This is a genomic window from Rhizobium sp. WYCCWR 11152 (assembly GCF_013087615.1).
Taxonomy (GTDB): Bacteria; Pseudomonadota; Alphaproteobacteria; order Rhizobiales; family Rhizobiaceae; genus Rhizobium; species Rhizobium indicum.
The window spans coordinates 1-452,506 of record NZ_JABFCP010000006.1 but is presented as its reverse complement, the minus strand read 5'-3'; the positions used below and the strand labels follow the sequence as shown (position 1 = coordinate 452,506).

437 protein-coding genes, 2 tRNA genes, 2 other RNA genes, 4 pseudogenes and 1 riboswitch (1 of these 446 cut by a window edge) are annotated in these 452,506 nt (G+C 61.3%); of the genes and pseudogenes, 250 read left to right on the top strand and 195 right to left on the bottom strand.

Annotated features, from left to right (window positions below; genetic code table 11):
• Positions 1-819, top strand: the 3' end of a protein-coding gene (locus G9X67_RS08165) for a PhoX family phosphatase (protein WP_171598468.1). 1,155 nt of this gene lie to the left of the window's left edge; 819 of the gene's 1,974 nt are visible here — the last part of the coding sequence; the start codon falls outside the window, past its left edge; its stop codon occupies positions 817-819.
• A gap of 230 nt (positions 820-1,049) precedes the next feature.
• Here G9X67_RS08165 and G9X67_RS08160 read toward each other — a convergent pair whose 3' ends face one another.
• From G9X67_RS08160 to G9X67_RS08140, 5 genes are all read right to left on the bottom strand, one after another.
• Positions 1,050-1,367 (bottom strand): metalloregulator ArsR/SmtB family transcription factor, encoded by a 318-nt coding sequence (locus tag G9X67_RS08160; RefSeq protein ID WP_003561417.1) that lies wholly within the window; start codon positions 1,365-1,367, stop codon positions 1,050-1,052.
• A gap of 115 nt (positions 1,368-1,482) precedes the next feature.
• Positions 1,483-2,232 (bottom strand): pyridoxamine 5'-phosphate oxidase family protein, encoded by a 750-nt coding sequence (locus G9X67_RS08155; protein WP_138330349.1) that lies wholly within the window; start codon positions 2,230-2,232, stop codon positions 1,483-1,485.
• A gap of 31 nt (positions 2,233-2,263) precedes the next feature.
• The gene (gene choV, locus G9X67_RS08150) at positions 2,264-3,316 is read right to left on the bottom strand and encodes a choline ABC transporter ATP-binding protein (RefSeq protein WP_171598467.1); all 1,053 of its coding nucleotides are present in this window, start codon (positions 3,314-3,316) and stop codon (positions 2,264-2,266) included.
• The gene (choW, locus tag G9X67_RS08145; RefSeq protein ID WP_138330351.1) at positions 3,313-4,158 is read right to left on the bottom strand and encodes a choline ABC transporter permease subunit; all 846 of its coding nucleotides are present in this window, start codon (positions 4,156-4,158) and stop codon (positions 3,313-3,315) included. The genes choV and choW overlap by 4 nt, the downstream gene beginning before the upstream one ends.
• Positions 4,159-4,230: 72 nt before the next feature.
• Positions 4,231-5,187 carry a choline ABC transporter substrate-binding protein gene (locus G9X67_RS08140; RefSeq protein ID WP_171598466.1) on the bottom strand — a complete coding sequence of 319 codons (957 nt, stop codon included), beginning with the start codon at positions 5,185-5,187 and terminating at the stop codon, positions 4,231-4,233.
• A 236-nt stretch (positions 5,188-5,423) separates the two neighbouring features.
• On the opposite strand from G9X67_RS08140, the gene G9X67_RS08135 reads away from it, so the two are divergent.
• The 3 genes from G9X67_RS08135 to G9X67_RS08125 all read left to right on the top strand — a co-directional run bounded on the left by G9X67_RS08135 (position 5,424) and on the right by G9X67_RS08125 (position 8,457).
• Positions 5,424-6,026 carry a thymidine kinase gene (locus tag G9X67_RS08135; protein WP_062944413.1) on the top strand — a complete coding sequence of 201 codons (603 nt, stop codon included), beginning with the start codon at positions 5,424-5,426 and terminating at the stop codon, positions 6,024-6,026.
• A gap of 75 nt (positions 6,027-6,101) precedes the next feature.
• Positions 6,102-7,175, top strand: coding sequence for a hypothetical protein (locus tag G9X67_RS08130; protein WP_138386900.1), 1,074 nt, complete (start codon positions 6,102-6,104; stop codon positions 7,173-7,175).
• A 151-nt stretch (positions 7,176-7,326) separates the two neighbouring features.
• Entirely contained in the window at positions 7,327-8,457 is a 1,131-nt protein-coding gene (locus G9X67_RS08125; protein ID WP_138330354.1) for a DUF2333 family protein, read from the top strand.
• An 11-nt stretch (positions 8,458-8,468) separates the two neighbouring features.
• Here the strand turns inward: G9X67_RS08125 and G9X67_RS08120 are convergent, their stop codons facing one another.
• Complete coding sequence (locus G9X67_RS08120; RefSeq protein ID WP_171598465.1) at positions 8,469-8,930, bottom strand: PAS domain-containing protein; 462 nt, start codon at positions 8,928-8,930, stop codon at positions 8,469-8,471.
• 46 nt (positions 8,931-8,976) lie between these two features.
• The gene (locus G9X67_RS08115) at positions 8,977-9,702 is read right to left on the bottom strand and encodes a helix-turn-helix transcriptional regulator (protein ID WP_138330685.1); all 726 of its coding nucleotides are present in this window, start codon (positions 9,700-9,702) and stop codon (positions 8,977-8,979) included.
• Between the two features lie 479 nt (positions 9,703-10,181).
• Between G9X67_RS08115 and G9X67_RS08110 the strand changes: the two genes are divergently transcribed.
• A complete protein-coding gene (locus G9X67_RS08110) occupies positions 10,182-11,864 on the top strand; it encodes a hypothetical protein (RefSeq protein ID WP_171598464.1) in 1,683 nt (560 codons plus the stop codon).
• A gap of 83 nt (positions 11,865-11,947) precedes the next feature.
• On the opposite strand, the gene G9X67_RS08105 is transcribed toward G9X67_RS08110, so the two are convergent.
• A complete protein-coding gene (locus G9X67_RS08105; RefSeq protein WP_138386903.1) occupies positions 11,948-12,478 on the bottom strand; it encodes a TIGR00645 family protein in 531 nt (176 codons plus the stop codon).
• Between the two features lie 258 nt (positions 12,479-12,736).
• Between G9X67_RS08105 and G9X67_RS08100 the strand changes: the two genes are divergently transcribed.
• On the top strand, positions 12,737-14,416 hold the full coding sequence (locus G9X67_RS08100; RefSeq protein ID WP_171598463.1) for a formate--tetrahydrofolate ligase: 1,680 nt from the start codon (positions 12,737-12,739) through the stop codon (positions 14,414-14,416).
• On the opposite strand, the gene G9X67_RS08095 is transcribed toward G9X67_RS08100, so the two are convergent.
• Together G9X67_RS08095 and G9X67_RS08090 are read right to left on the bottom strand one after the other, a co-directional pair.
• On the bottom strand, positions 14,395-14,622 hold the full coding sequence (locus tag G9X67_RS08095) for a hypothetical protein (RefSeq protein ID WP_138386905.1): 228 nt from the start codon (positions 14,620-14,622) through the stop codon (positions 14,395-14,397). The two genes, G9X67_RS08100 and G9X67_RS08095, sit on opposite strands and share 22 nt — an antisense overlap.
• Positions 14,623-14,709: 87 nt before the next feature.
• Positions 14,710-15,852, bottom strand: a complete 1,143-nt coding sequence (locus tag G9X67_RS08090; protein ID WP_246705379.1) for an extensin family protein — start codon at positions 15,850-15,852, stop codon at positions 14,710-14,712.
• Positions 15,853-15,931: 79 nt separating this feature from the next.
• Here G9X67_RS08090 and G9X67_RS08085 point away from each other — a divergent pair, with 79 nt between their 5' ends.
• From G9X67_RS08085 to queF, 6 genes are all read left to right on the top strand, one after another.
• A complete protein-coding gene (locus G9X67_RS08085) occupies positions 15,932-18,187 on the top strand; it encodes a TonB-dependent hemoglobin/transferrin/lactoferrin family receptor (protein WP_171598461.1) in 2,256 nt (751 codons plus the stop codon).
• A gap of 264 nt (positions 18,188-18,451) precedes the next feature.
• Positions 18,452-20,641 carry an anthranilate synthase gene (locus tag G9X67_RS08080; RefSeq protein ID WP_138330362.1) on the top strand — a complete coding sequence of 730 codons (2,190 nt, stop codon included), beginning with the start codon at positions 18,452-18,454 and terminating at the stop codon, positions 20,639-20,641.
• Between the two features lie 127 nt (positions 20,642-20,768).
• Positions 20,769-21,008: a hypothetical protein gene (locus tag G9X67_RS08075; RefSeq protein WP_003541831.1), complete on the top strand. Its 240-nt coding sequence runs from the start codon at positions 20,769-20,771 to the stop codon at positions 21,006-21,008.
• Positions 21,009-21,023: 15 nt separating this feature from the next.
• Positions 21,024-21,695, top strand: coding sequence for a DUF2161 family putative PD-(D/E)XK-type phosphodiesterase (locus G9X67_RS08070; protein ID WP_025395495.1), 672 nt, complete (start codon positions 21,024-21,026; stop codon positions 21,693-21,695).
• Positions 21,696-21,849: 154 nt separating this feature from the next.
• A complete protein-coding gene (gene emfA, locus G9X67_RS08065) occupies positions 21,850-22,764 on the top strand; it encodes a CDF family cation efflux transporter EmfA (protein ID WP_138330363.1) in 915 nt (304 codons plus the stop codon).
• Positions 22,764-23,228 (top strand): preQ(1) synthase, encoded by a 465-nt coding sequence (gene queF / locus G9X67_RS08060; RefSeq protein WP_012758487.1) that lies wholly within the window; start codon positions 22,764-22,766, stop codon positions 23,226-23,228. The genes emfA and queF overlap by 1 nt, the downstream gene beginning before the upstream one ends.
• Positions 23,229-23,352: 124 nt before the next feature.
• On the opposite strand, the gene G9X67_RS08055 is transcribed toward queF, so the two are convergent.
• Complete coding sequence (locus G9X67_RS08055; protein WP_138330364.1) at positions 23,353-24,114, bottom strand: DUF2076 domain-containing protein; 762 nt, start codon at positions 24,112-24,114, stop codon at positions 23,353-23,355.
• A gap of 232 nt (positions 24,115-24,346) precedes the next feature.
• Here G9X67_RS08055 and G9X67_RS08050 point away from each other — a divergent pair, with 232 nt between their 5' ends.
• The 3 genes from G9X67_RS08050 to leuA all read left to right on the top strand — a co-directional run bounded on the left by G9X67_RS08050 (position 24,347) and on the right by leuA (position 28,439).
• The gene (locus tag G9X67_RS08050; RefSeq protein ID WP_003561390.1) at positions 24,347-24,931 is read left to right on the top strand and encodes an ATP-dependent Clp protease proteolytic subunit; all 585 of its coding nucleotides are present in this window, start codon (positions 24,347-24,349) and stop codon (positions 24,929-24,931) included.
• Positions 24,932-25,125: 194 nt separating this feature from the next.
• On the top strand, positions 25,126-26,325 hold the full coding sequence (locus tag G9X67_RS08045) for a benzoate/H(+) symporter BenE family transporter (protein ID WP_138330365.1): 1,200 nt from the start codon (positions 25,126-25,128) through the stop codon (positions 26,323-26,325).
• 362 nt (positions 26,326-26,687) lie between these two features.
• Positions 26,688-28,439 carry a 2-isopropylmalate synthase gene (gene leuA / locus G9X67_RS08040; RefSeq protein WP_027664091.1) on the top strand — a complete coding sequence of 584 codons (1,752 nt, stop codon included), beginning with the start codon at positions 26,688-26,690 and terminating at the stop codon, positions 28,437-28,439.
• 41 nt (positions 28,440-28,480) lie between these two features.
• On the opposite strand, the gene G9X67_RS08035 is transcribed toward leuA, so the two are convergent.
• A complete protein-coding gene (locus tag G9X67_RS08035; RefSeq protein ID WP_171598460.1) occupies positions 28,481-28,990 on the bottom strand; it encodes a helix-turn-helix domain-containing protein in 510 nt (169 codons plus the stop codon).
• A gap of 5 nt (positions 28,991-28,995) precedes the next feature.
• Between G9X67_RS08035 and G9X67_RS08030 the strand changes: the two genes are divergently transcribed.
• A complete protein-coding gene (locus G9X67_RS08030) occupies positions 28,996-29,976 on the top strand; it encodes an NADPH:quinone oxidoreductase family protein (protein WP_171598459.1) in 981 nt (326 codons plus the stop codon).
• A 53-nt stretch (positions 29,977-30,029) separates the two neighbouring features.
• On the opposite strand, the gene G9X67_RS08025 is transcribed toward G9X67_RS08030, so the two are convergent.
• The 4 genes from G9X67_RS08025 to G9X67_RS08010 all read right to left on the bottom strand — a co-directional run bounded on the left by G9X67_RS08025 (position 30,030) and on the right by G9X67_RS08010 (position 33,203).
• Entirely contained in the window at positions 30,030-30,875 is an 846-nt protein-coding gene (locus G9X67_RS08025; protein ID WP_064651968.1) for an anti-sigma factor, read from the bottom strand.
• Between the two features lie 2 nt (positions 30,876-30,877).
• Entirely contained in the window at positions 30,878-31,387 is a 510-nt protein-coding gene (locus G9X67_RS08020) for an RNA polymerase sigma factor (protein ID WP_171598458.1), read from the bottom strand.
• Positions 31,388-31,574: 187 nt separating this feature from the next.
• Positions 31,575-32,135, bottom strand: a complete 561-nt coding sequence (locus G9X67_RS08015; RefSeq protein ID WP_138386910.1) for a hypothetical protein — start codon at positions 32,133-32,135, stop codon at positions 31,575-31,577.
• A gap of 159 nt (positions 32,136-32,294) precedes the next feature.
• On the bottom strand, positions 32,295-33,203 hold the full coding sequence (locus tag G9X67_RS08010; RefSeq protein ID WP_064651966.1) for a metallophosphoesterase: 909 nt from the start codon (positions 33,201-33,203) through the stop codon (positions 32,295-32,297).
• 70 nt (positions 33,204-33,273) lie between these two features.
• On the opposite strand from G9X67_RS08010, the gene G9X67_RS08005 reads away from it, so the two are divergent.
• Complete coding sequence (locus G9X67_RS08005; protein WP_138330370.1) at positions 33,274-33,753, top strand: NUDIX domain-containing protein; 480 nt, start codon at positions 33,274-33,276, stop codon at positions 33,751-33,753.
• A gap of 23 nt (positions 33,754-33,776) precedes the next feature.
• Here G9X67_RS08005 and G9X67_RS08000 read toward each other — a convergent pair whose 3' ends face one another.
• Positions 33,777-34,787 (bottom strand): glutathione S-transferase family protein, encoded by a 1,011-nt coding sequence (locus G9X67_RS08000; protein ID WP_171598457.1) that lies wholly within the window; start codon positions 34,785-34,787, stop codon positions 33,777-33,779.
• A 264-nt stretch (positions 34,788-35,051) separates the two neighbouring features.
• On the opposite strand from G9X67_RS08000, the gene G9X67_RS07995 reads away from it, so the two are divergent.
• Positions 35,052-35,615, top strand: coding sequence for an N-acetyltransferase (locus tag G9X67_RS07995; RefSeq protein WP_171598456.1), 564 nt, complete (start codon positions 35,052-35,054; stop codon positions 35,613-35,615).
• Between the two features lie 128 nt (positions 35,616-35,743).
• Here the strand turns inward: G9X67_RS07995 and G9X67_RS07990 are convergent, their stop codons facing one another.
• The 5 genes from G9X67_RS07990 to G9X67_RS07970 form a co-directional block, all read right to left on the bottom strand.
• Entirely contained in the window at positions 35,744-36,160 is a 417-nt protein-coding gene (locus G9X67_RS07990) for a GNAT family N-acetyltransferase (RefSeq protein WP_171598455.1), read from the bottom strand.
• A gap of 274 nt (positions 36,161-36,434) precedes the next feature.
• Complete coding sequence (locus G9X67_RS07985; RefSeq protein WP_064651963.1) at positions 36,435-38,504, bottom strand: hypothetical protein; 2,070 nt, start codon at positions 38,502-38,504, stop codon at positions 36,435-36,437.
• 1 nt (position 38,505) lies between these two features.
• Positions 38,506-41,319: a DUF4159 domain-containing protein gene (locus tag G9X67_RS07980; RefSeq protein ID WP_171598454.1), complete on the bottom strand. Its 2,814-nt coding sequence runs from the start codon at positions 41,317-41,319 to the stop codon at positions 38,506-38,508.
• A complete protein-coding gene (locus G9X67_RS07975; protein WP_171598453.1) occupies positions 41,316-42,236 on the bottom strand; it encodes a DUF58 domain-containing protein in 921 nt (306 codons plus the stop codon). The genes G9X67_RS07980 and G9X67_RS07975 overlap by 4 nt, the downstream gene beginning before the upstream one ends.
• A gap of 13 nt (positions 42,237-42,249) precedes the next feature.
• Positions 42,250-43,260 (bottom strand): MoxR family ATPase, encoded by a 1,011-nt coding sequence (locus G9X67_RS07970; protein ID WP_138330376.1) that lies wholly within the window; start codon positions 43,258-43,260, stop codon positions 42,250-42,252.
• A 158-nt stretch (positions 43,261-43,418) separates the two neighbouring features.
• On the opposite strand from G9X67_RS07970, the gene G9X67_RS07965 reads away from it, so the two are divergent.
• The 3 genes from G9X67_RS07965 to G9X67_RS07955 are packed head-to-tail and all read left to right on the top strand — an operon-like array spanning position 43,419 to position 45,951.
• Positions 43,419-44,042 (top strand): DUF1285 domain-containing protein, encoded by a 624-nt coding sequence (locus tag G9X67_RS07965; RefSeq protein WP_171598452.1) that lies wholly within the window; start codon positions 43,419-43,421, stop codon positions 44,040-44,042.
• Positions 44,039-44,689 carry a CoA pyrophosphatase gene (locus G9X67_RS07960; RefSeq protein WP_138330378.1) on the top strand — a complete coding sequence of 217 codons (651 nt, stop codon included), beginning with the start codon at positions 44,039-44,041 and terminating at the stop codon, positions 44,687-44,689. The genes G9X67_RS07965 and G9X67_RS07960 overlap by 4 nt, the downstream gene beginning before the upstream one ends.
• Positions 44,686-45,951: a CCA tRNA nucleotidyltransferase gene (locus G9X67_RS07955; RefSeq protein ID WP_171598451.1), complete on the top strand. Its 1,266-nt coding sequence runs from the start codon at positions 44,686-44,688 to the stop codon at positions 45,949-45,951. The genes G9X67_RS07960 and G9X67_RS07955 overlap by 4 nt, the downstream gene beginning before the upstream one ends.
• Here the strand turns inward: G9X67_RS07955 and G9X67_RS07950 are convergent, their stop codons facing one another.
• From G9X67_RS07950 to hemF, 3 genes are all read right to left on the bottom strand, one after another.
• Positions 45,952-46,137: a DUF1059 domain-containing protein gene (locus G9X67_RS07950; protein ID WP_003561358.1), complete on the bottom strand. Its 186-nt coding sequence runs from the start codon at positions 46,135-46,137 to the stop codon at positions 45,952-45,954. It abuts the gene before it with no gap.
• A gap of 114 nt (positions 46,138-46,251) precedes the next feature.
• The gene (locus G9X67_RS07945; protein ID WP_171598450.1) at positions 46,252-46,521 is read right to left on the bottom strand and encodes a hypothetical protein; all 270 of its coding nucleotides are present in this window, start codon (positions 46,519-46,521) and stop codon (positions 46,252-46,254) included.
• A gap of 103 nt (positions 46,522-46,624) precedes the next feature.
• Positions 46,625-47,536, bottom strand: a complete 912-nt coding sequence (gene hemF / locus G9X67_RS07940) for an oxygen-dependent coproporphyrinogen oxidase (RefSeq protein ID WP_029873276.1) — start codon at positions 47,534-47,536, stop codon at positions 46,625-46,627.
• A 178-nt stretch (positions 47,537-47,714) separates the two neighbouring features.
• Between hemF and G9X67_RS07935 the strand changes: the two genes are divergently transcribed.
• Positions 47,715-47,975, top strand: coding sequence for a hypothetical protein (locus tag G9X67_RS07935; RefSeq protein WP_003541775.1), 261 nt, complete (start codon positions 47,715-47,717; stop codon positions 47,973-47,975).
• A 3-nt stretch (positions 47,976-47,978) separates the two neighbouring features.
• On the opposite strand, the gene G9X67_RS07930 is transcribed toward G9X67_RS07935, so the two are convergent.
• On the bottom strand, positions 47,979-49,625 hold the full coding sequence (locus G9X67_RS07930) for a Na/Pi cotransporter family protein (RefSeq protein ID WP_164022802.1): 1,647 nt from the start codon (positions 49,623-49,625) through the stop codon (positions 47,979-47,981).
• A gap of 216 nt (positions 49,626-49,841) precedes the next feature.
• On the bottom strand, positions 49,842-50,303 hold the full coding sequence (locus tag G9X67_RS07925) for a tRNA (cytidine(34)-2'-O)-methyltransferase (RefSeq protein ID WP_171598449.1): 462 nt from the start codon (positions 50,301-50,303) through the stop codon (positions 49,842-49,844).
• A gap of 386 nt (positions 50,304-50,689) precedes the next feature.
• Here G9X67_RS07925 and G9X67_RS07920 point away from each other — a divergent pair, with 386 nt between their 5' ends.
• Positions 50,690-52,546 (top strand): ABC transporter ATP-binding protein, encoded by a 1,857-nt coding sequence (locus tag G9X67_RS07920; RefSeq protein WP_171598448.1) that lies wholly within the window; start codon positions 50,690-50,692, stop codon positions 52,544-52,546.
• A gap of 111 nt (positions 52,547-52,657) precedes the next feature.
• Here G9X67_RS07920 and G9X67_RS07915 read toward each other — a convergent pair whose 3' ends face one another.
• Positions 52,658-52,888 carry a ribbon-helix-helix protein, CopG family gene (locus G9X67_RS07915; protein WP_062944444.1) on the bottom strand — a complete coding sequence of 77 codons (231 nt, stop codon included), beginning with the start codon at positions 52,886-52,888 and terminating at the stop codon, positions 52,658-52,660.
• A gap of 162 nt (positions 52,889-53,050) precedes the next feature.
• Between G9X67_RS07915 and G9X67_RS07910 the strand changes: the two genes are divergently transcribed.
• The gene (locus G9X67_RS07910) at positions 53,051-54,964 is read left to right on the top strand and encodes an ABC transporter ATP-binding protein (RefSeq protein ID WP_171598447.1); all 1,914 of its coding nucleotides are present in this window, start codon (positions 53,051-53,053) and stop codon (positions 54,962-54,964) included.
• Here G9X67_RS07910 and G9X67_RS07905 read toward each other — a convergent pair.
• On the bottom strand, positions 54,920-55,852 hold the full coding sequence (locus tag G9X67_RS07905; protein WP_171598446.1) for an endonuclease/exonuclease/phosphatase family protein: 933 nt from the start codon (positions 55,850-55,852) through the stop codon (positions 54,920-54,922). The two genes, G9X67_RS07910 and G9X67_RS07905, sit on opposite strands and share 45 nt — an antisense overlap.
• Positions 55,853-56,135: 283 nt before the next feature.
• On the opposite strand from G9X67_RS07905, the gene petA reads away from it, so the two are divergent.
• The 4 genes from petA to G9X67_RS07885 all read left to right on the top strand — a co-directional run bounded on the left by petA (position 56,136) and on the right by G9X67_RS07885 (position 59,565).
• Positions 56,136-56,714 (top strand): ubiquinol-cytochrome c reductase iron-sulfur subunit, encoded by a 579-nt coding sequence (petA, locus tag G9X67_RS07900; RefSeq protein WP_138330388.1) that lies wholly within the window; start codon positions 56,136-56,138, stop codon positions 56,712-56,714.
• 14 nt (positions 56,715-56,728) lie between these two features.
• Positions 56,729-57,997 carry a cytochrome b N-terminal domain-containing protein gene (locus G9X67_RS07895; protein WP_138330389.1) on the top strand — a complete coding sequence of 423 codons (1,269 nt, stop codon included), beginning with the start codon at positions 56,729-56,731 and terminating at the stop codon, positions 57,995-57,997.
• 25 nt (positions 57,998-58,022) lie between these two features.
• Positions 58,023-58,907, top strand: a complete 885-nt coding sequence (locus G9X67_RS07890) for a cytochrome c1 (RefSeq protein ID WP_171598445.1) — start codon at positions 58,023-58,025, stop codon at positions 58,905-58,907.
• A gap of 115 nt (positions 58,908-59,022) precedes the next feature.
• A complete protein-coding gene (locus G9X67_RS07885; protein ID WP_130787440.1) occupies positions 59,023-59,565 on the top strand; it encodes an adenine phosphoribosyltransferase in 543 nt (180 codons plus the stop codon).
• 24 nt (positions 59,566-59,589) lie between these two features.
• Here G9X67_RS07885 and G9X67_RS07880 read toward each other — a convergent pair whose 3' ends face one another.
• Both G9X67_RS07880 and G9X67_RS07875 read right to left on the bottom strand, forming a co-directional pair.
• Complete coding sequence (locus G9X67_RS07880; protein WP_138330391.1) at positions 59,590-60,057, bottom strand: MaoC family dehydratase; 468 nt, start codon at positions 60,055-60,057, stop codon at positions 59,590-59,592.
• Positions 60,054-60,545 carry a MaoC family dehydratase gene (locus G9X67_RS07875; protein ID WP_138330392.1) on the bottom strand — a complete coding sequence of 164 codons (492 nt, stop codon included), beginning with the start codon at positions 60,543-60,545 and terminating at the stop codon, positions 60,054-60,056. The genes G9X67_RS07880 and G9X67_RS07875 overlap by 4 nt, the downstream gene beginning before the upstream one ends.
• Positions 60,546-60,626: 81 nt before the next feature.
• Between G9X67_RS07875 and G9X67_RS07870 the strand changes: the two genes are divergently transcribed.
• Positions 60,627-61,724: a hypothetical protein gene (locus G9X67_RS07870; RefSeq protein WP_138330393.1), complete on the top strand. Its 1,098-nt coding sequence runs from the start codon at positions 60,627-60,629 to the stop codon at positions 61,722-61,724.
• A 72-nt stretch (positions 61,725-61,796) separates the two neighbouring features.
• Here G9X67_RS07870 and ychF read toward each other — a convergent pair whose 3' ends face one another.
• Positions 61,797-62,900 carry a redox-regulated ATPase YchF gene (ychF, locus tag G9X67_RS07865; protein ID WP_012758451.1) on the bottom strand — a complete coding sequence of 368 codons (1,104 nt, stop codon included), beginning with the start codon at positions 62,898-62,900 and terminating at the stop codon, positions 61,797-61,799.
• Between the two features lie 341 nt (positions 62,901-63,241).
• Here ychF and clpS point away from each other — a divergent pair, with 341 nt between their 5' ends.
• On the top strand, positions 63,242-63,553 hold the full coding sequence (gene clpS, locus G9X67_RS07860) for an ATP-dependent Clp protease adapter ClpS (protein WP_003541733.1): 312 nt from the start codon (positions 63,242-63,244) through the stop codon (positions 63,551-63,553).
• 31 nt (positions 63,554-63,584) lie between these two features.
• On the opposite strand, the gene G9X67_RS07855 is transcribed toward clpS, so the two are convergent.
• The 5 genes from G9X67_RS07855 to G9X67_RS07835 all read right to left on the bottom strand — a co-directional run bounded on the left by G9X67_RS07855 (position 63,585) and on the right by G9X67_RS07835 (position 68,847).
• Entirely contained in the window at positions 63,585-64,046 is a 462-nt protein-coding gene (locus G9X67_RS07855; RefSeq protein ID WP_138386924.1) for a GNAT family N-acetyltransferase, read from the bottom strand.
• Complete coding sequence (gene pth, locus G9X67_RS07850) at positions 64,043-64,774, bottom strand: aminoacyl-tRNA hydrolase (protein WP_171598444.1); 732 nt, start codon at positions 64,772-64,774, stop codon at positions 64,043-64,045. Before pth ends, G9X67_RS07855 begins: the two co-directional genes overlap by 4 nt.
• 189 nt (positions 64,775-64,963) lie before the next feature.
• Positions 64,964-65,677, bottom strand: a complete 714-nt coding sequence (locus G9X67_RS07845; protein ID WP_171598443.1) for a transporter substrate-binding domain-containing protein — start codon at positions 65,675-65,677, stop codon at positions 64,964-64,966.
• Positions 65,678-65,702: 25 nt separating this feature from the next.
• The gene (locus G9X67_RS07840) at positions 65,703-68,054 is read right to left on the bottom strand and encodes an EAL domain-containing protein (RefSeq protein WP_171598442.1); all 2,352 of its coding nucleotides are present in this window, start codon (positions 68,052-68,054) and stop codon (positions 65,703-65,705) included.
• A gap of 184 nt (positions 68,055-68,238) precedes the next feature.
• Complete coding sequence (locus tag G9X67_RS07835) at positions 68,239-68,847, bottom strand: 50S ribosomal protein L25/general stress protein Ctc (protein ID WP_003561325.1); 609 nt, start codon at positions 68,845-68,847, stop codon at positions 68,239-68,241.
• Positions 68,848-69,143: 296 nt separating this feature from the next.
• On the opposite strand from G9X67_RS07835, the gene G9X67_RS07830 reads away from it, so the two are divergent.
• Complete coding sequence (locus G9X67_RS07830; RefSeq protein WP_138386927.1) at positions 69,144-71,228, top strand: bifunctional diguanylate cyclase/phosphodiesterase; 2,085 nt, start codon at positions 69,144-69,146, stop codon at positions 71,226-71,228.
• 102 nt (positions 71,229-71,330) lie between these two features.
• Complete coding sequence (locus tag G9X67_RS07825) at positions 71,331-72,884, top strand: hypothetical protein (protein WP_138386928.1); 1,554 nt, start codon at positions 71,331-71,333, stop codon at positions 72,882-72,884.
• Between the two features lie 220 nt (positions 72,885-73,104).
• On the opposite strand, the gene G9X67_RS07820 is transcribed toward G9X67_RS07825, so the two are convergent.
• From G9X67_RS07820 to lgt, 6 genes are all read right to left on the bottom strand, one after another.
• Positions 73,105-74,037: a ribose-phosphate pyrophosphokinase gene (locus G9X67_RS07820; RefSeq protein ID WP_163882283.1), complete on the bottom strand. Its 933-nt coding sequence runs from the start codon at positions 74,035-74,037 to the stop codon at positions 73,105-73,107.
• Positions 74,038-74,142: 105 nt separating this feature from the next.
• The gene (locus G9X67_RS07815) at positions 74,143-74,964 is read right to left on the bottom strand and encodes a hypothetical protein (protein WP_138386930.1); all 822 of its coding nucleotides are present in this window, start codon (positions 74,962-74,964) and stop codon (positions 74,143-74,145) included.
• A gap of 91 nt (positions 74,965-75,055) precedes the next feature.
• Positions 75,056-76,207, bottom strand: a complete 1,152-nt coding sequence (locus G9X67_RS07810) for a Xaa-Pro peptidase family protein (RefSeq protein ID WP_017961468.1) — start codon at positions 76,205-76,207, stop codon at positions 75,056-75,058.
• Positions 76,208-76,212: 5 nt separating this feature from the next.
• Complete coding sequence (pgeF, locus tag G9X67_RS07805) at positions 76,213-77,007, bottom strand: peptidoglycan editing factor PgeF (RefSeq protein ID WP_138386932.1); 795 nt, start codon at positions 77,005-77,007, stop codon at positions 76,213-76,215.
• A 111-nt stretch (positions 77,008-77,118) separates the two neighbouring features.
• On the bottom strand, positions 77,119-78,219 hold the full coding sequence (locus G9X67_RS07800; RefSeq protein ID WP_138330402.1) for a class I SAM-dependent methyltransferase: 1,101 nt from the start codon (positions 78,217-78,219) through the stop codon (positions 77,119-77,121).
• A gap of 19 nt (positions 78,220-78,238) precedes the next feature.
• Positions 78,239-79,087, bottom strand: coding sequence for a prolipoprotein diacylglyceryl transferase (gene lgt, locus G9X67_RS07795; protein WP_138386934.1), 849 nt, complete (start codon positions 79,085-79,087; stop codon positions 78,239-78,241).
• Between the two features lie 201 nt (positions 79,088-79,288).
• Between lgt and G9X67_RS07790 the strand changes: the two genes are divergently transcribed.
• The 4 genes from G9X67_RS07790 to G9X67_RS07775 all read left to right on the top strand — a co-directional run bounded on the left by G9X67_RS07790 (position 79,289) and on the right by G9X67_RS07775 (position 81,620).
• On the top strand, positions 79,289-79,549 hold the full coding sequence (locus tag G9X67_RS07790) for an accessory factor UbiK family protein (RefSeq protein WP_003541711.1): 261 nt from the start codon (positions 79,289-79,291) through the stop codon (positions 79,547-79,549).
• A gap of 389 nt (positions 79,550-79,938) precedes the next feature.
• Positions 79,939-80,439 (top strand): YbjN domain-containing protein, encoded by a 501-nt coding sequence (locus tag G9X67_RS07785; protein WP_003541709.1) that lies wholly within the window; start codon positions 79,939-79,941, stop codon positions 80,437-80,439.
• Between the two features lies 1 nt (position 80,440).
• Positions 80,441-81,268 (top strand): pyrroline-5-carboxylate reductase, encoded by an 828-nt coding sequence (gene proC / locus G9X67_RS07780; RefSeq protein WP_171598441.1) that lies wholly within the window; start codon positions 80,441-80,443, stop codon positions 81,266-81,268.
• A 10-nt stretch (positions 81,269-81,278) separates the two neighbouring features.
• A complete protein-coding gene (locus tag G9X67_RS07775; RefSeq protein WP_171598440.1) occupies positions 81,279-81,620 on the top strand; it encodes a tRNA-binding protein in 342 nt (113 codons plus the stop codon).
• A gap of 114 nt (positions 81,621-81,734) precedes the next feature.
• Here the strand turns inward: G9X67_RS07775 and G9X67_RS07770 are convergent, their stop codons facing one another.
• Positions 81,735-82,430 carry an MBL fold metallo-hydrolase gene (locus G9X67_RS07770; RefSeq protein WP_171598439.1) on the bottom strand — a complete coding sequence of 232 codons (696 nt, stop codon included), beginning with the start codon at positions 82,428-82,430 and terminating at the stop codon, positions 81,735-81,737.
• A gap of 287 nt (positions 82,431-82,717) precedes the next feature.
• Between G9X67_RS07770 and G9X67_RS07765 the strand changes: the two genes are divergently transcribed.
• Together G9X67_RS07765 and G9X67_RS07760 are read left to right on the top strand one after the other, a co-directional pair.
• On the top strand, positions 82,718-83,335 hold the full coding sequence (locus tag G9X67_RS07765; RefSeq protein ID WP_168310655.1) for a DUF1236 domain-containing protein: 618 nt from the start codon (positions 82,718-82,720) through the stop codon (positions 83,333-83,335).
• Positions 83,336-83,518: 183 nt separating this feature from the next.
• Positions 83,519-83,788, top strand: a complete 270-nt coding sequence (locus G9X67_RS07760; protein ID WP_003541697.1) for a hypothetical protein — start codon at positions 83,519-83,521, stop codon at positions 83,786-83,788.
• 148 nt (positions 83,789-83,936) lie between these two features.
• On the opposite strand, the pseudogene G9X67_RS07755 reads toward G9X67_RS07760, so the two are convergent.
• A pseudogene (locus G9X67_RS07755) lies at positions 83,937-84,379 on the bottom strand (aminotransferase class IV); the annotation flags it as partial.
• A 308-nt stretch (positions 84,380-84,687) separates the two neighbouring features.
• Here G9X67_RS07755 and G9X67_RS07750 point away from each other — a divergent pair.
• Genes G9X67_RS07750 through G9X67_RS07740 form a run of 3 tightly spaced genes read left to right on the top strand, consistent with a single transcriptional unit; the run spans position 84,688 to position 87,282 of the window.
• Positions 84,688-85,179, top strand: coding sequence for a MarR family transcriptional regulator (locus tag G9X67_RS07750; protein ID WP_017989072.1), 492 nt, complete (start codon positions 84,688-84,690; stop codon positions 85,177-85,179).
• Positions 85,180-85,881, top strand: a complete 702-nt coding sequence (locus G9X67_RS07745; RefSeq protein ID WP_011652933.1) for a response regulator transcription factor — start codon at positions 85,180-85,182, stop codon at positions 85,879-85,881.
• Positions 85,882-85,905: 24 nt separating this feature from the next.
• Positions 85,906-87,282, top strand: a complete 1,377-nt coding sequence (locus tag G9X67_RS07740) for an ATP-binding protein (RefSeq protein ID WP_025395442.1) — start codon at positions 85,906-85,908, stop codon at positions 87,280-87,282.
• Here G9X67_RS07740 and G9X67_RS07735 read toward each other — a convergent pair.
• Positions 87,279-87,740, bottom strand: a complete 462-nt coding sequence (locus tag G9X67_RS07735; protein ID WP_171598438.1) for a helix-turn-helix domain-containing protein — start codon at positions 87,738-87,740, stop codon at positions 87,279-87,281. The two genes, G9X67_RS07740 and G9X67_RS07735, sit on opposite strands and share 4 nt — an antisense overlap.
• A 34-nt stretch (positions 87,741-87,774) precedes the next feature.
• Between G9X67_RS07735 and G9X67_RS07730 the strand changes: the two genes are divergently transcribed.
• Positions 87,775-88,641: an oxidoreductase gene (locus tag G9X67_RS07730; RefSeq protein WP_171598437.1), complete on the top strand. Its 867-nt coding sequence runs from the start codon at positions 87,775-87,777 to the stop codon at positions 88,639-88,641.
• A gap of 60 nt (positions 88,642-88,701) precedes the next feature.
• On the opposite strand, the gene G9X67_RS07725 is transcribed toward G9X67_RS07730, so the two are convergent.
• From G9X67_RS07725 to G9X67_RS07715, 3 genes are all read right to left on the bottom strand, one after another.
• The gene (locus G9X67_RS07725) at positions 88,702-89,157 is read right to left on the bottom strand and encodes a BA14K family protein (RefSeq protein ID WP_171598436.1); all 456 of its coding nucleotides are present in this window, start codon (positions 89,155-89,157) and stop codon (positions 88,702-88,704) included.
• 140 nt (positions 89,158-89,297) lie between these two features.
• Positions 89,298-89,513: a cold-shock protein gene (locus tag G9X67_RS07720; RefSeq protein ID WP_003561293.1), complete on the bottom strand. Its 216-nt coding sequence runs from the start codon at positions 89,511-89,513 to the stop codon at positions 89,298-89,300.
• Positions 89,514-89,999: 486 nt separating this feature from the next.
• Entirely contained in the window at positions 90,000-90,890 is an 891-nt protein-coding gene (locus tag G9X67_RS07715) for a DMT family transporter (protein ID WP_171598435.1), read from the bottom strand.
• Between the two features lie 99 nt (positions 90,891-90,989).
• On the opposite strand from G9X67_RS07715, the gene G9X67_RS07710 reads away from it, so the two are divergent.
• Complete coding sequence (locus G9X67_RS07710) at positions 90,990-91,457, top strand: DUF3052 domain-containing protein (RefSeq protein WP_171598434.1); 468 nt, start codon at positions 90,990-90,992, stop codon at positions 91,455-91,457.
• 4 nt (positions 91,458-91,461) lie between these two features.
• Here G9X67_RS07710 and G9X67_RS07705 read toward each other — a convergent pair whose 3' ends face one another.
• The 3 genes from G9X67_RS07705 to G9X67_RS07695 are packed head-to-tail and all read right to left on the bottom strand — an operon-like array spanning position 91,462 to position 95,814.
• Positions 91,462-92,604: a PQQ-dependent sugar dehydrogenase gene (locus G9X67_RS07705; RefSeq protein WP_171598433.1), complete on the bottom strand. Its 1,143-nt coding sequence runs from the start codon at positions 92,602-92,604 to the stop codon at positions 91,462-91,464.
• Positions 92,605-92,663: 59 nt separating this feature from the next.
• Positions 92,664-93,437 carry a class GN sortase gene (locus G9X67_RS07700; protein ID WP_168257729.1) on the bottom strand — a complete coding sequence of 258 codons (774 nt, stop codon included), beginning with the start codon at positions 93,435-93,437 and terminating at the stop codon, positions 92,664-92,666.
• Positions 93,427-95,814 carry a marine proteobacterial sortase target protein gene (locus G9X67_RS07695; protein ID WP_138330412.1) on the bottom strand — a complete coding sequence of 796 codons (2,388 nt, stop codon included), beginning with the start codon at positions 95,812-95,814 and terminating at the stop codon, positions 93,427-93,429. Before G9X67_RS07695 ends, G9X67_RS07700 begins: the two co-directional genes overlap by 11 nt.
• 384 nt (positions 95,815-96,198) lie before the next feature.
• Here G9X67_RS07695 and G9X67_RS07690 point away from each other — a divergent pair, with 384 nt between their 5' ends.
• The 5 genes from G9X67_RS07690 (at position 96,199) to G9X67_RS07670 (ending at position 100,155) form a co-directional block, all read left to right on the top strand.
• The gene (locus tag G9X67_RS07690) at positions 96,199-97,401 is read left to right on the top strand and encodes a pyridoxal phosphate-dependent aminotransferase (RefSeq protein WP_138330413.1); all 1,203 of its coding nucleotides are present in this window, start codon (positions 96,199-96,201) and stop codon (positions 97,399-97,401) included.
• Positions 97,402-97,502: 101 nt separating this feature from the next.
• Positions 97,503-97,763, top strand: a complete 261-nt coding sequence (locus tag G9X67_RS07685) for a type II toxin-antitoxin system prevent-host-death family antitoxin (protein WP_011652922.1) — start codon at positions 97,503-97,505, stop codon at positions 97,761-97,763.
• Between the two features lie 2 nt (positions 97,764-97,765).
• Positions 97,766-98,152, top strand: coding sequence for a type II toxin-antitoxin system VapC family toxin (locus G9X67_RS07680; RefSeq protein WP_138387481.1), 387 nt, complete (start codon positions 97,766-97,768; stop codon positions 98,150-98,152).
• Between the two features lie 100 nt (positions 98,153-98,252).
• Entirely contained in the window at positions 98,253-99,239 is a 987-nt protein-coding gene (locus G9X67_RS07675; RefSeq protein ID WP_138330414.1) for a glycosyltransferase family 8 protein, read from the top strand.
• 46 nt (positions 99,240-99,285) lie between these two features.
• Positions 99,286-100,155: a 3-deoxy-manno-octulosonate cytidylyltransferase gene (locus tag G9X67_RS07670; protein ID WP_138330415.1), complete on the top strand. Its 870-nt coding sequence runs from the start codon at positions 99,286-99,288 to the stop codon at positions 100,153-100,155.
• Positions 100,156-100,251: 96 nt separating this feature from the next.
• Here the strand turns inward: G9X67_RS07670 and G9X67_RS07665 are convergent, their stop codons facing one another.
• On the bottom strand, positions 100,252-101,349 hold the full coding sequence (locus tag G9X67_RS07665) for a calcium:proton antiporter (RefSeq protein WP_138330416.1): 1,098 nt from the start codon (positions 101,347-101,349) through the stop codon (positions 100,252-100,254).
• Positions 101,350-101,580: 231 nt separating this feature from the next.
• On the opposite strand from G9X67_RS07665, the gene G9X67_RS07660 reads away from it, so the two are divergent.
• Positions 101,581-101,868, top strand: a complete 288-nt coding sequence (locus G9X67_RS07660) for a DUF2188 domain-containing protein (protein ID WP_012758413.1) — start codon at positions 101,581-101,583, stop codon at positions 101,866-101,868.
• Here the strand turns inward: G9X67_RS07660 and G9X67_RS07655 are convergent.
• Together G9X67_RS07655 and G9X67_RS07650 are read right to left on the bottom strand one after the other, a co-directional pair.
• A complete protein-coding gene (locus G9X67_RS07655) occupies positions 101,865-102,380 on the bottom strand; it encodes a GrpB family protein (RefSeq protein ID WP_138330417.1) in 516 nt (171 codons plus the stop codon). The two genes, G9X67_RS07660 and G9X67_RS07655, sit on opposite strands and share 4 nt — an antisense overlap.
• Positions 102,358-103,284, bottom strand: a complete 927-nt coding sequence (locus G9X67_RS07650; protein WP_138330418.1) for a LysR family transcriptional regulator — start codon at positions 103,282-103,284, stop codon at positions 102,358-102,360. Before G9X67_RS07650 ends, G9X67_RS07655 begins: the two co-directional genes overlap by 23 nt.
• 94 nt (positions 103,285-103,378) lie before the next feature.
• On the opposite strand from G9X67_RS07650, the gene G9X67_RS07645 reads away from it, so the two are divergent.
• Positions 103,379-104,401: an NAD(P)H-binding protein gene (locus G9X67_RS07645; RefSeq protein WP_138330419.1), complete on the top strand. Its 1,023-nt coding sequence runs from the start codon at positions 103,379-103,381 to the stop codon at positions 104,399-104,401.
• A 350-nt stretch (positions 104,402-104,751) separates the two neighbouring features.
• On the opposite strand, the gene G9X67_RS07640 is transcribed toward G9X67_RS07645, so the two are convergent.
• The 6 genes from G9X67_RS07640 to trxB form a co-directional block, all read right to left on the bottom strand.
• Positions 104,752-105,552 (bottom strand): aminoglycoside phosphotransferase family protein, encoded by an 801-nt coding sequence (locus tag G9X67_RS07640; RefSeq protein WP_138330420.1) that lies wholly within the window; start codon positions 105,550-105,552, stop codon positions 104,752-104,754.
• A gap of 74 nt (positions 105,553-105,626) precedes the next feature.
• Positions 105,627-106,751, bottom strand: a complete 1,125-nt coding sequence (locus G9X67_RS07635) for an alkene reductase (RefSeq protein WP_138330421.1) — start codon at positions 106,749-106,751, stop codon at positions 105,627-105,629.
• Between the two features lie 25 nt (positions 106,752-106,776).
• Positions 106,777-107,943, bottom strand: a complete 1,167-nt coding sequence (locus G9X67_RS07630; protein WP_138330422.1) for an MFS transporter — start codon at positions 107,941-107,943, stop codon at positions 106,777-106,779.
• Position 107,944: 1 nt separating this feature from the next.
• Complete coding sequence (locus G9X67_RS07625; RefSeq protein ID WP_138330423.1) at positions 107,945-108,238, bottom strand: metalloregulator ArsR/SmtB family transcription factor; 294 nt, start codon at positions 108,236-108,238, stop codon at positions 107,945-107,947.
• 554 nt (positions 108,239-108,792) lie between these two features.
• Positions 108,793-109,689, bottom strand: a complete 897-nt coding sequence (locus tag G9X67_RS07620) for a LysR family transcriptional regulator VtlR (RefSeq protein ID WP_018446649.1) — start codon at positions 109,687-109,689, stop codon at positions 108,793-108,795.
• Between the two features lie 22 nt (positions 109,690-109,711).
• Positions 109,712-110,686, bottom strand: a complete 975-nt coding sequence (trxB, locus tag G9X67_RS07615; protein WP_171598432.1) for a thioredoxin-disulfide reductase — start codon at positions 110,684-110,686, stop codon at positions 109,712-109,714.
• A gap of 230 nt (positions 110,687-110,916) precedes the next feature.
• On the opposite strand from trxB, the gene G9X67_RS07610 reads away from it, so the two are divergent.
• The gene (locus tag G9X67_RS07610) at positions 110,917-111,384 is read left to right on the top strand and encodes an Lrp/AsnC family transcriptional regulator (RefSeq protein WP_003541645.1); all 468 of its coding nucleotides are present in this window, start codon (positions 110,917-110,919) and stop codon (positions 111,382-111,384) included.
• A 31-nt stretch (positions 111,385-111,415) separates the two neighbouring features.
• Here G9X67_RS07610 and G9X67_RS07605 read toward each other — a convergent pair whose 3' ends face one another.
• Both G9X67_RS07605 and G9X67_RS07600 read right to left on the bottom strand, forming a co-directional pair.
• On the bottom strand, positions 111,416-112,762 hold the full coding sequence (locus G9X67_RS07605) for a sigma-54 dependent transcriptional regulator (RefSeq protein WP_138330425.1): 1,347 nt from the start codon (positions 112,760-112,762) through the stop codon (positions 111,416-111,418).
• A 4-nt stretch (positions 112,763-112,766) separates the two neighbouring features.
• On the bottom strand, positions 112,767-114,635 hold the full coding sequence (locus G9X67_RS07600) for an ATP-binding protein (protein WP_171598431.1): 1,869 nt from the start codon (positions 114,633-114,635) through the stop codon (positions 112,767-112,769).
• Between the two features lie 225 nt (positions 114,636-114,860).
• On the opposite strand from G9X67_RS07600, the gene G9X67_RS07595 reads away from it, so the two are divergent.
• Complete coding sequence (locus G9X67_RS07595) at positions 114,861-116,195, top strand: dicarboxylate/amino acid:cation symporter (RefSeq protein ID WP_138330427.1); 1,335 nt, start codon at positions 114,861-114,863, stop codon at positions 116,193-116,195.
• 73 nt (positions 116,196-116,268) lie between these two features.
• Here the strand turns inward: G9X67_RS07595 and G9X67_RS07590 are convergent, their stop codons facing one another.
• Together G9X67_RS07590 and greA are read right to left on the bottom strand one after the other, a co-directional pair.
• The gene (locus G9X67_RS07590) at positions 116,269-117,327 is read right to left on the bottom strand and encodes a glycosyltransferase family 4 protein (RefSeq protein WP_138330428.1); all 1,059 of its coding nucleotides are present in this window, start codon (positions 117,325-117,327) and stop codon (positions 116,269-116,271) included.
• A gap of 27 nt (positions 117,328-117,354) precedes the next feature.
• Positions 117,355-117,831, bottom strand: coding sequence for a transcription elongation factor GreA (greA, locus tag G9X67_RS07585; protein WP_012758398.1), 477 nt, complete (start codon positions 117,829-117,831; stop codon positions 117,355-117,357).
• Between the two features lie 253 nt (positions 117,832-118,084).
• Between greA and G9X67_RS07580 the strand changes: the two genes are divergently transcribed.
• Positions 118,085-119,317 (top strand): putative DNA modification/repair radical SAM protein, encoded by a 1,233-nt coding sequence (locus G9X67_RS07580; protein WP_138330688.1) that lies wholly within the window; start codon positions 118,085-118,087, stop codon positions 119,315-119,317.
• Positions 119,317-120,771 carry a UdgX family uracil-DNA binding protein gene (locus tag G9X67_RS07575; RefSeq protein WP_138330429.1) on the top strand — a complete coding sequence of 485 codons (1,455 nt, stop codon included), beginning with the start codon at positions 119,317-119,319 and terminating at the stop codon, positions 120,769-120,771. The genes G9X67_RS07580 and G9X67_RS07575 overlap by 1 nt, the downstream gene beginning before the upstream one ends.
• A gap of 77 nt (positions 120,772-120,848) precedes the next feature.
• Here G9X67_RS07575 and carB read toward each other — a convergent pair whose 3' ends face one another.
• Both carB and G9X67_RS07565 read right to left on the bottom strand, forming a co-directional pair.
• Positions 120,849-124,337, bottom strand: a complete 3,489-nt coding sequence (gene carB / locus G9X67_RS07570) for a carbamoyl-phosphate synthase large subunit (protein ID WP_138330430.1) — start codon at positions 124,335-124,337, stop codon at positions 120,849-120,851.
• 270 nt (positions 124,338-124,607) lie between these two features.
• A complete protein-coding gene (locus G9X67_RS07565) occupies positions 124,608-125,384 on the bottom strand; it encodes a LytTR family DNA-binding domain-containing protein (RefSeq protein ID WP_138330431.1) in 777 nt (258 codons plus the stop codon).
• A 47-nt stretch (positions 125,385-125,431) separates the two neighbouring features.
• On the opposite strand from G9X67_RS07565, the gene G9X67_RS07560 reads away from it, so the two are divergent.
• Both G9X67_RS07560 and G9X67_RS07555 read left to right on the top strand, forming a co-directional pair.
• Positions 125,432-125,962 (top strand): DUF2306 domain-containing protein, encoded by a 531-nt coding sequence (locus tag G9X67_RS07560; RefSeq protein ID WP_138330432.1) that lies wholly within the window; start codon positions 125,432-125,434, stop codon positions 125,960-125,962.
• Positions 125,963-126,038: 76 nt separating this feature from the next.
• Entirely contained in the window at positions 126,039-126,959 is a 921-nt protein-coding gene (locus tag G9X67_RS07555; RefSeq protein WP_138330433.1) for a neutral zinc metallopeptidase, read from the top strand.
• A 56-nt stretch (positions 126,960-127,015) separates the two neighbouring features.
• On the opposite strand, the gene G9X67_RS07550 is transcribed toward G9X67_RS07555, so the two are convergent.
• Positions 127,016-128,011 (bottom strand): aldo/keto reductase, encoded by a 996-nt coding sequence (locus G9X67_RS07550; RefSeq protein WP_138330434.1) that lies wholly within the window; start codon positions 128,009-128,011, stop codon positions 127,016-127,018.
• Positions 128,012-128,141: 130 nt separating this feature from the next.
• On the opposite strand from G9X67_RS07550, the gene G9X67_RS07545 reads away from it, so the two are divergent.
• From G9X67_RS07545 to G9X67_RS07535, 3 genes are all read left to right on the top strand, one after another.
• Entirely contained in the window at positions 128,142-128,444 is a 303-nt protein-coding gene (locus tag G9X67_RS07545) for a hypothetical protein (RefSeq protein ID WP_138330435.1), read from the top strand.
• Positions 128,437-129,681, top strand: coding sequence for a TCR/Tet family MFS transporter (locus tag G9X67_RS07540; protein ID WP_138330436.1), 1,245 nt, complete (start codon positions 128,437-128,439; stop codon positions 129,679-129,681). The genes G9X67_RS07545 and G9X67_RS07540 overlap by 8 nt, the downstream gene beginning before the upstream one ends.
• A 142-nt stretch (positions 129,682-129,823) precedes the next feature.
• On the top strand, positions 129,824-131,227 hold the full coding sequence (locus tag G9X67_RS07535) for an MATE family efflux transporter (RefSeq protein ID WP_138386960.1): 1,404 nt from the start codon (positions 129,824-129,826) through the stop codon (positions 131,225-131,227).
• A gap of 10 nt (positions 131,228-131,237) precedes the next feature.
• On the opposite strand, the pseudogene G9X67_RS07530 reads toward G9X67_RS07535, so the two are convergent.
• Positions 131,238-131,559 (bottom strand): annotated as a pseudogene (locus tag G9X67_RS07530) (antibiotic biosynthesis monooxygenase).
• A 128-nt stretch (positions 131,560-131,687) separates the two neighbouring features.
• Positions 131,688-132,893: a glutamine-hydrolyzing carbamoyl-phosphate synthase small subunit gene (carA, locus tag G9X67_RS07525; RefSeq protein WP_032986636.1), complete on the bottom strand. Its 1,206-nt coding sequence runs from the start codon at positions 132,891-132,893 to the stop codon at positions 131,688-131,690.
• Positions 132,894-133,162: 269 nt separating this feature from the next.
• Between carA and G9X67_RS07520 the strand changes: the two genes are divergently transcribed.
• Entirely contained in the window at positions 133,163-133,618 is a 456-nt protein-coding gene (locus tag G9X67_RS07520; protein ID WP_138330438.1) for a GatB/YqeY domain-containing protein, read from the top strand.
• Between the two features lie 3 nt (positions 133,619-133,621).
• Here G9X67_RS07520 and G9X67_RS07515 read toward each other — a convergent pair whose 3' ends face one another.
• Complete coding sequence (locus G9X67_RS07515; protein WP_138330439.1) at positions 133,622-134,512, bottom strand: hypothetical protein; 891 nt, start codon at positions 134,510-134,512, stop codon at positions 133,622-133,624.
• Between the two features lie 671 nt (positions 134,513-135,183).
• Between G9X67_RS07515 and dnaG the strand changes: the two genes are divergently transcribed.
• The 17 genes from dnaG to G9X67_RS07430 all read left to right on the top strand — a co-directional run bounded on the left by dnaG (position 135,184) and on the right by G9X67_RS07430 (position 152,351).
• A complete protein-coding gene (gene dnaG / locus G9X67_RS07510) occupies positions 135,184-137,193 on the top strand; it encodes a DNA primase (RefSeq protein ID WP_138330440.1) in 2,010 nt (669 codons plus the stop codon).
• Positions 137,193-139,061: a DNA helicase RecQ gene (recQ, locus tag G9X67_RS07505; protein ID WP_138330441.1), complete on the top strand. Its 1,869-nt coding sequence runs from the start codon at positions 137,193-137,195 to the stop codon at positions 139,059-139,061. The genes dnaG and recQ overlap by 1 nt, the downstream gene beginning before the upstream one ends.
• 69 nt (positions 139,062-139,130) lie before the next feature.
• On the top strand, positions 139,131-139,859 hold the full coding sequence (locus tag G9X67_RS07500; RefSeq protein WP_138330442.1) for a class I SAM-dependent methyltransferase: 729 nt from the start codon (positions 139,131-139,133) through the stop codon (positions 139,857-139,859).
• A 65-nt stretch (positions 139,860-139,924) separates the two neighbouring features.
• A complete protein-coding gene (locus G9X67_RS07495; RefSeq protein WP_138330443.1) occupies positions 139,925-141,112 on the top strand; it encodes a glycine C-acetyltransferase in 1,188 nt (395 codons plus the stop codon).
• 112 nt (positions 141,113-141,224) lie between these two features.
• Complete coding sequence (gene tdh / locus G9X67_RS07490) at positions 141,225-142,262, top strand: L-threonine 3-dehydrogenase (protein ID WP_138330444.1); 1,038 nt, start codon at positions 141,225-141,227, stop codon at positions 142,260-142,262.
• Positions 142,263-142,271: 9 nt separating this feature from the next.
• A complete protein-coding gene (locus G9X67_RS07485; RefSeq protein WP_138330445.1) occupies positions 142,272-142,619 on the top strand; it encodes a GFA family protein in 348 nt (115 codons plus the stop codon).
• Between the two features lie 467 nt (positions 142,620-143,086).
• On the top strand, positions 143,087-145,144 hold the full coding sequence (rpoD, locus tag G9X67_RS07480; protein ID WP_018074040.1) for an RNA polymerase sigma factor RpoD: 2,058 nt from the start codon (positions 143,087-143,089) through the stop codon (positions 145,142-145,144).
• 319 nt (positions 145,145-145,463) lie between these two features.
• Positions 145,464-145,757 (top strand): GYD domain-containing protein, encoded by a 294-nt coding sequence (locus G9X67_RS07475; RefSeq protein WP_003541605.1) that lies wholly within the window; start codon positions 145,464-145,466, stop codon positions 145,755-145,757.
• Positions 145,758-145,932: 175 nt separating this feature from the next.
• The gene (locus G9X67_RS07470) at positions 145,933-146,670 is read left to right on the top strand and encodes a DUF930 domain-containing protein (RefSeq protein ID WP_138330446.1); all 738 of its coding nucleotides are present in this window, start codon (positions 145,933-145,935) and stop codon (positions 146,668-146,670) included.
• 35 nt (positions 146,671-146,705) lie between these two features.
• A complete protein-coding gene (locus G9X67_RS07465) occupies positions 146,706-147,854 on the top strand; it encodes a DUF930 domain-containing protein (protein ID WP_138330447.1) in 1,149 nt (382 codons plus the stop codon).
• Positions 147,855-147,938: 84 nt separating this feature from the next.
• Positions 147,939-148,100: a hypothetical protein gene (locus G9X67_RS07460; protein WP_171598430.1), complete on the top strand. Its 162-nt coding sequence runs from the start codon at positions 147,939-147,941 to the stop codon at positions 148,098-148,100.
• A 105-nt stretch (positions 148,101-148,205) separates the two neighbouring features.
• Positions 148,206-149,003: an APH(3') family aminoglycoside O-phosphotransferase gene (locus G9X67_RS07455; protein WP_138330448.1), complete on the top strand. Its 798-nt coding sequence runs from the start codon at positions 148,206-148,208 to the stop codon at positions 149,001-149,003.
• A 78-nt stretch (positions 149,004-149,081) separates the two neighbouring features.
• Positions 149,082-149,888, top strand: coding sequence for an AraC family transcriptional regulator (locus G9X67_RS07450; protein ID WP_138330449.1), 807 nt, complete (start codon positions 149,082-149,084; stop codon positions 149,886-149,888).
• 79 nt (positions 149,889-149,967) lie between these two features.
• Entirely contained in the window at positions 149,968-150,864 is an 897-nt protein-coding gene (locus G9X67_RS07445) for a DMT family transporter (RefSeq protein WP_138330450.1), read from the top strand.
• Between the two features lie 3 nt (positions 150,865-150,867).
• A complete protein-coding gene (locus G9X67_RS07440; protein WP_138330451.1) occupies positions 150,868-151,560 on the top strand; it encodes a phenylalanine--tRNA ligase beta subunit-related protein in 693 nt (230 codons plus the stop codon).
• Positions 151,561-151,643: 83 nt separating this feature from the next.
• Complete coding sequence (locus G9X67_RS07435; protein ID WP_138330452.1) at positions 151,644-152,042, top strand: DUF427 domain-containing protein; 399 nt, start codon at positions 151,644-151,646, stop codon at positions 152,040-152,042.
• Between the two features lie 75 nt (positions 152,043-152,117).
• On the top strand, positions 152,118-152,351 hold the full coding sequence (locus tag G9X67_RS07430; RefSeq protein ID WP_129419781.1) for a hypothetical protein: 234 nt from the start codon (positions 152,118-152,120) through the stop codon (positions 152,349-152,351).
• Positions 152,352-152,515: 164 nt separating this feature from the next.
• Here the strand turns inward: G9X67_RS07430 and G9X67_RS07425 are convergent, their stop codons facing one another.
• Complete coding sequence (locus tag G9X67_RS07425) at positions 152,516-152,761, bottom strand: hypothetical protein (protein ID WP_129419782.1); 246 nt, start codon at positions 152,759-152,761, stop codon at positions 152,516-152,518.
• 133 nt (positions 152,762-152,894) lie between these two features.
• Here G9X67_RS07425 and G9X67_RS07420 point away from each other — a divergent pair, with 133 nt between their 5' ends.
• The 3 genes and pseudogenes from G9X67_RS07420 to G9X67_RS07410 all read left to right on the top strand — a co-directional run bounded on the left by G9X67_RS07420 (position 152,895) and on the right by G9X67_RS07410 (position 155,648).
• Positions 152,895-153,614, top strand: coding sequence for a Crp/Fnr family transcriptional regulator (locus G9X67_RS07420; protein WP_138330689.1), 720 nt, complete (start codon positions 152,895-152,897; stop codon positions 153,612-153,614).
• A gap of 137 nt (positions 153,615-153,751) precedes the next feature.
• Positions 153,752-154,973: pseudogene (locus G9X67_RS07415) on the top strand (MFS transporter).
• Between the two features lie 3 nt (positions 154,974-154,976).
• Positions 154,977-155,648, top strand: a complete 672-nt coding sequence (locus G9X67_RS07410; protein ID WP_171598429.1) for a DUF922 domain-containing protein — start codon at positions 154,977-154,979, stop codon at positions 155,646-155,648.
• A gap of 122 nt (positions 155,649-155,770) precedes the next feature.
• Here G9X67_RS07410 and G9X67_RS07405 read toward each other — a convergent pair whose 3' ends face one another.
• Positions 155,771-156,457, bottom strand: coding sequence for an HAD family hydrolase (locus tag G9X67_RS07405; RefSeq protein WP_138330455.1), 687 nt, complete (start codon positions 156,455-156,457; stop codon positions 155,771-155,773).
• A gap of 213 nt (positions 156,458-156,670) precedes the next feature.
• Between G9X67_RS07405 and G9X67_RS07400 the strand changes: the two genes are divergently transcribed.
• The 4 genes from G9X67_RS07400 (at position 156,671) to G9X67_RS07385 (ending at position 158,511) form a co-directional block, all read left to right on the top strand.
• Positions 156,671-157,024: a DUF1428 family protein gene (locus G9X67_RS07400; RefSeq protein WP_138330456.1), complete on the top strand. Its 354-nt coding sequence runs from the start codon at positions 156,671-156,673 to the stop codon at positions 157,022-157,024.
• 113 nt (positions 157,025-157,137) lie between these two features.
• Positions 157,138-157,560, top strand: a complete 423-nt coding sequence (locus G9X67_RS07395; protein ID WP_138330457.1) for a secondary thiamine-phosphate synthase enzyme YjbQ — start codon at positions 157,138-157,140, stop codon at positions 157,558-157,560.
• Between the two features lie 124 nt (positions 157,561-157,684).
• Positions 157,685-157,990, top strand: a complete 306-nt coding sequence (locus G9X67_RS07390; RefSeq protein WP_105006826.1) for a hypothetical protein — start codon at positions 157,685-157,687, stop codon at positions 157,988-157,990.
• Positions 157,991-158,166: 176 nt separating this feature from the next.
• Complete coding sequence (locus tag G9X67_RS07385) at positions 158,167-158,511, top strand: hypothetical protein (RefSeq protein WP_138330690.1); 345 nt, start codon at positions 158,167-158,169, stop codon at positions 158,509-158,511.
• A gap of 146 nt (positions 158,512-158,657) precedes the next feature.
• Here G9X67_RS07385 and G9X67_RS07380 read toward each other — a convergent pair whose 3' ends face one another.
• Entirely contained in the window at positions 158,658-159,398 is a 741-nt protein-coding gene (locus tag G9X67_RS07380; protein WP_138330458.1) for an SIMPL domain-containing protein, read from the bottom strand.
• A 194-nt stretch (positions 159,399-159,592) separates the two neighbouring features.
• Here G9X67_RS07380 and G9X67_RS07375 point away from each other — a divergent pair, with 194 nt between their 5' ends.
• Positions 159,593-160,039, top strand: a complete 447-nt coding sequence (locus tag G9X67_RS07375; protein WP_138330459.1) for a GNAT family N-acetyltransferase — start codon at positions 159,593-159,595, stop codon at positions 160,037-160,039.
• A gap of 100 nt (positions 160,040-160,139) precedes the next feature.
• Here G9X67_RS07375 and G9X67_RS07370 read toward each other — a convergent pair whose 3' ends face one another.
• Complete coding sequence (locus G9X67_RS07370; protein ID WP_171598428.1) at positions 160,140-160,286, bottom strand: hypothetical protein; 147 nt, start codon at positions 160,284-160,286, stop codon at positions 160,140-160,142.
• 254 nt (positions 160,287-160,540) lie between these two features.
• On the opposite strand from G9X67_RS07370, the gene G9X67_RS07365 reads away from it, so the two are divergent.
• Positions 160,541-160,738 (top strand): hypothetical protein, encoded by a 198-nt coding sequence (locus G9X67_RS07365; protein WP_138330460.1) that lies wholly within the window; start codon positions 160,541-160,543, stop codon positions 160,736-160,738.
• Positions 160,739-160,841: 103 nt separating this feature from the next.
• Here the strand turns inward: G9X67_RS07365 and G9X67_RS34905 are convergent, their stop codons facing one another.
• The gene (locus G9X67_RS34905) at positions 160,842-161,036 is read right to left on the bottom strand and encodes a hypothetical protein (RefSeq protein ID WP_028740691.1); all 195 of its coding nucleotides are present in this window, start codon (positions 161,034-161,036) and stop codon (positions 160,842-160,844) included.
• Between the two features lie 320 nt (positions 161,037-161,356).
• On the opposite strand from G9X67_RS34905, the gene G9X67_RS07360 reads away from it, so the two are divergent.
• Positions 161,357-161,668, top strand: a complete 312-nt coding sequence (locus tag G9X67_RS07360) for a hypothetical protein (RefSeq protein ID WP_138330461.1) — start codon at positions 161,357-161,359, stop codon at positions 161,666-161,668.
• A gap of 1,232 nt (positions 161,669-162,900) precedes the next feature.
• On the opposite strand, the gene G9X67_RS07355 is transcribed toward G9X67_RS07360, so the two are convergent.
• The 5 genes from G9X67_RS07355 to G9X67_RS07335 all read right to left on the bottom strand — a co-directional run bounded on the left by G9X67_RS07355 (position 162,901) and on the right by G9X67_RS07335 (position 166,960).
• A complete protein-coding gene (locus tag G9X67_RS07355) occupies positions 162,901-164,196 on the bottom strand; it encodes a PQQ-binding-like beta-propeller repeat protein (protein ID WP_171598427.1) in 1,296 nt (431 codons plus the stop codon).
• Positions 164,196-164,636 carry a toll/interleukin-1 receptor domain-containing protein gene (locus G9X67_RS07350; RefSeq protein WP_171598426.1) on the bottom strand — a complete coding sequence of 147 codons (441 nt, stop codon included), beginning with the start codon at positions 164,634-164,636 and terminating at the stop codon, positions 164,196-164,198. Before G9X67_RS07350 ends, G9X67_RS07355 begins: the two co-directional genes overlap by 1 nt.
• Before the next feature lie 256 nt (positions 164,637-164,892).
• Positions 164,893-165,522, bottom strand: a complete 630-nt coding sequence (locus G9X67_RS07345; protein WP_171598425.1) for a hypothetical protein — start codon at positions 165,520-165,522, stop codon at positions 164,893-164,895.
• A gap of 54 nt (positions 165,523-165,576) precedes the next feature.
• Positions 165,577-166,458, bottom strand: coding sequence for a macro domain-containing protein (locus G9X67_RS07340; protein WP_171598424.1), 882 nt, complete (start codon positions 166,456-166,458; stop codon positions 165,577-165,579).
• A 1-nt stretch (position 166,459) separates the two neighbouring features.
• A complete protein-coding gene (locus G9X67_RS07335) occupies positions 166,460-166,960 on the bottom strand; it encodes a TIR domain-containing protein (protein WP_171598423.1) in 501 nt (166 codons plus the stop codon).
• A gap of 1,030 nt (positions 166,961-167,990) precedes the next feature.
• Here G9X67_RS07335 and G9X67_RS07330 point away from each other — a divergent pair.
• Positions 167,991-169,658, top strand: a complete 1,668-nt coding sequence (locus G9X67_RS07330; protein ID WP_171598422.1) for a hypothetical protein — start codon at positions 167,991-167,993, stop codon at positions 169,656-169,658.
• A 336-nt stretch (positions 169,659-169,994) separates the two neighbouring features.
• Positions 169,995-170,552, top strand: a complete 558-nt coding sequence (locus tag G9X67_RS07325) for a recombinase family protein (protein WP_171598421.1) — start codon at positions 169,995-169,997, stop codon at positions 170,550-170,552.
• 904 nt (positions 170,553-171,456) lie between these two features.
• On the opposite strand, the gene G9X67_RS07320 is transcribed toward G9X67_RS07325, so the two are convergent.
• The 4 genes from G9X67_RS07320 to G9X67_RS07305 form a co-directional block, all read right to left on the bottom strand.
• On the bottom strand, positions 171,457-172,044 hold the full coding sequence (locus tag G9X67_RS07320) for a thermonuclease family protein (protein WP_171598420.1): 588 nt from the start codon (positions 172,042-172,044) through the stop codon (positions 171,457-171,459).
• 90 nt (positions 172,045-172,134) lie between these two features.
• Positions 172,135-172,749, bottom strand: coding sequence for a hypothetical protein (locus G9X67_RS07315; RefSeq protein WP_171598419.1), 615 nt, complete (start codon positions 172,747-172,749; stop codon positions 172,135-172,137).
• Positions 172,750-173,039: 290 nt separating this feature from the next.
• Entirely contained in the window at positions 173,040-174,707 is a 1,668-nt protein-coding gene (locus G9X67_RS07310) for a site-specific integrase (protein WP_171598418.1), read from the bottom strand.
• A 24-nt stretch (positions 174,708-174,731) separates the two neighbouring features.
• Positions 174,732-174,807: transfer RNA gene (locus G9X67_RS07305), tRNA-Ile, on the bottom strand.
• Between the two features lie 200 nt (positions 174,808-175,007).
• Between G9X67_RS07305 and G9X67_RS07300 the strand changes: the two genes are divergently transcribed.
• Positions 175,008-175,376: a response regulator gene (locus tag G9X67_RS07300; RefSeq protein ID WP_064651861.1), complete on the top strand. Its 369-nt coding sequence runs from the start codon at positions 175,008-175,010 to the stop codon at positions 175,374-175,376.
• Between the two features lie 119 nt (positions 175,377-175,495).
• Here the strand turns inward: G9X67_RS07300 and G9X67_RS07295 are convergent, their stop codons facing one another.
• The 3 genes from G9X67_RS07295 to G9X67_RS07285 all read right to left on the bottom strand — a co-directional run bounded on the left by G9X67_RS07295 (position 175,496) and on the right by G9X67_RS07285 (position 177,285).
• A complete protein-coding gene (locus G9X67_RS07295) occupies positions 175,496-175,699 on the bottom strand; it encodes a hypothetical protein (protein ID WP_138330462.1) in 204 nt (67 codons plus the stop codon).
• Positions 175,696-176,361 (bottom strand): acyl-homoserine-lactone synthase, encoded by a 666-nt coding sequence (locus G9X67_RS07290; RefSeq protein ID WP_003541559.1) that lies wholly within the window; start codon positions 176,359-176,361, stop codon positions 175,696-175,698. The genes G9X67_RS07295 and G9X67_RS07290 overlap by 4 nt, the downstream gene beginning before the upstream one ends.
• A 198-nt stretch (positions 176,362-176,559) precedes the next feature.
• A complete protein-coding gene (locus G9X67_RS07285; RefSeq protein ID WP_138330463.1) occupies positions 176,560-177,285 on the bottom strand; it encodes a LuxR family transcriptional regulator in 726 nt (241 codons plus the stop codon).
• A gap of 123 nt (positions 177,286-177,408) precedes the next feature.
• Between G9X67_RS07285 and G9X67_RS07280 the strand changes: the two genes are divergently transcribed.
• Positions 177,409-177,603, top strand: a complete 195-nt coding sequence (locus G9X67_RS07280) for a hypothetical protein (RefSeq protein WP_003541553.1) — start codon at positions 177,409-177,411, stop codon at positions 177,601-177,603.
• A gap of 375 nt (positions 177,604-177,978) precedes the next feature.
• Positions 177,979-179,904, top strand: coding sequence for a DUF5054 domain-containing protein (locus G9X67_RS07275; RefSeq protein ID WP_138330464.1), 1,926 nt, complete (start codon positions 177,979-177,981; stop codon positions 179,902-179,904).
• Positions 179,905-179,946: 42 nt separating this feature from the next.
• On the opposite strand, the gene G9X67_RS07270 is transcribed toward G9X67_RS07275, so the two are convergent.
• Positions 179,947-180,186, bottom strand: a complete 240-nt coding sequence (locus G9X67_RS07270; RefSeq protein ID WP_138330465.1) for a DUF2934 domain-containing protein — start codon at positions 180,184-180,186, stop codon at positions 179,947-179,949.
• Positions 180,187-180,211: 25 nt separating this feature from the next.
• Positions 180,212-180,418 carry a hypothetical protein gene (locus tag G9X67_RS07265; protein WP_129419795.1) on the bottom strand — a complete coding sequence of 69 codons (207 nt, stop codon included), beginning with the start codon at positions 180,416-180,418 and terminating at the stop codon, positions 180,212-180,214.
• A gap of 360 nt (positions 180,419-180,778) precedes the next feature.
• Here G9X67_RS07265 and G9X67_RS07260 point away from each other — a divergent pair, with 360 nt between their 5' ends.
• Together G9X67_RS07260 and G9X67_RS07255 are read left to right on the top strand one after the other, a co-directional pair.
• The gene (locus G9X67_RS07260; RefSeq protein WP_129419796.1) at positions 180,779-181,162 is read left to right on the top strand and encodes a hypothetical protein; all 384 of its coding nucleotides are present in this window, start codon (positions 180,779-180,781) and stop codon (positions 181,160-181,162) included.
• A gap of 218 nt (positions 181,163-181,380) precedes the next feature.
• On the top strand, positions 181,381-181,794 hold the full coding sequence (locus G9X67_RS07255; protein WP_138330466.1) for a DUF4174 domain-containing protein: 414 nt from the start codon (positions 181,381-181,383) through the stop codon (positions 181,792-181,794).
• Between the two features lie 63 nt (positions 181,795-181,857).
• On the opposite strand, the gene G9X67_RS07250 is transcribed toward G9X67_RS07255, so the two are convergent.
• Positions 181,858-182,568: a GntR family transcriptional regulator gene (locus tag G9X67_RS07250; protein WP_138330467.1), complete on the bottom strand. Its 711-nt coding sequence runs from the start codon at positions 182,566-182,568 to the stop codon at positions 181,858-181,860.
• Between the two features lie 266 nt (positions 182,569-182,834).
• On the opposite strand from G9X67_RS07250, the gene G9X67_RS07245 reads away from it, so the two are divergent.
• The 8 genes from G9X67_RS07245 to G9X67_RS07210 all read left to right on the top strand — a co-directional run bounded on the left by G9X67_RS07245 (position 182,835) and on the right by G9X67_RS07210 (position 190,027).
• Positions 182,835-183,923, top strand: coding sequence for an ABC transporter ATP-binding protein (locus tag G9X67_RS07245; RefSeq protein WP_171598417.1), 1,089 nt, complete (start codon positions 182,835-182,837; stop codon positions 183,921-183,923).
• A 54-nt stretch (positions 183,924-183,977) separates the two neighbouring features.
• Positions 183,978-185,276 (top strand): PotD/PotF family extracellular solute-binding protein, encoded by a 1,299-nt coding sequence (locus G9X67_RS07240; protein ID WP_138330469.1) that lies wholly within the window; start codon positions 183,978-183,980, stop codon positions 185,274-185,276.
• Between the two features lie 310 nt (positions 185,277-185,586).
• Positions 185,587-186,501 (top strand): ABC transporter permease, encoded by a 915-nt coding sequence (locus tag G9X67_RS07235; protein WP_027664196.1) that lies wholly within the window; start codon positions 185,587-185,589, stop codon positions 186,499-186,501.
• 1 nt (position 186,502) lies between these two features.
• A complete protein-coding gene (locus tag G9X67_RS07230) occupies positions 186,503-187,324 on the top strand; it encodes an ABC transporter permease (RefSeq protein ID WP_138330470.1) in 822 nt (273 codons plus the stop codon).
• A gap of 1 nt (position 187,325) precedes the next feature.
• Complete coding sequence (locus tag G9X67_RS07225; protein WP_138330471.1) at positions 187,326-188,069, top strand: aspartate/glutamate racemase family protein; 744 nt, start codon at positions 187,326-187,328, stop codon at positions 188,067-188,069.
• 4 nt (positions 188,070-188,073) lie between these two features.
• Complete coding sequence (locus G9X67_RS07220; RefSeq protein WP_138330472.1) at positions 188,074-188,685, top strand: flavin reductase family protein; 612 nt, start codon at positions 188,074-188,076, stop codon at positions 188,683-188,685.
• An 88-nt stretch (positions 188,686-188,773) separates the two neighbouring features.
• Positions 188,774-189,271 (top strand): heme-degrading domain-containing protein, encoded by a 498-nt coding sequence (locus tag G9X67_RS07215; RefSeq protein ID WP_138330473.1) that lies wholly within the window; start codon positions 188,774-188,776, stop codon positions 189,269-189,271.
• 132 nt (positions 189,272-189,403) lie between these two features.
• Positions 189,404-190,027 carry a DUF2799 domain-containing protein gene (locus G9X67_RS07210; protein WP_138330474.1) on the top strand — a complete coding sequence of 208 codons (624 nt, stop codon included), beginning with the start codon at positions 189,404-189,406 and terminating at the stop codon, positions 190,025-190,027.
• A gap of 9 nt (positions 190,028-190,036) precedes the next feature.
• On the opposite strand, the gene G9X67_RS07205 is transcribed toward G9X67_RS07210, so the two are convergent.
• On the bottom strand, positions 190,037-191,296 hold the full coding sequence (locus G9X67_RS07205) for an AGE family epimerase/isomerase (protein ID WP_138330475.1): 1,260 nt from the start codon (positions 191,294-191,296) through the stop codon (positions 190,037-190,039).
• 170 nt (positions 191,297-191,466) lie between these two features.
• On the opposite strand from G9X67_RS07205, the gene metH reads away from it, so the two are divergent.
• Positions 191,467-195,240, top strand: a complete 3,774-nt coding sequence (gene metH, locus G9X67_RS07200) for a methionine synthase (protein ID WP_171598416.1) — start codon at positions 191,467-191,469, stop codon at positions 195,238-195,240.
• Between the two features lie 133 nt (positions 195,241-195,373).
• On the opposite strand, the gene G9X67_RS07195 is transcribed toward metH, so the two are convergent.
• Together G9X67_RS07195 and G9X67_RS07190 are read right to left on the bottom strand one after the other, a co-directional pair.
• On the bottom strand, positions 195,374-196,138 hold the full coding sequence (locus tag G9X67_RS07195; protein ID WP_011652849.1) for a GntR family transcriptional regulator: 765 nt from the start codon (positions 196,136-196,138) through the stop codon (positions 195,374-195,376).
• Positions 196,135-197,019, bottom strand: coding sequence for an N-acetylglucosamine kinase (locus tag G9X67_RS07190; RefSeq protein ID WP_138387045.1), 885 nt, complete (start codon positions 197,017-197,019; stop codon positions 196,135-196,137). The genes G9X67_RS07195 and G9X67_RS07190 overlap by 4 nt, the downstream gene beginning before the upstream one ends.
• 526 nt (positions 197,020-197,545) lie before the next feature.
• Between G9X67_RS07190 and G9X67_RS07185 the strand changes: the two genes are divergently transcribed.
• The 5 genes from G9X67_RS07185 (at position 197,546) to G9X67_RS07165 (ending at position 202,886) form a co-directional block, all read left to right on the top strand.
• The gene (locus tag G9X67_RS07185; protein ID WP_128438203.1) at positions 197,546-198,805 is read left to right on the top strand and encodes an ABC transporter substrate-binding protein; all 1,260 of its coding nucleotides are present in this window, start codon (positions 197,546-197,548) and stop codon (positions 198,803-198,805) included.
• 217 nt (positions 198,806-199,022) lie between these two features.
• Positions 199,023-199,970 (top strand): sugar ABC transporter permease, encoded by a 948-nt coding sequence (locus G9X67_RS07180; RefSeq protein ID WP_171598415.1) that lies wholly within the window; start codon positions 199,023-199,025, stop codon positions 199,968-199,970.
• A gap of 9 nt (positions 199,971-199,979) precedes the next feature.
• Positions 199,980-200,819: a carbohydrate ABC transporter permease gene (locus tag G9X67_RS07175; protein WP_138330479.1), complete on the top strand. Its 840-nt coding sequence runs from the start codon at positions 199,980-199,982 to the stop codon at positions 200,817-200,819.
• The gene (locus tag G9X67_RS07170) at positions 200,816-201,874 is read left to right on the top strand and encodes a Gfo/Idh/MocA family oxidoreductase (protein ID WP_171598414.1); all 1,059 of its coding nucleotides are present in this window, start codon (positions 200,816-200,818) and stop codon (positions 201,872-201,874) included. The genes G9X67_RS07175 and G9X67_RS07170 overlap by 4 nt, the downstream gene beginning before the upstream one ends.
• A 10-nt stretch (positions 201,875-201,884) precedes the next feature.
• Positions 201,885-202,886: an ABC transporter ATP-binding protein gene (locus tag G9X67_RS07165; RefSeq protein ID WP_138387048.1), complete on the top strand. Its 1,002-nt coding sequence runs from the start codon at positions 201,885-201,887 to the stop codon at positions 202,884-202,886.
• Positions 202,887-202,961: 75 nt separating this feature from the next.
• Here G9X67_RS07165 and G9X67_RS07160 read toward each other — a convergent pair whose 3' ends face one another.
• The 6 genes from G9X67_RS07160 to G9X67_RS07135 form a co-directional block, all read right to left on the bottom strand.
• Positions 202,962-203,267 carry an NIPSNAP family protein gene (locus G9X67_RS07160; protein WP_012758329.1) on the bottom strand — a complete coding sequence of 102 codons (306 nt, stop codon included), beginning with the start codon at positions 203,265-203,267 and terminating at the stop codon, positions 202,962-202,964.
• A gap of 196 nt (positions 203,268-203,463) precedes the next feature.
• The gene (locus tag G9X67_RS07155; RefSeq protein ID WP_164026608.1) at positions 203,464-204,525 is read right to left on the bottom strand and encodes an ABC transporter ATP-binding protein; all 1,062 of its coding nucleotides are present in this window, start codon (positions 204,523-204,525) and stop codon (positions 203,464-203,466) included.
• 12 nt (positions 204,526-204,537) lie between these two features.
• Positions 204,538-205,326 carry an ABC transporter permease gene (locus G9X67_RS07150; protein WP_026158775.1) on the bottom strand — a complete coding sequence of 263 codons (789 nt, stop codon included), beginning with the start codon at positions 205,324-205,326 and terminating at the stop codon, positions 204,538-204,540.
• Positions 205,323-206,216, bottom strand: a complete 894-nt coding sequence (locus G9X67_RS07145; protein WP_138330484.1) for an ABC transporter permease subunit — start codon at positions 206,214-206,216, stop codon at positions 205,323-205,325. The genes G9X67_RS07150 and G9X67_RS07145 overlap by 4 nt, the downstream gene beginning before the upstream one ends.
• A gap of 70 nt (positions 206,217-206,286) precedes the next feature.
• Entirely contained in the window at positions 206,287-207,390 is a 1,104-nt protein-coding gene (locus G9X67_RS07140) for an extracellular solute-binding protein (protein ID WP_171598413.1), read from the bottom strand.
• A gap of 191 nt (positions 207,391-207,581) precedes the next feature.
• A complete protein-coding gene (locus G9X67_RS07135) occupies positions 207,582-208,454 on the bottom strand; it encodes a MurR/RpiR family transcriptional regulator (RefSeq protein WP_138387049.1) in 873 nt (290 codons plus the stop codon).
• 178 nt (positions 208,455-208,632) lie between these two features.
• Between G9X67_RS07135 and G9X67_RS07130 the strand changes: the two genes are divergently transcribed.
• The 6 genes from G9X67_RS07130 to G9X67_RS07105 all read left to right on the top strand — a co-directional run bounded on the left by G9X67_RS07130 (position 208,633) and on the right by G9X67_RS07105 (position 216,275).
• Positions 208,633-209,403, top strand: coding sequence for an N-formylglutamate amidohydrolase (locus G9X67_RS07130; protein WP_171598584.1), 771 nt, complete (start codon positions 208,633-208,635; stop codon positions 209,401-209,403).
• A 120-nt stretch (positions 209,404-209,523) separates the two neighbouring features.
• On the top strand, positions 209,524-211,080 hold the full coding sequence (locus G9X67_RS07125) for an amino acid permease (protein WP_171598412.1): 1,557 nt from the start codon (positions 209,524-209,526) through the stop codon (positions 211,078-211,080).
• A 146-nt stretch (positions 211,081-211,226) separates the two neighbouring features.
• Complete coding sequence (locus G9X67_RS07120; protein WP_138387051.1) at positions 211,227-212,591, top strand: glutamine synthetase family protein; 1,365 nt, start codon at positions 211,227-211,229, stop codon at positions 212,589-212,591.
• A gap of 206 nt (positions 212,592-212,797) precedes the next feature.
• The gene (locus G9X67_RS07115; RefSeq protein ID WP_138330488.1) at positions 212,798-214,183 is read left to right on the top strand and encodes an aldehyde dehydrogenase family protein; all 1,386 of its coding nucleotides are present in this window, start codon (positions 212,798-212,800) and stop codon (positions 214,181-214,183) included.
• Entirely contained in the window at positions 214,180-215,331 is a 1,152-nt protein-coding gene (locus G9X67_RS07110; protein WP_138387053.1) for an iron-containing alcohol dehydrogenase, read from the top strand. The genes G9X67_RS07115 and G9X67_RS07110 overlap by 4 nt, the downstream gene beginning before the upstream one ends.
• A 230-nt stretch (positions 215,332-215,561) precedes the next feature.
• Complete coding sequence (locus tag G9X67_RS07105) at positions 215,562-216,275, top strand: ParA family protein (RefSeq protein WP_138387054.1); 714 nt, start codon at positions 215,562-215,564, stop codon at positions 216,273-216,275.
• 75 nt (positions 216,276-216,350) lie between these two features.
• Here G9X67_RS07105 and G9X67_RS07100 read toward each other — a convergent pair whose 3' ends face one another.
• Entirely contained in the window at positions 216,351-217,751 is a 1,401-nt protein-coding gene (locus tag G9X67_RS07100; protein WP_171598411.1) for a L,D-transpeptidase, read from the bottom strand.
• A 360-nt stretch (positions 217,752-218,111) separates the two neighbouring features.
• Here G9X67_RS07100 and G9X67_RS07095 point away from each other — a divergent pair, with 360 nt between their 5' ends.
• The 3 genes from G9X67_RS07095 (at position 218,112) to G9X67_RS07085 (ending at position 219,779) form a co-directional block, all read left to right on the top strand.
• The gene (locus tag G9X67_RS07095; protein WP_171598410.1) at positions 218,112-218,951 is read left to right on the top strand and encodes an aldose 1-epimerase family protein; all 840 of its coding nucleotides are present in this window, start codon (positions 218,112-218,114) and stop codon (positions 218,949-218,951) included.
• Positions 218,952-219,022: 71 nt separating this feature from the next.
• The gene (locus G9X67_RS07090; RefSeq protein ID WP_171598409.1) at positions 219,023-219,361 is read left to right on the top strand and encodes a TIGR01244 family sulfur transferase; all 339 of its coding nucleotides are present in this window, start codon (positions 219,023-219,025) and stop codon (positions 219,359-219,361) included.
• Between the two features lie 73 nt (positions 219,362-219,434).
• A complete protein-coding gene (locus G9X67_RS07085) occupies positions 219,435-219,779 on the top strand; it encodes a RidA family protein (protein ID WP_138330493.1) in 345 nt (114 codons plus the stop codon).
• 45 nt (positions 219,780-219,824) lie between these two features.
• On the opposite strand, the gene G9X67_RS07080 is transcribed toward G9X67_RS07085, so the two are convergent.
• The 4 genes from G9X67_RS07080 to G9X67_RS07065 are packed head-to-tail and all read right to left on the bottom strand — an operon-like array spanning position 219,825 to position 224,672.
• Positions 219,825-221,483 carry a thiamine pyrophosphate-binding protein gene (locus G9X67_RS07080; protein ID WP_171598408.1) on the bottom strand — a complete coding sequence of 553 codons (1,659 nt, stop codon included), beginning with the start codon at positions 221,481-221,483 and terminating at the stop codon, positions 219,825-219,827.
• Positions 221,484-221,496: 13 nt separating this feature from the next.
• Positions 221,497-222,699: a CaiB/BaiF CoA-transferase family protein gene (locus G9X67_RS07075; protein WP_138330495.1), complete on the bottom strand. Its 1,203-nt coding sequence runs from the start codon at positions 222,697-222,699 to the stop codon at positions 221,497-221,499.
• A 38-nt stretch (positions 222,700-222,737) separates the two neighbouring features.
• A complete protein-coding gene (locus G9X67_RS07070; protein ID WP_171598407.1) occupies positions 222,738-223,694 on the bottom strand; it encodes a DMT family transporter in 957 nt (318 codons plus the stop codon).
• Positions 223,695-223,742: 48 nt separating this feature from the next.
• Positions 223,743-224,672: an alpha/beta hydrolase gene (locus G9X67_RS07065; RefSeq protein ID WP_171598406.1), complete on the bottom strand. Its 930-nt coding sequence runs from the start codon at positions 224,670-224,672 to the stop codon at positions 223,743-223,745.
• 158 nt (positions 224,673-224,830) lie between these two features.
• On the opposite strand from G9X67_RS07065, the gene G9X67_RS07060 reads away from it, so the two are divergent.
• From G9X67_RS07060 to metF, 4 genes are all read left to right on the top strand, one after another.
• Complete coding sequence (locus G9X67_RS07060) at positions 224,831-225,571, top strand: ribonuclease (RefSeq protein ID WP_138387060.1); 741 nt, start codon at positions 224,831-224,833, stop codon at positions 225,569-225,571.
• Between the two features lie 97 nt (positions 225,572-225,668).
• Positions 225,669-227,318 carry an energy-dependent translational throttle protein EttA gene (gene ettA / locus G9X67_RS07055; protein WP_011652822.1) on the top strand — a complete coding sequence of 550 codons (1,650 nt, stop codon included), beginning with the start codon at positions 225,669-225,671 and terminating at the stop codon, positions 227,316-227,318.
• Between the two features lie 162 nt (positions 227,319-227,480).
• Positions 227,481-228,506, top strand: coding sequence for a metalloregulator ArsR/SmtB family transcription factor (locus G9X67_RS07050; protein ID WP_138387061.1), 1,026 nt, complete (start codon positions 227,481-227,483; stop codon positions 228,504-228,506).
• A 1-nt stretch (position 228,507) separates the two neighbouring features.
• Positions 228,508-229,410: a methylenetetrahydrofolate reductase [NAD(P)H] gene (gene metF, locus G9X67_RS07045; protein ID WP_171598405.1), complete on the top strand. Its 903-nt coding sequence runs from the start codon at positions 228,508-228,510 to the stop codon at positions 229,408-229,410.
• 480 nt (positions 229,411-229,890) lie between these two features.
• Here metF and G9X67_RS07040 read toward each other — a convergent pair whose 3' ends face one another.
• From G9X67_RS07040 to G9X67_RS07020, 5 genes are all read right to left on the bottom strand, one after another.
• Positions 229,891-230,796, bottom strand: a complete 906-nt coding sequence (locus G9X67_RS07040) for a DMT family transporter (protein ID WP_138387063.1) — start codon at positions 230,794-230,796, stop codon at positions 229,891-229,893.
• 224 nt (positions 230,797-231,020) lie between these two features.
• Positions 231,021-232,238, bottom strand: coding sequence for a lytic murein transglycosylase (locus tag G9X67_RS07035; RefSeq protein ID WP_138387064.1), 1,218 nt, complete (start codon positions 232,236-232,238; stop codon positions 231,021-231,023).
• Between the two features lie 81 nt (positions 232,239-232,319).
• Positions 232,320-233,117, bottom strand: a complete 798-nt coding sequence (locus tag G9X67_RS07030) for a GH25 family lysozyme (RefSeq protein WP_129419869.1) — start codon at positions 233,115-233,117, stop codon at positions 232,320-232,322.
• A gap of 125 nt (positions 233,118-233,242) precedes the next feature.
• Positions 233,243-233,917, bottom strand: a complete 675-nt coding sequence (locus G9X67_RS07025; protein WP_138330502.1) for a class I SAM-dependent methyltransferase — start codon at positions 233,915-233,917, stop codon at positions 233,243-233,245.
• Entirely contained in the window at positions 233,914-235,158 is a 1,245-nt protein-coding gene (locus G9X67_RS07020) for a DUF3419 family protein (RefSeq protein WP_138330503.1), read from the bottom strand. Before G9X67_RS07020 ends, G9X67_RS07025 begins: the two co-directional genes overlap by 4 nt.
• Positions 235,159-235,372: 214 nt before the next feature.
• Between G9X67_RS07020 and G9X67_RS07015 the strand changes: the two genes are divergently transcribed.
• Positions 235,373-236,791, top strand: coding sequence for a serine hydrolase (locus G9X67_RS07015; protein WP_171598404.1), 1,419 nt, complete (start codon positions 235,373-235,375; stop codon positions 236,789-236,791).
• A 37-nt stretch (positions 236,792-236,828) separates the two neighbouring features.
• On the opposite strand, the gene G9X67_RS07010 is transcribed toward G9X67_RS07015, so the two are convergent.
• The 3 genes from G9X67_RS07010 to G9X67_RS07000 all read right to left on the bottom strand — a co-directional run bounded on the left by G9X67_RS07010 (position 236,829) and on the right by G9X67_RS07000 (position 239,792).
• A complete protein-coding gene (locus G9X67_RS07010; RefSeq protein ID WP_171598403.1) occupies positions 236,829-237,773 on the bottom strand; it encodes a lytic transglycosylase domain-containing protein in 945 nt (314 codons plus the stop codon).
• A 114-nt stretch (positions 237,774-237,887) separates the two neighbouring features.
• Positions 237,888-238,523 (bottom strand): LysE family translocator, encoded by a 636-nt coding sequence (locus tag G9X67_RS07005; RefSeq protein WP_003541440.1) that lies wholly within the window; start codon positions 238,521-238,523, stop codon positions 237,888-237,890.
• 57 nt (positions 238,524-238,580) lie between these two features.
• Positions 238,581-239,792: a pyrophosphate--fructose-6-phosphate 1-phosphotransferase gene (locus G9X67_RS07000; RefSeq protein WP_171598402.1), complete on the bottom strand. Its 1,212-nt coding sequence runs from the start codon at positions 239,790-239,792 to the stop codon at positions 238,581-238,583.
• A 411-nt stretch (positions 239,793-240,203) separates the two neighbouring features.
• Here G9X67_RS07000 and G9X67_RS06995 point away from each other — a divergent pair, with 411 nt between their 5' ends.
• From G9X67_RS06995 to murB, 18 genes are all read left to right on the top strand, one after another.
• Positions 240,204-240,911 (top strand): DnaJ family molecular chaperone, encoded by a 708-nt coding sequence (locus G9X67_RS06995; protein WP_025395328.1) that lies wholly within the window; start codon positions 240,204-240,206, stop codon positions 240,909-240,911.
• Positions 240,908-241,669, top strand: a complete 762-nt coding sequence (locus G9X67_RS06990; RefSeq protein WP_138330507.1) for an N-acetylmuramoyl-L-alanine amidase — start codon at positions 240,908-240,910, stop codon at positions 241,667-241,669. Before G9X67_RS06995 ends, G9X67_RS06990 begins: the two co-directional genes overlap by 4 nt.
• 261 nt (positions 241,670-241,930) lie before the next feature.
• Positions 241,931-242,551, top strand: coding sequence for a lytic transglycosylase domain-containing protein (locus tag G9X67_RS06985; RefSeq protein WP_138330508.1), 621 nt, complete (start codon positions 241,931-241,933; stop codon positions 242,549-242,551).
• An 81-nt stretch (positions 242,552-242,632) separates the two neighbouring features.
• On the top strand, positions 242,633-243,823 hold the full coding sequence (locus G9X67_RS06980; RefSeq protein WP_171598401.1) for an FAD-dependent oxidoreductase: 1,191 nt from the start codon (positions 242,633-242,635) through the stop codon (positions 243,821-243,823).
• An 87-nt stretch (positions 243,824-243,910) separates the two neighbouring features.
• Positions 243,911-245,086 (top strand): FAD-dependent oxidoreductase, encoded by a 1,176-nt coding sequence (locus G9X67_RS06975; RefSeq protein WP_138330510.1) that lies wholly within the window; start codon positions 243,911-243,913, stop codon positions 245,084-245,086.
• Between the two features lie 157 nt (positions 245,087-245,243).
• Positions 245,244-245,641, top strand: an RNA gene (gene rnpB / locus G9X67_RS06970) — RNase P RNA component class A.
• A gap of 413 nt (positions 245,642-246,054) precedes the next feature.
• On the top strand, positions 246,055-246,492 hold the full coding sequence (gene mraZ / locus G9X67_RS06965; RefSeq protein ID WP_026188472.1) for a division/cell wall cluster transcriptional repressor MraZ: 438 nt from the start codon (positions 246,055-246,057) through the stop codon (positions 246,490-246,492).
• Positions 246,493-246,509: 17 nt separating this feature from the next.
• Complete coding sequence (gene rsmH, locus G9X67_RS06960) at positions 246,510-247,535, top strand: 16S rRNA (cytosine(1402)-N(4))-methyltransferase RsmH (protein WP_138330511.1); 1,026 nt, start codon at positions 246,510-246,512, stop codon at positions 247,533-247,535.
• Between the two features lies 1 nt (position 247,536).
• Positions 247,537-248,013, top strand: coding sequence for a hypothetical protein (locus G9X67_RS06955; protein ID WP_138330512.1), 477 nt, complete (start codon positions 247,537-247,539; stop codon positions 248,011-248,013).
• Complete coding sequence (locus G9X67_RS06950) at positions 248,013-249,773, top strand: penicillin-binding protein 2 (RefSeq protein ID WP_138330513.1); 1,761 nt, start codon at positions 248,013-248,015, stop codon at positions 249,771-249,773. The genes G9X67_RS06955 and G9X67_RS06950 overlap by 1 nt, the downstream gene beginning before the upstream one ends.
• 6 nt (positions 249,774-249,779) lie before the next feature.
• On the top strand, positions 249,780-251,300 hold the full coding sequence (locus G9X67_RS06945; protein WP_171598400.1) for a UDP-N-acetylmuramoyl-L-alanyl-D-glutamate--2,6-diaminopimelate ligase: 1,521 nt from the start codon (positions 249,780-249,782) through the stop codon (positions 251,298-251,300).
• On the top strand, positions 251,297-252,730 hold the full coding sequence (locus tag G9X67_RS06940; protein WP_138330515.1) for a UDP-N-acetylmuramoylalanyl-D-glutamyl-2,6-diaminopimelate--D-alanyl-D-alanine ligase: 1,434 nt from the start codon (positions 251,297-251,299) through the stop codon (positions 252,728-252,730). Before G9X67_RS06945 ends, G9X67_RS06940 begins: the two co-directional genes overlap by 4 nt.
• Before the next feature lie 22 nt (positions 252,731-252,752).
• Positions 252,753-253,853, top strand: a complete 1,101-nt coding sequence (mraY, locus tag G9X67_RS06935; RefSeq protein ID WP_003541415.1) for a phospho-N-acetylmuramoyl-pentapeptide-transferase — start codon at positions 252,753-252,755, stop codon at positions 253,851-253,853.
• A 7-nt stretch (positions 253,854-253,860) separates the two neighbouring features.
• Complete coding sequence (gene murD / locus G9X67_RS06930; protein WP_138330516.1) at positions 253,861-255,273, top strand: UDP-N-acetylmuramoyl-L-alanine--D-glutamate ligase; 1,413 nt, start codon at positions 253,861-253,863, stop codon at positions 255,271-255,273.
• Between the two features lies 1 nt (position 255,274).
• Positions 255,275-256,429 (top strand): putative lipid II flippase FtsW, encoded by a 1,155-nt coding sequence (gene ftsW, locus G9X67_RS06925; RefSeq protein ID WP_017988955.1) that lies wholly within the window; start codon positions 255,275-255,277, stop codon positions 256,427-256,429.
• A gap of 6 nt (positions 256,430-256,435) precedes the next feature.
• Complete coding sequence (murG, locus tag G9X67_RS06920; protein WP_171598399.1) at positions 256,436-257,560, top strand: undecaprenyldiphospho-muramoylpentapeptide beta-N-acetylglucosaminyltransferase; 1,125 nt, start codon at positions 256,436-256,438, stop codon at positions 257,558-257,560.
• Entirely contained in the window at positions 257,557-258,972 is a 1,416-nt protein-coding gene (gene murC, locus G9X67_RS06915) for a UDP-N-acetylmuramate--L-alanine ligase (protein WP_027683743.1), read from the top strand. The genes murG and murC overlap by 4 nt, the downstream gene beginning before the upstream one ends.
• Positions 258,969-259,943, top strand: a complete 975-nt coding sequence (gene murB, locus G9X67_RS06910; RefSeq protein ID WP_138330518.1) for a UDP-N-acetylmuramate dehydrogenase — start codon at positions 258,969-258,971, stop codon at positions 259,941-259,943. Before murC ends, murB begins: the two co-directional genes overlap by 4 nt.
• Positions 259,944-259,947: 4 nt before the next feature.
• On the opposite strand, the gene G9X67_RS06905 is transcribed toward murB, so the two are convergent.
• Both G9X67_RS06905 and G9X67_RS06900 read right to left on the bottom strand, forming a co-directional pair.
• Positions 259,948-260,877, bottom strand: coding sequence for an SDR family oxidoreductase (locus G9X67_RS06905; protein WP_138330519.1), 930 nt, complete (start codon positions 260,875-260,877; stop codon positions 259,948-259,950).
• A 114-nt stretch (positions 260,878-260,991) separates the two neighbouring features.
• Positions 260,992-262,305, bottom strand: a complete 1,314-nt coding sequence (locus G9X67_RS06900; RefSeq protein ID WP_138330520.1) for an MFS transporter — start codon at positions 262,303-262,305, stop codon at positions 260,992-260,994.
• Between the two features lie 269 nt (positions 262,306-262,574).
• On the opposite strand from G9X67_RS06900, the gene aqpZ reads away from it, so the two are divergent.
• The 10 genes from aqpZ to ligA all read left to right on the top strand — a co-directional run bounded on the left by aqpZ (position 262,575) and on the right by ligA (position 275,595).
• Positions 262,575-263,261: an aquaporin Z gene (gene aqpZ, locus G9X67_RS06895; RefSeq protein WP_138330521.1), complete on the top strand. Its 687-nt coding sequence runs from the start codon at positions 262,575-262,577 to the stop codon at positions 263,259-263,261.
• A gap of 273 nt (positions 263,262-263,534) precedes the next feature.
• The gene (locus G9X67_RS06890) at positions 263,535-264,461 is read left to right on the top strand and encodes a D-alanine--D-alanine ligase (RefSeq protein ID WP_017961294.1); all 927 of its coding nucleotides are present in this window, start codon (positions 263,535-263,537) and stop codon (positions 264,459-264,461) included.
• On the top strand, positions 264,449-265,381 hold the full coding sequence (locus G9X67_RS06885; RefSeq protein WP_138330522.1) for a cell division protein FtsQ/DivIB: 933 nt from the start codon (positions 264,449-264,451) through the stop codon (positions 265,379-265,381). Before G9X67_RS06890 ends, G9X67_RS06885 begins: the two co-directional genes overlap by 13 nt.
• Positions 265,378-266,709, top strand: coding sequence for a cell division protein FtsA (gene ftsA, locus G9X67_RS06880; RefSeq protein ID WP_012758279.1), 1,332 nt, complete (start codon positions 265,378-265,380; stop codon positions 266,707-266,709). Before G9X67_RS06885 ends, ftsA begins: the two co-directional genes overlap by 4 nt.
• Positions 266,710-266,764: 55 nt before the next feature.
• On the top strand, positions 266,765-268,477 hold the full coding sequence (ftsZ, locus tag G9X67_RS06875; protein WP_138330523.1) for a cell division protein FtsZ: 1,713 nt from the start codon (positions 266,765-266,767) through the stop codon (positions 268,475-268,477).
• Between the two features lie 262 nt (positions 268,478-268,739).
• Positions 268,740-269,696, top strand: coding sequence for a UDP-3-O-acyl-N-acetylglucosamine deacetylase (gene lpxC / locus G9X67_RS06870; protein WP_012758277.1), 957 nt, complete (start codon positions 268,740-268,742; stop codon positions 269,694-269,696).
• Between the two features lie 256 nt (positions 269,697-269,952).
• Positions 269,953-270,822: an outer membrane protein assembly factor BamD gene (locus tag G9X67_RS06865; protein ID WP_029873425.1), complete on the top strand. Its 870-nt coding sequence runs from the start codon at positions 269,953-269,955 to the stop codon at positions 270,820-270,822.
• Between the two features lie 5 nt (positions 270,823-270,827).
• Positions 270,828-272,501, top strand: a complete 1,674-nt coding sequence (gene recN / locus G9X67_RS06860) for a DNA repair protein RecN (protein WP_138330524.1) — start codon at positions 270,828-270,830, stop codon at positions 272,499-272,501.
• Positions 272,502-272,600: 99 nt separating this feature from the next.
• On the top strand, positions 272,601-273,128 hold the full coding sequence (locus tag G9X67_RS06855) for a DUF6886 family protein (protein ID WP_138330525.1): 528 nt from the start codon (positions 272,601-272,603) through the stop codon (positions 273,126-273,128).
• Between the two features lie 310 nt (positions 273,129-273,438).
• Positions 273,439-275,595 carry an NAD-dependent DNA ligase LigA gene (gene ligA / locus G9X67_RS06850; RefSeq protein ID WP_171598398.1) on the top strand — a complete coding sequence of 719 codons (2,157 nt, stop codon included), beginning with the start codon at positions 273,439-273,441 and terminating at the stop codon, positions 275,593-275,595.
• Between the two features lie 31 nt (positions 275,596-275,626).
• On the opposite strand, the gene G9X67_RS06845 is transcribed toward ligA, so the two are convergent.
• A complete protein-coding gene (locus G9X67_RS06845) occupies positions 275,627-276,163 on the bottom strand; it encodes a GNAT family N-acetyltransferase (protein WP_138330527.1) in 537 nt (178 codons plus the stop codon).
• 283 nt (positions 276,164-276,446) lie between these two features.
• On the opposite strand from G9X67_RS06845, the gene G9X67_RS06840 reads away from it, so the two are divergent.
• Positions 276,447-277,037 carry a 3'-5' exonuclease gene (locus tag G9X67_RS06840; protein WP_033180944.1) on the top strand — a complete coding sequence of 197 codons (591 nt, stop codon included), beginning with the start codon at positions 276,447-276,449 and terminating at the stop codon, positions 277,035-277,037.
• Positions 277,038-277,114: 77 nt separating this feature from the next.
• Positions 277,115-277,609: a CreA family protein gene (locus G9X67_RS06835; RefSeq protein WP_062945328.1), complete on the top strand. Its 495-nt coding sequence runs from the start codon at positions 277,115-277,117 to the stop codon at positions 277,607-277,609.
• A gap of 271 nt (positions 277,610-277,880) precedes the next feature.
• Here G9X67_RS06835 and G9X67_RS06830 read toward each other — a convergent pair whose 3' ends face one another.
• Complete coding sequence (locus G9X67_RS06830) at positions 277,881-278,351, bottom strand: chemotaxis protein CheW (RefSeq protein WP_003541378.1); 471 nt, start codon at positions 278,349-278,351, stop codon at positions 277,881-277,883.
• A 319-nt stretch (positions 278,352-278,670) separates the two neighbouring features.
• Between G9X67_RS06830 and G9X67_RS06825 the strand changes: the two genes are divergently transcribed.
• Together G9X67_RS06825 and G9X67_RS06820 are read left to right on the top strand one after the other, a co-directional pair.
• Positions 278,671-279,273, top strand: a complete 603-nt coding sequence (locus G9X67_RS06825; RefSeq protein WP_138330528.1) for an SCO family protein — start codon at positions 278,671-278,673, stop codon at positions 279,271-279,273.
• A gap of 68 nt (positions 279,274-279,341) precedes the next feature.
• Positions 279,342-280,220, top strand: a complete 879-nt coding sequence (locus G9X67_RS06820) for a 50S ribosomal protein L11 methyltransferase (protein ID WP_138330529.1) — start codon at positions 279,342-279,344, stop codon at positions 280,218-280,220.
• A gap of 415 nt (positions 280,221-280,635) precedes the next feature.
• Here G9X67_RS06820 and G9X67_RS06815 read toward each other — a convergent pair whose 3' ends face one another.
• Entirely contained in the window at positions 280,636-280,809 is a 174-nt protein-coding gene (locus G9X67_RS06815) for a hypothetical protein (protein WP_012758267.1), read from the bottom strand.
• Positions 280,810-281,088: 279 nt separating this feature from the next.
• On the opposite strand from G9X67_RS06815, the gene G9X67_RS06810 reads away from it, so the two are divergent.
• Positions 281,089-282,924, top strand: a complete 1,836-nt coding sequence (locus tag G9X67_RS06810; protein WP_138330530.1) for an aminopeptidase P family protein — start codon at positions 281,089-281,091, stop codon at positions 282,922-282,924.
• Between the two features lie 68 nt (positions 282,925-282,992).
• On the opposite strand, the gene G9X67_RS06805 is transcribed toward G9X67_RS06810, so the two are convergent.
• Together G9X67_RS06805 and G9X67_RS06800 are read right to left on the bottom strand one after the other, a co-directional pair.
• On the bottom strand, positions 282,993-283,301 hold the full coding sequence (locus tag G9X67_RS06805) for an AzlD family protein (RefSeq protein ID WP_017961278.1): 309 nt from the start codon (positions 283,299-283,301) through the stop codon (positions 282,993-282,995).
• A 3-nt stretch (positions 283,302-283,304) separates the two neighbouring features.
• Positions 283,305-284,036: an AzlC family ABC transporter permease gene (locus G9X67_RS06800; RefSeq protein ID WP_138330531.1), complete on the bottom strand. Its 732-nt coding sequence runs from the start codon at positions 284,034-284,036 to the stop codon at positions 283,305-283,307.
• Between the two features lie 132 nt (positions 284,037-284,168).
• Here G9X67_RS06800 and G9X67_RS06795 point away from each other — a divergent pair, with 132 nt between their 5' ends.
• Positions 284,169-284,432 (top strand): DUF2164 domain-containing protein, encoded by a 264-nt coding sequence (locus tag G9X67_RS06795; RefSeq protein ID WP_138330532.1) that lies wholly within the window; start codon positions 284,169-284,171, stop codon positions 284,430-284,432.
• 138 nt (positions 284,433-284,570) lie between these two features.
• Here the strand turns inward: G9X67_RS06795 and G9X67_RS06790 are convergent, their stop codons facing one another.
• From G9X67_RS06790 to G9X67_RS06780, 3 genes are all read right to left on the bottom strand, one after another.
• On the bottom strand, positions 284,571-285,236 hold the full coding sequence (locus G9X67_RS06790) for a dihydrofolate reductase family protein (protein WP_138330533.1): 666 nt from the start codon (positions 285,234-285,236) through the stop codon (positions 284,571-284,573).
• 95 nt (positions 285,237-285,331) lie between these two features.
• Positions 285,332-285,958 (bottom strand): bifunctional nicotinamidase/pyrazinamidase, encoded by a 627-nt coding sequence (pncA, locus tag G9X67_RS06785; protein ID WP_138330534.1) that lies wholly within the window; start codon positions 285,956-285,958, stop codon positions 285,332-285,334.
• A gap of 334 nt (positions 285,959-286,292) precedes the next feature.
• The gene (locus G9X67_RS06780) at positions 286,293-286,790 is read right to left on the bottom strand and encodes an EF-hand domain-containing protein (RefSeq protein WP_138330535.1); all 498 of its coding nucleotides are present in this window, start codon (positions 286,788-286,790) and stop codon (positions 286,293-286,295) included.
• Between the two features lie 399 nt (positions 286,791-287,189).
• Between G9X67_RS06780 and G9X67_RS06775 the strand changes: the two genes are divergently transcribed.
• Entirely contained in the window at positions 287,190-287,537 is a 348-nt protein-coding gene (locus G9X67_RS06775) for a hypothetical protein (RefSeq protein WP_138330536.1), read from the top strand.
• A 25-nt stretch (positions 287,538-287,562) separates the two neighbouring features.
• Here the strand turns inward: G9X67_RS06775 and G9X67_RS06770 are convergent, their stop codons facing one another.
• A complete protein-coding gene (locus G9X67_RS06770; RefSeq protein WP_138330537.1) occupies positions 287,563-290,043 on the bottom strand; it encodes a UvrD-helicase domain-containing protein in 2,481 nt (826 codons plus the stop codon).
• A 248-nt stretch (positions 290,044-290,291) separates the two neighbouring features.
• Between G9X67_RS06770 and G9X67_RS06765 the strand changes: the two genes are divergently transcribed.
• The 9 genes from G9X67_RS06765 to G9X67_RS06725 all read left to right on the top strand — a co-directional run bounded on the left by G9X67_RS06765 (position 290,292) and on the right by G9X67_RS06725 (position 304,039).
• Entirely contained in the window at positions 290,292-290,768 is a 477-nt protein-coding gene (locus G9X67_RS06765; RefSeq protein WP_138330538.1) for a VOC family protein, read from the top strand.
• A 413-nt stretch (positions 290,769-291,181) separates the two neighbouring features.
• Positions 291,182-293,125: a PrkA family serine protein kinase gene (locus tag G9X67_RS06760; RefSeq protein ID WP_138330539.1), complete on the top strand. Its 1,944-nt coding sequence runs from the start codon at positions 291,182-291,184 to the stop codon at positions 293,123-293,125.
• Between the two features lie 12 nt (positions 293,126-293,137).
• Positions 293,138-294,412, top strand: coding sequence for a YeaH/YhbH family protein (locus G9X67_RS06755; RefSeq protein ID WP_003541349.1), 1,275 nt, complete (start codon positions 293,138-293,140; stop codon positions 294,410-294,412).
• Positions 294,409-295,959 carry a SpoVR family protein gene (locus G9X67_RS06750; RefSeq protein WP_171598397.1) on the top strand — a complete coding sequence of 517 codons (1,551 nt, stop codon included), beginning with the start codon at positions 294,409-294,411 and terminating at the stop codon, positions 295,957-295,959. Before G9X67_RS06755 ends, G9X67_RS06750 begins: the two co-directional genes overlap by 4 nt.
• Positions 295,960-296,114: 155 nt before the next feature.
• Positions 296,115-297,035, top strand: coding sequence for an adenylate/guanylate cyclase domain-containing protein (locus tag G9X67_RS06745; RefSeq protein WP_171598396.1), 921 nt, complete (start codon positions 296,115-296,117; stop codon positions 297,033-297,035).
• 268 nt (positions 297,036-297,303) lie between these two features.
• A complete protein-coding gene (locus G9X67_RS06740; protein WP_138330542.1) occupies positions 297,304-298,515 on the top strand; it encodes an efflux RND transporter periplasmic adaptor subunit in 1,212 nt (403 codons plus the stop codon).
• Complete coding sequence (locus G9X67_RS06735) at positions 298,512-301,667, top strand: efflux RND transporter permease subunit (protein ID WP_171598395.1); 3,156 nt, start codon at positions 298,512-298,514, stop codon at positions 301,665-301,667. The genes G9X67_RS06740 and G9X67_RS06735 overlap by 4 nt, the downstream gene beginning before the upstream one ends.
• A gap of 273 nt (positions 301,668-301,940) precedes the next feature.
• On the top strand, positions 301,941-302,939 hold the full coding sequence (locus G9X67_RS06730; RefSeq protein ID WP_027664293.1) for a flagellin: 999 nt from the start codon (positions 301,941-301,943) through the stop codon (positions 302,937-302,939).
• 434 nt (positions 302,940-303,373) lie between these two features.
• Positions 303,374-304,039 (top strand): OmpA family lipoprotein, encoded by a 666-nt coding sequence (locus tag G9X67_RS06725; RefSeq protein ID WP_003541337.1) that lies wholly within the window; start codon positions 303,374-303,376, stop codon positions 304,037-304,039.
• Positions 304,040-304,090: 51 nt separating this feature from the next.
• On the opposite strand, the gene G9X67_RS06720 is transcribed toward G9X67_RS06725, so the two are convergent.
• Positions 304,091-304,498, bottom strand: a complete 408-nt coding sequence (locus G9X67_RS06720) for a DUF2000 family protein (protein WP_138330544.1) — start codon at positions 304,496-304,498, stop codon at positions 304,091-304,093.
• A gap of 45 nt (positions 304,499-304,543) precedes the next feature.
• On the opposite strand from G9X67_RS06720, the gene G9X67_RS06715 reads away from it, so the two are divergent.
• Positions 304,544-305,440 (top strand): AraC family transcriptional regulator, encoded by an 897-nt coding sequence (locus tag G9X67_RS06715; RefSeq protein ID WP_138330545.1) that lies wholly within the window; start codon positions 304,544-304,546, stop codon positions 305,438-305,440.
• A gap of 76 nt (positions 305,441-305,516) precedes the next feature.
• Here G9X67_RS06715 and G9X67_RS06710 read toward each other — a convergent pair whose 3' ends face one another.
• Both G9X67_RS06710 and G9X67_RS06705 read right to left on the bottom strand, forming a co-directional pair.
• Complete coding sequence (locus G9X67_RS06710; RefSeq protein WP_171598394.1) at positions 305,517-306,611, bottom strand: AbrB family transcriptional regulator; 1,095 nt, start codon at positions 306,609-306,611, stop codon at positions 305,517-305,519.
• Between the two features lie 256 nt (positions 306,612-306,867).
• On the bottom strand, positions 306,868-307,770 hold the full coding sequence (locus G9X67_RS06705; protein ID WP_138330547.1) for a LysR family transcriptional regulator: 903 nt from the start codon (positions 307,768-307,770) through the stop codon (positions 306,868-306,870).
• Positions 307,771-307,863: 93 nt separating this feature from the next.
• Here G9X67_RS06705 and G9X67_RS06700 point away from each other — a divergent pair, with 93 nt between their 5' ends.
• The 3 genes from G9X67_RS06700 to G9X67_RS06690 all read left to right on the top strand — a co-directional run bounded on the left by G9X67_RS06700 (position 307,864) and on the right by G9X67_RS06690 (position 314,497).
• Positions 307,864-308,898, top strand: coding sequence for an aldo/keto reductase (locus G9X67_RS06700; protein WP_138330548.1), 1,035 nt, complete (start codon positions 307,864-307,866; stop codon positions 308,896-308,898).
• Between the two features lie 267 nt (positions 308,899-309,165).
• On the top strand, positions 309,166-310,578 hold the full coding sequence (locus tag G9X67_RS06695; RefSeq protein WP_138330549.1) for an FAD-linked oxidase C-terminal domain-containing protein: 1,413 nt from the start codon (positions 309,166-309,168) through the stop codon (positions 310,576-310,578).
• A gap of 202 nt (positions 310,579-310,780) precedes the next feature.
• Entirely contained in the window at positions 310,781-314,497 is a 3,717-nt protein-coding gene (locus G9X67_RS06690) for an AsmA-like C-terminal region-containing protein (RefSeq protein WP_138330550.1), read from the top strand.
• A 92-nt stretch (positions 314,498-314,589) separates the two neighbouring features.
• Here G9X67_RS06690 and G9X67_RS06685 read toward each other — a convergent pair whose 3' ends face one another.
• From G9X67_RS06685 to ssrA, 4 genes are all read right to left on the bottom strand, one after another.
• Complete coding sequence (locus G9X67_RS06685; protein ID WP_138330551.1) at positions 314,590-314,814, bottom strand: ribbon-helix-helix domain-containing protein; 225 nt, start codon at positions 314,812-314,814, stop codon at positions 314,590-314,592.
• A 154-nt stretch (positions 314,815-314,968) separates the two neighbouring features.
• Positions 314,969-315,163: a DUF4169 family protein gene (locus G9X67_RS06680; RefSeq protein ID WP_003541320.1), complete on the bottom strand. Its 195-nt coding sequence runs from the start codon at positions 315,161-315,163 to the stop codon at positions 314,969-314,971.
• A 49-nt stretch (positions 315,164-315,212) separates the two neighbouring features.
• Positions 315,213-315,728, bottom strand: a complete 516-nt coding sequence (locus G9X67_RS06675; protein ID WP_003541317.1) for an SspB family protein — start codon at positions 315,726-315,728, stop codon at positions 315,213-315,215.
• A gap of 127 nt (positions 315,729-315,855) precedes the next feature.
• Positions 315,856-316,218: a transfer-messenger RNA gene (gene ssrA / locus G9X67_RS06670) on the bottom strand.
• 111 nt (positions 316,219-316,329) lie between these two features.
• On the opposite strand from ssrA, the gene G9X67_RS06665 reads away from it, so the two are divergent.
• The 5 genes from G9X67_RS06665 (at position 316,330) to G9X67_RS06645 (ending at position 321,786) form a co-directional block, all read left to right on the top strand.
• On the top strand, positions 316,330-317,124 hold the full coding sequence (locus G9X67_RS06665) for a thymidylate synthase (RefSeq protein ID WP_129419960.1): 795 nt from the start codon (positions 316,330-316,332) through the stop codon (positions 317,122-317,124).
• A gap of 13 nt (positions 317,125-317,137) precedes the next feature.
• Positions 317,138-317,656 carry a dihydrofolate reductase gene (locus tag G9X67_RS06660; RefSeq protein WP_171598393.1) on the top strand — a complete coding sequence of 173 codons (519 nt, stop codon included), beginning with the start codon at positions 317,138-317,140 and terminating at the stop codon, positions 317,654-317,656.
• Between the two features lie 148 nt (positions 317,657-317,804).
• On the top strand, positions 317,805-318,887 hold the full coding sequence (gene hflK, locus G9X67_RS06655; RefSeq protein WP_138330553.1) for an FtsH protease activity modulator HflK: 1,083 nt from the start codon (positions 317,805-317,807) through the stop codon (positions 318,885-318,887).
• A gap of 3 nt (positions 318,888-318,890) precedes the next feature.
• A complete protein-coding gene (locus G9X67_RS06650) occupies positions 318,891-319,856 on the top strand; it encodes a protease modulator HflC (protein ID WP_138330554.1) in 966 nt (321 codons plus the stop codon).
• Positions 319,857-320,058: 202 nt separating this feature from the next.
• Entirely contained in the window at positions 320,059-321,786 is a 1,728-nt protein-coding gene (locus G9X67_RS06645; protein ID WP_138330555.1) for a DegQ family serine endoprotease, read from the top strand.
• Positions 321,787-322,034: 248 nt separating this feature from the next.
• On the opposite strand, the gene G9X67_RS06640 is transcribed toward G9X67_RS06645, so the two are convergent.
• Positions 322,035-322,190, bottom strand: coding sequence for a hypothetical protein (locus G9X67_RS06640; RefSeq protein WP_171598392.1), 156 nt, complete (start codon positions 322,188-322,190; stop codon positions 322,035-322,037).
• A gap of 26 nt (positions 322,191-322,216) precedes the next feature.
• Positions 322,217-323,107 carry a phosphoserine phosphatase SerB gene (gene serB / locus G9X67_RS06635; protein ID WP_138330556.1) on the bottom strand — a complete coding sequence of 297 codons (891 nt, stop codon included), beginning with the start codon at positions 323,105-323,107 and terminating at the stop codon, positions 322,217-322,219.
• Here serB and miaA point away from each other — a divergent pair.
• Positions 323,106-324,002: a tRNA (adenosine(37)-N6)-dimethylallyltransferase MiaA gene (gene miaA, locus G9X67_RS06630; RefSeq protein ID WP_138330557.1), complete on the top strand. Its 897-nt coding sequence runs from the start codon at positions 323,106-323,108 to the stop codon at positions 324,000-324,002. The two genes, serB and miaA, sit on opposite strands and share 2 nt — an antisense overlap.
• Here miaA and G9X67_RS06625 read toward each other — a convergent pair.
• Positions 323,999-325,507, bottom strand: coding sequence for a PLP-dependent aminotransferase family protein (locus G9X67_RS06625; RefSeq protein WP_138330558.1), 1,509 nt, complete (start codon positions 325,505-325,507; stop codon positions 323,999-324,001). The genes miaA and G9X67_RS06625 overlap by 4 nt on opposite strands.
• Positions 325,508-325,650: 143 nt before the next feature.
• Here G9X67_RS06625 and G9X67_RS06620 point away from each other — a divergent pair, with 143 nt between their 5' ends.
• Positions 325,651-326,265: a LysE family translocator gene (locus tag G9X67_RS06620; protein WP_138330559.1), complete on the top strand. Its 615-nt coding sequence runs from the start codon at positions 325,651-325,653 to the stop codon at positions 326,263-326,265.
• 21 nt (positions 326,266-326,286) lie between these two features.
• Positions 326,287-327,213 carry a dihydrodipicolinate synthase family protein gene (locus G9X67_RS06615; RefSeq protein ID WP_138330560.1) on the top strand — a complete coding sequence of 309 codons (927 nt, stop codon included), beginning with the start codon at positions 326,287-326,289 and terminating at the stop codon, positions 327,211-327,213.
• Here the strand turns inward: G9X67_RS06615 and G9X67_RS06610 are convergent.
• Positions 327,198-329,237, bottom strand: coding sequence for an ATP-binding protein (locus tag G9X67_RS06610; RefSeq protein WP_138330561.1), 2,040 nt, complete (start codon positions 329,235-329,237; stop codon positions 327,198-327,200). The genes G9X67_RS06615 and G9X67_RS06610 overlap by 16 nt on opposite strands.
• Before the next feature lie 323 nt (positions 329,238-329,560).
• Here G9X67_RS06610 and G9X67_RS06605 point away from each other — a divergent pair, with 323 nt between their 5' ends.
• Both G9X67_RS06605 and ilvN read left to right on the top strand, forming a co-directional pair.
• Positions 329,561-331,351: an acetolactate synthase 3 large subunit gene (locus tag G9X67_RS06605; protein ID WP_138330562.1), complete on the top strand. Its 1,791-nt coding sequence runs from the start codon at positions 329,561-329,563 to the stop codon at positions 331,349-331,351.
• A gap of 83 nt (positions 331,352-331,434) precedes the next feature.
• Positions 331,435-332,007, top strand: coding sequence for an acetolactate synthase small subunit (gene ilvN / locus G9X67_RS06600; RefSeq protein ID WP_003541288.1), 573 nt, complete (start codon positions 331,435-331,437; stop codon positions 332,005-332,007).
• 102 nt (positions 332,008-332,109) lie between these two features.
• Here the strand turns inward: ilvN and G9X67_RS06595 are convergent, their stop codons facing one another.
• Positions 332,110-332,958 carry an aldo/keto reductase gene (locus G9X67_RS06595; RefSeq protein ID WP_138387175.1) on the bottom strand — a complete coding sequence of 283 codons (849 nt, stop codon included), beginning with the start codon at positions 332,956-332,958 and terminating at the stop codon, positions 332,110-332,112.
• Positions 332,959-333,109: 151 nt separating this feature from the next.
• Between G9X67_RS06595 and G9X67_RS06590 the strand changes: the two genes are divergently transcribed.
• The gene (locus tag G9X67_RS06590) at positions 333,110-333,703 is read left to right on the top strand and encodes a LysE family translocator (protein ID WP_138330563.1); all 594 of its coding nucleotides are present in this window, start codon (positions 333,110-333,112) and stop codon (positions 333,701-333,703) included.
• Here the strand turns inward: G9X67_RS06590 and G9X67_RS06585 are convergent.
• Positions 333,695-334,171, bottom strand: coding sequence for a DUF2269 domain-containing protein (locus tag G9X67_RS06585; RefSeq protein WP_138330564.1), 477 nt, complete (start codon positions 334,169-334,171; stop codon positions 333,695-333,697). The two genes, G9X67_RS06590 and G9X67_RS06585, sit on opposite strands and share 9 nt — an antisense overlap.
• Positions 334,171-335,445, bottom strand: a complete 1,275-nt coding sequence (locus G9X67_RS06580; RefSeq protein WP_171598391.1) for an SDR family oxidoreductase — start codon at positions 335,443-335,445, stop codon at positions 334,171-334,173. Before G9X67_RS06580 ends, G9X67_RS06585 begins: the two co-directional genes overlap by 1 nt.
• 96 nt (positions 335,446-335,541) lie before the next feature.
• Here G9X67_RS06580 and nthA point away from each other — a divergent pair, with 96 nt between their 5' ends.
• From nthA to G9X67_RS06565, 3 genes are read left to right on the top strand one after another with little or no spacing between them, the layout of a single operon-like run.
• On the top strand, positions 335,542-336,177 hold the full coding sequence (gene nthA / locus G9X67_RS06575; protein ID WP_138330565.1) for a nitrile hydratase subunit alpha: 636 nt from the start codon (positions 335,542-335,544) through the stop codon (positions 336,175-336,177).
• Entirely contained in the window at positions 336,174-336,833 is a 660-nt protein-coding gene (gene nthB / locus G9X67_RS06570) for a nitrile hydratase subunit beta (RefSeq protein WP_138330566.1), read from the top strand. Before nthA ends, nthB begins: the two co-directional genes overlap by 4 nt.
• Positions 336,820-337,188 (top strand): nitrile hydratase accessory protein, encoded by a 369-nt coding sequence (locus G9X67_RS06565; RefSeq protein ID WP_138330567.1) that lies wholly within the window; start codon positions 336,820-336,822, stop codon positions 337,186-337,188. Before nthB ends, G9X67_RS06565 begins: the two co-directional genes overlap by 14 nt.
• A 107-nt stretch (positions 337,189-337,295) precedes the next feature.
• Here G9X67_RS06565 and G9X67_RS06560 read toward each other — a convergent pair whose 3' ends face one another.
• From G9X67_RS06560 to G9X67_RS06540, 5 genes are all read right to left on the bottom strand, one after another.
• Entirely contained in the window at positions 337,296-338,078 is a 783-nt protein-coding gene (locus tag G9X67_RS06560) for an anti-sigma factor (protein WP_138330568.1), read from the bottom strand.
• On the bottom strand, positions 338,075-338,590 hold the full coding sequence (locus G9X67_RS06555; protein WP_171598390.1) for a sigma-70 family RNA polymerase sigma factor: 516 nt from the start codon (positions 338,588-338,590) through the stop codon (positions 338,075-338,077). Before G9X67_RS06555 ends, G9X67_RS06560 begins: the two co-directional genes overlap by 4 nt.
• A gap of 34 nt (positions 338,591-338,624) precedes the next feature.
• Positions 338,625-339,005, bottom strand: coding sequence for a hypothetical protein (locus G9X67_RS06550; RefSeq protein ID WP_138330570.1), 381 nt, complete (start codon positions 339,003-339,005; stop codon positions 338,625-338,627).
• Positions 339,006-339,160: 155 nt separating this feature from the next.
• Positions 339,161-339,577, bottom strand: coding sequence for a VOC family protein (locus tag G9X67_RS06545; RefSeq protein WP_138330571.1), 417 nt, complete (start codon positions 339,575-339,577; stop codon positions 339,161-339,163).
• A 57-nt stretch (positions 339,578-339,634) separates the two neighbouring features.
• A complete protein-coding gene (locus G9X67_RS06540; protein WP_138330572.1) occupies positions 339,635-339,970 on the bottom strand; it encodes a cupin domain-containing protein in 336 nt (111 codons plus the stop codon).
• A 145-nt stretch (positions 339,971-340,115) separates the two neighbouring features.
• On the opposite strand from G9X67_RS06540, the gene G9X67_RS06535 reads away from it, so the two are divergent.
• Positions 340,116-340,667 carry a MarR family transcriptional regulator gene (locus tag G9X67_RS06535; RefSeq protein ID WP_138330573.1) on the top strand — a complete coding sequence of 184 codons (552 nt, stop codon included), beginning with the start codon at positions 340,116-340,118 and terminating at the stop codon, positions 340,665-340,667.
• A gap of 132 nt (positions 340,668-340,799) precedes the next feature.
• Entirely contained in the window at positions 340,800-341,288 is a 489-nt protein-coding gene (locus tag G9X67_RS06530) for an Rrf2 family transcriptional regulator (RefSeq protein WP_012758212.1), read from the top strand.
• A gap of 16 nt (positions 341,289-341,304) precedes the next feature.
• Here G9X67_RS06530 and G9X67_RS06525 read toward each other — a convergent pair whose 3' ends face one another.
• The 4 genes from G9X67_RS06525 to G9X67_RS06510 form a co-directional block, all read right to left on the bottom strand.
• Positions 341,305-342,786: a mechanosensitive ion channel family protein gene (locus G9X67_RS06525; protein ID WP_171598389.1), complete on the bottom strand. Its 1,482-nt coding sequence runs from the start codon at positions 342,784-342,786 to the stop codon at positions 341,305-341,307.
• Positions 342,787-342,974: 188 nt separating this feature from the next.
• Positions 342,975-343,391: a cupin domain-containing protein gene (locus tag G9X67_RS06520; protein ID WP_138330575.1), complete on the bottom strand. Its 417-nt coding sequence runs from the start codon at positions 343,389-343,391 to the stop codon at positions 342,975-342,977.
• A 68-nt stretch (positions 343,392-343,459) separates the two neighbouring features.
• Positions 343,460-344,215: an SDR family oxidoreductase gene (locus G9X67_RS06515; protein WP_138330576.1), complete on the bottom strand. Its 756-nt coding sequence runs from the start codon at positions 344,213-344,215 to the stop codon at positions 343,460-343,462.
• A gap of 68 nt (positions 344,216-344,283) precedes the next feature.
• Positions 344,284-344,763, bottom strand: coding sequence for a carboxymuconolactone decarboxylase family protein (locus G9X67_RS06510; protein WP_138330577.1), 480 nt, complete (start codon positions 344,761-344,763; stop codon positions 344,284-344,286).
• Between the two features lie 131 nt (positions 344,764-344,894).
• Between G9X67_RS06510 and G9X67_RS06505 the strand changes: the two genes are divergently transcribed.
• Together G9X67_RS06505 and G9X67_RS06500 are read left to right on the top strand one after the other, a co-directional pair.
• Positions 344,895-345,818, top strand: coding sequence for a LysR family transcriptional regulator (locus G9X67_RS06505; protein ID WP_138330578.1), 924 nt, complete (start codon positions 344,895-344,897; stop codon positions 345,816-345,818).
• A 73-nt stretch (positions 345,819-345,891) separates the two neighbouring features.
• Positions 345,892-347,019 (top strand): ATP-dependent RecD-like DNA helicase, encoded by a 1,128-nt coding sequence (locus tag G9X67_RS06500; RefSeq protein ID WP_003560862.1) that lies wholly within the window; start codon positions 345,892-345,894, stop codon positions 347,017-347,019.
• A gap of 85 nt (positions 347,020-347,104) precedes the next feature.
• Here the strand turns inward: G9X67_RS06500 and G9X67_RS06495 are convergent, their stop codons facing one another.
• Positions 347,105-347,797, bottom strand: a complete 693-nt coding sequence (locus G9X67_RS06495) for a MerR family transcriptional regulator (RefSeq protein ID WP_138330579.1) — start codon at positions 347,795-347,797, stop codon at positions 347,105-347,107.
• Positions 347,798-348,250: 453 nt separating this feature from the next.
• On the opposite strand from G9X67_RS06495, the gene G9X67_RS06490 reads away from it, so the two are divergent.
• Entirely contained in the window at positions 348,251-349,003 is a 753-nt protein-coding gene (locus tag G9X67_RS06490; RefSeq protein ID WP_138330580.1) for a pyridoxine 5'-phosphate synthase, read from the top strand.
• Positions 349,004-349,173: 170 nt separating this feature from the next.
• Positions 349,174-351,009, top strand: coding sequence for a WG repeat-containing protein (locus G9X67_RS06485; protein ID WP_210258801.1), 1,836 nt, complete (start codon positions 349,174-349,176; stop codon positions 351,007-351,009).
• A 249-nt stretch (positions 351,010-351,258) separates the two neighbouring features.
• On the opposite strand, the gene G9X67_RS06480 is transcribed toward G9X67_RS06485, so the two are convergent.
• Positions 351,259-352,167, bottom strand: a complete 909-nt coding sequence (locus tag G9X67_RS06480; RefSeq protein WP_138330581.1) for an SDR family oxidoreductase — start codon at positions 352,165-352,167, stop codon at positions 351,259-351,261.
• A gap of 123 nt (positions 352,168-352,290) precedes the next feature.
• Here G9X67_RS06480 and G9X67_RS06475 point away from each other — a divergent pair, with 123 nt between their 5' ends.
• Positions 352,291-352,707, top strand: coding sequence for a helix-turn-helix domain-containing protein (locus G9X67_RS06475; RefSeq protein WP_027683816.1), 417 nt, complete (start codon positions 352,291-352,293; stop codon positions 352,705-352,707).
• An 11-nt stretch (positions 352,708-352,718) separates the two neighbouring features.
• On the opposite strand, the gene G9X67_RS06470 is transcribed toward G9X67_RS06475, so the two are convergent.
• The 4 genes from G9X67_RS06470 to G9X67_RS06455 all read right to left on the bottom strand — a co-directional run bounded on the left by G9X67_RS06470 (position 352,719) and on the right by G9X67_RS06455 (position 356,586).
• The gene (locus tag G9X67_RS06470; protein ID WP_138330582.1) at positions 352,719-353,927 is read right to left on the bottom strand and encodes an MFS transporter; all 1,209 of its coding nucleotides are present in this window, start codon (positions 353,925-353,927) and stop codon (positions 352,719-352,721) included.
• A 110-nt stretch (positions 353,928-354,037) separates the two neighbouring features.
• Entirely contained in the window at positions 354,038-354,661 is a 624-nt protein-coding gene (locus tag G9X67_RS06465; RefSeq protein WP_027683818.1) for a TetR/AcrR family transcriptional regulator, read from the bottom strand.
• Positions 354,662-354,721: 60 nt separating this feature from the next.
• On the bottom strand, positions 354,722-355,639 hold the full coding sequence (locus G9X67_RS06460) for a helix-turn-helix domain-containing GNAT family N-acetyltransferase (protein WP_171598388.1): 918 nt from the start codon (positions 355,637-355,639) through the stop codon (positions 354,722-354,724).
• Positions 355,640-355,866: 227 nt separating this feature from the next.
• Complete coding sequence (locus G9X67_RS06455; protein WP_138330584.1) at positions 355,867-356,586, bottom strand: aspartate/glutamate racemase family protein; 720 nt, start codon at positions 356,584-356,586, stop codon at positions 355,867-355,869.
• Positions 356,587-356,743: 157 nt separating this feature from the next.
• Here G9X67_RS06455 and G9X67_RS06450 point away from each other — a divergent pair, with 157 nt between their 5' ends.
• From G9X67_RS06450 to G9X67_RS06440, 3 genes are all read left to right on the top strand, one after another.
• Positions 356,744-357,208, top strand: coding sequence for an Lrp/AsnC family transcriptional regulator (locus G9X67_RS06450; protein ID WP_138330585.1), 465 nt, complete (start codon positions 356,744-356,746; stop codon positions 357,206-357,208).
• Between the two features lie 108 nt (positions 357,209-357,316).
• Positions 357,317-358,582, top strand: a complete 1,266-nt coding sequence (locus G9X67_RS06445; RefSeq protein WP_138330586.1) for an NAD(P)/FAD-dependent oxidoreductase — start codon at positions 357,317-357,319, stop codon at positions 358,580-358,582.
• A gap of 210 nt (positions 358,583-358,792) precedes the next feature.
• Complete coding sequence (locus tag G9X67_RS06440) at positions 358,793-360,751, top strand: TetM/TetW/TetO/TetS family tetracycline resistance ribosomal protection protein (RefSeq protein ID WP_138330587.1); 1,959 nt, start codon at positions 358,793-358,795, stop codon at positions 360,749-360,751.
• 79 nt (positions 360,752-360,830) lie between these two features.
• Here G9X67_RS06440 and G9X67_RS06435 read toward each other — a convergent pair whose 3' ends face one another.
• The gene (locus tag G9X67_RS06435) at positions 360,831-361,877 is read right to left on the bottom strand and encodes an NAD(P)-dependent alcohol dehydrogenase (RefSeq protein ID WP_138330588.1); all 1,047 of its coding nucleotides are present in this window, start codon (positions 361,875-361,877) and stop codon (positions 360,831-360,833) included.
• A gap of 204 nt (positions 361,878-362,081) precedes the next feature.
• Between G9X67_RS06435 and G9X67_RS06430 the strand changes: the two genes are divergently transcribed.
• The 3 genes from G9X67_RS06430 (at position 362,082) to G9X67_RS06420 (ending at position 365,870) form a co-directional block, all read left to right on the top strand.
• Positions 362,082-362,990, top strand: coding sequence for an AraC family transcriptional regulator (locus G9X67_RS06430; RefSeq protein WP_138330589.1), 909 nt, complete (start codon positions 362,082-362,084; stop codon positions 362,988-362,990).
• Positions 362,991-363,129: 139 nt separating this feature from the next.
• A complete protein-coding gene (locus G9X67_RS06425; RefSeq protein ID WP_171598387.1) occupies positions 363,130-364,188 on the top strand; it encodes a glycosyltransferase family 2 protein in 1,059 nt (352 codons plus the stop codon).
• Positions 364,188-365,870, top strand: coding sequence for a hypothetical protein (locus tag G9X67_RS06420; RefSeq protein WP_171598386.1), 1,683 nt, complete (start codon positions 364,188-364,190; stop codon positions 365,868-365,870). Before G9X67_RS06425 ends, G9X67_RS06420 begins: the two co-directional genes overlap by 1 nt.
• An 86-nt stretch (positions 365,871-365,956) precedes the next feature.
• On the opposite strand, the pseudogene G9X67_RS06415 reads toward G9X67_RS06420, so the two are convergent.
• Together G9X67_RS06415 and G9X67_RS06410 are read right to left on the bottom strand one after the other, a co-directional pair.
• Positions 365,957-366,318: pseudogene (locus tag G9X67_RS06415) on the bottom strand (DUF4087 domain-containing protein); the annotation flags it as partial.
• Positions 366,319-366,340: 22 nt separating this feature from the next.
• Entirely contained in the window at positions 366,341-366,820 is a 480-nt protein-coding gene (locus tag G9X67_RS06410; RefSeq protein ID WP_171598385.1) for a hypothetical protein, read from the bottom strand.
• A 141-nt stretch (positions 366,821-366,961) separates the two neighbouring features.
• On the opposite strand from G9X67_RS06410, the gene G9X67_RS06405 reads away from it, so the two are divergent.
• Both G9X67_RS06405 and ilvC read left to right on the top strand, forming a co-directional pair.
• Positions 366,962-367,627, top strand: a complete 666-nt coding sequence (locus tag G9X67_RS06405) for a TetR/AcrR family transcriptional regulator C-terminal domain-containing protein (protein ID WP_171598384.1) — start codon at positions 366,962-366,964, stop codon at positions 367,625-367,627.
• Positions 367,628-367,676: 49 nt separating this feature from the next.
• Positions 367,677-368,696: a ketol-acid reductoisomerase gene (gene ilvC / locus G9X67_RS06400; RefSeq protein WP_003560822.1), complete on the top strand. Its 1,020-nt coding sequence runs from the start codon at positions 367,677-367,679 to the stop codon at positions 368,694-368,696.
• Positions 368,697-368,745: 49 nt separating this feature from the next.
• On the opposite strand, the gene G9X67_RS06395 is transcribed toward ilvC, so the two are convergent.
• The 6 genes from G9X67_RS06395 to G9X67_RS06370 all read right to left on the bottom strand — a co-directional run bounded on the left by G9X67_RS06395 (position 368,746) and on the right by G9X67_RS06370 (position 372,036).
• On the bottom strand, positions 368,746-369,333 hold the full coding sequence (locus G9X67_RS06395; RefSeq protein WP_138330594.1) for a class I SAM-dependent methyltransferase: 588 nt from the start codon (positions 369,331-369,333) through the stop codon (positions 368,746-368,748).
• Entirely contained in the window at positions 369,323-369,658 is a 336-nt protein-coding gene (locus G9X67_RS06390; RefSeq protein ID WP_138330595.1) for a type II toxin-antitoxin system RelE/ParE family toxin, read from the bottom strand. Before G9X67_RS06390 ends, G9X67_RS06395 begins: the two co-directional genes overlap by 11 nt.
• On the bottom strand, positions 369,642-369,893 hold the full coding sequence (locus tag G9X67_RS06385) for a transcriptional regulator (RefSeq protein WP_138330694.1): 252 nt from the start codon (positions 369,891-369,893) through the stop codon (positions 369,642-369,644). The genes G9X67_RS06390 and G9X67_RS06385 overlap by 17 nt, the downstream gene beginning before the upstream one ends.
• A 118-nt stretch (positions 369,894-370,011) precedes the next feature.
• Entirely contained in the window at positions 370,012-370,389 is a 378-nt protein-coding gene (locus G9X67_RS06380) for a type II toxin-antitoxin system VapC family toxin (protein ID WP_138330596.1), read from the bottom strand.
• Positions 370,389-370,598 carry an AbrB/MazE/SpoVT family DNA-binding domain-containing protein gene (locus G9X67_RS06375; protein WP_003541204.1) on the bottom strand — a complete coding sequence of 70 codons (210 nt, stop codon included), beginning with the start codon at positions 370,596-370,598 and terminating at the stop codon, positions 370,389-370,391. Before G9X67_RS06375 ends, G9X67_RS06380 begins: the two co-directional genes overlap by 1 nt.
• Before the next feature lie 337 nt (positions 370,599-370,935).
• Positions 370,936-372,036 carry a branched-chain amino acid aminotransferase gene (locus G9X67_RS06370; protein ID WP_138330597.1) on the bottom strand — a complete coding sequence of 367 codons (1,101 nt, stop codon included), beginning with the start codon at positions 372,034-372,036 and terminating at the stop codon, positions 370,936-370,938.
• 206 nt (positions 372,037-372,242) lie between these two features.
• Here G9X67_RS06370 and G9X67_RS06365 point away from each other — a divergent pair, with 206 nt between their 5' ends.
• Positions 372,243-373,463, top strand: a complete 1,221-nt coding sequence (locus G9X67_RS06365) for a PLP-dependent aminotransferase family protein (protein ID WP_138330598.1) — start codon at positions 372,243-372,245, stop codon at positions 373,461-373,463.
• A 40-nt stretch (positions 373,464-373,503) separates the two neighbouring features.
• Here the strand turns inward: G9X67_RS06365 and G9X67_RS06360 are convergent, their stop codons facing one another.
• The 3 genes from G9X67_RS06360 to G9X67_RS06350 form a co-directional block, all read right to left on the bottom strand.
• Positions 373,504-374,547 carry a DUF2278 family protein gene (locus G9X67_RS06360; protein WP_138330599.1) on the bottom strand — a complete coding sequence of 348 codons (1,044 nt, stop codon included), beginning with the start codon at positions 374,545-374,547 and terminating at the stop codon, positions 373,504-373,506.
• 203 nt (positions 374,548-374,750) lie between these two features.
• Positions 374,751-375,809 (bottom strand): aldo/keto reductase, encoded by a 1,059-nt coding sequence (locus G9X67_RS06355; protein WP_138330600.1) that lies wholly within the window; start codon positions 375,807-375,809, stop codon positions 374,751-374,753.
• Between the two features lie 223 nt (positions 375,810-376,032).
• Positions 376,033-376,503 (bottom strand): MarR family transcriptional regulator, encoded by a 471-nt coding sequence (locus G9X67_RS06350; RefSeq protein ID WP_138330601.1) that lies wholly within the window; start codon positions 376,501-376,503, stop codon positions 376,033-376,035.
• 230 nt (positions 376,504-376,733) lie between these two features.
• Between G9X67_RS06350 and G9X67_RS06345 the strand changes: the two genes are divergently transcribed.
• The 4 genes from G9X67_RS06345 (at position 376,734) to G9X67_RS06330 (ending at position 381,438) form a co-directional block, all read left to right on the top strand.
• Positions 376,734-377,501: an alpha/beta hydrolase gene (locus G9X67_RS06345; RefSeq protein WP_138330602.1), complete on the top strand. Its 768-nt coding sequence runs from the start codon at positions 376,734-376,736 to the stop codon at positions 377,499-377,501.
• Positions 377,502-377,751: 250 nt separating this feature from the next.
• A complete protein-coding gene (locus G9X67_RS06340; protein WP_138330603.1) occupies positions 377,752-378,729 on the top strand; it encodes an ABC transporter substrate-binding protein in 978 nt (325 codons plus the stop codon).
• Positions 378,730-378,736: 7 nt separating this feature from the next.
• Positions 378,737-380,431 carry an iron ABC transporter permease gene (locus G9X67_RS06335; RefSeq protein ID WP_138330604.1) on the top strand — a complete coding sequence of 565 codons (1,695 nt, stop codon included), beginning with the start codon at positions 378,737-378,739 and terminating at the stop codon, positions 380,429-380,431.
• On the top strand, positions 380,419-381,438 hold the full coding sequence (locus G9X67_RS06330; protein ID WP_171598383.1) for an ABC transporter ATP-binding protein: 1,020 nt from the start codon (positions 380,419-380,421) through the stop codon (positions 381,436-381,438). Before G9X67_RS06335 ends, G9X67_RS06330 begins: the two co-directional genes overlap by 13 nt.
• Before the next feature lie 543 nt (positions 381,439-381,981).
• Here G9X67_RS06330 and G9X67_RS06325 read toward each other — a convergent pair.
• Positions 381,982-382,344, bottom strand: a complete 363-nt coding sequence (locus G9X67_RS06325) for a DUF4189 domain-containing protein (protein WP_171598382.1) — start codon at positions 382,342-382,344, stop codon at positions 381,982-381,984.
• A 198-nt stretch (positions 382,345-382,542) separates the two neighbouring features.
• Between G9X67_RS06325 and G9X67_RS06320 the strand changes: the two genes are divergently transcribed.
• From G9X67_RS06320 to G9X67_RS06300, 5 genes are all read left to right on the top strand, one after another.
• On the top strand, positions 382,543-383,652 hold the full coding sequence (locus G9X67_RS06320) for an endonuclease/exonuclease/phosphatase family protein (protein ID WP_138330607.1): 1,110 nt from the start codon (positions 382,543-382,545) through the stop codon (positions 383,650-383,652).
• Positions 383,649-384,422, top strand: a complete 774-nt coding sequence (locus G9X67_RS06315) for an NUDIX hydrolase (RefSeq protein ID WP_138330608.1) — start codon at positions 383,649-383,651, stop codon at positions 384,420-384,422. The genes G9X67_RS06320 and G9X67_RS06315 overlap by 4 nt, the downstream gene beginning before the upstream one ends.
• Positions 384,423-384,587: 165 nt before the next feature.
• Positions 384,588-385,499, top strand: coding sequence for a PhzF family phenazine biosynthesis protein (locus G9X67_RS06310; RefSeq protein WP_138330609.1), 912 nt, complete (start codon positions 384,588-384,590; stop codon positions 385,497-385,499).
• Between the two features lie 215 nt (positions 385,500-385,714).
• Positions 385,715-385,790 (top strand) — tRNA-Lys (locus G9X67_RS06305).
• A gap of 154 nt (positions 385,791-385,944) precedes the next feature.
• Positions 385,945-386,241 (top strand): hypothetical protein, encoded by a 297-nt coding sequence (locus G9X67_RS06300; RefSeq protein WP_138330610.1) that lies wholly within the window; start codon positions 385,945-385,947, stop codon positions 386,239-386,241.
• Between the two features lie 38 nt (positions 386,242-386,279).
• Here the strand turns inward: G9X67_RS06300 and G9X67_RS06295 are convergent, their stop codons facing one another.
• Positions 386,280-386,513 (bottom strand): hypothetical protein, encoded by a 234-nt coding sequence (locus G9X67_RS06295; protein WP_246697145.1) that lies wholly within the window; start codon positions 386,511-386,513, stop codon positions 386,280-386,282.
• Between the two features lie 332 nt (positions 386,514-386,845).
• On the opposite strand from G9X67_RS06295, the gene G9X67_RS06290 reads away from it, so the two are divergent.
• Complete coding sequence (locus G9X67_RS06290) at positions 386,846-387,148, top strand: hypothetical protein (RefSeq protein WP_138330611.1); 303 nt, start codon at positions 386,846-386,848, stop codon at positions 387,146-387,148.
• A gap of 220 nt (positions 387,149-387,368) precedes the next feature.
• Here the strand turns inward: G9X67_RS06290 and G9X67_RS06285 are convergent, their stop codons facing one another.
• Positions 387,369-387,677, bottom strand: a complete 309-nt coding sequence (locus G9X67_RS06285; protein ID WP_003541169.1) for a hypothetical protein — start codon at positions 387,675-387,677, stop codon at positions 387,369-387,371.
• A gap of 378 nt (positions 387,678-388,055) precedes the next feature.
• On the opposite strand from G9X67_RS06285, the gene G9X67_RS06280 reads away from it, so the two are divergent.
• Together G9X67_RS06280 and chrA are read left to right on the top strand one after the other, a co-directional pair.
• Positions 388,056-388,871 carry a sulfurtransferase/chromate resistance protein gene (locus G9X67_RS06280; RefSeq protein WP_138330612.1) on the top strand — a complete coding sequence of 272 codons (816 nt, stop codon included), beginning with the start codon at positions 388,056-388,058 and terminating at the stop codon, positions 388,869-388,871.
• 1 nt (position 388,872) lies between these two features.
• Positions 388,873-390,294: a chromate efflux transporter gene (gene chrA, locus G9X67_RS06275; protein WP_138330613.1), complete on the top strand. Its 1,422-nt coding sequence runs from the start codon at positions 388,873-388,875 to the stop codon at positions 390,292-390,294.
• Between the two features lie 14 nt (positions 390,295-390,308).
• Here the strand turns inward: chrA and G9X67_RS06270 are convergent, their stop codons facing one another.
• Together G9X67_RS06270 and G9X67_RS06265 are read right to left on the bottom strand one after the other, a co-directional pair.
• The gene (locus G9X67_RS06270; RefSeq protein WP_027683853.1) at positions 390,309-391,640 is read right to left on the bottom strand and encodes a hemolysin family protein; all 1,332 of its coding nucleotides are present in this window, start codon (positions 391,638-391,640) and stop codon (positions 390,309-390,311) included.
• Positions 391,641-391,882: 242 nt separating this feature from the next.
• Positions 391,883-392,266, bottom strand: a complete 384-nt coding sequence (locus G9X67_RS06265) for a VOC family protein (protein WP_138330614.1) — start codon at positions 392,264-392,266, stop codon at positions 391,883-391,885.
• Positions 392,267-392,701: 435 nt separating this feature from the next.
• Here G9X67_RS06265 and G9X67_RS06260 point away from each other — a divergent pair, with 435 nt between their 5' ends.
• Positions 392,702-393,028, top strand: coding sequence for an RcnB family protein (locus tag G9X67_RS06260; protein ID WP_138330615.1), 327 nt, complete (start codon positions 392,702-392,704; stop codon positions 393,026-393,028).
• A gap of 113 nt (positions 393,029-393,141) precedes the next feature.
• On the opposite strand, the gene G9X67_RS34900 is transcribed toward G9X67_RS06260, so the two are convergent.
• The 3 genes from G9X67_RS34900 to G9X67_RS06250 form a co-directional block, all read right to left on the bottom strand.
• Positions 393,142-393,321: a hypothetical protein gene (locus G9X67_RS34900; RefSeq protein WP_138330616.1), complete on the bottom strand. Its 180-nt coding sequence runs from the start codon at positions 393,319-393,321 to the stop codon at positions 393,142-393,144.
• A complete protein-coding gene (zigA, locus tag G9X67_RS06255; RefSeq protein ID WP_138330617.1) occupies positions 393,318-394,523 on the bottom strand; it encodes a zinc metallochaperone GTPase ZigA in 1,206 nt (401 codons plus the stop codon). The genes G9X67_RS34900 and zigA overlap by 4 nt, the downstream gene beginning before the upstream one ends.
• Before the next feature lie 146 nt (positions 394,524-394,669).
• Complete coding sequence (locus G9X67_RS06250) at positions 394,670-395,713, bottom strand: zinc ABC transporter substrate-binding protein (RefSeq protein WP_138330618.1); 1,044 nt, start codon at positions 395,711-395,713, stop codon at positions 394,670-394,672.
• Positions 395,714-395,815: 102 nt separating this feature from the next.
• Between G9X67_RS06250 and G9X67_RS06245 the strand changes: the two genes are divergently transcribed.
• The 5 genes from G9X67_RS06245 to G9X67_RS06225 all read left to right on the top strand — a co-directional run bounded on the left by G9X67_RS06245 (position 395,816) and on the right by G9X67_RS06225 (position 398,936).
• Complete coding sequence (locus tag G9X67_RS06245; protein WP_138330619.1) at positions 395,816-396,751, top strand: metal ABC transporter ATP-binding protein; 936 nt, start codon at positions 395,816-395,818, stop codon at positions 396,749-396,751.
• Positions 396,744-397,559: a zinc ABC transporter permease subunit ZnuB gene (znuB, locus tag G9X67_RS06240; RefSeq protein ID WP_018482892.1), complete on the top strand. Its 816-nt coding sequence runs from the start codon at positions 396,744-396,746 to the stop codon at positions 397,557-397,559. Before G9X67_RS06245 ends, znuB begins: the two co-directional genes overlap by 8 nt.
• Positions 397,556-397,954, top strand: coding sequence for a Fur family transcriptional regulator (locus G9X67_RS06235; RefSeq protein WP_011652680.1), 399 nt, complete (start codon positions 397,556-397,558; stop codon positions 397,952-397,954). Before znuB ends, G9X67_RS06235 begins: the two co-directional genes overlap by 4 nt.
• Positions 397,955-398,121: 167 nt before the next feature.
• The gene (locus G9X67_RS06230; RefSeq protein WP_171598381.1) at positions 398,122-398,538 is read left to right on the top strand and encodes an ester cyclase; all 417 of its coding nucleotides are present in this window, start codon (positions 398,122-398,124) and stop codon (positions 398,536-398,538) included.
• Between the two features lie 5 nt (positions 398,539-398,543).
• Positions 398,544-398,936, top strand: coding sequence for a DUF5071 domain-containing protein (locus G9X67_RS06225; protein ID WP_171598380.1), 393 nt, complete (start codon positions 398,544-398,546; stop codon positions 398,934-398,936).
• Positions 398,937-399,031: 95 nt separating this feature from the next.
• On the opposite strand, the gene G9X67_RS06220 is transcribed toward G9X67_RS06225, so the two are convergent.
• Positions 399,032-399,403, bottom strand: coding sequence for a hypothetical protein (locus G9X67_RS06220; RefSeq protein ID WP_171598379.1), 372 nt, complete (start codon positions 399,401-399,403; stop codon positions 399,032-399,034).
• 332 nt (positions 399,404-399,735) lie between these two features.
• Here G9X67_RS06220 and G9X67_RS06215 point away from each other — a divergent pair, with 332 nt between their 5' ends.
• Together G9X67_RS06215 and G9X67_RS06210 are read left to right on the top strand one after the other, a co-directional pair.
• A complete protein-coding gene (locus G9X67_RS06215) occupies positions 399,736-400,137 on the top strand; it encodes a hypothetical protein (RefSeq protein WP_032992435.1) in 402 nt (133 codons plus the stop codon).
• Positions 400,138-400,226: 89 nt separating this feature from the next.
• Positions 400,227-400,934: an isoprenylcysteine carboxylmethyltransferase family protein gene (locus tag G9X67_RS06210; protein ID WP_173862960.1), complete on the top strand. Its 708-nt coding sequence runs from the start codon at positions 400,227-400,229 to the stop codon at positions 400,932-400,934.
• Between the two features lie 40 nt (positions 400,935-400,974).
• Here the strand turns inward: G9X67_RS06210 and G9X67_RS06205 are convergent, their stop codons facing one another.
• Positions 400,975-401,505: a gamma carbonic anhydrase family protein gene (locus tag G9X67_RS06205; protein WP_138330621.1), complete on the bottom strand. Its 531-nt coding sequence runs from the start codon at positions 401,503-401,505 to the stop codon at positions 400,975-400,977.
• 10 nt (positions 401,506-401,515) lie between these two features.
• Entirely contained in the window at positions 401,516-402,211 is a 696-nt protein-coding gene (locus tag G9X67_RS06200; RefSeq protein ID WP_138330622.1) for a fumarylacetoacetate hydrolase family protein, read from the bottom strand.
• A gap of 283 nt (positions 402,212-402,494) precedes the next feature.
• On the opposite strand from G9X67_RS06200, the gene G9X67_RS06195 reads away from it, so the two are divergent.
• Positions 402,495-403,244, top strand: coding sequence for a nucleotidyltransferase domain-containing protein (locus G9X67_RS06195; RefSeq protein ID WP_138330623.1), 750 nt, complete (start codon positions 402,495-402,497; stop codon positions 403,242-403,244).
• Positions 403,245-403,275: 31 nt separating this feature from the next.
• On the opposite strand, the gene G9X67_RS06190 is transcribed toward G9X67_RS06195, so the two are convergent.
• Together G9X67_RS06190 and G9X67_RS06185 are read right to left on the bottom strand one after the other, a co-directional pair.
• Positions 403,276-405,246, bottom strand: coding sequence for an adenylate/guanylate cyclase domain-containing protein (locus G9X67_RS06190; protein WP_138330624.1), 1,971 nt, complete (start codon positions 405,244-405,246; stop codon positions 403,276-403,278).
• On the bottom strand, positions 405,246-408,962 hold the full coding sequence (locus G9X67_RS06185) for a FecR domain-containing protein (protein WP_138330625.1): 3,717 nt from the start codon (positions 408,960-408,962) through the stop codon (positions 405,246-405,248). The genes G9X67_RS06190 and G9X67_RS06185 overlap by 1 nt, the downstream gene beginning before the upstream one ends.
• 128 nt (positions 408,963-409,090) lie before the next feature.
• Here G9X67_RS06185 and G9X67_RS06180 point away from each other — a divergent pair, with 128 nt between their 5' ends.
• On the top strand, positions 409,091-409,630 hold the full coding sequence (locus tag G9X67_RS06180) for a Pycsar system effector family protein (RefSeq protein ID WP_171598378.1): 540 nt from the start codon (positions 409,091-409,093) through the stop codon (positions 409,628-409,630).
• An 83-nt stretch (positions 409,631-409,713) separates the two neighbouring features.
• On the opposite strand, the gene G9X67_RS06175 is transcribed toward G9X67_RS06180, so the two are convergent.
• Together G9X67_RS06175 and G9X67_RS06170 are read right to left on the bottom strand one after the other, a co-directional pair.
• Positions 409,714-410,202: a RidA family protein gene (locus G9X67_RS06175; protein WP_138330627.1), complete on the bottom strand. Its 489-nt coding sequence runs from the start codon at positions 410,200-410,202 to the stop codon at positions 409,714-409,716.
• Entirely contained in the window at positions 410,196-410,921 is a 726-nt protein-coding gene (locus tag G9X67_RS06170) for an SDR family oxidoreductase (RefSeq protein WP_138330628.1), read from the bottom strand. The genes G9X67_RS06175 and G9X67_RS06170 overlap by 7 nt, the downstream gene beginning before the upstream one ends.
• 194 nt (positions 410,922-411,115) lie before the next feature.
• On the opposite strand from G9X67_RS06170, the gene G9X67_RS06165 reads away from it, so the two are divergent.
• Together G9X67_RS06165 and G9X67_RS06160 are read left to right on the top strand one after the other, a co-directional pair.
• Entirely contained in the window at positions 411,116-412,018 is a 903-nt protein-coding gene (locus G9X67_RS06165; RefSeq protein ID WP_138330629.1) for a LysR family transcriptional regulator, read from the top strand.
• Positions 412,019-412,131: 113 nt separating this feature from the next.
• The gene (locus tag G9X67_RS06160) at positions 412,132-412,908 is read left to right on the top strand and encodes a DUF1194 domain-containing protein (RefSeq protein ID WP_138330630.1); all 777 of its coding nucleotides are present in this window, start codon (positions 412,132-412,134) and stop codon (positions 412,906-412,908) included.
• Between the two features lie 121 nt (positions 412,909-413,029).
• Here the strand turns inward: G9X67_RS06160 and ampC are convergent, their stop codons facing one another.
• Positions 413,030-414,187, bottom strand: a complete 1,158-nt coding sequence (gene ampC, locus G9X67_RS06155; protein WP_171598377.1) for a class C beta-lactamase — start codon at positions 414,185-414,187, stop codon at positions 413,030-413,032.
• Between the two features lie 123 nt (positions 414,188-414,310).
• Between ampC and G9X67_RS06150 the strand changes: the two genes are divergently transcribed.
• On the top strand, positions 414,311-415,195 hold the full coding sequence (locus G9X67_RS06150; RefSeq protein WP_138330632.1) for a LysR family transcriptional regulator: 885 nt from the start codon (positions 414,311-414,313) through the stop codon (positions 415,193-415,195).
• A gap of 124 nt (positions 415,196-415,319) precedes the next feature.
• Here the strand turns inward: G9X67_RS06150 and G9X67_RS06145 are convergent, their stop codons facing one another.
• Positions 415,320-415,688 (bottom strand): antibiotic biosynthesis monooxygenase family protein, encoded by a 369-nt coding sequence (locus G9X67_RS06145; protein ID WP_171376910.1) that lies wholly within the window; start codon positions 415,686-415,688, stop codon positions 415,320-415,322.
• 98 nt (positions 415,689-415,786) lie between these two features.
• On the opposite strand from G9X67_RS06145, the gene G9X67_RS06140 reads away from it, so the two are divergent.
• Together G9X67_RS06140 and G9X67_RS06135 are read left to right on the top strand one after the other, a co-directional pair.
• Positions 415,787-416,263 carry a MarR family transcriptional regulator gene (locus G9X67_RS06140; protein WP_138330634.1) on the top strand — a complete coding sequence of 159 codons (477 nt, stop codon included), beginning with the start codon at positions 415,787-415,789 and terminating at the stop codon, positions 416,261-416,263.
• Positions 416,244-416,777, top strand: coding sequence for a cytochrome b/b6 domain-containing protein (locus G9X67_RS06135; protein WP_138330635.1), 534 nt, complete (start codon positions 416,244-416,246; stop codon positions 416,775-416,777). Before G9X67_RS06140 ends, G9X67_RS06135 begins: the two co-directional genes overlap by 20 nt.
• 265 nt (positions 416,778-417,042) lie before the next feature.
• Here the strand turns inward: G9X67_RS06135 and G9X67_RS06130 are convergent, their stop codons facing one another.
• Together G9X67_RS06130 and G9X67_RS06125 are read right to left on the bottom strand one after the other, a co-directional pair.
• Complete coding sequence (locus tag G9X67_RS06130; protein ID WP_138330636.1) at positions 417,043-417,732, bottom strand: VOC family protein; 690 nt, start codon at positions 417,730-417,732, stop codon at positions 417,043-417,045.
• Positions 417,733-417,984: 252 nt separating this feature from the next.
• Complete coding sequence (locus G9X67_RS06125; protein WP_062943356.1) at positions 417,985-418,419, bottom strand: 6,7-dimethyl-8-ribityllumazine synthase; 435 nt, start codon at positions 418,417-418,419, stop codon at positions 417,985-417,987.
• A gap of 78 nt (positions 418,420-418,497) precedes the next feature.
• A riboswitch (FMN riboswitch) is annotated at positions 418,498-418,640 on the bottom strand.
• Positions 418,641-418,886: 246 nt separating this feature from the next.
• Between G9X67_RS06125 and G9X67_RS06120 the strand changes: the two genes are divergently transcribed.
• Together G9X67_RS06120 and G9X67_RS34895 are read left to right on the top strand one after the other, a co-directional pair.
• Positions 418,887-419,333 carry an SRPBCC domain-containing protein gene (locus G9X67_RS06120; protein WP_138330637.1) on the top strand — a complete coding sequence of 149 codons (447 nt, stop codon included), beginning with the start codon at positions 418,887-418,889 and terminating at the stop codon, positions 419,331-419,333.
• A 185-nt stretch (positions 419,334-419,518) separates the two neighbouring features.
• Positions 419,519-419,827: a hypothetical protein gene (locus tag G9X67_RS34895; protein ID WP_138330638.1), complete on the top strand. Its 309-nt coding sequence runs from the start codon at positions 419,519-419,521 to the stop codon at positions 419,825-419,827.
• 109 nt (positions 419,828-419,936) lie between these two features.
• Here the strand turns inward: G9X67_RS34895 and G9X67_RS06115 are convergent, their stop codons facing one another.
• Complete coding sequence (locus G9X67_RS06115) at positions 419,937-420,161, bottom strand: hypothetical protein (RefSeq protein ID WP_003541104.1); 225 nt, start codon at positions 420,159-420,161, stop codon at positions 419,937-419,939.
• Between the two features lie 214 nt (positions 420,162-420,375).
• Here G9X67_RS06115 and G9X67_RS06110 point away from each other — a divergent pair, with 214 nt between their 5' ends.
• The 3 genes from G9X67_RS06110 to G9X67_RS06100 all read left to right on the top strand — a co-directional run bounded on the left by G9X67_RS06110 (position 420,376) and on the right by G9X67_RS06100 (position 423,488).
• Positions 420,376-421,482: an adenylate/guanylate cyclase domain-containing protein gene (locus tag G9X67_RS06110; protein ID WP_138330639.1), complete on the top strand. Its 1,107-nt coding sequence runs from the start codon at positions 420,376-420,378 to the stop codon at positions 421,480-421,482.
• An 84-nt stretch (positions 421,483-421,566) separates the two neighbouring features.
• Complete coding sequence (locus G9X67_RS06105; RefSeq protein ID WP_171598376.1) at positions 421,567-422,217, top strand: helix-turn-helix domain-containing protein; 651 nt, start codon at positions 421,567-421,569, stop codon at positions 422,215-422,217.
• Positions 422,214-423,488 (top strand): MFS transporter, encoded by a 1,275-nt coding sequence (locus tag G9X67_RS06100; protein ID WP_138330641.1) that lies wholly within the window; start codon positions 422,214-422,216, stop codon positions 423,486-423,488. The genes G9X67_RS06105 and G9X67_RS06100 overlap by 4 nt, the downstream gene beginning before the upstream one ends.
• On the opposite strand, the gene G9X67_RS06095 is transcribed toward G9X67_RS06100, so the two are convergent.
• Both G9X67_RS06095 and G9X67_RS06090 read right to left on the bottom strand, forming a co-directional pair.
• Positions 423,451-424,356, bottom strand: coding sequence for a LysR family transcriptional regulator (locus G9X67_RS06095; protein ID WP_138330642.1), 906 nt, complete (start codon positions 424,354-424,356; stop codon positions 423,451-423,453). The two genes, G9X67_RS06100 and G9X67_RS06095, sit on opposite strands and share 38 nt — an antisense overlap.
• A 195-nt stretch (positions 424,357-424,551) precedes the next feature.
• Positions 424,552-425,475 carry a phytanoyl-CoA dioxygenase family protein gene (locus G9X67_RS06090; protein ID WP_138330643.1) on the bottom strand — a complete coding sequence of 308 codons (924 nt, stop codon included), beginning with the start codon at positions 425,473-425,475 and terminating at the stop codon, positions 424,552-424,554.
• Between the two features lie 97 nt (positions 425,476-425,572).
• On the opposite strand from G9X67_RS06090, the gene G9X67_RS06085 reads away from it, so the two are divergent.
• The 3 genes from G9X67_RS06085 to G9X67_RS06075 all read left to right on the top strand — a co-directional run bounded on the left by G9X67_RS06085 (position 425,573) and on the right by G9X67_RS06075 (position 428,313).
• Complete coding sequence (locus tag G9X67_RS06085; RefSeq protein WP_138330644.1) at positions 425,573-426,397, top strand: AraC family transcriptional regulator; 825 nt, start codon at positions 425,573-425,575, stop codon at positions 426,395-426,397.
• A 363-nt stretch (positions 426,398-426,760) separates the two neighbouring features.
• Positions 426,761-427,867, top strand: a complete 1,107-nt coding sequence (locus G9X67_RS06080; protein ID WP_138330645.1) for an AI-2E family transporter — start codon at positions 426,761-426,763, stop codon at positions 427,865-427,867.
• Positions 427,864-428,313: a potassium channel family protein gene (locus tag G9X67_RS06075; protein WP_138330646.1), complete on the top strand. Its 450-nt coding sequence runs from the start codon at positions 427,864-427,866 to the stop codon at positions 428,311-428,313. Before G9X67_RS06080 ends, G9X67_RS06075 begins: the two co-directional genes overlap by 4 nt.
• A 127-nt stretch (positions 428,314-428,440) precedes the next feature.
• On the opposite strand, the gene G9X67_RS06070 is transcribed toward G9X67_RS06075, so the two are convergent.
• Positions 428,441-429,463: an LLM class flavin-dependent oxidoreductase gene (locus G9X67_RS06070; RefSeq protein WP_138330647.1), complete on the bottom strand. Its 1,023-nt coding sequence runs from the start codon at positions 429,461-429,463 to the stop codon at positions 428,441-428,443.
• Between the two features lie 223 nt (positions 429,464-429,686).
• Here G9X67_RS06070 and G9X67_RS06065 point away from each other — a divergent pair, with 223 nt between their 5' ends.
• The gene (locus tag G9X67_RS06065; RefSeq protein ID WP_138330648.1) at positions 429,687-430,469 is read left to right on the top strand and encodes a class I SAM-dependent methyltransferase; all 783 of its coding nucleotides are present in this window, start codon (positions 429,687-429,689) and stop codon (positions 430,467-430,469) included.
• A gap of 323 nt (positions 430,470-430,792) precedes the next feature.
• Here the strand turns inward: G9X67_RS06065 and G9X67_RS06060 are convergent, their stop codons facing one another.
• Together G9X67_RS06060 and G9X67_RS06055 are read right to left on the bottom strand one after the other, a co-directional pair.
• Positions 430,793-431,506, bottom strand: coding sequence for a DNA helicase (locus G9X67_RS06060; RefSeq protein WP_138330649.1), 714 nt, complete (start codon positions 431,504-431,506; stop codon positions 430,793-430,795).
• Between the two features lie 307 nt (positions 431,507-431,813).
• Entirely contained in the window at positions 431,814-432,965 is a 1,152-nt protein-coding gene (locus tag G9X67_RS06055; protein ID WP_138330650.1) for an ROK family transcriptional regulator, read from the bottom strand.
• 207 nt (positions 432,966-433,172) lie between these two features.
• Here G9X67_RS06055 and G9X67_RS06050 point away from each other — a divergent pair, with 207 nt between their 5' ends.
• From G9X67_RS06050 to G9X67_RS06025, 6 genes are all read left to right on the top strand, one after another.
• Entirely contained in the window at positions 433,173-434,480 is a 1,308-nt protein-coding gene (locus tag G9X67_RS06050; protein ID WP_138330696.1) for an extracellular solute-binding protein, read from the top strand.
• A gap of 106 nt (positions 434,481-434,586) precedes the next feature.
• On the top strand, positions 434,587-435,477 hold the full coding sequence (locus tag G9X67_RS06045) for a sugar ABC transporter permease (RefSeq protein WP_138330651.1): 891 nt from the start codon (positions 434,587-434,589) through the stop codon (positions 435,475-435,477).
• Between the two features lie 3 nt (positions 435,478-435,480).
• Entirely contained in the window at positions 435,481-436,398 is a 918-nt protein-coding gene (locus G9X67_RS06040; protein WP_138330652.1) for an ABC transporter permease subunit, read from the top strand.
• Positions 436,399-436,400: 2 nt separating this feature from the next.
• On the top strand, positions 436,401-437,507 hold the full coding sequence (gene ugpC / locus G9X67_RS06035) for a sn-glycerol-3-phosphate ABC transporter ATP-binding protein UgpC (RefSeq protein WP_171598375.1): 1,107 nt from the start codon (positions 436,401-436,403) through the stop codon (positions 437,505-437,507).
• Between the two features lie 114 nt (positions 437,508-437,621).
• Positions 437,622-438,452 carry a glycerophosphodiester phosphodiesterase family protein gene (locus tag G9X67_RS06030; protein WP_138330654.1) on the top strand — a complete coding sequence of 277 codons (831 nt, stop codon included), beginning with the start codon at positions 437,622-437,624 and terminating at the stop codon, positions 438,450-438,452.
• Positions 438,449-439,279 (top strand): inositol monophosphatase, encoded by an 831-nt coding sequence (locus G9X67_RS06025; RefSeq protein WP_138330655.1) that lies wholly within the window; start codon positions 438,449-438,451, stop codon positions 439,277-439,279. Before G9X67_RS06030 ends, G9X67_RS06025 begins: the two co-directional genes overlap by 4 nt.
• A gap of 111 nt (positions 439,280-439,390) precedes the next feature.
• Here G9X67_RS06025 and G9X67_RS34890 read toward each other — a convergent pair whose 3' ends face one another.
• Together G9X67_RS34890 and G9X67_RS34885 are read right to left on the bottom strand one after the other, a co-directional pair.
• Entirely contained in the window at positions 439,391-439,792 is a 402-nt protein-coding gene (locus tag G9X67_RS34890) for an RNA ligase family protein (protein ID WP_246799853.1), read from the bottom strand.
• Positions 439,777-440,103: a hypothetical protein gene (locus G9X67_RS34885; RefSeq protein ID WP_246705375.1), complete on the bottom strand. Its 327-nt coding sequence runs from the start codon at positions 440,101-440,103 to the stop codon at positions 439,777-439,779. The genes G9X67_RS34890 and G9X67_RS34885 overlap by 16 nt, the downstream gene beginning before the upstream one ends.
• Positions 440,104-440,294: 191 nt before the next feature.
• Between G9X67_RS34885 and G9X67_RS06015 the strand changes: the two genes are divergently transcribed.
• On the top strand, positions 440,295-440,942 hold the full coding sequence (locus tag G9X67_RS06015; RefSeq protein WP_138330697.1) for a metallophosphoesterase family protein: 648 nt from the start codon (positions 440,295-440,297) through the stop codon (positions 440,940-440,942).
• 287 nt (positions 440,943-441,229) lie between these two features.
• Here the strand turns inward: G9X67_RS06015 and G9X67_RS06010 are convergent, their stop codons facing one another.
• On the bottom strand, positions 441,230-441,592 hold the full coding sequence (locus tag G9X67_RS06010) for a hypothetical protein (protein ID WP_138330656.1): 363 nt from the start codon (positions 441,590-441,592) through the stop codon (positions 441,230-441,232).
• Positions 441,593-441,597: 5 nt separating this feature from the next.
• A complete protein-coding gene (locus G9X67_RS06005; protein ID WP_171598374.1) occupies positions 441,598-442,395 on the bottom strand; it encodes a thioredoxin family protein in 798 nt (265 codons plus the stop codon).
• A 119-nt stretch (positions 442,396-442,514) separates the two neighbouring features.
• Here G9X67_RS06005 and G9X67_RS06000 point away from each other — a divergent pair, with 119 nt between their 5' ends.
• The 5 genes from G9X67_RS06000 (at position 442,515) to G9X67_RS05980 (ending at position 449,117) form a co-directional block, all read left to right on the top strand.
• Positions 442,515-443,735: a helix-turn-helix domain-containing protein gene (locus G9X67_RS06000; RefSeq protein ID WP_138330658.1), complete on the top strand. Its 1,221-nt coding sequence runs from the start codon at positions 442,515-442,517 to the stop codon at positions 443,733-443,735.
• 54 nt (positions 443,736-443,789) lie between these two features.
• The gene (locus tag G9X67_RS05995; RefSeq protein WP_138330659.1) at positions 443,790-444,449 is read left to right on the top strand and encodes a PQQ-binding-like beta-propeller repeat protein; all 660 of its coding nucleotides are present in this window, start codon (positions 443,790-443,792) and stop codon (positions 444,447-444,449) included.
• Positions 444,450-445,163: 714 nt separating this feature from the next.
• On the top strand, positions 445,164-447,482 hold the full coding sequence (locus G9X67_RS05990) for an autotransporter outer membrane beta-barrel domain-containing protein (RefSeq protein WP_246799843.1): 2,319 nt from the start codon (positions 445,164-445,166) through the stop codon (positions 447,480-447,482).
• Between the two features lie 178 nt (positions 447,483-447,660).
• Positions 447,661-448,575 carry an esterase gene (locus G9X67_RS05985; protein WP_171598373.1) on the top strand — a complete coding sequence of 305 codons (915 nt, stop codon included), beginning with the start codon at positions 447,661-447,663 and terminating at the stop codon, positions 448,573-448,575.
• Positions 448,576-448,727: 152 nt separating this feature from the next.
• Positions 448,728-449,117 carry a hypothetical protein gene (locus G9X67_RS05980; RefSeq protein WP_210258800.1) on the top strand — a complete coding sequence of 130 codons (390 nt, stop codon included), beginning with the start codon at positions 448,728-448,730 and terminating at the stop codon, positions 449,115-449,117.
• 424 nt (positions 449,118-449,541) lie between these two features.
• Here G9X67_RS05980 and G9X67_RS05975 read toward each other — a convergent pair whose 3' ends face one another.
• A complete protein-coding gene (locus G9X67_RS05975; protein ID WP_171598371.1) occupies positions 449,542-450,093 on the bottom strand; it encodes a GNAT family N-acetyltransferase in 552 nt (183 codons plus the stop codon).
• An 86-nt stretch (positions 450,094-450,179) separates the two neighbouring features.
• Between G9X67_RS05975 and G9X67_RS05970 the strand changes: the two genes are divergently transcribed.
• Together G9X67_RS05970 and G9X67_RS05965 are read left to right on the top strand one after the other, a co-directional pair.
• Entirely contained in the window at positions 450,180-451,925 is a 1,746-nt protein-coding gene (locus tag G9X67_RS05970; protein ID WP_138330661.1) for an ATP-binding protein, read from the top strand.
• Positions 451,926-451,935: 10 nt separating this feature from the next.
• Positions 451,936-452,337, top strand: coding sequence for a response regulator (locus tag G9X67_RS05965; protein WP_138330662.1), 402 nt, complete (start codon positions 451,936-451,938; stop codon positions 452,335-452,337).
• The last annotated feature ends 169 nt before the right edge of the window (positions 452,338-452,506 follow it).

Sequence of the window (452,506 nt, the reverse complement as noted above, 5' to 3'; positions counted from 1 at the left end):
GTCGCCAAGTTCGAAAGCGACGGCACGATGCGCTGGATCCCGCTCATTGCCGGCGAGGGGCCGCTGACGGCGGAAGCCGGATTCAAGAGCCAGGCCGACGTCGTACTGGCGACGCGCGCTGCGGCCGATCTCGTCGGCGCCTCGCCGATGGACGCGCCGGAAGGCTTCATCCCGCATCTCGGCACCGGCAAGCTTTACGTCGCCATGACGGAGAACGAGGACCGGCTGCCGAAGGGTGAGGGCGACGACGAGAAGGAGATGGTCAACATCGCCAATCCGCGCGGCCCCAACCCGCATGGCCACCTGCTGGAACTCGCAGCACCTGGCGGCCCCGAAAAGCCGGATTATGCAGCCGACAGCTTCAAATGGGATGTCTTCATTCTCTGTGGCGATCCTGCCAAGGCCGAGGATCAGGCGATGTTCCATCCGGCCACGACCTCCGCTGGCTGGTTCACCGACCCCGACAATCTCGCGGTCGATCCGGTCGGGCGCCTCTGGGTCACCACCGACGGCCCGCCGCCAGAAGGCATTGCCGATTCCGTCTATGTGATGGATACCGAAGGCCCGGGCCGTGCGTTGCCGAAACTGTTCTATATTGCGCCCGTCGGTTCGGAAGCCTGTTCGCCGACCTTCACCCCGGACGGCAGCAGCGTCTTCCTCTCGGTCCAGCATCCGGGCGAATTGCGGATGGCCGACAACGAGGATGCGACTTCGATGGAGGATGCAGGCACCAACTGGCCGGACTTCAAACCCGGCATGCCTGCCCGTCCGTCGCTGGTGGTGCTGAGCCGCATCAACAACGACGTGGTCGGCAGTTAAAACAATTCCGGCAAAAGTGCGCGGCAGTTTTACGTCTGGAATTGCGCTAAAAAGATCGATTGCGGGACGGGCGCTCCGGCGCGACCGGGTTGCCATTCCAAAAGCACGACCGGCAAATCGCAAATTTGCCGGTCGTGCCATAAGGTTCACGTGCTGAAATATCGTTGCCAAGCCTCTGGGAACATTCCCTTGCAGCATGGCATCGGCCGACATTCATGTCAGCGCTATCATTAAGCGGCGGATCTATTCCGGTTCTGCACGAGGTAGATGTCTTCGAGCGTTGCCAGGATCTTCATGACCGGCTCGGAGGTGCTCGAATAATAAATGGTTTGTGCGTCCCGGCGGGTCTTGACCAGCTTTTGGGCGCGCAGTTTCGACAGGTGCTGAGAGAGAGCCGACTGGCTAAGCCCGACCTGCGTCGCAAGCACGCCGACGGCCACTTCTCCCTTCACGAGGCTACACAGGATCAGCAATCTCTTCGGGTTTGCCATGGCCGACAATAAAGCTGCCGCCACGTTCGTGTGATCGGCCAAATCAGAGGTTTCCATATGTTATCTTCCTAATGCGAAACGTACATCAAGCGTGTTGGCGCAGGCCGCCAGCCGGGATTTTGACTGACATCAAAAACTAGCAACTGGGCTCGAAGATTGTATATACCTAAATTTAAGGTATCGAGTATGCTATTTTAGATATGTTTGAACAAATGTGATCGACATCCACAGCGAGGGTTTCGAACTCGTATCGCAACAGAAAATCGCCGGAAATCATGTCGAAACCTGAGGGATCGATACCACAAATGCGCCAAGAACCCGATTCCGGCGCCTTTAGCCTGATAGCGAGGCTTTCCTCCACATCGGGGTGACGTTCTACTAAATCTCGCACTGCTTCTGTTGCCCCGGCGGCAATCTCCTCGTTCGCGGCCGACTGGATTATGAGATCGTTCCCATCGAGTTGGTAGGCGCGGCCGAAGCCGCCATTGAGGCTGGCCTGTTCCGGTCTGAGTCGGAAGAACAGGAAATCAGGAAAGTCGATATAAAGCTTCGCCTTGGTGTGGCGAGCGAGAAAACGCGTGTGGATGCGCTCGTAGAATGCATTGCCGCGCTCGATGGGTTCTGCCACGCACTGGGTCGTCAGACGAGGATAGGCAAGGGGATCGCCCTTGCCGGGCTCGCCGGTCAGGAGCGAGGCGCGCGGGTCTCTGGCGAGCCCCCTGGTATGGGCCGACAGCTGCGAAACCAGGATGACCGGCGTGCCGTCGATATCGGTGGCGATCAGCACGCGGCTGGCGGAGGGAAAGCCGGTCTCGGGATCGAGAACGGCAATCGCCGCGTGCCGTGCGGAGCGCAGCAGCACGCGGGCGAGCTTGCGGGCATCGTCGTCTGTTTCGCGTAAGGGGGAAGGCTGATCTTTCATATCCGCTTTGTGGCAAAGCGGATGGAAAACATCAAGCTTCCTCCTTCCGGCGATGGCGGGTGAGGCCGGCAACGATATCCTGAGCCGAGATGGTGCCGACGATCGCGCCGTTCTCGACGATGCCGATACTGCCCGGTTGGCGGGCAAGGGCATCGAGGATATCGATGAGCGGAGTCGCAGCGCGGGCAGTGGCGCTGACGCTCATGCCGGCGGCAGTCTGGCCGAGGCCTGGCTGCATGACGTCGGCCGCCGTCAGCATGTTGATCGGATTGAGGTTCTGCACGAAATCGGCGACATACTGGTCGGCGGGGTTCTTGACGATATCGTGCGGCGTCCCGCACTGGATGATGCGGCCGCTCTCCATGATGGCGATGCGATTGCCGATGCGGAAGGCCTCGTCGAGATCGTGGCTGACGAAGAGAATGGTCTTCTTCAGCCGCCGCTGGAATTCCAGGAGTTCATCCTGCAGGCGGGTGCGGATCAAGGGGTCGAGCGCCGAGAAAGGCTCGTCCATGAGCAGGATCGGGGCGCCGGTGGCAAAGGCGCGGGCGAGCCCGACACGCTGCTGCATGCCGCCGGAAAGCTCGTTGACCTTGCGATCGGCCCATTTCGTCAGGTTGACGAGTTCGAGCTGCTCGCCGACTCGGAGCTTGCGTTCGGCTTCCGGCATGCCGGCGAGCTCGAGACCGAAGCCGACATTGTCGGCGACGGTGCGCCAGGGCAGGAGGGCGAATTGCTGGAACACCATGGAGACGGTGTGGGTGCGCAGCTCGCGTAGCGCCTTGGCATTGCATCTGTAGGGGTTGACGGGGCCGGTGGCCGCCGAGACCGCGACATCGCCACGCACCACGGGAGCGAGCCCGTTGACGGCGCGCAGCAGCGTCGACTTGCCGGAGCCGGAAAGACCCATCAGCACCAGGATCTCGCCTTCCTCGATCGTCAGCGAGGCGTTGGCCACACCGAGCACCAGACCGGTGGCGGCGCCGATCTCGTCGCGCGATTTGCCCTGGTCGACCATGGCAAGCGCGGTTTCCGGCCGATCGCCGAAGACGATGCTGACATTGTTAAAGCTTACCGCGGTCATGCAGCGCCTCCTTCACCCGCGGTGCGGAACATCCGGTCGAGAATGATTGCCAGGATAACGATGCAGAAGCCCGCCTCGAAGCCCTTGGCGATATTGACGGTGTTCAGCGCACGGACGACGGGCACGCCAAGCCCGGGAGCGCCGACAAGAGCGGCGATGACGACCATCGACAGCGACAGCATGATGGTCTGGGTAAGACCCGCCATGATCTGCGGCGTGGCAAAGGGAAGCTCGATCTTGCGCAGCACCTGTAACGGCGTCGCGCCGAAAGCGACGGCGGCTTCGACGAGGGACGGCGGCGTCGAGATGATGCCGAGGCGCGTCAGCCGGATCGGGGCGGGGATTGCGAAGATGACGGTCGCGATCAGGCCCGGCACCATGCCGAGGCCGAACAGGATGAGCGCCGGGATCAGATAGACGAATGTCGGTATGGTCTGCATAAGATCGAGCACCGGGCGCATGGCAGCATAGACCCAAGGGCGGCGGGCGGCGGCAATGCCGAGCGGAATACCGATCACCATACAGACGAAGGTGGCGGCGAGCACGAGGGCGAGCGTCTCCGTCGTTTCCTTCCAATAGTCCTGGTTGACGATCAGCAGCAGCCCGAGACAGGTGAAGACGGCGACCGCGATCGACCGGCGCAGCCAAAAGGCGATGGCAGTGATGGCCGCGATGACGATCAGCGGATGAGGCTTCTGCAGCACGAAGAGCAGGCCGTCTATGGCGCTCGACAGCAGGAAGGCGATCTGGTTGAAGAACCATTCGCCATTCGAGGTCAGCCAATCCACGAAGGATTTGGCCCAGGGGCCAACGGGAATTTTAAATTCGGTGATCCAATTCAAGGGCGCGCCTATCCAGAAAAACAACAATCGGACAAAAATGAAACGGGGCGGCGAGCCGCCCCGTTCGTATCATCAGAGGCCGAGGCCGGTCTTGGCGGCCGCGAGAGCATCGCCCTTGCCGTCGCGGGTCTTGACGCCCGCGAGCCAGGGCTCAAGTGCTGCGGGGTTGGCCTTCAGCCATTCGGAAGCTGCAGCTTCCGGTTCCTTGCCGTCGTTGAGGATCTTGCCCATGATCTGGTTCTCCATGTCGAGGGAGAACGTCAGGTTCTTCAACATCATGCCGACATTCTGGCATTCGTCGAGATAACCGGCACGGACATTGGTGAAGACCTTGGCGCCGCCGAAGTCAGGGCCGAAGACGTTGTCGCCGCCTGTGAGGTAGGTCAGCTTGAAGTTGGTGTTCATCGGATGGGGTTCCCAGCCGAGGAAGACGACGGGCTTGCCCGCTTTGTCGGCACGGGCGACCTGGGCGAGCATGCCCTGTTCGGAGGACTCGACGACTTCCAGGTCCTTGAGGCCGAACTCGTTCTTCTCGATCATGTCCATGACGAGGCGGTTGCCATCATTGCCAGGCTCGATGCCGTAGATCTTGCCGTCGAGATCGTCCTTGTGGGCGGCAATGTCCTTGAAGTCCTTGATGCCGAGCTCAGCGCCTTTGGCATTGGTGGCGAGCGTGTACTTGGCGCCGACGAGGTTGGGGCCGAAGGATTCGACCGACTTATCGTCGATATAGGGACGGACGTCCTTTTCCTGCGTCGGCATCCAGTTGCCGAGGAAGATGTCGATGTCCTTGTTCTTCAGCGACGTGTAGGTGACCGGGACCGAGAGAACCTTGACGTCGGTCTCATAGCCGATGCTCTTGAGGATCACGGATGCGGTGGCGGTGGTGGCGGTGATATCCGTCCAGCCGACGTCCGCGAAGCGGACGGTGGCGCAGCTGTCAGGGTCTGCGGCGAAGGCGGCGGTCGCAACGGAGAGGGCGGCGACGGCAGTTGCGGTAACGAGTTTGAACGTGCTTGTTGTTTTCATTTTAGACTCCCAGTCTTTAAGTTCCCAAGCCAACCATCAATAACCGAGTTTGACAAGCGACCTCAGTGCGTTTGCGCCGTATCGACCCATGCGATTGCGACGTCCGCGGATTTTTTGGCAATGCCTTGTTTTCGGGGCTTTCAGCGGTTTTCGAGCCGGATTCCTGTGATTATCGCTCACTCAGGGCTTTTCTTTGCCATTCCGAGCTTTCAATAAGCCGATCAAGGAGAAATCGGATGGCAAAACTCTATTTCAACTACTCGACGATGAACGCCGGCAAGTCGACGATGCTGCTGCAGGCCTCCTATAATTACCAGGAGCGCGGCATGCGCACGGTGCAGCTGATCGCAGCCTTCGACGAGCGCACTGGTCGGGGCGTCATCGGCTCGCGGATCGGGCTGGAGGCGAGCGCCATTCCTTTCGAGTCGCATGAGGACCTGTTCCGGTTGATCAAGGGACTGAGTGGCGAGGGCGCGCCGATTTCCTGCATCTTCGTCGACGAGGCGCATTTCATGACGCCTGTCCATGTCTGGCAGCTTGCCCGCGTCGTCGACAGGCTCAACATCCCTGTGATGGTCTACGGGCTGAGAACCGATTTCCAGGGCAAGCTGTTTCCGGCCTCGCAGGAACTGCTGGCGATCGCCGATGAGATGCGCGAGGTGCGCACGATCTGCCATTGCGGGCGCAAGGCGACGATGGTCGTGCGGCTCGACGCGGAAGGAAAAGTCTTGCACGAAGGCGCGCAGATCGATGTCGGCGGCAACGAGAAATATGTCTCGCTCTGCCGCAGGCATTGGGACGACGCCATGAACGGTGCCTGGATCGCCGAGCCGGTCTGAAGCCGGCGACTCCGCCTGTTTTCTTTGGCGCCGCAAGCGGCTAGTTTGGGCCAGGAGATTCCCTGGAGAGGCTTGGTGCGCAAACCCCCGTCATTCGACAGCCAGTATGAAGCTGCTGGCAGCCTTGCCGAAAGGATTGCAGGCGAGGGAGTCTATTGTGTGGCTGCGATCGGCGCCTTCAGCGGCGACGAAACACAGTCGGCCGACGAGGTCTTCCTTGAACAGAATGCCCGCTTCCAGGCCCATATCGCCGATGCTGCGGCGCTCGACGCTCAACTGGCCGAGCTGGTCTTTTGCCTTGATCGGCTGACGGCCGAGGTTTCAGCCGATCTCGACAGTTTCCGGGGGCTGACGCTGCGCGAGAAGATGGCCGGCTGGGTGTCGCGCCAACGGATGTGGCGCATGTATACCGAACGCGTGCGCGAGGCGCCCGTCATCGAGCGGCTGCTTGACCTTTTGACGAAATCGGACGCGCTCGCGGGGCTGATCGCCGGCCAGCGCGCCGCGCTCACCGAACGGCACAAGGCCGCCGAACTCAGCCTTGTCGATATCGTCGAGCAGCGGCGACGGCTGGTCGTTTCCATCGACATCGCCCGCCTCAAGATGAAGGAGCTCAATGCCAAGGCGCTGACGACGCAAGGCCGTATCGGTGTCTATGGCAACAGGGCGCATTGGGAGCAGATGGAGGCGGAGCGGCGGGCGCTGAAGGCGGAGGCCGAGCGGATTTCCGCCGGCGAGCGCGAGATGCGCGACGACAGCCAGCGGCGCGAGCGCTTCATCGGCCTGTTCCAGGCCTTTGTCGATTCGCTGAACGGCCGGATCGCCGCCTGCAACGTGCTGCTGCGCAAGCTGCTGATCGACGTGGAAGAGCGGCTGATCATCTATCAGGCGCAGGTCGATACCGACCGGCCGGGCATGAAGGTGAGGATCAAGCCGGAGCTCTTTCCCGATATCGCGGCACCGATCAGGTTGTTCGAGAAGGGCATGCTGGTCGCCCAGGATCTGGAGCGGCGCAAGAGCCGCGCCGATCTCGAATTCGCCAGAAGGTTTCCGACCTATGCCGAACCGCCGCCGGAAACATCGGGAGCGCCTCTGATCGACACGGCGCGCAGGTCTTTTCGTTTCAGCCTGCCTTTCCTGCGCTCCTGACCAGCAAGGGCGCGGGCAGTATCGCTCTTGCGCAATGCTTTCATTCCGAAAAATCGAAGGGCTCGTGTTGTGCTCTGCCCATCGAGCGCATATGTGGGATGCAGCGGGGCGGCAATGTCCCGATGTTCGCCTCGCCTGACAGGAGACGACGATGCTTGACCGGATAGCCGGTTTTTTCAGGCTGATCGGCCAGACGATCGGCCGCTGGGCCCGCCTTTTTTCCGCCTGGGCCTTCTGGCCCTTTCTTGCCGCGCACGGCTGGTATCAGCGCCGGAGCTGGATGATCCGGCTGCCGGTCATCGCTTTCGTGGCGCTGCTGGTCGTACTCTACGGTTATTTCTTCTTGCAGACGCAGGTCTGGACGAATTTCAACCCCGCCTTCGTCGATCAGTACCGGCTTTCCGAACGCAAGGTTGCCGCCGGGCAGGAAGTGCCGGCCGCCGAGAGCGCCAATGCGACGGCGCCGAAGACCTGCCAACGCTCGGCGATCGTCGACGTCGCGGCCGATCTGACCGATTTCAATGTCAACCAGAACGCATGGATCTCCTCCATGCTGCTTTACAAGATGGGCTTCTTCGGCATCGACTGGGATCACACCCCCTTCCTCGACAACAAGGCCTCTTTCCAGCGCGGCATCAACCAGGCGGTCCGGCGGACTTCGGCGGAGCTTGTCGATACGCTCGGGCGTGTGCGCGGCACCTCGGGCATCAACAACGACCTGCAGAGCGCGCGCGGCAATCTGCAGTTCGACGAAAACAGCTGGTATTTCGGCCTCAACCCCTTCGGGCCGAAGACGCCGACGCCCTCCTATTACCGCTCGGCGATCGGCAGCCTGCGCAAATTCAACACCGATCTCGCCCTCTGCAACGTCGTTTTCGACGGCCGCGCCGACAATCTGATGCAGTTCATCGACCGTATTGCCAACGATCTCGGCGGCACCTCCGACATGCTCGCCGAGCGCTCGGAAAACCACAATCGCGGCTGGTTCGATACACGCGCCGACGACCGGTTCTGGTTCGCTTACGGCCAGCTCTACGGCTATTACGCGATCATGGCCGCCGCCCAGGCGGATTTCTCGCAGGTGCTGGCGGAACGCAATCTCGGAGCGATCTGGGGCGGGACCATGCGGCAGTTTCAGGCGGCGCTGCGCATCCAGCCGGCGATCATTTCGAACGGGCGCGAAGACGGCTGGATCATGCCGAGCCATCTCGCCACCATGGGCTTCTATATTCTGAGGGTGCGCTCGAACCTCGTCGAGGTCCGCTCGGTGCTCGACCGCTAAAACGTCTGGAGTCAGCGGGGTTTCGTGTTGTCCTCGAAGCCGACGACGCGCAGTTTCTCGACGAATTCATAGGTGATGCCGACGATGCCGCGGCCGCTTCCATCGTTTCGGAAGCGGCCGACGCTACGCACCAGCTTGTAGCCGCCAAGCCGGTTGTCGACGCGATAAACGAAATGGAAGCCGACGCCGTGAAGGCTCGCCTCTTCGAAGGTTTGGGCGATCAGGCTGCGGTCCTCCTCGTGGATGCGCGACATCAGCTCTGTCAGGTTGACAGGGCCGTCGCTGTAGGAGAGTCCGAAGATCGCGTGGACATCCTCGCTTGCAAAGAAATGTCCGGTCTCGATGTCGATGCGCCAGAAGCCGAAAAGACGATAGGCAGCAAGCATCTGGACGACTTCCGCATCGGTGATGCCGATGTGGGCGCGGGATTGTTCTGTCTTGTCAATAACGGGCTGTTCGAAGTGAAGAGGCACGATTCCCCCAGATCACGGGACGACGTGCCGACTCTCTTCTGATTCCTCAGTTGATCAGCTTCAATCGAATTGCCTTAGCTACCAACTGGGTCCGGTTGACGCAATCGAGTTTTTTGATCGCGTTCGTCATATAGGCGTTCACCGTATGATCCGAGAGCGTGAGGATCTGACCGATTTCGATCGAGGTCTTGCCCTGGGCAGTCCAGCGCACAACCTCTAGTTCTCGAGTTGATAGCGCGTTATGCGCGCATTCCTCGTTGCGTTTGACTGCATTGTATGCATCGAGTGCATGGAGAATGATCATTGCCAGCTCGTTGATTTCGCTCTGGCCGAGTGCGGCGCGCTCGCCGCAGAACCAAAAGACCAGACGCTGGCCGTCGGCTGCAATGGTCGGCATGGCAACGCCTGCTGGTATGGCATGGCGCAGCATCAGGGCACGAAGTTCGGCGGGGAAAGCCTGACCATTGGAGGCGTCGTTGAGGTGCCAGGCCGGCGGCACGGCAGACGCTCTTAACCTTACGCCGAAAGGGCAGCCGCGCATCATGTGGGCGCGGTCGAAATCCCTGACATAGGCGGCCGGAAGCGAGCTCTCGATCAGCAGGGGTTTCAAGAGAAGATCTTCCGGGGAGGGGGCGTGCATCAGCGTCGCATGCGACAATCCGAAGGCTGTAGAGACCCTGCCAAGCGCCTGTGCAAACAGGTTGCGCGTTCGTGCGGTCGAAAGTTCTGCCGAAAGCAATGACTGTCTTTCAGAGGTAGTCATGTAAGACATTTGTACGCCCCCGGCAGCCCCAATGTTACCGCTATCAAATACAGAAAATCGGCGGGATGCTAGCCCCAATTGACCTAACGCAAGCTGATTCATTCGAATTGTGAAAAATTAGCCACGGCAATTCGCGCTTCGGTTGAGTTTCGACTTGCGAAAATAGCGTAGCGGTACCTTAGAGTTCTTTCATGGCGGCACAGCAATGGTCTTGCGCAACCGGGCAAGGAGAGAATCACTTGGGAGAGTTTCGGGGAGAGCTCGGGTCTCTCCGGCACGGGCGCAAAGGCGGTAGACCGGCCTACCTGCAGCACTTTGCGCGGGAGCAAGTGAATTGCGTGAAGGCCGCCGCAGCGGGTCGCCATGTCAGCCTGATTGGGGTGAGAGAACAGAGATAAGAAGGGATGGTAGCAGGCGGCGAAATCCGACTTGCTGCCAGTCAAGCCAATTGCTAAGCGTATGCTCAGTACAACTGAGGCAATTTAATCGTGCGCTTTGCAATTTTCTTTTTGGTGAAGTGTCTATTTTCCAGATTGTTACTTGTTTTTCTCCTTTTGACCTTGCCGATCGGCGCGGCAACCTCGCAGGCCGCCGGGGAGAAGAAGGCAGTGCATCCCCCGATGAATTTCATCCTCGTGCGTAGTCTCCTCTGCCAGGAAAACTGTCCGGAATGGATATCGGCGGAGGGGCGCATAACGTCCGATACGCCCGCGCGGCTGAGAAAAATACTCAAGAAGATCGGCGGCCGTAAATTGCCTGTCGTTTTCCGTTCGGAAGGCGGCGACGTCGATGCCGCCTATGCGATGGGCCGGATGATCCGCAAGGCCGGGCTGGAAACGGCGGTCGGCGGCACGCGGCTCAAAGATTGCCCGGTTGGGGATACGCGCTGCCAAGCCGCTATTGCCAAGGACGGTAGCGCGGTCGGTTACACCTATTCGTCCGGTGCATACTGCTTTTCTGCTTGTCCGCTGGCGTTGGCGGGCGGTGTGTCGCGTGTCTCGTCGCAATGGGCCTTTATCGGCGTCCACCAGATCACGACCGTCTACAACAAGGTGCGTGTTTCCTATCGCATCGAATACAAGATCGTGAACGGCAAGAAGAAGGAGATCTCCCGCAAGGAGGTTGGACGCAAGGTGGCGGGGCAGGGCAGTTCCACCAAACTTGGAAAGAAGGCTACCGCTGCTTTGACGGCCTATTTGAAGGAAATGGGCGTCAGCGAAGATGTGATCGGTCTGATGATGAGCGCCACGCCTGACAACATCAATATCGTACCGGCTACAGAGGCACTTCGAACAGGTCTCATCACGGACATGTTGTCCTACAATGAGTGGCCCGGTATGCCGCTCTGCGCCCCGGATGCAGTGGCAGAGACTGTCTGTCATAGCCATCCGGTAGCCGAAGCCCCTGTGGTGGCTAAGGCGCCTGTCCCTCAAGCCCCCGTGCAGGATGCGGCCGCAGAGACAAGCGAGAAACTGCCAAAAACCCAGCCGATGGACTTCCTCCTGATGTCCAATGGCAACTGCCGGGAAGAGTGCACGCAGTGGATTTCTGCGGACGGAGACATCACGCCGGATACGCCGGCTCGGCTGAAGGCGATGTTGACGACGCTCGGCGAAAGAAAGCTGCCGATCGTCCTTCAATCTAATGGCGGGGACATGGATGCGGCTTTCGCGATGGGGCGTATGATCCGTGCTGCAGGTCTGGAGACCTCGATTGGCAGAACGCTGTTGCCCAATTGTCCAAAGTTGGATCCGCGTTGCAAAGCCAGCATCGCCAAAAACGGATGGACCGAGGGCGAAGTCTTTGCCGGGCGGGCGTACTGCCTTTCGACCTGTACTCTTGTCCTGATGAGCGGAACGTCGCGGCTTGTCGGATATTCTGCGATCGGCGTCGTTAGGCCCACAACGACTGAATATACGACATTTTTCGCTTATTTCGACGAGATGGGCGTCAATGCCGAGACATACGGGACGATGATGCCCGCCACATCAACCGAGCGAGGAAGGATCATACTTCCTACTGAGGCGCTCAAGCTTGGCATCATTAATGGTATCATCCCTTATGATGAAGAGCCCGGCTTGCATGTCTGTGGGCCGGAGGCGAAGGAAAGCCTTCGATGCCCGCGAAAAGCTGAGGCAGAGATCGCTCCTGTCGCTGCTTCGGTCAATTGATCTCAGGGCGCGAAAGAGCAGAGCTCGGCGTTTTGCGTGGGGCTTCTGTTTGTTCAAGCGCCGAAGGCGCCTCGTGCCGCCTGTCAGTCCTTATCCTTCAGATCATTTTTCGACGTGACGCTCATCAGCTTCTCCAGGAAGCCGAGCATGACGGCGGAGGCGACGAAGGCGAGGTGCATGAAGGTCAGCCACATGATCTTGCCGTCCGCATATTGGTCGGCGTTGAGGAAGACCTGCAGCAGATGGATCGAGGAGATGGCGACGATCGAGGAGGCGACCTTGATCTTGAGGCTGCCTGAATCGAGTTTGCCGAGGAAGGAGACTTCGCTGTCGGTCTCGTCGACCTCGTCGAAGCGGCTGACGAAATTCTCGTAGCCGGAGATCATCACCATGACGATCAGGCTTGCGACGAGGGCCGCATCGATCAGGCTGAGCATGGCAAGGATCATCCCAGCTTCGTCCAGTACGAAGACGCTGGCGGCAATCTTCAGAAGCTTGTAGCCGAAGGAAACGGCATAAACAGCGAGCGCCAGCACCAGGCCGATATAGAAGGCCACGAGGATCCAGCGGCTCGACAGGATGATCCGCTCGACGAAGATTTCCAATGCTTTCATGTCTTCACCCTAAGAAGCCGCAATCGTTGACCGCCACATAAACGCCTAGCGCATCGACCCGAAAATCGAAACCGATTTTCGGGTCGATGCGTAGATTCAAAGTGTTACAGCGTCCTTTGCGCGTCTGAAAAGACGCGCGGCGCTGTAAGCGTGGCGGCCGCAAGGCGCAGCGCTATTCACACCCCGCCGATATTTCGCTATCTCGATGAAGAGAAAACAACGACTCCGCTCCCGCGGGGGCCGGACGGGGGAACATCCATGCCATCAATCAAATCCGATATCGAAATCGCGCGCGCCGCGGCCAAAAAGCCGATCTTCGAAATCGGGGCGAAACTCGGTATTCCGGTCGAGCAACTCGTTCCCTATGGTCACGACAAGGCGAAGGTCAGCGCCGAGTTCATCGCCGCGCAAGCGGGCAAGAAGGACGGCAAGCTGATCCTCGTCACCGCGATCAATCCGACACCGGCGGGCGAGGGCAAGACGACCACCACCGTCGGGCTCGGCGACGGGCTGAACCGGATCGGCAAGAAAGCCATAGTCTGCATCCGCGAGGCCTCGCTCGGTCCGTGCTTCGGCGTCAAGGGCGGGGCGGCCGGCGGCGGTTATGCGCAGGTCGTGCCGATGGAAGACATCAACCTGCATTTCACCGGCGATTTCCATGCGATCACATCGGCGCACAATCTGCTGGCGGCGATGGTCGACAACCACATCTATTGGGGCAACGAAGAGAATATCGACATCCGCCGCATCACCTGGCGGCGGGTCATGGACATGAACGACCGGGCACTCAGAAGCATGGTTTCATCGCTCGGAGGCGTCGCCAACGGTTTCCCGCGCCAGGGCGGGTTCGACATCACCGTCGCCTCCGAGGTCATGGCGATCCTCTGCCTTGCCACCGATCTCAAGGATCTGGAGCGGCGGCTGGGCGACATCATCATCGGCTATCGTTTCGACAGGACACCGGTCCATGCGCGCGACCTGAAGGCCGACGGCGCCATGGCGGTGCTGTTGAAAGATGCGATGCAGCCGAACCTGGTGCAGACGCTGGAGAACAATCCGGCCTTCGTGCATGGCGGGCCCTTCGCCAATATCGCCCATGGCTGCAATTCGGTGACTGCGACGAAGACGGCGCTGAAGCTCGGCGACTATGCGGTGACGGAAGCAGGGTTCGGCGCCGATCTCGGAGCGGAAAAATTCTTCGACATCAAGTGCCGCAAGGCGGGGCTGAAGCCGGATGCGGCAGTCATCGTCGCGACCGTCCGGGCGCTGAAGATGAATGGCGGGGTGAAGAAGGACGATCTCGGCACGGAGGATGTCACGGCGCTGAAGAAGGGCTGCGCCAATCTTGGCCGACACGTCGCCAATGTGCGCCGTTTCGGGGTGCCCGTCGTCGTGGCGATCAACCATTTCGTCTCGGATACCGACGCCGAGATCGCGGCGGTCAAGGAATTCGTCTCGAGGCTTGGCGCCGAGGCGATCCTCTGCCGCCACTGGGCGCTGGGTTCGGCCGGCATCGAGGAACTGGCGCACAAGGTGGTGGAACTGGCCGAATCCGGGCAGGCGAAATTCCAGCCGCTATACGGCGACGATCTTTCGCTGTTCGAGAAGATCGAGATCGTCGCCTCGAAGATCTATCACGCCGGCGAGGTGACGGCCGATAAGGCGGTGCGCGACCAGTTGCAGACATGGGAGGAGCAGGGTTACGGCAAGCTGCCGATCTGCATGGCGAAGACGCAATATTCCTTCTCCACCGATCCGAACCTGCGCGGCGCGCCGGAAGGCCACATCGTCACCGTGCGAGAGGTGCGGCTTTCGGCGGGAGCGGGCTTCGTCGTCGCCATCACCGGCGAGATCATGACGATGCCGGGCTTGCCGAAATCACCCTCGGCGGAACGGATTTTCCTGAACGACCAGGGTTATATCGAGGGGTTGTTCTGAGCCGGTGACGGCTTACCAAAGCGCTCGACCAGATGTTGCTGCCGACGCTTTTCAAAGTCCGGATCGATGAACAGCCAGATGAAAAGGCTTTGCAGCGTGCCGATGAACAACATTCCTATGGCAAAGAGCCAATGTAACTCACCGGTAAAAATGAATCCGATAGCGGCAACCAGGAGAACCAGGATCACGTTCCCAATGATCTTCATATGCTGCTGGCCTCTTCTACAAATTGCAGCTTCGATTTGGGTATTTCGCGGCTCGATTCAAGCGGGAATCGCAAGCTACTGAAATGACTAGTGACAGTAGCGATAGCCGCCCTTCCTCTCGATCACGTCGAGATGGAAATGCGTCTCATGGGCGGCGTCGCTTTCGGGGTCGAGGACGGTGGTGAAGTAGAGGCAGCCGGCGGCGCTGACGGTGCGCTGGAAGGCGCCGGTCAGCGTCGGATCCTCGCGGCGGGAGCGGACGGCGACATCCTCGCCCTTTTCGAAGTGGAAGCTCGCAATATCGATGGCGTTGCCGCGGGCATGCTCGGAGATCTTGCCGGTTCCGGCGCCGTTGCGCAGACGGCACATATAGGACGTTGCCTGGTTGACGGTGGTGATGCGGCCCTGCTCCGGCAGGGCGGCGGAAGCCGCCGGGATGACGCTGTCCTTCATCCAGCGGGCAAGGGCGAGTGCCGCCGGGCAGCGCATCGTCGCCTCCGGCTTCAGCCTGATGCCGGGCAGGGCTTCGGAGACGATGATCGGCTTGTCGATGCCGCAGCCGTTGCCGTCGTCGATGCGCTGCGTGTCCTTGAAGACGACACCCAGGGACTGGAGTGCGGCCGTGCATTCGGCATGTTCCGCATCGCTTTCGGGTTCGATCGTCAGGTGTTGCTCTTCCAGTGTCTGCTCGCCGGGCGGCTTACCTTCTTCCGTCGGCGGCTGCGAGCTATCGGGGCTACCTGGCGGCCGCGGCGGACCTTGCATCGGCTCTGCCGACCCGGGCTTTGAGGGTGCGGCCTGCGGCGTTGGCGGCGGGCTCGATGCCGGTGCCTGCGGATCGTTTACATCGGGCTTCGGCTGCGGGGCCGGGACCTCTTCAGGCTTGGGCGGTTCTGCCTTTTCCGAAGAAGGGGAGGCGGAGCTGGTCGCCTGTCCGGCATCTGGCCGAGGTTCGGGCATTGGGCCTCGCGGGGGCAGGCGGGCGCCGGCAAGAAAGGCGGTAGCAGCGAAAAGGATCGCCAATATCGAAAGTTTTCTCAACGCGTCCGATTCCTCGTATCCGTGGCCAAAGACAACGCATGAGGGCGGTTTTCGTTGCAATTGTGCAACGTGATTGAAGATCGCTAAAACTTGATAGATATATTCAACATAAAACGAGGACTTATGTTGACAATGCTCCTCATGTTTTTTATGCGGCGAAAAGAAGGCGGAATTCTTCTTCGTCTTCATCCATAAAAGCCCAGCCAGCCCCTCGAGCGTGCGAACGCCACGACCAGCCAGCCCGGTAGTCATCATTAGAGGGTAGGTTATGATCGTCCGGCATTGGCGCTCGGTTCTATTGGTTTGCACGGCAGCCACAGTTGTTCTTCCCGTTTCGCAGTCTTTCGCGCAAAGCGCTCCGGCAACGGCGCCGCAAGCCACGGCGGAGGACAGCACCGTCCTGCAGAAGATCGTCGTCAAGGGCAAACGCGTGGCGCCGGGCAGCGTCGCCGATACGCCGCTTGCCACCGAAATCACCGCCAAGCAGCTCGAAGAAAAGCAGGTCACCAATTTCGACGATATCGGCCGCAGCGTCGATGCAGGCGTGAATTATTCACGCGGCGACGCGGGCTTCAACCTGCGCGGCCTTTCCGGCGCTCGCATCCTGACCACCATCGACGGCATTCCGATCCCGTATATTTCGAATAGTTCGCGCCAGGGTGCCTTTGCGCCGGCCAACGCCAACGGCGGCGGCGACACCTTCGATTTCGATTCACTGTCCTCGCTCGATATCGTGCGCGGTGCGGATTCGAGCAAGGGCGGTTCCGGCATACTCGGCGGCGCCATCGTTCTCAATACGCTGGAGCCGGAGGATCTTATTCCCGAAGGCCGGGATTGGGGTGCGATCGTCAAGTCGACCTATGACAGCGAAGACCGCAGCATTTCCGGCTCGGCCGCCGCTGCCAAAAAGATCGGCAACACGTCGATCCTCTTTAAGGGCGGCTACCGCAAGGGCCATGAACGCGACAATATGGGCGACAATGATAGCTACGGTCGTTTCCGCACCGAGGCGAATCCGGCTGATTTCGATCAGAACAACCTGCTCTTCAAACTGCGCCAGGAGCTGGAAGGCGGCCATCGCATCGGTTTGACTGCCGAGCGTTTCCGTCGTGATCTACAGACCGATCTGCGTGAACAGCAGGGTACCGGCCGTACTTATATGATCGACAATTATGATGGTCGCGAACTGCGTGATCGCGATCGTGTATCGCTCGATTATGATTATGAAGCGCAGTCTTCCGATGCGTTCTTCAGCAGTGCGCGTGCCACGCTCTATTGGCAGGATTTGAAGAAGGAAGCCGGTAGCAGGGGCCGTACGGCCGCGAATGTGGTCTATGGCCGTAACAACGAGATTGAAAACGAAACCTGGGGCTTCAGTGGCACGGCAACGAAGGATTTCGAATATTCTGGTCTCAGCCACTCCGTTCGGGTGGGCCTCGACGTCGGCGTTTCGAGCTGGAGCCAGTATAGCTGGGCCCTTTGCCCGACATCGACGACCTGCCCGTCGCTGAACAATCAGGCGGAAGTGCCCAATGTCGACAGCCAGAATCTTGGGCTTGTTGTCGAAGACAAGATCGAAATCGGCAATACCGGCTTCGCGCTGACACCCGGCTTCCGCTTCGACTGGTTCAACTACAATCCCTCGACCGGCGGGAGTTTCGCAAGCAATACCGGGCTTACGCGTTTCGGGGACCTGAACGACCGAACGGAAGCCGGCCTGTCGCCGAAGATTCTTGCGACATACGAGCTGACGCCTGACGTGCAGCTCTACATGCAGCTGGCAGTCGGGTTCCGGGCACCCACAGTGGACGAGCTCTACAGCCGCTTCTACAACCCCACGGGCCGCTACGCTCAGCTCGGCAATCCCGATCTGGAACCGGAAATCGGCCGCGGCGTCGAAATCGGCGCCAATTTCGACACAGGCGATTTCACCGGCAGGGTCGCAGCTTTCCACACTCGCTACCAGAACTTCATCGAAACGGTGCGGACCTTCGACGCCACGGCCAACTTTACGGAATTCAACTACACGAACGTGTCTGCTGCCACGATCTCCGGTATTGAAGCCAGCGCCGCCAAGACATTTAATAACGGCATAAATCTGCATGCGTCACTTGCCTATGCATATGGCAGAAATGAAGAAACCACTCAGCGCCTACGCTCGGTGGCACCGTTCAAGGCGATCGTCGGCGGCGGCTGGAGCAACGAGAATTTCGGCTTCGATCTTTCTTCGACGCTGTCGGCGGGCATGCTCACCGACCATCTCAAGACGCCCATCACCAACACCGCCGACACGACCTTCGATGCGCCCGGCTACGCAATCGTCGACCTGACCGGCTGGTGGACGCCGGAACAGGTGCCGGGTCTGCGCGTGCAGGCAGGCGTCTACAACATCTTCGACCAGGAATATTTCAATGCGCTTGGCGTGCGCGAGGTCAACCTCAGCTCGGCGACGGCGTCACAACCGCGCGATTGGTATTCCGAGCCGGGCCGCACATTCAAGGTGTCGCTCACGAAGACCTTCTGATGCCAGTTGAGCCTTCAAGGCTGGGGAGGGGCGGCTTTCGGGCTGCCCTTTTTCAATCCCGCATTCGCCTCTTGCGCAATCGCTGATCTCAGGCTAACAATTTTTCATGATCAAGTCCTTGAACATTGCTGTTTGGTGGTGGGTTCGCTAAGGCGGCCTCGACCAATCGTGTCCAAAGACGACGAGTGAGCCGCCCGAAACTTCGAGGCGGCTTTTTTTGTTTATGGCCGCCTGTCGTCCGGGCCCCGATAACGGAGTGGAACAATGGTAACGATCCTGCGGGATGATGGTGCGGAAATCTACGAGACCAAGGGCGGCATTACTGTCACGCGGCAGCGGCGGGCGATCCCCTACGGCGATGCGGTCTCTTCCTATGTCGACAAGCTCGACGAGCGCCGCGGCGCGGTGTTTTCGTCGAACTACGAATATCCGGGCCGCTATACACGCTGGGATACCGCCGTCGTCGATCCGCCGCTCGGCATCTCCTCATTCGGGCGCGACGTCTGGATCGAGGCCTATAATGAACGCGGCGAGGTTATCCTCGGCTTCGTGACCGAGCGGCTGAAGACCGTGTCCGACATCGTGCTCGGGACTTCCTCGGCTCGCCGTCTCGACCTCACCGTCAAGACGCCGGACCGGGTGTTCACCGAGGAAGAACGCTCGAAGATGCCGACGGTCTTCACGGTGCTGCGCGCCGTCACCGACCTGTTTTATTCGCAGGCAGATGCAAGCCTCGGGTTCTATGGCGCCTTCGGATACGACATCGCCTTCCAGTTCGATGCGATCGATCTGAAGCTGACGCGACCCTCCGACCAGCGCGACATGGTGCTCTACCTGCCGGACGAGATCCTCGTCGTCGACAACTACGCCGCCAAGGCCTGGGTCGACCGTTACGACTTCGAAAAAGACGGCGTGACGACCGAGGGCAAGGCCCAAGATATCGCAGCGGAGCCCTTCAAACACACGGATGCCATTCCGCCGAAGAGCGATCACCGGCCGGGCGAATATGCCGAGCTCGTCACCAAGGCAAAGGAAAGTTTCCGCAAGGGCGACCTTTTCGAAGTCGTGCCCGGGCAGAAATTCATGGAGCGCTGCGACAGCAAGCCGTCCGACATTTCCAAGCGGCTGAAGGCGATCAATCCGTCGCCCTATTCCTTCTTCATCAATCTCGGCCATCAGGAATATCTGGTCGGCGCCTCGCCCGAAATGTTCGTGCGCGTTTCCGGCCGTCGCATTGAGACCTGCCCGATTTCGGGCACGATCAAGCGCGGCGACGACCCGATCGCCGACAGCGAGCAGATCCTGAAGCTCCTGAATTCCAAGAAGGACGAGTCCGAGCTCACCATGTGCTCGGATGTCGACCGCAACGACAAAAGCCGTGTCTGCGAGCCGGGTTCGGTCAAGGTGATCGGCCGCCGGCAGATCGAGATGTATTCGCGCCTCATCCACACGGTCGACCATATCGAGGGGCGGCTGCGCGACGACATGGACGCTTTCGACGGTTTCCTCAGCCACGCCTGGGCCGTCACCGTCACCGGCGCCCCGAAGCTCTGGGCGATGCGCTTCATCGAGAGCCATGAAAAAAGCCCACGCGCCTGGTATGGTGGGGCGATCGGCATGGTCGGCTTCAACGGCGACATGAACACCGGCCTGACGCTGCGCACCGTGCGCATCAAGGACGGTATCGCCGAGGTGCGCGCCGGCGCGACGCTGCTCAACGATTCCATTCCTGACGAAGAAGAAGCCGAAACAGAACTGAAGGCCTCTGCCATGCTTTCCGCCATCCGAGACGCCAAGACGGGCAATTCCGGCAGGGTCCAGCGCGATGTCGCAAGCGTCGGCAAGGGCGTCAGCATCCTGCTCGTCGATCACGAAGACAGCTTCGTCCACACGCTCGCCAATTACTTCCGCCAGACGGGGGCGACGGTTTCGACCGTGCGCACGCCGGTGCCGGAGGAAGTTTTCGACCGGCTGAACCCGGACCTCGTCGTGCTGTCGCCCGGACCCGGAACACCGAAGGATTTCGACTGCAAGGCGACGATCAAGAAGGCACGGGCGCGCAACCTGCCGATCTTCGGCGTCTGCCTCGGTCTGCAGGCGCTCGCCGAAGCCTATGGCGGGGAACTGCGCCACCTGGCGCTGCCGATGCACGGCAAGCCCTCGCGCATCCGCGTGCTGGAACCGGGCATCGTCTTCTCCGGCCTTGCCAAGGAGGTGACGGTCGGCCGCTACCACTCGATCTTCGCCGATCCCTCGACGCTGCCGCGTGAGTTCATCATCACGGCGGAAAGCGACGACGGCACGATCATGGGTATCGAACACGCCAAGGAACCGATCGCCGCGGTGCAGTTCCATCCGGAGTCGATCATGACGCTCGGTGGCGATGCCGGGATGCGGATGATCGAAAATGTCGTGGCGCATCTGGCGCGCAAGGTGAAGACGAAGGCTGCCTGAGGATTGCGACGGTTATTCGGCCTGCCCTTTCCCCGACTGCGGGGAGGGGCAGGCCGTTTTCGAAAGGCCGGTTGACTTCTTCAGAGAAATCAGAACATTTCAGGAACGATCAATCGGGATATTCGACGTGGCCAATGCTGAAAAGTTCATCGTTCTTCCCTATCGCAAGAACCGCGGCAATCTCGTCCCCGGTGAAATGCGCCAGGCATCGAACTCCGTCAGCGCGGAGAAAATCGCCTCGGCGATGTCGGAGCGTTTCGTCGGCGTGGCGGCTTATGCCGTGATTGTCGATGAGGAAACCGGGGATATGTCGTCGCCGCGATTGCTTGCACGATATGGCGAGATTGCCGATCTCAACGCCGCCTGAGACGCGGTTTTCAATATGGAGACATCGCTCTACCTGCCGGTCAAAGCTTTCCTGGAGGCTGCGGGTTATGTCGTGAAGGGCGAGGTCGGCGGGTGCGATCTCGTGGGCCTCAGCGATGCCGAGCCGCCGGTCGTGGTGGTCTGCGAACTCAAGCTCTCCTTCAACCTCGAACTGCTTCTCCAGGCGGTCGACCGCGCGGCGATGAGCGATGAGGTCTGGATCGCGGCCCGCGTCTCCGCCAAGGGTCGGGGGCGAGAGACCGACAAACGCTATCGCGATCTCTGCCGCAGGCTCGGCATCGGCATGCTCGGCGTCTCCGATGCCGGCGAGGTCAGCATCATCGTCAGTTCCGTCTCGCCGATGCCGCGCACCAATCCCAAGCGGCGCACGCGCCTTGTCAAGGAGCATCAGCGCCGCCACGGCGATCCCGCCGTCGGCGGCAGCACGCGGGCGCCAATTATGACCGCCTATCGTCAACAGGTGCTGCTCTGCGCCGCCGCAATCGAGCGTGGGGTCGGGCGACCGCGGGATATGAAGGCTCAGGTGCCCAATGCCGGCCGAATCCTGCTCGACAACGTCTACGGATGGTTCGAACGCAAGGAGAAGGGCGTCTACGCCCTGACGCCTGCAGGGCAGGCGGCGCTCTTACGCTGGCCGCAGACTATTCTCTCCGAGCCTGCTCCTTGAGCCATGCGGAAGGGGAACCTCATTGCCCTTTGACAAATCCGCCGTCTTCCCCCATATCACCCTGAACTGAACCGCCTGCGCGACATTCGCGTGGGCGGTTTTGCGTTTCAACGGCTTGAAAGCTGCAATTCATTCGCAACCGCAGGGGAACGATATGAGTGACAACGGCGATCTTACGGTTCGCAAGCTGGCGATGTGGGGCATTCCGCTGTCGCTCGGCGTCATGGGGCTGAAGATGGTGGCCTGGTGGGTCACAGGGTCGGTGGCGCTGCTGTCGGACGGGCTCGAATCGTCGGTCAACGTCGTTGCCGCTTTCATCGCCTTCTTCGTCATCCGCTATGCGCAGAAGCCGGCCGATCACGACCATCCCTTCGGTCATCACAAGGCGGAATATCTGTCTGCCGTCACCGAGGGCGTGCTGATCGTCGTCGCCGCCCTGCTGATCGTCAACGAGGCGGTTGGTTATCTCGCCGAGCCGCGCATGCTGGACGCACCCGTGCTCGGCCTTGCGATCAACTTCGCGGCCGGTGTCATCAATGCGATCTGGGCGCGGTTGCTGATCCGGACTGGACGCAGACATCGCTCGGCAGCGCTGACGGCGGATGGACAGCATATCATGTCCGACGTCGTGACCTCCGTCGGCGTGCTCGTTGGCCTGCTGCTGGCGCTGGCAACGGGATATGCGATCTTCGACCCGGTGCTTGCCATTCTCGTTGCCGTCAACATCCTCTATCAGGGTTGGAAGGTGATCTCGCAATCGATCGGCGGGCTGATGGACCAGGCAGTCGAGCCGCAGGAGGAGGAGGCGATCAAGCAGGCGATCGCCAGCCACGCGGCGGGCTCGATCGGCGTGCATGACCTGAAAACGAGGCGGGCGGGCACCGTCACCTTCATCGATTTCCACATGGTGGTGCCCGGCGCGATGTCGGTGCGGCAGGCGCATGATATATGCGACCGCCTTGAGGATGCCATCAGGGCGGTGCACGAGGGCGCCACCATTGCAATTCATGTGGAACCGGAGGGCGAAAAGGCTCACGGCATCCGCGTCAAAGTCGTCAAGGAGGCATAATGCCGAATACCGATGTTTCCAGCCTGTCGATGCTGGGCCAGCAAACCGAAACAGCGCAGTCGCCGGAGGAGGCGGTGCTTGAAAAAGTGCCGTCCAACCATGCCGGCACCGATTACGTCGTGCGCTTTACCGCGCCGGAATTCACCTCGCTCTGCCCGATGACCGGGCAGCCGGATTTTGCCCATATCGTCATCGACTACATTCCGGGCGAATGGCTGGTGGAATCGAAGTCGCTGAAGCTCTTCCTGCATTCCTTCCGCAATCACGGCGCTTTCCACGAGGATTGCTCGGTCTATATCGCCAAACGCATCGTCGAGCTACTCGATCCCCGGTGGCTCAGGATCGGCGCCTACTGGTATCCGCGCGGCGGCATTCCGATCGATGTTTTCTGGCAGACGGGCAAGCCGCCGGAAGGCGTGTGGCTGCCGGAGCAGGGCGTTGCCACCTATCGCGGCCGTGGGTGAGCCGCGGTGGGGCGCAGCCCGAGCAATCGATCCAGTGAATCGATTGCAGCGGCGAACGCCCTGAGCCCAAGCGAAGGGCCGGGCAACGGTGCAGCAAACGCTGTCCGTCGCCGGCCCCTAGAACTCACACATCCGTAACGTCGTCGCCGGACGAGTCGTCGCCATCGTCGTAATCGGCCTGCTGCACGTTGGCGTTATCGTTGTCATCGGCAGCGTTGTCGGAGGCCTGGCGGGTGTCGTCATTGCCGTAATAGTTGTTGATGACGGTTTCTTCGGTCGGCGCGCTGGCATTGCCGAAGGGGTTGGCGCCGAAGGGCGAGCCCCAGCCGAGCGAGGACATGTGGTTGCCGAAGATGCCGCTCAGCGAATTGGCAAGCAGCATGCCGCCGGCAACGCCCGCCGCTGTGCCGAGCGCGCCGCGCAGGAAGCTACCGCCGGCGGACGGCGCATAAGCCTGCTGGCTCCAGGGGCCGGTCGGCTGCTGCGGCATCTGACGGACATCGCCGCCGCGGGTATCGTCATATTGCGACTGAGAGGCCTGGCGCGGCGCGCTGCCCCAGGGACCGGGAACGGGTGCCGACTGCTGCGTCTGGCTGGTACCGAAGATTGAGCTCAGGAAGCCGCCGCCCTGTTCGGCCTGGCGGTGTTCGCTCTCGCCGGCTTCCAGCTGGTGGACACGCTCTTCGAGTTCCTTGATGTGGTTGGCGGCCGCCTCCAGCCCCTTTTCCTGAACGATGACGGCCTGGGCCAGATAGTAGGTAGCGGAGGGCTGTTCGCGCGTCGCCTGGTCGATCAGGGCCTCGGCGTCGCGGTCGCGCGGTGTGGCCGCGGCGGTGCGTACGCGGTCGAAGAGGGCGGTCAGCAATTGGCGTTCTTCGGGTGACATTGTCCTGCCTCCTAATCATCTGATGCGGCGTTTGCCGCGTGAGGGCTGAGGTAGGAACCGATTTAGGCTTTTCAAAGCCTTTCGCCGTTACAATTCAGTAAGGCTTGCAGAACGGCGCGCGGCTTCTTAAGGATATCTCCATCGCTTCGGTGCCTTGTGTTTTTCCCGCATTGTTTTAGGCATTGAGTCGCACTATGTGCGAGGAACCCGAATTCATCTCCAAGAGGTTCGAATGAACGACGAAGACCAGGACGACAAGACGAAGGAACTGCCGCTCGGCAAGGAAACGGAGGCGAATCTTTTCAAGTCGCGTTCGATCTTCATCTACGGACCGATCAATCAGGAATTGGCGCAGAAGGTCTGCTCGCAGCTCGTGGCGCTTGCCGCGGCCAGCGACGAGGACATCCGTATCTATGTCAATTCGCCCGGCGGCCACGTCGAATCCGGCGATTCCATTCATGACATGATCAAGTTCATCAAGCCGAAGGTCTGGATGATCGGCACCGGTTGGGTCGCCTCCGCCGGCGCGCTGATCTATGTCGCCACTCCGAAGGAGCGGCGCCTGTGCCTGCCGAACACGCGCTTCCTGCTGCATCAACCCTCCGGCGGCACGCGCGGAATGGCATCGGACATCGAAATCCAGGCGCGCGAGATCATCAAGATGAACGAGCGCCTGAACAGGATCATGGCAGCAGCCACCGGCCAGCCGCTCGACAAGATCGACAAGGATACGGATCGCGACTACTGGCTTTCGGCCGAAGAGGCGAAGGAGTATGGCCTCGTTTCACGGATCGTCACGTCGCAGGCCGATATCTAAGTTTTATCAGCCAAAGCTGCCAGGAACCCGCCCTTGCCTGCCGATCGCAGGTGAGGGCGTTCTGTTTTCGGATAGTGCTTGAACGGAGATGGTCTCCTATCGGCAAGGTCTGAACGGAAAGCACTGAATCCGGACTTGCGTCTGGGACAACCATCATGCTCCATGCGCCATTCCAGCAGCCTACGAGTCCCGCCATGCTCAAAGATTTTTCCGTCCAGGCCCTGTTCATGGGGCTGCTGACCGCCTTCGTCGGTTCCGCCAGCTCCTTCGCCGTCGTGCTGCACGGGTTGCAGGCGGTCGGCGCTACGGAGGTGCAGGCGGCTTCCGGGCTGATGGCATTGTCGATTTCCATGGGCGTCTGCGCGATCGTGCTCAGTGCCGTGACCCGATTGCCGGTCAGCATCGCCTGGTCGACACCGGGCGCCGCACTGCTGGCAAGCACCGGGGCGATCGAGGGCGGCTTCAATGCGGCGGTCGGGGCATTCCTGATCTGTGCTGCGCTGATTATCGTTGCTGGGCTGTTCAAGCCGCTCGGGCGAGCGGTTGCCGCCATTCCGGCACCACTCGCCAATGCGATGCTCGCCGGCGTGCTGATCGGCCTCTGCTTCGCGCCGGTGAAGGCGATCGGCTTCAATCCGCTGTTCGGCCTGCCGATCGTCGTCGCTTGGATCGTCGTCGGCGCCTTCAAGCGGCTTTGGGCGGTGCCGGCAGCACTCGCGGCCTTCGTGCTGGTGCTCGCCTTCGGCGTCGATATCCCAGACGGTGCGCTCAGCTCGCTGGAACAATCACTGGTGCCGACGGTGGAAATCGTCCGGCCGGTGTTCAATCTTGCCGGCCTCATCTCGATCGCGTTGCCGCTCTTCATCGTCACCATGGCCTCGCAGAACATTCCCGGCATCGCGGTGCTGAAGGTCAATCACTACGACCCGAAGCCCGGTCCGCTCTTTGCCGTCACCGGCTTCTTCTCGCTGCTCTCGGCGCCGTTCGGCGGCCACGCGGTCAATCTGGCTGCGATCACTGCGGCGATGTGCGCGGGGCAAGATGCCCATGCCGATCCGAAGCGGCGCTACTGGGCATCGCTGATTGCCGGCGTCGGTTATATCATCCTCGGCTTGCTTGCCGGCGCGGTGACGGCCTTCGTCGCATTGGCGCCTCCCATCCTGATCGAGGCGGTGGCGGGACTGGCGCTGGTCGGCGCCTTCTCGTCCTCGGCAATGTCGGCCTTCCAGGCTCCGGACTCACGGGAGGCGGCGGCAATCACCTTCCTCGTCACCGCCTCCGGCGTTTCCTTCGGCGGTATTTCCGGTGCCTTCTGGGGCCTGATCGCGGGTGGGCTGATGCTCGCACTGTCTCGGCTGGTGAAGATTTGGAAAGACCGGGCTCAGTCGAGGTAACGGAAGCTCGTCGACCGTTGGCGGCGACCAAAAGCCGGGCAAGGACTTGCCAGCGTCACCGCCCGAGGCTATAAGCGCGGTCATGAAGACCACTGGCGCCAGAATTTCTGACACGATTGCACGCGGCCGCATCGCCCTGCGTGACAATACGCGCGCCCTGACCTCGCTTCTTCTCCTCGGCCTTACGCGCGGTTGCCGGGTCCTTTGAGGAGCGCCCGGCGGCCGAAAGCCCGCCCGGCCATCGCTCCTCGCGACTCACTTTCAAAATTGACCTAACGACCGACAAGGTCCGCATTTGTTTATCGCCAAGCCCGACGTGATCGGCTAAGAGCGGGCAAATGCCGGGACGAGGAGACGATACGATGGACGCGAAGACGCAATCCCCCCGAGATAAGATGGCCTCCAAGAGCGAGATGAGCCCCGCAAAAGGCATGCCCGACGCCGCGGTGAAATACCGGGCCTATCCGCAGGTGAACATTCCCGACCGCACATGGCCGACGAAGACCATTACCAAGGCACCGGTCTGGTGCTCGGTCGACCTGCGCGACGGCAACCAGGCGCTCGTCGACCCGATGGGCCACGATCGCAAGGCGCGGATGTTCCATCTGCTGATCGAGATGGGCTTCAAGGAAATCGAAATCGGTTTCCCCTCGGCTTCGCAGACCGATTTCGACTTCGCCCGCTGGTGCGTGGAGGAGGGCAATGTGCCCGACGACGTCTCCCTGCAGGTGTTGGTGCAGTGCCGCCCGGAACTCATCACCCGCACCTTCGAAGCGCTGGAAGGAGCAAACCGGCCGATCGTGCACTTCTACAACTCCACCAGTGAGTTGCAGCGCCGCGTCGTCTTCGCCAAGGATGTGCAGGGCATCAAGCAGATCGCCGTCGATGCCGCCAAGATGATCACCGATATGGCCACGAAGGCTGGCGGCGGTTACCGTTTCGAATATTCGCCGGAGAGCTTTACCGGCACGGAACTCGATGTGGCGCTGGAGATCTGCAACGCCGTCATCGAGGTCGTCAAGCCGACGCCCGATAACAAGCTGATTATCAACCTGCCGTCCACCGTCGAGATGGCGACGCCGAACGTCTATGCCGACCAGATCGAATGGATGTGCCGTAACCTCGACAATCGCGAGAACCTGATCGTTTCGCTGCATCCGCATAACGACCGCGGCACCGGCATTGCCGCTGCCGAACTGGCACTGCTGGCAGGGGCCGACCGTGTCGAGGGCACGCTGTTCGGCAATGGCGAGCGCACCGGCAATGTCGACATGGTGACGATGGCGCTGAACATGTTCACGCAAGGCGTCGATCCCGAGATCGACTGCTCGAATATCGAACGCATCAAGGAAGTGTTCGAATATTCGAACCAGATGGCAATCGGCGAGCGTCATCCCTACGTCGGCGAGCTGGTCTATACGGCCTTCTCCGGCTCGCATCAGGATGCGATCAACAAGGGCATGAAGGCAGCACAGGTCGCCAACCATCCCGTGTGGGAGGTCCCGTACCTGCCGATCGATCCGCGCGATGTCGGTCGTTCCTACGAGGCGATCATCCGCATCAACTCTCAGTCCGGCAAGGGCGGAATCGCTTATATCTTGCAGCAGGATTACGGGCTGAACCTGCCGCGTAACCTGCAGGTGGAATTCCGCGAGGATATCCAGCGTATCACCGACGTAGAGGGCAAGGAGCTTCCGTCCCGGCGCATCTACGACCGCTTCATCGAGCGCTACGTGACACAGCCGGAAGGGCGCCTGCGCTTCGTCGACCATCACACCTATCCCGACACCGAGCACAAGGGCCAGCGGATCGTTGCAGCCGAGATCACCGACAATGGGGAGATCAAGCGCATCGAAGGGCGCGGCAACGGCCCGATCGACGGCTTTATCAATGCGCTGTCGCATTATCTCGGCATCGAGATGTCGGTCGAGGACTATTCCGAGCATTCGCTCCAGCATGGCTCGAACGCGGCGGCGATCTCTTATGTCGAGACCTCCTATCCCGGCGGCAAACTCTTCGGCGCCGGCATCAATACCAACATCGTCGCGGCGTCGCTGGAAGCGATCGTCTCGGCCGCCAACCGCGTGCTCGACGTGAAGGCTGGCAAGGCCTGATTTCGGAAGGCTTCAGGCCGCGATCGCAGCAATTCAAAGTGTTACAGCGTATTATGCGCGTCTGAAAAGACGCGCGGCGCTGTAGCGCGGCGCGGCCTGACGATGCAGTCGGCGATCTCGTCGGCTTCATTTCGCGCCTCTGCGTGGCGCTGGCCCCATTGGCAGAGCGCCAGCAGCACCGGTTCGAGACCGAGGCCGAGTTCAGTCGCGCTGTATTCGACACGGGCGGGGACCTCGGCAAAGACTTGGCGGGCGACCAGCCCATGCTCCTCCATCTCGCGCAGCTGCTGGATCAGCACTTTCTGGGTAATGGCGGGCATCATCCGCTTCAGCTCCGAAAGACGCTTCGGGCCGGAGAAGACGTAATAGAGGATGATGGGCTTCCAGCGTCCTGAGATCACCTTCAGCGCACGCTCGACCGGCAGCTCGGGGAGTCTTTTCATCGGCTCAGCCATGGTCACCTCCTGGTGGGTATGGCACGAAAGAGTGTGTATTTTTATGTGATAGTCTATTGCTAAACCTGCCCCACGCCAATCAGACGTGAGGTGCATCTGCCATGAAAGCCGTCCAATTCACTCGCTTCGGTCCGCCCGATGTCCTCGAGGTCGTAGAACTGCCGGTGCCCGAGCCGGGGCCGGGTGAGGTTCTCGTCCGCGTCCATGCAGCGGGTGTCAACTTCTTCGAGGTGTTGATGCGGGCCGACCGTTACGCCGCAACGCCCGACCTGCCGATGTTTCCCGGTGTCGAGGTCGCGGGTACGATCGAGCGAGCAGGGCCTGGTGCCGACCGCTCGCTCATTGGCATGCGGGTTGCCGTTCCTCTCTTTGCGATCGGGCGCGGTTCGGGCGGCTATGCCGAATTCGTCGCGGTCGACGGCGGGGCGGTGATGCAGCTGCCGGATGCGGTTTCTTTCGAGGCGGCTGCCGGGCTGATGGTGCAGGGGCTGACGGCGCTGCATCTGCTGCGCCGCAGTCCCGCGAAAGGCAAGAATGTTCTCGTGAGTGCGGCAGCGGGCGGTGTCGGGTCGCTGCTTGTGCAGCTCGCGAGACGTGACGGGGCGAAGATGGTGATCGCGGCGGCGAGCAGTGACGAGAAGAGGGCGCTTTCCCTGTCTCTCGGCGCCGATCATGCGGTCGATTATACGGCGCCTGGCTGGCAGGAGGACGTCAAAAGGCTGACCGGAGGGCTCGGCGCGGATATCATCTATGAAACCGTCGGCGGCGTATTTTCAAGGGCGGCACTCGATGCGCTGGCGCCTTGCGGCGAGCTGGTGCTGGCGGCGATGGGGCGGTTCGGGCTCGAGGCGGCCGATGTCGAGCACATGCTTGACGACAATCAGTCAATCAAGGGATTTTCGTTGCTGCCGCTGCTGACGCCTCAGGGGGTGCGGGAGGATCTTGCCGCGCTCTTCGAGCTTACCGCGGCGGGCGCCGTGACGGTTATCGACAGCGGTCGTTTCCCACTGCATCAAGCGGCGGAAGCGCATCGCGCCATCGAAGGGCGGCGGGCGGTCGGCAAGGTAGTGCTGGTGCCTTAAATCAAAGCGACGCACGATGTCGTACGATACTGCTCGGCATCATGCTCCGGCAATCAGATCGCGGTGGCGATCTCCATGGCGAGCTGGCCGAGCGTTGCTTCGGCGGAGGGGCCGGCAAGCACATAGGAGGTGCCGGCATTGTGCCAGGTCACGAGGCCGATCTCGTCCTTGATCGTTTCCTTGAAGTCGTCGGTCTCCGGCGGTTGCGCGTCCTTGCGGAAGCAAATGGAGATGATGTCGCCATCGGAATTAGAATAGACGAGCTGTCCGACAGGGCGGCTGTCGCCAAGGATGACGCGCGCGCCCTGGAAGGTCCAGGCTTCGGCGCTCAGATCCGGCACGCGGAAGGGCACGCCGATCGCCGTCGTCAGCCAGCTGGAGATTTCCTCGGCCTGCGAGGCGGGCACTTCGACGAGATGACGGGGTTGGCGGATCAGCAGGCGCTGATAGGCGGTGACGTCGCCCAGCCAGTCGCTGGTATTGGCCGGTGCCGCATTGGTGGTCGCCGTGCTGGCAATCTCGTCGGCATCCGGCGCGGTGCCGACGAAATAGCCGATACCACAACCGACGACAAAGAGGATGAGGGCGGCGGCCAGCGCCTGCGGGCCGCTCGGCGCCAGTTTCACTTGCGGGCGCGTGGCGCGCTGGGCGATCGGCGTTTTCGGCGGCTGCGTGCTCTTGATCGAGCGGACGAGGGCGAGCGGTACCGGCTCCTTCAGGATATCGTCGAGGCGGCGGCGGCCGAAATCAGCCCCGTGGCGCAGCTTCTCATGCAGCCGGCGTGCATTCTCGTCGCTTGCCAGACGCTGCTCCAGTTCGTGCCGCTGTTCGGGCGAGACTTCGCCGTCGAGGAGGGCGGTGAGCTGGGCTTCGAGCGGCAATTTCCTAAGATCGAGCAAATTCAGAACCTGTGGATCGGGTGGGTGCCGGCAAGCGCGGCGAAATGCAGCCTCGCGGTCGCGAGCTGCGAGACGACGTTTGCCACCGGAATGCCCATGATGTCGGCCGCCTGCTGGTAGCTGTGGCCTTCGACGTCTACCAGCAGGAACATGCTGGAAACGCCATCCGGCATATCGGAAATCATGTGATGGATGGGTTCGGGATCGACTGCGGCCGAGCGATCGCGCGCGGCCTCGCGAATATCGGTGACGTTGCCGCGGACGGAAGCCTTCGGCTTGCGCTTGCGGTTGTCGTCGGTCCATTGTTGGCGGGCAAGCGTGTAGATCCAGCTTTCCAGCCGGCCTTCGCCGCTCCATTGATGACCTTTGGAGATGGCGCGCTGACAGACGGCCTGAACGAGTTCATCGGCCACGGCAACCTCACCCGCGAGCGTGATCGCGAAGCGGCGAAGGCGGGGCAGGAGGCCGACGAGATCACGCCGGAGATCGATGGTCGTTGCGGGCTGACGCATTGTCTATCCAAAAAGCATTCACAATGGTTTCGCGGACGAAGGGTTCGCCGTCGGGCGCGAAACCGACTTTATCGACGCCGTCGATGCATGTGCTTTATGAAACAAGTCTCCTGCACTTCGCAAGCATCCGGTCGTCTTCATCCCTCTTTCCCAAGGGATTTTCGTATTGTGGCCTGCAAAGCTTGCGTCAATATGTCTTGTAGCCGTTCAAGCTTTGCAGCAGGGAGCGATAGGCCCAGGTGCCTTCGCCGCCGCGATCACGGATTTCGACAAGCTGGACGCGGGCGCCCTGGATGTCTCCCTGTTCCACCAGCGCCATGCCCATATAGGAGCGGGCGAGGATATAGTTCTCATCCGCCTGCAGCGCCTTGCGGTAGTAGGACATGCCGAGCTCCATGCGGCCGGCCTTGCGGTTGGCGTAGCCGAGATAGTTCAGGACGCGCGGGTCGTTCTGGTTGCGAGCGAGATTGAGCACGGTGATGGCGTTGTCATACTGGCCGGCATAGGCAAACTCGCGGGCGAACTGATAGAGATCGTCGTCGTTGAAGCTGCTCTTCTTCGGGTTGACGCATTCCTTCTTGGTCTTGTCCCAGACCTTGCCGCCGGTGCAGGTCTTGGTCGTCTGGGTCTTCGGCGGCGGATTGGTGTCATCGTTGCTGTCGCCGGCCGCGAAAGCGGCCGTGGCGATGCCGAAGGCAAAGCCAACGGCGAGCGAAAGTCTGGACAGGTGGCGGAAGGAAGAAGTCATCGGCGCGCTCCGTTCTCAGGCAATGCAGTTGCTCGGATTGTACGCTTACCACTAAAAATACCAAGAGGGTAAGCAACCTCTATGGCAAATGTTGCGACGGTGGACTGATGTCCTCGCAGATCGATTCAAGTGCCGCACAAAAAGAGCTAGGAACCAGCGCTAAGGCGCGAAAATATCGGCGCTTTCCGGCATCACCGCGTCACCGGCCCTGTTGAGGCTGAAGCGCTCGCCGCTGAGCTCCCAGGCGCCGGGTGAGCCGTCGATGGAGAAGAGGTTGTAGGCGGCGGGCGGCTTGATGCTGCCCGGTCCCTGCGAGGCAGAGGCGATGCCGACGACCGGCACCGGCTGCATCTGGCCGCGCAGCCAATGCAGCGTGTTCAGGTGCGTATGGCCGTGCAGCACGAGTTCGGCGCCGCCCGTCGAAATCACGGCGGCGAAGCGGCGGATGCCGATCATCCGTTTGTAGAAGGCAGTGGCGCCGCGGATCGGCGGGTGATGGATCATGACGACGCGGAAAAGACCAGCTTCGCCAGCCGCACGCAGTATGTTGACAGTATCGCGGGCCTGTCGCGCGCCGAAAAAGCCAGAGGCGGCGAAGGGCGGGGTGGCGACCGCCGTCGAACAGCCGACAATCGCGACTTTGCCGCGGACGCGCAGATAAGGAAAGATATGGCGGTCGTCCTGCCATTGCGGCGGAGCGAGATCGCCGCGGACATAATCGTACCAGGCGCGCATCGTCTTCTCATAGGCGCCTGGCACATAGGCGTCATGATTGCCGGGAACGACCGACGTGTCTGCGGGATCTCCGAGCGCGCGCAGCCATGCAGCGGCGGCGCGAATCTCAATGCCGCTCGCCAGATTGACGAGGTCGCCGGTGACGGCCACGTGATCGGCCTGATGGGCGCGAATATCGTCGAGCAGCAGATCCAACGTGCTGCCGAAAAGGTGCTTGCGTCGATTTCGATGCCAGTTCACAAAGCCTGTTATGCGTTTTGAAAACAGCTCTTGAATGGAAAGACTGGGCAACGGCCCGAGGTGGACGTCGGAGATATGCGCGAGCTTGAACATGCTACGAGACATAGACCAGCTTATTGACAAATCAAACACATCCGGCGCGATGAAGAGCTGAAACGGAGCGATGGTGGATAAAGAGAACCGGCCCCTTATCATGAGGCTGGCGTTGCGCCTGCTGCATGTCTATTTCAGTTTCGTCCGCAGCATGACCGTGGGCGTGCGGGCTGCCTGTTTCGATGCAGAGGGGCGCATCTTTCTCGTGCGCCACAGCTATATCGGCGGCTGGCACATGCCGGGCGGCGGGCTGGAGCGCAACGAGACGGTCGAGGAAGCGCTCGTCAAGGAATTGCGCGAGGAGGGCAACCTCAGGATCATCGGCAAGCCGCAGCTGTTCCAAGTCTATTTCAATACCACGACCACAAGGCGCGACCATGTCGTCTTCTATCGCGCGACCGTCGAGCAGACGGCGCCGCGGCCGCCGGACTGGGAGATATCCGACAGCGGCTTCTTTTCCCTCGACAGCCTGCCCGAGGGCACGACCAAGGCGACGCATCGCCGTCTCGCCGAGCTTCGCGGCGAGCAGGAGCCCGCCCACCGCTGGTGAGCTTCAGCCAGCCATTCAAACTGCTACAGCGTACTTTGCGCGTCTGAAAACACCCGCGGCGCTGTAGCGCGGCCGTGCGGACTGTCGAGATCGAGCGCCGGGCCGACGGGAACGATGCCTGTCGGATTGATCGTCTTGTGGCTGCGATAATAGTGCTGCTTGATGTGGTTGAGGTTCACCGTCTCGGCAACGCCCGCCGTCTGGTAGAGGTCGCGCAGATAGTCAGGCAGGTTGCGGTAGTCGGCGATGCGGCGGATGTTGCACTTGAAATGGCCGACATAGACGGCGTCGAAGCGCACCAGCGTGGTGAACAGGCGCCAGTCGGCCTCGGTCTGACGGTTGCCGAAGAGGTAGCGACCCTTGCCGAGGCGTTCGTCGAGTATGTCGAGTGTTTCGAACAGCGTGCCGACGTTTTCCGCATAGGCCTCCTGGGTGGTGGCAAAGCCCGCCTTGTAGACGCCGTTGTTGACGGTGTCGTAGATGGTGGCGTTCAGCGCATCGATTTCGGAGCGAAGGTCCTCGGGATAAAAATCGGCTGTCGAGCCGGTCAGCCCGTCGAAGGCGCCGTTGAACATGCGGATGATCTCGGCGGATTCGTTGTTGACGATAGTGCCGGTCTTCTTGTCCCAGAGCACCGGAACGGTGACGCGGCCGGAATAGTGCGGATCGGCCCTGACATAGACCTGCCAAAGCGCGGACGCGCCGAAGAGGTGGTCGCCGGTGGCGCCGTCGCCGACCTTGAACTCCCAGCCGTTCTCGAGCATCAGTGGATCGACGATGGAAACCGAGATCAGCTCTTCGAGCTTCTTCAGCTTGCGGAAGATCAGCGTGCGATGCGCCCAGGGGCAGGCGAGCGAGACATAGAGGTGGTAACGCCCGGCCTCGGCCTTGAAGCCGCCGCTGCCGGAAGGACCGGCCCCACCGTCCGATGTCACCCAGTTGCGGAACTGCGAGGGCTGCCGCTTGAAATGGCCCTTGCTCTCCTTTGTGTCGTACCAGGTGTCACGCCAGACGCCGTCCACCAGCATTCCCATGATCTTCATTCCCTTGATTGCGTGTTGGAACGGAAGATATCGCAGATGGTAGGGCTTTACAGGCAGCAAAGATTGAACAGTGCGTCACATCGTTCGGGACCTGCATAATTCAGTATTGCAGCGTCCTTTGTGGCTCTTGAAAAGATGCGCGGCGCTGTGGTCGCGCATTTTGCGTTGGACGACGGAAATTTTTCCTGCTATCGGCCTTTCACGATTTTCGGACCCCTGCCTGATGTTCATTTCCAGAAACCCGCGACGACGCTGATGCTCCCGAACGCCCAAGGCGTGTTCGAGACCCATCAATCTGTCCATCCGGTTTCTGTCATCATGTACAAGCACGATCTCGTCTACCTCACTGAAGACGCGTCTCACGACGCCGCCATCGAACACATCAACGAAGAAGCCTTCGGTCCCGGCCGCTTCACGCGCGCTGCCGCGCGCATCCGTGAGCAGGGGCCGCATGATCTGTCGCTTTCCTTCATCTGCACCGATAATGGTGAGACGATCGCCTCCGTGCGCATGACGCCGGTGCTGGCCGGCACGGTGAATGGACATCTGCTCGGCCCGCTCGCCGTCCGCCCCTCCCACAAGAACAAGGGCATCGGCCGGGAACTGGTGCGGATTGCGGTGGAGGCGGCAAGACGCAAGGGCTCGGAAGCCGTCATCCTCGTCGGCGATCCTCCCTATTACGGCCCACTCGGCTTCGAGAAGGTCGCCTACAACGCGCTGTCTTTTCCAGGCCCGGTCGATCCGGGCCGTGTGCTCGTCGTTCCGATCGCCGAGGGCGTACACGCGCGGCTGAAGGGCACGATCGCGTGGCGCGAATGATCTTGCAACAGCCCGCTAGAACAGGATGATTTTAAGCCGCGTCGGCCTAAAATCTGAATCCTGTTCTAAATTATATAGTTAGAGCATGACGTCGTCCGAAAACCGATCACACTTTTCGGCATCAAGCTCTATAGGCTTTTCCGGAGGAAGCTGCGCGTGCGGCCTTCCGGGAAATCCTTAAGCTCTCCGAAAACCTCATAACCCTGGCGCAGATAGGCGCGCAGCGCCTGCGGGCTGAAGGTGTCGATCCAGGCGCCGCGGCACCCCCTAGCTCTCGCCTCTTCTTCCGCCTTTGCGAGGATATTGCCTGATATACCGGTGCCGCGCAGGGTATCGGGAATATAGAGCATCTGGGTGAAGAGCCAGCCCCAGGCGGTGAAGCCTGAAAGACCGCCCGTCACCTTGCCGTCGGTATCGCGGATGAGGACCGCGAGCGGCCGGCGATCCGATGGGCCGATATCGGCGTTGTTGAAGGCCGAGAGCGCATCGGTGATCACCGCCAGTTCCTCCGGCGAGGGCGAGGCGGTGAGCTCGAATTCCGGCATGAGTGAGAGCCTTTCCTGGTCAGATTGAAGCATTCTGCCGGAGCAGGTTTTCGTCAGGGCAAAGGCGATTGGCGAAGGGCATACCTCTTGGTACGTTCGAGCCGATCGCCTCTGATCCTGGCGGAAAGATGCCCGGCCCTTCGGGTTGGCTGAAACGGGCCGGCTGATCGACCGGCCGGCTTGGCCGTAGAGCTTGGCTACGACGCGCGCCGGCCGGTCGACCATCCGCCTCCGTTTGAGCCAACAGAATGCTTCAATCTGACCAGGAAAGGCTCTAACGCCCTTCGCGCCACCACATGGCGCCGAAGGCGAGGAGCAGGATGCCGACGCCGGCGAAACCGGCAAAGAGCGGCAGCGTGTTGATGCCCTTCAAGACAGTTTCGTTGGTCATGCGGATCATCATGCGATCGTTGTCGGAGACGCGGACCTGGCCGCGCACTGGCAGGATCGGCGGCACGGAGATCGCGCCATTTGCGTTGGAGACGCGGGCGACGAGACCTTTGCTTCTGTCGGCGACCGGCTGCAGCACATCGGTCGTCGAGATCATCGCCTTGAATTCCGGTGCGTCGACGGCGCCGATATGGACAAGCGTCGACAGCCTGCCGTTGCGGATTTCGAAGAGGCCGATTTCGTCCATCCTCTTCTCGGCCTTGTAGAGCCCCGGTTCGGACTGGGTGAGCGGCAGCGTTTCGGTCTTGCCGGAGGGATAACGTACGGTGGCATTGCCGGGATTGTCGCCGATCGTCTGGCGGGTGACTTCAAGGGTCCGGCCGGAGGCGCGCGCCGTCAACGCTTCTTCCTCGAGCGCCGGCTCCTTCATCAGCCAATGGGCGATACGGCGATAGAGTGAAACATTCGGACCGCCGCCTTCGAAGCCGCGCGCCCAGAGCCAGCCCTGATCGGAAAGCAGCATGGCGACGCGGCCCTGGCCGGCGCGGTTCAGCACCAGCAGCGGGTGGTTGTCGGCGCCGAGCATGATCGTCTCGCCCTGCGGCCGGTCGACATCGACGCTGCGGAACCAGCGGCCCCAATGCGGCGGGTCCTCGCCCGAACCGTCCAGACCGCGCGTGACCGGATGTTTGCGGCCTTCCTCAGAGAGGCGTGGATAGAAGGCCTTCTCGATCATCTCTCCGGTGGGCGTTGCGGGCAGGACCGAGGAAAGCGGCGTCAGCGCAATGGAATCGGGACCGGCATGCTCGGGACCGGCGGCGATCAGCAGCGCGCCGCCATTGTCGACATATTGCGCGATGTAATCGTAATAGAGCAGCGGCAGCACGCCGCGGTGCTGGTAGCGATCGAAGATGATCAGGTCGAAATCCTTGATCTTGTCGACGAAGAGCTCGCGGGTCGGGAAGGCGATCAGCGACAGCTCGTTGATCGGCGTGCCGTCCTGCTTTTCCGGCGGACGCAGGATGGTGAAGTGGACCAGATCGACCGAGGCATCGGATTTCAGCAGGTTGCGCCAGGCGCGCTCGCCGGCATGCGGCTCGCCGGAGACGAGCAGGACGCGGAGATTCTGGCGGATGCCGTCGATGACATGGACGGCGCGGTTGTTGGCGGTGGTGACTTCGCCGGGAAGTGCTGCGACCGAGAATTCGAGCACATTGCTGCCGCCACCCGGCACCTTGAAGGAGAAGGGCGTATCCTGCCCGGGTGTCGCCTGCAGGGTGGCGATCTCGTCACCATTCAGCTTTACCGTGACGTCGGCCGTGCCGCCGGGGCTCGGGCCGTCGTCGAAGACGCGCAAGATCACCTGCTGTTCTTCGTTGACGATGCCGAAGCGCGGTCCCTTGATGACTTCGATGCGGCGATCGAATTCGTTGGCCTTGCCGGTTACGAGGCCATGGATCGGCGCGTCGAAACCGAGCGCCTGATTGGCGCCCGGAACATCATGGACTTCACCGTCGGTCAGCATGATGGCGCCGCCGATACGGGCGGGCGGGACATCGGCAATGTTGGCCGACAGCGCGTCGAACAGGCGCGTGGACGGCACGTCGGAATTGACGTCGCCTTCGACATCGACGAAGCGGGGCTCTATCTGGGGGAAACGGGCAAGCTGTCCCTTCAAGGCCGCAAGCGCATCGTCGGTCATCTTGACGCGATCGGGCGTCTGCTGGCTCTGGCTTCGATCGACAAGGACGGGAACGATCGTCGACAACTGATCCCGATCTTCCTGCAGCAGCACAGGATTGGCAAGCGCGGTCAGCATGGCGAGCGCTGCCAGTGTTCTGATCCAGGCGCCACGAATGCCGCGCCAGATCGCGAAGGCGGCGATAACAGCGCTGACGACAGCCAATGCAGCCAGAACCGACCAGGGCAGGAAGGGCGAAAAGTCGAATGTCATCTCATTGTCCTAACCGTTCGAGGAGGTCGGGAACATGGACCTGGTCGGTCTTGTAGTTGCCGGTCAGCATGTACATCATGATGTTGACGCCGGAACGGTAGGCATATTCGCGCTGCGTTTCATCCGACGGCACGGTCGGCAGTATCGGTACGCCGTTCTCGTCGATCGCCCAGGCGCCGGCGAAATCATTGCCGGTGATCAGGATCGGCGAAACGCCGTCGGCCGTCGCCGCCGATTTTTCGCTCGGCCCCTGACCGCCTTGCCGGGCCTCGATCCAGAGAGGGCTGCCGGCATAGCGACCGGGAAAGCTCGACAGGAGATAGAAGGATTTCGTCAGCACGTGATCCGATGGTACCGGCTCGAGCGCCGGGATGTCGAGATTGGCGAGGATTGCCTGCAGCCTCTCACCGTTGGCGCTGACATTGCCGCCATTGTCCAATGCGCTGATCTGATCGCGCGTATCGAAAAGCACGGTGCCGCCATTGCGCATATAGGCATCGATACGGCTGATCGCCGCCGACGATGGCATCGGCGCCGTTGCCGAAACCGGCCAGTAGATGATCGGATAAAAGGAGAGCTCGTCTTTGGTGAGGTCGATGCCGACGGGCGGCGCTGGTTCCAGTGTCGTGCGAAAAGTCAGGAACTGGGTCAGTCCCTCGAGACCGCGCTCGGATATATTGTCCACGTCCTGTTCGCCGGTGACGACATAGGCGAGGTGGGTGTTATCAAGCCTCTGCAGGATGAGGTCGTCGCCGGGCTGGGAGTCGTCGGCGTGAAGCGTGCCGGGTTGGATGAGAAAGCCGGCGCAGACGGTGATCGCGATCATCGCGGCGGTGCGGACAGCCGGGCGCAATCGCGAGAATGCGCCATTCATGAAGAGGACGATCAGGCTATCGGCCAAGAGCAGCAGGAAGGCTGCGAGAAAGAGTGCGGGTTTTGCCGACCAGCTTTCGCCGCCGATCAGGCCTTCGCGCACGGCATTGGTCCCTGTTGTGTCGATCGGCTTCAGTTCGGCGTTCTCGGGCAGCACGTTCAGGGAGGTGAAACCATCCTCCGAACCGTAGAGCCCAGGAGGGTTGTCGAAATTCGCCGTCGGTTCGACTCCGGCCTGTGGAATGAGCGGCCGCGCCGATCCTGTCTCGGAGACGAGCGTGCCCTTGGCCGTCAGCATGCGGAATGGCGGCAGGGTTTCGGAGACACGCGCATTGCCGCGCGCCTCCGGTGTCACGCCGCCCGAGCGCGATATCTGCAGGAGGTGGCGCAGCATGTCGACGAAAGTGCCGGAGATCGGCAGATCGGACCATGTCGCTTCCGCGGTGACGTGAAACAGGACGATCTGACCGGAGGCGAGCTGCTTCATCGTCACGAGCGGCGTGCCGTCAGCCAGGCTTGCCCAGGTGCGTTCGGCAAGATCGGGCGTCGGTTCGGCAAGCACCTGCCGCTTGACGACGACATCGGAGGGACGCGCTATGCCGGCGAAAGGTCCGAAACTCGGAAATTCGGCAAGCGACTGCGGCTCGCTCCAGGACAAGGTGCCGCCCAGCGCCCGTTCTCCCTGACGCAGGATGACCGGGATCAGCGGATCGTCCGCAGGGGCTGCTGCCATGCGCGGGCCGGCAAAACGCAGGAGCATGCCGCCATTCGATATCCAGCGCGTCAAAGGCTCGTAGGTCTCCTCCGGCAGCCGGCCGATATCGGCCATGATGATGATGGAGGGATTGCTGGTGAGAAGTTTTGGTATTGCGACCGAAAGATCGGAATCGCCAGGTTGGATCAGATCCGCATAGGGTTGCAGCGCCCGCTGGATATAATAGAGCGGCGAGAGCAGTGGCTGGAACTCGTCCCCCCCTTCACCTGACAGCAAGACGACGCGGCGGCGCTTGAATGCGTCGTCGAGAAGGTGGACGGCGCCTGCCGTCGCGCCATTGTCGACGCTGACGCGCGCGAAATCGTTGCGCATCTCGAAGGGGGCGGTGATCGAACTCGTCGCGACGCTCTGGCCGGGGCGGAAATCCGCCCTGCCATTGGCGATCGAGCGTCCCTGGGTATCGACGGCGTTCAGCGCTACCGATGCCGCCTGCGAACTGTTGAGCCGCGTGACCTTGACGGTCATGGCATCCGCCGCATTGTTGGCCGCCGTGATCGCGACCGTCCTTGCGGCATCGCCCTCGATCAGGCGCAGATCGGTGGGCTGGAGTTCGGCGAGCCTGCGCACCGTCGCGTCGTCAGGCTTGGCGGCGGCGCCGTCGGTCAGGAAGGCGAGGGTGCCGGGCTTGATGCCGTTCAGGGCGGCGCGCAGCGCCTGGAAGGCGCGTTCGCGGTCCGGCACCAGCGGTCGTGGCTCGGCGGCGCGCAGTTTGTCGCGGGCGGCAGCGGCGGTGCCGGGCACGGCGTCGTTGGTCGGATCGGCGGTGAAGGCGATCGACACAGGCGTGCCGGCGGATTCGGCGTCGTCTATCAATGCGTCGGCGGTCTGGATGCGGCGCTCCCAGTCGGGTGCCGCCGCCCAGCTATTGTCGACGAAGAGGACGAGCGGGCCACCTGATGCGAGCGAACTGGTGCGTGGATTGAAAACCGGATCGGCGATCGCAAGGATGATGGCGGCGGCAAGCAGCATGCGCAGCAGCGTCAGCCACCACGGGCTTTGCGCCGGCGTCTCCTCGCGCTTCAGCACGGAGGCGAGGATTTTCAGCGGCGGGAAGACTTCGGTCTTCGGACGTGGCGGCGTCAGCCGCAGCAGCCACCAGATGACGGGCAAGGCAACGAGCGCGCCGAGAATGGCGGGATACGCGAAAGCGAAGGGAAGGGCATTCATAGCTGCCCTCCATGAGTAGCCTTGGCCGGCATGCCTGACAGATACATGTGCACCGCGACCAGCGCCTCCGACGCAAGGTGATCGGTGCGGTGGCTCGCGAAGGTCCAGCCGAGATGGCGCAACGACTGGCCGAGGCTGTCCCTGCGGGCGAGGTAGGCGTTGCGATAGGCCTCGCGGATATGTTCGGCGCGGCCGGAGATAAGCTTGGCGCCGCTCTCCGGATCGGTGAATTCGGTGCGGCCGCTATAGGGGAATATCTCCTCGGCGGGATCTGATATCTCGACCACGTGGCCGCGCAGGCCGCGGCGGGCAAGCGGGCCGAGCCGTTCCATGATTGCCGGCGCATCGTCGAGGAAATCGCCGATAAGGACGAGGTCGCTCCAGCCGCGGATCATCGTCGTTTCCGGCAGGCCGCCGGTCAGCGGCGTGTGCATGAGAGCGGATGCGAGGCGTTCGGCGGCGTTACGGGCGGAAGCGGGTTCCATGATGCCGGGGCAGCCGATGCGCTCGCCGGAGCGGGCGAGGATTTCGGCAAGTGCCAGCATGATGACCAGCGCGCGGCTTTCCTTGGAGACGTTGCCATAGCTCGACTTGTACATCATCGAGGGCGACATGTCGCACCAGAGCCAGATTGTGTGGGCCGCCTCCCATTCGCGCTCGCGCACGTAGGTATGATCGTCGCGGGCGGAGCGGCGCCAATCGATGCGCGACAGGCTCTCGCCCTCGGCATAGGGTCGGAACTGCCAGAAATTCTCGCCGATGCCGCGCTTGCGGCGGCCATGCCAGCCGGCGATCACCGTGTTGGCGATGCGCTTGGCTTCCACCAGGCAGTCCGGCACTAGGGCTGCCCGCTGCCTGGCGCGGGAAAGGGCATCGCTGCCTGACGTCGGGTTGACGATCTGTCCGATAGATGCCACGCGTCCGGCTTCCTTATCCCTTTGCCTGCTTGACCAGTCCGGCGATGACGTCACGCACCGACATGCCTTCGGCGCGGGCGGCGAAAGTCAGCGCCATGCGGTGCTGGAGAATGGGTTCGGCGAGCGCGAAGATATCGTCCAGAGACGGTGCGAGACGGCCTTCGTAGAGTGCGCGGGCACGCGCGCAGAGCATCATAGCCTGGCCGGCGCGCGGGCCTGGACCCCAGGCGACGTTCTTGTCGGTCGAGGCATTGCCCTGTCCCGGGCGGGCGGAACGCACGAGCGCCAGGATGGCATCAACGACCGTGTCGCTCACCGGCATCTGGCGCACCAGGGTCTGGATCTCGATCAGCCGCTGGGCATCGATGATGGCTTCCGGCCGGGTTTGGCCCAGGCCCGTCGTCTCGAGCAGGATCTGGCGCTCGGCGGCGAGTTCGGGGTAGTGGACGTCGACCTGCAGCAGGAAGCGGTCGAGCTGGGCTTCGGGTAGAGGATAGGTGCCTTCCTGCTCGAGCGGGTTCTGGGTGGCGAGCACATGGAAGGGCGCCGGCAGGTCATAGCGCTGGCCGGCGATCGTGATGTGATATTCCTGCATGGATTGCAGAAGGGCCGACTGGGTACGCGGCGAGGCGCGGTTGATCTCGTCGGCCATCAGGAGTTGGGCAAAGACAGGGCCCTTGACGAAACGGAAGGAGCGGCGTCCACTGTCGTCCTGGTCCATCACCTCGGAGCCGAGAATATCCGAGGGCATCAGATCCGGCGTGAACTGGATGCGGTTGGCGGCAAGGCCGAGCACCTCGCCGAGCGTCGTCACCAGTCTGGTCTTGGCAAGGCCGGGAACGCCAACGAGCAAGGCATGACCACCCGACAGCACAGCGAGAATGGTGTTCTCGACGACGCTTTCCTGACCGAAGATCACTTTCGAGACTTCCCCGCGGATGGCGGCGATATCGGAGAGCGCCTTTTCGGCGGCGGCGACGATCGCCTTGTCATCGAGGCTGGCTTCGGTCTTCATCATACCCATGCGTATCTCCAACGGCTGAAATCATTCGGCAGCGAATCGGCGGACTTATACATGTGCCTCATACCCGATAGAGTTATGGAGATGTGACGGGCTGACAAGTTCGTTGCGAATGACTATCTCGTGACTTTACTTCGTTAAGGACAAACCGGGACGGAAGAATGGCAGCCGAGGAAATCAGCGGACAGGCGGATGCGGCGGGACTTGCCGCACTGATTTCGCGCGCGTCTCAGGAAAATGGCGAGAAAAAACGCGGTTTGCCGCCGGTCGAGCGGTGGAATCCGCCTTTCTGCGGCGATATCGACATGGAAATCCGGGCTGATGGTACCTGGTTCTACATGGGCACGCCGATCGGCCGACCGGCGCTGGTGCGGCTGTTCTCAACGGTTTTAAGAAAAGATGACGATCTGAAGACCTATCTCGTAACTCCTGTGGAAAAGGTCGGTATAAGGGTCGTCGACGCGCCTTTCATCGCCGTGGAGATGAGCGTGACGGAGGGGCAAGGCCAGCAGGTGCTGACCTTCCGCACCAATGTTGGCGATGTCGTGGAGGCGGGAGGAGAGCATCGGCTGCGCTTTGCCATTGCGGGCGAGAATGCCGAATTGAAACCCTATCTGCATGTGCGGGGGCGGTTGGAGGCGCTGGTGTCGCGTGCGGTGATGTATGAACTGGTGGCGTTCGGCGAGACGCTCGAGGTCGAGGGACAGGCGATGTTCGCCGTCCGCTCCGCCGGAGAGGTCTTTGCGATGATGCCGGCCGATGAACTGGATGCGCTTTCTCGATGAATGATGCGATTACCCAACGTTATCCGCTGTTTTCCGCAGCCGAATTCCGCCGCCGCGCGCTCAACCAGAATGGCGGGCCGGTCGATCATGCCTGGCGCGATCATGGAGACCATATCCTCAACCCCGATATCGTCGCCGAGGTCGAGACTTTCAAGCTGCGCGACGCCGCCGTGCTCGTGCCCGTCGTCGATGACGGCGATGAAGCGCATGTGATCTTCACCAAGCGCACGGCGACGCTGCGCAAACATTCCGGGCAGATCGCCTTTCCCGGCGGCTCGATCGATCCCGCCGATATCTCGCCCGAAATGGCGGCGATCCGAGAAACGGAGGAGGAGATCGGCCTGGCTGGTTCCTTCGTCGAAACCGTCGGGCGGCTGCCGAATTACCTTGCCTCGACGGGCTTCCGCATTACGCCGGTGCTCGGCGTCGTCTCCCCGGGCTTTGCGCTGACGCTGAACCCGACCGAGGTGGCCGACGTGTTCGAGGTGCCGCTTTCCTTCCTGATGGATCCTGCCAATCACACCCGCGACAGACGTGTCATCGACGGCATCGACCGGCATTTCTACCGCGTGCCCTATGAAACCAGAATGATCTGGGGCATCACCGCCGGCATCGTCCGCACGCTTTACGAAAGGCTTTATGCATGACCGGCATCGCCGACCAAGCATGGTTCCGCGACCCGGCCCTTGGCCGGATCTTAGCGCTTCTCAACGCCGATGGTGGGGCCGATGGCGGGGAAGCTCGGGTGGTTGGCGGAGCGGTGCGCAACAGCCTGATGGGCCTGCCGGTCAATGATGTCGACATCGCCACGACACTCAGACCGGAGGCGGTGATGGAGCGGGCGGCGGCGGCCGGCATCAAGGCAGTCCCAACCGGCCTGGAGCACGGCACGGTGACGCTCGTCATCGACGGCAAGCCCTTCGAGGTGACGACCCTTCGCACCGACGTCGAGACCGACGGACGCCATGCCAAGGTTGCCTTCAGCACGGACTGGAAGGCAGATGCCGAACGGCGGGATTTGACGATCAACGCGCTCTATGCCGATGCAAAGGGCGAGGTGGTGGATCTCGTTGGCGGGCTTGCCGACATCGAGACGCGCAACATCCGCTTCATCGGTGATGCCGCAAGGCGTATTGCCGAGGATCATTTGCGTATCCTGCGCTTCTTCCGCTTCTTTGCCTATTACGGTTCCGGGCGGCCGGATGCCGAGGGGCTGAAGGCGTGTTCCGTCGCGCGTTCGAAACTGACGACGCTTTCGGCAGAACGCGTCTGGTCTGAACTGCGAAAGTTGCTAGGTGCTGCCGATCCTGGCCGGGCGCTGCTCTGGATGCGGCAGGTGGCAGTGCTGACGGAAATCCTGCCGGAATCGGAACGATGGGGGATCGATGCGATCCCTTCGCTGATCGCCACCGAAAAGGCGCTCGGCTGGACGCCCGATCCTTTGCTGCGCCTTGCGGCGATCGTGCCGCCCGATGCGGCGCGCATGCAGGCGCTCGCAGCCCGGCTCAAGCTCTCGAATGCGGAAGCGGCCACTCTCAAGGCCTGGGCAATGGCAGCGCCTGTTAATGACGAGATGTCGTCGGCCGCCTTCGAACGGCTGCTTTACCGCAACAGCACCGACGGCATCTCGACACGGCTGAAGCTGGCGCTTGCGGTTGCGCGCGGCAAGGCTGAAAGCGATTTCGATGAAATGGCGCGGTCGGCGCGGCTTATCAAGCTGCTGGACAGGGCAATGCACTGGAAGAAGCCACAGTTTCCGCTGAACGGCGGCGACGTGATTTCGGCAGGAATCGCGTCCGGCCCGCGCGTCGGCGAGCTGCTTGCCGGCCTGGAAAACCAATGGGTGGAGGAAAACTTTGCTTCCGACCGGGCGGTGCTGCTCGCCCGGCTGCAGGAACGCGTGCAATAATCAGGCGGCGGTCGCTTCGTCACGGATGCGAGCCTTGATATTATCCACCATGTTCTCGCGGATCGTGGTTTCGCCGTGAGCATCTTTCAGGTGCTCGACGGCACGGCGGACCACCTCGGCGTCACTATCCGCTCGTGTATGCCAGGCGCAGCCCGGAACGAGAGTGCCGCATTCGAAAAGTCGCATGGTCTTCTCCTCTGTTCGAAACACAACGACGATCGCGATCTTACGCGATTTAAGAATGTGCGGGGGGAGGGAAGGTTCCGGCCGGCATCGACATGCCGGCCAGTAAAGGCCGTATCAGTCGGGCATCGCCCAGGCTTTGTAGGTATCCGAAAGCTGACCGGGCATGTTGCTGTTGGCGGCCGCTGCTTCGTTCTGCAGCTGTTCCGGCGACTTCCCGCCAGCCAGTTGCAGCTTGACCTGCTCGATGAAGCAGGACAGCGGCAGATCCGAGCCGCTCTTGGTCCGCAGTTTCTCGGCGATGCGCGTCAGAAACTCGGATGTGTCGATCGTGCGGGATGTTTCCTGGACATCCGTGGACGCTGGCGAGCCACTTGGTATCGTCATGACAATCCTCCTCCGATTGTTACGCACATACATATAAAGTTAGGACGCACTGAGTTTTCGTGAAGGTCTATCACCTCGAATTTATCGATGAGATATCACAGTTTCATGGCCAGCGGACGACGGGGGGCAACGAAGAGAGAATGGATTCAACGTTGCCGCCGGTCTTCAGGCCGAAGATCGTGCCGCGATCATACAGCAGATTAAATTCGACGTAGCGGCCTCGGCGGATCAATTGTTCGTCGCGATCGGCCTCTGTCCACAATTTATTGAAGTTGGAGCGGACGATTTTTGGATAGACCATGGCGAAAGCCCGGCCGACATCACGCGTGAAGGCGAAATCGGCGTCCCAGCCGCCGGCTTCCTCGCTTGAATGCAGCCAGTCATAGAAGATGCCGCCGATGCCGCGGGCCTCGTTGCGGTGTTTCAGGAAGAAATAGTCGTCGCACCAGGCCTTGTAGGCGTCGTAATCGGCGACGGCATGATTGCGGCAGGCGATCTCCATGGCCTTGTGGAAGAGCTGGCTGTCTTCGTCCTCCTGCGTGCGGCGGCGCGACAGCACCGGCGTCAGGTCGGCGCCACCGCCGAACCAGCGGCTGGTGGTGACGACCATGCGAGTGTTCATGTGCACGGCCGGAACGTTTGGGTTCACGGGATGGGCGATCAACGAGATGCCCGAGGCCCAAAAACGCGGATCGTCCTTGGCGCCGGGTATCTGGGCGCGGAAATCCGGGGCGAATTCGCCGTAGACAGTGGAGGTATGGACGCCGACCTTTTCGAAGACGCGGCCTTCCATCATCGACATCCGGCCACCGCCGCCGGCGCCGTTTTCGCGTGACCAGTCCTTGGCGACGAAGCGGCCGGGCTCCTGGTCGGAAAGCGGCCCTTCCAACTCATCCTCGATGGCTTCGAAGGAGGCGCAGATCGTATCGCGCAATCCCTCGAACCAATTGCGGGCGGCAGCCTTCTTCTCTTCGATATCGTCAGGCAAGCCGATCGGCAGTTCCGGTCGTTCCATTTACGCCTCCAACGGTCGGCATCTCCGTCGGAGGCGACTCGCTCATTCTTGATTGCACGCCATGATTAGCAGTTGGTGCTGCATCTCGCCAAGCCGAGGCAAGCACCGCCGAGCACTTCCAAGATTCGACTCGCAAATCAAGAATTTCGATACTACCTTTTCCGAGGAGGTAGGTTTGATGAAGAAAGTTCCAGGGCCTCCGTCCTTCGACGGCCTGAAGCGCAGGATAGCGAGACATCGGGCGGAAAATCCCCCGAGCAAGAAAGACCATTTCGTGCGTGAGACATATTGCCTCGGCCTCATGGACGCACGCGCCAAGGCGCGCGAATGGTTCGACGAATATCCGAAAGCCGCCTACTGGACCGAGGTGGAAAGCTGGCGCCAGCTCGACGGCGACCAGATCGAATTCACCATGCGCCGCCTGCCTTCGGCCGACTGACCGTCACTTCGCAGTGGCGCGCACGCGGCTTTCGATCAGCAGGCCGTTTTCATCCATGATCGGATGCGCCACGGAGACGATGTGGGCGTTGATGCGTTTCAGGTCGCGCAGCATGTCGAGATGCAGCGAACTCGTCTGCAGGCTGTCGGCGCGTCCGTCACGCAGGCGTTCGAGGTGGCGCTCGGCAGACTGTTTCTCCATCCGGCGCACCTCGACCTTTACCTCCATCATCTGGCGCGCCAGATTGAAATCGCGGGTGACGAAGATCGTCTGGGCGACGCGCAGATTGTCGATGGTCAGGTCGAACAGCTTGCGCAGTTCCTGATGACCGTCCTCGGAAAATTTCAGGCCAAGGGAGATCTTCTTTGCTACCTGCTCCAGCAAGCCCTTCTCGATGATATCGCCCATATGTTCGAGGTTGATCGCATAATCGATGACGACGATCGAGCGGCGGGCGTTCTCGTCGCTGAGACCCTCGCGGCCGAGCTTCGAGAGATAGACTTTCACCGCCTGCTGCAGCCGGTCGACGCGGTCTTCGAGGGCGGATATCTCGGCAAGCTTCGATGCGTCGTTACGCTCGAAAGCTTCGGAGACCCGGATCAGCATGCGCTCGATCAGGTCGCCGACGCCGAGCACTTCGCGGGTGGCGCTGGCAAGGGCAACGACCGGCGTCGAAAGCTCCTGCGCATCCAGATATTTCGGGGCGCTGTCAGGCTCGGCCTGATCCGGCACCAGCCGGGCCATCAGGGCGGCGAGCGGCCGGGAGAATGGCCAGGCCAGCGCGGCCAGCAGAAGGTTGAAGGCAAGATGCGCATCGACCGGCAGCTTGGCAGGGCCGAAGGGCAGCATTTGGATGAGTTCCGCGCCATATCCCGCCAGCGGCAGGGCGATGAGGCAGCCGAGCGTGCGGACGGCGAGATTGCCGAGGGTGACGCGCCGAGCCGAAGCCGGCCCGGACAATGTCGCGACGACAGGCGGTATTGCGCCGCCGAGATTGGCGCCGAGCACGAGCACGATGACAAGTTCGGCGGAGACCATGCCGGCTGAGGCGAGCGACAGGATGAGCACCACCACCGCAAGGCTCGACGAGGACGCGAAGGCAAGTGCTGCCGAGACGATCATGGCCACGGGCAGGGCGCCGTCCAGCAGGCCGATGAAGGCGGCTAGGGCGGGAGAGGCGCGCATCGGTTCCGTCGCAAGGCCAAGGAGGTGCAGCGACAACAGCATCAGCCCGATGCCGATCAGCGCTGTGCCGCCGCCCTGGCTGGCGCTGGAACGGCCGCGGCAAAGCACGATGCCGGCAAGGATCAGAAGCGGAGAGAGCCATTCGATGCCCGTTGCCACGATCCAGGCGGTGATCGCGGTGCCGACATTGGCGCCGAGCAGGACGATCTGCGCCATGCGCGGCTTGATCAGGTCACGCTCGACGAAGGAGGCCGTCATCAGCGCCGTTGCCGTGGAGCTCTGCAGCGCGATGGTTGCGACGAGGCCCGACAGGAAAGAACGAAGGCTGCCGCGCGTGCCGGTCGCCAGACCTGTTCTCAGGCGGGCGCCGAAGGCCCTGGACACGCCATCCTTTACCTGCGCGAGGCCGAACAGCAACAGAGCCACGGCGCCGAACAGGTTGATCATGATGATTGTAGAGTCCATTTTATTGTTTTTATTCTTCTTTCACAGATCTGGAGAAATGCGGTTTTCCTCACATGGCCATTCCAACTTGTTGGAATCATGGAAGCCAATGCTGAATTTTTGATTGCCCGGCTAATAAATATACGCCGGTTTGACAGATAGACAACGCTATTTTGCGACATATTCGGGAGGGGATCGGCAATTCCGCCAGCTTTGCTCCGCCAGCGCCGGTGTCCGTCAGGCCCAGACGGTTTGGCGCATCGCCTCGCCGACGATCATCGCGGCCGAGACGGCGAGGTTGATCGACCGCTGGCCTTCGATCATCGGGATCAGCACGCGCGCATCGGCTGCTTCATGCACCTGATCCGGCACGCCGGCGCTTTCACGACCGAAGAGCAGGACATCGTCCGGGCGGAAAGCAAGATCGGTGTAGCGCTCCGCAGCCTTGGTCGAGGCGAGGATCAGGCGGCGGCCGGTGGTCAGACGCCATGCCTCGAAGCGGTCCCAGCTGACATGGCGGGTGAGGGCGGCGGCGGCGATATAGTCCATGCCGGCCCGTTTCAGGTTGCGGTCGGAGATGTCGAAGCCGGCGGGTTCGATCAGATCGACAGCGAAGCCAAGACAGGCGGCGAGACGCAGGACGGTGCCGGTATTGCCTGCTATATCCGGCTGATAGAGTGCCAGTCTGAGTGAAGTCATGATGCGCCGTTTTCCCGCTTTCGCCGCTCAAGGCCTAATGCAACTGTGATTTCGGCGCAACAGGGCGCGTTTTGACCCGAAGAGATGAATTTTTTGGCACAACAGGGCTGGAAAATTCCTCGTTTTCGCGTTATCGGTGCATATCTTCAATCGCCAGCAAGGAGCGCCAGAATGAATATTTTGCTGTATGTGCGCCTCCCGGCCATGATGCCAAGCAGTGCGATTTTCCGCCGATAGGGCGGGTTTCTTCCCTGAATTTCCTTTTTTGATCCATTGTGCGGCTGTCTCAGCCTCGCCCCTTGAACGTTCGGTTCCCATATGTGCTTGCATAGCGCTGGGATGGCGCGAAGCCGGGAGCCGGAACGCTGACGTTTCGGAGCAATTTCATGTTTGGCTGGTTCGAACAGCGACTCAATCCCTTTCCAAGCGAGGACCCTGTCGCCCCGCCGAAAGGTCTCTTTGCCTTCTGCTGGCATTACAGCAAGCCGGCTGCACCCTGGCTCGGCCTGATGGCCGTGCTGACCGCGCTGATCGCTATCGGCGAAGTGGCGCTCTTCCAGTTCCTCGGCGACATCGTCGACTGGCTGACCAATGCCGACCGCGCCACATTCCTGGAGAGAGAAGGCCACAAGCTTTTCTGGATGGCGGCACTGGTGCTGGTCGGCCTGCCTGTGGTAGCCGGGCTCGATTCGCTCATCATGCACCAGATGATGCTCGGCAATTATCCGATGATCGCACGCTGGCAGATGCACCGCTTCCTGCTGCGCCACAGCATGTCGTTCTTCGCCAACGAGTTTGCCGGGCGTGTCGCCACCAAGGTGATGCAGACCTCGCTTGCCGTACGCGAAACGGTGATGAAGATCCTCGACGTCTTCGTCTATGTCGTCACTTACTTCCTGACGATGATCATCGTGATTGCGGCGGCGGACTGGCGGCTGATGATCCCGATCCTCGTCTGGCTCGCGGTCTATATCAGCATCGTCGCCTATTTCGTGCCGCGGCTTCGCAAGATCGCGGCGGCGCAGGCGGATGCGCGTTCGATGATGACGGGCCGCGTGGTCGACAGCTATACGAATATCGCGACGGTCAAGCTGTTTTCGCATTCGGGCCGCGAGGAGGTCTATGCCAAGGAGGGCATGGACGAGTTCCTCCAGACCGTACACAAGCAGATGCGCAAGGTGACGCTCTTCCACATCTTCGTCTACATGAACAACTGCGTTGCGCTCTTCGTCATCTCGGGCCTGTCGATCTGGTTCTGGCTGAACGGGGCCATCTCGGTCGGCGCCATCGCCATCGCTATCGGTCTTGCCATGCGCGTCAACGGCATGTCGCAATGGATCATGTGGGAAGTCTCGGCGCTGTTCGAGAATATCGGCACGGTCTATGACGGCATGGAGATGATGAGCAAACAGCACGACATCGTCGACAAGCCGGGCGCACCCACCCTGACGGCGAAGAAGGGCGCGATCCACTACGACCGCATCCGCTTCCACTACGGCAAGAGCAAGGGCATCATCGACAACCTGTCGCTCGACATCAAGGCAGGCGAGAAGGTCGGTCTGGTCGGCCGTTCCGGCGCCGGCAAGACGACGCTGATGAACCTGCTGCTGCGCTTTTACGATCTGGAGGCCGGCCGCATCACCATCGACGGGCAGGATATCGCCGGTGTCTCGCAGGAAAGCCTGCGTTCGCTGATCGGCGTGGTGACGCAGGACACCTCGCTGTTGCATCGCTCGATCCGCGATAACATCGCCTATGGTCGTCCCGAAGCAACGGACGACGAGGTGATCGAGGCCGCCAAACGCGCCAATGCCTGGGAGTTCATCGAAGGCCTCGTCGACATGCAGGGGCGCGCGGGGCTCGACGCGCAGGTCGGCGAACGCGGCGTCAAACTGTCAGGCGGCCAGCGGCAGCGCGTCGCGATCGCCCGCGTCTTCCTGAAGGACGCGCCGATCCTGGTGCTCGACGAGGCGACCTCGGCGCTCGATTCGGAAGTCGAGGCGGCGATCCAGGAAAACCTCTTCGCCTTGATGGAGGGCAAGACGGTGATCGCCATCGCCCACCGGCTGTCGACGCTGACGGAGATGGACCGGCTGATCGTGCTCGACAAGGGCCGGATCATCGAGGCCGGCTCGCACGGCGAACTGATCGAAGCAGGCGGTATCTATGCCGACCTCTGGAACCGCCAGTCCGGCGGCTTCCTCTCCGATCACGCCGACGAAGCGGAAGAGGCTGCGGAATAAGATGAATGAGGCCCTCCCTGCGAAAGCGGAGAGGGCCTCTTTAATTCTTAGGATGGCTATAAGCTTGCCGGACGGTTGCTGAAGGCCTGACTGCGTTTGCCCCTTATCCGTTCAAAGACTGTCGGCCCAATCGATCACGCGGTGATGCTCGACGACCACCATGGTGTTGGCGGCGGCGATCGTGCGCAGCGCGACCAAGCGGCGGTGCTCCTCCTGATCGATCCAGGTGGCAATGGCCTCCGCGACGATCTCGTCGCGCGGCAACCCCAGGGCGAACGCCAGGGCATCCAGCCTTTCTGCAAGCGGAAGCGGAACATGCACATCGAGCATTTTCGTTTCCATGGAAGTGGTCTCCGGTAAAGCGCGATCGTAACGTGAGATTGTGACCGGTTCGGGGGCATTCAATGGGTATGCCGCCGATGTTACCGATAATTACCAAAATATAAGGTTTCGGTCGCTTTTCATTCCCTTTGCCGGTCCGGTTATTCCGCCTATATCGCTTCTATGTTCCTAAGCCCCATCCTCCGCCGGTTCGAAACCTGGATCGATCCGTTCCGCCCACGCGACAATCTCCAGCCGCCGCGCTCGACGCTCGGATTCATCTGGTTCTATATCGGCCAGGCGAGGATGCCGTTCATCGCCATGCTCGTTCTCGGCGGCGCGTCGGCGGCGATCGAGGCTGCGCTCTTCTGGTTTGTCGGGCGGCTCGTCGATATCCTCGGCAGCATCACCCCGGGTGCCGGCTGGAGCGGCCTTCTCGCAGCCCATGGCGGCGAATTGTTCGGCATGCTCGCCCTCATCGGGCTGGTGCGCTTCGTCATCGCCTTCCTGATCGCGCTCGTCGATCAGCAGGTGATCACGCCGGGCTTCTACAATCTCGCACGTTGGCAATCCTATCTCCACGTCTCCAGGCAATCCTTGTCGTTCTTCCAGAGCGATTTCTCCGGACGCATCGTCACCAAGGTCTGGTCGGCGGGGCAGGCCACCGGCGATCTCGTCACCTCGCTGATGGAAAGCGTCTGGTTCGTCGGCATCTATGCCGCAACGACGCTCGTGCTCGTCGCCCGGCTGGACTTTTCCCTTGCCGCCGTCGTGCTGTTCTGGCTTGGCGCCTTCAGCCTGCTGGCGCGCCACTTTGTCCCGCGGATCCGCCATCATTCCCGCGAAACGGCGGAAGCCGGATCGATGCTGAACGGCAGGATGGTCGATTCCTACAGCAACATGCAGACGCTGAAGCTGTTTGCACGCGACGAGGAGACCGACCGCTACATGCGGCAAGGCTTCGATATCTATCAGGATACGGTGCTGCGCTTCACGCGGTTCATCACCGGCGTCAGGGCCTCGATGGCGCTGCTCTCCGGCCTGATGATCGTGACGATGGCGGGACTGAGCGTCGATCTCTGGCTGCGCGGCCTCATCAGCTCGGGTGCGGTGGCGTTTTCGCTGGCGCTGGTGCTCAGGCTGAATTTCCTGCTCGGACGGTTGATGACGCAATTCAACGGCATCATGCGCAACCTCGGCACCATCCAGAACGCTGCCGAGCTGATCTCCCAGCCTCTGGGGCTCGTCGATCGGGCTGATGCGAAGACCCTGGTAATCCGGCAGCCCGGTGTCCGCTTCGACAATGTTTCCTTCCGCTACGGCAAGGGCCATCAGCCGGTCGTCGAGAATTTCTCGCTGACCATCCGCCCGGGCGAAAAGGTCGGGATCGTCGGCCGTTCGGGCGCGGGGAAATCGACGCTGATGAACCTGCTGCTGCGCCTCTACGATATTCAGGACGGCCGTATTCTGATCGACGGCCAGGATATTGCAGCCGTGACGCAGGAATCTCTCAGGATGCAGATCGGCGTCGTCAGCCAGGACACCTCGCTGCTGCATCGTTCGGTGCGTGACAACATCCTGTTCGGACGGCCCGATGCCGGTGAGGAGGGGCTGGTCGAGGCGGCTAGGCGCGCCGAAGCCATCGACTTCATCGAACGCCTGCAGGATCAGCAGGGCCGCAGAGGTTTCGATGCGCATGTCGGCGAACGCGGCGTCAAACTGTCCGGCGGGCAGCGGCAGCGTATCGCCATTGCCCGCGTCATGCTGAAGGACGCGCCGATCCTCGTTCTCGACGAGGCGACATCAGCGCTCGATTCGGAGGTGGAAGAAGCCATCCAGTCCAATCTCCATCGGATCATGGAAGGCAAGACGGTGCTTGCGATCGCCCATCGGCTGTCGACGATCGCCGCGCTCGACCGGCTGATCGTCGTCGATCTCGGACGGATCATCGAGGAAGGCAGCCATGACGCACTGCTTCGCCACGGCGGGCTCTATGCCGAACTTTGGGCGCGCCAGTCCGGCGGCTTCCTTGCTACGGACGAGGATGCGGGCTCAAGGGTCGACGACGAATTCCGCCATGAGGCCAAAATGATTTGATCCGAAGCCGTTCTCGATGCGGCGGACCGATTTCAGCCGCAGCGGCGCCCGGGTAAAGATATGATCGATAGGAATACCGAAGGCGCCGGCGCGGATCGGCCATGTCGCGGGCTCCAGCGATGCCGTGCCCAAGCCTTGAGTGCGCATGAGATACTGCACGTCGGGCGCCAAAATCGACGTATTGAAATCACCGGCAAGGACGAGCGGTCCCGAAAGGGAAGGGATGATCTCTGCTAGATCCCAGATTTCGAGGCCGTGGAACTCGTCGTAATAAGGTTTTGTCAGGTGCGCGGCGAGGAAATTGACCTTCTGGCCATCGAAATCGATTGTCGAGATCGTCAGCCGGTTGCGCCAGAGCAGGCCGAGATTGCGGATGCGGGGTTCGATCAGCGGACGCTTCGACAGCACCAGCGTATCGCATTGTTCCATGCCGACACCGCAGCCGATATAATAGGGATAGGTCTTCAACAACCGCGGCAGTTCCGACAGCAGCGGCTCGGCCTCCAGGATGTTGACGACATCGGCGCCTGAGGCGATGACCATGTCGGCGATGTCAGGGCCGTTTGCGAAATTATCGTTCTCGATATTGAAGGACATTAGCCTGAACAGGGCCGTGCGGCTCTCCTCGACTGATGGTTCGACGAATTCGCGCATCATCACGATGCCATGGACTGCAAGAACCACCGATACTGCTAGGGTCAGCAGGCCATACCAGTGCCGCTTGACGAGAAGGGCAGCGACCGAGGCCACCGCGCCGGCTGCCGCCAGATGAACCTGGAAGCTGTAAAAGAAGGAGAGCAGATAGAAATCGGTGACGTATCGCAGGGAGACGATGGCGAGAACAAGCGTCGTAAGAACGCTGAATACGCAAAAAATCGTGTCTCTCATCCGCTCCGGTCCGGCTCACTGGCATGGCTCGGACTGCGCCTATCACGAGGGCATTTTTGTTGCAATGCAACATAATGGCAGGCGCGTGTTTGCCTTAAAAAATTCATCCGAAATTTCCCGCGACATTGTGCCCTCATCCCCTTGCCAAGGCTGGACATAATTTGCGATCAAGCATAGAACGCGCCGGATTGCTGGGGAATCTATGGCCGAATTGTGTCTAGAGAGATTCGCCGGTAGAGGGGTAGGGCGGAATTCCGCGAAAATTGCGCAGAGGATGTTAGCCGTGAGCGAACACGAAACGACAAGCGAGGGCACGGGCGAACCCACTCGCCGTGATTTCCTTTATCTCACCACTGGTATGGCGGGCGCCGTCGGCGCCGTCGCGGTCGCTTGGCCGTTCATCGATCAGATGCGTCCTGACGCTTCGACGCTTGCTCTCGCCTCCATCGAAGTCGACGTTGCCAGCCTCGAGCCCGGCATGTCGCTGACAGTCAAGTGGCGCGGCAAGCCGATCTTCATCCGCAATCGCACGCCGGAAGAAGTAAAGGCCGCAGCCGATGTTCCCGTGTCGGACCTTAAGGATCCGGCAGCTCGCAATGCAAACCTTCCTGCCGAGGCTCAGGCAACGGGCGTCGACCGCTCGGGCGGCGAAGGCAAGGAAAACTGGATCGTCATGGTCGGTACCTGCACTCATCTCGGTTGCGTCCCGCTCGGCCAGGCCGGCGAATACAATGGTTGGTTCTGTCCCTGCCATGGCTCGGTCTACGACACGGCCGGCCGCATCCGGAAGGGTCCTGCGCCCGAGAACCTGGCGATCCCGACCTTTTCATTTGTGTCCGATACCAAAATCAAGATCGGTTGAGGGGAGACTGATATATGAGTGGCCATTCCAGCTACGAGCCATCAACCGGCCTCGAGAAATGGGTCGATGCGCGCCTTCCACTGCCGCGCATGGTCTATGACAGCTTCATCGCCTACCCGGTTCCGCGTAACCTGAACTATGCCTATACCTTCGGCGCCATGCTCGCCGTCATGCTGGTGGTGCAGATCCTGACGGGCGTCACGCTCGCCATGCATTACGCCGCTGAATCGTCGGTCGCCTTCAACTCCGTTGAAAAGATCATGCGCGACGTCAACCAGGGCTGGCTGCTGCGCTATATGCATGCCAACGGCGCATCCTTCTTCTTCGTTGCCGTCTACCTGCACATCGCCCGCGGCCTCTACTACGGCTCCTACAAGGCGCCGCGAGAAATTCTCTGGATTCTCGGTGTGGTCATTTATCTCCTGATGATGGCGACTGGCTTCATGGGTTACGTTCTGCCCTGGGGCCAGATGTCCTTCTGGGGTGCGACCGTCATCACCGGCTTCTTCTCGGCCTTTCCCCTGATTGGCGAATGGTTGCAGCAGTTCCTACTCGGCGGCTTTGCCGTCGAACAGCCGACGCTGAACCGCTTTTTCTCGCTGCATTACCTGCTGCCCTTCATGATCGCCGGCGTCGTCGTCCTGCACATCTGGGCGCTGCACGTCGTCGGCCAGACGAACCCGACGGGCGTCGAGGTCAAGACGAAGACGGACACGGTGCGCTTCACGCCCTATGCGACAATGAAGGATGCGCTCGGCGTATCGGTGTTCCTGTTGGTCTATGCCTATTTCGTCTTCTACATGCCGAACTTCCTCGGCCATGCCGACAACTACATCCCGGCCGACCCGTTGAAGACGCCAGCCCACATCGTTCCGGAATGGTACTTCCTGCCGTTCTACGCGATGCTGCGTTCGATCACCTTCAACGTCGGCCCGATCGATTCCAAGCTCGGCGGCGTGCTCGTGATGTTCGGCGCGATCATCGTGCTCTTCTTCCTGCCCTGGCTCGATACCTCAAAGGTCCGTTCCGCCGTCTACCGCCCCTGGTACAAGCTGTTCTATTGGCTGTTCGTGATCAACGCGATCATCCTCGGCTGGCTCGGCTCGCAGCCGGCGGAAGGCCTGTTCACCACGATCTCGCAGATCTGCACACTCCTCTACTTCGCTTTCTTTCTGGTCGCGATGCCGGTTCTCGGCTTGGTGGAAACACCGCGCCGCATCCCGAATTCGATCACCGAAGCGGTGCTCGAAAAGCGCAACAAGACCGCAGCGGTCAAGGCATAAGCGAGCGACGGAAGGGAATAGAAATATGAAAACGCTTGTTACAAGCATTCTCTCGTTCGCATTCGCCGCCGGTCTCGGCAGTGCGGTGCTGGCCCAGGAGGCGACGCCCGCCAACGGTGCGGCTCCGGCCCATCACGCGGAAGGTGAGACGCCGCATTATCCGCTGAAGCATCCGAAGGAGGAGGAATGGTCTTTCGCCGGTCCGTTCGGCCATTACGACAAGGGCCAGCTCCAGCGCGGCCTCAAGGTCTACACGGAAGTCTGTGCAGCCTGTCATTCGATGAAGCTCGTGCCTTTCCGCACGCTGGACGAACTCGGCTATTCCGAGGCGCAGGTGAAGGCCTTCGCCGCGAATTACGAGGTCCAGGACGGTCCCGACGCCAGCGGCGAGATGTTTACCCGCAAGGCGGTTCCTTCCGATTACTTCCCGTCGCCTTTCCCCAATGCTGAAGCCGCGGCTGCTTCCAACAATGGCGCGGCTCCGCCCGATTTTTCGTTGATCGCCAAGGCCCGCTCAATCGAGCGCGGCTTTCCGCAGTTCGTTTTCGACATTTTCACGCAATATCAGGAAAGCGGCCCGGACTATATCCACGCACTGCTGACCGGCTATGAAGAGCCGCCGGCCGGTTTCCAGGTGCCGCAGGGCGGACATTATAACCCTTATTTCAATGCTGCCGCCGTCCTTGCCATGCCGAAGCCGCTCTCTGACGGCCAGGTGACCTATGACGATGGCGCGCCGGCGACGGTCGACCAGTATTCGAGGGACGTTACCGCCTTCCTGATGTGGGCCGCTGAGCCGCATCTCGATGAGCGCAAGCGCACCGGCTTCATGGTCATGATTTTCCTGGCGATCTTCACGGTGCTGATCTACCTGACGAAGCGCTCGATCTATGCCAATAAGGAACATTGAGCGGTTCCCCGCCGGATTTCGAAAGGCGGCCTACGGGTCGCCTTTTTTGTTGGTTCCGCCCCTGGCAATTGATAAAGTCCAGCCAGTTTCATGCGTTCGCAGATATGGATTTTCCATGAACAATACGATTTCGGAGCTCGCAGCCAGCATCCGCTCCATTCCTGACTATCCCAAGCCCGGCATCATCTTCCGCGACATCACCACGCTGCTTGGCAACCCTCGGGCTTTCCGCCGGGCGGTCGACGAACTCGTGCAGCCCTATGCGGGCACGAAGATCGACAAGATCGCCGGCATGGAGGCGCGCGGCTTCATCCTCGGCGGCGCGGTGGCGCACCAGCTTTCCTCAGGTTTCGTACCGATCCGCAAGAAAGGTAAGCTGCCGCACGAGACCGTGCGCATCGCCTACAGCCTGGAATATGGCGTCGACGAGATGGAGATGCATCGCGATGCTGTCCAGCCCGGCGAGAAGGTGATCCTGGTCGACGACCTGATCGCCACCGGCGGCACGGCGGTGGGTGCCACGAAGCTGCTGCGCCAGATCGGCGCGGAAGTGGTTGGCGCCTGTTTCGTCATCGACCTGCCGGATCTTGGCGGCCGCAGGAAGCTGGAAGAGCTCGGCGTCGTCGTGCATACGCTGGTCGAATTCTCCGGCCACTGAGCCCTCGTCCTGCTGCCTTCAGCGTCAGTCGAATTCGAGCACGCTGCTTTCGAAGCGGATAACGGCATCGCCGTTTTGATTGACGCCCTCGCAGAGGATGGTGTTGAGGTGCCATCCCGGCCGCGACGCGAGCGCCCGGCTGGAGAGGAAGGCGACGGAGTAGGTGACGACGTCGCCTGCGAAGACCGGCCGCAGCCATTGCAGTTTCTGGAAACCGGGCGAAGGACCGAGGTTCGGCGACGTCAGGCCGTTTTGCGCGAGTGCGGCACTCTGCCTTTCCCAAAAAGCGAGGAAGGTCCGCATCCAGGCGGCGGTGGTGTGCCAGCCCGAGGCGCAGAGATCGCCGAAGAGGGTGTCCTTGGCGGCTTCTTTGTCGACGTGGAAACGCTGCGGATCGTAGCGCGTCGCGAAACGGATGATGTTTTCCTCGGTAAAAGTGTAGCTGCCGATCTCGGCCTTCTCGCCAACCGCGTAAAGCTCGGACATCCTCATGCTGATGTCTCCGGGTTTATGCCGATTTCCGCGGGCCGGGCGCGCATGCCGAACATGACCGAGTTCTCCGAGACGCAGACGAGTTCGCCGCGCTGGTTTTCCACGTCGTGGCGAAACTTGACGATGCCCATGCCGGGGCGCGATCGCATCGGCCGGGCTTCAAGCACGGTCGAGTGGCCGGACAGCGTGTCGCCGGCAAGCACCGGCTTTCGCCATTCCATCAGGTCGACGCCCGGCGCACCTTCGCAGAGCGAGTTCAGCACGTAGCTGTCGGCCATCATGCGCATGAACATCGAAGAGGTATGCCAGCCGGAGGCGGCAAGGCCGCCGAGAATGCTGGCGCGGCCGGCAGCCTCATCGAGATGCATCGGTTGTGGGTCGAATTCGCTTGCGAACTCAATGATTTCCTCTGTGGTCACCGGCTTCGGGCCAAGCGCGAAGCGGCGGCCGGGCTGGAAATCCTCGAAGGAAAGCTTTTCTGCCGACATTCGCTCCTCCCGCCATATGCAGCGCACAATGCTTACAATAGCATCCGCGCGGGCTCAATGATTCCGGGGAGATAAACCGGCATGACTGAACTAAGGTCGATACTCGACGAGGCCGTGCGCCAGGAGCTGATTTCGCCGCAGGCGGGCGTGCGGCTTTTGCCGTTCCTGACGGAGCGCGGGGTCGTCATCGCTGAGGCACAGCCGGCAATGGAAGCGGAGGGGCAGGCCTGGTCGGATACCGAGACGCCACGCTTTGTGCGCGGCTTCCACGATGTGCTGATCACCATCGGCGTCGTGGTGGCGCTCGGCGGCCTCTGGGGGCTTGCCGCACTTTATGCCGTGCTGCCTGCGATCATCGTGCTTTCGGAAATCCTGGTGCGCCGCCAGCGGCTCGCTTTGCCGGCCGTCAGCCTGACGATTGCGCTGTTCTGCTGGACATTCGTGCTGATGTCCTTCTTCTTCAAGCCGGGAACATCAGCCTTCAATGATATCGGGGCGGAGGCGACGCAGTTCGTCGCCGGCTTCCCGATCATTCTCGGCCTCTATTATGCCCGGTATCGCGTGCCTCTGTCGCTGGCGCTCTGCATCACCTCGGCCCTTGCGCTGGTGCTCACCCTGCTATTGCGCCTCATGCAATGGGCGAGCGGCGATCCGCAATTCTTCGCCAACCATCCCCTCCTGCTCGCGGTGGTCTTCCTCGTTTGCGCGCTCGGGCTGTTTGCAACGGCGCTCTATTTCGACCTCGGCGATCGGCTGCGCCGGACAACACGCTCCGATATCGCCTTCTGGCTTCACCTCGGCGCGGCACCGGCCCTGCTCTTCAGCGTAAGGCTGCTGATGTCGTTCGACGGCAATTTGCTCGATGTTGCCCAGGAGGTATCGATCAAGACACCCATCATTGTTATCAGCGTGGTGGTGTTGATGCTGATCGGCCTTGTCATCGATCGACGCGCCTTCGTCACGTCAGGCCTGCTGTCGCTCGGTTTTGCGATCTACGGCATTTTCCGGCAAGGGAGTGCGACGGTTGACACCTATATCTTCACGACGCTGATCGTCGTCGGAGCGATCGTGCTCATCATCGGTACCGGCTGGATGCCGCTGCGCCGCATCGTGCTGCGGGCACTGCCGGCTGCCATTTCGCAAAGACTGCCGCCGGCCGTCTTAGGGGCAACCCCGTAAATCTTACGATTTCGCCCAAACCGCTGAGCGATTTGGGCGAAATGAATTGATCGGGATAGCGGCAATTTCCGTTCAGGTGTTGAAGCGGAAGTGGATGACGTCGCCGTCCTGGACGACGTATTCCTTGCCTTCGTCGCGCGCCTTGCCGGCATCCTTGGCGCCGACTTCGCCGTTGTATTTGATGTAGTCGTCATAGGCGATGGTGTTGGCGCGGATGAAGCCACGCTCGAAATCCGAATGGATGACGCCGGCGGCCTGTGGCGCCTTGGTGCCGCGCTCGATCGTCCAGGCGCGCGTTTCCTTCGGGCCGACAGTGAAATAGGTGATGAGGTGGAGCAGCTTGTAGCCGGCACGGATCAGCCGGTCGAGGCCGGCCTCGTCAAGGTCGAGGGCGGAGAGGAATTCCTTGGCTTCCTCCTCGGGAAGCTGGGCGACCTCAGACTCGATCGCCGCCGAGATGACGACGGTTTCGGCACCCTGTTCCTTCGCCATGACGGCAACGGCTTCGGTGAATTCGTTGCCGGTCGAGGCATCGCCTTCGGCGACGTTGCAGACGTAGAGCACCGGATGCGAGGTCAGAAGATTGAGGCTCTTGAGGATGACGATTTCTTCCGCATCGAGCGTCGACAGCAGCGTGCGAACCGGCTTGCCTTCGTTGAGCAGCTTCAGCGAGGCATCCATGATCGGCAGCATCGCCACCGATTCCTTGTCCTTGCCGGTGGCGCGCTTGCGCGTCTGCTCGGTGCGGCGCTCCAGGCTTTCGAGGTCGGCAAGCATCAGCTCGGTCTCGATAGTCTCGGCATCGGCGACCGGATTGATGCGGCCCTCGACATGGGTGATGTCGCTGTCTTCGAAGCAGCGAAGCACATGGACGATGGCGTCGACCTCGCGGATATTGGCGAGGAACTGGTTGCCGAGGCCTTCACCTTTCGAGGCGCCGCGCACCAAGCCGGCGATATCGACGAAGGAGATGCGGGTCGGGATCAGTTCCTTCGACTTGGCGATGTCGGCAAGCTTGCGCATGCGCGGATCGGGAACGGCGACTTCGCCGGTGTTCGGCTCGATGGTGCAGAAGGGGTAGTTCGCCGCCTGTGCCGCCGCCGTCTTGGTGAGCGCGTTGAAGAGGGTCGATTTGCCGACATTCGGCAGCCCGACGATACCGCATTTGAAGCCCATGGCTAAAACCTGCTGTTCTTGAATTCCTTGCTGGTGCCTATGGGATAAAGGAGCAATATGGTCAAGTCTTAGAGAGCTTTTAGCGTCGCTCACTTGCCGACGGATCGGTGCTGGCCTATTCTTGAAAGCGACGGAGATTTGGACGTATTGCTGATTTCACCAGAATGCCGGTCGCTGTTCGCATAGACGAAGTTGACCTTTCGGTGACGATGCCGGCGACCAGCTCCTGCCCGTTTGAGGTCGGGAGCCGCACCGGCTAACCGTCAAAAATTCGTCATCGACAATGATTAGATGGTTTTGAAGATTGCTGACCCCATGTCATCAACGGGTGGATTTTTCCGATGAGTGACAATGACATTGCCCTGAAACCGAAGGCCAAAGTGAAGCTCAAGCTGGACAAGCCGAAGCTCTACAAGGTCATTCTCGTCAATGACGATTATACGCCGCGCGAATTGGTGATCATGATCCTGAAGGCCGTCTTCCGCATGAGCGAGGAGACCGGCTACCGGGTGATGATGACGGCGCACAAGCTGGGTTCCTGCGTGGTCGTGGTCTGCGTCAGGGACATCGCCGAGACCAAGGCCAAGGAAGGCATCGACCTTGCCAAGGGCATGGGCTTTCCGCTGATGTTCACCACCGAACCGGAGGAATAGGCGTTTTCCGAGGGCCGCCCCGAATATGGATTCAGGGCCGGCGGATCTGATAGCCGGTCTTGTCCTGCACGAAACCGCAATTCTCATAGAAGCGCAACGTTGCCGGATTCTTCGAGCCGGTAAGCAGCATCACCTTGTAGCATCCGTCGTTCCAGGCGTCTGCGACCGCGTGGCCGATGACGGCGCGGGCATAGCCGCGCTTGCGATGATCGGCATGGGTGACGACGTTTTCGATGAGCGCATAGGGCGCGCCGTTCCGTGTCAGGTTCGGCACGACGACGCTTGTGACGGTGGCGACGGCGACCTCACCCGCAAAACCGATGAAGACGGTCATGCCGGGCTGGGCCAGGATGGCGAAAAAGCGTTCTTCGGCGATGGCCTCGTCAAGAACCGGATCGGTGGGGTTCAGGTGACGGTAAAGCCTCATGAGACCGGCAAGATCGCCGCGGGCAGCCGGGCGGATGACGACGTCTTGATCCGGCATCGGTCTCAATCGCCCTTTTTGCCGAACATCTTTTTCAGCATGTCGGCCATCGGGCCGGTGGCCGGCAACTTCGGCTGATTGTGGTTGCGGGCCCGATGGATATGTGACTGGCCGGCCGGCTTCTTCTCGGCGTCCTTCTTTTCCTTCGCCGGTTTCTCCTCTTCGGCCTTTCCGCCGAGCGCCAGCGCGATCTTGTTCATCAGCTGCGAATCTTCGTTTCGCACCAGCATGTCGGCATTGTCGGCGAGCGTGTCGAGAAGCGGCTCCAGCCAGGCCTTGTCGGCCTTGGCGAAATCGCCGAGCACATGGTTCTGCACCATTTCCTTGATGCCGGGATGGCCGATACCGAGGCGTAGCCGCCGGTATTCCCTGCCGCAATGCGCATCGAGCGACTTGATGCCGTTGTGGCCGTTGTGGCCGCCGCCGGTCTTCAGCCGCGCCTTGCCCTCAGGAAGGTCGAGCTCGTCGTAGATGGCCACGAGATCGGCCGGCTGGAGCTTGTAGAAACGCATCGCTTCGCCGACGGACTCGCCGGAAAGGTTCATAAAGGTCTGCGGCTTCATCAGCAGCACTTTCTCGCCGCCGACCTCGCCCTCGGCGATCTCGGCCCTGAACTTCTTCGACCAGGGCGAAAAGCCGTGGCGCCGATGGATGGCGTCGACGGCCATGAAGCCGATATTGTGGCGGTTGCCGGCGTATTTGCCGCCGGGATTGCCGAGACCCGCGATGATCAGCATGGCCTGTCTTTCCTCGCTAAAGCATGTCGCGCAAAGTGTGCAGCGGTTTTGCGACAACCACATGCGTAAAAACAAAGACCTAAAGCGCGAGGAGCAAATCTGAAAGATCGCGACGCGTTTAGAACTTCCCGCCGTTCACCACCGCGAAATGAAAGCAAAGTCAAGCGGAAAGGGCAGTTGTCTTCGGAGTCATTCCGACAGGTTCATGCCGTATTTCAGGAAGATCTGCTTCTGGTCGCCATCGGCGATCAGCTTGTCGAGAGCTGCCTGCATCCTGGCGCGCAGATCGTCCGGAAAGTTCTTCTCGCAGGCGATGCCCATTGGCTGGGCGGAGAGCACGGTCACCAATTCCACCGGCTGGTCGGCTTTCAACTTTTCGAAATAGAGTTCGGAGATCGGCATCATGTCGATGCGCCCGCCAAGCAGCTTGCGCAGCGTCGCATTGAAGTCGCTGGCGACATCGAGCTTGGTGAAACCCTTTTCCTTCAGGATCGTCTCGGTGTAATCCTCGCGCTGCGTGCCGACCGTATATTTCTTCGCCTCGTCCAGATTGCCGGCGGTGACGCCCGAGCCCTTGCGGGTGATCAGGATGTTGCGATCGATGAGCAGCGGCTCGACCCATTTGAACAAGGGGTCGCGTGCGCCGTTGTGGGCGGTCGCAAAGACACAAGTCATCGGCGCCGTGCGGGCAAGGCTGAAGGCACGCGCCCAGGGCATGATCTCGATCGTGTAGTCGACGCCGATCGCGGCCATCACCTTTTCGACCTGCTCGACGGTCGCGCCCTTGATCTCCTTGCCTTCGCGATAGTTGAAGGGGGCATAGTCCTCGGTCGTGAACGTCACCGTTTGCGCATGGGCGGTGCAGGGCAGCGCCAGGCATGCGAGAAGCAGGAGCTTTTTCATCCGTATCATCTCCTTGGTTCTTCGTTCACGAGGCGCGTGCGACGGCCGATTGCGAGGCCGTCAGTTCCTCGATCAGCGTGGCGGCGTGCTGCGGACGATGGAAGAGATAGCCTTGGCCATAGTCAAGCCCCATCTGATGGAGCGTGCGGCATTCCTCTTCGGTCTCGATACCCTCGGCAATGACGGTGCAGTTCATCTTGTGGGAAAGTGTGGTGATGCCTTCGATCAGCATGCGGCTCTTCTGGCGCACGTCGTCGTCGCCGTCGTTGATCGCGCGGGTGAAGGACTGGTCGATCTTGATGATGTCGACGGGGAAGCGGTTGAGGTAGCTCAGCGACGAATAGCCCGTGCCGAAATCGTCAAGCGCGATGCGGCAGCCGAAGCGACGAAGTTCCGTGACGATCAAGCGGATCTGTGGGTTGTCGTGCATCAGCACGGCTTCGGTGATCTCGACGACGATGCGCTCGGGGCGGATGCCGTGGCGGCCGACGATGGCGGCAAGACGGGCCGGCAGCGCCGGCTCGAACTGCAGCGGCGAGAAGTTGATGGCGAGATAGGTATCCTGCATGCCTGATATGCGGGAAATCTTCGCGAGGTTGGCGATCGCCTTTTCCATGATGACGTTGCCGACGCGGACGATCTTTGCCGTTTCCTCGGCGACGCTGATGATCTCGGCCGGCGGCATCAAGCCCTTCTGCGGATGGTTGAGGCGCATCAGCGCCTCGAAACCGGCAATGCCGCGGCCGTTCAGGGTAACGATCGGCTGCAGGAAGGCTTCGAACCAGTTGTCGACGAGGCCGGCTTCGATATTGGCCTCGATTTCGGCGCGGCTGCGAGCGCGGTCGAGCATGGCATTGTCGAAGAGCTGGGCGCCGTTCTTGCCGTCGCGTTTCTTGGCATACATCGCCATGTCGGATTTTTGCAGCAGCTCGGCCGCGGTTTCGGCATGATGCGGATAGATGGCGATGCCGACGGAAGCGCTCAGATGCATGTCGGGGGTGAATGGCGTTTCGAAGATCGAGGCGATCTGCTCGCACATCACCTTGGCGCGGTTTTCGGCGTCCTTGGCCGGCAGCAGGATGGCAAATTCGTCGCCACCGAGACGGGCCGCCTCGTCGGAGGGGGCAAGATGGGTCTTCAGGCGCTCGACGAGCTCGACCAGTGCCATGTCACCGGCGGCATGGCCCATATTGTCGTTGATCCACTTGAAACGGTCGAGATCGACGAAGAGACAGGCGAGTTCCTGGCCGGCGGCATCGGCAGCGGCAATCTTGTTGTCGAGGACGGCCTCGAAGCCCTGGCGATTGAGAAGCCCGGTCAGGTGATCGGTGATTGCCTGGCGGTGGTTGCGGTCCTCGGAGGCCTTGAGTTCGGTCACATCGGTCATGACCGATAGCGAGAGGCGGTCTTGAGCGCCAGCTCCCGCCTCCGATTCCATGATGAGGACGTCCATGGTGCGGCCGTCCAGGCAAACGAACTTGACGGTGACGGTCATGCCGCTTTCGGCCTGGCGGCGCTTGACGAATTTGTCGCGGGTCGCGGGGGTGACGAGATTGGCGAAGTTGCGGCCGATGACGGCGGCACGGTTATAACCTGTGGCAAGCAGCCAATAATCGCTGACGGCGGTGATGCGGTCTTCCTCGTCGAGCGAGAAGAGCATGGCGGGCGTCAGATTGTAGATGTCGGTGGCGCGGCGGTGGGCGAGCTTCAGCTCCTTTTCCTCGCTTTCGAGCTTGGTCTGCATCTCGTTGAAGCTATGGGCAAGCCGTCCCATCTCGTCGTTCGACTGCCAGTCGACATGATGGCGGGAGCCCAACTGGCGGGTGGCCTCGATTGCCGCCGTCAGCCGCATCAGCGGCTGGATGACGAAGAAGCGATTGCCAATCAGCGCCGTGCCGAAAACGGTCAGCACCGCGAAGATGAAGATCGAGATGAAGACGACCTCTTCCTGCTTCAGGCCGGAAAACAGGCCGAGCGCAGGATAATAGACGCTGATGCTGCCGAGGTTCTTCGGACCGTCAACGGTGTTGTAGATGATGGCGCGCGACACCTGCACGAGCTTGCCGTCGAAGGAGCGCGGAATGGTGGACTGGCTGACGTCGAGCTGGCCTGACTGGTCACGCACTTCGACCCTGACGATGGCGCCCTGGGAAACGACCGTCGCGCTGATCTGGGTGACGCTGTCCTCATCGAGGTCCCACAGGGGTTTGGCCAGCGCCTGGGCATTGGCGACAAGAAGAACGGAGATATGGTCGCGTATTTCCTTGTCGGCCCGCTCGGAGGAAAGAAAAAGGAAGAGAACAAAGAGGGGAGCGACAAAAACAAGCAGCGCTCCGCAAACTATCGCAAAAAATCTGTTCTCAACGGAATTGTTCATGGTTCCGTCTACTCCCCAGGCCGGCCATATTTGCTGTCGTGCGTTGAGGCGGGCTTCTTCGCAACTGACGGAGCATGCTTTCACGAATTTGTTAAATGTTGCTGAAACGGGGCGTTTCCGGGCAATGAAAAGCCCGCTTTCCAGGGGAAAGCGGGCCATATGCTTTACAAATTGGTCGAAGCGATCAGGCTTCGGCTCCACCTTCCGCAGCAGTCTCGTCAATGCCGCCAGCCGGGGCAATGATGGTCGCGATCGTGAAGTCGCGGTCGATCACAGGAGTGACACCCTTCGGCAGGGTGACTTCCGCGATATGGATGCTGTCACCGATCTTCTTGCCGCTGAGGTCGATGTTGAAGAACTCAGGGATCGCATCGGCCGGGCAATGAACTTCGACTTCATGGCGAACGATGTTCAGAACGCCGCCGACCTTGAGGCCCGGGGACTTCTCTTCGTTGATGAAGTGAACGGGGATTTCAACGGTCACCTGGGTGTTGCCGGAGACGCGCAGGAAATCGACATGCATCGTGAAGTCACGGACCGGATCGAGCTGGTAGTCCTTCGGCAGAACCTTGTGCTTCTTGCCGTCGACGTCGATCGTCGCCACGGTGGTCATGAAACCACCGGCGTGAATGCGCTTCGTCACCTCATTGGTGTTGAGAGCGATGGCAATGGGGGCCTGCTTGTCACCATAGATGACAGCGGGAATCAAACCGTTGCGGCGAAGTTCACGGGCGGACCCCTTACCAACCCGTTCGCGCGCCTCGGCCTTGAGCTCGTAAGTTTCCTGGCTCATGGCTATTCCTTTCGAGGTTATTTGGAGAGTTCGGCGGCGGGCAAAAGCCTTGTTCCGACGAACCGGAGGCGGTATGACCCGACCTCATCCGCGTTGCCTCCAAGGGTGTCTACACGGACCGGTGGCCTATATTATAAGTCGATCGGAAACGCAAGTTGCGGATTTGGGTTGTTTTTCGCCCATATACACGCTTTCGCCAAGGTTTAACCATCGAAAACGAAATCGGCGGCGATTAATAAATCCTGCGTTTACCCGCCAATATAAGCAGGGCCGTCTCAATTTGCCGGTTGCCTCTCATGTTGCGCGTCCTTTCCTGTATCACCGTCGAACACAGCCTTCCGCATCTGATCTTCGCCACCATTATCTGTGTGCTCGGATCGATGCTGTCGATGCGCCTCTTCACCCGGGTGCGCCGATCGCAGGGGCTGCAGAAAACCAACTGGCTGTTTCTCTCCGGTTTCGTTGGCGGCTCGTCCATCTGGACGACGCATTTCATCGTCATGCTCGGTTACCAGACGCCGGTGGCGAACGGCTATGAGCCGACGTTGACGCTGCTGTCGCTGTTTGCCGCCGTCGCGACGACGATGATCGGCTTTGCCATCGCGTCAATCGCGCAGAAGAGCGCGCTTATCGAGGCAGGCGGCGTGATCGTCGGCCTCGGCATCGCGGTCATGCACTATGTCGGGATCGCCGGTTACGAGATCGAGGGTCGTCTCGAATGGCAGGCCTCCTATGTCGTCGCCTCGCTGGTCTTCGCCGGCTTGTTCGGCGCGGTCGCCACCAATCGCATCGGTCGGCCGATCACGCGTTTCTGCCGCCACGGGGCTGCCCTTTCGCTGATCCTTGCGATCGTGCTCACGCATTTCACCGGCATGGCGGGACTGACGATCCTGCCGGATGCCACTGTTGCGGCACCCACCGAGATCATCTCGGACGGCATCATGACCGGTCTTGTCAGCGCCGTCATGATCATCATCCTGGCGCTGGGTGCCTCCACCTATATCATCGACATGCAGTCGACGCAGGCAGCCGTCGAGCGTTACCGCCATCTGTCGCTGCATGACCCGCTGACCAATCTTGCCAATCGCGCCGCCTTCAACGAGCATCTGTCGGCTCTGGTCAACAAGCCGAAAGACATGACGGCCAATATCGCCGTGCTTTCCTTCGACCTCGACCGTTTCAAGGAAATCAACGACGTTCATGGCCACGCCGCCGGCGATGCCGTGCTGCGCGCCGTCGCCGAGCGGCTGTCCAGGATCATGCAGAACGGCCAGTTCGTGGCGCGGGTCGGCGGCGACGAGTTCGTGGCCGTCATGTGCGATTATTTCGTCCGTTCAGACGCCAAGGGACTGGCACAACGCATGCTCGACGAGATCGCCCGGCCGATCGAATGGAACGGCCATGCGCTCACCGTCGGCTCCAGTATCGGTATCTCCACCTATCCCGGACAGGCGGACACTTTGGACGACCTGCTGTCGCAGGCCGATATCGCCATGTATCGGGCAAAATCGACAGCGACCAACAGCATATGCTTCTACGAGCCCTCGATGGACCAGGCAGCGCGCGAACGCAACGCGCTGGCGAGCGAGATGCGGGAAGGATTGGCGCGCGGCGAATTCGAGCTGTTCTACCAGCAGCAGAATGACACGCTGACGCGCGACATCGTTGGCCTGGAAGTGCTCCTGCGCTGGAGACATCCCGTGCGCGGCTACATCTCACCCGTCGAATTCATTCCGATCGCGGAAAAGACCGGCTTTATTATTGAGCTTGGTGAATGGGTGCTGCGGGCCGCTTGCGCGGAAGCGGCGACCTGGAAGAACCCGCTGCGCATCGCCGTCAACGTCGCGCCGCAGCAGCTCGGCGACAACCGCCTACCGCAGATCGTGCATCAGATCCTTCTCGAGACCGGCCTGCCGGCGGCGCGACTCGAGATCGAGATCACCGAATCCGGCATCATCGCCGATCATCAACATGCGCTGCAGGCAATCCGCCGGCTGAAAGCGCTTGGCGTGAAGGTGGCGATGGACGATTACGGCACGGGTTATTCGTCACTGTCGACACTGCAGAGCTTCCCGTTCGACAAGATCAAGATCGACCGCGCCTTCGTCGACGGCGTCGTCACCAACAAGCAGTCTGCGGCAATCGTGCGTTCGACGCTCATTCTTGCGGCAAGCCTCGACATACCGGTGCTTGCTGAAGGCGTCGAAAACGAAGACCATATCGACTTCCTGCGACGGGAAGGCTGTCTGCAGGTGCAGGGCTTCCTCTTCGGTAAGCCGGGACCGCGCTCGGGCATCGAGGCGATCGTCAACGGCGAGGTGCCGGCCGTACAGCAGGAAAGGGTTCTTGCGCCGGCCGTGAAGAAATCCGCGGCCGCGTGAGTGGCAAATTGCCATTCTCTGCCGCAGCTGAGGTTGACATCGGCGCGCTTCGCATCTTTGGATGGCCCGCATTCAAAAAAGCGGCTGAGGAGAAATCGGACTATGCGTCTCAAACTTGTCACGGCAACGAGCTTGCTGGCACTTTGCCTTGTCACCACGGCCCAGGGTGTCGAGATCAATCAGGATGGCGCCAATGCGGTCAAAGACACGCTGACGAAGCTGCTTCCCGAGGATCTGGCGAAGAGCGGCCTGATCACGGTCAATCCGGCGGGGGCGCGATACGAGATCATCTACGATCTGGCGAAGCTGCTTGCCAAGGCCGATCCGGCGACATTCGCGATCAACGGGCTGACGCCGTTCTCGATGTTCGCCACGCCGCTCGACAGCGGGCTCTGGAACATCGAGGGTGACAACAACCTCAACGTTTCCGGCCATTTCAAGGGCCCCGACCAGAAGCCGACGGATTTTTCCTATTCCATCGCTTCGCTTGTCTACACCGGCGTCTTCGACCCGGCGATCAGCTATCTGCGCTCCGGCACCTTCACCGGCAAGGACATCAAGGTCACCAGCAAGTCCGACACCGAGGAAGTCCATGCCAGCATCGCCGCGATCGACCAAAAGCTGAGTTCGACGGACAGCGCGGGCGGCAACGGGCGTATCGATTTTGCGGGCAGCGGCTCGATGTCCACTTTCGTCGAGCAGGTTTCCGGCCTGCAAATGCCGCCCGTTGAAATCCGGGCTGATTCGATCGATTTCGATGCCAAGGTAAACGGCCTGCCGGCCAAGCAAATCCGCGAGATCGTCCTTTTCGTTCTCGACCATCTCGAAGAGAAGGAACTGAGCCCCGAAAACAGCGACAAGATAAAGGGAATGCTCAAGCAAGCCTTCCCGCTTCTTGCCTCGTTCAGCGAAACGATCGGGGTCAACAATCTGACCATCAGCAGCCAGATGGGCAATGGCGGCGTCAAGGCGTTCGATTACAATGTGGCTGTCGACGGGCCGAGCGACGCCATGCGTTTCGGCTTCGGCATCAATGCGCAGGATATCAGCCTCGACAGCCCGCTGATGCCGGCAAGCTATTCGCCTTTCGTGCCGACCAGCTTCGATCTGCAGCTGGCCATTCCGAATATGGATTTCGCAACCTTCGGCGACGCATTCATGGCGGTGGATTTCAGCAGCGCCGAGGCGCCTGAGACGAGCGGCGAGGAGATGGCGAAGAAGCTCTTCCGCGACGGCCGGCTCGCCGTCGAGTTTCCGAAGATCAGCGCCAAATCCGATGTCTACGACCTCGATATGACCGGCAAGATCGAGGGGCGGGTCGACACCGAAAAGGACTATTCGATGGAAGCGACGATCCTTGCCCGTGATCTCGACAAGACGATTGCCGCGGTTCAGGAGCTTGCCAAGACGGATCCCGATCTCAACCAGGTTTCCTTCGGCATCATGATGGTGAAGGGCTTCGCCAAGACCGATGCAGATGGCCGTTCGCGCTGGGACATCAGCATCAGCCGCGACGGCGCGATCGCCGTCAACGGGCAGGTGGTCAAGGGGCCGGATGGCCCGGACCAGGATCAAGATCAGGGGCTGGAGTCAGACCAGGAGCAGGAACCGGATCAGGGGCAGGACGCGGTACCTGCGCCGCCGCAGCAGCCTTGAGCGTTATCAATTGGGATCAGAAATGAAAAGAAGCCGGCCTTGTGCCGGCTTTTTTGTGCCCAACGATCGTAACGGCGGTTTATTCTGGGCTTTCGTAGTCGCCGAACGCGGCTCGGCGACAATCAACGGGCCAGCAATTCATGCGGCTCGGAGCGCATGCCCGGTAATAGCTTGGTCTCTGATGCAGAAATTGAAAGAGCCGGTCGAATGCCGGCTCTTTTTAATCGAAGAGGCTGGAGACGGACTCTTCCTGAGCCGTTCGGCTGATGGCTTCGCCGATCAGAGGGGCCGTGGTCACGATGCGGATATTGTGCGCCGAGAGAACCGCGGTGGTCGGCTGGATCGAATCCGTGATGACGAGTTCGCGCAGCTTCGAGGAAGTGACGCGGGTGACTGCGCCGCCCGAGAGAACGCCGTGGGTGATATAGGCGGTGACGCTGGATGCGCCCTTGGCCAGCATCGCGTCGGCCGCGTTGCAGAGCGTGCCGCCGGAATCGACGATGTCGTCGATCAGCAGGCAGTCCTTGCCGCTGATGTCGCCGATGATGTTCATGACTTCGGATTCACCCGGCCGCTCGCGACGCTTGTCGACGATGGCCAGAAGACAGTCCAGCCGCTTGGCAAGCGCGCGGGCGCGAACCACACCACCGACGTCAGGCGAGACGACCACGACGTTGCTGAGGTCATAATGGCTCTTGATGTCGCGCGTCAGCACGGGCATGGCGAATAGATTGTCGGTCGGGATATCGAAGAAGCCTTGGATCTGCCCGGCATGGAGATCGAGCGTCATGACACGGTCGGCGCCGGCTTCGGTAATGAGGTTTGCGACCAGCTTGGCGGAGATCGGCGTGCGGCCTGAAGCACGGCGGTCCTGACGCGCATAGCCGAAATAGGGAAGGACGGCGGTGATACGGCGGGCTGAGGAACGACGCATGGCGTCGATCATGATCAGCAGTTCCATCAGGTGGTCGTTTGCGGGAAAAGCGGTGGGCTGTACAAGGAAAACGTCCTCGCCGCGCACATTTTCCTGGATTTCCACGAAGATTTCCTGATCGGCAAACCTTCGAACACTGGCTTTCCCCAAGGGAACGTTGAGATAGTTGCAGATCGCTTCGGCGAGTTGCCGGTTCGAATTGCCCGCGAAAACCTTCATTTTGGTCCGCCTGTTACGCGCTGATAGCCGCGCTTTTTAGTCAGCTTCCCCGTGAATGCAAGGGCAAAGGCGCCACAGGCTTCCATATTTGCAAAAAGTTTGTGACTAACCGCCCTGAGCCTGCCGCCAGGAAGAGAATTCCGCGATGGTTTTCGAGGCGATCTGCTGCATCACCGAGGCTGGAACGCCCGCCCATGGATCGGCCGCGGCCGTCGGCACGCTTTCCTGGCCCTGGATGCGGTGCAGGCGGCCGCCGCCGCTGTCGAGAATGTCCCAGACATAGACCACGGTGACCTTGCCATCGTCGCTGAAGGCGGAGAGGTAGCCCTTGAGGATGTAGTCGCTGCTCGCGTCGTTCGAACTCTTGATGGAAAGGCCGTGCGCGCGCGCCTCGGCACCGAGCTGGCGCGAGAGCGGTGTCACGGCCTGCACCGGCGCGCCGATGATCGGTAGGAAGCGCACGGTATTGCCGCGGGCGGAGGAGGAACTGGGGGGGAGGGCGGCGGTCTGCTGCGGCTGTTGCGCCTCGGCCGGCGGAGCCGGTTGTGCGGCAAGCTCACCACTGGCCGCCGGCGGGGGCAGCGATTGTCCGTCGATCGGAGCAGAGGCGGCCGGTGAGGAGCCGCTTCTCGACAGGGCGTCTGCCTGTTCCTGCATCGTCGTCGGCGCCGCGCCGGTGCCGGGCCGATAGGCCCGCTGCGACTGATCATAGGCTGGATGGTAGCCGCCCTGCTGCGAGCTTCCCGAGAAACGCGGCTGGCGGGTGCCCGCCAAACGCTCGGCTTCGCTCTGCGTCACCGGGCTCGACGGGGCTCCCCCGGAGGAATTGCCGATATCGACCTGGGGCGTCAGCGCATCGGTCGTATTGCAGGCTGTCAATAGAGCCATGACGAACAGGAGCGTGGGCACAATCGCAGCTCGCGTCATCCCTTGGTCTGTCCTTCCCGCAATCGCAATCAGCCCCACCCGAATTTATGCGGGTGGGGACGGTCATCTGTCAATTCCGGATTCTCACCGGTCAGAGCCCGATGAAATCGAGCGGATGGCGGGATAGCGCGCGCGGCGCGTCCGCTGTCGTCAGATAGGTCTGGCCGAGCGTCATCGCCGTGCCAGTATCGGAATCGGCGATGATCATGTGCACGAAGAGCGACATGTTCGGCTCGATCGGCTGCGGATTGCCGACATGGAACATCTGATGCTCCATCCAGGAGGGCGAGAAGCGGGCGCCGAGCGAATAACCGCAGGCATTCAGCCGGTGGCGGGCCAGGCCGCGCTCGTCAATGATCCTGGCATGCATGTCGAAGACATCGCCAAAGGTCTGGCCGGGCTTGAGCACGGTCTCGATCGCCTCGATAGTTTCACGGCAAGCGTTATAAAGCTCGCGGTGGCGATGCGTCGGCTCGCCGATGACGATCGTGCGCATCATGGCGGCATGGTAATGCGCATAGGCGCCGGCCCATTCGAGCGTCAGCTGGTCGTTGGCGTCGAGCTTGCGGCGGCCGGCCTTGTAGCGGCAAAGCAGGGCATCGGCGCCGGAGCCGATGATGAACTCGTTGGCGGGGTAGTCGCCGCCGCCGGAAAAGATCGCGCCCTGCATGGCGGCGAGGATATCGGCCTCGTCGGCGCCAGGTTTTGTCAGCCGGATCGCGGCATCGAGCGCATCGTCGGCGAGAACGGCGGCGCGCTCGACATAGGCGACCTCCGTCGGGCTCTTGATCAGGCGCAGGCGGCTGACGAGGTAGGAGGCGTCGACGATCTGGCCGAAGGTGGTCAATTGTGCGTCGAGCAGCCGGGCGACGCGGCCGGTCATGCCGTGCGTATCATATTCGATGCCGATGCGGGCGCCGAGCAGGTCCATCTCGACCAGCAGGTTCTTCAAGTCGAGCGTCGGGTCGGCATTGACCCGGTCGACCCAGATATGGATGTCCTCGAGGATCGAGGTATGCCTGGCCTGGCGAAGATCGGCCGAGCGGGTGATCAGCGCCATGGTGCCGTCGCTCTTGACGACCAGCGTCTGGAAGAAGCAGTAGCCGAAGGTGTCGTAGCCGGTCAGCCAGTACATGCTTTCCTGGGCGAAGAGCAGCAAGGCGTCGAGCTTTTCTTCCTTCATCTTCTCGGTGAGGCGCGCAAGCCGGCTTGCGAATTCGGCCTTTTCGAAATGCAGTGCCATTCTGCTCAAGTCTCCCTGATTGATATCGCGGAAATCTGGCGGCCGTAATCCGGCTCCTTGCGATGTGTCGTCCTACGGTAGGAAAAGAAGCGCTCATTGTCCGGATAGGTGCAGAGGCCGAGGCTTTCGGCACGCACGCCGGCTTTCGTCAACCGGTCGACCGTCAGCGCCGGCAGGTCGAACATGGCGTGGCCGGGCGCTTCGGAAGGTACGAAAAAGCGCTCGTCCTCCGGGTTTTCGGCGACGAAACGCTCGACGAACTCAGGGCCGACCTCATAGCTCGCCTGGCTGATCGAGGGGCCGAGGCAGGCGACGATGCGAGCGCGGTCCGCACCGAGCGCCTCCATGGCGGCGATGGTGTTTTCGAGCACGCCCGTCAGCGCCCCCTTCCAGCCGGCGTGGGCGGCACCGATGACGCGATTGTCCGGGTCGGCAAACAGGATGGGTCCGCAATCGGCGGCGAGCACGCCAAGCGCAATGCAAGGAGTGCGCGTTACCATCGCATCCGCGTCGGGGCGGGCGCCGTCGTAATCGGCGCCGATCGTCACGACATCGGGGGAATGGACCTGATGCACGGTTGCCAGCCGCTCGACCGGCAAGCCGAACCAGGCGGCGACGCGACGGCGGTTCTCCAGGACCTTGTCGCGTTCGTCGCTGGAGCCGAGGCCGACATTGAGGCCGCGATACAGCCCTTCGGAAACGCCGCCGGCCCGAGTGAAATAACCGTGCCGGATCGTGGCGCCCGCCGCTTCGTTCAGGAGCGCGCTTTCGATCGGTGCGGGAGAGGCCGCGTCCTGCATCTGTGATTCCGGGGTTTTCGAGGGGTTTGTTATTATCCCAAGCGCATCGCATATACGGCGCGCTTCAAGTTCTTGTTTCGGGCGGATGTTGAACCAGCCGCGTGCGCCCTGTCAATCCACCGGACGAAAGGGCATGAGATCGAGGGCGGGATAGGAGACCGCCATCACCTTGAAGAGTTCGCCCATCCGGCCTTCACCGGCGCCGGCGAGCCTTTCGACCGCCGCCTGGATGACCTGCTGGGTTTGCAGCTCGCGATCGCGGCCGAGGGCGGTTGCGCGCTCGAGGATGCCGAGGCCGGTCAGGAAATCACCCTGATGCAGGGCGCCGTTCAGATGGAGGCCGGCCGCGAGCGCCGTTTCGGCGAGCTGCTGGAAGTCGACATGGCTCGTCAGATCGGCTTCGCCGGGATGGGCGAGCGGCGGGTCGAATTCATGCATGCGCACCGCCTGCAGCGTATCGCCAAAGCCGGTGACGAGATGGCCGTAGTCGATCGTAAGCGCCGTGCCGCCGAAGGTGCGCAGCCGCTCGCAGATCGCTATCATCACCGCCTGGCGGGCAGGCGAGATCTCAAAGAGGGTGCCGACCGGCACGTTCTGCACCGGTTCGGGAAGAAGCGTGGGATCGAGACCGGCGACGCCGGCGGCGAAAGTCAGCTCGCCATCGGCGTCGATACCGACCATGCGCTCACGGAAACCCGTCGGCATGCGGACGAACTGGCGGATCGGGATGGCGTCGAAGAGTTCGTTGGCGGCAATCAGCGTGAAGCCGGGCGGTACTTCGTCGAAGCCATCGTGCCAGGTGATCTTCTCGCCGTGGGGTTCGAGCGTCTGGCTCTGGACGTCGCGCAGCCGCTCGCTGGTTTCGACGAGATGCACGGTCATGGCGTCGAAAAGCGGTGGAGCGATGCGGGAGATGACGCGCAGCATGTCTGATATCATGGTGCCGCGGCCGGGGCCGATCTCGACGAGGCGCACATCAGTCGGTGTGCCGTGGCGCTGCCACGCATGGACGATGAAGACGCCGATCATCTCGCCGAAGATCTGGCTGACCTCCGGCGCGGTGACGAAATCACCGGAACGGCCGAAGGGCTCGCGGGTGCGGTAATAGCCGTGTTCGGGGTCTGCCAGGCAGAGCGAGAAATAATCGGTGACGCTGATCGGGCCGTTGGCCTGGATAATCGCCTTGATCTTTTCGCCTAGAGCGGTGGTCATGTCGCGCGTCCTGCCGTTTTCAGAGCTGCAGCGCAGCCTGGCGGCGAGCCCGCAGCATCGCCCAGAGGCCAAGCAGGATCATCGGGGAGGAGAGCACCATGCCCATGGTCAGCCAGTTCGTGCCGAGAAGGTAACCGAGCTGGGCATCAGGCTCGCGGAAGAATTCGACGAAGATGCGTGACAGCGCATAACCGCAGACGAAGACGCCTGTAATGAAGCCGGGGCTTTTCAGCGCGCGCAAGCCATAGACGAAGGCGGCCAGCACCAGGAGCAGAACGATGCCTTCGAGGCCGGCTTCGTAAAGCTGGCTCGGATGGCGGGCGAAGGGACCGCCGGTCGGGAAGACCACGGCCCAGGGCACGTCGGTCAACCGGCCCCACAGTTCGCCATTGATGAAATTGGCGATGCGGCCGAAGAACAGGCCGAAGGGAACGACGGCGGCGACGATGTCGAACAGGCTCCAGACCGGGATGGCGTTGCGGCGGGCAAAGAGGATCATCGCGATCGTCGTGCCGGTCAGACCGCCGTGGAAGGACATGCCGCCATTCCAGATCTCCAGCGCACGGACGGGACTGCGCAGGACGGCGGGGAGATCATAGAAGAAAATATAGCCGAGACGACCGCCGAGGACGACGCCAAGCGCTGCCCAGACGATGAAATCGTCGAGCTGCGTCTTTGATATCGGCGAGACGTTGCCGGGCCAGAGACTGTCATTGGCGGCGATGCGGCGCGCATAGGCCCAGCCGAGCAGGATGCCGGCGACGTAAGCGAGACCGTACCAGTGAATCGCCAGCGGACCGATCGAAAAGGCGATCGGATCGATATCCGGGAAAGGCATGATGGCAAGGAGATCGGCTGCTGTCGGCAAGGTTTTCCACCCGTTGAGTTGCGCGGAACATGCCGCTGCGATCCCGGACGGTCAAGTCCATTGTTCGTGATGGCCAGTTCCCGGCCGGTTCCGGCAAGCTTATCCCGTGTAAAGCGCTTGCATCGTCGATGGCGAAGCCCTACCTCAATCCTCGAGGCCCTGAAGGGCTGAATTCACCTCATGCCAAGGGAGAAAAACGCCATGACGACCGGAACGAACCGAATCATGGACGAATTCGCCAAGCTGATGACCGATGCGGCCGGTGCCGCCCAGGGCGTCCGCAAGGAGATCGAAACCGCCTTCAACGCCCAGGCCGAGCGTTGGCTGAACAGCATGGACATCGTCAAGCGCGAGGAGTTCGAGGCCGTGCGCGAGATGGCGATCAAGGCACGCGACGAGAACGAGGCGCTTGCCGCCCGCATCGCAGCGCTCGAGGCGAAGCTTGCCGGCGAGGGCGCTTAAGTCCCGATAAGACACAGATGCGGCGTTGCCTTCATGCCACACGCCGCATCTTCCGTAAAAAAACCAGGTGAGTTTTCCACCTGTGGACACTGCCAAAAAAGCCAATTCGCAGAGTCGCTTATTCTCCCTTCTGAATTGAATTTCGAAGAGCCTTTCCACAGTGGCCGGTCCTATTTTCCGTTCGGGGGGCTGGCAGGGGGCAAGGGGCGCTATACACTGATTTTAAATGATGATTCGAAGCGACTTGGTAAGCTCCGGGCAGGTTATCTGCGTTAAGTCTGGCAGCGGTTCAACGATCATCCGAGTGGTGGTTCCGGTATTTTGCGTGTGTCTTTCTTGTGTTCGTACACCAAGTTAGGTCGCATTCGTTCCGGTCAAGAAGGTGCTGCATGAACCTGATGGAATTGGAAGTCGAGCGTCAGTCGAACCCGGTCGATATGATCGAGTACGTTGCCTCCAACAACGACTGGTCGTTCGAACGGTCCGGCGAGGACGAGATCGCGATGACGGTCGAGGGGCGCTGGACGGACTACCACGTCTCCTTCTCCTGGATGGAGGAATTCGAGGCGCTGCACCTTGGCTGCGCCTTCGATATCAAAGTTCCCGACATCAGGGTCAACGAGGTGGTCAAGCTGCTCTCGGCGATCAACGGGCAGGTGCTGATGGGTCATTTCGACCTCTGGCGCCAGGAAGATGTTGTCATTTTCCGCCAATCGCTGCTGCTTGCCGGCGGTGCGGAGCCTACCAATCGCCAGGTGGAGGTGCTGCTTTCCAGCGCGCTCGATACCTGCGAGGCCTATTTTCAGGCATTCCAGTTCGTCGTCTGGTCGGGCATGGAAGCGACGAAGGCGATGGAAGCCGTGCTGTTTGAAACGGTCGGCGAGGCATAAGATGCCGACGAAGGCTTTCTCCTCGACACATCCCGTCGTTCTGATCGGTGCCGGAAACATGGGCGGGGCGATGCTCTCCGGCTGGCTGAAAAGCGGCGTTCCGGGCTCGGCCGTCATCGTTGTCGATCCCGGCCCGTCGCCGGCCATGCTTTCGACGATCAACGAGGCTGGCGCGACCCATCTGACCGCGCTTCCCACGGATTTGAAGGCAAGTGTGCTGTTCCTGGCGGTCAAGCCACAGGTGATGGAGACGGTGCTGCCGGCGGTGAAGAGCGCCGTCGGGCCGGACACGGTCGTCGTCTCGGTCGCAGCCGGCAAGACGCTCGGTTTCCTCAAGAAACATCTCGGCAAGGCCGCCATGGTGCGGGCCATGCCGAATACGCCAGCCATGGTCGGGCGCGGCGTCACCGGCGCGTTTGCGAATTCAGGGGTCAGCGATCCGCAGCGCGAACGCGTCCATTCCCTTCTGCGCGTCTCGGGGCCGGTCGAATGGGTGCCGGCGGAAGCCGATATCGATGCCGTGACGGCGCTTTCGGGCAGCGGTCCGGCTTATGTATTCTATCTCGTCGAATGTATGGCGGAGGCAGGCCGTAAACTCGGCCTGCAGGCGGACCTCGCCATGCGTCTTGCGCGGGAAACAGTCGCGGGGGCTGGTGAACTCATGCACCAGTCCCCCGACGACGCTTCGCGGCTGCGCGAGAATGTGACCTCTCCCGGCGGTACCACGGCGGCGGCGCTCGCCGTGCTGATGGCCGAAGACGGCATGCAGCCCTTGTTCGACGCAGCCCTTGCGGCGGCGCGCAAGCGGGCCGAGGAACTGGCTGGCTGACGGAGACCATATGGCCGAAGAGATCACCTACGCCGATTTCGAGCGTGTCGATATCCGCGTCGGAACGATCATCGAAGCCAGTCCCTTTCCGGAGGCGCGCAAGCCGGCGTTCAAACTCCTGATCGATTTCGGTCCTGACATCGGCATTAAAAAATCCTCAGCGCAGATCACCGTGCATTATACGCCGGAAAGCTTGATCGGCCGGCAGGTGCTCGGCGTCGTCAATTTCCCGCCGCGCCAGATCGGGCCATTCCGCTCGGAAGTACTGACGCTGGGTTTCGAGGATGAGAACGGCGCGATCGTGCTTGCTGCGATCGAACAGCCGGTGCCGAACGGCCAAAAGATGATGTGAGCGCGAGCTCACACTAAAGCGCGTCGCGTCGAATCGGATTCACGCGACGCGCTTCAAGTCTTTATTTTATGCAAGTCGTTATCCCAAAACCGCTGCGCACTTTGGGCGAATGCATCAGTTGTTCGGGGCTTCGCCTGACGTGGCCGCATCGGATCCTCTACGAGGTCTGATCTCCTGCAGAAATGGATTGCTTCGCCGCTCGTCGCCGATGCGGCTGCCGGGGCCGTGGCCACAGATGAAGCCGACGTCGTCGCCGAGCGGTAATACCTTGTCGCGGATCGAATCGAGAAGCTGCTGATGATTGCCGCCGGGCAGATCGGTGCGGCCGATCGAGCCGTTGAAAAGCACGTCGCCGAGATGAGCGAAATTCTGCGTGCGGTTGAAATAGATGACGTGGCCGGGGGCGTGGCCGGGTGTGTGATAGACTTCGAATTCATGGGCGCCGAAAGAGATCTTGTCGCCGTCCTTCAGCCAGCGGTCGGGCACGACGTCGCGCAATCCTGATATGCCGTATTTTTCAGCCTGGGTTTCGATCCGCTGCAGCAGCGGCAGATCGTCCTGATGCGGGCCGACCACGTCGATGCCGAGGGCCTCCTTCAATTCGCTGGCACCGCCGGCATGGTCGAGATGGCCGTGTGTCAGCCAGATTTCCTTGATGTTCAGGCCGTTCTGGGCAATCGCCTGCAGGATGAGCGGCACGTCGCCGCCGGGATCGACGACGACGCCTTCCTTGGTATCGGGATCGAAGAAGATGGTGCAGTTCTGCTGGAAGGGTGTCACCGGAATGATGCCGGCCTGGAGCATGCCCATAAGTGCCTCGCTTGGTGTCTCTGCTGCTTCGGGTATAGTCCGAAACCGCTGCAAGGACAGCCGGAATCTTCCACCATGGCGGCCTGCCTCACGGCAAAAAGACGGACTGCAACAAGAGTTTATGCCTCTCTTCGCCATTGCCATAGAGCGGAAAAATCGAATTTTGCTCAATTCTTCAAGGGACTTGGACGAAATCTCCCGCAAGCGGTGTTTCGCTGGGCGGAGGGCCGGGGAACATCGTGGAACCCCGTGCGTTGTCAGCCCATCGAAACCAAGGAGACGCTCACATGACCTTGAAGAGAAACATTCTGTTGGCTGGAGCCGTGCTCCTGGCAAGCGGTGGTCTTGCGCAGGCGGAGATGATGGCCACGACGGTCAATGATCTCAACGTTCGCGCCGGCCCGGGGCCGCAATATCCGACGGTCGGCCTTGCTACCCGCGGTTCGACCGCGGTGCTTGATGGCTGCATCGAAGGCAGCCGCTGGTGCCGTGTCGACGTCAACGGCATGCGCGGCTGGGTCTATGCCGATTATCTGCAGGTCGATCATGGCGGCAGCTCTGTCATCGTCGAACAGCACCGCGCCGAGATTGGCGTTCCCAGCGTGACTTACGAGTCCACCGCAAGTGTTGTTCCGGCCGATCCGCAGCCGGCACCGGGCGACGAGTTGCTCGGCCCCGTCGGAGCGGTCGAGACCATCACCCCGCCGGAGACGGTTCGCACCTATATCGACACCAATCCGGGCCAGACGGTACAGCTTGGCGGCGACGTCGTCGTCGGCGCGGAAGTGCCTGGCGATGTCACCTTCCAGACGATTCCCGACTACGAGTACCGCTATACGAGGATCAACGATCGGCCGGTGCTGGTCGATCCCGGTACGCGCCGGATCGTCTACGTCTATCAATAACGTGATCGACAGGAACTGAGGCGAGGCGGACATCGGACCGCCTCGTTCCGGGGCGCTTCTCCCTGCCTTAATCCCGCATCGGTTGATTTTTCTTAACGCTTTCCTCCAAAATATGATAAAATACTAATATGCCGAAGATTCGGCATGGATCGGCGATCGGGGAGATCGCCAGAGGAGGAAATCATGGAAGCCCTACTTCCGCTCATCACACAATTGATTGCCGGCGCAATCGGCGGCAACGCCGCGAGCGCCGCTTTGAAGCAGCAGGCGATCAACGTCGTTGCCCGTACGATCGCCGGTGCGATCGGCGGCGTCGCCGGTGGCATGCTGCTCAGCATGGTCGGTGGGGAAGCGGCTATGACTGGCCTGATCGCCGACGGCATCGGCGGCCTGATCGGCGGCGGCATTCTCTCGACGCTCGCCGGACTGGTCATGGCGCGGGCTCATAGATAAAGGCCCGACGGGTCTGTATCTACAGCGCCGCGCGTCTTTTCAGACGCGCAAAGGACGCTGTAGCACTTTGAACCGCTGCATAATTTCATCCTTAAACCGATTCCGATTTAAGGAATTATGCAGTGGCCGGACCGATTGCGTGAGGCCCTTATCCGGCGGCGATCGCCGCCGGATAGACTTCCTTCATGTAGTCGTTCATCGGCGTTTCGGAGATCGTCGACGGCGCGAAGCGATACGGGCCGATTTCGGAAACCGGGTCGATGACAGTCTGGCGGATGATACCGTTCAGGAAGCAATCCGGGGTCGGCGTATGAATGACGCCGTGCTTGGTGAAGAAGATGTTGGCGCCGGTCGCTTCGGCGATCTGGCCGCGATAATCGAGCATCATCGCATCGGCGTTGCCCTTGGCTTCGGCGGCTTGCTTGGAATGGTGCAGATCACGTAGAGACCGGCAGCCTTGGAGGCGCAGGGCGCCGTCTTCGGATCGGGACGACGGTATTCGGCGATATCGAGGCGGAGGCCCTTCAGCTTTTCGCTCGGGTTGAAATAGCTGCCCCATTGCCAGATGGCGATGGCGACATTGATGCGGTTGGCCTGCGTCCCCGTCCAGCTGATCCAAAGGAATCGAAGCCATCCCCAAACTCCTCCGGCGCTTCAAACGCCATGCCTGTTGATTGTTGTCCCCATTACGTTTTATCCACAGACGCAAGGGGAAATCGCGTATTGCGTCGGAGTGCCGGACGGGCCTTGTTTTCTGGGGAAATGCCAGGGAGATGAGAGGCCGTGCGGGGCTCCCGCAGAGTTCGCGGAAGCTAATAGCGACGCAAATTTATGTCAATAAAGCTGACATATCTTCGCGAAAGCTTCCGGCAGCGCGCGGAAAAGAAAGGAAATGCCGAGTGTCACGACAGACCGGCCCGAAAGCAGGCAAGCCAGAGCCGCTAGCCACGCCGATGGAAGATACTGATATCATCGATTTCGAGATCATCGAGCTGTTCTTCTTCGCCTATCGCGACTTCGTTTCCGATCCTGACGCTATCCTCGAAAAGAGCGGCTTCGGCCGGGCGCATCACCGCGTCGTGCATTTCGTCAACCGCAATCCCGGCATGACGGTAGCCGATCTTCTCGAAACGCTGAAGATCACCAAGCAGAGCCTTGCAAGGGTGCTGAAACAGCTGATCGACTCAGGCTATATTCGCCAGGTGGCAGGTCCTGAAGACCGGCGGCAGCGCAAGCTCTATCCGACGAAATCGGGGCGAGAGCTGGCGCTTGCCCTTGCCGAGCCGCAATCGCGCCGCATTGAGCGGGCATTCGAAGGGGCTTCTGCGGAGGTGCGGGAGGGCGTAAAAGCTTTCCTCAGCGGCATGCGGGACAGACAGAAGGCGGATTGAATGGCGGTCAAGACAGATATTTCCGACGATGCGGCGCACTTGCTTGTGGTCGATGACGACTCCCGCATCCGTGCGCTGCTCAATCGCTATCTCGCCGAAAACGGCTTCCGCGTCACCGTCGCCGCCGACGGCGCCGAGGCGCAGCGCAAGCTTGCGGGTCTCGACTTCGACCTGATCATCATGGATGTGATGATGCCCGGCGAATCCGGCATCGAGGTTACCCGCGGGCTTCGCGCCATCAAGAACGTCCCGATCATCATGCTGACGGCGCTGGCAGAATCGGGCAACCGCATCGAAGGCCTCGAGGCGGGCGCCGACGACTATCTTTCCAAGCCATTCGACCCGCGCGAACTGGTGCTGCGCATCAACAACATCCTGCGCCGCAACGCCGGTGGCGAGGGACCGAAGATCGAACAGGTGATGTTCGGCCCCTACACCTTCTCGCTGACCCGCAAGGAGCTGAAGAAAGCCAGCGAGGTGATCCGGCTCACCGACCGCGAGCAGGAGATCATGCTGCTCTTTGCGCGGCGCGCTGGCGACACGATCCCCCGCCATGAACTGATCGGCAACGATACCGAAGTCGGCGAGCGGACGATCGACGTGCAGATCAACCGGCTGAGGCGTAAGATCGAGGACGATCCCGCCAATCCCGTCTGGCTGCAGACCGTGCGCGGCATCGGATACAGGCTGAGCATCGACTAAACTCAAGGTTCGGGACCGGCGCTGATGGTGACGATCGACAGTTTGCGGCGGGAAGACCGCACTTCTGCGCCGGGCTGGCGCTCGATCGTCCGCTGGCTGCGCCGGCGGCTGCCGACCGGACTTTACGCGCGTTCGCTGCTGATCATCATCATTCCGATGGTGCTCCTGCAATCCGTCGTCGCCGCCGTCTTCATGGAGCGCCACTGGCAAATGGTGACGGAGCGGCTGTCGCTTGCGGTCACCCGTGACATCGCCGCGATCATCGAGATCATCGAGACCTATCCGCAGAATTCGGACTATAGCGAGATCATCCGCATCGCCCGCGACCAGCTCAGCCTGCAGATCTCGATCGAGCCGGACGGCGACCTGCCGCCGCCGCGCGTCAAGCCTTTCTTCTCGATCCTCGACGGCATCCTCAGCGACGAGATCACCGACGAGATCCATCGGCCTTTCTGGATCGACACGGTCGGCAACTCGAACCTCGTCGAGATCCGCATCAAACTCGACAACAAGATCCTGCGGGTGCTGACCAAGCGCAGCCAGACCTATGCCTCGAACACGCATATCTTCATCGTCTGGATGGTCGGCACCTCGCTGGTGCTGATCGGCATCTCGATCCTCTTCCTGCGCGGGCAGATCCGGCCGATCCTGACCTTGGCGCGCGCGGCCGAAAGCTTCGGCAAGGGGCAGAAGCCCGATAATTTCTATCCGCGGGGTGCCGACGAGGTCAGGCGCGCCGGCCTTGCCTTCATCCTGATGCGCGAGCGAATCGAACGGCAGATCGAGCAGCGCACCGCGATGCTCTCCGGCGTCAGCCATGATCTGCGCACCATCCTCACCCGCTTCAAGCTGCAGCTGGCGCTGGCCGGCGACAACCCCGATCTGCATGGCCTCAACGATGACGTCAACGACATGCAGACCATGCTGGAGGCCTATATGGCCTTCGCACGCGGCGAGGTCGAAGAGGATGTCGGCGAGCTGAAACTCAGCGAGATCTTCGCAAAGCTGGAATCGGATTTCGCCCTGCACGGTAAAAAATTCAGCTATTCCATCGAAGGCGATGACGATATCTCCGTCCGGCCGAACGCCTTCATGCGTCTCGTCACCAACCTTGCCTCAAACGCGCGCCGATATGCCGACAGGCTCGACATCGAGGCCAAGCACAATGCCAAATGGCTGACCGTCATCTTCGACGATGACGGTCCTGGCATTCCCGAAAAGAACCGTGAGGACGTGTTCAAGCCGTTCTTCCGGCTGGATACGGCGCGTAACCTCGATGCATCAGGCACCGGGCTCGGCCTGGCGATCGCCCGCGACATCGCCCGCAGCCACGGCGGCAACGTCACGCTCAGTGACAGCCCGCTCGGTGGGCTGAGGGCAACGATCCGCATTCCGGCTTAAGCGTTGGCGGTAGCTGTCAGCTTGACGGCTTTGCGCGCATCGAAATCGTCCAGGCGTTGGACGATCCAGCGCCAGAGCGCGGCGACCTGCATGAGGAGATCGCGTCCGAGCGGCGTCAACTCATATTCGACGCGCGGCGGCACTTGGGGATAAAGCGTGCGGATGACGAGGCCATCGCTTTCGAGGGTGCGCAGCGTCTGCGTCAGCACTTTCTGGCTGATGCCATCGACCCTCTCCATAAGGCGCGAGAAGCGCAGGGGGGCCCCCGCATCGGAGAGCACATGCAGGATGCGCAGCGGCCATTTCGCCGCCGCCCGTTCGATCAGGTCACGGGCCCGCCCATCCTGTTCGTCCGTCATGCTGCTGCAGAAATCGAACATGTCACTGGTCAACTCAGTTACCTCAAGGTGTGTATAGATCGTCTGGGTACCTTCTTTCGATCGGATACAATAGATCATACATGAACCGGGAACCAAAGAAGGAGGGTTTCCGATGTTCAGAGTCTGGTTGATAACAGGGAGTTCACGCGGTCTCGGCCGGGCGCTGGCGGAGGCGGTATTGGCCGCCGGCGACAATCTGGTGGCGACGGCGCGCGATCCCGGCCAGCTTGCCGATCTCTCCGAACGGTATGGCGATCAGGTGCTGACGCTGGCGCTTGACGTGACCGACGAGGCAGTGGCAGCGGCGGCAGTCAAGGCCGGTGTGAAGAGGTTCGGGCGCATCGACGTGCTTGTCAACAATGCCGGCTACGGCAATGTCGGCTCGATCGAGGATACCAGCCTTGCCGATTTCCGCGCCCAGATCGAGACCAACCTCTTCGGCACGATCATCATGACCAAGGCAGTCGTCGCCCTGATGCGCGGGCAGGGGGCGGGGCACATCATCCAGTTCTCATCCGTCGGCGGCCGGATCGGACCTGCCGGCCGCGGCGCCTATTCGACGGCGAAATTCGGTGTCGAGGGTTTTTCCGAGGTGTTGTCGAAGGAGGTCGCGCCGTTCGGCATCAGGGTAACGGTGATCGAGCCCGGCGGCTTCAGGACCGATTTCGCCGGCTCTTCGACGGTGCTTGCCGAAGGGCGACAGGACTATGCGGAGACGGTCGGCGCTACGGTGCGCTTCCAGCGTGAATATGATGGTCGCCAGCCCGGCGATCCTGCCAAAGCGGCTGCGGTCGTCATCCACATCGCCGGTCTCGACGAGCCGCCATTCCGGCTGCTGCTGGGCAGCGATGCGGTCCACAACGTCGAAAAGGCAGATGCGGCGCGTATCGAAGCCGATCGGATGTGGCGCACCGTGAGCGTCTCGACCGATTTTGATGCTGAGGCCGAGTCGCTGCCCTGGAAAAAGAAGGCCGGTTGACCCAGGCAAAACAAAAGCGCCGCTGAAAAGCGGCGCTTTGCATCAGGGATATTCGACCATTCAGCCGGCGGTGCAGAAGTGGCTGCGACCGTCATTGCCGATATAAGTGCCGCTACGCGGATCGAAGGTGCGGTAGCGGTAGGAGCAGTAACGCTGCCATTGCGGCGACCAGGGCTCCACCGCCGTGCGGACCGGCTCGTAATATTGCGGCTGATCGACATAGACGCGGCGCGGGGCACGATAGACCGGAGCCGGCTCGTAGTAATCCGGCTCGTAGGCCGGGTCGATGTAGCGGCGCTCTTCGTAAACCGGACCGTTATTGGCATTGGCGATGGCAGAGCCGACGATCAGGCCGGTCGCAAGGCCGACGGCGCCGCCGACCCACGCATCGTTGTTGCCGTGATTGCCATGGCGCCAATGGCGGTCGCGGGCCGACGCTTCACCGATGGCGGAAAGCGTGAGTGCGGCAGCGGTTGCCGTCAGCAGAAGGGTCTTGGCGAGCCTGTTCATCAGCATAATCCTAATCCCGGGAACCGAACGCCGGTCCCTTTCTCGATGGTCGCAGTCGTAGAGATTTTTAGCTGAACGAAGGCTGAACGACAAAACCCGGCATTGCTGCCGGGCTTCAACTCGAATTCGCCAGCCTTGTTAAGGGTTCAGCCCGCAATCTGCAGATTGACGGCCTTCGGGCCCTTGCCGCGGCGATCCGGCTCCGTGTCGAAGCTTACCTTCTGGTTTTCCGTCAGACCGGCCAGGCCGGAGGCCTGAACGGCAGAAATGTGAACGAAGATATCGGCGCCGCCCCGGTCCGGCTTGATGAAGCCGAAGCCTTTGTCGGTATTGAAGAATTTTACAGTGCCAGTCTCTGCCATGCCTCAGGTCCTTTTCTCTCTGCCCGCCATCCACACGGGCAGCATCATAGCATTGCCTCCTTGCGGGAGGTGTTGGCAGGCAATTCTTGAAATTTGAGAAAAAGGTCCCCTCTACCTCGGCCTGTTCCAGGCAGGACTTTCGCCCGCCATTTTCGGAACCGGCTGACCGGGATATTAGCGTTCCCGGCGCGCAAATACTTAAGGACTTCCCATGCTCGCAAAATGCCCGAACGCGCTGAGAGTGCTGCGTTTAAAGGATTTTGGCAAGCAAAAGTTTTTTAACGTGTCGTTCCTGGCACATCCCTGCCGATATCCAATTTGCGCAAAAACGCAAAATTTCCTTCGCCGATAGGGAATGATTAACGTTTTATATCGTCGGCAATATAAGTTCCGAGCAGATTTTCCCAAAAATGCAACGTGAACGCGTCTCCCGCATTCGATAAATTTTTTTCCCGATGGGTGACCCACCCATATTTGGACGCGTGTTCACGTGGCTGGCAGGCGTCGGCGGGTCAATCCGGGCACGAGTTCGACCACAAGCATAGCGATAAACATGAGCGCGCAACCTGCATAACCTGTTACCGGCATCGTCTCACCGAGCAGCAGGGCTGCAAGCGAGGCACCGAAGAGCGCTTCGGAAGAAAGAAAGATCGCGGCCTGCGAAGGCGTCGTGTAGCGCTGGGCGATCACCTGCAGCACGAACGCCACGCCCGAGGAAAAGATGCCGACATAAAGGATTTCCGGCGCCGCGGCCCGTATCGCCGAAAGGCTGACAGGTTCGACGGCTGCGGCAACGGCCAGCGCACAGACTGCGGTAACGGCAAATTGCGTGGCGGAGAGCGCGAGCGGCCTTCCGGTCTCCGAAACGGTCGTGCCGGCAAGGGTGATCTGGATCGCCCAGAAGACGGCACAGACGACGGTCAGCAGATCGCCAGGTGTCAGCGCCGAGAGGTGGCCGCCGGACAGGAGATAGATGCCGGTGACCGCCATCAGCGCGCCCGGCCAGATGATCCAATGCGGGGCACGGCGCAGAAAGAACACGGCGATAACAGGTACGAAGACGACATAGAGGCCGGTGATGAAGCTGGAATTCGTCACCGTCGTCGTCTGCAGGCCGACCTGCTGCGTGGCTGCGCCGCCGAAAAGGGCAAGGCCGATCAGGATATAGAGCTTCGCATGGCGTGCGCTGGTCTTCTCCTTTGCCTTGCGCGCTTCAAAAAGGACGAAGGGCAGCACGGCCAGCGTGGCGACGGCAAAGCGCAGGCCAATGAACCAGAAGGGGCCGATCGCCTTCATCGCCGTCGACTGCGCGACGAAGCCGCCGCCCCAGATGGCGGCTGCGAGCAATAGGAGAAGGTTCGCCTGAACGCGCGTCATGTCGTCCTCAATGGGAAGGGAGATGTGCCCCGGCGGTTAGCAGTTGCGTTTCCTCCAGGCAAGGGTGAAGATTTCATGCCTGACGACGGAGGTGAGGCCATGCGACACCAAGAATGGAAGCCGGCCGGTGATGCCTCGCCCAGAACGGCAGGCTATTCCGGCACGCCGCTCGTCAGGAAACTCGGCCTTGCACACGGGCAGGCGGCTGCTCTTCTCGGCATTCCTGAAACGATCGTCGCCATCAATGGTTTCGACGGTTTTGCGTCGGTCGTCCGCGCGCTTCCCGAGACGCCTCAGCGCATGTTCGACTATGTGCATTTGTTTACGACAGAACGGGCGGCGCTGGAGGCGGCCGCGCTTGCGCTTTTCCATGCCCTGAGGCGGGATGGGATGGTCTGGATTTCCTGGCCGAAGAAGAGTTCCCGCGTGCCGACCGACATCACCGAGGACGTGCTGCGGGAGGTTCTGCTCCCAATCGGTCTGGTCGACGTCAAAGTCTGCGCCGTCGACGAGATCTGGTCCGGGCTGAAATTCGTCATCCGCAAGGAATTGCGCGGCTTGCTGTGACGTCTCAGCCGTTACGGGCTTGGGCCCTCGAGATCCTGAGCAGCGCGCCGTCGTCCTCGTCCGTCACCATCAGCAGCGCTCCGTCGGGTGCAACGACGACGTCGCGGACGCGGCCGTATTCGCCCTTGAACAGGCGCTCTTCGGTGACGAAGGCGCCGCCGTCGTCACGCTGCATGCGCGAGAGCAGCTGGAACTTCAGCGCCGCGACGAGGAAATTGCCGTCCCATTCCGGGAACATGGCGCCGCGATAGACGACGAGCGCGCCCGGCGCGATCGAAGGATCCCAATAATGCAGCGGCTGTTCCAGCCCCTCCTTGGCGGTGCCTTCGCCGATCTCGGCACCCGAATAGTCTCGGCCATAGGTGATGATCGGCCAGCCGTAATTCTTGCCGGCCTCGGGCTGATTGATCTCGTCGCCGCCGCGCGCGCCGTGTTCGACGGTATAGAGCTTGCCATCCTTGGCGTCGAAGGTGATGCCCTGCGGGTTGCGGTGGCCTTTCGACCAGATTTCCGGCAACGCCTTGCCGCCGTCCTTGAACGGATTGTCGGCAGGAATGCTGCCATCGGGATTGATGTGGATGATCGAGCCGGCATCGTCCTGCCAGTTCTGCGAGCGGTCGCGATTGCCGCGATCGCCGACGCTGATGAACAGCGAGCCGTCACCTGATATCGCGATACGCGAGCCGTACTGGATATTGCCTGACGTGAAGCGCCGCATCGTGAAGATAGGCGTCACGGCATCGAGTGCCTTTTCGTCAGTGGAAAGCTTGGCGCTGAAGGCTTGAGTGCCGGAGCCCTGGCTGTTGGCGATGGCGGCGGTGAAATAGAGTTTGCGAGATGTGGCAAAGTCCGGTGCGAGCGCCACGTCCATCAGGCCACCCTGGCCACGGGCGCTGACCTTGGGCACGCCCCCAATCGGGTCGGAGACCTTGCCGTCGCGGACGATGCGCATGCGGCCCGGCCGCTCGGTGACGAGATAGGCGCCATCGGGCAACACCTCCACCGCCCAGGGATGTTCGAGGCCGTCGGCGAGCTTGTCGACACGGACGGCGAGATCCTGAGTGTTGATGGTATCGGCTGCATCCGCGGACACGGCGCCGAACAGGACCAGCGCTGCGGCGAAATGGAAGGCGGGCATTCTCTTCATCTTGCTTCCCCGTCGTCTCTTCAGGCTGAACGTGGAGCGGGCAGGGGAGAGCTTCAACCTCATTCGGTCTGCAATAACGGCTTTGTGTTCGGCGGCTGAACCGAGCCCGTCGCCTGGTCGTCGACCAATTCTGCCTCAAGGATGTAGCGCAGCGGCCCGCGTTCGGTGGCATTGAAGGGCCAGCAGGTGGTCAGCACCAGGCGGTGGCCATCGGAGGAGGGATCGATGCCGTTGGCATCCCACGGGGCGATGCGGCCCTCGCCGGCCTTGAAGGTCAATAGTTTGCCGTCGCGGCGAGTGACCTCGATCGTATCGCCCGGCCTTATATATTGCAGCCAGCGGAAATGCGTGTCGCGATGGGCGGCGATGACGGAGGTGCCTTCCTCGCCGGGCTGCGGCGTGTTGGCGAGCCAGGCCGGACCGAAGGCCAGAGCCTCGCCGGAGGCGCCGGAGAGCACGATCGCCTCCTTGCCGAGGCGCGGGGCGCGCACCTTGGCCTCCGTGGTGAAATCCGCCCAGGGCCAGGGTTTTGTCTCTTTCCCCTGAAGCTCCGCGGCGAAGGCGCGTTTCAGCAGGATCTGGGAGAGTTCCGCTTTCGCCTTTAGCAGGAAACCGTCGCCGATCAGCGCCAAGCCATAGAAGGCAAGGCCGGCGATGGCAAAGGCGATCGCCTTTTCGATCGAGGAAAGACGCCAGAGGAAGAAACCCTTCCGCTGGCGAGGCTTTGGCATGTCGTGGGCCGTGGCGGCGGCCATGGCGAGTTCCAGATAGGTCGGAAGCGGCTCGAATTCGGCCGCTTCCTCGTTCTGGCTTGCGGAGAGCCTAGAGACCATTGCGCTTGGCTCCGACCGCGATCATGCGCTTGAGGCGGCGGCGCCAGACGGCCAGTCCGCTTGCCGCCGTCAGCGCCAGGAGCAGCATGGTCAGCCCGCGGATGATCTGCTCGTCGGCGCGCGTCGCCGTCTGCGGCAGGTTCACGGTCGTGCTTTTTTGCGCGATTATGGTGGCTGCCTTGGCGGTCGGGGCTGCGGCCATCATGTTTGCGATCTCAGGCGATGCGACAAGTGCCTGTGTTTCGGCTGCAGCCTGCTCCGGTCCGGCGTTTCCTGCCGGCGTAGCCGAGCCACGACGTTCTACGCCGCCAAGAGGAGCAGCGTTTTCGCCGGAGACTTTATCGAAATCCCAGCCATCCGGCAGGTTGAGCGGCAGCTTGGCCGAGCCGAGCGGCTGATCGGCCGGGCGCGACGGGGTGACATCCACGGCGACCAAGCTGGTGACGCGGGAGACGAGATGGTGGACGAGCGCCACGGTCTCGATATCTTTGTCGAGCGCGGCCGGATCCTGCCGTTCATAGGCACGGGCCTCGAAATCGTCGATCTTGCGCCGTGCCCAGAGCTTGGAAATACCGTTGCCGTCGGCGGCATTGGCGATATCCATCTCGACGCGCCAGGGCTGATCGCCTGTCTTGCCGATGATCTGCAGCTTGCCGGCGGGCTTATCGTCAGGCAGCTGCGCGGTCAGCACGACGGGTTCGCCGCTGTAGAGGTCCGGCATCGGGTTCGGCGTGATATCCTCGACTTTTATGCCTTGGAAGGTCGCGGCGATATCGGTCATGGCCGGGTTCTGCAGCTTGGCGAAAAGCTCGCCCATGCGGCTTGCCACCTGGTCGGTCGAGCCGATCGCCGTAAAGGTCCCGCGGCCGATCTCGGCAGCTTTGGTCATGAAATAGGTGTTCGGGGCCGAGCCGATGCCGACGGTGAAGACGCGGGCATCGCCGCGGTTTGCGGTGATTTCCTGGAACAGCTGCCGTTCGTTGCCGATCGCGCCATCCGTCAGGAACACGACCTGACGCAGCGCGCCGCTTATAACCGGTCCCTGGTTTCGCAACGCATCCTCAAGAGCAGGCAGCATTTCCGTGCCGCCGTCAGCGGTGAGGCCCCTGACATAGGCGATCGCCTTTTCGCGATTGTCAGGCGTCGCAGCAACGAGACCCTTGAAATAGTCAGTCATCGTATCGTCGAAACGGATGACGTTGAAGCGGTCGTCGGGGTTCAGCTTGGAGATGGCAAGCGCCAGGCTCTGCCTCGCCTGCTCGATCGACGGGCCGGACATGGAGCCGGAATTGTCGATGACGAAGACCACTTCGCGTTTTGCCGGCGGCGCTGCCGTATCCGGGGCCGTGGGCGGGGTGACGAAGGCGAGCAGATAGGTCTTACCATCAATCACTTCGCGGAAGAGGCCGGCGCTCGGCATCTTTCCGGGAGCGGCCTTCCAGGTGAGTTCGAAATCCTTATCGGCGGGAACGGTGTCCGCCTTCAGGCTGATCGTCCTCGCCTGGTCGCCATCCTGGCTGATATCGACCGCATGGAAGGACGACTTAACATCGCCGAGCGGGAAACCGGCCCGGAGGTCGACGGTCAGCGAAACCGGATTGATCCTGGCGTTCTCACGCGGATCGAGCACGGGGGCTTCGATCTTGTCGCGGTTTTCCACCGGGTCGCGCGGCGTGGCGAAACCGGCGCCGTTGTTGAACTCGACAGTCTGGACGATCGGCGCCGGATTGTAGCGCGGAGCGACGACCATCGGGAAGCGCAACGAGAACTCGCCACCCGACTGGTGGATGGTCTGCTGATATTCGATCTGGACGACGATGGTTTCGCCGGGACCGATATTGGCGACCTGGTTGGTGAAGATGTTCGGCCGCTGCTGCTCGAGCAAAGCCGTCTTCTTGCCCTCGGCCTTGGCCTGTTCGTAGATCTCGCGGGCTTCCTGGCGCGGTTTGATCTGGCCTTCGATGAAGCGTTCGCCGATCTGCATTTTCAGCGCGTCGACGGCGGAATTGTCCGGTAGCGGGAAGACATAGGTGCCTTCGACCCAACCCTGGCTCGGATTCTGGAAGCGCTGCGTCACCTTCACCCTGGCGATCGGGCCGGAGACATCGATGGCGACATCGGTTTTCAGCCGCGGCGCTTCGACATAGAAGCCCGGCTCTTTCGACGGAAAGAGCAGCGAGCCGCTATTGACGTCGTTCGGCCGGACAAGCGCTGCGAGCTGGGCGGATGCCTGCGGCGTCTCGGCGGCGCGGGCGGCGGAGGCAAGCCCCAGTATCGCGGCGATGCAGGCGGCAAAGGCGGTGACGGCAACAAGGACTGAAACGGAAATTCGGCGCGCACGAATGCGCCCTATGGCAAACTCATCTTCCAGAAACATTGGCATACCCTCAATAACCAATTTCGGATGCCGGATGATGCGGCTTCGATCTCGGCGCGCTCGCGACCGAATTGCGGCGTGGCGCGGCATTTGTTGCGGCTTATTCGTGGCAATGGCCGAATCCGACGATGCCACTGATTTCAGGGGATAAATCCGGATGACTTCAGAGATTGATTCAAGATCTTCGCATGGCGTTTCGACCTCGTGAAGCAAGCCTCTCCGAAGGGCACGGCATGCCGGGTGGACGGCGTGGCGAACCGATCAATAAGAATCATGCCACCATGACGCCTTTCCGCTTGAAATGCCGTCATACATTGGACATAGAGCTAACCGCAGAACTCCGGTCCCGGCTTTCTGCCCGTTTCAACCATTAGGACCGTTATCATGGCTTTCCTTGCCGATGCTCTTTCCCGTGTGAAGCCTTCAGCCACCATCGCCGTCTCCCAGAAAGCGCGCGAGCTGAAAGCAAAAGGACGTGACGTCATCGGCCTTGGCGCGGGTGAACCGGATTTCGATACGCCCGATAATATCAAGACGGCCGCCATCGACGCGATCAACCGCGGCGAGACGAAGTACACGCCGGTTTCCGGTATCCCGGAACTGCGCAAGGCGATCGCCGCCAAGTTCAAGCGCGAGAACGGCCTCGACTATTCCTGGGAGCAGACGATCGTCGGCACCGGCGGCAAGCAAATCCTTTTCAACGCCTTCATGGCGACGCTGAACCCCGGCGACGAAGTCGTCATCCCGGCGCCTTACTGGGTTTCCTATCCTGAGATGGTGGCGCTGTGCGGCGGCACACCGGTTTTCGTTTCGGCCACCCAGGAGCATAACTTCAAGCTCCAGGCCGCCGATCTCGAAAAGGCGATCACGCCGAAGACCAAGTGGTTCATCTTCAACTCACCGTCCAACCCGACGGGGGCGGCCTATACGCAGGACGAGCTGAAGGCGCTGACGGATGTGCTGATGAAACATCCGCAGGTCTGGGTGCTGACCGACGACATGTACGAGCACCTGACCTATGGCGACTTCAAGTTCGTCACGCCTGTGGAAGTCGAGCCGAAGCTCTACGACCGCACGCTGACGATGAATGGTGTCTCCAAGGCCTATGCGATGACCGGCTGGCGTATCGGCTATGCCGCCGGTCCGATCCAGCTTATCAAGGCCATGGACATGATCCAGGGTCAGCAGACTTCGGGTGCGACATCGATTGCCCAGTGGGCGGCTGTCGAAGCGCTGAATGGCACACAGGACTTCATCCCTGCGAACAAGAAGATCTTCGAGGGCCGTCGCGATCTCGTCGTTTCCATGCTGAATCAGGCCAAGGGCATTGTTTGCCCGGTGCCGGAAGGCGCTTTCTACGTCTATCCGTCCTGCAAGGGCCTGATCGGCAAGACGGCTCCGTCGGGCAAGGTGATCGAGACGGACGAGGATTTCGTTTCCGAGCTTCTGGAAACGGAAGGCGTCGCCGTCGTTCACGGTTCGGCCTTCGGTCTCGGCCCGAACTTCCGCATCTCCTACGCGACTTCGGAAGAGCTGCTCGAGGAAGCTTGCCGCCGCATCCAGCGCTTCTGCGGCGCCTGCAAGTAAGCGGTTCTCAAAAACACCAATCGAAGGCCTGCTGGCGACGGCGGGCCTTTTTCTTTGCGGCGACGTTGACGATGTAGCTGCATGTAGCTACATTTACCCTCATGAAGACCGTTTCGATCCGTGATGCGAAGAACCGCCTGACCGAACTCGCCCGTGAGGTCGAGGAAGGTGAAACCATTGTCGTGACACGCAACGGCCGGCCGGTGTTCGATCTCGTGCCGCATCAAAAACGCGGCGGTTTGAACCTGGAGGCCGGCGAAGCCTATCTTCGTTCCAAGGGTATCACGCGGACGGAGATGTATATCGCCGACGACTTCGACGATCCGTTGCCGGAAGATTTCCTTCTCAAGCCGCTGCCGTGATCATGCGTGTGCTACTCGACACGCATATGGTCATCGCAATCGTCCAACGAAAGCTGACGGACCGTTTTCCTGATGTCCAACGCGTGCTTTTGAACGCTGCGACCGAAGGTTTCGTCAGCGTCGCAAGCCTTTGGGAAATCGCGATCAAGACACGACTTGGCAAGTTGCAGCCGGGACTAACCCTGGACGTTATTCCAGCCTACCTGCAGGGCACCGGGCTGACGATCCTGCCCATCGATATCGCGCACGTCATCACCGCCGCCGACTCCGAGCCGGAGACGCGCGATCCCTTCGATCGCCTGCTGCTTGCGCAATGCAAGGTCGAGGGGCTGCAGCTTGCAACAGTCGACCGGCTGCTCGTTGATCATCCATTGGCGCTGCGGCTCTAAGTTCACGTTCCGATTCAATATGCTCCTCATCTGAATCCGCTTTACCTCGCAAGTCGTTGAATTCCGATTCAAAACGTGACGCAGAGGGACGTTTTGGCGGGTGATCTGCGGTTGCGGGTTGGCATCAAACCAACTAGATATCCGGCATCAGTTTAAGTCGCCGCTTCGGGAGGCCGGGATTTTGCAGCAGAGTGCCGTGATCGTCTGTTCGGATGTCAACATGCTGCCGGCCGCCTGCTGCACCCTGCTTTCCGTCAAGCGCAATCTCTCAGGTTCCACTGTTGAGTTTCTGCTTCTCGGCATCGACCTCAAGCCGAACGAGATCGCCGAGGTCGGAAATTTCGCTCGGCTGCACGGCATGGCTATCAAGGTGCTGCCCTACAATACGCCGGATACGGCGCTGCAGGCGCGGGGTCGCTGGTCGGGCGCGACGCTCGCGCGGCTCTACATGGATCTGCACATTCCCGATCATGTCGAGCGCCTGCTTTATCTCGATGCCGATGTGCTTGCGGTTGCGCCGGTCGACGACATCTTCGCCATGGATTTGCAGGGCAAGGCGCTTGCCGCCATAGACGATTATGTCATGGCCTTTCCCGAGAAGGCCGGCGCACGGCAGCGGAAGATCGGCATGGGCGAGGGCGGCCGCTATTTCAATGCGGGCGTGCTGCTGTTCGACTGGTCGGCCTGTCGGTCGAGGGGGCTTTTTGCCAGGACACGGGAGATTTTCGAGGAGCGGTCGCATCTTTTCGAGAATAACGACCAGGATGCGCTGAACGTCACTTTCGATGGCGACTGGCTGGTGCTCGATCCGCGCTGGAACACGCAGACCGGCCTCCTGCCTTTCGTCGGCCAGCCGGCGATCATCCATTTCACCGGCCGGAAAAAGCCGTGGCAGGCGACTGTGCCGTGGGTGCATCGCCGGATGGCCAAGCGTTATGCCGAGGATCTCGCCAATACGCCATGGGCTTCCTTCTGCAGGCAGCCGTCGATGACGGGCCGGATCGCGGGGTTCCTTTCGCATTTGGGAAAGCGGATCGGCGGGCTGGCGCGGCTGGCACGGACACGCGCTTATTTCAGCAACAGCTAGTGGGGCGGCAAAGCGCATCGTCCTTGGAAAGTGCATGTGAGCCGATATGGAAGCAATCCCCAGCGACACGCAGACAATGGCCGCCCCGGATAGCGGCTTCAATTTTCTGACGCCGGAGGCGTGGAAGGCGCTGTTGTCGCATTATTCCCACGTCGTGCTGGTGGCAAACAGCGAAGCCGTCGACTTCAAACGGCTGCGAAGCGAATTGCCGGAGACGGCGCTCTACGTCTTCTTCAACAATGTCTATAAGGTGCTCGACGAACCCTTCGCCGGCCATGCGGTGCTGTTTGCCCGCAGCGGCGTGATGGGCGCCAATATCGTCCACAGGCGCGAGGCGGCGGATGTCCTGCGCTTCTTTGCCGGCGACGATTTTTTGGGCGTCGTCAACATTCGCGTTTCCCCGGAGGAAAACTTCAGCGAAGAGGGCCGCTTCGAAGGCGCTGAAACCCGTCACCTTGATCTGACGAAAATGCTCGTCGATCTCTACCCGGTGGGCAAGATCGCGACGAGTGGTTTTGCGGTGGCGCTGTGGCTCGCCGAGCTGCAACTGCCGGGCAAGATCCTGCTTGCCGGCTTTTCGGCGAAGAGGAGCGAGAAGTGGAAGGTCTTCGACGTGCACGACTGGACGTTCGAGCAGATCTTCCTGCGTCTCTTTGCACGGATGGGCACGATCTCGATGATGGGCGGCGTGGACGCTAGCCCCTATGCGGCAATTGCCAGACGGTTTCCACAGGTGCCGCCGATCGAGATCGCGATGACGGCGGCCGAAGTCCTGTCGGAACGGCTCCACAACGCAAATAGCCAGATCGACAGGCTCATGTCCGTCACCAAATCCATCCGCGCCATCGAGGGTTTCTTCCGGCGCTTCAAGCCGAAAACCCGCAAGCAGCGTTTCCTCGAAAAGTCGAAGGAATGACTGTCGAAGCTCTCCTCAAAAGGTGGGGCTGGCAGGCCGCTCTGTGAGTTGACGCTACGTGCACGGATAGCTGCTCTTGTCGGGGAGGCGCAGCCTTCAAAGCCCCAGCGCCGTCAGCATGACGAAGGTGGCGAAGAGGATGAAATGCGTCATGCCCTCGATGGCGTTGGTCTCGCCGTCGTTGAGGTTGATCGCGGCGGCAATCAGCGTGATCGCCACCATCACCGTCTGTACCGGGGTCATCGCCATGATGAAGGGCTGGCCGGTATAGAGCGCGATCGCCTCCATGACGGGCACCGTCAGAATGACCGTCGACAGCGAGGCGCCCATGGCGATGTTGACCGTCGCCTGCATGCGGTTCCTGAGTGCTGCCCTCAATGCGGTCAGGATCTCGGGGGCGGCCGAAATCGCTGCGACGACGACGGCGGTCACGGCGATCGGCGCGCCGCTGTCGCGCAGGCCTTCGGTCATGAAGGCCGCCATGAACTCCGCGAGCAGGCCGATGATGACGACGCCGGCGAGAATGGTGGCGATCGAGATCGCGGCCGACCCGTCGGGGCCATGCGCATCCGGGCTTTCTTTCTTCCGTTCGGAGCGCGGATAGCTGTAGCTGAAGAAATAGCTGTGCTGGCCAACCTGCATGCGCAGGAAGAGGCCGTAGAGCGCGATCATTGCGACGATGGTGAAGGCGGAATAATAGTGCCATTTGTCGCTGGGCACGAATTCCGGCACGATCATCGAAATGCCCATGGCGGTGAGGATCATCACGCCGTAGGTCTTGCCGGAATTGTCGTTGTAGGGCTGTTCGCCGTGCTTGAGGCCGCCGAGCAGAGCGGCCAGGCCGAGAATGCCGTTGATATCGAGCATCAAGGCCGAATAGATAGTGTCGCGCACCAGCGTCGGCGAGCTCTCGCTGCCCATCATGATGGCGAGGATGATGACTTCGACGGCGACGGCTGAGAGCGTCAGGATCATCGTGCCATAGGGATCGCCGACCTTGACGGCGAGCAACTCGGCATGATGGGCCACGCGGATCGAGGCGAGTACGATGGTGCCGACCAGGCCAGCGGCGGCAATCAGTGCGACGCCGCGCCCCATCTCGATCACCGCGTGTTCCAAGAAATAGGCGATCGCTGCAACGACAAGTGCGGCGACCAAAAACTTTTCCTCTTTAAAGCGTGACGCGATCCCCAAGCCTTAGCTCCTGTCCCGATTCATGCGTTCTATCTAAGTCACTGATTTCGCATATCAAGAAAGCTCCGGTCGAGTGCCATTTGCAGTCTTCGGCGTTTAATGGAATACTGAACGTCATCGGGGCCGGAAAGCAGATCGCGGCGTCCTCGAATTCTCGTCAAGCGGCCGCGATGATCCGGATCTTTTCCGGAAGCGTGCGAATGCGCAACAAGAAGATGAGGAGACGGATGCATGATCAAGGTGGTCTACGAAGTCGTGCCGCATGACGGCGGCTGGGCCTACAGGCTGGGAGGTGTCTATTCAGAGGCATTCCCGACCCATGCCGATGCGCTCGAAGCTGCGCGCATCGTCGCGGCCGAACAGCAGGTCGGCGGCGATTCCGCCGAGATCAGTTGGCAGGACGAGAACGGCAAGTGGCATGAAGAATATGCCGAAGGCGGCGACCGGCCGGAAACCGAGGTGGTGGACGGCCAGTGGAAGGATCGCCCGGCCGAGGCCTCGCAAGGCATCGGCAGCTAACCATCTCCCGCCAATGCCCGCGCGACGATCGCATCGACGAATTCGCGCTTACGCGCAGTATAGCGGTCGCCGTCCATCCGGAATTCGGCTGCCAGCCTGCGTTTGAGTACGGCATAATCGGCCGCCGCCTGCGGATGCGCGATGAGATAATCCCGGAAAGCCAGCCTGTTTCGATGCGTGCCGTTGCCGGAAGGGCAAAGGTAGACCCGTTCTGCCGGCACCGAACCTTTCGATAGAAAAGCCCAGACATCGTCGTCATAGCGGTTGCCGCGCGGCTCGTAGCCTTCGGCCAGAAGCACGCGTGTGGCGTCCTCGATATGCCCCAGGCCAGGAAGAACGATGTCGATATCGATAAGCGGCTTGGCCATCATGCCCGGTATGGACGTGCTGCCGATGTGATCGATGGCGAGCGCCTGCGGCAGCAAAGCCAGAAGCCTGCCGCGGATGCGCTGGAAGGCTTGCAGCCATTGCGGATCATAGGGCGCGAGTTCAACCGGATTGTGCGTTGCCATCTCGTTCCCGCCAGGTCGAATATCGATGATAGTCCTGCAGGCCCTTGACCAACGCGTCGAAGGTGGCACGGCAGCGCGGCGAAGTCTTCAGGCTCTCATGCATCGCCACCCACGTGCCGAGCGGAATGGCGAAGGCATCGGGCAGGACGTGGACAAGGTCAGGGTTCCCTCGGGCAAGTCCGATCTGGCAGAGACCGATGCCGACGCCGGCGCGGATCGCCGAAAGCTGGGCAAGATTACTGTCGGTTCTGTAGGAGAAATTGATGCCGGGCACCGCATAGCGTTTCATCGCCATGCGGACATAGGCCGTCTGCCGGTCGAAGCCGATGAGCCGGTGGTTTGCGAGGTCGGCCAGGGTTTGCGGAATGCCGTGTCGTTCGAGATAGCGGCGATGGGCATGAAAGCCGAGGGGGATATCGCCGATGCGGCGCACGACGAGTGCAGCCTGCTGCGGCTCGGCCATGCGCACGGCAATATCGGCCTCGCGGTTCACCAGATCCTCGATCATATCGGATGCCGAGAGTTCGATCTGCAGTTCGGGATTGGTCTCCTGCAGCGGTCCGAGAATCGCCGGCAGCACTTCGACGGCGATGACTTCGCTGGCGCTGACCCTGACCGTTCCCGCCACGCGCTCGCGCTGGCCGGATGCGGTGCGCAAAAGGGCGGCGGTGGTTGCCGCCAGCGTTTCGGCATAGGGCCTCAGCGCCAGTGCGGCGTCGGTCGGCAGCAGGCCATTCGGTGAGCGGGTGAAGAGTTCGGCGCCGATCGCCAGTTCCAGTGCATCGACATGGCGGCCTATGGTCGGCTGGGTCAGCCCCAGTTCGCGGGCGGCGGCCGAAAGCGACCCCTGCTGAAGCACAGTCAGAAAACTGCGGTAGAAATCCCAGCTCGGTTCCTCGCTCATATATTTTTGTATATCAGATGTATTTCTTTCGTCAATTTCGTTTATGCCGCTCTGATGGCATGATCCTCTCATCCGATCGAAGGAGATGATTGTCATGAGCAGTGAAATGAAGACGACGGCCCTGGTTCTCGGCGCAACCGGCGGTATCGGCAGCGCGGTTGCCCGCAAGCTGCTTGCGCGCGGCTGGCGCATTCGGGCGCTTAACCGTGATGCTGCCAAGGCGTCGAGGAGCGAGTCGGCTTTCGAATGGGTGCAGGGCGATGCGATGAATGCCGGTGACGTCCTGAGGGCGGCTGAAGGCGTCGGCCTGATCGTCCATGCCGTCAATCCGCCCGGCTACCGCGACTGGGAAACGCTGGTGCTGCCGATGCTCGACAATGCCATCGCCGCTGCTCGCGCTGTCGGCGTGCGCATCGTGCTGCCGGGCAACGTCTATAATTTTGGGCCCGATGCTCTGCCGGCGCCGACGGAAGAAAGCCCGCAGCATCCGGTGACGAAGAAGGGGGCGATCCGGGTCGAAATGGAGAAGCGGCTGAAGGCGGCATCACAGTCCGGCGCCTGCGTCATCATTGTCAGGGCGGGGGATTTCTTCGGCCCAGGCACGACGGCCAATAGCTGGTTTTCGTCCGGTCTCGTGACCCCAGGCAAGCCGGTCGGCACGATCAGGAACCCGGGTCAGCGCGGCATCGGTCATCAATGGGTCTACCTGCCCGACATGTCGGAAACCATCGCCCAGCTCGTCGAGCGGGCCGATCGGCTGCCGGCCTTCGCCGTCTATCACATGGAGGGCTTCTGGGATGCGGACGGTATGCAGATGGCCGAAGCAATCAAGCGCGTCGCCGGCGGCAAGGCGAAGATCGGTGGCTTTCCCTGGTGGATCGTGCCGCTGGCGGCGCCCTTTATTCCTGTGATGCGGGAGATCAAGGAGATGCGCTATCTCTGGAAGGTGCCGGTGCGGATGCGGAATACCAGGCTTACGGCGGAACTCGCCAGCGAACCGCAGACACCGATCGACGAGGCGGTCAGGGCTTCGCTCGTGGCGCTCGGCTGCCTGCCCGAACTGCATCGTGACACGGCAGTTGCCTTTATCGGGCACCCGTCGCAGAACGCGGGTTAGAGCCTTTCCGGGTTAGATTGCAGCATTCTGTTGGCTCAAACGGAGTCGGATGGTCGACCGGCCGGCGCGCGTCGTAGCCCCGCTCTACGGCCAAGCCGGCCGGTCGATCAGCCGGCCCGTTTCAGCCAACCCTCCCGCAGATTTGCGGGGCAAATCTGCAAGACTTAAGAATCGCCGGACGCACCTATTGCTTCGCATGGCGAAGCAGTGCGGCCGGTGGGCCGGGCATCTTTGCGCCAGGATCAGAGGCGATCGGCTCGGACGTACCAAGGGGTATGCCCTTCGCCAATCGCCTCTGCCCTGACGAAAACCTGCTCCGGCAGAATGCTTCAATCTAACCCGGAAAGGCTCTAGTTCTCGAGTTCGGCCAGCGCGATCCGGGCGACCGTCAAGGCCGTTTCTGCCTGGTGAATATTCGGATCGCCGAGGAACCAGGCGGCGGAAAGACCGGAATAGGCGGCGATCCATTGCAGCAGCCGCTTCGGCTCCAGCTTCGCCTCCGCTGAGACGATGGCGAGCTGGCGGCGGAAACGGGCGGGATCGGTGATGACAGGCAGCTCCTCGTTGGCGAAGATGTTGGCGAAATCGAAGCCGCGCTCGCCGTACAGCCGCTTCGGATCGATCGCCAGCCAGCCGCGTGCCTCGAAATCGAGGATATTGTCGTGGTGGATGTCGCCGTGGAGGATGGTCACATCACGCTGATCGGCAAGGAGGATGTTGGCGATCGCCGAGCAATCGGCAAGCGCACCGCCATGTTTGTCGGCGGCCGGTTCGAGATCACGGAACCAGCGGCTGAGGGGCACGGGATCGGGAAGCGGTTTTTCACGCTGCGCATGCAGCCGCGCGGCGGTGCGGCACAGGATGCGGCTCGCTTCGTCATCCTCGCCGTCCATCGCCATGGCAAGCAGCGAGCGTTTCCCCATCGCCCTTTCCAACAGCACGGCGTCGTCCTCACGGGCGTAGACATAGGCTGCGCCGTCACCGTCCCACCACTGCATCAGAAGCGCGCCGTATCGTTCGTCGATATCGGCCGCCACTTTCAGCATGGCAGGCCTGTCCTGCCAGAGGACCGGCAGGAGGCGGCTGGAGTGGGTGATGATGGGGTCGCCGTCTGATATCAGCGACCAGCGATCAAGATAGGGAGCAAACATGGCGGCACCCTACAAAAACGCGTCGAAGATGGAAATCCCGCCTTTCGGCGGGATTCGCGTTGGCGTGTGAAAGGTCAGGCGACCTTTTCGAGAATGGGATAGTCGATATAGCCCTTGCCGGTGCCGCCATAGAAGGTCGACTGTTCGGGCGTGTTGAGCGGCAGATTGTGTACCAGGCGCTCGACGAGATCGGGATTGGCGATGAAAGGCTTGCCGAAGGCGACGAGATCGGCGCGGCCGCCCTCGACGGCTTCAATCGCCAGATCGCGATCGTAGCCATTGTTGACCATCCAGTCGGCTTTGCCGCCGGCCTTTTCATAAGTCTGGCGAAGTGCCTTGTAATCGAAGGCGGGATTGTCGCCCTGCTTGTAGTCGCGGTCGCCGCCGGTCTGGCCTTCGACGATATGGATATAGGCGAGGTCGTATTTGGCCAGTCCTTCGACGACATTTGCGAAGGTCGCCTGCGGATTGGAATCGTAGCTTTCGCCGGACGGCGTCACCGGCGAGATGCGGATCGCCGTGCGACCGGCGCCAATTTCCTTCACCACGGCATCGACGACTTCGAAGGTCAGACGGGTGCGATTTTCGATCGAACCGCCATATGCATCAGTACGGTCATTGACGCCGTCGCGGATGAACTGGTCGAGCAGGTAACCGTTGGCGCCGTGGATCTCGACACCGTCGAGGCCGGCGTCGATCGCCGCCCGGGCAGCCTTGCGGTAATCCTCGATGATGCCGGGGATTTCGGCCGTTTCGAGCGCGCGCGGCTCGGAGGTGTCGGCAAAGCTGCCCGTGCCGTCGGCATTGACCAGATAGGTCTTGGCCTTGGCGACGCGGTTGGTCGAAGAAACCGGCTTGCCGTCATTCGGCTGCAGCGTCGTGTGCGAGATGCGGCCGACATGCCACATCTGGACGACGATCTTGCCGCCGGCTGCGTGAACGGCGTCGGTCACGCGCTTCCAGCCGTCGAGAGCCTCTTTGCTGTAGAGACCAGGCACGTTGGCATAACCCTGGCCCTGATGGGTGATCGCGGTTGCTTCGGTGATGATCAGGCCAGCGGTAGCGCGCTGACGGTAATATTCGACGTTGAGGTCGTTGGGGATTGCGCCCGGCGAGCGGTTGCGGGTGAGCGGCGCCATGACGATGCGGTTCTTGACGGATATGTCGCCGACTTTCGTGGGTTCGAAAAGCTTGGCCATGATGGTCCTTTCTTTTGCGGGAGGATCACTCGGCAGGGGCAAGGGCGGCCCGGCCCCTGGCGGAGAGATAGGTGAGCGCTGTCGCGCCAAGGCCGATCAGGGCCATCAAGGCTGCGGCGAGCGGAACGCGGGTGAGATCGAAGCCGGCGTCGATGACCAGGCCACCCACCCAGGCGCCGAGCGCATTGCCGGTGTTGAAGGCGCCGATATTGATCGTCGAGACGAGGTTCGGGGCGTCCTTGCCGAAGCCGACGACGCCGACCTGAAGCGCCGGTACGGCGGCAAAACTTGCCATTGCCCAAAGGAAGAGAGTGATTTCAGCTGGGATGAAGAAGCGGCTCGTATAGCTGAAGGCGATCGAAGTGATGGCGATCGCGGCGAAGACGCCGGCAAGCGTTGCGCCGAGCCGCCAGTCGGCAAGCTTGCCGCCGACAAGGTTGCCGATGGTCAGCCCGAGGCCGATCAGGAACAGCGTCCAGGTGACACCTTCCGGCGACACGCCGGTGACGTCGCGCAGTAGCGGCGCGATATAGGTGAAGAGGGTAAACATCGAGGCGGCGAAGAAGACGGTGGTGGAAAGTGCCAGCCACAGGCCGCCATTCCTGAGTGCTGCGATCTCGCGCAGGATGCTGCCGTTTTCTTGCTGCTTGTCCCTGGGCAGGATGGCGATCAGGCCGAGAATGGTGACGATACCGATGACGGTGACGACGCCGAAGGTGGCGCGCCAGCCATAAGCCTGGCCGATCGCAGTGCCGAGCGGCACGCCGAGAACATTGGCAAGTGTCAGGCCGGTAAACATCAGCGCGATGGCGCGGGCCTTGCGGTCTTCGGCAACGAGGCCGGCGGCGACCACCGAGCCGATGCCGAAGAAGGCGCCGTGGCAGAGTGCTGTCACGACACGGGCGATCATCAGCACCCAGTAGTCGCTCGCCAGAGCGCACAGCAGGTTGCCGGCGATGAAGAAGGCCATCAGCGCAATCAGGGCGGTGCGGCGCTTCAGCTTCGCAGTCGAAATCGCCATTACAGGTGCGCCGATCGCGACCGCCAGGGCATAACCGGTCACCAGCCACCCGGCCTGCGGGATGCTGACCGAGAGATCGGCGGCGACCTCCGGCAACAGACCCATGATGACGAATTCGGTGGTGCCTATCGCAAACGAGCTCAAGGCAAGAACGAGGAGGGCGAGGGGCATTCTAAAGGTCCTGCGTCAGTTGCTTGAGGAAAGCGGCGATGGTTTCTTCGTTGCGCTTGTAAAAGATCCACTGGCCGACGCGTTTGGTAGTGACGAGGCCGGCGCGATGCAGCGTGCCGAGATGAGCCGAGACCGTCGACTGTGACAGGCCGCAGCGCTCGAACTGGCTGGCGCAGACGCCCATTTCGAAAGGATGCTCCTGCGAGGGGAAATGCGCCTCGGGATTTTTCAGCCAGTTCAGAATGTCCATCCGGGTGGGATGGGCGAGGGCCTTGATAATTTCGTCTTTGTCCATCGTCTTTCGCCGAACTGTAAATCGTGTCAGGACGATATATCGATCGTCAGGCTTCGATATGCAAATCACGGAGGCGTGAGGCGGCAAGTTTTGTGGAATGAGCAAATTTTAGGCAAAAAAAGAGGGCCACCGGAAAACCAGGGCCCTTATAATTGTGAAGGTCAAAAAACCTCCAGAGGGGAACAGCTAATGCGGTGGTACTGGGAGAGAAACCACAAGATGCATCAGCTGAGAGGGATATGGTGCTTCCTTGAGCAGGTTTCAATGCTTTTTTGTGCATGTCTGCTATGCGCCGCACAAATTTTTTGCGGTGCGGCATTCCGCTGAGGAAAAAAGGCAAAAAAAGAGGGCCACTGGAAAACCAGGGCCCTTATAAGTGTGAAGGTCAAAAACCTCCAGAGGGGAACAGCTAATGCGGTGGAACTGGGAGGAAAAGCCACCATGTGCATCAGCTATGTGCGATATGGTGGTTTATTGGGCAAACGGCAACCCTCATTTGTGCATGCCAGTCATGCGTGTTCTGCATAGTCGGCAATTCATCAATAAAACCAGGCTCAAAAGTTCCAGTTTCTGGCCTTGCTGACGATGAAATCGCGGAAGGCTTTCAGCTTGGCGGCGTTCTTGATCTCATCGGGATAGCAGAAATACGTGTCGAAGGAGGGGACGTCGGCATTGATCGCCAGCTGGATCAGGCCTGGGTCGCGGCCGACGATGTAATCCGGCAGGCAGGCGACGCCGATGCCGAGCAGCGCGGCCCGCTTGATCGAGGTCTGGCTGTTGATCTGCAGATGCGGAATACGCTTGTTATCGGAGGAGCGGCCGGCAACTTCCAGCCAGTTGACATCGAGCAGGTAACTCGGCGCTGGCTCACCGAAGGTGATGATGCGGTGATTGTCGAGATCCTCGACCTTCTGCGGCTCGCCGTGGCGGTTGATGTAGGATGGGGCCGCATAGACGTGCATGTGCACGGTGAAGAGCTTGCGCTGGATGAGGTCGGATTGCTGCGGCTGGCGCAGGCGGATTGCGCAGTCGGCATGACGCATGTTCACATCCACTTCCTCATTGTCGAGGATCAGCTGGATCTGCACATCGGGATAGAGCTGCAGGAATTCCTGGATCTTGTCGGTCAGCCAGCCCTGGCCGAGGCCGACAGTCGTCGTGACGCGCAGCTTGCCGGATGGCGTCTCGGTCGTCTCGGTGAGCTGCATCTTCACGGTTTCGAGCTTCAGCAGCACGTCATGGGCGGTGCGGTAAAGCAGTTCGCCCTGTTCCGTCAGAATCAGGCCACGCGCATGGCGGTGAAACAGCTTGGTGCCGACATCCTGCTCCAGCGCGCTGACCTGGCGGCTGATGGCGGATTGGGACAGATGCAGTTTATCCGCCGCATGCGTGAACGAACCCGCCTCGGCAGCTGCGTGAAAAATACGCAGCTTGTCCCAATCCAATGGCATTCCCCCACCCCTCATGCCGATCTTACTCCGCGGCCACGGCGACGGGCATGTGGCCCGTCAGATATCGCTCGGCTTCAAGCGCTGCCATGCACCCCAGGCCGGCAGCAGTGATTGCCTGGCGGAACGTATCGTCCGTTACGTCGCCCGCGGCATAGACGCCGTCCAGGCTGGTCGCAGTCGAATCCGGCGCGGTCCAGAGATAACCATTGTCCTTCAGCTTCAGCTTGTCCTTGAAGAGCTCGGTTGCCGGCGCATGGCCGATGGCGACGAAGACGCCATCGATCACCATGTCGGTGATCGCGCCGGTTCTGACGTCGCGCAGGCGCGCGCCGGTTACGGATTGCGGCATCGGCGGCTTGGCCGGCGTGCCGGTGATTTCAGCCACTTCGGTGTTCCACAGCACCTTGATATTCTCCTTGGAGAAAAGGCGTTCCTGCAGGATCTTTTCGGCGCGGAAGAAGTCGCGGCGGTGCACTACTGTCACCGACTTGGCGATGTTGGAGAGATAGAGCGCCTCTTCGACGGCGCTGTTGCCGCCGCCAACCACGATCACATCCTTGTTGCGATAGAAGAAACCGTCGCAAGTGGCGCAAGCCGAAACGCCGAAGCCCTGGAAATGCTGCTCGCTCTCGATGCCGAGCCACTTGGCCTTGGCGCCGGTGGCGATGATCAGCGTATCGGCGGTCCAGACCTGGCCGCTGTCGGTGCGGGCGACGAAGGGGCGCTGGTTCATGTCGACTTCGGTCACCAAGTCGTTGACGATCTCGGCGCCGACATGTTTTGCCTGCTGCAGCATCTGTTCCATCAACCAGGGACCCTGGATCGGATCGGCAAAGCCCGGATAGTTCTCGACATCGGTGGTGATCATCAGCTGGCCGCCCTGTTCGAGACCGGCGATCAAAACCGGTTTCAGCATGGCGCGCGCGGCATAGACCGCGGCGGTATAGCCTGCAGGTCCGGAACCGATGATGAGCACCTTCGTATGGCGGGCGGGCATGTCATTTCCTTTCGACTGGCAGGAGGGCGGCAGCTAGATAGCAATTGCGGCCGCTTCGCGTCCCTGCGCCATTTATGAACGTCCAATGCTTTTATTCAAGGGCAGCCTTGCGTTACCAACAAGGCAAATCACCCGGATGTGCAAGAATCCGTCAGCGGCGTGAAACTTTCTTGCGTATTCCGCGGCTTTATATAGAAGCTCCCCGCGGAGAATTAAAGAAAGGCAATGATGTGGGTCGTGCAGAACTCGACGTCATCGATATAAAGATCCTCCGGGAACTGCAGGCCGATGGCCGCATGACCAATGTGGAGCTCGCCGATCGCGTCGGCATCTCGGCGCCGCCTTGCCTGCGCCGGGTGCGCAAGCTCGAGGAAGCCGGCATCATCGAGGGCTACCACGCGATGCTGAATAGCCCGAAGCTCGGCTTCGACCTCGTCGCTTTCTGCATGGTCGGCCTCAAGCACCAGTCGGAAGGCAATCTCAAAGCCTTCGCCGCTGCCACCGCCGAATGGCCGCTGGTGCGCCAGGCCTGGATGGTTTCCGGCGACAGCGATTTCCTGCTGCATTGCGTGGCGGAGAATCTCACCCGCTTCCAGGATTTCGTTATCGAGGTGCTGACGGCGAACGAACATGTCGATACCGTGCGCACCATGCTGACGATCCGGCAGGTGAAGAAGCTGGGCCTAGTGGAAGTCTAAAGCCACTCGGCAGATAGACCGTCATCGCCAACTACTTGCGCGAGATATAGCCGCCCCGGTTGATGCCGTGGCGCTGAAGTTTGTCATAAAACGTCTTTCTCGGAATGCCGAGCGCCTCGAGGGTGCGGCGGACGTCGCCGTCATTGGCCGACAGCGCGTCGCGAATGATCTCCGCCTCGTAGCGTTCCAGCCGTTCGGGAAGCGTCGCATCCGTCGGCTGCGGAGGGACCGCTGCCGCTCCACCGCCTTCCACGCCAAGCACCACGCGTTCGGCATAATGCGAGAGCTCGCGGACATTGCCCGGCCATGTGTGCGAGGCGAGATGCCGCCGCACATCAGGTGAAAGCGGTGGGACATCGCGACGGAAGCGCTCGGCGGCGCGGGCAGTGAAGTGCGAAAACAGCAGCGGAATATCGTCGCGGCGTTCTCTCAGCGGCGGAATGGAGATCGTCACGACATTCAGCCTGTAATAGAGATCCTCGCGAAAATCGCCGCGCACCGAGGGATCCCCGAGGTCGATCTTGGCCGCCGCGACGACGCGAAGATCGACCGGACGCACCTCGTTGGTGCCGAGCGGCGTGATCTCGCGCATCTCCAGCACCCTCAGCATCTTGACCTGCGTGGCGGCCGGCATGCTTTCGATTTCGTCGAGGAAAAGCGTGCCGCCGCTTGCATGTTCGATGCGGCCCGTGCGGCGCTTCTGGGCGCCGGTAAAGGCGCCGGCCTCGTGGCCGAACAGTTCGCTTTCGATGACGGTTTCGGGCAGCGCGCCACAGTTCAACGCCACGAAATTGCCCTTCCGGCGGTGGCTCCATTGATGCAGGAGCTGGGCAACCACTTCCTTGCCGCTGCCCGTTTCCCCGGCGACGAGCACGTCCACGTCGGTATCGGCAATATGGCGAAGAATGTTTCTGAGGTTTTCCATGACAGGCGTCTGGCCGATCAGCGGCAAATTCTCCTGCGCATCTTCGGCTGCCTTCCGCAGCATGCGGTTTTCCAGAACAAGCCGCCGCTTCTCGCTTGCGCGACGCACGCTCTGGACGAGCCGATCGGCTGCGAAGGGTTTGGCGATGAAATCATAGGCACCATCCTGGATCGCCTGAACGGCCATGGGGATATCGCCGTGGCCGGTCATCAATATCACCGGGAGGTCGGCATCCATGCCTTGCAGCGTGGCGAAAAGTTGCAGTCCGTCGATCTCCGGCATGCGGATATCGGTGACGACGGGGCCGGCAAAGTCCGCCGGCAGGTCCGCCAGCGCGGCTTTTGCACCGTCATAGGCGGAAACGGAAAATCCGGCGAGTTCGAGCGTCTGGGTGGTGGCGCGGCGCAGATCCTTGTCGTCATCGATCAGCGCAACGGGCATCGGTATGTCCATGACCTCAAGCCTTCCTCAGCTGAACGATGAACCGGGTTCCGTCGCTGTCGCTTGCAACCTCCATCCGGCCGCCGTAGTCACCGACGATATCTTTGGAGATCACCAGGCCAAGGCCGAGACCGCTTTCCTTCGAGGTGTTGAACGGCGTGAACAAGCCCTTTCGGATTTCCGGAGGGATGCCGGGACCATTGTCGGCGACCGTCACCGTTACCATCCCTGCATCGGTGGATGTTCTGACCTCGACGCGACCGTCTCCGGCCTTCGGCGCCACCGCCTCCAGGGCGTTTTGAAGCAGATTGATGAGCACCTGCTCGAGACGAATCCGGTTTCCCATCACCTGCAGTTCGTCGGGCGGCAGGTCGATGTCGAGCGTATCCATGCGACCGGCAAACCGGCTGCGCAACAGCATCACCGCGCCCTCGATGACGTCCTTCAATCCGGTTGGTTCGGCGCTGCCGCGGCCTTTGCGGGCAAAGGTCTTCAGCTCCTCGGTGATCGAACCTATGCGCTCCGTGAGCGCCGCAATGCTCTCGAGATTTTCGCCGGCAGGCGCAGTCTGGCCGCGATCGAGGAAGGTGCGGGCGTTATCGGCATAGGCACGGATGGTCGCCACCGGCTGGTTGATCTCATGGGCAACGCCGGCGGCCACCTGACCCAGGATGGCCAACCGGTTGGCCTGCACCAGATCCTGTTGCACGGCTTGCAGCTTCTGCTCCGTGCTCTTGTGGCCGATGATTTCAGCCTGCAGCCGGTCCCGCGCCTGGCTGAGATCCAGCGTCCGCTCGACTACCCGCCGTTCCAGTTCCTCCCGCGCCTGCTGTTCGCTGGAGATTCGCAGGGCGATCGCATGGCGGCGGCGCAAAAGGAAGGCTGCTCCGGCCAGCAGTGGCAAGAGTATCAGCAATGCCAGCATGCGGGCTTCGCGAATCCCCGCATCGACGGACGGCCCCAGCGCCACCAGATGCTGCAAATGCCATGCGGTCGCCGGCACCGACGTTGCGACATCGAGAAACCTGGTTTTCCCGGCATCGCCGGGCATGACGATCTCGACGACATCGAGCCCGTCGCCGAGGTTTCGGACCATGTCGAGAGGCAGGGGTTGAAGTGGCGCATCGCCGAATTGAAGGCTTTCGCGGATCGCCGTCAGCCGGTCTTTGGCGATCCGGCCGATCGTCATGAACCGCCATGATGGAAGACTGGTGATGAGGACAATGCCGCGCTCGTCAACGACGTAGGACGGGGTCCCCGAGGTGTTCCAATCCGCCTCGACATCGTCGAATTCGACCTTGACCACGACGACACCCAGCAAGCCATTGCTGCCCGAAATCCGCTGGGAGATATAGAGACCCGGCTTCTTGCTGACCGTGCCGAGCGCGAAGTGCTCGGCCTGTCCTCGTTCGACCGCCCCCTGAAAATACTCGCGGAAGCGGTAGTCATTGCCGACGAAGCTCGTCGGCTCGCGCCAGTTGCTGGCCGAAATCGCCATGCCGTCCTTGTCGATGACATAGATGACGGCGGCTTTCGTGCCCGCCGCCAAATTTTCCAGCTTCTGACTGAGCTGCTCGAACGCGCCGGCATCGTTTCCCGCCAGTGCGGCGGCGAGTGCCGCGTCCTGCGACAGCACGAAGGGAAGCGCCCGGTATTTTTCGAGAACCGTGCGCAGCAACGCCGCATTCAGCCTCGCATCCATGCGGGCCTGTTCCTCGAGGGCAGCCTCCGCCCGGTGCCGGCCGATCTCGCCGCTGGCCCAGAGGCTTGCGACGACAGCGACGAGGGCGAGCACGGCATAGGCCCACCACATCCGGCGGATGCGGTGTTGCACGGGTAGGGGAGGCCACAATTTCTGCGACACGGACATGGCGGATTTGTGCATTTTTCTGCACGAGACGCAAATGGATTTGTGCGGATTTCCGCATTACTTAATGATCCGTCAGCAGCAAAATAAATTTTTCATTAATAAATTCAACTTGTTGGCTAGTCGGCGCAAAACTGGCACGGCGATTGCGAAGAATGGGGCAACAACGGCTGAGCTGTTGGACTTGAAGCGAACGGCTCGGGAGGCCGGAGTTCGTTCCGGACGAGCCATTAGGAGGACATCATGATCGCAGCACCACTCGATGCAATCGCAGGCAGCAAGGGCAAGAAGCCCTTTTATAGCCATCTTTACGTTCAGGTTCTCGCGGCTATCGCTGCGGGTATCCTTCTCGGCCATTTCTATCCTGAATTCGGCACCCAGCTGAAGCCGCTCGGCGATGCCTTCATCAAGCTCGTCAAGATGATCATCGCGCCGGTCATCTTTCTGACGGTTGCGACCGGCATTGCCGGCATGAGCGACCTGCAGAAGGTCGGCCGCGTCGCCGGCAAGGCGATGCTCTACTTCCTGACATTCTCGACATTGGCGCTCATCATCGGCCTGATCGTCGCCAATGTCGTCCAGCCCGGCGCCGGCATGAACATCGATCCGGCCTCGCTGGATCCGGCCGCCGTCGCCGGCTACGCCGCAAAGGCGCATGAGCAAAGCATCGTCGGTTTCCTGACCAACATCATCCCGACGACGATCGTCGGCGCTTTCGCCGATGGTGACATTCTGCAGGTGCTATTCTTCTCGGTGCTCTTCGGCATCGCGCTCGCCATGGTCGGCGAAAAGAGCGAACCGGTCGTCAACTTCCTCAATGCCCTGACGGCGCCCGTGTTCAAGCTCGTCGCCATCCTTATGAAGGCTGCCCCGATCGGCGCCTTCGGCGCCATGGCATTCACCATCGGCAAGTACGGCGTCGGATCGATCGCCAACCTCGCCATGCTGATCGGCACCTTCTACATCACCTCTCTGCTCTTCGTCCTCGTCGTTCTCGGCGCTGTCGCCCGCTACAACGGCTTCTCGATTGTGGCGCTGCTGCGCTACATCAAGGAAGAACTGCTGCTGGTCCTCGGCACCTCGTCTTCGGAGGCTGCCCTTCCGGGACTGATGAACAAGATGGAAAAGGCCGGCTGCAAGCGCTCGGTCGTCGGCCTCGTCATCCCCACGGGCTATTCCTTCAATCTCGACGGCACCAACATCTACATGACGCTGGCTGCCTTGTTCATTGCTCAGGCAACCGGCATCCATCTCTCCTGGGGTGATCAGATCCTGTTGCTGCTAGTGGCGATGCTGAGCTCGAAGGGTGCCGCAGGCATCACCGGCGCCGGCTTCATCACGCTTGCCGCGACGCTCTCCGTCGTGCCCTCCGTACCGGTCGCCGGCATGGCGCTCATCCTCGGCATCGACCGATTCATGTCGGAATGCCGGGCGCTGACCAACCTCGTCGGCAATGCGGTTGCGACGATCGTCGTGGCACGTTGGGAAAACGAGCTGGATACGGTGCAGCTCGCCGCCGCACTGGGCGGCCAGGCCGGGGAGAGTGCTCCCGCTGCCGGGCTGCAGCCGGCTGAATAACTGACCGAACTGTCCGCAGTCCTAAAATTCTCTCAACGGCCCGTCATCCAGCGGGCCGTTTCTCTTTTCTGCCTCAGCTGCGATTGTCGCCGAAAAGGCTGTTGTAAATGGCGCCGATCGCGCTCGCTTCTTTCTCCAGCGCGAAATTCGCCCTGACATGCCGCAGCGCATTCTCGCCATGCGCGATCGCCAGCGCGGGATCTGCGATATAGGGCGCGATTGCCCGCGTCAGCGCCTCGACATCGCCGGCGGCGACGACCGAGCCCGTCTCGCCCGTGACGATGAGCTCGGCATAGGCGCCGGCGTCCGATGCCACCACCGCAGTGCGCGAGGCCATGGCTTCGAGCGGCGTCAGGCCGAAACCCTCGTTGCGGGAAGGGGCGACGTAAAGCGTCAGGCGGCGATACCAGACCTTGATGTCAGGCACTTCGCCGAGGAAGAGGATACGGTCGCTGAGCCCGGCGGCCGCGACATCCGCCTTGAGTTTGTCGCCAAATGCCGTGTGTTCGGTCGTCACCCGGCCGGAGACGACCGCCGTCCAGTCGGGGTGCTGCGGCAGCAGTTCGATCATCGCCTGGACGAAAAGATCGGTGCCCTTCTGATGGCGCACGCGGCCGAAGCAGCCGATGAGATGGCGGCCCGGCAGGCTGGTGGCGGCGATGCCGTCCTCCGCCGTTTCCGGCGGATGGAACAGAGCAAGGTCGACGCCGTGCTGGATGACCGTGTGCGGCACCTCGAGGAACGAGCCGGATCGATCGCTAGTCGCGATGACGGCGTCCATGCGACGGATCAGCCATTTCGTATAGGCGGTGTGCCGGCGTTGCGCGGCCGAGGTGAAGAGAAGCTTCAGCGGCATGCGCAACAGATGGCGCAGCAGGATGCCGACCGCCATCTCGTTGTTGCGGCGAGCGTGCCAGACGCGCTGGCGCCGGCGCGCCGGCGGGCGCCAGAGGCCGAGGAGCTGCCGCCCCTTAAGTTTCGGCAGGTCCTCCGGCAGGCCGGGCCCGAGTGTCGCGATCTTGATGCCGAGCCGGATCTGGCATGGGATGAGCTGGACGATAGTCGACGTGACGCCGGAGAGCCGGCGCTTGAAATTGGGCGCAATGATCTCGACGTCACGGATATCGGGCAAGGGAGGGGTCTCGCGGCTGGCGGGCGATCAGCCCCAGGAAACCTGGAGGATTTCGTAGGCCTTGGAGCCGCCCGGCGCATTGACCTCGATGGAATCTCCGACTTCCTTGCCGATCAGAGCACGGGCGATCGGCGAGGAGATGGAGATGCGGCCGGCCTTGACGTCGGCTTCCTGGTCGCCGACGATCTGGTAGGTCTTTTCTTCATCGGTGTCCTCGTCGATGAGTTTCACCTTGGCGCCGAACTTGATCTTGTCGCCCGACATCTTGGTGAGGTCGATGACCTCGGCGCGCGCTGTCAGGTCTTCCAGCTCGCTGATGCGGCCTTCGTTGTGACTCTGGGCTTCCTTGGCGGCGTGGTATTCGGCGTTTTCGGAAAGGTCGCCATGGGCACGGGCTTCGGCGATCGCCTCGATGATTCGAGGGCGCTCCTCCTGCTGACGCCAGCGCAGCTCTTCCTGCAGCTTGACGAAACCGCCCGGTGTCATCGGTACCTTTTCAACCATTTTTCTGTCCTTCAATCCTCGTATCCGCACAATTAGCGGCGAACACAAAAGAAAACAGGTCCCGAAGGGGAGCTTCGGAACCGTGCCACAATCTTAGTCGGACGCTTATAGCAGATCGCCAAGGCCGATTTCCAGAAAATTCGCATAAAAGAAACGCGGCCCGCCCCGATATCAGGTGGTGCGACTTGAAAATGGGCAGAAATCGGATCGTCCCGATTGACTCTGCATGCCGGAACATATAGTGAACATACTAATGAAGAAGTCGCTAACAGAACGCTTGGCCATCCTTTCCGATGCCGCGAAATATGATGCTTCCTGCGCTTCCAGTGGAACGGTGAAGCGTGATTCTCGGGCTAGTGGCGGGCTCGGTTCGACCGAGGGATCCGGTATCTGTCATGCCTATGCTCCGGACGGGCGGTGCATTTCGCTTCTGAAAATACTGCTGACCAATTTCTGCATCTACGATTGCGCCTATTGCGTCAATCGCTCGTCGAGCAATGTCGAACGGGCGCGCTTTACGCCCGAGGAGGTCATCTGGCTGACGCTGGAATTCTATCGCCGCAACTATATCGAAGGCCTGTTCCTTTCCTCCGGCATTATTCGTTCGTCAGATTACACGATGGAAGAGATGGTCCGCATCGTCCGCGAACTGCGTGTGACCCACAATTTCCGCGGATATATCCATCTGAAATCGATCCCCGAGGCGTCGCCGCGTCTGATCGAGGAGGCGGGGCTTCATGCAGACAGGCTGTCGCTCAATATCGAGTTGCCGACGGATAACGGCATCACCCGCTTTGCGCCGGAAAAGAAGCCTGCCAATATCCGGCGATCGATGGGGGATCTGCGGCTGAAGATTGAGGCCGCCGGCGAACCGACGCTGCAGACGAAGAAGCGTCAGCGTTTCGTGCCGGCCGGCCAGAGCACACAGATGATCGTCGGCGCCGATGGCGCGAACGATGCGACGATCCTTGCGACCAGCGGCCGGCTTTATAGCAGCTACGGGCTGAAGCGCGTCTACTATTCCGCCTTCAGCCCGATCCCGGACTCGTCGAAAAACCTGCCGCTGATCAAGCCGCCGCTGATGCGGGAACACCGGCTCTATCAGGCCGACTGGCTCTATCGATTCTACGGTTTCGGCATTGACGAGATCACCGCGAACCAGGCGGATGGCATGCTCGATCTCAGCCTCGACCCCAAACTTGCCTGGGCGCTCGCCAACCGGGCCGAATTCCCCGTCGATATCAACAAGGCCGAGCGTGAACGGTTGCTGCGTGTGCCCGGCCTCGGCACCAAGACAGTCAAAGCGATCGTTTCGGCCCGTCGTTTTCGCCGCCTTCGGTTGGACGATCTTTCGCGGCTCGGCATTTCGATCAAGAAGGTTCAGTCCTTCATCTCGGCGGAAGGCTGGTCGCCGCGCCGTTTGATCGAGCGCCCCGACCTTCGCGCCATGTTCGAACCGCAGCCCGAACAATTGTCGTTGCTGTGATGCGCCGGGTCGTGCTTGCAGGACGCGGGGAGCTTGCCGAATGGCGTGACGCCGCGCGCGCTTTCGCGGTCGCCGGCATCCTGCCGGAAGAGATCGATTGGCGCGAAAAAAGCGAGGAGGCGGACCTTGCGTTTCAACGCGACGCCATGCCGCCGGCGCCTATCATGGCACGCAAGCCGATGACGGTGCCGCCCGCCTTCATCGATCTCGCGGAGACAGTTCTCTGCCATTCCGACGCGGCGCGTTTTTCCCTGCTTTACCGTCTGCTCTGGCGGCTGCAACTGGACCGCCAACTGCTTGAAGTGGCTTCCGACGAGGACGTCGCCCGTGCCAGGCTGATGGCGAAAAACGTTCGGCGCGACGCGCACAAGATGACGGCCTTCGTTCGCTTCAAGGAGGTTGGCGCGGTGTCGGTGGGCCGTCGAAAATTCCTCGCCTGGTTCGAGCCGGATCACCATATCGTCAGGCGCACAGCGCCCTTCTTTCAACGGCGCTTCACCGACATGGACTGGCTGATCGCGACGCCCAAGGGATCGGCCGCCTGGGACGGCGAGCGGCTGACGATGAGCGACGAACCGTGTGAAAAACCCAATCTCACCGATGCTACCGACGAACTTTGGCGCACCTACTACGCCAGCATTTTCAATCCGGCGCGGTTGAAGCTGAAGGCGATGCAGGCGGAGATGCCGAAAAAATACTGGAAGAACCTGCCGGAAGCCGATCTCATCCCTGGGCTGATCGCATCGGCGGAGAGCCAGGTGCGGGCCATGGCTGCACGGGAGGCGACCCAGTCGTTGCCCTTTCACGATCGCCTGCAGGAAGCCGCGCGCAGCATTCCGGCCGAGCCCGAAGCGCCGGCGGGCACGCTGGAAGCACTGCGCGCGGAAGCTGCCGCCTGCACCCGCTGTCCGCTTCATGCGAAGGCCACGCAAACCGTATTCGGGGAGGGGCCACGCGATGCCGAGGTGATGTTCGTTGGCGAGCAGCCGGGCGACCAGGAGGATATTGCCGGGCGCCCCTTCGTCGGTCCGGCCGGCAGGCTGCTGGATCAGGTGATCACTGAAGCGGGCATTGATCGCTCAACGCTTTACGTCACCAATGCCGTCAAGCATTTCAAATATGAGCCGCGCGGCAAGCGTCGCATCCATCAGAAGCCCAATATGGGCGAGGTGAAGCATTGCCGCTGGTGGCTCAATCTGGAGATGGCACTGATCAAGCCGAAGCTCATCGTTGCGATGGGGGCGACGGCGCTCGCGGCGCTGACCGATACGAAACAGCGGCTTCAGGATGTCAGGGGGAAAGCGATCGCGATCGATGAGGAGCGAACGCTCTTCGTGACGGTGCATCCATCCTATCTGCTGCGTATTCCCGATGAGCGGCTGAGTGCGGAGGAACTGGCACGATTTCGCGAAGATATGCTGATGGTTCAGCGCCTTATGGTGGCCGCTGCATAAACTGATTCAGAAGCCTCCGGTGGTGCCCCAATGGCAAGGCTGGCGCCATCGCTCATCGAGCGATGGCGTTCCGTATCTCAGGCGAAATAGCTCTGCAGCGGCCGCACTTCCAGATTGCCGGCCTTCAGCGCCTTGATTGCCTGGGCGGCGGCTTCGGCGCCTGCCATCGTCGTGTAATAAGGCACCTTCTGCATCAGCGTCGCACGGCGCAGCGACTTGGAGTCGGAGATCGCCTTGTTGCCATCGGTGGTGTTGATGACGAGCTGGACCTGGCGGTTGCGGATCGCGTCCTCGATGTGCGGACGGCCTTCCAGCACCTTGTTGATCTTGGTGGCGGTGATACCGTTTTCGGCGAGGAAGCGGGCGGTGCCGCCGGTCGCCAGCACTTTGAAGCCCTGTTCGACGAGGATGCTGATCGCCGGCAGCACGCGCGGCTTGTCGGCGTCGCGGACGGAGACGAAGACCGTGCCGTCACGCGGCAGCTCGACGCCGGCGCCGAGTTGCGACTTGGCGAAGGCCAGTGCAAAATCGGTATCGAGGCCTATGACTTCACCGGTCGAGCGCATTTCCGGGCCGAGCAGCGTGTCGACGCCGGGGAAACGGGCGAAGGGGAAGACGGCTTCCTTGACAGCGATGTGCTTCAGCTTGCGCGGATCGGGCTTTTCGCCGTAGGCGGCGAAGGTCGCATCGAGTTTTTCGCCGGCCATGACGCGGGCGGCGATCTTGGCGATCGGCGCGCCGATGGTCTTAGCGACGAAGGGCACGGTTCGCGAGGCGCGCGGATTGACTTCGAGAACGTAGACGGTGCCGTCCTTGATGGCGAACTGGACGTTCATCAGGCCGCCGACATTGAGGGCCTTGGCCATGGCTTTCGCCTGGCGCTCCAGCTCGTCGAGCATCTCGTTGGAGAGCGTGCGCGGCGGCAGCGAGCAGGCGCTATCGCCGGAATGGATGCCGGCTTCCTCGATATGCTCCATGATGCCGGCGACATAGACGTCGGTGCCGTCCGAGAGGCAGTCGACGTCGACTTCGATGGCGTGGCTGAGATAGCTGTCGAAGAGCAGCGGGTTCTTGCCGAGCAGAGTGTTGATCTGGCCGGTCTTGTCGTTGGGATAGCGCTGCTTGATATCCTCAGGCACCAGTTCAGGCACGGTATCGAGCAGGTAGCTCTGCAGCTGGCCTTCCGAATGCAGGATCTGCATGGCGCGGCCGCCAAGCACGTAAGAGGGACGCACGACCAGCGGGAAGCCGATTTCGGTGGCGACCATGCGGGCCTGCTCGACCGAATAAGCAATGCCGTTGTTCGGCTGGTTGAGGTCGAGCTTCATCAGGAGCTTCTGGAAGCGGTCGCGGTCCTCGGCAAGGTCGATCATATCGGGCGCGGTGCCGAGGATCGGGATGCCGTTCTTTTCCAGCGCCTCGGCAAGCTTCAGCGGCGTCTGGCCGCCGAACTGGACGATGACGCCGACGACTTCACCTCTTTCCTGTTCTGCCCGCAGGATCTCGATCACGTCCTCGGCCGTCAGCGGCTCGAAATAGAGGCGGTCCGACGTGTCGTAGTCGGTCGAGACTGTTTCCGGGTTGCAGTTGATCATGATCGCCTCATAACCCGCATCCTTCAGCGCGAAGGCGGCGTGGCAGCAGCAATAGTCGAACTCGATGCCTTGGCCGATGCGGTTCGGGCCGCCGCCGAGGATGACGACCTTCTTGCGGTCGGAGACCTCAGCCTCGGAGCGGGCGGCGCCGACAAAAGGCGTCTCATAAGTCGAATACATATAGGCGGTCGGCGAGGCGAACTCGGCCGCACAGGTATCGATGCGCTTGAAGACAGGGCGGACATTCAGGCTGTTGCGGAATTCGGCGACTTCCTTCGGGCGCTTGCCGGTCAGCGTCGCCAGACGCGCGTCGGAGAAGCCCATGGCCTTCAGCATGCGCAGGTTTGCGGCATCATCAGGCAGGCCGTGCTCGCGGATCCGGGCTTCCATCTCGACGATCGCCTTCAGCTCGGCGATGAACCATGGGTCGATCTTGCAGCCTTCGTGGACTTCGGCTTCGCTCATGCCCTGGCGCAGCGCCTGGGCGACCATGCGCAGGCGATCGGGCGTCGGTGTGCCGATTGCAGCGCGGATGGCGTTCTGGCTGGATTCGCCCTCTTCGAAGCCGGGGATCTCGATTTCGTCGAGGCCGGTCAGGCCGGTTTCGAGGCCGCGCAGTGCCTTCTGCAGCGATTCGGCGAAGGTGCGGCCGATCGCCATGACTTCGCCGACCGACTTCATCGCGGTCGTCAGCACCGGCGAGGCGCCGGGGAATTTCTCGAAGGCGAAACGCGGGATCTTGGTGACGACGTAGTCGATCGACGGTTCGAAGGAGGCGGGCGTTGCGCCGCCGGTGATATCGTTATCCAGTTCGTCGAGCGTATAGCCGATCGCGAGCTTGGCGGCGATCTTGGCGATCGGGAAGCCGGTGGCCTTGGAGGCGAGCGCCGACGAGCGCGAGACGCGCGGGTTCATTTCGATGACGACGAGACGGCCGTCTTTCGGATTGACGGCGAACTGGACGTTCGAGCCGCCGGTCTCGACCCCGATCTCGCGCAGCACCGCGATCGAGGCGTTGCGCATGATCTGGTATTCCTTGTCCGTCAGCGTCAGGGCCGGCGCGACGGTGATCGAATCGCCGGTGTGGACGCCCATCGGATCGATGTTCTCGATCGAGCAGATGATGATGCAGTTGTCCGCCTTGTCGCGGACGACCTCCATTTCATATTCCTTCCAGCCGAGCACCGATTCTTCGACCAGCACTTCGGTGGTCGGCGAGGCATCGAGGCCGCCGCCGACGATCTCGAAAAATTCCGAGCGGTTGTAGGCGATGCCGCCGCCGGTACCGCCGAGCGTGAATGAGGGACGGATGATGGCGGGCAGGCCGACATGGTCGATCGCCTGGGCGGCAATCGCCATGGCATGGCTCATGTAACGCTGCTTGCGATCGCTCTCACCGAGGTTCCACTGGTTTTCCAGCTCGTCCAGCGCCTTGTCGAGGTCGGATCCCGAGAGGCTTTCGCGCAGCTTGACGCGCTCGGCCTCATGCGTCTTGCGGTCGAGGTCCTTGATGTCGGTGGCGTTCGCCAGCATCGAGCGCGGAGTTTCCAGCCCAATGCGGGCCATCGCCTCGCGAAACAGAGCGCGGTCCTCGGCCATGTCGATGGCGGCGGGCTTGGCGCCGATCATCTCGACATTGTAGCGGTCGAGCACGCCCATGCGCTTCAGCGAAAGCGCGGTGTTCAGCGCCGTCTGGCCGCCCATGGTCGGCAGCAGCGCATCCGGGCGTTCCTTGGCGATGATCTTGGCGACAACCTCGGGGGTGATCGGCTCGACATAGGTGGCGTCGGCAAGGCCCGGATCGGTCATGATCGTCGCCGGGTTGGAGTTGACGAGGATGACGCGGTAGCCTTCCTCCTTCAGCGCCTTGCAGGCCTGGGTGCCGGAATAGTCGAACTCGCAAGCCTGGCCGATAACGATCGGTCCCGCGCCGATGATAAGGATCGATTTGATGTCTTGGCGCTTCGGCATGGGTGCTTCCGTTTTCTGGCTGCGCAGAAAGCCGGCCAGGGTGGGAGATCACCGGGTCGGGTCGCGCATGCTGGGTCTTTTCAGGCTAGAAGCGGCTTATAGGCAAATGTATTTGCAAACGGAACCCCATAAATCGCGGAATCGACAGGAATCCAACACGCGAAGGGCTATTTCTCGTCAGGCACGAGGAGTACCCGAATTTCGCCGCGCTGCTTCAGGAAGAGCGAAAGCGGGAGTCCCGTCAAGCACCTACAGCGCCGCGCGTCTTCTTTACGTGAAGCGGCGGCGCACATCCTCGGCATAGCTGCGGCTGACCGGGATTTCCGTGCCGTCGCGGGTGAGGATCAGCAGCCTGCCATTGTCGCGTTTCAGGCTTTCGACATGGGCGTCGGCCACCCAGTGCGAGCGATGGGCGCGAAGGCCCGGCGTCGCGGCGGTTTCCCTCAGCGCATCGGCGAAACGCAAGAGCACCAGTTCGCGCCCGCGGCTGGTCACCACCTCGGTATAGTGGTCCTGGACGGAAAGGCGCAGCAGCGCGCCACGATTCTCAGGCTTCAGCCGGTCGAGGATCGAGGCTGCGGGGCTGGTTTCCTCAGGTGCTGCGGCTTCGGCGATTTTCTGGCTCATCGCCATGTAGGTCAAAAGGCAGAAGAGGGCGCAGAGCGGCACCGCAAAAAGCGCGCGCTGCAGGCCGCTTTCCAGCGTGGTCGCTTCGCCGGTGAAGACATAGTCGACGAGGCCGATGGCAAAACCGATCGGCAGGGCGGCTATGAGCGAGCCCGCCATCATGCGGGCGAACATCGAAATGATCACTCCCTGCAGCAGTCTTTCGGCTGCGACTGCGCAGAGAATGGCGATCGTCCAGGCAATGGCATGCAGGCTCAGCCAGTAGGCGAGGCGTTCGCCGAAGGCCATGCTTTCCATCGTGCCGTAGGGACCGGTGACGGCAAAGAGCAGGACGATCGCGGCAAAGGTTCCCCAGAAGCGCCGGGAGTGGAGAAAGACCTGCAATTCGCGAAGCGTGGATTGCAAGAAGAGGTGAATCACGAAGTTTTCCTGCCGTTTGCGCGGTTCGGATTGAGGCGGATGCAGTCTTGGCGGAAAGAAGGACCGAATTCAACCGGATGTCGCTGATGACCGTCGAACCGCTCCTCGCCGCCCCGCTCGCCGTTCAGATCCATGTCACTGCTGTTACGCCGGCGGCACTTCTCGGCGCCTATGTCCTGCTGCGCCCCAAGGGCACGCCGCTGCACCGTCTGCTCGGCAGGATCTGGATGGCGCTGATGGTTGTCACGGCGGTATCGAGCTTCTTCATTCACGAACTCGATCTCTTCTATGGGTTCAGCCCGATCCATCTTCTGTCGATTGCAACGTTGTTCGGCAGCTGGAATGCGATCGCGGCGGCTCGCCGCGGCGATATCCGTCTGCATAAGCGCATCGTCGCCGGCCTTTATTTCGGCGGCATCGTGCTTGCCGGCCTGTTCACTTTCCTGCCTGGCCGGATCATGCATGCGGTCATCTTCACCGGCGTGGAATGGCCGGCTGTCCTTGCTGCGGCGGTGATCGGCTCGATACTGATCGCAATCGTGCTGCGTCGCCGACGCGGGCGCCTGATTGCCCGATGAAGTCGCTGGAATTCCGGCCGCTGACGGATATATAACTCCTTGAGCGCAAGCACAGGCATTGCCGGGGAGAGCGAAGATGGAATGGAAAGGCCGGCGTCAGTCCGACAATATCGAGGATCGCCGCAGCGATCCGACCGGCGGCGGTTTCGGCCGCGGCGGCGGCTTCAACTTTCCTTCCGGCGGCGGTGTTCGCCGGGCCGGTGGCGGCCTCAGCATCGGCACGATCGTCTTCCTCATCGTCATCTATTTTATCTTCAAGATGATGGGCATCGATCTGCTGCAGATGCTCGATACCGGCGGCACGACAAGCGGTCCCGGCTACGAGCAGAGCCAGTCCGGCGGAACACGCACGCCCGCCAACGACGAGATGACCGCTTTCATGCGCACCGTTCTTGCCGAGACCGAGGATACCTGGCAGGGCATCTTCCAGGCGCAGGGCCAAAATTACGAGGAGCCGAGCCTCGTGCTGTTCTCGGGCTCGACGGCATCGGCCTGTGGCTCCGCATCATCCGCAACAGGTCCGTTCTACTGCCCGAGCGACCACAAGGTTTATCTCGACACCGAATTCTTCCAGGAGCTTTCCGACCGCTTCGGCGCGTCGGGTGATTTCGCCGAGGCCTATGTCGTTGCTCATGAGGTCGGCCATCATGTGCAGAACCTGCTCGGCATCCTGCCGAAGTTCAACCAGGCCCGCCAGCGCATGAGCGAGGCCGACGCCAACAAGATGTCGGTGCGCGTCGAGCTGCAGGCCGATTGCTTTGCCGGCATCTGGGGCAAATATACGCAGCAGAAGGGCCTGCTCGAGTCAGGCGATCTGGAGGAAGCGCTGAACGCAGCCCAGCAGATCGGCGACGATTCGCTGCAGAAGCGGTCACAGGGTTATGTCGTGCCGGAAAGCTTCAACCACGGTACCTCGGAGCAGCGGGTCAAATGGTTCAAGCGCGGCTTCGACAGCGGCCAGCTGTCGGCCTGCGATACGTTCTCGGGACCGGTTTGAGGAGAGATGAAGGGGCGCACGGCACATAGCGCGTCACAGCCCCTTCCATCCCTTGCTTACTTCTCGCTGTCCATATGCTGCAGCATATGCTCAGGATAACGCCCACCCGCCGCCGCGTCTTTCGGCACGGCGCGTTCGATGACGGCGAAATCTTCCGGTGACAGGTCGACGGCGCGTGAGCCGAGCGCTTCCGTCAGTCGGTCGCGGCGGCGAGCGCCGATGATCGGGACGACATCCTTGCCCTTGGCGGCGACCCAGGCGATGGCGATCTGGGCGACCGAGACGCTCTTTGCCTGGGCGATCTCGCGCAGCTTCTCCACCAGAGCGAGGTTCTGCTCGATATTGCCTTCCTGGAAGCGCGGGCTGTAGGCGCGGAAATCGCCGGCCGTTCCACTCTGGCCCTTCTGCCAGTGGCCGCTGATCAGACCGCGCGAGAGCACGCCGTAAGCGGTGATCGAGATGCCGAGTTCGCGTGTCGTCGGCAGGATCTTCTCCTCGATGCCGCGCGAGATCAGCGAATATTCGATCTGCAGGTCGACGATCGGGGCCACAGTGGCGGCGCGGCGGATCGTGTCGGCGCCGACCTCCGACAGGCCGATATGCCTGACATAACCTGCCTTGACCATGTCGGCGATGGCGCCAACCGTGTCTTCGATCGGCACGTTCGGATCGAGGCGGGCGGGGCGATAGATGTCGATATAGTCGACGCCGAGGCGCTGCAGCGTATAGCTGAGGAAGTTCTTCACCGCGACCGGGCGGGCGTCGATGCCGCTCCAGCCGCCGACGGGATCGCGCAGGCCGCCGAACTTGACGCTGATGACGGCGTCTTCGCGCCTGCGACCCTTCAATGCCTCGCCGATCAGCATTTCGTTATGGCCCATGCCGTAGAAATCGCCGGTGTCGAGCAGGTTGATGCCGGCATCGAGCGCGGCATGGATCGTCGCGATGCTTTCTGCGCGATCGGAGGGGCCGTACATGCCCGACATGCCCATGCAGCCGAGGCCGATGGCCGAGACATCGGGTCCGGTCTTTCCCAAACGATAGGTCTGCATTGTTTTCTCCATCAGTTTGCGCCGCGCGATCGGACATCCGCGCCGGGCGTCGTCCTCGATACCGTTCTACCGCTTTCGCATTCGGGCGATAATCGGACGGCATCGAACAGGCTGTGCAGCGAAATGCACAATGACCGGTCTACTCTTGGACCAGTCTTCTCTTGGACTGGGCTTCTCTGGTGATCTGGATGCCGTCGCGGCGATTGCAAGGGACTCTTCGCCCGGCGATCCGCTGGGCGGCTCTCGATCTCCTGAAGCTGGAACGGCAGCGCGCGCCCATCGGTTGAGGCCTCTCATAAATTTCCCGTTGAGCATTATCAAAAACTTTGAAATGTTCACGGATTGTTTCGGTTTCTTTTCTGAGCTATGTCACTTTCTCGGCGACGAGATCGTCTTTTCAGAAGCAACCGCTGTAGAGATGCCTCATGCTTGACCCGAAATTCGTTCGTCGCGGCCTTTTCCTGGTCTTCATCATCCTCTTCCTCGACATTATCGGCATCGCCATCATCATGCCGGTGCTGCCCGCCTATCTGGAGCAGCTGACCGGCGGCAGCGTCAGCGATGCGGCGATCGACGGCGGCTGGCTGATGCTGGTCTATGCCGGCATGCAATTCCTGTTCGCGCCGCTGCTCGGAAACCTGTCCGACCGTTTCGGCCGCCGGCCGATCCTTTTGCTTTCGGTGCTGACCTTCGCGATCGACAATTTTATCTGCGGCATCGCCACCAGCTTCTGGATGCTGTTCGTCGGCCGCGTGCTTGCTGGTATCAGTGGCGGCAGTTTCGCCACCTGCTCGGCCTATATCGCCGATATCAGCACGGAGGAGAACCGGGCGAAAAATTTCGGGCTGATCGGCATCGCCTTCGGCGTCGGCTTCACCATCGGCCCCGTCGTTGGCGGTGTCCTCGGCGAATTCGGCCCGCGTGTGCCGTTCCTCGGCGCGGCTGCGCTGTCGCTTCTGAATTTCATCGCCGCCTGTTTCCTTTTGCCCGAGACGCTGGAGGCGAAGAACCGCCGCCGGTTCGAGTGGAAACGCGCCAATCCACTCGGCGCGTTGCGCCAGATGCGCCATTATCCTGGCATCGGCTGGGTCAGCCTCGTCATGTTCCTGTTCTTCCTGGCGCATGCCGTCTATCCCTCAGTCTGGTCGTTCGTCTCGACCTATCGCTACGGCTGGAGCGAGGGACAGATCGGCCTGTCGCTCGGCATTTACGGCATCGGCGCCGTGATCGTCATGGGGCTGGTTCTGCCGCGGATCGTGCCGGTGCTCGGCGAGTGGAAGACCGCTCTTCTCGGCCTGTGCTTCTCGGCCGTCGGTCTCACCGGCTATGCCTTCGCCTGGGAGGGCTGGGTCGTCTATGTCATCATCGTTGCGACTGTCATGGAAAACGTCGCCGATCCGCCGCTGCGCAGCATTGCCGCCGGCATGGTGCCGCCTTCGGCGCAGGGTGAGCTGCAGGGCGCGCTTACCAGCCTCAGCAGCGTCACCACCATCGCCGGACCGTTGATCTTCACGCAGATGTTCGGTTACTTCACGCGGCCCGAGGCGCCGGTCACTTTTGCCGGCGCGCCCTATCTTGCCGCCGCCCTGTTCATCCTGGTGGCCGCCGGCGTGTTCCTCCTGCGGGTCCGGGTCCGCGAGCCGGCTGAGGCGCTGGAAGCGGCCGGTTGATCGATCAGAAACGCTGATGCGATGATGAATTTTTCATCATCTGCCTCATTTGGGGTAGTTCTTTGCAGGGCTTTGATCTAAGCCCGGATGATATTTCGCCGCAAGCTGCGGCGACGCATATTTCAATCACAGGACTGGTGTCATGGACACGCCGATCGACGCGCGCAGACTTGCGCCGACAAACGATAATCGTTGGAGCGCACATTTCCGTGCCACGCTGGCGCTCGGCATTCCGCTGATCGGCGCCCAGCTCGCTCAGCTCGGCATCCACACCACCGATGTGATGATCATCGGACGTCTCGGCGCCGAGCAGCTGGCGGCGATGGTGCTGTCGGCCCAATTCCTCTTCACGATCCTTATCTTCGGATCGGGCTTTGCGATCGCCGTCATTCCGCTGGTGGCCCAGGCCTATGGCCGCGGCGACGTCGTCTCGGTGCGCCGATCGCTGCGCATGGGTCTCTGGGTGGTGATCGGATTCTGGATCATCATGCAACCGGCCTTCTTCAATGCGGAACAGATCCTGCTTTTTGCGCAGCAGAAGCCCGAGGTGGCCAAGCTCGCACACGGCTACATCATGATCGGTCAGTTCGGCGTGTTGCCGGCGCTGCTCTTCAACGTCATGCGCTCGCTCGTCAGCGCCATCGGCAAGGCGGGCATCATCCTCAACGTCACCATCGCCACGCTGGTGATGAACGCGATCTTTGCCTATATCCTCGTACTCGGCCATTTCGGCTTTCCGGCGATGGGGCTCGAGGGTGCGGCGATCGTTTCGGTCGTGGTGCAGACAGCCGGCTTCCTCTTCATCCTGGCTTTCGTGCAGCGGCGGGAAGAGACGCGGCGCTACGAGATCTTCGTGCGGTTCTGGAAACCCGACTGGCACGCGCTGCTGGAGGTCATCCGGCTCGGTTTCCCGATCAGCGTCACCATCCTTGCCGAGGTCAGCCTGTTCACGGTGGCTTCGCTGCTGATGGGCTATATCGGCACCATCGAGCTTGCGGCTCATGGCATTGCCCTGCAATGGGCCTCGATCGCCTTCATGATTCCGCTCGGCCTCAGCCAGGCGGCAACGGTGCGCGTCGGTGTCGCCCACGGGCAGGGCGATTATCAGGGGCTGGTGCGCGCTTCGATCACCGTGCTCGTCCTCGCCTGCGCCATTTCGGCGGTGGGCAGCGTGCTCTTTGCCTCCATGCCGCAATTCCTCGGCAGCTGGTTCCTCGACGTCAACTCGCCCGAGGCGCCCGAGGTACTTGCCTATGCCGGGCCGCTGATCGTCGTTGCCGGCCTTTTCCAGCTGGTCGACGGGCTGCAGGTGATCGCCAATGGATTGCTGCGCGGCCTCAAGGACGCCCGTGTGCCGATGATCATGGCGTTGATCGCCTACTGGCCGATCGGCTTCTTCCTCGCCTGGGCCTTTGCCTTCCCGCTCGGTTTCGGCGGCATCGGCATCTGGTTCGGCTTCCTCGTCGGGCTGGCGGCGGCTGCCGTCATGCTCTGCGCGCGCTTCTACCTTCTTCTTCGCCGGGAGGGAGTGACGGCGGGCGCCTGATATCTCCTGATCAGGCTGCGACCGGCTTGTAGCCGGCGATATCGGCGCGGATGCCGAGCCGTTCGAACATTTCCTGCGGACTAAGGTTCGCCGTTGCCTGCGCGGCGGCGACCGCTGCCTGCGACCGCTCGAACGCCTCGGCATTTTCCCATTCGGCGATCGCCACGAAGTTGAATTCGCCGGGTCCGGCGACCTGTTCCAGGACGGAGTGACGGGTGAAGCCTTCCTGCGCCTGCAGCAAGGTATGTGTGCATACCATATGCATCAGGAACTCGTCGCGCGCCGGGGGGCGGTACGGCGAACTTGTCGATCCTGTAGAAAACGCCGTTCATCCATTCTCTCCTGCATCATATGTTTGCAGGTAGCTCTGTAATTCCTCAAGTTAGGTTGAGGTCAATATACGAACGAAGAAAAAGGCCCACCTGTGCGAGCCTTCATCAGAAGTGTGAATTATTTGAAATCAGCGTTCGGCGAGCGCCGGTTCGCCCTTCTTCTCGCGCACCATGTTGATGAAGCGGCGGAAGAGATAGTGGCTGTCCTGCGGGCCCGGAGAGGCTTCCGGATGATGCTGGACCGAGAAGACCTGCTTGCCGAGGACGCGCAGGCCGCAATTGGTGCCGTCGAAAAGCGAAATATGAGTCTCTTCAACGCCATCCGGCAGCGACTTCGAGTCGACCGCGAAGCCGTGGTTCATCGAGACGATCTCGACCTTGCCGGTTGTATGGTCCTTGACGGGGTGGTTGGCGCCGTGATGGCCCTGATGCATCTTCTCGGTCTTCGCGCCGAGTGCCAGGCCCAGCATCTGGTGGCCGAGGCAGATGCCGAAGACCGGGATATCGGTCTTGATCAGCGTCTTGATCACAGGCACGGCATAGTCACCGGTTGCCGCCGGATCGCCCGGGCCGTTCGACAGGAAGATGCCGTCCGGCTGCATGGCGAGCACGTCTTCGGCGCTCGTTGCTGCCGGCACGACAGTCACCTTGCAGTCGAGGCCGGCAAACAGGCGCAGGATGTTGCGCTTGACGCCGTAATCGAGGCAGACGACGTGGTATTTCGCGTCTGTCGCCTGGAGTTCACCGTAGCCTTCATTCCACACCCACGGAGTTTCGGTCCATTGCGAGGACTGGCCCGACGAGGCGATCTTGGCGAGGTCGAGACCTTCGAGGCCGCTCCAGGCTTTGGCTTCGGCCTTCAGCGTCTCGATGTCGAAGACGCCGTTCGGATCGTGGGCGATGACCGCGTTCGGAGCGCCGTTCTCACGGATCCAGGCGGTCAGTGCGCGCGTGTCGATGCCGCAGAGACCGATGACGCCGCGGGCCTTCAGCCATTGGTCGAGGTGCTTGGCGGCGCGGTAGTTCGAGGGCTCAGTGATGTCGGCCTTGAAGATGACGCCAACGGCGCCGTGGCGGGCGGCAGGCGTCAGGTCCTCGATGTCTTCATCATTGGTGCCGATATTGCCGATATGCGGGAAGGTGAAGGTGACGATCTGGCCGAGATAGGAGGGGTCCGTCAGAATCTCCTCATAGCCGGTGAGCGCTGTGTTGAAGACCACTTCGGCCGGCACCTTGCCGGTGGCGCCGATGCCCTTGCCTTCGATGACCGTGCCGTCGGCAAGAACGAGCAGGGCGGTCGGCTTTTCGATTGTCCAGGGTGCTGTCGCGGTCATCTTCATCCCGTTTCCGGCAGGTGGGCGCGTTGCCGCGCTCGTCGCCATTTGATTTCGCAGGCGTGTGGACACGGCAATGCCGCGCGCTTCAGGCCTGATCACGAATTTTGGTGCAGGTGGCGGTAAATAGCCACGCAATCGCTTAGCGTCAATCTTTGTAGCCGAGATCGGGGCCGTTTTCCTGCGCTTTATCGCACTGACCGCGCAATTTATTTGATCCGCCGCATCAGCGTGGTTTATGAAGCGGCATCAAAACAGGAGTGAAGACCATGCTGCGCGATCAACTCGCCACCCAGCTGAAAGAGGCGATGAAGGCCAAGAATGCGGAGCGGCTTTCCACCGTCCGGCTGATTCAGGCCGCGGTCAAGGACCGCGATATCGCCAACCGCGGCACCGGCAAGGAGCAGGCGAGCGACGACGAGATTCTGCAGATCCTCGCCAAAATGGTGAAGCAGCGTGACGAATCGGCAAAGATCTATGAGGAGAATTCCCGGCCGGAGCTTGCCGCCAAGGAGCGCGCCGAAATCATCGTCATCCAGGATTTCATGCCGAAGCAGCTCTCGGACAGCGAAGTGCGCGCCAACGTCTCGGCGATCATCGCCGAGACAGGTGCCGCGAGTGCCAAGGACATGGGCAAGGTGATGGCGGCGCTGAAGGAGCGTTATGCCGGCCAGATGGATTTCGCCAAGGCGTCGGCGACCGTCAAGGAACTGTTGAACGGATAAGCCTCAGACAACTTGCCTTGCCTGCGGTTCGTCACGGACCGCAGGCCCGAGCGCCGCTTCGGCGGCGGCATCGATGATGGCGAATTTCGCTGCCTGATAATTCCAGTATTCGCGGATGAAATGGGCCGACAGCCAGAAGTCGCCCTTGCGGGAGGGTTCCGTCCAGCCGATGCTCTCCATGGTCGCTGCCTGCATCAGAAGCCGCTTCAGATGGGTATTGGAGATCATGAACTGTTCGCGGATTTCCCTGAGCGACAGAGGGCCGAGCACGACGCGGTCGGCTGTCCTTGGAAATTCGGGAAGGCGCGAGATCAGGTAGTCCATCACCAGCCCGCCGGAATTCGCCCAATTGAAGAGGTTGAAGGTGGCACCCGGGCTGCGCACCGCTTCACTCCCGATGATCGCTCTTGCGATCAGCGGCTGGATCGCTGCCATCATCGCCGAGGGGTCGGCGGTGATCTTATCGGCGCGCTCGCCGCCGTCGAGGCTGTCGAGGATCATCATATGGGCGACGAGCCATCGGGTGAAATGCTGCTCGGCGATTTCGGTGGGCTCCAGGTAGCGTGTGCGCTTGTCGGGGCCGGGAACCGGCCGCAGGAAGCGATAGGCCAGCATTTCCTGCATGAAGGCCGCGGCCGTGTTGCGGCTGGCGATATTGTTCCTGACCGCGAAATCGATGAAGCGGCCGGAATAGAGGCCGCCGCTCTTCCCGTCGTCGGAGTAGCCGTAATGAAGCGCGAAGCCGGCATGGGCCATCAGCCAGCGCTGCTGCGCGGCGAAGATCGAGGCGATGCGCGGGCTCTCGCGATAGATGGCGAGCATCTGATCGGCGCAATGCAGAATGGCAGCGAGAAAGCGATCGTCTGCTGCAAGATTATCCGCGGTAAAAGCCATTTGGAGAGGTCCAGGGAGTTCGGCGCATACATCTTTCATGCAGGCGCCGCCTGTCAACGGTTTTATCGATAAGCGGTTAATTTTAAAGGGAGAGTTGTCGCAGGGAGAGCCAATAATTTAAGAAGGCAGGAGCTGGGGGCGCTCCTGCCTTCTTGCTCTTTGCTTCCACCGGCACGCAGGGCCGAAGCCCAAGCCGGAGGGTATTTGCAAAGGCACCCTTGCGAAGCGGCGCCGGGGGTAGGGATGGTGCTTCGCTCGGGGATCGCTTTGTTGAGATCGAACCTATTGCGGTGCGGCGGCGTATTCAAATTACAAAAAAATAATAATTGCCGGAATCGGCGGTTTGGGAGGCGCCTAGGCGGCTTCTCGGGAGGTGGCGCGAGGGATGATGAGGCGCAATCACCTGATGGAATAACCATTTGTTTCAAAAAGATTTTTTCTCAACTGTGTTGGAGGTCCACGCTCTCGCGGAAGCTTTTCTGACGGCGGAATTCCTGCTCCGAAGAGACAATAATGTCGCACCCTGTCGCAGGGGGCGATAACGCGTTGTTGATTGGATAACCGGAGCCGCCGATGACGGCCGCATAGCCTGTGAATAGCGGGTTTTCATGACAAGTTTCGTGGCATGGAGCGGAAAAGCAGCTTATATGGGAGCTGGCCAAGAGGTATAAATGCGCTTTTCCAACACCTTTCTCGATGATATTCGCGACCGCGTTCCGATTTCGAACGTGATTGCGCGCCGCGTGAGCTGGGACAAGCGCAAGACCAACGTGTCCCGCGGCGACTACTGGGCCTGCTGCCCGTTCCACGGCGAGAAATCGCCGAGCTTCCATTGCGAGGACCGAAAGGGCCGCTATCACTGCTTCGGCTGTGGGGTGACGGGAGACCATTTCCGTTTCCTGACAGAACTTGAAGGTCTGAGTTTTCCCGAGGCGGTACAGCAGATCGCCGATATGGCCGGCGTGCCGATGCCGCTTGCCGACCCTGTGATGGAGAAGCGCGAGAAGGAGCGCGGCTCGCTGATCGACGTCATGGAAATGGCGACACAATTTTTTCAGGATCAGCTGCAGACGGCGAATGGGGCGAGGGCGCGCGCCTATCTGCGCGACCGCGGATTGACGGGGCGCACCATCGAGACCTTCCGTCTCGGCTATGCGCCCGACAGCCGCAATGCGCTCAAGGAATTCCTCGCTGGCAAGGGCGTACTCAAGGAGCAGATCGAGGCCTGCGGTCTGGTCGTCCATGAAAACGTGCCGGTTTCCTACGATCGTTTCCGCGACCGCATCATGTTCCCGATCCTGTCGTCGCGGGAAAAGGTGATCGCTTTCGGCGGACGCGCCATGTCGGCCGACGCGCCGGCGAAATATCTGAACTCCAACGAGACTGAACTCTTCCACAAGGGCAATGTTCTTTACAATTTTGCCCGTGCGCGGCGGGCGATCCAGGGACCTGGCCGCGGTGATTCTCAGGACGACAATGCGACCGGCACCATTATTGCCGTCGAAGGCTATATGGACGTGATCGCGCTGCATCAGGCGGGCATCGAGAATGCCGTTGCGCCGCTCGGCACGGCGCTCACCGAAAACCAGCTCGAGCTGCTCTGGAAAATGGTGCCGCAGCCGGTGCTCTGCTTCGACGGCGACGGTGCCGGCATCCGCGCGGCCAATCGCGCCGCCGAACTGGCGCTGCCGCATCTGAAGCCCGGCCGTTCCGTTCGCTTCGCGCTTCTGCCCGACGGCAAGGATCCCGACGATCTCGTGCGCGATGACGGGCGCGCGCCTTTCGACAAGGTGATGAGCCAGGCAAAGCCGCTCTCCGAGATGCTTTGGAGCCGGGAGGTCAACACCGGCAAGTTCGACACGCCTGAGGCGCGCGCCGAGCTCGAGGCGCGGCTGAAGCAACTGGTCGCCGTCATCGCCGACGAAAACGTCCGCCGTCACTACCAGCAGGATATTCGCGATCGGCTGAACGCCTTCTTCCAGCCGCAGTTCCAGAACCGCAACAATGGCGATCGCCGCGGCGGCTTCAACGGCAATGGCAATTACCGGACGGGCCGCGACAATGCCGGCAAGGCCGGGCCGAAAAGCCCCAGCGTCATTTCAGAAAGGCTCGCCCGCTCGGGTCCCGTGCGCGGCCACCAGAACAATACGGCGCTGCGCGAATGCGTGCTGGCGCTGACCGTCGTCAATCACCCCTCGCTGATGATCGACGATTATGACGAGATTGCCGCGATCGAATATGACAGCCGCGAGCTGCAGCGGCTCTGGTCGGCGATGCTGGGAGCAGCGGCTTCCGTCGCCGCCCCGCATCTGACGCGCGAATATCTGACCGAAAGGCTGGAATTCGAAGGCTTCGGCCCGCTCATCAAGAGCCTCGACCAGCAGGTGCGCAATGCCCGGCTGTGGATCGCGACCGAGCAGGCGGCGATGGAGGATGCGCGTGAGGGATACCGCCAGGCGCTGGCCTCCCACAAGCGGGCGAAGGCGCTGCGCCGGCAGAAGATCGAGCTCGAGCGCGAGATCGCGCTGGCAACCGAAGCCGGCGACGGCGAGGCGATCGTTCAGCTGATGCGAGCGCAGCAGGAAGTGCATTTCGAAGGGGTGCGCCTTGAGAACCAGGAGGCCATCATCGATGGCTTCGGCGTGCTTTCCGGCCGCGTCAAAGGGGCGGCGAACCACTGATGTCGCTGACCGAACGAAACGAACCGGGCTTTTCCGCTTCCGGCGCGCTATTTTCTTCCGGCCGCTCGCCGCTCGATATCCTCAAGCAGGTCTACGGCTATTCCTCCTTCCGCGGCAAGCAGCAGCAGGTGGTCGAGCACGTGGTTTCCGGCGGCGATGCGGTCGTGCTCTTTCCCACAGGCGCCGGCAAGTCGCTGTGCTTCCAGATCCCGGCGCTCTGCCGCGACGGTGTCGGTATCGTCGTTTCGCCGCTGATTGCGCTGATGCGCGATCAGGTGGAGGCGATGAAGCAGCTCGGCATCCGCGCCGCAGCACTCAACTCGTCTCTGTCGCGCGAGGAATTCGTCGAGGTTCGCCGCGCGCTTTCGGCGGGCCAGCTCGATCTTCTCTACGTGACGCCCGAGCGTATTCTGACCGATGGTTTCCGCGAGCTGATCGCCAACGAGAAGATTGCGCTGTTTGCGATTGACGAGGCCCATTGCGTCTCGCAATGGGGCCATGATTTCCGGCCGGAATATCGCGAACTCGGGCGGCTCGGCGAGCAATATCCCGGTGTGCCCAGAGTGGCACTGACGGCGACGGCCGATCCGCATACGCGCGACGACATGATCGAGCGGCTGGGGCTCGATACTGCCGAGATCTTTACCACCAGTTTCGACCGACCGAATATTGCCTATGAGATCGTCGAGCGCGACCAGCCGCGCCAGCAGCTATTGCGGTTCCTGTCCGGCCACAAGGGCGACAGCGGCATCGTCTATTGCCTGTCTCGCGCCAAGGTCGAAGATACGGCCGAATGGCTGAACGGGCAGGGTATTCGCGCGCGTGCCTACCATGCCGGCATGGACAGGGCGGTTCGTGAGGCCAATCAGGATGCCTTCCTGAAAGAAGAGAATCTTTGCCTGGTCGCCACCGTCGCCTTCGGCATGGGCATCGACAAACCGAACGTGCGGTATGTCGCCCATCTCGACCTGCCGGGTTCTGTGGAAGCCTACTATCAGGAGACCGGGCGCGCCGGGCGCGACGGTCTGCCGTCCGAGGTCTGGATGGCCTATGGCATGGCCGACGTCATCCAGCGCGGCCGGATGATCGACGAGGGCAATGCTGCCGCCGAGATCAAACGGGTCGAACGCGCCAAGCTCAACGCTTTGCTGGCGATCTGCGAGACCGCCTCCTGCCGCCGCCAGGCAATCCTTGCCCATTTCGGCGAGGCGCATGCCGGACAATGCGGCAATTGCGACACCTGCCTGAAGCCGGTCGAGACCTGGGAGGGCACGGAGGCGGCGATCAAGGCGCTTGCCGCCGTCTACCGCACCGGCGAGCGTTTCGGCGCTGGCCATGTCGTCGACGTGCTCCTGGGCAACGTCAACGAAAAGACCGAACGCTTCGGCCATGCCGAAATGCCGGTCTTCGGGGCCGGCAAGGATATTCCAGCGCGCGTCTGGCAGTCGGTCTTCCGCCAACTGCTCGCCATGGGGCTGATCCGCGTCGACCACGAGGCCTTCGGGGCGCTGAAGCTCGAGCCGGAGGCGCGCTCCGTCTTCAAGCACGAGCGGCAGGTGTTCTTCCGCAAGGACCGGCCGGCCTCGGAACGGCGTACGAAGAAGGCGGAGCGCAGCGAGCGCAAATCGGGACTATCAGGCGCAGACGGCAGTCTCTTCGAGGCGCTGCGGGCCGAGCGCATGGCGATCGCGAAATCGCTCGGCGTGCCGCCCTATGTCGTCTTTCCCGATACGACGCTGATCGCCTTCGCCACGGAGCGGCCTCGCAGCCGCAAGGAATTGCTCGCCATATCAGGTGTCGGGCAGGCGAAGCTCGAACGCTACGGCGATGCCTTTCTGGATATTATCCTGGCGCAGGACAACGGCTGAGCTGCGCGGCCTGATCGTTGAGATCGGGCGAGGGGGCATGGTATTCCCGCTCTTAAGGGAGGAGCGCCGATGGCCCAGAATATCTACGACCGACCGGAATTCTTCGCCGGATATAGCGGCATGAGACGATCCTTGCACGGGCTCGACGGAGCATCGGAGTGGCCGGCGGTGCGCGCGTTGCTGCCCGATCTTGCCGGCAAGCGTGTTGTCGATCTCGGCTGCGGTTTCGGCTGGTTTTCGCGTTTTGCCGTGAGCCAGGGTGCTGCAAGCGTGCTGGCGCTCGACATCTCGGAAAAGATGATCGCCAGAGCAAGGGCCGATACAGTTGAAGCAGCGATCACTTACGAGATCGCCGATCTCGAGCATCTCACGCTTGCTCAAGCCTCCTTCGATTTCGCCTACAGCTCGCTGGCGCTGCATTATATCGAGGATTTCGCCGGTCTCGCCGCGACGGTCTATCGCGCGCTTTTGCCGGGATCGCATTTCGTCTTCACCATCGAGCATCCGGTCTTCATGGCGCCGACCAATCCCGCCTGGGCAGCCGATGCCGAGGGGCGGCGCATCTGGCCGCTCGACCGCTACTCCGTCGAAGGTCCGCGCACCACCGACTGGCTCACCAAGGGCGTGGTCAAGCAGCACCGCAAGCTCGGCACGACGCTCAACACCTTGATTGCGGCGGGCTTTACCCTTCACTATGTCGAGGAGTGGAGCCCGAACGATCAGGAATTGCGCGACAATCCCGATTGGGCGGAGGAGCTGGACCGGCCGATGTTCCTGCTGATCTCGGTACAGCGCTGAGAAGACAAGCCGGCGGCAATATGCTAACCCGGCGGGCAAACGGAAATCTCTGGGAAAGGCCGTCCATGACCTCGCAATTTCTCTCCCATCTCAGCAACGAGATCTCAGCGCTGAAGGATGCCGGCCTCTACAAATCCGAGCGCGTCATCAGCTCCAAGCAGGCGGGCGAGATCGCGATTTCCACCGGCGAGCGGGTGCTGAATTTCTGCGCCAACAACTATCTCGGCCTTGCCGACAACGAGGAGCTGGCCGAGGCCGGCAAGCAGGCGCTCGACCGATACGGCTACGGCATGGCCTCGGTGCGCTTCATCTGCGGCACGCAGGAAGAGCACAAGCAGCTCGAAGCGCGCATCTCCTCCTTCCTCGGCATGGAAGACACGATCCTCTATTCCTCCTGCTTCGACGCCAATGGCGGCCTGTTCGAGACGCTGCTGTCGGAAGAGGACGCGATCATCTCGGACGCGCTGAACCACGCCTCGATCATCGACGGCGTCAGGCTTTCGAAGGCCAAGCGCTTCCGCTACGCCAACAACGATATGGCAGCGCTCGAAGAGGAGCTGAAGAAGGCCGAAGGCAGCCGCTTCAAGTTGGTCGCCACCGACGGCGTCTTCTCGATGGACGGCATCATCGCCAATCTCGGCGGCGTCTGCGATCTTGCCGAGAAATACGGCGCGATGGTCATGGTCGATGACAGCCACGCGGTCGGCTTCGTCGGCAAGAACGGCCGTGGGTCGCCGGAACATTGCGGCGTCGAGGGCCGGATCGACATCATTACCGGCACCCTCGGCAAGGCGCTCGGCGGCGCCTCGGGCGGCTATACCTCCGCCAAGGCGGAGGTCGTCGAATGGCTGCGGCAGCGCTCGAGGCCCTATCTGTTTTCGAACACGCTGGCGCCCGTCATCACCGCCGCCTCGCTCAAGGTGTTCGACCTCATCGAAAACGGCGATGCCCTGCGCAAGCGGCTTTCGGACAATGCCGATCTCTTCCGCACCGAAATGACCAAGCTCGGCTTCACGCTTGCCGGCGAAGGCCACCCGATCATTCCCGTCATGCTGGGCGATGCCAAACTCGCCCAGGATATGGCCGGTCTGATGCTGAAGAAAGGGATCTATGTGATCGGCTTTTCCTTCCCCGTCGTGCCGAAAGGCCAGGCTCGCATCCGCACGCAGATGTCGGCGGCGCATTCGCGGGCGGATGTGGAGCGGGCAATTGCGGCCTTTGCCGAGGCAGGGCGGGAATTGGGTGTGATTTGAGATTGACGGCGTGCCGTGCCGCCCCCTCATCCGCCCTACGGGCACCTTCTCCCCGCTGGGGAGAAGAGGGGATAGCAAAGTCGAGCACCAGAACAAGGGCGGGATATCGTTGATGTCGAACATGATGAAGGCGCTGGTCAAAGCGAAACCGGAAGTCGGGCTCTGGATGGAGAATGTGCCGGTGCCCGAGGTCGGGCCGAACGATGTGCTGATCCGCGTGAAGAAATCGGCGATCTGCGGCACCGACGTCCATATCTGGAACTGGGACCAGTGGGCGCAGAAGACCATTCCGGTGCCGATGGTGGTTGGCCATGAATTCTCCGGCGAGATTGCCGAGATCGGCTCGGCGGTCACCCGCTATCATGTCGGCGAGCGGGTTTCCGGCGAGGGGCATATCGTCTGCGGCAAATGCCGCAACTGCCGGGCGGGCAGGGGCCATCTCTGCCGCAACACGCTCGGTGTCGGCGTCAACCGTCCGGGCTCCTTCGGCGAGTTTGTCTGCATTCCCGAAAGCAATGTCGTGCCGATCCCGGATGATATTTCCGACGAGATCGCCGCGATCTTCGATCCGTTCGGCAATGCCGTGCACACCGCGCTCTCCTTCGATCTCGTCGGCGAGGACGTGCTTGTCACCGGCGCCGGGCCGATCGGCATCATGGGCGCGCTGGTCGCCAAGCGATCCGGCGCCCGCAAGGTCGTCATCACCGATATCAATCCGCACCGGCTGGAGCTGGCGCACAAGCTCGGCATCGATCACGTCGTCGACGCATCGAAGGAAAACCTCGCCGACGTGATGAAGGCGATCGGCATGACGGAGGGTTTCGACGTCGGGCTGGAAATGTCAGGGGCCGCACCTGCCTTCCGCGATATGATCGACAAGATGAACAATGGCGGCAAGATCGCCATCCTCGGCATCGCGCCTGCGGGCTTCGAAATCGACTGGAACAAGGTGATCTTCAAGATGCTCAATCTCAAGGGCATCTACGGCCGCGAGATGTTCGAGACCTGGTACAAGATGATCGCCTTCGTTCAGGGCGGCCTCGATCTCGCGCCCATCATCACCCACCGGATCGGCATCGACGATTTCCGCGACGGCTTCGAGGCGATGCGGTCGGGCAATTCCGGCAAGGTTGTGATGGATTGGATGTGAGGAGACGACATGCTCTATGAAGGAAGCTGCCATTGCGGCAATGTGGCTTTCGAGGTCGAAGGCGAATTCACCGAGGCGCTCGACTGCAATTGTTCGCTTTGCCGCAGGCGCGGCGGACTTCTCGCCTTCGTGCCGCGCGAGAAACTGGTGCTGACAACGCCGGAGGACAATGTCTCGACCTATACTTTCAACCGGCATGCCATTCGGCATCACTTCTGCGCCAATTGCGGCATCGCGCCGTTCGGCGAGGCCGTGGGTCCGAACGGCGCGGCCATGGCTTCGATCAATCTGCGCTGCATTCCCGCGGTCGATATCGGGGCGCTGACGGTGAAGGCGTATGACGGCGCGGCGCGTTAGCCGATATCCGTCAGGCAATGGCGAATAGTTCCTCGGCGTGACTGCAAAAATGGTGGAAACGACTGGTGCGGCGGGCAAAATATTTGCTGCCCTTGTCTTTTGTTCGCCGCATCTTAAATAAGGGTTCGCAATCGCTGCCGCGGTTCAAAGCCTGTGGATAAGGCTTTTTCCGTATTTTTGTGGGCTTTTTTTCGGGAAAAGCTTGACGAGAACAAAAAATGTGGGAATCACCGTTCGACTTGTTGAATGGTGAACTGGGTCAAGGCGGATCGCGCAACCATGGCCGGAAATCCAAGAGCAAGAAAGCTTTGCTGTCCGGTGCCGGTAATCGTGGTTAATCAGGCTTTAAATGTCATCCCGTTAGGTGGGCAAAGGTGATTCGAGGGCGGCGCGTGCGGCGCGTCAGGCCCTGAGACAACCCGTTCACCGTAGCGAGATTGGATAGCGTCAGGAAGGCGACGATATAAATGGCAACCAAGGTCAAAGAGAACGAAGACGCGGAAGTCGAACGCGACGGCGCAAGCGACGGCCCTCTTCTCGATCTTTCCGACGACGCGGTCAAGAAGATGATCAAGGCCGCCAAGAAGCGCGGCTATGTGACCATGGACGAGCTTAACGCGGTCCTGCCGTCCGAAGAAGTGACGTCCGAGCAGATCGAAGACACGATGTCGATGCTGTCCGACATGGGCATCAACGTCATCGAGGACGAGGAAGCCGAGGAAGCCGGTGCTTCCGGCGGCAGCGATGACGACGACGCCGGCGGCGACGAGGAGAGCGAAGGCGGCGAACTCGCCCCTTCGAGCGGCACGGCACTTGCGACCGCCAAGAAAAAAGAACCGACCGACCGTACCGACGATCCGGTTCGCATGTACCTGCGCGAGATGGGCTCGGTGGAGCTTCTGTCCCGCGAGGGCGAAATCGCGATCGCCAAGCGCATCGAGGCTGGCCGCGAGACGATGATCGCGGGTCTCTGCGAGAGCCCGCTGACCTTTCAGGCGCTGATCATCTGGCGCGACGAACTCAACGAAGGCACGACGCTGCTGCGCGAGATCATCGATCTCGAAACGACCTATTCCGGTCCTGAAGCCAAGGCTGCGCCGCAGTTCCAGAGCCCGGAGAAGATCGAAGCCGATCGCAAGCTCGCAGAAGAGAAGGAAAAGACCCGTCGCGCCCGCTCCGGCGACGACGACATCACCGATGTCGGCGGCGAAGGCCTGCCTCCCGAGGAGGAGGAAGAGGACGAGGACGAATCCAACCTTTCGCTGGCGGCGATGGAAGCCGAGCTTCGCCCGCAGGTGATGGAGACGCTCGATACGATCGCCGAGACCTACAAGAAGCTGCGCAAGCTGCAGGACCAGCAGGTCGAGCAGCGGCTGTCGGCTTCCGGCACGCTGTCCACTGCCCAGGAGCGCCGCTACAAGGAACTCAAAGATGAGCTCATCAAGGCCGTCAAATCTCTGTCCTTGAACCAGAACCGCATCGACGCCCTCGTCGAGCAGCTCTACGACATCAACAAGCGCCTCGTTTCCAACGAGGGCCGCCTGCTGCGTCTGGCCGAATCCTACGGCGTCAAGCGCGACTCCTTCCTGGAGCAGTATCAGGGCGCCGAACTCGATCCGAACTGGATGAAGTCGATCGGCAATCTGGCCGCTCGCGGCTGGAAGGAATTCGCCAGGGGCGAAAACACGACGATCCGCGACATTCGCCAGGAAATCCAGAATCTGGCGACCGAAACCGGTATCTCGATCTCGGAATTCCGCCGCATCGTCCATATGGTGCAGAAGGGTGAGCGCGAAGCGCGTATCGCCAAGAAGGAAATGGTCGAAGCAAACCTTCGCCTGGTCATCTCCATCGCCAAGAAGTACACGAACCGTGGCCTGCAGTTCCTCGACCTCATTCAGGAAGGCAATATCGGCCTGATGAAAGCGGTCGACAAGTTCGAATACCGCCGCGGCTACAAGTTCTCGACCTATGCGACATGGTGGATCCGTCAGGCGATCACCCGTTCGATCGCCGACCAGGCCCGCACGATCCGCATTCCGGTGCACATGATCGAGACGATCAACAAGATCGTGCGCACATCGCGCCAGATGCTGCACGAGATCGGCCGCGAGCCGACGCCGGAAGAACTGGCCGAAAAGCTCGCCATGCCGCTCGAAAAGGTCCGCAAGGTCCTGAAGATCGCCAAGGAGCCGATCTCGCTCGAAACCCCAGTTGGTGACGAAGAGGATTCGCATCTCGGCGATTTCATCGAGGACAAGAACGCGCTGCTGCCGATCGACGCCGCCATCCAGGCGAACCTGCGTGAGACGACGACCCGTGTTCTCGCCTCGCTGACGCCGCGCGAGGAACGTGTTCTGCGCATGCGCTTCGGCATCGGTATGAACACCGACCACACGCTCGAAGAAGTCGGCCAGCAGTTCTCGGTCACCCGCGAACGTATCCGCCAGATCGAGGCGAAGGCGCTGCGCAAGCTGAAGCATCCGAGCCGCTCCAGGAAGCTCAGAAGCTTCCTCGACAGCTAAGGCTTCGGCCACACCGTTCTGATTTGGAAAAGCCGGGCTTCGCGCCCGGCTTTTACTTTTCCTGATTAATACCAATGATCCCTGCGCCTTTCTTGTCCCTCCACGGTGACAAGCCTATAATCCGGCCACGGGGGAAGGCATCGATCGCAACGCGCGACCGAGGGTCGACGTATACCTGCATGACCCAGCCTCCCTAGATCCGAATAATTTTAGGCTTGACCGGCCAAAATCTGAATTTGGATCTACGCCAGAAAAATAGAGCATGACGTTGTCCGGAAAGCTCTCACACTCTTCGGCATCATGCTCTGGGAGGTGCGACATGACCACTTACATTCTTTTGATCAATTGGACGGATCAGGGCATCCGCAATGTGCGCGACTCGGCAAAACGGCTCGATGCCGCGAAGAAATTGCTCACCAGCGTCGGAGGCTCCATCAACCAATTCTACCTGACGATGGGCGGGCATGACATGGTCGCCGTCTGCGAGGCGCCCGATGACGCCGTCATGGCGCATTTTACCCTGTCGCTGGCGATGGGCGGCAATGTCCGCACTGAGACGCTGAAGGCATTCCCGGAGGCCGCCTACCGGGATCTCATCGGCTCGCTCGGGTAGCCGGAGCCGGAGATCGTCGATCTTAGATGTTGCGGAGCACTCGCTGCGCTGGCAGTGTCGCGGCGTGCTTCAATTTCCGCGGCAGGCTCCGGCCCGACTTTTCGGCAAGCTCATGATGAAAGCGCTCCTCAGTTTCATGATCGTCACCGGTCGTTCGACAGCCGCTTCCTGACCGATGGAACTGGCGGCGGACACATGGGATGACGGGATCCGGCGAGGCGCTGCGGCGTCGTTCGCACTGCATGTCATCGCGATCCTGCTTCTGCTGCTACTGCTGCCGAAGGCGGAGCCGCCGCTGCCATTGCTGGATGACGGTCTCTCGGTGGAGATCGTCCCGCAGGCCGTGGAACAGCTGAAAATGCCAGAGCCCGCCAAGCCGCCTTCGCCGGAACAGGCAAAGCCTGAGGCGGCAAAACCCGAAGCCGAGCCGGCGGCGCCGGTGACAAATAATCCGCCAGCTGCGGTAATGCCTTCTGTGGCACCGATTACTTTGCCGGTGCAAAAGCCGGCGGAATTCGTCGAGGCAAGACAGCTGTTTTCCGACAAGCTCCTTGCCGATCCACGCAGCCGCCGCGCCCGCGAGGCACTGCGTGACCTTGCCGGCAGCGAGCGCAATCTGCAGCTCTGTGATCTCGAGGCGCTGGAGCAGGTCCGCCGGGCGCAGCCGGCTATGGCGCCGGATGTGCTCGCCCCCTATGCGATGGCGGCGGAGAAGGTCAGCGGCAACAGCGTCGAGGTCAGCGGCGGCGCCTTCCGCAGCAAACGCAAGTGGTACAACATCCAGTTCAAATGTGAGCTCGATGCCGGCTCCGGCAAGGTCGCGTCCTTCGCCTTCCTCGTCGGCGATGCCATTCCCCAAGATGAATGGCAGGAGCACAATCTGGTGGCCGACGATGGCGCGGCCGACCAATAACCCTCATCGCTGCTCGATCACGCGGTTTTTTTCTTTTGTGGCTTGATGCTGCCGGCTTTAGAGACCACATCGCTGCTGTGACAGAAGAAGACGTAGAACCGGCGGAAGCGCAGCACGAAACGGGAAAGCAGCGGCCTGAAATCCGCTGGGGCGTCGTCGCGTCCGTTGCTGCGCATATTCCTATCGTTGCTCTTCTGATTTTCGGGTTGCCGAAGATCGAGCCGAAGCCTGTTGAAGACGAGAGCGTGAAGGTTGAGCTCGTTCCGCCGCCGGAGGAGAAGAAGCCAGAGCCCAAGGAAAAGCCACCGGAGCCGAAGCCACCGGAAGAGGCCAAGAAGGAGCCGCCTCCGCCACCACCACCTCCGCCTCCGCCTCCGCCGCCAAAAGCTGCGAAGGTGCCGGAAGCGCCCGTCGCTCCCCAGCCACAACGTGTCGCCCGCCCGGTCTTCGAATTTGCCGAGAAGGATTCAGCGCCGGAACACAGCGAGCGGGGTATACCGCAGCAGGCAGAAGCACCAAAACCGCCGGTCGTTGAGCCAAAACCCGAAGAAACGCCGCCTATCGAACCCCCGCAACTCCAAAAGCCTGAGGTTCCGGAGACTATGCCTGCCGCGAATCCGCTTCCTCAAGATATCGAACTTCCCGAGGTCGAGACTGCCGAGGTCAATCCGGAAAAGAACGGGCCGGCTGCCACAGGACAGGATGAGGCAAAGACGAATTTCGAGCCGGCAAAGCCGTCGACGAATTCGACGGCAACAACCTCCTCAAAGCCACCAGACGCCGAGGCTAAGGAATCGAACAAGCTCACGAAAGCGAAGACGCTATTTACCGACGACTTTGTCTCAGACCGCGCAGTCAAGATGGCGATGAACAACTTGCCCCGTTCAACGCGAGGCGGTCGGCTTTGCTGGAGCGAGCTCAGAGAACAGCTTCTTCATTCGTCTGCGGCATATGATCCCAATACTATTGAGGTGCCTCAATACGAGCTCCCGAATGGCAATTTCCTCGCGCTTAAGGGAAGCGCGTTCTATGACGGTCAGAAGTTGCACCAATTGACGTTCAGCTGCGAAGTGAATGACAACGCGACGAAGATTGTATCGTTTGAATTTGGTGTCGGGAATGTAATCCCTCAAAGTGAGTGGGCGCGCTATCACTATCCAATGGGCGACGCTGAGCATCGGTGAGCTTCACTACAAGCCACGCGCAAGGAACCGCACCTAGCCTCTTCTCATGGCCGTGATGATTCCGGTGAAGAAGAGGACAATGATATGTCGAACGAGATTGAGCATTTTTTTGAGCGTCAGGACGAAGCCGTGAGCGCGGTGTTCCTGGAGAACAAGGGTGACGAGCTGACCGATATTCTGGTGGCTGCTCTGGAAGAGGCTTTCGAAATCCTTCTCGAAGCCGCGCCCGCCGAAACCGTTCATTAAGGTCGCAGAGGCCCGTTCGGTCTGGCAATGTGTGCAGAGCGATTCCGCCGCATGCAGTGCCTCGCCTTGTCGGGATAATTCGCCAGCATCAATGGCCTAGATATCATGTCGATTTTCCAAGAGGATCAACCGCCGTCGGCGGGCGTGCTTGACGCCCGTCTGGCCGGTTACCGGTTCGAACGGGATGCGCTCGGCCGCTCCGCCGCAAGTGTCTTCCGGCTGGAAGCTCTCGGATTGCCGACGCTTTATCTGAAGGTCGAAGAGGTCGGTGATTTCGGCGAACTCGCTGACGAAGCAGCCAGGCTTCGCTGGGTCAAGGCTTCCGGTCTGTCCTGTCCTGGTGTCATTGCAGAGGATAGCGACGGTGTGCACAACCGGCTGCTGATCAGCGCGCTGCCCGGGAGTGACCTCGCCAGCGCACCGGTGCTGACGCCGCTTGCGCGGGTTGAACTGCTGGCTGCGGCACTTCTTGACCTGCATCGCCTGCCGATCACATCCTGCCCGTTCGATCATCGGCTGGAGAGGCGTATCGCGGCGGCAAGAGCGCGGGTGCAGGCCGGCATCGTCGACGAGACCGATTTTGACGAGACGCGGCTTGGAAAGAGTGCTGAGGCCTTGTTTGCCGAACTTGAGCGCCAGAGGCCGGACGGCGAGGATATCGTCGTTACCCATGGCGACGCCTGCCTGCCGAATTTCATCGCGTCGGAAGAGGGATTTTCGGGCTATATCGACTGCAGCCGGCTCGGCGTCGCCGACCGTTATCAGGATATCGCGCTCGCCTGCCGCAGCATTGCCCACAATTTCGGCGAGGCGCTGGTGCAGCCCTTCCTTGATCGCTACGGCATGCCGGCCACGGATCCGGCAAGGCTGGATTATTATCAACTGCTCGACGAGTTCTTCTAGGCAGCCCAGTCTGGCCGCCACGATTGCGTCATCTCACTGCGGCTGGCAGTATCCGGCGATCGGACCTGCGGACGGATGATGGCGAGAAAGCAGTTCAGGATGTTGCGCTCGGGGTTATCAGGCGTCGAAGCGGTGGAAGCGGAAACGCATCACAGCTTCGCGCGCCACACCCATGAGCAATTCGGCATCGGCCTGATTTCCGCCGGTGCTCAGTCATCGCTCAGCGGCCGCGGCATGGTGGAGGCCGAGGCCGGCGACATCATCACGGTCAATCCGAACGAGGTGCATGACGGCGCGCCGATCGGCGAGGGGCGGTCATGGCGCATCCTCTATTTCGATCCCGCCATCGTCACTGGTCTGTCGCGAGAGATCAGCGAAAGCGGGGCAGGGCGATCGGAAATCCCGCATCCTGTCATCCGCAATGCGGCGATCGCCGGCCGCTTCGAAACGCTGTTTGGTGCGGTGACCGGCGGCAGGGCGGCGGATGGGTTGTTCTGCGAGGAACTGCTTCTGCAACTCGTCGCCGACGTCATGCGGGAGTGCTCTGGTACCGAAGAGCGACCACTGGTGCCGGCGTCGATCCGCGTGGCGCGAGACCTGATCGACGATGATCCACTTGCCGCTGTCTCGCTCGCCGATCTCTCCAGGGAAAGCGGGCTCAGCCGCTTCCAGGTGCTGCGCGGTTTTGCCAAGGCGACCGGATTGACGCCGCATGCCTATCTCGTCCAGGCCCGCATCCATATCGCACGGCGGCTGATCGCTCAGGGCATGCCGCTTGCGGAAGCGGCCTTTGCCAGCGGCTTTGCCGACCAAAGCCACATGACGCGTGTCTTCGTGCGCAAATACGGTCTGTCGCCGCGTCTCTATGCCGGCGCCTTTCTCTGATCTCGCTAAGCCTGCAATTTCATTCAAGACCTCGACAGGCTCCTGCTGTTTTCTCGGCGCATCCAACAGGAGACGCTGAATGTCGAGGCAGGTTCAAGGGTATGTCTATCTGGCGCTGGCCATGCTGACTGTGGGAAGCACGGTCGTTGCCAGCAAACTCATCGCCTCAAGCCTGCCGCCGTTCAGCGCCACCGCATTGCGCTTCGCCATTGCCTTTCCCGTCTTTCTCGTGCTGATGTGGGCGACCGGCGCGCGGCTGCCGAAACTCTCCAGAGAGGACCGCCTCATCCTTGTCATTCAGGCCGGGGCCGGCAGCGTCGGTTATACGACGCTGCTGATCTCCGGCCTCAGCCTGACCTCGGCGGCCGATGCCGGTGTCATCATCGGCACGCTGCCGGTGGTGTCGGCCGCAATCTCCATCCTGCTGCTTCGTGAACGGCCGCAGCGTGCCCTGCTTCTTGCCGTGGCGCTTGCGACGGCAGGCGTGCTGTCGATCGCTGTCACGCCGGATGCCGCCGGAGGCTCGCTCTTGGGCAATGCGCTGATCTTCCTGGCCGTCGTCTGCGAGGGGCTGTTCATCCTGCTCAACAAAAGACTGAAGACGGAGATTGCGCCGCTTGCCCAGTCGACGCTGATGGCCGGCATCGGCTTCATCGTTGCCGTCATCCCGGCTATTTTCGAAGCGCCTTTCGCAGATGGTATTTCCGGAAGCGCTGTCGCCGCCGTCGTCTATTATGCGCTGGTGCCGACCGTCGGCGGATTTCTGCTCTGGTATGCGGGGGCGGAAAGGGTGAGCGGTACGGAAGCCGCGCTTTTCACCGCGGTTGCGCCAGTTTCCGCCGTCATGCTTGCCTTCGTCATCCTTGGAGAGCCGGTCGGGTTCAGCCAGATCGCCGGTATCGCCTGCGTGTTTGCGGCCGTGCTCGGGCTTGCCTTTGCCGGGAGCCGTACCGTGAAACTTGCCGGAGGGAGATAGACCATGCAGTTCAGCCATTCCGATGCCATATGGCAGGCCTTTCCGGAGCTTCGCGCCGGCACGCTTCATGCGGAAGGGATCGATGCGGATGCCGATGTCGAGGCGGCGATCGCAGGCTTCAGCGCGATTGCCGAGGCCCGGCTGGCCAAAGCCCAGGAAGGCGAATTCCCCGAAATCCAGGCTTGGCGGCGCGGCTTTTCCCGTATGGGGCTGAAGCCGACACAATATCGCTGCGCGTCCGAGGCGCTGCTGCGCCGCTTCCGCCAGGAACATGCGCTGCCGCGCCTGCATCCGCTCATCGATCTCTGCAATGCGGTTTCACTCGCCTTCGCCATTCCGGTCGCCGTCTTCGACAGAGATAAGATCGCCGGCGATCTCGAAGTCCGGCGAGCCAGGGGTGACGAGACCTATCTGACCTTCGCTGGCGAAATCGAACATCCGGAGCCGGACGAGGTGATCTTCGCAGACGGTGCGGGAAACGCGCATGCGCGGCGCTGGACGAACCGGCAGAGCGGGCTTTCGGCCGTGCGGGAGACGACGCGCTCGGTGCTGATTGTTGCGGAGGCCCTGCATGTTTCCGCCGGTGAGGATATGGGGAAGCTGGTCGCCACAGTTGCGGATGCGCTCGCGGGGCATTGGCCGGTGGCACCCAAAACGGCGGTGCTGAGCGTGGAATCGCCGCGTTTCGAATTCTAAACGAAGGTGGCATTCGAGGCCTTGGGCCGGCGGCATGGCCGCCCTATCTCCATGGGGCCGATATCTCCTGGAGACGAACCACCATGTCAGACAAGTCGATCAAGATTCCGGGGCCGGACCATCCGATCACGGTCGAGCACAATCCCTCCCGTGTCGTCGTCACGCTTGGCGGCAAGACCATCGCCGATACCCATGACGCACTGACGCTGCGCGAGGCCTCCTATCCGCCGGTGCAGTATATTCCGCGGAGGGATGTGGATATGTCGCTGCTTCAGCGCACCGACCACACCAGCCATTGCCCTTATAAGGGCGTTGCCTCCTATTACAGCATCATTGCGGGCGGCGACCGCTCGAAGAATGCCGTCTGGACCTACGAGGCGCCGAACGCCGCGGTCATCAACATAAAAGACCATCTCGCCTTCTATCCCGATCGCGTCGACGGCATCGAGGAAATGGCCTCTCCGGAAGCCGGCACCTTCTGACGACACGCATTGCAGCCGTTCCGGCGGAACATGTTTGCTTCCGGGCCGTTAGGGTCATCTAGCGGGGGATGTGTTGTGCCGAAATTCTACTTTCAGCTCTTCGATCGGGATGGTGCCGGGGCGACCGAGACGGGATATGATTTCGACTCTATCGAGGCTGCCAAAGCGGAGGCGCGGCGCGTTCTCGCGGAGATGGCCGCCGAAGGCCTGCCGACTGCACCATTGAATATGATGTCGGTGGAGCTCTTCGATGAAAGCCGGCGACCGCTTGCGGAAATCCGGCTGATTCTCGAGGAAATTGCGAAATAGCCACGCGGGCGTCCCGGCCTGTGAATGCCTGTCGATCGCGCCAAGCAATCGAACGACTATGTCAAATTTAATTGCCGGCTATGAAGGCGGGTCTTAGCGTCGCGCAATCGACCGAGTCGGATTGATGCGTATGTGTGACTGGCGGCAGCCCTTAACGGCCGCCGCTATCGCAAGACGTCGAGCCATTCATTGTTGAAGACGAGACTGGCAACCGTGACCGGATCGCCCTTCTCGTTGCGGACGGTGATGGCGATGGTCATGCGATCACCCGCAGGCAATTCGTCACGGGCCACATCCAGCAGGATGCGGGTCACTTCTTTTGGAATGTCTTCACGAGATCTGAGCTCGGTGCCGTGCTCATCGCGCGTGGGACCTTCCCCGTTGTGTAGATCGAAATAGTAGCGAGCCATGTTTTTTCCTGCGAGTCACAGGGAGAAATCACAGATGAAGACAATTGTTCCCGAGGCTAGGCATTGATTCTTATAGAAAATATAGGTCGCATCGAAATGGGGCCGGCTTCCAGCGATATCGGTGGGCATGCCCGTGATTGAATCCCTGCTGCTCAACCTTGGAAGCCGTGATCTGCTGTCGGCCGAAGAGGAAAGCCATCTCAGAGCGATCATCGTCAAAGACAGGTATTTTGCTGCCGGGGAGGATCTCGTCTCCGAAGGAAGCAGGCCTGGCTATAGCACGCTGCTGCTCGATGGTTTTGCGGCGCGCTACAAGGTGATGGCCGATGGCAGCCGCCAGATCACCGCACTGCATGTTGCCGGCGATTTCGTCGATCTGCATGCTTTCCCGATCAAGAAGATGGATCACGGCATCGTCGCGCTGTCGTCCTGTCATGTCGCCTTCGCCGATCATGCCGATCTCAAGGCTATCACCGAACGCATGCCGCACCTGACCCGGCTGCTCTGGCTCGACACGCTGGTCGATGGCGCCATCCACCGCGAGTGGATCGTCGCCATGGGCCGGCGCTCCAAGCGTGCCCATATCGCTCACCTCGTCTGCGAACTCTTCGTGCGGCTGCAGGTGGTGAAGCGGACGCGCGGCGCAAGCTTCCAGTTTCCGTTGACGCAGATCGAGATGGCCGACGTGCTCGGCGTCTCTGTCGTCCACCTCAACAAGACGCTGCAGGCGCTGAGGCGCGAGGGCGTGTTCACCTGGGAGAACCGGACGATCACCATCGTCGACTGGGAACGCCTGCAGGAAATCGCCGAATTCGATCCCGGCTATCTCAGCATCTTCAGGGAGCCGCGGTAGGACAGGGCTGGAGGCATCACACAATCCGGTGACGGCGCTTCATTGCGATTGACAATTCGCCCATTCGGGCAGAACACCGCTCCGATCTTGAAAACTCTCCTAAAGGCCGGCGACCGCTGCCGGCCGGTGACATCGCAATGGACATATCCCAAAGCCCGGGGAGCGTTCTTCGCCACCCCGGCTATCTGAACTTCGCTGCCTCCCGCGTCTTTTCCTCGCTTTCCTTCCAGTCCATTGGCATCGCCATGGGGTGGATGATCTACGACCAGACGCATAGCGCCTTTGCGCTCGGCCTCGTCGGCTTGTGCCAGTTTCTGCCGATGGCGGTGCTGACCTTCGTCGTCGGCCCATGTCGCCGACCGGTTCGATCGGCGGCGCATCGGACTTGTCTGCCAGTTGATCGAGGCGGTGACGGCGCTGGTGCTGGCGGTTGCCACCTGGCAGCAATGGCTGACGCCGGCCGGCATCCTTGCCGCCGTCACCGTGCTCGGCGCCGTCGTCGCCTTCGAGCGTCCGACCATGGCGGCGCTGCTGCCGAACATCGTGCCGGCCTCGATGCTGCAGAAGGCGGTCGCAACCTCGACCTCGTTGATGCAGACGGCGATGATCATCGGCCCCTCGCTCGGCGGCCTGCTTTATGGCCTCCACCCCGTTGCGCCTTTTGCTATATCCGCGCTGCTCTTTGCCGTCGCAAGCTTCAACGTCATCTCGATCCGGATGCAATGGAGCCCTGCCAAGCGTGAGCCGGTGACGCTCGCCTCGGTCTTTGCCGGCGTCTCCTTCATCCGCAGACGGCCGGTGATGCTCGGGACGATCTCGCTCGATCTCTTCGCAGTGCTGCTCGGCGGCGCGACTGCGCTGCTGCCGATGTTTGCCAGCGATATCCTGCATGCCGGTCCCTGGGGCCTCGGTTTTCTCCGCGCGGCCCCGGCGGTCGGCGCGCTTGCCATGTCGATCATGCTCGCTCGCCGGCCACTGAGCAGCAATGTCGGCCGCAAGATGCTTGCCGCCGTCGCCGTGTTCGGCGTTGCCACCATCATCTTCTCGCTCTCCACCAATATCGCGCTTTCCGTGCTGGCACTGTTCGTCATCGGCGCGTCCGATACGGTGAGTGTCGTCGTGCGCAGCTCGCTGGTGCAGCTTTTGACGCCGGACGAGATGCGTGGCCGCGTCAGCGCCGTCAACTCGCTGTTCATCGGCACCTCCAACCAGCTCGGCGAATTCGAATCCGGCATGATGGCGGCAGCCCTCGGACCCGTCGCCACCGGCGTTGTCGGCGGGCTCGGCACGATCGTCGTCGTGCTCCTGTGGATGCGGCTCTTCCCCGATCTCAGCAAGGTCAAGACGCTGCAGGGCTAGCACATGCATGACGCGTTGAAAGCGGCGACCGCTCCCGTTAGGTTCGGCCCGAAACATCATTCGGTGGGGATCGGCGTGACGAAAAGTTTTCTATCTTGCGTGCTGGCCGCGTTTTTCGCCTTAGTGCCGGCCGTAGCACTGGCCGAGTGGCAGGCGGTCGAAGAGGTGCGGCCCTATTCGATATCAGGTACCTCGGGGGCCGGGCTCTATGCATCGATCGGCGAGCGTGGGCCGAAGGCGGGCGGCTTCGGCCGGGCAATCGCGCATACCACGTTCAAGCTGACCTGGACCCGGAAATACGAACCGCAGGGCAATGCCTGCGTTATCGTGACCAACCGGCCGAAGCTCATCATCACCTATACGCTGCCGAAACCATCTGCTGAGCTGCCAGCCGCCGTGAAGAGCAGCTGGCAGGCCTTCATATCAGGCATGCAGGCGCATGAGCGGGTGCATGGCGAGACCATCAAGGAGATGGTCAAGGAGATCGAGGTGACGAGCATCGGCCTCACCGTTGCCGACGATCCCGATTGCAAGAAGATCAGGATCGAGCTGACCCGGCGCCTCGGCGAGATCTCCCAAAGACAGCGCCAGCGCGGCCGCGACTTCGACAAGATCGAAATGGGTGACGGCGGCAATATCCAGCAGCTCATCCTCAAGCTGGTGAATGGGCCCTGAGTGGGCCGAAGCGGATAACGGGCGACGTTCTCAAAGCGGTATAGCCAGAAAGCTCCGGTGCGGCTATCAGGCCGCAGCCAGATGCATGGCCATCCCCTTTCGGAGCGGGCGCTTCGTCCCTATCAAGTCTCGGTGGGTGCGTTCAGATCGCGGACAAGGGCTATCAGGTGCGGCAGCAGCTCTATTCGATACCGCGGCGAGGGCAGCGAAGCGGGCCAGGCGTTTTTCGGGCCGAAATAGACGGCATGTATGCCGGCGTTCTCTGCTCCAAGAATATCGGCCTCGGGATTGTCGCCGACGAAGAGACAGTTGTCGACGGGCAGGTCGAGACGGCCAGCAGCCAGCTCGAAAATTTCCCGTGCCGGTTTACGAAGGCCGATATCTCCTGAAATGACCACCAGGTCGAGCCCTTCGTTCAGTCCCGCCGCCGCGATTTTCGGTCGCTGCACATTGCCTTCGCCATTGCTGACGACGCCGACTAGAACGCCGGATTGCTTCAGCGCCGAAATGGTCTGTTTTGCTCCTGACATGGGAACAGCCATGCCGGGATACACTGTCTCGAAGTCGTGGAAGAGGGCCTCAGCAAGCTCGCTTGGAAGACTGAATGTCTCCGCCAGGCGCGGATAAAGATCGCGCTTTCTTACCAGGCCGGCCTTCTCCAGTTGCAGGAATTCAGCAAGGTAGTGCTGTTCCTCGACACCGTGCTCGCCAAGACGAAATCGCTGATATTGGAGCGGCAGGAAGGTGAAGACGGTAGCGGTCTTGTCGATGAGGGTTTCGTCAAGATCAAAAAGGACCGCTCTAATCATGGTGTCCCGCCCGATGCTCGCTCAAAGGATTGTTCCGCAAAGCCGGTAAAGCGGAAAACCGGATCGGGGTCAAACCTCACGAGTCGAATGGACGATCGACAGCGGCGCAATCAGAGATGAAAAGGCGGTTGAGCGCTTCGTCCCTGGACCTGCCTGGCCGCCGTCCTATCTCCTCCGCCATAACAAGGCGCAGACGCGCAGAGGAGGAGCGAGATGTCCTATGTCGATGGTTTCATCGTGGCGGTTCCGAAGGGGAATATCGAGGCCTACAAGGAATTCTCGACCTTCGCCGGCTCGATCTGGAAGGAATATGGCGCGCTCGAATATGTCGAATGCATCGGCGATGACGTGCCCTATGGCGAGCTGACCTCCTTTCCCCGCGCCGTGCAGGCGAAGGAGGATGAGGTGGTGGTGTTTTCCTGGATCGTCTACGGCTCGCGCCAGGAGCGCGACGATATCAATGCCAAGGTGATGGCCGATGCCAGGCTCAAGGGCGACCAGTGGCAGATGCCGTTCGACGGCAAGCGGATGATCTACGGCGGCTTTGAGACGCTGCTCAAGCTCTGATCGCCCGAAGCAAGCATTGACTTGCCCGGGCAAGCTTGACTTTGCCCGAGCTTGACTCGTGCCAAGCAGCGCGCCAACTCGCGAGAGATGTCATCTCGAAGCAGGAGAGCGCCTTGCCCCAGACGATCCTCACCTTGTCCACACGCGGACAGGGCCTTTACGAGTTCACCCACCAGGCGGAGGCCTTCGTCAGAGCGTCGGGGCGGGAGGAGGGGCTTCTCACCGTTTTCGTGCGCCACACCTCCTGCTCGTTGCTGATCCAGGAAAATGCCGATCCTGACGTGCGCACCGATCTCCTCGCCTTCTTCCGCCGCCTCGTGCCGCCGGCCTCCGATCCTGACATGGGCTGGGTCGTGCACAGGGCCGAGGGGCCGGACGACATGCCGGCGCATATCAAGGCGGTGCTGACGCAGGTCTCGATCAGCATTCCCGTTGCCGCTGGGCGGTTGATGCTCGGCACCTGGCAGGGCCTTTATCTTTTCGAACATCGCGACCGGCCGCACCGGCGCGAAATCGTGCTGCATCTCAGCAACTGAAACCGGTTAATCCTTGTGAATGCAAACTGAATGCCCGGTTCGAACACCATTCATTTTGCAACGTTTACTGTCGAGACAATCCCTGAAGGGAGAGCTTGGGAATACCAATCGACGGAGACACAACATGACGCATTTCCTGACCAAGGCTTCGCTTGCCGCTCTGCTCGCCCTCTGCACTATTCCGGCCACTGTTTCGACGGCGGCAGCCGCAGGGCCGCAGACGAGCTTTGTCGTCGAGGCGCAATATCATCGTCCGATCCGCGGCTGCTCGCCGATGCACGCGGTGCGCAAGGCGCGTGATTTCGGCCTGCGGAGAGCCCACATCACCCGCATGTCGCCGCGCGTCGTCGTCGTTGCCGGGCGCGACCGCCGCGGCTGGGACAGGATCACCTTCGCGAATGTCCGCGGCTGCCCGCTGATCCGGCGCTGAGGACTGCAGCCGGAGGCGCCGAAGCGGCGCTTCCGGTCTGTTTTGCCTTGACGGTGACACTTTCAGCCGTCTCTTCTCTGACCTGTATGAGTGATTCCCAAATGACGCTTCGGCGTGATGCGGACCAATGGGGAGGGCGGCTCGACCGCACCGACTTTCAAACGAAAGGTTTTTCGATGATGCAGTTTCTGGCAAAGGCGGGTCTTGCCGTCATGCTGACAGCCGGTACGCTTGCCGGCACGGTGGTCCCGGCCGCCGCCCAGTTGAATATCATTATTGGCGAGCCGGACCGTGGTCCGCCGCAGGATTACCGCCGCCCGCCTCCGGGGCAGGGCTACGGCCGGCCGTCGCGCGGTTGCGATCCGCGGCTCGCCGAAAACCTCGCCCGGGATTACGGCTTTCGCCGCACGCGCGTCGTCGACATCACGCCGCGCCGCGTGATCGTCCAGGGCTGGACGCGTCGCGGTCCCGGTGAAATGAGCTTCGGCAATGTGCGCGGTTGCCCCGCCCTGCGCCGCTAATCGTTAGAAGAAAATGCCGCCCCGTCTCCCCGATGTGGCGGCCAAGAACCGCCTTTGCCCGTCTCCCCGGATCGGCAAGGGCGGTTTTCTTTGTGAAAATCTTTTTACAGCGCCGCGCATCTGAAAAGACGCGCGGCGCTTTCATTTTACTGTTCGATCGCGAAGGTCACGGTGACGCTGACATTGTAATTGTTCTCGCCGCCCTGGACGGGAACGGCGGCGTCGGAGGCCTCCTTCATCATCGTGGCGCGATAGACCGGCTGCGGCATTGCGCGCGGCACATTCTCGTTGATCTCAAGAATGCGGCCGAGCTTGACGCCGGCGGCTTCGCTCAGCGTCTTCGCCCTCTTGACGGCATCGGCGACCGCGGCCTTGCGTGCCTCTTCGATCGCGGCGTCCGGCTTGTCGTTGGTGAACTGGATTTCGCCGCCCTGGTTGATGCCGAGGGTGACGGACTGGTCGATCACCGCGCCGAGCTTGGCGAGATCGCGCAGCCTGACGGTGACCGAATTGATGGTCTGGTAGCCGATCAGCTGCGGCGGCGGCTGCTGGCCGTCGACCGGCTGCGGATAATTGTACTGCGGCTGGATGGAAAAGCCGGAGGTCTGCAGGTCGCGCTCAGCGATGCCGCCGCTCTTCAGCGCGGCAAGCACGTCGTTCATCGCCTTGTTATTTTCGTCGAGCGCTTCGCGGGCGGTTTTCGCCTGTTTGACGACGGCGAGATTGACGATGGCCATATCGGGAGCGACGGAGGATTCGCCATCGCCGGTCACCGAAATCACCGGCTCGCGCGGCTTTGCATCCTGCGCGAAGACGGGCGCTGCAGCGGCGAGCGGCAGGGCCAGAAGGGCGGTCATCAGGACAGTTCTGGTATAGATCGGCGCCATGTTTTCATTCCTTGGTTGTTTCCCGGAACAGCTTTCTGTCGGTTGATTGTGAAGCTATTGCGGCGGAAAAGACAGGTGCATGTGTAGCGAGAGAAAAATGTCAGGGATGCCTGCATCGGAGCTTGAGCCCGAAGGACGTCTGCCGACCCCTAAGAGCCGAAACGGCTGGACCGGAACCGACGGCTCGCTATCATATGGCGATCATCGACGACGAGGAAGCAATGTTCGAAACGCTCGATCCCGTCCCGTCAGAGATCGCCACCGCGATTTCCGATGGCCTGAACGCCTTCAACGAGAGCGCTGAGATCAGACGCGAGGCCTTCGCCATCGTCTGGCGGGAAAATGGAAGGCTTATCGCCGGAATAACGGCGTCCGTTTCCTTCTCTGTTCTTTTCATCGGCAATCTGTGGGTCGAAAAATCGCTGCGCCTGAGCGGCATCGGCAGGAAGCTGATGGCGGCGGCGGAAGAAGAAGGGCGCCGCCGCGCCGCCGTCACGGCCTGCGTCGACACGCTCTCGACCCAGGCCCCGGATTTTTACCCGAAGCTCGGATATGTCGAATTCGGCAGGGTCAGCGGGCATGCGGGATGCCGGCCCGTTGACCGGATCTGGTTCCGGAAGGAATTTTCCGCCGCAACTTGATCAGAAGCCGCTGGCGGCTTCCCATCAGATATCAACTGAAATGACATTGGAGGACGTAATTGCGGGGGCAGACGAGTCGGTTGACTCGCGAATTGTCCTACTAGGCGCCGAAATCGTCCATGAAGGATGGGTGGATGGCGGGCTTGCGCTCTTCGCGTGCGTTGCGAATGCGCTGGGGAACCGCACCGAGACCTGCGACGAAGCGGGTCAGGAGATTGCGGTTGAAAAGTTTATGTATGGCACTCATGGCAGTTCACTCATTCTTTTTTTTGTTAGCCGGCAGCATATATTTTGCCCAGGCTGCCATAACAATGGGCAATTTTGCATGACAGTTATGTGACGGTGCATGGCTTGGGCGAAACTGGCCTAAAGGGCGATCACATTGGCGTTAGAAGCGGCCGCCGAGAGCGGTCGGCCGCTATAAATCCTCGTCTGTATTCGCCGTGGCATGGTAGATTGCCCGCTTGGGGTAAAACCATCCCCTCCGAAGGAGAAGCTCAGATGAACCGATTTTTCGCATTTATCGCGACCGGAACGCTGATCAGCCTTGCCTCGATCATCTCGGCCTGCACCTCCACAAGCCCCGATCAGACTTCATCGATCGGCGGTGGTTATGGCGGTTATTATGAGCGTCAGCCGCTTAATCCGGCCTGTGGGGGTGGATTCAGGCCGAGCGATGGGCGTTCTTGTAGTTATTAGGAATGTGCGCCGATCAGGCATGATGCCGCCGGACGAAGTCGCGTGATACTGGCCATCGCCGGAGGCGAACTATCGCGGCAATCAGACTTCTAATTCTCCAGCGCTAATAGCTGCACGGACGATCGTTGCCGAATCCATCGCGGCAGGCAGGCCGAAGGGCAAAGTCGGCGCTCCGAGCGGTATAGCCGACCGAACCTGTCTGCACCGAGTCGTTTGAGCTCGTGGTACACGACGATGCCGACATGGCAATCACGAAGACGGCTGCCATGGCTGCCGATAGTTTGCGAGTTTGAAGCATCTCCCCATCCCTCACTGTCCAAAATGTCCGTATAATCCCGGCAAGTAGGGCCGATGAGGCGTCCCGATAACTGTCTTTGTCGATCAAGATTTTGTCATTTGCTGAAAATCCCTTCGCCTGCACTCGCTGCCCCGATCAAGGCTGCCTCGGCCACGCTTACAGATGTCGTTTGTTTGGACAACGACGATATGGGGAGCCGCAGCCTGTCGAAGGGGTCCTATTCACCCCGGTCGGCGCTATTTGGTCTGCGTGGGAATCGGTATCAAATGCGAAGGAGCTGGACATTGATGGCGGGCACCTTCGGCTTGACGGGAAATTAAATGAGCACGGCGTTTTCCTTTCTAGGTTGGTTTGCCACCATTTACATGGGTTGGAACCTGCTCACGTCTCTGTTCGTGCGAAGCCGAAGGACGTCCAAATTGAAGCGTGCCGGAATCGCCTTCCTTGTCCTAACCGCCTCGATCTTAATCAGCGGCATTTTGTTCGAAAACGATGCGCGGAATGAGGGCTTCGAAAGTGTGAACGATCGGCACGACGCAAATAGCGTCGGCATCTACGATCCTGCAGTTTGGAAGGCCGAGAAAGCGGCGGATCTGGAGAAGGCTCAGCGAGCAAAGAATGAGGCGGAGTGAGCTAAGCAGGTAGACTTGCCTGGCGGAACGGGCTGAGGAGCAGAGTTTGAACAGTCGGGGATTGATTTTTTGTATTGCCCTTGCGGCGCTTCTGGGGTGGTGATGGCTGATGAAATCGGGTTGGCGACGTACGGATCCTTTGAATGTCTCAACGGTTTCGGAGTGGTCCAGCCCCGGACTGATTTGGTGAACGTCTCCAGGCCGCGGATTACCGAGGAGCAGGAATTGGGGAACTCGCTACACACGGAGCTCAGAATCTCGCTGCCGATCGAGAACAAGGTGTCGGCCGATTTCCATTTCGCATCAGACTTTTTGTTCCTTAATAGCGCGGGCAGGCCACTTGCTGCTCTGAATGTCAGTCCACCGGATTTCCGCGTGGGCGGGGGCCAAAGTACTACGGTTAGCGGTATTACATCGGTCAGTCGCAGCGTAATGGAGCAGACGAGGCAACTATGCGTGCGTTGGTTTATTATGCAGCTTCCCAAAGACGACTAGTGAGCTAGCTATTTATACTCTGCTCCAAATCTCTCACCGCACGTCCAAGAAAAGCTGACTTCTACGTTCAGCCCGCGTCCGTCGTGAATTAAGCCAATGCGACAATAGGGGGCTTAGTGCGCCACCGAGAATCGCTAGTGTGCCTCCTATGATACGGGCAACAGAACCGGCCAAATGGCGACTGCGACGGGCGTGGCGTTCATAAGTCCAGCTTTGCAATAGCGTTAAAATTCTAGTTTGTGGCGCCCGCTAACATCAACGGCCAGGAACAAAGGGCTAACCACATGGCTAACCTCCCTGGCTAACCACTCCCTAAGTCCCTTGAAACAAGGGGAGAGTGGTGGGCCCGGAGGGAGCGCCCACCATCGCTCAAAAGCCTTAGTAGCCGGGCTTTTTAGGGTAGCTAGGGGACACGATGTCTCCCTTTTGTGTCAATCGCATCGCACAGGAAAGCAGAGCATGCAACGGACGAAGGTGTTCGCTCATGGAAACTACGGAAGCCTTTAAATGTTGCCGGCTACGTGATGCATTTCCTAAGATTTGGGCATGCAGTACAAGCGGCTCTTAGGCACGATGTCTCACCGCTGTGTGCATGTTTGTCAGGCGACGTAGCGCAACACGCCTGGGACGCCCTGCATGCTGCTACAGCACGCAAATAGGTGGAAGTACGGGAGGGGCGTCGCCAGCGACGCAAACTATCTTGTAAAACGCAGGTTTGAGACGTACCCGAATTCGATTTAGATGCTGTAGGCACGTAGTTGACCCGACACTCCGCCCACAATCAAAGTGTCATCAAATACAATGGGCGTCGCAGCCAGCCCTGAAACCAAAATCTCGCTTGGATTAGGGCCCGCCCTGTCAAGTCGAGATTCATGGGTGATTGGATTGGTTCCCTCCCAGCGATCTTCGCCAAAATGTCGTTTACGCACATAATAGCCGTCGTTACTCACGTATCGGCCGATCTCGACCGAAATAGAGTTGACGACTTTTAGTTTCGGGATGTCCACTTCATGAATAATCCCATTTACCCGTGGTACAAAAAGACGCCCAGTAGGTGAAAGAACGGGTGAAGCCCAGTTTTGTAGTAATCCTTCATCCAAACGCAACATCCACTCTCCTCGGCCAGTAGAAAGGGAGAATGCATGAACGCTGTCACTATACCCGAACGTCGAAATCAATAAATCTTTAAAGATAACTGGTAAAACTCTGGCATTGCCGTAGTCTCTGCGCTTCTTCGAAAGCGTCTTTACCGCTTTTGCATCCCAAATTTTTTCGCCCGTATCGACATCAATACAGCACAATGGTGGATGCTTATCATAAGTGTTCCGAATGTACGATACATATATTCTGCTCTCGCTTATCAAAAGAGACCCAATGCCTTTGATGCGCAGTAGATAGTTGCCTCCGCTTGAGGGTGGCGTATCCTTTAGTACGTGAAGGAAACGGGGGTGAGCTTCGCTTTCAGAGAGAGCCACCCTCATCAACTCTCCACTTTCGGATGCCAGAACGAACGTTCCAATGGCAGCAAGAGCGCGGCTAGTGGCGGGACTTGCCCGAAAATCGCCCCGCACTAGTCCGAAGTTCACAAAGAGCTTTTCCCTTGGCTTGTACAAGACTATTTCGCCTCCGTAGGACACCGAGACAAATACGTCCTCTAGATCTTGCTGAACCACCAGCGGAGTTCCGTAGAATGGGGTGTTTGATCGGTGTTGAGCCAGCAGCGAACCCGTCTCAAGATCTAGCGCAAAGATCTGTCCATTATCGGTGCCACCAACGACAACGTTGTTATACTCCAATATTCCATTAGCATCACCATCTGTATTGAATTTCCATATAATTTCCCCAGAAGTGATGTCTAAGCAGTAGACTCCGTCTGCTGAATCGTCACTGTTCCAAACACTTCCTGATGTGCTGCTAATTAAACGGTTGCCCTTGCGGATGAAGTTATTTCTATAGTGAAATGTTCCAATTTCGGTCGCCCACCGTTGCTTGGTGGTCCGGAAGATGGACGAAAGTGATTGAAGTGATACCATTACGCGGGTTCCTTGACGCGTTCAGCCAACCCTAGTGCGAATTCCTCGATATCTTCATCTGGGATTATATCCCATTGCAGGTCGCGGAGATTGATGTTCCCAACCGAAAGAGAGGGGACGTCACAGGACTCGATCAAGATCGGTAGTACAAGCACACTGTCGTCAGGCAGGTAATTCATTCTGTCGAGGGCGGTCCGAAACTCCACTTGTACATATCCTTTTTTTGCAACCGACCTCGGGGACAAAACCAAGATAATGTAATCAGCGTTGCTCAACTGGGCTTGAAGAACCGTCTGCCATTTATGACCGATCTGCAGCCCCTCATCCTTATGAGGCGCTGGAGGTTTGTCCATCCATGGCGATAACCCTTGAGCTTTCAGTGCTAGGAAAACCTTTTGCGCATACGCTGCATCTTCCTTGGCGTAAGATATGAAAATCATGCCGAAAACAGTCTGCTCATCACGGACGTGTGGATAGGAACATTTATGTACTTATAGTAATTCCTGCGAGGATTCTTGAAGCAATTAGTGCAGCCAATTCTCCCTGTTTCGGGTTTTGGTGGCGGCGACCGAGACACGATGTCTCCCTTTGCGTCTATGGTTTGCACACCGCGGTGCGGCATGCAACTGGCACGAGCGCCGGCACGCAGTGCTAGATGCGGATGCGAGTTCATCGAGGTTCTCTCAGCGCTCCTCTTCATCGATCTTGCCCTGCGTCAACTTTGCCTTGCTCCACGACCCGCCCGAGTAGTTCCATGTTAGGCTGACGATAAATAGGCTCTGATATGTCGGTTGAGGTACGGTATAGTTTCGCTCGAACAGGCAAGCCCATGCCGCCTTGGACAATTTCGAGGTTTAGGGGCAGGCGCTTTTCGTCAGACAGGCTCAACCGAAATTCAGCGAAGCCCCGCTTTTTCCCGTCCACGTAATCATAGGCCCAAACATCAAGTCCCTTAGAAGACCTCGAACCCTCCAAAAGGAGGTTATTGAAAATGTAACCTTTTTTTAGGCCCTCCGACTCAACCTCTCCTGTGACCATGCCGCCATAAACGCGCAATCTCATTCTTACAGGGCCATTCGGAGCAGTCGATAATGTCCTTTCGTCTTCGGTGGCATCGACCCAATCTTCAACGCTGCTAGTCCATTGACCCGTGTAATTTTGATCAAGGTTGAGCCAATCGACAACTTCTTGCTTGGTTTTGGGAGCTTCCACCATAAACGAATTAACCTTCGCAGGAACATCAAGAATACCCAGGAAGAGGGAAACGATCCAGCCAGAGGCTCCTATCAATAACGTTGTTATAGAAGGCCGTGAATTCTTAGCCATATGGGCAACCCATTCTTCGCTAACCTTATCAGTGCCAATGCGATTGTGTGAGTGCTAGACTTGGAGGCTCATTGCTAGATAATCCCGTATTTCAAAAAGATTCACAGCATGTTGGGTTGCATCTGAGGGATGTATGTAGATCACCAGCCGGTTGCTAAAGACACGCTCAGTGGATGCGTGGGCAAAAGATTGCGCTAGCCGTTCGATCATCTTGGTTCGAGAGAGCTGAATTCGTCCGCGCCCAGTCCCGATGATCGGCATCGCCACATCGGCCAGTTCGCCGCGCTCAGCGATATACACCCAAAGAGCTTCCACTGCGTCGTCGACCATCCGAACCGAAGACCGTGCATTTCCGTCTTCATTTAGCTCTGACATCGCTATGAAAAAGAATGTTTTGCCGTGGGCCTGGAGCTTAGCAATCGTTCCGATCGGATATCGTTTCTTCCTGCCTCTACCCGATGGATGGTCGAAGCACTCGACGCCTTTCAGCGATTCGGAAATTTGCCTGTCCATTTCCGCGGTATTACTATTGAAATAGCGGAACGCTAGCTGACCTTGCAAGCTATCGGGAGATATCAGGCCGCTAGCCATATCGGTATCGAACGTGGTGTTTGTGCTGATCACGACATTCGAGCACTTTGTTTCTAGCAAATCTCCAATAACTACTTCAATAGAGAAATCTCTTTTTGGTGTTTTGTATGATATCCGTGAAACTGGCCTTCGTGTTGCGACAGTTATTATCAACGATGTGGCCAGTATAGCAAATATAGTATATCTACTGTATTTGTCTTTTGTATACATGCTGAAGAAGTCCAGCATTTCAATGGCGAGATATATAGCACCAGAGATGGAGAAGACGCTTATCAATGCGCCCTTAGAGAACAGAGAGTAGCGCCAGAATGACAGAGTAAAAATCGATTTCCAGAAATAACGCAAATTAAAGCCCCAAATTCTTGTACGTCTGTTCTGTGTAATGATAGTTACCCGTCTTGCCTTCCGCTTTGAATGTTGCATGGCTGGCGGGCCAGTTTGCCATAGCGTGCTCAACAATTTTCACGCCAAAAGGAACATAAACTGCCAATTCATCGCGGATAGTAGGAGGGCATAGGTCGTCCCTTGATCGATTTCCGTTTAGGTTTACGCCAACGATTGGAAGCCCTAGACGAAGAGCAACTTCCATTTCCCATTTTACGAATTTGGTCAAATAGCGCGTATTGTCGCCGATCAGCACAACAAGAAGCTTGGAGTTCGCAAACCGCTCGCGCAGTTGCTTTTTAATGCTCTCTTCTTGGCTGCTATCTCTGGCCGTATTCAAGTCGTGAGCATTGTGGAAGTCGAAACTGAATTTTTCGTTTTCTGCCCACGCCGTCATAAGCCGGTAATGTTTCATATCTTTATCGCCATCAAAACAAATGTATGTTTTGTTGCGGTATGCCATCAGTTGCCTCCTATTCTCGAAACTGATCATGCGCTTCGCAATTTAACCGCGAATCGGATGTTCCTGCTATCCCGAAAGAGATTTTCCCCAAATAGTTTCTTCTGCTTTTCTGTTGGGGCCGCCTAGTTTCGCGTAACCGCGACGGCTCAGATACCTTAAAGGGTGTGATTGGCCGCCCGATCGCCGGTACTAGAAATTTTTGTGAAGGGGTATTTAAGGCCCTTCGCGCAGTCGTTTCCCCCATGGCATGCTACCGGTTTGATGCGCCTATATTCTCTCCCGGCAACGCGTACGATCTTTCCATGTCAGCCTTCACCACGATGGAGAGGGCATAAGGCCGGGGTAAGGGGAAAGTCGCAGGAGTATAGCTCAGCGTACAGAGCCAACGGCGCCTCAGCCTACGTACGTAGAGACGGCTACGAAACAACGCACATCCGAGATAATGGGCAGTATCTCTACGGCCCGATTGAACAGCGTCTTCTGTCATCAGGGGGCAGTTTTACAGGAACCATAGTTGCATACCTTGGTGGCGAGTGAGAGAGCTTCCACCACCCGCCTAAAACCTTGAATTGCTTGAATTCGGGCGGCGACGGAAACGCGATGTCTCCCTTTTGTGTCTCCACATTGCAGAGGGCACTAGATCATGCAACATGAACGAGTGCATGAAATGTGCCGTTCGAAGGGGCGATAGGTGGCAACGCATGTGGACACGGCCCTTGGCTGGCCATGTTTACTGGAAGTAGCTAGCGTTCTGAACTCATTCTTGGTGCCATGGATTGTTGGTGAGCGCGTGTTTTCGCCTTCGATCTCAGCATCATACTAGCTTGATAATCGACTGCCGTACTCCGATGCGCCGCCATTCAAAACAGGCTTATTGATGATATTAAGTCCGAAGCTTTTTAGTTCTTGGTTTCAGCAAACCAAACGGCAGCTAGGCTTCGGTCTTCGTTGGTGGATTTGGGTGCCGCTGTCTTTTGCTCTGGGGCTAATTTATTCAACTGGCCCTCTCGTACAACGATATCTGTTTGCATTGGCCACGAGCGATGAAACCTCAATCTATGGATCATCTTTCCAACGTGAGGTGGTGAGACTACCCAGGCTCGATGACTGGTTTGAGACAGCTATCGCGTGGCCGCATCCTTTTATTGGCCTAGTTGTGGTCTTGCTGGCAGTAAGATCATCTTCAATTAAGCAGATGTTCTTACGGCTATCACTGTTCGGCTTTGTAACGCTGATGCTGTTCGATCTTGGGTACGGCCTCTGGAACGGTGCGCTCTCAATTGCCAGTATATTTGAAAATATCGTCGCCAACTTCATAGGTGCTATCGGAGTCGCGGCTATTGCCATTCTGCTGGTTGAGCTCGCCGACTACGGATTTAGTTCATTTGAGTGGCCTACGTGGCCACGACGAGCTGTTGCAGGCTTTCTCGTTATGCTTGGCGGGGCGCTTGCTCTGTGTGTCATTTTCTACATTACAGATTTCTTTTACCGACCCCGCCCAGCTACCATTGATCTATTGGCCGAGTCACCCTCCGGTGGTTTCATAATCGCCAAGGCCGTGCCCAAAAGCGGACGCAAACTAGATACTCAGAATGGGGCCGCAACGACTGCTTTCTCTCCGTTGTCTCAGGTGGAAGAGAGTTCAAGCTTAAATTGGCGAGCGCCCAAAAATGGAAAAATCGAGTGGTCAACTAATGAGGACTTCACTACGTACAGTATTGAGGTGTCGTTGTTCGCCGGATGCGGGCCGACCGATGGAGTTCGAGAGCTTCCCCCCAGCGAATCCCCGTTAAAGATATCAGATATTCGTGCATTCTCACTTTCGCACGCTTGGGGGGCGTGGGACACAACGGTCACCGTTAGCGAGGGCAATGGCTCGACCGGACTGGAGGGTACGGATGCCTCCTTTTACAGCCTCGATCCCAGTGGAGATGGAAAGGGTATAGAGCTTCAGCAGGTGGTCGCGGACCACTCCCAGGTAACATATTCGGGAGGATCTGATTCGATAGAGTTATTCATGATCGCCCCGCCTACCAAGCCTGAAGAAGCAATGGAATCAGCGCCAGGTCTGCAATTCAGCGTGGACGGTAAAGAGTATGTAATTGGCCTTTCCGGTTCTGAGGCAGCCTTAGGTATTTCCTCCCAAAAGATTGCCTGTCGCGCTGTCCCAACCCGTCAAGCATTTCAATCCAAGGTTCTCGACTTAGGGAACTCTGTGCTGCTTGGGGTGAAGGTTGTGGTTTCCCCGAAACGCAAGTCTGATGGTATGCCGAATAATGTGATCACTCTCAACGGCGATAGTGGCTGGGTACGGGTAAAAGGCATCGATCCCAAAACGTTGAATACTGATGGTGCACGCATCGATATGATTTCGGTTTCAGGGAATTTGAGATCCGCAGCCATCAATGGAAGCGACCGGACACTTAAGACGGGTGACAGTTTCGCTGCAATCGGGGATTCACTTAAGGGCTCATTTGCATCGGGCCTACTGAGGGTTTCCGGAGAAGCGGATTTGCTTTGGGTGAATAGCGACCGTGCAAATCAAACAAAGTGGGAAAGCCTGCCGATAGAATACAAGATGCTTGTGCTTGCATTTCTGGGGTGGGTCTTAGTTTGGATTTCCCGCCGAGTGTCTGCGTTGGTTTCAAAGGGCGAGAGCCTTGCATGGTTAGAAGATGGTGCCAGACTGAACCCGTAGAGTGCAAATCGAACCTGACACTAGGTAAGGCCCCACAACTAGTGAAAGGCGCCTAATCTGACTGATAACTAATTGATGCCGCAGCCGTACGAGGGGTCTCGTTTGTCGGTAGTATCCTTGCTGCTCCCGAGGAGGCGAGGGTCCATATATCCGATTGGCTCGACCGGTTTCTTTGTACGGCATGCTTTGCGGACATTGCCACTACGGACAGTGGTAAGACTGCCTTACCGCGGCATCGTACATAAAGGTATACCTTTTCAGACAACACTCTTGACTGTACAGATAGAGTACACTAACAGTTCGTACACATCAGTCTTAAAGATAGGAGTACGAACTATGGGTGCAATTGTCGGCTATGCGCGGGTGTCAACTAGCCAGCAGGACCATTCCAGTCAGGTTGCGAGGCTGGAAGCAGCCGGAGCTACGAAGGTTTTTACTGAGAAGCGATCCGGCCTTGACGGTGAGCGTCCGGCATTGGCTGAATGCCTACGTTATCTGCGGGAAGGGGATACGCTGCTTGTGACCAAGCTTGATCGATTGGCCCGGTCCACGGCGGACCTGTACAAGATTGTGAGCGACATCGATAAGCGCGGGGTTTCATTCAAGGTACTGGACGACACCGCAATCGATACCAGCAGCCGAACCGGCAAACTTGTGATGGGTATACTGGCTTTGATCGCTGAGTTTGAAACCGACATCCGCAAGGAGCGGCAAATGGAAGGAATTGCCAGAGCCAAAGCCGAGGGCCGTGCAGGCGGTAGGCCGGCTCTTGTGACGGAGGAAGTTCGCACTAGGGTATTCGGTTTACGAGAGCAGGGCGTGAGCATCCGCAAAGTGGCCGAGGAAATTGGCTTCTCAAAGGCGACGGTTCAAAAAATCATTGAAAATCAATGAGGTATGAAGCGCTTCGATTAATTTGCTGGTGCCGGACCCTTTTAGGAATAAAGAGCCGAGTATCAGTTTCAGCAGATATACGAATGTATATATGAACAGTTAATAACAGTAGTATGTGCAGAATGCAATCCGGAAGATAATGCCATAGTAGATACTAAGGGCATTGATATAAGATATGATATTACATAGGTCGGAAATGTAGATATAACAAATAGATATCAATAGGTGTATGATCTAGATAATACTATAGATACATAAATATGATTGTGTAATAGGATATAATACATAGATATAACAATTGAATACACATAGATATCAATACCGGATTGAAGACAATGACGGCACCAGATGAAATATCTATTCGTTTTCAACGCCTACGATCATATCTGTGGACTGTGCATTCCACTGGCCATGTCGGTCGCACAGCCATGCCGACTGGTTCATAATCAAGGGGCTACATATATAGCATACCAGCTCCCGGCATGAGGTACGCAGTGTATTAACTGGACCAGTTTTGAGTACGAGCAGGCTTATGATAAAGTAACGCGCAAGACTTTAAGTCCGGATATCCAATACGAGATCGATGTATGGCATCAGAAGTACAGCGAAGTCTTAGTATTTAATCGCGGTCTTCGCATTTAGATTGTCGATTTCATAAGTTCGGTTGGATCGATTGCTTTCCGATGCTGCCTCTTTCGGCCGCAGAGGCCCGCCAGGGCGCAAACTGGGGGCGGAATAGGCGATGGTGCCTCGACGGCCAGATGCCTCCCTGCGGTCAAATGTGGGAATTTTCGGCATCGCTAAAATTGAGGCATAGATTTGATAACGTTCAATATTCCCGTACGCTGAACCGATAAGATCGCCTTGTTTTAACGTCTGTTCGCCCCGCCTGTATCTAGTGCTATCAGCACCACGGTTGCCTTCGCCCTTTCCAAGTCCGGGCCAAACCTTCCGATACGAGAATGTCGCCAAGGGACCGTCCATCCCGTACAAGTACCCGGAGTTTGCGCCCGTACTTGTCTTCGTCACGTCCCGGCCATGCCTGCATCTGGAACGGCCCAGCGTTCACCAGTTCCATCAGGCGAACGGTTGCACGATCCCCAAGCGCCTTCTCGGCTGCACAACGAGGCTCGTTGACTTCCGGTGTGTCTATGTCGGCAACACGGATTTTAACACCGTTGCTCCAAAGCGTATCGCCATCCACAATGCAGTGGACGCGTACGGTCCCGATGCAATGCTTGTAGGTCACGCCGGGCGTTGCAGCTCGCACATAAACCTGCTGAGCCGCCTGCTGCCTTCCTCCGAAGAACGCAATGATATGGCTGCTGGGCGTCGAAGTGTTTGCAACGCCCGCATCGTCGCTGATGAAGCGTGCAGCACTCACCCCGACACCAAAGCTGACGACCATTGCAATCGCAACAAGCTTTGGAAACGAGCGCCCCCTGGTAGTCTGCTTAGGCTGTCGCCGCTTGAACTGCACAACCGTTGACATCAAAAGCGATCTCCCTCCATGTACTCAGTACAGGCAGTTTGTGTAGGGCTGCCTAATTGGATCGCTGCAATTCTACGTGGCGCTGATGTTTTAAGCTTGTATTGCCGCCCGTAATTGGTCTGGCTCGTTTCGGCGACGCTTCGCCTTCACATAATCCCAGTAGCTGAGGCCGAACGCGTTCACATGCATCGCCTCGATGTTGAAACGCAGAACTTGTCCAAGCATCAGGGCAGCGGCCGTTTCGTCCGATTTCACGTCGGCAACGATCTCCTCATAGTACGTCGAAAGCTGCTCTTCCGTAATCTCTTCGCCTGTATCGTCTCGGTGCATGGCTCTAATGTATGATCGCAAAGTCTCGAAGCTATTGGCCCGTCGAACTTCGGCAGACAGCAGATCGCGAACGCCTTTTACAGCCAGTTCGTAATCCCCGCGTTGCAAGTTGCGTCCACATTGCTCTCGGAGATATTTACCAAGACTTACGATGAAGGACTGTTGCGCGGCTCCGTCAAGCCGATGTTCTAGAAGCCGTGCAGCTTCCTCCGGCATTGGATCGGAGCCTGTGGCGTACAACGAGAGGATTTCGTTGATGTGGTGGACAGCAAACGTTTTAATCCATTGACGCTCCGACGCGGACGTTGCGTCACGGTTCCTGTAGAGCCAATAGATACAGCCGATGATAACCAGAAGTGTGACGATCCCTAACATACAGCCCCCGTATGGAAGGGCGGTAGGCGCGGTACGTCCCCGCGAAAAGCCCTTCGATCTCTGGTGATCGGGGAGTTAGTAACCGCAAGACACGGCCCTACGGCCTTTAGTTCAGAGAACCTGTTGCATACGCCGCAGGCTCCCCGACCATAGGTCGAAGAGTGGTGCCAATTCAGTGGCACGCAGTCCTAGTCTTGAGGGGTTACTACGCCCCGAAGCCGCACGTACGGCTCCGAGGTTTGTTTCTCGTATTCAGGAATCCGTGTCAATCCTAATGGCCAGGCATGTTTTTATGCTGGTATGCTGTAGTCGAGCTTCTGCATTGCCTCGCTGCGCTGCTGGAGTGTGAAGCCTTCCTTGAAATACTGCCGATGTGTCATGCCATCCTGCTCGTGGCCGATGATCGACTTAACCAATGGGTCGGCGATGCCAGCTTGCAATAATCGCGTGTTAACCGTGTGCCGCAGGCTGTGGAAAACACGCGTTTTGGATTTCAGCCCGAGTTGTACAAGGAGCCTGTCATTGAACCATCGGCTTTGCTGGCGTCCCCATCCGTTCTTCGGATCGTACGTGAAGTCTGGGAAAAGCTTGGTGGCTCTGTTGTCGGCCATCTCCCGTACGTAATCGAGAAGACCGGCCCCAATGAGCTCGCTGTGAATCGGCACCAGACGGCGGGCGGCGGACGTTTTCAGGCTCTTGCGGTCGCCTTCCTCGTTAATATCGAACACCGGTACGCCATCCTGTTCCCGAATGTCTTTGAGATGCAATTGTGCGATCTCGCCAAGACGGGCACCCGTATAGATGCCTATGAGCGTGGCCCACTTCTGATACGGCTTCGTAACCAGACCATGTTCATTGTGCAGGACGGTCCGCAATATCAGCCGGATCTGGTCATCTGTATAAGCGTCCCGCTCGCCGTCCTTGTTCTTCTTGGTCTGTTTGACAGTGAGCCCGGAGAAAAAGTTCTCGCTGATATGATGGTTCTTCTTCGCCCACTCGAATAGCTCGTGGTAGGTTTGCAGGTACTTGTTGATCGTCGCGACCTGTATGATCTCGATGCCGGGAAGATTGAGAACATCGGCCAACGGCTTGCCTCTTGTCAGTGGGTTCTTGGCACGGTTACGGGGATAGGCAAGCAGGGTCTCCTTAACCCGCTTGGCCTCCATAGATGTTAGCGTTCGTACGTCCGTATCGCCGCCAAGGATTTCTTCCAGCAGTTTGATATGGTCCGCTTTCTCGATGACTGTCTTTGCCGCCCATGCGTTCCCGCGCTGCCTTTCCTTGCTATAGGCGGCGGCAACATCGGTGATGCTCATTCCCGCTGTGATCGCGGTCTTGGCCGTGGAGCCGGCACGCAACGGTGCTTCTTCAAAGTCATACCGCTGCAATGACTTATCATAGGTAAGAACCGCCTTCACGAAGCCATGGTAGGAGAGCTTCATTTCTCGATCTAGCCAGCCGTATTCCGAACTGCCCTCCTGTATGTCGAGGTCGTACTTCTCGATAAAGCGGGCTAGAAGTTCGTCGTCGGATTGCACGAGGGAGAGCGGAGTATCTGTTTTCCTCGCCTGCTTGGCGACACGCTTGTTGGTCTCGTAAATCTGCCGGTCAAGCTCGCTCAAAGGGCCGGTTTCACTCATTTCGGCCTTGGCTGCATCAAGCAACTGGCGGAAATGCTCAGTTAGTACGTTTCTCAGATCCTCGTGCCGCATGCCGTATGCAATTCCATGGTCGTTCAATTGTTCGCCTATCTGGATCATAGGACGGGACAAGCGCAATGCTTTTCGTGGGTCACGGGTCTGTAGAGAAAGCTTGAGTGTGGAAGCTTTTTTCTGTGGATGTAGCTGTTTCGGGATTGGCCAGCGAATGTAGAAAACGCCGCAGCGCGACTTCACCAAATAGGCAGGAATGAACAACCCAATGTCTCCCTTGGATGTCTCCCCAAGAAAAACCGGCATCTAAGTCTCTGATTTTAAACGGAATGGTGGGCCCGGAGGGACTCGAACCCCCAACCAAGCGGTTATGAGCCGCCGGCTCTAACCATTGAGCTACAGGCCCTGGCGCCGGGTATCCGGCGCTTGGGTGCCGGGGCAATGGTTCCCGCAGCACGGGTTCCGCTCTAACGCAAATCCGGAGGAGCCACAAGCGGGCAGCGCAAGCATCTGTGGACGATGCATATTTCGTAGGCAGCCACTGGAACCTTCTCGCGCGGGCTACACTTATTCAAGTCACATTCCGCATGAAGAGGGCGATCGCAGATGGTGGCTTTGAACAGTGCCGTGGTGCTCATCGTGGAGGACGAGCCGCTGATCCGGTTCAATATCCTCGATGTGCTGGAGGAGGTCGGCCATGTGGCGCTGGAGGCGGCGAATGCCGACGAAGCTCTGGTGGTGCTGAAGGGCAGGCAGGATGTCGATATCCTGTTCACCGACGTCAACATGGCGGGTTCGATGGACGGCCTCCAGCTTGCCAATCGGGTGCGGGCGATGCGGCCGAATATCGGCATCATCATCACCTCCGGCATGGTGCGGCTCGATCCGATGGCGCTGCCCGCCAATACCGCCTTCCTGCCGAAGCCCTACATGCACGACACGCTGATTTCGACCATCAATTCCCTGATGACGTAACGGCAATGCCCTGATGAGGTGACAGGGGCGCGCAGCCGCAAAACGGGGACTGTTTTTGCGGCTGCGCGCGAGGCGCCGGGAGACATGCTCGTCTTCAGGCGGCGGAGGGGAACCGGCCCTCAGCTGAAGCTGCTCCTCAGCGCCTCATTCTCGTGATGGGCCTTCTTCTCGTAGATCGTAAACAGCGCCATCGAGAGGAGATAGGAGAGGAAGGGATCCCCTATCTGCGTGGCGATGTCGCGGGATGCGAGAACATGGCGCTCCAGCGCGCCGATATCCTTCTGAATTGCAGTCTGCGTGGTGGTTTCAGCGAGGCGGTTCATGCTGCCATCTCCAGGAATTGGGTCACGACCGAGCGGGCCGGCACGTGCCTGACATAAAGGGGTAGGGTGAGGCCGAGGGCGGCGCGCATCTTGCGCAGCACGCGGTCCGATACTTCGAAGGCGCCGCAGCAGACGGGGTATTTGCCGTAACCGTCTGCTCGGCCAAGTTCTTCCACTTCGGCGCCGGCGCGCTTGTAGACGCGCTTGAGGTAGGGCTCGTAATTGGAAATCATCGTATGGATGCCGTGATCGAGCGCGCATTCGCAAAGCGCAAGCAGCATCATGGAGAAGGCGCGACCGGCATCGACATTGGAGAAATCCTTGGCGATCGCCTCCTCGTCGATGCACATACGCGTGCCTTCCCAGATGCCGGGGGCGATAAGATTGGCGGCATCGGGAAACGTCTCTCTGAAGACGTCGTAGAGAAGTGTCGGGCCTGTCGTCGGCATCAGGCGCATGCCGCCATAAAGGCGGGTGCGGCTGTCGTTGCACCAGACGAGATAGGCGGGAGCGAGCGAATCGTAGCTGTCGCGTTCGTAAGGGCCGATGACCGGGACATCCCAGCCGAGCGTATCGGCGAAGACCTTCTTGCGCAGGCGAAACATCTGGTCGAGTACGGCAGCGTATTTCTGATACTCATGTGCCTGAATGATAACGAACATTTTGCCCTCCAGCGTTTTCAAGTTCGTGGAAAGCAGAATGGTTCATGCGGGCCGGATCGGAAATTCCCTCAGATGGGCCCCCCCAGATGAGGGGGGCAGAGCATGTCGCGCAAAACTGTGCAGCGGTTTTGCGATAACGACATGCGTAAAAACAAAGAGCTAAAGCGCGAAGAGCGAATCTGAAGATCGCGACGCGCTTTACGGATTGATTATGCGCAATTGAACGGCCCGGGAGGCGGCCGCCGAAATGGTGGCGCATCCAAGCTTGAAGCGGGCGGTCTTCAGATAATCGCGCGTGGTGTGTTCCGATATCCCGAGGATCACCGAAATATCCTTGTAATCCTTGCCGAGCGCCGTCCAGTGCAGACACTCGATTTCGCGCGGCGACAATGACGGCACGGGATCGTTCTCGCCATGCAGCTCGTAGACGGCCTTGCGGTGGATGAGATGGGCGATCTCGATCCATTCGTTGCGGCAGCGGCGGACGAGTTCGGTCCATTGTTCGACTGGTATGCGGGCATTTAGCGACAGGAGGGCGCGGCGCTGCGCCTTGTCGGCGACGGGAATGGAGTAGCCGTTGCCGCCGATGCCGTGCTTCTGGGCGTCGACCAGCATGGCATAGGCTTCCGGCGTCGGCTCGACCTCGCTCCAGTCGAAGGGCAGCTGGCGTTCGAAGCCCTGCTTGACGATCGGGTCGACCTTCACATAGCTGTTCAGGAGGTAGCGGGAGACCCAGGCATCCGGGTAGGTGGTGCGCACGAAGGGCGAATCGATCTTGCTCGCGATCGTCTGGGCGAGATGGTAGGTGACGAAATCGAGGCCATATTCAGCCTGGAGAATGCGGATGGCGGCATCCACATTGGCTGCAGCCTTGATCTGTTCGAAAGCGGACTCGAACTTTTCGCTGTAGGTATTCTCAATCATTTCCACTGCCCCAATCCCCTCAATCCTACCGCGAGGGCCGTCACAAATACAAGGCATCCCCACATATGCGGGGAATGACAATCTTGGCCCCATCTGCTAGCGCCTTCCATGAGGAGGCCTCATATGGACAGCAAGAGACCATTCGAGATTGCCGAATGCCAACAGGCCGCCAAGGGCCTGAAATCCAGCTGGCAGGACATGGCCGGCTCCGAAGCGCTGATCCGCGCGCTCGTTGCCGAGCGCAACGGCGACACGCCGTTGGCGCTGTTCTGGACCGAGGTTCACCGGGCGCTCTGCCAGGAAACCAACGCCTTCTGACAATCAGCCTTGCGGAAGAACGGCTCAGGCTTTTTCTCCTTGGCTCAACAACGCACCCCGGGCGAGACGGCCAGGAAATCCCGCCGCCTTTCTATATAATTATCGATGAACACGTCTTCATTCTTGTCGCGATTCGATTCTACGATGAAAGTGCCGGACGGCGACGTTTCCGAATTCATGGTTAAGAAATCCCGTTCATTTCATTGATCTGTGCCAAAATCGCTTGACGGCGCGTTTGCGGCGGGAGCAATGGTGTTTGTGGAAACGGTTACACTCCGATGGCCTATGGCAGCGCTGACTGCAGAAACGTTTCGGATGGCATCCCCGATCTGTGAAATGGCCCGATGTGTGAAATGGCCTGATGTGTGAAATGGAATGACTGAAAAGCGCGTGCATCTGGTCTTCAAGACCCATCTCGATATCGGCTTCACCGACCATGCCGAGAAAGTCCGCCGGCAATATCACGAGCGCTTCATTCCGCAGGCGATCGAGACGGCCAAGCATTTTCATGCCGAAGATCCCGATGAGCCGAAATTCATCTGGACGACGGGCGCCTGGCTGATCTTTGACCATTTGAATTCTCGCTCGGCGGGAGAGGTCGCAGCGCTGGAACAGGCGATCGAGCGCGGGCTGATCCGCTGGCACGGCCTGCCGTTCACCACCCATACGGAGCTGATGTCGCCGGACCTTTTCCGGGCCGGGCTTTCCTATTCGCAGGAGCTCGACCGCCGCTTCGGCAAGACGACGATCGCGGCGAAGATGACCGATGTGCCCGGCCATACGCTCGGCATGGTGCCGCTGCTTGCCGAGGCAGGCATCCGCTTCCTGCATCTCGGCGTCAATACAGCCTCACCGCCGCCTGATGTGCCCGACATCTTCCGCTGGCGGGCGCCAGGCGGCGAAGAGGTGGTCGTCATGTACCAGCGCTCCTATGGCGAGACCTGTTTCCCAGACGGTTTCGAGGACGGGCTAAGCTTTGCCCATACCAACGACAATATCGGGCCGCAGAGCGTGCCGCAGACGGCCGAGGCCTATCGCGAATTACGCGCCCGTGAGCCGGATGCGATCATCCGCGCGGCGACGCTCGAGGATTACGGCGCCATTCTCTGGAGGGAGCGTGAGCGTTTCCCTGTTGTCGAGCTGGAACTCGGCGACAGCTGGATCCATGGCAGCGGCAGCGATCCGGTGAAGACGGCGCGGTTTCTCGCGCTGCAGCGGCTCTACGACCGCTTCGCGGCGGATGGGCTCGACGCGCGACGTCTCGCCTTCGGGCGCGGACTGGCGATGGTGGCCGAACATACCTGCGGCGTCGATATCAAATCCTATTTGCGCGACGATAAGGCGTGGTCGCGGGCCGATTTCGAGGCCGCACGCCGATCCGATTATCGCTTCGCCTATACCGAAGCCTCATGGGACGAGCAGCGGGCCTACCTCGACCAGGCGGTCTCGCAGCTCAACGAGACGGACCGGAAGGCAGCGCAGAGCGTACTTGCCGAATTTGCCACGCCTGCCGTCATCAAGGGCGGTGGGCGGGAGCTGCGCCTGCAGACCGGTGGCTGGTCGATCGCGCTCGACGGTGCGAGCGGCGATGTGGCCGAAATTACCTCTCCCTCCGGCCGGACGATCTCCGGCTGCGACGGCTCGCTGATCGCCTATCGATATGAGAGCTACGATGCCGGCGACGTTATCAGGCACATGGAGACCTACCTGACCCATCGCCAGGAATGGGCAGTGCTCGACCATGACAAGCCGGGGCTTGCCCGGTCGGGGGCCGCACTTTCGAAGGTGTTTCTGCCGGCGCTGGAAGCGACGCAAGAGGCGGGCATCCTTCTCTCGATGCAGGCCGAGGCCGTGCAGAATTATGGCGCGCCGCCGCATGTGATGCTGCATTTCACCGCCGAGGGCGATCGCCTCGACCTCAGCCTGACATTGCATGACAAGCCGGCCAACCGCATGCCGGAGGCAAGCTTTCTTTCCTTCACGCCTGATGGTGCCGGGGACTGGAATTTCCGCAAGATGGGCCTCTGGCACCGATCTGGGAATATTGTGACAAGCGGCGGGGGACAATTGCAGGCGGTGACATCAGCACGCGGTGATCTTGCCGATGGCCCGCTGACGATCGAAACCTTCGATGCGCCGCTGGTTGCGCCGCAAAGCTCGGATTTCATGACGTTTTGCAGGACGCTGCCGGATTTTACCGCCGGCATCCGCTTCAATCTGCACAACAATAAGTGGGGAACCAATTTCCCCATGTGGTGGCAGGGAGATTTTCAGGCGCGCTTCCGGCTCAGGCTCGATTGAGCCGCTCGATCCGCAAGCGGCCCGGCCGATGTGAGAAAAGATTCAGCCGACGTTTGCGGTTCGGTTGAACCAACCGGCGCGTGGCGCTTCGGGCCGCTGCGGCTTGGGGCGAAACTTCACCAGCACCTCGCGGCCATCGGAGGAGGCCTGCGTGCGCTCCAGCGCGTCGCGTTCGGCAACTGCCTGGCGCCAGTGCTCGTCGTCGCGCCCATTTGGCCGGCCGCGTTCCTCCCAAATCGCGTAAGCTCTTTTGCTGATCCATTCGTGGCGTCTGTCGCTCATCTATCCATTCCATTCATCAAAATTGTTATTCGGCAATTCTGTCCTGCAGAACCGGCGGCCGGCGCTTGGCTGCCATCAGCAGGTCGAGTTCGATCGAGGAGGGCCCGAAACGGGTAAACAGGCTTTCTGCCTGCTCGCCGCGCAGGCCATATTTGGAGGCGAATTCGTCAAGGCTATAGGGGCGGCCGCGCAGGATCTTGCTTCGGCGCTCCGGTTCACGGATTTGCGTCATTGGTGATAACCCCAGTGTGTTTTGCGAATGTGAGAACAAAACAAATTACAAAGACAAAAGTTCCGTGAATTATCAGGGTTTTTTCGCCTCGCCGTGCCATTCCGGAGCGATCTCAGGCGGATGGCATAGATTTTTAAGGCTGGTGTGCGCGGAGAAAATTTCGTCTAAAACACGCAAGAATATCAGCGTGTTATGGAATTCGCTTCCGCGGCGGCGGATAAATGGGCTTTACCCCGGCGCGTTACTCTATAGAATCAATAGTGTTATTCGGTTCGCAGGGGCAGCAAAACGTTCCGTTTCCCGCGTTGGCGCGACCGATACCGGAGGACTTTGGCTTCAACCCATCAAGAGGAGACAGACATGATGAATGCACTGCCGCCACTTCATGACGGCCACGCGCCGTTCAACCTCCAGCAGCTGTTTCGTGAAGCGCTCTATGCCTTCGAGGAATGGGACAGCGAATTGACCGAACCGATCGTGACCCACGAAGGACGGGTCATCCCCATCAGCTTCGTTTTCGAAGCCATGCGCGAATGCACCGACATCGTGCCGATGAACATCGTCGGCGCCGTCACCGAACGGCTGACCAAGCCGTGGGAGGGCGAAGGCCCGCTCGACCAGATGACCTTCTCGACGGCGGCGCGTGTCATGCGCGTCCTGGTGCGCAAGCGACTTCTCGTCACTGGGGCTGCGGATCTCGTTGCCGTTTCGGCCCACGCGTCCGAAGACCAGGGCCGCGACTGATAGGTGAGGATCGCGGCCATGGCTGCGATCCTTTTCCGCTTTTTGGCGGAACCTCGCTCATTCCCAGCCGTTTAATTCGGCAGGCACAGCCCGCTACTACAGCGCCCTTTTCGAGAGTCGCAAAGGGCGCTGTAGCACTTTGAATTGCTGCATAATCTATCCTTAAATCGATCCCGATCTAAGAGTTATGCAGTGGTGACGGGCGAGGAATGAGCACCATGCTAAAATCTATTGTTCATGAAATCATGGGTACACCCAGGCGTGAGCCTGAGCTTCCGCAATCGCTCGAGCAGTTTCGCGACAGGAAGCGGGTGCTGATCATCTTCGCCGATGCGCAAGATGACAGCGCGCTCATCCAGGACGGATGGCTGCGGAAGGCGCATATGCGCTTGATCGAGGAAGACGTCGAGGTGTTCAGCATTGCCGGCGGCGGCGCGTTTGCGCTATTCGACGATGACTGGGAACTCGATGCCGACGATATTCGCGATCGCCTGCAGGGACCGCCATCCGGCGAGTTCGGGCTGATCCTGATCGGACGCGATGGAACCGTTAAGCTGCGCTCGAGCGAGCCGATGAGCGCCGAGGATATCTTCGCGGCTTTTGAGATGTTGCCGAAGAAGACGCCTTGGTAGTGTTTCGAGAGTCCGTTGGAAGCGGCGGGCGGTGGAGCATCTGCGCCCGCAACCTTTGCATGTTCAGAGTTCGAAGGCTTCCTTGAGGCCGAGGCTCTTTCGTTCGCGCAGGTCAAGATCGGCCTCGATATGGGCGATGTGATGCAGCATCAGCTGGCAGGCGCGATCGAGTTCGTCGGCTTCGATGGCCGAGATAATGTCACCATGTTCGGAATGGCCGCAGCTCGATGCGGTCGACTGCCCGTAGAGCGCAATCACCAGCGACGAGCGGGCGACGAGTTCCTCCATGAAGCGCTGCATGATCGAATTTCCTGATATGACCGCCAGCATCAGATGAAAATCGCCCGATGCCTTGATTTCAGCGCGGCGCGCGGTCTGGCCACGCTCGCTCATCAGGCGACCTTCTTCCAGCAGAAGCTGCCGCAGATGAGTAATATCGTCAGGCGTGATCCGCGCCGCTGCCTCGCGCAATATGCCTGGTTCGACCAAGCGGCGGGCGGAAAAGATCTGGCGAGCCTCTTCCGGCGAGGGATAGGCGACGAAGGCGCCGCGGTTTTTCTCGACGCTGACGAGGCCTTCATAGGAGAGCGCCTGCAGGGCGGCGCGGGCAAGCGTGCGGCTGACGTTGAAGAGATTGCCGACATCGCTTTCCGAAAGCTTGGTGCCGGGCGAGAGCCTGCGCTCGACGATCGCTTCGCGAATGGCATCGCGGATCTGTTGCGCGCCGGTATCTGTGGAGTCTTCGGCCTGCTGAGCCTTGGCGGCGGATTTCATGAAATTTACTTCCTGATGGTCGGCAAACCATATCCGGCTTCGCGCCAAAGTTAAACAGAATTTGTGCCCGAAACAGCGGCCTGATTGTATACGATGTTTTGCACAAATTGAGCACGATAGCCTAAATCATGTGCAGATAGCGACGCGCCTATAATTTGCTCTCTTAACTGCAGTTTTGATAAAATCGTTATTTCGCAATGGCTTGCTGCAGGCAACGGAGTCTGGCACGGCAGATGCATCGTCTTTTCCAAACAGGGGAAGGCATGATGTCGAAAGCGGCAGAGATCGATGTAGTATCCGTTTCGAAGGTCTATGGCGCGACGACGGCGGTCCATGCGATCAGCCTGAAGATCCCCGCCGGCTCCTATTGCTGCTTCCTCGGCCCGTCGGGCTGCGGCAAGACTTCGACGCTGCGCATGATCGCCGGCCACGAGAGCATTTCGTCGGGCGATATCCGTCTCGGCAATGTCGTCGTTACCGATTTTCCGCCGGCCAGGCGCGGCACGGCGATGATGTTCCAGTCCTACGCGCTCTTCCCGCATCTCGATTTGATCGACAACGTCGCCTTCAGCCTGAAGATGAAAGGCGTCGATAAGCAGGAGCGGCAGGCCAAGGCACTCGAGATGCTCAAGCTGATGCAGATGGAGGCCTATGCCAACAGGCGTCCGGCCCAGCTTTCCGGCGGCCAGCAACAGCGCGTGGCGCTGGCGCGCGCGCTGATCACCGATCCGGAAGCGCTGCTGCTCGACGAGCCGCTATCGGCGCTCGATCCGTTCCTGAAGATCCGCATGCGCGCCGAACTCAAGAAACTGCAGAAGTCGCTCGGCATCACCTTCGTGCACGTCACCCACAGCCAGGAAGAGGCGATGGCGCTCGCCGACGTCATCGTCATCATGAATGACGGCCGGATCGAGCAGGCGGCAGCCCCGCGCGAAGTCTTCGAGCGGCCGGCGACGGCCTTCGTCGCGCGGTTCATGGGCGACCACAACGTGTTGTCCGGCCGGGTGACCTCGAGCGAGAACGGCGTGCTCGTCATGACCGTGCCTGAGGGGCAGAGTTTTTCCGTGCGCGGAACGGGCAGGGAAGTCGGCGAGCCCGTCGACATCGGCATCCGCACCGATCGCGTGCGCCTGCAGGTGGCGACCGAGTGGACACTCGGCTTCGACGGCATCGTCTCCAACATCGAATATCGCGGCTCTTCCGTGAAAATCACCGTTATCGGCGCCGGCAGCGACGACTTCACCGTCATTGCCGAGGACGGCGACTATTTCGCCCGGCCGGTCGCCGTCGGCGATGCCGTTTCGCTCAGTTGGGCGCTGGAGGATGCCGTGCTTCTCGGCCGCTCTTCCGCATGAGCCATCACCATCAAGAACACTGAACCTTCCATATCCAAGAAAAGGGGAACTGACATGACGACTGAAACGACATCGACCAAGGCGGAGAAGGGTCTTTCCCGCCGCACGCTGCTGAAGACGGGTGCTGCCGCCGTCGGCGCCATCGCCGGCTCCGGCGCCATCACCGGCTTTCCCACCATCTGGGCGCAGACGAACATCACGCTTCGCCAGTTCGGCACCGGCGTTTCGAACATCAATGCCATTGCCGAGAAGTGCAAAGCCGATCTCGGCATCACGCTGGAGATGACGGCGACCGATTCAGACGCCGCCGCCCAGCGCGCCGTCACCCAGCCTGACAGCTACGACATTGCCGACATCGAATACTGGATCGCCAAGAAGGTGTTCCCGACCGGCGTCATGCAGCCGATGGACGTCAAGAAGCTGAAATATTACGACAAGATCGTGCCGCTGTTCATCAACGGCAAGCTGAAGGCAGACAGTGTCATCGCCCAAGGCACGGCGCCGCACACGGTCGGCTTCGTCGAAGCGCAGGATTCCAAGAAGTTCGCCAAGGAGGCGACGCAGTGGATGACAATGGTTCCGACCATCTACAATGCCGACACGCTCGGCATCCGTCCTGATCTCACTGGCCGTCCGATCACCAGCTGGGCGGACATTCTCGATCCGGCCTTCAAGGGCAAGACCGCGATCCTCAATATCCCGTCGATCGGCATCATGGATGCGGCGATGATCATGGAAGCCTCCGGCAAGATCAAATATGCCGACAAGGGCAACATGACGAAGGAAGAAATCGACAAGACGATCGAATTCCTCATCAAGGCCAAGGGTGACGGCCAGTTCCGTGCCTTCTGGAAGTCGTTCGACGAAAGCGTCAACCTGATGGCCTCGGGCGAAGTCGTCATCCAGTCGATGTGGTCGCCGGCCGTCGCCGCCGTCCGCTCGAAGGGCATCGCCTGCACCTTCCAGCCGCTCAAGGAAGGCTACCGCGCCTGGGGCGGCGGTCTTGGCCTTGCCTCGCACCTCAAGGGCGCGCAGCTCGATGCCGCCTATGAATACATCAACTGGTACACATCGGGTTGGGTCGGCGGCTACCTCAACCGCCAGGGCTATTATTCCGCCTGCATGGACACTGCCAAGCAATTCATGTCGGCCGACGAATGGGGCTACTGGATCGAGGGCAAGCCGGCTGCCGGCGACATCCTGTCTCCCGAGGGCAAGGTCATGGAAAAGGCCGGCGCCGTTCGCGACGGCGGCTCCTTCGAAGCCCGCATGGGTGCTGTCGCCTGCTGGAACTCCGTCATGGACGAGGACCGCTATATGGTCCGCCGCTGGAACGAGTTCATCGCAGCCTGACCCACGTCGAGAGGGCGGAGAGCCACTGTCTTTCGCGATGCTCAAGACGTCGCTTCGCTCCGCCCCCCTCAACCGACCCTTCGGGCCACCTTCTCCCCGCTGGGGAGAAGAGGGAGTCCGTGGCCGCGTCGTTAGACAAAATCAAGGTTCGCGGTGGCCTAGGCGCTGCCGCGAATCTCTTCTCCCCAGCGGGGGTCCGAAGGACGGGACGAGACCAGTGGCTCGACCCAGGCAAAGGTGCCGGCAGGCGGATGAGGGGGCGGCACGCACCGTCGTTCCACTTGACGCAATCAGAACGGAGAACCGGATCATGGCGACCATCGCAGCGGAAACGGAGGAGGATGGCCAGGGCGCGCGCGGCGGGCGTGGACTGAAGCTTTCCCCATCGGCGATATCCTATCTCCAGGCGACGCCGCTGTTCGTCATTCTCGGCTTGTTCTTCCTGCTGCCGATCGCCATGATCGCGGTCGTCAGCTTCTGGGACTACGATTTTGCCGGTCTCTATCCCGATTTCCTGACGATGAACTACACCGACACGCTCGGTTCGTGGGTGACGTGGAAGATCTATCTCAACACGCTGAAATTCACCGCGATCGTCTGGGCGCTGACGCTCGTCATCGGTTTCTGGGTCGCCTATTTCCTGGCCTTCCACATCCGCAAGACGTCGACGCAGATGATCCTCTTTCTTGTCTGCACCGTGCCGTTCATGACGTCGAACATCATCCGCATGATTTCGTGGATCCCGGTGCTTGGGCGCAACGGCCTCGTCAACTCGACGCTGATCAAGATGGGCATCATCCCGCAGCCGATCGAATGGCTGCTCTATTCCGATTTCGCCGTCGTGCTCGCCATGGTGCATCTCTACACGCTGTTCATGGTGACGCCGATCTTCAACACGCTGATGCGCATCGACCGGTCGCTGTTCGAGGCGGCGCGCGATGCCGGCGCCTCCGGCTGGCAGGTGCTTTGGAACGTCGTCATCCCGCTTGCCAAACCCGGCATGGCGATCGGTACGATCTTCGTCGTGACGCTTGTGATGGCTGACTTTTCGACGGTGCAGGTGATGTCCGGCGGACAGAGCGCCTCGGTGGCGCTGATGATGAAGAACCAGATGTCGCTGCTGCAATATCCGGCCGCTGCCGCCAACGCCGTGGTGCTGCTTGCGGTGGTGCTGTTGATGGTCGCGGCCATCCTGCGTGTCGTCGATATCCGCAAGGAGCTTTGAGATGAACCACGAAAAACGCGGCCTGGAATTCTACCTGCTGGCGATCTTCTTCATCATCTTCGTGCTGTTCCTCTACGGCCCGCTTTCTGCAATCCTGATCCTCTCCTTCCAGGGGCCGGATGGCGGCCTGACTTTCCCGATGAACGGCGTTTCCACCCACTGGTTCTTCAATCTGTTCGAGAAGCAGGCCGTCGGCGATTTCGGCGCCTCGTTCCGCCGCTCCTTCACCCTCGGGCTGATGGTGATGGCGGTGACCGTTGTAGTCTCGCTGCTCGCTGGCCTTGCCTTCCGGCGCCGTTTCCGAGGTTCGACCGCGCTGTTCTATGCCACGGTCGCAAGCCTCGTCGTGCCGTCGATCATCATCTCGCTCGGCATCGGCGTCGTCTTCCAGGAGGGAGGGCTGAAGCCCGCCTGGTATTCGTCGGCCTTCGGCGCGCATCTGACCTGGACACTGCCGTTCGGCGTGCTGATCATGTTTGCCGTCTTCAACCGCTTCTCGCCGGCCTATGAAGAGGCGGCGCGCGACCTTGGCGCGAGCTCCTGGCAGACGTTCCGCCATGTCGTGCTGCCGATGATCGCGCCGAGCCTCGTCGGCGTCGGCCTGTTCGGCTTCACGCTCTCCTACGACGAATTCGCCCGCACGCTGATGACATCAGGCACCTACAATACGCTGCCGCTCGAAATCTACGGCATGACCACCAATGTCACGACGCCGGTGCTCTATGCGCTCGGCACGGTGACGACGCTGTTTTCCTTCACCATCATTCTCATCGCGCTCGGCATCATGACGATGCTCAGCCGGCGGCAGGCAAAGATAAACTGACATGCGCATCCTCATCGTCAATCCGAACACCACGGCCTCCATGACCGAGAAGGCCGCCACCGCCGCGCGAGCGGTGGCGGCATCCGGCACGGAGATCATCGCGGCCACCTCGCGCATGGGGCCGGTTTCCATCGAGGGGCACTACGACGGGGCCTTAGCGATCCCCGGCCTGCTCGCCGAGCTTAAGGAGCGGCAGGGTGTGGGCTACGACGCGGCTGTTATCGCCTGTTTCGACGATACCGGGCTCGAAGCGGCACGAACCTTTGCCGATGTGCCGATCCTCGGGCTTTGCGAATCCGCCGTGGTGACGGCGGGCTTCCTGGCACAGCGCTTCACCGTGGTGACGACACTGGAGCGCTCGCGGGTGCTGATCGACAATCTGGTGCGCCGCTACGGCATGGGCGACCGCGCCAAGGTGCGCGCCTCCGACATCCCCGTGCTGGAGCTCGAAGATGCGACCTCGGGCGCGATCGGCAAGCTGAGGGCCGAGATCGAGCGGGCGCTTTTGGAAGACGGCGCCGAGGCGATCGTGCTCGGCTGCGCGGGCATGACCGATCTGGCGCGCGAGCTGCAGGAGATCTACGGCGTGCCTGTCGTCGATGGCGTCGCGGCCGCCGTCAAGCAGGCCGAAGCGCTGGTGTCGCTCGGGCTTTCCACCAGCAAGCGCGGCTCCTACGCCTCGCCGCTGCCGAAACCCTTCACCGGGGCGATGAGCGGTTTCTCGCCGGTCCCGAAGGTCGGCTGAACCGATGGCCGTTTCCTTCGATTTCGAGCAGCTCACTGAGCGCGAACGCTACAAGCTGATGATCGGCACGATCATCCCGCGCCCGATCGCGCTGGTGACGACGGTCGACGAGAATGGCCGGATCAATGCTGCGCCCTTCAGTTTCTTCAACTGCCTTTCGGCCGATCCGCCGATCCTGGCGATCGGGGTCGAGAACCACGCTGACATGTCGTTCAAGGACACCGGCCACAATATCCGCATGACCGAGGTGTTCACGGTCAATATCGTCTCCTTCGCCATTGCCGAGGCGATGCATGTCTGCGGCGCCAGATATCCGCGCGGCGTCGACGAATTGAAGGAGGCGGGCTTGACGGCGATGCCGGGCGAGAAGGTCGCGTCGCCCTTCATCGCCGAGGCGCCGGCCGCCTTCGAATGCAGGCGGCATGTGACGCTCGAGCTCGGCCGCTCGCGGCAGATCGTCATGGGCGAGATCGTTTACGCGCATTACTGCGACGGGGTTGTCGATCCGGAGAGGCTGCATGTCGATCCGGCCGCGGTCGATGCCATTGCGAGGCTTGGCGGCGATACCTGCGCCACCATCCGCGACCGTTTCGAGATGCTGACGCCGAAGCTCTGACATCAGGGGTAGGCCCAAGTTTTGCTTTACTTTTTCTCTTCTGATGAGAATGGTCTGCAGCGGATCATTGCAGGAGAGGGCGCCCATCATGACAATCGAGAACGATCTCAGCCGGATCGCGGAGCAGGAGAAAGCGCTGAGCTTCGACGCCTTCGACCTGACGACGGCATGGCAGCTCGGCAAGCTCCTGCAGGAACTCGCCACCGAGCGCGGCCTCGGCATCGCGATCGACGTGACCCTGCATTCGATGCCCGTTTTTTATGCGGCACTCCCGGGTGTGACACCCGACAACGTCAACTGGGTCCGCCGCAAGCGCAACATGGTGCTGCGTTATTTCCGCAGCAGCTATGCCTCCGGCCTGAAGCTGCAGAAGGATGGCAAGACGGTCGAGGATAACGGGCTTGATGGCGCCGACTATGCGCCGCATGGCGGCAGTTTCCCAATCAATCTCAAGGGTACCGGCTGCATCGGTGCCGTCACCGTCTCAGGACTGCCGCAGCGTGACGACCACAATCTCGCCGTCGAGGCGCTGGCGCTGATGCTTGCCAAGGATCTAGATACGCTGCGGCTCGCCCCGCCGCTTTGATGCGGTCTCTTCCGCCGTAATTTTGACAGAAAAAAGCCATGAAAACTGCAAAATCGCGTCGCCGCTCCGGTGACGTGGGCTTATCCTGCGGCTAAGGTGCGGCATCGCACTCCTCATCCTACCCGGGACGCCATGATCCGCTTGTTTCTTGCGCTTGCCGCCACCATCGGCTTCGGCCTTTTCCTTGCCTCCTGCAACACGCTGTCCAAGGAGGAATGCGTCGCTGCAGACTGGCGGGTGATCGGCGAGAGCGACGGCGCGGCGGGCCACGAGCCGCAACAGCGCTTCGCCGCACATGCGAAATCCTGCGAGCGGGTCAAGATCGTGCCCGATCAGACGATTTGGTTTCAGGGGTATCAGGCAGGTCTCGTGCGCTATTGCACGCCGCTTAGCGGGCTTGCGCGCGGCCAGGCAGGTAGCGGCTATGCCAATGTCTGCCCACCCGAGACCGCGCCCGGTTTCCTGCGCGGCTTCGGTCTCGGCAGCAAGCAGCACGAGCTGCAGACGCGCCTCAGCTCGATGCAGAACGACTACAGTTTCAAGGAGACCAGCATCGACGAGCTCTCCGACAAGCTGAGGGATGCCAAGGACGGTGACCGGTCGGAACTGCGCCGGCGGATCGAGGATCTGGAGGACGACCTGCACGACATCCGCCGCGACCAGCGCGACGTGCAGGACGATCTCGACCGCATCAACGAGGATGTCGAATGGTTCCAGCGGAACCCGAGCGCCGAGCTGCCGGCGCCGGGCTACTGATCCCCGACCTCAGAGCTTGCCGCCAGCCTCAGTGATGCCTTTCGTCAGGCTACCCGTGGCCGGGAAGAGCGGGATGAGGCAGGCCTGCAGGGCGTGATAGATATCGCCCTTGCCGGGAAACAGCGAGTGCGAGGGAACGAGATCTTCTGTCAGCTCCTCGTGCCAGCCGCCGTTCTTGTGGTCGATGAAGGCGCGCTCGATCACGTTCCAGATCTTGCGATAGCTCTCCTCATGGAAATCGCTCGGCAGGTGCTCGTTGAGGAAATGCGCGGCAGCCGCACCTTCGCAGGCTGGCCACCAGAGCTTGTTGCGCTTGGCGGGCTTGTCGTCCCAATCGAGCGTATAGAAGAAGCCGCCCTTGTCGTTGTCCCAGCCGAGTGCCATGGATTGCGCAAAGAGCGCCTTGGCCGCATCCGGCATCCATTCGATCCGCTTGCCGCCGAGCGCCCAGAGTTGCAGGATGAGGCGGGTCCATTCCAGCCAGTGGCCGGGCGTCGTGCCGGCCGGGCGGAACATTTCGTTCGGGTGATAGTAGGTCTTGTCGAGGTTCCATTCGGCATCGAAATGCTCGGCGACGCGCCAGTCGACCGAACCGGCCGCGCGGCGGATGACGAGATCGGCGATGCTTTCGGCCTTGGTCAGATATTGCCGGTCGCCGGTGGCCTCGAAGGCCGCCATCAGCGCTTCGGTCAGGTGCATATTGGAGTTCTGGCCGCGATAGGTGCCGCCATCGAGCGGCTGCCAGTCGGCGGTGAATTCCTCGGCAATCGCGCCGTGTTTGGCTTCCCAGAACTTCGTGTTGAGGATCTCGGTGATATCGGCGAGCATGCCGTCGGCAAGCGGATGACCGATCGTCTTTGCGGATGAGGCGGCGAGCAGCACGAAAGCATGGCCATAGCCCTGCTTGTTGGAATCAACGGGACCGTCATTGTTGAGCGACCAGAAATAGCCGCCATTTTTCCGGTCGCGGTGGTGGTTCCAGATATAGTCCATGCCGTGATCGACGGCGTCGGAGGCTCCTGGACGGCCGAGTAGGGCGCCGATCGAGAAGCAATGGACGGCGCGCGCGGCGATATGGATGCCGCGAACCTGGCCATCGGCGTCGAGAGGGTTACCGGCGTCGTCGAGATCGTAGAAACCGCCCTTGGGGTTGACCGAATTGTGCTGGAAAAAATCGAAGAGACCGTTCGCCTGGGTCAGCAGCCAGCCGCGGTGATAGGCGCGGGTCGTCCAGTTTCCAAGCACGGCGTTGCCGGTTGCGGGTGCCATGATGCTCCTCCGATTTCGTGCACAAAGCGTTGTAAACGCCTATATAGGCGTCGTGCGAGTCTGTCATCCGGCGAGATTTGCAAAGCACGAAATCGATAGGCATATATTGACATAAAGATATCTTTATGTGATTTGGACTATCTGGTCTTATGACGTCAAGGAGCCTTCCCGTGTTTGACAATCTCTTTGGTCCGGAAACGGGCAAACGTGACGGCAGTGAAGTTTTCGCAGCTTTGAGACAAGCCGCAAGCGAACGCATCCTTGTTTTGGACGGCGCTATGGGCACGCAGATCCAGGGGCTCGGCTATGATGAAGACCAGTTCCGCGGGACGCGCTTCATCGGCTGCGCCTGTCACCAGAAGGGCAATAACGACCTTCTGATCCTGACCCAGCCGGATGCGATCGAAGGGATCCACTATAGATACGCCAAGGCTGGCGCCGATATTCTCGAGACCAACACCTTCTCCTCGACCCGCATCGCGCAGGCCGATTACGAGATGGAAGGTGCGGTCTACGACCTCAACAAGGAAGGTGCCGAGATCGTGCGCCGCGCGGCGCAGCGCGCCGAGCGTGAGGATGGCCGCCGCCGCTTCGTCGCCGGCGCCATCGGGCCGACCAACCGCACGGCCTCGATCTCGCCTGATGTCAACAATCCGGGCTTTCGCGCCGTCACTTTCGACGATCTGCGTTCCGCTTATGGCGAGCAGATCGACGGATTGATCGACGGCGGCGCTGACATCATCCTCATCGAAACGATCTTCGACACGCTGAACGCCAAGGCGGCGATCTTCGCCTGCGAGGAGCGCTTCGAGGCCAAGGGCGTGCGCCTGCCCGTGATGATCTCGGGTACGATCACCGACCTTTCCGGCCGCACGCTGTCCGGCCAGACGCCGTCGGCCTTCTGGAATTCCGTGCGCCATGCCAATCCCTTCACGATCGGGCTCAACTGCGCGCTCGGCGCCAACGCGATGCGCCCGCACCTGCAGGAACTTTCGGGCGTCGCCGACACCTTCATCTGCGCCTATCCGAATGCCGGCCTGCCGAACGAGTTCGGCCAGTATGACGAAACGCCGGAGCTGATGGCGGCGCAGATCGACGGCTTCGCCCGCGAGGGCCTGGTCAATATCGTCGGCGGCTGCTGTGGCTCGACGCCTGAACATATCAAGGCGATCGCCGAGACCGTCGCGAAATACAAGCCACGGCCGATTCCCGAGCATCGCCCCTTCATGTCGCTGTCGGGTCTCGAACCCTTTGAACTGACCAAGGACATTCCCTTCGTCAATGTCGGCGAGCGCACCAACGTCACCGGCTCGGCCCGCTTCCGCAAACTGATCACCAACGCCGATTTCACTGCAGCGCTCGATGTCGCCCGTGACCAGGTCGAGAACGGCGCGCAGGTGATCGACATCAACATGGACGAAGGCCTGATCGATTCCGAAAAGGCGATGGTCGAGTTCCTCAACCTGATCGCCGCCGAGCCTGACATCGCGCGTGTGCCTGTCATGATCGACTCGTCGAAGTTCTCGATCATCGAATCCGGCCTGAAGCGCGTCCAGGGCAAGCCGATCGTCAACTCGATCTCGCTGAAGGAAGGCGAAGAGAATTTCCTCGCCCAGGCGCGGCTGCTGCACAATTACGGCGCTGCCGTCGTCGTCATGGCCTTCGATGAGACGGGGCAGGCGGACAGCTACGAGCGCAAGGTGGATATCTGCACGCGCGCCTACAAGCTGCTGACCGAGAAGATCGGCTACCCGCCCGAGGACATCATCTTCGACCCGAACATCTTCGCGGTCGCGACCGGCATCGAAGAGCACAATAATTACGGCGTCGACTTCATCGAGGCGACGCGGACGATCCGTGAGCGCATGCCGCTGGTACACATTTCGGGCGGCGTCTCGAACCTGTCCTTCTCGTTCCGCGGCAACGAGCCGGTGCGCGAGGCGATGCACGCCGTGTTCCTCTACCACGCCATCCAGGCGGGCATGGACATGGGCATCGTCAATGCCGGCCAGCTTGCGGTCTACGACAACATCGATCCCGAGCTGCGCGAGGCCTGCGAGGACGTGGTGCTGAACCGTCGTCCTGATGGTACCGAGCGGCTGCTCGAAGTGGCGGAGAAATTCCGTGGCGGCGCCGCACGCGAAGGCCGCGTCCAGGATCTTTCCTGGCGCGAATGGAGCGTCGAGAAGCGTCTGGAGCATGCGTTGGTCAACGGCATCACCGAATATATCGAGGCCGATACCGAAGAGGCGCGCCTGCAGGCAGCCCGGCCGCTGCATGTCATCGAAGGGCCGCTGATGGCCGGCATGAATGTCGTCGGCGATCTCTTCGGCTCGGGCAAGATGTTCCTGCCGCAGGTGGTCAAGTCGGCGCGTGTGATGAAGCAGGCGGTGGCCGTGCTGCTGCCCTACATGGAAGAGGAAAAGCGCCTCAACGGCGGCGATGAACGCCGGTCGGCCGGCAAGATCCTGATGGCGACGGTCAAGGGCGACGTGCATGATATCGGCAAGAACATCGTCGGCGTCGTGCTTGCCTGCAATAATTATGAGATCGTCGACCTCGGCGTGATGGTGCCGGCGACGAAGATCCTCGAAACGGCCATTGCCGAGAAGGTCGATGTCATCGGCCTTTCCGGCCTGATCACGCCGTCGCTCGACGAGATGGTGCATGTTGCCGCCGAGATGGAGCGCCAGGGCTTCGAGATTCCACTCTTGATCGGCGGGGCGACGACCAGCCGTGTGCATACGGCCGTGAAGATCCATCCTGGATATAACAAGGGCCAGACGGTCTATGTGACCGATGCGAGCCGCGCCGTCGGCGTCGTCTCGGCGCTGCTCTCGCCGGAGACACGCAAGGGCTATGTCGACGATATAAGAGCCGAATATGCCAAGGTGGCGGCCGCCCATGCACGCAGCGAGGCCGAGAAGGTGCGTCTGCCGTTGCCCCGGGCTCGCGAGAATGCCCACAAGATCGCCTGGTCCGCCCACCAGCCGACTAAGCCGCAATTCTTCGGCACGCGGGTGTTCGAGGATTACGATCTGGCCGAGCTAGCCAAATACATCGACTGGACGCCGTTCTTCCAGACCTGGGAGTTGCGCGGCCGCTACCCGGCCATTCTCGAAGACGAGAAGCAGGGCGAGGCGGCGCGTGCGCTCTGGGCCGATGCGCAGGCGATGCTGAAGAAGATTATCGACGAGAAGTGGTTCCGCCCGCGCGCCGTCATCGGCTTCTGGCCGGCAGGCGCTGTCGGCGACGACATTCGCCTGTTCACCGACGAGAGCCGCAGCCAAGAACTCGCCACCTTCTACACGCTGCGCCAGCAGCTTTCCAAACGGGACGGGCGGCCGAACGTGGCGCTTTCCGATTTCGTGGCGCCGGTCTCAAGCGGTGTGCAGGATTATGTCGGTGGCTTCGTGGTGACGGCCGGTATCGAGGAAATCGCCATCGCCGAACGTTTCGCGCGGGCGAACGACGATTATTCCTCGATCCTCGTCAAGGCGCTGGCCGACCGCTTCGCCGAAGCCTTCGCCGAACGTATGCATGAGCAGGTGCGGCGCGAATACTGGGGCTATGCGAAGGACGAGACGCTCAGCAAGGAGGATCTCATCACCGAAGCCTATGCCGGCATCCGCCCGGCACCCGGTTATCCCGCCCAGCCCGATCACACGGAAAAGGCAACGCTCTTCAAGCTGCTCGATGCTGAAAAAGCCGCCGGCGTGAAGCTGACGGAGAGTTATGCGATGTGGCCGGGTTCCTCGGTCTCCGGCCTCTATATCGGCCATCCCGACTCCTATTATTTCGGCGTCGCCAAGGTGGAGCGCGATCAGGTGGAGGATTATGCGGCCCGCAAGGATATGGCGGTTTCCGAAGTCGAGCGTTGGCTCGGGCCGGTGCTGAACTACGTGCCGCGCAAGACCGAAACCGAGATCGAGGATGCGGCGTAAGCGGCCGCTTGGCGTCGTCCGCTGATAAAGTGATTCAAGAAACGAGGAAGCCGGAAAGTGATTCACTTTCCGGCTTCATGCTTTTGAAAATCAAGAAGATTTTTCTGTTTAACCGGTGATGTCGGCTTTGCGGTCAAGTCACCGCGATCGTCAGCTCCGCGACGAAATCATAGGCGTCGCCGCGATAGAGTGAGCGGGTGAATTCGACGGCGCGGCCGGAGCCGAGATAGGAAATGCGCTCGATCGACAGGCCGGCCGCACCGACGGAGACACCGAGAAGCTGGGCGTCGGCTTCCTTCATGTTGGTGGCCGAGATGCGCTGCACTGCGCGCACCGGGCGGACCTGGAGGCGTTCGAGTTCGGCATAGAGCGAATTGGTGACGGCCGACGGATCGGGCAGGAATTCGCCGGAGACGCTGGCATTCTCGATCGCCAGCGGCTGGTCGTCGGCGATGCGCAGGCGGGAAAGGCGCGAAACCTTGACGTCGGTGCCGAGGCCAAGGATCATCATCTCGTCGGGCGAGGGGGTGTGGATGCCCTTGTGCAGCCATTCGGAGCGGGAGGACATGCCGCGGCGCGCCATATCCTCAGTAAAGGAGGTGAGCTGCGACAGGCGTTGCTCGACCTTGGAGACCGGCTTGGCGACGAAGGTGCCCGAGCCGTGGCGGCGCACCAGCAGGCCATCGGCGACAAGTTCGTCGATCGCCTTTCGCACGGTGACGCGGCTGACGGCGGCGAATTCGGCGATGTCGCGTTCCGGCGGCAGCGCATCGCCGTGGCCGAGCGTGCCGGTGCGCACGGCCTCTTCGAGCATGCGGCGCAGCTTGACGTAGAGCGGGCCGGTGCCGGCGGCCTGCAAGCGCTCCAGGGATAGGATGGTAGCGAGGTCGTCGCTCATGCCGCACCTCTCTGCCTGTCGTTCAAGAGCTTCACCGCAAGTTCCACCGCGCCGTGCAAGGCATCGTTCTTCGGTCTGGCGAGCAGCGGCCTGTAGCGTTCGGAAAGCCAGGGTTCATAAGCTTCGGCAAGACCTCCGAGCAGGCAGATCGACGGGCATTCGGACCAGAGCAGCGCGTCGAGGCTTTCGCCGATCGCCGTTGCCGCATCCGTGACGATGCCGACCGCGATAGCATCGCCCTTGGCCGCATGTTCGAAGACGATCGGTGCGTAGCGGGCAAAGTCCTTCGGTCTTGCCGAGTGCGCGAATTCGACGATGTGCTCGGGATCGTTGCCATATTCGGTCATGACCGCTTCGGTGATCGGCGATGCCGGGCGCACTCTGTCGTGGGCGAGCAGCGATCTTTCCAGGAGGTCGCGGCCGAGGCGGGCGCCGCTTGCCTGGTCGCCAACAACGGAACCCCAGCCGCCGATGCCGTTCAGCCGGCCGTCCTTGCGGGCATTATAGACGGAGCCTGTTCCGAAGGCGCCAACGATGCCGTCGGCATCGCCGAGCGCGCCCTGCAGGGCGATCAGCGCATCGGTGACGACGCGGCCTTCGGCAAAGGGCAGGGCCTTTTCGATTCGCCTGCCGTAATCCCCGACATTGGCGCCGGCAACGCCGACGACGGCTGCGACAGAGGAAAGGGTCTCAGCATCGAGCCCGGCATCGCGTAGCGCCTGCCGGGCGGATTCGACGATATTGAGAAGAGAGTTTTCGAGATCCGACAGAATGTTGGCAGGGCCGGCCTTGCCGCGGCCGATGACTTTGCCGTTCCTGTCCGCGACTGCGGCCCGGCAGCTCGTTCCGCCGCCGTCTATGCCGATTGCAAGCTCTGTCATCGGGCCTCCGAATATGCCGTTCCCCATGGTTTTTAATACAATACCAAAAAAATACCATTTACCAAGTGGGAATGATGGAGAAAATTCATCTTTTTATCATATTGATTTTACTAGCTAAAATTTTTTAATCAATTTTATCCGGCCAAAAAGTTAAATTCGGCTGGACAATTGGTATTTTTTTGGCCTTAATTCGACAAAAGGGAACAGCACTTCGAGGCTGACGAAAACCGGCAGTTAAACCAAGCCGGAACCGCTTCGAGGATGATCGAGATGACGACCTGCCGCCCCGTCAAGCTGGTGGTGAAGGTCAGGCATCCATCGGCTTTCCCCGCCATTTCGCCACCCCGGTGCAGTCGCCGGGAAGGCGCGCAGTTCGGCCGCAGGCGTCCGCCTTCGTGTCCGTTGAGCTTTCGGGACCGGCATTGCTGGCGGTCCTCCAAGGGGCATTGGGTGTTACCTCAAACACGCCAATTGCTTGTTTCAGATCGAAAACAGCGCCTAACGGCGCTTAAAACAGGAGAGGGAAATGAAAAACACTGCTCTGAAAAGCTTGCTGCTTGCCTCCAGTCTGCTGAGTTCAGCGGGCCTCGTCCATGCCGCCGACGTCACGCTGACGGTCGAAAGCTGGCGTAACGACGACCTGCAGATCTGGCAGGAAAAGATCATCCCGGCTTTCGAAGCCAAGAACCCGGGCATCAAGATCGTTTTCTCGCCGACCGCGCCGACCGAATACAACGCCTCGCTGAATGCCAAGCTCGATGCAGGCTCCGCAGGCGATATCATCACCTGCCGTCCGTTCGATGCCTCGCTCGAACTCTTCAACAAGAAGCAGCTCACTGACATCACCAGCCTGCCTGGCATGGAGAACTTCTCGCCGGTCGCCAAGGCCGCCTGGAGCACCGACGACGGCAAGTCGACCTTCTGCGTGCCGATGGCTTCTGTCATCCACGGCTTCATCTACAACAAGGATGCCTTCGACAAGCTCGGCATCTCTGTGCCGAAGACCCAGGACGAGTTCTACGCAGCGCTCGACAAGATCAAGGCCGACGGCACCTACATTCCGCTCGCCATGGGCACGAAGGACCTCTGGGAAGCCGCTACCATGGGCTACCAGAATATCGGCCCGAACTACTGGAAGGGTGAGGATGGCCGCGCCGCCCTGATCGCCGGCAAGCAGAAGCTGACGGATGCCGACTGGGTCAAACCCTATGAAGAGCTTGCCAAGTGGAAGCCCTATCTCGGCGACGGCTTCGAAGCCCAGACCTATTCGGACAGCCAGAACCTGTTCACGCTCGGTCGTGCCGCGATCTATCCGGCCGGCTCGTGGGAAATCTCGCTGTTCAACAGCCAGGCGCAGTTCAAGATGGGCGCCTTCCCGCCGCCGGTTCCGAAGGCCGGCGACACGGGCTACATCTCCGACCATCCGGATATCGGTGTCGCTCTGAACACCAAGAGCACGCATGCCGAGGAAGCCAAGAAGTTCCTCAGCTGGGTCGCTTCGCCTGAGTTCGCCGATATCTACGCCAACGCGCTGCCGGGCTTCTTCAGCCTGAACTCTAACCCGGTCAAGATGTCCGATCCGCTCGCTCAGGAATTCGTCTCCTGGCGCGGCCCGTACAAGTCGACGGTGCGCTCGACCTATCAGATCCTGTCGCGCGGCACGCCGAACCTCGAAAACGAGACCTGGGTCGAATCGGCCAATGTGATCAACGGCACGGATACGCCGGCGGTTGCTGCCGAGAAGCTCCAGAAGGGCCTCGACAGCTGGTACAAGCCGGCCAAGTGATGTGATCAGGGGCGGCTTTTGCTGCCCCTCATCCGGCCTGCCGGCCACCTTCTCCCCGCTCGCGGGGAGAAGGAGACTCGCAGCGACCTCCCAGCCCGATATGGCATCTTAGCAGGGCGTGTTCCCTCTCTTCCCAGGTGGCAGAGAGTTAGGGTGAGGCGCAACGTTTTCCACCTGTGCTGCCGTTGCAGCCAGTCGACAAGAACAGGCAAAAGCCATGAGCGAAACCGACAACGCGGCCGATATCGTCCCGATCAAGCGCCCGGTGCGCTGGCATATTTTCGTCTTTATGCTGCCGGCCCTGATCATCTATTCCGCCGTCATGGTGCTGCCGCTCATCGAAACCCTTCGGTTGTCGCTCTACAATACGGTCGACGGGCAGCCGGCCTTCGTCGGTCTTGCTAATTTCAAGGTGCTGTTCGGTGATCCGCGCTGGGCGCGTGATTTCTGGAACGCGCTCGTCAACAACCTGATCTTCTTTGCCATCCACATGTGCGTGCAGAACCCGATCGGCGTGGCGCTAGCCGCCCTGCTTTCGGTGCCGAAGCTGCGCGGCGTTGCCTTCTACCGCACGGCGATGTTCCTGCCGACGCTCTTGTCCTTCGTCATCGTCGGTTTCATCTGGAAGCTCATCCTTTCGCCGATCTGGGGCGTGGCGCCCTGGATGCTCGATCTCATCGGTTTGAAATTCCTGTTCGCGCCCTGGCTCGGCCAGTCCGGCCCGGCGCTGATCGCAGTGTCGCTGATCTCGAACTGGCAATATATCGGCATTCCGATGATGCTGATCTATGCGGCCCTTCTGAGCATCCCCGAGGAAGTGATTGAGGCGGCCGAATGCGACGGCATCACCGGCTGGGCGCAATTCTGGAAGATCAAGCTGCCGCTCATCCTGCCGGCGATCGGCATCATCTCGATCCTGACCTTCGTCGGCAATTTTAACGCCTTCGACCTGATCTATACCGTGCAGGGGGCGCTTGCCGGGCCTAACATGTCGACCGACATTCTCGGGACGCTGCTCTACCGCACCTTCTTCGGTTTCCAGCTTCAGCTCGGCGACCGCTCGATGGGGGCGACGATCGCCACAGTGATGTTCCTCATCATCCTCGCCGGCGTCTCGCTTTATCTCTTCGTCATCCAGCGGCGCATGCGTCGCTATCAATTCTGAGGAGCGCGCATGTCCAAGGCACGCACATCTCCCATCCGCACCGGCCTCGTGCACCTGGCACTGAGCGCCTATACGCTGGTCGCGCTGTTTCCGGTGTTTCTGACCATCATCAACTCGTTCAAGGATCGCGCCTCGATCTTCCGCGAGCCGCTGATGATCCCGACACCATCGACCTTCAGCCTCGTCGGCTATCAGACGGTGTTGGGGCAGGGCGATTTCGCCACCTATTTCCAGAACAGCTTCATCGTCACGATCGTCTCGATCCTGCTGGTGCTGCTCTTCGGCGCCATGGCGGCGTTCGCGCTCTCGGAGTATCGCTTCCGCGGCAATATGCTGCTGGGCCTCTACATGGCGATCGGCATCATGATCCCGATCCGTCTCGGCACGGTGGCGATCCTGCAGGGCATGGTGGCGGCCGGCCTCGTCAATACGCTGACGGCGCTGATCCTGGTCTATACTGCGCAGGGCATACCGCTGGCGATCTTCATCCTGTCGGAGTTCATGCGCACGGTTTCGGACGATCTGAAGAATGCCGGGCGCATCGACGGGCTTTCCGAATATGCGATCTTCTTCCGCCTGGTGCTGCCGCTGGTGCGCCCGGCCATGGCGACGGTCGCCGTCTTCACGATGATCCCGATCTGGAACGACCTCTGGTTCCCGTTGATCCTGGCGCCCTCCGAGGCCACCAAGACGGTCACGCTCGGCTCGCAGATCTTCATCGGCCAGTTCGTCACCAACTGGAACGCGGTGTTGGCGGCGCTGTCGCTGGCGATCCTGCCGATCCTCGTCCTCTACGTCATCTTCTCGCGGCAGCTGATCCGCGGCATCACGTCAGGAGCCGTCAAGTGACTGAAAAACCGATCCGCGTCCTCGTTGCCGGCCTCGGCAATATGGGCCGCAGCCATGCGCTCGCCTATCACAACAATCCCGGCTTTGAGATCGTCGGTCTCGTCAACCGCTCGACGCCGCAATTGGAGCCTGAGCTGCAGGGCTATACGATCCATCCCGACTTCATGACGGCGCTGGCCGAGCTGAAGCCGGACCTCTGCTCCATCAACACCTATTCCGACAGCCATGCCGATTATGCGGTCGCTGCCTTCGAGGCCGGCTGCGATGTCTTCGTGGAAAAGCCGCTGGCAACCACCGTCGCCGATGCCGAGCGCGTCGTCGCGGCAGCTGGGAAGGCGGGGCGCAAGCTGGTGATCGGCTATATCCTTCGCCATCATCCTTCCTGGATGAAGCTGATCGAAGAGGCGCGCAAGCTCGGCCCGCCTTACGTCTTCCGCATGAACCTCAACCAGCAGTCCAGCGGCCCGACCTGGGCGACGCATAAGTCGCTGATGCGCACCACCTCGCCGATTGTCGATTGCGGTGTGCATTATGTCGACGTCATGTGCCAGATCACTGACGCGAGGGCCGTCGAGGTGCGCGGCATGGGGCTGCGCATGTCCGACGAGATCGCTGCCGACATGTATAATTACGGTCACCTGCAGGTGCTGTTCGAGGATGGTTCCGTCGGCTGGTACGAAGCCGGCTGGGGTCCGATGATTTCGGAAACCGCCTTCTTCGTGAAGGATGTGATGTCGCCGAAGGGCGCGGTGTCGATCGTCATGGATCCGAACGCCAAGTCCGACGATATAGACACGCACACCAAGACCTCGGTGATCCGGCTGCATACGGCAGAGACCGGGCCTGACGGCAAGTTCATCCGGCCCGACCAGGACATGACGATGGAAGGCGAACCTGGCCATCAGGCGCTCTGCAACCTGGAACAGGCCTTCATGCTGAGGGCGATCCGCGAGGATCTGGACCTCGACCGCCATATGGCGGATGCGGTGGCGTCGCTGCGCATCTGCCTTGCCGCCGACGAGAGCGTGCGTACCGGCCAACCGGTCAGATTGTAAGGGAAAGACAGTGGGATCGCTTCAACTCAAATCCATCCGCAAGACCTATGGCACGCATGAAGTGCTGAAAGGCATCGACCTCGAGGTCAAGGACGGCGAATTCGTCATCTTCGTCGGGCCGTCGGGCTGCGGGAAATCGACGCTGCTGCGCAGCATTGCAGGCCTCGAAGACGTTACCTCGGGCGCCGTCGTCATCAACGGCCGCGATGAGACGCTGACGCCGCCGGCCAAGCGCGGCATCGCCATGGTGTTTCAGTCCTACGCGCTTTATCCGCATCTGACGGTCAAGGACAATATGGGGCTCGGGCTCAAGCAGGCCGGCACCGCCAAGGATGAGATCGAAAGGCGTGTCGGCAAGGCGTCCGGCATGCTCTCGCTGGAACCCTATCTCGCGCGCCGGCCGGCCGAACTCTCCGGCGGCCAGCGCCAGCGCGTCGCCATCGGCCGCGCCATCGTGCGCGAACCGGAACTCTTCCTGTTCGATGAGCCGCTGTCGAACCTCGATGCGGCGCTGCGCGTCCAGACCCGCCTCGAAATCGCCCGGCTGCACCGCAGCCTGAAGGCAACGATGATCTATGTCACCCACGACCAGGTCGAGGCGATGACGCTTGCCGACAAGATCGTTGTCCTGAATGCCGGGGCGATCGAGCAGATCGGTTCGCCGATGGAACTCTACAAACGACCGGCCAATGTTTTCGTTGCCGGCTTCATAGGCTCGCCGCAGATGAATTTCATCGCGGCCGAGAAGGTCGGCGATCATAGCGCCAAGACGATCGGCGTGCGTCCCGAACACGTGACGTTATCGCGCGAACAGGGGACTTGGGCTGCGAAGGTCGTGCATGTCGAGCATCTCGGCGCGGACACGATCATCTATCTGGAATCCGACCAGTGCGGCCTGTTGACGGCGCGCCTGTTTGGCGAGCATCAGTACGAGCCGGACGAGATCGTCTATGCGACGCCGGACCAGGCGCACGTGCATCGTTTCGATGTCGACGACCAGGCGATCCGCTAAGCGCATGACAGAACGAAAAAAGCCCCGCCAGCCAACCTCGCGGGGCTTTTTCATTTCCCGTCGTGCATGGTTCGCTCAACCGAGCACGGGCCGCATGAAGCTGCGTTCATAGCTGACGATACTGCGGTTGCGTTTGTCGAGCTCGAAAGCGGCCTGACATTCCGGATCGCTGGCCATGCGCGTGCGATAGTCCTCGTAGGCGGCAAGGCTCGGGAAGGAAAACAAGGCAACGGCAATGTTGTTGGCGCCTTCGGACGGCAGGAAATAACCGTGATGGGTGCCACCCATCCTGTTGACGATCGGAATCCAGAGCCGGGCATATTCTTCGAATTCGGCTAGCTTGTAGGGATCGATCACATAACGCAGGTGGCAGGTAATCATTGAAATATCCCATCAGGTAAGATGCTGGGCGGAAGGCTGCCCGGCTGATTTGGTTTGCTCAACTTCTGACATCGAGCTGGGGGAGTTCAAGTGCTTTGTGGTGATGGCTGCATCACGATTGCTGACGGCTCGAACGAGCTGAAATGAAAAAAAGCGCCGTTTTGCGGCGCCTTTTGTCTCAGCGGTATTGGCGAAATCAGTCGCGGATGATGAGCAGGTCGGCTGCCATGAAGCGCAGGGTTACCGTTTCGCCTGCCTGCGGCGGGGTGGTGCCCGGGCTGTTGAACATGTCGAAGGAGATGACGTTGCCTCCGACATTCATGCGGGTGCGGATGACCGACCCCAGGAAGTGGGCCGAAACGACCTGGCCGGTCAGCGCCGTGTCGCTCTTGACGCTGTCAGAGAGCGAGCCCGCTTCCGGGCGCAGCGCCAGCGAGATGGTTTCGCCAGCCTTGTGAGCGGCGACCGACTGCTTCAGCGTTATGCCCTGATCACCGATCTGGATGCGGTTGCTGTCGGGATCGACGACCTTGGCTTCGATCAGGTTCAGCGTGCCGACGAAGGAGGCGACGAAGCGCGTTGCCGGCGTATTGTAGATCTCGAAAGGCGAACCGATCTGGTCGGCCTTGCCGGCATTCATGACGACGATGCGGTCGGAGATCGAAAGGGCTTCTTCCTGATCATGGGTGACGAAGACCGTGGTGATGCCGAGCTGCTGCTGGATCTGGCGGATTTCCTCGCGCAGCGACACGCGGATCTTGGCGTCGAGTGCGGAGAGCGGCTCGTCGAGCAGCAACACTTGCGGCTTTACGGCGAGCGCACGGGCAAGGGCGACTCGCTGCTGCTGGCCGCCCGACAGTTGATAGGGGAAGCGGTCGGCCAGGTGATCGAGCTTGATCAGGCCGAGCATTTCCTTGACGCGGGCGTCGATCTCAGGTTTTGGGGCGCCGGCGACCTTGAGACCGAAGGCGACATTGTCGTGTACCGTCATGTTGGGGAAGAGCGCGTAGGCCTGGAACACCATGCCGATATTGCGCTGGTTCGGCTTCAGCGCGCTTTGGTCCTTGCCGTTGATGGTCAGCGTGCCGCCGGTTGGCGTTTCGAAGCCGGCGATCATGCGCAGAACGGTCGTCTTGCCGCAGCCCGACGGCCCGAGGAAGGAGACGAACTCACCCTTCTCGATGTTCATGTTGAAGTTCTTGACGACCTGAACCGGGCCGAAGGATTTTTGAATGTTGTTCAGCGTGAGAAAAGACATGAGCCAGATACCTTAAGCCTTTGCCGGGCGGGCTTTGCCGACGCGGGAAACGATGTTGAGCAGGCCCATGCTGAGCCAGGTGATCGAGAAGGCGATGACGGCAAGCGCCGAAGGCTCATAGGCCTTGTTGGCGCCAACGAGCTGCAGGTAGGGACCGAAGGCCGGACGGTTCAGAAGTGCGGCAAAGGTGAATTCGCCCATGACGATCGCGAGCGTGATGAAAGCGCCTGAGAGCACGCCGCTCATGACGTTGGGAAAAATGCATTTGAACATGATGGTCGTCCATCGGGCGCCGAGGCTTTCGGCCGCTTCTGTCAGCGTGCGGACGTCGATGGCGCGCATGGCGGTATCGACTGCGCGGTACATATAGGGCAGGGACAGGGTGATATAGGAGAAGACCAGCAGGATATTGGTGCCGGTCGTCGAACCCGTCAGCGGCAGGTAGGACGAAGAATTATACATCCTGAGGTATCCGAAGACGATGACGATCGCCGGAATGACAAGCGGCAGCAACGTGATGAATTCGACGACCGGACGCATCTGCGGCAGCCGCAGCCGCACCCAATAGGCAGTCGGCACGACGAGCAGCATGCCGAAGACGATGGTGAGCAACGCCATCAGCATCGAATAGCCGAAGGTCTCCCGGAACTGAATGTCGGAGAATACCGACTCATAAGCATCGAGGCTGTATTCGCCACGGCGCATGCGCAATGAAAACTCGATTGTGCCGATCAACGGGATGATAAAGTAGGACGCGCCGAGAATGATGGCGATCCAGGCTCCGAGACGTTGAGCTTTCATTTCTGCCACCGTTCGGCGCGCATGCGCAGCATGAGGTAAAGGACGTTGGAGACGCCGGTGATGACGATCATGCCGAGCGCGATGGCGTAACCGAGGTTGGCATTGTGCAGAACGTCGCCGCGGATCTGCGCATAGAGCAGGATCGGCACGATGTTCAACGAGCTGCCGGTCAGCGCGAAAGCGGTGGCAATGGCGCCGAAAGCGTTGGCGAAGAGCAGCAGCGTCGTGCCGAGAAGGCTCGGCCAAAGGATCGGCAGCGCGACCATCGTCCAGTACTGGCGGTTGGTGGCGCCAAGAATCTGCGAGGCTTCGCGCCATTCCTTCTTCATGCCGTCGAGGGCTGGCGTCAGAATCAGCACCATCAGCGGGATCTGGAAATACATGTAGGTGATGGTGAGGCCGAAGAAGGACAGCAGGTTGAAGCCGGTGCCGTAGAGATTGAAGCCGAACCATTCGCGCAGGAAGATCGTCACAAGGCCGGTGCGGCCGAGCGTTGCGAGGAAGGCGAAGGCGAGCGGCACGCCGGCGAAATTCGAGGCGACGCCGGAGAAGGTCAGCAGCGTCGAGCGCACGGAGGCGGGCAGGCCGCCGAGCACGACGGCCCAGGCAAGGAAAAAGCCGATCAACGCGCCGCCGAGGGCGGAGGCGACCGAGATACGGATACTGATCCAGTAAGCGCTCATGATCGATGGCGTAAAAAGATCGCCGATATTCTTCAGCGTGAAATCGCCCTCGGGCGTCAGGAACGCGCCCACCACGAGATAAAGCGTGGGCATGATCAGGAACAGCAGGGAGAATATAATGAAGGGTGCGATGCCCAGCCAGTCGATCACGCGGTCTTTGTTGATCAAGGGGGCACTGCTCGCCATCGGCGTTGAAACGGTGCTCATGGAAAAGCTCATCCTGGGGCGTCGGAGTGAGAAAACCTCCCCGCCTTGCGGCGGGGAGGCAGGATCAAAGTTACTGAACGTTGGCGCCGACGACGGAATCCCAGTTCTTGGTAATGGTTTCCTTGCCGGCGGCCTGCTCTTCCAGCGTCGGGAAGACAGCCTTTTCATAGGCTGCTGCTGGCGGCAGCTTATCGAGCAGTTCCTTCGGGATCTTGTTGTTCTTGGCAAGATCGTTGAAGCGGATCGGGTGGCAATAGCCCTTCAGCCAGCCGAGTTGACCTTCGTCGGAGTAGAGGTATTCCATCCAGAGCTTGGCAGCGTTCGGGTGCGGAGCGAAGGCGGAAATCGCCTGAACGTAAACGCCGGCAACGACGCCGGTCTTCGGAACGACGACCTCGAACGGAGGATTGCCCTTCAGGCCTTCGCCCCACGAGAGGGCGTTGTAGTCCCAGGCGATGACGATCGGCGTGGAGCCCTGCGCGAAGGGAGCAGCCTTGCCGACGACCGGCACGAAATTGCCGCTCTTGTTCAGTTCGGCGAAGAACTTCAGGCCTTCCTCGCCTGCCTTGGCCGCGTCGCCGCCGGATGCGGAAAGACCAGCGGCATAGACGCCCTGGACAGCCTGGTTGGCGCTGCGCGGATCGCCTGCGAGGGCGACGCTGTTTGCATAGTCGCTCTTCTTCAGGTCGGCCCAGTCAGTCGGCGATTCCTTGACGAGATCCTTGTTCACCAGGAGCGCGAGAACGCCGTAATAGTCGCCGTACCAGTAGCCTTCGGCATCCTTGGCGGTATCCGGAATGGAATCCCAGGTGGAGACCTTATAAGGCTGGATCAGGCCGTCTTTCTTTGCGGACGGGCCGAAAGAGAGGCCGACGTCGATGACGTCAGGGGCCTGCGGGCCGGTGTTGCCCTTGTTGGCCTTGATGGCTTCGATTTCGTCGCCCGAACTTGCATCCGGGTTCAGTTCGTTGACCTCGAGGCCATACTTCGCCTTGAATCCGGCAATGACGTCGCCGTAACCGCACCAGCTGTGCGGCAGAGCGATCGTCGTCAGGCTGCCTTCCTTTTTAGCGGCGGCGATAAGTTCAGCGCTCGGCTCGGCGGCGGCAATCGCGGTCGAAGCCACGATCATCGCAGTAGAAAGCGACAGAAGTCGAGAAATGTTAGAGATCACTGTTGTTCTCCTTCGGGTTTTCAGTGTCTGGCGATGCTGTTAATGAGATTACATGAAGCTTGTGTGACAGTTCGATGACGTTAATTCTGCTGTGAATAACGGGGGTTGCGACAAATGTTTTATTTGCGACAACGCCGTCTGTTTCCGCGAAAAATCCGCCATTGTTTTTCTTCTGTTTTAGTCTTGTCCTCCTAACCCGGTTTACGGAAAAGCCTGGTTTGCTCGAACAGGCCTTCCAGTGTCTTCATGCGCTCCTTCGTCTCGTCCCAGGTCGAGTTCTGAACGGCCTCGATCAGCGCTTCGACGATGAAAAGGGTAACGACGGAGGAATCCCAAGCCGATGGCGCCTCGATCCGGACGCGGAAGGCATGCCTGGCGAGCTTGGCGGCCGGCGAACCCCACTGGTCGGTGAAGACGATGATTTCGGCGCCGCGTTTGCGGGCGGCGGTCGCAAGGCTCACCATCTCCTGCTCATAGCGGCGGATGTCGAAGATGATCAGGATGTCGCCGGCATTCATGTTGAGGGCATATTGCGGCCAGCTGCTGGAATTCGACGATAGTAGCGTCGTTGCCGGCCGGATCACCTGCATATGGGTGAAGAAATATTCGGCAAGCGCGCCGGTGATGCGGCCTCCGACGAAATAAAGGCCGCGCTTGCGGTCGGAGAGCAACGCGGCGACGCTGTCGAACGTCGCGGTGTCGAGATCAGTCAGCGTCTGGCGCAGATTACCCATGATGGCATCGGCGAAACGGTTGAGAATATGGGTGCCCGGCGCGTTCTGCGCCCAGCGGTCGTGCTTGGCGATCGGATTCGAGATCGTCGCCTCGACTTCCTGATGCAGATGCGCCTGAAAGTCCGGATAACCCTTGAAGCCGAGCTTCTGCACCATGCGCACGACGGTCGGCGTCGAGACGCCGGCGTTTTCGGCGATCGTGGTGATGCTGCCGAGGCCGGAGACCGGATAGTTGTCGAGCAGGCTTTCGGCTAGCTGCTTCTCGGCACGAGTCAACACCCCCAAATGCGAGTGTATGACGTCCGAAACCGTCTTCGACGCAATTGTCACTTAATATGCTCCCCGGGATGGTCTGGCGCCACTTTCCCACTCAAAGTTAACAACGCTGTCATAATCCATGTCAACCACTGTCATGAAAAGAAATTTTCAGTGGATGCTTGACACCGACCGAAACCTGAAGAATTCTTTTCTTCATCAAGAATTTGTTAAGGGATAAGGAGTGGCGCCTTTGGTGCTGGCCCGGCCGAAAATCCTCAGTGAAGCGGACGGTGACTGCGTCGGGATCGAACGCATCCACGGCCGGAGCCCGGTGCTTCTGGTCTGCGAGCACGCTTCGAATGCGCTTCCAGCCCTTTTCGGCGATCTCGGCCTGCCCAGCGAAGCGCTCTCCAGTCACATTGCCTGGGACCCGGGCGCGCTTGCGGTCGCCCGCATCCTATCGGAAGCGCTCGACGCGACGCTCGTTTACCAGCGGTTCTCCCGGCTTATCTACGACTGCAACCGGCCGCCCAGTTCACCCGGCGCCATGCCGGAGACCAGCGAAATCTACGACATTCCCGGCAATAGGGATTTGAGCCCCGAAGAACGGCTTGCGCGCACAGACGCGCTCTATGTGCCTTTCCACGACGCCATTCGCGGGCTGATCCGCGATCGCCGGGCGAGGGGGCAGGACAGCATCATTGTGACGATGCACAGCTTCACGCCGGTCTATCACGGCCGCGAACGCGCCGTCGAACTCGGCATATTGCACGATGAGGACAGCCGGCTTGCCGACCTTATGCTGGCGGCTGCGGCCGAGGCGCCGCTTTACAGGGTGGAACGCAACGAGCCTTACGGGCCTGAGGACGGCGTGACCCACACGCTGATCCTGCACGGGCTTTCGAACGGGTTGCGCAATGTGATGATCGAGGTCCGCAATGACCTCATCGCAGACGATATCGGCCAAGGGGTCATGGCCGATTATTTGAAAGGGCTGCTCCAGCAAAGTCTGGACGCCTGACATAAAAAGAAGACCCGAGGGAGCAGTTTAACTGCGGACGTCCGCATGGCGCAAATGCCGCGGACAATTGGCACTGAATCGGCCCGCAATTCCGCGGCCGATCGTGAACAGGGGGAAGTCATGTCGGATTATACCGAACTGGACAAGAAGCAGGATGTGCACATCCTGCATTCCATGGGTTATGCCCAAGAACTCGAACGACGCATGAGTTCGTTTTCGAACTTTGCCGTCTCATTTTCCATCATCTGCATTCTCTCCGGCGGCATCAATTCGCTGGCGCAGGCGACCTCGGGTGCCGGCGGCGCTGCCATCGGCATCGGCTGGCCGGTCGGCTGCTTCATCTCGCTCGTCTTCGCCATCGGCATGGCGCAGATCAGCTCGGCCTATCCGACGGCCGGCGGCCTCTATCACTGGAGCTCGATCCTCGGAAACCGCTTCACCGGCTGGGTGACCGCCTGGTTCAACTTGCTCGGTCTCGTCACCGTGTTGGGCGCCATCAATGTCGGCACCTACTATTTCTTCATGGGTTCGTTCGGCACGAGCTATCTCGGGCTGACCGACACGACGACGGTGCGCATCATCTTCCTCGTGGTCATCACCGGCGCGCAGGCGCTCGTGAACCATATGGGCATCGGACTGACCGCGAAGCTGACCGATTTCTCGGGTTATCTCATCTTCGCGACCGCTATCGCGCTGTCGGCCGTCTGCCTCATCGCAGCGCCCTCCTACGAGATCGGCCGCCTTTTCACCTTCGCCAACTATTCCGGCGAAGTCGGCGGCAATGTCTGGCCTTCCACCTCCGGTGCCTGGGTCTTCCTGCTCGGACTGCTGCTGCCGATCTACACCATCACCGGCTATGATGCCTCGGCGCATACGTCGGAAGAGACGGTCAAGGCTGCCGAATCGGTCCCGCGCGGCATGGTCGCCTCGGTGCTCTGGTCGGCGCTTTTCGGCTATATCATGCTGTGCGCCTTCGTGCTCATGCTGCCGAATATGGATGATGCGGCAAAGCAGGGCTGGAACGTGTTCTTCTGGGCGATGGACAGCCAGGTCAACCCGATCGTCAAGGACATTCTCTATCTTGCCATCCTCGTCAGCCAGTGGCTGTGCGGCCTTGCGACCGTTACTTCGGTCTCGCGCATGATCTTCGCCTTCTCGCGTGACGGCGGTCTGCCGGCGTCGAAGGTCCTGTCGAAAGTCAGCCCAAAGCACCGCACGCCGGTGGCTGCGATCTGGACCGGCTCGATCCTCTCGGTTCTGTTCGTCTGGGGCTCCTCGCTCGCTACGATTGGTGACACGCCGGTCTATACGATCGTCGTCTCGTGCACGGTCATCTTCCTGTTCTTCTCTTTCGCCATCCCGATCACGCTCGGCCTGTTCGCCTGGGGCACGTCGAAGTGGGACAAGATGGGACCGTGGAACCTCGGCGAAGGCGTCTTCAAGCTCTTTGCCGTGCTGACCGTCATCGCGATGATCCTGATCTTCATCCTCGGCATTCAGCCGCCGAACGAATGGGCGCTCTACATCACCGTCGGTTTCCTGGTGCTGACGGCGATCGTCTGGTTCGGATTCGAAAGCCGCCGCTTCAAGGGGCCGCCGATCGGTGCGGAAGTGGCAAAGCGTCAGGCCGAGATCGCGGCCGCCGAAGCAGCCGTCGGCGAAAGCGGCGAAAACTAAGCATCGAGGCTTCCCTCTCAAATGGCGGGGCCGCATCCTGCGGCCCCATCACCGGTACAACGAAAAGGCATCAGGCCGCAAAGTCCGGCCGAGCGCATGCGATTTCGTTGCCCCGATTTTCTCAATTCAATTCAGGCGGATCAATCATGAGCAGCTACACAATCGACGATCTCAGGAAGGATGTTGCCGAAGGGCGCATCGACACGGTTCTGGCCTGCCAGGTGGATATGCAGGGCCGACTGATGGGCAAGCGCTTCCAAGCGGAATATTTCGTCGAGAGCGCCTGGAAGGAAACGCACAGCTGCAACTACCTGATCGCCACCGACATGGAGATGGAGACCGTCTCCGGCTACAAGGCGACGAGTTGGGAGAAGGGCTACGGCGACTACACGATGAAGCCGGATCTTGCGACGCTGCGTCGTATTCCCTGGCTGGAAGGCACCGCGCTGGTGCTTTGCGATATGCTCGATCATCATACGCACGAGGAGGTCGCCCACTCGCCGCGCGCGATCCTGAAGAAGCAGGTGAAGCGGCTCGAGGATATGGGCATGAAGGCCTACATGGCCTCGGAGCTCGAATTCTTCCTGTTCGACCAGAGCTACGAGGCGGCGCAGGCTTCCGGCTACCGCAACCTCAAGCTCGTCAGCGCCTATAACGAGGACTACCACATCTTCCAGACCACCAAGGAGGAAGAGGTGATGCGGGCGATCCGCACCGGGCTGCAGGGCGCCGGCATCCCGGTCGAGAACTCCAAGGGTGAGGCGTCGGCCGGCCAGGAGGAGATCAACGTGCGCTACGCCGATGCGCTCGCCATGGCCGACCGGCACGCGATCATCAAGAACGGCTGCAAGGAGATCGCCTGGTCGAAGGGCAAGGCCATCACCTTCCTGGCCAAGTGGAATTACAATGCCGCCGGCAGTTCCTCGCATATCCACCAGTCGCTCTGGAGCCTGGAGGAAAAGCCGCTTTTCTTCGACCATACCGGCAAATACGGCATGTCGCCGCTGATGCATAATTACGTCGCCGGGCTTCTCGCTCATGCGAGCGAGATCACCTATTTCCTGGCGCCCTACATCAACTCCTACAAGCGCTTCATGGCCGGCACGTTTGCGCCGACCAAGGCGATCTGGAGCAAGGACAACCGCACCGCCGGCTATCGCCTGTGCGGCGAAGAGACCAAGGGTATCCGTATCGAGTGCCGCGTTGGCGGCTCCGATCTCAATCCCTATCTCGCCTTCGCCGCGCTGCTTGCCGCCGGCATTGACGGCATCGAGAACAAGCTCGAACTGGAAGCCCCCTTCGTCGGCGACGCCTATGGCGGCAAGGGCGTTCGCGAGATCCCGCGTACGCTGCGCGCGGCCACGGCGGCGATGACGGAATCGGCGATGCTGCGCAAGGCCTTCGGCGACGACGTGATCGACCACTATACGCGCGCCGGCGAATGGGAGCAGGAAGAATACGACCGCCGCATCACCGATTGGGAAGTGGCGCGCGGTTTCGAAAGAGCTTAATAGGCATTTGCGGGCTGCTTGCCCCTCACCCCAGCCCTCTCCTCGTTTGAACGGGAAGAGGGGACGTGCCCCGCGCGGGGTTTGCGGTTGAGGAAAACGGTGCTGCATATTCCCTTCTCCCCGCAAGTGGGGAGAAGGTGCCGGCAGGCGGATGAGGGGCCACGGCCTCACTCAAATTTTGAAGAATACGAGGACAGGAACAGATCATGGCAATGATCCAATGCATTTCACCGGTTGACGGTTCGGTCTATGCCGAGCGCGCAGCCCTTTCTCTCGATGCCGCTAAGGACGTCGTGGCGCGTGCGCGCAAGGCGCAGAAGGGCTGGGCGAAGCGGCCGCTCGAAGAGCGTGTACAACTGGTGCTGAAGGGTGCTGCGCGGCTGAACGAGATGTCCGATGTCGTCGTGCCGGAGCTCGCCTGGCAGATGGGCCGGCCGATCAAGTATGGCGGCGAATACAAGGGGTTCAACGAGCGTTCCAACTATGTCGCCTCGATCGCGGCGGACGCGATGGCGCCTGTTGTCGTCGAGGAGAGCGATCGTTTCGAGCGGCGCATCGAGCGCGAGGCCCATGGCGTCGTCTTCGTCGTCGCACCATGGAACTATCCCTACATGACGGCGATCAACACGATCGCGCCGGCGCTGATGGCCGGCAATACCGTGGTGCTGAAGCATGCCTCGCAGACGCTGCTGGTCGGTGAGCGGCTGGTGCAAGCCTTTATCGAGGCCGGCGTTCCCGAGGATGTGTTCCAGAACGTCTTCCTCGATCATGAAACGACGTCGGCGCTGATTGCCGCCGGCAGCTTCAATTTCGTCAACTTCACCGGATCGGTCGAAGGCGGGCGGTCGATGGAGCGGGCGGCTGCCGGCACCTTCACCGGCCTCGGCCTCGAACTCGGCGGCAAGGATCCGGGTTATGTCATGGAGGACGCCGATCTCGAGGCGGCCGTCGACACGCTGATGGATGGCGCGACTTACAATTCCGGCCAGTGCTGCTGCGGCATCGAGCGCATCTACGTGCATGAATCGCTTTACGACGCCTTCGTCGAGAAATCGGTTGCCTGGGTATCGAACTACAAGCTCGGCAATCCGCTCGATCCGGAAACCTCGCTCGGGCCGATGGCGCATAAGCGCTTCGCCAAGGTGGTGCGCGAGCAGATCGCCGATGCTGTTTCCAAGGGCGCCAAGGCGCTTGTCGATCCCAAGCTTTTCCCCCAGGATGACGGCGGCGCCTATCTCGCCCCGCAGGTCCTCGTCGATGTCGACCACTCCATGGCCTTCATGCGCGAAGAGACTTTCGGCCCGGCAGTCGGCATCATGAAGGTGAAGAGTGACGAGGAAGCATTGGCGCTGATGAACGACAGCCAATACGGGCTGACGGCCTCGCTCTGGACCAGGGATGTCGAGCGGGCAGGGCGGCTCGGCCGCGAGATCGAAACCGGCACCGTTTTCATGAACCGCGCAGACTATCTCGACCCGGCGCTTTGCTGGACCGGCGTCAAGGAGACCGGCCGCGGCGGCTCGCTGTCGATCATCGGCTTCCACAATCTGACGCGTCCGAAATCCTTCCATCTGAAGAAAGTCACAGCATGAGCAGCAACATCACCGCAAACTGGAGCTACCCGACATCGGTCAAGCTCGGCCGGGGCCGCATCAAGGAACTGGCCGATGCCTGCAAGAGCCTCGGCATCAAGAAGCCGCTGCTCGTCACCGACCGCGGCCTTGCCTCGATGGCGATCACCAGGAACGCCCTCGATATCCTCGAAGATGCCGGTCTCGGCCGGGCGATCTTCGCCGATGTCGATCCGAACCCGAACGAGAAAAACCTCGAAGCCGGCGTTAGGGCCTTCAAGGACGGCGGCCATGACGGCGTCGTCGCCTTCGGCGGTGGCTCCGGGCTCGATCTCGGCAAGTGCGTCGCCTTCATGGCTGGCCAGACGCGGCCGGTCTGGGACTTCGAAGATATCGGCGACTGGTGGACGCGTGCGAACCTCGAGGGTATCGCCCCGATCGTCGCGGTGCCGACAACGGCAGGCACCGGTTCGGAAGTCGGGCGCGCCAGCGTCATCACCAATTCCGAAACGCATGTGAAGAAGATCATTTTCCATCCGAAGTTCCTGCCTGGCGTCGTTATTTCCGATCCGGAACTGACGGTCGGCATGCCGAAGATCATCACGGCCGGGACCGGCATGGATGCCTTCGCCCATTGCCTGGAGGCTTATTCCTCGCCCTTCTATCACCCGATGTCGGCCGGCATCGCGCTCGAAGGCATGCGCCTCGTCAAGGAGTTCCTGCCACGCGCCTATAGGGAAGGCACGGATCTGGAAGCCCGCGCCAACATGATGGCCGCCGCCGCCATGGGCGCGGTCGCCTTCCAGAAGGGGCTCGGCGCCATCCACGCGCTGTCGCACCCGATCGGCGCCGTCTACAACACCCATCACGGCATGACCAATGCGGTGGTGATGCCGGCGGTGTTGCGCTTCAACCGCAAGGCGATCGAGGAGAAGATCGGCCGCGCCGCCGCCTATCTCGGCATTTCGGGCGGTTTCGACGGGTTCTACGACTATGTGCTGAAGCTCCGCTCCGAACTCGGCGTGCCGGAGACGCTGTCGGCGATGGGAATCGCTGCCGACCGCATCGACGAATTATCGGCCATGGCGATCGAAGATCCGAGCGCCGGCGGCAACCCGGTTGCACTGACGCTTGAAAATACCAAGGCTCTATTCAAAGATTGCTTCTGACGACATAAGAGCGGACCAACAGACTGGCCTGGAAAACCGCGGTTTCCCAGGCCTTTTTCGTTTCGGGCAGCATCCCTATTTTTAGGGATGTGAAAAATACCGGCTGCAATTTCGCCGCGCGTCTTTCGAATTTGTTAACCATGATTAGAAAGAATGAATTAACCGCACGATGCTCCGACGGTGCGTAAAAGAGCGATTCCGGCTCGCACCATTCCTTCCGAGGACCGAACATGCCTGTCATCACATTCGCAAATACCAAGGGCGGCGCCGGCAAGACGACCGCTGTTCTGCTGCTCGCGACCGAGCTTGCCCGCAAAGGTTATCGCGTCACCATTCTCGACGCCGACCCGCAGCACTGGATTTCGCGTTGGCACGAAATATCAGGTCATGTGCCCAATCTTTCGGTGATCGATTTCGTCACAACTGCGTCGCTGCCGGTGCATATCAGCGAGAACAAGCACAATACCGACTATTTCATCGTCGATCTGCCCGGTGCGCGCAATCCGCTGCTTGCCACTGCCGTTGGCCTTTCCGACCACGTGCTGATCCCCATTCAGGGCTGTGCGATGGATGCGCGCGGCGGTGCGCAGGTGCTCGAACTGCTGCAGTATCTGGATGAGAAGGCCGGCATCAAGATCGGCCATTCGGTGGTGCTCACCCGCGTCAATTCGATGGTGACGACGCGGGCGCTGCAAGTCGTCAAGTCACTGCTCAGCGAGCGGCATGTGCCGGTGCTCGATACGGCGATCATCGAACGCTCCGCCTTCCGCGACATCTTCGACTGTGGCGGCACGCTGCACACGATCGATCCGACGCGCGTCAGCAACCTCGACAAGGCGCGTGAGAACGCCACCTGTTTTGCCGAGGAAATCATGCGCAAGCTGCCGGTCAGGCTGACGGCATCCGCCCGCGTGACGAGCCCGATGGTCCGCTCGGCCGCTTGAATATATCCCCCACCTGAAACGACAAGCCCGCCGGAGCGATCCGGCGGCCTTGTCGTTGTTATCGTCAGAATGATTTCAGTCGACGAATTCGACCGTCACGCCCGGCTTGACCATCTTGGCAAGCTCGGTGGCATCCCAGTTGGTCAGCCGGATGCAGCCGTGGCTCTGAGTGCGGCCGATCTTCGAGGGCTCGGGCGTGCCGTGGATGCCGTAGGTCGGCTTGGAAAGCGCCATCCAGACGGTGCCGACGGGGCCGTTCGGGCCGGGCGGGATATTGAGGATCTTGTCGTTGGCGCCCTGCTGGAAATTGATCTTCGGATTATAAGTGTAACCGGGATTGAGGGCGACACGCTCGACATTTACCAAGCCCGACGGAGAGGGGGTGTCGGAGGAGCCGATCGATGCCGGATAGGCGGCGAGGAGATTGCCGGCGCCGTCATAGGCGAAGACCTGCTTGCGACCCTTGTCGGCGATGATGCGGGCAACTTCGCCGCTCTTCGGCTCGCCCGGATTGACGACCTTGATGACGGTGCCGGCAACGGTGAAATCGGCGCCGGGGTTCATCTCCTTGAGAAAAGCCTCGTCCATGTGGAAACGCTCGGCCAGCATCTCGGTGGTCGAGGTATAGGCGAGCGACGGCAACAGCGCCTTGTGCGAATAATCTTCCGGGATCTCCGCGACGAAGGGGCCAGCGGCATCGGCCGGCGTGATCGTGTAACTGACAACGGGCAGGCCGCCGTTCATACGCAGCTCTTCCAGAATGGCATCGGTGTCGTTGGGATCGAGCTTCGACCCGGTCATCTGGTCATAGGCATAGATCCCCTTGGTGACGTTCGATCCCATATGGCCGTCGATGACGCCCGGAGAGATGCCGGCGCGATCGAGGAAGACCTGCAGTGCGACGATCTCGGGCTTCGACTTGTTCTTCAGCGTGATGACAGGTTCATCAGGTGCGGCCTTCGGCTGATCGGCGGGCGGGATCTGCTGGTCGGGGTCGATCGAGGCATAATCGTCGCCGGGCTGCGGATTGCCGATGCTGTTATCCTCGGGATAGGGCTGGTCGCCGAGCGGCCGGCGTTCAATCGCGGCATCGCGCGGAATGCCGCCGGTGACGGCGCCGCGCTCGGAATAACGTGTATCGCCATCGGGATTGTTGTCGGAATAATAGGGGTCGTTGCCGTACTGGTCGTTATAGACTTCGCGTGCGCCGGGCCGCGGCGGATAGTAGCCGCGGGCGCGCATCTCGGTAGCGACGACGTTGCCATAGTCGTCGATCAACACGCGATTGCCGCTACGGTCGCGGGCGTAGATATAGCCAGCTGGAACATAGTCGAGGATTTCGCCGCTCGGCGTCACAAGCACGATATCGCTCTGGCGGCGATCGCGGAACTGCTGCGCGCCTGCCTCCGGCGCTGTAGCCGCAAGAGCAGCCAGGACGGCCGCGAGGCAAAATGCCGACTTCAAAAAGCGATTCACGTATCATACCTCGAACAGTGACTGGCAGACACACACCTGCGAATTTTGACGCTAGTGTGGAATTTATGAAAGCGTGCTGAACAAAATATGAAAATCACTAAGATTTCCTTTTGCTCATAAACGTTTGCGTCCTTGTGTCAGTTCCGCAAAATCCACGGTTGCTGCAAAAACGCAAGATACGGGCGACGCCGATTGACGAATGGCGGCCCGAAACCTAACGCTAGCGCATCCTTCTTTGCGAAAATCGATTCCGTTTTTCGGAAAGCATGATGCGTTGATTCAAAGTGTTAGAGCGTCCTTTGGGCGTCCGAAAGGACGCTCGGCGCTCTAAGGGGCCGACAATTCCCCAAGGAGACCGTGATGATCGAATTTGCCGCCGCAAGCGGGCCGCGCCTGATGCTGGACGAAACATCGGTGCTGGATATCGGCGGATGCATCGTCGAAAGCGTCGACATCGCTCCGAAACGCGCCATTCCCGATGATGGCGACCCGCGAATCGATCACTCGCTCGAGGGCTTCCTCTTTACCTGCGGGCCGGACCATATCCGCCACCGCCAGCCGATCCCCGGCCGGGACGACGGCAAGGTCTATCCGCTGCACGGATCGGCCTCCGGTCATGTGGCAAAGGTGTTGTGGACGAAGTTCGAGAACGGCAATGCCGAATGCCGCGCCGATATCGACATCACCACTGTCGAGGGACTGCCGCAGCGCATCGAGCGGCTGTGGCGGATCGATGGGGCGACCGGCGAGGTGCGGCTCGAGGATCGGGTCGTCAATACAAGCGATCGGACGGTGCCGACCTTCCTGATGTACCACATGAACACCGGCGGCAAATGGCTGGACGAGGGCACGCGGCTCGAAGGCCGCATGCTGGAAAATGGCGGTTTCCCCTGGACGTTCGGCGAGGAGCCGGGCGGCATCTTCTGCGTCGCAGCGCCGGCAACGGAGGAGGGGTTCGCGGAGGTCCGCCTCGGACCGATCGCCGCTATCGGCGGCAGGACGCTGCGAGTGCGTTTCCGCGCCGACACGCTGCCCCATCTGCAGGTCTGGCGGAACCAGAAGGCGCCAGCCCACATCATCGGCATCGAGCCGGTTTCACATCGGTGGATCTCGCGCGACGAGCTTGAGGCAGCCGGTGAGTTCAACATGCTGGCGCCCGGCGAGAGCCGCAGCTATGCGCTGACCTTTGCCTTCCTGTGAGCGAAGTGTTGTTGACGCTGGCAGACCTCCGTCGTAGACCTTCAGCCCACGATTTTTGAGGAGACAAGACGATGGATATTCGCCAGATCGACGATGAATATTCGGTTTCGGGCCAGATCACGCTCGAGGAGCTCGACGAGATCAAGGCGCTCGGGTTCAAATCGATCGTCTGCCACCGCCCCGACCATGAGAGCCCGGATCAGACATCGTTCTCCGTCATCGAGGCGCGCGCCAAGGAGCTCGGCCTCGAGGTCGCCCATGTGCCTGTCGGACCGATGGGCGTGACCGAGGAAGCGGTGCAGGGCATGGTCGATGCGCTCGACGAATTCCCGCGGCCGATGCTCGGCTATTGCCGCTCCGGCGCCCGCTCGACGGCGATCTACCAGAAGACCCACCATATTCGTAGCTAGGCCCCGTTCCGGCTGCCGATTTTCCGGCGCTGCGCCGCAGCGCCATCACCTTCCATTCACTCAGGAGACTAGAATGAGCATTAAGCGTATCGACGTCGGCGCGCGCATGAGCGGCGCCGTCATTCACGGCAACACGGTCTATCTCGCAGGCCAGGTCGGCGAGGGCGAAAGCGTCACCGATCAGTGCAAGTCATCGCTTGCCGAAGTCGACCGTCTGCTGGCTGCATCAGGCAGCAGCAAGTCGAAGATCCTTCAGACGATCATCTACCTTTCCGACATCGCCGATTTCGCCGAGATGAACGCCGTCTGGGAAGGCTGGATCGATCCGGCCAATCCGCCGGCCCGTGCCACCAGCGAAGCCAAGCTCGCTGCGCCGAAATACAAGGTCGAGTTCATCATCACGGCGGCACTCGACTAAATCGCGCCATTCCGATTACCTGAAGCCGGTGAGCACTGCGCGTGCTCACCGGCTTTTTGTTTGCGCGATTTCCGAGAGCGTGCGCGTCGGCGTGATCGCTTCGGGATCGAGTTTGATTTCGATGATTGCGGGCTTGCCGCTGGCGCGTGCCCGCTCGAAGGCGGGGGCGAAATCCGCCGTCGTCTCCACCGTCTCGCCATGGCCGCCATAGGCGCGAGCAAGGGCTGCGAAGTCGGGATTGGTCAGATCGGTGCTGCTGACGCGGCCGGGATACTCGCGCTCCTGATGCATGCGGATCGTGCCGTAGATGCCGTTGTTGACGACGACTGCGATGATCGGCAGACCGTAGCGGATGGCGGTGGCGAATTCCTGTCCGTGCATCAGGAAGCAGCCGTCCCCGGCAAAGCAGATGACCTCGCGCTCGGGAAAGAGCCGCTTGGCGGCGACGGCGGCCGGCAGGCCGTAACCCATCGAGCCGGAGGTGGGGGCGGCTTGGGTGTTGAAGCGGCGGAAACGATGGAAGCGGTGCACCCAGGTGGCGTAGTTGCCGGCGCCATTGGTAAAGATCGCGTCCGGCCCGGTATTGGCCTCCAGCCACTCCATGATCGGCCCCATATGGACGGCGCCCGGACCTGTCGAAGGCGGCTTCGACCAGGCGAGATAGGCCTGGTGCATGCGTTCCGTGCGCTCCGCCCAGTGCGGCTCGGCCGGCGCTTCCAGATCGGCGAGCGCTTCAACGAAATTGGCAGCAGCGGCGCAGATCGCAAGATCAGGACGATAGATACGGCCGAGTTCGGATGCATCGGGATAGATATGCACCAGCGATTGCTGGGGGTATGGGATATCGATCAGCGTATAGGATGAGGAGGGCATTTCCGACATGCGGGCGCCCAGCAGGATCAGCAGGTCGCTCTCCTTGATCTCCTTTGCCAGCGCCGGATTGATCCCGATGCCGACATCGCCGGCATAACAGGGATGCAGATGATCGAACAGCATCTGCCGGCGGAACGAGCAGCCGACCGGCAATTTGAAACGTTCGGCGAAAATTGCAAAATCGGCGACGGCATCGGCATCCCAGCGCGTGCCGCCGAGGATCACCATCGGCCGCTCGGCCTTGAGCAGGCGCAGATAGAGATCGTCGATCTGGCTGCGACCGGGGTGGGCTTCGACGCCGACATAGCGCTTGGCGCGGGGCGCCTCGACTTCGTCGCGCAGCATGTCTTCCGGCAGGGTCAGCACCACAGGGCCGGGACGGCCGGAGGTTGCGATCGCAAAGGCGCGGGTGACGAACTCGGGAATGCGGGCGGCATCGTCGATCTCGCCCACCCATTTGGCGAATTCGGTAAAGGCGCGGCGGAACTCGACCTCCTGGAAGGCCTCGCGTTCTCTCGCTTCCCGCTGCACCTGGCCGATGAAGAGGATCATTGGGATCGAGTCCTGCTTGGCGATATGCAGGCCGGCGGAGGCGTTGGTGGCGCCGGGGCCACGGGTCACCATGCAAATGCCGGGTTCGCCGGTCAGCCTGCCCCAGCAATCCGCCATCATCGCCGCTCCGCCCTCCTGGCGGCAGACGAGGACGTCGATATCGCTGTCGCGCAACGCGTCGAGCACGGCGAGGAAGCTCTCGCCGGGCACACAGGAGAGACGCTTGACTCCGTTCGCCTTCAGCGCCTCGACGATCAGTTCCCCGCCCGTCTTCTTCATGACAATGCCTTCTTCATGACGATGCCTTCCTCTCGCGCTCGGCGAGTTCCGCCAGAATTTCTGCCTGGTGTTCGCCGAGACGCGGGCTCGGCCTTATATAACGCAGCGGCGTCTCCGACAGCACAACAGGCGTCCTGACACCGGGGATCACGGTACCGGCGGCATCCGCAAGGTCGATGCGCAGGCCGCGGGCCTGCACCTGCGGATGGGCGAACATTTCCTCGATCGTATTGATCGCGCCTGATGGAACCGCGTTCTCTTCACAGGCCTTCAACAGATCCGCCTTTTGCCATTTCAGCGTCTCGGTGGAGATGAGGCGGCGCACTTCGGCGCGATTGCCGACGCGTGCCTTGTTGGTGGCGAAACGCTCGTCGCTCGCGATGGCCTCCAGGCCGAGGATGGTGCAGAGGCGGCGGAACTGGCCGTCGTTTCCAACCGCGAGAATGAGATAACCATCCGCCGTCGGCACGACCTCATAGGGCGAGATATTGGGATGGGCATTGCCGAGGCGGGTCGGCGCCTCGCCGGAGACCAGGTAATTCATGTTCTGATTGGCGAGCACGGCCGATTGCACGTCGAGCAGGGCCATGTCGACCAACTGGCCTTCGCCTGACTTCAGGGCATGGATCAGGGCGGCTTCGATCGCCGAGACGGCATAGATGCCGGTGAAGATATCGGCGATGGCGACACCTGCCTTCATCGGCTGGCCACCCGGCTCCCCGGTAATCGACATGAAGCCGGACATGCCCTGGACGATGTAATCGTAGCCGGCGAGGCTGGCATAAGGGCCGTTCTGGCCGAAGCCGGTGATCGAGCAATACACGAGCTTCGGGTTCACCTTGCGCAGGCTGTCATAATCGAGCCCGTATTTGACGAGGCCGCCGACTTTGAAATTCTCGATGACCACATCGGCGGTGGAGACGAGGCGGCGGACGAGATCCTGGCCTTCGGCGCTCTTCAGGTCGGCAGTGACGGAGCGCTTGCCGCGATTGGCGGCGTGGTAATAGGCGGCCGAGAGATTTTCGCCGTCGGCGCCCTCGACGAAGGGTGGCCCCCATTGGCGCGTATCGTCGCCGCCGTCGGGATTTTCGACCTTGATGACGTCGGCGCCGAGATCGGCGAGCATCTGTCCCGCCCAGGGGCCGGCGAGCACGCGAGCAAGCTCGATCACCCGGATGCCGGCAAGCGGCGGTTTTTTCGTCACGGTCTCCGTCATGTTCCTCCGGGCTCTCGTTCTTAGATCTGGGCTCAGATCTAGGGCGCCAGCGTCGCCTCTGATGTACCGGATACCGGTTTCGATGCAAAGCGGCGCTCGCGCCAGACAATGTAGAAGCCCGACGCCATGATAATCATGATGCCGAGCCATTTGATCGCATCCGGGAAGTCGCCAAAGACCAGCCAGGCGAAGATCGTCGCCGAGACGATCTCGAAATATTGCAGCGGTGCGAGCGTCGAGGCTGGTGCTGCGCGATAGGCATAGACACCGAGGATGCCCGATATCGCGGCCATGGCGCCAACGCCGGCGACATAGAACCAGGCGCGGCCATCCGGCATGACCGGATCGAAGAGATCGGAGCCGGTTCCCTGGCCCAGGAAAAGCAGGATGGCGCAGAAGAGCAGGCCCCAGATGCTCATCTGGAACTGCATGGCCCAAGGGTCCTCCCTGTGCGAGAGGACGCGGGTCATCAGCACAAAGATGGCGATGCAGAGCGCGCTGACGACAGGCAGAAGCGCGATGTAGCCGACTTCTTCGAAACTCGGCTGAATGATCAGCATCGCCCCGAAGAAGCCGACGCCGCAGGCGCTATAGCGCCGCCAGCCGATTGTCTCCTTCAAGAAGATACCGCCGAGGATCGTTAGCATGATCGGCTCGACGAAGAAGATCGCAATCGCGTCGGCGACCGCCATGTATTTCAGCGTGGTGACGAAGGAGATCATCGAGACAGTGATGATCGCGCCGCGGATGGCGTGGAACAGATTTTGGCGCCAGGAAAAATCGGCGAAGCTGCGCCGCCATATCACAATCGGCAACATGCAGAGCGCCTGTACGGCGAAGCGGCCGGCGGTGATCTCCGCGGACGGGACTGTGACGATGGCAAGCTTGGCGAAAATATCGATGAGCGGCGAGAACATCACCGAGATAAACATCAGCACAAGCCCCATCGTCACGTCGGAGGCGGACGAAACGGGGCGGGCGGAGGTGCTGTTCATGATGAAATCCCTGTACTCAGGATATTGGTCACTCAGGATATTGGTCGCTCAGGATCTTGCGACGGCCCTGTCGCACCACTCGGCGAAGGCTGCGATCGCCGCCTCCGCGCCGATCTCATTTAATGTTTCGTGCCGCATGTCCTGATATATCTCAGTGCTGATACGGGAGAAGCTTTGGCCTTTCAAATGGTTTGACAGCCAGAGCACGGCTTTTCCACGCTCCGTCGCCGGGTCCTCTCCGCCGCCGACCAGATGGATCGGCATGTCCCGCGGCAGCCGGTCGAGGTGGATTTTCTGCGGCGCGCGGAAGGTCAGCTCGAAGAGATCGAGCCAGAGAGAGACCGAGGCGTCGAAGCCGCAGAGCGGATCGGAAACATATTTGTCGACTTCATCAGGAAGACGCGACAGCCAGTCGAACTCGGTGCGGCGGCCGGGAATGGATTTGCCCCAGGCGCCGAAGGTGAGCTTCGGCAACATGCCGCTCGGCACGTCGGAGCCCTTCAGCATGCGCTCGGCAAGCAGGATCGCCTGGGCGGCGCGGCCGGCAAGGCCGACGGCGAAATTCGAATTCCAGACGGCGACGGCGTCGAAGTCGGCCGGAGCCGTGACGGCAGCGTTGAGGGCGATGAGGCCGCCCATCGAATGGCCGAAAAGGATCACCGGCAGGCGGGGATGGCGGGAGGCCGCATGGCTGCGCATGGCGATGACGTCGCCGATCACCCTTTCGACCCCACCGCGCCGGGCAAAGCGGCCGATCGGCGCGTCGGGCGCCGTCGTCTCGCCGTGGCCGCGATGATCATGGGCATAGACATGATATCCGCGCGCCGCCATCGCCTCGGCAAAGGAGCGGTATCGTTTCGAATGTTCGGCCAAGCCATGCGATATCAACAGGATGCCGCGTGCCGGGGTGATGGCCTCGGCATGGTGATAGGCCAGCGACGCCCCTGGCACGGCGAGCCTATGCGTTTCAGAAAACATGTGATCCTCCCGGCGGCAACAGACCAGATCGCCGGGTAATTGCAACATGGGTATTTGATTATCTGATAACAATTTGTGGCCTTGTTGCGATTCAGGGTTGCGGCCTTTTGATTTTGATGCTTATTTGTTCCTGTATTGTTCTTTTTTTGGGGGTTGAAATGAGCAGCATGCAGTTGCGTACCTTGTCGTTCGCTGTGTCGATGGTTATTGCCGGCGCCGCCGTGGCGCAGGAGGCTGGCGGGCGCACCCGCTTCATTCTGGCGGCGAGCTGGCAGCCGGCCTTTTGCCAGACGAACCAGAAGAAGGCCGAGTGTGCGAGCCAGACCGGCGAGCGTCCCGATGCGACGAACTTTTCCTTGCACGGACTTTGGCCAATGCGGCAGGATTATTGCGGCGTAAGCGCCGAGCAGAAGGCCGCCGACAAGGATGGCGACTGGAACAAGCTGCCGGAGGTCACGCTTGCGGCGGAGACGAAGACGGCGCTCGCAAAGGCGATGCCCGGCACGCAATCCGGCCTGGAACGGCATGAATGGGTGAAGCATGGCACCTGCACGAAGATGAGCGCCGACGACTATTTCGGTGTCGGTGTGCATCTCGTGGGCGCACTCAACGCGTCGGCGGTGCGCGATCTTTTCGCTGCCAATATCGGCAAGCCGGTCAAGGCCGACGCGATCAAGGCGGCTTTCGACAAGAGCTTCGGCCCGGGTGCCGGCGACCGCGTCAAGATGAGCTGCCGGCGGGCCGGCAATGTCAGGATGATCAGCGAGCTGACGATCGGGCTTTCGGAAGCCGCCGGGGCGGCATCGGCGAAAAGTGCCGGGCTTGCCGATCTGATCCAGGGTGCTGGAAAAACATCGTTCGGCTGTGACGAGGGCGTCGTCGATGCTGCGGGCTTTTGACCGGAAATCCTGAGTAAACCGGGTTTGGCGTTGCCCGCAGGCGCTGTTTCGCCTACATAGCGGCACAATCGAAGTTTCCCGCCCGGAGCAGCGCAGCATGGCACGTCAGTTCATCTATCATATGTCCGGCCTCAACAAGGCCTATGGCAACAAGAAGATCCTGGAGAATATCCACCTTTCGTTCTACCCGGATGCCAAGATCGGTATCCTTGGTCCGAACGGCGCGGGTAAATCCACCGTGCTGCGCATCATCGCAGGTCAGGACAAGGAGTATACCGGCGAAGCCTGGCTCGCCGAAGGTGCGACGGTCGGCTATCTGGAGCAGGAGCCGCATCTCGATCCCAACAAGACGGTGTTCGAGAATGTCATGGAAGGCGTCGCCTCGAAGACGGCTGTCCTCGATCGCTATAATGAATTGATGATGAACTATTCCGACGAGACGGCGGAAGAGGGCGCCAAGCTTCAGGACGTCATCGATAGCCAGAACCTCTGGGATCTGGAAAGCCAGGTCGAGATGGCGATGGAAGCGCTGCGCTGCCCGCCGCGCGACGCCGAAGTCACCAGCCTTTCCGGTGGTGAGCGTCGCCGTGTTGCGCTCTGCCGCCTGCTGCTTTCGCAGCCGGATCTGCTGCTGCTCGACGAACCGACCAACCACCTAGACGCCGAAACCATCGCCTGGCTCGAAAAACATCTGCGCGACTATCCGGGCGCCGTGATGATGATTACCCACGATCGCTACTTCCTTGACAACGTCACCGGATGGATTCTCGAACTCGACCGCGGCCGTGGCATCCCCTACGAAGGCAACTACTCGGCCTACCTGCAGGCGAAAGCCAAGCGCATGCTGCAGGAAAGCCGCGAAGACGCATCGCGCCAGAAGGCGATCAGCCGCGAACAGGAATGGATCGCTTCCAGCCCGAAGGCTCGTCAGGCCAAATCCAAGGCGCGTATCAAGTCCTATGAGCAGTTGGTGGATGCCGCCGAGAAGCAGCGTCCCGGCGACGCGCAGATCATCATCCCGGTCAGCGAGCGCCTCGGCCAGGTGGTCATCGAGATGGACGGCATCACCAAGGGCTTCGAGGGCCGTACGCTGATCAACGACCTGTCGATCAAGCTGCCGCCAGGCGGCATCGTCGGCATCATCGGCCCGAACGGCGCCGGTAAGACGACGCTATTCAGGATGATCACCGGCCAGGAAACGCCGGATGGCGGTTCGATCCGCATCGGCGAGACCGTGCATCTCGGTTATGTCGACCAGAGCCGTGACACCCTTGCGGCCGACAAGACGGTCTGGGAGGAAATCTCCGGCGGCGCCGAAATCATCAAGCTTGGCAAGTTCGACATGAACTCCCGTGCCTATTGCGGCGCCTTCAACTTCAAGGGCGGCGATCAGCAGCAGAAGGTCGGCAATCTCTCTGGTGGTCAGCGCAACCGTGTTCACCTTGCCAAGATGCTGAAGGCCGGCGGCAACGTTCTGCTGCTCGACGAACCGACCAACGACCTCGATACGGAAACGCTGGGTGCCTTGGAAAACGCGCTGGAGAACTTTGCCGGCTGCGCCATCATCATCAGCCATGATCGCATGTTCCTCGACCGTTTGGCGACGCATATCCTCGCTTTCGAAGGCGACGGCCATGTCGAATGGTTTGAAGGCAACTTCGAGGATTATGAACAGGACAAGGTTCGCCGTCTCGGCCCCGACGCCCTTAACCCGGGCAGCCAGGCTCACAAGCGTCTGACACGCTGATTTCACTCATTTTTGCTTTCGGAAGCCCCGGTTCGGCCGGGGCTTTTTCATGTCTGCCTCTGTCGCAATTTGAGCAGCCAATTTCGTGGAGAGAGCGAATTCTCGCTTGCCACCGCTTTTCAAATCACATAAAGATATCTTTATATCTTGATCGGATCGAAAATGAGCGAACCCTTGAAGCTTGGACTGGAGGCGCTGGTGGACGTCTTGAAGGCGGCCGGCGAGCCCACGCGCCTGCGTCTTCTGGCACTTCTTGACGGCGGCGATCTGACGGTGACCGATCTTACCGAAATTCTCGGCCAATCCCAGCCCCGCATCTCGCGCCACCTGAAGCTGCTCGGCGAGGCCGAACTGATCGAACGCTACCAGGAAGGCGCCTGGGCCTATTTCCGCCTCAAGCAGGACGGTAAGGCCGCCATGCTGGTGCGGGCGTTGCTGAAGCATGTTTCCGAGAACGATCCGACCATCCTTCGCGACGGCGAGCGGCTCTCGCAGGTCAAGCACCAGCGCGCCGAGCGGGCACAGGCCTATTTCAGCCGCAACGCGGCCGAATGGGACGAGCTTCGCCGCCTGCATGCGGCCGATGAGGAGGTCGACGCTGCCGTCATCCGGCTGCTCGGCAGCCAGCCGATCGACTCGCTGCTCGATCTCGGCACCGGCACCGGCCGCATCCTCGAACTCCTGTCCGGGCTCTACCGCCGGGCGACCGGCGTTGATGCCAGCCGCGACATGCTGAGCGTGGCACGCGCCAATCTCGACAAGTCCCGCATCACCAAGGCCACCGTGCGCCACGCCGATATCCTGAACCTGCCTTTCGAGGGACAGGATTTCGATCTGGTGACGATCCATCAGGTGCTGCATTTCTTCGATCAGCCGGAGATTGCGATCGCGGAAGCGGCGCGCATGCTCCGGCCGGGCGGCCGGCTCGTGGTCATCGACCTTGCGCCGCACACGCTCGAATATCTCCGCGACGAGCATGCGCATGTCCGTCTCGGTTTTTCGCACCAGGCGATGTCCGACTGGTTGCGCAAGGCCGGGCTCGACGTCGAGCAGGTCGTCGATCTTCATCCGGGTCAGCAAAGCGGGCAGGGGTTGACGGTCACCGTCTGGCTCGCGCGAGATCCGAGGCGTCTCATGGCTTCGCAGACGAGCGAAGGCGCCGAACCTACATTTGCCGGGAGGGTATGACATGGCTTTGAAAAACGAAGCGCGCGGCCGCAACATCAGGGTCTCCTTCGAATTCTTCCCGCCGAAATCGGAGGAGATGGAAGGGCAGCTCTGGCATACCGTCAGAGAACTGCAGGACTGGGACCCGGATTTCGTCTCGGTGACTTATGGCGCCGGCGGCACCACCAGAGCGCCGACGCTGACCGCCGTTACTCGGTTCCTGTCGCAGACGCCGCTTGCCACAGCCTCGCATCTCACCTGCGTCGGCGCGACCAAGGAGGAGACGCATCAGGTAGTCGACACGTTCCGCAAGGCCGGCGTGACGCATTTCGTGGCGCTGCGCGGCGATGCGCCCGGCGGCGCCGGTGCGCCCTACCAGCCGCATCCCGGCGGTTATGCCAATGCGGCGGAGCTGGTGGCCGGCCTGAAGGAAATCGGCGATTTCGAGATTTCGGTTTCCGCCTATCCGGAAAAACACCCGGAAAGCCGCGACACGGCGGCCGATATCGACATGCTGAAGCGCAAGGCCGACAATGGCGCCGACCGGGCACTGACGCAATTCTTCTTCGACAACGATAATTTCGAGCGTTACCTGGAACGGGTGCGCGGCGCCGGCATCTCGATCCCCGTTGTGCCCGGCATCATGCCGATCCAGAACCTGACGCAGTTGAAGCGCTTCGCCGGGGCCTGCGGCACGATCATCCCCGCCTTTCTCGACGAGCGCTTCGCAGGCTTCGACGACAAGCCCGAGGAGCGGGCGAAGGTCGCCGCCGAAGTCGCTGCCGAACAGATCGAAGATCTCGTCCGGCGCGGCATCCACGACTTCCATCTCTATACGATGAACCGTGCGCCGCTGGTTTCCGCCGTGCTCGACAATCTCGGCCTCTCCCGCCGGCAAACAAAAAGTGCTGGCGCAGCCGCCTGATCTTTGCGCGTCTGAAAGACGCGCGGCGCTGTAAAAGTGAAAAGCGCATGTCGGGCGGGACATGCGCTTTTTCGTTGGCGGATTGATCAGCTATTCAGGAGTTTAGGCACTATCAGTCATTACACTTTCGTCGGCCAGCTCAGATGAAGAGCATGGACAAGACGAAAGCAAACGCTGCACTGACCAACAGAACATTCAAGGATTGCGTGAGTCCCATGTCTGTCTCCTCGCGTTAACCGGCCGATAATATGTCTGAAATATGTCGGTTGGGAAGCAGATCTTATGCTGCGCTGCAGAAGAGTTCAGTGGATAAGTCGAATAGTGTTTCGGCAAGCGTTTGAAATTATTTGTTAATTTGCAACAAATTTTTGTTCACAGATTTTAACATGCCGTTAAATCGGGCGATCGCACATTTACCTATGCGCCTAAAACATGGCAGGCTCGCAACTGGTTGAAAACATATGGAATTCGCAACCGGTTTCAGGCGGCCTTCGCGAGCATGCGATAGGCGCGGCCGTCGAGAATGACCAAGCCGAAACCGATCAGCGCCATGCCGGCAAACTCGCTCAGCGCGAGCCTTTCTCCGAGGAAGAGCACGCCGAGAAGGATGGCGCTCGGCGGCACCAGCAGGGTGACGAGCGAGGCATTGGTGGCGCCAGCCGCCGCCATGATCCGGAAATAGAGGATGTAGCCGAAGGCGGTCGACAGCAGCGCCAGTGCCAGGATGGCGAGGAGGGCATCGAGCGACGGTGCGGCAAGCGCCCAAGGACGATCGGCCAGCAGCGACAGCGGCAGCGCAATCAGCGAAGAGGCGGTCAACTGTCCGGCTGCGGTGACAGGGGCGGGAACATTCTTGAAGCGTTTTCCGTAAGTGGCGGCGAAACCATAGGAGATCGCGGCAAGCACGGGAAGAAGCAGCGCCCAGAGCGGGGCTTGGCCACCGGCCGATATGCCGGGGCCGATCAGCACGATCGTCCCGGCCAGCCCGACCAGGCAGCCGGCGATCTTTGCCGGCGACAGCTTCTCGTCTGAGGTGAAGTAGTTGGCGATCAACACGGTCCAGATCGGTGTCGTCGCATTCAGGATCGCCGCAAGACCGGCGCCGATGCGGGTCTGGCCGAAAAAGATCAGCGCATGCGGCAGGGCATTGTTGATGAGCCCGAGGATCAGGAATTCGCGCCAGCGGGCCTTGAGGATCGCATAGAAGTCGAAACGGCCGGCGATATAGATATGCAGCGCCAGCGCTGCGAGCAGCAGCCTGAAGAAGACGAGGGTCAGCGGCGGCACGTGCTGGACGGCGATGCGGGCAAAGAAAAAGGAGGCGCCCCAGATCAGGCCGAGCAGGACCAGCAGACCCCAGGTCCAGGCATTCATTCTGCTGTCCACGCCGGTTCCTCCACCGCAAGCCGTTTTGCCGAAAAACGGTTTTCGGTTTCATGCTGTATCGCAGGCGGCGGATCGCGCCACCCGTTTCTTGCGAAGCGGGCGGCAAGATGTCAGCTAAAGCGCGTCGCGATCTTTCGGATTCGCTCGTCGCGCTTTAGCTCTTTGTTTTTACGCATGCCGTTGTCGCAAAACCGCTGCACACTTTTGCGCGGCATGCTTTAGGATCAGAGGGCGTTGAGAAGGGCAGGCGTCGCCCAGCCGTCGGCCGGCATGCCGAGGCGCTGCTGTTCCTTCTGGATCGCGACACGCGTGCCGGAGCCGAGGATGCCATCGATCTCGCCGACATCATGGCCGAGCGACTGCAGCTTGGTCTGCAAGGCCTTCATCTGGTCGCTGGCAAGTCCCTGTTCCGGCACGCCCTTGAGATAGGGTTCGGCACCCGAAAGGCGCGTCCCGAAATAGGCGGCCGAGGTCGTGTAGATGAACGACTTGTTCCATTCGAGATAGATCTTGAAATTGGGATAGGCGATGAAGGCCGGTCCCATGCGGCCCTGCGGCAGCACGAGGTCGCCTTCGAGATCGCCGAAAGCTGTGTTGCCGTCGCGCGGCTTGACGCCGAGTGCGAACCATTCGGCGGCCTTCATCGTGCCGCCAAGACCGGATTTCTCGAAGGGCAGGTTGTCGGGCACGGTCACTTCCTGCAGCCAGGGCTGGCCGCGCTCGAAGCCGAGGTGCTGGATGAATTTCGCCGCCGTCAGGATAGCGTCCGGGCTGCTCTGTTTCAGGCGGACATGGCCGTCACCGTCGCCATCCATGCCATAGGCAATGATGTCGCGCGGCAGCATCTGCACCTGGCCGATCTCGCCGGCCCAGGCACCGGTATTGGTGGCGGGGTCGAGGTCGCCATGCTGGACCATCTCGATAAGGGCGATCAGCTGCGGACGGAAGAGTTCCGGGCGGCGGCAATCATGCGACAGCGTCACCAGGGCGTTGCGGGTGTTGAAATCGCCCTGGACGGCGCCGAAATCGGTTTCCATCGCCCAGAAGGCGGTGATGACGCCGGGGGGCACGCCGAATTCCTGCTCGGCGCGGGCAAAGACGTCGGCATATTGCTTCATCTTCTGGCGGCCGATGTCGAGGCGGGCCTGGCTGACGGTGCGCTGGGAGAATTCGAGGAAGGTCTGCTTGAAGACGCCTTGGGCGCGATCCCGGCTCAGGACCTTGGGGTCGCTATCGGCGCCGGCGAAAGCCTCGTCGGCGGCTGCCGCACTGGCGCCGGCTGCCACAGCATCTTTCTTCACGCCTTCGAGGAAAGCGGACAGATCGCCGCCGCAGGGCGCTGCCGGGGCTGCGCCCTGCGCCTGCTGGGCGGCCGCGCCGCCTGCGAGGGCGAGGGCAAACAGAAGAGCGAGTGCAGAGCGGCTTGCGAGCGAGCGGTGCATGGATGCGGTCCTTATATCAAACAGATTGCCGTCGCTTTCACAGACGAATGTGACGGAAGCAAGAAACATCGCAAGACGTTACTAAGAATTTCTATCCTTGGAAACGGCCGCGACCCAATTGTTCCAGTTCTTTGCGCTGCCGGCAAAGACATTGATATCGGTCGGCCCACTGATGCCGGGAATCACGCCGGTCGAGGTATATTGCCAGAAGGCCCAGCGGCGGTCGGAATAGGTCACCTCGGGGTGTTTTGCCACCGAACGGACCCAGAAATGATAATCCTGGAAGTAGCCGGCGAGATTTTCGCGGTGGAAATCGACCGAGGTATAGATGATCGGGCGCTTGCCGTAATAGGCTTCCAGCCGGTCCATGAAACGCTGCATTTCGGCGCGCACCGTTTCAGCGTCGGGACGGTAGCGGCAGGTCTTTGATTCAGCGTTCCACTCGACGTCGAGCACCGGCGGCAGGCGCATGGCCTCCTTCGGCACGTTGCGGATGAACCAGTCTGCCTGCTGATCGGCCGAGGAGCAGAAATAGTAGAAGTGATAGGGAGCGTGCGGGATGCCGGCGGCGCGGGCCTCTCGCCAGTATTCGTCGAAACGCGGATCGACCCTGTCCTTGCCTTCGGTGGCCTTGATGAAGGCGAAGGCGACGCCGGAATTCTTCACCGTGCCCCAGTCGATATCGCCCTGCCATTTGGAAATATCGATGCCGTGCACCTGGTTGAGCTGCGGATGCTTGGCTCCGAAATCCTGGGGATCGGTGTCCTTGAAGCGCGTCTTCGGCTTGATCGACGCCGTTTCGAGGTAGTCATAACCGGAGGAACTGCAGCCGGCCAAAAGGACGGCCAAGGGCAAAACGCAAAACAAAAGCCGGCGCATGGGCGTCCCGTCGTAGCTCGAATGATCTCTTTGCCCCACAACCTGACCTTCGAAAAAGACGAGTCAGCAGAGGATAACCCTCTTTTCATCATATCAACGTAAAAAATCGGTTAGTTTCAAGCGAATTATGAGCGCTTGCTGATAATAGCTGCCCGCCAGGCATAACCGCCGCCGACGGTATCGAACAACAATGTCGCGTTGTTTTCATGGGCTTGCGCTTCCAGGACCGGGCGCAGATCGGGGCGCGGGGTGACGTGGAATTTCGCAAGCCAGGACTGCAGCATGCGCCGGAACCAGCCCGGCAAGCCTTCCTGTTGGCCGAAATCGACGATGTGCAGCTGGCCGCCGGGATTGAGGGCAGCGATCGATGCGTCGACGGCGCGCTCCCAGTCCGGGATCATCGACAGGGCGTAGGAAATCAGGATGCGGTCGAAACCGCTGACGCCGAATTCGCGCGGTGTGAAGGCCGTGGCGTCGGCGACGCGGAATTCCGGGATCGTCGCCTTGGTGGCGAAGGTCTTGCGCGCCGAAATCAGCATTTCCTGGGAAATGTCGAGGCCGAACAGCTTGGCGGTCGGGAAATGCCTATGGGCGAAAGCCATGTTGCGCCCGGTGCCGCAGCCGACTTCAAGCAGCGTGCCGCCTTCGGGCACGTCGAGGTTGCGGATCGTGCTGTCACGGCCGAGAAGATAATATTTGCGGGTCAGGTCGTAGATATGGCGCTGGTAGCGGTACATGCCATCCATGAGGCTGGCATGTTCATCGCTCTGTCCTGCCGTCTCAGTGCCGACCTTGCTCACGCTTTCTTCCCGTAAATGTGGAAGCCGCCGTAGATTGCCGAACGATCAAGCGCAGTCAGTTCACGCGACTTCTCTTCGAAGTAATCCCATTGGTCGCGGATCGCCGGAGCCAGACGGCCTTCGATGATGCTTTTTTCGGCGGCGGTGCGGAAGATCACGCGGGCGCCTTCGCGCGCCGTGCGGGTGATTTCCGTCCAGACGTCGTTCAGCTGCTCGTCCGTCATCCAGTCCTGTGCGTCGAGCAGGATGTAGCGGTCGCGTGAGGCGGCCGGCTCGCGGGCCAGAAGCTCGGTGAAGCTTGCGTGGTGGACATTGACGCGGTCGACATTGGCGCGGATCACCTGATAGTGCTCCGACTTCAGATAGGTCGGCAAAGGGCCTTCCGATTCGGTGCCATAGCGGCGGCCGAAGGCCTGCCAGGCGAAATAGTTGTCGCTCATCGGGAAATGACAGGCGAGCTTTTCCAGGCGGTGCTTCAGCACCGGCGCGATCGAATGATCGGCGGCAAGGCTTGCGAGTTCGTCATATTGCTGCGGCGGAATGCCGAGGCCGAAGAGCGAGCTCTTGCGGCCGGTGATCCAGCGCACGACCGGCTTTTCGAAGAGCGGCGCGATCTGTTCGTCGAAGAACTGGCGCTGCTCACGGATCGAGCGGGTCTTGGTCATCTCGCGCAGCTTGACGCCATGCAGGCGGGCAAGAAGGTGGGCGGCGCCGATGAAGCGGCCGAGCAGGCCTGTTTCGTAAATGTTGCGGTCGAAGACTGTGACGCGGCGACGGCCGAATTTACGGCCGTTCCAGTAGCTGCGGGTCGCCTCATCGAGACGGGCGGCGAGATGCTGGTCGTAGGCGCGGCTGTTCGACTTCTCGTTCGGCATTGCCAGGAAGCGGACGAGATCGGCATGGCCGGGAAGATGCTTGAAGGCGGCAAGCTTCAGGCGGTTCAGCGCGATGTGGTGCGGGTTGAGATCGACCACGTCGATCGAAGCCGGCGCTTTGGAGAGATAGGCGAGCATGTTGCAGCCGCCGGAGCCGATGGTGACGATGCGATGGTTTGGCTTCAGCTCCATCGCTTGCATGTCGAGATCCGGATCCTCCCAGATCTGCGGATAGACGAGGCCGGAGAAGAGAAGGCCGAAGAGACGCTCGGAAAAGCCATCCTTCGAAAAAGCCTTATGGCGGAGAAGGGCATCCTTGAGTTTCCGGTTCTTGCGGAAGCCGGCATCCGGTGCAAATTCTGACATGAGTCTGTCACCTTTTTAGCGTTCAGGGCGTGTAGCGCGCCACTGCTACAGTTTGATGACGTGGGCTGTGGGCGCCCTCTCGCGAGGCTGCGGCTTCAATGAAGCGTGATCTCAATCACATCTTCAGGAAGTGATTGGTATGGTGCGCCTTCTTCGCGTCGGCCCCTTTCCGGCGGGTGCGATTCCTGCTTTTCTCCCGTCATGGAGGAATGTCATGCGATTTGTCCTGCGTATTCTGAAGGCGCTTGCTCTCCTTGTCGTCCTCGTCGTCATCGGCGCCGCCGGCTGGCTCTTCGCCCAGCCGCCGGAATTGCTGCGGGTCGGCGACGGCTATGCCGCAAAGATCGTCTGCTCCAACGTCTTCATTGCCGGCCGCGAGGCCGAGGATGTGCTCCATGACGACGTCCAGGCGCCTGGAAATCCGCTGCTGCGGCTGGTGCGCGTCAGCGTCGACCGAGACAACGACCGTGTGACGGCGCGCTTCATGGGGCTGTTTGCGCCGAGTTATGCGCTCTATCGCGGTGCTTTCGGCTGCACGAGCGTGCCGGACGGCAATTTCGAGGCGGCGGCGAATGCGGCGCCTTTCGATCCGCCGGTCAAGATGCAGGCGAACGACGCCTTGTGGCCGGAGGGCGAGGGAACCGGCAATCCAGCGGACGGGAAGATCGCGGCGCTGCTGGCAGATCCCGGTGTTGCCGGCCCGGCCATGCGGGCGATCGTGGTGGTGCGCAATGGCCGCATCGTCACTGAGGCCTATGGACCCGGCTTCTCGGCGAAGACGCCGCTGATCGGCTGGTCGATGACGAAGACGGTAAATGCGACGATCCTCGGCCGGCAGATGCTCGGCGGCAAGATCTCCTTCGACGACGATAACCTGCTGGCGCAGTGGAAGAACGATGCGCGTGCCAAGATCAAGGTTTCCGATCTGCTCGGCATGGAGAGCGGTCTTGCCTTCAACGAGAACTATGGCGACGTCGCCGATGTGACGCGCATGCTCTATCTCGATCCCGACATGGTATCGCTGCCGGCCAATGCGCCGATGGAGGCGGCACCCGGCCAGCGCTTCCGCTATTCGAGCGGCACGGCCGTGCTGCTCTCGCGCATCTGGATGGACAGGGTCGGCAATGCTCAGGCGGCCTTTTCCTATCCGCACGATGCGTTGTTTGCGCCGCTCGGGATGACGAGTGCCGTGTTCGAACTCGATGCGCGCGGCACCTTCGCCGGAAGCTCCTATCTCTATGCGACGGCGCATGACTGGGCGCGCTTCGGGCAGTTCCTGCTGCAGGATGGCGTGTGGAACGGCCAGCGACTGTTGCCGGAGGGTTTCGTCGGCGCCATGCGCACCCCGACGGCGGCTTCGAACGGGCGGTATTCGCAGGGCCAGGCCTGGCTGGCGCCCGGCCGCGGCTCGAGCGCTGGGGCCGGGCTGCCTGAGGATACATTCTGGCTGACGGGGCACGATGGGCAGAGCGTGGCGATCGTGCCTTCCGCCAATCTGGTGGTCGTCAGGCTTGGCCTGACACCGAGCCGGCTCGACTACCAGCCGCAGACGCTGCTGAAGGCGATCCTGGCGGCCCTGCCGCAATCGGGGGCGCAGCAGCAGGCCGGATCGCAGCAACAGGCGCAGCCATAGGCTGGGGCTGCGATGGCCGTTTCGACAATGTCTGGTGTCAGTAGTTACCTTGGGCGATGTCGGTCATGCCCTTGCGCTTGGCGTCGTAATAATAACCGCGCGCGTAAAGGCGAACGGCGTCGTCTTCCTTACTGTCGGAGACGAGCCAGGCTCCGCGCAGATATTTCGCGGCATATTTGATGTTGGTCTCGGCATCGAAGAGGCCGCCCGGGGCGCCGCCGTAGCCCATGGACTTGGCGGTGTTGTACTTGATCTGCATCAGGCCGAAATAGCCGCGCTTGTTGTAGGCCTTCGCATTATAGCGGCTCTCGCGATGGACGACGCGATGGAGCAGGGTCTCGGGAATTTCGTAGATTTTCGAATATTTCTGAATGAGCTTGGTGACAAAGCTCTTCTCGACGGTCGGCGCATCGTCTTTGTCGTCGTCGCTGAACATCGGGGGTGCGGTCGGCGGATCGATCGGCCCGGATTCGTCGAAACCGTAGTCCATGCTGGCGCGCGGCGTGGTGTCGACTGCGGCAAGTGCTGCAAGCGCGCTGTTTTGCGGTGTCGCGGCAAAGGCAAGCTGCGTCGTCGGCTGTGCCGCCGTTCCCGGACGCGGCGTCGGCACGACGGACTGGATCGCCGTCATTTCGGGCGTCAGCGGGATCTGCGCATAGGCTGCCGGCTGCATGCCTGCCTGCATGGCAAGATCGCCAGGCTGAGAAGCTGTCGTCACGGCCGGCATCGCCGTTGCGGTCAAAGAGGGGGGTGCCTGGGGAATGATGGCGCCTGCCACCGCCTGACCGGCTGTGCCTTCGGCTGTCGGGATCGCGGCGAGTGTTGCATCTTCGCCGGGTTTCGGCATCGGCACGACGGTCTGGGCGGCTGTCAGTTCGGCCTGGGACGTGTATTCGACGCTCGTACATCCCGTCATCACGCCGCAGAGTATCGTCGAGACGACAAGACTGCGTTTCAGGCCGGATAATCCGATCGCTACCATTCCGCCACTTTCGTGAAATCGCGCCGCCCCGGCAGCGTATAAAAGTTACCAAAAGCCTAAGCCCTGGTGACCCCATTAACCTATTCGTGGCATTCCGGCAACCACGGAATATTACTAGGCTGCAATACGGCGATACCCGGCCGTTACAGCCCCTGCAGCGATCAGCAGAGTGCCTCCGGTTCGGTTTACTGCGCGCTGGATGCTCGCCTTGCGAATCAGTCCGCGCGCGCTATGGGCGAGAAGGGCGTAGGTAGAGGCGTTGAGGATCGCCAGAACGAGGAAGGTCGCTTCCATGATCGCCATCTGCCCGACGAAGGGCAGGGCCGGATTGAGGAACTGCGGCACGAAGGCGACGAAGAAGATGATGCTCTTCGGATTGAGGGCGGTGACGACATAGGCGTGGAGGAAGATCTTGAGCGACTTCTCCTCCGGCAGGTTGTCGTTGTCGGCAACCGGTTCGCCGATGATGGGAGCCCGCCAGAGCTTGATTCCCAACCAGATCAGATAGGCGCCGCCGATCCACTTCAAGACGGTGAAGAGGGTCGCGGAGGCGGCCAGGACGGCGCCGAGACCGAAGAGAGAAGCCGTCATCGCCGTGAAGTCACCAAGCGCCACGCCGCCCACCGTCGCGAACGCCGTCCGGCGCCCATGACCGAGCGCATAGGAAACGACGAGCAGTATCGTCGGCCCCGGTATGGCCAGCATGATGGCGGATGCGGCCGCAAAAGCGAGCCAAGCTTCAAGTGACATGGTGTCTCCTCCTATTCCTCAGGAACAAGCAAAGACATCATATTAACCATCCGTCAATCACGCTTCTTTGTATTTCTGGCCTATATTGTCCATGACTTCGGCAAACCATGCCGTCGAAAGGTCAAAAGCCTTGCCGCCTTTGATGCGCGGGAATTCTATAGTGCGCAATTTACCGTTCTGGCCTTCATCATGGCCGGTGACGCCGGAGACTTTATTGAGCGCGCTTTCGACGGCGAGATCGACCATGCTCTGGATCAGCCTGAGGTCATCGCCGTTGGCGGGCGCCGAGCGCGCGAAATAACCTGATTTCTGCACGAGGGAACGCTCAGCGTCGAGCAGATTGGCGAACTGCTTCTGGAACCAGGCGCCGACATTGATCGTGTCGATCTTCACATGGCCGAAAGCATCGCGCTTGACGGTCTCGCCGGCGGCTTCGCGCTCGGCGACGATGGCATCGAGGCAGGCGCCTTCCGAGACGAAGACCGTGGCGTGGCCGTTGCGGTCCATGCTTTCCTTCAGGCGGGCGGCCTCGGCGTCGAGGTCGAAGGCCATCTCAGGCAGGTAGACGGCGTCGATACTCTTCAGGTGCGCGTCCATCATCAGGCCGTCGACATACTGGTTGCGGCTGGTGCGCTGCAGATAGGCGCGGGCGGTGGCGGCCGTCAGCCAGCCGCAATGGCGGCCCATGACTTCATGGATGACGAGGGTGCGGGGGGCGGCCGTCTGCTCGTTGCCGACATTGTCGAAGAAATGCGCGCCGACTTCGGCGGCCGTCCAGGCGCCGAGCGACTGGCGGATCGGCACGACGTCATTGTCGACAGTCTTCGGCAGGCCGACGACGGTCAGATCGTAGCCGTTGGCGGCGAGGTAGGCGGCGAGGTCGGCGGCCGTGGTGTTGGTGTCGTCGCCGCCGATCGTGTGGAGAATGGTGATGCCGTCATTGGCGAGGCGTTCGGCGGCGATCCGCAGCGGATTCTCGCCTTCCTTGACCAGGCCGCGCTTGACGCAGTCGGCGGCATTGGTGAGCTTGACGCGGCTGTTGCCGATCGGCGAGCCGCCATAGCGGTGCAGCAGCGGCGCCTTTTCGCGCATCGCGCGGGTGATCTCGATGCTGTCGCCGAGGAGCACACCCTGGTAGCCCGACTTGTAAGCGACGATTTCGAGCTCGGGCGCGACGTCGCTATAGCGTTCGATAAGGCCGCCGACGGCGGACGAAAGACAGGGCGCCAGGCCTCCGGCGGTCAGCATTGCGACTTTCTGTTTGGCCATGATCCCTCCTACGGTGTTTCGGTGCGGCAGCGTTAGCTAGCGCATGGATGCGGCAGGGAAAGGGCCCTGTAAAGTAAAGAATTTACGAAAAATGCGCGTTTCTGCCGTGTTGGATCGCAAAGGCGACGCGAAGTGCTGATATAATCGTTTCAACCCGGTCTACGTGTCGGGAACTGCCCGTGGAAATTTCCGCCGCGCGCTCCGGAATCCACGTGCCCGGGCGATGCCCGCGACTGCCGGCCATGCCCTCACGCGAGATGAAAGCGGGCGTGATGAATCGTTTGTTGCGGTGCGACAATTACCAAATCGTGAAAACTGTGTTCGGCCCTACGACGAATAGTCGCCTTGCAAAGGCTGCGATTCTTTGGTCAAGCTGTTTCTCTATAAGTTGACACGTGTGTGAGATTTTCGATGTCCTTCTGGGAAAAACTGTTGAATGCCATTGGCAATACCGCAGGCAATGCGCTGTCTGCGGTGGTCGAGGCTATCCGCACGGTTTTTGAAGGCGATCCCGAGACCCGGCGTAAGGTGGCTTTCTCGGTGGCGATCATCGCGCTGTCGGCCAAGATGGCCAAGGCCGACGGCATCGTCAGCGAGAAGGAGGTCGAAGCCTTTCGCGAAATCTTCGAGTTTCCGCAGGATCAGGCGAAAAATGTCGCCAGGCTTTACAATCTCGCGCGTCAGGACGTCGCCGGCTACGAAGCCTATGCCGAACGGCTCTCCACGCTCTGCGTTACCTGTGCGGCCAATTGCCCGGTGCTGGAAGACGTGCTCGACGGGCTCTTCCACATCGCCAAGGCCGACGGGCTGATCCACGAGAAGGAACTGAATTTCCTGGGCCATATCGGCGAGATCTTCCAGATGAGCGAGACCCGCTTCGAGCAGATCGCCGCCCGTCACGTCTCGACCGGCGGTGATCCCTACAAGGTGCTCGGCGTCTCGCCTTCGGATGATTTCCCGACCATCCGCCGCCGCTACCACGGCCTCGTCAGCGAACATCATCCCGACCGGCTGATCTCGCGCGGCGTGCCGAAGGAATTCCATGTGATCGCCAATGAGCGCATGGCGGCGCTGAACGCGGCCTATGAGGCGATCGAGAAGGAACGCCGCGCCGCATGACCTCTTTCGAGGCCGACTGCAGAAGCGCCCACGTGCAGCCTTCGCCGAACCACGGCGAACGGGCGGACGGGCGCCGTCCGGATATGATCCTCCTGCACTATACCGGCATGCCGACGGCAGATGGTGCGCTCGACTGGCTCTGTCGCGCCGAAAGCCAGGTTTCCAGCCATTATTTCGTGCATGAGAATGGCGAGGTCGTGCAGCTCGTGCCGGAAATGCGGCGTGCCTGGCATGCGGGAAAAAGCAGCTGGCACGGCGAGACCGATATCAATTCGCTGTCGATCGGCATCGAGATCGCCAATGCCGGCCATCCGGGCGGGCTTCCTGATTATCCGAAAGAGCAGATCGCCGCGGTGATCGAATTGTGTCGCGACTGTGTCAAACGTTGGTCGATCACGCCTGAACGGGTCCTCGGGCATTCCGATGTTGCTCCGATCCGCAAGGTCGATCCGGGCGAGAAATTCCCCTGGGCCGCGCTCTACCAAGCGGGCATTGGGCACTGGGTCGAGCCGGCAACGATCACCGGCGGGCGCTTCTTCCAGCGCGGCGATACCGGCCAACCTGTGGAAGCGCTGCAGTCGATGCTGTCGCTTTATGGTTACGGCACTGAAATCACAGGCGAATTCTCGGAAAAAATGGCCGGTGACGTCGAAGCTTTCCAGCGGCATTTTCGGCCCGAACGGATAGATGGCATCGCCGATTTCTCGACGATCGACACATTGCACCGGCTGCTGTCGGCTTTGCCGCGTTATTCCTGATTCCTCGACAATTACTGAAACGCCGAATTTCGCACTGCAGCGCGAAATTCGGCCTGCCACATCATTTCCCTATTATCTCCTCATTGCGATGGTCTAAGAACGTCGCCAACCGGGGCTCGGGGTTGTTTTCGAGTTAAACCACTGGCGTTATGTGAAACGATAAGAATTACCGCGAATCCTGATCTGCCATTGATCTGGTATTCATTATGACAGCGAGGCGCGCCGTCCGGTAATTCTTTGGGTCGGAGTGATCAAGACTACATGAGAAAACTGATTGTTGTTGCTGCAACATGCGTTGGCATGGTGCTGGCCGGAAATAGCTTTGCCTTTGCGAATGATTGGGGTGTGCGAGCTGATGCGCCGGTGAAGAAGGTCGAGCGTCCTTCAAAGAAGACAGAGCGCCCGTTGAAGAAAGCGGAGCGTTCGGTCAAGCCGGCGAAGCGTCCGCTCAAGACGGCGGAGCGCCCGCTGAAGACGGTCGAGCGCCAGAGCGGTTATCCCGTCGCCAATGTTTCCGGCAATTCCTATTCCGCACTGATCAGCAAATATGCGAGCCAATATGATGTACCGGTTGCGCTTGCGACCGCGGTCATCCGCATCGAAAGCAATTTCAATCCGAATGCGCGCGGCAGCCACGGTGAAATCGGCCTGATGCAGATTAAGCCTGCAACTGCCCGCATGATGGGCTATTCCGGCAGCGCCAAGGGCCTGTTCGATCCGGAAACCAACATCAAGTACGGCATGAAATATCTGGCTGCCGCCCATGATCTCGGTGGTGGCCAGACCTGCAACACCATCCTCAAATATAATGCCGGTCATGGCGCCACGCGCATGAACCCGGTGTCCAAGTCCTATTGCGGCAAGGTTCTGGCAATGCTCTGAGCCTGAAGCGCTTATCCCTGACAAGAGCTGGATGATTCAAGATGATTGCCATGGTATCGCTGGAATTTAGCGAGGTGGGATATGGCAGTCGATTTCAGGTTCATCATCATCGGACGCGGCATGATGGGTGCCGCCGCCGCACGGCATCTCTCCTCGATGGCCGACGGCATCGCACTCATCGGCCCGCGCGAGCCAGAGGAGCGCAAGGCCCATCACGGTGTCTTCGCCAGCCATTACGACGAAGCGCGCATCACCCGCACCTTCGATGGCAATCTTGCCTGGGGGACCTTCGCCGCCCGCGCGCTTGACCGCTACGGCGAGATCGAGGCAAAGAGCGGCATCTCCTTCTATTCGGAGGTCGGCTGCCTCTTTGCCGGTCCTGAGAAGGACGAGCAGGACTATATCGAAAGGGCGCTGACGGTCAGCCGGACGCTCGGCAGCGATATCGAGACCATCGCACCGTCGGAACTTAGCCAACGTTTTCCCTATCTTGCCGTCGCCGCCGATTTCACAGGATATTTCGAGCGCAAGCGCGCCGGCTACATCAACCCGCGGGCGCTAGTGCGCGCGCAGGCAAAGCTTGCCGAACAGGGCGGCGTATCGCTGATCGAGGCGACCGCAACATCGGTGCGCGATGCGGGTTCCCATGTCCAGGTGATGGCCGGCGGCAGAAGCTACAGCGCCGAGCGCGTGCTGGTCGCCGCTGGCGGTTTCAGTAATTTCCATGCCTTGCTGCCGCGTCCCGTCGATACCAGGGTCATGGCGCGAACGGTCGCCTTCTATGAGATCGGCGAACGCGAGATGGCGATCTTCGGCGATATGCCGTCGACGATCGTGCTCGGTGACCGGGAAGAGGATCACATCTATATCCTGCCGCCGGTGCGTTATCCCGACGGCAAGACTTATCTGAAACTCGGTGGCGACACCGAGGCGCTTTCCTTCGGCAGGCTGGAGGATGCGGGGGCGTGGTTCCGTTCCGACGGCAGTGCCGCCGAGCGCAATCATCTCTCGCGCGTCGCCCTGCAGCTGATGCCGGGGCTTGCCGGCTGCCCGGTCACCTCGGCGCCCTGCGTAGCGAATTTCACGCCGACCGGTTATCCCTATGCCGGATTTACGCAGTCGCCGCGCATCGCGTTGCTGACCGGCGGCAATTTCGTTGCGGCCAAATCTTCCGACGAACTCGGCCGCTTAGGAGCCGTGCTTCTGGCGGAAGGGCAGCTGGGCGAAGCGGATTTCGGCGGCGCACTGACGCCGGTTTTCGCTGCTGCATGATTCCTTAAATCGAATGCAGCAATTCAAAGTGTTACAGCGTCCTCTGCGCGTCTGAAAAGGCGCGCGGCGCTGTTGAGAGGAGACAGCATGGCAGTCGATTTCAAATATATCGTCGTCGGCCGCGGGTTGATGGGGGCAGCAGCGGCGCGGCATCTGGCGCGCCAAGCGGACGGTGTCGCGGTGATTGGCCCGGACGAGCCTGATGACCGCAAGGCGCATCAGGGCGTCTTCGCCAGCCATTACGACGAGGGGCGCATCACTCGCACCATCGATCCCGACCGCAATTGGGCACTGCTCGCCAACCGCTCGATCGACCGCTATGGCGAGATCGCCCGCGACAGCGGCATCGATTTCTATCGCGAGGTCGGCTGCGTTGTCGTCGCGCCGACGGGGGGCGATTATCTCGAGAAGACCCGACAGGCCGCCGTTTCGCTCGGCGTCGAAACCAGCCTGCTCGATGAGGCGGGGCTGAAGGCCGCCTTTCCCTTCTTCGCCTTTCCCGATGGGGGCGCGGGCGTCTTCGAGGCGAGGGGGGCCGGCCACATCAGTCCGCGCAAGCTTGTGAAAGCCCAATCGCTGCTGGCGGAAAAGGCAGGCGCCGCGGTCATCCGCGATCACGCTGTCTCGATCCGCAGCGAAGGTGGATCGGCTGTTGTCGAGACGGCCGGTGGCCTGACCCATCGTGCTGAAAAGGTGCTGCTGGCAGCGGGCGGATTTTCCATTGCGGAGAATCTGTTGCCGCAGCCTGTTGCCATGACGGTTTATGCCCGGACCGTGACGCTTTTCGAGGTAAGCGAGGCCGACGCGGCGCGCCTGGCCGCGATGCCGTCGCTCATTCTCCGGGCGCCCGGCATCGATATCTACCTGCTTCCGCCGATCCGGTATCCCGACGGCAAATTCTACCTGAAGATCGGCGGCGATCCTGACGATCTGGCGCTCAGCGACGACACGGAAATGCGCGCCTGGTTCAAGACCGAGGGGCGCGATAAGGTGCGCGCGCATCTCAAGCGCATCGTTGAAGGTCTCGTGCCCGATATGGTGCCGCTTTCGATTTCGGCGGCCGCCTGCGTCGTGTCGCATACGGAAAGCGGCTACCCGATGATCGGCTATAGCTCATCGCCGGAGATCGCGGTGCTGACGGGCTGCGCCGGCACGTCGGCCAAGAGCTCGGACGAAATCGGTCGGCTTGGGGCCGAGCTGCTTTTGTCAGGCGGAATCGGCGAACAGGGCTACTCGACGGATTTCACACCGCAATTTCGCTAGAGCATTTCCGTTTTTCTCCGAATCACGGAGGTGCTCCCTGTTTTTGTTCTTGCGCAATTCCGGACGCAAAACCGCTGCGCAGTTTTGCTGGAATTGCTCTGAGCGATATCATTTATTTCGATAGCAATTGCGATCTCTCTCGTTTATGGGAGCCCTGCCAGTTGGCTGGGCAGCCGCGCTTTACCAATGCCGAAAGGCGGTAGGGTGAGGAAAGTCCGGGCTCCACGGAAACACGGTGCCGGATAACGTCCGGCGAGGGCGACCTCAGGGAAAGTGCCACAGAAAGCAAACCGCCTGTCATGACAGGTAAGGGTGAAAGGGTGGGGTAAGAGCCCACCGCATCTCCGGCAACGGAAATGGCACGGTAAACCCCACCGGGAGCAAGACCGAATAGGGATGACGCGGTAGGCCGAAAGGCTTTCCGGCTGGTTTCCAGGCCAGTCATCCGGGTGGGTTGCGTGAGGCAGCGTGCGAACGCTGTCCCAGAGGAATGGCTGCCACGTTCCGGTTCACGCCGGAGCCATACAGAACCCGGCTTACAGGCCAACTGGCGATTATCATCTTGCGGGCGCGGCAGCCGGATTTTCAGCGTAAGTCGCTGAAACCGGCTGTTTTTCAAGCAGATGTTTATGCATCCATTGGATGGATTTTTCCTGCAGGAATACCAATGCGTGTCATATGTAAGATGACGCCGCTAACCCTTTGTTAAACTTAACGGCTTATAAATTTTTGATCATGCGTCTATTGCAAAATAGGCGTATCCCATTGACGCCCATATGGTCCCATGCTATCCCAAATGCGCACTGCACCAGGGCAATCACCTGCCCATTCATCGCAAAGCAAAGGCGCCTTCCTCTCCGGAAGCGTCGGAGGGGTTTTTGCTCATCCGGCTTGCGAAGCTGTGCCTGATATCGGGAGTTTCGGGCGTCTTTTGGTCCGGATCCCTGCGGGAACGGATGTTTCGTGTCATGAACCGCTTCCTTTCGAACGCGACCAACAGGATCGACGCCAAGGGCAGGGTTTCCGTGCCTTCGGCTTTCCGTTCCGTGCTGGCGCAGCGCAACGTCCAGGAGCTCTACTGCTTCCAGGACTTTGTGTTTCCGGCGATCAGCATCGGCGGTCCGGATCTTCTCGAAAGATTCGAACGGCAGATTGCTGCGGAGGATCCGTTTTCGCCGGATGCGAACGAGATGTCGCTTCTTATTCATGGAGGCGGGGTCTTCATGAAGCTCGACGCCGAGGGGCGGCTGATGGTCACGGATTTCATTCGTGGCTTTACCGGCATCTCGGACGAAGTGACCTTCGTCGGTCGGGCGGATCATTTTCAGCTCTGGCAGCCGCAGGCTTTTGTGGCCGCACAGGCGCAGGCACGAGGGGAGCGCAAGCTGGCGGGCAAGCGTTCCTGAAAGAACGAGGGAACGGAATGGTGGCGAATCCTGGCGGAGGTTCAACTGATGCCGGTGGCGGACCGGTTCGTCACATTCCTGTTCTTCTGGGTGAAGTGCTTGCGGCATTGGCGCCCGCGCCCGGCAAACTCATCCTCGACGGTACATTCGGTGCTGGCGGTTACAGCTTGGCCATCCTTGCGGCTGGCGCCGAGGTGATTGCGCTCGACCGCGATCCGACGGCGATTGCGGCTGGCCAAGCGATGGTCGCCGCCCATGGCGGTCGTCTCAGGCTCGTTCATTCGCAATTCTCGCATCTTGCCGATCATGCGCCGCAAGGCGGGCTCGACGGCGTCGTGCTCGATATCGGCGTCTCCTCCATGCAGATCGACGAGGCCGAACGTGGCTTCTCCTTCCAGAAGAACGGGCCGCTCGACATGCGCATGTCGGCCGAAGGCGTTTCGGCCGCCGATGTCGTCAACCGCGCCAAGGTCGCGGATCTCATCCGCATCTTCCATTTTCTCGGCGAGGAAAGCCAGGCGCCGCGCATCGCCCATGCGATCGAGAAGCGCCGCGCCGAAAAGCCATTTGAAACGACACGCGATCTCGCCGGTCTCATCGAGCTCGTCACGCCGCGCAAGATGAAGGACAAGATCCATCCGGCAACGCGCGTCTTCCAGGCATTGCGCATCTTCGTCAACGACGAGCTCGGCGAACTGGCGCAGGCGCTGTTTGCGGCGGAATCGGTGCTGAAACCCGGCGGTCGGCTTGTCGTCGTCACCTTTCATTCGCTCGAAGACCGCATCGTCAAGAAATTCTTCTCCGACCGCGCCGGCAAGGCGTCGGGTTCGCGGCATCTGCCGGTCGCGCATGAGCGGGCGGCAACCTTTGCAGCGATCGGCAAGCCGATGGTTTCGGCAAGCGAGGCGGAGGCGGAGATCAATCCGCGCGCCCGCTCCGCCAAGCTGCGCGCCGGTCTGAGGACGGACGCCGCCGCCGAAGCCGCGGATATGTCGCTCTTCGGGTTTCCCAATCTTGCCAGTCTCGGAAAGCTTGGAGGTTGATATGCTGAAAACGTTCGATCTCGTGCTCATCGGCGTCATGACGGCCACCGCCGCCGTGACCTACACGATCAAGCACCGCGCCGAATTGAAGCTCGAGGAGGTTCATCGCCTCGAAGCAGAGATCAAGCTCGAGAAGGACACGATCGACCTTCTCAAGGCCGACTGGGCGCTGCAATCGCAGCCGAACCGGCTGGAGCGGCTGGTCAAGGCCTATAATGAAGAATTGAAGCTGCAGCCGACGGAATCGACGGCGCTCGTGCATGCCAAGGAATTGCCGATGCTGAAATCCGAGGTTCCCGTGCCTGACGTGACGGAGGCAAAGGTCAGCGCGAAGAGCGCGACCGTGGCCAGCGCCAAAGGCGCACCAGACACCAAGGGCGTGCAAGCCACCGCCAAGGCGCAGCCCATTCCGGTGCCCGCGCCACGCGGCGAGGCAGAGGATGCAGACCAGATCGAAACCGGATCGGTGGAGGAATAATGTCGTTTCTTTCCCGCATCATGGTTTTGAAGAGCCAGGCGCATTTCTCCGCCGGCGTCTATAACCGGTTCGGCGGTCCTTCCCCCGCCGGCCTGGCGATCGAGGGATCGCGCAAGAAGAAATCAGGGCAGGCAAAAAGCCGCGTCGGCCTGCTGATCCTTGGCTTCATGGGTGTCTACGCCGTCATCGGCGGCCGTCTCGTCGAATATGCGATGAAGGATCAGGAGGTCGTCTCCAGCATCCTGCCGCCCGACCGGCTGATGGCCTCGCGCCCCGACATTCTCGACCGCAACGGCGAGGTGCTGGCCACCGACATCCGCACCGTCTCGCTGTTTGCCGAACCGAACAAGATCGTCGATGCCGACGAGGCGGTCGAGAAGCTTGCAACGGTGCTGCCCGAACTCGACGTCAGGGACACTTATAAGAAGCTCTCGGTCAAGACCTCGCATTTCGCCTGGCTGCGCCGGCAACTGACGCCGAAGCAGCAGAGCCAGATCCTGGCGCTCGGTATTCCCGGCATCGGCTTCCGGCCGGAGAAGCGCCGCTTCTATCCTGGTGGGGCGACCGCCGCGCACATCCTCGGTTACGTCAACATCGACAACCGCGGTGTCGCCGGCATGGAGAAATTTATCGACGACCAGGGGCTTGCCGATCTCGCCTCCGTCGGCATGACCAGCGACCAGCCGCTCGAGCCGGTGCGGCTATCGATCGACCTGCGCGTGCAGAACATCGTCCGGGACGCGGTCGTCAACGCCGTCAACAACTTCCAGGCCAAGGGCGCCGGTGCTGCGGTCATCGACGTGCATACGGGGGAAGTGCTGGCCATGGCATCGGCGCCGGATTTCGATCCGAACGATCCGCAGGAAGGCGCCAAGGAGGGTTGGCTCAACCGGATGACCAACGGCACCTTCGAAATGGGCTCGACGTTCAAGACCTTTTCGCTGGCCATGGCGCTCGATAGCGGCAAGGTGAAGATGACCGACAGTTTCGATGCCAGCAAATCGATCTATATCGGCGGCTTCACCATCCACGATTTTCACGGGCAGCGCCGCTGGCTGACCGTTCCCGAGATTTTCCAGTATTCTTCGAATATCGGTACGGCGCGTGTCATCGACATCGTCGGCATCGACGCGCAGAAGGACTATCTCACCAAGTTCGGCCTGCTGACGAAGATGCAGACCGAACTGCCCGAAGTGAAGATGCCGAGCCAGCCGCGCGTTTGGAAGAAGATCAATTCGATCACGATTTCCTTCGGCCATGGTGTCTCGACGACGGCGCTGCAGACAGGGGTGGCGGCTGCCGCTCTCGTCAACGGCGGCAAACTGATCGAGCCGACATTCCTACCGCGCACACGCGAACAGGCCGATGAGATTGCCACGCAGGTCATCAAGAAGACAACCAGCGACGAGATCCGCTATCTCCTCGACTTCAACGGCTACAAGGGGTCCGGACGTGTTGCCCGCGTGCCGGGCTTTTCCGTCGGCAGCAAGACGGGCACGGCCGACAAGGTGGTGAACGGGCGTTATTCGGCAACCCTGAATTTCAATTCCTTTATCGCCGCATTCCCCATGAACGATCCCAGATATGCAGTGATCACTTTCTGCGACGAGCCGAAGACCGGCGAGAAAGCCTATGGCGGAACGATCTCCGCCGGTACCGCCGGCCCGATCGCCCGCGAGATCATCAGGCGTGCGGCCCCTATTCTCGGCATCGAGCCGAAATTCGGGGAGGGCGGATCGGCCTTGCTGGTGTCTTATTGAGTGTGAATGAATATCGACGCCGATTCGCGAGGGGTGAATCGGCTTCAAGAGAGAAAAGTGCATTCGATGAAATTGCGAGACTTGGCCGGAGATCAGTTTCCGGAACTTGAAGCACAGCTCGAAGGCCCGGCAGGCCTGCTTGATATTTCGGGCCTGTCTTCGGATAGCCGCAAGGTGGCGCCGGGCAATGTCTTCGTCGCGGTCGCCGGCACCAAGGCGGACGGCGCGGGCTTCATCGTGGATGCCGCCGGCCGCGGCGCTGCCGTCGCGATCGCCTCCCAAGCCGTCGATGCTTCGATCCCCGTGCTTGCGGTCAAGGAGCCGCGCCGTTTCCTTTCCATCGCCGCCGCGCGTTTCCACGGCAGGCAGCCCGACACTATGGTCGCCGTCACCGGCACCGCGGGCAAAACCTCCGTCGCTTCTTTCACCCGGCAGATCTGGGCGCATGCCGGCCACGCGGCCGCGATGATCGGCACGACGGGCGTCGTCTCGCCGACGCGCAACGAGTATGGCTCGCTGACGACGCCCGATCCGGTGTCGCTGCATGCGCTGCTGGCGGAACTTGCCGGAGAAGGCGTGACACATGCCGCGATGGAGGCCTCCAGCCACGGTCTCGACCAGTGCCGGCTTGATGGCGTCAGGCTTGCCGCCGCCGCCTTCACCAATCTCGGCCGCGACCACATGGATTATCATCCGACCGTCGATGCCTATATGGCCGCCAAGATGCGGCTTTTCGATACGCTGTTGCCGAAGGGATCGCCGGCGGTGATCTTTGCCGACGATCCGTGGTCGGCGCAGGCGATCATGGCCGCGACCGATGCCGGTCACGACATTCGTACCGTCGGGCGAAAGGGCGATTACCTCTCGTTGAAGCGCGTCGAGCACTTCCGCCACAAACAGATGGCCGAGATCCATATCGGCGGCGAGATCTTCGAGGTGGACATTCCGTTGGCCGGCGATTTTCAGGTGGCCAACGCGCTGGTCGCCGCAGCGCTTGCCATGTCGACCGGCGTTGAGGCGAAGGTTGCGATGGCCGCGCTCGAGAAGCTCGTCGGCGCGTCCGGCCGTCTCGAACTCGTCGGCCATACGAAAGACGGCGCGCTCGCCTATGTCGACTACGCTCACAAGCCGGATGCGCTGGAAAACGTGCTGGGCTCGGTCAGGCCGTTCACCACCGGCCGCGTCATCGTCGTTTTCGGCTGCGGCGGCGACCGTGACCGCGGCAAACGGCCGATCATGGGCGAAATCGCCTGCCGTCTTGCCGACGTCGTTATCGTCACCGACGATAATCCGCGTTCGGAGGAGCCGGCCTCCATCCGGGCGGAGATCATGGCGGCCGCGGCTTGCGCCTCGGAAGTCGCCGATCGCGCCATGGCGATCCGCGAGGCGGTCGGCATGCTGAGATCCGGCGATACGCTGATCGTCGCCGGCAAGGGGCATGAGGAAGGGCAGACGATCGGCGGCGTCACCCTGCCGTTCTCCGATCATGCGGAGGTGCGCAGGGCCCTGGAGGAGTTGAAATCTTGAGCTGGCTCTGGACGATGGAAGACATGATCGCAGCGATGGCGGGGCGCCCCTTCGGCACGCTGCCCGAGGGCATCACCGGCATTTCCATCGACAGCCGCTCGATTACTCCAGGCGAAGCTTTCTTCGCGATCAAGGGCGACCGCGTCGACGGTCACGACTACGCCTCGATGGCGATGGCGAACGGCGCTTCCCTTCTCGTCGTCAGCGAGGCGAGGCTTCCCGCCATGGGCCGCCTGACGGTGCCGATGATCGTCGTGGAAGACGTGCTCGCGGCACTTGGCCGGCTCGGCCTTGCCTCGCGCGAGCGCTCAAAGGCCCGGATCATCGCCGTGACGGGATCTGTGGGAAAGACGACCACCAAGGAGATGCTGCGGCATGTGCTGTCGCCCTCCGGCAAGGTGCACGCCTCCGTCGCCTCCTTCAACAATCATTGGGGCGTGCCGCTGACGCTGGCGCGCATGCCCGAGGATACGGATTATGGCGTCTTCGAAGTCGGGATGAACCACCCCGGCGAGATCCGGCCGCTGGTGGCGATGATCCGTCCCGATGTCGCCATCATCACCACGATCGCGCCGGCGCATCTCGGCAATTTCAAGAACATCAAGGAAATCGCCGCCGCCAAGGCCGAGATCTTCGAGGGGCTCGAACCCGGCGGCCATGTCGTGCTCAACCGCGACAACGACCAGTTCAATTTCCTCGACCGCACGGCGCAGTCGCTCGGCATCGCGCATATCCATTCTTTCGGCCAGCATGCCAAGGCCGAATTCCGGCTCGCAGAATTCAATGGTTCCGACGAGAATTCGACCCTGTGGCTGACGATCGGCGGCGAGACGCTGGAGGTCGCGCTCGGCGCACCGGGCCGCCATATCGCCGAGAATGCGCTCGCAGCGCTCGGCGTCGTTAGGATCGTCGGCGCCGATATGCAGAAGGCGATCGAAGCGCTTGCGACGCTGAGGCCGGAAAAGGGCAGGGGAAAGCGCCACCGGCTTGTGATCGGCGGCGGCAGCTTCACGCTGATCGACGAGAGCTACAATGCCAATCCGGCCTCGATGCGCGCGGCGATCGCGCTGCTGGCAGCCTCCGAACCGACCGGCCGCGGACGCCGTATCGCCGTGCTCGGCGACATGCTTGAGATGGGCGAGTATGCGCAGAAGGTCCATACCGACCTTGCCGTGCCGCTGCTTGCTGCCGGCATCGAGCATGTGTGGCTGGCCGGAGCCGAGATGGCTGCGCTCAAGGAATCGTTGCCGGAAAGCGTCCATGTCGAATATCGCGAGAACACTAGCGAATTGACGGATTATGTATTGAACTCGGTCGCGCCAGGCGACGTGTTGATGGTGAAATCGTCTCTGGGCATCGGTTTCGGCAAGATCGTCGCCGCGCTCCTTGACAAGTTCCCAGCATTTGCCGACACGCAACGCGAATTTTGATCGGGTAAACAAGGGGCCCTGAATGCTGATCTGGCTTGTCGAACTGTCGGAATATTTCAAATTTCTGAACCTGTTCAGATATATTACCTTCCGCACGGGGGCTGCTCTCTTCACCTCAGCACTGATCGTCTTCCTGTTCGGGCCGACGATCATCAATTCGCTGCGTATCCGGCAGGGCAAGGGCCAGCCGATCCGCGCCGACGGGCCGCAGACGCATTTCAAGAAGGCCGGCACGCCGACCATGGGCGGACTGATGATCCTCGCCGGCATCGTCGGCGCGTCGCTGCTCTGGGCCGATCTTTCCAACGTCTATGTGGTCGCCACGCTGCTGGTGACGCTGGGCTTCGGTGCGATCGGCTTCTACGACGATTATCTCAAGGTCACGAAGCAGAGCCACATGGGCTTTTCCGGCAAGGCGCGTCTCGGCATCGAATTCGTCATCGCCGGCATCGCCGTCTATTTCATGATGCGCACCGCCCTTGCCTCGGGGATTGCCGGCTCGACCTTCGGCTCCTCGATCGCCTTTCCCTTCTTCAAGGACTTCATGATCAATATCGGCATCATGTTCGTCGTCTTCGGCGGCTTCGTCATCGTCGGCGCCGGCAATGCCGTCAACCTGACCGACGGTCTCGACGGGCTTGCCATCGTGCCTGTGATGATCGCCGCCGCCTCCTTCGGCGTCATCGCCTATCTCGCCGGCAATGTGGTGTTTGCGAATTACCTGCAGATCAATTTCGTGCCCGGCACCGGCGAACTCGCCGTCGTGCTTGGCGCCGTCATCGGCGCCGGCCTCGGCTTTCTCTGGTTCAACGCGCCGCCGGCCGCCATCTTCATGGGCGACACGGGGTCGCTGGCACTCGGCGGTACGATCGGCACCGTCGCCGTCGCCACCAAGCACGAGATCGTCATGGCAATCATCGGCGGCCTCTTCGTCATCGAGACGCTGTCGGTCATCATCCAGGTCGGCTTCTTCAAGATGACCGGGCGGCGCGTCTTCCTGATGGCGCCGATCCATCATCATTTCGAGAAGAAGGGCTGGACCGAGAGCCAGGTGGTGATCCGCTTCTGGATCGTCGCCGTCGGCCTAGCGATGCTCGGCCTCTCGACGCTGAAGCTTCGGTGAGGCGGCGATGATCCCGGTCACGACGCTCAAGGACAGGAAGGTCGCGCTCTTCGGGCTCGGCGGCTCCGGCTTTGCCACCGCCCGGGCGCTTATATCAGGCGGTGCCGAGGTGACCGCCTGGGACGACAATCCCGACAGTGTCGCCAAGGCCGCTGCCGAAGGCATCAGGACGGAAGACCTGCACAACATCGACTGGAGCCAGCAGGCGCTGTTCGTGCTGTCGCCCGGCGTGCCGCTCACCCATCCGAAGCCGCACTGGACCGTCGATCTTGCGCGGGCGGCCGGCGTCGATATCGTCGGCGACGTCGAGCTCTTCGTGCGCGAGCGCCGCGCCCATGCACCGGATTGCCCTTTCATCGCCATAACCGGCACCAACGGCAAGTCGACCACGACGGCGCTAATCGCCCATATCCTGAAATCATCAGGCTACGACACACAGCTCGGCGGCAATATCGGCACTGCCGTGCTGACGCTCGATCCGCCGAAGGCCGAGCGTTATTACGTTGTCGAATGCTCCTCCTACCAGATCGATCTGGCGCCGACGCTGGACCCGTCTGCCGGCATCCTGCTCAACCTGACGCCCGATCATCTCGACCGTCACGGCACCATGCAGCATTATGCCGATATCAAGGAACGGCTGGTCGCCGGCAGCGATGTCGCGATCGTCGGCGTCGACGACAGCCTTTCGGCGCTGATTGCCGATCGTGTCGAGCGGGCGGGCGTCAAGGTGGTCCGTATCTCGCGCCGCAACGTGCTGGCCGACGGCATCTATGCCGAGGGCACCAAACTCATCCAGGCCGCCGGCGGCGCCATGCTGCCCTTTGCCGATCTCGACGGCGTCCAGACGCTGCGCGGCAGTCATAATGCGCAGAACGCCGCCGCAGCCGTTGCCGCCTGCCTCGCCGTCGGGATTTCCGCTGACGACATCCGCACCGGTCTTGCCTCGTTTCCCGGACTGAAGCACCGCATGCAGCCGGTCGGGCAGCGTGGCCGCGTCGTTTTCGTCAACGATTCCAAGGCGACCAATGCCGATGCCGCAGCGCCGGCTCTTTCGAGCTATGATCGCATCTATTGGATCGCCGGCGGCCTGCCGAAGGCTGGCGGGATCACGACGCTCGCTCCCTATTTTCCGCGCATCGCCAAGGCCTATCTGATCGGCGAGGCGGCGGCGGAATTTGCCGCGACGCTCGGCGAGGCCGTGCCCTACGAGATCTCGGGCACGCTGGAGCGCGCCGTCGCGCATGCGGCGGCCGATGCCGAACGCGACGAGAGCGCTGCTTCGGCCGTGATGTTATCCCCGGCTTGCGCAAGCTTCGACCAGTATAAGAACTTCGAAGTCAGGGGCGAAGCCTTCGTCGGCCACGTGGCGGCGCTTGACGGTATTGCGATGCTGATCGGTCCGGCAACAGGAGAGAAATGACATGGTAAGCCGCGCGGAACGTGGGCCTCTGGCCGATTGGTTCTGGACCATCGACCGCTTCTTCCTGGCAATGTTCATCTTCCTGATGGGCATCGGCTTCATGCTGTCGTTTGCGGCATCTCCTGCGGTCGCCGAGCGCATCGGGCTCGAGCCCTTCCACTTCGTCAAGCGCCATGCGGCCTTCATGATCCCCTCGATCGGCGTCATGCTCGGGCTGTCGTTCCTGACGCCACGCCAGGTGCGGCGAACCGCGATCCTGATCCTGATCATCTCGGTCGCCATGATGGTGCTGGTGCTGTTCGTCGGGCAGGAGGTCAAGGGTGGCAGGCGCTGGATCTGGATCGCCGGGCTTTCCATCCAGCCGTCGGAATTCATGAAGCCTGCCTTCGTCGTGGTCTGCGCTTGGCTGTTTGCCGAACATGCGCGCCAGCCGGAGATCCCTGGCAATCTCTTTGCCATCATCCTGTTCGGCATCGTCGCGGCCCTTCTCGTCGCGCAGCCGGATCTCGGCCAGACCATCCTGACCACAGCCGTCTGGGGCGGAATGTTCTTCATGGCCGGCATGCCATGGATCTGGATCATGCTGCTCGGCATCGGCGGCGCCGGCGGCCTGCTCAGCGCCTATTACGTCTTCCCGCACGTCGCCGGCCGAATAGACAAGTTCATGACCGGCGAGGGCGACACGTTCCAGATCGACACTGCGCGCGAGGCGATCATCCGCGGCAGCTGGTTCGGCCAGGGACCGGGCGAAGGCATCGTCAAGCGCATCATCCCGGATGCGCATACCGACTTCATCTTCTCGGTCGCGGCCGAGGAGTTCGGCATCGTGTTCTGCATGGCGCTCGTAGCGCTGTTTACCGTGCTGGTGCTGCGCGGCCTCTCGCATGCCTATCGCGAGCGGAACGACTTCAACCGCTTCGCTGTCGCCGGCCTGGTGCTGCAGATGGGCATCCAGTCGATCATCAATATCGGCGTCAATCTCGAACTGCTGCCGGCAAAGGGCATGACGCTGCCGCTGATTTCCTATGGCGGCTCGTCTATGGTGGCGATCTGCGTCACCGCCGGCTTCATTCTGGCGCTGACGCGCCATCGACCGGAAAAACGCGCACAGGACCGGAGCCTCTTCCGCGTCCCGCACGGCATGCCGGCGGAGTAGAAGACCATGAGCAAAGGCATCGTGCTGCTTGCCGCCGGGGGAACCGGCGGCCATGTGTTCCCGGCGGAGGCGCTGGCCTTCAGGCTGAAGGAGCGCGGCTATTCGGTGCATCTCGTCACGGACAGCCGGGCCGAGCGTTATGCCGGCAAGTTCCCGGCCGAGGAAATCCATGTCGTGCCGTCGGCGACGATCGGCTCAAAGAACCCGATCGCCGTCGCCCGCTCGCTATGGACGCTCTGGAGCGGCATGCGGGCGGCAAAGAAGCTGATCCAGCGGTTGCAGCCGGTCATCGTCGTCGGTTTCGGCGGTTATCCAACCGTGCCGCCGCTTCTTGCCGCCACCCGGCTCGGCGTGCCCGCGATGATCCACGAGCAGAATGCGGTGATGGGGCGCGCCAACAAGGCCTTGGCAACTCGCGTGCAGGCCATCGCCGGCGGTTTCCTGCCGGAGGGAGGCGCTGCCTTTTCAGACAAGACGGTGACGACTGGCAATCCCGTCCGCCCGGCAATCATCGCCGCAGCCGAGGTGCCTTACACGCCGTCGCATGCGGGCGAGGCCTTCAACCTCGTCGTCTTCGGCGGCAGCCAGGGCGCGCAATATTTCTCCAAGGCGCTGCCGACGGCGATCAGCCTGCTCGACGATGCGCTTCGCCTGCGCCTGCGCATCACCCAGCAGGTGCGTCCCGAGGATATGGAGATGGTCAGCGGCTGCGTCGCCAGGCTGGAGATGGGAGCCGATATCGCACCCTTCTTCACCGACATGGCCGAGAGGCTGGCAAGGGCGCATCTCGTGATCTGCCGTTCGGGCGCCTCGACGGTTTCGGAAATCTCCGTCATCGGCCGGCCTGCCGTGCTCGTGCCTTACCCGCACGCTCTCGATCACGACCAGGCGGCGAATGCGGCGGCACTTGCTGCGACCGGCGGGGCGAAGGTGATCGCCCAGTCGGAGCTTTCGCCGGAGAAGATCGCGGCGATCCTGACGGCTGTGATGAACGATCCAGAAAAGCTTTCGCACATGGCGGCGGCGGCGAAACTCGCCGGGAAACCCGATGCCGCGAACTTGCTTGCCGACCTGGTTGAGGCTATTGCCGCCAGACGGACAATTGCGGAATTCAAGAGGACACGCGCATGAAACTGCCGAAGACGATCGGTCTCGTCCATTTCATCGGCATCGGCGGCATCGGCATGAGCGGTATTGCCGAGGTGCTGCACAATCTCGGCCACAAGGTGCAGGGATCTGACCAGGCCGACAGCGCCAATGTCCAGCGCCTGCGCGACAAGGGCATCGAGGTCTTCGTCGGCCACCGGGCCGAAAACCTGGGTGAGGCCGAGGTCGTCGTCGTCTCGACGGCAATCAAGAAGAGCAATCCGGAACTCATCGCCGCGCGCGAAAAGCTGCTGCCGGTGGTGCGCCGTGCCGAAATGCTCGCCGAGCTGATGCGCTTCCGCAATGCGATCGCCATCGGCGGCACGCATGGCAAGACGACGACCACCTCGCTGGTCGCCACACTGCTCGAAGCCGGCGGGCTGGACCCGACCGTCATCAATGGCGGCATCATCAATGCCTACGGCACCAATGCCCGCATGGGCGAGGGCGAGTGGATGGTGGTCGAGGCCGACGAATCGGACGGCACCTTCCTGAAGCTTCCGGCCGATGTTGCGGTCATCACCAATATCGACCCGGAACATCTCGACCATTACGGCAATTTCGACGCCGTGCGCGCCGCCTTCCGGCAGTTCGTCGAGAACGTGCCGTTCTACGGCTTCGGCGTCATGTGTCTCGACCATCCCGAGGTGCAGTCGCTGGTTGGCCGCATCGAGGACCGCAAGATCATCACCTATGGCGAGAACCCGCAGGCCGACGTGCGCTTCAAGAATGTGCGCATCGACGGCACGCGCTCGATCTTCGACGTCGAAATCCGCCGCCGCCGCACCGGCCAGGTAATCGAGCTCAAGGGGCTGGTCATGCCAATGCCCGGCCGGCATAATATTTCCAACGCGACGGCGGCGATTGCCGTTGCCAACCGGCTCGGCATATCGAGCGCAGATATCGCCAAGGGGCTCGCCTCCTTCGGCGGCGTCAAGCGCCGCTTCACGCTGACCGGCGAGTGGAATGGGGTGCAGATCTTCGACGATTACGGCCACCATCCGGTCGAGATCAAGGCGGTGTTGCGCGCCGCCCGAGAGTCCTGCAAGGGCCGTGTCATCGCGGTCCACCAGCCGCATCGCTTCAGCCGTCTTGCGAGCCTGTTCGAGGAATTCGCCGCCTGCTTCAACGATGCCGACAGCATCTTCCTGGCACCTGTCTATGCGGCGGGTGAGGATCCGATCGAGGGTATCGATTCCGTGTCGCTGGTCTCGCGCATAAAATCCGGCGGCCATCGCGACGCCCGCTTTCTAAGCTCGGCGGAGCTTCTGCCGCAGATGGTCGCGGAGGTTGCAAAGCCTGGCGATTTCGTGGTTCTGTTGGGGGCTGGGAGCATTACATCCTGGGCAGCGGCGCTGCCCAAGCAACTGGAAGGCCTATCGGGAAAGTCCGTATGAAACAGGTGAATGGGGAAAAGCTTCTCGCGTCTCTCGGAGACGGTGTAAAGGATATCCGCGGCCGTATCACGCCGGATGCCCCGATGGACCGCGTCACCTGGTTCAGGGCCGGTGGCCTGGCCGAGCTGATGTTCCAGCCGCATGACGTCGACGATCTCATCGCTTTCCTGAAGATATTGCCGGAAGAGGTGCCGCTGACGGTGGTCGGCGTCGGCTCGAACATCCTGGTGCGCGACGGCGGCATTCCCGGCGTCGTGCTGCGCTTGTCGGCCAAGGGGTTCGGCTTCGTCGAGCTTGCCGGTGAAAACCGCATTCTCGCCGGCGCCATCTGCCCGGACAAACATGTGGCGGCGATGGCGATGGACAACGGCATCGGCGGCTTCCATTTCTTCTACGGCATTCCCGGCGGCATCGGCGGCGCGGCGCGCATGAATGCCGGCGCCAATGGCGTCGAAACGCGCGAGCGGCTGATCGAAGTCCATGCCGTCGACCGCAAGGGCGACAAGCATGTGCTTTCCAATGCCGAGATGGGCTATTCCTACCGGCATTCGACCGCATCGACAGATCTGATCTTCACCTCGGTCCTGTTCGAGGGCTATCCGGAAGAGCGCGCCCAGATACGCGCCGAGATGGATGCCGTGCGCAATCACCGCGAGACGGTGCAGCCGGTTCGCGAAAAGACCGGCGGCTCGACCTTCAAGAATCCGGCTGGCCATTCGGCCTGGAAACTGGTCGACAAGGCAGGCTGCCGCGGTCTCGTCATCGGCGGAGCACAGATGTCGTCGCTTCACTGCAACTTCATGATCAACATGGGGCAGGCGACCGGCTATGACCTCGAATATCTCGGCGAACAGGTGCGCCGCGAGGTCTTCGAAAAAGACGGCATCAAGCTCGAATGGGAAATCAAACGTCTCGGCGTCTTCATGCCCGGCCGCGAGGTGCGTCCGTTCCACGGTGTGACGAGCGAGTAACGGTTTACGTCACCGCAAGCTTCAGGCCTTCGCGCGGCGTGACGAGGGGCGACCAGCCAAGCACGTCGCGAGCACGGGATATGTCGACCTGGAGGGAACCGCAAAGACGCTGGTAGACGGCGTCCTTTCCCGCGACTCTCGCGCCCATCTGCAACAGGGCGGGGGGGAAGGGGAGCAGCATCGGTTTGACACCCAACCCTGCGGCAATCCCTTCGATAAGCCCGGGAGTCGAAAGATCTTCTGCATCGCCTGCGAGAAAGGTCTGGCCGGCAGCACCCGGATGCTTCATCCCAGTGATGATCAGATCAACAAGATTTGGAAGCGCGACCAGTGTCCGGCGGTTCTTCAGCGACGCGAAGGGGAGCGGTATCTTCTTGCGGACAAGTCCGACGAGCAGGGCGAAGTTGCCCCGCGCGCCGGGTCCATATACGAGCGGCGGGCGAATGACGACGACTTCCATGCCTGTTCGAGCGGCGATTTCATGCAGCCCGATTTCAGTTTCCAGCTTCGAAATGCCATAGGGATCGATCGGCATTGGCGTATCGTCATGCCGGAAGGGCCGATCGTTCTCCTCGCCATTGACCTTGATGCTGCTGATGAAGACGAACCTTTTTACGCCCGCGCGGGCGGCCTGCTCGGCGAGGTTCAACGTGGCGGCGGTGTTGATCCGACGAAATTCCGCAAGCGGATCGGCTGCGCGGTCGTTCATGATGTGAACACGAGCGGCGAGATGGACGATGACATCAATACCCTCGAGAACCGCTGTCCAGTCGGTTTCGCTGGATATTTCGGCGGGGAAATGCCGCACAGATGTCGGGAAGCTGGCGGCTGCAGATCGCGTCGTCACCGCAAGCTCGCATATCTGCTCTCCATGCAGTCTTTCGACGAGAGGCCCACCGACAAAGCCGGCTGCGCCGGTAATGAGGCATTGCATGATCTGTTCCCCGTTTTACCGCGAGTGTTCCGGTTAACCGGAAGTGCCCACGGCATCAATAAAAAAGCCGCGACGTTAGCCGTCGCGGCTTGTTGTTCACTTGCTGCTCGAGGTTCAGACTTCCTCACGGCCAGACAGCCGGATGCAGATCAGCGAGATCACTGCTGAGGCAGCAAGGTAGTAGCCGACATAGTCCAGACTATAATGGGTGGCGAGCCAGGTGGCGATATAAGGGGCGAGCGAGGCGCCGAAGATGCCGCCGAGGTTGAAGGTCATCGAGGCGCCGGTATAGCGCACTGTGGTCGGGAAGGGGGCGGCGAGCGCAGCGCCGATCGGACCATAGGTGAAGCCCATCAAGCCGAGGCCGACGATCGAGCACAGGAAAGCGCCTGTGAGACCGCTGGTCAACAGCGTCGCGTAGAAGAAGCCGAAGATCGCGATGGCAATCGTCGTCAGCGTCAGGATCATGCGGCGCGAATAGAGATCGGAGAGCCAGCCGGAAAGCGGGATCGTCAGGCCGAAGAAGACGACGCCGACAAGCTGGACGACCAGGAACTGTTCGCGAGAATAACCGAGCCCGCCCTTTTCCAGAGGTGTCGTACCCCAGGAGAGGGTGAAGACCGTCATCAGGTAGAACAGCACGAAGGTCGCAACGGCGATGAAGGTGCCGAGGATCAGGCTACGCAGATGGTTGCGGAAGACGACCTCGATAGGCACGGCGACGCGCTCGTGCTTTTCGACGGCTTTGCGGAATTCCGGCGTCTCGGCGATTTTCAGGCGAACATAGAGGCCGACGGCGACGAGGGCGAGGCTGGCGATGAAGGGAATGCGCCACCCGTAGTCGAGGAAATCCTCATTGCTCATCGTTTCCGCCAGGATGAGGAAGAAGCCGGAGGAGAGGATGAAGCCGATCGGCGCGCCGAGCTGCGGGAACATGGCGTACCAGCTGCGCTTGCCGGGAGGAGCGTTTTCTGTGGCAAGCAGAACGGCGCCACCCCATTCGCCGCCGAGGCCGAGGCCCTGACCGAAGCGGCAAAGCGCCAGCAACAAGGGTGCTGCGATGCCGATTGCATCATAGCCCGGCAGCATGCCGATCAACACGGTCGAAAGCCCCATCGTCATCAGCGCGGCGACGAGTGTCGCCTTGCGGCCGATGCGGTCTCCGAAATGACCGAAAACCACGGCGCCGATGGGGCGGGCGAAAAAGGCGATCGAGAAGGTGACCAGCGACTGCAGCGTTGCGGCGTTCGAATCGCTTGCCGGGAAGAAGAGATGCGGGAAGACGAGGACGGCTGCCGTCGCGTAGACGTAGAAGTCGAAGAATTCGATGGTGGTGCCGACAAGGCTGGCGATAAGGACGCGAGCCGGAGAATTGACTTGCGTGCTGTTCGAGGCAGGAGTCGGCGATGCGGAGATCGCGTCTGTCATTTTCATTCCAATCAGTATTTCTATGGAGCGCCTTGGGAGGCTCGCGGGTCTTAACGCAATTTCAGATCCGAGAAAATGTCAAAACATGCAGTAGGTACAGGGGATGCGGCCCGCATGCCTTACCGGCTCGCGTCCCCCGATGTCATCTCAAATCCTTGGGTTTTCCTTCCTTGCGCGAGGCTTGCCACGGCGGCGGCCGCGCGCTTGACCGGAATCGAATTGTAACAGATTCATTGCTAACCCTCTGGTTGAGGGCAAAGGAGATATCCATGCAAAAGAGTCTTGTTGCCGAATTTCTCGGCACGTTCTGGCTGGTCTTCGGCGGATGCGGCAGTGCCGTGCTGGCCGCGGCCTATCCCGAGCTTGGAATTGGTTTTGTCGGCGTGGCCTTTGCGTTCGGTCTGACGGTGCTCACCATGGCCTATGCCGTGGGCGGTATTTCGGGCGGTCATTTCAACCCCGCCGTCTCCCTCGGCCTTACGGTTGCCGGACGGTTTCCGGCGGCGCGTCTCGTTCCCTATATCGTCGCGCAGGTTGTCGGCGCCATCGCCGCGGCGGCGCTGCTCTATCTCATCGCCAGCGGCAAGGCGGGTTTCGAACTCGGCGGCTTTGCCGCCAACGGATATGGCGAGCACTCTCCGGGTGGTTATTCACTGCTTTCGGCGCTGCTGATCGAAGTGCTGCTGACCATCTTCTTCCTGATCATCATCTTGGGGTCGACCAGCAGCCGGGTGCCTGCGGGCTTCGCGCCGCTGGCGATCGGCCTCGGGCTGACGCTGATCCATCTCGTTGCCATCCCCGTGACGAATACCTCGGTCAATCCAGCGCGTTCCACCGGCCAGGCGCTTTTCGTCGGCGGCTGGGCGCTGCAGCAGCTCTGGCTGTTCTGGATTGCGCCGCTTGCGGGTGGAGCGCTCGGCGGACTCGTATGGAAATTCCTCGACGACGCCGACTGACTGCAAGACAAAGAGCTATCCCATTGAGCCCGCGCGGTTTTTCCGTGCGGGTTTTTCTGTTTTCGCGGATCGGCGGCGTCTTCGATCTGGCAATCCCGAAGAAGAGAAGGTTAAAAAATCACGGGCGCGGCAATACGAAGTTAACGAAAGTAAACACTTCATTAACCATAATGATGCTCTAATGCACCCAGGTCGGACAAAGGCCCGAAACGGCGCAGACAGCTTCGCGCAAGCGTCGATTTCGAAAATGGAAGTTATTTTTTGGGGGTGTTGATGAGTCGCAAGCATGTCGCTGTCCTGATGGGCGGATTTTCCTCGGAAAGGCCTGTCAGCCTTTCCTCGGGAAAGGCTTGCGCAGAAGCCCTCGAGGCGGAGGGCTTCGACGTGACGCGCATCGACGTGGCGCGCGACGTTTCCGAGAAGCTCGCCGCGCTGAAGCCCGATGTCGTCTTCAATGCGCTTCACGGCCCGTTCGGCGAGGACGGCACCATTCAGGGCATCCTCGAATATCTCGAAATCCCCTATACGCATTCGGGCGTGCTTGCCTCGGCGCTGGCGATGGACAAGGATAAGGCGAAGCTCGTTGCCGCCGCCGCCGGTATTCCGGTCGCCGAATCGCAGGTGGTCAACCGTTTCGCCTTTCCCTCGACGCATCCGATGAAACCGCCCTATGTGGTGAAACCCGTCCGCGAGGGGTCGAGCTTCGGCGTCGTCATCGTCACGGAAGATCAGGCGCATCCGCCACAGATCGTCAGCTCGCCCGAGTGGCGTTACGGCGAGGAAGTGATCGTCGAGCGCTATGTCTATGGTCGCGAACTCACCTGCGGCGTCATGGGTGAAACTCCGCTCGGCGTCACGGAAGTGGTGCCGCAGGGACACAATTTTTATGATTACGACTCCAAGTATGCGGCAGGCGGTTCAAAACACGTCATCCCCGCGAAAATTTCACCGAATATTTACCAAAAAATACAAACATTGTCCCTAAGGGCGCATCAGGCAATCGGTTGTCGCGGCGTCAGTCGGTCCGACTTTCGTTACGACGATCGTTTCTCCGAAGACGGCGAAATCATCTGGCTGGAAGTCAATACCCAACCAGGTATGACCCCAACCTCGCTCGTGCCCGAAATGGCCGGTCATGCCGGTTATTCGTTTGGTCAGTTTCTCCGGTGGATGGTGGAGGACGCGTCTTGTTTGCGTTGACAGTCAAGAGGATTGGGCGCCCCAGCCATCATGCCGTGCTTCCGATTATGGAAGCCGAAGAGCGGTTCGTGCTGCCGCGTCCGCTGCGCCGGGTCACGCGCTTTCTGATCAGCCTCTGCAGCGGCCGCATCTACATTCCTGTTCATACCGGCACGGTCTCGGCGCTCGCTTTCTTGGGCGCGACGGGGCTTTACGGCATGTCGCTCGGCGGTCACACGGAAGCCGTGGCGCAGGCGACGACGACGGCCGCGGGTTTTGCGATCGAGGACGTCAAGGTCTCCGGGAATTCGGAAACCTCCGAAATCGAAATCCTGCAGTTGATCGGCCTTGACGGCACGACCTCGCTGGTCGCCCTCGACGTCGATGCCGCCCGCAGGAAGATTGCGCATCTTCCCTGGGTCGAAAATGTCGAGGTGCGCAAGATCTATCCGAAGACGATCGAGGTGAAGCTCAAGGAGCGCCAGGCCTATGCGATCTGGCAGCACGGGCAGGAGCTTTCCCTGATCGAGAAGAACGGCAGCGTCATTGCGCCGCTGCGGGACAACAAGTTTTCGGCGCTGCCGCTCGTCGTCGGCCGCGATGCCGAAACGGCGGCTGCTTCGCTCGACGAAGCCTTCTCGAAGTGGCCCGACGTGAAGGCCCGCGTAAAGGCCTATGTCTGGATATCCGGCCGTCGCTGGGACCTGCACATGGATAACGGCGTCGTCGTCAAGCTGCCGGAAGACGGTATCGACCAGGCACTGGCGACGCTTTCGAAGTTCGACAAGGAGCATCAGCTCCTCGAGCGGGACATTGCCGCAGTCGATCTCAGGCTGGCCGACAGAACCGCGATCCAGCTGACGCCGGAGGCGGCGGTCCGCAGGCAGACGGCAGTGACGGAGCGCACGAAAGAATTGAAGAAGGCGGGGCAGAATATATGAGCTTGTTCGGTTCATCCCATTTCGGATTGCCGCGCCTGAAGCCGCTTTCGTCGAAGCGGTCACATGTCGTTTCGGTGCTCGACATCGGTTCCACCAAGGTCGTCTGCATGATCGGCCGGCTGACGCCGCGCGAGGAAAGCCAGATCCTGCCGGGCCGCACGCACAATATCGAGATCATCGGCATCGGCCATCAGCGCTCGCGCGGCATCAAGACCGGCGTCATCGCCGATCTCGACGCATTGGAAGGCGTCATCCGCCTTGCCGTCGATGCGGCCGAGCGCATGGCGGGGCTGACGGTCGAGAGCCTGATCGTCAACCTGACGGCCGGCCGCCTCGGCAGTGACATCTACACCGCGACGATCGATCTCGGTGGCCAGGAAGTCGAACTCAACGATCTGAAGAAGGTGCTGTCGGCCGCTTGCCAGCAGTCGCTGCGCCAGGACCGCTCGGTGCTGCATTCGCTGGCGACCGGCTTCTCGCTCGACGGCGAGCGCGGCATCCGCGATCCGCTGGCGATGTACGGCGATGCGCTCGGCGTCGACATGCATGTGGTGACGGCGGAGCGCTCGGCGCTGAAGAACCTCGAGCTTAGCGTCAATCGTGCGCATCTGTCGGTCGAGGGCATCGTCGCGACGCCCTATGCATCGGGTCTTGCGGCTCTCGTCGACGATGAGGTCGAGCTCGGCTGCGCGGCGATCGACTTGGGCGGCGGCACGACGACGATTTCGGTCTTTGCCGAGGGCAAGCTCGTTCATACGGATGCCGTCGGCCTCGGCGGCCATCACGTTACTACCGACCTGGCGCGCGGCCTTTCGACCCGCATCGAGGATGCGGAGCGGCTGAAGGTCGTGCATGCCTCGGCGCTTTCGAATTCCTCAGACGAGCGCGAGCTGATCTCGATCCCGCCGATCGGCGAGGACGATCGCGACCAGCCGTCGCAGGTGCCGCGGGCACTGGTTTCGCGCATCGTCTCGGCCCGAATCGAAGAGACGATGGAACTGATCCGCGACCGCATCCAGCGCTCCGGCTTCAGCCCGATCGTCGGCAAGCGCGTCGTGCTGACCGGCGGAGCGAGCCAACTGACCGGCCTTGCCGACGTGGCGCGGCGTATCCTCGCCCGCAACGTCCGCATCGGCCGTCCGATGGGCGTCTCGGGGTTGCCGACAGCGGCGAAGGGCCCGGCCTTTTCGACGGCCGTCGGCCTGATGATCTATCCGCAGGTCGCGGACATGGAGACACATGCGTCACAGAGCGGTCTGCTCATGTCGCTTGGAGGAAATAACAGCCGCATTGCCCGCATGGGCCAGTGGCTGAAGGAAAGTTTCTGAAATTGAGTAATTGGCCGGCGTGGCGATGCGGCCAGAGAGAGAAGGAACAGGTACCATGACCATCAAGCTGCAAAAGCCTGACATCACAGAGCTGAAGCCGCGCATCACCGTGTTCGGCGTTGGCGGCGGTGGCGGCAATGCCGTCAACAACATGATTACCGCCGGCCTCCAGGGCGTCGACTTCGTCGTCGCCAACACGGATGCGCAGGCGCTGACGATGACGAAGGCCGAGCGCATCATCCAGCTCGGCGTCAACGTCACCGAAGGCCTCGGTGCCGGCTCGCAGCCGGAAGTCGGCCGCGCGGCGGCCGAGGAGTGCATCGACGAGATCGTCGATCACCTGAACGGCACACATATGTGCTTCGTCACCGCCGGCATGGGCGGCGGCACCGGCACAGGTGCTGCTCCGGTTGTCGCACAGGCGGCCCGCAACAAGGGCATCCTGACGGTCGGCGTCGTCACCAAGCCGTTCCATTTCGAAGGCGGGCGCCGCATGCGCCTGGCCGAGATGGGCATCCAGGAACTGCAGAAGTCTGTCGATACGCTGATCGTCATTCCGAACCAGAACCTCTTCCGCATTGCCAACGACAAGACGACCTTCGCCGATGCCTTCGCCATGGCTGACCAGGTTCTCTATTCCGGCGTTGCCTGCATCACCGACCTGATGGTCAAGGAAGGCCTCATCAACCTCGACTTCGCCGACGTCCGCTCGGTGATGCGCGAGATGGGCCGCGCGATGATGGGCACCGGCGAAGCTTCCGGCTCCGGCCGCGCGCTGCAGGCTGCAGAGGCTGCGATCGCCAACCCGCTGCTCGACGAAACCTCGATGAAGGGCGCCCAGGGCCTGCTGATCTCCATCACCGGCGGTCGCGACCTCACCCTCTTCGAAGTCGACGAAGCCGCGACCCGCATCCGCGAGGAAGTCGATCCTGACGCCAACATCATCCTCGGCGCCACCTTCGACGAATCGCTCGAAGGCATCATCCGCGTCTCGGTCGTCGCAACCGGCATCGACCGGGCGATGAACGAAGCCGCCGAACGCAACCTCCAGCCGGCAGCAAGGCCGGTTATCCGTCCCTCCGCGGCTGTTGCTCCGGCAGCGGCCGCAGTACAGCCTGCCCCCGTGATGCAGGCACCGAAGGCCATGGATCCGATCGCGCAGACCATCCGCGAAGCCGAGATGGAACGCGAGCTCGAAATTCCGGCCCCGCGTGCTGCCGCACCGCTGCAGCAGCCGGCGGCACAGCAGGAAGCCTTCCGTCCGCAGAGCAAGATCTTCGCGCCTGCGCCGGAAGCTCCGGCAATGCGTCCTCAGGTGCAGCAGCAGGCTCCGGCGCCCGTCATGAGCCAGCCGGTCATAAGTCAGCCGGTCCAGCAGCAGCCGGTCCGGCAGGAGCCGACCATCCGCCAGGCCGAACCGGTGCGCATGCCGAAGGTTGAGGATTTCCCGCCGGTCGTCCAGGCCGAACTCGACCACCGCACGCAGCCGGCTTCCGCGCACGCGGCGGAGGAGCGTGGTCCGATGGGCCTGCTCAAGCGAATCACCAATTCGCTCGGCCGCCGCGACGACGACGCCGTTGCCGCCGACATGACTGCCGCACCGCCGGCCGCTTCGCAGCAGCGCCGTCCGCTGTCGCCGGAGGCAAGCCTCTACGCACCGCGTCGCGGCAACCTCGATGACCAGGGTCGGACGGTTCCGCAGGCCCGGATGATGCAGGAAGACGACCAGCTGGAAATCCCGGCATTCCTGCGTCGCCAGTCGAACTGAGGAGCTGCTTCAGCACCGTTTATGCCCGGGATCAAGGTCCCGGGCATTGCTGTTTTTCAGCCTGCGATTCGCAAGCAATTTCAATCGCGTGACTTCGTAACAAAGCGAAAGAAACAGTGATTTGGATTGGAGCGCTGGCGCACGTAAGTATGGTGCAATGAAACTGCCCTAGGAGACCTTTCGACAGGCTCCGGTTGCAGAATGAACGATGACCGTGCCGATCGGGCAGACCGCCGGTACGGAAGAATAAAAGGCAGAATTTATGGCGATTGGCTTGCTGGGTTTTCAAACGACGGTATCGCGTCCGGTGACGCTTTCGGGCACCGGGGTCCATTCTGGTGCGGAAGTCTCGATCACCCTGAATCCGGCCGAATCGGACACCGGCGTCGTTTTCCAGCGCCTGCATGACAATGGCGACATCACCGAACTCAAGGCCGTCTCCTCGCAGGTCGGCAATACCGACCTCTGCACCGTGCTCGGCTTCTCGCCGGCCCATTCGGTTGCGACGATCGAGCATGTCATGGCCGCCGTATATGCGCTCGGCCTCGACAATGTGGTGATCGAGGTGCAGGGCTCCGAAATGCCGATCATGGACGGCAGCTCGCTGCCCTTCGTCGAGGCGATCGAGCAGGTCGGTCTCGTCTCCCTCGGCGTCAAGCGCCGCTATATCCGTATCACCAAGCCGGTGCGAATCGAGCATGGCGGCTCCTGGAGCGAATTCCGTCCTTATGACGGTACACGCTTCGAAGTCGAAATCGATTTCGAGTGCCCGCTGATCGGCCGGCAGAAGTGGGCCGGCGACATGACACCCGCCGTCTTCAAGGCTGAGCTTTCGCGCGCCCGCACCTTCGGCTTCATGCGCGATGTCGAGCGTCTCTGGGCATCAGGACACGCGCTCGGGTCCTCACTCGAAAATTCCGTCGTCATCTCGGACGACAACACCGTCATCAACGTCGAAGGGCTGCGTTACGCCAAGGATGAATTCGTCCGCCACAAGACGCTCGATGCCGTCGGCGATCTGTCGCTTGCCGGCGTCCAGTTCATCGGTTGCTACCGTTCCTATCGCGGCGGTCACAAGATGAATGCCAATGCGCTGAAGGCGCTGCTCGCCGATTCCTCCGCATACGAAGTGGTCGAGACGTCGACGCCGCGCCAGCGCGTCGCTGCCCGCGAACTGATCGCGGTCAGTGCTTCGGAATTCGCTCCCTGGTCGGCATGACCTCCAGCATATTCTCAAGACCAGGCCGCCTCTTTCCCGGAGGCGGTTTTTTTATGTCCGGCGTGTCTACGGCAATAGACCGATGCTTGGCCGCCACAGGTCGGGAAGAAGTTGAAAAGCCGATCATTCTGCGGCTGCTGCCACAAAAATGCGTTAATGCCTTATCATTGCGTTGCTCTTGATGCACATTTGTGGCTAGAAACGCCAGCGAGGCGTGGCTGCCGTGGAGAGAGCGGCAGCAGTGGGGTTCTTTCGAATGGGTTATGCAGGATCTGAAGGTATGATGAAGACAGCGCGCGCCTTGTTCGCATCGCTTCTGGTGCTCAGCGCAGGCGCCTTGATCTCCGGTTGCCAGTCGGATCCCGACATCGACATCACCAAGCTCGGTCTCGAAACCGATCCGCCTGACGTGCTCTACACCCAGGGCCTGGCCAATATGAAGGCCGGCAACATGGCGGAAGCGGCGCGCAAGTTCGACGCGATCGACCGCGAGAACCCTTTTTCCGAATGGGCGCGCAAAGCGCTCGTGATGAGCACCTTCGTCAAATATCGCCAGGGCCGTTTAGACGATGCGCTTGCTTCCGGCAACCGCTACATGTCGCAATATCCGAAATCCCAGGATGCCGCCTATGTGCAGTATCTCATTGGTCTCACCTATTCCAAGCAGATCGTCGACGTGACGCAGGACCAGCGCGCCTCGGCCAAGACGATCGAGGCGATGCAGGCCGTCATCGACAACTATCCGAACTCCGAATATGTCGACGACGCACAGGCCAAGATCCGCTTTTCGCGCGACCAGCTCGCCGGCAAGGAAATGCAGATCGGCCGCTACTACATGGAGCGGAAGGAATATCTCGCCGCGATCTCGCGCTTCCGTATCGTCGTCGAGAAATATCCGAATACGAACCAGATCGAAGAGGCCTTAGCGCGTCTCGTCGAAGCTTATTATTCCATGGGCATCGTCGACGAGGCGCAGACAGCCGCTGCCGTTCTCGGTCACAATTATCCCGACAGCCAGTGGTATGCTGATTCCTACAAGCTGCTGCAGAGCGGCGGTGCCGAGCCACGTGAAAACAAGGGCTCGTGGATCGCCGCAGCGGGCAAGAAACTTCTTCTCGGTTCCTGAGGCCAATGCTGATCCAGCTTTCGATCCGCGATATCGTCCTGATCGAGCGGCTGGATCTTGCCTTCGAGACCGGCCTCTCCGTGCTGACGGGCGAGACCGGGGCGGGCAAATCCATCCTGCTCGACAGCCTGTCGCTGGCGCTCGGTGGACGCGGCGACGGCGACCTGGTGCGTCATGGCGAGGACAAGGGCCAGGTGACGGCGGTGTTCGACGTCGGCATGGAACACGGCGCCCGCACACTCCTGCGTGAAAACGGCATCGACGACGAGGGCGATCTGATCTTCCGCCGCCAGCAATCAGCGGACGGACGCACCAAGGCCTATGTCAACGACCAGCCGGTCAGCGTGCAACTGATGCGCCAGGCCGGTCAGATGCTGGTCGAAATCCACGGTCAGCACGACGATCGCGCCCTTGTCGACACCAATGCCCACCGCACTCTGCTCGATGCCTTCGCCGGCCTCACCGACGAGGTTTCGGAGGTCTCCCGGCTCTATCGCCTGTGGCGCGACAGCGAGCGGACGCTGAAGAAGCACCGCGAGAAGGTGGAAAGTGCGGCGCGCGAAGCCGACTATCTGCGCTCTTCCGTCGAGGAACTCGAGAAGCTCTCGCCGCAGGATGGCGAGGAGGAAGAACTCGCCGATCGCCGGCAGAAGATGATGAAAGCCGAGCGAATCGCCGGCGATATCGCCGAGGCGTCCGAATTCCTGAACGGCAATGCCTCGCCGGTGCCCCATATCGCCTCGCTGGTGCGCCGGCTCGAGCGCAAGAGCCATGAGGCGCCGGGACTGCTCGAAGACACTGTGACGCTGCTTGATGCCGCGCTCGACCAGCTTTCCAACGCGCAGATGGAAGTCGAGGCGGCGCTGCGCAAGACCGAATACGATCCGAGAGAGCTGGAGCGGGTGGAGGAGCGGCTTTTCGCGCTCAGGGCCGCCTCGCGCAAATATTCCGTGCCCGTCACTGAGCTGCCGGCGTTAGCTGTGCGCATGATCGCCGATCTTGCCGATCTCGACGCGGGCGAGGAGCGGCTTGCGCGGCTCGACGCCGAGGTCGGCCTAGCGCGGGAAAATTACGATGCGGCGGCGCGCTCGCTGTCTGACAAGCGCCATCGTGCCGGCACCGCACTGGCTGGGGCCGTCATGGCCGAGCTGCCGGCGCTTAAACTCGAACGCGCCCGTTTTATGGTCGAGATTACCACGGATGCAGGGGAGGCGCTCGCCGAAGGCATCGACGTCGTCGAGTTCCATGTTCAGACCAATCCCGGCACGCGGCCGGGCTCGATCATGAAGGTTGCCTCGGGCGGCGAGCTGTCGCGTTTCCTGCTGGCGCTGAAAGTGGCGCTTGCCGATCGCGGATCGGCTCCGACGCTCGTCTTCGATGAAATCGATACCGGCGTCGGCGGCGCGGTGGCCGATGCGATCGGCCAGCGGCTGAAGCGGCTGTCGGAGCGGGTGCAGGTGTTGTCGGTCACGCATGCGCCGCAGGTCGCGGCGCGGGCTGCGACGCATCTGTTGATTTCCAAGGGACCGTCGGCCGACGGTTCGGAAAAGATCGCCACGCGCGTCGCCACGATGGCGCAAAAGGATCGCACCGAGGAGATCGCCCGTATGCTGGCCGGGGCTTCGGTCACCGAAGAGGCGAGGGCGGCGGCGAAGCGGCTGCTCGCCGGCAACGGCTGATTTTTCTTCCGATGCTCTTTCCGCTCAAGCCGGCGGGATGACAATCATCCCGCGGCGCGATATGCGCTGAAGCTTCCCGATCGGCGGCGAGCTCATGCCATGCGGCTTTTCCATTTCAGCGACGATTCCGGTATTGCTGCGTTCGAGCCACGTTCGGTTCGCGTCCCGTCTGCCCGCGCGCCCGGCCGGGAATGGCTGAACGGTCCGCTCGTCTGGGCAATCGATGCCGATCATGATTTCATGTATCTCTTTCCGCGCGATTGTCCCCGCATCCTGCTCTGGGCGACAGCCGATACGCTGGAGGCCGAACGGCGGCGCTGGCTCGGCGACTGGCGGGCCGTTGCCTACGTAGAGCGCCATTGGCTGGAGAGGCTCGAAGCGGATACCATCCACCGCTACGAGCTGCCGGCCGAGGGCTTCGAGGATCTGGATGATGCTGGCATGTGGGTGGCCCGCAGACGCGTTGTTCCCATCGAGCGCACCGCCATCTCGCGGCTCGACCAGGAGTTTGCGCCGCGCAAGGTGGAGCTTCGGGTGGTGGACACGCTGACGCCGCTGAAAGGGCTCTGGGGCACCAGCCTGCATGTCAGTGGCATCAGGTTGCGTAATGCGAACGATTGGGAATAGGCCGGGGAGGGCGGTGACAAGGGTTCCAAGGCATGAAAGTCGGCGCGAAAGCTCACCTCAATCTCCCTCATCCCTGTGCTCGTCACAGGGATCCAGCGCGCCCAAGTCCTTGGGCGCGGGAGATTCTTCTTCCCTGAAAGAGAGAGTCATTCACGGCGCAGAGGCGCCGTGGCTGGATTCCTGTGACAGGCAGAGGAATGAGGGAGGAGAGGCGAGCAGGCCGATCCTCCCGATGGCGGATACGCGGGCTCTCTTTTCATCCGGAAATTTTGCTCTAAAAAACAATGCAGATTCTCTGGAGTGATGTTGCATGTCCACCGAAAATTCCGCCGTCGACACGTTGACGATCGAAGAGGCTGCCGCCGAGCTCGAACGGCTGGCAAAGGAGATTGCGCATCACGATGCGCTCTATCACGGCAAGGACCGGCCGGAGATTTCGGATGCCGAATACGACGCGCTGAAGCGCCGCAATGATGCGCTGGAAGTGCGCTTTCCCGAGTTGATCCGCGAAGACAGCCCATCGCGGCATGTCGGTGCAGCGCCCTCCGTCACGTTCTCGCCCGTCATCCACGCGCGGCCGATGCTGTCGCTCGACAACACCTTCTCGCAGGAGGACGTGCAAGATTTCGTCGCCGGCGTCTATCGCTTCCTTGGCCGGCTGCCGGATCAGTCGATCGCCTTTACCGCCGAACCGAAGATCGACGGGCTCTCGATGTCGATCCGTTACGAGAACGGCAGGCTGGTGACGGCTGCAACGCGCGGCGACGGCACGACGGGGGAGAATGTCACCGCCAATATTCGCACTATCGCCGAGATCCCCAACGAACTGCCGAAAGGTGTTCCCGCTGTCGTCGAGATCCGCGGTGAAGTTTATATGGCCAAGAGCGACTTCCTGGCACTGAACCGGCAGATGGAGGCGGAGGGCAAGCAGACCTATGTCAACCCGCGCAATACGGCTGCCGGATCGCTGCGCCAGCTCGACGCCAAGGTGACGGCGAGCCGCAAGCTGAAATTCTTCGCCTACGCCTGGGGCGAGATGTCGGAAATGCCTGAAGATACGCAATTTGGGATGGTGCAGACTTTCAAGGATTGGGGTTTTCCGGTCAATCCGCTGATGAAACGATTGAACTCGGTCGCCGACATCCTGACGCATTATGATGAGATCGGCCTTGAGCGCCCGGATCTCGACTACGACATCGACGGTGTCGTCTACAAGGTCGACAGTCTCGAGCTGCAGGCCCGTCTCGGCTTCCGCTCGCGTTCGCCGCGCTGGGCGACGGCGCACAAGTTTCCTGCCGAACAGGCATTCACGATCGTCGAGAATATCGACATCCAAGTCGGCCGCACCGGCGCCCTCACACCTGTCGCGCGATTGACGCCGATCACCGTCGGTGGCGTGGTCGTCACCAATGCGACGCTGCACAACGCGGACTACATCCAGGGCATCGGCAATAGCGGCGAACGCATCCGCGACGACGAGCACGATATCCGCATTGGTGATACCGTCATCGTGCAGCGCGCAGGCGACGTCATTCCGCAGGTACTCGACGTCGTCATGGAGAAGCGCTTGGCCGAGGCCAGACCCTATGAATTTCCGAAGACCTGCCCGGTCTGCGGTTCGCATGCCGTGCGCGAAAGACATGAGAAGACCGGCAAGCTCGATTCGGTCACCCGCTGCACCGGCGGTTTCATCTGCAGGGCGCAGGCGACCGAGCATCTGAAGCACTTCGTTTCGCGCAACGCTTTCGATATTGAAGGGCTCGGTTCGAAGCAGATCGACTTCTTCTTCGAAAACGAGGACGCGTCGCTGCAGATCCGCACTGCGCCCGATATCTTCACGCTGGAGAAGCGTCAGCAGCAATCGCTGACCAAGCTGGAGAATATCGACGGCTTCGGCAAGGTCAGCGTCGGCAAGCTCTATGCGGCGATCACCGAACGGCGCAGCATTGCGCTCCACCGCTTCATCTACGCGCTCGGCATCCGTCATGTCGGTGAGACCACAGCGAAGCTCTTGGCGCGCTCCTACGGCACCTATGCGGCCTTTGAAACCGCAATGCGCGAGGCCGAGGCGCTTTCCGGCGACGCCTGGAACGATCTCAACGCCATCGAGGGTATCGGCGAGGTCGTGGCGCGCGCCATCGTCGAATTCTACAAGGAGCTGCGCAATGTCGAGGTGATCACCCGGCTTATCGAGGAAGTGACGCCCGAGGAGGCCGAACAACCGAAGACGGCAGGCAGCCCGGTCGCCGGCAAGACCGTGGTTTTCACCGGCTCGCTGGAAAAGTTCACCCGCGACGAGGCGAAGGCGAGGGCTGAAAGTCTCGGCGCCAAGGTGGCGGGATCGGTCTCCAAGAAGACCGACATCGTCGTCGCCGGCCCCGGCGCCGGCTCCAAGCTCGACAAGGCGCGTGAGCTCGGCGTGCAGACGATGGACGAGGACGAGTGGCTGGCGCTGATCAGCGGGTGAGGGGCTGACGGCAAACCGCCAGCCCCGTTGCTCATAGCCTGAGCCGCGCCATCGTATAGGCGTCGACATATTGACCGGCGCGATATCCGAAGGCCTTCAGCAGCCCTTCCTGCTCGAAGCCGAATTTCCGGTAGAGGCCGATGGCAACATCGTTATCGGTGTAGACGGTCAGTTCCAGACGTTTGATATCGAGCCAGTCGTCAGCAGCATCGACCATTGCTCCGAGCAGGATCCGTCCGAAGCCGCGGCCGGTGAAGTCGTCATGCACACCCATGCCGATGCTGGCGACGTGCTGCCTGCGGCCGGAAAGACGGTTGAGGCCGCTATTGCCGACGATTTTGCCGTCCTGGGTGACGACGAGGTTGAGCGCGCCGGGCGACGGATTTTCCATGTGTTTGCGAACCTCTTCGATCCTCTGATATGGCGGCCGTAAGGTGCCGGCCCGGTAGCTCGGCAGATTTATGAGATCGGTGATCTCCTCCGCATCGGACAGGCGGACGGCGCGCACGAGGACGCCATCCGGCAAGCGCGCTCGGCCGCGAGGTTCATTCTCTTCGTTTTCAGACATTCATGCTCTCCATCGTGGTCGGGAGGAGAGCCGGTTTCCGAAAACCCTGCTCGCCTCGGCAGGGTTTCGGGATGATGATCGGATCGCTGCTAACGCGCCATCGCTCCCGCGTACCCTTCAAGGGTCGTGGTGTGATGGATAAGCGCTGCCATGGTTAGGGAACCGATCATGGCAATAAGTTTCGATATGCGGGTTAAAAAGTCAACCGGGCGTCGTGTCGAATTTGCGCGGCCAGAAGCGGGGCGGTATTCCTGTGCCGGAAGAAACGATTCGGGTTGCTGATTTGAAGACCATCGCGATTGACTTCGAAACGGCGAACGAACAGCGCGGTAGCGCCTGTTCCGTCGGCCTTGCCTGGATCGAGGAAGGCAGGGTGACGCGCGTCGAGGAGCGGCTGATCCGGCCGCGGGACATGCGCTTTTCAGGGATGAACATCGCAATCCACGGCATCCGGCCGGAGCATGTCGAGGACGCGCCCGAGTTCCCCGAGGTAATGGATGAGTTCGAGGAGGATTTTCGCGGCGCGACGATGATCGCGCACAATGCGGCCTTCGATTTCAGCGTCTGGCGGGCGAGCCTCGATCTCTACCGGCAATCCTATCCTGAGCTTACCTATCTCTGCAGCCTGAAGATGGCGCAGCGGATCTGGCCGCATTTCCTCTCGCACCGGCTGAACCTGATCGCCGAGCATCTCGGCCTGCGTTTCGTGCACCACAACGCCGCCGAAGATGCCGCCGTCTGCGCAGCAGCGGCCATCGAGATGGCAAGGGCGGTCAAGGCCCATGCCGTCCACGCCATACCGTCGTTGATCGGCATGAAGCCAGGTCGGCTGACGGCGCAGGCCTATGAGCCCTGCACCTGCCGAAAAGGCTGATCCCTTTCCGCAAACGCCCTATTCTTGCAAAGCATGAGTGCATGCTTATCTAGAATGCGGATATTCAGGGAGCCGCCATGTCCAGACTGCGCAATTTTCTCCTCGCCGCCTTCTCTTTCGCTGCCCTTTCCACAGGTGCTGCCTCGGCCGAAGTCGTCGGCAAGGTCGGGGTCGACTGGATCGGCAACGACATCATCGTCGATGCGGTCTCCGATCCTGAGGTCAAGGGCGTTACCTGCCACGTCACCTATTTCGACCGCAGCCTGATCGACCGGTTCAAGAACGGCAACTGGTTCGAGGATCCGTCCAACAATTCCATTGCCTGCCGGCAGACGGGGCCGATCGAGATCGGCAATATCGACCTGTCCAAGGATGGCAGCGAGGTGTTCCGCCAAGGCATGTCGCTGATCTGGAAGACGTTGGTCGTCAACCGTATCTACGACAAGACGAACGATACGCTGATCTATCTCGCCCATTCGCGCGAACTGACCGACGGTTCGGCGAAGATGTCGATCTCGACCATTCCGCTCTATGGGCAGAGCGTGACCTGGAAGAATGGGAAGCCGCAATAAGTCTGGGAGGTTCCGGGGTCTTTCGCTATCGAGATTAAAGACCCCGCCCCAAACCCCTCCCCACAAGGGGGAGGGGCTTAACTTGCCGCACCAGCTTTCCTGATTTTCGACGTTTCGGTAGGAGCGGGGCGTCGGATTAGTCCCTCCCCCTTGTGGGGAGGGGTTGGGGAGGGGTTTTCGCAAAGTCTGATCCCATGCCCGTTTTGCCTCCACCCCAAAATCAAAAAGGCCCGGACGAGCCGGGCCTTCGAATTCCAGGTATGAGCATTCCTCAGGCGGCTTGTGTCAGCTCGTCGGCAATGACCGTGTCGAGGTTCAAGAAGCAGACCATGGTCTTTTCGAGCGCGACGATGCCGCGGCAGAAGGCGCGCTGGGCTTCCGGGATGATTTCCGGCGGCGGCTGCAGGTCTTCGCTCTTGATGGTCATCATGTCGGAAACCTGCTCGACCAGCAGGCCGACCAGCTTGCCGGCGATGTCGGTGACGATGATCGCCGAGCGCTCGGAGGGCTCGGTCATTTTCATGCCGAGACGGCAGGCCATGTCGATAACGGGGATCACGGCGCCGCGCAGGTTGATGAGACCCAAGACGTAGGGCGGGGTGTGCGGCATCGGCGTCACGGGCGCCCAGCCGCGGATCTCGCGGATGGCCATGATGTCGATGCAGAATTCCTGATCGCCCAGGTGGAACGAAACGATTTCGAGATAAGCGCCCGACTGCTTGATGGCGTTATTGTTGTTCATGGTCAGAATTCTTCCCAGTTGTCCCCAGCGGGAGAGGCGATGTAGAACCGCCGTTAAATATAGATGTGACGGCTTAAGTCTTTCCTAACGATATGTATTTTCGGATTGGCAGTCGCTCTAAAGGTAAGCTATTCAAACACATGCATTTTTGATCGGTGCAGATTCCTGAGGGCGGATTTCGTTGCCGTGGCAGTTTCTACCGGTGAGACAATTCAACACGGGTTCGAAAACATATTCTTGAATTGCGCGCCTCCGGTCGAGGCTATAATCACGCCAGCAGGGGCGGGCGGCACATCCGCCTGAATCGAGGATCATGCCAATGAAGACATTCCGCATCGCCGTCTGGGTCGGTGTCCTGATACTTGCCGGGTTTCTTGGCGCGTACACGCTCTACCTGACGAAGTCGAAGAATGTCGTGGCGGAAGCGCCTTTCGGCGTGCCCTTCACCCTGGTCTCCCAGAACGGACAGCCGATCACCGAGGAGGCGCTGCGCGGCAAGCCGACGGCGCTGTTCTTCGGCTTCACCCATTGCCCGGAAGTCTGCCCGACGACGCTTTTCGAGCTGAACGGCTGGATGGAGAAGGTCGATCCGAAAGGCGATAAGCTGCAGGCCTTTTTTGTCACCGTCGATCCGGAGCGCGACACGCCTGAGATCATGAACGAATACGTCTCCAATGTTTCCAAGCGCATTACCGGCATTTCAGGCGCGCCTGACAAGATCGCCGAGGTCGTCAAGGGGTTCCGCGTCTACGCCAAGAAAGTGCCGGTCGACGAGAAGGATCCAAACGGCGACTATACGATGGATCACACCGCCTCGGTCTTCCTGCTCGATTCGGCCGGGCGGTTTGCCGGAACGATCGCCTATGGCGAAAACCCGGACACGGCGGTAAAGAAGCTGGAGAATCTCGTCAGCAAGGGGTGACAGCTTCAGCGTGATGGGGCGTTGGCTCGAGCGGCGGCGGGTAACGGAAACGGGAAAGACCGCCTATCGTGAGTGAAATCCGCCTTTACGTGACGACGACCGAAGCCAAGGCCGAAGAGATCCTCGACCTTCTGAGCGCGGTCTTCGGTGAAGAAGACTTTGCCATCGGCACCACCGAGATCGATGAGAAGAAGGATATCTGGGAAGCCTCGATCTACATGATGGCCGAGGACGAGGCTGAGGTGCAATCCCGGGTCGAGGACGCATTGAAGGTCTCTTTCCCCGATGCCCGGCTGGAGCGGGAAGTCATCCCCGAGATCGACTGGGTGGTGAAATCGCTGGAGGGGCTGAAGCCGGTCCGGGCAGGGCGTTTCCTGGTGCATGGTTCGCATGACCGCGACAAGATCCGCCCCGGCGATATTGCCATCGAGATCGATGCCGGCCAGGCCTTCGGCACCGGCCATCACGGCACGACGGCCGGCTGCCTCGAGGTGATCGATAGCGTGGTGCGTTCGCGCCCGGTCCGCAACGCGCTCGATCTCGGCACCGGCAGCGGTGTACTGGCGATTGCGGTGCGCAAGCTCAGGAACATACCGGTGCTGGCGACCGACATCGATCCGATCGCGACGAAGGTGGCGGCGGAGAATGTGCGCCGTAACGGCATCGCCTCGGGCATCGTCACCAGGACCGCGCCGGGCTTTCATTCGACGGCCTTTTCCGAGCATGGTCCCTTCGATCTCATCATCGCCAACATTCTCGCCCGGCCGCTGATCCGCATGGCGCCGAAGCTTGCGACGCATCTTGCGCCTGGCGGATCCGTCATTCTCTCCGGCATCCTTGCCGGGCAGCGCTGGAAGGTGATTGCCGCCTATAGCGGCGCGAGGCTTCGCCATGTCAGAACCATCTGGCGCAACGGCTGGGTGACGATTCACTTCGACCGGCCTTGAGTTTTTGGCGGGGCGAAGGCTTGTCCTGCACTGCACGCCTTATTTGAGGCGAGACGTCTCCTCCTCACCTCATTCCTGTGCCTGTCACAGGAATCCAGCCATCGCGCGTCTGCGTGGTGAATGACTCCGTGACCTTGAGAGTTCCCGCGCCCAAGGACTTGGGCGCACTGGATCCCTGTGACGAGCACCGGGATGAGGGTGGGGAGAGGTCTGCACGAAACGAAGCCGCTTCTTGCGCTGCCTTAAGGGCAAGAAAGCCTTTCCTGACACAAGAAAAAAGGCGGTGCCGATGGCACCGCCTTGGACCGGTCTATCCGGTCAATGCCCGCGAGCTCAAGGGGAGGAGCGCTCAAGCGGGCTCTACTGCATTCCAATAGGCCGGTCCGGGAGGGAGGAGACGGACTGGCTTTCAGGCTTAGAACGCGTAGCTGAGGGCGCCCTTGTGGCGCGTGGCCCGCTGGCCGGCGCCGAGCAGCTTGAGGCTGTCCTCGTTCTGCGGGCGGCGGGCGCCGATTACGTGACGCACGGTCTGGCGTTCGCCAGCCTGCACCGGGCTGCTATATGCGAAGCGCGAGAGAGAGGCGGTCATTTCAAGAATTCCTTTGTTTACAGGTTCATCGCGAACCGTTCGATGCAGCTTATATAGCTATTCTGAAATGCGGAGGCAGAGGGTTTTGCTCATGGGAGCCATGCGGCCAATGCATAAAGCGTGCCAAATTAACTTTTGGCGTCACAGTTCTGTCAAAATGTTGAGCGGCCCCAGGGGTTTCGACTCGTTTTGTCGCTTTTTCTCCCCATCGATTGAAATTTCGCTAACATGGCCGGCATCCCATTAACCGGATTCGTCTCAATCATTCGGGTTTCCAGCATGTTCCAGTCTTTCGAGGTTACCTCCACGCCGCAATTCGGCAGGGATCGTGTATCGGCGCTGCGCGCTAGTTTCGATTCGCTCGGCATCGACGCCTTTCTCGTGCCGCGCGCCGACGAGTTCAACGGCGAATATGTTCCTGCAGGTTCCGAGCGCCTCGCATGGCTGACGGGCTTTACCGGTTCCGCGGGCATTGCGCTCATTCTACGCACACAGGCGATCGTCTTCGTTGACGGGCGCTATGTGACGCAGCTTGCCGAACAGGTCGACGGTTCGGTCTTTTCGGGCGGCGATCTTGTCAACGAGCCGCCGCATGTCTGGCTTGCCGCAAACGGCAGCAACGGCCTGCGGCTCGGCATCGACCCCTGGCTGCATGCGGGTGCCGAGGTGCGCCGGCTGGAAAGAGCGCTTTCGCAGATCGGCGGCACGCTGATCTTCCTGCCGCACAATCCGCTCGACAGGCTTTGGAGCGACCGGCCGGCCGAGCCGCTCGGCGCGGTCAGCATCCAGAACGTCGCGCAGGCCGGCGTGCTGGCGAGAGAGAAGATCGCGACGATCGCCGCCGATCTTTCGAAGAAGAATCTTGCGGCGGTGTTGATCGCCGATCCCTCTTCAGTCGCCTGGACCTTCAATATCCGTGGCGCCGATGTGCCGCACACGCCGCATCCGCTGGCGCGCGCCGTCATCCATGCCGACGGCCGGGCCGAAGTCTTTCTCGACAAGCGCAAGACCGGCATCGAGCCGGAGGCCTATCTCGGGCAGATCTGCACGCAGCTGCCGCCCTCGGCGTTGGAGGAGAGGCTTGCCGCCGTTTCGAGAGATGGCGGCCGCGTGCTGATCGACCCTGACATCGCCGCCTATGCGTTGGCAGAGATCATCCGCAAGGCGGGCGGCGAAGTGGTGGAGGGCGCCGATCCCGCCAAATTGCCGCGCGCAGTGAAGAACGACGTCGAGATCAACGGCTCGGCCGCCGCGCACCTGCAGGACGGGGCGGCGATGGTAGAATTCCTCTATTGGCTGTCGCAGACGAAGCCCGGCACGGTGAGCGAGATCGCTGCTGCCGAGTATCTCGAAGCGGCGCGCGCCCGCGTCGGCCAGAGCATGCAGAACCCGCTGAAGGACATTTCCTTCGACACGATTTCGGGCGCCGGCGAACATGCGGCGATCATGCATTACCGCGTGACGACCGAGACCAACCGGATGATCGAGGCCGGCGAACTCTTCCTGATCGATTCTGGCGCGCAATATATCAATGGCACGACCGACATCACCCGCACCGTCGGCATCGGCACTGTTTCGGAAGAGCATCGGCGCTTCTTCACGCTGGTGCTGAAGGGGATGATAGATATCAGCACGGCGCGTTTCCCGAAGGGCACGCGCGGCTGCGACCTTGATCCGCTGGCGCGCATCGCGCTGTGGCGGGCCGGCGCCGATTTCGCCCATGGCACAGGCCACGGCGTTGGCTCCTATCTCTCGGTGCATGAGGGGCCGCAGCGCATCTCCAGGCTTTCGACGCAGGAACTGCTGCCTGGCATGATCCTTTCGAACGAGCCTGGCTATTACCGGCCCGGCAGGTTCGGCATCCGCATCGAGAACCTGATCTATGTGCGGGGTGCCGAGGAGATCGAGGGCGGCGATGCGCCGATGCTTGGATTCGAGACGCTGACTTTCTGCCCGATTGACCGCAGCCTCGTTATTCCCGAGCTTCTGACCCATGACGAGCTGCAGTGGTTCAACGACTATCATCGCCGCACATGTGAGGCGCTGATGCCGCTCATCCACGATCACGATGTCAGGGCGTGGCTCGAAAACGCGACGCTGCCGCTGGAATATTGAGAAACGGCATTACAGCGTCGGCGACGCTGTAATGCCTTGAATTTCTGTGCCGGCTTTCGGGCCGGTGCTCAGGCGCCGATCGAGTGGCGCCAGGTCATCACGACGATCCAGGCGGCGACCAGCATCCATGTATGGCTGAAGCGCAGGCCGATGAAGAGAGCGACGATCAGCGCCAGCTTCGATTCCCAGCCACCGATGAAGAAGGCGGGGGCGACCAGCGTCGTCAGCACGGCCGCCGGCACGGCGTTCAGCGCCGCTTCCATGCGCGGGGGAATGCTTTTCATTCGGGTGATGAGGATATAGCCGCCGATGCGGGTGGCGAAGGTGGCGGCTGCTGCGGCGAGGATGACGAGCGCCATGTGAAGATCGAATTCCATGGCTCAGACCTCGTGCACTTCGGATCGAAGGGCGTCGGCTTCGAGATCAGCCTCTTGCGGCGGCAAAGGCAGCACGGCGGCGAGCAGGATGCCGACGGCAGCACCGAGGCTGACATGCCAGGGCGAGCCGACATAGCGGTAGGCGAGTACGGACGCCACCGCGCTGACGAGCGCCACGGGCAGGAAATTGTCTCGCTTGCGGAAGCCAAGGACGATGCCGAGGAAATAGGCCGGCAGCAGAATGTCGAGGCCGATGGCCTTGGGATCGCCAATGAAGCCGCCGAGCATGCCGCCGGCGATGCTGATCAGCACCCAGGGAATGTAGATGATGATGGCGAAGCCGAAGTACCAGGCGAAGGTGAGTTGCCGGCCGGACTCGCCGCGCTTTACCGCTTCGGCGAATTGCGGATCGACGAGTAGGAAAAAGGTGAAGAATTTCTGCACCGGCGTGAAATGGCCGATGTAGCGTGCCAGCGCCGCCGAATAGAGCACGTGGCGGAAATTGACGGCGAGGATCGACAGCACGATCAGCCAGGCGTGGACATTGTGACCGAAGAGTTCGATGCCGACCATCTGGCTGGCGCCGGCATAGACGGTGGCGCTCATGAAGGCGGTTTCGGAGAGCGACAAGCCGTTTTCGACCGCAAGCGCTCCGAAGAGAGCGCCAAAGGGCGCGGATGCCAGCGCAACGGCGGAGCCACCCCGCAAACCTTCAACAAAGTCGGCGCGATTCATGCGATCTTTCCTTTTGGAATTCAGGTTTTCCCTTATGGTCTATGGCTTGCAACAGCAATTGAATTTCCTTGATTGACCAATCGATTTTGCTGAACCATCAAAGTCCCGATCGCATTCGGTAAAGAGGCAATGATGAAGAAGATCGAATTTTCGAAGGAGGCGAAGGCGACGATCGTTGCCAGCATTCGCCGCTATTTCGAGGCCGAGCTCGACCAGGCGATCGGCGTGCTGCCGGCGGAATTCCTGCTCGATTTCTTCGCGGACGAGATCGGAGCCCATTATTACAATCAGGGCCTTCGCGATGCGCATGCGGCGCTTCTGAGGAAGATGGAGGACCTGGCCGAGGACATCTATCTGCTGGAGCGAGACGACAAGAACAAGGATACTGTTCCTTAAATCAGAATCGATTTGAGGATAAAAATTGTGCAGTAATTCAAAGTTCTATAGCGTCCCTTGCGCGTCTGAGCGCGGCGCTGTAGTCCATAAACCGGACGCGGCGGCGTCGCGGCCCGCAATCGCAGAACGCAGAGGCATTTAGCCCTCGCGCTTCATCCGCTCCCGGCGGGTGATCTCGGCTTGCGAAGGCGCGGGCATTCCGAAGCTGCCGGTTTCGACCTCGCCGGCGCGCTCGTAGACGCTCATGATGACGCCGGTCGTCGATACCGAGTTGGCCGTGAGCTTCAGCGCTTCCGGCCTGGCGCCCTTGCCGAACAAGCGCTTCCCGGGGCCAAGGATGAGCGGGAAGGTCAGGAGCCGGAGTTCATCGATCAGGTCGTGCGCCAGCAGCGTTTGCAGCAAGCCACTGCTGCCCTGCGTCAGGAGGTCGGGACCATCCTGCTGCTTCAAGCGGGCGATTTCGGCGGCGACATCGCCGCGCAGCGCAAAGGAATTTTCCCAGGTGAGCGGCTCGTTCGAGGTGGTTGCGACATATTTGGTCGCGGCATTGAAGGCTTTTCCGATGGGATCGTCTTTGCCGACGAAGGGCCAGTGCGCAGCGAAGATCTCGTAGGTCTTGCGGCCGAGCAGCAGCGCGAAGGGGTCGGTAAAAATCCCGTCCATGAAACCGCCCATCGGTTCGTCCCAGTAATTGACGGTCCAGCCGCCAAGGGTGAAGCCGCCGGTCGGATCCTCCTGCGGCGCGCCCGGCGCCTGCATGACGCCATCCAAGCTCACGAAGGCTGCGGTAACAAGCTTTCTCATCTCTCAACTCCCATGATTGGTGTGTTCAGAGCCAAGGACGGATGGACGTGTGCCGATCCGACATTCGCCACATTGTCTTTTATCGCTGATCTCAATCAGTCGGCCAGGACTCTGGCGCTGTCGATGATCGCGATGCCATGCGTCCGCATCTCCTCGATGGCGGCGGTGACGCCTTCGGGCGTGATGCCGCGGCTTGCATCCTCGACGAAGCGCACGCGAACGTCAGGCATCATCTCCAGCGCGTCGAGCGCGGAGAACTTGACGCAATAGTCGGTCGCCAGCCCGCAGACGTCGAGGTCGGTGACGCCCTGGTCCTCGAGGAAATCGGAAAGGCCGGTCGAGGCGTCGCGGTCATTGTCGCGGAAGGCCGAATAGCTGTCGATATCAGGATTCTCGCCCTTCTGCTGGATCAGGTCGATCTCTTCGGATTTGAGCTCGGGATGCAGTTCGGCATCGAGCGTACCCTGAATGCAGTGGTCGGGCCACATCATCTGCGGCTTGCCCGACAGTTCCCCCAACTCGAAGGGGGCGGCACCGGGATGGGCGGAGGCGAAGCTGCCGTGGCCTGGCGGATGCCAGTCCTGCGAGGCGACGATCAGATCGTATTTGCCGCTGTCGATCAGTCTGTTTGCGACGGGAACCACCTTGTCGCCATCAGGCACCGGCAGATTGCCGCCCGGACAGAAGCCGTTCTGAATATCGACGAGCAGCAGCGCTTTCATCAAGGCCAATCCCTTCGCTCTATTGCAGTGTAAGACGCCAAGCACACTGAATGGATCAACTAGTGGATTTCCAGGCGCGGACGCGCAAGTGTTAATTCTGGCACTAGCGGTAGTAAGTCTTCGAAACAGAATGCTCTAATGCAATCATTGCGATAGCCGGCGGCGGTTCTCGTGTTGAAATGGAACGGAGGGGGAAGGCGCGTGCATGATTTCCGGATCGCAGACACGGCCCACGACGGTGGCAAGTGCCGGCAAATCGATCTGCCTACGTAGGATACTTTTGTGCGGCATCGATGGATCGAGGCTCCCCCGGCAGAGCCCGGATCTCGGCCAGCTAGACCGCCGCCACGTCTTCGGCCGCGGAATCACCTGCTACGGCGGAAGCGCCGTAGGTATTGCGGTAGGCCTGAAGGGCCGTCTGCATGTCGCTCAGCACCTTGGTGAGGAGCGGATCGCTGTCGCCTGAAGTCTTGATGCTGTTCGGATCGGCGGCAAGAAATTCAGACTCGGTCAACTTGCCGTCGCCATTGGTATCCATCGCGGCGAAGACACCCTTGGAAGCGTCGTCGCTCTGATCGCCGCCGTCGCCCTGATCGTCACTGCTGTCTGTCTTCTGCATGGACAGCATCAGCGACAGGATGTCGGCGGTGATCTTCTTGACGATGTCGGTGCTGCTGTCGTCGCTCTCGGTCGACGTCGTGGCCGATGTAGAGGACTGCGAGGCGGCGGCCAACTCGTCCGCCGATATGACGCCGTCGCCATTCTTGTCCAGACTGGAAAGCGGAGACTGATATTGAGTTAAGGTGCTGCCGAGAGATGAAACACTGGTCACTTGAACCTCCTTCGAAAAGTTCGTCGTGAAGCCTGCCTTTCATGGGCGGGCAGCCTCTGGGCTAAGCTGATTTGCGAAAGGCGTCAAAGCGACGTTTTGACAGGGCAGAAGTGCGATTGACGACGTGAGGCAACGCACGTTAACCTTTCGGTTACCAAAGTTTTTTCATTGGATTTATTGGCTTTTGTGGGCGGTCGGCTGTCTGGGCGCGATTCAATCCATGCCGGTGTTGGCCCGAAATTGCCGTAACGCAGCGCGCGGAGGAGCTCTGGGCGGAGTGCCCGCGTTTGCGCGGCTGCGACATTTCGTCTGCTTTCTGCGAGAGGCGACGTCAGGCCGATCTTGCTCCGGGTCATGATTTCTGCCTTTCTTACTCAGAAGCAAGCCGGAAGCGAAGCCATGTCAGAGCCGGATCCCGACGAAAAGATCGATGCGACGTTTCGCAACGGGTCGCTGACGGCGGCCGGGATCATCCTCGGTTTCTCGCTTAATTTCATCAGTGTCTGGGTCTCCAATCCCAATGACTGGAGCCGCATCGATATTCTGCCGATGCTGTTCCTGACCGTGGGCATTGCCGTCCAGGTGAAGGTCTTTGCCGATTTGCTGGCGCGGGACTCCCTGTTTGCCGCCAAATATGACCGGTCTCGCCGGCTCTTTCTGATCGGATTGGGAATCGTCGCTGCGGGCATTGGCGTCGCCCTGATCAACGATATTCTCGGGCTCGGAAGGATGCGGATGCTCGGGTAAGCCTTTTCGCGTCGTGCTGACGCGGTCAGACGCGCTCGACGAACCCGTCCAGCACCCGTTTCTGTCCCGCCCGGTCGAACTCGATCGTCAGCTTGTTGCCTTCGATGCCGGTGATGTTGCCGTTGCCGAATTTCAGGTGGAACACGCGATCGCCGAGCGTGAATTTCGATGGCTCCGACGAGGTCGATTTCGCCACCAGCTCGCCTTCGATCGTGCGCCCCTTCGGGCCGCTTTCGCCATAGCCGATGCGTTCGACGGCGTGGCCGGAGCGGGTGCCCCAATTGTCGCGTGTGGCGTCGGTCTTATTGGCCTGGGCTCGTTTCCAGCCGGGAGTGGAATAGGAGTTGGCGAAGGGTTCGGCCTTGTCGAAGCGGGACTGGCCGTAGCCGCCGCGGCCGTACCCGCCGTAGCTCTGCTCCATTTCGGCGACCTCGACATGGGTTTCCGGCAGTTCGTCGAGGAAACGCGAGGGCAGGGTCGACTGCCAGAGGCCATGGATGCGGCGGTTGGAGACGAACCAGATGTGGCAGCGGTGCTTGGCGCGGGTGATGCCGACATAGGCGAGGCGGCGTTCCTCCTCCAGTCCGGCGCGGCCGCTCTCATCCAGCGAGCGCTGGTGCGGGAAGAGGCCTTCCTCCCAGCCGGGCAGGAAGACGGTGTCGAATTCCAGGCCCTTGGCCGAGTGCAGCGTCATGATCGAGACGGCATCGAGGTTCTCGTTGGTCTCGGCATCCATGACGAGCGAGACGTGTTCGAGGAAGCCGCGCATCGACTCGAAGCTTTCCATCGAGCGGATCAGTTCCTTGAGGTTTTCGAGGCGGCCGGGGGCTTCAGCGCTCTTGTCGTTCTTCCACATGTCGGTATAGCCGGACTCTTCGAGGATCTGCTCGGCAAGTTCGGTATGCGGCGTGTTTTCAAGCAGTTCCTGCCATCGGCGGAAAGATTGAATCACGTCGAAGAGCGCCTTTCGCGCCTTCGGCTTCAGCTCGTCGGTCTCGATGATGTCGGCGGCTGCTGCAAGCATCGGGATATTGCGGACACGGGCATAGTCGTGCAGCGCCCGCACCGTCGTATCGCCGAGGCCGCGCTTCGGGGTGTTGACGATGCGTTCGAAAGCGAGGTCGTCGGCGGCTTGAGCGACCAGGCGGAAATAGGCCATGGCATCGCGGATCTCGAGGCGCTCGTAGAAGCGCGGGCCGCCGATGACGCGATAGTTGAGGCCGAGGGTGACGAAGCGGTCTTCGAATTCGCGCATTTGGAAGGAGGCGCGCACGAGAATCGCCATGTCGTTCAAGAGATGCTTGCCGCGCTGGAGCTGCTCGATCTCCTCGCCGATGGCGCGGGCTTCCTCTTCCGAATCCCAGGAAGCGTGGACCTGCACCTTGACGTCGTCCGGATCGGAGCGGTCGGTGAACAGCGTCTTGCCGAGGCGGCCCTCATTATGGGCGATCAGATGGGCGGCGGCCCCGAGGATATGTTCGGTCGAGCGGTAGTTGCGCTCGAGCTTGATGACCTTGGCGCCGGGGAAATCCTTTTCGAAGCGCAGGATATTGTCGACCTCGGCGCCGCGCCAGCCATAGATCGACTGATCGTCGTCGCCGACGCAGCAGACGTTCTGCGGCTCGCCCTTGGAGCGCTGGGCGAGAAGCCTGAGCCACATGTACTGTGCGGTATTGGTATCCTGGTACTCGTCGACGAGGATGTAGCGGAAGCGGCCGTGATATTCCTTCAAGAGATCCGGGTTCTTGCGGAAGATCGCGATCGGATGCATCAGCAGGTCGCCGAAATCGCAGGCGTTCAGCGTCGTCAGGCGCGCCTGATAGGCGAAATAAAGATCGCGGCCGCGGCCATTGGCAAAGGCGCGGGCGTCGCCCTCGGGGATATCGGCAGGGCCGAGACCCTTGTTCTTCCAGGTGTCGATCATGCCGGCGAACTGCTTGGCCGGCCAGCGCTTGTCGTCGAGGCCTTCGGCCTGGATTATCTGCTTGATCAGGCGGACGACGTCGTCGGTATCGAGAATGGTGAAATCGGAGCGCAGGCCGACGAGCTCGCCGTGGCGGCGCAGAAGTTTGACGCCGATCGAATGGAAGGTGCCGAGCCAGGGCATGCCTTCGACGGCGCCGCCGACGAGCAACGCGATGCGCTCCTTCATCTCGCGGGCAGCCTTGTTGGTGAAGGTGACGGCGAGGATCTGCGAGGGGAAGGCGCGGCCGGTATTGAGGAGATGGGCAATGCGGGTCGTCAGCACGCGCGTCTTGCCGGTGCCGGCGCCGGCGAGCACGAGGACGGGGCCTTCCAGTGTTTCGACGGCTTCGGTCTGCTCGGGGTTCAGCCCGGCGAGGTAATCCGGTCGCTTGCCGCCGTCGCGAGCCGCCATGGCGCGGGCGGCGATGCCGCCACTGGCGGCGGGCGCCCTTTCGGCGGTTGCGGCAGGCGGCTGCGGCTTGCGCGCCATCTCGCCCGGCTCTTCGTCGAAGAAGGGCATATCGTCGAAACTATTGCTCATGGCGCGTAATGTAGTGATTCGGGAAGGAAAGACCAGAAAAGATGTTCTGCTTTCATTCCCGAGCCGGCGCTATTCCAAGCGGTATGTTACGGGCGGCAATGCCACCGCCGAGCCCGGCTGTGGTCGCCATGCGGGCGGGCGGGGCTAAAAATTTCCAATCGGAGCATGTCGGAACCGGCGCTGGTGGGGCGTCCTTGGATCATCGGACAGCAGTCCGGATCAACACCCGTCAACAAGGAGGCCGTTTCATGCCGAAGGTCGTTTCAAATCTCTGGTTCGCCGAGGAAGCGCGCGAAGCCGTCGAATTCTACGTGTCTGTTATCCCGGACTCCAGGATCGGCCGCACCACCATATTGCCGGCGGAAACGCCGAGCGGGCCTCCCGGCAGCGTCGAGCTGATCGAGTTCACGCTCGCCGACCAGGCCTTTCTGGCCATGAAGGCCGGCCCGCTCGATAGTTTCAACCATTCCTTTTCGATCGCGATTCTCGTGGAAAGCCAGGCCGAGATCGATCGGATATGGGAGGCCTTCCTCGGCAATGGCGGCACGCCGGAGGCCTGCGGCTGGCTAAAGGACCGCTGGGGCCTTTCCTGGCAGATCGTGCCGCGCGTGCTGTCCGAGATGATCGCCGACAGCGACCGCGAGCGGGCCAAGCGCGTGACCGAAGTGATGCTCGGCATGGTCAAGATCGATGTCGCCGCGCTGGAGAAGGCATTCAACGGCTGAGTCGCGCCGGGTAGCCGCATGATCACGATGCGGGGCGCATGGCTGGGATGCGCCGTTTTCCAGCATGTCTGGAGCGGATCGGCACACGCTGTCCCGCATCGACTTTGGGCAGTTTCACAGCCAAATCGTCGATTTCTCCAGAGCTCGAATCACGGGCGACATTGCACACCCTTTTCATCTTTCTGTCACGTCGCGAAATGTGCTGATATCGCAATAGCCCTTTTCTCAACTACAATAAGAAACAGTTTCGTAGAGTAAAAAAATAACCGGTGCACGCACGTTTTTGTGCATTGCCAGAAACAGCCGGTGAGCGTGGAATATACCTGCGAAACTATTGATTCTTAGGAATGTCGTGGCCATCTCCTTTGGTATGACGACCTAGAGCCTGTGGCATTAACCTTGATGGAGGGCCCATGCTGAGCGAATCCGTATTCGATGCGTTCACCCGCAGCTATGATGCGCGTCGCGAGACCGATATGTCGATCTCGGAGTATCTCGATCTTTGCAAAAAGGAACCGCTTGCCTATGCCAATGCGACCGAGCGGCTGCTCGCCGCGATAGGCGAGCCGCAGATGGTCGATACTGCCAGGGACACGCGCCTCGGCCGGATCTTCATGAACCGGACCATCCGGATCTATCCGGCCTTTGTCGGCTTCCACGGCATGGAAGAGACAATCGAACGCATCGTTTCCTTCTTCCGGCATGCAGCGCAGGGGCTCGAGGAGCGCAAGCAGATCCTCTATCTGCTCGGCCCGGTCGGCGGCGGCAAGTCATCTCTGGCCGAGCGGTTGAAGCTGCTGATGGAGCTTCATCCGATCTACGTGCTGAAGGCGGGTGACGAGATCAGCCCCGTTTTCGAAAGTCCGCTCAACCTGTTCGACCCGGACACGATGGGATCGCTCCTGCAGGAGCAATACGGCATTCCGCTGCGGCGCCTGAGCGGACTGATGAGCCCGTGGTGCCTGAAGCGGCTCGACGATTTCGGGGGCGATATTTCCCGCTTCCGCGTCGTCAGAGTACAGCCTTCGCGGTTGCGCCAGATCGCCATCGCCAAGACCGAGCCTGGAGACGAGAACAATCAGGATATCTCGTCGCTGGTCGGCAAGGTCGATATCCGCAAGCTGGAGACCTATTCCCAGAACGATCCCGATGCCTACAGCTATTCGGGCGGCCTCAACCGCGCCAATCAGGGCGTGCTCGAATTCGTCGAGATGTTCAAGGCGCCGATCAAGATGCTGCATCCGCTGCTGACGGCGACGCAGGAAGGGAACTATATCGGCTCCGAGAATATCGGCGCCATCCCCTTCTCCGGCATCGTCCTTGCGCATTCGAACGAGGCGGAATGGCAGACCTTCAAGGCCAACAAGAACAACGAAGCGTTCATCGACCGTATTTGCGTGATCAAGGTGCCCTATTGCCTGCGCGTGACGGAAGAGCAGAAGATCTACGAGAAGCTGATCGAGGGATCGGAACTCACCGATGCGCCATGCGCCCCGGCAACGCTCGAAATGCTGGCCCGCTTCTCCGTGCTTTCACGTCTGCGCAAGCATGAGAATTCGACGTACTTCTCGAAGATGCGCACCTATGACGGCGAAAGCCTGAAGGAGACGGATCCGCGCGCCCGTAGTGTCCAGGAATATCGGGATGCCGCCGGCATCGACGAGGGCATGGACGGCATATCGACCCGCTTCGCCTTCAAGGTGCTCGCCTCCACTTTCAATCACGACACCACGGATATCGGTGCCGATCCGGTTCATCTGATGTATGTACTGGAGCAGTCGATCCGCCGCGAGCAGTTTTCCGACGATGTCGAGAAGCGATATCTGGAATTCATCAAGGCCGATCTTGCGCCGCGTTACGCAGAGTTCATTGGAAATGAAATCCAGAAGGCCTATCTTGAATCCTATGCGGATTACGGACAGAATCTGTTCGACCGCTACGTGGATTATGCCGATGCCTGGATCGAAGACGTGGACTTCAAGGATCCCGATACCGGCCAGCTTCTCGATCGCGAGCTCCTCAACCAGGAACTGACGAAAATCGAAAAGCCGGCAGGAATCGCCAATCCGAAGGATTTCCGCAACGAAATCGTCAAGTTCTGCTTGAGATCGCGGGCAGCCAACGGCGGAAAGAATCCGTCATGGACGAGCTACGAGAAAATCCGGGAAGTCATCGAAAAGCGAATGTTCTCGCAGGTCGAAGATCTTTTGCCGGTCATTTCCTTCGGGTCGAAGAAGGATTCCGAAACGGAAAAGAAGCACAGCGAATTCGTCTCGCGCATGGCCGCGCGGGGTTACACGGAGAGGCAGGTTCGGCGCCTCGTCGAATGGTACATGCGCGTCAAACAGGCAAGTTAATGTGGAGCCAATATGCACATTGTCGACCGTCGGCTAAATCCGCGCGGTAAAAGTCTGGAAAATCGGCAACGGTTTCTTCGGCGCATGAAAGGCGCCGTGCAGCAGGCGGTAAAACGTTCTCTGCAAAACCGGAACATTCGCGATGTGCTCGACGGCGGGGAAATCAGCCTGCCGATCGATGGAATGGCCGAGCCGAACTTGAGAAGGGGCGACGGCGGCATCCGCGACCATATCCTGCCGGGAAACAGGGCCTTCGTCGAAGGCGACATTCTTCCGCGCCCGCCAGGGAGCCGGGGCGGAAAACCCAAGGATGCGGGTGAGGGCGACGGCGAGGACGGCTTCCGCTTCGTGCTGACGCGCGAGGAATTCCTCGATGTGTTCCTGGACGATCTGGAACTGCCCGACCTTGCCAAGCGGCGCCTGGCCGAAACCGAGGAGGAAACTCCGTTCCGTGCCGGTTATTCCGTGTCGGGATCGCCGTCCAACATCGCCGTCGGTCGCACGACCAGGCTCGCGATGATGCGCCGTGTCGCGCTTCACCGTCCGCGCCGCGAGGAAATCGAAGCCCTGCAGCGGCAGATCGAGGAATGCGAGGACGACGAGAGCCGGCTGGCGCTTGAGGCAAAACTCAAATCCCTGACGGAAAAAAGCCGGCGCATTCCCTATATCGATCCGCTCGACGTGCGGTATCGCCGCTTCGAAAACGAGCCGAAGCCTGTGGCGAAAGCCGTGATGTTCTGCTTGATGGACGTCTCCGGCTCCATGTCGGAACACATGAAGGACCTGGCGAAGCGGTTCTACCTGCTGCTCTACCTTTTCCTGTCGAAGCGCTACAAGAAAGTGGAGATCGTCTTCATCCGCCATACCGACAAGGCCGAGGAAGTCGACGAGGAAACCTTCTTCTATGGCCCGGCAACGGGCGGCACGCTGGTTTCCAGTGCGCTGGCGGCAATGCGGGCGATCATCGCGGCGCGTTTCGATCCGGCAGAATGGAATATCTATGGCGCCCAGGCATCGGACGGCGACAACGCCCATTCGGACGGGAACCTGAGCGGACAACTGCTGCGCGAGATTTTGCCGCTGTGCCAGTATTTCGCCTATATCGAAGTCGGCGAAGAAGGCGGTGACTCCTCGGTATCCCGCTCGCCGCTTTGGATGCTTTATGACGGGATCCGTTCCGAGCTGCAGCCGCTTTCGATGCGCAAGGTCTGCCGGCGAAACGAAATATTCCCTGTTTTCCACGATCTCTTCCAGAAACGTGACGCACAGTCGAAGGTGACGCCATGACCATGACGATGAGGCCACGAGAGCGGCTGTTGTTCGAGGGGGCCGACTGGGATTTCGCAACGCTCCAGCGCATCCACGACGCCTGCGAGGAGATCGCGCTCGGCGAACTCGGCCTCGACGTCTACCCGAATCAGATCGAAGTCATCACCTCGGAGCAGATGCTCGATGCCTATTCCTCGACCGGCATGCCGCTCTTCTATCGCCATTGGTCCTTCGGCAAACACTTTGCTCATCACGAAACCTTCTACCGCCGCGGGATGCGCGACCTCGCTTATGAGATCGTCATCAACAGCTCGCCCTGCATCTCCTACCTGATGGAGGAAAACACGGCGACGATGCAGACGCTCGTCACCGCGCATGCGGCCTTCGGCCACAACCACTTCTTCAAGAACAACTATCTCTTCAAGCTCTGGACCGATGCGGAGGGCATCCTCGATTACCTCGATTTCGCCAAGGGTTATATCACCCGCTGTGAGGAACGTTACGGCGAGACGGCCGTCGAACGCACGCTCGACGCAGCCCATGCGCTGATGTCGCACGGGGTGCATCGATACGCGGGCAAGACCACGATCGATCTTCGCCAGGAGGAAAAGCGGCAGCAGGAGCGCCGCGCCCACGAGGAGCAGATGTTCAACGACCTGTGGCGCACGGTTCCCGTCGGCAAGGCGCGGAAGGCGGGTGACATCGGCCTAGAAAAGCGCCGCGCCGCCCTCGGGCTTCCTCAGGACAACATCCTATACTTTCTGGAAAAGTCGGCGCCGCGGCTGCAGCCGTGGCAGCGCGAGATCCTTCGCATCGTCCGCCATGTCGCGCAATATTTTCACCCCCAGCGGCAGACCAAGGTGATGAACGAGGGAACCGCCACCTTCGTCCACTACCAGATCATGAACCGGCTTCACGAGCGTGGGCAGATCAGCGACGGAAACTTCCTCGAATTCCTGAAGTCGCACGCCAACGTCGTGTTCCAGCCGAGCTATGACGACCGGCGATTCTCGGGCTTCAATCCCTATGCGCTTGGCTTTGCGATGATGCAGGACATCGAGAGGATCGTCACGACGCCGACGGAAGAGGACCGCGCATGGTTTCCCGATATCGCCGGACGAGGCGATGCGATGGCGGTCCTGCGCGACATCTGGGCCAATTACCGGGACGAGAGCTTCATTAGCCAGTTTCTGAGCCCGAACCTGATCCGGCAGTTGCGACTATTCCATCTCTACGACGATCCGGAACAGACCGAGGGGGTACTGGTTTCGGCGATCCATAATGAGCGTGGATACCTGCGCATCCGCCGCCAGCTCTCCCGCGAATATGATATCGGCTGGACCGATCCGGCAATCGATATCGTCGATGTCGACCTCGCTGGCGACCGCCGCCTGTTGCTGCAGCACATCGTCATGAATGGCTGCTATCTTCAGGAAAATGACACGAAACTCGTCCTGCAGCATCTCGCCGATCTCTGGGGCTATGACGTGTTGCTTCAGGAAATCGACGGTTCCAGCACGGTGGCGAGAGAACACGCGGCGAGCCCGCGCAAGATCGTTCAGTGATCACAGATTATGCTGACGGCGATAATGAACAATTATCGGTGGCAACAAACACAAAGCCTTAGTAGTTTACCGCCGTTGCAATCGCCCACTTGATCTCGACCAGTTTCACCCTTTGCAGCGATCTTCCGGGGCGGATAGCGCGGAGACGAGAGACCATGAGTGAAACGCGGCGCAAGCTGACGACGATCTTCTGTGCTGACGTGCAGGATTATACGCGGCTGATGGGGGCTGATGAGGAAGGGACGCTCGCTGCGCTCAAACGCTGCCGGGAAGCGATGGGGCGCCTGATCGAAAGCCATGGTGGCCGCGTCATCAATACCTGGGGCGATGGGCTGATCGCCGATTTCCCGAGCGTGGTCGAGGCGGTGCGCGCGGCCGTCGACACCCAGAACGAACTCGCGGGTTTCAACGCCCGCCGCCCGGCCGACGGGCGCATGCTCTTCCGCATCGGCATCAATCTCGGCGACGTGATCGTCGAAGGCGACGACATCTATGGCGACGGCGTCAATATTGCGGCGCGGCTGCAGACGTCGGCTGCGGCAGGCGGCATCGTGATATCGAACACCGTCTATGACCAGGTCCGCAACAAGGTGGCGGTTGGTTTCGAGTTTCTCGGACCGCTGATGGTGAAAAATGTCGATGAAGGCGTGCCGAGCTACGCGGTGAAGATCGGCGATGCCAAAGACGAGACGCCTTCTGCGGAACGATCCGGCCCCGCGCGGCCGCAGCCGGCGTCGGTTATGGCGGCCGCTAAGGCCGAGACAACCCCAGCACCGGGCGGACGCAGGCTGTATGGCGTGCTCGGCGTCATCGCCGCCGTCCTGATCGGTATCAATCTCCTGTCGTGGCAGGGCGTCTTCTGGGCGCGTTTTCCGGTGCTCGCGCTGGCCGTCGTCGTGGCGCTCGCCTGGAACCGTGATCAGACCCGATTCAATCGCAAGATCACCTTGCTGGCGATCCTGGCGCTTGGCCTTGCCGGCATCAACCTTTTCACCTGGACGGGGCAGTTCTGGGCGGTGTGGCCGATACTGGGGATTGCGGCTACCATGGGCGTGCGGTGGTCGATGCGTCGATAGACATCCAACCCGCATCCTCGGGGATTTTGTACGGTATTTTGCTCGACAATCGGCAGGATTAAAGACACGGGCCAGTGTTCATTCAAGCAAAAGTGAGCGGCCGGGTTATTTCCATTCTTTGCTGATATTACAAATCGGTAATGCCGGCTGCTTATGCTTGCCGGTAAGCTGTAAACGCGCGATATTGTCGCATCAGACGGGAATCTCGATCCCGCAGCGCCTCTTTCGACCGACCCTGGTCCAACCTCGAGTCCCTCCGGAGACGTGAATGGCCTTTTGGAAGCAGTTTGTACTTTCGCTCATCGTCATTATTGCCGGCTTTGCCGCGTGGGTTTTCTTCGTGCCCGGCGCCGGCGATACGATGCGCGATGCAGGCATTCCAGACAGCATCGTTTCCAAGATCGCGCCGAAGGCCGGGGAGACGGCCGATGCCGACGCTCCCGCCCGGGCGCAAGGGCAGCAGCGTGGCGAGGGACAAGGGCAGGGACAGAACCGCCGCAATGGCGGCGGGCGCAACAACACCATTCTCGTCGCGACGCAGGCCGTCGTCCAAGGGATCGTCAACGACCGGCTGAACGCCATCGGCACGGGTGACGCGATCCGTTCGGTTGCGGTCACGCCGCAGGCATCCGGCACGATCCGCGAAATTCTCATCAAGTCGGGCGATAGGGTGACGGCCGGCCAGGTGCTGGCCAAGCTCGACAGCGAGGAGCAGGTGATCGCCCGCGGCCAGGCTGATGTGGCGGTCAAGGCCGCCGTCGAGAAGTCGAATCTCTATCACAACATCAAGTCCAGCGTGTCGCGCATGGACGTGTTCGATTCGGAGATCGCCGAGCAGGGCGCGCGGCTGCAGCTGCAGGCCGCCGAGCTCAATCTCGCCCGGCGCAACATCACCGCGCCGATCGACGGCATCGTCGGCATCGTGCCGGTCAATATCGGCGACAACGTCACGACGAGCATCCCGATCGTCACTCTTGACGACCGTTCGGAAATCCTTGTCGACTACTGGGTGCCGGAGCGCTTCGCCAATACGGTGTCGGTCGGCCAGCCGGTCGAGGCGATGTCTGTGGCAAGGCCGGGGCAGGTGTTTTCGGGCTTGGTCGAAGCCGTCGACAACCGCATCGACGCGGCAAGCCGCACGCTGCGCCTACGCGCCCGGATCGACAACAGTTCGGACGAGCTGCGTGCCGGCATGTCCTTCAGTGTCAGCATGAAATTTCCTGGCGACAAATATCCGGCTGTCGACCCGGTCTCCGTGCAGTGGGATTCGCAGGGCTCCTTCGTCTGGCAGGTCAACGACGACAAGTCGCATAAGGTGCGGGTCAGCATCGTGCAGCGCAACCCGGATTTCGTGCTCGTCAAAGCCGATCTCGAGGATGGCGACGTGATCGTCACACAGGGACTGCAACGCGTGCGTGAGGGTGGGGCGGTGCGCGTGAGCGCCGATGTCGCCGCGACTGCGGAGGTCGCCACCCAATGAACGTGACCGAAATTCATCAGGACCGGGCGTCGGGCAAGCAGAGCTTCACTGCACTTTTCGTTCGTCGACCGATCCTGGCGCTGGTGTTCAACACGCTGATGGTCGTTGCCGGCCTTGCCGCCTATGTCGGCGTCGAGGTGCGCGAACTGCCCGATGTCGACCGTCCCGTCGTCACCGTGCGCACCACCTTCGACGGCGCATCGCCGCAGACGATCGACCAGGAACTGACCAAGGTGATCGAGGGGGCGGTCGCGCGCGTCAGCGGCCTGAAATCGATTTCGTCGACCTCGTCCTTCGGTCAGAGCCGGGTGACGCTGGAATTCTCGGATGCGATCGATCTCTCGGTCGCCGCCAACGACGTGCGCGACGCGATCGGCCGCATTACCCAGAACCTGCCCGACGAAGCGGATGCGCCGCAGATCGTCAAGGCGGATTCGGATTCCTCGGCGATCATGCGCCTTGCCGTCACCTCCACCAATCTCAACATGGACGATCTGACCCAGCTCGTCGAAAACGAGGTGATCGATCGCCTCGCCTCCGTCGACGGGGTTGCCGACGTCGAGGAATATGGCGACCAGGAGAAGGTCTTCCGCGTCGATGTCGACCAGGGGGCTCTTGCCGGCCGCGGGCTGACCATCGGCGACCTGACGAAGGCACTCGACAATGCCGCACTCGACGTGCCGGCCGGCTCGCTGAAGAGCAATACGCAGGATATCGTGGTGCGCGCCACCGCCAACCTGCAGACCCCGGCGGATTTTTCCAACGTCATCCTGCAGGACCGCGTCCGGCTCGGTGACGTCGCGACGGTGATGCTTGGACCACGCGACGGCGAAACGGCGCTGCGCTCCAACGGCAAGCCGGGCATCGGCCTCGGCATCATCCGCCAGGCGCAATCGAATACGCTGAACATCTCGACCGGCATCAAGGCCGCCGTCGACCAGCTGTCGAAGACGCTGCCCGAGGGCACGACGATCGCCATCACCAGCGACGACGCCGTCTTCATCCAGGGTGCGATCCACGAGGTGGTGCTGGCGCTGGTGCTCGCCGCCGTCATCGTCACCGCCGTCATCTACCTCTTCCTGCGCGACTGGCGGGCGACACTGATCCCGGCGGTCAGCATGCCGGTGGCGCTGATCGGCACGCTGGCGGCGATCTACATGGTCGGCTTCTCGATCAACATCCTGACGCTGCTCGCAATCGTACTGGCGACCGGCCTCGTCGTCGACGATGCGATCGTGGTGCTCGAAAATATCGTACGCCGGCGCTCCGAAGGCATGGGGCCGCGCGCTGCCGCCGTGCTCGGAACGCGCGAGGTGTTCTTCGCCGTCGTCGCCACGACGGCGACGCTGGCGGCGGTGTTCATTCCGCTCTCATTCTTGCCGGGACAGGTCGGTGGCCTCTTCCGCGAATTCGGCTTCGTGCTCGCCTTCTCGGTCGGGCTGTCGTCGATCGTGGCGCTGACGCTGTGTCCGATGCTCGCCTCGCGCATGCTGACCAAGCCGATGCTCGAAGATCACGGCATGCTCGGCCGCTTCGGCGGGGCGCTCGCCGATCTCTACAAATGGGCGCTGCACGGCTGTCTCAACGCGCCCTTCGTCGTCATCCTGTTCTCGGTGATCTTTGCCGGTGCGGCACTCATCGCTTTCTCGACGGTGAAGAGCGAGCTGACGCCCGAAGAGGACCGGTCGCTGGTGATGATGCGGTTGACGACGCCGCAGGGATCGAGCCTCGAATATACCCGCGACAAGATGCAACTCGTCGAAGAATATCTGCAGCCGTTGGTCGACAGCGGCGACATCCGCAATATCTTTTCGATCTCCGGGCAGGGCGGTTCGCTGAACAGCGGCTTCATGGTGCTGACGCTCGCCCCCTGGGGAGAGCGTGACAGGACGCAGACGGAGATCGTCGGCGATATCAACCAGGCAGCCTCTAGGGTGCCGGCCCTGCGCGGCAATGCTATTTCCTCGAACAGCCTTCGCATCCGCGGCGCCGGCAGTGGTCTGCAGATGGCGCTGATCGGCAATGATCACGAGGCGCTGACGGCGGCGGCCGCCAAGCTGGTTCAGTCGCTCGAGGCCACCGGCCAGTATGATACGCCGCGCCTGACCAACGAGCCCAGCCAGGCGCAGGTATCGGTGGCGATAGATCGCGAGCGCGCCTCGGATCTCGGCATCGACATAACCGGGCTGTCGACGGCAATCCAATCACTGCTCGAAGGGCGATCGGTGGTCGACGTCTTCGTCGACGGCGAATCCTATCCCGTGCTTCTGACCTCGACGACGCGGCCGATCGACGATCCGACCGATCTTGAGAACGTGTTCCTGAAGACCGGCGACGGCAAGATCGTACCGATGTCGGTCATCGCCACGATGAAGGAAGGTTCGGTCGCGCCGCAGCTCAACCGCGAGCAGCAGCTCGCCTCCGTCGCGATCACCGCCGGCCTCAGGAACGGCATGTCGCTCGGCGATGCCGTAAGCCAAGTGACTGCGCTCGCCGAGCCGCTGCTGCCGCCAGGCTCTCGCCTGTTGCCGCTCGCCGAGGCGGCGACGCTCGAAGAGAATTCGAGCGGCATGGCGCTGACCTTCGGCTTCGCCATCGTCATCATCTTCCTGGTGCTGGCCGCGCAGTTCGAAAGCGTGCTGTCCTCGCTGATCATCATGTCGACGGTGCCGCTTGGTCTTGCCTGCGCCGTCTTCGCACTTGTTATCACCGGCTCCACCCTCAATATCTACAGCCAGATCGGCCTGGTGCTGCTCGTCGGCGTCATGGCGAAGAACGGTATCCTGATCGTCGAATTCGCCAATCAGCTGCGCGACCGGGGCGAGGATGTGCGGTCCTCGATCGAGAAGGCCTGCGCGCTGCGCCTTCGCCCCGTGATGATGACGATGATCGCCACCATCCTCGGCGGCGTGCCGCTGGTCTTTGCCCATGGCGCCGGTGCCGAAGCACGCGTTGCGCTCGGCTGGGTGATCGTCGGCGGCCTCGGCTTCGCGACGCTGGTGACGCTGTTCATCACGCCGGTTGCCTATCTGCTGCTTGCCCGCTTCGCCAAGCCGCACGCCCACGAGGAAGCGCGCCTGCACGAGGAGATGTCGGTCGCCACTCGGCCGCGCGCCGCACCCGATGACGAGCAGCTGCAGGCCGCCGAATAAGGTTTTATCCGATTACGAAACGCCGCCGGCCAACCTCGTCCGGCTGCGTTTCTTATGGTGTATGAAACCTTGCAAAATAAGCTAAATTACTTCTGAAGTTTAGTCGTTTGTTAAGCATAAACGGCAATGATTGTGACCAGTAACCGACTGGTCTTCTTCGTTTCTTGAAGGCTGCGATGCGCTGGAGTTTCAGCGACCCCGAACATGACTGTCCGTGCGGCACGGTTCATTTTTAGTTCAGTTTGCGTCTGTTGTGTTTTGGAGTTTAGTCCCGTGAGTATTTATCAGCGCGTCTCCGTGGACGCGGCGCTTTATGTGCTGCGTGATATCAATCGGAATATGACGGTCACGCAAAACCACATCACGACGGGTATGCGTGTCGAAAAAGCCAGCGACAACGCCGTCTACTGGTCGATCGCCACCACCGCGCGGACCGACAATAAAGCGGTTTCGGCGATCCAGGATGCGCTTGGCATGGCCGCGGCGACGATGGGAACGGCCTATACCGGCGTTCAGAGCGTCATCGACGTCGTCTCCGAAATCAAGGCAAAGCTGGTTGCCGCAACCGAAGACGGCATCGACAAGAACAAGATCAACGAAGAGATCAAACAGCTGCAGGAGCAACTGCGCAGCGTTTCGGAATCGGCGACCTTCAACAGCGACAACTGGGTGGTCCTCACCAACGATGCGACGCCGACGCAGCCGCGCCAGATCCCGGCCTCGTTCATCCGCAACGCCGACGGCACGATCTCGATCGGCATGCTGAGCTACCATATCGACAATACGCCCGTCGGGGCGACGACCTCCAAGGACGCGCGCTACCTGATCGATGACCGCGCCACCGGTTCCGGCGAATATGGGGTGCTGACATCGGCCTATTTCGCCACCGAACTCGGTGCTGCGCAAAATTACGTGCTGATGACGAGCAAGAACGGCACGACCACCGGGCAGGTGGTGATCTCGGTGACATCAAGCACGACGCAGGGCCAGATCGGCCAGATGATCAGCGTCGTCGATGCCGCGCTGACGCAGCTGACGACGGTCGGTTCGGCTTTCGGCGCGCTGGAAAAGCGCATCAACCTTCAGAACGACTTCGCCACGAAACTGCACGACAACATCACCGCCGGCATCGGCCGGCTTGTCGATGCCGACATGGAGGAGGAGTCGAGCAGGCTGCGGGCGCTGCAGACGCAGCAGCAGCTCGGCCTGCAATCGCTGAACATCGCCAACGCCACTTACGACACCATGCGGCAGCTCTTCCAGAACTTCTAAGAGGGCGACCCCACTTTCCCTCATTCCTGTGCTCGTCACAGGAATCCAGTGCGCCGAAGCCCTTGGGCGCGATAGACTTTTTCAATCGCAACATTGAGCCATTCACCGCGCGGACGCGCGGTGGCTGGATTCCTGTGACGAGCACAGGAATGAGGGAGGAGAAGTGGGCGCTCCAACACGCGCTACGGAGACGTCAGTCGATGACGGCAATCGTAATGAACGGCACCATCGGCCTGAAAACCGCAATGGCAGGCACGGCTTTATACCTATGGAGGCGCAGGAGCAGTCATCGGCTAAAACTGGTGATATCAGCGCATTCCCGCAACATGGCTGTGTTTCGACGTCCGAATTTGCCCTATCAGGAGAGCATCTTCATTTTCTTGCCGCAATCCTTGCCATTTGCTCGCATCAGTCGAACGGAGACCGTCCTGTCCATGATCAAAAAATTCATACTTCTCGCTATTGCCGCAAGCTATCTCAGCGCCTGCACGACGACCGATCCCTATACCGGTGAACAGAAGGTTTCCAATACGGCCGGCGGCGCGGCGCTCGGCGCGCTGGGCGGTGCTCTCGTCGGCGTGGCTGTCGGCGGCGGTGGCCACGGCAAGCGTAATGCGGCGTTGATCGGCGCAGGCGTCGGGGCTCTCGCCGGCGGTGCGATCGGCAACTACATGGACCAGCAGGAATCCGAGCTTCGCGCCCAGCTCGAAGGCACCGGCATTTCGGTGACCCGCAACGGCGACAACATCATCCTCAACATGCCGTCGAACATCACCTTCGATGTCGATCAGGACGCGGTGAAGCCGGGCTTCTATCCGACGCTGAATTCGGTGGCGATCGTACTGCGCAAGTTCAACCGCACGCTGATCGACGTCAACGGCCATACGGATTCGACCGGCAGCCTGCAGCATAATCAGGACCTGTCGCAGCGCCGTGCACTTTCGGTTGCCGATTATCTCGGCGGCCAGGGCATCGACCAGCGCCGCGTCTCCGCCGTCGGCTTCGGTCCGTCGCAACCCGTTGCCTCCAATGCGAGTGAGGCCGGCCGAGCGCAGAACCGCCGCGTCGAGATCCAGATCGCGCCGATTACGCAGGGCTGATGCTGGCTCATACCGTTTGCGGAAAGGCCGGGTCACGCCCGGCCTTTTTCGTCAGTGCTGCATCGTTGCGCCCTTGGTGATCTTGTCGACGATCTTCTTTTCGGCGCGCAGGGCGATGCCGACCACCTTGGCGTCTTCGGGCGCAAATTCTGCGAAGACGGCGCGGTTGGCCGCGTCGTGGCCGGTCGCAAACATCTCCTCGATGAACAGCGAGCTTGTGATATCGCGCTCCAGCGCGCGGCGGTGAACGGCTGATATGGTCGCCTCGTCGGCGGAGAGCACGATGATCGGCTGGATCGATAGGGGATTATAGAGATTGCCGGCGCGGTCCCTGTAGGCTTCGCCGATGATCTCGGGATGCCGGCCGGCGATGCCTGTCATCAGGAAGGCGGTGACGTTCAGCTTCTGCCAGCCGGCAAGATTGTTTCGCAGGACGACGGCAATTTTGGTATCATACATCGGACGGTCTTTCACCTATCTACGGGTTATGGAGTATCGGACGCGTTGAACCAGGACTTACATCCGCAGGTCTTCGAAGGTCTTGAACGTTTGTGCGCGGGACCATCCGGCAACGCCATCCTGGCTGCGCCAGCCTTTCCCGGCATCGAGCGCATCGAGGCGCAGTTCTCAGGCAATGCTTTCGAGCCGCATCGGCACGACACCTATGCACTCGGCGTGACTCTGAAGGGGGTTCAGACCTTCCGCTATCGTGGCGAGCGGCGCTTCAGCCTGCCGGGGCAGGTGATCGTGCTACATCCCGACGAAGAGCATGACGGCGGGGCGGGGACGGAGGATGGGCTGCAATACCGCATGCTCTATCTGGAGCCATCGCTGCTTCTCGAATGCCTGAAGGCGGATGGCGTCGGCCTGCCTTATGTCGATGAACCCGTGATCGGCGATCCTGCGCTAGCAGGCGTGCTGCTGGCAGCACTCGGCGAACTCGACCGCGAACTGGACGCGCTTTTCGTCGACGATTTCGTATCTCAGGTGACGGGCGGGCTGTCACGGCATGCGCGTATGCCTCGCCGACCGCTGGGCCTGGTCGCCTGGCGGCAAGCGCGGGCGGCACGGGATTATCTCGAGGCGCATGCGACCCGGGCAGTGAATTCCGGCGAGCTTGAGGCGGTGACGGGTCTCGATCGTTTCGCGCTGGCGCGGCATTTCCGGGCGGCCTTCGCCACCAGCCCGCATCGCTACCTTCTGATGCGGCGGCTGCAGCGGGCCCGGGCGATGATCGGCGCGGGCGAGGGGATTTCCGATGTGGCGGCGGCGACCGGCTTTGCCGACCAGAGCCATCTCAACCGCCATTTCAAGAAGGCCTACGGCATGACGCCCGGCCAATGGGTAGCGCTCGCGCACAACCCCAAGCAGGGCACTAGAGCAATTCCAGGAAAAGTGTGAAGCGGTTTTCCGTCCGGAATTGCGTAAAAACAAAAACTTAGAGCGGTTCTGCGTTTCCATGAAAAGCTGAACCGCTCTAGACGGGATTTTCCGCAAGGCCGGAACGGCGGGCGATGAAACGCGCGAGCATCGGGCCGATCATCATGATCACCAGGAAACGGCCGGTCTGCATTGCCATGACGAAGGGCACGTCGACATCGCTGGAGGCGGCGATGATGGCGACGGAATCGGCGCCGCCGGGGCTGGTGGCGAGATAGGCGGTCAGCGGATCTATGCCTGCGAAGACGTGAAGCGCCACCGCCATGCAGCCGCAGAGCGCCATCAGCAGCACGATGCAGGCCGATACCCTCGGCAGGGCGCGCGCCACGTGCTTGAGGATCGAGCGGGTGAAACGCAGGCCGATGCTCCAGCCGACCAGTGCATAGGCGATGGCGAGCAGCCACATCGGTAACTCAATTTTCAGAAGGCCCATGCCCTGCAGCAAGGCGCCGAGAAAGAGCGGCACGATGATCGTGCCGCCTTGGAGGCGCAGGCGCCGGACGCCATAGGCACAAAAGGCGGTAAAAGCCATCGTCGATGCAAAGGCTGGCCAGTCGATCTCGGGAAAGAGGACGAGCGGCGGCGGTTCGGCGCCGTCCGCTGCCACCCACAGGCGCGAGATCACAGACGCGCCGACGGCAACGAAGACGACGCGCAGATACTGCATGAAGGCGACGAGACGGGCATCGGCGCCATAGGCTTCCGACATGATGACCATGGCGGAGGCGCCGCCCGGCGAGGAACCCCAGACCGCGGTCGTCCCAGGCAGCACCTGCCAGCGCGTCAAAAGCCAGCCGAGGCCGGTGGCGATGGCGATGACCGAGAAGATGAACAGCAGGAAGAGCGGTGCGTCCTTCGCCATGGTGCCGAGAATGTCAGGGGTGATGGTGCGCGCCATCATCAGGCCGACGAGGACCTGGCCGAACTGCAGCGGCCAGAAGGGCACGCGAAGCTTTCCCTTGCCGACGGTCAACGCCAGTGCGATTGCCGCGACCATCGGCCCGATCAGCAGCGAGGCCGGCAAAGCGAAGAGTTCTAGGAAGACGACGAGGGCGGTCGAAAGTGCCAATAGCAGCGCCCATTTCGGCAGGCCGGCATCCCGCAGCAGGCGGCTTGCGTCGCTGAGTGACATGATCCCCGTGTCTTTCCTGGCCGGTGCCAAGCCCTGAGGCTGAAGATGGGAGGGGCTCCGGCATGACGAAGAAAGGCCGGCTGCAGGAGCCGGCTGGCGCGGGTTCGGTATAGGCGGGTGGAAGGCGAGCGGTCAATTGCCAAATTTGGCTTCTCGGCGTCTTAACATGCGAATTTGATTCATGCGGCCGCTTTAAGTCATTGTTTTTGTGTATGTCGCCCTCCTACGTCGCTGCACGGTTTTGGGCGCGGTACGGTCAGAAACGCACATGGCTGGCGAGAAAATCGAGCAGTGCGCGTACGCGTGCCGGCAGCGGACCGCCCTGGCCCATATAGACGGCGTAGAACTCCTCGAGATCGCCGGGATTGGCCTCTTCGAGCACCGGCACCAGGCGGCCGGCATCGATATCGCCGCGCACGGTGAAGGCGGCGAGCCGGGCAAGGCCGGCGCCTGACAAAGCGAGGTGGCGCATCGCTTCGCCGTCTCCCACCTGCACGCCCGGAATGATCGGGATCATCACCGTTTGGCCGTCCTCGCGTAGCGGCCAGCCCTCGATGGCGCGGGCGTAAGAAAAGCCGATGCGGCAATGGCGGCGGAGATCGGCGATCGTGCGTGGTTTGCCATGACGCGAGAGATAATCCGGCGACGCGACGATGATCTTGCCGGTGGCGCCAAGCTTGCGGGCGATCAGGCTGGAATTCTTCAAGGGGCCGGCGCGGATTGCGACATCGGCGCGCTCCTCCATCAAGTCGACTATCCTGTCGGTATGGGAAATATCCAGCGTCACAGCCGGATGAAGCGCCATGAAGGTCGGCACGAGCGGCGCCAGCACATGATTGCCGAAAGAGCCGCTGGTGTTGATGCGGATGCGGCCTGAGGCCTGTTCACCTGTCGAGGCCTGACGTTCAGCCTCGGCGATATCGGCAAGGATGGCGATGCTGCGCTCGTAGAATGCACAGCCTTCCGGCGTCAGCTGCAGCTTTCGGGTAGAGCGGTTGACGAGGCGGACGCCGAGGCGTGTCTCAAGCCGGGCGACGAGCTTGCTGACAGCCGACGGCGTCATGCGCCGGGCCGTGGCGGCGGCGGAAAAACCGCCGCGCTCGACGACACTGACGAAGACTTCCATTTCGCCGGAGCGATTGATGTCGTGACGACTCATGATGAATTCAAATCACAGATGATTTGCTTTCAGGCAATCTATATCATCGAACGTCTGAGGTCTATCTGAGCATAAACTTAAGGAGACACATCCATGGACTACAGAAATCTCGGCGCCTCCGGCCTCAGAGTATCGGTCTTGAGCTTCGGCGCGGGCACATTCGGCGGCAGCGGGCCGCTGTTCGGCGCCTGGGGCAATACCGATGCCGAGGAAGCGCGGCGGCTTGTCGATATCTGCCTCGAAGCCGGCGTCAATCTCTTCGACACGGCCGATGTCTATTCGGCCGGCGCTTCCGAGGAGGTGCTCGGCCAGGCGATCCGCGGCCGGCGAGACGCTGTGCTGATCTCGACGAAGACGGCGCTGCCAATGGGCGAGGGGCCTCAGGACTGGGGAACGTCGCGAGCACGGCTGATCCGCGCGACCGAGGATGCGCTGCGCCGGCTCGGGACCGACTATATCGACCTGCTGCAGCTTCATGCTTTCGATGCCTCGACGCCGGTCGAGGAGGTGCTGTCGACGCTCGACGGGCTCGTCGCAGCAGGCAAGATTCGCTATGTCGGCGTTTCCAATTTTGCCGGCTGGGAGCTGATGAAGTCGCTCGCCGCCGCCGAGCGCCACGGCTATCCGCGTTATGTCGCCCATCAGGTCTATTATTCGCTGGCAGGGCGCGACTACGAATGGGAGCTGATGCCGCTCGGCGCCGACCAGGGTGTGGGAGCCCTCGTCTGGAGCCCGCTTGCCTGGGGACGGTTGACCGGCAAGATCCGCCGCGGCCAGCCGTTGCCTGAGGCAAGCCGGCTGCACGAGACGGCGCAATACGGCCCGCCCGTCGACGACGAGAAGCTGTTCGACATCGTCGAGGTATTACACGCCATCGCAGGCGAGACCGGCCGGACGGTGCCGCAGATCGCCATCAACTGGCTGCTTAACCGGCCGACGGTATCGAGCGTCATCATCGGCGCCCGCAACGAGGAGCAGCTCAGGCAGAACCTCGGCGCGGTCGGCTGGAGCTTGTCGAAGGAGCAGATCGAAAGGCTCGACGCCGTCAGCGCGGTGACGGCGCCCTATCCCTATTTCCCCTATCGGCGACAGGAGGGTTTTGCCCGGCTCAATCCGCCGATCGTCTGAGGCGCCGGGGACGGCGGATTTGTCTATAGCAGCCGGCCTATAACAAAGTGGGAATGAAATCTTCTGCCAATCTTAACTGGACAGCCGCTTTGACTTGCCGCATACCCAGCCTGCTGCATAATTCCTTAAATCGGAATCGATTTAAGGATGAAATTATGCAGCAATTCTAGAGTCCTACAGCGTCCTTTGCGCGGCTGAAAAGACGCGCGGCGCTGTAGCCTGCGGAACACGATATGGTTTCTGCGGAATGGCAGGGAGATCAAAGGGATGGCGCTGAAGGACGCGAAGGCGGGCACACGCAACGAGGCTGGAATTGCCGCGGTGCTCGGCATTCTCAAGCAGAGCTTCGGCGAGCGTTTCCAGACCGGCCAGTCCTTCCGCGAACAGCATGCCCATACGACCACCTATATTCCGCCGCAACTGCCCGACGGGGTGCTTTTCGCCGAGAACGCCGAGGATGTGAAGGCGGCGGTCAATGTCTGTGCGACCCACAAGGTGCCGGTGATCGGTTTCGGTGTCGGCACCTCGCTGGAGGGGCAGGTCAATGCCGCCAATGGCGGTATTTCGATCGATTTCAGCCGCATGAACCGGGTGCTCGAGGTCAATCCCGAAGATCTCGACTGCACCGTCGAACCGGGTGTCACACGCGAGGCGCTGAACATCCACCTGCGCGATACCGGCCTGTTCTTCCCGATCGATCCCGGCGCCAACGCCTCGATCGGCGGCATGGCCTCGACGCGGGCCTCCGGCACCAATGCCGTGCGCTACGGAACGATGAAGGACAATGTGCTTGCCGTCACCGCCGTCACGGCCAATGGCGAGGAGATCCGCACGGCCCGGCGCGCCCGTAAATCCTCGGCGGGCTACGATCTGACGCGGCTCTTCGTCGGCGCCGAGGGCACGCTTGGCATTCTGACCTCGGTGACGCTGCGCCTGCAGGCGATCCCGCAGAAGATCGCCGGAGGGGCCTGTGCCTTTCCGAGCATCAAGGCCGCCTGCGATGCCGTCATCATGACGATCCAGATGGGCATTCCGGTGGCGCGCATCGAGCTGCTCGACACGGTGCAGATGCGGGCCTGCAACGCCTATTCCAAGCTCTCCTATGCCGAAAGCCCGACGCTGTTCCTCGAATTCCACGGCACCGACGAGACTGTGCCGCTGCAATCGGCAGCCTTTGCCGAGATCGCCGCCGAATGCGGCGGCGGCGAATTCCTATGGACCGCCAATGCCGAGGAGCGGACGAAGCTCTGGAAGGCGCGCCACGACGCCTATTGGGCTGCAAGGGCGCTGGCGCCCGGGCTTGCCGCACTTTCGACCGATGTTTGTGTTCCGATATCGAGGCTTGCCGATTGTGTTTCCGAAACGCAGGCGGATATCGAGGAGCATGGGCTGCTGGGGCCGATCGTCGGCCATGCCGGCGACGGGAACTTCCATGTGCTGCTGTTGTTTGATGACAAGAGCACCGAAGGCGTCGCCGTAGCCGAGGCTTTCGTGCAACGGCTCAACCGGCGGGCGCTCGCAATGGACGGAACATGCACCGGTGAACACGGGGTCGGACAGGGCAAGATGGCGTTTCTGGAACAGGAGCTCGGCGGCGCGGTGGATCTGATGCGACAGGTGAAACAGGCGCTCGATCCGGACGATATCTTCAATCCCGGCAAGATTTTCCACCATGGCTGAAAACGAAACATTCTCATGAAGTTGGGTCTTGCCCCCGGCATGAATAGCGCTAGAACAAGATGATGGTAGGCCGGCTCGCCCTGAAATCTGAATCCTGTTCTCAATTAAAGAGTTAGAGCATGATGTCGTCCGAAAACCGCTCACACTTTTCGGCATCATGCTCTAGTGTCGGCAACAGAATCCCGAATGGAGACGCTTTGCATTGGTAGGCCGGTTCCTCGTCTTTCTGGGGGGAGTGATCGTCGTAGTGCTGTTTGTGGCGCTGCTTGCGCCGCTGTTCATCGACTGGACGGATTTCCGCAAGAATTTCGAGGATCAGGCAAGCCGCATCATCGGCAAGAAGGTCACCGTCTACGGCACGGTGGATGCGCGCCTGCTGCCGTTCCCGTCGGTGACGCTGCATGACGTGCGCGTCGGCCAGGAAGCTGACGGCACGCCGATCGTCAAGGTCGAGCAGTTCTCCATGGATGCGGAGCTCGCGCCTTTCCTGTCGGGCGAAGCGCTGATCTTCGACATGCGCGTCGTCAATCCGAAGGTGCGCTTGAGATTGCTCAAGGACGGCACTCTCGACTGGATGCGTGGCAGCCGCGCGGAAATACCGGCAAGGACCGTCGTTCTCGAAAACGTGCATGTCAGCGGCGGCGAGGTCGAATTCATCGACGATCAGTCGGGTCGCTCGCGTCGCATCACCGGCCTCAACGCGGAAATGTCGGCAAAGTCGCTGGCTGGTCCCTGGCGCATCGAGGGCGACGCCGCGCTCGACGGCGAGCACGGCGGCTTCTCGATCTCGAGCAGTCAGCCGGACGAGAAGGGCGTGCTGCGCATGCGCACAAGGCTTTCGCCGGACAAGCACCCTGTCAGCGTCGATCTCGACGGCGAGCTGAAGCTCGTCGACAGCAAGCCGAACTATCAGGGCCAGCTTTCGGCCGCGGTCGAGATCCGCAACAGCGCCAAGCCCGCCAACAAGAAAGAGCAGCCGCCGCGCGTCAAGGGCCGCTTCGAGCTCACCAATGAACGCATTCGGATTCCCGAATACAGGATGGAGATCGGCCCGACGGACGACCCCTATGTCATAACAGGCGAGGCGACGCTCGATACCGGCAATGCGCCGGAATTCCTGTTGACCGCCGACGGCCAGCAGATCGATGTCAACCGCATCGGCAATCAGGGCTCGGCCGGCAAGACGACACGGGATCCCGCTGTTTCGGCGCGCCAGAGGCTGAATTCGCTGATCGATATCGTCGCGCAGGTGCCGATCCCGCAGGTGCCGGGCAAGGCGAGCGTCAAGCTGCCGGCGATCGTCGCCGGCGATACGACGCTGCGCGACGTACAGCTGGAGCTCGAACCGGCCGGCACCGGCTGGCTGATCGACAGCGTCACCGGCACGCTGCCGGGGCGCACGCAGGTGGAGGGCAAGGGCAAGCTCCTGCTTCAGGGCGAGCCTTCGTTCAACGGCCAGATCCTGGTGGCCTCCAGCCAGCCGACGGGGCTTGCCTCCTGGCTAGCCGGCTCGGTCGATCCGGCCATCCGGCAATTACGGCAGGCGGGCTTTTCCGCCAATGTCAGCCTGACGCATGAATTGCAGCGTTTCGAAAATCTCGAGGTCGCCATCGGACCGGCGACGCTGAAGGGCCGGCTGGAGCGCCAGGCGATCTCCGGCCAGACGCCGACGCTATCGGTGGCGCTGAACGGCGATACGCTCGATCTTGACGCGCTGCAGGCGCTGAGCGGGCTGATGACCGGCCAGGATGCCGGCGACAACGTGCTCGACCACAAGATCGCCGCCCAGCTCAAGGCCGACAAGTTCACCGCCTTCGGCGTCAGTGCCGAGAATGTCGAGACCACGTTTACGATCGCCGATGGCGCGCTCGCCGTCGATCGGCTGTCGATCAAGAATATCGCCGGCGCCGAGTTGACGGCGACGGGCAGGGCGGAAGGCTCGCTGCTCGATTACAAGGGTGCGGGCGAGATCACCTTCAAATCGGCCGATCCCGGCGCCTTTTTCACCATGCTGCGCGAGCACCTGCCGCATCACCCGGTGCTCGACCGGCTGGTGCGCAATGCCGGCTGGTACGGCAATACGGCGCTTCGCGGCGCGCTGACGCTCGGCGGCGACGAGGGCAATGCGCTGACGGTGACGCTTGCCGGTGTGGCGAACGGCAGCCGCGTCAATCTCGATTACCGCATGTCCGACCTCCTGGCGCTGACCGGCAACGGCACGACGAGCCTCGAGGCGACGCTCGAAAACGCCGTCCCATCAGTTCTGTTCGGCCAGGCCGGGCTCGACCCGCTGCCGGTCGATGTCGGCGCCAATGGCCGGCTGACGCTGAAGGTGAAGGCATCGGGCAACGATCCCGCCGACGCGGCGCTGACCTTTGCGACCGACCGGACCTCGTTCATGGCCAACGGCAAGGTCGATGTCCGGCCGGAGACCTTCATGAATGGCCAGATCGCGCTTTCGCTCGACAGCGCCGATATCGACCCCTATCTCATCATGAACGGCATCGCCCTGCCGCAGACCGGAACCGGGCTGCCGTTCGGCCTGCAGGTCAATGCCGCCGTCGACAGCGACAAGATCGTCTTTTCCGATCTCAAGGGACATGCGGCCGACAACGAATTTTCCGGTGCGCTGACCTTCGACCGTAAGGCTGCGAAGACGACCGCGAGCGGCGGGCTGACACTCTCCAAGGCCGATGCCGGCTGGCTCGGCGAGGCGGTGTTCGGCCAGATCGTCGATCCCGCCAACGGTGAGCTGACGACGGCGGCGCTGGGGCTGCCCATCTTCAAGGATCTCGACGTCAACGTGAAGCTGGCGGCCAAGGAGTTCTGGCCCGGCTTGCCGGAAACGGCGGTGTCGGACTTCACCAGCAATGTTGCCTACAAGGGCGACGAGCTGCAGCTCAACGACATGGCCGGCAACTGGGACGGTGGAAAGCTCTCCGGCAACCTGCTCTTCACGAATGCCAGCGGCACCGGTTTCCTGCAGACGAAGCTTGCGCTTGCCGATTCCGATCTTTCCGGCGTCGTCTGGCTGCGCGACGGCGCGCCGATCGCCAACGGCAAGTTCGGATTGTCGCTGTCGATGGAGGCCTCAGGCAAGACGATCGGCGAGATCGCCAGCTCGCTCAATGGTTCGGGCGAACTGAGGCTCGGCGATACCAGCATACGCGGGTTGAACCTTGCCATCCTTCCGCCGCTGCTTGCCGCGACCGATACGATGCAGGAGCAGATCAATGCCGGCAAGGTGCATCCGATCATCGAGACGCTGCTCAGCAACGGCGAGGCGAAGCTGCCGCCGCTCGGCATCCCCTTCAACATCGCCGACGGGACGCTGAGGGTGCAGAATGTCACCGTCGCCAACGATCTCGCCCGCATCACCGCCGATGCGCAAATCGCGCTACCGGAAGAGCGGATCAGCGCGACGCTGGGTGTCGGGTTCAATCCCGGCACAGAAACGCTTTCCGGCGCCGAGCCGGCGCTCCGGCTGAATTTTTCCGGCATGCTGCCGTCGCCCGGCAAGACGATGGATGTGACCGATATCACCAGCTATCTGTCGCTGCGCGCCTTCGAGCGCGAGCGTCGGCGCGTCGAGCGGCTGCAGGCGATTGTGCTCGAAAAACAGCGGCTGCGCCGCGAGGTGGCGCTCTACCGGTTCAACGACGCCGAGCGCATCAAGGCGGCCGAGATCGAGCAACAGCGGCAGGCGGAGGAAGAGCGGCTGCGCGCGCTGGCGCAGAAAGCAGCCGCTGAGAAGGCTGCTGCCGAGGCGGAGGCCGCACGCGCGGCGGAAGCCAAAGCGAAGGCGGATGCGGATGCGCAGGCGAGGGCCGCTGCCGAGGCGGAAGCAGCACGGCGCAGCGGGCAAGCGCAGCCCAGTCCGCTCAATTTCGATCAGTTGCCGGGCGTTCAGGCGCAGTGAAAGCGCATAGAATTTGATTCATGCAAGACGCTTCAGGTCTTTGTTTTCATTAATGTCGCCCCAAATCGCTACGCAATTTTGAGCAGCATGCATCAAGGCTGGTGGCCGCCGCCGGCCTTCAGCCAGGAAAGCACATGCAAGCGCAGCGCCGAAGACAGGTTGCTGTCCGGTGGGCGGTGGTCGTCGATTTCGGAGATTAGGGCGGCGAGCGGTATCGAACGGGCTGCGGCAATCGTCTTCAGCTCGGTCCAGAACTCATCCTCCAGCGAGAAACTGGTGCGATGGCCGTGCAATGTCGCCGAATGCTTGCGAATCATGGGGCCTTCACATCCCGGACGGAGCACAGCGCGTCAGAGACGCGTTCCGGACTCTCTATCAAATTAAGCGTGGGTTGGTAGATTGATTCAAGGAAAGGGCGCAAGTGGCTGATCGCAGAATCCATTCCAGCTTTTCACGCTTTGCGTGAAAGCGTCACGCGCCGTCGTCATCCGTCTCGATCCGGCCGTCGCGATGGGCTTTGTCGGCCTTGTCGTTCAGGCTGCGGGTCAGTTGCTTTTCGGTCTTGGTGCGGCCGAAGGAGATGCGGTTCTGCTCGGCCTGCTTCTCCTTTTCGGAGCGGGCCTGCTTCTTGCGGAACTGGCGCAGATTGATGATTTCGGCGCTCATGCGGTTGCCTGGACCCTCACGAAAAAGGGAGGCTTGGCCTCCCTTCAAATCACTGCTTCTTGCGGAAGGAGTCGAGCGAGACGACGGAGCCCGGTTTCTTCTCCTCGCCGTCGGCGGGTTTTGCGCCTGCGGCGTCATCGGGTTTTCCGGCCGCATCCACCGGATAGGCGGTGATTTCTCCGGACGGCAATTCCTCGCCATCGGCGAGCGGTACGTCGAATTCGAGCTCGAAGTTGACGGAGGGATCGTAGAAGCCGCGGATCGCATTGAATGGAATGACCAGCTTTTCCGGAACGTCTGAGAAGGAAAGACCGATCTCGAAATGCGTCTCCGTGATCTTCATGTCCCAGAACTGGTGCTGGATGACGATGGTCATCTGCTCGGGGTATTTCGACTTCAGGTGCTGGGAGATGCGCACGCCGGTGGCGCCGGTGAGGAAGGTGATGAAGAAGTGATGATCACCGGGCAGACGGCCCGTCGCTGCGACTTCCGCCAATACCTTGCGGATGACGCCGCGAAGTGCATCCTGTGCCAGAATGTCGTAGCGGATATGATCCTGCCCCATGCTTTTCCTGTCTTTCGTCGGTTCGGAGTCTTTTCACAAGGTTGTATGCCACGTCCGGGCGCCTTGGGAAAGACCGGAGCCGAGTCACGTTTTTAAGCAACATACATGATTTCGGCGGCAGGGAGAAGGTGAAGGCTTCTGTTGCCAGGTGCCTTCGGACCCCGCCTAGAGGTGCGAACCACTAGGACTTTATTTGAAGTGTCACACCGCGATTAAGCAGCGAGACGAGCTTCCGCATAGTTGTCGTTTGCAACTACAATTTTAGCCCGATAACGGCGGTACAATGCCGAGCAAAAAGACGATCTTTACACCCTTGTCGATCCTGTTTCGCCCCCATCAAAAGCCGGCCTTTGAGGCCGCCGGTTTTTGGTGGAGGCGCCGGGTACCGCCCCCGGGTCCAATAGGTTTATTACACCGCTCATTTATCGCCATAGCCGACCCGAAAGCCGGCAAGGCTGATATAGTGGTTTCCTCAGCCCAAGGAAAGGGCAAACGTCATAAAAGCGTTATGCGACCCATCAGAAACATTGGGAAAATGCCCGTCGGTGATTGGTTTCCCGGTTCCGAGGGCTTAAATTGGCCGAAACGGAATCAGCGCGACATGAAGCAATATCTCGATCTCTTGAATCATGTGATGGAAAAGGGCTCCGACCGGGGCGACCGCACCGGCACCGGCACACGCTCGGTCTTCGGCTACCAGATGCGCTTCGACCTCGAAGAAGGCTTCCCCGTCCTCACCACGAAGAAGCTGCATCTGCGCTCGATCATCCACGAGCTTCTCTGGTTCCTGAAGGGCGAGACGAATATCCGCTATCTCAAGGAGAACGGCGTTTCGATCTGGGACGAATGGGCCGATGCAAACGGCGATCTCGGGCCGGTCTACGGCGCCCAGTGGCGCTCCTGGCCAGCGCCCGACGGCGGCCATATCGACCAGATCGCCAATCTCGTCAAAGGCATCGTCAACAATCCGAATTCGCGCCGCCACATCGTTTCGGCCTGGAATCCGGCCGAAGTAGACGAAATGGCGCTGCCGCCCTGCCATTGCCTGTTCCAGTTCTATGTGGCTGACGGCAAGCTTTCCTGCCAGCTCTACCAGCGCTCGGCCGATATCTTCCTCGGCGTGCCGTTCAACATCGCTTCCTATGCGCTGCTGACGATGATGGTGGCTCAGGTGACCGGGCTGAAGCCCGGCGATTTCGTCCACACGCTCGGCGACGCCCATCTCTATCACAACCATTTCGACCAGGCGAAGCTGCAGCTGGTGCGCCGGCCGAAGCCGCTGCCGTTCATGCGCATCAAGCCTGATGTGAAGGACATTTTCGGCTTCACCTTCGACGATTTCGAGCTGATCGGCTACGAGGCCGATGCCAGCATCAAGGCGCCGATCGCCGTCTGATCCGGGATATTCCATGGCCGACATTCGCAGGACCATTATCGCCGCCGTTGCCCGCAACGGCATTATCGGCCGCGACGGCGACATGCCGTGGCGGCTTTCGAGCGATCTCAAGCGCTTCAAGGCGATGACATTGGGAAAGCCTGTCGTGATGGGCCGCAAGACTTATGATTCGATCGGCAAGCCGCTGCCGGGACGGCCGAACGTCGTCATTTCGCGGCAAGCGGCGATAGACCATCCTGATGTCTCCATGGCCCATTCGCTGTCCGAGGCGATGACGGCGGCCGACAGGCTGGCGCTCGAAACCGGCGTCGACGAGATCTGCATTCTCGGCGGCGGGCAGGTCTATGCCCAGGCGATCGGTCTTGCCGACCGGATGTGCATCACGCATGTCGAGGCCGATCTGGAAGGAGACGCGTCGTTTCCCGCGATCGATCCCGCCATCTGGCAGGCGGGGGAGGCGATCGCGGTTCCGGCCGGCGAAAAGGACAGGTATCCCACGCGTTTCATCGTCTACGAACGCCGTTACGCCTGAAAATGAACTATTTTCCAATTAAATTGACCAAGTTTCTCACGCTGCGTTGAAAGCCGATGCGGTGATACCTATAACGGTCACCAACGCGTCCACCGGTCAGCCCCCACGGTTTCGGATGCGTGGAGACTTAACGAACAACGAGGTTTTGATGCCCTGGAGCAATCAGAATGGCGGCGGCGGCCCTTGGGGCGGCGGCGGCGGTAATAATCAGGGACCATGGGGACAGGGGCCGAACCGGCCGCGCGGTGGCGGCGGCAAGGGCGGACCGCCTGATCTGGAAGATATCATCCGGCGCGGCCAGGACCAGCTGCGCAACATCATCCCCGGCGGCTTCAACGGCGGCGTGGCAGTGATCGTCGTGGCGATTGTCGCCGTCTTCTGGCTGATCCAGTGCATTTATGTCGTGCAGCCGGACGAGCGCGGCGTCGAACTGCGGTTCGGCAAGCCGAAGGACGAGATTTCCATGCCGGGCCTGCATTTCCACATGTGGCCGATGGAGACCGTGGAGACGGTCAAGGTGACCGTGCAGCAATTGAACATCGGGGCGACTTCGGCATCGTCTTCGAACGGCCTGATGCTGTCCAGCGACAAGAGCGTCATCAACGTGCAGTTCGCTGTCTTCTACACCGTCAGCGATCCCAAGGCCTATCTCTTCAACGTCGAAAATCCGGCAGAGACGCTGCAGCAGGTTTCCGACAGTGCCATGCGTGAAATCGTCGGCCGACGCCCGGCGCAGGACGCCTTCCGCAGCAATCGTCAGCCGATCGAAGTGGACGTGCTCAATATCCTGCAGGACACGATGAACCGCTATGGCGCGGGCGTGACCGTGACCGGCGTGACGATCCAGAACGTGGCGCCGCCGCGGGAAGTCGCCGATGCTTTCGAAGAAGTGCAGCGTGCCGGCCGTGACCGCGACAGCACGATCGAAGAGGCCAATCGCTACACGAACCAGAAGCTCGGCCAAGCGCGAGGCGATGCGGCCAGAATCCGTGAAGATGCAGCCGCCTACAAGGACCGTGTCGTGAAGGAGGCGGAAGGTGAAGCGCAGCGATTCACCGCGATCAACGACGAATATTCCAAGGCGCCCGACGTGACCCGCAAGCGGTTGTATCTCGAAACGATGGAGCAGGTGCTGAAGAATTCCCGGAAGGTCATTATCGACGAGAAGCAGGGCGTCCTGCCCTATCTGCCGCTCAATGAGCTCGGCAAGCCGGCGCAGCAGGGAGGTTGAGTCATGACATCGAACAGACTTCCCATCATTCTCATGATCCTCGCCATCGTGCTGGTCGGGCTTTATTCGTCCATCTTCGTGGTGAATGCACGCGAGCAGGCCATCGTCGTCCGTTTCGGCCAGATCCAGTCGGTCAAGACCGAGCCTGGCATTTATTTCAAGCTGCCCTTCGGCTTCATGGATGCCGACCGAGTTCAGCTGGTCGAAAAACAGGCGCTGAGGCTCGATCTCGACAATATTCGCGTTCAGGTTCAGGATGGCCAGACCTTCGACGTCGATGCCTTCGTGATCTATAACATCGCGGATGTTCGCCGCTTCCGAGAAACGGTATCGGGCGATCGCGAAGCCGCGGAAGCGCGGTTGAGAGCGCAGCTCGATTCATCGCTTCGCCGCGTCTACGGTCTGCGTGACTATAATGCCGCTCTCTCGGAAGAGCGTGTCGCGATGATGCTGGAGATTCGCGACGACCTGCGCACGGATGCCGAAAATCTCGGCCTGCATATAGACGACGTTCGTATCCGGCGCACCGACCTTTCGCCGGAGGTTGCGCCGAACACCTATAATGCCATGCGGTCGGAACGCCTCGCCGAGGCCGAGCGTATCCGGGCCGAGGGCAATGAGGAAGGCCAGCGGCGGCGAGCCATCGCCGACCGTCAGGTCGTCGAGTTCACCGCAGGCGCCCAGCGCGATGCGGAAATCCTTCGAGGCCAGGGCGATGCGGAACGCAACCGCGTCTTCGCCGAAGTCTTCAGCAAGGATCCAGCCTTCTTCGAGTTCTATCGCTCGATGGCGGCCTATTCCTCCGCTCTCTCGTCGCAGGACACGACGCTGGTGCTGTCGCCGAATTCGGAATTCTTCCGCTATTTCGACAATGCCGCCGGCACCCTGCAGCCGACAAATCCGGCCGCGCCAGTTCCGGGAGTTCCCGGCGCAGCTGCTCCCGCAGCACCCGCCCAGCCGGCGAACTGACGGCAGGAGAAACCAACCCGATAATTCTGGAAGGGCCGGCCCGAGCGCCGGCCCTTTTTTCGTGGAATGATTGTGACGATCCGGCTTTTGCGAGGGCACGTCACATTGCACGGGGATTTCGCGAAAAGGTGATTTCACCCTCCATCATTCCGCCTTATGCTGATGCTCAATGTGCGCATTGCACCCCTTATGAGGAAGCTTGATGGCCCCCACGATTCGCTCGCCCTTCAGACGAACGCTCGCGCTTATGGCCAGCGCCGCAATCCTGGCACAAGCCGGCGTGAGCGGGATTGCCTATGCGCAAACCACGCCTGAGACGACCGCACCCGGGGTTATTGCACCCGCTCCAGCTACTCCGGAAGCGGTTGCTCCCGCTCCTACGCCTTCCGCAGCCGTCGCACCGCAGCAGACCGCTCCGATCCAGGCCGCCGTGCCCAACACCGGCCCGGCTTCCGTCGCCGATCTCGCCGAGGGACTGCTCGACGCCGTGGTCAACATCTCGACCTCGCAGAAGGTGAAGGACGATGAGGGCGCGGGTCCGGCGCCCCGCGCCCCCGACGGCTCGCCTTTCCAGGAATTCTTCAATGATTTCTTCAACAAGCAGCAAGGTAACAAGGGCGGCAACCATAATGTCAGCTCGCTTGGCTCCGGCTTCGTCATCGATCCGGCCGGCTATATCGTCACCAACAATCACGTGATCGAGGGCGCCGACGATATCGAGATCAATTTTGCCAATGGTTCGAAGCTCAAGGCGAAGCTGATCGGCACCGATACGAAGACCGATCTTTCGGTGCTGAAGGTCGAGCCGAAGACGCCGCTGAAATCCGTGAAATTCGGCGATTCCAGCACAATGCGCATCGGCGACTGGGTGATGGCGATCGGCAATCCGTTCGGCTTCGGCGGTTCAGTGACGGTGGGCATCATTTCCGGGCGCGGCCGCAACATCAATGCCGGTCCCTACGACAACTTCATCCAGACGGATGCGGCGATCAACAAGGGTAATTCCGGTGGCCCACTCTTCAATATGAAGGGTGAAGTGATCGGCATCAACACGGCGATCATTTCGCCGAGCGGCGGCTCGATCGGTATCGGCTTCTCGGTGCCGTCGGAACTCGCTTCCGGCGTCGTTGACCAACTGCGCGAATATGGCGAGACGCGGCGCGGCTGGCTGGGCGTGCGCATCCAGCCGGTGACCGACGATATCGCCGACAGCCTCGGGCTCGACACTGCAAAGGGCGCGCTGGTCGCCGGCGTCATCAAGGGCGGCCCTGTCGACGACGGCTCGATCAAGGCGGGTGACGTCATTTTGAAATTCGACGGCAAGACCGTCAGCGAAATGCGCGACCTGCCGCGCGTCGTGGCGGAAAGCACGGTCGGCAAGGAAGTCGACGTCGTGGTGCTGCGCGACGGCAAGGAGCAGACCGTCAAGGTGAAGCTCGGCCGGCTCGAGGACAGCGATCAGGCGGCTGCATCCAACGATGCACCCGATGGCTCGCAGGACGACGGTGTGATCACTCCGGATCCGGGCGAGAACAATGACATGGACCAGCCTGACACCGGCGATCAGGCCAAGCCTGCACCTGATACACCCGACCAGCATAAGGGCCAGGTGTCGCCGGATGCGGCCACGCCGAAGAACGTGCTCGGACTGTCGCTCTCGCTGTTGAGCGCCGAGACCCGCAAGGCCTTCGGCATCGCCGAGAGCGTCGATGGCGTCGTCGTGACGGAAGTGACGCCCGGCTCCGCTTCCGCCGAAAAGGGGCTGAAGCCCGGCGACGTGATTGTCGAGGTGGCGCAGGAATTCATGAAGTCGCCGGATGCGGTCGCCGCCAAGGTGCAGGCGCTGAAACAGGAAGGCCGCCGCAACGCCCAGTTGATGATCGCATCGGCGAATGGCGATCTGCGGTTCGTCGCAGTGCCGATGGAATAAGGGAGCTAAGGCGGTAGTGAATGAGCCGCCGTGGTCTCCAACTCTCCCTCATTCCTGTGCTTGTCACAGGAATCCAGTGCGCCCGAGTCCTTGAGCTCACAGGACTCTTCTCTCTTGGCGTAAGTCATTCACCGCGCAGACGCGCGGTGGCTGGATTCCTGTGACGAGCACAGGAATGAGGGCGGAGAGGGTGTGCCGGGCGGCCTTTCGAAAGGGGACCGTTGGCCTAGCGGTCCGGAGGTGACAGGCTATTTGGCGGGTTTACGGAGGTTGCCCTTCCGCGCGAGCCACCAGCGATCATCCCCGATTTCTGGAATGTCGCTGGTATCGATTTCCTTGTCCGGGAGAGCATCGAGCGTGCGAAGTTCGGCCAGTTGTTCCTCCGTCAAAACTCGCTCGCTCATATGTCTCCTCTTGCGCGGTATCGCCTTCAAGCCGTCACGAAATCCGTCTTCCGGTAGCCCTGGATATAAAGCAGGGCGGTCAAGTCGCCGTGGTTGATGCGCATCTGCGCTTCGGCGGCAACAGCGGGCTTGGCGTGGAGCGCGACGCCGGAGCCGGCAAGGTGCAGCATGCCGAGATCGTTGGCGCCGTCACCGACGGCGATCGCTTCTTCCGGTGAAATGCCGAGGCTTGCCGCAATTTCGTTCAACGCATCGACTTTCGCTTGTTTTCCGAGGATCGGTTCGGCGACGAAGCCGGAGAGGATGCCGCCGTCTTCGAGCAGCGTGTTGGCACGGTTCTCGTCGAAGCCGAGGGTGGCGGCGATGCGGCTGGTGAAGACGGTGAAGCCGCCGGAGACAAGCGCGGTGTAATGGCCTTTCGACTTCATGGTAGCGATCAGTTCCGGCCCGCCGGGGGTGAGCGTGATGCGCTTGGCGATGACCTCGTCGACGACCGATATCGGCAGCCCCTTCAGCAGGGCGACACGCTCACGCAGGGCCGGTTCGAAAGCGATCTCGCCGTTCATGGCGCGAGCAGTGATGGTCGCGACCTTCTCCTTCAGGCCGACTTCGGCGGCGAGTTCATCGATGCATTCCTGGCCGATCATCGTCGAATCCATGTCGGCGATCAGTAGCTTCTTGCGGCGGGTCTCCTGCTCCTGGATAACGAGGTCGATGGGCACGCCTGATATGACGGCAAGGATACTGGCCTCGGCCGCTTGTGCATCGGTGCCATCGCGCAGCGCGATGTCGCAGGCAACGCCATCGGCCAGCCAGTAGAGACCGGAAGCCTTCACGGCCTCGGCCGCCTGCTCGGCGATCTCGGGTGTCAGCACGGGATTTGACGGATTGGCAACAAGCGTGGCAACGAGGGCCATGATGGAAAACCTTCTGAGCACAGTGAACGCGATCCTGATAACCGGGCCGACCGCCAGCGGCAAGTCCGCGCTCGCTGTCGAATTGGCCAAGCGTCATGACGGCGCGGTTGTCAACGCCGACAGCATGCAGGTCTACGACACGCTGCGGGTGCTGACCGCGCGCCCGTCGGAAGAGGAGATGCAGGGTGTGCCGCATTATCTCTACGGCCATGTGCCGGCGGGTGTAGCTTATTCCACAGGCGCCTGGCTGCGCGATGTCGCGACACTACTACCGGCGCTCAGGGCCGCGGGACGGCTGCCGGTCTTCGTCGGCGGCACGGGGCTTTATTTCAAGGCGCTGACCGGCGGTCTCTCCGATATGCCCGATATACCCGAGGCGCTGCGGGAGACCCTCAGGACGCGGCTGCTGCAGGAGGGGCCGGACGGGCTCTATGCCGAGCTCGTCGAGGCCGATCCCGCCGTGGCGGCAGGTCTCAGCCGCCAGGACGGGCAGCGGATCGTCCGGGCGCTGGAGGTGATGAAGGCGACGGGACGGTCGATCGCCGAATTCCAGGGCCAGTCGGGACCGGTGATCATCGACGCCGATAAGGCCCGCAAGATCGTCGTGCTGCCGGATAGGGCGGTGCTGCATCAGCGCATCAACGGGCGTTTCGAAAAGATGCTGGAGCAAGGCGCGGAAGATGAGGTAAGGGCGCTGCTTGCGCTCGACCTGCAGGCCGAGGCGCCTGTGATGAAGGCAATCGGCGTGTCGCAGATTACGGCGATGATCAGGGGCGAGATGACGCGCGACGAGGTGCTGGAGAAGGGGGCTGCGGCGACGCGGCAATATGCCAAGCGGCAAATGACATGGTTTCGCAACCAGATGGACGATAGCTGGGAACGGCTGACGGTTTAGGCTTCAGGTCGTTGCAGGCCTCCTGCTTGAGACATCTGCAAGCTCAGCAGTTTGACGAGTTCGCCCACCGCCGCCTGCAGTTGGTCCGGCAGAAATCCGCCGAAGCCCAGCATCAGGCCGGGGCGCGCCGGCCGCGCGGCATACATTGGGGAGATCGCCCGCACGGCGAGGCCGGACGAGAGTGCGCGGGCTGCGAGTTGCACGTCGTCGACCTCCTCGGGCAGCCATAGAAGAATATGCATGCCCTGGTCGCTCTGCTGGACGCGGCACCCCTCAGGCAAGGCCCGGGCGAGGGCCGAAAGCAGAACAGCGCGGCGCTCGGCATAGAGGCCGCGGATGCGTCGAATATGCGCTTCGAAATAGCCTTCCCTCATATAGGCCGCCAGAACGTGCTGTTCGGCGATCGGCGAATGCCGGTCGAGAATGGCGCGGGCGCCGGCAAAGGCTTCCGCGAGCGGAGGAGGGGCGATGACGTAGCCGAGGCGCAGGGAAGGAAAGAGCACCTTGCTGAACGTGCCGAGATAGACGACGCGTGACGGACGCAACCCTTGCATCGACGGAAACGGGTGTCCGGCATAACGCAGCTCACTGTCGTAGTCGTCCTCGACGATCCAGGCGCGATTTTGGTCGGCCCAGGCGATCAAGCCATTGCGTCGGGCCATGCTGAGCGGCATCCCGATCGGATATTGGTGCGAAGGGGTGACAAATGCGGCGCGCGCCTGTGGACAGAGCTCGAGGCCGCGTTCCACGTTCATTCCCTGTGCATCAACCGGCAGGCGGTGTGTCCGTACGCCGAGATCGTCGAGCACTGCCGTCAGGCCGGGATAGGCCGGGTCCTCGGCCCATACCGTATCGTCACGCGAGAGAAGAACACGGCCCGCCATATAGAGGCCTTGCTGGGTGCCTGATGTAACGATGACCTGTTCCGGCTCGCAATGAACGGCCCGCGCGCGCCGGACGTGGTCGGCAATGGCAAGCCTGAGTTCGAGCAAGCCCATAGGGTCGTGATAACCCGAAGGTGCGGCCTGTCGCGACGCGCGCACGCGGTTGCCGAGACGGCGCCAGCTGTCGTCGGGCGCAATGCCGCAAGCCGGAACGGCGATGGCAAAGGGAACGGGCGGGTGAGGGGTGAGCGCGCGGGCGATGGCGATCAGCCGGGCGGCCTGGGAAGGCAGGTCGACGGCATCCGCGCTTGGCGGCACTGCCGGCGCAGGTGGGAGTGCCGGCGTCGTGTCGATCAGATGAGCGGCAACACGGGTTCCGGCTCCGACCCGCGCTTCGAGATAGCCTTCGGCGGTCAACTGCTCGAACACCTCGACAACGGTGCCGCGCGCGATCTTCAGCGAAGCCGCAAGGCTGCGCGTCGAAGGAAGACGTTCGCCTGGCCTCAGTTCGCCGCAGGCGATCGCGTTCCGCAGAGCCTGTGCAAGCTGGCGACTGACATTGGCCGTTCGCTCGATCGCTTTGAGCGATGGTATTTCGATGGTGCTACGCCGTTTGGACATCGCAAATGGTCCATAGGAATTATTCAAAATGGAGCTTTATGGTGGACCAATTTTAAAAGAAAAGGAAGCGGATTGGCGATTCCCCGATGGCGCATTCTTCGTCTTCGTGGGTCGTTGCGGGCGCAAACTTCTGGAAAACGCAAATGCAGGATCTTCTCGTCTTCTACATCGCCTACGCAATCGCTGCAGTCAGTCCCGGACCAAGCAACATGGCCATCATGAACGTGGCGATGCGGCAAGGGCGTCGACCGGCGCTCGCCCTTGCCGCCGGGGTTATAACGATGTCGACATGCTGGGGGCTGGTGGCGGTCACCGGCATCTCGACACTCCTGGTCCGCTATGCCCACGCCCTGCTGTTTCTCAAGATCGCAGGCGGATTGTACCTTCTCTGGCTCGCCTGGAGGGCGGCCCGCTCGGCAACCGCCCCGGATAGGCCGGCAAGCGAGGTCGTGCGGCCTGCCGCGCAACTCGGCGCGCTCTATCGTCGCGGCGTTCTGATGCATCTCGGCAATCCGAAGGCGGTTCTGGCCTGGGTGGCGATCATGTCGCTCGGCCTCAAGCCGGGCGCTTCGCCGGAGATGGCCGTCACGGCTTTCGGCGGCTGCGTGCTCTTGGGGATCTCGATATTTGCCGGCTATGCCGTGCTCTTCTCGACGGCACCGATGGTGCGCGGCTACGCCCGTGCGCGGCGGTGGATCGAGGGCAGTCTCGCCGTCTTCTTCGCGGGCGCCGGATCGCGCCTGCTGTTCTCACATTGACCGGATTTTCAGGATCGCATCATGTCTGTCGCTGCTCCGTTTCATGGTCTTTCGGCCTTTCCGCCCACGCCCGCCGATAGGGATGGCCGGGTCGACACTGAAGCCCTCGGCCGCCTGCTGGAACGCCTGTGTGATGCAGGCGTGGCTTCGATAGGCCTTCTCGGCAGCACCGGGATCTACGCCTTTCTCACACGCGAGGAGCGACGGCGAGCCGTCGAGGCTGCGGTCGAGTGCGTTCGCGGTCGTATTCCCGTGGTCGTCGGCGTCGGTGCTCTGAGGACAGACCATGCCCGGAGCCTGGCAAGGGATGCCGAGGCCGCCGGTGCAGACGCTCTTCTGCTTGCGCCGGTGTCCTACACGCCGCTGACCCAGGACGAAGCCTACGAGCATTTCCTGGCGGTCACCGAGGCGGCGAAGCTGCCGCTTTGTATCTACAACAATCCCGGCACGACCCACTTCACCTTCAGCCGGGATCTTCTGCAGCGCCTATCCGATATCGAGACGATCAGGGCCGTGAAGATGCCTCTGCCTGCTGACGGCGATTTCGCAGGCGAGCTGGCGGCATTGCGAGAGAAGACCAGGCTTGCGATCGGCTACAGCGGCGACTGGGGCGCGGCCGAAGCGCTGCTTTCAGGTGCTGACGCCTGGTACAGCGTCATCGGCGGCTTGCTTCCGCGCGTCGCCCTTGCCCTGACCAAGGCCGCAATTGCAGGCGAGGACGGCGAAGTGCGTCGGCTCGATGGTCTTCTCGAGCCGCTCTGGCAAACGTTCAAGGCGTTCGGAAGCCTTCGCGTGGTCTACACGCTGGTCGACCTTCTCTCACTCGCCAGGGCAGAGCTCCCACGCCCTCTCTTACCGCTCGGGACGATGGACCGGCAACGGGTGCGAGAGGCCGTCGAGTCTCTGATCGCCCTGGAGAGCGAGCTGAAGGCTCAATCCTTGTTGTAGAGGCTGCTCAGCGGTTTCTTCAGGATGCTTTCGCGCAGCGACGTGCCGGGCTCCCGGCGGGAGACCGCGGGCTGGTCTGCCGGCGGTGTCGGTCGGGGAAAGACCGGCTCGTCGCGACGCATCTCGCGGCGGAGCGCGTCCAGCCGGGGATCGATTGCGGGTGACGTGGCCGGGTCCAGCCGCGGCGTCTGCGGCAGCAGTTCGCGGCGGTAGGATTCAAGCGGTACGGAGGCGGGCGGCGCGGCGGAAGAGGCGGGCGGGGCGTAGGGCTTGGCGTCGAGATCGTCGTCGGCTGCGTCGGTCTCGTCGAAACCTGCCACGGACGCGGCATAGTTCTGCTGGAAATTCGAAATGTCGGGTCCGACGGTCACAGCCCGCATGCGGGTGACGATCTTGCGCAGATCGACCGTATCTGGATCTTCCTCGCTTTGCTTGCTGTTGGCGCTGCTCGCCTTCGGCAGGAGGTTTTCGTCGACGCGGGAAAAACGCATACGCATCGGCACGCTGATCGCCTCGCCAAAGGCGATCGCCTCGCCGTTGCCGATCGAGGAGATGAAGCTCGTGGTCGAGATCGACGAGTTCGGGATGGCCGAGCGGATGATTTCCTGGTCGCGGTCGTTGGCGAGGCGCATGGCAAAGAGCGTCGAACACTGCGACAGGATCGTCTGGTCGAGCTCGCCCGGTCGCTGCGTGATGATGCCGAGCGAAACGCCGTATTTGCGGCCTTCCTTGGCGATGCGGGCGATTGCCTGGCGCGTCGGCACGAAGCCGAGGCTCGGATCGGAGGGGATATAGCGGTGAGCTTCCTCGCAGACGACGAGCATGTGGATGGCGCCGTCGCTCCACAACGCCACCTCGAAGGCCATGCGGCAGAGCACCGAGGCGACCGAATTGACGACCTCGGAAGGAATGCCGGCAAGCTGGAAGGTGCAGATCGGCCGGTTCTCGCCAGGGATTCGAAAGATCTGCGCGATGGTTTCGGTGATCGTGTCGCTGATCGTGTTGTTGGAGAACATGAAGTGATAGCGCGGATCGTTGATCGCAGCGATGAGGCGCATCTTCAGCGACCGCAGGAAGGGCTTTTCCGAGCGGCCCTCCAGGCGGCCGATGCGCTCGTCGATCAGCGCCAGCAGATCGGCCATGCGGTAGGGAACCGGCGTATCGGCGGTGATCGAACTTTTTTCCGTCGTCCGGCGCACCAGCGAGTTGTCGCTGCCGCGGAAGGCGCGCTTGGCTTCCGGCAGGATATCGCGCAGCATGTCGAGCTCCTCGGGCACCGGCGGGCGGCCGCGAAAGACGACTTCGGCGAACTCCTCCAACCGCATCAGCCAGAAGGGCAGGTCAAGCGTATCGGTATCGATGGTGACGGCGTGCTGAGGAAATGCGGCGGCGAATTCGTTATGCGGATCGAGGATCAGGACACGCAGCTTCGGGTCCGCCGCGATCGCCTTGTGCAGGAGCAGCGACACGGCCGTCGACTTGCCGACGCCGGTCGAGCCGACGACGGCGAAATGCTTGGAGAGCATCGAGGGGATATGGATCGCCGCATCGATGCTTTCGTCCTGCGTCAGCTTACCGATGACGGCGGTCGTGCCCTCGCCGGCATCGTAGATGCGCATCAGGTCTGCGGATCGGATGCGGTGCGCGATGGCGCCGAGATAGGGATAACGCGAGATGCCGGTCGAGAATTCCTCTCGCCCGTCCTCGTCGACACGGACCTCGCCGAGCAGCTCGGTCTCGATCTTGAAAATATTGTCTTCGCCTTCGCCCCAGGCATGGCTGCCGGTGTTCATCTGATAGACGAGCGCGACGACGCGGTTGCGGCCGACGCTGATCGAAATCAGCCGTCCCACGGACCAGAGTTCGGTAAGATCCGTGCCGCCCTGTTCGGCGACGGCGGCGATCGTCGCCCGGGAGCCGCTGCATGCAACCACGCGGCCGAGAAAGCGATTTCCCGGCGCATGGCCATCGCGGCGATCATGCTCGCCTGCCTTGCCAGACGTGCGCAAGTCGTTGTTGAGCAAAGGGCTACTCCATGCGGTAGCGTAGAAGAATAAAGTCGATCCTTTAACAAATCCTTCATCCTATCGATTTTCGGGGATGCAGGCGTGGGGCAGTTTTTTATTGCGGCATGCGTTGACGCTGCGAAATTTTCTGTCTATCACTTCCGACCATGAAAATCGCAACGGCTCTTATCGTGGTGGGAAAGCGCATGGGCAGGATGGTGTAACCATCCGGCAATAGCCACCCATGCGCTAGATGACAGGCTCCTCAGGGGCCTTTTTTTATGCCCGAAATCAGGGCTTCCGGCCACAAACGCAATCCCAGCATCAAACGGAACAGACAGATGAGCACGGACAATCAGGCGGCAGGCAATCGGATGACGGGAGCGGAGATCGTTCTCAAGGCGCTGAAGGACAACGGCGTCGAACATATCTTCGGCTATCCCGGCGGCGCGGTCCTGCCAATCTATGACGAGATCTTCCAGCAGGAGGACGTCAAGCACATCCTCGTCCGCCACGAGCAGGGAGCCGGCCATGCGGCCGAAGGTTACGCCCGCTCCACCGGCAAGGTTGGCGTCATGCTGGTGACCTCGGGTCCGGGCGCTACCAATGCCGTCACGCCACTGCAGGACGCGCTGATGGATTCGATCCCGCTCGTCTGCCTGACCGGCCAGGTTCCGACCCCACTGATCGGCTCTGACGCCTTCCAGGAATGCGATACGGTCGGCATCACCCGGCCCTGCACCAAGCACAACTGGCTGGTCAAGGATGTCAACCAGCTCGCCGCCGTCATTCACGAGGCCTTCCGCATCGCCCAGTCCGGCCGTCCAGGCCCCGTCGTCGTCGATATTCCGAAAGACGTGCAGTTTGCGACCGGCACCTACACGCCGCCCGCCGATTACGCGATCCAGAAGAGCTACCAGCCGAAGATCCAGGGCGACCTCAACCAGATCCATGCCGCGATCGAGCTGATGGCGAATGCGCGCCGTCCGATCATCTACTCCGGCGGCGGCGTCATCAATTCCGGCCCCGAGGCTTCCAAGCTGCTGCGCGAGCTGGTCGAGCTCACCGGTTTCCCGATCACCTCGACGCTGATGGGCCTCGGCGCCTATCCTGCTTCAGGCAAGAACTGGCTGAAGATGCTCGGCATGCACGGCTCCTACGAGGCCAACATGGCGATGCACGACTGCGATGTCATGGTCTGCATCGGCGCCCGCTTCGATGACCGCATCACCGGCCGTCTCAATGCCTTTTCGCCGAATTCGAAGAAGATCCATATCGATATCGATCCGTCCTCGATCAATAAGAACGTCCGGGTCGATATCGGCATCCGCGGCGATGTCGGGCATGTGCTTGAAGACATGGTCCGCCTGTGGCGGGCGCTGCCGAAGAAACCGGAAAAGGGCCGCCTCGATGACTGGTGGACCGATATCGCCCGCTGGCGGGCGCGCAACTCCTTCGCCTATACGAAGAGCAATGACGTCATCATGCCGCAATATGCGCTAGAGCGGCTCTTCGCCCATACTAAGGACCGCGATACCTACATCACCACCGAGGTCGGCCAGCACCAGATGTGGGCGGCACAGTTCTTCGGCTTCGAGCAGCCGAACCGCTGGATGACCTCGGGCGGCCTCGGCACGATGGGCTACGGCCTGCCGGCCGCACTTGGCGTGCAGATTGCCCATCCCGACAGTCTCGTCATCGACATTGCCGGTGACGCGTCGATCCAGATGTGTATCCAGGAAATGTCGGCGGCGATCCAGCACGATGCGCCGATCAAGATCTTCATCATGAACAACCAGTACATGGGCATGGTGCGCCAGTGGCAGCAGCTGCTGCACGGCAACCGCCTGTCGAATTCCTACACGGAGGCGATGCCCGATTTCGTTAAGCTGGCAGAAGCTTATGGCGCCGTCGGCCTGCGCTGCGAAAAGCCGGATCAGCTCGATGACACCATTCTCGAGATGATCGAGGTCAGAAAGCCGGTCATCTTCGATTGCCGCGTCGCCAATCTCGCCAATTGCTTCCCGATGATCCCCTCGGGCAAGGCCCATAACGAAATGCTGTTGCCGGACGAAGCCACCGACGAAGCGGTCGCCAATGCGATCGACGCCAAGGGCCGCGCGCTCGTTTGACATTTTTAATTTACGCATAATCCTTTCCGAAAATCGCTTTCGATTTTCAGGGTTATGCGGCAGGGAAGAGGAAACTCAAGACCATGAACGCACACCTACAGCCCACGGGCTCCGCTTACTTCATCTCGCCGGAAACGGCGGCGGTCGAAAGCCACACGCTTTCGGTTCTCGTCGACAACGAACCGGGGGTTCTTGCCCGGGTCATCGGCCTGTTTTCCGGCCGCGGATACAATATCGAGAGCCTGACGGTCTCCGAGACCGAGCATCAGGCGCATCTTTCCCGCATCACCGTCGTCACACGCGGCACGCCGCAGGTGCTGGAGCAGATCAAGGCGCAGCTGGAACGCATCGTGCCGGTGCATCGCGTCGTCGACCTGACGGTGCGCGCCCGCGAACTCGGCCAGGACCGGCCGATCGAGCGCGAAGTGGCACTGATCAAGGTGATTGGCGAGGGCGAGATGCGCGCCGAGACCCTGCGCCTTGCCGATGCCTTCCATGCCAAGGTGGTGGATGCGACGGTCGGTCACTTCATTCTGGAGATCACCGGCAAATCGTCGAAGATCGATCAGTTCGTGGCGATCATGAAGCCGCTTGGCCTCATCGAGGTTTGCCGTACCGGCATTGCGGCGATGAACCGCGGCGTGCAGGGCATGTAAATATTACACAGCCCGGGCATGTAAGATTACAGCCCGGGCATGTAGAAATACAGCCTGGGCATCCAAACCCGATGCTGCAATAGATGGGAAAGCCGCTGAAGGTCAAAGCATCTCTAGCGGCTTTTTCTTTGTGGGCGGCGGGAAGGCGGCGTCCAAGGCATCCCAGTCGTCGTCGGTGATATCGAGCGAGACGCAGTCGCGGTTTTCCGCGGCGCGTTCGGCATTCGAGGTCTTCGGAATGACGATGACGCCGTCGCGTTCGAGCAGGAAGGCGAGCGCCAGCTGGGCCGGTGTCGCCTGATAGGCCTTGGCGATGCGGATCAGTTCGGGATGGTGCAGGATGCTTCCCTGTTCGATCGGCGAATAGGCCATGACGGGAATGCCGCGGCTCTGGCACCAGGGCAGCAGATCGAACTCGATGCCGCGGCGGGAAAGGTTATAGAGCACCTGGTTGGCGGCGACATTGGCGCCGTCGGGCACGCCGAGCAGCTCCTCCATGTCGTCGGTGTCGAAGTTGGAGACGCCCCAGGCGCCGATCTTGCCGGATGCCTTCAGCATTTCGAAGGCGGCGACGGTCTCTGTGAGCGGATGGTCTCCGCGCCAGTGCAGCAGATAAAGATCGATGCGATCGGTGCCCAGCCGTTCTAGACTGCGCTCGCAGGCCTCGATCGTGCCTTTCAGGCTGGCATTCCAGGGATAGACCTTGCTGACGATGAAGACCTCGTCGCGCCGGCCCCTGATCGCCTGGCCGACGATCTCTTCGGCGCCACCGTCGCCATACATTTCGGCGGTGTCGATCAGCGTCATGCCGAGATCGATGCCGGCCTTGAGGCTTTCGATCTCGGCCTTGGCATGGCCGGCATCCTCGCCCATGGCCCAGGTGCCCTGGCCGAGCGCTGGCACCTCAGTGCCGTTTGGGAATGTGATCGATGGAATCGGGTCGTCCTGCATGGTTTTCTGTCCCTTCGACAGGAGATTGGGCCGGGTCGCCATCTTTCAAGTAATCCTGTCACCATGACAATGATGTAATGGCACCGGCGGTTTAGGACAGTTATGCTGACCTAAATAACAGGCCGCAGAAAAGCTGGCTTCGGGAGGTCGCATGCCGCTGGATACATTTCTCGCCCTCGTTCTCTTTGCCTTCACGACCTCGATCACGCCGGGACCGAACAATATGATGCTTTTCGCATCGGGGGTGAATTTTGGTTTCCGCAGGACGATCCCGCATATGTTCGGCATCGGCGCCGGCTTTTTCTCGTTGCTGATCGGCGTTGGCCTTGGGCTCGGCGCGCTGCTGCACACCGTGCCCATGGTCTATATGGTGCTGAAGTTTGCGGGCGGCGCCTATCTCGTCTGGATCGCCTGGAAGATAGCCTCTTCGCGCTCGCTCAGCGAGGGCCGCAGCGCCGTCGAGCCGATGTCCTTCGTCGCGGCGGCGGCCTTCCAGTGGGTCAACCCGAAAGCCTGGGTGATGGCGGTCACGGCGATGGCGACCTATACCAATCCGCAACTCTACCTAGTCAGCGTGCTGATCGTCGGTCTCGCTTTTGCGGCAGTCAATGTGCCTAGCGTTTCGACATGGGCCGGCTTCGGCTCGGCGTTGAGAGAATGGCTTTCCGATCCGGTGCGGCTGAAATGGTTCAATATCAGCATGGCGGTACTCTTGGTGCTAAGCCTCTGGCCGATGCTAAAATAGAGTGATTGCCGGCTTAATAAGCATCAGCCAGAGAATGCCGATGACGGCGAAGAAGGCCGGAAAACCGCAGGCGAACCAGATGCGGTAAAGGCTGAAATAGGCCGGCGGCAGGGCTTTTCCCGCCGCTGCTGCTGCGCGGGCAAGATCGCGCAAGCGGATCTGGATCCAGACGACCGGCAGCCAGAACAGGCCGGTCACGACATAAAGCAGCAGCGACAGCGCAATCCATCCCTCCGACAGCTCCCAGCCGATCGACCGGGCCAGCAGATAGCCGGTCACCGGCTGGACAATGGCTGCGGTGGCGGTGAAGAGGGTGTCGGCGATGACAACCGTGCTGGCGACATGGGCGATCAGACGGGGATCGCGTGTCCGGTGCGCCATCACCATGAAGAAGGCGATGCCGGCGCCGGTGCCGAAGAGCACGGTCGCGCCGATGACATGGGCAAGCAGCAGCCATTCCTCAAGCATCAGCGTTCATCCAGCGTGGCAAGTGCGGTGAGCGTCAGCAGGATCGATGGCAGCACCTTGACGAGGGGACCGAGCGGATCGAGCCAGAGTGCGGGTTCGAGCAGGCTGGCGCCGGCAAGATAGGCGAACGACACGGCCAGCATGCCGAGAAGGGCGCGTTTCGCCAGCGGGCGAAGGAGGACGGCGGCGCCGAGAACGATATCGATCAGGCAGGTTGCAAGCGTCAACGCCGTTGCTGCGGCCTCAGGCATGAACGGCAGGAAGTGAGCGGACGTCTTCTCCGATGTCAGCAGCGGGATCAGACCGGAGAGCAGCCAGAAAACGGATAGGCCTGATATGACGAGCGGCTTCAGAAGATAGAGCCTGGCAAACCAGAGATCCTGTACGCCGGAGGGATTGGCCGAGAGCGTCGCTGCCGCGGGTGTCGTGGGAAGGCTGCTCCCTGTTTTCGAGCTCCGCACGCCTTCGGACATGACAGTCATCGCCGTCGAGCGCAGCGGCGAACGCCAACCGAGCAGTCCTGATAGATCGGCCAGCCACGTCACCGGGCTGGCAAGCCAGCGGGGGAGAGCGAACACGCGAGCGGGCGGCAGGCCGAGCCACTGGCGGTGAAGGCGGACGAGATCGGCGAGCGGCAGAACTTCGTCGGCGGCAAGATCGATATCGCCGGAGATGCCGCCGGAGACTGCCCGCGACACGGCTTCCGCCACATCGTCCACCGAAAGCGTTTCGACCGGACTTTCGGCATGGACCAGCGGCAGCACCAGGGGAAAGGCGGCAAGCGACCGCAGCAGCGCTGAGCCGCCATGGGCATTGCGGCCGAGAACGAGGGCAGGGCGCAGAATGAGATAAGCCAGACCGCTTGCCGCCAGCGCCTCGTCGGCCCGCCGCTTGGTGGCGAGGAAGGGAAGATCGCCCGCCGCTCCCGCTGTCCTTGCCGATATCTGCACTATCAGCGGGCGCGACGAGCGCTTTGCTGCGGAATAAAGCGCCAGCATCGCCTCTGCCTGGGTGGCCGACAGATCATCCGACAGGCCGTCCTGCAGGGCGCCGGCGCAATTGACGACGACATTCTGGTCCTTGAGGATCTCGTCCCAATCCGCTGGTTTTGTCATGCGCGAGAGATCCGCGCGCTGCCAGTCGATCGCCGGCTGTTTCAGGCGTGCACGCGTGGGATTACGGCCGAGCCCAGTCACGGCGTGGCCGTCGGCGACCAGCCGGACCGCGACGACAGAGCCTATGAAGCCGGTTGCGCCGAGAATCAGAATGTTCATGGCAGGAGATTAGCGGAAAGCGCATGAGACATAGAAGGGCTTGGCGAGCCTGCGGCATATGTTAGAAATAGCGGGCAGTTTCGGGAGGGCTTCGCCTTGCACGACCATGACGACGACCATGCTCACGGGCACGATCATGACAATCATTATTCCGACATGCAGGCGCGCGTGAAGGCGCTGGAAACGTTGCTGACGGAGAAGGGGCTGATCGATCCGGCGGCGATCGATGCGATCGTCGAGACCTATGAGACGAAGGTGGGACCGAGAAACGGCGCGCATGTCGTCGCCAAGGCCTGGAGCGATGCCGATTTTGCCGACTGGCTAAAGCGTGATGCGACGGCGGCCATTGCCAGCCTCGGCTATACCGGCCGGCAGGGCGAGCACATGCGCGCCGTCTTCAACACGGCCGAGACCCATAACCTCGTCGTCTGCACGCTCTGCTCCTGTTATCCCTGGTCGGTGCTCGGCCTGCCGCCGGTCTGGTACAAGGCGCCGGCCTATCGCTCGCGCGCCGTCATCGATCCGCGCGGCGTGCTGGCCGAGTTCGGGCTGACGCTGCCGGAGGACAAGAAGATCCGCGTCTGGGATTCGACGGCGGAACTGCGTTATCTCGTCATTCCTGAGCGGCCCGAAGGGACCGACGGAATGGATGAGCAGACACTCGCTGGCCTCGTCAGCCGCGATGCGATGATCGGCACGGCCGTTGCCCGCAGCCCGGGGAGCGCCACATGAACGGGCCGCACGATCTCGGCGGGCAGATGGGCTTCGGTCCTGTCGCGCCCGAAAAGGACGAGCCCTGTTTCCATGCCGAATGGGAAAAGCGGGCGCTCGGCATCACGCTTTCCTGCGGCGCTTTCGGCGCATGGAACATCGATGAAAGCCGGCATGCGCGCGAGAATATTCCGCCGGCCGATTACCTCGCCGCGAGTTATTACGAGATCTGGATCCGCGGCATCGACAAGCTGCTCGAACGGCACGGCTTTGCGACGCGCGCGGAATTGCTGTCTGGTCATGCGCAGCAGCCAGGAGCCGTTCCGAAGCGGGTGCTCAAGGCGGACATGGTGCCCGGCGTTATGGCGAAAGGGGGCCCTTGCGATCGTCCTGTCGAGACAGCACCGCTCTTTGCGGTCGGCGAGACGGTGAGGACGAAGAATTTCAATCCGGCGACGCATACCCGCCTGCCGCGTTATGCCAGGGCCAGGACCGGTGTGGTCGAAGCAGTGCAGGGTTCGTTCGTCTTTCCCGACGACAATGCCCATGGCAAGGGCGAAAACCCGCAATGGCTTTATACGGTCGTTTTCGACGGCGCGGAGATCTGGGGCGGAGATGCCGATCCGACGCTGACCGTGTCGATCGATGCCTGGGAGAGCTATCTTGAACCAGCATGAAATGTCGCCGCTGACGCAATCGTCCGGGCTGCCGAGGTCGCCGGAGGGCGAGCCGGTTTTTCCGGAGCCATGGGCAGCGGAAACTTTTGCCATGACCGTGCACCTGCACGCAAAAGGCCTGTTCAGCTGGAGCGAATGGGCTGAAACGCTTTCCGCGCAGTTGCACAAGCCTGGCCGGGCCGAAGATGGCAGCGACTATTTTGACTGCTGGGTGGCGGCACTCTCCGACCTCATCGTCGACAACGGCATCGCCGACGCGGAAACGATCCTGGCACTGCAGCAGAGCTGGCAGCGGGCGGCGGAGGCGACGCCGCATGGACGGCCGATCGAGCTCGGCAACGATCCCTCACGCTGATCCTTAGATCGGTTCAGCTGTTCACGGAAGCGCATAACCGCTCTAACCTTTTGTTTTTTGACGTAATTCCGGACGGAAAACCGCTTTGCACTTTTCCTGGAATTGCTCTAGGACGGGAACTGCTTGTAGCACTCCTCGGCTACCTCCCGCAGCGTCTCGCGGGAGATTTCGCCGGTGACGGCATAACCGAGTTCGCCGTCGATCCAGTAGAAGGTTTCGAGATTGCCTGATGAGGCGAAGCGGAAGCTCGTCGTGCGGTTGTCCGTGTTGCGGCCGACCATGACGGTCAGGCGCTCGCCGGCCTGGTTTTCATACATGAACATGGCGCCCGGCCTGCCGTCGACCGGCAACAGGCGGCCGCCGACAAGCTTGAAGCCGAGCGGCTGCAGGTTCGGGATCTTGAGGTTCTGGATTGCCAGGCGCTTACCGAGCCAGGTGGCGAGGTGGACCTCCTCGTTTGCAAAGACCTCGACGGGATGGCGAACCTCGGCGGCATAGACCGTAAACGCGGTCTGGGCCTGTTTCGGCAAGGTTTCGGAGCCGGCAAGCTGCAACTCCGGCTTTTCCAGAAGTGCGGGGCCATAATGGCCGCTGACGGCGCCGAGCGTGAAGATGAGGAGGGCCGATGCGGCGATCGCCCAGCGTTTCGGTCCCGATGAAACGGCGCGCGGGGGGACGACGAGCAGAGGATCGGTGTCCTTCGCCTTCTCATAACCGGCAAACAACGATCGGATGTCTGAATTCTGCGCCTGCCATTCGGCGACCATCGCCGCCTCGTCGGGATTGTCGGCCAGGAAGGTCTCGATGCGGGCGCGCGCCGTTTGCGGCAACTGGCCGTCGGCATAGGCGTGAAGGTCGGCTTCGGTGACGCTCGGATTGGTCTCGTTCATTTCGGTCTCCGAAGCGTAATGATGTTGTCGGCCTTCAATCGCTCGGCGACGCGCCGGCGGGCGCGCGACAGGCGCGACATGACGGTGCCGATCGGGATATCGAGCGCGACGGCGACCTCGCCATAGGTGTATCCCTCGATGACCACGAGCATCAGCACGGCGCGGTGTTCCTCCGACAGGCTGTTCAGCGCATCGTCCAGCCGGGCGCGTTCCAGCGGATCGGCCGGCGGTTCGTACGCGGCCAGATCCTCTGCGGCACCGAGCTCGACAAGGCCGTCGCGCGTTTTGCCGCGCCGGCTGTTGCGGTAGAGATTGGTCATGATGGTCAGGACCCAGCCGCGCAGGTTGAGGCCGCGCCATTGGCCGCGGCGCGTGAGAACCTTTTCGACACAATCCTGGAGCAGGTCCTCGCCATCGGCATCCGAGCGCGTCAGGCTGCGCGAATAGCGCCTGAGCGAGGGCAGGAGGGCCAGGATCTGGCCCTCGAAGGTTTCGGGTGCGGGTGTTTTCACGCCGGCAACTCGCTTGTGATCGGGGTCTTCGCGATCAAGGCTTGGCGAGATCCCAGTTGCCGCCGACGCCATCGCCGGTGATGTCGCCGGCCTTCGTGTCCTTGACCCAGAAATAGAGCGGCATGCCGTCCTTGGCCCATTGCTTCGTGCCATCTTTGCGATCGATGATCGAATATGCACCATCGGCCTTGGCGTCGCCAGCAGCCATCAGCGGCGGCCAGTTCTTGGCGCAATCGTCGTAGCAGTTGGAAACGCCCTTGGCGTCCTTCTTGAACGTGTAGAGGGTCATGTCGTTTTCGCCGGCGAGCACCTTGCCCTTGGCGGATTCGACTTCCTTGACGGGAGGGGCGGCGAAAGCAGCGGTCGCGGCAAGGGCGGCGGCCGCCAGGACGGACAGGAATTTCACGGATGTCATGATGTCTCTCCTCAGATTGGGCACGCAATCTTGCGATACCTGAGATGAGACACGAGGCGCGGTGGTTTTATTCCAGGCGCAGCAAAAGTTTTCATGGCGGGCGAGGTGGGTCGAAGCCCGTTTCGCCCGCGGCACGTCGCCGGACGCTTTGCCGGCTATTGACCAGAGGCGGTCGCCGCCGCCATGTCGACCCAGACCGCTTCGAATATATGGCCATCGGGATCCTCGAAGGCACGGTTGTAGAGCCAGCCCATGTCCGTCGGCGCGCGCGGATCGGCTTTGCCGCCAGCGACTGCGGCTGCCTCGACGATAGCGTCCACGTCTTCACGGCTGTCCATCGTCAGCGCGATCAGCATCTCGCTCGCCTTCTGCGCTTCGGCAACGGGTTTCGGCGTGAAACTCGCGAAGAAATCGCGTGTCAGCAAGTGGAAGATAATGGCCTCGGACCAGACCATGTTCGACGCCTGGTGATCGCTGAACTGTTCGTTCTTGCTGCAGCCGATCGCGTCATAGAAACGGGTCGCAGCGGCAAGATCTATCACCGGCAGGTTCACGAAGATCATCTTAGGCATTGCGGTTCTCTCCTCTTCCTTTGTCTTGTGGAGGTTGTCTTCTGAGGCGGCTTTGCCTCACACAAACTCCTGCACGATCTCGTCGCTGGCATGAATGCAGACGATTTCGAGCCGTCCGGTGCCGACATTCTCGAAACGGTGGGGAATGTTGGCGGCCACGACGACGATATCGCCGGGAAAGGCGCGGGTCTTGGCGTCGCCTACGGTGAATTCGGCTTCGCCTTTCCTGACTGCCCACGTTTCGGAATAGGGGTGGACATGCAGGTCAGGCCCTTGGCCGGGCTCATTGTCGACCAGGAAAAGCGATATCTCGCCGCCATGGTCGCGGCCTTCGAAGCGGACCGTGCGGCTCTGATCGGGTCGCGGTTCCTGGTGGCGAAGAATACTGAACATCACGTGCCTCCTGCTGGTGCCATTTGCGATCGCAAAACTATCTTCGCGAGAAGATATATCCTCAAAACTGTCTTCCTGTCAAGATATCTTCCTTGATGTGGATGGAAGGTGTATGTCTCGGCTGTGGTGGCATATGAGGCAGAAAATGACGAATGGAACTAAAGGTGACAGCTCCTACGAGGATCATGTCGACCGGCTGCGCCGGCAATGGGCGCTGGAACTGCCCGACCTCGACACCGAGCCGATGGCGATCCTGGGCCGGGCCTTTCGGCTGTCGAACCTGGTGCGCCCGAGCATTGAGGCGACCTTTGCCGATTTTGGTCTCGACCGCGGAGAATTCGACGTGATCGCAACGCTTCGCCGTTCCGGACCGCCTTACCGACTGACCCCGACGGACATGTATTCGGCGCTGATGATCTCCTCGGGAGGCCTGACCCACAGGCTCGACCGGCTGGAGAAGGCGGGCCTGATCCGCCGGGAGAAATCGCCGCGTGACGGGCGCAGCGTATTGGTGGCATTGAGCGAGGCGGGCGCGGCACTCGCCGAGAAGGCCTTCCGCACCGACATGGCGAGCGAATCTTCGTTTCTGCAGGCTCTTGACGGAAAGGAGCGCGAGGCGCTCGCGGCGCTGCTGCGCAAGCTGATCGCCGGAATTGAAAATGAGCTGACGCAGGGAGAGGACGAGAACGGGGGCTGAGGGAGATCGGAGCCCGCATCGCCGTTCAGGCAGCAACACGCTGCTTTTGCAGCTCATTTACATCATGCCGGTTTTCGGATATGATATGTCCTTAATTCCATTGGCAGAACCAACCATCACACGAGTTGCTGAATGATCCTGAAAAGCCAGGTAGAGTGGGCGCTTCACTGCTGCGCCATTCTCGCGGGCCTGCCAGAGGGCAGGTATCTTTCCACCAAGGCGCTCGCCGAGCTTCATGGTCTGCCGAAGGAATATCTCTCCAAAGCACTGCAGAGCCTTTCGCAGGCATCGCTGGTCGAGACCACGCTCGGTCCGAGTGGCGGCTACAGGCTTGCCAAGACCCCCTCGGATATCAACTTTCTGGAGATCGTCGAGGCGGTCGAGGGGAAGGCCCGCAGCTTCACCTGTACGAACATCCGGGCAAACAATCCCTGCCGGCCGGAAGGATATTGCGACAGCAAGCCATGCGCGGTGGCGCGCATCATGTGGGAGGCCGACGAGGCCTGGCGTGATACGCTGAGGCGCGTCCGGCTTTCCGATCTGGTCGGCACCTTGTCCGAGGAAGTGCCGGCCGACATTTGGCGGAGCACGTTCGAATGGGTGCTCAAGCGCGCTGGCTGAGCGGGGGTGCCGATCGCTATGCCTTGAAGATGGTCCTGATGGTCTTCAGGATCGCATGCGCATTGCGGGCATGTTCCGGGGGCAAGGAAGCGCCGTTGCGGAAACGCTCGGCGCGGCTGGCGAGGTGGTCGGCGATTTCTTCCGCCAGCGCCGGGCGTTCGCTTAGCAGCGGCGCGAAGGCCTCCTGATCGATCTCATAGGCGGTCACGGGGGTCAGAGCTTCCATGGTGCAGACTTCCTGCATGCCGGCGAGCAGTCCGGTCTCTCCAAAAAAATCGCCCGGCGCGAGCCGTCCGCGTTCCTCGCCTGCGTTCCGCGCCGCGATGATGCCGGCGCGCACCATCATCAGTGAGGGGAGCATTTCGTCCTCCCGCACGATCACATCGCCTTTGCGGAACTCCCGGACAGTCGTGGTTTCGGCGAGCCTGCGCTTCTCATCTGATGTCAGCGTCGTAAAGACCGGAATGGCCTCGATCAGGGCAAGCGGCGTTACGCTCGGCGGCTTTGTGCTTTCTTCTGTCGGCAGATCGGCGGTCAGCACCGTCGCCGACGGCGGAATGGCCAGCAGCAGGCCGGCGGATTTGCAGTGGCGATAGACGAGATCGAGCACCTCGTTCCGCGCCGGCACCCGCTGGCTCGGGCTCGTCACCCGGAACTGCAGCTCGACCTCAAGCGCCGTGGCATCCAGCCCCTTGAGTGCTACGACCGGCGGCGGCTCGCGCACGATCGAATTGCAGCTCGCAAGCGCCGTTGCCATGACTTGGCGGACCGATGCCGGCATCCGCGTCGGGGCGATGCGGATGGTAAGGATCAAGAGATGGGTCTCGTCCGGCCGGCTTACATTCGTCAGGCCGAGCTTTGCCAGAAAACTGTTCGGCAGAACGACGATATTATTGCCACTGGTCAGGATGTGTGTCGCGCGCCAATTGCTTTCGACGACGCGCCCCTCTGTGCCGTCGCTGAGAAGGATCCAGTCACCGATGACATATGGCCGGCCGAGGGTCAGGGCGATGCCGGAGAAGACGTCGGCGAGCGTATTCTGCAGCGCCAGACCGAGAATGATGGCGACCACGCCCGAGGTTGCGACGAGGGTTCCGATCGGCACGCCGAAGACGAAGGCCAGAACCGATAGGGCCATACCGATATAGACGACGCCGATAACCAGATCCTGGAGCAGGCGAGCCTCTCGCGGACTGCCCTCCAGCACCAGATAGAGCCTGATGAAACCGATGACGGCCCATGCCAGATGGATCCACCAGAGTGTTTTTGCGACGATGACGAGCAGGGCCCGCGGATCCTCGGACTCATATCCTTGAAACCGGTGGGGTTCGATGCCGCTGCCGACGAGGATCAGCGTCATTACTGCAAAGAAGAGGATCTGCACCACCAGCCGCGTCGTCGGCCGATGACGGGAGAGCAGATGCCAGACGACGATACCGGCGAATCCGACTGTTATCAGGGATATCAGAGGTTTGCCGAAGAGGGTGTCGTCAATCATCTCTCTGTCTCCGGGGTGCGGGCCGCACATGATTCAGCATCTCGGTCGCCGGCGCAAGCATCAGGCCTGCGCAGGCGGTATCGCATCGGCCCGAAAATCGGAACCGATTTCGGGCCGATGCGAGGGGTGAAAGTGTTACAGCGTCCTTTGCGCGTCTGAAAAGACGCGCGGCGCTGTAATGCGGATCGTCACTTGTTGAGCGGATAGGTCAGTTCTTTCTGGTTGGTGTCGACGACGAAGACGGCGAGCAGGCGGGCGGGCTTGGTTTCGCTGCCGTTGGCGCTGACACCGTGACGATCGCCCGGCATTTCGGAGAAACTTTCTCCCGCCTGATAGACCTTGACCGGGCCGTCATTGACCTGGCTGCGGATCGCTCCTTCGAGCACGGTGGCGTAGATGAAGGCCGTGTCGGGATGGGTGTGGCCTTCGGAGAAGCCGCCCGGGCCGTATTCGACCAGCACGCCCTTGATGCTCTTGCCCGGCACGTTCGGAAGCTCGTGCTCATAGACGAGTGTCACCTTCGCAGACTCGCTGCTGTCATGGGCGGTGACGCCGGTGGTAGCCGGAAAGGCGAGGGCGGCGGCGAGGAAAAATGTTCTGATCATCGGAATCTCCATGGTTGCTGGGTCGGGGGAAGACGCGCCCGAGGGGTCGCGTCTTGAGGGCACGTCAATCATGTCGGCTGGGCGGACTTTGCGAACCACTGCTCGAAGGTGATCGAACCAAGCCGCGGGTTGTTGTCGGAAATGAGCGACTGGTCGTTCAGTCTTGCGCCGAAATATCTCGCCTCGACATCAGCCTCGGTGGTGCGCGGGTCTTTCATGGCCTTCAGATAGCGGGCGACGAGCTCGCTGAGGCGCGCCCGTTCCGGACCAGCGATCTCGAGCGTCGCGTTGGCCGGAGCAGAGAGGGCCACGTCCGCCATGGCGTCCGCCACGTCGTCGGAAGCAATCGGCTGCACATAGGCCGGCGATAGGCGGACCGTCTGGCCGACGCTGCCCGATTGAGCGATGCCGCCGAGGAATTCCATGAACTGCGTCGAATGCACGATGGTATAGGGAATGCCCGACGCCTTGATCAGCTTTTCCTGGGCAAGCTTGCCGCGGAAATAGCCGCTTTCCTGCAGACGTTCGGTGCCGACGACAGAGAGGGCGATATGGTGCTTGACGCCGGCCACTTTCTCGGCGGCGAGAAGATTGCGGCCCGAGGTTTCGAAGAATTCGAGCACGGCCTTGTCCTCGAATGAGGGCGAGTTGGCGAGGTCGAGCACGACTTCGGCACCCGAAAGCGCCTCCGCCAGTCCTTCTCCCGTGATCGTGTTGACGCCGGAGTTCGGCGAGGCGGCAATCACGTCATGGCCGCGTTTGCGCAGGCGTTCGACAGTCTTCGAGCCGATAAGGCCGGTTCCGCCGATGACAACGATTTTCATAATGGATCTCCGTTCGCTGCCGCGGCGCGGCAGCGTCAATGGTGAATCTTCTCAATGAATTGCGCGGTTTAGTTCAGGCCGGCCCTGTCGAGGCCATAGGCCTTGTCGGCCGTGCCGGGCACGGTCTTGAAGCCGACATTGACACGGTTCCAAGCATTGATCGCCATGACGACGAAAGTCAGGTCCGAGATTTCCTTCTCGGAAAGCTGGCCGCGCACCCGTTCGTAAATCTCGTCGGGAATGCCGCCCTCGGGAAGCTTGGTCAGTGCTTCGGTCCAGGCAAGGGCTGCACGCTCGCGGGGAACGAACAGGTTCGATTCCCGCCAGATGGCGACGTGGTAGATCCGCAGTTCCGTCTCGCCGTGGATCTTGGCCTGCTTCACATGCATATCGAGGCAAAAGCCGCATCCATTGATCTGCGAGGCACGGATCTCGACGAGGGCCTGCAGCTTCTCGTCGATCACGCTGCTCTTCAGCGCCATGCTGAATTCCATGAATTTCTTGAAAAGCTCGGGGGACTGCTGGGCGTAGTTCAGTCGCTGGGTCATGTGTCTCTCCTTCAATTAAGGATATTAAGTATCCTTATGGATAAAAGATATCCTTAATTGCTGGACTGTAAAGCCATTCTCGCTTAGTCTGGCTGCATAAAGCCTATGCGCAAAAGTATGAGGGGCAGGGGATGGATATCGTTTCGGCATTGCGGACCTTTCAACGCGTCGTGGAGACGGGTTCGTTCTCGGCGGCGGCGCACGATCTCGACGTGACGCAGCCGGCGGTCTCGCGACAGGTCGCAGCCCTCGAAGGCCATTTCAATACTCGCCTCCTGCATCGCACGACGAGCGGTCTGTCGCTGACGGCAGAGGGGGAGCGGATGCTGCCGATGGCGCTGCGGATTCTCGAAGCGGTTGAGGAGCTTGGCGATGCGGCCGGATCGGACGGAGCCATGGCCTCGGGAAAGGTCAGGCTCAGCGTTCCAGCACCACTCGGCCTGTATCTCAGCGAGCGGCTCGGCGATCTTCTTGCCGCCCATCCGAAGCTCTCGGTCGAACTCATCTTCAGGGAGCAGGGCTCGGATATGATCGAGGAGCGCCTGGATCTCGAAGTGCGCTTGGGCCAGGTCGCCGACAGCAGCCTCGTCTGCCGGCGGATCGGCTGGACGACCGCCTTCCTCGTTGCATCTCCCGCCTATCTCGCACGCAGGGCGGCTCCCCGCGCACCGAAGGAGATCAAGGACCATGAATGCCTGTGCTACAACAGGGCAGGCGAGGCCAATAGCTGGTCCTTCTCGAACGGTTCGGAAGACATATCGGTCCGGATCTCACCGCGGCTGACCGCCTGCAATGCCGTCGCCATTCACCGGGCAGCCCTTGCTGGAGCGGGTCTTGCCGTGCTTTCGCACATCATCGCGATGCCCGATATTGCCGCCGGTCGGCTGGTCCCCGTGATGAAGGATTTCCAGCCGAGCCGGCTGCCGGTGACCGTCGTCTATCCCTCGCGGCGCAACATGCCGCTGCGCGTCAAGACGGTTCTGGATTTTCTCACCGAGGCTATGGGGCAGGACCCGTCGATGTGCGCGAGCGGCGCGGACCGGCAGTGGAACTGATGATCGTCCGGCCGGGCGATTTGCCGTTTTCCGCCTTGCCTAAAGCCCGCGAATCCTGCCAAGTCCTGCGATCATGCAATTTGCGCCGCAACAAGATGAAGCCCTGAAGGCTGTTTCGAAATGGCTGAAGGAAGGGCGCTCGCCGCTCTTTCGCCTGTTCGGCTATGCCGGAACGGGAAAGACGACGCTTGCCAAGCATTTTGCCGAAAATGTCGATGGCGACGTGTTGTTTGCCGCCTTCACCGGCAAGGCGGCGCAGGTGCTGCGCTCGCGGGGCGCCTCCAACGCCCGGACGATCCATTCGTTGATCTACCGGCCGCGCGGCGAGGAGGCGGTGGAAGACGAGGAAACAGGCAAGACCTCGATCGCGCCGATGTTTTCGATCAACCGGCAAAGCCCGGTCGCGAAGGCGGCGCTGATCATCGTCGACGAATGCTCGATGGTGGACGAGGCGCTTGGCAAGGATCTAATGAGCTTCGGCACGCCGATCCTGGTGCTCGGCGATCCCGGCCAGCTGCCGCCGGTGACCGGCGGCGGCTACTTCACCAATCAGGATCCGGACTACCTGCTCACCGATATCCACCGGCAGGCGCGCGACAATCCGATCATCAAGCTTGCCATGCAGGTGCGCGAAGGCAACGAGGTGATGTACGGCGATTACGGCACGGCCAAGGTGATCTCGAAGAACGAGGTGACGCAGCAGCTGGTGCTCGATGCCGACCAGGTGCTCGTCGGTACCAACCGCACGCGGCGGCGTTACAATCAGCGCCTGCGCGAGCTGAAAGGCTTCAATGCCGATTATCCGCAGACCGGCGACAAGCTCGTCTGCCTGAGGAACGATCCGGCCAAGGGCCTGCTCAACGGTTCGCTCTGGCAGGTGATGACCTCGTCGAAGGAAACGACGAAACCCGGCATCAATCTGCTCGTCCGCCCTGAGGATGACGACATGGACCGGGGAGCGGCCAAGATCAAACTGCTGAAGCAGGCCTTCGAGGATGTCGAGGGCGAGATTCCCTGGAACACCCGCAAACGCTACGACGAGTTCGACTTCGGCTATGCGCTGACCGTTCACAAGGCGCAGGGTTCGCAATGGAACGATGTCGTGCTCTTCGACGAGAGCTGGGCATTTCGCGATACCCGGGAACGCTGGCTCTATACCGCGATCACGCGCGCGGCGGAGACGCTGACGATCGTCCGCTGATCCCAGTCGCACCCGCGCTAGGTCTCATTCGCCATCTGGAGTGGTGAAGAAGAAACGGTGGCGGCCGTGTCTTGGGCGGGTGGCGTTAAGCCTGCACGATACCGAGCAGAACTGCCTTGGCAATGGCCTGGAAGCGGTTGTTGGCGCGGAATTTCAGGATGATTCCGGCCTCCAGGTCACGGGTTTCATCATGTTTCAGGTCGAGCGCCCGGGCGATGCGCTGGGTGGAATAACCCTCCGCCATCAGTTCCAGGCAACGCCGCTCCTGCGGGGTCAGGCTTGCACTGTCCTGATTGTCGTTTAACGGCGGCTCCTCGATGCTGCCGTCGTAGTCAAGGAGGTCGCCGACCTGCTGAAGCTGGCGGTGCAGCGTCGACATCTCCGCCGTCAGTTCGCGCTTGCGCACCTGCAGGGCATCTCGGAACATTGCCTCGGCCGTTTCCTGCGAATCGGCGTTGCGGAGTTCGTCCATCAGTTCCTGGATGACGGCGATCGGCATGCCGGTTTCGCGGCAGACTGTGATGACGGCCATGCGCATCACATCGTCCTGGCCGTAGACCCGCATCAGGCCGATGCGGTTGGCTGAAATCAACCCTTTCTCTTCATAGAAATGCAGTGTCCTGTGCGTGACGCCGAATGCGTTTGCCATGTCGGCAATGGGCACCGGACCATCAGGTAGATCCGGCGGTAGCGCGGCTGAAGGCAGGAACCGATATTTCGATCGGGCCTCCGAAGCGATACCGGCGGTGGCAAACAGGCGTTTGGAACCGTCTGGCATGAACCCTCCTGGGGCATGTTGTTGCACCTCATGCGGCTTTGCCAGTTGCTTCCCATGCGCGGCGAGTGGGGTTTCCTCTAGGCGTTCTTCTCATTGGGAAAGAAGCAGTACGCGGCGTACTCTACGCGATACGATGTCCACGTTATGCGTGAACGATCTTTTTTATAAGTGCTAAAAATAATCTCTTTTAAATGGGATAGCAACGTGACGGCATATTTTGCCGAGGTTTTCGGGTGTGCTGCAGCAAAACATGCGCTGCATTGCGGTATCGGCCGGTCATCTTCAACAGCGACGAGAATTACTGTTTGCGGTACGCAGGTGCGGTCGAATGCCCGCCCGACAGCGATGCGCATCAACGATCGGCATCGCATCCATCTGCGAATCTCATTGGCCATCGCACGGGCCTTGGCTTAAAAGCAGGCCTCCCGTTTCCGTGACCGATGGATATCAGCCATGCCCGCCAAGCTCTCCGTGAATCTCAACGCCATCGCCATGCTGCGCAACCGGCGCGATCTGCCCTGGCCGAGCGTCGAAGCGCTCGGGCGATTAGCCCTTGCCGCCGGTGCGAGCGGCCTGACGGTGCATCCGCGCCCCGACCAGCGGCACATCCGCTTTTCCGACCTGCCTGTGATCCGCAACCTGATCGACGACGAATTCCCCAAGGCCGAGTTCAATATCGAGGGCTATCCCACAGAGGAATTCTTCGAACTCTGCGCAGGCGCGGCACCCGAGCAGGTGACGCTGGTGCCCGACGATCCCGCGCAGGCGACCTCCGATCACGGCTGGGATTTCCGCAAGCACCACGCGTTCCTGACCGATTCCGTCGCGCGGCTGAAGATGATGGGATGCCGGGTGTCGCTGTTTGCCGATGGTGACGGGGATGCACAGGCGGTTGAGATCGCCAAGGCGGTCGGCGCTGACCGGATCGAACTCTATACCGGCCCCTATGGCGGTTGTTTCGACGCGCCGGAGCGCGCGGCCCCGATCCTCGAGGCGCTTGGACGGACGGCGGATGCGGCCCTTGCAATCGGCCTCGCCGTCAATGCCGGCCACGATCTGACGGTCGAAAACCTGCCTGATCTGGTGAAGCGCATTCCCCAGCTTGCCGAGGTCTCGATCGGTCATGGGCTGACCGCCGATGCGCTGGAATACGGCATGGCGGAAACGGTGCGGCGCTTCTGCCGGGCTTGCGGGCAGGCGGTTTGAGGAAGGGCGTTTCCTTCTTGCGTATTGGCAGCGACTAACTTGCCCTGCAAGGGTCTCTCGTGCCGCGAATGAGGGCGCAAGATTCCTGTGTTCGTGACATCCGACCTGCGGACCGGCCATATTTCCAACACACGAGCATCTCCTAGTTCTTTCAACCGGGGGGCGCTAGGATGAGTGTTGTTACGCGTCAATTTATGTTTGTCGCGGCGGCATGGGTGTGTTTGCTCTGCTCCGTTGGGACCGGCGTCGCCGATCCCCGGCCGGAAAGATGGGTGGAAAGGTGCGGCGGCGTCTACGCTCTTTGCGGCTATATCGACAGAGCGACGTTAGAACCACGGATCGATCGCAAGTTCGAAGTTGCGCTTCCTTTCTCGGAGGGGCTGGCCGCCGTGCGCTCCGAGGGGAAATTCGGCTATATCAATTCGAGTGGCGAGATGGTGATCGCGCCTGCGTTCGACCTTGCCCGCCCATTTCGCAAAGGCCACGCCGAAGTGGTGGTCGGTGACAAGGCAGGAATTATCGATAGAACGGGAAAGCTTGTCCTGCCGACGAACTACGCGCGCGCCATCCCGTTCGGAGCCCGGGCGGCGGTCGTTCGTCCTGGCAAAGCGGTTGCGCCGGATTTTATTGGCCTCCCGCGATTCATGATTGGGGAACTGTTTTTTGTTGAGAGGAACGATCGACCCTATCTGCTCGTCGATCTGCCTTCAGGAAAGATCCTGAAGGACGAACTGGCCATTAAAGAATTCGAATTCGGCACTTTCGTTTGGGCCGCTCAACCGGGAGATAAGCGATATGGATTGCTTGCTCCCGACGGGACCTGGAAGATCGAGCCTCGCTTCGAAACAGTCGGTAAACTCTATGGAAGAAGAGCGATCGTCTGTAATGGCGAGCCGGCCGGACACAAAGATCGGTTCAGCCAACGTGACCGGGCCGACGCCACCCACTGCGGCGTGATCGACCGGGACGGTCAAACTATTCTCGCCCCACAGCCGATTAGGATCCGGGACTATCGAAACGGTATTTACCGTGTGGCCAAAGACCAGAAAGTGGGCCTCCTTGACGAGGCGGGCCGGTTGCTTGGCGGGCGCCTGTTTGACGATGTGAGACTGCCCGATTATTCCGGTGAGGTGGCAAGGGTACTGGCCGATGGCCAATGGGCTGGGCTCAACCGGTCCGGCGATCTGGTGCCCGACCCGGAGGACGGGAAGACGCTGGCGGCATGTCCTTCGGGCGTGAAATTTGTCAGGAGGAACGACCGCATTCAGGTCGTCGGAGCTGACCAAAAGCCGACGGTTTCATATCTTTTCGACGACACGCACCTGACATGCGAATTCCCTGTACCGGTTCGATACGAAGGAAAATGGGGGTTTCTCAGGCAGGACGGCAAGTTGCTCGTTGATTCGCTGTCGTTCCAGAACGTGTTTTATTTCAACGACGGCTATGCCGGTGTCAAGGTTGAGGGCAAGTGGGGGATTCTCGACAGCAACGGTGTGATGGCCCGCGCTCCCCAGTTCGATGAGATGGAGCCCGATTCCGGCGCCTATGCGGTATCGAAGGATGGGCGGAAGTTTTGGATCGACGCATCAGGACGTGAAGTCTCCGAGCCGCGCCGCCTGGAGGATCGGCAATCAAAGTTGCGTTGCGAACCGGACGGCGGACAGCGCGTCTCCAGGAATTCGAACGGAACCTTGCTTTGGGGCATCGCGGATGCCGCGGGGAACATCGTCGTCGAGCCGAAATATCGGGCCATCGCGTGTTTCCGGGATGGTCTCGCATGGGTTCCGTTCGACGAACGACGAGAATGGTGTGCGATCGACCGGAATGAGCGGAAGCGCGAGAATGTCACGTGCGTCAAGAACTGGCGTGACAGCATTACCGCTGACGCGCAAACAGAGACAATGTCCGACGATCCCTATGAAAGCGGTGTTCTCTGGATGCGGGCCGAGCTCGAATACGGCCTTGACCTCAGGGAAAAACCGCCTCGTTTCGTCTCGCAATTCTGAGGGGGCTACCCTCTGGCCTCTTGCGCTAGGGCTTGCGGGCAGGCGGTTTGAGAGGGGAAGGCGAGAAATGCGTTGCGAAGGAAGAGTCCCGTGCGCCCAAGGACTTGGGCGCGCTGGATTCCTGTGACAGGCACAGGAATCCAGCCACGGCGCGTCGGCGCCGTGAGTGACTCATTTGCAGTAACGAGACCTTTTCATTCAAAGTCCGGTCGCTCATCCCTGTGGCGAGCGCAGAGATGAGCGGAAAGCTCAATGGCCTCCGGCATTGCCTGAAGCCGTCAGCGCAGTCTTGTGCTCCACGAAGAACTCCTTCAGCGGCTGAGGCTGTTTGCCGGTCAGTTTGGTGAAGTCTTCGGTGACGATGTCGAACTTGCCGGCGCGGATGTTGGCGTCGGCTGAAACCAGCATATCGGCGACGAAGCCGGGGAGGCCGGCGCCGCGCATGCCTTGGCCGAGCTGCTCATCGTTGACGTCGATCACCTCGAGCGGCTTGCCGGCGACATCGGAAACGATGGCGGCGATCTGCCGGTTGTTCAGCGATTGCGCGCCGGTCAGCGTATAGGTGGCGCTGTCGGAGGTGCCGGAGGCAAGGGCTGCGGCGATCGCCAGCGCGCAGTCGTCACGCGAGATCGTCGAGATCTTGCCGTCACCCGTGGCGCTGTACCATTTGCCGCCCTGCAGGTTGTGCGGCATGCCGTGCAGGTAATTGTCGTGATACCAGGCGTCGCGAATGATCGTATGGGCGATGCCGCTTGCCTTAATGGCGTTTTCGCTGCCGAGATGATCGGGCGCGAAGGTGACAAGCGAATCGTCCGGCGCCGGCATCGAGGTGTAGGCGATGTGCTTGACGCCAGCCTTGACGGCCGCTGCAACGGCGCCCTTGTGCTGGGCGAGGCGCTTGCCGGGAGTGTCCAGCGCATCGGTGCTGATGATCAGCAGCCGGTCGACGCCGGCGAAAGCCTTCTCCAGGCCTGCCGCGTCATCGAAATCGGCCTTGCGGGTGACGACGCCCTTCTTTTCGAGTTCGGAGAGCTTTTCCGGGCTGCGCGTCGCCGCGACGATGTTGCCGGGGGCGACCTTGTAGGTCTCGATGAGGTGATGGATGACACGCTGGCCGAGCTGCCCCGCAGCGCCGGTGACCAGGATGATTTCGCTCATACGTCGTTTCCTTCTGTGTTGTGCAGGTGGTCTCGAAAAGAGAGTAACACTAGAATAGGAATTGACTAGGCAGTGTAAAGGAGGCAGTTTTTCAGCTCTACGTTACCAAAAGGGAACCAGCAGATGAGCGGTGCGGTCGTTAGTCTGAAGAACAGGGTGCCGGGGGCGCGGCGCGAGATTGATCTCGCCGGCCTCGATTTCGGCAATTGCCCGGTCAGGGACATGATGCAGCAGATCGGCGGCAAATGGTCGACGCTGCTGCTGGAGGTGCTGGCGGATCGGCCTTATCGCTTTGGCGAGCTGCGGCGGATGATCCCCGATATTTCGCAGCGCATGCTGACGCAGACGCTGCGCGACCTGCAGAGGGATGGTTATATCGACCGCGAGGTATTCCCGACCAAGCCGCCGAGCGTCGAATATTCGATGACCGAACTTGGGCGTTCGCTCTACAAGCCGCTGTCGCAGCTTCTGAACTGGGCGGAAGCGAACCATGATGCCGTTCGCGCCGCCCGTTCGCATTTTGATTCCACCGACAAATAGGCCGCTCTCCTCTACTTGCCGCGTCCTTCCGTTAGGAACAGCAGGAAGGCCAGCGCCGGGAAGCAGAAGCCGATCCACGCGGTCATCGTCCAGCCTCCGGTCGCATAGGCCCAGCCGCCGAGCGCCGAGCCGAGCGCGCCGCCGGCAAAGAAGGTCGCCATGAAGAGGCCGTTGAGCCGGCTGCGGTGTTCCGGGTTCAGCGCATAGATGGCGCGCTGGCCGCAGACAAGATTGGTGGTCACGCCGAAATCGAGAAGGATCGCCGCTGCCGTCAAAAGCAGCAGGGCGGCAAGCGAGCCGTCTGCGGCAAAATGGCTGATCAGGAAGGCGGCCATGCCGAGCAGCATGGCAATCGTCGAGGCGATCTTTGTCATGCCGCGGTCGGCAAGCCGGCCGGCGATTGGCGAAGCGACGGCGCCGGCAGCACCGGCAAGCGCGAAGAGGGCGATGCCGTTCTGCGTCAGGCCGAAGGTTGGGCTTGCGAGCAGCAGTGGCGTCGTCGTCCAGAACAGGCTGAAGGCGCCGAACATGCCGGCCTGATAGAGCGCCCGGCGCTGCAGCACGCGCGAGGTGAGCGCCAGATGGCCCATCGAGGCGAGCAACTCGCCATAGCGCAGCTTCGTTTTCGGCAGGCGAACCGGCAGGTTGATGCGCAAGATGACGGCGAGCACGAGCATGAGCGCTGCGGTGACGTAATAGACCACGTGCCAGGAGGAGGCCTCGGCGACGAAGCTTGCGAAGGGGCGGGCGAGCATGATGCCGCAGAGCAGGCCGCTCATGACGTTGCCGACGACCTGGCCGCGCGTTGCATCCGGCGCCATGTTGGCAGCGAAGGGAACCAGGACCTGAACTGCGACCGATGAAAGACCGATAGAGAGCGAGGCGACGAGGAAGGCCGTGGGCGTCGATGACAGCGCCGCGCCGATGAGCGCAACGGCGGAGACGGCGATCAGCATCAACACCAGACGGCGGTTTTCGGTGAGGTCGCCGAGCGGCACAATCAGCAGCAGGCCGAGGCCGTAGCCGATCTGCGTCAGCGTGACGATCAGACCGGTGGCGGCAGGCGTGAAGCCGAGATCGGCACTGATCGGGCCGGCCAGCGGCTGGCCGTAATAGAGATTGGCGGCCACCAGCCCGCAGGCGGCGGCGAAAAGGAAGGTTAGCCAAGGGGATAGCGCCCTGGGAATGGCCTCATCCGGCGTGGTGGCTGAAATGCTCATCAGAAACTCCGGTATTCAAAGATTGAAAGGAATGATCTCAAATCGTCTTGCCTCCGGCCACCTGTTTCGGGCCGTGCAGCGACTTACCGCTCCGGGAGAGTGGCTTAATGTCAGGTCACCAGCTTCATCGCGGCTTCGGCGACGGCCGCCATCTCTTCGCCGCTGCGATCCACCTTGCCGATGACGCGCATGCCTTTGGTGATGCAGAGAAGAGCAAGCGCGGTGGCTGCTCTATCGAGGTCTGGAGAAATCGAGCCGTCGGACTGGCCGAGGCGGATCAGATCGGCCAGCAGGGCCTCGTCAGCCATGAAGGCGGCGGCAACACGCTCGGCCGCCTCGCTGTCAAAGAGGGCGAGATCGCCGGTGCTGCCGACGACGAGGCAGCCGCGCCTGCCGGTTTCGCCGTGGGAGGAGGCCGCAAAGAAGGCGATTAGCGCATGGAGTTTGTCACGGCCGGTCTCGGCTTTGGCGAGTTCGGCATCGAGCATGCCGCGGCGGACCGCGCGATAGCGGTCGAAGGCGGCGAGGAAGATGCCGCGCTTATCCCCGAACGCCTTGTAGACGCTGCCGGCGGCAAGGCCCATGGCTTCGGTCAGTTCGCTGATCGAGGCGGCATGATAACCACGCTCGGAAAAAACGCGAAGGGCGGCATCGAGGGCCGCCTCCGCGTCGAATTCGCGGGGCCGGCCGCGGCCGCGGGTCTTTTCTTGATGTTCAATGGTTGCCGTGTTCATGGCTGCCTAATTAGGAAATGTTCGTTTCCAAATCAAGCGAATTTTTGCGACGCAGCAAATTCAGAGATCAAGCACCCAGTTCTGGCCGGTTGCCTCGGGACCGAACATGCGATGTCTCTCCTCGGAGACAAGTCGGAAGCCCGCCTTGATGTAGATGGCGCGGGCGGTCTCCAGCATGTCGTTGGTCCAGAGCGAGAGTTCGCGGTAGCCCTTCTGCCGGGAAAAGCGGATGCATTCATCGACCAGCAATTTGCCGAGCCCGAGACCGCGGGCTGATTTGTCGACATAGAGCAGGCGGAGCTTGGCGATGCCGTCGCCGCCATTGGTGACGAGGACCGAACCGACATTGATGCCGCCGCGTTCGGCGATCCACCAATATTCTTTGTCCGGATCGAAATTGGCGAGGAATTTTCCGGCGACCTCGGCGACCAGCGCCTCGAAGCGCAGATCCCAGCCATATTCTTCTGCGTAGAAGCGGCCCTGGCTCTGAACGATCCAGCCGATATCGCCGCCGCGGTGGGCGCGGATGGCGGCCGGCGGGGGCTTCGCCGCCGGGTCGAGCAGCGCGCGGATCGTGTGCATGGCGGAGACGGCGGCCTCCGGCTCGCCAGCCGCCAAGCGATCGAAACGGGCGGCGATCTGCGCATTGGAGCGTCGGCCGAGTTCCTCGAACGTCTCTCGTCCCTGATCGGTGACAATGATGACCTGGCTGCGAAGATCTGCCGGATCGGGGCTTGTTTCGATCAGCCCTTCGGCGCGAAAACGCTTTAGGATGCGGCTGAGATAGGCCGGGTCGAGTTGTAGGTCGCGGGCAAGCGCTACAGCGCTGATGCCCTCATGCGAGCCGATCTCGAAGAGGATGCGGGCATCGGTCAGCGTGAAGGGCGTGTCGAGATAGGCCTTGTTCAGGAGGCCGAGGAGGTTCGTATAGAAGCGGTTGAAATCGCGGGCGGTTTCGATGAGCGATAGATTAGACATGATGATCTCCAAATGGAGATCTTGTCGGACCGCTGATAAAGTCGGCCAACTACTCTCTCGTCATGCTCGGGCTTGTCCCGAGCATCTGCAGCGGGTGCAACAGATCCTCGGCACGAGGCCGAGGATGACGCCGAGTCAAGAGCGAGGTTTGTCAACAAGCTGACAAGAATCTCCAGATGGAGTTCTTGTCCTGCATTTAATGGACTGAGTCAACTAATTCGGTGATGTCAGGCCGCTTCCTCTTCCGCGGTCTCGTCTGCACCGAGCGCGAAATCGACCGCCGCCCGCGCATGGATCGCCGTGGTGTCGAAGCCCGGCAGCGGCAAATGGTCGGGATCGAGGACCAGGCAAATTTCGGTACAGCCGAGGATGATGCTGTCGGCGCCGTTGTCGATGGCGCGGGTAATCACCGCCATGAGCTTGTCGCGCGAGCTGTCGAGCACCTTGCCGGCGCAGAGTTCGTTGAAGATGATGTCGTGCACGGTCGTGCGGTCGCTAGCATCTGGCACCATGATATCAACACCAAGGCTCTTCATGCGGTCGCTGTAGAAGCCGTGCTCCATCGTGTAGCGAGTGGCGAGCAGTAGCGGGCGCTTCCGGCCGGCCGCATGCAGCGATTTCGCCGTCTCGTCGATGATGTGGATCAGTGGCACAGAGATCTTCTCTGCGACCTTGTCGGCAATCAGATGCATGGTGTTGGTGCAGATGAGAATGCAGCCGGCGCCGGCGATCTGCAGGCGCAGAGCCACGTCGGCGAGGCGACGGGCGGCCATATCCCAGTCGCCGGCCTTCTGAAGCGCGACGATCTCCTCGAAATTCACTGAATGCAGGATGAGTTCGGCCGAGGCGAGGCCACCCTTGCGGTCACGCACCATCTCGTTGACGACACGGTAATAGACCGCCGAACTTTCGAAACTCATGCCGCCGATAAGGCCGATCGTTTCCATTTCTTCATGCTCTCCATGCTTCTGAACTTCGAAAATGATGCCGCAATCCCGGCGCGGCGTGTTTGCGTTGTTTGTCTCTCGTGTCAGATTGGTGATGGGATTTTGCGCTATTTTGTGAAATCATGCAAAAAAGAGGCGAGAGGATTATGTTCCACACATGCTTGATGATCGCGACAGACGCATTCTGGACATGTTGCAGAAGGATGCGGGCATATCCGTGACCGATCTTGCCGAGCGCGTGGCTCTTTCGGTGTCGGCCTGTTCGCGGCGCATCCAGCGGCTGGAGGAGAGCGGCCACATCGCCCGGCGTATCGTCGTGCTCGACCGGCAAAAGATGGGCGTGCCGACGACAGTTTTCGCCCTGGTCAAGACGGCGCACCATTCCGACGAATGGACGGAGACCTTCCGCCGGATCATCAGTGACATTCCCGAGATCGTCGAAGCGCACCGGCTGACCGGCAATCACGACTACATCTTGAAGATCGTGCTGCCGCGCGTCGAACATTACGATGTGATCTACAAGCAGATCGTGCGGAAGATCGAGCTCTTCGACGTCTCGGCCTCGATCTCGATGGAGCTTCTGAAGGGCGGCACGGCAATTCCCGTCGGGTATGCCGATTGAGTCAGCTCCACCGACCGGGATGCAGGGGAGCTATGCCGAAACGGCGGTTGCAACCTTCGCGGCGAAGGCCACATTGGCTTTGAGCGAAATGGCGCGAAGGGGTAGGTCATGAGCGATCATCATGTCGTCGTTGTCGGCGGCGGTTTCGGCGGGCTGCAGCTCGTCAATGGGTTGAAGGGTGCCGGCGTCAAGATCACGCTGGTCGACCGGCGCAATCACCATCTCTTCCAGCCGCTGCTCTATCAGGTGGCGACCACCATTCTCTCCACCTCAGAGATCGCCTGGCCGATCCGCCGCCTCTATGCCGACCGGCCTGACGTGACGGTGCTGCTCGCCGAGGTCACCGGCGTCGACAGCGGTGCGAAGACGGTTTCCTTACGCAACGGCATGACTCTTGGTTACGATACGCTGGTGCTGGCGACCGGGGCGACGCATGCCTATTTCGGCCATGACGAATGGGAGCCAGTGGCGCCCGGCCTGAAGACGCTGGAGGATGCGACGACGATCCGCCGGCGGGTGCTGCTTGCCTTCGAGAAGGCGGAGATGGAGAGCGATCCTGCCGTGCGCGATGCGCTTTTGACCTTCACCATCGTCGGGGCCGGGCCAACCGGTGTCGAGCTGGCCGGCATCATTGCCGAGCTTGCGCATTTCACGCTGCCCAAGGAATTCCGCAACATCGATACGCGCAAGACCCGTGTCGTGCTGGTCGAGGCTGGGCCGCGGGTGCTGCCGACCTTCGCCGAAGAGCTTTCGGCCTATGCTCAGAAGGCGCTGGAGAAACTCGGGGTCGAGATTCATCTCGGCAAGCCGGTGACCGAATGCAACGCCGACGGCGTGAAGATCGGCGACACTTTCGTTGCCAGCCGGACGATCGTCTGGGCAGCCGGCGTCACCGCCTCGCCGGCGGCGCGGTGGCTCGGCGTTGCCGCCGACCGGGCAGGGCGCGTCGTGGTCGAGAAAGATCTGAGCGCGCCGGGTCTGCCCGACGTCTTCGTCGTCGGCGATACCGCCTCCGTCATGCGCGAGGATGGCAAGCCGGTGCCGGGCATAGCGCCTGCCGCCAAGCAGCAGGGCGGTTACGTCGCCAAGGTCATTCGCGCCCGCATATCCGGCAAACCCGCGCCGACGCCTTTCCGTTACTGGCATCAGGGCAGCCTGGCGACGATCGGCAAGAGTGCGGCGATCATCGATTTCGGCCCGATCAAGCTAAAGGGCTGGATCGCCTGGTGGATCTGGGGTCTTGCCCATATCTACTTCCTGATCGGCACCCGCTCGCGCTTCTCCGTCGCCTGGAGCTGGCTGTGGATCTATCTGAGCGGCCAGCACAGCGCCCGGCTGATCACCCAGCGGGAGACGATGCGGGAGGAGGGCTAGGCTCTTCCCGGTCCACCAGAGGCTAAGCCTCGAAGCAGCGATATAGCCAAACTTGACATATCTTCGGATCCGCCCTTAGGGTTTGCCCGGCGTCTTCCGGATACCACCGGGGGTTACGCATCCAGCCGTAGCTACAGCGAGTAGAGGTTCCAATGCGCCGATTCACTTCTCACGAAAATCACATTCGAAATTCTGAGAAGTTGGTGGTTCATGCGCACTTTGAATCTGGGCATCCTCGCCCATGTGGATGCAGGCAAGACTAGCCTTACCGAAAGACTGCTTTTTGACGCCGGCGTCATCGACAAGCTTGGCAGCGTCGATACCGGCAATACACAGACGGACACTCTCGAGCTCGAACGGCAACGCGGCATCACGATCAGAGCCGCGGTGGTGTCGTTCACGATCGGCGACAGGATCGTCAATCTCATCGACACACCCGGTCACCCGGATTTCATCGCCGAGGTCGAGCGGGTGCTCGGATTGCTGGATGCCGCGATCGTCGTCGTTTCGGCGGTCGAAGGCGTGCAGGCCCAGACACGGGTGCTGGTGCGGGCGCTGCGGCGACTTGGCGTTCCCTTCATCTTCTTCGTCAACAAGGTCGATCGTCTCGGCGCCCGATATGAGGACGTGCTGAAGGCCCTTGCCGCCCAATTGCCGGTTCGCCCCATCGCCATGTCTTCCGTCGTCGATACCGGCAGCAGGCTTGCCAGGGTGGAGGCGTTGGTTCCCGGATGCGAGCCGCTTTTCACGCCGCTCAGCGAAGCACTCGCGGAGAATGACGAGGCGGTCTTCAGCGATTATGTCCTGGCAGCCGATCGCCTGACCGCGGAAAGGCTTGGATGCTGCCTGGCCGATCAGGTCGCCAGGGGTCTGGTGCATCCTGTTTTCGCAGGCGCCGCAACGATCGGCGTCGGCCTGTCTGCCCTGACATCGGCCATTGCGACGATATTGCCCGACCGAGGCCTCGATCCGGACGGGCCGATTGCCGGAAAAATCTTCAAGATCGAACGCGGGTGGGGCGGCGAAAAACTGGTCTATATGTATCTGACGTCAGGCACGATCCGGCTTCGACAATATCTGGATTTGCCCAAAGGCCCGGATAGGGTGACCGCGATCCATCTTTTCGACGCAGGCCAGGTTCATGGCGCGGCGAGCTTCCGCGCCGGGCAGATCGCGCGCGTAAGCGGTCTTGCCGGCGCCCGGATCGGGGATGCGGTTGGCACTGACCTGCTCGCGGGCGCGCGGCCGCAGTTTGCTCCGCCCAGCCTCGAAACCCGCGTCCTTGCTCGAAGTCCCTCCGACAAGGCGGCGCTCTGGCTGGCGCTGAACCAGATGGCCGAACAGGATCCCTTGATCAATCTGCGCCGGAACGAGGAGGCGGATGAAGTCTTCGTGTCGCTCTACGGCGAGGTGCAGAAGGAGGTTATCCAATCGACCCTGTTGACGGATTTCGGTCTCGGGGTAAGGTTTGAGGAAAGCACAGTCATCTCGGTGGAAAGGCCTGTGGGAACCGGGGCGGGCCTGCAGGTCATCTTCAAGGAGCCCAATCCCTTTCTCGCCACCGTCGGTCTGCGCGTCGAGCCGCGCCCTCCCGGGGTGGGCAACAGCTTTGCGCTCGAAGTGGATGTCGGCCAGATGCCCGTAGCCTTCTATCGAGCGGTCGAGGAGACCGTGTTCGAAACGCTGAAGCAGGGGATTTTCGGCTGGCAGGTTATCGATTGCCACGTGGCGATGACGGCAGCCCGGCATAGCTCGCCCGCAAGCACCGCCGCCGATTTCCGGCAACTGACACCATGGGTGCTGGCAGATGCGTTATTGGCCGCGCAGACCATCCTATGCGAGCCGATTGATCGCTTTTATCTCGAAGCGCCGGCGGAGAGCTTGAACGGCTTGCTGACCCTGCTTGCAAAATGTGCCGCGACGATGACGGATTCCGTGATCGCCGACGGTATGGCCAGGCTGGAAGGCACTATGGCGTCCTCAATGATCCAGAGCGTCCAGCAGCAATTGCCGGGTCTGACGAGCGGGACGGGGACCATGGAAACCTCTTTCGATCACTATGCCCCGATGGCCGGTCCGCCGCGCTCGCGCCAGCGCTCAGGCCACGATCCGTTCAAGGGTGCCGAATATCTGCTCAGCCTGCATCGACATGTCGAAGGTAGGTCGTGAAATCCTGAGTCAGGAGCGCGGCGATTATCGATCTCGGCCGGAAAAAAGGCGGCTCCCAAAGGGGCCGCCTCTCGTTTTCTTAAGCCGCCAGCGAGGCGATATCGATGACGAAGCGGTAGCGGACGTCGCTTTTCAGGACGCGTTCATAGGCTTCGTTGACCTGCTGGATGTTGATCTTCTCGATCTCGGAGACAATGTTGTGCTTGCCGCAGAAGTCGAGCATTTCCTGGGTTTCTTTGATCGAGCCGATCATCGAGCCGGATATGCTCTTGCGGCCGGGGATGATCGAGAAGGCATGCACGGGGATCGGGTTTTCCGGCGCGCCGACCACCACGAAGGAACCATCCACCTTCAGGAGGCCGAGATAGGCGTTCCAGTCGATCTCGGCGCTGACGGTGCAGATGATCAGGTCGAAAGTGCCGGCGAGCTTCGTGAAGGTTTCCGGGTCATTGGTGGCGTAATATTCCTTGGCGCCGAGCTTTAGCCCATCTTCCTTCTTGGAAAGGCTCTGGGAGAGAACGGTTATATCGGCGCCCATGGCGGCGCCGAGCTTGACGCCCATGTGGCCGAGGCCGCCCATGCCGACGATCGCGACCTTCTTGCCGGGGCCGGCATTCCAGTGGCGCAGCGGCGAGTAGAGCGTGATGCCGGCGCAGAGCAGCGGCGCCGAGGCATCGAGTGGCAGATTGTCCGGAATGGACATGACATAGCCTTCCCTGACGACGATCGAGTCGGAATAGCCGCCCTGGGTCCGTGTCTTGCGGTCGGCTTCGAAGTCGTTGTAGGTACCGGCGAGCCCCGGCATATACTGTTCGCGATCGAGGTCGCGCTCGGCGCAGCCGATGCAGGAATCGACGAAGCAGCCGACGCCGACGCGATCGCCGACCTTGAATTTGGTCACATCGGAACCGACAGCCGAGACGATGCCGGCGATCTCATGGCCCGGCACGATCGGATAGACGGCGTTCTTCCATTCGTTGCGGACAGTGTGGATGTCCGAATGGCAGATGCCGGCAAACTTGATGTCGATAACGACGTCATCGGGGTTCGGGTTGCGGCGTTCGAAGGTGAAAGGGGTCAGCGGCTTGGAAGCGTCGGTCGCGGCGTAGCCTCTTGCAATGGGCATGGGAACCATCCTTTTGGATTGTGGTGGGGGTTGAAAGAGATGGTGGACTATTGCCCGGAACTGCGTCAGAGGGTTAGAGCGATCCTCTCAGCTTTTTGCACGATCCTGCAAAAGTGAGGCGCCGGCCTGTTTGCGAAATGGCCAAGGCACTCTAGATAAGAGCGGTATCGCTGGCGTCAGACAGTTGACAGAAAGAGTTGCCGCATGACCTTGCCCTTCAGCCCCTATCAGGAGATTGTCGATATCGCGATGCGCTTCGCGGCTGGTGACGGCGAGTTCGCGACTGATATCGGCAATCTTCACATCAGCCGTCGGTCCAAGCCCAGCGATCCGCTGCACAGCAGCTACCGGCCCTGTTTTGCCTTTGTGCTGCAGGGAGCCAAGAGCCTGCGCCTCGGCACGGAACTTATCAGCTACGGGACCGGGGACTACCTGCTGACCTCGCTCGACCTGCCTGTCGCCTGGCGCGTCACGGAGGCGAGCCCTGAGGTTCCTCATCTCTGCCTGGGGCTGGCAATCGACTCGGAAAAGCTGCTGGAGTTGCTCAGCCGCATCGATATTCCGAGCCCGGCCGCCCATACCGACGGGCAGCGCGGGATGGCGGTGAACGTCGCTCCGCCGGAGCTCCTGGATGCTGCCATTCGCCTGCTGCGCTTGCTCGATCGTCCAGGCGATATTCCTGCAATGGCGCCGCTGATCGAGCAGGAAATTCTCTACCGGGTGCTGACCGGGCCGGATGGCGCGCGGCTGATCAACATCGCCACTGCAGACAGCCACAGCAACAGGGTCGCGCGCGCCGTCGCATGGCTGAAGGAGAATTTCGCGCGGCCATTGCGCATCGAAGACCTTGCCGACCGCGTCAGCATGAGCGTGTCCTCCTTCCATCATCACTTCAAGTCGGTCACGGCGATGACGCCGGTGCAGTATCAGAAGCAGCTTCGCCTGCACGAGGCGCGCCGTCTGATGCTCGTGGAGCGGCTCGATGCGGGCACGGCCGGTCACCGCGTCGGTTATCAAAGCCCGTCGCAATTCAGCCGCGAATACAGCCGCCTCTACGGCGCCTCGCCGGCTCGGGATATCGACGGCGCGCGCGAGGTGATGGCGGCGGAATAGTCAGCTGCGCGTCTAAGGACATGTATTGTGGAGTGTTGTCGTCCGATCGGCGAAAAGGAAAGCGACGACAATCGTTAAAGGATGTTTGACCTTTCGTCGTTAGTCTGGCGCCAAATATCAAGCAGGCACCGACGTCAGCATGGCGCAACTTCCATTTCTTTCCATCGTCGCGCCTTGTCACAACGAGGAAGAAGGGCTGCGCGAGTTCTGCCGCCGCGCTGCCGCGGCTGCTCAGAGCGTTGCCGGCGATGCCTTCGAGCTCATTCTCATCGATGACGGCTCGTCCGACGGTACCTGGGAGATCATTTCGGATCTGGCGGCTGATGTGCCGCAGGTGCTTGGTGTGCGTCTTTTGCGCAATCACGGTCACCAGTTGGCGTCGACGGCGGGTCTTTCCGCCTCGCGGGGCGAGCGCGTGCTTTTGATCGATGCCGATCTTCAGGATCCGCCAGAGCTGCTTTTGATGATGATGCCGATCATGGAGCGCGGCGCCGACGTCGTTTACGGCCAGCGCACGCGCCGCCAGGGCGAAAGCTGGTTCAAGCTGGCCTCCGCTTCGCTTTTCTATCGCGCTTTGTCCAAGCTCGCTTCCGTGACCATTCCGCGCGATACCGGTGATTTCCGGCTGATGCGCCGGCGTGTCGTCGATATCCTGTTGGCGATGCCGGAGCGCGATCGCTTCATCCGCGGCATGGTCAGTTGGATTGGCGGCAGGCAGGTGGCTCTCCCCTACGAGCGTGACGCCCGTTTTGCCGGCACGACGAAATATCCTCTGCGAAAGATGATCAATTTCGCTCTCGATGCGATCACCAGCTTTTCGACGACGCCGCTGCGCATCAGCACTTGGCTTGGCATGATGAGCGCCGGCGTCGCGATCGCGTTGCTCGTCTACACCTTCATTCGCTGGCTGCAGGGCGAGACGGTGACCGGCTGGTCGTCGATCATGGCCGCGGTCAGCGCCTTCAGCGCTATCCAGCTGATCTGCATCGGCATCATCGGCGAGTATCTCGGCCGTCTGGTACAAGAGAGCAAGAAGCGGCCGATGTTCATGGTCGAGACGATCGTGCGCGGCAGTGAACACGCAGATTTGTCGATCGCTTTTTCGGAGATGAGCGCCAGCGACAAGCGCGCCGCGCTGGATGCGGCCTTTGCGTCCGAAGAGCCGCCGCGCTCGCAAAAGAACAGCCGGATCGGATAATGGACCGGATTGCCGCGCCTGCTGTGGCCGCAGCCGGGCCCGAGGAATTGATCGCCAGGCAGGATTCCACCCTTGCGATCGTCGCATTCGTCGGACTTGCCGCGGCTTTGGTCCTCCTGTTTCCCTTTCCGCCGGTTCTCGATTACGCCAATCACTACGCCCGTATCTGGCTCCTTTCCGGCGGGATCGGCGAGCAGCCGTTTCCAGAGATCTATGCCGTCGATTGGAACCGCACCTTCACCAATGTCGGGATCGACGTTCTGGCCACCTGGCTGGGGCCGCTTGTCGGCGCCGACAGGCTTGCGCGGGCTTTGCTTTTCCTGGCGATCGTGCTGCCGCCGCTTGGGGCAATCGGCCTGCATCGCGCGCTTTTCGGCGGCCGGCACCATTGGCAGACCGCCATGCTGTCGCTCGGCTGGTGCGCCACCATGTTCGGCGGCTTCATCAACTTCCAGATCGGCCTCGGCATGGCCTTGTTCTTCGCCTGCGTCGATCTGCGGCTGCAGCGCAGAAATCCCGCCCTGGTTTTTGCCTGGCGGCTCGCCGCCGCGCTGTTGCTGACGGTGATGCATCTCTTCGCGCTTGGCTTCTATATGGCGATCGTCTGCGGCCTCGAATTTTCCTGGCGCATCGATATCGTGCGATCGAAGGCGGGTCTCATGAGGCTCGGCGGCCGGTTGGCGCTGGCGCTCGGCACCTGCGTCCTGCCGCCGCTCGCGCTCTATCTCCATACTGCGGCTTTGCCCAACGCCGGCGGCAAAGGCCTCGGCCTTGCCTGGAACGACGGCATCGTCCTGATCGTCCTTAATCTGCTCTCCGCCATTACGACCTATGTTCCGGTGGTGGATGTCGTGCTGGTTCTGCCGCTGATCCTCATCTGCACGCGTGCCGTCCGCGCGGGCGATATCCGCATGCATGCGGGGCTTGCCGTCGCCGCCTGCGGCCTGCTGCTGCTCTCCTGTGTTTCGCCTCGCCACATGCTCGGCACCGGATGGATCAGTTGGCGCTTTCCGATCATGACAGCGCTCGTCGCCATGGCTATGGTGTGCCCCTTCGCCAATCTCACGCGCCGGCAAGCGCTGTTGCTGGCGCTCATCATCAATCTCGCAGTCTTCGGCCGCACCGGCTGGGTCGGCTGGAACTGGTGGCTGGCACAGAAGGATGTTGCCGCCATCGAGACTGTGCTTAAAAAAGCGCCGGCCGGTGCAGCCGTGCTGCCTCTGGGCCATGAACCCGAGACAGTGAGCGGTCTTGCCCACTCCAACCGGCATTTTGCCTGGGGGTTGGATACTTTCCGGCACCTGCCGACGCTTGCCGTGCCCTTGTCGCATGCTTTCGTGCCGACGCTCTTCACTGCAAAAGGCAAGCAGCCGTTATCCGTTCTGCCGCCATGGTCTGAGATCGCGGTTCCCGAGGGCAATCTGCTGTCGATCGGCGTGCTTTCATGCCCGGCAATGATGCAGGAATATAGAAACTTTTCCCCTTATCTGTCGGATTGGCGCAGGCGTTTCGATTTCGTCCTCGTCGCCAATGCCGATATCCCCGACCGCTATGTCGGCACCTTGATGCCGGCGGGCCTGACGCTGGTCGAAGATGCGGGTTTCGCAAAGCTTTACGCGATCGATAAGGCGATGCCGGTAGAGCCTCTCTCGATCCCCGCCGGTTGCGCCACTGCGTCTTAGGCTGCGGCTCTTCGCGTATCAACCGCCTCTGGACGATTGGATCGTGATCGCGGCCGCCATCCAGTATTCGGGCGATGGGTTGGTCGGCCGGGGAATTTCAGCGCCTTGTCGGCACGGCATTTGGCGAGCTTTAGCTGGCGGAAGGAGAGGATGCGGGTGATGAGGTCCCTGCCATCGGTTTCCACACTCATGCAGGCGCAGGCATAGCCGTAATTGCCGTGGTTCTGACATATTCACGTTCGGAGATGTCGGAGATCAGCTCCATGCCTTCGACCTCGCCGGCATCGTCGCCCTGGGTCATGATCGTCCAGGTGTTCTCCGCGTCCTCCAGCCACCAGTTGGCGGGCGTCGGATTCTCGATCCAGCCGCAGCGCGTTTCGGCGGCCCGCGCATTGGCTGCGACGACAAGAGCTGCGATCATGACCGCGGCGGCTATCCGGTATCTCATTGCCTTTTCCCCTCGACAAATATCAGTTGTTGATCGCGATGATCGCCCAATGGCTCGCCCCGCAGGCGTTGTCCTCGCAGATCGCGCCCATCCAGACGGCGCCGCCGGCCAGCATGACGCCGTCGCTGTTGACGAAGAGATCCTCGTATTGCTGGCGTCCGACGGCGCGGCGCGTTTCCGGCGTCACGAGATCATCGAAATTGTCGATGAAATCCTCGGCGTTCTCGACGTCGTAGGTCTCACCATTGGCCTTGACCGTCAGCGGGTATTCGGCAAGGCCGGCGATGGTCTCGGCTTCGCTCGAGCGCATCGCTCGAACGAGTTGGCGCAGCGGCCTGTAGAAGCCTGCGGCATCGCCGTGCAGTTCCTCGATGCGATTATAGACGTCGCTGTCGGACTGCGCGAGAGCGCTTGAGCCGCCAAGGAGGATTGCTCCGAGCAGGAGAAGGGCTGCAGAAAGGCGTGACATCGAAGCCTCCGGCCAAATGGTATAGCGCGACATTATGCGATCACCGAGGATTCGCGCCTATCCAATTCTGGTGTTTCATCGCGGTTTCACGTATTAAAAAAATCTATCCAGGCTTCTTGACGACCTGATCGGTTTATCGCATAAACCTCACGAACCGTACCGTACGGTACGTATATGGGAGCCATGACCGTGTCCGTCGATACCGCAGAGCCGAGCGAATTTTCGCCGCGCCAGAACGCCGTTCTGGAGCAGGCGCTGCAGTTGCTCGTCGATGGCGGCGAGAAGGCGCTGACGACCTCGGGTGTGGCGCGAGCCGCCAATTGCTCGAAGGAGAGCCTCTACAAGTGGTTCGGCGATCGCGACGGGCTGCTGTCGGCGATGATAGCCTATCAGGCGAGCAAGGTGCGTACCTTCGAGCGCAACGGCGAGCGGCTGACGGCGGCAAGCCTGCACGACCATGTGGTCATTTTTGCGCGTGACCTGCTGGAGGTGCTCGCTGGCGACGTCTCGCTGGCGCTGAACCGGCTGGCGATCGGCCAGTCGAACCGCGACGGCTCGAAACTCGGCAGGCTGCTGCTCGAGCGCGGCCGTCGCCAGATCGACCGGCGCGCCATGGCGCTGATCGATGCCGGCAAAAGGGCAGGGCTCCTGCGTTTTGCCGATGCCGACGAGGCTTATCACACGCTTTACGGCCTTGTTGTCTCCGACCTGCATGTGCGCATGCTGCTCGGCGAACCAGGCCTCAAGGATACCGCACGCCAGGCGGAGAGGGCAGTCACCGCCTTCCTCAGGCTCTATGGCACGGACAAGGTTCTGGCGGAGATGCCGGTTCTCGGCTGATTCCGCTTTAATGACAGTCAACAAGACAAGCAAAGGGAAGGAACTTCAAATGCGCGTCTATTACGATCGTGATGCCGATCTCAACCTCATCAAGGCCAAGAAGGTCGCCGTCATCGGCTATGGTTCGCAGGGCCGTGCCCATGCGCTGAACCTCAAGGACAGCGGCGCCCAGAACGTCGTCATCGCACTCAAGGCCGGTTCGCCGACCGTCAAGAAGGCCGAAGCCGATGGCTTCAAGGTCATGACGGTTGCCGAAGCTGCCGCCTGGGCGGACCTGATGATGATGGCGACCCCGGACGAACTGCAGGCCGACATCTACAAGGCCGACATCGCCGGCAACATCCGCGATGGCGCAGCCATCGCCTTCGCTCACGGCCTCAACGTTCACTTCGGTCTCATCGAGCCGAAGGCTTCGGTTGACGTCGTCATGATCGCACCGAAGGGCCCGGGCCACACGGTTCGCGGCGAATACCAGAAGGGCGGCGGCGTTCCCTGCCTCGTTGCCGTTCACCAGAACGCTTCCGGCAATGCGCTTGAACTCGCTCTCTCCTACGCCTGCGGCGTCGGCGGCGGCCGTTCGGGCATCATCGAAACCAACTTCCGCGAAGAGTGCGAAACCGACCTCTTCGGCGAACAGGTCGTTCTCTGCGGCGGTCTCGTCGAGCTCATCCGCGCCGGTTTCGAAACGCTCACCGAAGCCGGTTACGCGCCTGAGATGGCCTATTTCGAGTGCCTGCACGAAGTGAAGCTGATCGTCGACCTGATTTATGAAGGTGGCATCGCCAACATGAACTACTCGATCTCCAACACGGCCGAGTGGGGCGAATATGTCTCCGGTCCGCGCATCATCACTGCCGAGACCAAGGCCGAGATGAAGCGCGTCCTCAAGGACATCCAGACCGGCAAGTTCACGTCCGATTGGATGCAGGAATACCGCGCCGGCGGCTCGCGCTTCAAGGGCATCCGCCGCCTGAACGACAGCCACCCGATCGAAGAAGTTGGCGCCAAGCTGCGCGGCATGATGCCCTGGATCGGCAAGAACAAGCTGGTCGACAAGTCGGTCAACTAAGCACTTTTTGTGCTGTTATAGTTTAAGGCCGGGGCGAAAGCTCCGGCCTTTACCGTTCTGCGCCGACGGTCAGCCAGCGGGTCGGCTTGCCGTCATAGCCGCCGCCGTCGCTTTCGCCGATGGCGATGTTCCGCCAGCCGCCTTTCGTCAAAAGCTCCGAAAGCCATTCGGTGGAGGGATAGTTGTAATAGCGCCCGAAGCCGTCATGGCCTTCCGCGTCCCCGGCCTTGAAGCTCGCGTGAATGATGCCGCCGGTCCTCAGCGCGCGACGGATGCGGGTGAAAACATCAGGCAATTCCGGCCGTGGGACGTGGAGAAGGCTCGCATGCGCCCAGACGCCGTCGAAGGCGCTTTCGGCATCGAGTTCTTGGAACAGCATGATCTTGACGGGCCTGCCGATCAGCGCTTCGGCCTGTCTTGCAAGTTCGGCGGAGCCGTCGGTCGGCATCACATCGAAGCCCTGCGACAGCATGTAGGCGCTGTCCTGCCCGCCGCCGCAGCCGAGTTCGAGGATTGCCGCACCCGGCGCAAGCCCGGCGAGGAAGGCATCGAGCTGCTGCTTCGGCAGGCTGCGCGCCCGGTTGGCATATGTCTCGGCATTTTCCTCATAGAAGGCGGAGGTGCAGTCAAGAGGCATGCTGCTCGGCCGATCGTGGGCGTCGGTTGGATTGGAGATGTCGTTCAGGAAGCCGGTCGGCGTCGATGATGTCAATGACGACAATCCCTTCCGATGTCACCCGGTAGAAGGCGACGTGACGCATGTGGAGGAGGCGGCGAAGGCCAGCGCCGAGTTCGTCGCACTCTTCTCCCATGGAGGGAGCATGCGAAAGAAGCACGAAAATCCTGTCCCAGTCGAGAAGATAGGCGTCTGCCTGCGCCTCGCCGAAATTGAGGCTAGCATATTCGTCGATGCCCGATAGCACAGAGTAGGCGGTTTGGGTCAGCCTATAGGTGGTTGTCACGCAGCTTTGCCTTCGTTTCCAACAGGATGTCGGGAATGCGTCGCTCGCTCGGGCCGCTTTCCTCAGCCTGTCTCAGAATGTGGCGCAGTTCTTCGTCGTCAAGCTTATGATGGAGCTGATCCTTCAGAATAAGCTCCGCCAGGAAAGCGCCGGCACTGCTGTATCTGCCGCTTGCGACACGGTTTTCGACGTATTCCGCCAGATTATCCGGAAGCGAGATCGTCATTTTCGCCATTGGATTCGGTGCCGCCCGCACATGCCGGTTTTCAGCCATTCCTGATGCCAGATTATCATTTCCCAGTTTGTGATAGAAGCGTTGTGCCCAGCCGTCGAGGGCTTGGGTCACATGCGGATCAGTCTTTTTTATCGATATAGATGACGCGTTCGAGATCCTTGAAATGGGCGTCGCAGGTCAGGATATCGGCATCATGGCGCTCCGCGGTCGCATAAATGATCGCATCGGCGGTGGCGAGTTTATGGGTTGCCGATATTTCGGCAGCACGGCGAGCAAGCGTTGTGTCGAGAGAAACAACCATGCATGTCGCGGTATAAGCGATGAAGCTGTCGACGGCTTCCTCGTCCTTTTCGCGTGCCAGCCATTTGGAAAGCTCAAGCTGCACGATCGTCGGAACGATGCATTGATCGCGTTCCGGGATTTCAGCCTGCAGCCGCGTTCCAGCAGCACTTTTCGTCAGCCATTCTATCCATGCGGAGCTGTCGATCACGCGCATCAGAAGCGGTCGTTCCGGTCACGGTAGTTTTTGTTGTCTGCGCCTTCGGCGATGCCGCGAAGATCGGCAAGCGTCGGGACCGGCATCAGCAATACGCCTTTGCCTTTGGGTATGAACACGAATTCCTGTCCCGCCGACCAGTGCTGTTGTTCGCGCACTTCCTTGGGAATGGAGATCTGGAATTTTGTAGAGAGGGTTGCGGTTGCCATTCTTACCTTTCCTCTATCGATTAGTAGATAGTAAGAATTCACTTGGCATCGGTCAATGGCGAACCGTTTTTGGCGTTGGTGCTATTCCGGTCGCAAAATGGGACGTTGACGATGGTTTTTCCGGCTGACTCGGCAACAAAAAACCGGGCGACGCCCGGTTTCGAAAGAGATCCGCGGATTGCTTAATGGCTGTCGGCTCGAAGAACATCGTATCGTGCAGATCGAAACGAACTCCAGGGCGGAATAGATCGCCAGCCCGGCGGCTTTGCGGGCGAGGCGGAGAGCGGCGCCCACCATGTCGGTGTTGACGCCGCCGTTGGGCTGACGCATCCGGAGTTCAGGCCGGGATAAGGCGCGTCCAGCCGCGCTCATCGTTGGTTACGCCTTTCTGCAGACTGACGAGCTGCTGGCGCAGTTCGCTGGTCAACTTGCCGGTCTGTCCGTCTCCGATCAGAAACTCGCCGCCGGCATGCCGAACCAGGCCGATGCCCGCCAGGACCGCGGCAGTGCCGCAAGCGAAGGCTTCGACGAGCTTGCCGCTGGTTGCGTCCTGCTGCCATTCCGCGAAGGAGTAGGGACGCTGCTCGACGCGCAAGCCCTTTTCTCCAGCGAGCACGATCACCGAGGCCCGGGTGATACCCGGCAGGATCGTGCCGCCAAGAGGCGGGGTCACCACCGATCCGTCATTCATAACGAAGAAGACGTTCATGCCGCCGAGTTCCTCGACCCAGCGATGCTCTGCTGCATCCAGGAAGACGACCTGATCGCAATCCTTCTTCGCCGCCTCGGCTTGGGCCACGAGGCTGGCTGCGTAGTTTCCGCCGCATTTTGCAGCACCGGTGCCGCCGGCGGCAGCACGGGTGTATTCGGTCTCGACCCATAGCGAGACCGCCTTCGCTCCGCCTTTGAAATAGGCGCCGACCGGGGAGGCGATGATGCAGAAGACATATTCCTGAGCTGGACGAACGCCCAGGAACGCCTCGTTGGCGAACATGAAGGGGCGAAGGTAGAGGCTGGCGTCGCCGGATGGAATCCAGGCCTTGTCAACGCGGACCAGTTCTTCGACCGCCTTCAGGAAGAGTTCTTCGGGCACAGGAGGCATAGCCATGCGGGTCGCCGACTGCGCGAAGCGGCGGGCGTTCTCTTCGGGCCGAAAGAGCAGAATCCGGCCATCGTCTGCCTTGTAGGCTTTCATGCCTTCGAAAATTTCCTGAGCATAGTGTAACACGGCGCTTGCAGGATCGAGCTCCAGAGGACGCCTCGGCGTAACCTTCGCATCGTGCCAGCCCTTGTCGGCAGTCCATCGTGCCAGGACCATATGATCCGTGAAGACCTTACCGAAGCCGGGCGTCTCCAGTGCCTGGATGCGGTCGGCGTCGGAGACGGGAGACTTATGGAGTTCGATTTTGATTTCAGGAGAGGTCGTCGTCGCGGTCATTGCTGGCACCTTGATAGTACATTGAATAGTGGCGGCGACACTACTGCCGCCGGGCTGGTCTTGGAAAGGCCTGAATCAGGCGGTTTCGGCATCGATCAGGGGAATAATCGCTTTCTTGTCACAGGGACAAGAAAATAGGTCAGTATTGTTGACATAAATTCTCCGGCATGGTCTGCTGGGGGAATAGAAAAATACGAGGAAACCCCATGCTGAACTGGGACACCATGTTTGCGTCGCGCTCGTCGCGCATGCGCGCATCCGAGATCCGCGAGCTCTTGAAGCTTCTCGACCGGCCCGACATCATCTCCTTTGCCGGCGGTATTCCGGATCCGGCGTTGTTTCCGGATCAGGAATTCAAGCAGGCTTATGCCGATATCTTCGACGGCGCCGCCGTCAATTCGGCGCTGCAATATTCGGTCAGCGAGGGCTACAAACCGCTGCGCGAATGGCTGGTCGGGCAGATGGCAGCTCTCGACATCCCCTGCGAACTCGATAATGTTTTCATCGTGTCCGGTTCGCAGCAGGGTCTCGATTATCTCGGCAAGCTCTTCCTGTCGCCTGATGACACCGCGCTCGTGACGTGGCCGACCTATCTCGGCGCGCTGCAGGCCTTCAATGCCTATGAACCGGCCTACGACCAGCTGACGCCGAACGGCAACCGGACGCCCGAGTCTTACCGCGCGGCCGCTTCCGCTGCCGGCGGCAAGGTGAAGTTCGCCTATCTCTCCACCGACTTCTCCAATCCGACCGGCGAGACCGTCGATCTCGACGGCCGCAAGAAGGTCCTGGCACTGGCGGAAGATCTCGACATCGCCGTCATCGAGGACGCGGCCTACCAGTCGCTGCGTTACGACGGCGATCCGATCCCGCCGATCCTGGCGCTCGAAATCGCCGAGAAGGGTCATATCAACGATACGCGCACGATCTATTGCGGCAGCTTCTCGAAGACGCTGGCGCCCGGCCTTCGCGTCGGCTTCATCGTCGCCAATGCGCCCGTCATCCGCAAGCTGGTGCTGATGAAGCAGGCGGCCGACCTGCATTCTTCGACGATCAACCAGATGGCGATATCCGATGTCGCCGAGCGCGGCTTCGACGCGCAGGTCGCCAAGATCAAGGCCGCCTACAGCCAGCGTCGCAACTGTATGCTGACAGCCCTTGATAAATACATGCCTGAAGACACCAACTGGACGAAGCCGGAGGGCGGCATGTTCATCTGGATCACGCTGCCGGAAGGCATGGACGGCGCCAAGCTGCTGGCGAAATCGCTCGAAACCGCCAAGGTCGCTTTCGTGCCCGGCAAGGCTTTCTTCGCCGACGGTTCCGGCGCCAACACCATCCGCCTCAGCTTCTCCTGCGCCGACGAGCAGATGATCGAAGATGGCATCGGCCGCCTGAGCGCACTGATCTCGGCCGAGATCGGCAGTTGATTCCAGCCGCCCGGCTGACGGATCAAGGGCAGGGCGCCGATCAGAAGATCGTCGTCCAGCCTTCGTTCGCCGTCTCGCTCTTGCCGTAGCCGACCCGATCGGCAACGGCGCCGTCGGCATTGCGCAGAATGATGTCGCCGCCCCGGTTGGCAAGCTGCGGTCCGCCGGCTGCGGCATCGAGCGCTATGGTGCGCAGCTCGCCTGCGCTCAGCGATCCCGACAGCGTCTGGGTCCTGCCGTTTTCGTCCTCGAGCTTCCAGCCTTCGAGCGATGCCTCCATGTCGGAGCGGTTGATGATCGTTACCGTTTCGGCCTCGGTGCCGCCTTCGCCGTTGACCGGGTTGATCAGCGCGGCGACGATGCGTAGCGACGAGGCGACGATCGGCTGCGGCCGGCGTGTGCCTTCGCCGCGGCCCTGGCCGCCACGGCTGTCGGAAACCGGATGGCCGGTCGCCGCATCGGTGTTCCAGTTCTGCGACTGAAAGCAGAGGAAGATCGCCGCCCATTCGTCGGTATCGTTGAAATGAACGAGAAGGGCGCCGTCCTGGTTCGGCCCGTTGGTGGCCTTGAAGCTGCCGCCGTCGCCCTGGTTCATGTGGATGTCGTGGATGCCGTTGCCCGGTTCGAAACGGAAATACTGGTCCGGCTTGTTGTTCTCGGGCCCCCAGGCCTCGCCGAAGGCATAGAAATGCACGTCGGAATCGGCAATGCCTTCCTGGACGATCGGCTCGATGAAATCGCGCAGGTCGTTCTTCGGGCCGGATAGCTGGAAGGGCGCGACATTCATGTCCTCGCGCTCGATCAGTCCGCCGCGGACATAGTCGATCGCGAGCTCCGGACGGTCCTTGCGGATATCGGTCAGGCCCATCGGCAGGGCTTCGAGCGCCTCCGTCAGCGCCGGGTGCCGGAAATCGACGACATTGGCATAGAGCAGATCGTGCGGCGATTCCTTGGAGCGGACGTTGAGCGCGATGCGGTAGCTGACACCGTTCGCCTCGATGCGGATTTCGATATGGGGATCGTTGTCGTCATCGAGAGCGAGTGCGCTCGCCGTACCCTTCAGGACCTTGTAATTCTTCAGCATGCAGAACCTCGCGGGGTGGCGGGATCTTACGGTAACACGGCGAAAGTGCATCTTTTGTGACGGCTAAAGTATCACGCGATCTTTCAGATTCGCCTGCCACACTTTAGTGTCTTTGATTTGAGCATGTCGTGGTCGCAAAACCGCTGTGCACTTTTGCGCGACATGCTTTGTCTTCCGCCGTGCAATGCTTGATCCGTTGCCGCCTATTGCTCCAGATGCGGTCCGAAAAGCTCGAGGTCGGCTTCACCAAGCCTGTCGCTAACCGTGTTCAGCTGGTGCCAATAGGGATAGATCACCGGCGGCAGGCTGACCGCGTCGAGGCGCTTGCACTCCTCGTCCGTGAGTTTCAGCTCGGCGGCGGCGATGTTGTCGCGGAACTGGGCTTCGGTGCGGCCGCCGATGATGACCGAGGTCACCGCCTTGCGACCGATCAGCCAGGCGAGCGCCACCTGTGCGGCGGAAACGCCGCGTTCCCCACCGATCGCGACCAGCGTCTCAACTATGTTCCAGAGGCGGTTCTCGTCGCGGATCGGCGGTTCGGTCCAACCGGCGAACTGGCGCGTACCTTCGGGCGCTGCCTGGTTGCGGCGATGCTTGCCGGAGAGCAGGCCGCCGGCGAGCGGGCTCCAGACCAGCACGCCGAGACCCTGGTCGATCGAGATCGGCAGCAGTTCGTATTCGGCGTCGCGGGCTTCCAGCGTATAGTGGATCTGCTGGCTGACGAAGCGCTGGTACCGGTGCTCGTTGGCGATGCCGAGCGCCTTCATGATGTGCCAGCCGGAATAGTTCGAGCAGCCGACATAACGCACCTTGCCCTGCCTGATCAGGGTGTCGAGGGCTTCCATCGTCTCTTCAAGCGGCGTCTGGCCGTCCCATTCATGCACCTGGTAGAGGTCGATGACATCGGTCTTCAGGCGCTTGAGGCTCGCCTCGCATTCGCGGATCAGGTGGTAGCGCGACAGACCCTGGTCGTTCGGGCCGTCACCCATGCTGAAGCGGGCCTTGGTGGCGAGCAACACGCCTTGCGGCCGCTTGCCGGAGAGCACATCGCCGATGATGTTTTCGCATTCACCGTCGGAATAGGCGTTGGCGGTGTCGATCAGATTGATGCCGGCATCGATGCACATATCGATCATCTTTTTCGCCTCGGAGACACCGAGATCGCCGACGGTCTTCGCCCAGCCGACGCCGCCGAAGGTCATCGTGCCCATGGTCAAAGTCGAAATCTTCAGGCCGGAACGGCCGAGCAGACGATATTCCATTGAAATTCCTCCCTTTAAACAAGACTGACGTACCTCAACGCTCCGAGATGGCAATGGCGGCGCGTTCACGGCTTCGTGAGACTTAGCAAGATTCTGAGCGCCGGCATCTTCCGGCCATGCGGCGGCTATGGCCGATCACGAGCCGAGCGGCAGATCGTACAATATGTCATCGGCTTGTCGACGGAAATTGTCTTGGCGCAGCGTCGACGTGGTGGAGGCCACGTCAGCCCTCGTGTTTGTCCTTCTTGTGAATATTGTCGCGGAGCGAAGCGATTGTGTCCCGAATCTTGCTGACAGCCTCGGCGTCGAGACCGACAGCCTTGCCGATGCAGTCGAACACATGGGAGGCACGGCTCTTGAGCGCCTGTCCCTTCTCCGTCAGGCGCAAGAGCACCTGGCGCTCATCGGCGGGATTTCGGTTGCGGGTGACGAGATCGACATTTTCCAGCCGCTTCAGCAGCGGAGTGAGGGTGCTGGAGTCGAGAAAAAGCGTCTCGCCGAGATCCTTCACCGTGCGGTCGTCGCGCGCCCACAAGGCGGTCATGACAAGAAATTGCGGATAGGTGAGTTCCAGCTCGTCGAGCAGGGGACGGTAAAGCTGGTTAAAGGCGTGGCTTGCCGAATAGATCGAAAAGCAAAGCATTTCATCGATCTTGGGCACGTCAGCGAGATCATTTGATCTGGTGTCTTTCATCACGCTCTCCTTTGATCTCAATATAATTTGTGCGCGATCTGTTTGCAAGCTATTGACTCGGCAGACGCGGGAGCCTAATTAGATCGTGTACAAATAAATAGCGGACAAATTATATACCGAACACGGAAACCGCAGAGGTTTGCTGCGTCAATAGATGCGCAAGCAGGTGAATTCCCTTGTGGCTCCCCATTCGGCTTCTTTGAAACTCAACCGACGAAAGGAAATGACCAATGTTCAAGTTTGCTGCTGCCGTCGCCCTGGCGGGCGCTCTTCTTTCCGGTGCTGCCGTTGCTCAGCCGGCCAAGCCGACCGTTGTCCTCGTCCATGGCGCCTTTGCCGATTCATCCAGCTGGAACGGCGTCGTCGAAATCCTGCGCAAGGACGGTTTTTCTGTCGTGGCAGCCGCCAATCCGCTGCGCAGCGTTTCCAACGACGCTGCCTATGTCTCCGACGTGGTTGGCAGCATCGCCGGCCCTGTGGTCCTTGTCGGTCACTCCTATGGCGGCCAGGTCATTTCGACCGCGGCCAACGGCCACGACAACGTCAGGTCGCTGGTCTATGTCGCGGCCTTCGCGCCGGATGCCGGAGAATCGGTCGCAGATCTCGCCGGCAAGTTTCCGGGCGGTACGCTGAGCGGAGCGCTTGCGGCCCCGGTAAAGCTCAGCGCCGGCGGTGTCGATCTCTATATCGACCAGGCCAAGTTCCATGATCAGTTCGCCAGCGACGTGCCGGCCGAACAGGCGGCCCTGATGGCGGCTGCCCAACGTCCGGTCACCGAGGCTGCCCTGACCGAAAAATCCGGCGAGCCCGCCTGGAAGAAGCTGCCGTCGTGGTTTGTCTACGGCACCGGCGACAAGAACATCCCGGCCGCAGCCCTAGGCTTCATGGCCGAGCGGGCAGGCTCCAAGCGGACCGTGGTGGTCGATGGCGCCTCCCACGTCGTGATGGTGTCGCATCCCGACAAGGTGGCGGAACTGATCGAAGAAGCTGCAAACTAGTATTCGATCCGAGGGGCCACGGCGTGTGAGCGCTGTGGCCGGCCGCCGCGGAGGTTTTGTCCGCGGGCCATGACCGGCTCTGCCTGCGCGACGTATCGGCGGGCAGGCCCCGCTGGTCAAGCATCTGCTGCAGTTGATTCCAGTCGGTGGCAAAGCTGTGGTGCAGGGCGTGGACCAACCGCCGCACCTTGTCACATCTCTGTCAACGACCCCTAATAAGGGAGGGGTATCGAAATCGAGGACCCCTCCCATGAAAACGATCGTCTCCGCCGCAGCACTTGTCGCCGCGAGCCTCTTTGCCATTCCGGCTTCGGCCGCAAACCTGGTTCTCTATACCAGCCAGCCGAACGAAGACGCGCAGGCGACGGTCGATGGTTTCATGGCCGCCAATCCCGATATCAAGGTCGACTGGGTACGCGACGGCACGCCGAAGATCATGGCGAAACTCCAGGCCGAAATCCAGGCCGGCAACCCGGTTGCCGACATCCTCCTCATCGCCGACGTGGTGACGCTGGAGCGCCTCAAGCAAGACGGCAAGCTCTTGGCCTACAAGTCGCCGGAGGCTGCCCAGTACGACGCCGCCCTTTATGACGCCGACGGCTACTACTACTCGACGAAGCTGATCACCACCGGCATCATGTACAATACCTCGGCAGCGATGAAGCCTGCGAGTTGGAAGGACCTGACCAAGCCGGAAGCCAAGGGCCTCGTCACCATGCCGAGCCCGCTTGCCTCGGGTGCGGCCCTCATCCACGCCCAGACGCTTGCCGCCGTTCCCGGACTCGGTTGGGATTTCTACAAGTCGCTTGCGGAAAATGGCGCGATCGCTGCCGGCGGCAACGGCGCCGTGCTGAAGTCCGTCGCCTCGGGCGAAAAGGCTTATGGCATGGTCGTCGACTACCTGCCGATCCGCGAGAAGGCCAAGGGCGCTCCTGTCGAATTCGTCTTCCCAAGCGAAGGCGTTTCGGCCGTCACCGAGCCGGTCGGCATCCTCGCCAGCACCAAAAATGCCGATGCCGCCAAGAAATTCGTCGATTACGTGCTCTCCGAAAAGGGCCAGGAAGGCTTCCTGAAGCTCGGCTACATCCCGGCCCGCAACGGCATGAAGCTGCCGGAAGGCTTTCCGGCGCGCGACACCATCCAGGTCCTGCCGATCAAGGCGGCCGAAGCATTGAAGAATACCGACCGGGATCTCAAGACCTTCTCGGGCATCTACGGCTCGAACTGATCCTTTCATGCACGGATACATCAAAACCGGAAACAGCCAGCCCGCCTGGCTGTTTCCTTTTGTCGTCATCATCGTCCTGATCCTCAGCGTGCTGCCGCTCGCCCGCCTCGGCATGGTTGGAATGGCGGCCTTTGCCGATGGCGGCGTGATGACGGTTTTGAGCGAGGCGTCGCTGTGGTCGGCGACCTATTACACCGTCGTCACCGCCATTCTGGGCACGGCGATCTCGCTCGTCATCGGCTGCCTCTTTGCCTTCCTGCTGACGCTGACCAATATCCGCGCCAAGGGGCTGCTCAGCTTCTTCTTCGTGCTGCCGATGATGATCCCGCCGCAGGTGACGGCGCTTGCCTGGGTACAGATGTCAGGCCCCTCCAGCCCGCTGTTGAAGGCGTTGCATCTCGCCCCGCCGCTCGGCTCGCCGCAGCCGCTCTATTCGGTGGGTGGCATCGCGCTGCTCTATGGCGTGCAGCATGCGCCGCTGATCTATCTGGCGCTTCGGGCCGGGCTGATGACGTTGCCGCGCGACGGCGTCGAGGCAGCACGGCTTTCCGGTGCCTCCAGCCTGCGGGTATTTCGTGATATCATCCTGCCGCTGTCGCTGCCCGGCATCATTGCGGGTGCGGCGATCTCCTTCGTCTCCTGCACCGGCAATTTCGGCATTCCCGCCATTCTCGGCATTCCGGCCTCGATCTTCACGCTGCCGACGTTGATCTTCACCAAGTTTTCCGCTTTCACCAGCCGCACCTTCGGCGATGTCACCGTGCTCTCAGCGATCATCGCCATCATCTCGGTCATCGGGTTGATGATCCAGGACCGGGCGCTGCGCGGCCGCGACTACCGCGTCATCGGGCTATCAGGGGCGAGTGCGGCCTTCGAGCTCGGCGCCTGGCGCCTGGTTTTTACGCCGCTCGTCTGGGTGATCCTGTTCTTCATGCTGGCAGCACCCTTCTTCGCGCTGGTCGCCGGCGCGCTGGTGCCGGCCTATGGCGTGCCGCTCACCTTCAAGACCATGTCGCTGCATGCCTTTGAGGAGATCCTGTTCAGGCAGGCTGTGACGCGCACCGCCTTCATCAATTCGCTGTCGCTTGCCGGCGCGACCGCGCTTGGTCTCCTCGTGGTGACAGTGCTTGCGGCTTACACGCTGACGCGGCGCAAGGACGCGTTGTCACGCATCGTCTCCAGCCTGATCGAGATACCCTATTCGCTGCCCGGCATCGTCATGGCGGTCTGCTTCATCCTGGTGTTCGCAGCACCGATTCCGATCCTGCACGTCTCGCTCTACGGCACGATCTGGATCATCCAGATCGCCTATTTCTCCTCGTTCTTCGCCGTCAGCCTGAAACCCGTGGTCAGCGCCTTCCACCAGCTCGATCCGGCGCTGGAAGAGGCCGCACGGCTTTCCGGCGCCGGCTTCTTCCGCCGGCTTGCCGATATCATCCTGCCGCTGATTGCGCCGGCCGCCGGCGCCTCCGTTATTCTTGTCTTTCTGATTGCCTGCAACGAGCTGACGATCTCGGCGCTGCTCTGGTCTGCCGGCACCCAGACGCTCGGCGTTGCCATCTACAATCTCGATGATAGCGGCAGCTCGGACCTTGCTTCGGCGCTCTCTGTGCTCGTCGTCCTCATGGTCGTCGTACTGATGCTGCTGCTCGAGCTTCTGGCGAAACGACTGCCGAAAGGAGTGATCCCATGGCGAGGCTGATCCTCAACCAGCTCGGCAAGGATTTCGGTACAGGCCGGGCCGCCGTCAGTGGCTTTTCGCTCGATGTGCGCGAGGGCGGCTTCCTGGCGTTGCTCGGGCCTTCCGGTTGCGGCAAGACGACAGTGCTGCGGATGATCGCCGGTTTCGAGACACCGAGCGATGGCTCGATCCATCTCGGCGAGAGATTGCTTGCCGATGCCGCGCAGTCGCTGCCACCGGAAAAGCGCAACATGGCGATGGTCTTTCAGTCCTACGCGCTGTGGCCGCATATGAGTGTTGCCGACAATGTCGGCTATCCTCTCAAAGTGCGCGGCCTCTCAGGCGAGGCCTACCGGGCGAAGGTGCGCGACGCGCTCGGCACCGTCCGGCTCGCCAGCTACGCCGAACGGCGTCCGGCCGATCTTTCCGGCGGCCAGCGACAGCGCGTGGCGCTTGCCCGCTGCCTGGTGACATCGCCTGACGTCGTGCTGCTCGACGAGCCGCTTGCCAATCTCGACCGACACCTGAAACAGGAAATGGAGGAGACTTTTCGCGAGTTCCACCAGCGCTCGGGCGCGACGATGATCTATGTCACCCACGACCAGAGCGAGGCGATGGCGCTCGCGACCGACGTCGCCGTCATGTCGGAAGGGCGGCTCCTGCAGGTGGCGGCTCCCGCCGAAATCTATGCCCGGCCGGAAGGTCGCATCGTCGGCGGCCTGATCGGACGAGGGGCCATTCTCACGCTGCCGGTTGTGAATCGTGAACGCCGTCTGGAGTGGGACGAACTGCAGGATGCGCTTCATGCTGCCAATACCAATGGCGCCGATATCCTTGTGCGGCCGGAGGATGTGGTCATCGGCGGCGAGGGGGCTCCGGCATCTGTCGAATCCGTACTTTTCGAGGGCGAGCGTTACGCCGTGAGGCTCATGCTCGGCAACGGTCAGAGGCTGCGCGCCTTCAGCCGCGTGGCTGTCGCGGCGGGCGAAGCGGTTCGTGTTGTCATCCGCACCGGGTGGCGTCTTTGAGGAAGGCGGGGCTAGACTTCCACGGTGACACCAGTTGAAGCCCGACGATATGAGGTTGAAAGTCGTCGGTGCCTTCTTTCGAATCGCCAAAAAGTTGAATATCCCCGGTCTGGTAATCCGTGATGGAAGCAAACGGCTAAATTACTACGAGCGCTATGGGTCAAATAAAGCCTGCGCGACAATCGTTTATTGAGGGACCATACTCGCATGCCAATTCAAGTAAGGCGTATCCGATCCGTTTTCGTGCTTTCGGCGTTTCTTTTAACTGCGGCGAGCGTTCTTCAGGGATGCCCATCTTTAAAGCGGCAGAAACGGGGCGACGAATGGAAAACCCGAACATTTAGGCCAAGTGAATTACATGGCGGTTCGAGCAACGGGAGCTCGTCGAGCAGTTCTGATGGCGGGCACAGCCAACCTCACGATGGCGCCACCTCAAGCCCGCCCGGCGGGATCTAAGCGCCGCTGAAAAACGCGTCGAGGCGACCTGTTCGTCGGCGTGCCTTGCCTTGTGGCTCGGATAGCCATTGCTTTGGCTTAGCCGGCTTATTCGCTCTCCGAACACTGCCAGCGGATGACGCGGCAGTTGCCTGTTTGCTTTCTGCAACTGCGGATCGCCTGGCGCTGGGCCTCGCGGCCATCATTACCCCAGCCGGAGCCCCAGCCGCTGCGATGGCCGACGGCCACCGCGCCGCAGCCGTTTCGGAACCAGATGGCGATGCGACAATCGTTGGCGCTGCTATCGCAAATGCGCCGGGCGACGGTTTCGGCGTCGCCGCGATTGTCATAAGCATAGGACCAGCCGATGGCGTGGGTCGACGGCGAGTAGGCAATGGCGCCGTAAGTGTCGGCAAGGGCCGCGCCGGCGAGAGACGTCAGAACCGCAAACGATGCAAGAACCCGCTTCATGAAATGCCCCCGCGCCGGAACGACGATTATCCTCTGCGGAGAACTATCCGAGGCTTGCGGCGGAATGTCTGCGGCCTAAGTCACAAGCAATCGCCTCTGGGGCTCCAAGAGGAGTGATTATTCGCATATTTCTTGGCCCTGCCATCTTTTCCCGCGGCTATTGCCGGATAAGGTACTGCCCGCAACCGGATCCTTCCCATGTCGCTTCGCCTCGCCACCTTCAATGTCGAAAATCTTCTCACCCGTTTCGATTTCACCGGCTTCCGAAACCAGCTGCGCCAGGACCGCGTCATCAAGCTTTTCCAAGTGTCGAGCGAGGGCGTGTACCAGCAGCTCGAGCAGGCGCGGGTGATTGCCGCGACCGACGACACGCGGCAGATGTCGGCCCTTGCGATCGCCGACGCTGACGCCGATATCCTCTGCCTGCAGGAAATCGACAACATGGCTGCCCTTCAGGCCTTCGAATACGGCTATCTCTTCCGCATGGTCGGAAACGGCTACCGCCAGAAATACCTGGTCGAGGGCAATGACAGCCGCGGCATTGATGTTGCCGTGCTGATGCGCGAGGAAACGCGCGACGGCCAGAAGATCGAGCTGAGGGACATTCGTAGCCATGCGATGACGACCTATCGCGATCTCGATCTCTTCAATGAGGAGTTGGTGCTCACCAACCGCATCGACGACAAGATCTTCAAGCGCGACTGCCTGGAGCTTGACCTTCTGATCGGCGGCCGGCCATTTTCGCTCTACGTCGTGCATTTCAAGTCGATGGGCAATCCGCGCGACGGGCTGGACGGGCGGCAGTCGACCATGCCGATCCGCCGCGCCGAGGCGCGCGCCGTGCGCCGCATCATCGAGGATCGCTTCGGTGCGGAGCAAACCGGTACGAAGAGCTTCGCCATCTGCGGAGACATGAACGATTATCAGGAGCGTGTCGATGTCATCGGCCGCCGGGGCACCGGTTATCGCTTCGAACATCAGAACGAGACCGAAAGCGCGCTCGACGTTTTCAGTAGCGACGGCTTTGCCGAAAATGTCGTGCGCCGCCGCGAACCCCTCGACCGCTGGACGCTCTATCACGCGCGCGGGCCGCAGGAGCAGTGGCTTTGCCAGCTCGACTATCTCTGGCTTTCGCCAGCACTTGCCGCCCATAATGCCGGCCGCCTGCCCGAAATCATCCGCGCCGGCCAGCCCTACCGCACCATCTTCCCGCCGGGGCAGGAGGTGGAGCGTTATCCGCGCACCGGCTGGGACAGGCCGAAGGCGTCCGATCACTGCCCCGTCGTCATGACACTGGATCTCCCATGAATGCAAATTTGAACGCGAATTTCACCAACATCAATTTTTCCGATGATTTCGCCGGCTGGCCGCCGGAGGCGACGGTCTTCCCGATTGCCGGCGTGGATCTGCGCATTCTGCCCGGTCCCCATCCTTTGGTCGCTACCGAGGATGCAGCCATCCGCGAGAACTGGGCGCGGGAGACCGCCGCCAATCCGGCGCTGTTCGACGGGCGCATGGTGTTTCAGCAACGGCTCGCCCTCAGTGAAAACGGGATTGCGGGCGAGGGCCACGTCATTCCCTTTTCCGCCTTCATGTGGTGGCGCCGACAGCCGCAGCGTCAGGGCGGTGTTCACATCTTCGCCTATCCGGTGCTCGAAACCTCCGACGGCGCGCTGGTGGCGATCCGCATGGGCCCCCATACCGCCAATCCCGGCCAGGTGTATTTCGCCGCCGGCTCGCTGGAGCCGGAGGATATCGTCGACGGGCGTTGCGACATCGAGGCGAACATGCGCCGCGAGGTGCATGAGGAGACCGGGCTCGATCTTGCCGACTCTGTCGCGGGTGAGGGGCTGTTCGCCACCCATAACAAGCGCACGGTGACGCTGCTGCGGCTATTCCGCTTCGACATGACGGCGGACGAGATGATCGAGCGGATCGAGCGGCATATGCTCGTCGCCGAGGACCAGGAGATCGCCGGCGCGGTGGCGATCCGCTCGGCCGATCCCTCCGCCCATTCCTATAACATCGCCATGTTGCCTGTGATCGACTGGTATTTCGGTAAGGCCGAGCGGAGTTGATTCATGCCGCCCAAAGCCATGTAGCGTTTCGGGATAACGACATGCGTCACGTAAAGATCGAAAGCGCGTCGTGTGAATCCGGTTGACGTGAAGCGTTTTAGCGCCTTGCACTCGTTCGCCCGGTCGGGCAGGTTGGCGGCGCGATGACGATTCAGGGAGGCCGATGTGGCGCGAAGCTACAGCGTCTATGACGTGTTCACCGATCGAAAGCTCGCGGGCAATCCGCTGGCGGTGATCTTCGACGGAGACAATCTCAGCGACGAGGCGATGCAGGCGATCACCCGGGAGATCAATCTCTCGGAGACGGTCTTCGTGCAGCCTTCAACCAACCCCGCCTATGCGGCGCGTCTAAGGATATTCACGCCTGGGCGCGAGCTGCCGTTTGCCGGCCATCCTACGGTCGGCACGGCGGTGGCGCTGGCCGAACGGGCGCACGGTGCTGCAACGCGTGATCTCGTCACGGTGCTTGAGGAAAATGTCGGGCCGGTGCGCTGCGCCGTGCGGCTGAGGGAGGGCGAGGCGAGCTTTGCCGAATTCGACCTGCCGCGCAAACCGCAACCCGCCATCATGCCACTCGACAAGCTCGGCATCGCCGATGCGTTATCGCTGAAGGTGACCGAGATCGGCTTCGAAAATCACGTCCCGTCGATCTGGAGCGCCGGCGTTCCCTTCCTGCTCATTCCGGTGCACGATGTCGGAGCCACGCAGCGGGTGGAATTCGATCCGCAACTCTGGGAAAAGATCGTGCCCTTCGTCGATGGCGCTCTTGCCTCGGCCTATGTCTATTGCCGCGGCGGCGTCAACCACGTGGCGAAGTTCCATGCGCGCATGTTCGCAAGCGGCATGGGTATCGTCGAGGACCCGGCCACCGGTTCGGCGGCAGCCGCGCTCTCCGGCGCGATCCACCATTTCGACCGGCTGACGGACGGGCATCATCCGATCATGATCGAGCAGGGCGTCGAGATGGGCCGGCCGTCCTTCATCCACTTGCATATCGATGTCGACGGCGGGGCGATCTCCAACGCGCGGATCGGCGGCCAGGCAGTGCGGCTGGCAAGCGGCACGCTCGACCTTTGATTTGATAGAGCGCCGCGCGTTCGACAGGACGCTCTATCACTTTGAATCCGCGCATAATCCTTTCCGAAAATCGATTCCGATTTTCGGGGTTATGTGCTGCGTTTCAGCCAAACCGAAAAATCTTCGCGATTAACCAAAGAAATTTCGGCTATGCGCTGGACAAGGCTGCCGATCCTGTTTATACGCCCCGTCACACCGCGCAGCCAAGCGCGAACGGGTGATTAGCTCAGTTGGTAGAGCAGCTGACTCTTAATCAGCGGGTCGTAGGTTCGAGCCCTACATCACCCACCATTTTTCTTGAAAAGATTGATATATTCGAACTCAGGCCGGATTTTCCGGCCTGCCGGAAACTGTTCTCGAAGCGAGCGGCATGGTTGGCGCAGTCCGCAGGACTGGCCGCGTCGGTCGTGCGCCCTATCTCCCTTTCGCGTATCGGGAGGGGTCTATGAGAAGCGTTATTTTTGCCGTCGCATTGTCTCTGCCGTTGCCTGCCTTTGCCGCAGGCGTGATGAACGTCAAAGCGAGCGAGCATAGCTGCAGCGAGCTTACACAGATCATCCGCCAGAACAAAAAGGTCTTTGTCCGCGTCGGTTTCGGCGGCCGCAGTTTCCGTTATCCACCCGCCCAGTGCAGCATGGGCGATAAGCGCAGCACCACCAGTTTGCGCGATGCAGGTGGAAGACAGTGCATCCTTGATTATTCCTGCGTCTTCGACCCTGCGTCGCCCTATAATTTTCCCTAGCGCATCGCGCTTTTCGAAAATTGTTCTTTGTGTGTGCCTCAATCGCTGCCGCTCAGTTTCATGCCGGCGAGCCAGAGAGCTGCGACGATGAAAAACGACAGGGCCGCCATCACTGCTATGGGCGGTGCGTATTCCTGGAAGGAATGCGAGGCGTTTAGTCTAAGGACGTAAATAGTCGCAACCGCAATCTTTGTGACGATCAAGAGCACCAAGGTCGCGTTTTTGGCGTAACGCCTGGTTTTCGGCCAATCGAAACTTCCGGCGGGCGACACATCGACCTTCCGTGCTGGAACGGCCCTTGTCCGCTCCGTCTCTGGCAATGCAAAGTGTCTGCCTCCAAACGTCGGTTTCATGGCCGGCAGCGTAGACCAAACATCTTAATGGATCGGGATGTAGCGATGCCCTCGCAGAAGCAGTAGCGAAGGATTGCCCGTCCACCTGGGCCTTGCTGCCTTCAAAGAGCTCGTGCCTTAGCTGATTTCTCAAGCATGCCGGGAGGTAAAAAGGCAAGGCCGCCATGCTCGGTGTATAATTCCGGCGGTTCTCGCACTGGTGGCCTGCGGTGCGATGCCCTACCTTCGCTCGGTCACATTCAGGAGTTTCCATGAAAAGCGTTGTTCTGGCCGTCGCACTGTTGTTTCCGTCCGTCGCTCTTGCCGTCGAGGCGGTGGAGGTCAATGCCAGGGATCACAGTTGCGAAGAGCTTGCGCAGATCATCCGCAAGGACAAGGCGGTTTTCGTGCGCATGGGCTTTGGCGGCCGCAGCTTCCGTTATCCGCCAGCCAGGTGCAATCTCGGCGACAAGTACGACACCGCAAGAGTAAGGGATGCCAATGGCAAGCTCTGCCTCCTCGACTACGAGTGCGTGTACGATCCGCAGTCCTTCTATAACAGGATCCGGAAATAATATCCTGATCCCGGCGTTGCCAATAGGGTCAAGAAAAAAGGCCGGGCGAAACTCGCGCCGACCTTCCTCGATCCGTCTCGATAACGGCTGCCAGTACATCCGTGGTCAGCCGTCAGAGACAGATTTAGTATCCCTTAAATAGGGTTTACTTAAAAAGCTTCAAGAGCTCGCAGCAGAGAGGAAGCCGGCACTGGGCCGGCTTCGTCTGGCCAAACAGCGGTTACTGCTGGGCAGGGGCAGCCGGCGGAGTGGCCGGTGCTGGTGCCGGTGCAGGCGTTGCGCTGTTGTCAGTCGGAGCGATCGGCTTAGCCGGCGCCGGCTCTGATTGGGTTGTGGAAGCTGTCGTGTCCGGAGATGTGCCGGGGGTGCTCCACTGCGAATAGGCGAATGCAGCGACAGCGATCACGGCCAATGCAGCGACCCAGACAACCCAGGTATTACTGCTGCGCGCGCTCGGCGTGGTGCGCAGATCCAGATTTGGGTTCAGCGGGCGATTCGGGTCGTTGGCATTATTGGGGTCGTACGTCATGGTACTTTCTCCTCTTTCGGTGAGAGAAGAATGCAGAAGTGGGCATTTTGTTCCGTTCTGGGCCGAAGCGCTTGTGCTGATTGGCTTTTCCTACTCATTATTCTCGCTTTACTGGCGCTCCGTGCCATTCGCGGCTTTGCCGCTCACCCCCTCATCTGCTTGGGGGCGACCGGCAGAGACCCGGGTGGTAGAGCTGCCGGCTGATCGGGTGCGTTGGCGGATGGCAGGCCGCCGGTGGACGGCACGCCGCTACGGCGCAATGCGCTTGACACCACGGGGTCTGTTTGCGAATGATTTCTGCATGGGGTCGCGATCACCCCACGAGGCGTCATGCTGAAGAATCGCGTCCAGTAAAACCGATCAACGGAGGGACGCGTCATGCCGTCATTTCTCGAAATTTCTCCCGACAAGCTCAACCGCCTCATTGGAACCCCCGGTGCGCCTTGCATTATCGACGTTCGCACCGAGGAGGACTTCACGCTCGATCCGCGCCTGGTGCCGGGCTCGATCCGGCGGGGTCATGCCGAGGTCGGGTCCTGGGCGGGCAGCGTCGATGCCGATTCCGTCGTCGTGGTCTGCCAGAAAGGCAGCAAGCTCAGCCATGGCGTCGCCGCCTATCTCCGCCATGCCGGTATCGACGCCGAGAGCCTCGAAGGCGGCTTCGAATCCTGGATTGCGGGAGGACTGGCGGTGCCCGACGAAAAGCTGCCGCAACGCGACGCCGAGGGGCGTACGGTCTGGGTGACGCGGGCGCGGCCGAAGATCGACCGCATCGCCTGTCCCTGGCTGATCCGGCGCTTCGTCGATCCGAGCGCCGTATTCCTGTTCGTGCCGGCGCCTGAGGTTTTAGCCGTCAGCGAGCGCTTCGGGGCGGTGCCCTTCGATATCGATGACGTGTTCTGGAGCCATCGCGGCGAACTATGCACCTTTGATGTCATGGTCGAGGAGTTCGGGCTGGCATCGGAGCCGCTCCTGCGCCTGGCGCGGATCGTCAGGGCGGCGGATACCGCAAGGCTCGATCTCGCGCCCGAGGCGGCGGGCCTGCTGGCCGCCTCGCTCGGCCTCTCCAGGATGTATTCCGACGATCTGGAACAGCTCGAGGCCGGGATGCTTCTCTACGACGCCTTCTTCCGCTGGTGCCGCGATGCGACCGAGGAAACCCACAACTGGCCGGCGCCGAAGAAGAGAGCATGAGATGGTCGAGATGACGGATAATGCGCCCAGTGGCAAAATGGCGGAGGAAGACGCCGGAGAGGGGCATCATCACGGCGTCTCGTTTGGCGATGCCTTCAGGGTGTGGCTGCGCGTCGCCGCCCTGAGTTTCGGCGGCCCTGCCGGCCAGATCGCCGTCATGCATCGGATCATTGTCGACGAGAAGCGATGGATCGGTGAGCACCGTTTTCTGCATGCGCTGAATTATTGCATGCTGCTTCCCGGACCCGAGGCGCAGCAGCTCGCCATCTATATTGGTTGGCTGATGCATCGGACAGTGGGCGGTCTCGTCGCCGGCCTGCTGTTCGTACTGCCTGGGTTCCTGTCGATCCTCGGTCTCAGCTATATCTACGCGGCTTACGGCAATGTCGGCATCGTCGCCGGCCTGTTCTTCGGGCTGAAGGCGGCGGTGCTTGCCGTCGTCGTGCAGGCCGTTATCCGCATCGGCGGCCGTGCGCTCAAGAATCGCGTCATGGTCGGTATCGCGGCCGCGGCCTTCATCGCCATCTTCTTTCTCCATGTGCCGTTCCCGCTGATCGTGCTCGCGGCCGGCATTGCCGGCTTCCTCGGCGGCAGGTTCGGGCTTGCCGCCTTTCAGACGGGTGGCGGCCATAAGGCGGGAAGTGGGCCGGTGCTGTCGGATGCCGAGTCGGCGCTCGGCGAAGGCGTACCGGCGCATGCGCGCCCGAATCTCGCCTGGTCGCTACGCATCTCGGCCGTGCTGCTTGCCCTCTGGCTTGCTCCGTTGGCAGTGCTCTACGCAACCTTCGGTGCCGACAACGTCTTTACCGAAATCGGCCTGTTCTTCAGCAAAATGGCGGTCGTCACCTTCGGCGGGGCCTATGCCGTGCTGGCCTATGTCGCACAGGAGGCCGTGCAGCATTTCGGCTGGCTGAAACCCGGCGAGATGCTGGATGGTCTCGGCATGGCCGAGACGACGCCCGGGCCGCTGATCATGGTCGTCCAGTTCGTTGGCTTCATGGGCGCCTACAGGGATCCGGGAGCGCTGAACCCGATGCTTGCTGCAACGCTTGCGGCGATACTGACGAGCTGGGTCACCTTCGTGCCCTGTTTCCTGTGGATCTTCCTCGGCGCGCCGTTCATCGAAAAACTGCGCGGCAACATCGCGCTCGCCGGCGCGATGTCGGCGATAACGGCTGCGGTGGTCGGGGTCATCCTCAACCTCGCTATCTGGTTTGCCCTGCACACGCTGTTTGCCGAGGTTGCGACCGTCCACCTTGGCGGCTTGCGGCTCGATATTCCCGTGCTGCAATCGGCCGTGCCGGCGGCAATGGCGCTGTCTGCCGCCGCTGCCGTCGCGATCTTCCGCTTTAAGGCTTCCGTGATCGCAACGCTGCTAGCCTGCGCAGCCGCAGGGATGATCTGGACGCTGGCGGTGAATTAGAGCCTTTCCCGGCTCTACGCCTCCGCCCCGTCCGCGGGAATGCGTGTCGCGAGCATCTTGTCGATACGCATGCCGTCCATGTCGAGCACTTCGAAGCGCCAGTTGTCGAAGACGAAGGTTTCGCCGGCTTCGGGGATGTGCTGGAGCTGATGCAGCGCGAAGCCCGCCAGCGTATGGAAATCGGCGTCCGGACGATCGCGCAGGCCGAGCCGTTCGAAGGCGTCGAAGGCCGGCATCATCGCATCGATCAAGAGCGACCCGTCTTCCCTGACGACGATATCGGGCTCTTCGTTGGATCCCGGCAGGTCGCCAGCGATGGCTTCGAGCAGGTCGGTCTGGGTGACGATGCCTTCGAGGCTGCCATATTCGTCGATGACGATGGCGAGGCGAACGGGTGAGGCCTTGAAACTGTCGAGCACGCGGACGACCGAGGTGCCTTCATGCAGCACCAGCGGCTGCTTGATCACCTCCATCGGACGGACCTTGCCGCCGTCGAGAACCTGATCGAGAAGGTCCTTCTTCAACACCATGCCGATCGGCTCGTCGATCGAGCCGCGGGCGACCAGCAATTGTTCGTGGCTGCATTCGCGGATGGTCTTCAGGATTTCGGCCTCGCTGTCGTCGGCGTCGAACCATTCGATGTCGAGACGCGGGGTCATGATGTCGGAGATCGGTCTGTCGCCGATGTTGAAAACCCGCTCGACGAGCTGCTGCTGCACCTGGTTGAGAAGGCCGGCCTCCTGGCTCTCAGCGACCAGCAGCTTGAGCTCCTGCGGCGAATGGAACGACGATTCCCCGGTTCCGGCGCGAAGACCGACGCCCCGCAGCACCATGTTGCCCATGCCGTTCAGGACAAAGATCGCCGGCTTAAACAGCACCAGGAACAGACCGAGCGGGCGCACCACGGCAAGCGAAGTGGCCTCGCTGCGCTGAAGCGCCAGGCTCTTCGGCGCGAGCTCGCCGAGCACGATATGCAGGGCCGTGATGATGACGAAGGCGATGACGACGGCAACAGTATGCGCGCCCGCCGTCGCCCATTGCCCGGGCAACCAGGACAGCAGCGGCTCGATCAGGTGCGCAAGCGCCGGTTCTCCAACCCAGCCGAGCGCGAGCGACGAGATGGTGATGCCGAGCTGGGTGGCTGCAAGGTTGGAGTCGAGGTTGTCGACGGCGCGCTGAAGTGCCGAGGCGTTCATGCGGCCTGCCGCAGCGAGTTCGGCGACGCGGCTGCGCCTGACCGACACGAGGGCGAATTCGGCGGCAACGAAGAAGCCATTGGCGGCGACGAGAAGAAACACGGCTAGTATCCCAACATAGTCGGAGAGCCCGCCGGCGGAATCGGACATGTTTTCCCTGCCTTCGAATTGATGGGAATCCGAAACTACACGCTCGCACACCGGTGGCAAGGCGTTCCGGCTAGTCCTGGGGTGAGAGATGCCGAAGCCGGGCTGCCGTAATCGAAATACGGCGTCGGTTTGCGATGCTGGCCGAAAAATGCGTGGCAAACCGCATGACCGGGATCATGCGTGCGGTTCACCGATGCGAAGCGTAAAACGCGTGGTGAACCGCATGACCGACGTCGCCTCATTCACCTCTTGGGCGCTTCGAAGAGTTCGATCGGGTTTCCGGCCGGATCATCGAGCAGGATCTGCTTGCCGCCGATGCCCTGCACGATCTCGTTGCGGAAGTGCGCACCGGCTTGGCGCAGTGCGGTGACTTTCGCCTCCAGGTCTCCGACCTCAATCTGGATACGATTCCATCCGCCAGGCTCCGGCTTTCGCCCGTCGGGCATTGCTTGAGATGCTCCGCCCGGTCCCGTCATGCCGCTGACGAACAGACGAAAACCGTCCCTGGTCAGGATGGCGAAACTCGGTGCGGGACGAAGGGCGACGGAGAAGCCGAGATAGCTTGTGTAGAATTCCACTGCGGCGTCGACGTCGTCGACGATATAGCGCATGCTGATACCGGGCATGTTTTCCTCCATTGTGGTCTTCGTTGTCTTGATCTGATCGTCCCCTCACGGGACATGTAGAATTCTCCTGTTCCCAAGATGCGTCGCTTCGAAACTCGATTATGCGCCCGTTTCAAATTTTTATGCATCTCTTGATGCCGCTGAGCACCTTTGGGCGAGACTAGATCGAATCAAGAGGATGCCGCCTGCCACCAGCAGCAGGACAACCCTCCACGGCCGCGCCTTCCACGCGATGAGCAGCAGAGGCCGAAGGGCTCCAGAAGACGAAGCCAACCGGCCGCGCCAAAACCTCGAGCGCTGAGTATAAGTTTAATCTAAAGTACAAGCTTCGACCCGTAGCTATTGGATTCCATTACAAAAGTTTAATTTTTATTTCAGTTTCGGTTCATCTTTTCGGCCCTAGTTTGGTCACGTGCCTAACATGAGGACCCCCACATGAAAAAGATTTTTGCAGCTCTTCTTTCCGCCTCCTTCCTTCTGTCCCCTATGGTTGTTTCCCAGGCCAGCGCCGACGATCATCGCCGTCCGCCTGTCGTCGTGCAGAAGAAGGTGGTCGTCAAGAAGACGGTCGTCCGGTCGCATTGGAAGAAGGGATACCGCGTCAATGCCAGCGAGCGTCGCCGGTTCTCCAATGTCAACGACTACCGCCGCTACCGGTTGGCGCCTCCGCCCCGCGGTTATCGCTGGGTCAGGGCCGATAACGACTACCTGCTGATCGGCGTCACCAGCGGCGTCATCTCCAGCATTATTGCCGGTCGCTGATCGGTCGATAGATCAGGAAAGGGCGGCTTCGGCCGCCTTTTTGATTCTGGGAGGGCGTGTAGCAGTTTCGCGCCCTTCCTCGCTTCTTCAGCTGGTGGCGGTTATGACCCGCTTCAGGGTTGCCTGCGCGATGGCATGACCCGTTCAGCAATGATGCCGAGAAAACCTCTTGGTCTTCCGATTTCAGCGTCGGTATCCTTCTCGTGCGTAAGCGGATGAAGCCCTTCGATCGGCGGCAGCGGTTCGCATTCGGTACAGACGCAGTGAGTGCGTTTGATTGCCTTCGCCGTCATGCCGCCTGCCTGTTCCAGCTGGCGAAGGGGTCGGGCAGGTTGCGCCAGCGTTCCGGTGTAAACACAGTGGCGTCGACCAGACAGGCGTCGAGTTCCTTCCTTATCCAGGCTTCGTCCATCGGATCGGCGCCGATGAAGACGATTTCCTGGCGGCGGTCGCCCCAGACGGGGTCGAGATAGGGGCCGATGGCGCGCATAAAGGCCGGTTCCTCAGGCCATTGTTCGCGGGGTACGGCCGCCCACCAGAGACCCATCTTGCCGGTGCGCACGATCGCGCCCGCCTGGCTGATCTCGCCGACATGGTGCGGGCGCGTCGCCAGCCAGAAGAAGCCCTTGGCGCGCACCACGCCTGGCCATGTCCGATCGAGGAAGGCCTGCAGCTTTGCCGGATGGAAGGGCCGCTTCTCGCGATAGACGAAGGAGCGAATGCCATATTCCTCGGTCTCCGGCACGTGATCGCGGAAACCGTGCAGTTCCTTGTACCAGAGCGGATGGGTCTCGGCCTTGTCGATATCGAAGCGGTCGGTGCCGAGCACGTCTTTCAGGGCGACCTTGCCGAAATCCGCCTCGATCAGCTTCGCATCCGGGTTGAGGCCGGTGATGATCTTGCGCGCAGCGTCACGCTCTTCCTTGGTTGCCGTGCCGATCTTGTTCAGCACCACGACGTCGGCGAATTCGATCTGCTCGACCAGCAGGTCGACGATAGTTCTGTTGTCGCCGTCGCCGGCCGTTTCTCCGCGGTCGGCGAGGAAATCGGCCGAGGCGTAATCGGCAAGCAGATTGGCGGCGTCGACGACTGTCACCATGGTGTCGAGCCTTGCGACGTCGGAAAGGCTTTGGCCATTCTCGTCGCGAAATTCGAAGGTGGTGGCGACGGGCAGGGGCTCGGCGATGCCGGTCGATTCAATCAAGAGGTAATCGAAGCGGCCCTGATCGGCGAGCTGGCGCACCTCCTTCAGCAGATCGTCGCGCAGCGTGCAGCAGATGCAGCCATTGGTCATCTCGACGAGCTGTTCCTCGGTGCGGGAGAGATTGGCGCCGCCGTCGCGCACCAGGGCGGCATCGATATTCACCTCGCTCATGTCGTTGACGATAACCGCGACGCGTAAGCCTTCGCGATTGGTCAGCACGTGGTTGAGCAGCGTCGTCTTGCCGGCGCCGAGGAAGCCTGAAAGCACCGTGACGGGAAGTCTGTTGTCCATGGGAACCTCATCAGATTCGTATATAATGTTATATCATTACACTTGACGCATCGAAAAAAGGCGGAACGGGGTTGTCCGCCTTTTTCCGCCTCAGCTCTCCTGGAGCGTCGCGTGTCCGGCAGGACGCGCGGAGCAGCGCATAAGATTCATGCGCTGGAGAGGCAGTCCTTCATGCTGTTGGCGATGCCGCGCATGAGGTTGAAGTAGAGATCGGGACCGGCCTTCAGTGTTGCCGCTTCGGGATCGAGCACGCCTGACTTGGCGCGCGTGCCTTCGATGACGACATTGACGAGGCGCGGCTCGAACTGCGGTTCGGCAAAGACGCAGGTGGCTCCGAGTTCGCCGACCTTGCGGTGGATTTCCGAAACCCGCTCCGCACCGGGAATGGTTTCCGGGCTGACGGTGATCGAGCCGGCGACGCGGATGCCGTAGCGGTGCTCGAAATACTGGTAGGCGTCGTGGAAGACGATGAAGGGCTTGTCCTTGACGGGAGCAACCATGCCCTTGATCTCGGTATCGAGCGCATCCAGCCTGTCGTCCAGCGTCTTGGCGTTGCCCTGATAGGTCAGAGCATTGGCGGGATCGGCGGCGACCAACGTCGTAGTGATCATGGCCGCCATGGCCTTGGCGTTCATCGGGTCGAGCCAGAGATGGGTGTCGAATGTACCGTGGTCATGGTCATGGTCACTGGCGTGCCCGGGATCAGCATCATGTGCGGCGTCAGCCTCATCATGCTGACCGGAAGCACTTTCGTGCTCCGGGGCGTCATCATGCGGCTCGAAAGCGCCGCCTTCACGGAAAGGCAGCTTTACGAGGCCGGGCGCGTCGTCGAGGGCCGCGATGCTGGCATCCCGGCCCAGCGCCTGCAGCGGTTTTTCGAGGAAAGCCTCGAGACCGGGGCCGACCCAGAAGATCACCTTGGCGTCCTGCAGGGCGCGGGCATTCGATGGCTTCAGATTGTAGGTATGCGGGGAGGCGGCGCCATCGACGATCAATTCGGGTTCGCCGACTCCCTGCATGATCGCCGAAACCAGCGAATGGATCGGTTTGATCGAGGTGACGACGACAGGCGCATCGGCTGCCCGCATGGTGCCGGAAAAGAGCAGAGTGGGGATCGCCAGGACCGGGATTGCGAGGGCCGGCATTCTGAGGGCCAAGATTTTGAGGGCAGACCCCAAGGCGCGTTTCATCAATATGCTCCGCTTGAATTGCAATTGTTATGTTATTACATCAATTGCGTTATGCTATAACGTGTGCAATAGCAGGACGCAACAGCACTTTCGGAAAATTTGATGCTCTCTCCCGCAAAGACCCCCGCCGGTATCAGGGCCGAACCGCTGGTTTCGCTTGAAGATGTCGGCATTCTGCGCAACGGTCGCTGGCTGGTGCGCGGTGTCGATTTTTCCGTATCGCGCGGCGAGATCGTTACGCTGATCGGGCCGAACGGCTCGGGCAAATCGACCAGCGCCAAGGCGGCGATCGGTGTGTTGAAGCCCGACGAGGGCAGGGTGGAGCGCAAAGCCGGCCTCAAGGTCGGCTATGTCCCGCAGAAGCTGTCGATCGACTGGACGCTGCCGCTTTCGGTGCGCCGGCTGATGACGCTGACAGGACCGCTGCCGGAGCGCGATATGCTCTCGGCGCTCGAATCCGCCGGCATTGCCCATATGCTCGATGCCGAGGTCCAGCACCTCTCCGGCGGCGAATTCCAGCGGGCGCTGATGGCCCGGGCGATTGCCCGCAAGCCCGATCTGCTGGTCCTCGACGAGCCGGTGCAAGGGGTCGATTTTTCCGGCGAGATCGCCCTCTACGACCTCATCAAGTCGATCCGCAATGCGACGGGCTGCGGCATCCTGCTAATCTCGCACGACCTGCATGTCGTCATGGCCGAAACCGATACGGTCATCTGCCTTAACGGCCATGTCTGCTGTCGCGGCACGCCTGAATCCGTCAGCCGCAGCCCGGAATATGTGCGCCTGTTCGGCAGCCGAGCGGCGCAGACGCTGGCCGTCTACAGTCATCATCACGATCACACACATCTGCCTGATGGGCGCGTGCAGCATGCCGACGGCACGGTAACCGATCATTGCCACCCCGACGACGGCCATCACGCGCATGACGGCAGCCATGCGCACGCGCATGAGCATGGGCATGCCGGTCATGAACATGATCACGATCATCCTGACCATGCCCATCCGCACGCGCATGAAGCGGGAGAGCGCCATGCTTGACGATTTCTTCGTGCGCGCCATCCTCGCCGGCGTCGGCCTGGCGCTGACGACAGGGCCGCTCGGCTGCTTCATCATCTGGCGGCGCATGGCCTATTTCGGCGATACGATCGCCCATTCGGCGCTGCTCGGCGTCGCATTGTCGCTGCTCTTCGAACTCAACCTGACATTGGCTGTCTTCGCCGTCGCCGCGCTTGTGTCGGTGCTGCTGCTCTTCCTGCAGAAGCGCCAGGCGCTGTCGGCCGATGCGCTGCTCGGCATCCTCTCGCATGCGACACTGGCGATCGGCCTCGTCATGGTCGCCTTCATGAGCTGGGTGCGGATCGATCTCATCGCCTTCCTGTTCGGCGATATCCTTGCCGTTTCCACCACCGATATCGCGCTGATCTGGGGCGGCGGGCTGTTCGTGCTCGTGGCAATGGCCTGGCTCTGGCGGCCGCTCTTGGCTGCGACCGTCAATGCCGAGCTCGCCGAGGCCGAGGGGCTGAAGCCGGAGCGGGCGCGGCTGTTCTTCATGCTGCTGATGGCCGTCGTCATCGCCATAGCTATGAAGATCGTCGGCATCATGCTGATCACCTCGCTGCTGATCATTCCGGCGGCTGCGGCCCGGCGCTTCTCGCCGACGCCGGAGATCATGGCGGTGCTCGCCTCGCTGATCGGGGCGGCGGCCGTCGTCGGCGGGCTGTTCGGCTCGCTCACCTACGACACGCCCTCCGGCCCCTCGATCGTGGTCGCGGCACTGATCCTCTTCATTCTCAGCCTGCTTCCCGTCAGGCGCCACCGCGCGGTCATGCAAGGACAAGGCTCATGACGACACCGCAATTGACCAAGAACCAGTCGCTGGTCTTCGACGTGCTCGAAAAGGCCGAAGGGCCGCTCAGCGCCTATACCATCCTCGACAAGCTGCGCGACCACGGTTTTCGCGCGCCGCTGCAGGTCTACCGGGCGCTGGAGAAGCTGCTCGAATATGGCGTGGTGCACCGGCTCGAAAGCATCAACTCCTTCGTCGCCTGCGCCCATCCGGGCGACGACTGCCACAGCCACGGCATCGTCGCCTTCGCGATCTGCGAAAGCTGCGGCCAGGTGACGGAGTTCCACGACCACGAGGTCGACCACCGGCTGATGGAATGGGTGCGCGGGCAGAAGTTCAAGCCTGAAAAGACGACGATCGAGATCCGCGGATTGTGCGAGGCCTGCGCGGCGTAAGCTTCCTCGCATTCGCTAGACGATCGCCTCGCGCTCACCGAAAGGAGTGTCGTCATCAAAGTCGTGGGTGCCGATTTGGTTGTTCCGCCTTTTCTTCGGCTTCTTCCAGTTCTTACGATATTGCATTCCGCTATCTTTGCCTGAGAATCCAAGCCAGGGGCGATCGCGTGACGAAAACAGAACTCGCGGAGATATACCGCGGCTACATCGCCTGCCTGAACAGGCAGGACTGGCCCAATCTCGGGCAGTTTGTGGGCGACGGTGCAGTTCATAACGGCCGGCGGCTCGGGCTGCCGGGTTACGTCGCCATGCTTGAGCGGGACTTCGATGAGATTCCCGATCTCTATTTCAAGGTGCTGACGCTGCTTTGCGATCCGCCATATATCGCCTGCAGGCTCGGCTTCGATTGCAGGCCGAAGGCAAAATTCCTCGGCCTCGATGTGAACGGCAGGCGCCTTTCCTTCACCGAGAACGTCATCTACGAATTTCGCGGCGGCAAGATCGTCGAGGTCTGGTCGGTTATCGATAAAGTGGCAATCGAAGCCCAGCTTCAAGGTGGGCAGAGGCCCAACGAGATGGAGTGATTGGCGTGTTCGATGCAGAGAGCCTTGTCCCTCGTGACAAGCACGACATTGCCGCTCTTTCTGGTATCGAGAGCGCTGGTTATCCTGCGATCGCTCCGATCCTGGATGACTTGCTGGCGTGGACTGCGGACGGCAACTGGCCGATTGCGCAACCCCTGGCTCGCTTTCTAGTCACACTTGGAACGCCAATTGTTGATCCGCTGTTGCGCGTTCTCCGAGGAACGGACTCCTCTCAAAAGTATTTCTGCTTTCAATTGATTGTCGAAAAACTGTCGGTCGAAGTTCTTCGAGCACTTGAGAACGACCTCCAGAGGCTGGTAGATCGACCGAGCAAGACGGACCAGTTGGAAGGGGTGGACGCGTTGGCCCGTGAAGCGCTGCAGCGCTTGCATTCATAGCGTCTGGCAGCGCTTTTGCTGATCGTCTTCTCGGACCAAGTTGAGGATGAATGCCATCAATGTGATGTGGAGGCGCGATTTTGGTGCGCTCTTGATCAGATGATGGCGACACGCTCGCCGAAGGGCGTATCGTCGTCGAAATTCCGGGTGCCGATCCGATCGCTTTCGCCTGACAAGACCGGCTGTTCCGCCTGTTCGCCGGCCTCTTCCCCGTCGTCCGATGCCGCATGCCCGTGCCGCTTTTGCGGATGCTCCTCGTCGTTGACGATCAGATCCGCGTGCGGGATGAGACCGCTTGCGGCTTCCTTCTCCACGGCCTTCTTCGCTGCCAGCTGATCGGCGGTGATCTGCGACTGGCGGGCGGCGACCCAGGCATTGTCTGGTTCGGAGCCGATCGAGGTGCTGGTGCCGACCTTGGTGGGTTCGGACGCGGCGGTGGCGGAGATGGGGTTGATCGCGTCGACCATGAAATTCTCCTGCGGTGACCAACTGGCGAAACAGCCGGCCGTTTCGTGGGGTGAAAAACGGCGCGGTGTTCGGACCAATTAGGGGGACATATCGAGCCCGCGCCGAAAAACACAAGGGGACATTGACGTGACTGCCACCTCGGGACAATGACGAAATCGGTAGCAGGTTGCGGGAAATTCGACGAAGAATTGTGTGCACAAGGGGGTGCTCGGCGCGTGGTTAATGTAAGAATCGGAAACACTTTGTGACTAAGTGTCTCCAAAAGCAGCGTTTTTTGACTTGCTGCGCGCGAAGACATGACGGATATTGTTTAAACGTTGAGGAAGCCGTCATGATTAGAATGATTGAAAACCCTGCCGAACTGGCTGGCGAAGATATCACCGGCAAATATATTCTCCGGAGGCTGAACTATCACTGGTTCGCCTACGGCAAGGCGGCTATCGTGACTGCCTGCAAGGGAACGATCCTGCAGCTTGAGCGGGAAGAGACGGTCTATTCCGAGCGTTGGGGACGTCGTGCCTATACGGGCACCGGCAGACGTTATCCCGGCGGTATCTGTCCCATTTCTGCGGTCGCCTGCGTTTGCGATACGCCCGACGACGTCAATGCCGTCATTCAGCTGGATGTCGAAGCGCAGGACGAATTCTATCAGCTGATCGCCAAGGCGGAAGCCAGGGTTCAGGCTCTTGCCTCCTCTTCACGAAACAGCCAGTTTCTCGAAGCCGCCGAGTAAGGCGATTTTTTCAATGAAATCCGCCATGTGCAGCGTCCTTCTGCGCGCCTAAAAGGACGCGCGGCGCTGTAATGGAACGGAGAGCGATCATGACGCAGCGGGACATTCGGCCCGGTCACTCATTCGCCGCGGCGCCATCGCTCGGATCGCTCGCCATCACCATTGCCGTCATGTTTGTAGCGCTGTTCTGGCCGGCGGGTACGCTCGACTGGCCGCGCGGGTGGATTTTTCTCGGCCTGTTCCTTGTGCTGACTGCTGTCGCAATCATCTGGATCTGGCGGACGAATCCGGAGCTGTTTGCGGCGCGCAGCCGATACCAGAAAGGTACCAAATCCTGGGACGCCGTGGTGGCGACGCTGACGATCATTCTCTTTGCCGCCATTCTTCCGGTCGGCGCATTCGACGACGGACGTTTCCACTGGGCACCGCAGCCCGATTGGGTCGTGTTTATCGGCTATCTCCTGATGACATCAGGTTATCTCGGCTTGACCTGGGCGCAATCGGTCAACCGGCATTTCGAGCCGACGGTGCGCATTCAGACCGACCGCGACCACAAGGTGATCGACACTGGACCCTACGCCGTAATCCGCCATCCCGGATACGCAACCGCCATCGTGCTCAGCGCCGGCATGGCGCTGTCGCTTGGATCGCTCTACGCGCTGATCCCCGCCGGCCTGCTCGTCGTCGTCCTCTTCGGCCGCACGCTCGGCGAGGAAGCCGAACTGCGCAAGGGCCTCGAAGGCTATGCGGAGTATACGGCGCGTGTGCGCTGGCGCTGGATTCCGGGAGTCTGGTGAGCGGAGAGGGTGCTTCGCCACCCGCCGCTGAGTTACCCAATCACCCGATCTGCCTGAGATCCCTGGCGAAGCGTTGCCAGTTGGTGATGTAGCTTTCGGCCGAGCGGCGGATGGCCGCGACTGCCGCATCGTCGAGCGTGCGCACGACCCGGGCCGGTGCTCCGACGATCAGCGAATTATCGGGGAATTCCTTGCCTTCGGTCACCAGCGCATTGGCGCCGACGAGGCAGTTGTTGCCGATCTTCGCACCATTGAGGATGGTGGCGCCCATGCCGATCAGCGTGTTGTCGCCGATGGTGCAGCCGTGAAGGATGGCGTGATGACCGATGGTGCAGCCGTTTCCGATCGTCAGCGGGAAGCCCATGTCCGTATGGGCCATCACGCCTTCCTGGATGTTGGTGCCTTCGCCGACGCTGATCGGCTCGTTGTCGCCGCGCAGCACGGCGCCGAACCAGATGCCGACATTCTCGCCGAGTTCGATCTGGCCGATGATGTTGGCATCCGGGGCGATCCAATAGAGGCCGGCGGCGGGCAGGTTCGGCGTCGATCCGCCAAGCGCGTAGACAGGCATTGCTCTCTCCTCAGACGACCTCGACCGATAGGGTGGCGACGCCGTCGATGCCGCAATTGATGCGATCGCCCCTGGCCACCGCGCCGACGCCGGCGGGCGTGCCGGTCATGATGATATCGCCGGGTGCGAGAGTGAAGAGCTTCGACAGTTCGGCGATGATCTCCGGCACCTTCCAGATCATCTGGTTGAGATCGCCGTCCTGCACGCGCTTGCCGTTCTGTTCCAGCCAGATCTTGCCTTCAGCGGGGTGGCCGAGGCGGCTTGCCGGAACGATTAGGGAGATAGGGGCGGAATGTTCGAAGGCCTTGCCAACCTCCCAGGGACGACCAAGCTTCTTTGCCTCGCCCTGGAGGTCGCGGCGGGTGAAATCGATGCCGACAGCGTAGCCATAGACGCAGTCGAGCGCGTCCGCGGCCTCGATGTTTGCGCCGCCTGATTTCAGCGCCAGCACGCATTCGACCTCGTAATGCACGTCGTTCGACAGCGACGGATAGGGAAAGGCCTTGCCCGCCGGCAGCAGGTTGTCGGCATTCTTCTGGAAGAAGAAGGGCGGCTCGCGACTGGGATCATGGCCCATCTCGATCGCATGGTCGGCATAGTTGCGCCCGACGCAATAGACGCGGCGCACCGGAAAACGCTCGGCGCTGCCGTCCACCGGCAGCAGTACCGGTGCTGGACGCGGAATGACGGTGGCGGGATGGGGCATTGGCGGGTTCTTCCTGTTTCGAGTCTTGCTTTGCGGGTCATCTTAGACGGAAATCGGCGCGTCGGGGAAGCTTCCTTGGCCGGCGCATTGACGCTATCACTATCCAGCGGTATCGTTACCGCCATGAGCAGGACTTTTGCAGTTTCGACGACGTCTACGACCACCGCATCGCGGTGGGTGGTAGACGCGTGAACTGAATTCCGTTCATTGCTGCTAAGACCAACCCGCCGGAAACGAGCGGGTTTTTTGTTCCCGCTCGTTTCCCGTATTCGAGGACGAGATCGTGGACGATATCCAGAAATATCTTCTTGCGGAGCGGGCGCTGGCCGTCGCCCGCCACTGCATCGCCAGCCGCTATGCCGGGGCCGCATTCGCCTATGTCGCCGGCTCCATCATGCGCGGCGAAGGCACCGTCTTTTCGGATATCGATCTGGTTGTCGTATTCCCGTCGCTCGACAGAGCCTGGCGGGAGTCGTTCACCGCGGATGGTTTCCCGGTCGAGGCCTTCGTCCACGATCCACAGACGCTGGCGCACTACCTTCATCAGGACGCAGACAGCGGCTATCCCATCATGGTCAACATGGTGGCGACAAGCAGCATTTTGGGACCGGATATCGACAGCGCAGGTGTCATCCAGGCAAAGGCGGCAAGTATGCTGGCGGCAGGACCGAAACCTCTTGCCGGGGCGGACTACGACATGCTGCGCTACCAGGTCACCGATTTGGCCGATGATCTGCGCGGTACCCGCCCGCCCGAAGAGATCGCCGCCATCGCCGCGCTGCTCTACCAGAAGCTGGCCGACCTGATTCTGCTCGGACGCGGTGCATGGACCGGCCGCGGAAAATGGGCGCCGCGCCTCATGAAGAAGCTCGATGCGCAACTGGCAGCCGAGTTCGACGCGGCGTTCAGACTGGCGGCAGCGGGCGACGGCGCCCGATTTATGGCTTTGGCCGATCGGGAGCTTGCCCTACATGGCGGCCGCTATTTCGAGGGGTACAGGCAGAACGCGCCGCTGGAAGCGCGCCCGGAATAGTATCGATTTACGTTGCCTGCATTCTGCTCGGTCATTCCTCGCCCGCCTCGGCCAGCGCCTCGCGGACGATCGCGTAATAGCCGGCAAGCTCAGAGATATCGGCGGCCAGCCTGTCAAAGGCGGGATCGGATGGCGCAAGCGTGCCGGCGTATTTCGCCTCGAGGAAGGCCCGATGGGCGGCAAGGGCTTCGGCGTCGGCATCATGCACGACGGTATAGACAGGCGAGGGCACGGTGCGGCCCTTGACGATGATGCGGTCGAGCTCGACGACGATATAGGTGCCGGCGACCAGCCTTGCTGTCTCCTCGCCGAGCAGCAGCGCCACGCCATAATTCTTCGAGGCGCCTTCGAGGCGCGAGGCGAGGTTGACGCTGTCGCCGAGGCAGGAATAGTCGAAGCGGCGGGTCGAGCCCATATTGCCGACGATGCATTCGCCGGTGTTGATGCCGACGCCCATCTTCAACACATGCGGCCTGCCGCCGCGCATCGCCGCCTCTCGCTCCAGCTCGCGGTTGAGGCTCGATATCGCCGCCTGCATGGCAAGAGAGGCTTTGACGGCGTGCAGGGCATGATCGGGATCGTCGAGCGGCGCGTTCCAGAAGGCCATGATGCAATCGCCCATATATTTGTCGATCGTCCCGCCATGGTCCATCACCACGTCGGAAAGCGGCGTCAGCAAGCGGTTGATCAGGCCGGTCAGCTGCTCTGGGTCGTCCTTCAGCGTCTCGGCAATGGTGGTGAAGCCGCGTACGTCTGAGAAAAGCACCGAGAGGGTGCGCCGCTCGCCGCCGAGCTTCAGTTGCGAGGGATCGCTCGACAGGCGCTTGACGAGATCGGGCGAGATATATTGGGCAAAGGCGCGGGTGATTTGGCGCTTGTTGCGGCGCTCCTCGGCAAAATCGAAGGCGGCCTGGCCGAAGACGACAGAGATATAGGCGACCGTCGGGCCAAGCGGCGAGACGAAGATATGGGCTAGCCGCATACCGGCGGCACTGACGGCGGCGAAGGCAAGGAGGGCCGCCGCGCTCGTCACGATCGTCAGCCATCCCGTCGAGCGCCAGACGGTGGTGGCGGCCAGCAGCACCGATATCAGGATGCAGGCAGCGACCGTCGGCAGACGGGCTTCCGCGAACGACAGGCCGCTGCGGATATTATCGTAGATCGTCGCCTGGATCTCGACGCCGGAGACGAGCTTGCCGGTATGAACGGTGTAGGGCGTCGCAAAGGCATCGACGCCACCCTTGTCGATCGCTGGCGCATTCTGCAGGCTGAGACCGACCAGCACGACACGGTCCTTGAAATAATCCGGCGGCAGCAGGTTCTTCGGGTCGAGCGCCTGGTAGTAGGAGACGGTGGGATAGCTGCGGGCCGGGCCGAAGGACTGGATGAGCCGGCCGGCGGGCAAAGTCTCGGGGGCCACGCCGGCGATCTTGGCTAGCATGGCGGCAAAGCCGTCCTCATAGCCCGGAATGCGCCGGAAGGTGCCGTCGCCGCTGAGTTCGACGGAGGCGATGCCAGTCACGGCACCTGCCTCGGTCAGCTGCGGCAGCGGTGTCGCACGGATCAGTTGCGAGGCCTGCGGCGTCTCGATCAACGTCTCGTCGCCGGCAAGGACGACATCCGGGCCGACAGCGCCGGTGATCGCGTTGTCGTTCTCCGGGGTCGACGGTTCGGCCAGGATGATGTCGAGGCCAATGACGCGGGCGCCGGCGGCGCGCAGCTGGGTGACGAGCTGGGCATGAAGGCTGCGCGGCCAAGGCCATTGCGCGTTGATATCGGCAAGCGAGGGTTCGTCGATCGCGACGATGACGGGTCCGCCGGGTGGCGGACGGGGATCGTCGACGGTCGAGAGATAGTCGAAGCTTCGGAGCTCCAGCAGCGACCAGGCGGGCAGGCGCGACAGCAGCGAGATGGCGATCAGCGTCGTCAGCGACAGCACCAGGAGCCTGAGATGGCGGCTCCTGATCTGCCTGGCCTGCCGAGGTTTCTCCCGCACCCGCATCAGAAGCGAACTTTGAGCGTGCCCTTGAAGGCGCGGCCCCAGCCGGGCACACCAGGGGTGATCTCGAAGTCCTCGTCGAGCAGGTTATAGGCGGCAGCCTCCAGCTCGATGCGCTTGTCGAACGGTTCCCAGACCAGGTGGGCGTCAAGGCTCCAGTAATCGTCGAGCTTGGTGCCAAACCGATCGCCGTCGCGCTCGCCGATATAGTTGGCGGCGACCGTCGCCTTGACCTTGGCTTCGTTGACCCAGGTCAGCGCAATCTGCCCGGAATTCTGCGGTATGAAGGGAAGAGGGCCTCCATAGATCGGCTCAAGCGGATCCCTGTTTTCCGAATCCATATAGGCATAGGTAGCCGAAAGGCCGAAACCATGGCCGAGAGCGACGTTAGCTGTGACGGCAGCGCGATCGATGCTGCCGCGCGAGATCGGCAGGCTGGTGTCTGAGGGAAGCGAGATCAGCGGAAAATCGATCGAGAAATCATGCAGTTCCTGGTGCTGATACTCGACCGAGGTGAAGAATCGATCGGTCCATTCGGCATCCCACTGCAGGGCGACCGTATCCGTGTAACCTCGCGGATTGGTGGAAAACTGGTTGGTTTGCAGCCCGAGGACGCCGATGGGGGCAAGGGTCGGAATCCCAATATCAAAGCTTTGACGCATGAAGGCAGCACGCAGCCAGTGGTTTTGAACCGGCGCCCAGGCGAGGCCGAAGCGCGGCTCCAGCCGGCTGATATCGATGCCGTCGCCCTCCAGGCGCGTGGCGAACAAGGCGTATTCGCCCTTGAGGTCCGGCGTGATCTCATGCAGCACATCGATATAGCCGCGGCCGATATCGATGGTGTTCTCGGTGCGATCGGTAGGAGCTGTCAAGCCTAGGAGCGTCGCATCGACGGTGCTGCTGGCATCCATCCAGCCGCCTTCGATGCCGTAGCGAAATGTCAACGGTCCGGTACCTATGGAATGGCTCAAAGCGCCGATGTAGGTTTGGGATTCGGTCTCCTGAGTGACGTTGGTAAAGGGTATGATGAAGGGAACCCCTCTGCCGATAAACACTGGGTCCAGGTCGACATCAAGCGCGCTGTTCGTATTCGATTTGCTTCCTGAATAAAGCAGTGCTCCATTCAACACGTTTTCATAGGCAAACGTGTGGCTCCAGCCGATGCCGGCATATGTGCTTTCTCGTACAGTCTCCTCTGTTGTGTAGAGAGGCAGCGGGATAGGCACACGGAACAGGAGTTCCATGAACCCGGTGTTTGACGATAACGCGTTTAGAGTTCCGTCATTCTTCCCGTGGTTGACGAAGGCTACCACGCGATCATCTGGCGTGACCGTTGCCGTCAGATAACCGTTGGCACTCAGCAGCTTGTTATCCGTCTGGACACCGCCGAAATCCCGATAGTCGCGGTCGAGCGCCAGCTCTTCCCAGGTCAGGTTGCCATAGAAGCTGATCGGAATGGTCTCGTTCGAATAGCCTTGGATATCGGCTTCGCCGATGCGCCTCGTATGGCCGTCGACGCTGTTGATGCCGCCGCCGAGCGAGCCTTCGATGAAGGGCACATCGAACAGCGTTACCGAGCGCGAGCGGCCGGAAAGCATGTGCGGCGAAAGCAACAGGCCCTGGATGAAGGATGAGTAGCTCGACACGTTGCCGCGGTTCTGGATGATATTGTCGTCGCTGAAGCTGGTCGCGTTGACGAAAGGAAAGATGCTGCCCTTGATCGACTGATCGATATAACCGGTGCCGTTGAAAGGATCGAAGACGGCATCGCCGTAATAGCGGCCCCAGGCATCCAATCCTTGCAGGCGGAAGGCGTCGTTCAGAGTCGAACCGGCGCTCGCATTGGCGCCGAGGCCGCTGTAATCGCCGCCGCGGGCGCGCGAGCGGCGCAGGAATTCCTGCGCGTTGCGGATCGCGCCATCTGCATCATAGTCGTCGATATCGATCGCGGTGCGGAAGGACGAGATGACCGGATCGTCATCGTCGAGGCGGTTGGCGTTGTCGAGCGCCTGCTCGGAGGGAAGTCGGTCGCCCTTTTCGTAATGGGCGGCTGCAAGCATGAACTGGGATTGCGAATGCGCGGGATTGGCGGTGCTGGCGGCAAGCAGATCTTGCAGCGCCTTGTCGCGCTCGCCGGACTGCAGGTAGTAGCGGCCGCGGGCAAGCAGGGCATGATCGAAGGACGGATCAAGCGCGATCGCGGTGTCGATTTCGCGCTTGGCTTCCTTCATGCGCGCCTGATCGAGATAGAGTATCGCGAGGTTCGCGTGCAGCAGCGGGTCCTGCGGATCGAGCTCGATCGCCTTCTTGAACGCCTTTTCCGCTTCGCCATTGGCATCGCGCGAGCTCTGCAGCAGGCCGAGAGAATTCAGCGTGCCTGACGCGCCGGGGGCAAGCGCGATGGCGCGGTTCAGGTCCGCGAGCGCGCCGTTGATATCGCTTTCATAACTTGCCTTGTAGCCTGCACGGGCGGAGAGCGCCATCGGATGATCAGGGTCGAGCGACAGCGAGCGTTCTATCGCTTCCTTCATCTGCTCACGGTCGTCGGTGAGCTCCGCCAACTGGGCGCGGACCGCCGGCAGGGTCGGATCATCGGGATAGCGCTGCTCCGCTTTCTTTATGATCTCGAGCGCTGCGCGCGGGTTTTTTAGGAAGCCTGTCGTATAGGCCTCCATGATCGCGCCATAGGGGCCGGTGGTGTTGGCCGGCGGCTGTTCGGCATGGGCGGGGTCGGCCAGCGAACGGGCGAAATAGCCGCCATATTGGGCCATGTTGCGGCGTGTCGGGTCGAGATGCGGCAGGGCCTTCTGGAAGAGCCTGGCGGCATCGCCATAACGCTTTTCGGAGCCGGCGATGGTGGCGTCGATCAGGTCGACGCGCGCCTGCTGGGCTGTCGTCAGCTTGCGGCCGCGGATATTCTGCAGCGTTGCGGCTGCAGCCTGGCGTCCGTCGAAGGCGCTTTGCACTTCGGCAAGTTCCAGCCAGTCTTCGGTGGTGCGGCGCTCCAGCGGCAGCGCCAGCAGGCGGCGGCGTTCGGTCGCCATGCGGTCGGCCCGCAGCGGCGAAGTCGGCATCAGGTCGAAGCCGTCGCGCAGGTCCAGATAGAAGAGCATCTGTTCGCGGTCGTCAGGATTGACGCTGATGATCTTGCTCGGCGCCTGGCCGATGGTCGCGACAGCCCCTTCGCCCTCGTTCACCTCGACGCTTCCCTGTGGGTTGCTCAGCGCCACGCGGCCTTCGAGCACAATCATCGAAGTCTTGTTGCCCTCGACCGTCATGGTCCAGTCGGTGCCGCGGATGGCGGCTGCGGCCGCAGGCGTTTCCACCGTCAGGCCCTGGCCGCCGCGCTCGGCGCGCGCCCAGATCGTTCCCGATTGCAGCTCCAGCGTCGTGTCGCCGCTTGCGGCCATCTTCTTGACCTGCAGCGAGGAGTTGCGGCCAAGGCGAACCTGGGTGTGATCGGAAAAGACGATGGCGAGCTGGCCGTTGGCGTTGGTGCGCAGCACGTCGCCGGTCAGCAGATCCTGATTGATGTCGACGACACGCCAGTTCGACACGTCGATGAAGCGGACTTCTTCGCCGGTCTTGCGGGCGATGACGGAACCGGCGACGGGGGTTGCGCGCTGCACGGGGTCGGCCGCCGCCGGCAGCCCGAAACCGGGCACGGCAAACGCCAGCGCCATCCCGACGCGACAGATGTTACTGAAATAACCCCGCATGTCCTCGACCCCATACCCCGCTCTCCCTTTGTCCGTGTAGAGTGAAAAAGTCAAGCATGTTGCACACGTGTTCTTGCTTTCGTCGTCAAGTGTAATATCAGGGAAACACTTGATGTCGGAGTATTCACGTGAGCGAATTTGAAAGTGCACCTGAGGTTATGCTGAGCAAGCCGTCGAGCGGCGACGTCAGCACTGAGTATTTCGATCATATCAAGAAAATCAATGACATATTTTATGATCAGATCAAGATATCCGACCAAAAGGCTGCCTATATTTTTACTTTCATGCTCGCCTTTCTGGTGAGCTCCAGCGAGGTGAGGGCCGTGTTCAGCCTGATGCGTTACACCGGCGGCACGCCGGGCAGCATGCTGTTCTCAGGCCTGCTTGCGACAGCCTCGGTCTTCTCGATCCTGTCGGCGATTCTTGTTGTGCTGCCGCGGCGTCTCGGCACCTCGACCTCGCTATTCTGGGGCGCCTGGCCCGATCATCGCGATATGTTCTTCGAGGCAGCCCTTCGCCGTGACGAGCGCTACCTCTTCGACCAGTATCTCGAAAACGCCAACATTCTATCGGCTATCGCCCGCAACAAATACCGCTGCGTCACCTTCGCGTTTCGTGGGCTGATGGTAAGCGTGATCGCCTATGTGCTGCTGTTGATTGCCGTGTGAGGGAGTAAGCGGCGAAGCCAGCAAATGCGCTGAGCGCAGGCGCGGCCAAGAATGCGGGGCGCGCCGAGGGCGCGCCCGCCCGTTCAATCTTCTATTTCGAGAACGAGCTCGAGCTCGATCGGCACGCCTAACGGCAGGCTGGACACGCCGAGGACGATTCGGCCGGAGAGCTTGTCTTCGCCGAAGACTGCAAGCAGCATTTCGGATGCCCCGTCGGCGACCTTTGGGTGGTCGCGAAAATCGCCTTCGGTGGCGATGTAGACGCCGAGCTTGACGACCTTCGCCACCCTGTCCAGCGAACCGAGATATTCTCTGGCTCCCGCAAGGGCGCTAAGGGTCGCTGTCTCGGCGGCCTTCCTGCCGTCTTCGACCGTCAGCGCGCCGCCGACGCGGCCGATATAGCGGGGCTTGCGGTCGACGACCGGCAGCATACCGCTGAAGAAGACCAGCTTGCCGGTTCTGACCGCCTCGACATACGCGCCCAAGGGCGTCGGCGGTGGGGGAAGGGCGATGCCGAGGTCCTGCAGCCGCCGTTCCGCGCCGGCTGCCTCAGCTTTTGCATGGTCTACCATTTGCCCAGATGTGCGCCGCCGTCGACGTGAAGCACCTCCCCGGTTATGCGCGGAGCTTCGGTGAGGAAGACGACGGCATCGGCGATCTCTCCGACGTTGGAAATGCCTGCCATCGGCGACAGCGTGCTCAGGAAGTCCTTTGGATTGTCCTTGTGCAACGGCGTGTCCACCACACCGGGAGCGACGATATTGAAGCGAATTTTCTCGTTCGCATATTCCATCGCCAGGTTCTTGGAGATGGCGTTGATGCCGCCCTTTGTCATCATTGAGACTGAGGCGGAGAAACCGGCGATCGGATGATCGGTCAATGGGGTGGTGATGCTGACGACGCTACCGCCCGTTTTCTGCACGAGCATCTGCCTGACGACCTGTTGGGTCAGGTGGATGAAACCTTCGAGATTGGTCGAGGACAATTTCTGGAAGTCGGCCATCGTGAACTCGACGAACGGCTTGGCTAGAAAAATGCCGGCATTGTTGACGAGCGCGTCGATCGAGCCGAAGCGATCGATTGCGGTCCTTGCCACCCGCGCTGCGGTTTCGGCATCGCCGATGTCGCCATCGGCGAGCGCCAGCCTGTCCGAGGCCTCAAAAGCATCTGAGGTACTGACCTGGCGCGAGGTGGCGACGACATTATAGCCGCGCTCGACGAAGGCATTGACGAGGCCGGCTCCGATACCCTGGGAGGCGCCCGTGACGATGACTGTTTTTCTCGTAGTCATGCTGATCTCCATAATCTGGTTCGGGCAACGCGGGCCTTGCGGCTGCAAAGGCGGGGTCGCTCGAGATGGGGCTGCTGCGAATGCGCCTCCATCCGGTTGTGGTTGTTTTCGCAAGGTGAATATGGCGAAAACTCCATTACGCGATTAGATGGAAATATCTGGATTCTCTTTTGCATCCATGCAAAAATAAGTGCATGGCCGATCTGAACGACATCGCCGTTTTCGTAAAGGTGGCGCAGTATGGCAGCTTCAGCCGCGCTGCCCATTCCCTCGGCATGCCGGTATCGACCGTCAGCCGGAAGGTGACGTCGCTGGAGGAGCAGCTCGGCGTGACGCTTATGCAGCGGACGACCCGCAAGCTGAGCCTGACCGCGCAGGGCCGGGCCTATTACGACAGGTGCAGCGAACCGCTCGCCCATCTCCTCGACGCCGAGCAGGCGCTCACCGAGACACAGAGAAAACCGGAAGGTCTGCTGAAGATCTCCGTGCCTGTCATCTTCGGGCAGGAGGTGTTCTACGAATTCATCTCATGCTTCCTGAAGACCTATCCCGATATCCAGATCGATCTCTTCGTCACCAACCTGTTTCTCGATCTGATCGCTGAGAATGTCGATCTCGCCATCCGCTTCGGCGAACTTAAGGATTCCTCCATCGTGGCGCAGCGGCTCGGAAAGAGCGTGCGTTATCTGGTTGCCGCGCCGGACTATCTGAAGGGCAGGGCGCTTCCCTCAAAGCCGGAAGAGCTGAAGGACCATCAGTGCGTGCTCTTGAACGGCCGCAACGGCGAGGCGGAATGGCATCTCGTGAGCCGTCGCAAATCGGTTCGGCTGCATGTGTCGGGGTCGGTATCGAGCCGGGATTTCGACGCGGTGAGCGCCTTCACCTATCGCGGACACGGCATTGGCCTGCTGCCTTCGACATATTGCGACGAGCAGATCAGAAGAGGCGAACTCGTCCGTCTGCTGCCGGACTGGTCGTCCGAGGAAATTTTCGTGCACGCCGTCTATCCCACGCGCCGCTTCCTGCCCTCCCGATTGCAGGTCTTTCTCGAGGCGCTGAAAGCATGGAAGACCCCCTTGTGGCTTCCCTTGCATTGAAGGCTTCCGATTCCATCACCGAAAATTGAAGCCGTGCGCCTGGGCGAGCGTCCTCCCTCGGCCAAGCTGTGTTAGAGTTCGCTGGCTTGGATGGCGCAGGGATTGGATTGCCAATGCTGACGACACTTGCGGTGCTTATGGGTCTTTCCGGCCTCGTCCCCATCGCGCAGGCGGGGGGAAGCGAGGTCGATGTGACCCTCGTGCTTGCCGTCGATACCTCGCGGTCGATGGACTTCGAGGAGATCGGCATCCAGCGCGAGGGTTATGTCGAAGCGCTCAAGCACAGGGAATTCATCGACGCGGTCAAGGGCGGGCTGACCGGCCGCATCGCCATCAGCTATTTCGAATGGGCAGGCTATGTCGTCCAGGATTCCGTCATCGACTGGCAGGTGATCGAGACGGAAGAGGATGCGATTGCTTTTGCCGATAAACTCGAGGCCCGGCCGATTGCCACGCAGCGGCGCACATCGATCTCCACCGCGATCGCCCAAGGCGCCAGCATGATCGTTTCCAGTCCCTTTCAATCCAGGCGGCAGGTGATCGATGTCTCCGGCGATGGGCCGAACAATTCCGGCAATCCCGTCACTCCCGCCCGCGACAAGGCGGTGGAAGCCGGCATGATCATCAATGGCCTCGCCATCATGCTGCGGCCATCCGATGCGCCCAACGGGCTCGATAAATATTATGCGGATTGCGTGATTGGCGGTCCCGGCGCCTTCGTGCTGCCGGTGCGCAAGATCGAGGATTTCGCCGTTGCCGTGCGCCGCAAGCTGGTGCTGGAGATCAGCGGCATTTCCCCACCGGCGACGATGCAGAAAACAGCCGGCGCCGAGACGGGTGCCGACTGCCTGATCGGTGAGAAGCAATGGCGGGACATCTTCGACCGTTGATGTCAGAACAGGATGATTTTAGGCCGGGTCGGCCTAAAATCTCAATCCCGTCCTGAATTAGATAGTTAGAGCATGATGTCGTCCGAAAACCGCGCACTTTTCGGCATCATGCTCTACCGGGTCAGCGCGCCGAAGTTATATCAGTCAGTATCTGGTAGGCGGCAGAGACGCGGTCCTCGTTGGGATAGTTTTTGTTGGCCAGAATGACGATACCAACTCGCTCATTCGGGATGAACGCGACATATGCGCCGAAACCATTCGTGGAACCGGTTTTATTGATCCAGACATCGTCACGCGGTTTCATTGCGGGCATCAGTTGCTTGACGGGAATGGTCTTGAGCATCGCGCTGGAATTGTTGTCCATCAACGTCGTCAATGTCGCGGGATAGGAATACTGTTCCCAAATAAGGTCTTGGGTCATCGCGCCGACATCGAAATATCCCTTGTGCGTGTTCGTGATCGCCTGCTGCAGCTTCTCGTCCAGCTCGACCAAACCCATGTTCGCGTCGATGAACCGGATCATGTCGCTTGCGGTGGATTTCACTCCGTAGGCCTCGGACGAAAGAATGGCAGGTGTCATCCGAGCCGGCTCACCGCTTCGCTTGTAGCCTTGGGCATAGTCGACCATCCGCGATTTCGGCACATCAATAAACGTGCTTTTCAATCCAAGGGAGGGAAACAATTGGTCTTCCATAAGAGCTGCGAAGTCTTTGCCCATGCTTTTTGCCGTTATATATCCGAGCGCGCCGATGCTTGGATTGGCGTATGTTCGGCGCGTTCCGGCGGCAAATGATGGTTTCCAGGTTGCGAGATATTCCATCAGCTGCTTTTCGGTTTTGACTTCGTCGGGAAATTGCAGCGGAAATCCACCAGCCGTATGGGTGCCCAAATCCATCAGCAAGACATCGCCGAACGGCTTTCCTTTCATCGACGGAAGATATTTGCTTGCCTTGTCCGACAGCGAAAGTCGGCCGGTCACGTCCGCGTAGGAGGTGAGGGTGACTGTAAAGGTTTTGCTGATCGATCCCAGTTCGAACATGGTCGCCGGGGTGACGGGCCTGTCAGTGTCCTTCGACTCGACGCCGTAGTTGAAGATGTGGTTCTGTCCGTCAGCGGTGATGGCAACGGCAATGCCCGGAATGCCGTATTTATCCATGATTGGTTTTATCGCGGCGTCCGAGATGGCTTTTAGTTTCAGCTCGTCAGCCGCAAAGCCACTTGTGGAAATGCATGTCGAGACCAATGCGGCCGATAGAATTCCTATCCAATCACGCGTCATTTCTTCATCCTCTAAAAGCAGCTTCATCAGCGCAAAGGCGCATGAGGACGGCATTTAATGGCACTGTTTTGCGGCAGCAAACGATGATATCTCGGAGAAGATCCAAGAAAATCTAGGGCTAAGATGGTTCGGCAATTCCTCCCTTTAAATGGCTTGAGGGCCTTCGAAGCATCGGCAAGACATCTCAGCTTCACCCGGGCCGCGATCGAGCTTTGCGTTACCCAGGCCGCTGTAAGCCAGCAAGTCAAAAGCCTGGAGAAACGATTGGGGGCTGCCCTTTTTCAGCGTCTCCCAAGAGGTTTGAAAATTACTGCAGAAGGCGAAGCTCTTTTGCCGACCTTGACCAATTCCTTCGATCAGATGGCGATCACGCTGGACCGGATTGAAGCCGGGCAGGTTCGGGAATTGCTGTTCCTGGGTGTGGTCGGGACGTTTGCCGTCGGTTGGTTGTTGCCAAGGCTTTCGGATTTTCAACAGCAGCATCCGTTCATCGATGTGCGCGTTTCGACAAACAATAATCGCGTCGATATGGCGGCCGAGGGACTAGACTTTGCCATTCGCTTCGGCAGCGGTTCCTGGCACGGCACAGAGGCGCTACGTCTGTTCGACGCTCCGCTCTCTCCTCTGTGCACGCCCAAATTGGCGGAGCGTTTAAGGTCGCCTGCAGACCTGGTCGAGGCGACGCTTTTGCGGAGCTATAGGGCGGACGAATGGAGCACGTGGTTTGCGGCAGCGAACGTCCCGCCGGCGTCACAAATAAACGCCGGTATCGTCTTCGACTCTTCCCTCGCGATGATGGAGGCCGCCCTGCAAGGACTGGGTATTGCTTTGGCGCCGCCGTCGATGTTTTCCAGACATCTATCCTCGGGGTCTATAAGACAACCTTTTCCCACGACCATATCGCTGGGAAGCTATTGGCTGACCCGACTGCAATCAAGGCCGCCAACAGCAGCCATGCTCGCATTTTCCAATTGGATGATGTCGCAGATGTCTTCCGCATCGCAATGACAGCTTCCGGCGAGCCGGAGGCTGAGATCAACCCGACGCTCAAGGACTTGGCCGTCAGGGTTCCTGCCCTTCAGCCCGTTGGTCAAGGGAACTCCTCCGTCATGCTCCACCACCGCCGCTTTGCTTACGCCACACAGATGCCCGGCACGGCGACCTTCTGGAAGAGATGCGGGGAGGCGACCGCCGAGGACGGATAGTCCGAGAGCTTCGCCCGAAACTCCGGATGCGAGAAAGCCGCCCGGAAGTCGGCGGTCGATTCCCAGACGGCATAATTGAGATAAGCAGGACTTTCGCCGATGGCGCGATGCATCTGGGTCGAGATGAAGCCAGGCTGCCGTTTCATGAAGGCCGCATCGGCCTGCCAGGCATCAAGGAAGGCCTGCTCGTCGGCCTTGTCGAGCGTGAAGAGGTTGATGAGGACGATCGCGGAGGCATCGATCGCGATTTGGCGATCGATCGGGAAGGCAGGGTCCATCGGGCGCATGAGTGACATGGTCGACTCCATCTGAATTGGTTACATGATGTCAATCTGGCAATACGGATACATATTCAATTTGACACTATGATGTCAATATAGCTATATGGTGACAAATGCACGAACCCCAACGGACCCCGGCCGGAACAGCTTTGACCGACCTCATTCTGGATCTCTTCCGGCTCAACAACCGGATGATCAACGCGGGCGACAAGCTCGTCGACGGGCTCGGCCTGACCAGCGCCCGCTGGCATGTCCTCGGCACCGTCGCCACGGCAGGCCGGCCGCAGCCGGTCGCGTGGCTGGCGCGCGACATGGGCGCCAACCGCCAGAACGTTCAGCGTATCGTCAACGATCTGGAGAAGGAGGGGCTTCTCGCGTTCCAACCCAACCCGCACCACCGACGGGCACAACTCGTCGTGCTGACGGACAAGGGAAACCAGGCATATGAAACCGCCATGCGCCTGCAGGCCCCGTGGGTCGACATGCTCTCGGAAGGGCTTCAGGTCGAGGATCTCAAAACCACGCATGCCGTCATGAAGGCGCTCCGCAGCAAACTGGAAGGACATGGAGATGTTGAAGAGCAGGCCTGATCGCTATGGCGCAATAGCGGTCTCGATCCACTGGCTGAGTGCGGTTCTGATCCTGGCGCTGCTCGGCTCCGGCTTCCGGGCTGCCAACGCCATGGACGCCGCGACCAAGGCCGGGCTGTTGCGTTTCCACATTCCGATGGCGATCGTCGTCCTGCTTCTAACGGCTCTTCGCATTGTCTGGTGGTGGCGTTTCGATCGCAAGCCTGCGCCGGTGCCGGCATCGCCTCGCTGGCAGGAGCGCCTTGCGGGCTTTGTTCACGTCGCCTTCTACATTTTCATTCTCGGCATGGTCGCCAGCGGCATCGGGATGATGATCCTCAGTGGCGCTGCTCCCGCCATCTTCGAGGCAGCCGGCGCCACGCTGCCTGATTTCACCGCCTATCCGCCGCGTGGCCCGCATGGGTTCGGCGCCTTCCTGCTTGTCGGCCTGCTGGTCTTCCATGCCGGTGCCGCGCTCTATCACCAGTTTGTCCGCGGCGATCACCTGCTGCGGCGGATGTGGTATGGCGGCTGAGATCCCGCCGCGTTCGATGTCAAATGTTTGGCTTCTCGAAGATCTGTCAGGCGGCCGCGTTCGGGCCTGACTGAAGAGACGCAGATCGCCACGCCGGCAAGGAGCTGGCCAGTGCCACGCCCAATTCGACGATCGACGATCAGCGGGACCGGCTCGACGGTATGGTGACCGCTGTGCACCAAGAAGGCGCGATGAAGCGCCGCGCCGTTGCCGCCGAGACGCCTCTCAAATGATGTCACCGTCTGCGTGATGCCACCGCCCTTGCCTATAAGGGCAGCTGCTTGCCGGCCTGTTCGCTGACCATGTATTCGGCGTACCAGTCCGGCCAATTCTCGTCGTGTTTGCCGCCGTTTCGCTTCTCGTGTTCACCGTGCGCGGTCGCCGCACGGCGCATGGCTGACGCGAGATCGGTTGAGTTGGTGAATGTCGTCCCGTCGGCGTCGATGCGCCCCGGCAGGCGCGTGGTGACTTCCTGGAACAGCCAGCCGTTGCCATCGGGATCCTTGAAGGAGGCGAAAGAGCGGTAGCTGCGGTGATCGGGATCGCGGCCGGCAACGCGGAGCCGCCCGAACAGATAGGGTTCGTCCTTGCCGGCATAGACGCCGGCCGCGTCGTGGAACACTTCGCTCACCTCGACGCCGCGGGCGATGAGATCGCGGCGGGCGGCCTCGATGTCGGAGACGATAAGATAGAGCCCTTGGGCGGAACCGGGGGCGGCGGCCGTGACGTTCTTGCCGAAGATGATCGCGCAGCCGGAGCCCGGCGGCGTAAACTGGATCACCCGAAAATCGGCATCATTGGCGAAGTCGGCGTCGAGCCGCCAACCCAGGCCGTCGTAAAAGCGCTTGGCGCGGTCGACATCGGAAACAGGGATGACGACGACCTCGAGCTTGGTGTCGACGGGATGTGTTTTCGGGGTCTGCATGGGGGTTTCGCTGCGCAGTGCATTGCTCATCTTAAGCTCCTTGAGGTTTTGGATGCCTTGAGAATTGCTGACGCGTGACGACCGAAGTTGACCACGGCGCGGTGAGGCCGTCGAATCAATTATTCTGTCTGATTTGACCGGTATTGGAGGATTCCGCGGCGACGCTAGGCGCGCCGCTCCCGATCCGCGGGGGTTGGCAAGGTCATGTCGATCTGAGTGGTCGACGGCGGGATTGGCCCGCCGTCTTCATCGGCTGTTGTTGTTCTGCTCGTCGAGCCGCTTTCACGCAGCGAGAGCGGCGCGGGTTTTGCCGATCGTCAGAGCCGCCTTTGCTGCCTCGCGGCCTTTCTCGACGAAATGTGCGCGGTAGATCTGCTTATGGTGCTCGGTTTCCTGATACTGATGCGGCGTCAGCGAAACCGACAGCACCGGCACACCGGTATCCATGCCGGCGCGCATCAGCCCATCGACGACGGCCTGGGCGACGAATTCGTGGCGGTAGATTCCGCCGTCGACGACGAAGGCGGCGGCAACGACCGCGGCATAGCGTCCGGTTGCCGCAAGATCGCGTGACAGCAGCGGCATCTCGAATGCGCCGGGAACATCGAACACGTCGACCTGCTCGGGCGGAATAAGCTGATGGAAGCCATCAAGGGCGCGGTCGACGATGTCGGCGTGCCAGCTGGCTTTGACGAAGGCATAGCGGGTGGGTGTCATGGTAATCTCCTTTGGCGAACAGACACATCACCCAAGGCGATCACGAACGTCCCCGACAGCCGCAAGGGCGGCAGGAACGCACGTTCTCTTTCATCCGGACTATGACCGTCGGCTCAGGCATCTCACCTGATCTGCTGACCCTTCCGAAGAAGGCGCTCGCGGGCTGGCAATCTAAATTGCATACCGCCGGTAGGGACTTGCACCCCGCCCTGAGAACGGCGCGGACAATAGGGGGAAGGTGACCGGCTGGCAATAGGTCGAAATGCTTCGAGGCCAATGCAGGATCAGGCCTCCAGACGCGGCGGTTTCGCTTGTTCGTCGATCGCGACGGGCAAGCCCTCTTGCGGAGGATGGGCTCGCGCCTACATGCTCCCATTGAGGACATTCACGTCAGAATAGCACGGCAGGACGGGATGCGCCGTCTCTATCCGCGGCGGGCAGGGCCGTGGCAACCATGGGAGAGAGAGATGCAAGACCCCATCGTCGTCCGCCGCGAGACGCATATCGCGGCGCCGCCGGCCGCGGTGTTCGCGTTGATGACCGACCCGGAAAAGATCCTGCGCTGGATGGGAACGGAGGCGCAGGTCGAGCCGCAGCCCGGCGGGCTCTATCTCGTCAATGTTACCGGCGCCCGCTTTGCGCGTGGCTCGTTTCGTGAGGTGGTGCCGGTTCATCGCCTTGCCTACAGCTTCGGCTGGGACGGCAGCGAGGTGGTGCCGCCGGGGTCGAGCCTGGTCGAGATCGATCTGATCGAGCAGGGAGGCGGAACGCTGCTGCGGCTCACCCATAGCGGCCTGCCGAGCGCCGAGCAATGCGCCGGCCATGCGGAGGGTTGGGCACATTATCTCGGGCGGCTGACCGAGGTCGCCGCCGGGGGTGATCCGGGTCCCGATCCTTTTTACGGCAGGACATGAACAATTTTTGGCGGCGGCGGAGCGGCTCTGAAGCCCTTGCCGTTGCGACAACAGTGGTCAGCGAGCGCTCAGACCGGCCGTGCGGAAGCGCTTCTTTTTCTCCCGCAAACATGAACGCGCAGTTCATCTCCAGTTCAATTTGGCGGTCATAAGCTGTGGACGGCTGGATTGAAATGGAGTTCTCGATGAAGGCACTTTCTATCGCGGCTGCCTTGCTCGCTGGCAGCCTCTCGTTCGGCACAGCGCAGGCGATGCCGATGGGGACAATCAATGTCCAGAGCAATATCACAACGGTCGACTACGCGTGCGGTCGCGGCTGGCATCTGACGCGCTGGGGCGAATGCCGGCGAAACTGGCGCCGCCCGCCTCCAGTCGCTTTTTACGGTGGCCCGCCGCGAGGGGGCTGGGAACGGCGTCACCGGCATTGGGATGGCCCGCGCTGGCGCCATGAGCGGCGTTGGGATCGCGACCGCCGTTGGCGTGATGATGACTAAGGGGCTCGCTTAGATGGACGAAGGCCGGAGCGATTTTCGCCCGGCCTTTTCTGATGAGACAGGTTCGCCGACGCTGACCGGCAGCGTCCTCCCGATTTGTTCGATACGGTCAGATCCTGCTGACGAGCCAGTACTTGTCGTCGATCAGCTCCTCGAGTTCGACGGGATCCTTGACGCCGAATTCGAACCATTCGACGAGTTCCTTCGCCTTGCGGCTGCTCTCCTCTGCCGTCAGCTCGACCTGATATCTTTCGCACCATCGCCGAAGGATCGACGTCAGCAGCGTCATGTCATTCCCATCCAGCGGATCTTTCGGCCAGAAAATCGTACCCATCGCACCCCTCAATCACACGATGACGACCGACCTTATAATGGAATCAAAGCCGTGCAAGTTTAAAGTGTTTATTTTTCGTTTTCCACCGCGGTGAATGGTTTTCGACAGGGATGCGGACGGCCTTTGCGGGCGACAGGCTGGGTCGCTGGAAACGTCCCCACGATCACCTGGGGATGTCCTTGCGGACGTCCACGTGGGCGTGCGATGTTAAGCGATGGATCTGCCGTCTCCCCTTGCCTGGCTGGTTGACGAGGCCGGAGCCTCGCCCGGGCCCGAGCGGTTTCTGGCCGAACTCGGGCGCCGGCTGCTGGCCGACGGCCTGCCGCTTTCCGGCGGCACACTGACGCTTTCGGTGCCGCATCCGATCATTGCGCGGCGCACCTGGCTGTGGCGGGCCGAGACCGGTGCTGTCATCGAGGCGCTGGCCTTTGCCGCGACTCCGCAGAGCGAGGCCGGGCACGACTGGCTGACCGCGCTCGGGCCGGTATGGGAGGAGCGAATAGGGCCTTCGCAGGATAGTCCCATGCTCGGCTGGGCGGGTATCGACAAACGGGCAGGGGCCGGCGCATTCGCTCCGGCGGAAGCAGACCGGCTGCGCGAGGTCGCGCGTTTTGCCGCCGCACCGCTCGCAGCGCTCGCGGCGCGGGAGGCGCGGGCAGCCCTGCTCGAAGCCTATCTCGGCCGCCGTAGTGCCGCCCGGGTGCAGGCCGGCGAGCTTGCCCGCGGCACCGGCGAGACCATACGCGCTGCTCTTCTCTGCGCAGATCTGCGCGATTTCACCGCGCTTTCGGAGGTGACGGAGCCGCACGCGATGATCGCGACGCTCAACGCATGGTTCGACCGCGTCGCAGGCGCGGTGCACGCCTTCAGCGGCGAGGTGCTGAAATTCATGGGCGACGGCGTGCTGGCGATCTTTCCGGTCACGGGCGCTTCCGACGACGCGGGAAGGATAAGCCACGGAGACCGAGAAGCCTGCGAGGCAGCCCTCAGGGCGGTTGCTGCCAGCCGTGCCGGCATGGTCCATCTCGACCAGATACGCCAGTCGCAGGGGCTGGCGCCGCTGCCCTTCGGCGCGGCGCTGCATTTCGGCGAGATCCTGTGGGGCAATATCGGCGCAGCCGACCGGCTGGACTTTACCGCCATCGGCCCCGCCGTCAATCTCGTCAGCCGGCTGGAAGGGCTCTGCAAACCGCTCGGCCGAAGCGTGCTGATCTCGGGCGCGGTTGCAGCGAATACGGCGACGGCCCTGATGCCGCTCGGAGAGCACAGGTTGCGAGGCATTGCCCAGCCTTGCGCGGTCTTCACCTTGCCGGAGAATTGAGCCGCAAGGCTGGGTGCCGTGAGCGGCCTTCGTTTACGCAAAGAAATCTTTGCAAAGATATGTTTGCAATAGTAGGCTGCCGGCATGAAAAATCCGCGCCCGCAGCCTGCCCACTCAGTCACCGCACCCCGCACCCTCAGCCGGGTCGTGCCCGATCCGACCGCGCTGAAAGCGCTGACGCATCCTGTCCGGCTGAGCATGCTCGGCATGCTCAGGATCGATGGGCCTGCCACGGCGACGCAGCTGGCAGTGCGGCTGGGCTTAAACAGCGGCGCGACCAGCTATCACCTCCGCCAGCTTGCCCAATACGGTTTCATCGAGGAAGCGCCGCATGCTTCACGGCGCGACCGCTGGTGGCGCGCCAGCCACGAGCTCACCTCGGTGCCGGCAAGCGAGGCCGAGGGTGAAGCGCTCGATCTCGACATCGCCTTCAACCAGGCTGCACTCTCGCTGCAGGTCGGCCAGATGCAGCAGGCGCTGGAGGAATATGCTGAGCTGCCGGCTGAATGGCGCAAGGCGACGGCTGCCGACGACATGATAATCCCGATGACGGCGGCACAGGCCGAGGCCCTGACGAAACGGCTGAGCGACATCATCCTGGAGGCGATGCGGGCGGCCCCGCCGCTCGGGGAGGCGGCGTCGCAGGAATCCGGCATGGTTCCCTTCTATGTCATGTTGCACGCCTTTCCCTATCCGGGCCGCGTTCCGCATCGCGAAGGGGAGGATAAGCCGTGAGACGGGGCGGGCCGTTCCTGGCGCTCGCGGCTGCCGAGACATTCTCGCTCTCCGGCACGCGGCTTTCGACCATCGCTATTCCCTGGCTGGTGCTGAGCACGACTGGCAGCCCGGTGCTGACAGGCCTGACGGCAATGATGGAGATGCTGCCCTATGTCATCGCCAAGGCGCTCGGCGGACCGCTGATCGACCGCGCCGGCGCCAAGAGCATCGCCATCATCTGCGACACGGCTTCGGTGCTCGTGGTCGCTCTGGTGCCGCTTCTCGATCTCTTCGGCATGCTTGGCATGCCGGTGCTGCTGCCGCTCGTCTTTGCCATGGGCGTGCTGCGCGGCCCCTCCGATGCGGCCAAGCAGGCGATGGTTCCCGATATCGCCACACTCGCCAATGTACCGCTCGAACGAGTGACCGGCGTTGCGAGCGCCATCGAGCGGCTGGCCTCGACGGCGGGCGCGGCCGGCGCCGGCGCTTTGATCGGGCTGATCGGCCCGGGCCAGGCGCTGCTCGTCAATGCCGCCACCTTCGCCGCCGCTGCGCTGATCGTTGCCGCGGGCATACCCGGGACGCGACGCGCGCCTGCGCCCGAAACTCGACCGGTCGAACGGGCGTCCTATCTCGAGGATCTACGCGAAGGCTGGCGCTTTCTGCGCGGCGACGCCGTGCTCGTCAGCATCGTCGCTATGGTGGCGGTCACCAATCTCTTCGACCAGGCCTATCATGCCGTGCTGCTGCCGGTCTGGACACGGGATGCCGGCCATGGCCCGGAGCTGCTCGGTGCGATGTTCGCCGCCTTCGCCGGCGCCTCGATCGCAGGCGCGGCGATTGCCGCGGCGATCGGCGAGCGCATGCCGCGACTGATGGTCTATACGGTGGCCTTCCTCCTGACCGGCTTTCCGCGCTTTCTCGTTCCGGCGCTGGACGCGCCCATCGGCCTCGTCTTTGCGACGCTCGCCATCGCAGGATTCGCGTCGGGCTTCCTCAACCCGATCCTGTCGGCGGTCATCTTCGAGCGCATCCCCAAGCCGCTGACTGGCCGCGTCACCGCATTGAACACAGCCCTCTGCTTCGCCCTCATCCCCTTCGGCGGCCTCGCCGGCGGCGCGCTGATCAGCGGGCTCGGCCTTGCTGCGGCGCTGTTCCTGATGGGGATTGCCTATCTCGCGGCAACGCTTGCGCCGCTTGCGCTGAAGAGCTTTCGCGGGTTTGACAGGGCCTCGCCTGAAGCGTCCAGCTCTAGCCGTGGCCAAGCTCCTCAACCATCAGGTCGATGAAGCGGCGGACACGTGGTTCCAGCAGGCGCTTGTCGGGATAGAGCGTGACGATCTTTGCGTCATCGGTTTCGAGGTCGGCCAGGATCTGCCGAAGGCGGCCGGCAGCGAGATCGTCGGTGACGAGAAAATCGGGTAGCAGCGCGATGCCCAGCCCCGCCAGGGCGGCGTCGCGGATCGCCTCGCCGCTGTCGAGCCTCAGGCGGCTGCGGCCTTGCGCCTTGATCCAGGAACCGCCTTTCCCGCGAAAGCGCCAGCCCTGCCTTTGATTGCGGCCGGCGAAGATCAAGCAGTCATGGACCGCGAGATCGTCGATATCGCGCGGCTCGCCGCGCTCGGCAAGGTAGGACGGTGAGGCGCAGAGGCGCGCCTTGTAGGTGGCGATCACGCGCGAGACCAGGCGGGTGTCCGACACCGTCGCCGTCGCGCCGATCCGGATCGCCAGATCGAAGCCTTCCTCGACAATGTCGGCCAGGCGATCAGTGAAGCTCACTTCGACCTGGATGTCGGACCAGGCCCGAAGATATTTTTCAAGCAAAGGCAGCACGACGAGCCGCCCGAAAGCATCGGGAACGGCAAGCCGGAGAACGCCTCGCGGCGTGCTGTTCTGCCCCGCCACGCTCGCTTCCGCCTCGTCGACCGATACAAGGATCTGCAGCCCGCGCTCGTAAAACATCCGGCCTTCGTCGGTCAGGCTCAACGTCCTCGTCGTGCGGTTGAGCAGGCGCGCGCCGAGCCGGTCTTCAAGGCGGATGACAGCCTTGCCTGCCGCCGAACGCGAGAGGCCCATGGCCTGGCCGCCGGCGATAAAGCTTCCGGCATCGACGACGGCCATGAAGATCAGAATATCGTTCAGGTTCGTACGCGGCATCAGGCAACTCGAGCGGTTCGGCTACATCAATAAGTCGGGCAGTCATGGGATCGTTCAAGGCCCGGACCATCAACGCCCATCGCGGCAGTAAGGTCCCCACGCTTCGCTTCTATGTAGACGTCCCTTCGCCAATCAACCTGCTATAGCAGCCATCGCACCGGATCGCAGGTTGAAGATGGGCCCTGGAAAGCCGGACTACAGCATATCGCCGAGACTCCAATGGTTGTTCCATCGGACGTCGATTTCGTCGTCGACATTCTGATATCTGATGTCGGTGGAGAGGCGCAGCCGTCGGCTACGGTCCTGGTTGGTGGTCGAGGCGTGGATCATGTAGGGCGAGTGAAGCACCACGTCGCCGGCCTCGTAATCAGCGGCGAGCCAGCGGGTGTCGAAGCGCGCCGCCATATCGGGCAGGTCCTTCGAGATCCAGCCGCCTTCGGCCATGTGGTGGTTATAGGCGCTGATCCGCTCTTCCGCAGAAAGATCGCCGCTTGTGGCCTTGAACTCGGCTTCCATCTTGACGCCCAGGGCGTGCGAACCTTCGAGGTAGACCAGGCCACCCATCTCGGCGGGGATATCGCCGATCGGAATCCAGGCCGTTACCAGGCGGCTGGTGCCGCCACGGAGATAGACGAGATCGTAGTGGGCGGGTGTGGCCGTCGGCGATCCCGGCTGGACGAAACGCATGATCTTGCGCTTGTGGAGATAGGAGATACCCTGCAGGAAATCGTCCATGAAGCGGGCGAGTGGCGGTTGCGCGCAGAAGCCTTCATAGGCGGCGGAGCGGACGAGCGACATCAGGCGCCTGTCCGCCAGGCTTTTGTCGAAGCCACCGGCAGACGCCAAGCCCAGCGAAAAATCGCTTCCAGGCTCGACCAGCCCGGTTTCGGCGAGGCGTTCGAAGACCCAGCGGCGGAAATCGATCACATCGGCCCGCGGCAGAAGGCCTTTCAGCCAGACATAGCCATCGTCCTGGTAGCGGCGGCGGATGGCGTCGATGCCGATGCCGGGATCGGTCGGCGCGAGCCAACCGATCCGCTCCACGGGCAAGCTTCTGCCATTTGCGGCAAGAGGAAATTCCATCTTGCGAGCTTGCATGACCTCCGCAGCAATTGACATTTCACTCCTCCGTCGTTTGAGTTGACTTGTCATCAATTACCTGATCCGGCATGCCAACCGACATAGAGAAAATTTATAGCTGGACTTTTCGCTCACCATGAGAGACGTCGAGGCCATCTATAGAACGCCGCTCGGTGCGGCCGGCGGACTGGCAGTCACCGGCAGCGGCAGGCAGCATGCCCGCCGTGCGGTGACGGACCGGAAACTACCGAGTTTCGCCGTCGTCCTGGTGGAGCGGGGACAGGGTTGGCTGGATACCGCCGCCACCGGCCGCATGAGCCTGACCGGACCTGCACTGTTCTGGCTGTTTCCCAACCGCGTGCATTCCTATGGCCCCGACGAAGGCGGCTGGGACGAGCGCTGGGCGCTTTTCGAAGGGTCGTTCACGCGGGATTTCGTGAGGCTGAGGATCATCGCGGAGCGACATCCCGTTGTGGCCCTGCATCATCTCGACGAGGTGGTGCGGCTCTTCGGCAAGCTTCATGCCGATCTGCTTGACGACACCAACCTCGGGCAGGCGTCGGCGGCATTGATGCTGCATCGCATCGTTATATCAGCCGCCAGACAGGCAAGCGGCGCGGCTGATCGACGCCAGGAAAGGCTAGATATGGCCAACATCGTGGAAACGCTACGGCGGCGGGCGATGCAACCGTTGGACCTCGCAGCCTTTGCCGCCGAGCACGGCATGTCTCCGGCCACGCTGCGCAGGCGGTTCACGCTCGAAACCGGACTGCCTCCCAAGGCATTTCAGCTTCGGGTGCGCATGGACCATGCCAAACAACTACTGGCAACCACCGACGAAAAGATCGAAACGGTGGCCGCCATGATCGGCCTGGATGACCCGTTTTATTTTTCGCGGGTCTTTCACGAACGTGAGGGCTGCAGCCCTCGCGAATTCCGTGCGAGATATCCGCGGGTTTGAGAGCCGACAACCGTGGCCGGGGTGCAGCGCCAGCCGAGCGCCGGGGCGATGTGGGTCAGGCTCGCTTCGATGAGTTTTCTCGTCGATGAAGCCGATCTTGTCACCCTCGTCGTTGCCGTGCCGAAATGGGCGCGGTCGCGGTCGTCGACCAGCGCGAAGATGGCGGCTGCCCCAGACGCTTGGCTGGCGTATCCCGTGTTCACGAAGTCATGTATGATAATGGGGCGTTAGAGACGATCTTTCATCGCGTAGGGAAAATTTCGCCGCACCACCAATTGCAGGTCCGATACCGGGTGGTTTCGTTGTCCAATGCATGAACGTCCGGCTTCGCTCATTCGCGAAGCTCCGGGCGGGGAGGGGAAAATGACGTCCAGCGCATCGAACGCCGATCTTGCGCCGTCGAGACCGTCCATCGTCCATGCTGCGGTTCAATTGGGACTTGTCGCCCTTCTGGTCTATGTCTGTGCCAGGGTCATGTTGCCCTTCATGGGCATTCTGCTTTGGTCGGTGATCCTGGCGGTCATGCTTCATCCCTTGCATCTGCGCCTGTCCGGCCGGATCGGCAATCGCTGGTCGGCATTTCTCATCGGGATGGTCGGCGTTGCCGTCGTGCTGGTGCCGATGTTCGTCGTCGTCACATCGCTTGGATCTTCCATTTATTCGCTTGTTTCCGGCTTGCAGAACCACAGCCTGACAATTCCGCCGCCTCCCACGTGGCTTGCCGACCTGCCGGTGGTCGGGGCGAAGCTCTCGGAGGGCTGGTCGCTCACTGCCGCCAACCTGCCCTCGGCGCTCCGTCAATACGGTCAGATGCTGAGCAAACCTGCCGCCTGGCTCGCATCTTTCGCCGGAGGCCTCGCCGCCGGTGGCCTATCCTTCGTTCTTTCCATCGCGATCGCCGCCGTGCTTGTCGCCTATGCCAAGGGTGCTGCGGCCTTTGCCCTCAGTCTGCTGGAGCTCGTCACCAACAGTAAGGCGCGGGGTGCCCGGCTCATCCATCTGACTGCCACAACGATCCGGGGAGTGGCGGTCGGCGTGGTCGGCGTGGCAGTGATCCAGTCGATGCTCGTTGGCATTGGCTTCTTTGCGATTGGTGTTCCGGCGGCCGCCGCTCTAACGCTCGTCACGTTTCTCTTGGCAGTCGTGCAGATACCGCCGCTGCTGCTGACGCTGCCCGTCATGGCCTATGTCTTTGCCACGGAGGCAACAACACCGGCAATCATCTTCGCCATATGGTCCTTGATCGCCGGGCTGAGCGACAATTTGCTCAAACCCTTGATGCTCGGCCGTGGATCGGACGTGCCAATGCCGGTCATTTTGGTCGGTGTCATCGGAGGGATGATAGCCGACGGCCTTCTCGGTATATTTGTTGGCCCCGTGCTGCTGGCCGTCGGCTTCGTGTTGCTGATGGAATGGCTGCATCAGCGCCCGGCCGAGGACGGACCCCGGATCGAAGGTCCGGCCCCATGATTACAGTTATTAGCCTCGGCTTGCTTGCGATGTCGATATGCCTCGCACTGCAGGCACTGGCTTCAGTGCTGGCCGCGCGTTATTTTGCTCACGCGCGCACGCAACCGATGGGCCGAAAGCCCTGGCGAAGGATCTTCCTGCAATTCTCGGTTCTGATGATCGTGCTCATGCTGGGCAATATCTTCCAGGTCGTTTTCTGGGCGCTTTTATATCGTGCGCTCGGCGCCTTCGAGGACTTCGAGACGGCCATGTATTTTTCCGGCGTCACCTTCACGTCGCTTGGTTATGGCGATGTGGTGCTTGACGGCCGTATCCGGCTGCTTGGGCCGCTGCAGGCAGCCAATGGGCTCATGATGTTCGGGATCACAACGGCCCTGTTTTTCTCGGCTATCCAGCACGCCACAGGGAAATTGGCCGCGGCACACCGAACGGCGCATGAGCCCTAATGCATGTCGCCTAAAAGTGTGCAGCGGTTTTGGGACAACGACATGCATATAAACGAAGATCTAAAGCGCGTCGCGACGCGCTTTAGAGTGCTGGAGCTTTGCCGACGAAGACGGCTTGCCCGGGACATTAGCGCCAACCCATCGCAGGCGCGACGTGGGTCAGGATCGCTTCGATGACATGGGCGTTGTATTCGACGCCGAGCTGGTTGGGGACGGTGAGCAGCAGCGTATCGGCCTCGGCGATCGCCTCGTCTTCGGCGAGCTGCTTGATCAGGGCATCGGGTTCGGCGGCATAGCTGCGACCGAAGATTGCGCGGGTCTTCTCATCGATGAAGCCGATCTTGTCCTCACCGTCGTTGCCGTAGCCGAAATAGGCGCGGTCGCGGTCGTCGACGAGGGCAAAAATGCTGCGGCTGACCGAGATGCGCGGCTGGCGCGTGTGGCCGGCTTCTTTCCAGGCCGCGCGGTATGCCCGGATCTGGTCGGCCTGCTGGACGTGGAAGGGCTCGCCCGTCTCATCGTCCTTCAACGTCGAACTCTGCAGGTTCATGCCGAGCTTGGCCGCCCAGACGGCGGTGGCATTCGAGCTCGCGCCCCACCATATCCGCTCGCGCAGGCCCTCGGAATGCGGCTCGAGGCGCAAGAGGCCGGGCGGATTGGGAAACATCGGCCGTGGGTTCGGCTTGGCAAATCCTTCGCCGCGCAGCACCTCCAGGAAGACTTCGGCATGGTGGCGAGCCATGTCGGCCTCGCTCTGGCCTTCGGGCGGGGCGTAGCCGAAATGGCGCCAGCCATCGATCACCTGTTCGGGCGAACCGCGGCTGATGCCGAGCTGCAGGCGGCCGCCGGCGATGAGGTCGGCCGCACCGGCATCCTCGGCCATATAAAGCGGGTTCTCGTAGCGCATGTCGATGACGGCGGTGCCGATCTCGATCCGGTTGGTTCGGGCACCGACGGCTGATAGCAGCGGGAAGGGTGCGGCCAGCTGTCGGGCGAAATGATGCACGCGAAAATACGCCCCGTCAGCCCCGAGCTCCTCGGCCGCCACCGCAAGCTCGATCGACTGCAGCAGCGCATCGCCGGCGGAGCGCGTCTGCGATTGGGGCGAGGGCGTCCAGTGCCCGAACGAGAGGAAACCGATCTTCTTCATACCGATGCCGCACCTTGATCCGTTGTGTCTGGGGTCGATGGGTCATCGCACAATTTCGGCCCGAAAGACAATCGGAACCGGATGAGTTCGGCGTATCACTTCTGCGGCATTGGCCTGCCATCCGCCGCTATAACCGACAGAGAGATTGTTACGGCCGCGCTAAACCCCTGACATAAACGCGTGTTACAGCCTCCGCCGGCTGCGGCGTGAGCATGGAGTTTTGATGGACCAGCGCAGGGGCTCCTCATTCGAGGAAATCGACGTCGTCGCAAATTACCGGTATCGTCCGCCTTATCCCGATGCCGTCTTTCGAAAGCTTCTGGCGATAGCTCCGCGGTCGGAGCATCTGCTGGATATCGGTTGCGGACCGGGAAAAATCTCCCGCCCGCTGTCAGGTTCGTTTGCGAGTGTCACAGCGGTCGATCCCTCCGCGCATATGATTGTGCTGGGCAAATCGCTGCCGGGTGGCGGCGCTGAGAATATCGGCTGGATAGAAAGTTTCGCCGAGAATTTCCCGACCGATGGCCTGCGCTTCGATCTGACGGTCGCAGCAGCCAGTATTCACTGGATGGATCATGCCAGGCTGTTTCCGCATCTTCTGGCGAGTGCCGCGCCAGGTCACGTCATGGCGGTGGTTTCCGGCGACGACCCGTTCGAGCCTGCGTGGCTATGGGATTGGCATTCATTCCTGGGGAAGTGGGTTCCTGAGGTGACCGGCCAGCCTTTCGATCACAGCAGATGGTCCGAGGGCATGCGAAGCTACCAGAGCTATCTTGACCTGCATGGCAGCGAGGACTTCATATCGGAGCATCCCTTCGAGCAGAGCGTCGAGGATTTCGTCTCCTGCCAGCATTCGCGCGACACCTTCGCACCTTCGAAACTTGGCGATCGTATCGCGACCTTCGACACGGAACTCTCTGAATTGCTACGCGCCTATTCGAATGATGATCGGTTGAGCTTTGTCGTATGCACCAGGATTGTCTGGGGCGAAATCAAGCTGATCTGAGAAGAGACGATGTTTGGATTGGGCGTACGGCTTGCTCCCTCTTCTCCCCAGCGGGGGTCCGAACAACGGGTCGAGACCCGCGGCTCGACCCCGGTCGGTGGCCCGAAGGGTCGGATGAGGGGGCCGCACGGCAGGCCAGTCATTATTGCCCTTCGCTTACGCTCCGCGCATTCGCGGCTTCGCCGCTCACCCCCTCATCGCCTCGCTATCGCTCCGGCACTTCTCCCCGCTGGGGAGAAGAGATTCGTCGCAGCGCAGTGCCCTCTCTCATCCCCGGTCGCGGGCCATGTGTGCGGCCCGCGACCGGTTTCTAATCGGCGTCCCTACCGCGCAGCTTGAAACGCGACCTGGCCGTTGTTCAGGAAACAGGTTTTGTCGAACAGCTTCAGGTCCAGTGGGTTCGGCAGCCTGATATCGGCGATATCGGGCAAAGGTCTTTCGGATCGCTCGTAGGATCGGTCGATCTGGGAGATGAAGACCACGATCAGGCCGCGTTCGCGGGCGAAAGCCTTCAGGGTGCGGACCTGGACGGAGAGTTCGGGATTCTCCCGTTTCTGATCGAGCAGTTGGAGATAGTCGATGACGACGAGGGTGCCGCGCGGGGCTGAGGCCAGTTTTTCCGCGATGTAGCCGGCGCTGATGGCGTCGGAGCCGTCGAATTCAAACAGGTGTTCGAATTGCGCCCGATCTAGGCCGATGGCGCGAAAGCGATCCTCGACGTTTTCTTCCGTATATTCCAGCGAGAAGAACACACCGGGACGGCCCGATTTCATCGCCTCGACGGCCAGTTCGAGGCCCATCAGGGTCTTGCCGTGGCCGGGTCGGGCGCCGACGAGCAGGAGATCGCCGGGCAGCAATTGCTGAAACAGCTTGCCGGCGGGTGCTTCCGCCGCTGCTTTTGCCGCAAGCAGGCTCCAGCCGCCGTAGCCTTCTTCCAGGGCTATGCGGTCGAGCGCCTGGTGCAAGGGTATGTTATCGGCTCGGGAGAGCTTTCTGGCTTTACGCTTCAGGTGATAGATAGGCGCAGACATCTTCATTCATAAACCTCCTATTGCGAGCGGTTTTCGCAATCCCTCCTTATGCAAGATGCTCGAACAGTCGGTTCGGTTTCAAGTGGCCCCACATGAAGTCTGCTTTCCCGATGGAGGGGGGAGGCGTGGGCTGCGCCAGAATCAGATCATAGCGTGGGAACGGCCGGGCGAAAATCGCCAGCGTCGAGTCAGGGCGAAAAGCCGTGCTTCCCGCCCACCGCCGCTTGCTCATCGATTTCCTCAAGCAAAAGCAGAGGGAATTGCCGTAAGCGGCTGAGCGGGAGTCGGTTTCGGGCTCGAGGACACGGCGGCTTCAATAATAGGCCGATTTAAACGGGGTCACAGCGGCACCCATGGCCGAGGCGTCGCTTGCGATTTCGGAGATCACAAGCTTCGGGCGTGGGCGCGGCACGCCGTAGCGGGGGCGGTCGTAGATCTCGGTCCGGTCTATCAGCATCTGCGCCAGGGCGTAAGGGACCTGGCCGCCGAAGATGATCGACTGCGGGTCGTAGATCGCCCAGATCGCATTGATGAGGCGGTTATAGGCCGGCGTCACCTCATCAACCCACTCTGTCACTCCCGGCCATTTCCGATCGAAATGCTTGCGCATATAGCTGATCGAGGGAACGTCGACGCCGTTGCGGTTGAGTTTTTCGATCAGGTACTGCAAGGCCGGCCGGCGCTTGTTTTCCTCGGCGTCGTAGATGCCCGAGAATTCGCCGGCATTGCCGATGCCGTTATGCAGGAGTTCGCCGTTGGTGATCAGGCCGCCGCCGAAGCCGTAATTGAAGCTGAGATAGGCGAAGTGCTTCATGTAACGGCCGACACCGAACATGGATTCGGCGATGGCTCCCGTCTTGGCGCCGTTGTGCACCCAGACCGGCTTGTTGAAAAATTCCGACAACAGCGGGCCGAGCTCGATCAGCGACCATTCATGCAGTGGGAGGGGCGCATTGAAGCGGGTGCCGCTGACGTGAAAGCCGGCAATGGCAAAGCCGATGCCGAAGAAGGCCTCTTCGGAAAGATTGTTCGCCCTCTGGTGCTCGATCAGCTGCTCGCGAACGAGATCCAGCGCCTGGGCCATGGTGCGTTCGCGCAGGGCGATGCTGCTTTCGGCCAGCACATTGCCCGATATATCCATCAGGCAGATGCCGATCACGTCGGTGTTGACAGAGATGCCGCAGGAATAGGCGTAGCGGCCGTCGAGCCTAAGCGTCGGGCTCGGCTGGCCGCGGCCGGCGCCGGGCTTCGGCGAGCCGAAGGAAACGATGCCGCGCTCCTCCAGCTGGTCGATGATGCGGTAGACGGACTGCTGGGTGAGATCGGTGTGGGCGGTGACTTCCGACCGGGAAAGGCCGGGATTGCGCCAGATCAGCTTCAGCAGGTCGCGCTCGTTCGAGGAGACGACGCCGCCGCCTTCGCGCAGGAAGCGCGGCGCGATCAGCGGCTCCGGAAAATAGGCCATATCAAACACCTCCTTCGTCAAAAATTACTATCGAGGTGTAGTAATTATTGTTGTCTTCCTGGCCACTTAGCTCATTTACCCTATAGCAGCAGCCTCGTCCCACGACAAGAGTCATGTGTGCGTCACCAAATTGTTACACACTGTGTGTAGTAAATCGCCGTCACGGTGCTGGGCATGAACCCGGCTATCAAAACAGGCGAGGGCAAGATGAAGATTTCCATTCTCGCGGCTGCGGCCGCGCTGATGGCGGGCGCGTGTTCCGCGCAGGCCGCCAATATCGAATTCTGGTACGGCAATACCGGCGTTGTCGAAAAGGCGATCCAGGACCAGTGTAAGGCGTTCAATTCAGCGCAGAGCGAGCATCACATTACCTGCGTCGGCCAGGGCAGCTATGAAGTGTCGATGCAGAAGGCGATCGCCGCTTTCCGGGCTAAAAACCATCCCGTTCTCATCCAGTTCTTCGATGCCGGCACGCTCGACCTGATGCTGTCGGATGCCGTCGTCCCGGTTCAGGACGTACTGCCCGAGGTCAAGTGGGACAATTACATCGCCGGGGCGCGCGCCTATTACGAAACATCCGGCGGCAAGCTTTTCGCGCAGCCTTACAATTCCTCGACGCTGCTGTTCTACACCAACAAGACCGAGCTTGAGAAAGCCGGCGTCACCAAGACGCCGACGACCTGGGAAGAGATCATCGAGGCCGCCCGCAAGCTGAAGGCTTCAGGCCATGAATGCCCCTTCACCACCGACGGCGATACCTGGCGCGTGCTGGAACAGTTCTCGGCCCGTCACGGTCTGCCGATCGCCTCCGAGCATAATGGCTATGACGGCCTCGACGCCGAATATGTCTTCAACACCACCTTTGCCGCCAAGCATCTCCAGAACCTGGTCGACTGGCGCAAGGAAGGTCTCGTCAAGCTCGGGACCGATACCAAGGCCGGCAATTTCACCGCCGCCTTTAACACCGGCGAATGCGCGATGATGGAGAATTCGTCGGGCTCCTACACCGCGTCCGCCAAGGCTTTCGACGGCAAATACCAGATCACTGTCGGCATGGCGCCGATGTATGAGGGTCATGAGCGCCACAACACGTTCGTCGGCGGCGCCTCGATCTACATCATGAAGGGCCACGATAAGGCCGAGGTCGAAGGCGCCAAGGCCTTCCTCGATTTCCTGCGCCGTCCCGAACAGCAGATGTTCCTGACCGCCGCCACCGGCTACGTGCCCGTCACCAACGATGTGATGGATGCGATCGCCAAGAGCGGCGAAGTGAACGCGCCGAAATATGCAACAGCCGCCGTCGGCATCGAGTCGATGAACCAGCCGCGCACGCCCGATACCCGCGGCATCCGCCTCGGCTTCTACGTGCAGTTCCGCCAGGTATTCATGGAAGAAACCCAGAAGGCATTCGCCGGCCAGCAGACCATGCAGATGGCGCTCGACAATGCCAAAAAGCGCGGCGACGAGCTGCTGCGCCGCTTCGAGCAGACCTACAAGGGCGTGAAGCTGCCCTGATCGCAAGCTGATCCAACCCCACGCACGGGCGCTCGAAGCGCCCGTGCGTCAGGCACGGGGCGTTCTCGGCTCGCCCCGTGCCTCTCTTCCAATCCAGGATGCTGCCATGACGTCGGAATCTTCGCTCTTCAACCACCGCTGGCTGCCGCTTCTCCTGGTAGCGCCGCTGATGTTGCTGATCGCGCTGTTCTTCTATGTGCCTGTTTTTCAGGCCTTTTACTGGTCGTTCTTCCTGGAGCGCCCATTCGGCGGCGGTTCGATGTTCGTCGGCTGGGATAATTTCGCCCGCGTGCTGTCCGATCCCGAATTCTGGGAGGCCGGCTGGCGTACCGTCATCTTCATGGTGACCGCCTCATCGCTGGCGGTGCTGATTCCGCTGGTCCTTGCGGTCGCGGCCGACCGGAAGATCCGCCTGGCGCTGCCGGCGCGCAACGTGCTGGTCTGGCCGAAGGGGGTGGCGGGCGCTTCGATCGGCGTCGTCTTCGCCTTCATCTTCAATCCCTTCGTCGGCATCCTGGCGCCGCTCAACAGCGCTTTTCCCGGCATATGGGCGCCCGGCATCGACGGCACGGATGCCTTCATCACGCTGATTGCAGCCCATGTCTGGGGCGGCATCCCGTTCAATTTCGTCATCTTGCTCGCCGGCTTGCAATCGATCCCGAAGACCATGCACCAGGCAGCGGCGATGGACGGGACCGGGCCGTGGCGACGCATCTTCGACGTGCAGCTGCCTCTTATCATGCCGCAGCTCTTCCTGACGCTGGTGCTCGAGTTCACCGAGAGCGTCACCTCGGCCTTCGCGCTGATCGATACGATCACCAAGGGCGGTCCAGGCGGCTCGACGACTTTGCTCGTCTACAAGATCTATACCGACGGCTTCACAGGCTACGACCTTTCCGGCGCCTCGACCCAGACGGCGATCCTGATGGTCTTCGTCGTCCTCCTCACCGCCGCCCAGTTCCTCTTCCTCGGCCGGCGCATCAATTACGAGCGGTGACCCATGATCGAAAACGCACGTTCCCTCAACATCGCAGCCAGCTTCATCCTCGTCGTCGGCATCGTCTATATTCTCGGGCCGCTCTACCTGACGCTTGCGACCGCCTCGCAGTCCTATGAATTCATGCTGCGCAACGGGCTTGCCTGGTATCCCGGCACCGCGCTTTTTTCCAATATGGCGCGGGTTTTTGCCGAGACGCATATCCCGATCCAGATGGTCAACAGCATGCTGACCGCCTTCAGCGTCGCGATCTTCACCTGCATCCTGTCGTTCCTGTCGGCCTATGCGATCGTCTATTTCCGCATTCGCTGGGCGGGCGTTGTCTTCGCGCTCATTCTCGCGACCATCATGCTGCCGCTCGATATCCGCGTCATCACCACCTATCAGGTGGCCTCGAACGTGTTTTCGCCGCTGAATGCTCTGCTTGCCGTTACCGGCCTCAATGATTTGATCGCAAATATCTTCGGTGCGCCGGTGAAGCTCGAATGGAGCGTGCTGAACACGCATCTCGGCCTCGTCGCGCCGCTTGTGGCGCATGGCACCGGCACCTTCCTGTTCCGCCAGTTCTTCCTCACCCTGCCGAAAGACCTTTTCAAGGCGGCGCGCATGGATGGTGCAGGGCCGATCCGCTTCCTGTTCGACATCCTGCTGCCGCTGTCGCGAACGAGCTTCGCCGCGCTTTTCGTGCTCACCTTCCTCAGCGGCTGGACGCAATATCTCTGGCCGCTCGTTGCCGCTTCGACACCTGATATGCAGACGGCCGTCGTCGGTCTTGCGCGGCTCGTTCCCGATGCCGACGGCGAAGTCCCCGATTTCCCGATGATCATGGCCGCTACCGTTATCGTTTCCATCATTCCGCTCGCGATGATCGCGCTCCTGCAGCGCTATCTCGTCCAGGGCCTCGTTCTCACGGAGAAATAGCCATGAACGCCATCGACATGGCCATCCGCGCCGCCGCGGCCAACATCACGCTCTCAGGCGTCAGCAAGGCCTATGACGCCGAGACCATCGTCATCCCGTCGATGGATGTCGAGCTCAGGGCCGGCGAATTCACCGTCGTGCTCGGGCCTTCGGGCTGCGGCAAGTCCACGCTTTTGCAGATGATCGCCGGCCTCGAACGGGTGAGCGGCGGCACGATCGTCATCGGCGGCCGGCAGGTGCAGGATCTGGAACCGAAACATCGCGGCTGCGCCATGGTGTTCCAGAACTATGCGCTCTATCCGCATATGAGCGTCTTCGACAATATTGCCTACAGCCTCAGGGTCGCCGGTATGCAGAAGGCCGAGCGCATCGAGCGGGTCGGGGCGGTGGCGAAGATGCTCGGCCTTTCCGATTATCTCGGCCGCAAGCCCGGACAGCTTTCCGGCGGCCAGCGCCAGCGCGTGGCGATCGGCCGCGCCATCGTGCGCGAACCCAGCGTGCTTCTGTTCGACGAGCCGCTTTCCAACCTCGATGCGCAACTGCGCCACGACATGCGCGTCGAACTCGCCGAACTGCACCGGCGCATCGGCGCCACCACCGTCTTCGTCACCCATGACCAGGTGGAGGCGATGACGCTTGCCGACCGCATCCTCATTCTCAACAAGGGCCGGATCGAACAGTTCGACACGCCGAAGGCGATCTATCACCATCCGGCCTCGGTCTTCGTTGCGAAATTCATCGGCGCGCCGCCGATGAACATCCTGCCGGTCATCGGCGACGGCACGGCGCTCAGGCTCGCCGACGGGCAGGTGGTGGCGCAAGCGCGGCTTACCGGCGCCTATCAGCTCGGCATTCGGCCCGAGGATATCCTCATCGGCGACACGGCCAACGGACAGGTGGTCAACTCGGCTCTGCGGTTTCGCGAGGATCTCGGCTCGCATTCGATCCTGGCAGCCGAGCTCGGCGGCTCGGTTGTCAGGATCGCGACACCCTTCGGCGTCGAGATACCGGATTACCGCCAGCTCTCTCTCGATTTCCCTGCCTCCCGCCTGCATCTCTTCGATGCGGAAAGCGGCAAGGCCATACCAGGCGCATTCGGCGCAAACTAGAACATTTCCGTATTTTTCTCCGAAACACGGAAACGTTCTATCTTTTTGTTTTAACACAATTCCGGACGCAAAACCGCTGCGCAGTTTTGCTGGAATTATTCTAGAGGAAGCCCCATGAAATACATCGACCACATTGCCGACCCGTCGCGTTCCTGCGCCATCGTTGCCCATCGCGGTGCCTGGCATCAAGCTCCTGAAAACAGCCTTGCCGCGATCGAGAATGCGATTGCCGGTGGCTATGACATCGTCGAGGTGGACATTCGCCAGAGCGCCGACGGCGTGCTGTTTATCCTGCATGACGACACGCTCGAGCGCATGGCCGGCATCGATCGCGTCCCCGAGGAGATGACGATCGCCGAGATCACCAGCCTGCGGCTGCGCATGGCCGATGGCGGGCCGGGCCAGCCGTTCACGAGAGAGACCATTCCGACGCTGGAACAGGTGCTCGAAACCGTGCGTGGCCGCATCTTCGTCGATCTCGATCTCAAGGATCTCGAGATGATGGGCACCGTCGCTGCCAAGGTCAAAGAGATGGGCATGGCCGATCAGGTCGATCTCAAGGCTCGCGCCGGCACGCCGGAGGCGCTGGCTTGGCTCGCCAGGCAGCCCGGCATCGATGGCATTCCGTTCATGGGCCAGGCGTTTTTCAGGGTCGGGAGCGCCGAAGAGACCGCCAAGGCAGTCATCGCGGCGCGCCCCTTCATGTGCGAAGCCAAGTTCGATGAGCTTGAGACGCTGGCCGGCCAGCACGAGCGTCTGCGCAACGCCGGAATCTCGCTCTGGGTCAACACGCTTGATCCGGTCTCCTGCTGCGGCTTGACCGACAGTGCGGCACTTGAAGATCCGGATGCAATCTGGGGGCGGATGATGGCGGCCGGCATCAGCGTCATCCAGACCGACCAGCCGGCGGCGCTCAAGGCCTATATCGAGGCGCGCCGCGCATGAGGGAAGTGTCGGACGACATATTCTCCGCCGTGATGGAGGATATGCGCCGGGCGGCGGAGGCAGAGATCCTGCCCCGCTTCCTCGGCGTCACCGCCGAGGGCATTCGCACCAAGACCGCTCCCGACGATCTGGTGACCGATGCCGATCTCGGCGCCGAGCGGCGGCTCACCGAAGCGCTGTCCGCGCACTTTCCCGAGGCATTGCTGGTCGGCGAGGAAGCGGTCTCCGCCGATCCCTCGATTCTGACGCGGCTTGGCGACGCCGATCTCGCCGTCATCATCGATCCTGTCGACGGCACCTGGAATTTCGCTCACGGCCTGCCGCTGTTCGGCATGATCGTGGCGATCGTCTCCGGTGGAGAGACGGTGGCCGGGCTGATCCACTATCCCGTGACCGGCGATTTCCTCGCCGCGCGGCGGGGGCAGGGCGCATGGCACATCGCCCGCGATGGCACCAGGACCCAGCTCAGCGTCGCACCGCCAGGGCCGATCGGGGAAATGCACGGCTTCGTGCCGCTGCATATGTTCTCCGCCGAGGAGCAGCCGGTCTACGCTCGGAGCATGCTGCACTTCGCCCGCACGACCACATGGCGCTGCTCGGCTTATGAATACCGGGCGGTGGCAACAGGCGCTATGAGCTTTTCGCTCAACGCCGAGCTCAAACCCTGGGACCATGCCGCCGGCGCGCTGATCCATCACGAAGCCGGCGGCTATGGGGCATTGCTCAGCGGCGAAGCCTATCGTCCTGCGATGACCAAGGGCCGGCTGCTGCTGGCGCCGGATGCCGAGAGTTGGAAGGCGATCCGCCGGAGTTTTACGGTGGGGTGATAGCGGTTGTGGTTCGGCATTGCGCCGGCGTGAAGTTTGGCAGAAGCGCCACCCCACCCTCCGTCATTCCTGTGACAAGCGCAGGAATGACGGAGGAGAGGCAAGCAGCCGTCAGGAATTTGCCAAGCGATTGGGGATGAGTTCGGACTGCATCCAATGCGTTTCACTCTGAATGTGGTTGTCCCGCACATACCTGCCCATCCGAACTGGCATTTCCGCTTCAGGGAACGCATCAGCGATCCGAACGACAAACCCCTCCTGCTTGGTCCTGTCCAGCGAGGCCGCAGTATCCTCGAACAGGCCGGCTTTGTATGGCCCCCGATATAGTGTCGACACCGAAACGATGCTCAGTTCTTCGAACCGGGCCTGCGTCAGATCCCAGGATTGAACTTCGCCGTCGATAATCCACGCAAAGCCGAGGAAGTACGACGGAAGATCATCATAGCCGATCGAGTGCCGGGCGTAGAGGTTCTCGCCCACGATGCGTTCGCCATCTGCTAGTTGCGGGCTGATCCCGGCAGCAAAGGCTTTAAGCCAATCGCGCGATGAATGGTAACGGCTATCGGGACTACGGCATGAGACCCGCCCCGATGAATGGTCGTGTTCTCACCCTCCATTTTCTCGGTGATGACAAGATCGCCAATCATCAGCCCGTCAAGCATCACCATGACCTTATCGTCGCTTGTCGCTCCGGGCGAAATCGGTAGGTGATAGGTTCGTCCGTATTTCTTCATGATGATGAAGGCATAGCGGTTGGCGACCGCACAATGCAAGATCGCACCCGTCTGCGGATCGGCATCTTCAGCGGTTGATGCGATGATCATATCCGAACTCAAGCCAAAAGAGAGCCAATGGCCATAAATACTGGAGAACGAGTCGGTTTTCGCAATGGCGGCGGGCTTTCGTTTGCTATGATGAGGCGGACGGCGAGCGGCGTGAGCCTCCGCACAAGTCCTAGCGTGTCCTCTCATCCTTGGCTGCGGGGCCGTCGCATTGCAACCGAGAAGCTTGGAACATGCGCTACACGTTTGCCATAGGCGATATCCATGGCTGTATCGATCCGCTGAACAGGATGATCGATCGGATCGCGGCTTATGCGCCTGAAGGGACGGTCGTCTTCCTTGGCGATTATATCGATCGCGGGCCCGACGGCAAAAGTGTCCTCGACCGGATCATCGCGGGTCCATCGGACCCGTGGCGATGGATCTGCCTGAAAGGTAATCATGAGGACCTGATGGTCGCTGCCTATGCCGATAGCGACAGCAGAGACGTATGGATCGGCATGGGCATCGGCGGATTTGAAACCGAAATGTCCTATGGCGGCAGAGTTCTGCCCCAGCATCTGCAATGGGCGGCCGATCTTCCCCTCATGCACATTGATCGATATCGCATCTTCGTCCATGCGGGCGTCGATCCAGCATTTCCGCTGGAGCAGCAGAGCGAGCACGATCTTCTCTGGTTACGGTTCCCTCCCGGTGAGTCCAGCGACTATTGGGGCAAGCACCTGGTTCACGGCCATACACCGTCGCTGTCTAACCCGGTGACGACAGGAAACCGCACCAACATCGACAGCGGCTGCGTCTTCGGCGGCAAGCTTTCCTGTGCGGTGTTCGATGACGATATTGCCGGCGGGCCGATCGACTTTATTAAGGTGAGCGCATGAACTTCGGCGTGTCGGTAAGGGTATGAAGCCGGAGATGGCGGAGTGGGAGCATTGCGGAGCGGGGGAGGCCTATCGCCCCGCCATGACTCGTCAGCAGAAAGTTTGGCGAGACGCCACCCCAATCTCCGTCATTCCTGTGCTTGTCACAGGAAACTAGCCACGGCGCGTCGGCGCCGTGAATGACTCCCAGAAGGAAGTCGTTCTCCCACGCCCAAGGACTTGGGCGCACTGGATTCCTGTGACAAGCACAGGAATGACGGAGGAGAGATGTGGCGGCATTTAGCACGTCACTGACGACTCAGGCCCCGCCAGCCGGCGGCGAGCCGCAGCCAGGGCGCCAGGTGGAAGCCGCTCATCAGCAGGTACATGGGCACCATTCCGCCGATCGGGAAGGCATCCGGCGTCGTCATGCAGATCATGTCGGCGCTGCCGGTCGCGGCTGTCAGCAGCGCCATGACCCCGAATGTCGGGGCGCCGGCGAGTGATAGCCAGTCGGCGGTGTGGGCGGCGATCCGGCCGCCCGGGCTAGCGATGCCACTGCGCGGCTTAGCAGCTGATCCGTCTGCTGCGGCGGCCAGCGAGAGCCATTCGGCGGCGTTGAGAGCGGCGTTTCCGTCGCCTCGCGCTGGAGTGTGGGCGGAGAGCAGCATCGGCGTCACTCCTCGCCGTACCGGTCGTGGTGGCGCCACCAGATGCCGGTTTCGTTGCGGCCCTTCGGTGCGCGGTCGAGCCATTGGTACATGCCCCAGAGCCCGTCCAGCCCGCGCGCATAGCTGGAATAGCTATGGTAGACGGCGCCGTCGATAAGCTCGAAGGCGCTGACACCCGGGCGGTCGCGAGTATAGGTGGGAACGTCGGTGCCGGTCATGGCGGCGATCTGGGTGATCGGGGCCTCGCTGTCGCGCGGCTGCCATTCCTGGACAGTCCTGCCTGGGAGCGGTTCGGGGGCCGGCGGTTCGCGGCGGTAATTATAGTCTACATCGCCCTGGTGCTGCTGCTCGGCAGAGAACCAGACGCTGAAATCGCCGTTGAAGTCGCTGCCGAAGGAGGAGGCCCAGGGAAAGCTCCAGTCCATCCGCCGCTTGAACGCTTCGAGCTTTGCGAGCGGCGCGCGCGAGACCGCCCAAAAGGCGACATCGTGGTTTTCGAGATGGACGAAGACGCCGTTGAAACCGTCGGCGATCGAGGAGCAGGACGGGCATCCCGCTGTATAATCCGGTCCGAACATGAAGTGATAGACGATAAGCTGCGAGCGCCCGCCGAAGAGATCCTTCAGCGAGACGTTGCCGTCGTCGGTATCGAAGCGATATTGCTTGTCGATCCTGACACGCGGCAATTGCCGGCGCTTCATCGCCAGCGCGTCGCTCTGCCGGGTCAGTTCCTTCTCCTCTTCGAGCAGATCGAGGCGAGCCGCCAGCCATTGCTGCCGTGTTGCGTTCAGCTCTGTCGTCATGGGTCTTCTCCTTTGCCTGTCTCTCGTCGTAGCATCCGGCGCAGGCTTGCTTGCCGGTCGACGACAAATCTAAGGCCGGGTGGGGAAATGATGGGAGTGACAAGTGTGACGGGATTTGAATGGACTCGCTGATCACGGCGGCGGCGCGAGCGCTGGCAACAGGCGATGCGCTCGGCGCGCTGAAGCGGGTGGCGCTGCGCGACGATGCGCCGGCGCTGGCGCTGCGCGGCATTGCGATGGCGCAGCTCGGCGATCTCGTCCGTGCCAAGGCGCTGTTGAAGAGTGCGGCGCGTGCTTTCGGTCCAAGGGAGGCGATGGCGCGGGCCCGCTGCGTGGTCGCCGAGGCCGAGATCGCGCTGGTCTCGCGCGATCTCACCTGGCCGACCAAAGCGCTGGAGGCGGCGCGCAAGGTGCTCGAAGCGCATGGCGACAGGGTCAATGCCGCCCATGCCAGGAATGTCGAGCTTCGCCGGCTGGTGCTGGTCGGCCGGCTCGACGAGGCCGAGCGGGCACTGGAAACGCTCGACCCGACGCCGCTGCCGCCGGCGGCAAGGGCTGCCCACGAGTTGGTGGTCGCGGGTATCGCGATCCGGCGCCTGCAGACGAAAGCGGCGCGTGCGGCGCTTGACCGGGCGAGGCAGGCGGCGCGCGAGGCCGGTATGCCGGTATTGACGGCGGAGGTGGAAAATGCCGCCCGCGTGCTCAGCGCGCCCGTGGCGCGGCTGATCTCGCGCTGGCGGGAAAGCCCGCTGCTGCTCGAGGAGGTGGAAGAGCTGCTAGGTTCGGGCACGCTCGTCGTCGATGCCTGCCGCCATGTCGTGCGCGACGATCAGCTTTCGGTGTCGCTGGCAACGCGGCCGGTGCTCTTCACGCTCGCCCGGACGCTTGCCGAAGCTTGGCCGGCGGATGTGGCACGGGGCACACTCATCGCGCGTGCCTTCCGCGGCAAACATGCCGATGAATCGCACCGTGCCCGGCTGCGCGTCGAGATCGGCCGGCTGCGTGCCGAGCTGCGGGCGCTCGCCGAGGTCTCGGCGACGAAACGCGGCTTTGCGCTTTCGCCGCGCCGTGCCGGAGAGACCGCCGTACTGGCGCCGCTGGTCGAAGGCCAGCACGGGGCGGTGCTCGCCTTTCTCGCCGATGGCGAGGCGTGGTCGAGTTCGGCGCTGGCGATTGCGCTCGGTGCCAGCCCGCGCACAGTGCAGCGGGCGCTGGATTCACTTGCGGAGGAGGGCAAGGTGCAATCCTTCGGGCGCGGGCGGGCGCGGCGCTGGATGAGCCCGCCGCTGCCCGGTTTCCCGACGATCTTGTTACTCCCGGGACCTCTGCCAAGCGACTAGTATGGCCTGACTGATGAGGATGGCCCTGGTCAACGGGCAAACAGGATGGAAGAGATGAAAAAATCGGCTGCGACGATTATCCGTGAATATGGACCCTTTCCAGGCGCCGAGCGCGTCAACGGCGTCACCTTCGATGGTGAGCATGTCTGGTTCGCCTCGGGCGACAGGCTGAACGCGCTCGATCCCGCAAGCGGCGAGGTGGTGCGCTCGATCGAAGTTGCGTCCCATGCCGGTACGGCTTTCGATGGCGAGTTCCTCTATCAGATCGCCGAGGATGTCATTCACAAGATCGACCCGAAGACCGGACGTATCGTTTCCACCATCCCGGCGCCCGGCAATGGCGGCGATTCCGGCCTTGCCTGGGCCGAGGGCTCGCTCTGGGTCGGCCAGCACCGCGGCCGCAGGATCCATCAGATCGACCCGGAAACCGGCAAGATCCTCCGCACCATCGAATCCAACCGCGTCGTGACAGGCGTCACCTGGGTCGACGGCCAGCTCTGGCACGGTACCTGGGAGGGCGATGACAGCGATGTCAGACGCATCGACCCCGAAACCGGCGAGGTGCTGGAGCGGCTCGATATGCCCGAAGGTACCGGCGTCTCAGGCCTCGAATCCGACGGCGGAGACTGCTTCTTCTGCGGCGGTGGCGGCAGCGGCAAGATCCGCGCTGTGCGCCGGCCGGGGGTGGGGCCCGGTCCCGCAAAGCGGGAGTGATCGATCCAGTGGATCGATCACAGGGCCGAACGCGCTGAGCTATGAGAAGGGCCGGGAGAGGCAAGGATGGAAGGCGAAGTTGTCGATGCGGCGTGGGCGGGTGGACCAGCCGCAAGAAAAGCAAAGTGCGGCGATGTTTCGGCTGCCGTCAGTCGGGTGGCCCATCCACGGCTTTGCCTTCATGGCCATTTTTAGCGCCCGAGACCATCATAATTTCTTAACACTCGTCAATTTTAATCGCGGTTTAGTTGCCGATTCTATAAAACCTATTTTAAATCAATCTTTAAGAGCATTTTATGGGGCGGCATCATGCGGGCAAGCGCTGTGTTTCGCAGGACCAGGAAACAGAAGCTTCTTTCACGGATCTGCTTCGCGGCGCTGAGTTTCGGCTGTTCGTTCGCAACGCCGGCTTTAGGTAGCGCGGGAAAGCGTCGGGAGTTTATAGCGCGGCACCTTTCTCTCTCGATAGTGTCGGGAGCGGTGCTTATGGCCCTGTCCGCAGGGGCGGCCTCGGCCCAAACCGCTTTTTGGACCGGAGCAACAAGCAGTGACTGGACAGACGCGAGCAACTGGTCGACGGGCATCGCTCCCGTCGCCGGTCAACCGGTAACCATTAGTCAGCCGGGCACACCATCGCAGAGGCCGACCGTCCTCGGCGTCAACGGGCCGGTGAGCGTCTCGGTGGGGATCACAGGCGTGGGCCAAGGTGGTGCAGTGCCTGGGGTTCTAACGATCCAGAATGGTAGCACCCTGACAAGCACGGGCCAGGCGCGGCTGGGAATTGCGGCTGGAGGCACCGGCATCGTCACGGTGACAGGACCGGGATCGCATTGGAACGCGCTCGGACCTCTTGTACTCGGCTTTCAAGGCGCTGGCACGCTCAACATTCAGAACGGCGGACAAGTCGACGCGGGAACCACGACCCTAGGTAGCTTGGGCACATCTTCCGGCACGCTCAACATCACTGGCGGCGGCACGCTGCAGGCTCAAACCTTGCGGGGCGGCGCCGGCGCAAGCCAGGCCAATTTCGACAATGGTATTCTGCGCGCTACCGCCGCTAACGCGACCTTCATCAACGGATTTTCCGGCAGCGAGCTCAATCTACACGCCGGCGGGCTGACACTCGATACCAACGGCTTCACCGTAGGCACCGACGCGGCGTCCGGCTTCACCGGCGTGGGCGGCCTGACCGTCACCGGTGGCGGTGTCTTCAGCCTACTGGCGAACAGCATCTATAGCGGCGAGACGCAGATCGACTTCGGCAGCAGCCTCGCCCTTTCCGGCGCCGGCGCCATCGCCAATTCCAGCCGGGTTGTCGCGGATGGCGCTCTTGACGTTTCGGGGGCAGCGGCCCCGACCATCCAGAGCCTGGCCGGCAGCGGCCTCGTGCAGCTCGGGGCGCAAACCCTGACGATCGCCAATGCCAACGACACGTTCGCGGGTGTCATCGCCGGCACGGGCGGGCTGACGGTCGCCAGCGGCAGACAGACGCTTTCGGGCGTCAACACCTATACTGGCGCCACGACGGTGAGCGGCGGCCGGCTCGCCGTCAATGGCTCGATCACCAGCCCGGTCACGACATTGGGGGCTGGTATTCTCGGCGGCACCGGCACGATCTTCGGCGATGTGACCAATGCCGGCGTGGTGGCGCCGGGCAATTCTATCGGAACGCTGACGATCTCGGGCAACTATATCGGCAGCGGCGGCACTCTGGAGATCGAGAGCGTGCTCGGCGACGATACATCCGCGACCGACCGCCTCGTCGTCACCGGCAACACATCAGGCACCACCGATGTCAAGGTGATCAACCTCGGAGGCGGTGGCGCGCAAACCGTCGAAGGCATCAAAATCGTCGATGTCGCCGGTACGTCGGCCGGCACCTTCTCGCTGCTCGGCGACTATGTGTTCGAAGGCGACCAGGCCGTGGTCGGCGGGGCTTATGCCTATCGACTTTACCAAGGGGGTCTCAGCACGCCTGCCGATGGCGACTGGTATTTGCGCTCAGCCGTTCTCGATCCTGCCGGCACCGCGACCGGGCTATTATATGCGCCTGCCGTGCCGCTCTACGAGGCCTATGCCGGCGTGCTGCAGAGCCTCAACGAGTTCGGGACGCTGCGCCAGCGCACCGGCGGGCGCGAGGTGGACGATGGTCAATCCGCTGCCGACGCCGGGAACGATGAGGTCAACGATCAGGGCAAGGCGATCTGGACCCGCATCGACGGGACGCATTCGCATTTCGAGCCGGAAACCTCGACGACGGGCACCGAATATGACGTCGACAGCTGGACGCTGCAGGCGGGCGTCGACGGAATGTTGCGCGGAAGCGGGGCGGGCGTGCTGATCGGCGGGCTCAGCTTTCACGTGGATACGGCCTCGGCAGACATCTCTTCGCGCTTCGGCACGGGCGACATCGACACCACAGGCTACGGCTTCGACGGCACCTTGACCTGGTACGGCAACAGCGGCTTCTACATCGATACGCAGGCTGGCGTGACCTGGTACAGCAGCGATCTCAAATCCTCGACGCTTCACACCACGCTTACCGACGACAACAACGGCTTCGGCTATGGGCTCAGCGTCGAAGCCGGCCAGAAGATCGCGCTGACGAACCGATGGTCGCTGACGCCGCAGGCGCAGTTTGCCTATTCCTCCGTGCGTTTCGATGACTTCACCGATGCCTATGGCACCGCTGCCTCGCTCGACGATGGCGACAGCCTGACCGGCCGTCTCGGCATCTCAGCCGATTATGACAGCGACTGGAAGGATGCCTCCGGAAAGATCAGTCGCTCGAAGCTCTACGGCATCGCCAATCTCTACTACGACTTCCTCGACGGCTCGGATGTCGATGTCTCGGGGACCAAGCTTATCAGTGAGAACCAGGCGCTCTGGGCCGGCCTTGGCATGGGCGGCTCGCTCAACTGGGCGGACGACCGATACGCGGCCTACGGCGAGGCCTTCGCCAGAACCAGCCTCAAGGACTTCGGCGACAGCAACGCCTTCGGCGCCAAGGTCGGGTTCAGCGTGAAGTGGTAGCGGGATGGCTGCCGGAGGGCGCCAGGTCGGAAGTCGACATCAAGGGTCAGGTTGTCAGAATTTCCATCGAGCGAGCAATTGATTTCATCACGTAACGATCTACTTTCGCGGCAGTGTCGACGCTTCGGTGTCGGTCGAGGGCTGCACGCAAAGCCGGTGCGACTGTGGGGGAGAGACTTTGAAACAACTGCGCACGACGCTCGGGCCTAAGAGCAAATCCGAACTTGGGATGATCCTCCCGCACGAGCACGTCTTCGTCGACCTCAGGACGCCGGACCAGCCCGGTTATGCCGAAGCAGTGACCGACGACGTCGTTCGGCTGATGGCCCCCGAGATCGAGCGGATCAAGAAGCTCGGGGTGACGGCATTGGTCGAATGCTCGACAGGCGGCGTCGGACGCCGTGCGGATATCGATCTTGCGGTGTCACTTGCGACGGATTTTCCGATCGTCGTGCCCACCGGCAATTACCGTGAGCCCTGGATTCCCGAATGGGTCCGCCATGCTTCCGAGAAGGAGCTGGAGGCATGGATGCTCCGGGAGCTGACCGAGCAGATCGACGAGACCGGGTTCCAGGCAGGCTGGATCAAGCTCAGCGCCGGCGATGACGGGATGACGGCGCTCGAGACGAAAATCCTGCGGGCAGCCGCGCGCGCGGCGGCGCAGACCGACGCCGTCATCGGCAGCCATACGATCAGGGGACGGGTCGTGATGGACCAGCTCGATGTCATCGAGGCGGAGGGCTACAGGGCCGACAGGTTTATCTCGATCCATACGCAGGAGGAAAAGGACTTCGCCTATAATGTCGCCGTCGCCGAGCGAGGCGCCTGGATCGAGTATGATCATGTCGGCCGGGCCGGGGACAACGAGGTGGCGGAGCTGGTGATCAAGGCGCTGGAGGCGGGCTGCGGTGATCGCCTGTTGTTGAGCCATGACCGCGGCTGGTTCGATCCGGCGCTGCCGATGGGCGGGACGCCCAAACCGTATACGCATCTTTCCACGGTCTTGCTGCCAGAGCTGAAACGGCGGGGCATAGACGACGGCACACTGGTGCGCCTGACCCACGACAATCCGTTCGAGGCTTTCGCCCGATAGGTGCGTGGCCCCGCGAAAGAATCCCGCATAATTATGTCGCGATACCTGGAATTGCTCAAAACCCGGTTCACCCGATTGCCCCCACTTCGGCGCCGCGAGAGCGGAGGTCGCCGACAATGCTGTGGGGACCGTTCAAAAGGCCGATCGGCAGGATGATGAAAGCGTTCGTGCCTGCCGACAAGTTCGCGATCCGCTCGATCAGCCTTGTAGAGCTCGTCGAAATGGGCGCCGATCGGTCCGATCCGGCGGCGCAGCTCGAGAAGATAGGCGATCGAGGCGGGGCCGACGGAATTGACCGTTTCGAGCGTCAATGGCTTCTGCATGGCCTGCATTTCCCCGTCGGCGGCAAGCGTCTTTACATCGCGCCCGATCGATACGCCGTATTTCGCAAGCGCCAGGCCGATGCTCGGCGCGTCGGGGCCGAAGGCATGCTGTCCTTCGCCGATGAGGAGCAGGCTCGCCTCGAAACCGGAAAGCTTTTCGATCGCTCCCTTTGCCGGGGATGTCGAGAAAATGGTCTTGAACTCATCCTGATCGGATGACGTCAAACCTGTAAAGACGGGCTTGATATCACTGTTCCTGAACTTGGTGGTCGACAGGGTGAGGCTGGGATTGACGTCGATCAGCACCGTCTTCGATTGATCGACTAGGCGTTTTCCCTCGGCCACGATGTCAGGAAAACTGTCGGCGCGGATGCGCACGTAGCCTAAAAGCACATGGTCATTCGCGGGGGATTTGGCGCGCCAGAAGAGAGCGTTTTCCTCGTCTGCCGTGAGTGGCATCCCCGGCAGGAAAACTACGGCTGCAAGCGCTGCAAATTGCCGGCGGGTGATGTGCATGGCTGCCTCCTCGCTGAGCCCGATGCATGGCGGCGCATTCGCATCGAACTAATCGCGTGAAAGAGCATTTGTTCCAACTCCCGGTCGAAAAGAGGATCGTCGAGAGAGAGGAGTCAGCCGGACTCGTTCAAGAATTCTCGGCGATATCAGCCGCGCCGCGCTCGTCGAACAGAAGCGCCATGCTGATCGCATCGATGAACCGACCGTCTATGCGTGCCGCACGCCGGACGATGCCTTCGCGTGCAAATCCCATCTTTTCGTAGAGAGCGATTGCACGAGTGTTGTCTTCGTAAACATCAAGTTCAATCCGGGCAAAACCACTTTTCTGGGCGGCTCTCAAGGTCGTCTCGATGAGCCTTCGTCCGAGACCCTTGCCACGATAGGCGGGAAGGATCCCCATTCCGAGGTTTCCGCGATGGGCGTGCGACGGGAAAAAATGCCGGCTGATGTCGCACCAGCCGACCACCTGGTCTTGCGCGGTGGCAACGAATTGCGGATTGCCTTTTGCAATCATGCCCTTCACGAACTCGCGCGTTTGCGGCAGGGGAGTTGCTTCCAGCATGGACAGGTATTTTTTCTCCCGCGCGACCACGTCGAGCGCATGATGAAAGCTGTCGATATGGGCGGCAGCGATCGGCTCGATCCTGATGCCTGATGTATCCGACGGTGCTGCATCCATGTGCTTCTCCTTCAACGATTGCGGAATGCCTATGGAGACCTGCCGCAGGCCCGCACGGGAGCGCATAATTCACGGTCCGTCAACCTTTGCGTGTCAATTTCTCGGCAGCGGGCGTCATCAAAAGGTTGCAGGTATTGAAGGTCGGGCTCACATCCCACATCACATTCGTCCTGGTGACGCTCACCTGCGCGGCGGCTGCGTTGCTGTGCGGATTTGCGTGGCTCGCAGCGGTGAAGGTCGATGATCTCTCGCTGCGCCGGCAGGCCGACTTCGTCGGTCAAGGATTGGAAGAGCAGATCGCGGCACTTCCCCGGGAGCAGGAAAGCGTCACCAAATGGGACGATGCCTTCCTTTATGCCAAGCAACGGAACCATGAATGGCTGCTCGACAATGTCGGCCGGTGGACGAGCCGGTATTTCGGGCACGACAGGACCTATATCTTCGACGATACCAATCGCCTGATGTTTGCGTTCCGCGACGGCGCGGATGCCATGCCGCCGCGGCTCGGTGACGACGACGGCCGAGACGTGACCGCTCTCGCCGGTGAGATGCGCACCGTTCTCGTTGAGCGGGCTGCAAAGCCCAGCGCCGAAGCGCTCGGTCAACTGGCCGCGGTTCGGACGATCATAATCGGCAACAGACCGGCGATAGCAAGCGTGCGTCCCATTCTGCCGAGCTCGGGCAGGATGCAGATCGAGCCGGGCCAGGAGTTCATCGCCATCTCGGTCAAGTTCCTCGATGGAAAGGCTGCCGAAAGCATCGCCCATTATGCGCGGCTCGAAGGCCTGCATTTCGCGCCTTCGAAAAGTGAGGACGAACGGGCGCAAGTGCCTGTGTCGTCCCATGACGGCGGCACGATCGGCTACCTCGTGTGGCCGCCTATCCTGCCCGGATTCATGCTGCTTCGGCAGATCGCGCCGGCGGGGCTTGGTTGCCTGGCGCTGCTGATCGCCGTCGTGTGCTGGCTCGGGCGAGGTCTGCATCGCACCTCGCTGACCCTGCTGGACAGCCAGGCGCAGCTCACCCATCACCGCAACCATCTGGAAGAGATGGTGGCTGATCGAACGGCCGAGATCGAAAGGCAGAGAGAGGAACTGGACCGCCTGCTGGTGCACGAACGCCAGGTGAATGCGCTCCAGCGCCAGTTCGTCGCCATGGCTTCGCACGAGTTTCGCACGCCGCTCGCCATCATCGATGCTGCCGCCCAGCGGCTCTGCCGCTCGACGACCAACGTCAGCGGTGATTACGTTCACGAAAAAGCCGGCGTGATCCGAAGCGCTGTCGTGCGCATGGTCGACCTGATGGAGAGCATCCTCGCCAGCGGGCGGCTCGAAACCGGACAGATCACACTGAAGCGCAGCGAAGGCGATCTGAAAACCCTGCTCGTCAGCTGCTGCGACAGGCAGCGGCATCTCAGCCGCACGCATGTGTTCCATCTCGATCTTGAGCCAATACCGGATGTATTGACGTTCGACCGCAGCGCGATGGAACAGGTCTTCACCAACCTGATTTCGAACGCCGTTAAGTATTCGCCCAACGCGCCTGACATTCATGTTCGCGCCCGGGTCGACGAGAAGACGGTGGAGATCGCCATCTCCGACAGCGGCATCGGTATGGATGCGGAGGATCTACCGAAGCTGTTCCAACCCTATTATCGCGCCCGCAGCGCCACGGGCATTGCCGGAACCGGCATCGGCCTCAATGTCGTCAAGCAGGTCATCGAATTGCATGGCGGCACCGTCGAAGTGACGAGCGAGCTCGGCAAAGGCACAACATTCACCCTTCTTCTGCCAATAGAATTTCTATTGTCGGATCAACACGTCGCAGCTTAAGGAAGAGCTCATGGTTACAGTCCTGTGCGTAGAAGACGAAGTCGAGATCCGGAACCTCCTCGTCGAAGAATTGAGCGAAGCCGGCTACAAGACACTCGAGGCCTCGAACGGCGCCGAGGGACTGGAAATGATCCTGTCGAAATGGCCCGATATCGTCATCAGCGACATTTCGATGCCGGTCATGGACGGGCACCAGCTTCTGGCAGAAATTCAGATCAACCACCCGGAGCTCTCCAATATTCCCTTCATCCTGCTGACGGCACTGACCGACCGGGAAAACACGCTAGCCGGCCTGCGCGGCGGAGCGGCGGACTATCTGACGAAGCCGCTCGACTTCGATCTGCTGCTCGCCAAGCTCGAAGGCTGCGTGACGCGCCTTGCCAACGACAAGGCGGTTCACCGGTCGTTCTGATGGTTGCTGGCGGGACCCAAGAAGCCTCATCCTGAGATGCCCCGCAGGGGCCTCGAAGGGCGAGGCGGGTGCGCAAACGTCAGATGGATGCAAGGAGCAGCGCTGCGGCGTGTCCTTCGAGGCTTCGCCCTTCGGGCTGCGCGCCTCAGCAACCGTGTTGTTGGGGCTG

Bases quoted from the DNA above. Each gene is read 5' to 3' on its own strand.
- G9X67_RS06725 (WP_003541337.1), top strand. From the start codon at position 303,374: ATGATCAAAAAATTCATACTTCTCGCTATTGCCGCAAGCTATCTCAGC.
- G9X67_RS06210 (WP_173862960.1), top strand. From the start codon at position 400,227: ATGACGCAGCGGGACATTCGGCCCGGTCACTCATTCGCCGCGGCGCCA.
- G9X67_RS07470 (WP_138330446.1), top strand. From the start codon at position 145,933: ATGGAACTGGCGGCGGACACATGGGATGACGGGATCCGGCGAGGCGCT.
- G9X67_RS06620 (WP_138330559.1), top strand. From the start codon at position 325,651: ATGCAGGATCTTCTCGTCTTCTACATCGCCTACGCAATCGCTGCAGTC.
- G9X67_RS07020 (WP_138330503.1), bottom strand. From the start codon at position 235,158: ATGTCAGAATTTGCACCGGATGCCGGCTTCCGCAAGAACCGGAAACTC.
- G9X67_RS07535 (WP_138386960.1), top strand. From the start codon at position 129,824: ATGGACACGCCGATCGACGCGCGCAGACTTGCGCCGACAAACGATAAT.
- G9X67_RS07485 (WP_138330445.1), top strand. From the start codon at position 142,272: ATGCTCTATGAAGGAAGCTGCCATTGCGGCAATGTGGCTTTCGAGGTC.
- G9X67_RS07700 (WP_168257729.1), bottom strand. From the start codon at position 93,437: ATGGTCTCTAGGCTCTCCGCAAGCCAGAACGAGGAAGCGGCCGAATTC.
- G9X67_RS06765 (WP_138330538.1), top strand. From the start codon at position 290,292: ATGCCGAAGGTCGTTTCAAATCTCTGGTTCGCCGAGGAAGCGCGCGAA.
- G9X67_RS07555 (WP_138330433.1), top strand. From the start codon at position 126,039: ATGGAATGGAAAGGCCGGCGTCAGTCCGACAATATCGAGGATCGCCGC.
- G9X67_RS08100 (WP_171598463.1), top strand. From the start codon at position 12,737: ATGCCATCAATCAAATCCGATATCGAAATCGCGCGCGCCGCGGCCAAA.
- G9X67_RS06755 (WP_003541349.1), top strand. From the start codon at position 293,138: ATGCACATTGTCGACCGTCGGCTAAATCCGCGCGGTAAAAGTCTGGAA.
- G9X67_RS06235 (WP_011652680.1), top strand. From the start codon at position 397,556: ATGACGACACCGCAATTGACCAAGAACCAGTCGCTGGTCTTCGACGTG.
- G9X67_RS07765 (WP_168310655.1), top strand. From the start codon at position 82,718: ATGACCTTGAAGAGAAACATTCTGTTGGCTGGAGCCGTGCTCCTGGCA.
- G9X67_RS06825 (WP_138330528.1), top strand. From the start codon at position 278,671: ATGAAGACATTCCGCATCGCCGTCTGGGTCGGTGTCCTGATACTTGCC.
- mraY (WP_003541415.1), top strand. From the start codon at position 252,753: ATGCTGATCTGGCTTGTCGAACTGTCGGAATATTTCAAATTTCTGAAC.
- G9X67_RS06615 (WP_138330560.1), top strand. From the start codon at position 326,287: ATGTCTGTCGCTGCTCCGTTTCATGGTCTTTCGGCCTTTCCGCCCACG.
- G9X67_RS07695 (WP_138330412.1), bottom strand. From the start codon at position 95,814: ATGTTTCTGGAAGATGAGTTTGCCATAGGGCGCATTCGTGCGCGCCGA.
- G9X67_RS07325 (WP_171598421.1), top strand. From the start codon at position 169,995: ATGGGTGCAATTGTCGGCTATGCGCGGGTGTCAACTAGCCAGCAGGAC.
- G9X67_RS08160 (WP_003561417.1), bottom strand. From the start codon at position 1,367: ATGGAAACCTCTGATTTGGCCGATCACACGAACGTGGCGGCAGCTTTA.
- G9X67_RS06385 (WP_138330694.1), bottom strand. From the start codon at position 369,893: ATGGCGAAAATGACGATCTCGCTTCCGGATAATCTGGCGGAATACGTC.
- G9X67_RS06845 (WP_138330527.1), bottom strand. From the start codon at position 276,163: ATGTCTGAAAACGAAGAGAATGAACCTCGCGGCCGAGCGCGCTTGCCG.
- G9X67_RS07075 (WP_138330495.1), bottom strand. From the start codon at position 222,699: ATGACGGAGACCGTGACGAAAAAACCGCCGCTTGCCGGCATCCGGGTG.
- G9X67_RS08140 (WP_171598466.1), bottom strand. From the start codon at position 5,187: ATGAAAACAACAAGCACGTTCAAACTCGTTACCGCAACTGCCGTCGCC.
- G9X67_RS06090 (WP_138330643.1), bottom strand. From the start codon at position 425,475: ATGTCAATTGCTGCGGAGGTCATGCAAGCTCGCAAGATGGAATTTCCT.
- G9X67_RS06750 (WP_171598397.1), top strand. From the start codon at position 294,409: ATGACCATGACGATGAGGCCACGAGAGCGGCTGTTGTTCGAGGGGGCC.
- G9X67_RS08005 (WP_138330370.1), top strand. From the start codon at position 33,274: ATGGTGGATAAAGAGAACCGGCCCCTTATCATGAGGCTGGCGTTGCGC.
- G9X67_RS07620 (WP_018446649.1), bottom strand. From the start codon at position 109,689: ATGCCATTGGATTGGGACAAGCTGCGTATTTTTCACGCAGCTGCCGAG.
- G9X67_RS06300 (WP_138330610.1), top strand. From the start codon at position 385,945: ATGAGAAGCGTTATTTTTGCCGTCGCATTGTCTCTGCCGTTGCCTGCC.
- G9X67_RS07890 (WP_171598445.1), top strand. From the start codon at position 58,023: ATGAAAACGCTTGTTACAAGCATTCTCTCGTTCGCATTCGCCGCCGGT.
- G9X67_RS07715 (WP_171598435.1), bottom strand. From the start codon at position 90,890: ATGACGCGCGTTCAGGCGAACCTTCTCCTATTGCTCGCAGCCGCCATC.
- G9X67_RS07605 (WP_138330425.1), bottom strand. From the start codon at position 112,762: ATGGACATACCGATGCCCGTTGCGCTGATCGATGACGACAAGGATCTG.
- G9X67_RS08000 (WP_171598457.1), bottom strand. From the start codon at position 34,787: ATGGGAATGCTGGTGGACGGCGTCTGGCGTGACACCTGGTACGACACA.
- G9X67_RS07115 (WP_138330488.1), top strand. From the start codon at position 212,798: ATGGCAATGATCCAATGCATTTCACCGGTTGACGGTTCGGTCTATGCC.
- G9X67_RS06465 (WP_027683818.1), bottom strand. From the start codon at position 354,661: ATGAACACGGCAACCATTGAACATCAAGAAAAGACCCGCGGCCGCGGC.
- G9X67_RS07650 (WP_138330418.1), bottom strand. From the start codon at position 103,284: ATGAGCGAGGAACCGAGCTGGGATTTCTACCGCAGTTTTCTGACTGTG.
- G9X67_RS07910 (WP_171598447.1), top strand. From the start codon at position 53,051: ATGTTCCTAAGCCCCATCCTCCGCCGGTTCGAAACCTGGATCGATCCG.
- G9X67_RS06540 (WP_138330572.1), bottom strand. From the start codon at position 339,970: ATGTTCAGTATTCTTCGCCACCAGGAACCGCGACCCGATCAGAGCCGC.
- G9X67_RS07945 (WP_171598450.1), bottom strand. From the start codon at position 46,521: ATGACGATACCAAGTGGCTCGCCAGCGTCCACGGATGTCCAGGAAACA.
- G9X67_RS06705 (WP_138330547.1), bottom strand. From the start codon at position 307,770: ATGAGTCGTCACGACATCAATCGCTCCGGCGAAATGGAAGTCTTCGTC.
- G9X67_RS07740 (WP_025395442.1), top strand. From the start codon at position 85,906: ATGGTGACGATCGACAGTTTGCGGCGGGAAGACCGCACTTCTGCGCCG.
- G9X67_RS06245 (WP_138330619.1), top strand. From the start codon at position 395,816: ATGCTCTCTCCCGCAAAGACCCCCGCCGGTATCAGGGCCGAACCGCTG.
- G9X67_RS06160 (WP_138330630.1), top strand. From the start codon at position 412,132: ATGCTGACGACACTTGCGGTGCTTATGGGTCTTTCCGGCCTCGTCCCC.
- G9X67_RS06365 (WP_138330598.1), top strand. From the start codon at position 372,243: ATGCTGAACTGGGACACCATGTTTGCGTCGCGCTCGTCGCGCATGCGC.
- G9X67_RS07290 (WP_003541559.1), bottom strand. From the start codon at position 176,361: ATGTTCGTTATCATTCAGGCACATGAGTATCAGAAATACGCTGCCGTA.
- G9X67_RS07980 (WP_171598454.1), bottom strand. From the start codon at position 41,319: ATGAATGCCCTTCCCTTCGCTTTCGCGTATCCCGCCATTCTCGGCGCG.
- G9X67_RS06520 (WP_138330575.1), bottom strand. From the start codon at position 343,391: ATGATCAGAACATTTTTCCTCGCCGCCGCCCTCGCCTTTCCGGCTACC.
- ettA (WP_011652822.1), top strand. From the start codon at position 225,669: ATGGCACGTCAGTTCATCTATCATATGTCCGGCCTCAACAAGGCCTAT.
- G9X67_RS07070 (WP_171598407.1), bottom strand. From the start codon at position 223,694: ATGAACAGCACCTCCGCCCGCCCCGTTTCGTCCGCCTCCGACGTGACG.
- G9X67_RS06500 (WP_003560862.1), top strand. From the start codon at position 345,892: ATGCAATTTGCGCCGCAACAAGATGAAGCCCTGAAGGCTGTTTCGAAA.
- G9X67_RS07905 (WP_171598446.1), bottom strand. From the start codon at position 55,852: ATGAGAGACACGATTTTTTGCGTATTCAGCGTTCTTACGACGCTTGTT.
- G9X67_RS05975 (WP_171598371.1), bottom strand. From the start codon at position 450,093: ATGGATGCAGCACCGTCGGATACATCAGGCATCAGGATCGAGCCGATC.
- G9X67_RS08035 (WP_171598460.1), bottom strand. From the start codon at position 28,990: ATGCACCTCACGTCTGATTGGCGTGGGGCAGGTTTAGCAATAGACTAT.
- G9X67_RS07630 (WP_138330422.1), bottom strand. From the start codon at position 107,943: ATGCCCCTCGCCCTCCTCGTTCTTGCCTTGAGCTCGTTTGCGATAGGC.
- G9X67_RS06830 (WP_003541378.1), bottom strand. From the start codon at position 278,351: ATGAACAACAATAACGCCATCAAGCAGTCGGGCGCTTATCTCGAAATC.
- murD (WP_138330516.1), top strand. From the start codon at position 253,861: ATGATCCCGGTCACGACGCTCAAGGACAGGAAGGTCGCGCTCTTCGGG.
- G9X67_RS07970 (WP_138330376.1), bottom strand. From the start codon at position 43,260: ATGGGTATGATGAAGACCGAAGCCAGCCTCGATGACAAGGCGATCGTC.
- G9X67_RS07360 (WP_138330461.1), top strand. From the start codon at position 161,357: ATGAGCACGGCGTTTTCCTTTCTAGGTTGGTTTGCCACCATTTACATG.
- G9X67_RS06450 (WP_138330585.1), top strand. From the start codon at position 356,744: ATGCTTGATGATCGCGACAGACGCATTCTGGACATGTTGCAGAAGGAT.
- ftsW (WP_017988955.1), top strand. From the start codon at position 255,275: ATGGTAAGCCGCGCGGAACGTGGGCCTCTGGCCGATTGGTTCTGGACC.
- G9X67_RS07015 (WP_171598404.1), top strand. From the start codon at position 235,373: ATGCGATTTGTCCTGCGTATTCTGAAGGCGCTTGCTCTCCTTGTCGTC.
- G9X67_RS07725 (WP_171598436.1), bottom strand. From the start codon at position 89,157: ATGCTGATGAACAGGCTCGCCAAGACCCTTCTGCTGACGGCAACCGCT.
- G9X67_RS06975 (WP_138330510.1), top strand. From the start codon at position 243,911: ATGGCAGTCGATTTCAAATATATCGTCGTCGGCCGCGGGTTGATGGGG.
- G9X67_RS08015 (WP_138386910.1), bottom strand. From the start codon at position 32,135: ATGACTTCTTCCTTCCGCCACCTGTCCAGACTTTCGCTCGCCGTTGGC.
- G9X67_RS07735 (WP_171598438.1), bottom strand. From the start codon at position 87,740: ATGATCTATTGTATCCGATCGAAAGAAGGTACCCAGACGATCTATACA.
- G9X67_RS06980 (WP_171598401.1), top strand. From the start codon at position 242,633: ATGGCAGTCGATTTCAGGTTCATCATCATCGGACGCGGCATGATGGGT.
- G9X67_RS07235 (WP_027664196.1), top strand. From the start codon at position 185,587: ATGGCGACCATCGCAGCGGAAACGGAGGAGGATGGCCAGGGCGCGCGC.
- G9X67_RS06585 (WP_138330564.1), bottom strand. From the start codon at position 334,171: ATGCTTGAGGAATGGCTGCTGCTTGCCCATGTCATCGGCGCGACCGTG.
- G9X67_RS06720 (WP_138330544.1), bottom strand. From the start codon at position 304,498: ATGTATGATACCAAAATTGCCGTCGTCCTGCGAAACAATCTTGCCGGC.
- G9X67_RS07985 (WP_064651963.1), bottom strand. From the start codon at position 38,504: ATGACATTCGACTTTTCGCCCTTCCTGCCCTGGTCGGTTCTGGCTGCA.
- G9X67_RS07210 (WP_138330474.1), top strand. From the start codon at position 189,404: ATGATCCGCTTGTTTCTTGCGCTTGCCGCCACCATCGGCTTCGGCCTT.
- G9X67_RS07265 (WP_129419795.1), bottom strand. From the start codon at position 180,418: ATGACGCAAATCCGTGAACCGGAGCGCCGAAGCAAGATCCTGCGCGGC.
- G9X67_RS06445 (WP_138330586.1), top strand. From the start codon at position 357,317: ATGAGCGATCATCATGTCGTCGTTGTCGGCGGCGGTTTCGGCGGGCTG.
- G9X67_RS06805 (WP_017961278.1), bottom strand. From the start codon at position 283,301: ATGGAATTCGATCTTCACATGGCGCTCGTCATCCTCGCCGCAGCAGCC.
- G9X67_RS08155 (WP_138330349.1), bottom strand. From the start codon at position 2,232: ATGAAAGATCAGCCTTCCCCCTTACGCGAAACAGACGACGATGCCCGC.
- greA (WP_012758398.1), bottom strand. From the start codon at position 117,831: ATGGTTGAAAAGGTACCGATGACACCGGGCGGTTTCGTCAAGCTGCAG.
- G9X67_RS06345 (WP_138330602.1), top strand. From the start codon at position 376,734: ATGTTCAAGTTTGCTGCTGCCGTCGCCCTGGCGGGCGCTCTTCTTTCC.
- G9X67_RS07575 (WP_138330429.1), top strand. From the start codon at position 119,317: ATGCGCCGGGTCGTGCTTGCAGGACGCGGGGAGCTTGCCGAATGGCGT.
- zigA (WP_138330617.1), bottom strand. From the start codon at position 394,523: ATGGACAACAGACTTCCCGTCACGGTGCTTTCAGGCTTCCTCGGCGCC.
- G9X67_RS07335 (WP_171598423.1), bottom strand. From the start codon at position 166,960: ATGGCATACCGCAACAAAACATACATTTGTTTTGATGGCGATAAAGAT.
- G9X67_RS06900 (WP_138330520.1), bottom strand. From the start codon at position 262,305: ATGACAGACGCGATCTCCGCATCGCCGACTCCTGCCTCGAACAGCACG.
- G9X67_RS07680 (WP_138387481.1), top strand. From the start codon at position 97,766: ATGCGTGTGCTACTCGACACGCATATGGTCATCGCAATCGTCCAACGA.
- G9X67_RS06660 (WP_171598393.1), top strand. From the start codon at position 317,138: ATGGCCGACATTCGCAGGACCATTATCGCCGCCGTTGCCCGCAACGGC.
- G9X67_RS07785 (WP_003541709.1), top strand. From the start codon at position 79,939: ATGAACCTGATGGAATTGGAAGTCGAGCGTCAGTCGAACCCGGTCGAT.
- G9X67_RS06460 (WP_171598388.1), bottom strand. From the start codon at position 355,639: ATGTCTAATCTATCGCTCATCGAAACCGCCCGCGATTTCAACCGCTTC.
- G9X67_RS06580 (WP_171598391.1), bottom strand. From the start codon at position 335,445: ATGAACATTCTGATTCTCGGCGCAACCGGCTTCATAGGCTCTGTCGTC.
- G9X67_RS06395 (WP_138330594.1), bottom strand. From the start codon at position 369,333: ATGCCTCTTGACTGCACCTCCGCCTTCTATGAGGAAAATGCCGAGACA.
- G9X67_RS06995 (WP_025395328.1), top strand. From the start codon at position 240,204: ATGTCCTTCTGGGAAAAACTGTTGAATGCCATTGGCAATACCGCAGGC.
- G9X67_RS06110 (WP_138330639.1), top strand. From the start codon at position 420,376: ATGGATCTGCCGTCTCCCCTTGCCTGGCTGGTTGACGAGGCCGGAGCC.
- G9X67_RS07255 (WP_138330466.1), top strand. From the start codon at position 181,381: ATGCTAAAATCTATTGTTCATGAAATCATGGGTACACCCAGGCGTGAG.
- proC (WP_171598441.1), top strand. From the start codon at position 80,441: ATGCCGACGAAGGCTTTCTCCTCGACACATCCCGTCGTTCTGATCGGT.
- G9X67_RS07155 (WP_164026608.1), bottom strand. From the start codon at position 204,525: ATGTCTTTTCTCACGCTGAACAACATTCAAAAATCCTTCGGCCCGGTT.
- G9X67_RS07225 (WP_138330471.1), top strand. From the start codon at position 187,326: ATGCGCATCCTCATCGTCAATCCGAACACCACGGCCTCCATGACCGAG.
- queF (WP_012758487.1), top strand. From the start codon at position 22,764: ATGCCGAATACCGATGTTTCCAGCCTGTCGATGCTGGGCCAGCAAACC.
- G9X67_RS07580 (WP_138330688.1), top strand. From the start codon at position 118,085: ATGAAGAAGTCGCTAACAGAACGCTTGGCCATCCTTTCCGATGCCGCG.
- G9X67_RS06440 (WP_138330587.1), top strand. From the start codon at position 358,793: ATGCGCACTTTGAATCTGGGCATCCTCGCCCATGTGGATGCAGGCAAG.
- G9X67_RS07250 (WP_138330467.1), bottom strand. From the start codon at position 182,568: ATGAAATCCGCCGCCAAGGCTCAGCAGGCCGAAGACTCCACAGATACC.
- G9X67_RS07215 (WP_138330473.1), top strand. From the start codon at position 188,774: ATGACAATCGAGAACGATCTCAGCCGGATCGCGGAGCAGGAGAAAGCG.
- G9X67_RS07845 (WP_171598443.1), bottom strand. From the start codon at position 65,677: ATGAAAAAGCTCCTGCTTCTCGCATGCCTGGCGCTGCCCTGCACCGCC.
- G9X67_RS06125 (WP_062943356.1), bottom strand. From the start codon at position 418,419: ATGACACCCACCCGCTATGCCTTCGTCAAAGCCAGCTGGCACGCCGAC.
- G9X67_RS07515 (WP_138330439.1), bottom strand. From the start codon at position 134,512: ATGGCTTTTACCGCGGATAATCTTGCAGCAGACGATCGCTTTCTCGCT.
- G9X67_RS06380 (WP_138330596.1), bottom strand. From the start codon at position 370,389: ATGCGCGTGATCGACAGCTCCGCATGGATAGAATGGCTGACGAAAAGT.
- G9X67_RS07595 (WP_138330427.1), top strand. From the start codon at position 114,861: ATGATCGCAGCACCACTCGATGCAATCGCAGGCAGCAAGGGCAAGAAG.
- G9X67_RS06955 (WP_138330512.1), top strand. From the start codon at position 247,537: ATGCTGAAAACGTTCGATCTCGTGCTCATCGGCGTCATGACGGCCACC.
- G9X67_RS06680 (WP_003541320.1), bottom strand. From the start codon at position 315,163: ATGAGCGCCGAAATCATCAATCTGCGCCAGTTCCGCAAGAAGCAGGCC.
- G9X67_RS06645 (WP_138330555.1), top strand. From the start codon at position 320,059: ATGGCCCCCACGATTCGCTCGCCCTTCAGACGAACGCTCGCGCTTATG.
- G9X67_RS07150 (WP_026158775.1), bottom strand. From the start codon at position 205,326: ATGAAAGCTCAACGTCTCGGAGCCTGGATCGCCATCATTCTCGGCGCG.
- G9X67_RS06735 (WP_171598395.1), top strand. From the start codon at position 298,512: ATGAACGTGACCGAAATTCATCAGGACCGGGCGTCGGGCAAGCAGAGC.
- G9X67_RS07895 (WP_138330389.1), top strand. From the start codon at position 56,729: ATGAGTGGCCATTCCAGCTACGAGCCATCAACCGGCCTCGAGAAATGG.
- G9X67_RS07035 (WP_138387064.1), bottom strand. From the start codon at position 232,238: ATGCACCGCTCGCTCGCAAGCCGCTCTGCACTCGCTCTTCTGTTTGCC.
- murC (WP_027683743.1), top strand. From the start codon at position 257,557: ATGAAACTGCCGAAGACGATCGGTCTCGTCCATTTCATCGGCATCGGC.
- G9X67_RS07965 (WP_171598452.1), top strand. From the start codon at position 43,419: ATGGCAGCCGAGGAAATCAGCGGACAGGCGGATGCGGCGGGACTTGCC.
- G9X67_RS06495 (WP_138330579.1), bottom strand. From the start codon at position 347,797: ATGCCAGACGGTTCCAAACGCCTGTTTGCCACCGCCGGTATCGCTTCG.
- G9X67_RS06560 (WP_138330568.1), bottom strand. From the start codon at position 338,078: ATGAACGAGACCAATCCGAGCGTCACCGAAGCCGACCTTCACGCCTAT.
- G9X67_RS07930 (WP_164022802.1), bottom strand. From the start codon at position 49,625: ATGGACTCTACAATCATCATGATCAACCTGTTCGGCGCCGTGGCTCTG.
- G9X67_RS08125 (WP_138330354.1), top strand. From the start codon at position 7,327: ATGCTTGACCGGATAGCCGGTTTTTTCAGGCTGATCGGCCAGACGATC.
- G9X67_RS07380 (WP_138330458.1), bottom strand. From the start codon at position 159,398: ATGGCGCCGATCTATACCAGAACTGTCCTGATGACCGCCCTTCTGGCC.
- G9X67_RS06795 (WP_138330532.1), top strand. From the start codon at position 284,169: ATGAAGAAGATCGAATTTTCGAAGGAGGCGAAGGCGACGATCGTTGCC.
- G9X67_RS06770 (WP_138330537.1), bottom strand. From the start codon at position 290,043: ATGAGCAATAGTTTCGACGATATGCCCTTCTTCGACGAAGAGCCGGGC.
- G9X67_RS07655 (WP_138330417.1), bottom strand. From the start codon at position 102,380: ATGGCAACGCACAATCCGGTTGAACTCGCGCCCTATGATCCGCAATGG.
- G9X67_RS07920 (WP_171598448.1), top strand. From the start codon at position 50,690: ATGTTTGGCTGGTTCGAACAGCGACTCAATCCCTTTCCAAGCGAGGAC.
- rpoD (WP_018074040.1), top strand. From the start codon at position 143,087: ATGGCAACCAAGGTCAAAGAGAACGAAGACGCGGAAGTCGAACGCGAC.
- hemF (WP_029873276.1), bottom strand. From the start codon at position 47,536: ATGGAACGACCGGAACTGCCGATCGGCTTGCCTGACGATATCGAAGAG.
- G9X67_RS06685 (WP_138330551.1), bottom strand. From the start codon at position 314,814: ATGATTCGCAAGCATTCGGCGACATTGCACGGCCATCGCACCAGTTTC.
- G9X67_RS07370 (WP_171598428.1), bottom strand. From the start codon at position 160,286: ATGAGTGCCATACATAAACTTTTCAACCGCAATCTCCTGACCCGCTTC.
- G9X67_RS06665 (WP_129419960.1), top strand. From the start codon at position 316,330: ATGAAGCAATATCTCGATCTCTTGAATCATGTGATGGAAAAGGGCTCC.
- G9X67_RS07180 (WP_171598415.1), top strand. From the start codon at position 199,023: ATGAGCGAAACCGACAACGCGGCCGATATCGTCCCGATCAAGCGCCCG.
- G9X67_RS07195 (WP_011652849.1), bottom strand. From the start codon at position 196,138: ATGAGCGACGACCTCGCTACCATCCTATCCCTGGAGCGCTTGCAGGCC.
- G9X67_RS06790 (WP_138330533.1), bottom strand. From the start codon at position 285,236: ATGAGAAAGCTTGTTACCGCAGCCTTCGTGAGCTTGGATGGCGTCATG.
- G9X67_RS08020 (WP_171598458.1), bottom strand. From the start codon at position 31,387: ATGCGTCAGCCCGCAACGACCATCGATCTCCGGCGTGATCTCGTCGGC.
- G9X67_RS07705 (WP_171598433.1), bottom strand. From the start codon at position 92,604: ATGAAGAGAATGCCCGCCTTCCATTTCGCCGCAGCGCTGGTCCTGTTC.
- G9X67_RS06505 (WP_138330578.1), top strand. From the start codon at position 344,895: ATGGATATCGTTTCGGCATTGCGGACCTTTCAACGCGTCGTGGAGACG.
- G9X67_RS07600 (WP_171598431.1), bottom strand. From the start codon at position 114,635: ATGCACAAATCCGCCATGTCCGTGTCGCAGAAATTGTGGCCTCCCCTA.
- G9X67_RS06200 (WP_138330622.1), bottom strand. From the start codon at position 402,211: ATGCCCCATCCCGCCACCGTCATTCCGCGTCCAGCACCGGTACTGCTG.
- G9X67_RS06000 (WP_138330658.1), top strand. From the start codon at position 442,515: ATGGACTCGCTGATCACGGCGGCGGCGCGAGCGCTGGCAACAGGCGAT.
- G9X67_RS06250 (WP_138330618.1), bottom strand. From the start codon at position 395,713: ATGAAACGCGCCTTGGGGTCTGCCCTCAAAATCTTGGCCCTCAGAATG.
- G9X67_RS06115 (WP_003541104.1), bottom strand. From the start codon at position 420,161: ATGGGTACGATTTTCTGGCCGAAAGATCCGCTGGATGGGAATGACATG.
- G9X67_RS07935 (WP_003541775.1), top strand. From the start codon at position 47,715: ATGAAGAAAGTTCCAGGGCCTCCGTCCTTCGACGGCCTGAAGCGCAGG.
- G9X67_RS07295 (WP_138330462.1), bottom strand. From the start codon at position 175,699: ATGAACCGCCTCGCTGAAACCACCACGCAGACTGCAATTCAGAAGGAT.
- G9X67_RS07065 (WP_171598406.1), bottom strand. From the start codon at position 224,672: ATGTTTTCTGAAACGCATAGGCTCGCCGTGCCAGGGGCGTCGCTGGCC.
- G9X67_RS06190 (WP_138330624.1), bottom strand. From the start codon at position 405,246: ATGCGGGTGCGGGAGAAACCTCGGCAGGCCAGGCAGATCAGGAGCCGC.
- G9X67_RS06130 (WP_138330636.1), bottom strand. From the start codon at position 417,732: ATGAGCAATGCACTGCGCAGCGAAACCCCCATGCAGACCCCGAAAACA.
- G9X67_RS07745 (WP_011652933.1), top strand. From the start codon at position 85,180: ATGGCGGTCAAGACAGATATTTCCGACGATGCGGCGCACTTGCTTGTG.
- G9X67_RS07145 (WP_138330484.1), bottom strand. From the start codon at position 206,216: ATGAGCACCGTTTCAACGCCGATGGCGAGCAGTGCCCCCTTGATCAAC.
- G9X67_RS06150 (WP_138330632.1), top strand. From the start codon at position 414,311: ATGGTTCGGCAATTCCTCCCTTTAAATGGCTTGAGGGCCTTCGAAGCA.
- G9X67_RS07125 (WP_171598412.1), top strand. From the start codon at position 209,524: ATGTCGGATTATACCGAACTGGACAAGAAGCAGGATGTGCACATCCTG.
- lpxC (WP_012758277.1), top strand. From the start codon at position 268,740: ATGGCGATTGGCTTGCTGGGTTTTCAAACGACGGTATCGCGTCCGGTG.
- G9X67_RS06455 (WP_138330584.1), bottom strand. From the start codon at position 356,586: ATGGAAACGATCGGCCTTATCGGCGGCATGAGTTTCGAAAGTTCGGCG.
- G9X67_RS07495 (WP_138330443.1), top strand. From the start codon at position 139,925: ATGACCTCGCAATTTCTCTCCCATCTCAGCAACGAGATCTCAGCGCTG.
- G9X67_RS08050 (WP_003561390.1), top strand. From the start codon at position 24,347: ATGAACGACGAAGACCAGGACGACAAGACGAAGGAACTGCCGCTCGGC.
- G9X67_RS07770 (WP_171598439.1), bottom strand. From the start codon at position 82,430: ATGGGCATGCTCCAGGCCGGCATCATTCCGGTGACACCCTTCCAGCAG.
- G9X67_RS06525 (WP_171598389.1), bottom strand. From the start codon at position 342,786: ATGATTGACGACACCCTCTTCGGCAAACCTCTGATATCCCTGATAACA.
- G9X67_RS07685 (WP_011652922.1), top strand. From the start codon at position 97,503: ATGAAGACCGTTTCGATCCGTGATGCGAAGAACCGCCTGACCGAACTC.
- G9X67_RS08070 (WP_025395495.1), top strand. From the start codon at position 21,024: ATGGAGACATCGCTCTACCTGCCGGTCAAAGCTTTCCTGGAGGCTGCG.
- G9X67_RS08055 (WP_138330364.1), bottom strand. From the start codon at position 24,114: ATGTCACCCGAAGAACGCCAATTGCTGACCGCCCTCTTCGACCGCGTA.
- G9X67_RS06510 (WP_138330577.1), bottom strand. From the start codon at position 344,763: ATGACCCAGCGACTGAACTACGCCCAGCAGTCCCCCGAGCTTTTCAAG.
- G9X67_RS34885 (WP_246705375.1), bottom strand. From the start codon at position 440,103: ATGATCATCGCATCAACCGCTGAAGATGCCGATCCGCAGACGGGTGCG.
- G9X67_RS06530 (WP_012758212.1), top strand. From the start codon at position 340,800: ATGATCCTGAAAAGCCAGGTAGAGTGGGCGCTTCACTGCTGCGCCATT.
- G9X67_RS06835 (WP_062945328.1), top strand. From the start codon at position 277,115: ATGTCCAGACTGCGCAATTTTCTCCTCGCCGCCTTCTCTTTCGCTGCC.
- G9X67_RS06055 (WP_138330650.1), bottom strand. From the start codon at position 432,965: ATGGCCTATTTTCCGGAGCCGCTGATCGCGCCGCGCTTCCTGCGCGAA.
- G9X67_RS07540 (WP_138330436.1), top strand. From the start codon at position 128,437: ATGCTTGACCCGAAATTCGTTCGTCGCGGCCTTTTCCTGGTCTTCATC.
- G9X67_RS06265 (WP_138330614.1), bottom strand. From the start codon at position 392,266: ATGCCCGGTATCAGCATGCGCTATATCGTCGACGACGTCGACGCCGCA.
- G9X67_RS06410 (WP_171598385.1), bottom strand. From the start codon at position 366,820: ATGTCGCGCTATACCATTTGGCCGGAGGCTTCGATGTCACGCCTTTCT.
- G9X67_RS06890 (WP_017961294.1), top strand. From the start codon at position 263,535: ATGAGTCGCAAGCATGTCGCTGTCCTGATGGGCGGATTTTCCTCGGAA.
- G9X67_RS07800 (WP_138330402.1), bottom strand. From the start codon at position 78,219: ATGACCACCGCTCTAGGCGAAAAGATCAAGGCGATTATCCAGGCCAAC.
- G9X67_RS07005 (WP_003541440.1), bottom strand. From the start codon at position 238,523: ATGTCACTTGAAGCTTGGCTCGCTTTTGCGGCCGCATCCGCCATCATG.
- G9X67_RS06010 (WP_138330656.1), bottom strand. From the start codon at position 441,592: ATGCTGCTCTCCGCCCACACTCCAGCGCGAGGCGACGGAAACGCCGCT.
- pgeF (WP_138386932.1), bottom strand. From the start codon at position 77,007: ATGCAGGACGCGGCCTCTCCCGCACCGATCGAAAGCGCGCTCCTGAAC.
- G9X67_RS06075 (WP_138330646.1), top strand. From the start codon at position 427,864: ATGATTACAGTTATTAGCCTCGGCTTGCTTGCGATGTCGATATGCCTC.
- G9X67_RS07500 (WP_138330442.1), top strand. From the start codon at position 139,131: ATGGCCCAGAATATCTACGACCGACCGGAATTCTTCGCCGGATATAGC.
- pncA (WP_138330534.1), bottom strand. From the start codon at position 285,958: ATGAAAGCGCTGCTGCTCGTCGATATTCAGAACGGCTTCTGTCCGGGC.
- G9X67_RS07405 (WP_138330455.1), bottom strand. From the start codon at position 156,457: ATGATTAGAGCGGTCCTTTTTGATCTTGACGAAACCCTCATCGACAAG.
- G9X67_RS07245 (WP_171598417.1), top strand. From the start codon at position 182,835: ATGTCGAAAGCGGCAGAGATCGATGTAGTATCCGTTTCGAAGGTCTAT.
- G9X67_RS07960 (WP_138330378.1), top strand. From the start codon at position 44,039: ATGAATGATGCGATTACCCAACGTTATCCGCTGTTTTCCGCAGCCGAA.
- G9X67_RS08090 (WP_246705379.1), bottom strand. From the start codon at position 15,852: ATGAAGACGAAGAAGAATTCCGCCTTCTTTTCGCCGCATAAAAAACAT.
- mraZ (WP_026188472.1), top strand. From the start codon at position 246,055: ATGAACCGCTTCCTTTCGAACGCGACCAACAGGATCGACGCCAAGGGC.
- G9X67_RS06425 (WP_171598387.1), top strand. From the start codon at position 363,130: ATGGCGCAACTTCCATTTCTTTCCATCGTCGCGCCTTGTCACAACGAG.
- emfA (WP_138330363.1), top strand. From the start codon at position 21,850: ATGAGTGACAACGGCGATCTTACGGTTCGCAAGCTGGCGATGTGGGGC.
- G9X67_RS07220 (WP_138330472.1), top strand. From the start codon at position 188,074: ATGGCCGTTTCCTTCGATTTCGAGCAGCTCACTGAGCGCGAACGCTAC.
- G9X67_RS07300 (WP_064651861.1), top strand. From the start codon at position 175,008: ATGGTGGCTTTGAACAGTGCCGTGGTGCTCATCGTGGAGGACGAGCCG.
- G9X67_RS07475 (WP_003541605.1), top strand. From the start codon at position 145,464: ATGACCACTTACATTCTTTTGATCAATTGGACGGATCAGGGCATCCGC.
- trxB (WP_171598432.1), bottom strand. From the start codon at position 110,686: ATGCCCGCCCGCCATACGAAGGTGCTCATCATCGGTTCCGGACCTGCA.
- G9X67_RS06215 (WP_032992435.1), top strand. From the start codon at position 399,736: ATGATTAGAATGATTGAAAACCCTGCCGAACTGGCTGGCGAAGATATC.
- G9X67_RS06015 (WP_138330697.1), top strand. From the start codon at position 440,295: ATGCGCTACACGTTTGCCATAGGCGATATCCATGGCTGTATCGATCCG.
- ilvN (WP_003541288.1), top strand. From the start codon at position 331,435: ATGAACGCACACCTACAGCCCACGGGCTCCGCTTACTTCATCTCGCCG.
- recQ (WP_138330441.1), top strand. From the start codon at position 137,193: ATGTCGCTGACCGAACGAAACGAACCGGGCTTTTCCGCTTCCGGCGCG.
- murG (WP_171598399.1), top strand. From the start codon at position 256,436: ATGAGCAAAGGCATCGTGCTGCTTGCCGCCGGGGGAACCGGCGGCCAT.
- G9X67_RS07645 (WP_138330419.1), top strand. From the start codon at position 103,379: ATGAGCAGTGAAATGAAGACGACGGCCCTGGTTCTCGGCGCAACCGGC.
- G9X67_RS06480 (WP_138330581.1), bottom strand. From the start codon at position 352,167: ATGAGCGAAATCATCCTGGTCACCGGCGCTGCGGGGCAGCTCGGCCAG.
- G9X67_RS07050 (WP_138387061.1), top strand. From the start codon at position 227,481: ATGAGCGAACCCTTGAAGCTTGGACTGGAGGCGCTGGTGGACGTCTTG.
- G9X67_RS06945 (WP_171598400.1), top strand. From the start codon at position 249,780: ATGAATATCGACGCCGATTCGCGAGGGGTGAATCGGCTTCAAGAGAGA.
- G9X67_RS07400 (WP_138330456.1), top strand. From the start codon at position 156,671: ATGTCCTATGTCGATGGTTTCATCGTGGCGGTTCCGAAGGGGAATATC.
- G9X67_RS07995 (WP_171598456.1), top strand. From the start codon at position 35,052: ATGCTCCCGAACGCCCAAGGCGTGTTCGAGACCCATCAATCTGTCCAT.
- G9X67_RS07915 (WP_062944444.1), bottom strand. From the start codon at position 52,888: ATGGAAACGAAAATGCTCGATGTGCATGTTCCGCTTCCGCTTGCAGAA.
- G9X67_RS07955 (WP_171598451.1), top strand. From the start codon at position 44,686: ATGACCGGCATCGCCGACCAAGCATGGTTCCGCGACCCGGCCCTTGGC.
- G9X67_RS07660 (WP_012758413.1), top strand. From the start codon at position 101,581: ATGATCAAGGTGGTCTACGAAGTCGTGCCGCATGACGGCGGCTGGGCC.
- G9X67_RS07990 (WP_171598455.1), bottom strand. From the start codon at position 36,160: ATGCCGGAATTCGAGCTCACCGCCTCGCCCTCGCCGGAGGAACTGGCG.
- G9X67_RS07810 (WP_017961468.1), bottom strand. From the start codon at position 76,207: ATGGCACTGCATTTCGAAAAGGCCGAATTCGCAAGCCGGCTTGCGCGC.
- G9X67_RS06135 (WP_138330635.1), top strand. From the start codon at position 416,244: ATGTTGAAGAGCAGGCCTGATCGCTATGGCGCAATAGCGGTCTCGATC.
- G9X67_RS07460 (WP_171598430.1), top strand. From the start codon at position 147,939: ATGTCGAACGAGATTGAGCATTTTTTTGAGCGTCAGGACGAAGCCGTG.
- G9X67_RS07080 (WP_171598408.1), bottom strand. From the start codon at position 221,483: ATGAAGAAGACGGGCGGGGAACTGATCGTCGAGGCGCTGAAGGCGAAC.
- G9X67_RS08010 (WP_064651966.1), bottom strand. From the start codon at position 33,203: ATGTTCAAGCTCGCGCATATCTCCGACGTCCACCTCGGGCCGTTGCCC.
- G9X67_RS06695 (WP_138330549.1), top strand. From the start codon at position 309,166: ATGGCGCTGAAGGACGCGAAGGCGGGCACACGCAACGAGGCTGGAATT.
- G9X67_RS07175 (WP_138330479.1), top strand. From the start codon at position 199,980: ATGTCCAAGGCACGCACATCTCCCATCCGCACCGGCCTCGTGCACCTG.
- G9X67_RS07030 (WP_129419869.1), bottom strand. From the start codon at position 233,117: ATGCGCCGGCTTTTGTTTTGCGTTTTGCCCTTGGCCGTCCTTTTGGCC.
- ugpC (WP_171598375.1), top strand. From the start codon at position 436,401: ATGAACGCCATCGACATGGCCATCCGCGCCGCCGCGGCCAACATCACG.
- chrA (WP_138330613.1), top strand. From the start codon at position 388,873: ATGGTCGAGATGACGGATAATGCGCCCAGTGGCAAAATGGCGGAGGAA.
- G9X67_RS06065 (WP_138330648.1), top strand. From the start codon at position 429,687: ATGGACCAGCGCAGGGGCTCCTCATTCGAGGAAATCGACGTCGTCGCA.
- G9X67_RS06005 (WP_171598374.1), bottom strand. From the start codon at position 442,395: ATGACGACAGAGCTGAACGCAACACGGCAGCAATGGCTGGCGGCTCGC.
- G9X67_RS06175 (WP_138330627.1), bottom strand. From the start codon at position 410,202: ATGGTAGACCATGCAAAAGCTGAGGCAGCCGGCGCGGAACGGCGGCTG.
- G9X67_RS07835 (WP_003561325.1), bottom strand. From the start codon at position 68,847: ATGAGCCAGGAAACTTACGAGCTCAAGGCCGAGGCGCGCGAACGGGTT.
- serB (WP_138330556.1), bottom strand. From the start codon at position 323,107: ATGGCCCTCGTTGCCACGCTTGTTGCCAATCCGTCAAATCCCGTGCTG.
- G9X67_RS07385 (WP_138330690.1), top strand. From the start codon at position 158,167: ATGATGCAGTTTCTGGCAAAGGCGGGTCTTGCCGTCATGCTGACAGCC.
- G9X67_RS07885 (WP_130787440.1), top strand. From the start codon at position 59,023: ATGAACAATACGATTTCGGAGCTCGCAGCCAGCATCCGCTCCATTCCT.
- G9X67_RS07205 (WP_138330475.1), bottom strand. From the start codon at position 191,296: ATGGCACCCGCAACCGGCAACGCCGTGCTTGGAAACTGGACGACCCGC.
- G9X67_RS06745 (WP_171598396.1), top strand. From the start codon at position 296,115: ATGAGTGAAACGCGGCGCAAGCTGACGACGATCTTCTGTGCTGACGTG.
- G9X67_RS06340 (WP_138330603.1), top strand. From the start codon at position 377,752: ATGAAAACGATCGTCTCCGCCGCAGCACTTGTCGCCGCGAGCCTCTTT.
- nthB (WP_138330566.1), top strand. From the start codon at position 336,174: ATGAACGGGCCGCACGATCTCGGCGGGCAGATGGGCTTCGGTCCTGTC.
- G9X67_RS06270 (WP_027683853.1), bottom strand. From the start codon at position 391,640: ATGTCCGATTCCGCCGGCGGGCTCTCCGACTATGTTGGGATACTAGCC.
- G9X67_RS07185 (WP_128438203.1), top strand. From the start codon at position 197,546: ATGAAAAACACTGCTCTGAAAAGCTTGCTGCTTGCCTCCAGTCTGCTG.
- hflK (WP_138330553.1), top strand. From the start codon at position 317,805: ATGCCCTGGAGCAATCAGAATGGCGGCGGCGGCCCTTGGGGCGGCGGC.
- G9X67_RS07435 (WP_138330452.1), top strand. From the start codon at position 151,644: ATGTCAGACAAGTCGATCAAGATTCCGGGGCCGGACCATCCGATCACG.
- ftsZ (WP_138330523.1), top strand. From the start codon at position 266,765: ATGACCATCAAGCTGCAAAAGCCTGACATCACAGAGCTGAAGCCGCGC.
- G9X67_RS07870 (WP_138330393.1), top strand. From the start codon at position 60,627: ATGACTGAACTAAGGTCGATACTCGACGAGGCCGTGCGCCAGGAGCTG.
- ligA (WP_171598398.1), top strand. From the start codon at position 273,439: ATGTCCACCGAAAATTCCGCCGTCGACACGTTGACGATCGAAGAGGCT.
- G9X67_RS06490 (WP_138330580.1), top strand. From the start codon at position 348,251: ATGCCCGCCAAGCTCTCCGTGAATCTCAACGCCATCGCCATGCTGCGC.
- G9X67_RS07410 (WP_171598429.1), top strand. From the start codon at position 154,977: ATGCATGACGCGTTGAAAGCGGCGACCGCTCCCGTTAGGTTCGGCCCG.
- G9X67_RS08135 (WP_062944413.1), top strand. From the start codon at position 5,424: ATGGCAAAACTCTATTTCAACTACTCGACGATGAACGCCGGCAAGTCG.
- G9X67_RS06800 (WP_138330531.1), bottom strand. From the start codon at position 284,036: ATGAATCGCGCCGACTTTGTTGAAGGTTTGCGGGGTGGCTCCGCCGTT.
- G9X67_RS06205 (WP_138330621.1), bottom strand. From the start codon at position 401,505: ATGCCTGTCTACGCGCTTGGCGGATCGACGCCGAACCTGCCCGCCGCC.
- G9X67_RS07925 (WP_171598449.1), bottom strand. From the start codon at position 50,303: ATGACTTCACTCAGACTGGCACTCTATCAGCCGGATATAGCAGGCAAT.
- G9X67_RS06740 (WP_138330542.1), top strand. From the start codon at position 297,304: ATGGCCTTTTGGAAGCAGTTTGTACTTTCGCTCATCGTCATTATTGCC.
- G9X67_RS07635 (WP_138330421.1), bottom strand. From the start codon at position 106,751: ATGGCCAAGCTTTTCGAACCCACGAAAGTCGGCGACATATCCGTCAAG.
- G9X67_RS06280 (WP_138330612.1), top strand. From the start codon at position 388,056: ATGCCGTCATTTCTCGAAATTTCTCCCGACAAGCTCAACCGCCTCATT.
- G9X67_RS07550 (WP_138330434.1), bottom strand. From the start codon at position 128,011: ATGCAGACCTATCGTTTGGGAAAGACCGGACCCGATGTCTCGGCCATC.
- G9X67_RS07310 (WP_171598418.1), bottom strand. From the start codon at position 174,707: ATGCCGGTTTTTCTTGGGGAGACATCCAAGGGAGACATTGGGTTGTTC.
- G9X67_RS07450 (WP_138330449.1), top strand. From the start codon at position 149,082: ATGGCGAGAAAGCAGTTCAGGATGTTGCGCTCGGGGTTATCAGGCGTC.
- G9X67_RS06350 (WP_138330601.1), bottom strand. From the start codon at position 376,503: ATGAAAGACACCAGATCAAATGATCTCGCTGACGTGCCCAAGATCGAT.
- G9X67_RS06545 (WP_138330571.1), bottom strand. From the start codon at position 339,577: ATGCCTAAGATGATCTTCGTGAACCTGCCGGTGATAGATCTTGCCGCT.
- G9X67_RS08115 (WP_138330685.1), bottom strand. From the start codon at position 9,702: ATGTCTTACATGACTACCTCTGAAAGACAGTCATTGCTTTCGGCAGAA.
- G9X67_RS06030 (WP_138330654.1), top strand. From the start codon at position 437,622: ATGAAATACATCGACCACATTGCCGACCCGTCGCGTTCCTGCGCCATC.
- G9X67_RS07720 (WP_003561293.1), bottom strand. From the start codon at position 89,513: ATGGCAGAGACTGGCACTGTAAAATTCTTCAATACCGACAAAGGCTTC.
- G9X67_RS07190 (WP_138387045.1), bottom strand. From the start codon at position 197,019: ATGACAGAGCTTGCAATCGGCATAGACGGCGGCGGAACGAGCTGCCGG.
- aqpZ (WP_138330521.1), top strand. From the start codon at position 262,575: ATGCAAAAGAGTCTTGTTGCCGAATTTCTCGGCACGTTCTGGCTGGTC.
- G9X67_RS07320 (WP_171598420.1), bottom strand. From the start codon at position 172,044: ATGTCAACGGTTGTGCAGTTCAAGCGGCGACAGCCTAAGCAGACTACC.
- G9X67_RS07830 (WP_138386927.1), top strand. From the start codon at position 69,144: ATGTTGCGCGTCCTTTCCTGTATCACCGTCGAACACAGCCTTCCGCAT.
- G9X67_RS06260 (WP_138330615.1), top strand. From the start codon at position 392,702: ATGAAAAAGATTTTTGCAGCTCTTCTTTCCGCCTCCTTCCTTCTGTCC.
- G9X67_RS07825 (WP_138386928.1), top strand. From the start codon at position 71,331: ATGCGTCTCAAACTTGTCACGGCAACGAGCTTGCTGGCACTTTGCCTT.
- dnaG (WP_138330440.1), top strand. From the start codon at position 135,184: ATGCGCTTTTCCAACACCTTTCTCGATGATATTCGCGACCGCGTTCCG.
- G9X67_RS07670 (WP_138330415.1), top strand. From the start codon at position 99,286: ATGGAAGCAATCCCCAGCGACACGCAGACAATGGCCGCCCCGGATAGC.
- G9X67_RS07760 (WP_003541697.1), top strand. From the start codon at position 83,519: ATGGAAGCCCTACTTCCGCTCATCACACAATTGATTGCCGGCGCAATC.
- G9X67_RS07355 (WP_171598427.1), bottom strand. From the start codon at position 164,196: ATGGTATCACTTCAATCACTTTCGTCCATCTTCCGGACCACCAAGCAA.
- G9X67_RS08105 (WP_138386903.1), bottom strand. From the start codon at position 12,478: ATGAAAGCATTGGAAATCTTCGTCGAGCGGATCATCCTGTCGAGCCGC.
- G9X67_RS06430 (WP_138330589.1), top strand. From the start codon at position 362,082: ATGACCTTGCCCTTCAGCCCCTATCAGGAGATTGTCGATATCGCGATG.
- G9X67_RS07840 (WP_171598442.1), bottom strand. From the start codon at position 68,054: ATGAACAATTCCGTTGAGAACAGATTTTTTGCGATAGTTTGCGGAGCG.
- ychF (WP_012758451.1), bottom strand. From the start codon at position 62,900: ATGGGCTTCAAATGCGGTATCGTCGGGCTGCCGAATGTCGGCAAATCG.
- G9X67_RS07625 (WP_138330423.1), bottom strand. From the start codon at position 108,238: ATGGACAAAGACGAAATTATCAAGGCCCTCGCCCATCCCACCCGGATG.
- G9X67_RS07275 (WP_138330464.1), top strand. From the start codon at position 177,979: ATGACTGAAAAGCGCGTGCATCTGGTCTTCAAGACCCATCTCGATATC.
- G9X67_RS07160 (WP_012758329.1), bottom strand. From the start codon at position 203,267: ATGATTACCTGCCACCTGCGTTATGTGATCGATCCCTACAAGCTAGCC.
- G9X67_RS06475 (WP_027683816.1), top strand. From the start codon at position 352,291: ATGAGCGGTGCGGTCGTTAGTCTGAAGAACAGGGTGCCGGGGGCGCGG.
- murB (WP_138330518.1), top strand. From the start codon at position 258,969: ATGAAACAGGTGAATGGGGAAAAGCTTCTCGCGTCTCTCGGAGACGGT.
- G9X67_RS06905 (WP_138330519.1), bottom strand. From the start codon at position 260,877: ATGCAATGCCTCATTACCGGCGCAGCCGGCTTTGTCGGTGGGCCTCTC.
- G9X67_RS06470 (WP_138330582.1), bottom strand. From the start codon at position 353,927: ATGAGCATTTCAGCCACCACGCCGGATGAGGCCATTCCCAGGGCGCTA.
- G9X67_RS07090 (WP_171598409.1), top strand. From the start codon at position 219,023: ATGGATATTCGCCAGATCGACGATGAATATTCGGTTTCGGGCCAGATC.
- G9X67_RS06060 (WP_138330649.1), bottom strand. From the start codon at position 431,506: ATGAAGATGTCTGCGCCTATCTATCACCTGAAGCGTAAAGCCAGAAAG.
- G9X67_RS07350 (WP_171598426.1), bottom strand. From the start codon at position 164,636: ATGATTTTCATATCTTACGCCAAGGAAGATGCAGCGTATGCGCAAAAG.
- G9X67_RS06025 (WP_138330655.1), top strand. From the start codon at position 438,449: ATGAGGGAAGTGTCGGACGACATATTCTCCGCCGTGATGGAGGATATG.
- pth (WP_171598444.1), bottom strand. From the start codon at position 64,774: ATGCTGATCATCGCGGGTCTCGGCAATCCCGGCGGCAAATACGCCGGC.
- G9X67_RS05965 (WP_138330662.1), top strand. From the start codon at position 451,936: ATGGTTACAGTCCTGTGCGTAGAAGACGAAGTCGAGATCCGGAACCTC.
- tdh (WP_138330444.1), top strand. From the start codon at position 141,225: ATGTCGAACATGATGAAGGCGCTGGTCAAAGCGAAACCGGAAGTCGGG.
- G9X67_RS07545 (WP_138330435.1), top strand. From the start codon at position 128,142: ATGACCGGTCTACTCTTGGACCAGTCTTCTCTTGGACTGGGCTTCTCT.
- G9X67_RS06515 (WP_138330576.1), bottom strand. From the start codon at position 344,215: ATGAAAATCGTTGTCATCGGCGGAACCGGCCTTATCGGCTCGAAGACT.
- G9X67_RS06050 (WP_138330696.1), top strand. From the start codon at position 433,173: ATGAAGATTTCCATTCTCGCGGCTGCGGCCGCGCTGATGGCGGGCGCG.
- G9X67_RS06375 (WP_003541204.1), bottom strand. From the start codon at position 370,598: ATGGCAACCGCAACCCTCTCTACAAAATTCCAGATCTCCATTCCCAAG.
- G9X67_RS06420 (WP_171598386.1), top strand. From the start codon at position 364,188: ATGGACCGGATTGCCGCGCCTGCTGTGGCCGCAGCCGGGCCCGAGGAA.
- G9X67_RS08080 (WP_138330362.1), top strand. From the start codon at position 18,452: ATGGTAACGATCCTGCGGGATGATGGTGCGGAAATCTACGAGACCAAG.
- miaA (WP_138330557.1), top strand. From the start codon at position 323,106: ATGATGGAAAACCTTCTGAGCACAGTGAACGCGATCCTGATAACCGGG.
- G9X67_RS06355 (WP_138330600.1), bottom strand. From the start codon at position 375,809: ATGGAATATCGTCTGCTCGGCCGTTCCGGCCTGAAGATTTCGACTTTG.
- G9X67_RS07520 (WP_138330438.1), top strand. From the start codon at position 133,163: ATGCTGCGCGATCAACTCGCCACCCAGCTGAAAGAGGCGATGAAGGCC.
- G9X67_RS07445 (WP_138330450.1), top strand. From the start codon at position 149,968: ATGTCGAGGCAGGTTCAAGGGTATGTCTATCTGGCGCTGGCCATGCTG.
- G9X67_RS06085 (WP_138330644.1), top strand. From the start codon at position 425,573: ATGAGAGACGTCGAGGCCATCTATAGAACGCCGCTCGGTGCGGCCGGC.
- G9X67_RS07230 (WP_138330470.1), top strand. From the start codon at position 186,503: ATGAACCACGAAAAACGCGGCCTGGAATTCTACCTGCTGGCGATCTTC.
- G9X67_RS34905 (WP_028740691.1), bottom strand. From the start codon at position 161,036: ATGCTTCAAACTCGCAAACTATCGGCAGCCATGGCAGCCGTCTTCGTG.
- G9X67_RS05995 (WP_138330659.1), top strand. From the start codon at position 443,790: ATGAAAAAATCGGCTGCGACGATTATCCGTGAATATGGACCCTTTCCA.
- G9X67_RS06775 (WP_138330536.1), top strand. From the start codon at position 287,190: ATGTCAGAGCCGGATCCCGACGAAAAGATCGATGCGACGTTTCGCAAC.
- G9X67_RS06595 (WP_138387175.1), bottom strand. From the start codon at position 332,958: ATGCAGGACGACCCGATTCCATCGATCACATTCCCAAACGGCACTGAG.
- G9X67_RS06650 (WP_138330554.1), top strand. From the start codon at position 318,891: ATGACATCGAACAGACTTCCCATCATTCTCATGATCCTCGCCATCGTG.
- G9X67_RS06990 (WP_138330507.1), top strand. From the start codon at position 240,908: ATGACCTCTTTCGAGGCCGACTGCAGAAGCGCCCACGTGCAGCCTTCG.
- G9X67_RS06290 (WP_138330611.1), top strand. From the start codon at position 386,846: ATGAAAAGCGTTGTTCTGGCCGTCGCACTGTTGTTTCCGTCCGTCGCT.
- G9X67_RS06485 (WP_210258801.1), top strand. From the start codon at position 349,174: ATGAGTGTTGTTACGCGTCAATTTATGTTTGTCGCGGCGGCATGGGTG.
- G9X67_RS06095 (WP_138330642.1), bottom strand. From the start codon at position 424,356: ATGCCGCGTACGAACCTGAACGATATTCTGATCTTCATGGCCGTCGTC.
- G9X67_RS07390 (WP_105006826.1), top strand. From the start codon at position 157,685: ATGACGCATTTCCTGACCAAGGCTTCGCTTGCCGCTCTGCTCGCCCTC.
- G9X67_RS06865 (WP_029873425.1), top strand. From the start codon at position 269,953: ATGGGTTATGCAGGATCTGAAGGTATGATGAAGACAGCGCGCGCCTTG.
- G9X67_RS06325 (WP_171598382.1), bottom strand. From the start codon at position 382,344: ATGAAGCGGGTTCTTGCATCGTTTGCGGTTCTGACGTCTCTCGCCGGC.
- carA (WP_032986636.1), bottom strand. From the start codon at position 132,893: ATGACCGCGACAGCACCCTGGACAATCGAAAAGCCGACCGCCCTGCTC.
- G9X67_RS06145 (WP_171376910.1), bottom strand. From the start codon at position 415,688: ATGTCACTCATGCGCCCGATGGACCCTGCCTTCCCGATCGATCGCCAA.
- G9X67_RS07260 (WP_129419796.1), top strand. From the start codon at position 180,779: ATGATGAATGCACTGCCGCCACTTCATGACGGCCACGCGCCGTTCAAC.
- G9X67_RS06640 (WP_171598392.1), bottom strand. From the start codon at position 322,190: ATGAGCGAGCGAGTTTTGACGGAGGAACAACTGGCCGAACTTCGCACG.
- G9X67_RS07775 (WP_171598440.1), top strand. From the start codon at position 81,279: ATGGCCGAAGAGATCACCTACGCCGATTTCGAGCGTGTCGATATCCGC.
- recN (WP_138330524.1), top strand. From the start codon at position 270,828: ATGCTGATCCAGCTTTCGATCCGCGATATCGTCCTGATCGAGCGGCTG.
- choV (WP_171598467.1), bottom strand. From the start codon at position 3,316: ATGACCGCGGTAAGCTTTAACAATGTCAGCATCGTCTTCGGCGATCGG.
- G9X67_RS06435 (WP_138330588.1), bottom strand. From the start codon at position 361,877: ATGCCCATTGCAAGAGGCTACGCCGCGACCGACGCTTCCAAGCCGCTG.
- G9X67_RS07365 (WP_138330460.1), top strand. From the start codon at position 160,541: ATGAACCGATTTTTCGCATTTATCGCGACCGGAACGCTGATCAGCCTT.
- G9X67_RS06710 (WP_171598394.1), bottom strand. From the start codon at position 306,611: ATGTCACTCAGCGACGCAAGCCGCCTGCTGCGGGATGCCGGCCTGCCG.
- G9X67_RS06815 (WP_012758267.1), bottom strand. From the start codon at position 280,809: ATGACCGCCTCTCTCTCGCGCTTCGCATATAGCAGCCCGGTGCAGGCT.
- clpS (WP_003541733.1), top strand. From the start codon at position 63,242: ATGAGTGACAATGACATTGCCCTGAAACCGAAGGCCAAAGTGAAGCTC.
- G9X67_RS07790 (WP_003541711.1), top strand. From the start codon at position 79,289: ATGACGACCGGAACGAACCGAATCATGGACGAATTCGCCAAGCTGATG.
- G9X67_RS07710 (WP_171598434.1), top strand. From the start codon at position 90,990: ATGCGACACCAAGAATGGAAGCCGGCCGGTGATGCCTCGCCCAGAACG.
- G9X67_RS06070 (WP_138330647.1), bottom strand. From the start codon at position 429,463: ATGAAGAAGATCGGTTTCCTCTCGTTCGGGCACTGGACGCCCTCGCCC.
- G9X67_RS07425 (WP_129419782.1), bottom strand. From the start codon at position 152,761: ATGGCTCGCTACTATTTCGATCTACACAACGGGGAAGGTCCCACGCGC.
- G9X67_RS07440 (WP_138330451.1), top strand. From the start codon at position 150,868: ATGCAGTTCAGCCATTCCGATGCCATATGGCAGGCCTTTCCGGAGCTT.
- G9X67_RS07105 (WP_138387054.1), top strand. From the start codon at position 215,562: ATGCCTGTCATCACATTCGCAAATACCAAGGGCGGCGCCGGCAAGACG.
- G9X67_RS06550 (WP_138330570.1), bottom strand. From the start codon at position 339,005: ATGACATCCGTGAAATTCCTGTCCGTCCTGGCGGCCGCCGCCCTTGCC.
- G9X67_RS06810 (WP_138330530.1), top strand. From the start codon at position 281,089: ATGTTCCAGTCTTTCGAGGTTACCTCCACGCCGCAATTCGGCAGGGAT.
- G9X67_RS07730 (WP_171598437.1), top strand. From the start codon at position 87,775: ATGTTCAGAGTCTGGTTGATAACAGGGAGTTCACGCGGTCTCGGCCGG.
- G9X67_RS07815 (WP_138386930.1), bottom strand. From the start codon at position 74,964: ATGACGCGAGCTGCGATTGTGCCCACGCTCCTGTTCGTCATGGCTCTA.
- G9X67_RS07010 (WP_171598403.1), bottom strand. From the start codon at position 237,773: ATGGTAGCGATCGGATTATCCGGCCTGAAACGCAGTCTTGTCGTCTCG.
- znuB (WP_018482892.1), top strand. From the start codon at position 396,744: ATGCTTGACGATTTCTTCGTGCGCGCCATCCTCGCCGGCGTCGGCCTG.
- ftsA (WP_012758279.1), top strand. From the start codon at position 265,378: ATGAGCTTGTTCGGTTCATCCCATTTCGGATTGCCGCGCCTGAAGCCG.
- carB (WP_138330430.1), bottom strand. From the start codon at position 124,337: ATGCCGAAGCGCCAAGACATCAAATCGATCCTTATCATCGGCGCGGGA.
- ilvC (WP_003560822.1), top strand. From the start codon at position 367,677: ATGCGCGTCTATTACGATCGTGATGCCGATCTCAACCTCATCAAGGCC.
- G9X67_RS08030 (WP_171598459.1), top strand. From the start codon at position 28,996: ATGAAAGCCGTCCAATTCACTCGCTTCGGTCCGCCCGATGTCCTCGAG.
- G9X67_RS06165 (WP_138330629.1), top strand. From the start codon at position 411,116: ATGGCCGATCTGAACGACATCGCCGTTTTCGTAAAGGTGGCGCAGTAT.
- G9X67_RS06285 (WP_003541169.1), bottom strand. From the start codon at position 387,677: ATGACGTACGACCCCAATAATGCCAACGACCCGAATCGCCCGCTGAAC.
- G9X67_RS34895 (WP_138330638.1), top strand. From the start codon at position 419,519: ATGAAGGCACTTTCTATCGCGGCTGCCTTGCTCGCTGGCAGCCTCTCG.
- G9X67_RS06700 (WP_138330548.1), top strand. From the start codon at position 307,864: ATGGACTACAGAAATCTCGGCGCCTCCGGCCTCAGAGTATCGGTCTTG.
- G9X67_RS07240 (WP_138330469.1), top strand. From the start codon at position 183,978: ATGACGACTGAAACGACATCGACCAAGGCGGAGAAGGGTCTTTCCCGC.
- G9X67_RS07345 (WP_171598425.1), bottom strand. From the start codon at position 165,522: ATGGCTAAGAATTCACGGCCTTCTATAACAACGTTATTGATAGGAGCC.
- G9X67_RS08095 (WP_138386905.1), bottom strand. From the start codon at position 14,622: ATGAAGATCATTGGGAACGTGATCCTGGTTCTCCTGGTTGCCGCTATC.
- G9X67_RS07640 (WP_138330420.1), bottom strand. From the start codon at position 105,552: ATGTTTGCTCCCTATCTTGATCGCTGGTCGCTGATATCAGACGGCGAC.
- G9X67_RS06675 (WP_003541317.1), bottom strand. From the start codon at position 315,728: ATGGGGCAGGATCATATCCGCTACGACATTCTGGCACAGGATGCACTT.
- G9X67_RS07085 (WP_138330493.1), top strand. From the start codon at position 219,435: ATGAGCATTAAGCGTATCGACGTCGGCGCGCGCATGAGCGGCGCCGTC.
- G9X67_RS07000 (WP_171598402.1), bottom strand. From the start codon at position 239,792: ATGGCCAAACAGAAAGTCGCAATGCTGACCGCCGGAGGCCTGGCGCCC.
- G9X67_RS08045 (WP_138330365.1), top strand. From the start codon at position 25,126: ATGCTCAAAGATTTTTCCGTCCAGGCCCTGTTCATGGGGCTGCTGACC.
- G9X67_RS34900 (WP_138330616.1), bottom strand. From the start codon at position 393,321: ATGACGGCGAAGGCAATCAAACGCACTCACTGCGTCTGTACCGAATGC.
- ampC (WP_171598377.1), bottom strand. From the start codon at position 414,187: ATGACGCGTGATTGGATAGGAATTCTATCGGCCGCATTGGTCTCGACA.
- G9X67_RS06220 (WP_171598379.1), bottom strand. From the start codon at position 399,403: ATGGTCGACGCGATCAACCCCATCTCCGCCACCGCCGCGTCCGAACCC.
- G9X67_RS06760 (WP_138330539.1), top strand. From the start codon at position 291,182: ATGCTGAGCGAATCCGTATTCGATGCGTTCACCCGCAGCTATGATGCG.
- G9X67_RS07375 (WP_138330459.1), top strand. From the start codon at position 159,593: ATGGCGATCATCGACGACGAGGAAGCAATGTTCGAAACGCTCGATCCC.
- G9X67_RS06140 (WP_138330634.1), top strand. From the start codon at position 415,787: ATGCACGAACCCCAACGGACCCCGGCCGGAACAGCTTTGACCGACCTC.
- metF (WP_171598405.1), top strand. From the start codon at position 228,508: ATGGCTTTGAAAAACGAAGCGCGCGGCCGCAACATCAGGGTCTCCTTC.
- G9X67_RS07120 (WP_138387051.1), top strand. From the start codon at position 211,227: ATGAGCAGCTACACAATCGACGATCTCAGGAAGGATGTTGCCGAAGGG.
- G9X67_RS05980 (WP_210258800.1), top strand. From the start codon at position 448,728: ATGATGAAAGCGTTCGTGCCTGCCGACAAGTTCGCGATCCGCTCGATC.
- G9X67_RS06360 (WP_138330599.1), bottom strand. From the start codon at position 374,547: ATGCTGAAGAATTACAAGGTCCTGAAGGGTACGGCGAGCGCACTCGCT.
- G9X67_RS06590 (WP_138330563.1), top strand. From the start codon at position 333,110: ATGCCGCTGGATACATTTCTCGCCCTCGTTCTCTTTGCCTTCACGACC.
- G9X67_RS06855 (WP_138330525.1), top strand. From the start codon at position 272,601: ATGCGGCTTTTCCATTTCAGCGACGATTCCGGTATTGCTGCGTTCGAG.
- G9X67_RS06120 (WP_138330637.1), top strand. From the start codon at position 418,887: ATGCAAGACCCCATCGTCGTCCGCCGCGAGACGCATATCGCGGCGCCG.
- G9X67_RS06170 (WP_138330628.1), bottom strand. From the start codon at position 410,921: ATGACTACGAGAAAAACAGTCATCGTCACGGGCGCCTCCCAGGGTATC.
- G9X67_RS07280 (WP_003541553.1), top strand. From the start codon at position 177,409: ATGGACAGCAAGAGACCATTCGAGATTGCCGAATGCCAACAGGCCGCC.
- G9X67_RS06315 (WP_138330608.1), top strand. From the start codon at position 383,649: ATGAATGCAAATTTGAACGCGAATTTCACCAACATCAATTTTTCCGAT.
- G9X67_RS07285 (WP_138330463.1), bottom strand. From the start codon at position 177,285: ATGATTGAGAATACCTACAGCGAAAAGTTCGAGTCCGCTTTCGAACAG.
- G9X67_RS07950 (WP_003561358.1), bottom strand. From the start codon at position 46,137: ATGCGACTTTTCGAATGCGGCACTCTCGTTCCGGGCTGCGCCTGGCAT.
- G9X67_RS07455 (WP_138330448.1), top strand. From the start codon at position 148,206: ATGTCGATTTTCCAAGAGGATCAACCGCCGTCGGCGGGCGTGCTTGAC.
- G9X67_RS07820 (WP_163882283.1), bottom strand. From the start codon at position 74,037: ATGAAGGTTTTCGCGGGCAATTCGAACCGGCAACTCGCCGAAGCGATC.
- G9X67_RS07270 (WP_138330465.1), bottom strand. From the start codon at position 180,186: ATGAGCGACAGACGCCACGAATGGATCAGCAAAAGAGCTTACGCGATT.
- G9X67_RS06080 (WP_138330645.1), top strand. From the start codon at position 426,761: ATGACGTCCAGCGCATCGAACGCCGATCTTGCGCCGTCGAGACCGTCC.
- G9X67_RS07690 (WP_138330413.1), top strand. From the start codon at position 96,199: ATGGCTTTCCTTGCCGATGCTCTTTCCCGTGTGAAGCCTTCAGCCACC.
- G9X67_RS07110 (WP_138387053.1), top strand. From the start codon at position 214,180: ATGAGCAGCAACATCACCGCAAACTGGAGCTACCCGACATCGGTCAAG.
- G9X67_RS06625 (WP_138330558.1), bottom strand. From the start codon at position 325,507: ATGTCCAAACGGCGTAGCACCATCGAAATACCATCGCTCAAAGCGATC.
- rsmH (WP_138330511.1), top strand. From the start codon at position 246,510: ATGGTGGCGAATCCTGGCGGAGGTTCAACTGATGCCGGTGGCGGACCG.
- G9X67_RS06605 (WP_138330562.1), top strand. From the start codon at position 329,561: ATGAGCACGGACAATCAGGCGGCAGGCAATCGGATGACGGGAGCGGAG.
- G9X67_RS06370 (WP_138330597.1), bottom strand. From the start codon at position 372,036: ATGACCGCGACGACGACCTCTCCTGAAATCAAAATCGAACTCCATAAG.
- G9X67_RS06105 (WP_171598376.1), top strand. From the start codon at position 421,567: ATGAAAAATCCGCGCCCGCAGCCTGCCCACTCAGTCACCGCACCCCGC.
- G9X67_RS06040 (WP_138330652.1), top strand. From the start codon at position 435,481: ATGATCGAAAACGCACGTTCCCTCAACATCGCAGCCAGCTTCATCCTC.
- G9X67_RS06405 (WP_171598384.1), top strand. From the start codon at position 366,962: ATGGGAGCCATGACCGTGTCCGTCGATACCGCAGAGCCGAGCGAATTT.
- G9X67_RS06185 (WP_138330625.1), bottom strand. From the start codon at position 408,962: ATGCGGGGTTATTTCAGTAACATCTGTCGCGTCGGGATGGCGCTGGCG.
- G9X67_RS06330 (WP_171598383.1), top strand. From the start codon at position 380,419: ATGGCGAGGCTGATCCTCAACCAGCTCGGCAAGGATTTCGGTACAGGC.
- G9X67_RS06950 (WP_138330513.1), top strand. From the start codon at position 248,013: ATGTCGTTTCTTTCCCGCATCATGGTTTTGAAGAGCCAGGCGCATTTC.
- G9X67_RS07060 (WP_138387060.1), top strand. From the start codon at position 224,831: ATGAGCAGCATGCAGTTGCGTACCTTGTCGTTCGCTGTGTCGATGGTT.
- G9X67_RS06985 (WP_138330508.1), top strand. From the start codon at position 241,931: ATGAGAAAACTGATTGTTGTTGCTGCAACATGCGTTGGCATGGTGCTG.
- leuA (WP_027664091.1), top strand. From the start codon at position 26,688: ATGGACGCGAAGACGCAATCCCCCCGAGATAAGATGGCCTCCAAGAGC.
- G9X67_RS07875 (WP_138330392.1), bottom strand. From the start codon at position 60,545: ATGTCGGCAGAAAAGCTTTCCTTCGAGGATTTCCAGCCCGGCCGCCGC.
- G9X67_RS07315 (WP_171598419.1), bottom strand. From the start codon at position 172,749: ATGTTAGGGATCGTCACACTTCTGGTTATCATCGGCTGTATCTATTGG.
- G9X67_RS06335 (WP_138330604.1), top strand. From the start codon at position 378,737: ATGCACGGATACATCAAAACCGGAAACAGCCAGCCCGCCTGGCTGTTT.
- G9X67_RS06320 (WP_138330607.1), top strand. From the start codon at position 382,543: ATGTCGCTTCGCCTCGCCACCTTCAATGTCGAAAATCTTCTCACCCGT.
- G9X67_RS08085 (WP_171598461.1), top strand. From the start codon at position 15,932: ATGATCGTCCGGCATTGGCGCTCGGTTCTATTGGTTTGCACGGCAGCC.
- G9X67_RS07095 (WP_171598410.1), top strand. From the start codon at position 218,112: ATGATCGAATTTGCCGCCGCAAGCGGGCCGCGCCTGATGCTGGACGAA.
- G9X67_RS07880 (WP_138330391.1), bottom strand. From the start codon at position 60,057: ATGAGGATGTCCGAGCTTTACGCGGTTGGCGAGAAGGCCGAGATCGGC.
- G9X67_RS06535 (WP_138330573.1), top strand. From the start codon at position 340,116: ATGACGAATGGAACTAAAGGTGACAGCTCCTACGAGGATCATGTCGAC.
- G9X67_RS06045 (WP_138330651.1), top strand. From the start codon at position 434,587: ATGACGTCGGAATCTTCGCTCTTCAACCACCGCTGGCTGCCGCTTCTC.